Annotated in this window: 459 protein-coding genes, 3 tRNA genes, 3 pseudogenes and 2 riboswitches (2 of these 467 only partly in view); of the genes and pseudogenes, 223 read left to right on the forward strand and 242 right to left on the reverse strand. The window is 58.7% G+C overall.

Going from position 1 to position 441,247, the window contains the following annotated elements:
- A protein-coding gene (gene lpdA, locus AC2FJ6_RS02510; protein ID WP_170774595.1) for a dihydrolipoyl dehydrogenase crosses the window boundary here: on the reverse strand, positions 1-1,352 show its 5' portion. Its footprint begins 43 nt before the window's first position; 1,352 of the gene's 1,395 nt are visible here — the first part of the coding sequence; the start codon lies at positions 1,350-1,352; the stop codon falls past the left edge of the window.
- A 216-nt stretch (positions 1,353-1,568) separates the two neighbouring features.
- Here lpdA and AC2FJ6_RS02515 point away from each other — a divergent pair, with 216 nt between their 5' ends.
- Positions 1,569-2,003 (forward strand): hypothetical protein, encoded by a 435-nt coding sequence (locus AC2FJ6_RS02515; protein ID WP_170782598.1) that lies wholly within the window; start codon positions 1,569-1,571, stop codon positions 2,001-2,003.
- On the opposite strand, the gene AC2FJ6_RS02520 is transcribed toward AC2FJ6_RS02515, so the two are convergent.
- The 4 genes from AC2FJ6_RS02520 to AC2FJ6_RS02535 form a co-directional block, all read right to left on the reverse strand.
- A complete protein-coding gene (locus tag AC2FJ6_RS02520) occupies positions 2,000-2,575 on the reverse strand; it encodes a DUF924 family protein (protein ID WP_480502539.1) in 576 nt (191 codons plus the stop codon). The genes AC2FJ6_RS02515 and AC2FJ6_RS02520 overlap by 4 nt on opposite strands.
- Before the next feature lie 109 nt (positions 2,576-2,684).
- Positions 2,685-3,956: an MFS transporter gene (locus tag AC2FJ6_RS02525; protein ID WP_170788778.1), complete on the reverse strand. Its 1,272-nt coding sequence runs from the start codon at positions 3,954-3,956 to the stop codon at positions 2,685-2,687.
- Positions 3,957-4,065: 109 nt separating this feature from the next.
- Positions 4,066-5,115 carry a tRNA preQ1(34) S-adenosylmethionine ribosyltransferase-isomerase QueA gene (gene queA, locus AC2FJ6_RS02530; protein ID WP_480874280.1) on the reverse strand — a complete coding sequence of 350 codons (1,050 nt, stop codon included), beginning with the start codon at positions 5,113-5,115 and terminating at the stop codon, positions 4,066-4,068.
- 44 nt (positions 5,116-5,159) lie between these two features.
- Entirely contained in the window at positions 5,160-8,546 is a 3,387-nt protein-coding gene (locus AC2FJ6_RS02535) for a YhdP family protein (RefSeq protein WP_331252135.1), read from the reverse strand.
- 68 nt (positions 8,547-8,614) lie between these two features.
- Here AC2FJ6_RS02535 and AC2FJ6_RS02540 point away from each other — a divergent pair, with 68 nt between their 5' ends.
- The 6 genes from AC2FJ6_RS02540 (at position 8,615) to aqpZ (ending at position 13,622) form a co-directional block, all read left to right on the forward strand.
- On the forward strand, positions 8,615-9,076 hold the full coding sequence (locus tag AC2FJ6_RS02540; protein ID WP_170774606.1) for a peroxiredoxin: 462 nt from the start codon (positions 8,615-8,617) through the stop codon (positions 9,074-9,076).
- A gap of 81 nt (positions 9,077-9,157) precedes the next feature.
- The gene (locus tag AC2FJ6_RS02545) at positions 9,158-9,973 is read left to right on the forward strand and encodes a ferritin-like domain-containing protein (RefSeq protein WP_496668591.1); all 816 of its coding nucleotides are present in this window, start codon (positions 9,158-9,160) and stop codon (positions 9,971-9,973) included.
- A 180-nt stretch (positions 9,974-10,153) separates the two neighbouring features.
- Positions 10,154-11,479: a DUF5930 domain-containing protein gene (locus tag AC2FJ6_RS02550; protein ID WP_170770568.1), complete on the forward strand. Its 1,326-nt coding sequence runs from the start codon at positions 10,154-10,156 to the stop codon at positions 11,477-11,479.
- Positions 11,469-11,969, forward strand: coding sequence for a bactofilin family protein (locus AC2FJ6_RS02555; protein ID WP_170770566.1), 501 nt, complete (start codon positions 11,469-11,471; stop codon positions 11,967-11,969). Before AC2FJ6_RS02550 ends, AC2FJ6_RS02555 begins: the two co-directional genes overlap by 11 nt.
- Before the next feature lie 90 nt (positions 11,970-12,059).
- Positions 12,060-12,869, forward strand: coding sequence for a M90 family metallopeptidase (locus tag AC2FJ6_RS02560; protein ID WP_170770564.1), 810 nt, complete (start codon positions 12,060-12,062; stop codon positions 12,867-12,869).
- 66 nt (positions 12,870-12,935) lie between these two features.
- Positions 12,936-13,622, forward strand: a complete 687-nt coding sequence (gene aqpZ, locus AC2FJ6_RS02565) for an aquaporin Z (RefSeq protein WP_170770562.1) — start codon at positions 12,936-12,938, stop codon at positions 13,620-13,622.
- 38 nt (positions 13,623-13,660) lie between these two features.
- Here aqpZ and AC2FJ6_RS02570 read toward each other — a convergent pair whose 3' ends face one another.
- Together AC2FJ6_RS02570 and AC2FJ6_RS02575 are read right to left on the reverse strand one after the other, a co-directional pair.
- Positions 13,661-14,209: a peptidylprolyl isomerase gene (locus AC2FJ6_RS02570; RefSeq protein ID WP_170770560.1), complete on the reverse strand. Its 549-nt coding sequence runs from the start codon at positions 14,207-14,209 to the stop codon at positions 13,661-13,663.
- Entirely contained in the window at positions 14,202-14,708 is a 507-nt protein-coding gene (locus AC2FJ6_RS02575; protein ID WP_170770558.1) for a peptidylprolyl isomerase, read from the reverse strand. The genes AC2FJ6_RS02570 and AC2FJ6_RS02575 overlap by 8 nt, the downstream gene beginning before the upstream one ends.
- Before the next feature lie 132 nt (positions 14,709-14,840).
- On the opposite strand from AC2FJ6_RS02575, the gene AC2FJ6_RS02580 reads away from it, so the two are divergent.
- The 7 genes from AC2FJ6_RS02580 (at position 14,841) to AC2FJ6_RS02610 (ending at position 21,003) form a co-directional block, all read left to right on the forward strand.
- On the forward strand, positions 14,841-16,028 hold the full coding sequence (locus AC2FJ6_RS02580; RefSeq protein WP_170770556.1) for a phosphoglycerate kinase: 1,188 nt from the start codon (positions 14,841-14,843) through the stop codon (positions 16,026-16,028).
- Positions 16,029-16,156: 128 nt separating this feature from the next.
- A complete protein-coding gene (locus tag AC2FJ6_RS02585) occupies positions 16,157-16,456 on the forward strand; it encodes an FtsB family cell division protein (protein WP_170770553.1) in 300 nt (99 codons plus the stop codon).
- A gap of 164 nt (positions 16,457-16,620) precedes the next feature.
- The gene (gene pdhA, locus AC2FJ6_RS02590) at positions 16,621-17,610 is read left to right on the forward strand and encodes a pyruvate dehydrogenase (acetyl-transferring) E1 component subunit alpha (RefSeq protein ID WP_170770551.1); all 990 of its coding nucleotides are present in this window, start codon (positions 16,621-16,623) and stop codon (positions 17,608-17,610) included.
- A 15-nt stretch (positions 17,611-17,625) separates the two neighbouring features.
- The gene (locus tag AC2FJ6_RS02595) at positions 17,626-18,996 is read left to right on the forward strand and encodes a pyruvate dehydrogenase complex E1 component subunit beta (RefSeq protein ID WP_170770549.1); all 1,371 of its coding nucleotides are present in this window, start codon (positions 17,626-17,628) and stop codon (positions 18,994-18,996) included.
- A 9-nt stretch (positions 18,997-19,005) separates the two neighbouring features.
- Complete coding sequence (locus AC2FJ6_RS02600; protein ID WP_480548344.1) at positions 19,006-19,314, forward strand: DUF5076 domain-containing protein; 309 nt, start codon at positions 19,006-19,008, stop codon at positions 19,312-19,314.
- Entirely contained in the window at positions 19,314-20,612 is a 1,299-nt protein-coding gene (locus AC2FJ6_RS02605; protein WP_170770546.1) for a pyruvate dehydrogenase complex dihydrolipoamide acetyltransferase, read from the forward strand. Before AC2FJ6_RS02600 ends, AC2FJ6_RS02605 begins: the two co-directional genes overlap by 1 nt.
- Positions 20,613-20,766: 154 nt before the next feature.
- Positions 20,767-21,003, forward strand: a complete 237-nt coding sequence (locus AC2FJ6_RS02610; RefSeq protein ID WP_170770544.1) for a hypothetical protein — start codon at positions 20,767-20,769, stop codon at positions 21,001-21,003.
- Positions 21,004-21,010: 7 nt separating this feature from the next.
- Here AC2FJ6_RS02610 and cysE read toward each other — a convergent pair whose 3' ends face one another.
- Positions 21,011-21,820: a serine O-acetyltransferase gene (gene cysE, locus AC2FJ6_RS02615; protein WP_170770542.1), complete on the reverse strand. Its 810-nt coding sequence runs from the start codon at positions 21,818-21,820 to the stop codon at positions 21,011-21,013.
- An 84-nt stretch (positions 21,821-21,904) separates the two neighbouring features.
- Between cysE and AC2FJ6_RS02620 the strand changes: the two genes are divergently transcribed.
- Positions 21,905-22,243, forward strand: coding sequence for a TraR/DksA family transcriptional regulator (locus AC2FJ6_RS02620; RefSeq protein ID WP_496668323.1), 339 nt, complete (start codon positions 21,905-21,907; stop codon positions 22,241-22,243).
- On the opposite strand, the gene AC2FJ6_RS02625 is transcribed toward AC2FJ6_RS02620, so the two are convergent.
- From AC2FJ6_RS02625 to AC2FJ6_RS02700, 16 genes are all read right to left on the reverse strand, one after another.
- Positions 22,224-22,520, reverse strand: coding sequence for a DUF7742 family protein (locus AC2FJ6_RS02625; protein WP_170770538.1), 297 nt, complete (start codon positions 22,518-22,520; stop codon positions 22,224-22,226). The two genes, AC2FJ6_RS02620 and AC2FJ6_RS02625, sit on opposite strands and share 20 nt — an antisense overlap.
- A gap of 2 nt (positions 22,521-22,522) precedes the next feature.
- Positions 22,523-26,491, reverse strand: a complete 3,969-nt coding sequence (locus AC2FJ6_RS02630) for a baseplate multidomain protein megatron (protein ID WP_496668325.1) — start codon at positions 26,489-26,491, stop codon at positions 22,523-22,525.
- Entirely contained in the window at positions 26,492-26,938 is a 447-nt protein-coding gene (locus AC2FJ6_RS02635; RefSeq protein ID WP_496668327.1) for an NlpC/P60 family protein, read from the reverse strand.
- Positions 26,935-27,822, reverse strand: coding sequence for a phage/gene transfer agent baseplate hub protein (locus AC2FJ6_RS02640; RefSeq protein ID WP_496668329.1), 888 nt, complete (start codon positions 27,820-27,822; stop codon positions 26,935-26,937). Before AC2FJ6_RS02640 ends, AC2FJ6_RS02635 begins: the two co-directional genes overlap by 4 nt.
- Complete coding sequence (locus tag AC2FJ6_RS02645; protein ID WP_170770530.1) at positions 27,822-28,454, reverse strand: DUF2460 domain-containing protein; 633 nt, start codon at positions 28,452-28,454, stop codon at positions 27,822-27,824. The genes AC2FJ6_RS02640 and AC2FJ6_RS02645 overlap by 1 nt, the downstream gene beginning before the upstream one ends.
- Before the next feature lie 15 nt (positions 28,455-28,469).
- Positions 28,470-29,135: an RcGTA-type gene transfer agent tail tape measure protein gene (locus AC2FJ6_RS02650; protein ID WP_496668331.1), complete on the reverse strand. Its 666-nt coding sequence runs from the start codon at positions 29,133-29,135 to the stop codon at positions 28,470-28,472.
- Positions 29,119-29,331, reverse strand: a complete 213-nt coding sequence (locus tag AC2FJ6_RS02655; protein ID WP_170770526.1) for a rcc01693 family protein — start codon at positions 29,329-29,331, stop codon at positions 29,119-29,121. Before AC2FJ6_RS02655 ends, AC2FJ6_RS02650 begins: the two co-directional genes overlap by 17 nt.
- Complete coding sequence (locus AC2FJ6_RS02660) at positions 29,328-29,645, reverse strand: gene transfer agent family protein (protein ID WP_170770524.1); 318 nt, start codon at positions 29,643-29,645, stop codon at positions 29,328-29,330. Before AC2FJ6_RS02660 ends, AC2FJ6_RS02655 begins: the two co-directional genes overlap by 4 nt.
- Before the next feature lie 4 nt (positions 29,646-29,649).
- Complete coding sequence (locus tag AC2FJ6_RS02665) at positions 29,650-30,063, reverse strand: phage major tail protein, TP901-1 family (protein ID WP_170770522.1); 414 nt, start codon at positions 30,061-30,063, stop codon at positions 29,650-29,652.
- 20 nt (positions 30,064-30,083) lie between these two features.
- On the reverse strand, positions 30,084-30,497 hold the full coding sequence (locus tag AC2FJ6_RS02670) for a DUF3168 domain-containing protein (RefSeq protein WP_170770520.1): 414 nt from the start codon (positions 30,495-30,497) through the stop codon (positions 30,084-30,086).
- Positions 30,494-30,832, reverse strand: a complete 339-nt coding sequence (locus AC2FJ6_RS02675; protein WP_170770518.1) for a head-tail adaptor protein — start codon at positions 30,830-30,832, stop codon at positions 30,494-30,496. Before AC2FJ6_RS02675 ends, AC2FJ6_RS02670 begins: the two co-directional genes overlap by 4 nt.
- A complete protein-coding gene (locus tag AC2FJ6_RS02680) occupies positions 30,829-31,428 on the reverse strand; it encodes a head-tail connector protein (RefSeq protein ID WP_170770516.1) in 600 nt (199 codons plus the stop codon). Before AC2FJ6_RS02680 ends, AC2FJ6_RS02675 begins: the two co-directional genes overlap by 4 nt.
- A gap of 174 nt (positions 31,429-31,602) precedes the next feature.
- Positions 31,603-32,781, reverse strand: a complete 1,179-nt coding sequence (locus tag AC2FJ6_RS02685) for a phage major capsid protein (RefSeq protein ID WP_170770514.1) — start codon at positions 32,779-32,781, stop codon at positions 31,603-31,605.
- A gap of 36 nt (positions 32,782-32,817) precedes the next feature.
- Positions 32,818-33,363, reverse strand: a complete 546-nt coding sequence (locus AC2FJ6_RS02690) for an HK97 family phage prohead protease (RefSeq protein ID WP_170770512.1) — start codon at positions 33,361-33,363, stop codon at positions 32,818-32,820.
- 26 nt (positions 33,364-33,389) lie between these two features.
- The gene (locus AC2FJ6_RS02695; RefSeq protein WP_170770510.1) at positions 33,390-33,608 is read right to left on the reverse strand and encodes a GTA head formation protein, RCAP_rcc01685 family; all 219 of its coding nucleotides are present in this window, start codon (positions 33,606-33,608) and stop codon (positions 33,390-33,392) included.
- The gene (locus AC2FJ6_RS02700) at positions 33,601-34,761 is read right to left on the reverse strand and encodes a phage portal protein (protein ID WP_170770508.1); all 1,161 of its coding nucleotides are present in this window, start codon (positions 34,759-34,761) and stop codon (positions 33,601-33,603) included. The genes AC2FJ6_RS02695 and AC2FJ6_RS02700 overlap by 8 nt, the downstream gene beginning before the upstream one ends.
- 271 nt (positions 34,762-35,032) lie before the next feature.
- Here AC2FJ6_RS02700 and AC2FJ6_RS02705 point away from each other — a divergent pair, with 271 nt between their 5' ends.
- Positions 35,033-35,494, forward strand: coding sequence for a hypothetical protein (locus AC2FJ6_RS02705; protein ID WP_170770506.1), 462 nt, complete (start codon positions 35,033-35,035; stop codon positions 35,492-35,494).
- A 6-nt stretch (positions 35,495-35,500) separates the two neighbouring features.
- Here the strand turns inward: AC2FJ6_RS02705 and AC2FJ6_RS02710 are convergent, their stop codons facing one another.
- Positions 35,501-36,802, reverse strand: coding sequence for a DNA-packaging protein (locus AC2FJ6_RS02710; protein WP_170770658.1), 1,302 nt, complete (start codon positions 36,800-36,802; stop codon positions 35,501-35,503).
- 542 nt (positions 36,803-37,344) lie between these two features.
- Positions 37,345-38,223 (reverse strand): DMT family transporter, encoded by an 879-nt coding sequence (locus tag AC2FJ6_RS02715; RefSeq protein WP_170770504.1) that lies wholly within the window; start codon positions 38,221-38,223, stop codon positions 37,345-37,347.
- A gap of 372 nt (positions 38,224-38,595) precedes the next feature.
- On the opposite strand from AC2FJ6_RS02715, the gene AC2FJ6_RS02720 reads away from it, so the two are divergent.
- Positions 38,596-39,852 carry a DEAD/DEAH box helicase gene (locus AC2FJ6_RS02720; protein WP_170770502.1) on the forward strand — a complete coding sequence of 419 codons (1,257 nt, stop codon included), beginning with the start codon at positions 38,596-38,598 and terminating at the stop codon, positions 39,850-39,852.
- Positions 39,853-39,891: 39 nt separating this feature from the next.
- Here the strand turns inward: AC2FJ6_RS02720 and mltG are convergent, their stop codons facing one another.
- The 7 genes from mltG to fabD all read right to left on the reverse strand — a co-directional run bounded on the left by mltG (position 39,892) and on the right by fabD (position 46,206).
- Entirely contained in the window at positions 39,892-41,052 is a 1,161-nt protein-coding gene (gene mltG / locus AC2FJ6_RS02725; RefSeq protein WP_170770500.1) for an endolytic transglycosylase MltG, read from the reverse strand.
- Positions 41,053-42,318: a beta-ketoacyl-ACP synthase II gene (fabF, locus tag AC2FJ6_RS02730; protein ID WP_170770498.1), complete on the reverse strand. Its 1,266-nt coding sequence runs from the start codon at positions 42,316-42,318 to the stop codon at positions 41,053-41,055.
- 185 nt (positions 42,319-42,503) lie between these two features.
- Positions 42,504-43,247, reverse strand: a complete 744-nt coding sequence (locus tag AC2FJ6_RS02735; protein WP_170770496.1) for a 1-(5-phosphoribosyl)-5-[(5-phosphoribosylamino)methylideneamino]imidazole-4-carboxamide isomerase — start codon at positions 43,245-43,247, stop codon at positions 42,504-42,506.
- 118 nt (positions 43,248-43,365) lie between these two features.
- The gene (locus AC2FJ6_RS02740; protein ID WP_170770493.1) at positions 43,366-43,905 is read right to left on the reverse strand and encodes a GNAT family N-acetyltransferase; all 540 of its coding nucleotides are present in this window, start codon (positions 43,903-43,905) and stop codon (positions 43,366-43,368) included.
- A 141-nt stretch (positions 43,906-44,046) separates the two neighbouring features.
- Positions 44,047-44,280: an acyl carrier protein gene (locus tag AC2FJ6_RS02745; protein WP_008756330.1), complete on the reverse strand. Its 234-nt coding sequence runs from the start codon at positions 44,278-44,280 to the stop codon at positions 44,047-44,049.
- Between the two features lie 208 nt (positions 44,281-44,488).
- On the reverse strand, positions 44,489-45,226 hold the full coding sequence (gene fabG / locus AC2FJ6_RS02750) for a 3-oxoacyl-[acyl-carrier-protein] reductase (protein WP_170770491.1): 738 nt from the start codon (positions 45,224-45,226) through the stop codon (positions 44,489-44,491).
- 41 nt (positions 45,227-45,267) lie between these two features.
- Entirely contained in the window at positions 45,268-46,206 is a 939-nt protein-coding gene (gene fabD / locus AC2FJ6_RS02755) for an ACP S-malonyltransferase (protein WP_170770489.1), read from the reverse strand.
- Between the two features lie 171 nt (positions 46,207-46,377).
- Between fabD and AC2FJ6_RS02760 the strand changes: the two genes are divergently transcribed.
- Positions 46,378-47,604 (forward strand): cytochrome b/b6 domain-containing protein, encoded by a 1,227-nt coding sequence (locus AC2FJ6_RS02760; RefSeq protein WP_170770487.1) that lies wholly within the window; start codon positions 46,378-46,380, stop codon positions 47,602-47,604.
- A 68-nt stretch (positions 47,605-47,672) separates the two neighbouring features.
- Here AC2FJ6_RS02760 and AC2FJ6_RS02765 read toward each other — a convergent pair whose 3' ends face one another.
- Together AC2FJ6_RS02765 and AC2FJ6_RS02770 are read right to left on the reverse strand one after the other, a co-directional pair.
- Positions 47,673-48,245, reverse strand: a complete 573-nt coding sequence (locus AC2FJ6_RS02765; RefSeq protein ID WP_170770485.1) for a YceI family protein — start codon at positions 48,243-48,245, stop codon at positions 47,673-47,675.
- A gap of 126 nt (positions 48,246-48,371) precedes the next feature.
- Positions 48,372-48,890, reverse strand: coding sequence for a hypothetical protein (locus AC2FJ6_RS02770; RefSeq protein ID WP_170770483.1), 519 nt, complete (start codon positions 48,888-48,890; stop codon positions 48,372-48,374).
- Between the two features lie 285 nt (positions 48,891-49,175).
- On the opposite strand from AC2FJ6_RS02770, the gene rpsF reads away from it, so the two are divergent.
- The 6 genes from rpsF to AC2FJ6_RS02800 all read left to right on the forward strand — a co-directional run bounded on the left by rpsF (position 49,176) and on the right by AC2FJ6_RS02800 (position 52,881).
- Positions 49,176-49,529 (forward strand): 30S ribosomal protein S6, encoded by a 354-nt coding sequence (gene rpsF / locus AC2FJ6_RS02775; protein WP_170354526.1) that lies wholly within the window; start codon positions 49,176-49,178, stop codon positions 49,527-49,529.
- A gap of 27 nt (positions 49,530-49,556) precedes the next feature.
- On the forward strand, positions 49,557-49,784 hold the full coding sequence (gene rpsR / locus AC2FJ6_RS02780) for a 30S ribosomal protein S18 (protein WP_005608650.1): 228 nt from the start codon (positions 49,557-49,559) through the stop codon (positions 49,782-49,784).
- A gap of 12 nt (positions 49,785-49,796) precedes the next feature.
- Positions 49,797-50,420: a 50S ribosomal protein L9 gene (rplI, locus tag AC2FJ6_RS02785; protein WP_170770481.1), complete on the forward strand. Its 624-nt coding sequence runs from the start codon at positions 49,797-49,799 to the stop codon at positions 50,418-50,420.
- A 152-nt stretch (positions 50,421-50,572) separates the two neighbouring features.
- Positions 50,573-51,049 (forward strand): transglycosylase SLT domain-containing protein, encoded by a 477-nt coding sequence (locus AC2FJ6_RS02790; RefSeq protein ID WP_170770479.1) that lies wholly within the window; start codon positions 50,573-50,575, stop codon positions 51,047-51,049.
- Between the two features lie 175 nt (positions 51,050-51,224).
- Positions 51,225-51,926 carry a LuxR family transcriptional regulator gene (locus AC2FJ6_RS02795; protein ID WP_170770477.1) on the forward strand — a complete coding sequence of 234 codons (702 nt, stop codon included), beginning with the start codon at positions 51,225-51,227 and terminating at the stop codon, positions 51,924-51,926.
- Between the two features lie 97 nt (positions 51,927-52,023).
- Positions 52,024-52,881, forward strand: coding sequence for an acyl-homoserine-lactone synthase (locus AC2FJ6_RS02800; RefSeq protein WP_170770475.1), 858 nt, complete (start codon positions 52,024-52,026; stop codon positions 52,879-52,881).
- Positions 52,882-52,974: 93 nt separating this feature from the next.
- On the opposite strand, the gene tig is transcribed toward AC2FJ6_RS02800, so the two are convergent.
- The 3 genes from tig to AC2FJ6_RS02815 form a co-directional block, all read right to left on the reverse strand.
- A complete protein-coding gene (gene tig / locus AC2FJ6_RS02805) occupies positions 52,975-54,306 on the reverse strand; it encodes a trigger factor (RefSeq protein ID WP_170770472.1) in 1,332 nt (443 codons plus the stop codon).
- Positions 54,307-54,490: 184 nt separating this feature from the next.
- Positions 54,491-55,615, reverse strand: coding sequence for a porin (locus AC2FJ6_RS02810; protein WP_170770470.1), 1,125 nt, complete (start codon positions 55,613-55,615; stop codon positions 54,491-54,493).
- Between the two features lie 291 nt (positions 55,616-55,906).
- Positions 55,907-57,574 carry an NAD(P)H-hydrate dehydratase gene (locus tag AC2FJ6_RS02815; RefSeq protein WP_170770467.1) on the reverse strand — a complete coding sequence of 556 codons (1,668 nt, stop codon included), beginning with the start codon at positions 57,572-57,574 and terminating at the stop codon, positions 55,907-55,909.
- Between the two features lie 170 nt (positions 57,575-57,744).
- Here AC2FJ6_RS02815 and AC2FJ6_RS02820 point away from each other — a divergent pair, with 170 nt between their 5' ends.
- The 5 genes from AC2FJ6_RS02820 (at position 57,745) to AC2FJ6_RS02840 (ending at position 62,228) form a co-directional block, all read left to right on the forward strand.
- The gene (locus AC2FJ6_RS02820) at positions 57,745-58,083 is read left to right on the forward strand and encodes a P-II family nitrogen regulator (RefSeq protein ID WP_170354532.1); all 339 of its coding nucleotides are present in this window, start codon (positions 57,745-57,747) and stop codon (positions 58,081-58,083) included.
- Positions 58,084-58,113: 30 nt separating this feature from the next.
- A complete protein-coding gene (gene glnA / locus AC2FJ6_RS02825; RefSeq protein ID WP_170354533.1) occupies positions 58,114-59,520 on the forward strand; it encodes a type I glutamate--ammonia ligase in 1,407 nt (468 codons plus the stop codon).
- Positions 59,521-59,620: 100 nt separating this feature from the next.
- Positions 59,621-60,250 carry an MSMEG_1061 family FMN-dependent PPOX-type flavoprotein gene (locus AC2FJ6_RS02830; RefSeq protein ID WP_496668333.1) on the forward strand — a complete coding sequence of 210 codons (630 nt, stop codon included), beginning with the start codon at positions 59,621-59,623 and terminating at the stop codon, positions 60,248-60,250.
- A gap of 70 nt (positions 60,251-60,320) precedes the next feature.
- Positions 60,321-61,109 (forward strand): lytic murein transglycosylase, encoded by a 789-nt coding sequence (locus AC2FJ6_RS02835; RefSeq protein ID WP_170770463.1) that lies wholly within the window; start codon positions 60,321-60,323, stop codon positions 61,107-61,109.
- A gap of 198 nt (positions 61,110-61,307) precedes the next feature.
- Positions 61,308-62,228 (forward strand): hypothetical protein, encoded by a 921-nt coding sequence (locus AC2FJ6_RS02840; protein ID WP_331252086.1) that lies wholly within the window; start codon positions 61,308-61,310, stop codon positions 62,226-62,228.
- Positions 62,229-62,264: 36 nt separating this feature from the next.
- Here the strand turns inward: AC2FJ6_RS02840 and AC2FJ6_RS02845 are convergent, their stop codons facing one another.
- On the reverse strand, positions 62,265-63,005 hold the full coding sequence (locus tag AC2FJ6_RS02845; RefSeq protein WP_170770461.1) for a heme-dependent oxidative N-demethylase family protein: 741 nt from the start codon (positions 63,003-63,005) through the stop codon (positions 62,265-62,267).
- Positions 63,006-63,128: 123 nt separating this feature from the next.
- On the opposite strand from AC2FJ6_RS02845, the gene dddP reads away from it, so the two are divergent.
- The gene (gene dddP, locus AC2FJ6_RS02850) at positions 63,129-64,472 is read left to right on the forward strand and encodes a dimethylsulfonioproprionate lyase DddP (protein ID WP_170770460.1); all 1,344 of its coding nucleotides are present in this window, start codon (positions 63,129-63,131) and stop codon (positions 64,470-64,472) included.
- Here the strand turns inward: dddP and AC2FJ6_RS02855 are convergent.
- Positions 64,469-64,651: a hypothetical protein gene (locus AC2FJ6_RS02855; RefSeq protein WP_170770458.1), complete on the reverse strand. Its 183-nt coding sequence runs from the start codon at positions 64,649-64,651 to the stop codon at positions 64,469-64,471. The two genes, dddP and AC2FJ6_RS02855, sit on opposite strands and share 4 nt — an antisense overlap.
- A gap of 241 nt (positions 64,652-64,892) precedes the next feature.
- Between AC2FJ6_RS02855 and AC2FJ6_RS02860 the strand changes: the two genes are divergently transcribed.
- Positions 64,893-66,107 (forward strand): bifunctional alpha/beta hydrolase/OsmC family protein, encoded by a 1,215-nt coding sequence (locus AC2FJ6_RS02860; protein WP_170770456.1) that lies wholly within the window; start codon positions 64,893-64,895, stop codon positions 66,105-66,107.
- Positions 66,108-66,113: 6 nt separating this feature from the next.
- Here AC2FJ6_RS02860 and AC2FJ6_RS02865 read toward each other — a convergent pair whose 3' ends face one another.
- From AC2FJ6_RS02865 to AC2FJ6_RS02885, 5 genes are all read right to left on the reverse strand, one after another.
- On the reverse strand, positions 66,114-66,437 hold the full coding sequence (locus AC2FJ6_RS02865) for a hypothetical protein (protein WP_170770454.1): 324 nt from the start codon (positions 66,435-66,437) through the stop codon (positions 66,114-66,116).
- A gap of 11 nt (positions 66,438-66,448) precedes the next feature.
- Positions 66,449-66,997 (reverse strand): hypothetical protein, encoded by a 549-nt coding sequence (locus AC2FJ6_RS02870; RefSeq protein WP_170770452.1) that lies wholly within the window; start codon positions 66,995-66,997, stop codon positions 66,449-66,451.
- Between the two features lie 136 nt (positions 66,998-67,133).
- Complete coding sequence (locus AC2FJ6_RS02875) at positions 67,134-67,721, reverse strand: biotin transporter BioY (protein WP_170770450.1); 588 nt, start codon at positions 67,719-67,721, stop codon at positions 67,134-67,136.
- Between the two features lie 77 nt (positions 67,722-67,798).
- Positions 67,799-68,221, reverse strand: a complete 423-nt coding sequence (locus tag AC2FJ6_RS02880) for a DUF6314 family protein (RefSeq protein WP_170770448.1) — start codon at positions 68,219-68,221, stop codon at positions 67,799-67,801.
- On the reverse strand, positions 68,218-68,550 hold the full coding sequence (locus AC2FJ6_RS02885; RefSeq protein WP_170770446.1) for a hypothetical protein: 333 nt from the start codon (positions 68,548-68,550) through the stop codon (positions 68,218-68,220). The genes AC2FJ6_RS02880 and AC2FJ6_RS02885 overlap by 4 nt, the downstream gene beginning before the upstream one ends.
- 89 nt (positions 68,551-68,639) lie before the next feature.
- On the opposite strand from AC2FJ6_RS02885, the gene purB reads away from it, so the two are divergent.
- From purB to AC2FJ6_RS02910, 5 genes are all read left to right on the forward strand, one after another.
- Positions 68,640-69,947 carry an adenylosuccinate lyase gene (gene purB / locus AC2FJ6_RS02890; protein WP_170770444.1) on the forward strand — a complete coding sequence of 436 codons (1,308 nt, stop codon included), beginning with the start codon at positions 68,640-68,642 and terminating at the stop codon, positions 69,945-69,947.
- A 115-nt stretch (positions 69,948-70,062) separates the two neighbouring features.
- Positions 70,063-70,215: an adenylosuccinate lyase gene (locus AC2FJ6_RS02895; RefSeq protein ID WP_170770442.1), complete on the forward strand. Its 153-nt coding sequence runs from the start codon at positions 70,063-70,065 to the stop codon at positions 70,213-70,215.
- A 103-nt stretch (positions 70,216-70,318) separates the two neighbouring features.
- On the forward strand, positions 70,319-70,861 hold the full coding sequence (locus tag AC2FJ6_RS02900; RefSeq protein WP_170770440.1) for a tetratricopeptide repeat protein: 543 nt from the start codon (positions 70,319-70,321) through the stop codon (positions 70,859-70,861).
- Between the two features lie 95 nt (positions 70,862-70,956).
- The gene (locus tag AC2FJ6_RS02905) at positions 70,957-72,021 is read left to right on the forward strand and encodes a flagellar motor switch protein FliG (protein ID WP_170770654.1); all 1,065 of its coding nucleotides are present in this window, start codon (positions 70,957-70,959) and stop codon (positions 72,019-72,021) included.
- A 106-nt stretch (positions 72,022-72,127) separates the two neighbouring features.
- Positions 72,128-73,051 carry a lysophospholipid acyltransferase family protein gene (locus AC2FJ6_RS02910; protein WP_170770438.1) on the forward strand — a complete coding sequence of 308 codons (924 nt, stop codon included), beginning with the start codon at positions 72,128-72,130 and terminating at the stop codon, positions 73,049-73,051.
- A gap of 12 nt (positions 73,052-73,063) precedes the next feature.
- On the opposite strand, the gene AC2FJ6_RS02915 is transcribed toward AC2FJ6_RS02910, so the two are convergent.
- Complete coding sequence (locus tag AC2FJ6_RS02915; protein ID WP_170770436.1) at positions 73,064-73,765, reverse strand: DUF1223 domain-containing protein; 702 nt, start codon at positions 73,763-73,765, stop codon at positions 73,064-73,066.
- Between the two features lie 227 nt (positions 73,766-73,992).
- Between AC2FJ6_RS02915 and acnA the strand changes: the two genes are divergently transcribed.
- Positions 73,993-76,683: an aconitate hydratase AcnA gene (acnA, locus tag AC2FJ6_RS02920; RefSeq protein ID WP_170770434.1), complete on the forward strand. Its 2,691-nt coding sequence runs from the start codon at positions 73,993-73,995 to the stop codon at positions 76,681-76,683.
- 111 nt (positions 76,684-76,794) lie between these two features.
- On the opposite strand, the gene AC2FJ6_RS02925 is transcribed toward acnA, so the two are convergent.
- The 10 genes from AC2FJ6_RS02925 to yajC all read right to left on the reverse strand — a co-directional run bounded on the left by AC2FJ6_RS02925 (position 76,795) and on the right by yajC (position 83,786).
- Positions 76,795-77,334, reverse strand: coding sequence for a DsbE family thiol:disulfide interchange protein (locus AC2FJ6_RS02925; RefSeq protein ID WP_170782651.1), 540 nt, complete (start codon positions 77,332-77,334; stop codon positions 76,795-76,797).
- Positions 77,327-77,485, reverse strand: coding sequence for a heme exporter protein CcmD (ccmD, locus tag AC2FJ6_RS02930; RefSeq protein WP_170770430.1), 159 nt, complete (start codon positions 77,483-77,485; stop codon positions 77,327-77,329). The genes AC2FJ6_RS02925 and ccmD overlap by 8 nt, the downstream gene beginning before the upstream one ends.
- Positions 77,482-78,255 (reverse strand): heme ABC transporter permease, encoded by a 774-nt coding sequence (locus tag AC2FJ6_RS02935; RefSeq protein WP_170770428.1) that lies wholly within the window; start codon positions 78,253-78,255, stop codon positions 77,482-77,484. The genes ccmD and AC2FJ6_RS02935 overlap by 4 nt, the downstream gene beginning before the upstream one ends.
- Before the next feature lie 61 nt (positions 78,256-78,316).
- Positions 78,317-78,973: a heme exporter protein CcmB gene (gene ccmB / locus AC2FJ6_RS02940; RefSeq protein WP_170770426.1), complete on the reverse strand. Its 657-nt coding sequence runs from the start codon at positions 78,971-78,973 to the stop codon at positions 78,317-78,319.
- Positions 78,970-79,584: a heme ABC exporter ATP-binding protein CcmA gene (ccmA, locus tag AC2FJ6_RS02945; RefSeq protein WP_170770425.1), complete on the reverse strand. Its 615-nt coding sequence runs from the start codon at positions 79,582-79,584 to the stop codon at positions 78,970-78,972. The genes ccmB and ccmA overlap by 4 nt, the downstream gene beginning before the upstream one ends.
- A 146-nt stretch (positions 79,585-79,730) precedes the next feature.
- Positions 79,731-80,084 (reverse strand): Mth938-like domain-containing protein, encoded by a 354-nt coding sequence (locus AC2FJ6_RS02950; RefSeq protein WP_170770424.1) that lies wholly within the window; start codon positions 80,082-80,084, stop codon positions 79,731-79,733.
- Positions 80,085-80,093: 9 nt separating this feature from the next.
- A complete protein-coding gene (locus tag AC2FJ6_RS02955; RefSeq protein WP_170770423.1) occupies positions 80,094-80,852 on the reverse strand; it encodes a sulfite exporter TauE/SafE family protein in 759 nt (252 codons plus the stop codon).
- Entirely contained in the window at positions 80,833-81,801 is a 969-nt protein-coding gene (secF, locus tag AC2FJ6_RS02960) for a protein translocase subunit SecF (RefSeq protein WP_170770422.1), read from the reverse strand. Before secF ends, AC2FJ6_RS02955 begins: the two co-directional genes overlap by 20 nt.
- 2 nt (positions 81,802-81,803) lie before the next feature.
- Positions 81,804-83,465, reverse strand: a complete 1,662-nt coding sequence (gene secD, locus AC2FJ6_RS02965; RefSeq protein WP_480874388.1) for a protein translocase subunit SecD — start codon at positions 83,463-83,465, stop codon at positions 81,804-81,806.
- Between the two features lie 33 nt (positions 83,466-83,498).
- A complete protein-coding gene (yajC, locus tag AC2FJ6_RS02970) occupies positions 83,499-83,786 on the reverse strand; it encodes a preprotein translocase subunit YajC (RefSeq protein ID WP_170770420.1) in 288 nt (95 codons plus the stop codon).
- Between the two features lie 201 nt (positions 83,787-83,987).
- Between yajC and AC2FJ6_RS02975 the strand changes: the two genes are divergently transcribed.
- Together AC2FJ6_RS02975 and serS are read left to right on the forward strand one after the other, a co-directional pair.
- A complete protein-coding gene (locus AC2FJ6_RS02975) occupies positions 83,988-85,649 on the forward strand; it encodes a mechanosensitive ion channel family protein (RefSeq protein WP_496668335.1) in 1,662 nt (553 codons plus the stop codon).
- A 72-nt stretch (positions 85,650-85,721) separates the two neighbouring features.
- Complete coding sequence (serS, locus tag AC2FJ6_RS02980) at positions 85,722-87,014, forward strand: serine--tRNA ligase (RefSeq protein ID WP_480874395.1); 1,293 nt, start codon at positions 85,722-85,724, stop codon at positions 87,012-87,014.
- A gap of 53 nt (positions 87,015-87,067) precedes the next feature.
- Here the strand turns inward: serS and AC2FJ6_RS02985 are convergent, their stop codons facing one another.
- From AC2FJ6_RS02985 to AC2FJ6_RS03005, 5 genes are all read right to left on the reverse strand, one after another.
- A complete protein-coding gene (locus AC2FJ6_RS02985; RefSeq protein WP_170770415.1) occupies positions 87,068-87,640 on the reverse strand; it encodes a helix-hairpin-helix domain-containing protein in 573 nt (190 codons plus the stop codon).
- A 76-nt stretch (positions 87,641-87,716) separates the two neighbouring features.
- On the reverse strand, positions 87,717-88,703 hold the full coding sequence (locus tag AC2FJ6_RS02990) for a fatty acid desaturase (RefSeq protein ID WP_170770413.1): 987 nt from the start codon (positions 88,701-88,703) through the stop codon (positions 87,717-87,719).
- A gap of 165 nt (positions 88,704-88,868) precedes the next feature.
- Positions 88,869-90,332 carry a ribosome biogenesis GTPase Der gene (gene der, locus AC2FJ6_RS02995; protein ID WP_170770411.1) on the reverse strand — a complete coding sequence of 488 codons (1,464 nt, stop codon included), beginning with the start codon at positions 90,330-90,332 and terminating at the stop codon, positions 88,869-88,871.
- A 48-nt stretch (positions 90,333-90,380) separates the two neighbouring features.
- The gene (locus tag AC2FJ6_RS03000; RefSeq protein ID WP_496668337.1) at positions 90,381-91,703 is read right to left on the reverse strand and encodes a PQQ-like beta-propeller repeat protein; all 1,323 of its coding nucleotides are present in this window, start codon (positions 91,701-91,703) and stop codon (positions 90,381-90,383) included.
- Positions 91,704-91,745: 42 nt separating this feature from the next.
- Positions 91,746-92,417 (reverse strand): hypothetical protein, encoded by a 672-nt coding sequence (locus AC2FJ6_RS03005; RefSeq protein ID WP_170770408.1) that lies wholly within the window; start codon positions 92,415-92,417, stop codon positions 91,746-91,748.
- Positions 92,418-92,644: 227 nt separating this feature from the next.
- Here AC2FJ6_RS03005 and AC2FJ6_RS03010 point away from each other — a divergent pair, with 227 nt between their 5' ends.
- Positions 92,645-93,877, forward strand: a complete 1,233-nt coding sequence (locus AC2FJ6_RS03010) for an efflux RND transporter periplasmic adaptor subunit (RefSeq protein ID WP_170770407.1) — start codon at positions 92,645-92,647, stop codon at positions 93,875-93,877.
- Positions 93,874-97,662 carry an efflux RND transporter permease subunit gene (locus tag AC2FJ6_RS03015; RefSeq protein WP_170770406.1) on the forward strand — a complete coding sequence of 1,263 codons (3,789 nt, stop codon included), beginning with the start codon at positions 93,874-93,876 and terminating at the stop codon, positions 97,660-97,662. The genes AC2FJ6_RS03010 and AC2FJ6_RS03015 overlap by 4 nt, the downstream gene beginning before the upstream one ends.
- A 25-nt stretch (positions 97,663-97,687) precedes the next feature.
- On the opposite strand, the gene AC2FJ6_RS03020 is transcribed toward AC2FJ6_RS03015, so the two are convergent.
- The 3 genes from AC2FJ6_RS03020 to AC2FJ6_RS03030 form a co-directional block, all read right to left on the reverse strand.
- Complete coding sequence (locus tag AC2FJ6_RS03020) at positions 97,688-98,086, reverse strand: DUF2147 domain-containing protein (RefSeq protein WP_237217244.1); 399 nt, start codon at positions 98,084-98,086, stop codon at positions 97,688-97,690.
- Positions 98,087-98,119: 33 nt separating this feature from the next.
- Positions 98,120-99,925, reverse strand: a complete 1,806-nt coding sequence (locus tag AC2FJ6_RS03025; RefSeq protein WP_496668339.1) for an ABCB family ABC transporter ATP-binding protein/permease — start codon at positions 99,923-99,925, stop codon at positions 98,120-98,122.
- 78 nt (positions 99,926-100,003) lie between these two features.
- Positions 100,004-101,359, reverse strand: coding sequence for a LysM peptidoglycan-binding domain-containing protein (locus AC2FJ6_RS03030; protein WP_170770404.1), 1,356 nt, complete (start codon positions 101,357-101,359; stop codon positions 100,004-100,006).
- A gap of 126 nt (positions 101,360-101,485) precedes the next feature.
- Between AC2FJ6_RS03030 and AC2FJ6_RS03035 the strand changes: the two genes are divergently transcribed.
- Positions 101,486-102,049: an LOG family protein gene (locus AC2FJ6_RS03035; RefSeq protein ID WP_170770403.1), complete on the forward strand. Its 564-nt coding sequence runs from the start codon at positions 101,486-101,488 to the stop codon at positions 102,047-102,049.
- A gap of 35 nt (positions 102,050-102,084) precedes the next feature.
- Here AC2FJ6_RS03035 and AC2FJ6_RS03040 read toward each other — a convergent pair whose 3' ends face one another.
- Positions 102,085-102,537 carry a host attachment family protein gene (locus AC2FJ6_RS03040; RefSeq protein ID WP_170770402.1) on the reverse strand — a complete coding sequence of 151 codons (453 nt, stop codon included), beginning with the start codon at positions 102,535-102,537 and terminating at the stop codon, positions 102,085-102,087.
- Between the two features lie 509 nt (positions 102,538-103,046).
- On the opposite strand from AC2FJ6_RS03040, the gene AC2FJ6_RS03045 reads away from it, so the two are divergent.
- On the forward strand, positions 103,047-103,793 hold the full coding sequence (locus AC2FJ6_RS03045) for a calcium-binding protein (RefSeq protein WP_170770400.1): 747 nt from the start codon (positions 103,047-103,049) through the stop codon (positions 103,791-103,793).
- A 192-nt stretch (positions 103,794-103,985) separates the two neighbouring features.
- Here AC2FJ6_RS03045 and AC2FJ6_RS03050 read toward each other — a convergent pair whose 3' ends face one another.
- A complete protein-coding gene (locus AC2FJ6_RS03050; RefSeq protein ID WP_480502602.1) occupies positions 103,986-104,585 on the reverse strand; it encodes a superoxide dismutase in 600 nt (199 codons plus the stop codon).
- 121 nt (positions 104,586-104,706) lie between these two features.
- Between AC2FJ6_RS03050 and AC2FJ6_RS03055 the strand changes: the two genes are divergently transcribed.
- Positions 104,707-105,447 (forward strand): FkbM family methyltransferase, encoded by a 741-nt coding sequence (locus AC2FJ6_RS03055; protein WP_480502603.1) that lies wholly within the window; start codon positions 104,707-104,709, stop codon positions 105,445-105,447.
- A 23-nt stretch (positions 105,448-105,470) separates the two neighbouring features.
- On the opposite strand, the gene AC2FJ6_RS03060 is transcribed toward AC2FJ6_RS03055, so the two are convergent.
- The 7 genes from AC2FJ6_RS03060 to AC2FJ6_RS03090 form a co-directional block, all read right to left on the reverse strand.
- Positions 105,471-105,914, reverse strand: coding sequence for a hypothetical protein (locus AC2FJ6_RS03060; protein ID WP_170770394.1), 444 nt, complete (start codon positions 105,912-105,914; stop codon positions 105,471-105,473).
- Positions 105,915-105,935: 21 nt separating this feature from the next.
- A complete protein-coding gene (locus tag AC2FJ6_RS03065; protein ID WP_170770392.1) occupies positions 105,936-106,415 on the reverse strand; it encodes a hypothetical protein in 480 nt (159 codons plus the stop codon).
- Between the two features lie 19 nt (positions 106,416-106,434).
- Entirely contained in the window at positions 106,435-106,911 is a 477-nt protein-coding gene (locus tag AC2FJ6_RS03070; RefSeq protein ID WP_170770390.1) for a hypothetical protein, read from the reverse strand.
- A 193-nt stretch (positions 106,912-107,104) separates the two neighbouring features.
- Entirely contained in the window at positions 107,105-107,671 is a 567-nt protein-coding gene (locus AC2FJ6_RS03075; protein ID WP_170770388.1) for a sarcosine oxidase subunit gamma, read from the reverse strand.
- The gene (locus AC2FJ6_RS03080) at positions 107,664-110,693 is read right to left on the reverse strand and encodes a sarcosine oxidase subunit alpha family protein (RefSeq protein ID WP_496668341.1); all 3,030 of its coding nucleotides are present in this window, start codon (positions 110,691-110,693) and stop codon (positions 107,664-107,666) included. Before AC2FJ6_RS03080 ends, AC2FJ6_RS03075 begins: the two co-directional genes overlap by 8 nt.
- 43 nt (positions 110,694-110,736) lie before the next feature.
- Complete coding sequence (locus tag AC2FJ6_RS03085; protein ID WP_170770384.1) at positions 110,737-111,066, reverse strand: sarcosine oxidase subunit delta; 330 nt, start codon at positions 111,064-111,066, stop codon at positions 110,737-110,739.
- Between the two features lie 87 nt (positions 111,067-111,153).
- Entirely contained in the window at positions 111,154-112,398 is a 1,245-nt protein-coding gene (locus AC2FJ6_RS03090; RefSeq protein WP_170770382.1) for a sarcosine oxidase subunit beta family protein, read from the reverse strand.
- Positions 112,399-112,594: 196 nt separating this feature from the next.
- Between AC2FJ6_RS03090 and ccmI the strand changes: the two genes are divergently transcribed.
- Genes ccmI through AC2FJ6_RS03105 form a run of 3 tightly spaced genes read left to right on the forward strand, consistent with a single transcriptional unit; the run spans position 112,595 to position 114,525 of the window.
- Positions 112,595-113,815, forward strand: a complete 1,221-nt coding sequence (ccmI, locus tag AC2FJ6_RS03095) for a c-type cytochrome biogenesis protein CcmI (RefSeq protein WP_170770380.1) — start codon at positions 112,595-112,597, stop codon at positions 113,813-113,815.
- Complete coding sequence (ruvX, locus tag AC2FJ6_RS03100) at positions 113,812-114,276, forward strand: Holliday junction resolvase RuvX (RefSeq protein ID WP_170788873.1); 465 nt, start codon at positions 113,812-113,814, stop codon at positions 114,274-114,276. Before ccmI ends, ruvX begins: the two co-directional genes overlap by 4 nt.
- Before the next feature lie 15 nt (positions 114,277-114,291).
- On the forward strand, positions 114,292-114,525 hold the full coding sequence (locus AC2FJ6_RS03105; RefSeq protein ID WP_170770376.1) for a DUF1289 domain-containing protein: 234 nt from the start codon (positions 114,292-114,294) through the stop codon (positions 114,523-114,525).
- A 249-nt stretch (positions 114,526-114,774) separates the two neighbouring features.
- Here the strand turns inward: AC2FJ6_RS03105 and AC2FJ6_RS03110 are convergent, their stop codons facing one another.
- The 6 genes from AC2FJ6_RS03110 to AC2FJ6_RS03135 form a co-directional block, all read right to left on the reverse strand.
- Positions 114,775-115,503 carry a SpoIIAA family protein gene (locus tag AC2FJ6_RS03110; RefSeq protein WP_480874429.1) on the reverse strand — a complete coding sequence of 243 codons (729 nt, stop codon included), beginning with the start codon at positions 115,501-115,503 and terminating at the stop codon, positions 114,775-114,777.
- A 36-nt stretch (positions 115,504-115,539) separates the two neighbouring features.
- A complete protein-coding gene (locus AC2FJ6_RS03115; protein ID WP_170770372.1) occupies positions 115,540-116,319 on the reverse strand; it encodes a phytanoyl-CoA dioxygenase family protein in 780 nt (259 codons plus the stop codon).
- The gene (locus tag AC2FJ6_RS03120) at positions 116,319-117,143 is read right to left on the reverse strand and encodes a sulfite exporter TauE/SafE family protein (protein ID WP_170770369.1); all 825 of its coding nucleotides are present in this window, start codon (positions 117,141-117,143) and stop codon (positions 116,319-116,321) included. The genes AC2FJ6_RS03115 and AC2FJ6_RS03120 overlap by 1 nt, the downstream gene beginning before the upstream one ends.
- 39 nt (positions 117,144-117,182) lie before the next feature.
- Entirely contained in the window at positions 117,183-118,178 is a 996-nt protein-coding gene (gene dusA / locus AC2FJ6_RS03125) for a tRNA dihydrouridine(20/20a) synthase DusA (RefSeq protein ID WP_496668343.1), read from the reverse strand.
- A gap of 164 nt (positions 118,179-118,342) precedes the next feature.
- A complete protein-coding gene (locus AC2FJ6_RS03130; RefSeq protein WP_170770367.1) occupies positions 118,343-120,400 on the reverse strand; it encodes an adenylate/guanylate cyclase domain-containing protein in 2,058 nt (685 codons plus the stop codon).
- A gap of 188 nt (positions 120,401-120,588) precedes the next feature.
- A complete protein-coding gene (locus tag AC2FJ6_RS03135) occupies positions 120,589-121,191 on the reverse strand; it encodes a TetR/AcrR family transcriptional regulator (RefSeq protein ID WP_170770365.1) in 603 nt (200 codons plus the stop codon).
- A gap of 141 nt (positions 121,192-121,332) precedes the next feature.
- Between AC2FJ6_RS03135 and AC2FJ6_RS03140 the strand changes: the two genes are divergently transcribed.
- From AC2FJ6_RS03140 to AC2FJ6_RS03165, 6 genes are all read left to right on the forward strand, one after another.
- Positions 121,333-121,797, forward strand: coding sequence for a (2Fe-2S)-binding protein (locus tag AC2FJ6_RS03140; RefSeq protein WP_170770363.1), 465 nt, complete (start codon positions 121,333-121,335; stop codon positions 121,795-121,797).
- Positions 121,798-121,800: 3 nt separating this feature from the next.
- Complete coding sequence (locus tag AC2FJ6_RS03145) at positions 121,801-123,987, forward strand: xanthine dehydrogenase family protein molybdopterin-binding subunit (protein ID WP_170770361.1); 2,187 nt, start codon at positions 121,801-121,803, stop codon at positions 123,985-123,987.
- A 111-nt stretch (positions 123,988-124,098) separates the two neighbouring features.
- A complete protein-coding gene (locus AC2FJ6_RS03150; protein WP_170770648.1) occupies positions 124,099-125,418 on the forward strand; it encodes a glutamine synthetase family protein in 1,320 nt (439 codons plus the stop codon).
- A gap of 59 nt (positions 125,419-125,477) precedes the next feature.
- Entirely contained in the window at positions 125,478-126,158 is a 681-nt protein-coding gene (locus tag AC2FJ6_RS03155) for a type 1 glutamine amidotransferase (RefSeq protein ID WP_170770359.1), read from the forward strand.
- Complete coding sequence (locus AC2FJ6_RS03160) at positions 126,158-127,516, forward strand: glutamine synthetase family protein (protein WP_170770355.1); 1,359 nt, start codon at positions 126,158-126,160, stop codon at positions 127,514-127,516. The genes AC2FJ6_RS03155 and AC2FJ6_RS03160 overlap by 1 nt, the downstream gene beginning before the upstream one ends.
- Before the next feature lie 6 nt (positions 127,517-127,522).
- On the forward strand, positions 127,523-128,827 hold the full coding sequence (locus AC2FJ6_RS03165; RefSeq protein ID WP_480874438.1) for an NAD(P)/FAD-dependent oxidoreductase: 1,305 nt from the start codon (positions 127,523-127,525) through the stop codon (positions 128,825-128,827).
- A 42-nt stretch (positions 128,828-128,869) separates the two neighbouring features.
- Here AC2FJ6_RS03165 and AC2FJ6_RS03170 read toward each other — a convergent pair.
- A pseudogene (locus AC2FJ6_RS03170) lies at positions 128,870-129,799 on the reverse strand (formylglycine-generating enzyme family protein); the annotation flags it as partial.
- Positions 129,800-130,013: 214 nt separating this feature from the next.
- Here AC2FJ6_RS03170 and AC2FJ6_RS03175 point away from each other — a divergent pair.
- A complete protein-coding gene (locus AC2FJ6_RS03175; protein WP_170770351.1) occupies positions 130,014-131,228 on the forward strand; it encodes a DegT/DnrJ/EryC1/StrS family aminotransferase in 1,215 nt (404 codons plus the stop codon).
- A 3-nt stretch (positions 131,229-131,231) separates the two neighbouring features.
- Here the strand turns inward: AC2FJ6_RS03175 and AC2FJ6_RS03180 are convergent, their stop codons facing one another.
- The 4 genes from AC2FJ6_RS03180 to AC2FJ6_RS03195 all read right to left on the reverse strand — a co-directional run bounded on the left by AC2FJ6_RS03180 (position 131,232) and on the right by AC2FJ6_RS03195 (position 135,064).
- The gene (locus tag AC2FJ6_RS03180; protein WP_170770349.1) at positions 131,232-131,987 is read right to left on the reverse strand and encodes a trypsin-like serine peptidase; all 756 of its coding nucleotides are present in this window, start codon (positions 131,985-131,987) and stop codon (positions 131,232-131,234) included.
- Between the two features lie 7 nt (positions 131,988-131,994).
- Positions 131,995-132,549 carry a polyhydroxyalkanoate synthesis repressor PhaR gene (phaR, locus tag AC2FJ6_RS03185; protein WP_170770347.1) on the reverse strand — a complete coding sequence of 185 codons (555 nt, stop codon included), beginning with the start codon at positions 132,547-132,549 and terminating at the stop codon, positions 131,995-131,997.
- A 134-nt stretch (positions 132,550-132,683) separates the two neighbouring features.
- Positions 132,684-133,130, reverse strand: coding sequence for a phasin family protein (locus tag AC2FJ6_RS03190; RefSeq protein WP_170770646.1), 447 nt, complete (start codon positions 133,128-133,130; stop codon positions 132,684-132,686).
- A gap of 131 nt (positions 133,131-133,261) precedes the next feature.
- Positions 133,262-135,064: a PHA/PHB synthase family protein gene (locus AC2FJ6_RS03195; protein ID WP_170788887.1), complete on the reverse strand. Its 1,803-nt coding sequence runs from the start codon at positions 135,062-135,064 to the stop codon at positions 133,262-133,264.
- Between the two features lie 111 nt (positions 135,065-135,175).
- Between AC2FJ6_RS03195 and phaZ the strand changes: the two genes are divergently transcribed.
- Positions 135,176-136,447 carry a polyhydroxyalkanoate depolymerase gene (gene phaZ / locus AC2FJ6_RS03200; protein ID WP_170770343.1) on the forward strand — a complete coding sequence of 424 codons (1,272 nt, stop codon included), beginning with the start codon at positions 135,176-135,178 and terminating at the stop codon, positions 136,445-136,447.
- A gap of 5 nt (positions 136,448-136,452) precedes the next feature.
- Positions 136,453-137,037: a DUF6151 family protein gene (locus AC2FJ6_RS03205; protein ID WP_480548490.1), complete on the forward strand. Its 585-nt coding sequence runs from the start codon at positions 136,453-136,455 to the stop codon at positions 137,035-137,037.
- On the opposite strand, the gene AC2FJ6_RS03210 is transcribed toward AC2FJ6_RS03205, so the two are convergent.
- From AC2FJ6_RS03210 to AC2FJ6_RS03225, 4 genes are all read right to left on the reverse strand, one after another.
- Positions 137,028-137,744: an alpha/beta fold hydrolase gene (locus AC2FJ6_RS03210; protein WP_170770339.1), complete on the reverse strand. Its 717-nt coding sequence runs from the start codon at positions 137,742-137,744 to the stop codon at positions 137,028-137,030. The genes AC2FJ6_RS03205 and AC2FJ6_RS03210 overlap by 10 nt on opposite strands.
- A 69-nt stretch (positions 137,745-137,813) precedes the next feature.
- Positions 137,814-138,428 (reverse strand): hypothetical protein, encoded by a 615-nt coding sequence (locus AC2FJ6_RS03215; protein WP_170770644.1) that lies wholly within the window; start codon positions 138,426-138,428, stop codon positions 137,814-137,816.
- Between the two features lie 20 nt (positions 138,429-138,448).
- Positions 138,449-139,432, reverse strand: coding sequence for an alpha/beta hydrolase (locus tag AC2FJ6_RS03220; RefSeq protein WP_480874450.1), 984 nt, complete (start codon positions 139,430-139,432; stop codon positions 138,449-138,451).
- On the reverse strand, positions 139,429-140,178 hold the full coding sequence (locus tag AC2FJ6_RS03225; RefSeq protein ID WP_170770335.1) for an alpha/beta fold hydrolase: 750 nt from the start codon (positions 140,176-140,178) through the stop codon (positions 139,429-139,431). Before AC2FJ6_RS03225 ends, AC2FJ6_RS03220 begins: the two co-directional genes overlap by 4 nt.
- 217 nt (positions 140,179-140,395) lie before the next feature.
- Here AC2FJ6_RS03225 and thrS point away from each other — a divergent pair, with 217 nt between their 5' ends.
- The 5 genes from thrS to AC2FJ6_RS03250 all read left to right on the forward strand — a co-directional run bounded on the left by thrS (position 140,396) and on the right by AC2FJ6_RS03250 (position 145,080).
- Positions 140,396-142,354 (forward strand): threonine--tRNA ligase, encoded by a 1,959-nt coding sequence (gene thrS / locus AC2FJ6_RS03230; RefSeq protein WP_496668345.1) that lies wholly within the window; start codon positions 140,396-140,398, stop codon positions 142,352-142,354.
- A gap of 220 nt (positions 142,355-142,574) precedes the next feature.
- Complete coding sequence (locus AC2FJ6_RS03235; RefSeq protein WP_170770331.1) at positions 142,575-142,877, forward strand: BufA1 family periplasmic bufferin-type metallophore; 303 nt, start codon at positions 142,575-142,577, stop codon at positions 142,875-142,877.
- A gap of 72 nt (positions 142,878-142,949) precedes the next feature.
- Positions 142,950-143,807, forward strand: coding sequence for an MNIO family bufferin maturase (bufB, locus tag AC2FJ6_RS03240; RefSeq protein WP_496668347.1), 858 nt, complete (start codon positions 142,950-142,952; stop codon positions 143,805-143,807).
- Positions 143,804-144,562, forward strand: a complete 759-nt coding sequence (locus tag AC2FJ6_RS03245; protein WP_170782687.1) for an HvfC/BufC N-terminal domain-containing protein — start codon at positions 143,804-143,806, stop codon at positions 144,560-144,562. The genes bufB and AC2FJ6_RS03245 overlap by 4 nt, the downstream gene beginning before the upstream one ends.
- Complete coding sequence (locus AC2FJ6_RS03250; RefSeq protein WP_170770325.1) at positions 144,562-145,080, forward strand: DoxX family membrane protein; 519 nt, start codon at positions 144,562-144,564, stop codon at positions 145,078-145,080. The genes AC2FJ6_RS03245 and AC2FJ6_RS03250 overlap by 1 nt, the downstream gene beginning before the upstream one ends.
- A gap of 1 nt (position 145,081) precedes the next feature.
- Here AC2FJ6_RS03250 and AC2FJ6_RS03255 read toward each other — a convergent pair whose 3' ends face one another.
- The 3 genes from AC2FJ6_RS03255 to AC2FJ6_RS03265 are packed head-to-tail and all read right to left on the reverse strand — an operon-like array spanning position 145,082 to position 145,974.
- Positions 145,082-145,450, reverse strand: coding sequence for a hypothetical protein (locus AC2FJ6_RS03255; RefSeq protein WP_170770323.1), 369 nt, complete (start codon positions 145,448-145,450; stop codon positions 145,082-145,084).
- Between the two features lie 41 nt (positions 145,451-145,491).
- Complete coding sequence (locus tag AC2FJ6_RS03260; RefSeq protein WP_496668349.1) at positions 145,492-145,809, reverse strand: ArsC/Spx/MgsR family protein; 318 nt, start codon at positions 145,807-145,809, stop codon at positions 145,492-145,494.
- A gap of 30 nt (positions 145,810-145,839) precedes the next feature.
- A complete protein-coding gene (locus AC2FJ6_RS03265) occupies positions 145,840-145,974 on the reverse strand; it encodes a hypothetical protein (RefSeq protein ID WP_480874466.1) in 135 nt (44 codons plus the stop codon).
- Between the two features lie 50 nt (positions 145,975-146,024).
- On the opposite strand from AC2FJ6_RS03265, the gene AC2FJ6_RS03270 reads away from it, so the two are divergent.
- Positions 146,025-146,231 (forward strand): cold-shock protein, encoded by a 207-nt coding sequence (locus tag AC2FJ6_RS03270; RefSeq protein WP_008758035.1) that lies wholly within the window; start codon positions 146,025-146,027, stop codon positions 146,229-146,231.
- Between the two features lie 76 nt (positions 146,232-146,307).
- Here the strand turns inward: AC2FJ6_RS03270 and AC2FJ6_RS03275 are convergent, their stop codons facing one another.
- Together AC2FJ6_RS03275 and thyX are read right to left on the reverse strand one after the other, a co-directional pair.
- Positions 146,308-146,580, reverse strand: coding sequence for a hypothetical protein (locus AC2FJ6_RS03275; RefSeq protein ID WP_170770319.1), 273 nt, complete (start codon positions 146,578-146,580; stop codon positions 146,308-146,310).
- Between the two features lie 87 nt (positions 146,581-146,667).
- On the reverse strand, positions 146,668-147,579 hold the full coding sequence (gene thyX / locus AC2FJ6_RS03280; protein ID WP_170770317.1) for an FAD-dependent thymidylate synthase: 912 nt from the start codon (positions 147,577-147,579) through the stop codon (positions 146,668-146,670).
- A gap of 178 nt (positions 147,580-147,757) precedes the next feature.
- Between thyX and AC2FJ6_RS03285 the strand changes: the two genes are divergently transcribed.
- Genes AC2FJ6_RS03285 through AC2FJ6_RS03295 form a run of 3 tightly spaced genes read left to right on the forward strand, consistent with a single transcriptional unit; the run spans position 147,758 to position 149,606 of the window.
- On the forward strand, positions 147,758-148,186 hold the full coding sequence (locus AC2FJ6_RS03285) for a VOC family protein (protein WP_170770314.1): 429 nt from the start codon (positions 147,758-147,760) through the stop codon (positions 148,184-148,186).
- Entirely contained in the window at positions 148,183-148,887 is a 705-nt protein-coding gene (locus AC2FJ6_RS03290) for a DUF1194 domain-containing protein (protein WP_170770312.1), read from the forward strand. Before AC2FJ6_RS03285 ends, AC2FJ6_RS03290 begins: the two co-directional genes overlap by 4 nt.
- Positions 148,884-149,606: a DUF1194 domain-containing protein gene (locus AC2FJ6_RS03295; RefSeq protein WP_170770310.1), complete on the forward strand. Its 723-nt coding sequence runs from the start codon at positions 148,884-148,886 to the stop codon at positions 149,604-149,606. Before AC2FJ6_RS03290 ends, AC2FJ6_RS03295 begins: the two co-directional genes overlap by 4 nt.
- On the opposite strand, the gene AC2FJ6_RS03300 is transcribed toward AC2FJ6_RS03295, so the two are convergent.
- From AC2FJ6_RS03300 to AC2FJ6_RS03310, 3 genes are all read right to left on the reverse strand, one after another.
- Entirely contained in the window at positions 149,607-150,104 is a 498-nt protein-coding gene (locus tag AC2FJ6_RS03300) for a MarR family winged helix-turn-helix transcriptional regulator (RefSeq protein WP_170782692.1), read from the reverse strand.
- Between the two features lie 78 nt (positions 150,105-150,182).
- A complete protein-coding gene (locus tag AC2FJ6_RS03305) occupies positions 150,183-150,440 on the reverse strand; it encodes a succinate dehydrogenase assembly factor 2 (protein WP_331252084.1) in 258 nt (85 codons plus the stop codon).
- A complete protein-coding gene (locus tag AC2FJ6_RS03310; RefSeq protein WP_170770305.1) occupies positions 150,437-150,829 on the reverse strand; it encodes a helix-turn-helix domain-containing protein in 393 nt (130 codons plus the stop codon). The genes AC2FJ6_RS03305 and AC2FJ6_RS03310 overlap by 4 nt, the downstream gene beginning before the upstream one ends.
- 91 nt (positions 150,830-150,920) lie before the next feature.
- Here AC2FJ6_RS03310 and AC2FJ6_RS03315 point away from each other — a divergent pair, with 91 nt between their 5' ends.
- Positions 150,921-152,123, forward strand: a complete 1,203-nt coding sequence (locus AC2FJ6_RS03315; RefSeq protein WP_170770303.1) for a pyridoxal phosphate-dependent aminotransferase — start codon at positions 150,921-150,923, stop codon at positions 152,121-152,123.
- Between the two features lie 16 nt (positions 152,124-152,139).
- Positions 152,140-152,535 (forward strand): hypothetical protein, encoded by a 396-nt coding sequence (locus AC2FJ6_RS03320; protein WP_170770301.1) that lies wholly within the window; start codon positions 152,140-152,142, stop codon positions 152,533-152,535.
- Here AC2FJ6_RS03320 and AC2FJ6_RS03325 read toward each other — a convergent pair.
- Both AC2FJ6_RS03325 and ppk2 read right to left on the reverse strand, forming a co-directional pair.
- Positions 152,532-153,893, reverse strand: a complete 1,362-nt coding sequence (locus AC2FJ6_RS03325) for an MATE family efflux transporter (RefSeq protein ID WP_170770299.1) — start codon at positions 153,891-153,893, stop codon at positions 152,532-152,534. The two genes, AC2FJ6_RS03320 and AC2FJ6_RS03325, sit on opposite strands and share 4 nt — an antisense overlap.
- A 102-nt stretch (positions 153,894-153,995) precedes the next feature.
- The gene (gene ppk2 / locus AC2FJ6_RS03330; protein WP_237215593.1) at positions 153,996-154,919 is read right to left on the reverse strand and encodes a polyphosphate kinase 2; all 924 of its coding nucleotides are present in this window, start codon (positions 154,917-154,919) and stop codon (positions 153,996-153,998) included.
- Between the two features lie 127 nt (positions 154,920-155,046).
- Here ppk2 and AC2FJ6_RS03335 point away from each other — a divergent pair, with 127 nt between their 5' ends.
- On the forward strand, positions 155,047-155,940 hold the full coding sequence (locus AC2FJ6_RS03335; protein ID WP_331252083.1) for an alpha/beta fold hydrolase: 894 nt from the start codon (positions 155,047-155,049) through the stop codon (positions 155,938-155,940).
- Here the strand turns inward: AC2FJ6_RS03335 and AC2FJ6_RS03340 are convergent.
- Positions 155,920-156,528: a carboxymuconolactone decarboxylase family protein gene (locus AC2FJ6_RS03340; RefSeq protein ID WP_170770297.1), complete on the reverse strand. Its 609-nt coding sequence runs from the start codon at positions 156,526-156,528 to the stop codon at positions 155,920-155,922. The two genes, AC2FJ6_RS03335 and AC2FJ6_RS03340, sit on opposite strands and share 21 nt — an antisense overlap.
- A 92-nt stretch (positions 156,529-156,620) precedes the next feature.
- The gene (locus AC2FJ6_RS03345) at positions 156,621-157,433 is read right to left on the reverse strand and encodes a class I SAM-dependent methyltransferase (RefSeq protein ID WP_170770295.1); all 813 of its coding nucleotides are present in this window, start codon (positions 157,431-157,433) and stop codon (positions 156,621-156,623) included.
- Between the two features lie 185 nt (positions 157,434-157,618).
- On the opposite strand from AC2FJ6_RS03345, the gene parE reads away from it, so the two are divergent.
- The 3 genes from parE to AC2FJ6_RS03360 all read left to right on the forward strand — a co-directional run bounded on the left by parE (position 157,619) and on the right by AC2FJ6_RS03360 (position 160,853).
- Positions 157,619-159,577, forward strand: a complete 1,959-nt coding sequence (gene parE, locus AC2FJ6_RS03350; RefSeq protein ID WP_170770293.1) for a DNA topoisomerase IV subunit B — start codon at positions 157,619-157,621, stop codon at positions 159,575-159,577.
- A gap of 50 nt (positions 159,578-159,627) precedes the next feature.
- Positions 159,628-160,272: a HEPN domain-containing protein gene (locus AC2FJ6_RS03355; RefSeq protein ID WP_170770291.1), complete on the forward strand. Its 645-nt coding sequence runs from the start codon at positions 159,628-159,630 to the stop codon at positions 160,270-160,272.
- Between the two features lie 299 nt (positions 160,273-160,571).
- Complete coding sequence (locus tag AC2FJ6_RS03360; RefSeq protein WP_170770289.1) at positions 160,572-160,853, forward strand: DUF1496 domain-containing protein; 282 nt, start codon at positions 160,572-160,574, stop codon at positions 160,851-160,853.
- Between the two features lie 18 nt (positions 160,854-160,871).
- On the opposite strand, the gene AC2FJ6_RS03365 is transcribed toward AC2FJ6_RS03360, so the two are convergent.
- The 9 genes from AC2FJ6_RS03365 to AC2FJ6_RS03405 all read right to left on the reverse strand — a co-directional run bounded on the left by AC2FJ6_RS03365 (position 160,872) and on the right by AC2FJ6_RS03405 (position 171,310).
- Positions 160,872-161,642: an alpha/beta hydrolase gene (locus AC2FJ6_RS03365; protein WP_496668351.1), complete on the reverse strand. Its 771-nt coding sequence runs from the start codon at positions 161,640-161,642 to the stop codon at positions 160,872-160,874.
- A 58-nt stretch (positions 161,643-161,700) separates the two neighbouring features.
- Entirely contained in the window at positions 161,701-162,846 is a 1,146-nt protein-coding gene (locus AC2FJ6_RS03370) for an iron-containing alcohol dehydrogenase (protein WP_170770285.1), read from the reverse strand.
- Positions 162,843-164,225 (reverse strand): aldehyde dehydrogenase family protein, encoded by a 1,383-nt coding sequence (locus AC2FJ6_RS03375; protein ID WP_170770283.1) that lies wholly within the window; start codon positions 164,223-164,225, stop codon positions 162,843-162,845. The genes AC2FJ6_RS03370 and AC2FJ6_RS03375 overlap by 4 nt, the downstream gene beginning before the upstream one ends.
- Before the next feature lie 93 nt (positions 164,226-164,318).
- Positions 164,319-165,680: a glutamine synthetase family protein gene (locus AC2FJ6_RS03380; RefSeq protein ID WP_170770281.1), complete on the reverse strand. Its 1,362-nt coding sequence runs from the start codon at positions 165,678-165,680 to the stop codon at positions 164,319-164,321.
- Positions 165,681-165,736: 56 nt separating this feature from the next.
- Positions 165,737-167,422 (reverse strand): Na/Pi cotransporter family protein, encoded by a 1,686-nt coding sequence (locus AC2FJ6_RS03385; RefSeq protein ID WP_170770279.1) that lies wholly within the window; start codon positions 167,420-167,422, stop codon positions 165,737-165,739.
- 148 nt (positions 167,423-167,570) lie between these two features.
- Positions 167,571-168,605, reverse strand: coding sequence for a TRAP transporter substrate-binding protein (locus tag AC2FJ6_RS03390; protein ID WP_170770277.1), 1,035 nt, complete (start codon positions 168,603-168,605; stop codon positions 167,571-167,573).
- Between the two features lie 52 nt (positions 168,606-168,657).
- A complete protein-coding gene (locus AC2FJ6_RS03395; protein ID WP_170770275.1) occupies positions 168,658-169,977 on the reverse strand; it encodes a TRAP transporter large permease in 1,320 nt (439 codons plus the stop codon).
- The gene (locus tag AC2FJ6_RS03400) at positions 169,974-170,546 is read right to left on the reverse strand and encodes a TRAP transporter small permease subunit (protein ID WP_170770272.1); all 573 of its coding nucleotides are present in this window, start codon (positions 170,544-170,546) and stop codon (positions 169,974-169,976) included. Before AC2FJ6_RS03400 ends, AC2FJ6_RS03395 begins: the two co-directional genes overlap by 4 nt.
- Before the next feature lie 8 nt (positions 170,547-170,554).
- Entirely contained in the window at positions 170,555-171,310 is a 756-nt protein-coding gene (locus tag AC2FJ6_RS03405) for an N-formylglutamate amidohydrolase (RefSeq protein ID WP_170770270.1), read from the reverse strand.
- 155 nt (positions 171,311-171,465) lie between these two features.
- On the opposite strand from AC2FJ6_RS03405, the gene AC2FJ6_RS03410 reads away from it, so the two are divergent.
- Positions 171,466-172,335 carry a MurR/RpiR family transcriptional regulator gene (locus AC2FJ6_RS03410; RefSeq protein ID WP_170770268.1) on the forward strand — a complete coding sequence of 290 codons (870 nt, stop codon included), beginning with the start codon at positions 171,466-171,468 and terminating at the stop codon, positions 172,333-172,335.
- An 839-nt stretch (positions 172,336-173,174) separates the two neighbouring features.
- Here AC2FJ6_RS03410 and AC2FJ6_RS03415 read toward each other — a convergent pair.
- Positions 173,175-173,849 (reverse strand): TIGR04283 family arsenosugar biosynthesis glycosyltransferase, encoded by a 675-nt coding sequence (locus AC2FJ6_RS03415; RefSeq protein WP_496668353.1) that lies wholly within the window; start codon positions 173,847-173,849, stop codon positions 173,175-173,177.
- Between the two features lie 73 nt (positions 173,850-173,922).
- On the opposite strand from AC2FJ6_RS03415, the gene ygfZ reads away from it, so the two are divergent.
- Positions 173,923-174,660: a CAF17-like 4Fe-4S cluster assembly/insertion protein YgfZ gene (gene ygfZ, locus AC2FJ6_RS03420; RefSeq protein ID WP_170770264.1), complete on the forward strand. Its 738-nt coding sequence runs from the start codon at positions 173,923-173,925 to the stop codon at positions 174,658-174,660.
- A 104-nt stretch (positions 174,661-174,764) separates the two neighbouring features.
- Entirely contained in the window at positions 174,765-175,709 is a 945-nt protein-coding gene (locus AC2FJ6_RS03425; RefSeq protein ID WP_170782710.1) for an ABC transporter transmembrane domain-containing protein, read from the forward strand.
- A gap of 52 nt (positions 175,710-175,761) precedes the next feature.
- Here the strand turns inward: AC2FJ6_RS03425 and efp are convergent, their stop codons facing one another.
- Complete coding sequence (efp, locus tag AC2FJ6_RS03430; protein ID WP_170770260.1) at positions 175,762-176,325, reverse strand: elongation factor P; 564 nt, start codon at positions 176,323-176,325, stop codon at positions 175,762-175,764.
- A 218-nt stretch (positions 176,326-176,543) separates the two neighbouring features.
- On the opposite strand from efp, the gene AC2FJ6_RS03435 reads away from it, so the two are divergent.
- Complete coding sequence (locus tag AC2FJ6_RS03435) at positions 176,544-176,864, forward strand: DUF6280 family protein (protein WP_037310273.1); 321 nt, start codon at positions 176,544-176,546, stop codon at positions 176,862-176,864.
- Positions 176,865-176,936: 72 nt separating this feature from the next.
- Here the strand turns inward: AC2FJ6_RS03435 and AC2FJ6_RS03440 are convergent, their stop codons facing one another.
- Positions 176,937-177,506, reverse strand: a complete 570-nt coding sequence (locus AC2FJ6_RS03440) for a cobalamin biosynthesis protein CobQ (protein ID WP_170770258.1) — start codon at positions 177,504-177,506, stop codon at positions 176,937-176,939.
- A gap of 62 nt (positions 177,507-177,568) precedes the next feature.
- Between AC2FJ6_RS03440 and AC2FJ6_RS03445 the strand changes: the two genes are divergently transcribed.
- A complete protein-coding gene (locus tag AC2FJ6_RS03445; RefSeq protein ID WP_496668355.1) occupies positions 177,569-179,026 on the forward strand; it encodes a cobyric acid synthase in 1,458 nt (485 codons plus the stop codon).
- A 3-nt stretch (positions 179,027-179,029) separates the two neighbouring features.
- On the opposite strand, the gene AC2FJ6_RS03450 is transcribed toward AC2FJ6_RS03445, so the two are convergent.
- The 3 genes from AC2FJ6_RS03450 to AC2FJ6_RS03460 form a co-directional block, all read right to left on the reverse strand.
- Positions 179,030-179,716, reverse strand: coding sequence for a hypothetical protein (locus tag AC2FJ6_RS03450; RefSeq protein WP_170770254.1), 687 nt, complete (start codon positions 179,714-179,716; stop codon positions 179,030-179,032).
- A 74-nt stretch (positions 179,717-179,790) separates the two neighbouring features.
- Complete coding sequence (locus tag AC2FJ6_RS03455; RefSeq protein ID WP_170770252.1) at positions 179,791-181,209, reverse strand: TolC family outer membrane protein; 1,419 nt, start codon at positions 181,207-181,209, stop codon at positions 179,791-179,793.
- Between the two features lie 95 nt (positions 181,210-181,304).
- Complete coding sequence (locus AC2FJ6_RS03460) at positions 181,305-181,958, reverse strand: protein-L-isoaspartate O-methyltransferase family protein (protein WP_170770250.1); 654 nt, start codon at positions 181,956-181,958, stop codon at positions 181,305-181,307.
- On the opposite strand from AC2FJ6_RS03460, the gene AC2FJ6_RS03465 reads away from it, so the two are divergent.
- Together AC2FJ6_RS03465 and AC2FJ6_RS03470 are read left to right on the forward strand one after the other, a co-directional pair.
- Positions 181,914-182,141: a hypothetical protein gene (locus AC2FJ6_RS03465; RefSeq protein ID WP_170769851.1), complete on the forward strand. Its 228-nt coding sequence runs from the start codon at positions 181,914-181,916 to the stop codon at positions 182,139-182,141. The two genes, AC2FJ6_RS03460 and AC2FJ6_RS03465, sit on opposite strands and share 45 nt — an antisense overlap.
- Before the next feature lie 43 nt (positions 182,142-182,184).
- Positions 182,185-182,258 (forward strand) — tRNA-Cys (locus AC2FJ6_RS03470).
- Positions 182,259-182,326: 68 nt separating this feature from the next.
- Here AC2FJ6_RS03470 and AC2FJ6_RS03475 read toward each other — a convergent pair.
- Genes AC2FJ6_RS03475 through AC2FJ6_RS03485 form a run of 3 tightly spaced genes read right to left on the reverse strand, consistent with a single transcriptional unit; the run spans position 182,327 to position 183,764 of the window.
- The gene (locus AC2FJ6_RS03475; RefSeq protein WP_496668357.1) at positions 182,327-183,358 is read right to left on the reverse strand and encodes a site-specific integrase; all 1,032 of its coding nucleotides are present in this window, start codon (positions 183,356-183,358) and stop codon (positions 182,327-182,329) included.
- Positions 183,355-183,546: a hypothetical protein gene (locus tag AC2FJ6_RS03480; protein WP_027259529.1), complete on the reverse strand. Its 192-nt coding sequence runs from the start codon at positions 183,544-183,546 to the stop codon at positions 183,355-183,357. Before AC2FJ6_RS03480 ends, AC2FJ6_RS03475 begins: the two co-directional genes overlap by 4 nt.
- Before the next feature lie 23 nt (positions 183,547-183,569).
- Positions 183,570-183,764, reverse strand: a complete 195-nt coding sequence (locus AC2FJ6_RS03485; protein ID WP_332936462.1) for an Arc family DNA-binding protein — start codon at positions 183,762-183,764, stop codon at positions 183,570-183,572.
- Positions 183,765-183,848: 84 nt separating this feature from the next.
- Between AC2FJ6_RS03485 and AC2FJ6_RS03490 the strand changes: the two genes are divergently transcribed.
- The gene (locus tag AC2FJ6_RS03490; RefSeq protein ID WP_040103946.1) at positions 183,849-184,163 is read left to right on the forward strand and encodes an Arc family DNA-binding protein; all 315 of its coding nucleotides are present in this window, start codon (positions 183,849-183,851) and stop codon (positions 184,161-184,163) included.
- 2 nt (positions 184,164-184,165) lie between these two features.
- Here the strand turns inward: AC2FJ6_RS03490 and AC2FJ6_RS03495 are convergent, their stop codons facing one another.
- Entirely contained in the window at positions 184,166-184,768 is a 603-nt protein-coding gene (locus AC2FJ6_RS03495; protein ID WP_496668359.1) for a hypothetical protein, read from the reverse strand.
- A gap of 197 nt (positions 184,769-184,965) precedes the next feature.
- On the opposite strand from AC2FJ6_RS03495, the gene AC2FJ6_RS03500 reads away from it, so the two are divergent.
- From AC2FJ6_RS03500 to AC2FJ6_RS03510, 3 genes are all read left to right on the forward strand, one after another.
- Positions 184,966-185,178, forward strand: a complete 213-nt coding sequence (locus tag AC2FJ6_RS03500; protein WP_035920163.1) for a helix-turn-helix domain-containing protein — start codon at positions 184,966-184,968, stop codon at positions 185,176-185,178.
- A gap of 2 nt (positions 185,179-185,180) precedes the next feature.
- Positions 185,181-185,381, forward strand: a complete 201-nt coding sequence (locus AC2FJ6_RS03505; protein WP_496668361.1) for a hypothetical protein — start codon at positions 185,181-185,183, stop codon at positions 185,379-185,381.
- Positions 185,382-185,601: 220 nt separating this feature from the next.
- Positions 185,602-186,363: a hypothetical protein gene (locus AC2FJ6_RS03510; protein ID WP_496668363.1), complete on the forward strand. Its 762-nt coding sequence runs from the start codon at positions 185,602-185,604 to the stop codon at positions 186,361-186,363.
- A 123-nt stretch (positions 186,364-186,486) separates the two neighbouring features.
- Here AC2FJ6_RS03510 and AC2FJ6_RS03515 read toward each other — a convergent pair whose 3' ends face one another.
- Positions 186,487-186,774, reverse strand: a complete 288-nt coding sequence (locus tag AC2FJ6_RS03515; protein WP_496668365.1) for a hypothetical protein — start codon at positions 186,772-186,774, stop codon at positions 186,487-186,489.
- A gap of 163 nt (positions 186,775-186,937) precedes the next feature.
- On the opposite strand from AC2FJ6_RS03515, the gene AC2FJ6_RS03520 reads away from it, so the two are divergent.
- From AC2FJ6_RS03520 to AC2FJ6_RS03600, 17 genes are all read left to right on the forward strand, one after another.
- Positions 186,938-187,264 (forward strand): hypothetical protein, encoded by a 327-nt coding sequence (locus AC2FJ6_RS03520; protein WP_496668367.1) that lies wholly within the window; start codon positions 186,938-186,940, stop codon positions 187,262-187,264.
- Positions 187,265-187,328: 64 nt separating this feature from the next.
- Positions 187,329-187,907, forward strand: a complete 579-nt coding sequence (locus tag AC2FJ6_RS03525) for a lytic transglycosylase domain-containing protein (protein ID WP_496668369.1) — start codon at positions 187,329-187,331, stop codon at positions 187,905-187,907.
- On the forward strand, positions 187,907-188,197 hold the full coding sequence (locus tag AC2FJ6_RS03530) for a TrbC/VirB2 family protein (protein ID WP_496668371.1): 291 nt from the start codon (positions 187,907-187,909) through the stop codon (positions 188,195-188,197). Before AC2FJ6_RS03525 ends, AC2FJ6_RS03530 begins: the two co-directional genes overlap by 1 nt.
- A 7-nt stretch (positions 188,198-188,204) precedes the next feature.
- Positions 188,205-188,483, forward strand: a complete 279-nt coding sequence (locus AC2FJ6_RS03535) for a VirB3 family type IV secretion system protein (RefSeq protein WP_024096577.1) — start codon at positions 188,205-188,207, stop codon at positions 188,481-188,483.
- Positions 188,473-190,839 carry a VirB4 family type IV secretion/conjugal transfer ATPase gene (locus AC2FJ6_RS03540; RefSeq protein WP_496668373.1) on the forward strand — a complete coding sequence of 789 codons (2,367 nt, stop codon included), beginning with the start codon at positions 188,473-188,475 and terminating at the stop codon, positions 190,837-190,839. The genes AC2FJ6_RS03535 and AC2FJ6_RS03540 overlap by 11 nt, the downstream gene beginning before the upstream one ends.
- On the forward strand, positions 190,832-190,990 hold the full coding sequence (locus AC2FJ6_RS03545; protein ID WP_496668375.1) for a hypothetical protein: 159 nt from the start codon (positions 190,832-190,834) through the stop codon (positions 190,988-190,990). The genes AC2FJ6_RS03540 and AC2FJ6_RS03545 overlap by 8 nt, the downstream gene beginning before the upstream one ends.
- Entirely contained in the window at positions 190,983-192,131 is a 1,149-nt protein-coding gene (locus AC2FJ6_RS03550) for a lytic transglycosylase domain-containing protein (protein ID WP_496668593.1), read from the forward strand. The genes AC2FJ6_RS03545 and AC2FJ6_RS03550 overlap by 8 nt, the downstream gene beginning before the upstream one ends.
- Positions 192,128-192,907 (forward strand): type IV secretion system protein, encoded by a 780-nt coding sequence (locus tag AC2FJ6_RS03555; RefSeq protein WP_496668377.1) that lies wholly within the window; start codon positions 192,128-192,130, stop codon positions 192,905-192,907. The genes AC2FJ6_RS03550 and AC2FJ6_RS03555 overlap by 4 nt, the downstream gene beginning before the upstream one ends.
- 4 nt (positions 192,908-192,911) lie before the next feature.
- On the forward strand, positions 192,912-193,562 hold the full coding sequence (locus AC2FJ6_RS03560) for a VirB8 family type IV secretion system protein (protein ID WP_496668379.1): 651 nt from the start codon (positions 192,912-192,914) through the stop codon (positions 193,560-193,562).
- A gap of 3 nt (positions 193,563-193,565) precedes the next feature.
- Positions 193,566-194,261 (forward strand): TrbG/VirB9 family P-type conjugative transfer protein, encoded by a 696-nt coding sequence (locus tag AC2FJ6_RS03565; RefSeq protein ID WP_496668381.1) that lies wholly within the window; start codon positions 193,566-193,568, stop codon positions 194,259-194,261.
- Positions 194,254-195,567 carry a TraB/TrbI/VirB10 family type IV secretion system protein gene (locus tag AC2FJ6_RS03570; RefSeq protein WP_496668383.1) on the forward strand — a complete coding sequence of 438 codons (1,314 nt, stop codon included), beginning with the start codon at positions 194,254-194,256 and terminating at the stop codon, positions 195,565-195,567. The genes AC2FJ6_RS03565 and AC2FJ6_RS03570 overlap by 8 nt, the downstream gene beginning before the upstream one ends.
- Before the next feature lie 2 nt (positions 195,568-195,569).
- A complete protein-coding gene (locus AC2FJ6_RS03575) occupies positions 195,570-196,565 on the forward strand; it encodes an ATPase, T2SS/T4P/T4SS family (protein WP_242106859.1) in 996 nt (331 codons plus the stop codon).
- Positions 196,558-196,734, forward strand: a complete 177-nt coding sequence (locus AC2FJ6_RS03580; RefSeq protein WP_106607259.1) for a DUF4177 domain-containing protein — start codon at positions 196,558-196,560, stop codon at positions 196,732-196,734. The genes AC2FJ6_RS03575 and AC2FJ6_RS03580 overlap by 8 nt, the downstream gene beginning before the upstream one ends.
- Before the next feature lie 20 nt (positions 196,735-196,754).
- Positions 196,755-197,753 carry a TrbL/VirB6 family protein gene (locus tag AC2FJ6_RS03585; protein ID WP_496668385.1) on the forward strand — a complete coding sequence of 333 codons (999 nt, stop codon included), beginning with the start codon at positions 196,755-196,757 and terminating at the stop codon, positions 197,751-197,753.
- Positions 197,754-197,917: 164 nt separating this feature from the next.
- The gene (locus tag AC2FJ6_RS03590) at positions 197,918-198,631 is read left to right on the forward strand and encodes an HNH endonuclease (protein WP_496668387.1); all 714 of its coding nucleotides are present in this window, start codon (positions 197,918-197,920) and stop codon (positions 198,629-198,631) included.
- The gene (locus tag AC2FJ6_RS03595) at positions 198,618-199,028 is read left to right on the forward strand and encodes a hypothetical protein (RefSeq protein WP_496668389.1); all 411 of its coding nucleotides are present in this window, start codon (positions 198,618-198,620) and stop codon (positions 199,026-199,028) included. The genes AC2FJ6_RS03590 and AC2FJ6_RS03595 overlap by 14 nt, the downstream gene beginning before the upstream one ends.
- An 11-nt stretch (positions 199,029-199,039) precedes the next feature.
- On the forward strand, positions 199,040-199,348 hold the full coding sequence (locus tag AC2FJ6_RS03600; protein ID WP_496668390.1) for a hypothetical protein: 309 nt from the start codon (positions 199,040-199,042) through the stop codon (positions 199,346-199,348).
- 226 nt (positions 199,349-199,574) lie between these two features.
- Here the strand turns inward: AC2FJ6_RS03600 and AC2FJ6_RS03605 are convergent, their stop codons facing one another.
- From AC2FJ6_RS03605 to AC2FJ6_RS03615, 3 genes are read right to left on the reverse strand one after another with little or no spacing between them, the layout of a single operon-like run.
- Complete coding sequence (locus AC2FJ6_RS03605) at positions 199,575-201,467, reverse strand: type IV secretory system conjugative DNA transfer family protein (RefSeq protein ID WP_496668391.1); 1,893 nt, start codon at positions 201,465-201,467, stop codon at positions 199,575-199,577.
- Entirely contained in the window at positions 201,460-203,268 is a 1,809-nt protein-coding gene (locus AC2FJ6_RS03610) for a relaxase/mobilization nuclease domain-containing protein (RefSeq protein ID WP_496668392.1), read from the reverse strand. Before AC2FJ6_RS03610 ends, AC2FJ6_RS03605 begins: the two co-directional genes overlap by 8 nt.
- Positions 203,255-203,845, reverse strand: a complete 591-nt coding sequence (locus AC2FJ6_RS03615) for a hypothetical protein (RefSeq protein ID WP_496668394.1) — start codon at positions 203,843-203,845, stop codon at positions 203,255-203,257. Before AC2FJ6_RS03615 ends, AC2FJ6_RS03610 begins: the two co-directional genes overlap by 14 nt.
- A 204-nt stretch (positions 203,846-204,049) precedes the next feature.
- Here AC2FJ6_RS03615 and AC2FJ6_RS03620 point away from each other — a divergent pair, with 204 nt between their 5' ends.
- Positions 204,050-204,571 (forward strand): hypothetical protein, encoded by a 522-nt coding sequence (locus AC2FJ6_RS03620; RefSeq protein ID WP_496668396.1) that lies wholly within the window; start codon positions 204,050-204,052, stop codon positions 204,569-204,571.
- Positions 204,572-204,614: 43 nt separating this feature from the next.
- Here the strand turns inward: AC2FJ6_RS03620 and AC2FJ6_RS03625 are convergent, their stop codons facing one another.
- The 9 genes from AC2FJ6_RS03625 to AC2FJ6_RS03665 all read right to left on the reverse strand — a co-directional run bounded on the left by AC2FJ6_RS03625 (position 204,615) and on the right by AC2FJ6_RS03665 (position 216,810).
- Positions 204,615-204,818, reverse strand: a complete 204-nt coding sequence (locus AC2FJ6_RS03625; protein WP_025060004.1) for a hypothetical protein — start codon at positions 204,816-204,818, stop codon at positions 204,615-204,617.
- Complete coding sequence (locus AC2FJ6_RS03630) at positions 204,815-205,123, reverse strand: hypothetical protein (RefSeq protein WP_496668398.1); 309 nt, start codon at positions 205,121-205,123, stop codon at positions 204,815-204,817. The genes AC2FJ6_RS03625 and AC2FJ6_RS03630 overlap by 4 nt, the downstream gene beginning before the upstream one ends.
- 667 nt (positions 205,124-205,790) lie before the next feature.
- The gene (locus tag AC2FJ6_RS03635) at positions 205,791-206,669 is read right to left on the reverse strand and encodes an ArdC family protein (RefSeq protein ID WP_496668400.1); all 879 of its coding nucleotides are present in this window, start codon (positions 206,667-206,669) and stop codon (positions 205,791-205,793) included.
- 419 nt (positions 206,670-207,088) lie between these two features.
- Positions 207,089-208,000: a phospholipase D family protein gene (locus AC2FJ6_RS03640; protein WP_496668402.1), complete on the reverse strand. Its 912-nt coding sequence runs from the start codon at positions 207,998-208,000 to the stop codon at positions 207,089-207,091.
- A 1-nt stretch (position 208,001) separates the two neighbouring features.
- Complete coding sequence (locus tag AC2FJ6_RS03645) at positions 208,002-209,768, reverse strand: ATP-binding protein (RefSeq protein WP_496668404.1); 1,767 nt, start codon at positions 209,766-209,768, stop codon at positions 208,002-208,004.
- Positions 209,765-211,441, reverse strand: a complete 1,677-nt coding sequence (locus AC2FJ6_RS03650) for a DEAD/DEAH box helicase (RefSeq protein ID WP_496668406.1) — start codon at positions 211,439-211,441, stop codon at positions 209,765-209,767. The genes AC2FJ6_RS03645 and AC2FJ6_RS03650 overlap by 4 nt, the downstream gene beginning before the upstream one ends.
- 255 nt (positions 211,442-211,696) lie before the next feature.
- Positions 211,697-212,536, reverse strand: coding sequence for a phosphoadenosine phosphosulfate reductase domain-containing protein (locus AC2FJ6_RS03655; RefSeq protein WP_171186108.1), 840 nt, complete (start codon positions 212,534-212,536; stop codon positions 211,697-211,699).
- A complete protein-coding gene (locus AC2FJ6_RS03660; protein WP_496668408.1) occupies positions 212,529-215,879 on the reverse strand; it encodes a hypothetical protein in 3,351 nt (1,116 codons plus the stop codon). Before AC2FJ6_RS03660 ends, AC2FJ6_RS03655 begins: the two co-directional genes overlap by 8 nt.
- The gene (locus AC2FJ6_RS03665; RefSeq protein ID WP_298565451.1) at positions 215,869-216,810 is read right to left on the reverse strand and encodes a DUF4007 family protein; all 942 of its coding nucleotides are present in this window, start codon (positions 216,808-216,810) and stop codon (positions 215,869-215,871) included. The genes AC2FJ6_RS03660 and AC2FJ6_RS03665 overlap by 11 nt, the downstream gene beginning before the upstream one ends.
- Before the next feature lie 126 nt (positions 216,811-216,936).
- Here AC2FJ6_RS03665 and AC2FJ6_RS03670 point away from each other — a divergent pair, with 126 nt between their 5' ends.
- The 3 genes from AC2FJ6_RS03670 to AC2FJ6_RS03680 all read left to right on the forward strand — a co-directional run bounded on the left by AC2FJ6_RS03670 (position 216,937) and on the right by AC2FJ6_RS03680 (position 221,623).
- Positions 216,937-218,079 carry a cysteine desulfurase family protein gene (locus AC2FJ6_RS03670; protein ID WP_496668410.1) on the forward strand — a complete coding sequence of 381 codons (1,143 nt, stop codon included), beginning with the start codon at positions 216,937-216,939 and terminating at the stop codon, positions 218,077-218,079.
- A 71-nt stretch (positions 218,080-218,150) separates the two neighbouring features.
- A complete protein-coding gene (locus AC2FJ6_RS03675) occupies positions 218,151-220,178 on the forward strand; it encodes a DNA phosphorothioation-associated putative methyltransferase (protein WP_496668412.1) in 2,028 nt (675 codons plus the stop codon).
- A 77-nt stretch (positions 220,179-220,255) separates the two neighbouring features.
- Positions 220,256-221,623 carry an exonuclease domain-containing protein gene (locus tag AC2FJ6_RS03680; protein WP_496668414.1) on the forward strand — a complete coding sequence of 456 codons (1,368 nt, stop codon included), beginning with the start codon at positions 220,256-220,258 and terminating at the stop codon, positions 221,621-221,623.
- 311 nt (positions 221,624-221,934) lie between these two features.
- On the opposite strand, the gene AC2FJ6_RS03685 is transcribed toward AC2FJ6_RS03680, so the two are convergent.
- Positions 221,935-222,132, reverse strand: a complete 198-nt coding sequence (locus AC2FJ6_RS03685) for a hypothetical protein (protein ID WP_480457998.1) — start codon at positions 222,130-222,132, stop codon at positions 221,935-221,937.
- 296 nt (positions 222,133-222,428) lie between these two features.
- Complete coding sequence (locus AC2FJ6_RS03690; protein WP_496668416.1) at positions 222,429-222,683, reverse strand: helix-turn-helix domain-containing protein; 255 nt, start codon at positions 222,681-222,683, stop codon at positions 222,429-222,431.
- Between the two features lie 247 nt (positions 222,684-222,930).
- Here AC2FJ6_RS03690 and AC2FJ6_RS03695 point away from each other — a divergent pair, with 247 nt between their 5' ends.
- Both AC2FJ6_RS03695 and AC2FJ6_RS03700 read left to right on the forward strand, forming a co-directional pair.
- Positions 222,931-223,527, forward strand: coding sequence for a DUF6088 family protein (locus AC2FJ6_RS03695; protein WP_058243034.1), 597 nt, complete (start codon positions 222,931-222,933; stop codon positions 223,525-223,527).
- Between the two features lie 2 nt (positions 223,528-223,529).
- A complete protein-coding gene (locus AC2FJ6_RS03700; RefSeq protein ID WP_496668418.1) occupies positions 223,530-224,537 on the forward strand; it encodes a nucleotidyl transferase AbiEii/AbiGii toxin family protein in 1,008 nt (335 codons plus the stop codon).
- Between the two features lie 74 nt (positions 224,538-224,611).
- Here the strand turns inward: AC2FJ6_RS03700 and AC2FJ6_RS03705 are convergent, their stop codons facing one another.
- Positions 224,612-225,475 carry a hypothetical protein gene (locus tag AC2FJ6_RS03705; protein ID WP_496668420.1) on the reverse strand — a complete coding sequence of 288 codons (864 nt, stop codon included), beginning with the start codon at positions 225,473-225,475 and terminating at the stop codon, positions 224,612-224,614.
- 672 nt (positions 225,476-226,147) lie between these two features.
- Between AC2FJ6_RS03705 and AC2FJ6_RS03710 the strand changes: the two genes are divergently transcribed.
- Together AC2FJ6_RS03710 and AC2FJ6_RS03715 are read left to right on the forward strand one after the other, a co-directional pair.
- Positions 226,148-226,465, forward strand: a complete 318-nt coding sequence (locus AC2FJ6_RS03710) for an HPF/RaiA family ribosome-associated protein (RefSeq protein WP_157707881.1) — start codon at positions 226,148-226,150, stop codon at positions 226,463-226,465.
- A gap of 82 nt (positions 226,466-226,547) precedes the next feature.
- Positions 226,548-226,895, forward strand: a complete 348-nt coding sequence (locus AC2FJ6_RS03715; RefSeq protein WP_157707882.1) for a hypothetical protein — start codon at positions 226,548-226,550, stop codon at positions 226,893-226,895.
- 115 nt (positions 226,896-227,010) lie between these two features.
- On the opposite strand, the gene AC2FJ6_RS03720 is transcribed toward AC2FJ6_RS03715, so the two are convergent.
- The 8 genes from AC2FJ6_RS03720 to AC2FJ6_RS03755 all read right to left on the reverse strand — a co-directional run bounded on the left by AC2FJ6_RS03720 (position 227,011) and on the right by AC2FJ6_RS03755 (position 232,642).
- Positions 227,011-227,523: a hypothetical protein gene (locus AC2FJ6_RS03720; protein ID WP_496668422.1), complete on the reverse strand. Its 513-nt coding sequence runs from the start codon at positions 227,521-227,523 to the stop codon at positions 227,011-227,013.
- Between the two features lie 337 nt (positions 227,524-227,860).
- On the reverse strand, positions 227,861-228,667 hold the full coding sequence (locus AC2FJ6_RS03725; protein WP_496668595.1) for a transglutaminase-like domain-containing protein: 807 nt from the start codon (positions 228,665-228,667) through the stop codon (positions 227,861-227,863).
- Positions 228,668-228,701: 34 nt separating this feature from the next.
- A complete protein-coding gene (locus AC2FJ6_RS03730) occupies positions 228,702-228,833 on the reverse strand; it encodes a hypothetical protein (protein WP_496668424.1) in 132 nt (43 codons plus the stop codon).
- 200 nt (positions 228,834-229,033) lie between these two features.
- The gene (locus AC2FJ6_RS03735; protein WP_496668427.1) at positions 229,034-229,513 is read right to left on the reverse strand and encodes a hypothetical protein; all 480 of its coding nucleotides are present in this window, start codon (positions 229,511-229,513) and stop codon (positions 229,034-229,036) included.
- 219 nt (positions 229,514-229,732) lie between these two features.
- Complete coding sequence (gene hflC, locus AC2FJ6_RS03740) at positions 229,733-230,821, reverse strand: protease modulator HflC (RefSeq protein WP_303428321.1); 1,089 nt, start codon at positions 230,819-230,821, stop codon at positions 229,733-229,735.
- The gene (gene hflK, locus AC2FJ6_RS03745) at positions 230,818-231,885 is read right to left on the reverse strand and encodes an FtsH protease activity modulator HflK (RefSeq protein ID WP_496668429.1); all 1,068 of its coding nucleotides are present in this window, start codon (positions 231,883-231,885) and stop codon (positions 230,818-230,820) included. Before hflK ends, hflC begins: the two co-directional genes overlap by 4 nt.
- A 107-nt stretch (positions 231,886-231,992) precedes the next feature.
- A complete protein-coding gene (locus AC2FJ6_RS03750) occupies positions 231,993-232,337 on the reverse strand; it encodes a hypothetical protein (protein WP_073038017.1) in 345 nt (114 codons plus the stop codon).
- Entirely contained in the window at positions 232,334-232,642 is a 309-nt protein-coding gene (locus AC2FJ6_RS03755; protein ID WP_157707887.1) for a hypothetical protein, read from the reverse strand. The genes AC2FJ6_RS03750 and AC2FJ6_RS03755 overlap by 4 nt, the downstream gene beginning before the upstream one ends.
- 280 nt (positions 232,643-232,922) lie before the next feature.
- Between AC2FJ6_RS03755 and AC2FJ6_RS03760 the strand changes: the two genes are divergently transcribed.
- The 3 genes from AC2FJ6_RS03760 (at position 232,923) to AC2FJ6_RS03770 (ending at position 234,160) form a co-directional block, all read left to right on the forward strand.
- Complete coding sequence (locus AC2FJ6_RS03760; RefSeq protein WP_496668431.1) at positions 232,923-233,348, forward strand: hypothetical protein; 426 nt, start codon at positions 232,923-232,925, stop codon at positions 233,346-233,348.
- Positions 233,345-233,758, forward strand: a complete 414-nt coding sequence (locus AC2FJ6_RS03765; protein WP_496668433.1) for a hypothetical protein — start codon at positions 233,345-233,347, stop codon at positions 233,756-233,758. The genes AC2FJ6_RS03760 and AC2FJ6_RS03765 overlap by 4 nt, the downstream gene beginning before the upstream one ends.
- A 213-nt stretch (positions 233,759-233,971) precedes the next feature.
- On the forward strand, positions 233,972-234,160 hold the full coding sequence (locus AC2FJ6_RS03770; protein WP_496668435.1) for a hypothetical protein: 189 nt from the start codon (positions 233,972-233,974) through the stop codon (positions 234,158-234,160).
- Between the two features lie 56 nt (positions 234,161-234,216).
- Here AC2FJ6_RS03770 and AC2FJ6_RS03775 read toward each other — a convergent pair whose 3' ends face one another.
- Positions 234,217-234,951, reverse strand: coding sequence for a Crp/Fnr family transcriptional regulator (locus tag AC2FJ6_RS03775; protein WP_496668437.1), 735 nt, complete (start codon positions 234,949-234,951; stop codon positions 234,217-234,219).
- Between the two features lie 150 nt (positions 234,952-235,101).
- Here AC2FJ6_RS03775 and AC2FJ6_RS03780 point away from each other — a divergent pair, with 150 nt between their 5' ends.
- From AC2FJ6_RS03780 to AC2FJ6_RS03825, 10 genes and pseudogenes are all read left to right on the forward strand, one after another.
- Positions 235,102-235,338 carry a hypothetical protein gene (locus AC2FJ6_RS03780; protein WP_496668439.1) on the forward strand — a complete coding sequence of 79 codons (237 nt, stop codon included), beginning with the start codon at positions 235,102-235,104 and terminating at the stop codon, positions 235,336-235,338.
- A gap of 133 nt (positions 235,339-235,471) precedes the next feature.
- Entirely contained in the window at positions 235,472-235,759 is a 288-nt protein-coding gene (locus AC2FJ6_RS03785) for a co-chaperone GroES (RefSeq protein ID WP_496668441.1), read from the forward strand.
- 44 nt (positions 235,760-235,803) lie between these two features.
- On the forward strand, positions 235,804-237,441 hold the full coding sequence (gene groL, locus AC2FJ6_RS03790) for a chaperonin GroEL (RefSeq protein WP_496668443.1): 1,638 nt from the start codon (positions 235,804-235,806) through the stop codon (positions 237,439-237,441).
- Positions 237,442-237,546: 105 nt separating this feature from the next.
- Positions 237,547-237,681 carry a hypothetical protein gene (locus AC2FJ6_RS03795; protein WP_268888900.1) on the forward strand — a complete coding sequence of 45 codons (135 nt, stop codon included), beginning with the start codon at positions 237,547-237,549 and terminating at the stop codon, positions 237,679-237,681.
- A 287-nt stretch (positions 237,682-237,968) separates the two neighbouring features.
- Complete coding sequence (nhaA, locus tag AC2FJ6_RS03800; protein ID WP_496668445.1) at positions 237,969-239,279, forward strand: Na+/H+ antiporter NhaA; 1,311 nt, start codon at positions 237,969-237,971, stop codon at positions 239,277-239,279.
- 395 nt (positions 239,280-239,674) lie between these two features.
- Complete coding sequence (locus tag AC2FJ6_RS03805) at positions 239,675-239,800, forward strand: hypothetical protein (protein WP_268888901.1); 126 nt, start codon at positions 239,675-239,677, stop codon at positions 239,798-239,800.
- A 16-nt stretch (positions 239,801-239,816) separates the two neighbouring features.
- Positions 239,817-240,203, forward strand: coding sequence for a DUF302 domain-containing protein (locus AC2FJ6_RS03810; protein WP_496668447.1), 387 nt, complete (start codon positions 239,817-239,819; stop codon positions 240,201-240,203).
- Position 240,204: 1 nt separating this feature from the next.
- Positions 240,205-240,888: a TVP38/TMEM64 family protein gene (locus tag AC2FJ6_RS03815; protein WP_496668449.1), complete on the forward strand. Its 684-nt coding sequence runs from the start codon at positions 240,205-240,207 to the stop codon at positions 240,886-240,888.
- A 68-nt stretch (positions 240,889-240,956) separates the two neighbouring features.
- The gene (locus AC2FJ6_RS03820; protein WP_496668451.1) at positions 240,957-243,290 is read left to right on the forward strand and encodes a heavy metal translocating P-type ATPase; all 2,334 of its coding nucleotides are present in this window, start codon (positions 240,957-240,959) and stop codon (positions 243,288-243,290) included.
- A 71-nt stretch (positions 243,291-243,361) separates the two neighbouring features.
- Positions 243,362-243,815, forward strand: a pseudogene (locus tag AC2FJ6_RS03825) (DUF411 domain-containing protein).
- Between the two features lie 579 nt (positions 243,816-244,394).
- Here the strand turns inward: AC2FJ6_RS03825 and AC2FJ6_RS03830 are convergent.
- From AC2FJ6_RS03830 to AC2FJ6_RS03845, 4 genes are all read right to left on the reverse strand, one after another.
- On the reverse strand, positions 244,395-245,687 hold the full coding sequence (locus AC2FJ6_RS03830; RefSeq protein ID WP_496668453.1) for a type II toxin-antitoxin system HipA family toxin: 1,293 nt from the start codon (positions 245,685-245,687) through the stop codon (positions 244,395-244,397).
- Complete coding sequence (locus AC2FJ6_RS03835) at positions 245,687-245,932, reverse strand: helix-turn-helix domain-containing protein (RefSeq protein WP_036560649.1); 246 nt, start codon at positions 245,930-245,932, stop codon at positions 245,687-245,689. Before AC2FJ6_RS03835 ends, AC2FJ6_RS03830 begins: the two co-directional genes overlap by 1 nt.
- 97 nt (positions 245,933-246,029) lie before the next feature.
- Positions 246,030-246,893, reverse strand: a complete 864-nt coding sequence (locus tag AC2FJ6_RS03840) for a hypothetical protein (protein WP_496668455.1) — start codon at positions 246,891-246,893, stop codon at positions 246,030-246,032.
- 226 nt (positions 246,894-247,119) lie between these two features.
- The gene (locus AC2FJ6_RS03845; protein WP_496668457.1) at positions 247,120-248,076 is read right to left on the reverse strand and encodes an NAD(P)-dependent oxidoreductase; all 957 of its coding nucleotides are present in this window, start codon (positions 248,074-248,076) and stop codon (positions 247,120-247,122) included.
- Between the two features lie 146 nt (positions 248,077-248,222).
- Positions 248,223-248,430: riboswitch (cobalamin riboswitch) on the forward strand.
- Positions 248,431-248,515: 85 nt separating this feature from the next.
- On the opposite strand from AC2FJ6_RS03845, the gene AC2FJ6_RS03850 reads away from it, so the two are divergent.
- From AC2FJ6_RS03850 to cobJ, 7 genes are read left to right on the forward strand one after another with little or no spacing between them, the layout of a single operon-like run.
- Positions 248,516-248,890 carry a DUF1636 family protein gene (locus AC2FJ6_RS03850; protein ID WP_496668459.1) on the forward strand — a complete coding sequence of 125 codons (375 nt, stop codon included), beginning with the start codon at positions 248,516-248,518 and terminating at the stop codon, positions 248,888-248,890.
- 1 nt (position 248,891) lies between these two features.
- Positions 248,892-249,947 carry a cobalamin biosynthesis protein CobW gene (gene cobW / locus AC2FJ6_RS03855; RefSeq protein ID WP_170770244.1) on the forward strand — a complete coding sequence of 352 codons (1,056 nt, stop codon included), beginning with the start codon at positions 248,892-248,894 and terminating at the stop codon, positions 249,945-249,947.
- A gap of 14 nt (positions 249,948-249,961) precedes the next feature.
- On the forward strand, positions 249,962-253,255 hold the full coding sequence (gene cobN, locus AC2FJ6_RS03860) for a cobaltochelatase subunit CobN (protein WP_170770242.1): 3,294 nt from the start codon (positions 249,962-249,964) through the stop codon (positions 253,253-253,255).
- The gene (cobG, locus tag AC2FJ6_RS03865; protein ID WP_170770240.1) at positions 253,252-254,373 is read left to right on the forward strand and encodes a precorrin-3B synthase; all 1,122 of its coding nucleotides are present in this window, start codon (positions 253,252-253,254) and stop codon (positions 254,371-254,373) included. Before cobN ends, cobG begins: the two co-directional genes overlap by 4 nt.
- A complete protein-coding gene (locus AC2FJ6_RS03870) occupies positions 254,373-255,002 on the forward strand; it encodes a precorrin-8X methylmutase (RefSeq protein ID WP_170770238.1) in 630 nt (209 codons plus the stop codon). The genes cobG and AC2FJ6_RS03870 overlap by 1 nt, the downstream gene beginning before the upstream one ends.
- Complete coding sequence (locus AC2FJ6_RS03875) at positions 254,999-255,724, forward strand: precorrin-2 C(20)-methyltransferase (RefSeq protein ID WP_170770236.1); 726 nt, start codon at positions 254,999-255,001, stop codon at positions 255,722-255,724. Before AC2FJ6_RS03870 ends, AC2FJ6_RS03875 begins: the two co-directional genes overlap by 4 nt.
- Positions 255,721-256,473: a precorrin-3B C(17)-methyltransferase gene (gene cobJ, locus AC2FJ6_RS03880; RefSeq protein ID WP_170770234.1), complete on the forward strand. Its 753-nt coding sequence runs from the start codon at positions 255,721-255,723 to the stop codon at positions 256,471-256,473. Before AC2FJ6_RS03875 ends, cobJ begins: the two co-directional genes overlap by 4 nt.
- Here cobJ and AC2FJ6_RS03885 read toward each other — a convergent pair.
- Entirely contained in the window at positions 256,446-257,195 is a 750-nt protein-coding gene (locus AC2FJ6_RS03885; RefSeq protein WP_170770232.1) for a cobalt-precorrin-6A reductase, read from the reverse strand. The two genes, cobJ and AC2FJ6_RS03885, sit on opposite strands and share 28 nt — an antisense overlap.
- Between AC2FJ6_RS03885 and cbiE the strand changes: the two genes are divergently transcribed.
- The 9 genes from cbiE to AC2FJ6_RS03930 all read left to right on the forward strand — a co-directional run bounded on the left by cbiE (position 257,194) and on the right by AC2FJ6_RS03930 (position 264,045).
- Complete coding sequence (gene cbiE / locus AC2FJ6_RS03890) at positions 257,194-258,393, forward strand: precorrin-6y C5,15-methyltransferase (decarboxylating) subunit CbiE (protein WP_170770230.1); 1,200 nt, start codon at positions 257,194-257,196, stop codon at positions 258,391-258,393. The genes AC2FJ6_RS03885 and cbiE overlap by 2 nt on opposite strands.
- On the forward strand, positions 258,390-258,758 hold the full coding sequence (locus AC2FJ6_RS03895) for a cobalamin biosynthesis protein (RefSeq protein ID WP_170770228.1): 369 nt from the start codon (positions 258,390-258,392) through the stop codon (positions 258,756-258,758). The genes cbiE and AC2FJ6_RS03895 overlap by 4 nt, the downstream gene beginning before the upstream one ends.
- On the forward strand, positions 258,755-259,549 hold the full coding sequence (cobM, locus tag AC2FJ6_RS03900; RefSeq protein ID WP_496668461.1) for a precorrin-4 C(11)-methyltransferase: 795 nt from the start codon (positions 258,755-258,757) through the stop codon (positions 259,547-259,549). The genes AC2FJ6_RS03895 and cobM overlap by 4 nt, the downstream gene beginning before the upstream one ends.
- Positions 259,542-260,870 (forward strand): cobyrinic acid a,c-diamide synthase CobB, encoded by a 1,329-nt coding sequence (locus AC2FJ6_RS03905; protein WP_414478945.1) that lies wholly within the window; start codon positions 259,542-259,544, stop codon positions 260,868-260,870. Before cobM ends, AC2FJ6_RS03905 begins: the two co-directional genes overlap by 8 nt.
- Positions 260,867-261,595: a uroporphyrinogen-III C-methyltransferase gene (gene cobA, locus AC2FJ6_RS03910; RefSeq protein WP_480502663.1), complete on the forward strand. Its 729-nt coding sequence runs from the start codon at positions 260,867-260,869 to the stop codon at positions 261,593-261,595. Before AC2FJ6_RS03905 ends, cobA begins: the two co-directional genes overlap by 4 nt.
- The gene (gene cobF / locus AC2FJ6_RS03915) at positions 261,588-262,331 is read left to right on the forward strand and encodes a precorrin-6A synthase (deacetylating) (RefSeq protein ID WP_480874543.1); all 744 of its coding nucleotides are present in this window, start codon (positions 261,588-261,590) and stop codon (positions 262,329-262,331) included. The genes cobA and cobF overlap by 8 nt, the downstream gene beginning before the upstream one ends.
- Positions 262,332-262,374: 43 nt before the next feature.
- Positions 262,375-262,580, forward strand: a riboswitch (cobalamin riboswitch).
- A 36-nt stretch (positions 262,581-262,616) separates the two neighbouring features.
- Positions 262,617-262,781: a CbtB domain-containing protein gene (locus AC2FJ6_RS03920; RefSeq protein WP_170770220.1), complete on the forward strand. Its 165-nt coding sequence runs from the start codon at positions 262,617-262,619 to the stop codon at positions 262,779-262,781.
- A gap of 4 nt (positions 262,782-262,785) precedes the next feature.
- Entirely contained in the window at positions 262,786-263,484 is a 699-nt protein-coding gene (locus tag AC2FJ6_RS03925) for a CbtA family protein (protein ID WP_480857667.1), read from the forward strand.
- Positions 263,485-263,550: 66 nt separating this feature from the next.
- Positions 263,551-264,045: a hypothetical protein gene (locus AC2FJ6_RS03930; RefSeq protein WP_170752354.1), complete on the forward strand. Its 495-nt coding sequence runs from the start codon at positions 263,551-263,553 to the stop codon at positions 264,043-264,045.
- Here AC2FJ6_RS03930 and AC2FJ6_RS03935 read toward each other — a convergent pair.
- Positions 264,042-264,398 (reverse strand): DUF1636 family protein, encoded by a 357-nt coding sequence (locus AC2FJ6_RS03935; protein WP_237217239.1) that lies wholly within the window; start codon positions 264,396-264,398, stop codon positions 264,042-264,044. The two genes, AC2FJ6_RS03930 and AC2FJ6_RS03935, sit on opposite strands and share 4 nt — an antisense overlap.
- A 127-nt stretch (positions 264,399-264,525) precedes the next feature.
- Here AC2FJ6_RS03935 and AC2FJ6_RS03940 point away from each other — a divergent pair, with 127 nt between their 5' ends.
- From AC2FJ6_RS03940 to mdoH, 7 genes are all read left to right on the forward strand, one after another.
- The gene (locus tag AC2FJ6_RS03940) at positions 264,526-264,984 is read left to right on the forward strand and encodes a DUF302 domain-containing protein (protein WP_170770214.1); all 459 of its coding nucleotides are present in this window, start codon (positions 264,526-264,528) and stop codon (positions 264,982-264,984) included.
- A gap of 78 nt (positions 264,985-265,062) precedes the next feature.
- The gene (locus tag AC2FJ6_RS03945; RefSeq protein WP_170770212.1) at positions 265,063-266,682 is read left to right on the forward strand and encodes a thiamine pyrophosphate-binding protein; all 1,620 of its coding nucleotides are present in this window, start codon (positions 265,063-265,065) and stop codon (positions 266,680-266,682) included.
- Positions 266,669-267,853, forward strand: coding sequence for a CaiB/BaiF CoA transferase family protein (locus AC2FJ6_RS03950; RefSeq protein ID WP_170770209.1), 1,185 nt, complete (start codon positions 266,669-266,671; stop codon positions 267,851-267,853). The genes AC2FJ6_RS03945 and AC2FJ6_RS03950 overlap by 14 nt, the downstream gene beginning before the upstream one ends.
- Positions 267,854-268,034: 181 nt before the next feature.
- Positions 268,035-269,405 (forward strand): tetratricopeptide repeat protein, encoded by a 1,371-nt coding sequence (locus AC2FJ6_RS03955; RefSeq protein ID WP_496668463.1) that lies wholly within the window; start codon positions 268,035-268,037, stop codon positions 269,403-269,405.
- A 35-nt stretch (positions 269,406-269,440) separates the two neighbouring features.
- Positions 269,441-270,658 carry an OpgC family protein gene (locus tag AC2FJ6_RS03960; RefSeq protein ID WP_170770206.1) on the forward strand — a complete coding sequence of 406 codons (1,218 nt, stop codon included), beginning with the start codon at positions 269,441-269,443 and terminating at the stop codon, positions 270,656-270,658.
- A complete protein-coding gene (locus AC2FJ6_RS03965) occupies positions 270,655-272,154 on the forward strand; it encodes an OpgD/OpgG family glucan biosynthesis protein (protein ID WP_496668465.1) in 1,500 nt (499 codons plus the stop codon). Before AC2FJ6_RS03960 ends, AC2FJ6_RS03965 begins: the two co-directional genes overlap by 4 nt.
- A complete protein-coding gene (gene mdoH, locus AC2FJ6_RS03970) occupies positions 272,151-274,019 on the forward strand; it encodes a glucans biosynthesis glucosyltransferase MdoH (RefSeq protein WP_480874556.1) in 1,869 nt (622 codons plus the stop codon). The genes AC2FJ6_RS03965 and mdoH overlap by 4 nt, the downstream gene beginning before the upstream one ends.
- Here mdoH and AC2FJ6_RS03975 read toward each other — a convergent pair whose 3' ends face one another.
- Positions 274,020-274,844 carry a CE1 family esterase gene (locus tag AC2FJ6_RS03975; protein WP_496668467.1) on the reverse strand — a complete coding sequence of 275 codons (825 nt, stop codon included), beginning with the start codon at positions 274,842-274,844 and terminating at the stop codon, positions 274,020-274,022.
- A complete protein-coding gene (locus tag AC2FJ6_RS03980) occupies positions 274,841-275,314 on the reverse strand; it encodes a rhodanese-like domain-containing protein (RefSeq protein WP_170770199.1) in 474 nt (157 codons plus the stop codon). Before AC2FJ6_RS03980 ends, AC2FJ6_RS03975 begins: the two co-directional genes overlap by 4 nt.
- Before the next feature lie 221 nt (positions 275,315-275,535).
- Between AC2FJ6_RS03980 and AC2FJ6_RS03985 the strand changes: the two genes are divergently transcribed.
- From AC2FJ6_RS03985 to selD, 7 genes are read left to right on the forward strand one after another with little or no spacing between them, the layout of a single operon-like run.
- The gene (locus AC2FJ6_RS03985) at positions 275,536-278,406 is read left to right on the forward strand and encodes a monovalent cation/H+ antiporter subunit A (RefSeq protein WP_496668469.1); all 2,871 of its coding nucleotides are present in this window, start codon (positions 275,536-275,538) and stop codon (positions 278,404-278,406) included.
- Positions 278,406-278,765, forward strand: a complete 360-nt coding sequence (locus AC2FJ6_RS03990; protein WP_170770195.1) for a Na+/H+ antiporter subunit C — start codon at positions 278,406-278,408, stop codon at positions 278,763-278,765. The genes AC2FJ6_RS03985 and AC2FJ6_RS03990 overlap by 1 nt, the downstream gene beginning before the upstream one ends.
- Positions 278,762-280,306 carry a monovalent cation/H+ antiporter subunit D gene (locus AC2FJ6_RS03995; RefSeq protein ID WP_170770193.1) on the forward strand — a complete coding sequence of 515 codons (1,545 nt, stop codon included), beginning with the start codon at positions 278,762-278,764 and terminating at the stop codon, positions 280,304-280,306. Before AC2FJ6_RS03990 ends, AC2FJ6_RS03995 begins: the two co-directional genes overlap by 4 nt.
- Complete coding sequence (locus tag AC2FJ6_RS04000; protein ID WP_174819356.1) at positions 280,303-280,803, forward strand: Na+/H+ antiporter subunit E; 501 nt, start codon at positions 280,303-280,305, stop codon at positions 280,801-280,803. The genes AC2FJ6_RS03995 and AC2FJ6_RS04000 overlap by 4 nt, the downstream gene beginning before the upstream one ends.
- A complete protein-coding gene (locus tag AC2FJ6_RS04005; RefSeq protein WP_170770632.1) occupies positions 280,803-281,072 on the forward strand; it encodes a K+/H+ antiporter subunit F in 270 nt (89 codons plus the stop codon). Before AC2FJ6_RS04000 ends, AC2FJ6_RS04005 begins: the two co-directional genes overlap by 1 nt.
- 7 nt (positions 281,073-281,079) lie before the next feature.
- Positions 281,080-281,466: a Na+/H+ antiporter subunit G gene (locus tag AC2FJ6_RS04010; protein ID WP_170770191.1), complete on the forward strand. Its 387-nt coding sequence runs from the start codon at positions 281,080-281,082 to the stop codon at positions 281,464-281,466.
- 5 nt (positions 281,467-281,471) lie between these two features.
- A complete protein-coding gene (gene selD / locus AC2FJ6_RS04015) occupies positions 281,472-283,631 on the forward strand; it encodes a selenide, water dikinase SelD (RefSeq protein WP_170770189.1) in 2,160 nt (719 codons plus the stop codon).
- Here selD and mnmH read toward each other — a convergent pair.
- The gene (gene mnmH / locus AC2FJ6_RS04020; RefSeq protein WP_170770187.1) at positions 283,622-284,674 is read right to left on the reverse strand and encodes a tRNA 2-selenouridine(34) synthase MnmH; all 1,053 of its coding nucleotides are present in this window, start codon (positions 284,672-284,674) and stop codon (positions 283,622-283,624) included. The two genes, selD and mnmH, sit on opposite strands and share 10 nt — an antisense overlap.
- A 44-nt stretch (positions 284,675-284,718) precedes the next feature.
- Positions 284,719-285,384: an SOS response-associated peptidase gene (locus AC2FJ6_RS04025; RefSeq protein WP_170770185.1), complete on the reverse strand. Its 666-nt coding sequence runs from the start codon at positions 285,382-285,384 to the stop codon at positions 284,719-284,721.
- Positions 285,385-285,429: 45 nt separating this feature from the next.
- On the opposite strand from AC2FJ6_RS04025, the gene AC2FJ6_RS04030 reads away from it, so the two are divergent.
- The gene (locus AC2FJ6_RS04030; RefSeq protein WP_170770183.1) at positions 285,430-287,082 is read left to right on the forward strand and encodes a tetratricopeptide repeat-containing sulfotransferase family protein; all 1,653 of its coding nucleotides are present in this window, start codon (positions 285,430-285,432) and stop codon (positions 287,080-287,082) included.
- A 60-nt stretch (positions 287,083-287,142) separates the two neighbouring features.
- Here AC2FJ6_RS04030 and AC2FJ6_RS04035 read toward each other — a convergent pair whose 3' ends face one another.
- Positions 287,143-288,720: a bifunctional metallophosphatase/5'-nucleotidase gene (locus AC2FJ6_RS04035; protein ID WP_170770181.1), complete on the reverse strand. Its 1,578-nt coding sequence runs from the start codon at positions 288,718-288,720 to the stop codon at positions 287,143-287,145.
- A gap of 108 nt (positions 288,721-288,828) precedes the next feature.
- On the opposite strand from AC2FJ6_RS04035, the gene AC2FJ6_RS04040 reads away from it, so the two are divergent.
- The 4 genes from AC2FJ6_RS04040 to arsC are packed head-to-tail and all read left to right on the forward strand — an operon-like array spanning position 288,829 to position 290,988.
- A complete protein-coding gene (locus AC2FJ6_RS04040; RefSeq protein ID WP_170770179.1) occupies positions 288,829-289,167 on the forward strand; it encodes a DUF952 domain-containing protein in 339 nt (112 codons plus the stop codon).
- Complete coding sequence (locus AC2FJ6_RS04045) at positions 289,164-289,595, forward strand: DUF1330 domain-containing protein (RefSeq protein WP_170770177.1); 432 nt, start codon at positions 289,164-289,166, stop codon at positions 289,593-289,595. The genes AC2FJ6_RS04040 and AC2FJ6_RS04045 overlap by 4 nt, the downstream gene beginning before the upstream one ends.
- Entirely contained in the window at positions 289,592-290,650 is a 1,059-nt protein-coding gene (locus AC2FJ6_RS04050) for a quinone-dependent dihydroorotate dehydrogenase (protein WP_480874580.1), read from the forward strand. Before AC2FJ6_RS04045 ends, AC2FJ6_RS04050 begins: the two co-directional genes overlap by 4 nt.
- On the forward strand, positions 290,647-290,988 hold the full coding sequence (gene arsC, locus AC2FJ6_RS04055) for an arsenate reductase (glutaredoxin) (RefSeq protein ID WP_496668471.1): 342 nt from the start codon (positions 290,647-290,649) through the stop codon (positions 290,986-290,988). Before AC2FJ6_RS04050 ends, arsC begins: the two co-directional genes overlap by 4 nt.
- On the opposite strand, the gene AC2FJ6_RS04060 is transcribed toward arsC, so the two are convergent.
- From AC2FJ6_RS04060 to AC2FJ6_RS04070, 3 genes are read right to left on the reverse strand one after another with little or no spacing between them, the layout of a single operon-like run.
- Positions 290,985-292,301 carry an MATE family efflux transporter gene (locus AC2FJ6_RS04060; RefSeq protein ID WP_170770172.1) on the reverse strand — a complete coding sequence of 439 codons (1,317 nt, stop codon included), beginning with the start codon at positions 292,299-292,301 and terminating at the stop codon, positions 290,985-290,987. The two genes, arsC and AC2FJ6_RS04060, sit on opposite strands and share 4 nt — an antisense overlap.
- A gap of 5 nt (positions 292,302-292,306) precedes the next feature.
- A complete protein-coding gene (locus AC2FJ6_RS04065) occupies positions 292,307-292,825 on the reverse strand; it encodes a PaaI family thioesterase (RefSeq protein WP_170770170.1) in 519 nt (172 codons plus the stop codon).
- Positions 292,825-293,244 carry a PaaI family thioesterase gene (locus tag AC2FJ6_RS04070; RefSeq protein ID WP_170770167.1) on the reverse strand — a complete coding sequence of 140 codons (420 nt, stop codon included), beginning with the start codon at positions 293,242-293,244 and terminating at the stop codon, positions 292,825-292,827. The genes AC2FJ6_RS04065 and AC2FJ6_RS04070 overlap by 1 nt, the downstream gene beginning before the upstream one ends.
- Before the next feature lie 113 nt (positions 293,245-293,357).
- On the opposite strand from AC2FJ6_RS04070, the gene AC2FJ6_RS04075 reads away from it, so the two are divergent.
- From AC2FJ6_RS04075 to AC2FJ6_RS04110, 8 genes are all read left to right on the forward strand, one after another.
- Positions 293,358-293,726: a MerR family transcriptional regulator gene (locus AC2FJ6_RS04075; protein ID WP_170770165.1), complete on the forward strand. Its 369-nt coding sequence runs from the start codon at positions 293,358-293,360 to the stop codon at positions 293,724-293,726.
- A gap of 276 nt (positions 293,727-294,002) precedes the next feature.
- Positions 294,003-294,404, forward strand: a complete 402-nt coding sequence (locus tag AC2FJ6_RS04080) for a MerR family transcriptional regulator (protein ID WP_170770163.1) — start codon at positions 294,003-294,005, stop codon at positions 294,402-294,404.
- 46 nt (positions 294,405-294,450) lie between these two features.
- Positions 294,451-296,232 carry an acyl-CoA dehydrogenase C-terminal domain-containing protein gene (locus AC2FJ6_RS04085; protein ID WP_496668473.1) on the forward strand — a complete coding sequence of 594 codons (1,782 nt, stop codon included), beginning with the start codon at positions 294,451-294,453 and terminating at the stop codon, positions 296,230-296,232.
- A 54-nt stretch (positions 296,233-296,286) separates the two neighbouring features.
- Positions 296,287-296,499, forward strand: a complete 213-nt coding sequence (locus AC2FJ6_RS04090) for a hypothetical protein (RefSeq protein ID WP_170770159.1) — start codon at positions 296,287-296,289, stop codon at positions 296,497-296,499.
- Between the two features lie 316 nt (positions 296,500-296,815).
- Positions 296,816-297,454 carry a glutathione S-transferase family protein gene (locus AC2FJ6_RS04095; protein ID WP_170770157.1) on the forward strand — a complete coding sequence of 213 codons (639 nt, stop codon included), beginning with the start codon at positions 296,816-296,818 and terminating at the stop codon, positions 297,452-297,454.
- A gap of 11 nt (positions 297,455-297,465) precedes the next feature.
- Positions 297,466-298,677, forward strand: coding sequence for an acetyl-CoA C-acetyltransferase (locus AC2FJ6_RS04100; protein WP_170770155.1), 1,212 nt, complete (start codon positions 297,466-297,468; stop codon positions 298,675-298,677).
- Complete coding sequence (locus AC2FJ6_RS04105) at positions 298,677-299,165, forward strand: cupin domain-containing protein (protein ID WP_496668475.1); 489 nt, start codon at positions 298,677-298,679, stop codon at positions 299,163-299,165. Before AC2FJ6_RS04100 ends, AC2FJ6_RS04105 begins: the two co-directional genes overlap by 1 nt.
- Positions 299,158-301,359 (forward strand): 3-hydroxyacyl-CoA dehydrogenase NAD-binding domain-containing protein, encoded by a 2,202-nt coding sequence (locus AC2FJ6_RS04110; RefSeq protein ID WP_170770152.1) that lies wholly within the window; start codon positions 299,158-299,160, stop codon positions 301,357-301,359. The genes AC2FJ6_RS04105 and AC2FJ6_RS04110 overlap by 8 nt, the downstream gene beginning before the upstream one ends.
- Before the next feature lie 79 nt (positions 301,360-301,438).
- Here AC2FJ6_RS04110 and AC2FJ6_RS04115 read toward each other — a convergent pair whose 3' ends face one another.
- Both AC2FJ6_RS04115 and AC2FJ6_RS04120 read right to left on the reverse strand, forming a co-directional pair.
- Positions 301,439-302,086, reverse strand: a complete 648-nt coding sequence (locus tag AC2FJ6_RS04115; protein ID WP_170770150.1) for a sulfotransferase family 2 domain-containing protein — start codon at positions 302,084-302,086, stop codon at positions 301,439-301,441.
- Positions 302,083-303,018, reverse strand: a complete 936-nt coding sequence (locus AC2FJ6_RS04120; RefSeq protein WP_170782758.1) for a DMT family transporter — start codon at positions 303,016-303,018, stop codon at positions 302,083-302,085. Before AC2FJ6_RS04120 ends, AC2FJ6_RS04115 begins: the two co-directional genes overlap by 4 nt.
- Before the next feature lie 155 nt (positions 303,019-303,173).
- On the opposite strand from AC2FJ6_RS04120, the gene AC2FJ6_RS04125 reads away from it, so the two are divergent.
- Positions 303,174-304,187, forward strand: coding sequence for a hypothetical protein (locus tag AC2FJ6_RS04125; protein WP_170770146.1), 1,014 nt, complete (start codon positions 303,174-303,176; stop codon positions 304,185-304,187).
- Positions 304,188-304,193: 6 nt separating this feature from the next.
- Here AC2FJ6_RS04125 and upp read toward each other — a convergent pair whose 3' ends face one another.
- The 7 genes from upp to AC2FJ6_RS04160 all read right to left on the reverse strand — a co-directional run bounded on the left by upp (position 304,194) and on the right by AC2FJ6_RS04160 (position 310,550).
- Positions 304,194-304,826, reverse strand: coding sequence for a uracil phosphoribosyltransferase (gene upp, locus AC2FJ6_RS04130; protein ID WP_170770144.1), 633 nt, complete (start codon positions 304,824-304,826; stop codon positions 304,194-304,196).
- A complete protein-coding gene (locus AC2FJ6_RS04135) occupies positions 304,823-305,809 on the reverse strand; it encodes an adenosine deaminase (RefSeq protein ID WP_170770142.1) in 987 nt (328 codons plus the stop codon). The genes upp and AC2FJ6_RS04135 overlap by 4 nt, the downstream gene beginning before the upstream one ends.
- On the reverse strand, positions 305,806-307,017 hold the full coding sequence (locus tag AC2FJ6_RS04140; RefSeq protein ID WP_170770140.1) for a phosphopentomutase: 1,212 nt from the start codon (positions 307,015-307,017) through the stop codon (positions 305,806-305,808). Before AC2FJ6_RS04140 ends, AC2FJ6_RS04135 begins: the two co-directional genes overlap by 4 nt.
- Positions 307,014-308,321 (reverse strand): thymidine phosphorylase, encoded by a 1,308-nt coding sequence (locus AC2FJ6_RS04145; protein ID WP_170770138.1) that lies wholly within the window; start codon positions 308,319-308,321, stop codon positions 307,014-307,016. The genes AC2FJ6_RS04140 and AC2FJ6_RS04145 overlap by 4 nt, the downstream gene beginning before the upstream one ends.
- Positions 308,322-308,324: 3 nt before the next feature.
- Positions 308,325-308,711, reverse strand: coding sequence for a cytidine deaminase (locus AC2FJ6_RS04150; protein WP_170770136.1), 387 nt, complete (start codon positions 308,709-308,711; stop codon positions 308,325-308,327).
- A gap of 89 nt (positions 308,712-308,800) precedes the next feature.
- Positions 308,801-309,892 carry a cupin domain-containing protein gene (locus AC2FJ6_RS04155; protein ID WP_496668477.1) on the reverse strand — a complete coding sequence of 364 codons (1,092 nt, stop codon included), beginning with the start codon at positions 309,890-309,892 and terminating at the stop codon, positions 308,801-308,803.
- Positions 309,867-310,550, reverse strand: coding sequence for a hypothetical protein (locus tag AC2FJ6_RS04160; protein ID WP_170770132.1), 684 nt, complete (start codon positions 310,548-310,550; stop codon positions 309,867-309,869). Before AC2FJ6_RS04160 ends, AC2FJ6_RS04155 begins: the two co-directional genes overlap by 26 nt.
- A gap of 186 nt (positions 310,551-310,736) precedes the next feature.
- On the opposite strand from AC2FJ6_RS04160, the gene AC2FJ6_RS04165 reads away from it, so the two are divergent.
- The 3 genes from AC2FJ6_RS04165 to AC2FJ6_RS04175 all read left to right on the forward strand — a co-directional run bounded on the left by AC2FJ6_RS04165 (position 310,737) and on the right by AC2FJ6_RS04175 (position 316,773).
- The gene (locus tag AC2FJ6_RS04165; protein WP_496668479.1) at positions 310,737-313,010 is read left to right on the forward strand and encodes an NADP-dependent malic enzyme; all 2,274 of its coding nucleotides are present in this window, start codon (positions 310,737-310,739) and stop codon (positions 313,008-313,010) included.
- A gap of 255 nt (positions 313,011-313,265) precedes the next feature.
- Positions 313,266-315,155: a propionate-CoA ligase PrpE gene (gene prpE / locus AC2FJ6_RS04170; RefSeq protein WP_496668481.1), complete on the forward strand. Its 1,890-nt coding sequence runs from the start codon at positions 313,266-313,268 to the stop codon at positions 315,153-315,155.
- A 178-nt stretch (positions 315,156-315,333) separates the two neighbouring features.
- The gene (locus tag AC2FJ6_RS04175) at positions 315,334-316,773 is read left to right on the forward strand and encodes an amidase family protein (protein WP_170770127.1); all 1,440 of its coding nucleotides are present in this window, start codon (positions 315,334-315,336) and stop codon (positions 316,771-316,773) included.
- Between the two features lie 259 nt (positions 316,774-317,032).
- Here AC2FJ6_RS04175 and AC2FJ6_RS04180 read toward each other — a convergent pair whose 3' ends face one another.
- Positions 317,033-317,794, reverse strand: coding sequence for an NAD kinase (locus tag AC2FJ6_RS04180; protein WP_237215598.1), 762 nt, complete (start codon positions 317,792-317,794; stop codon positions 317,033-317,035).
- Between the two features lie 167 nt (positions 317,795-317,961).
- Here AC2FJ6_RS04180 and glyA point away from each other — a divergent pair, with 167 nt between their 5' ends.
- Positions 317,962-319,257, forward strand: coding sequence for a serine hydroxymethyltransferase (gene glyA, locus AC2FJ6_RS04185; protein WP_170770123.1), 1,296 nt, complete (start codon positions 317,962-317,964; stop codon positions 319,255-319,257).
- Positions 319,258-319,306: 49 nt separating this feature from the next.
- On the opposite strand, the gene AC2FJ6_RS04190 is transcribed toward glyA, so the two are convergent.
- The gene (locus AC2FJ6_RS04190; protein WP_170770121.1) at positions 319,307-319,681 is read right to left on the reverse strand and encodes a hypothetical protein; all 375 of its coding nucleotides are present in this window, start codon (positions 319,679-319,681) and stop codon (positions 319,307-319,309) included.
- 49 nt (positions 319,682-319,730) lie between these two features.
- Here AC2FJ6_RS04190 and AC2FJ6_RS04195 point away from each other — a divergent pair, with 49 nt between their 5' ends.
- On the forward strand, positions 319,731-320,531 hold the full coding sequence (locus AC2FJ6_RS04195; protein WP_496668483.1) for an alpha/beta fold hydrolase: 801 nt from the start codon (positions 319,731-319,733) through the stop codon (positions 320,529-320,531).
- On the opposite strand, the gene AC2FJ6_RS04200 is transcribed toward AC2FJ6_RS04195, so the two are convergent.
- The 6 genes from AC2FJ6_RS04200 to AC2FJ6_RS04225 form a co-directional block, all read right to left on the reverse strand.
- Positions 320,532-320,720, reverse strand: a complete 189-nt coding sequence (locus AC2FJ6_RS04200) for a CTP synthetase (RefSeq protein WP_170770119.1) — start codon at positions 320,718-320,720, stop codon at positions 320,532-320,534.
- Between the two features lie 87 nt (positions 320,721-320,807).
- Positions 320,808-321,185, reverse strand: a complete 378-nt coding sequence (locus AC2FJ6_RS04205; RefSeq protein ID WP_170770107.1) for a rhodanese-like domain-containing protein — start codon at positions 321,183-321,185, stop codon at positions 320,808-320,810.
- Between the two features lie 80 nt (positions 321,186-321,265).
- Positions 321,266-322,618, reverse strand: a complete 1,353-nt coding sequence (locus AC2FJ6_RS04210) for an HlyD family type I secretion periplasmic adaptor subunit (protein ID WP_170770105.1) — start codon at positions 322,616-322,618, stop codon at positions 321,266-321,268.
- On the reverse strand, positions 322,615-324,849 hold the full coding sequence (locus AC2FJ6_RS04215) for a type I secretion system permease/ATPase (protein ID WP_170770103.1): 2,235 nt from the start codon (positions 324,847-324,849) through the stop codon (positions 322,615-322,617). The genes AC2FJ6_RS04210 and AC2FJ6_RS04215 overlap by 4 nt, the downstream gene beginning before the upstream one ends.
- Positions 324,850-324,886: 37 nt before the next feature.
- Positions 324,887-326,824, reverse strand: coding sequence for a type I secretion protein (locus AC2FJ6_RS04220; RefSeq protein WP_170770101.1), 1,938 nt, complete (start codon positions 326,822-326,824; stop codon positions 324,887-324,889).
- Positions 326,825-326,959: 135 nt separating this feature from the next.
- Positions 326,960-329,359 (reverse strand): hypothetical protein, encoded by a 2,400-nt coding sequence (locus AC2FJ6_RS04225; protein ID WP_496668485.1) that lies wholly within the window; start codon positions 329,357-329,359, stop codon positions 326,960-326,962.
- Between the two features lie 595 nt (positions 329,360-329,954).
- On the opposite strand from AC2FJ6_RS04225, the gene AC2FJ6_RS04230 reads away from it, so the two are divergent.
- The gene (locus tag AC2FJ6_RS04230) at positions 329,955-330,704 is read left to right on the forward strand and encodes a helix-turn-helix transcriptional regulator (RefSeq protein WP_496668487.1); all 750 of its coding nucleotides are present in this window, start codon (positions 329,955-329,957) and stop codon (positions 330,702-330,704) included.
- A complete protein-coding gene (locus AC2FJ6_RS04235) occupies positions 330,685-331,194 on the forward strand; it encodes a hypothetical protein (protein WP_170770097.1) in 510 nt (169 codons plus the stop codon). Before AC2FJ6_RS04230 ends, AC2FJ6_RS04235 begins: the two co-directional genes overlap by 20 nt.
- Positions 331,195-331,592: 398 nt before the next feature.
- Here the strand turns inward: AC2FJ6_RS04235 and AC2FJ6_RS04240 are convergent.
- A tRNA-Leu gene (locus AC2FJ6_RS04240) sits at positions 331,593-331,678 on the reverse strand.
- Between the two features lie 438 nt (positions 331,679-332,116).
- Between AC2FJ6_RS04240 and AC2FJ6_RS04245 the strand changes: the two genes are divergently transcribed.
- The gene (locus tag AC2FJ6_RS04245) at positions 332,117-332,302 is read left to right on the forward strand and encodes a hypothetical protein (RefSeq protein ID WP_170770095.1); all 186 of its coding nucleotides are present in this window, start codon (positions 332,117-332,119) and stop codon (positions 332,300-332,302) included.
- 133 nt (positions 332,303-332,435) lie between these two features.
- On the opposite strand, the gene AC2FJ6_RS04250 is transcribed toward AC2FJ6_RS04245, so the two are convergent.
- A complete protein-coding gene (locus tag AC2FJ6_RS04250) occupies positions 332,436-333,323 on the reverse strand; it encodes a LysR family transcriptional regulator (RefSeq protein WP_170770093.1) in 888 nt (295 codons plus the stop codon).
- Between the two features lie 145 nt (positions 333,324-333,468).
- On the opposite strand from AC2FJ6_RS04250, the gene AC2FJ6_RS04255 reads away from it, so the two are divergent.
- The 3 genes and pseudogenes from AC2FJ6_RS04255 to AC2FJ6_RS04265 all read left to right on the forward strand — a co-directional run bounded on the left by AC2FJ6_RS04255 (position 333,469) and on the right by AC2FJ6_RS04265 (position 335,406).
- A complete protein-coding gene (locus tag AC2FJ6_RS04255) occupies positions 333,469-334,317 on the forward strand; it encodes a TauD/TfdA dioxygenase family protein (protein WP_170770091.1) in 849 nt (282 codons plus the stop codon).
- 135 nt (positions 334,318-334,452) lie between these two features.
- Positions 334,453-334,761: pseudogene (locus AC2FJ6_RS04260) on the forward strand (alcohol dehydrogenase catalytic domain-containing protein); the annotation flags it as partial.
- 138 nt (positions 334,762-334,899) lie between these two features.
- Entirely contained in the window at positions 334,900-335,406 is a 507-nt protein-coding gene (locus AC2FJ6_RS04265; protein ID WP_331252087.1) for a zinc-binding dehydrogenase, read from the forward strand.
- Between the two features lie 147 nt (positions 335,407-335,553).
- Here AC2FJ6_RS04265 and AC2FJ6_RS04270 read toward each other — a convergent pair whose 3' ends face one another.
- The gene (locus AC2FJ6_RS04270) at positions 335,554-336,144 is read right to left on the reverse strand and encodes a hypothetical protein (RefSeq protein ID WP_170770088.1); all 591 of its coding nucleotides are present in this window, start codon (positions 336,142-336,144) and stop codon (positions 335,554-335,556) included.
- Positions 336,145-336,221: 77 nt separating this feature from the next.
- On the opposite strand from AC2FJ6_RS04270, the gene AC2FJ6_RS04275 reads away from it, so the two are divergent.
- On the forward strand, positions 336,222-336,785 hold the full coding sequence (locus AC2FJ6_RS04275; RefSeq protein ID WP_170770087.1) for a Crp/Fnr family transcriptional regulator: 564 nt from the start codon (positions 336,222-336,224) through the stop codon (positions 336,783-336,785).
- A gap of 235 nt (positions 336,786-337,020) precedes the next feature.
- Here the strand turns inward: AC2FJ6_RS04275 and AC2FJ6_RS04280 are convergent, their stop codons facing one another.
- From AC2FJ6_RS04280 to AC2FJ6_RS04295, 4 genes are all read right to left on the reverse strand, one after another.
- A complete protein-coding gene (locus tag AC2FJ6_RS04280; RefSeq protein ID WP_170770086.1) occupies positions 337,021-337,800 on the reverse strand; it encodes an IclR family transcriptional regulator in 780 nt (259 codons plus the stop codon).
- An 11-nt stretch (positions 337,801-337,811) separates the two neighbouring features.
- Positions 337,812-339,170: a TRAP transporter large permease gene (locus tag AC2FJ6_RS04285; RefSeq protein ID WP_170770085.1), complete on the reverse strand. Its 1,359-nt coding sequence runs from the start codon at positions 339,168-339,170 to the stop codon at positions 337,812-337,814.
- The gene (locus AC2FJ6_RS04290; RefSeq protein ID WP_170770084.1) at positions 339,170-339,835 is read right to left on the reverse strand and encodes a TRAP transporter small permease; all 666 of its coding nucleotides are present in this window, start codon (positions 339,833-339,835) and stop codon (positions 339,170-339,172) included. The genes AC2FJ6_RS04285 and AC2FJ6_RS04290 overlap by 1 nt, the downstream gene beginning before the upstream one ends.
- A gap of 67 nt (positions 339,836-339,902) precedes the next feature.
- Entirely contained in the window at positions 339,903-341,141 is a 1,239-nt protein-coding gene (locus AC2FJ6_RS04295) for a TRAP transporter substrate-binding protein (protein ID WP_170770083.1), read from the reverse strand.
- A gap of 107 nt (positions 341,142-341,248) precedes the next feature.
- On the opposite strand from AC2FJ6_RS04295, the gene AC2FJ6_RS04300 reads away from it, so the two are divergent.
- The 3 genes from AC2FJ6_RS04300 to AC2FJ6_RS04310 all read left to right on the forward strand — a co-directional run bounded on the left by AC2FJ6_RS04300 (position 341,249) and on the right by AC2FJ6_RS04310 (position 343,960).
- On the forward strand, positions 341,249-342,844 hold the full coding sequence (locus tag AC2FJ6_RS04300) for a GMC family oxidoreductase (RefSeq protein WP_496668489.1): 1,596 nt from the start codon (positions 341,249-341,251) through the stop codon (positions 342,842-342,844).
- A complete protein-coding gene (locus tag AC2FJ6_RS04305) occupies positions 342,837-343,103 on the forward strand; it encodes a helix-turn-helix domain-containing protein (RefSeq protein ID WP_170770081.1) in 267 nt (88 codons plus the stop codon). The genes AC2FJ6_RS04300 and AC2FJ6_RS04305 overlap by 8 nt, the downstream gene beginning before the upstream one ends.
- A gap of 359 nt (positions 343,104-343,462) precedes the next feature.
- Positions 343,463-343,960 carry a hypothetical protein gene (locus AC2FJ6_RS04310; protein WP_170770080.1) on the forward strand — a complete coding sequence of 166 codons (498 nt, stop codon included), beginning with the start codon at positions 343,463-343,465 and terminating at the stop codon, positions 343,958-343,960.
- Positions 343,961-344,494: 534 nt separating this feature from the next.
- Here AC2FJ6_RS04310 and AC2FJ6_RS04315 read toward each other — a convergent pair.
- Positions 344,495-344,570: transfer RNA gene (locus AC2FJ6_RS04315), tRNA-Thr, on the reverse strand.
- Positions 344,571-344,734: 164 nt separating this feature from the next.
- Here AC2FJ6_RS04315 and AC2FJ6_RS04320 point away from each other — a divergent pair.
- Entirely contained in the window at positions 344,735-345,643 is a 909-nt protein-coding gene (locus AC2FJ6_RS04320; RefSeq protein WP_170770079.1) for a hypothetical protein, read from the forward strand.
- A gap of 48 nt (positions 345,644-345,691) precedes the next feature.
- On the opposite strand, the gene AC2FJ6_RS04325 is transcribed toward AC2FJ6_RS04320, so the two are convergent.
- Positions 345,692-345,961, reverse strand: a complete 270-nt coding sequence (locus tag AC2FJ6_RS04325; protein ID WP_170770078.1) for a DUF2312 domain-containing protein — start codon at positions 345,959-345,961, stop codon at positions 345,692-345,694.
- Positions 345,962-346,124: 163 nt separating this feature from the next.
- On the opposite strand from AC2FJ6_RS04325, the gene AC2FJ6_RS04330 reads away from it, so the two are divergent.
- A complete protein-coding gene (locus AC2FJ6_RS04330) occupies positions 346,125-346,343 on the forward strand; it encodes a hypothetical protein (protein ID WP_170770077.1) in 219 nt (72 codons plus the stop codon).
- Between the two features lie 9 nt (positions 346,344-346,352).
- Here the strand turns inward: AC2FJ6_RS04330 and AC2FJ6_RS04335 are convergent, their stop codons facing one another.
- Positions 346,353-346,568 (reverse strand): hypothetical protein, encoded by a 216-nt coding sequence (locus AC2FJ6_RS04335; RefSeq protein WP_170770076.1) that lies wholly within the window; start codon positions 346,566-346,568, stop codon positions 346,353-346,355.
- A gap of 244 nt (positions 346,569-346,812) precedes the next feature.
- Between AC2FJ6_RS04335 and AC2FJ6_RS04340 the strand changes: the two genes are divergently transcribed.
- Genes AC2FJ6_RS04340 through AC2FJ6_RS04355 form a run of 4 tightly spaced genes read left to right on the forward strand, consistent with a single transcriptional unit; the run spans position 346,813 to position 348,993 of the window.
- Positions 346,813-347,676 (forward strand): MBL fold metallo-hydrolase, encoded by an 864-nt coding sequence (locus AC2FJ6_RS04340; protein WP_170770075.1) that lies wholly within the window; start codon positions 346,813-346,815, stop codon positions 347,674-347,676.
- Between the two features lie 22 nt (positions 347,677-347,698).
- Positions 347,699-348,121 carry a YeeE/YedE family protein gene (locus tag AC2FJ6_RS04345; protein WP_170770074.1) on the forward strand — a complete coding sequence of 141 codons (423 nt, stop codon included), beginning with the start codon at positions 347,699-347,701 and terminating at the stop codon, positions 348,119-348,121.
- The gene (locus tag AC2FJ6_RS04350) at positions 348,121-348,552 is read left to right on the forward strand and encodes a DUF6691 family protein (protein WP_170770073.1); all 432 of its coding nucleotides are present in this window, start codon (positions 348,121-348,123) and stop codon (positions 348,550-348,552) included. The genes AC2FJ6_RS04345 and AC2FJ6_RS04350 overlap by 1 nt, the downstream gene beginning before the upstream one ends.
- Before the next feature lie 9 nt (positions 348,553-348,561).
- A complete protein-coding gene (locus AC2FJ6_RS04355; RefSeq protein ID WP_170770072.1) occupies positions 348,562-348,993 on the forward strand; it encodes a protein tyrosine phosphatase family protein in 432 nt (143 codons plus the stop codon).
- Positions 348,994-349,002: 9 nt separating this feature from the next.
- On the opposite strand, the gene AC2FJ6_RS04360 is transcribed toward AC2FJ6_RS04355, so the two are convergent.
- The 5 genes from AC2FJ6_RS04360 to AC2FJ6_RS04380 all read right to left on the reverse strand — a co-directional run bounded on the left by AC2FJ6_RS04360 (position 349,003) and on the right by AC2FJ6_RS04380 (position 354,877).
- Positions 349,003-350,076 carry a FliM/FliN family flagellar motor C-terminal domain-containing protein gene (locus AC2FJ6_RS04360; protein WP_170770071.1) on the reverse strand — a complete coding sequence of 358 codons (1,074 nt, stop codon included), beginning with the start codon at positions 350,074-350,076 and terminating at the stop codon, positions 349,003-349,005.
- A gap of 73 nt (positions 350,077-350,149) precedes the next feature.
- Positions 350,150-352,828, reverse strand: coding sequence for a sensor histidine kinase (locus AC2FJ6_RS04365; protein ID WP_170770070.1), 2,679 nt, complete (start codon positions 352,826-352,828; stop codon positions 350,150-350,152).
- On the reverse strand, positions 352,816-353,127 hold the full coding sequence (locus AC2FJ6_RS04370) for a hypothetical protein (RefSeq protein ID WP_170770069.1): 312 nt from the start codon (positions 353,125-353,127) through the stop codon (positions 352,816-352,818). The genes AC2FJ6_RS04365 and AC2FJ6_RS04370 overlap by 13 nt, the downstream gene beginning before the upstream one ends.
- On the reverse strand, positions 353,124-353,504 hold the full coding sequence (locus tag AC2FJ6_RS04375; RefSeq protein ID WP_170770068.1) for a response regulator transcription factor: 381 nt from the start codon (positions 353,502-353,504) through the stop codon (positions 353,124-353,126). The genes AC2FJ6_RS04370 and AC2FJ6_RS04375 overlap by 4 nt, the downstream gene beginning before the upstream one ends.
- 77 nt (positions 353,505-353,581) lie before the next feature.
- On the reverse strand, positions 353,582-354,877 hold the full coding sequence (locus tag AC2FJ6_RS04380) for a helix-turn-helix domain-containing protein (protein ID WP_170770067.1): 1,296 nt from the start codon (positions 354,875-354,877) through the stop codon (positions 353,582-353,584).
- A gap of 177 nt (positions 354,878-355,054) precedes the next feature.
- Here AC2FJ6_RS04380 and AC2FJ6_RS04385 point away from each other — a divergent pair, with 177 nt between their 5' ends.
- The 4 genes from AC2FJ6_RS04385 (at position 355,055) to aat (ending at position 358,281) form a co-directional block, all read left to right on the forward strand.
- Positions 355,055-355,591, forward strand: coding sequence for a LuxR C-terminal-related transcriptional regulator (locus AC2FJ6_RS04385; RefSeq protein WP_170770066.1), 537 nt, complete (start codon positions 355,055-355,057; stop codon positions 355,589-355,591).
- Between the two features lie 149 nt (positions 355,592-355,740).
- Entirely contained in the window at positions 355,741-356,241 is a 501-nt protein-coding gene (gene accB, locus AC2FJ6_RS04390) for an acetyl-CoA carboxylase biotin carboxyl carrier protein (RefSeq protein ID WP_170770065.1), read from the forward strand.
- A gap of 9 nt (positions 356,242-356,250) precedes the next feature.
- On the forward strand, positions 356,251-357,600 hold the full coding sequence (accC, locus tag AC2FJ6_RS04395; RefSeq protein WP_170770064.1) for an acetyl-CoA carboxylase biotin carboxylase subunit: 1,350 nt from the start codon (positions 356,251-356,253) through the stop codon (positions 357,598-357,600).
- A gap of 48 nt (positions 357,601-357,648) precedes the next feature.
- Positions 357,649-358,281 carry a leucyl/phenylalanyl-tRNA--protein transferase gene (aat, locus tag AC2FJ6_RS04400; protein ID WP_170770063.1) on the forward strand — a complete coding sequence of 211 codons (633 nt, stop codon included), beginning with the start codon at positions 357,649-357,651 and terminating at the stop codon, positions 358,279-358,281.
- On the opposite strand, the gene AC2FJ6_RS04405 is transcribed toward aat, so the two are convergent.
- From AC2FJ6_RS04405 to AC2FJ6_RS04430, 6 genes are all read right to left on the reverse strand, one after another.
- Positions 358,236-358,604, reverse strand: a complete 369-nt coding sequence (locus tag AC2FJ6_RS04405) for a DUF2155 domain-containing protein (RefSeq protein ID WP_170770062.1) — start codon at positions 358,602-358,604, stop codon at positions 358,236-358,238. The two genes, aat and AC2FJ6_RS04405, sit on opposite strands and share 46 nt — an antisense overlap.
- Positions 358,604-359,053, reverse strand: a complete 450-nt coding sequence (mlaD, locus tag AC2FJ6_RS04410; protein ID WP_170770061.1) for an outer membrane lipid asymmetry maintenance protein MlaD — start codon at positions 359,051-359,053, stop codon at positions 358,604-358,606. The genes AC2FJ6_RS04405 and mlaD overlap by 1 nt, the downstream gene beginning before the upstream one ends.
- Before the next feature lie 12 nt (positions 359,054-359,065).
- Complete coding sequence (locus AC2FJ6_RS04415; protein WP_170770060.1) at positions 359,066-359,449, reverse strand: NADH:ubiquinone oxidoreductase subunit NDUFA12; 384 nt, start codon at positions 359,447-359,449, stop codon at positions 359,066-359,068.
- A gap of 79 nt (positions 359,450-359,528) precedes the next feature.
- Entirely contained in the window at positions 359,529-359,888 is a 360-nt protein-coding gene (locus AC2FJ6_RS04420) for a RidA family protein (protein ID WP_170770059.1), read from the reverse strand.
- A 62-nt stretch (positions 359,889-359,950) separates the two neighbouring features.
- On the reverse strand, positions 359,951-361,216 hold the full coding sequence (gene clpX / locus AC2FJ6_RS04425; RefSeq protein WP_170770058.1) for an ATP-dependent Clp protease ATP-binding subunit ClpX: 1,266 nt from the start codon (positions 361,214-361,216) through the stop codon (positions 359,951-359,953).
- 135 nt (positions 361,217-361,351) lie between these two features.
- Positions 361,352-361,984, reverse strand: coding sequence for an ATP-dependent Clp protease proteolytic subunit (locus tag AC2FJ6_RS04430; protein ID WP_170770057.1), 633 nt, complete (start codon positions 361,982-361,984; stop codon positions 361,352-361,354).
- 320 nt (positions 361,985-362,304) lie between these two features.
- On the opposite strand from AC2FJ6_RS04430, the gene AC2FJ6_RS04435 reads away from it, so the two are divergent.
- Positions 362,305-362,646, forward strand: coding sequence for an ArsR/SmtB family transcription factor (locus tag AC2FJ6_RS04435; protein ID WP_170770056.1), 342 nt, complete (start codon positions 362,305-362,307; stop codon positions 362,644-362,646).
- Positions 362,647-362,653: 7 nt separating this feature from the next.
- Here AC2FJ6_RS04435 and AC2FJ6_RS04440 read toward each other — a convergent pair whose 3' ends face one another.
- Positions 362,654-363,775: a zinc ABC transporter substrate-binding protein gene (locus AC2FJ6_RS04440; protein ID WP_170770055.1), complete on the reverse strand. Its 1,122-nt coding sequence runs from the start codon at positions 363,773-363,775 to the stop codon at positions 362,654-362,656.
- A 93-nt stretch (positions 363,776-363,868) separates the two neighbouring features.
- Here AC2FJ6_RS04440 and AC2FJ6_RS04445 point away from each other — a divergent pair, with 93 nt between their 5' ends.
- The 4 genes from AC2FJ6_RS04445 (at position 363,869) to AC2FJ6_RS04460 (ending at position 366,094) form a co-directional block, all read left to right on the forward strand.
- Complete coding sequence (locus AC2FJ6_RS04445; protein WP_170770054.1) at positions 363,869-364,348, forward strand: Fur family transcriptional regulator; 480 nt, start codon at positions 363,869-363,871, stop codon at positions 364,346-364,348.
- A complete protein-coding gene (locus AC2FJ6_RS04450; RefSeq protein ID WP_170770053.1) occupies positions 364,327-365,088 on the forward strand; it encodes a metal ABC transporter ATP-binding protein in 762 nt (253 codons plus the stop codon). The genes AC2FJ6_RS04445 and AC2FJ6_RS04450 overlap by 22 nt, the downstream gene beginning before the upstream one ends.
- The gene (locus AC2FJ6_RS04455; protein ID WP_170770052.1) at positions 365,088-365,882 is read left to right on the forward strand and encodes an iron chelate uptake ABC transporter family permease subunit; all 795 of its coding nucleotides are present in this window, start codon (positions 365,088-365,090) and stop codon (positions 365,880-365,882) included. Before AC2FJ6_RS04450 ends, AC2FJ6_RS04455 begins: the two co-directional genes overlap by 1 nt.
- A gap of 74 nt (positions 365,883-365,956) precedes the next feature.
- On the forward strand, positions 365,957-366,094 hold the full coding sequence (locus AC2FJ6_RS04460; RefSeq protein ID WP_170770051.1) for an entericidin A/B family lipoprotein: 138 nt from the start codon (positions 365,957-365,959) through the stop codon (positions 366,092-366,094).
- A gap of 1,077 nt (positions 366,095-367,171) precedes the next feature.
- On the opposite strand, the gene AC2FJ6_RS04465 is transcribed toward AC2FJ6_RS04460, so the two are convergent.
- From AC2FJ6_RS04465 to lepA, 4 genes are all read right to left on the reverse strand, one after another.
- Positions 367,172-367,621, reverse strand: coding sequence for a hypothetical protein (locus AC2FJ6_RS04465; RefSeq protein ID WP_496668491.1), 450 nt, complete (start codon positions 367,619-367,621; stop codon positions 367,172-367,174).
- Positions 367,622-367,737: 116 nt separating this feature from the next.
- On the reverse strand, positions 367,738-368,052 hold the full coding sequence (locus AC2FJ6_RS04470; RefSeq protein ID WP_496668493.1) for a hypothetical protein: 315 nt from the start codon (positions 368,050-368,052) through the stop codon (positions 367,738-367,740).
- A gap of 237 nt (positions 368,053-368,289) precedes the next feature.
- Positions 368,290-368,847, reverse strand: coding sequence for a hypothetical protein (locus AC2FJ6_RS04475; protein ID WP_496668495.1), 558 nt, complete (start codon positions 368,845-368,847; stop codon positions 368,290-368,292).
- A gap of 89 nt (positions 368,848-368,936) precedes the next feature.
- The gene (gene lepA, locus AC2FJ6_RS04480) at positions 368,937-370,736 is read right to left on the reverse strand and encodes a translation elongation factor 4 (protein WP_496668497.1); all 1,800 of its coding nucleotides are present in this window, start codon (positions 370,734-370,736) and stop codon (positions 368,937-368,939) included.
- Positions 370,737-370,990: 254 nt separating this feature from the next.
- Between lepA and AC2FJ6_RS04485 the strand changes: the two genes are divergently transcribed.
- A complete protein-coding gene (locus tag AC2FJ6_RS04485; protein WP_496668499.1) occupies positions 370,991-371,299 on the forward strand; it encodes a hypothetical protein in 309 nt (102 codons plus the stop codon).
- A gap of 66 nt (positions 371,300-371,365) precedes the next feature.
- On the forward strand, positions 371,366-372,307 hold the full coding sequence (locus AC2FJ6_RS04490) for a LysR family transcriptional regulator (RefSeq protein WP_480859825.1): 942 nt from the start codon (positions 371,366-371,368) through the stop codon (positions 372,305-372,307).
- Here AC2FJ6_RS04490 and AC2FJ6_RS04495 read toward each other — a convergent pair.
- Positions 372,304-372,747: a low molecular weight protein-tyrosine-phosphatase gene (locus AC2FJ6_RS04495; protein WP_496668501.1), complete on the reverse strand. Its 444-nt coding sequence runs from the start codon at positions 372,745-372,747 to the stop codon at positions 372,304-372,306. The genes AC2FJ6_RS04490 and AC2FJ6_RS04495 overlap by 4 nt on opposite strands.
- 28 nt (positions 372,748-372,775) lie before the next feature.
- On the opposite strand from AC2FJ6_RS04495, the gene AC2FJ6_RS04500 reads away from it, so the two are divergent.
- Both AC2FJ6_RS04500 and AC2FJ6_RS04505 read left to right on the forward strand, forming a co-directional pair.
- Positions 372,776-373,471 (forward strand): NAD-dependent deacylase, encoded by a 696-nt coding sequence (locus tag AC2FJ6_RS04500; protein ID WP_170790434.1) that lies wholly within the window; start codon positions 372,776-372,778, stop codon positions 373,469-373,471.
- Positions 373,472-373,532: 61 nt separating this feature from the next.
- A complete protein-coding gene (locus tag AC2FJ6_RS04505) occupies positions 373,533-374,141 on the forward strand; it encodes an HdeD family acid-resistance protein (RefSeq protein WP_170782814.1) in 609 nt (202 codons plus the stop codon).
- Positions 374,142-374,217: 76 nt separating this feature from the next.
- Here the strand turns inward: AC2FJ6_RS04505 and AC2FJ6_RS04510 are convergent, their stop codons facing one another.
- The 5 genes from AC2FJ6_RS04510 to meaB form a co-directional block, all read right to left on the reverse strand.
- Positions 374,218-374,691, reverse strand: coding sequence for a copper chaperone PCu(A)C (locus AC2FJ6_RS04510; protein WP_496668503.1), 474 nt, complete (start codon positions 374,689-374,691; stop codon positions 374,218-374,220).
- Between the two features lie 44 nt (positions 374,692-374,735).
- Positions 374,736-375,086 carry a hypothetical protein gene (locus tag AC2FJ6_RS04515; protein WP_336510113.1) on the reverse strand — a complete coding sequence of 117 codons (351 nt, stop codon included), beginning with the start codon at positions 375,084-375,086 and terminating at the stop codon, positions 374,736-374,738.
- Between the two features lie 83 nt (positions 375,087-375,169).
- Positions 375,170-375,319: a hypothetical protein gene (locus tag AC2FJ6_RS04520; protein WP_214646780.1), complete on the reverse strand. Its 150-nt coding sequence runs from the start codon at positions 375,317-375,319 to the stop codon at positions 375,170-375,172.
- A 166-nt stretch (positions 375,320-375,485) separates the two neighbouring features.
- Entirely contained in the window at positions 375,486-375,773 is a 288-nt protein-coding gene (rpmB, locus tag AC2FJ6_RS04525) for a 50S ribosomal protein L28 (protein WP_170326827.1), read from the reverse strand.
- A 232-nt stretch (positions 375,774-376,005) separates the two neighbouring features.
- On the reverse strand, positions 376,006-376,977 hold the full coding sequence (gene meaB / locus AC2FJ6_RS04530; RefSeq protein WP_170770043.1) for a methylmalonyl Co-A mutase-associated GTPase MeaB: 972 nt from the start codon (positions 376,975-376,977) through the stop codon (positions 376,006-376,008).
- 265 nt (positions 376,978-377,242) lie between these two features.
- Between meaB and hrpB the strand changes: the two genes are divergently transcribed.
- The 3 genes from hrpB (at position 377,243) to AC2FJ6_RS04545 (ending at position 381,794) form a co-directional block, all read left to right on the forward strand.
- Entirely contained in the window at positions 377,243-379,675 is a 2,433-nt protein-coding gene (gene hrpB / locus AC2FJ6_RS04535; protein WP_496668597.1) for an ATP-dependent helicase HrpB, read from the forward strand.
- A gap of 89 nt (positions 379,676-379,764) precedes the next feature.
- A complete protein-coding gene (locus AC2FJ6_RS04540; RefSeq protein ID WP_170770042.1) occupies positions 379,765-380,223 on the forward strand; it encodes an NUDIX hydrolase in 459 nt (152 codons plus the stop codon).
- Between the two features lie 92 nt (positions 380,224-380,315).
- Positions 380,316-381,794, forward strand: a complete 1,479-nt coding sequence (locus tag AC2FJ6_RS04545) for an inorganic phosphate transporter (RefSeq protein WP_496668505.1) — start codon at positions 380,316-380,318, stop codon at positions 381,792-381,794.
- On the opposite strand, the gene AC2FJ6_RS04550 is transcribed toward AC2FJ6_RS04545, so the two are convergent.
- Together AC2FJ6_RS04550 and AC2FJ6_RS04555 are read right to left on the reverse strand one after the other, a co-directional pair.
- On the reverse strand, positions 381,791-382,765 hold the full coding sequence (locus AC2FJ6_RS04550; protein ID WP_480874701.1) for a 2-dehydropantoate 2-reductase: 975 nt from the start codon (positions 382,763-382,765) through the stop codon (positions 381,791-381,793). The two genes, AC2FJ6_RS04545 and AC2FJ6_RS04550, sit on opposite strands and share 4 nt — an antisense overlap.
- Positions 382,766-382,831: 66 nt before the next feature.
- Positions 382,832-383,794: a pirin family protein gene (locus AC2FJ6_RS04555; RefSeq protein WP_170770039.1), complete on the reverse strand. Its 963-nt coding sequence runs from the start codon at positions 383,792-383,794 to the stop codon at positions 382,832-382,834.
- 292 nt (positions 383,795-384,086) lie between these two features.
- On the opposite strand from AC2FJ6_RS04555, the gene AC2FJ6_RS04560 reads away from it, so the two are divergent.
- The gene (locus tag AC2FJ6_RS04560) at positions 384,087-384,566 is read left to right on the forward strand and encodes a peptidase associated/transthyretin-like domain-containing protein (protein ID WP_170770038.1); all 480 of its coding nucleotides are present in this window, start codon (positions 384,087-384,089) and stop codon (positions 384,564-384,566) included.
- A complete protein-coding gene (locus AC2FJ6_RS04565; protein WP_170770037.1) occupies positions 384,567-385,166 on the forward strand; it encodes a ferric reductase-like transmembrane domain-containing protein in 600 nt (199 codons plus the stop codon).
- On the opposite strand, the gene argF is transcribed toward AC2FJ6_RS04565, so the two are convergent.
- Together argF and AC2FJ6_RS04575 are read right to left on the reverse strand one after the other, a co-directional pair.
- Positions 385,163-386,089 (reverse strand): ornithine carbamoyltransferase, encoded by a 927-nt coding sequence (argF, locus tag AC2FJ6_RS04570; RefSeq protein WP_170770036.1) that lies wholly within the window; start codon positions 386,087-386,089, stop codon positions 385,163-385,165. The two genes, AC2FJ6_RS04565 and argF, sit on opposite strands and share 4 nt — an antisense overlap.
- A gap of 111 nt (positions 386,090-386,200) precedes the next feature.
- A complete protein-coding gene (locus AC2FJ6_RS04575; protein ID WP_496668507.1) occupies positions 386,201-387,388 on the reverse strand; it encodes an aspartate aminotransferase family protein in 1,188 nt (395 codons plus the stop codon).
- 292 nt (positions 387,389-387,680) lie between these two features.
- Between AC2FJ6_RS04575 and AC2FJ6_RS04580 the strand changes: the two genes are divergently transcribed.
- Entirely contained in the window at positions 387,681-388,571 is an 891-nt protein-coding gene (locus AC2FJ6_RS04580; protein ID WP_480874709.1) for a DMT family transporter, read from the forward strand.
- Here AC2FJ6_RS04580 and AC2FJ6_RS04585 read toward each other — a convergent pair.
- Positions 388,553-389,356 carry an ABC transporter permease gene (locus AC2FJ6_RS04585; protein WP_496668509.1) on the reverse strand — a complete coding sequence of 268 codons (804 nt, stop codon included), beginning with the start codon at positions 389,354-389,356 and terminating at the stop codon, positions 388,553-388,555. The two genes, AC2FJ6_RS04580 and AC2FJ6_RS04585, sit on opposite strands and share 19 nt — an antisense overlap.
- A gap of 126 nt (positions 389,357-389,482) precedes the next feature.
- Here AC2FJ6_RS04585 and AC2FJ6_RS04590 point away from each other — a divergent pair, with 126 nt between their 5' ends.
- The gene (locus tag AC2FJ6_RS04590; protein ID WP_170770617.1) at positions 389,483-390,061 is read left to right on the forward strand and encodes a GcrA family cell cycle regulator; all 579 of its coding nucleotides are present in this window, start codon (positions 389,483-389,485) and stop codon (positions 390,059-390,061) included.
- A gap of 195 nt (positions 390,062-390,256) precedes the next feature.
- On the opposite strand, the gene AC2FJ6_RS04595 is transcribed toward AC2FJ6_RS04590, so the two are convergent.
- Complete coding sequence (locus AC2FJ6_RS04595; protein ID WP_496668511.1) at positions 390,257-391,693, reverse strand: arylsulfatase; 1,437 nt, start codon at positions 391,691-391,693, stop codon at positions 390,257-390,259.
- 254 nt (positions 391,694-391,947) lie between these two features.
- On the opposite strand from AC2FJ6_RS04595, the gene AC2FJ6_RS04600 reads away from it, so the two are divergent.
- Both AC2FJ6_RS04600 and AC2FJ6_RS04605 read left to right on the forward strand, forming a co-directional pair.
- A complete protein-coding gene (locus tag AC2FJ6_RS04600) occupies positions 391,948-393,894 on the forward strand; it encodes a DUF3604 domain-containing protein (RefSeq protein ID WP_496668513.1) in 1,947 nt (648 codons plus the stop codon).
- 242 nt (positions 393,895-394,136) lie between these two features.
- Entirely contained in the window at positions 394,137-394,550 is a 414-nt protein-coding gene (locus AC2FJ6_RS04605; protein ID WP_170770030.1) for a universal stress protein, read from the forward strand.
- Between the two features lie 75 nt (positions 394,551-394,625).
- On the opposite strand, the gene AC2FJ6_RS04610 is transcribed toward AC2FJ6_RS04605, so the two are convergent.
- From AC2FJ6_RS04610 to AC2FJ6_RS04620, 3 genes are all read right to left on the reverse strand, one after another.
- Entirely contained in the window at positions 394,626-396,233 is a 1,608-nt protein-coding gene (locus AC2FJ6_RS04610) for a BCCT family transporter (RefSeq protein WP_170770029.1), read from the reverse strand.
- A gap of 516 nt (positions 396,234-396,749) precedes the next feature.
- The gene (locus AC2FJ6_RS04615; RefSeq protein ID WP_496668515.1) at positions 396,750-397,826 is read right to left on the reverse strand and encodes a T6SS phospholipase effector Tle1-like catalytic domain-containing protein; all 1,077 of its coding nucleotides are present in this window, start codon (positions 397,824-397,826) and stop codon (positions 396,750-396,752) included.
- On the reverse strand, positions 397,804-400,095 hold the full coding sequence (locus AC2FJ6_RS04620) for a xanthine dehydrogenase family protein molybdopterin-binding subunit (protein WP_496668517.1): 2,292 nt from the start codon (positions 400,093-400,095) through the stop codon (positions 397,804-397,806). Before AC2FJ6_RS04620 ends, AC2FJ6_RS04615 begins: the two co-directional genes overlap by 23 nt.
- 116 nt (positions 400,096-400,211) lie before the next feature.
- Between AC2FJ6_RS04620 and AC2FJ6_RS04625 the strand changes: the two genes are divergently transcribed.
- The 3 genes from AC2FJ6_RS04625 (at position 400,212) to AC2FJ6_RS04635 (ending at position 404,543) form a co-directional block, all read left to right on the forward strand.
- Positions 400,212-400,943: a dienelactone hydrolase family protein gene (locus AC2FJ6_RS04625; RefSeq protein ID WP_170770026.1), complete on the forward strand. Its 732-nt coding sequence runs from the start codon at positions 400,212-400,214 to the stop codon at positions 400,941-400,943.
- Positions 400,944-401,021: 78 nt separating this feature from the next.
- A complete protein-coding gene (locus AC2FJ6_RS04630; protein WP_496668519.1) occupies positions 401,022-404,117 on the forward strand; it encodes a valine--tRNA ligase in 3,096 nt (1,031 codons plus the stop codon).
- Positions 404,118-404,210: 93 nt separating this feature from the next.
- Complete coding sequence (locus AC2FJ6_RS04635; RefSeq protein WP_170770024.1) at positions 404,211-404,543, forward strand: DnaJ family domain-containing protein; 333 nt, start codon at positions 404,211-404,213, stop codon at positions 404,541-404,543.
- Here the strand turns inward: AC2FJ6_RS04635 and AC2FJ6_RS04640 are convergent, their stop codons facing one another.
- Complete coding sequence (locus AC2FJ6_RS04640) at positions 404,544-405,326, reverse strand: crotonase/enoyl-CoA hydratase family protein (protein ID WP_170770023.1); 783 nt, start codon at positions 405,324-405,326, stop codon at positions 404,544-404,546.
- A 64-nt stretch (positions 405,327-405,390) separates the two neighbouring features.
- Entirely contained in the window at positions 405,391-406,461 is a 1,071-nt protein-coding gene (locus AC2FJ6_RS04645; RefSeq protein ID WP_496668521.1) for an SMP-30/gluconolactonase/LRE family protein, read from the reverse strand.
- Between the two features lie 94 nt (positions 406,462-406,555).
- Here AC2FJ6_RS04645 and AC2FJ6_RS04650 point away from each other — a divergent pair, with 94 nt between their 5' ends.
- Positions 406,556-407,665: a pyridoxal phosphate-dependent aminotransferase gene (locus AC2FJ6_RS04650; protein WP_170770615.1), complete on the forward strand. Its 1,110-nt coding sequence runs from the start codon at positions 406,556-406,558 to the stop codon at positions 407,663-407,665.
- Between the two features lie 106 nt (positions 407,666-407,771).
- Here AC2FJ6_RS04650 and AC2FJ6_RS04655 read toward each other — a convergent pair whose 3' ends face one another.
- The 6 genes from AC2FJ6_RS04655 to AC2FJ6_RS04680 all read right to left on the reverse strand — a co-directional run bounded on the left by AC2FJ6_RS04655 (position 407,772) and on the right by AC2FJ6_RS04680 (position 416,559).
- Positions 407,772-408,962, reverse strand: a complete 1,191-nt coding sequence (locus AC2FJ6_RS04655) for a pyridoxal-phosphate-dependent aminotransferase family protein (protein WP_170770021.1) — start codon at positions 408,960-408,962, stop codon at positions 407,772-407,774.
- Between the two features lie 51 nt (positions 408,963-409,013).
- Positions 409,014-409,646 (reverse strand): bifunctional 4-hydroxy-2-oxoglutarate aldolase/2-dehydro-3-deoxy-phosphogluconate aldolase, encoded by a 633-nt coding sequence (locus AC2FJ6_RS04660; protein ID WP_170770020.1) that lies wholly within the window; start codon positions 409,644-409,646, stop codon positions 409,014-409,016.
- Positions 409,647-409,649: 3 nt separating this feature from the next.
- Entirely contained in the window at positions 409,650-411,455 is a 1,806-nt protein-coding gene (gene edd / locus AC2FJ6_RS04665) for a phosphogluconate dehydratase (RefSeq protein ID WP_174819353.1), read from the reverse strand.
- 2 nt (positions 411,456-411,457) lie between these two features.
- Positions 411,458-412,903 (reverse strand): glucose-6-phosphate dehydrogenase, encoded by a 1,446-nt coding sequence (gene zwf / locus AC2FJ6_RS04670; protein ID WP_170770019.1) that lies wholly within the window; start codon positions 412,901-412,903, stop codon positions 411,458-411,460.
- Positions 412,904-413,030: 127 nt separating this feature from the next.
- Positions 413,031-415,274, reverse strand: a complete 2,244-nt coding sequence (gene ptsP / locus AC2FJ6_RS04675) for a phosphoenolpyruvate--protein phosphotransferase (RefSeq protein ID WP_170770018.1) — start codon at positions 415,272-415,274, stop codon at positions 413,031-413,033.
- Between the two features lie 46 nt (positions 415,275-415,320).
- Entirely contained in the window at positions 415,321-416,559 is a 1,239-nt protein-coding gene (locus AC2FJ6_RS04680; protein WP_170753805.1) for an aspartate kinase, read from the reverse strand.
- A 166-nt stretch (positions 416,560-416,725) separates the two neighbouring features.
- Between AC2FJ6_RS04680 and AC2FJ6_RS04685 the strand changes: the two genes are divergently transcribed.
- Positions 416,726-417,082, forward strand: a complete 357-nt coding sequence (locus tag AC2FJ6_RS04685) for a hypothetical protein (RefSeq protein WP_170770017.1) — start codon at positions 416,726-416,728, stop codon at positions 417,080-417,082.
- Between the two features lie 8 nt (positions 417,083-417,090).
- Here AC2FJ6_RS04685 and AC2FJ6_RS04690 read toward each other — a convergent pair whose 3' ends face one another.
- The 4 genes from AC2FJ6_RS04690 to AC2FJ6_RS04705 form a co-directional block, all read right to left on the reverse strand.
- On the reverse strand, positions 417,091-417,546 hold the full coding sequence (locus AC2FJ6_RS04690) for a DUF1178 family protein (RefSeq protein WP_170770016.1): 456 nt from the start codon (positions 417,544-417,546) through the stop codon (positions 417,091-417,093).
- Between the two features lie 69 nt (positions 417,547-417,615).
- Positions 417,616-418,074, reverse strand: coding sequence for an NUDIX hydrolase (locus AC2FJ6_RS04695; RefSeq protein ID WP_170770015.1), 459 nt, complete (start codon positions 418,072-418,074; stop codon positions 417,616-417,618).
- A gap of 106 nt (positions 418,075-418,180) precedes the next feature.
- Positions 418,181-418,924, reverse strand: coding sequence for an EcsC family protein (locus AC2FJ6_RS04700; RefSeq protein ID WP_170770014.1), 744 nt, complete (start codon positions 418,922-418,924; stop codon positions 418,181-418,183).
- 53 nt (positions 418,925-418,977) lie between these two features.
- Entirely contained in the window at positions 418,978-419,472 is a 495-nt protein-coding gene (locus tag AC2FJ6_RS04705) for a GNAT family N-acetyltransferase (RefSeq protein ID WP_170770013.1), read from the reverse strand.
- 72 nt (positions 419,473-419,544) lie between these two features.
- Between AC2FJ6_RS04705 and AC2FJ6_RS04710 the strand changes: the two genes are divergently transcribed.
- The gene (locus tag AC2FJ6_RS04710) at positions 419,545-420,150 is read left to right on the forward strand and encodes a flavin reductase family protein (protein WP_170770012.1); all 606 of its coding nucleotides are present in this window, start codon (positions 419,545-419,547) and stop codon (positions 420,148-420,150) included.
- Positions 420,151-420,283: 133 nt separating this feature from the next.
- On the opposite strand, the gene AC2FJ6_RS04715 is transcribed toward AC2FJ6_RS04710, so the two are convergent.
- Positions 420,284-421,918 carry a SulP family inorganic anion transporter gene (locus tag AC2FJ6_RS04715; protein ID WP_170770011.1) on the reverse strand — a complete coding sequence of 545 codons (1,635 nt, stop codon included), beginning with the start codon at positions 421,916-421,918 and terminating at the stop codon, positions 420,284-420,286.
- A gap of 163 nt (positions 421,919-422,081) precedes the next feature.
- Here AC2FJ6_RS04715 and AC2FJ6_RS04720 point away from each other — a divergent pair, with 163 nt between their 5' ends.
- Together AC2FJ6_RS04720 and AC2FJ6_RS04725 are read left to right on the forward strand one after the other, a co-directional pair.
- Complete coding sequence (locus tag AC2FJ6_RS04720; RefSeq protein ID WP_170782849.1) at positions 422,082-422,639, forward strand: hypothetical protein; 558 nt, start codon at positions 422,082-422,084, stop codon at positions 422,637-422,639.
- Positions 422,640-422,715: 76 nt separating this feature from the next.
- Positions 422,716-423,588 (forward strand): S-methyl-5'-thioadenosine phosphorylase, encoded by an 873-nt coding sequence (locus tag AC2FJ6_RS04725; RefSeq protein ID WP_496668523.1) that lies wholly within the window; start codon positions 422,716-422,718, stop codon positions 423,586-423,588.
- A gap of 3 nt (positions 423,589-423,591) precedes the next feature.
- Here AC2FJ6_RS04725 and AC2FJ6_RS04730 read toward each other — a convergent pair whose 3' ends face one another.
- A complete protein-coding gene (locus AC2FJ6_RS04730; RefSeq protein WP_496668525.1) occupies positions 423,592-424,449 on the reverse strand; it encodes an alpha/beta hydrolase in 858 nt (285 codons plus the stop codon).
- A 241-nt stretch (positions 424,450-424,690) separates the two neighbouring features.
- Between AC2FJ6_RS04730 and AC2FJ6_RS04735 the strand changes: the two genes are divergently transcribed.
- Together AC2FJ6_RS04735 and AC2FJ6_RS04740 are read left to right on the forward strand one after the other, a co-directional pair.
- Positions 424,691-425,707 (forward strand): DUF418 domain-containing protein, encoded by a 1,017-nt coding sequence (locus AC2FJ6_RS04735; protein ID WP_496668527.1) that lies wholly within the window; start codon positions 424,691-424,693, stop codon positions 425,705-425,707.
- 52 nt (positions 425,708-425,759) lie between these two features.
- Positions 425,760-426,389 (forward strand): LysE family translocator, encoded by a 630-nt coding sequence (locus tag AC2FJ6_RS04740; protein ID WP_170770006.1) that lies wholly within the window; start codon positions 425,760-425,762, stop codon positions 426,387-426,389.
- On the opposite strand, the gene AC2FJ6_RS04745 is transcribed toward AC2FJ6_RS04740, so the two are convergent.
- Complete coding sequence (locus AC2FJ6_RS04745; RefSeq protein ID WP_170354960.1) at positions 426,386-426,559, reverse strand: hypothetical protein; 174 nt, start codon at positions 426,557-426,559, stop codon at positions 426,386-426,388. The two genes, AC2FJ6_RS04740 and AC2FJ6_RS04745, sit on opposite strands and share 4 nt — an antisense overlap.
- Positions 426,560-426,665: 106 nt before the next feature.
- Between AC2FJ6_RS04745 and AC2FJ6_RS04750 the strand changes: the two genes are divergently transcribed.
- From AC2FJ6_RS04750 to AC2FJ6_RS04760, 3 genes are all read left to right on the forward strand, one after another.
- Positions 426,666-426,800, forward strand: coding sequence for a hypothetical protein (locus AC2FJ6_RS04750; RefSeq protein ID WP_480502776.1), 135 nt, complete (start codon positions 426,666-426,668; stop codon positions 426,798-426,800).
- An 80-nt stretch (positions 426,801-426,880) separates the two neighbouring features.
- The gene (locus AC2FJ6_RS04755) at positions 426,881-427,420 is read left to right on the forward strand and encodes an adenine phosphoribosyltransferase (RefSeq protein WP_170770004.1); all 540 of its coding nucleotides are present in this window, start codon (positions 426,881-426,883) and stop codon (positions 427,418-427,420) included.
- A gap of 170 nt (positions 427,421-427,590) precedes the next feature.
- Positions 427,591-428,070 (forward strand): fasciclin domain-containing protein, encoded by a 480-nt coding sequence (locus AC2FJ6_RS04760; RefSeq protein ID WP_170770003.1) that lies wholly within the window; start codon positions 427,591-427,593, stop codon positions 428,068-428,070.
- Positions 428,071-428,104: 34 nt separating this feature from the next.
- Here the strand turns inward: AC2FJ6_RS04760 and AC2FJ6_RS04765 are convergent, their stop codons facing one another.
- From AC2FJ6_RS04765 to coxB, 11 genes are all read right to left on the reverse strand, one after another.
- On the reverse strand, positions 428,105-429,520 hold the full coding sequence (locus AC2FJ6_RS04765; protein ID WP_170770002.1) for an FAD-binding oxidoreductase: 1,416 nt from the start codon (positions 429,518-429,520) through the stop codon (positions 428,105-428,107).
- Positions 429,521-429,558: 38 nt separating this feature from the next.
- Entirely contained in the window at positions 429,559-430,377 is an 819-nt protein-coding gene (locus tag AC2FJ6_RS04770) for an MBL fold metallo-hydrolase (protein WP_496668529.1), read from the reverse strand.
- Between the two features lie 102 nt (positions 430,378-430,479).
- Positions 430,480-431,064 carry a GNAT family N-acetyltransferase gene (locus AC2FJ6_RS04775; RefSeq protein WP_170770610.1) on the reverse strand — a complete coding sequence of 195 codons (585 nt, stop codon included), beginning with the start codon at positions 431,062-431,064 and terminating at the stop codon, positions 430,480-430,482.
- Entirely contained in the window at positions 431,064-432,326 is a 1,263-nt protein-coding gene (locus AC2FJ6_RS04780; RefSeq protein ID WP_496668531.1) for a M16 family metallopeptidase, read from the reverse strand. Before AC2FJ6_RS04780 ends, AC2FJ6_RS04775 begins: the two co-directional genes overlap by 1 nt.
- A complete protein-coding gene (gene thrC, locus AC2FJ6_RS04785) occupies positions 432,323-433,711 on the reverse strand; it encodes a threonine synthase (RefSeq protein WP_170769999.1) in 1,389 nt (462 codons plus the stop codon). Before thrC ends, AC2FJ6_RS04780 begins: the two co-directional genes overlap by 4 nt.
- Positions 433,708-434,385 carry an SURF1 family protein gene (locus AC2FJ6_RS04790; RefSeq protein ID WP_170769998.1) on the reverse strand — a complete coding sequence of 226 codons (678 nt, stop codon included), beginning with the start codon at positions 434,383-434,385 and terminating at the stop codon, positions 433,708-433,710. The genes thrC and AC2FJ6_RS04790 overlap by 4 nt, the downstream gene beginning before the upstream one ends.
- 155 nt (positions 434,386-434,540) lie before the next feature.
- Positions 434,541-435,356 (reverse strand): cytochrome c oxidase subunit 3, encoded by an 816-nt coding sequence (locus AC2FJ6_RS04795; protein WP_170769997.1) that lies wholly within the window; start codon positions 435,354-435,356, stop codon positions 434,541-434,543.
- Positions 435,357-435,378: 22 nt separating this feature from the next.
- Positions 435,379-435,954 (reverse strand): cytochrome c oxidase assembly protein, encoded by a 576-nt coding sequence (locus AC2FJ6_RS04800; RefSeq protein ID WP_170769996.1) that lies wholly within the window; start codon positions 435,952-435,954, stop codon positions 435,379-435,381.
- Complete coding sequence (locus AC2FJ6_RS04805; protein ID WP_170769995.1) at positions 435,954-436,115, reverse strand: cytochrome c oxidase system small membrane protein; 162 nt, start codon at positions 436,113-436,115, stop codon at positions 435,954-435,956. Before AC2FJ6_RS04805 ends, AC2FJ6_RS04800 begins: the two co-directional genes overlap by 1 nt.
- Positions 436,112-437,068, reverse strand: coding sequence for a heme o synthase (gene cyoE / locus AC2FJ6_RS04810; protein ID WP_170769994.1), 957 nt, complete (start codon positions 437,066-437,068; stop codon positions 436,112-436,114). The genes AC2FJ6_RS04805 and cyoE overlap by 4 nt, the downstream gene beginning before the upstream one ends.
- Positions 437,069-437,141: 73 nt before the next feature.
- On the reverse strand, positions 437,142-438,053 hold the full coding sequence (gene coxB, locus AC2FJ6_RS04815; RefSeq protein WP_170769993.1) for a cytochrome c oxidase subunit II: 912 nt from the start codon (positions 438,051-438,053) through the stop codon (positions 437,142-437,144).
- A 176-nt stretch (positions 438,054-438,229) separates the two neighbouring features.
- Between coxB and tldD the strand changes: the two genes are divergently transcribed.
- The 3 genes from tldD to topA all read left to right on the forward strand — a co-directional run.
- A complete protein-coding gene (gene tldD, locus AC2FJ6_RS04820) occupies positions 438,230-439,651 on the forward strand; it encodes a metalloprotease TldD (protein WP_170769992.1) in 1,422 nt (473 codons plus the stop codon).
- Positions 439,652-439,890: 239 nt separating this feature from the next.
- Positions 439,891-441,018, forward strand: coding sequence for a DNA-processing protein DprA (gene dprA, locus AC2FJ6_RS04825; protein ID WP_496668533.1), 1,128 nt, complete (start codon positions 439,891-439,893; stop codon positions 441,016-441,018).
- Positions 441,019-441,160: 142 nt separating this feature from the next.
- A protein-coding gene (topA, locus tag AC2FJ6_RS04830; protein ID WP_496668535.1) for a type I DNA topoisomerase crosses the window boundary here: on the forward strand, positions 441,161-441,247 show its start. 2,532 nt of this gene lie beyond the right edge of the window; the window shows 87 of its 2,619 coding nt (coding positions 1-87); it begins with the start codon at positions 441,161-441,163; its stop codon lies beyond the right edge, outside the window.

Below are 441,247 nucleotides of genomic sequence, written 5' to 3' on the forward strand. Positions count from 1 at the left end.
TGCATCATCTCAGACAAGGTTGGATGCGGGAAAACTGTGTTCATCAGATCTTCTTCCGTGGTCTCCAATTGACGACCGACTACATAGCCCTGAATCATTTCCGTCACTTCCGCGCCAACCATGTGCGCACCCAGCAATTCGCCAGTTTTAGCATCAAAGATCGTTTTGATCATCCCCTCAGGCTCACCCAAGGCAATAGCCTTGCCGTTGCCGATGAAGGGGAAGCGGCCGACTTTGATGTCATAACCCAGTTCTTTGGCCTTGGCTTCTGTATACCCGACCGAGGCGACCTGCGGCTGGCAATAGGTGCAGCCCGCAATGCTTTCGGGTTTGACCGGGTGTGCGTGTTTACCTGCGATCAGCTCGGCGACCATCACGCCTTCATGACTTGCTTTATGCGCCAGCCAGGGTGCGCCGGCGATGTCGCCGATGGCATACAGTCCTTCGACACCGGTCCGGCAGAACTCATCTGTGACCACGTGGGTACGGTCGATTTTCACCCCTAAGGCCTCGAGCCCTAGATTCTCGACATTACCGACAATGCCAACCGCTGAGATTACCGTATCGAAATCGTGCTTTTCGACCTTGCCCTTCACCTTGATATGCGCGGTGACTTTGCCTTTGCCGCGATCAAGCTGCTTGACCATCGCTTTTTCCATGATGGTCATGCCCTGCTTGGTGAAGGCTTTTTTGGCAAAGGCGCTGATCTCAGCGTCCTCGACCGGCAGAACCCGATCCATCACCTCGACCACGGTCGTGTCCGCGCCCAGTGTATTGTAGAAGCTGGCAAATTCGATCCCAATTGCGCCTGACCCGATCACCAACAGCTTTTTAGGCATCCGGGGAGGTTGAAGTGCATGTTTGTAGGTCCAGACCAGATCGCCGTCCGCCTCAAGACCGGGCAACTCGCGCGCTCGCGCGCCCGTCGCTAGCACGATGTTCTTGGCCGTCAGGTCCTCGGTCCCTTTTTTGGTTTTGACCGAGACCTTGCCCTTGGCCGGGATCGTTGCCTCGCCCATCACAACGGTCACTTTGTTCTTTTTCAGCAGATGACCAATGCCGCCTGACAATTGCGCCGCAACCCCGCGCGACCTTTTAACCACCGCATCCAGATCATACCCGATCTTGTCGGCCTTCAGACCAAAATCCTTGGCGCGTTCCATAAGGTGAAACACTTCTGAAGATCGCAGCAGCGCCTTTGTTGGAATACAGCCCCAGTTCAGGCAGATACCGCCCAGGTGCTCACGCTCGACAACGGCCGTTTTCAGACCGAGCTGCGCTGCGCGAATTGCTGCTACATACCCGCCGGGCCCGGCGCCGATTACGATCAGATCAAAAGAGTGTGCTGCCATTGTTCCCTCTCGGCGCAGGTCGTTTCAGAGATTAGTTTACCATTAAACTAACTTCCAAAATGCATCAACAATATCGTCCCGCGGCAAAAGCGACGCAGGGTCAGCGCACAAGATACACGCTGTTTTCAGCCTATACCGCGCAAGACACAATGGCTAGAACATAGATGTCGGGCCCGCCCGGCACTCATTGATTGTATTGTATTGGAAGTTTCGACCATGGCCAGAACGCTGACTGACCTGTTGCTTGCCCTATTGAACGCGACCCTGATCCTGGTGGCCCTGTGCCTGTTTCTGGGGTGGAAGCTCGCCTCGACGGTTGACGATGTCACGACGACCCTCACGGAAAAGGTTCAAATCGTTGCTCCGCTGAAAGAAGAGGTGAAGGGAGTGCGTGGCGAATTGACCGCCCTGCGCAGTGAATTGTCGTCATTACAATCGGCGGCGGTTGTCGCAGACAGCGCCGTCGCCGCACAAATATCGTTGGCCTTGGCCAAGCTTGACCAGCTTGAAACCAAGCTGCAAACGTCACAGGCGCGTATCGCCGATCTCACTGAATCGCCGGACCACTTAATTAATACCGCCATAAACACGACGGCCGACGCAATCGCCGACCGCGTGATTGCCATTCGTGGCTGTGTGCCTTCGTCTTAGTTCGCGGCCTGCAATTCACGGACCGTTGCACCGTAGCCACCCATGTCCACATAGGCGGCTTCGGGCGCGGTCATGGGGCGCGACAAAGCCTCGTTCCGATAGGGGAAGCGACCGAACTGGCGGATCACTTCACGATGGGCCCGCGCGTGTAGCAGATTGCTGGAGTCCGAATTGATGTTCTGACACATCAACCGCACGCAGCGTTCCTGATCGCACAAGTTTTCCGAATGCATCATCGGTAGATAAAAGAATTGCCGTGCGGGCTCGTCAATCTTGAGGTCCCAACCCTTGTCCACCGCGCATTTCGCAGCCGTCAGAGCGGCGCGGTCCGATGCAAAGGCTTTAGCACTGCCTCGGAACATATTGCGTGGGAATTGATCCATCAGGATGATGTAAGCCAATGATCCGCTGGGATAGGTCAGCCATAGCGAGAATTTGCCCTCGCACGCCAGTTCCCATGTGGTCAGGAATTTTTCACGGATTTCGGCATCAAGCGCCTCATCCTGCTCATACCACCCTTTGGGACCAACTTCATCCAACCAAAAACTCAGTACGTCTTCAGGCCCTGCCATTGCCCAATACTCCGTCTGTTCGCCTCCCCAGGGACGTAACGTCATTTAAGGGCGTTTTACAGATTTATGACAGTAACATATTGCAACATTTGCGCAATAATTCCGTGTTTTAGGCAACATCTTGCGTATCCTGATCGGCCTCGGCGGCTTCGATGGCCACTTCCTGCGCGACCTCGAACGCCACCGGAGAGGCGGTTGGATACAGCGGCGACATAGTGCCCGTCTCATCTACCGGAATAGCGGCGCGCTGTGTCATGCGGTACATGGCGTATCCGGCCAGGGCTACCAGCAGGGCGGCAATGATCAGGAAGAAGCCCGGAGGCCCAAAGATTGCGTCGCCCATCAGCCAACCGGTGATCAGCGGACCCGCGATTGCCCCCATACCGTTGATAAACACCAAACCGCCCGAAGCCGCTGCCATATCTTCATTGTCCAGAAAGTCATTCGCATGGGCAATCAGTAGCGAATAGAGCGGGTTCGACATGCCACCAATCACAAAGGCCGAGGCGAGCAGGATCGGAAAGACCGTCCCAAACAGCATGGCCGTAACTGCGCCCCCCGCCCCGGTCAGAGCCACGAGCATGATCAGGAAGCGCCGGTCCATCCGATCTGAAAACCAACCCAGCGGATATTGCAGCAGCACGGCGCCCACGTAGAACGCGGCGACGAAGGTCGATATCTCGACCAGTGTCAGCCCGGCCCGTGCGCCGTAAACGGCCGCCATGCCGAACTGGGCCGAGAACACACCCCCCAGAAGGAACATGCCGATACAGCCCAGAGGTGAATTGCCCATCAACTCGCGCAGGGTCATTGGTTTGGTGCTGTCAAAAGCGGGCGTTGGAGAGATCGACAGCAAGATCGGAGCAAATGATACGGACACCAGGATCGAGGCGATGACAAAGGTTTCATAGCCTGACGGATCACCAATCAGAACCAGCCCCTGTGCAGCGATAATCCCCGTCATCTGCACAATCATGTAAAGTGACAGCGCTTGTCCTCGGTTCTCGTTATTGGCCGCATTGTTGAGCCAGCTTTCAGCGGTGACGTAAACGCCGGAAAAGCAGAACCCGATCACCATACGACCCAAAATCCATGCGATTTCATTGGTCAACAGCGGATACATGATCATCACCGCTGAAATGAAAGAGGCCAGCGCCGCAAAGACCCTTACATGGCCCACGCGGCGGATCATCTCGGGGGCAAGACGTGAGCCGCCCAGAAAACCCAGGAAATAGGCGGACATGACAAAGGACATCTCGAGGGTTGAAAACCCTTCGATCTCACCCCGCACGCCCAGAATTGTACCCTGCAGGCCGTTGCCAACCATAAGCAGGCCCATACCAAGAAGAAGCGCCCACGCGCTGGAAAGGACCTGAATCATTGGGGCCTCCGAGTTGAAGCGGTTTGACAGTTTCGATCAGTTTCAGATGAAAAGCGGCTTGGGTCGTGCTTGTCTACGACATTACCATGTTTTGATCCCGACACGCGACTTATTCCGGGATCAAAAGCGATGCATCGCCGTATGAGAAGAACCGATATTTCTGTTCAATTGCATGAGCATAAACATCGTGAATCCTGTCCTGCCCCATCAGTGCCGAGACCAGCATCAGCAAAGTGGATTTCGGCAGGTGGAAGTTTGTCATTAGCGCATCGGTGACGTGGAAATGGAAACCGGGATAGATGAAAATGTCGGTCTCGCCTTCCCACGGCGCGATTTCTCCGCTGCGCGCGGCGCTCTCGATCAGGCGCAAGGCGGTGGTACCCACCGGGATCACGCGGCCTCCGGCAGCCTTGGTGGCGCGTATCTGCTGCGCGGCCACTTCGCTGACACGACCCCATTCGGCGTGCATCTTGTGGGTTGTCACATCCTCGACCTTGACCGGCAGGAAGGTGCCCGCGCCGACATGCAACGTGACATGGCTGAACTCCACGCCACGCGCTTCAAGGGCCTGCATCAGCGCGGTGTCGAAGTGCAGTGATGCGGTCGGGGCTGCGACCGCGCCAGAATTACGCGCCCAGATGGTCTGGTAATCAGTCTTGTCCTGCTCATCCGCCGGGCGCTTGGCGGCGATATAGGGCGGCAAAGGCATCGCCCCGGCCTGTTCAAGCGCGGCATCAAAATCCTCACCCGTCAGGTTGAACCGCAGATAGGCCTGCCCCTCTTCGACCCGGTCCAGCGTCGCGCTGAGGTCGTCCGAGAACCGGATATCCTCGCCCGGTTTGACCTTTTTCAACGGTTTGATCAGCGCGGTCCACGTGCCATCCGCCTGCGGCTCTAACAAGGTGGCCTCGATCGCGGCCGAGACCGGCCCTTGCGCGCTGTCGCGGTGGCGGCGACCATTCAGACGGGCGGGAATAACGCGGGTGTCGTTCAGGACAAGGCGATCCCCGGCCCGCAACCAGCCGGGAAGATCGAACACATGCGCATCCGAAATGGCATTGCCGTGCGCAACCAGCAAACGCGCCGACGACCGAGGGGTCGCGGGCCGCGTGGCAATCAGGTCTTCGGGTAGATGGAAATCAAAATCGCTGAGTTTCATGCGGGCGCATTACAAGGCCCCGCTGGATTCAGCAACAACCCAATTTAGCGGTCCTCGCCGCGGGTCCCAGAGGCTGCTTTCGTGTTGTCCGATTTGACCGGCTGAGAATTCGGCCCGTCCGTCACTTTTGGCGGTGGTGGTCTAAGCAAATTACGCAAGAACAAAGGCGCAAGGCCCGACAAAGGGTTGACCGCAACCTTGGGCGCGGTGAGCGGACCGGTCAGGGAATAGTTGAACCCGATGACCCCTTCACCCTTTTTGGTCAACAGGCTGCCCACCGCGTTGACCAGGTATATTGGTGAAATCGCGCCGCGCAGGTTCAGCAGCCCATTCGCAAGGTCGACTGTTCCATCGAAGGACAGCCCCATTGAAGGACCAACCGCGCTGCCGCTGAGGACCTTGATCTCGGTCGGTGTGATGCGCATTCGGCTTTCAATTGTCGCAAAAAAGATCCCCTGCCCGGCCATTTCGTCAATCAACCCAACCAGGCTGATTGCGTTCAGCAGGGCCGCCATGGCGGGCGCATCGGTGATCCGCGTGTTCGAGATTTTCAAGTTGGCGTCATAGTCACTGCCGTTGCCGACCGGCTCCAGCGTCATGGTCAGTGTGCCGCCCCGCGCCTGTGTGATTACCCCGGCAGCGCGAAGCGCCTCGCCTGCATCATCCGAGATCAACTCGACCGCGCTGCGTGCACCGCGTGGAGTGATCGTCCCGCGTACCGGGGCACTGCCGTTGATCCGCGCAGTGAAGCCGCCCGTGACACCGCCCGTGGTACGGAAATCGCCCTTGAAACCAGTCAGTGCTATACTTTCCGTCACTTGCAACCGATCCAGAACCACATCCAGATTCGGCCCGTTCCCGGTCCCCCCGCTGCCGCTGCTACCGCCGCCAAAGGTGGCGCCACCCAGATTGACCACCCCGCCTTGCACCCGAATATCAGGCACCGAGGCGCCACGGCTGACCAACTCGGCCGGGACGGCAAGCCAATTGCCCAAATCGAACGAGCTGAACTCGACCTTGTCGAATTCACCATCCTCGCGGAATGAGATCGACGCGGTGCTGCGCAGCCCTGCCGCATCCAGTTTCAGCGAATTGACCCTCAGTTGATCGCCCAACGTCGCGTCGAGCGTCATTCTTCCCTGGGCTTGCCGCCCCTTGCGCCAACCCAACTCAGGGATCGACAGCGCGACACCGACCAGATCCGAAGTCGCCGTCAGCGCGATCGGTTCACCCGCCCCAATTCCCAGATTGATATCGGCTGTACCCTGCCCGGTCAGCATCCCCTGAGGCAGGCCCGCCTTCAACTCGGTCATCAGTCGCGGGGACAGTTCAATCTCGCCCGACAGCTGACTGCGTTGCGGCTCGGTGCCACCGATGGGTTGGCGCCATGTTGCGTGCATGGGCACGTCGCCAAACAGACCGTAGCCGCCAATTTCGACAGCAGTTTGATCGCCCGACAATGTCAGTCGATCGGCACTGATCGTGAAACCAGGAACCAGCCGGTCGCTTTTTACATTGTCGATGTCACCGGTGAAATGAAACTCGGTATCTTCGAATTTCAGCCCTTTTATCAACGGCAGGGACAGCGTGCCCGACAGGCTGACATCACCCGCTGCTAAATCAACGGGCAAATTGGCCTTGCTCAGCAATTCCAGCGGCGGCAGGTCCAGAAGCGACAGCGCTGCCGTCGCCTTGCCTTTGGCTTTGATCCGGGCAATCGCTGGCGATTCCTTCTTGATCGACGTATCGGGGATGATGAAGGACGTCCCCGACGCATCGACCGCGCCTCCTTCGGGGGCCATCACCACCCCACTTTCCGCCGAGGCGGTGAAGCGGTTTTCCAGAAGGCTTACCCGGCCTTGTGCGTCCTGAACGGGCGGCAGGGTCTTGGCAAATTTGATCTTCGCGTTGTCGAACCCGAAACCCAGATAGAGATCAGGTTTGGTTTCGGGACGGACCCGAAGCGAGAATTCGATGTCCGCGAAATCACCCTCATACAGGTTTTCAGACACCCATAGGCGGGGTTTGGGGGCCAAAATCTCGGGCCAGTAGTTCAAAAGCCGGTCCGAGGTCATCGTATCCAGATGCGCATCCAGAGACGCGACCCACCCGTCGGGTCGCCCAAGTAAGCGCCCCGAGGCCCGCAATGTGTGATCGGCATCCGTCAGGGTCAGTTGTCCCAAACGCAATTCGAACGGCAAAAGTTTCATCTGGAAGTCCAGCTCGGCCCGCGCGGATTCCAACGATTCCGGGAACAGGCCGCCGGGATAGATGTCGATGCTGTTGAGCTGCAACTGAGCGGTCAGGCTTTCCAACGCACCGTCTTCGATGCCTTGCAGAAACGCCTTGCCCTCGGCCTGAATGGCTCCAAGGTCCGAGACCACGGACGCCTCGTTAAAATCTAGCACCTGCTGGCTTGGGTCATAGGTGAAATACGTCCGGGCAGACTCGAAGCGAATGGGTTTTGTCTCGGGCGTAGGCTGAACGGCCCCTGCGCCAAGGTTCAGGGTGGCAAACAGCGGGCCCAGCGCGGCTTGATCGTCGATGCTGCCCCGCAAGGACCCTGAAATCGGCGCTTTGAGCACTTGCAGCCAGGCTAACGCAAGGCTTTGCCCGGCAATATCCTCGGAAGGTAAATCGGTGATCGAAAATCCGAAACTTGCCTGAGGACTACCCAGAAGACTGGTATAATTGGCCTCGATCGAGCTGGCATAGTCCCGCCCGGTCAGAACCGAAAAGCCGGTGGCAAGGCGCATTTCGTCACCGTCGCGTGTGACGGTAATGTGGCCGCCATCGAAAACCCAGGCCCTACCCAGTCGCAAATCCTGGTAGTCCAGCGTCAGCGATTGCAACTCGACCGACCGCAGACCCGACAGGATTGGCGACAGAAACACATCATCCGATTCCTCGATCAGTTCAGCTAGCGTCGGGGCCTGCTGCACCGGAGAGCTGCCGGACCCGACCGTCAGCGACAACGCCCCGTCCTTGTTGCGCGTCAGGGCTATCTGGGCATCTTGCAGGATGATGCGACGCGGGCGGATCTGGCCACGCAACAGGCCGCGCATAGACAGGCGCGTCCGCAAGTCGCCGACCTGCGCGATCTGCTGACCCGCCGCGTCACTGATCGTCACGTCACGTAACCTTAGCCGCGGAAGCCATTGTTCATTCACGAAAAACGTCGCATCACCGAACCGAACTTTCAGCCCGCCCAGCGTCTGATCCAGCCGTTTTTCAGCCTGCGTGCGCATCCATTGGGGCGCGTGTAACTGGTGACCGATCAGAAAGAACCAACCGGCGACAGCCAGCGCGCCAAGCATCAACGTAAAGCCAAGGGTCACATAGGCAACCAGCCGACGGCGCGACCTGCGACGCCGGGGTGTCTTGCTCTGGTCTGCACTTTTGTCGTCGTGCTGCACCAAATTGCTATCCACGCCTTTCAACCCGCTCGCACCGCCCTATGATCACGGGCAGCACTTAAAAACCTTTAGCGGAGTTTCCAATGCCCGACGTTACAGACATCGCCCCTGATTTCACTTTGCCTCGCGACGGCGGTGGCGAGGTCACGTTGTCAGACCTGCGCGGCGGTGCCGTCGTTTTGTTCTTTTACCCCCGCGATGATACGCCGGGCTGCACCAAGGAATCCATCGGTTTCTCGGAACAACTTCAGGCCTTTGCGGATGCGGGCGCTCACGTTTTCGGCATTTCGCGCGACAGCGTGGCCAAGCACGACAAATTCGTCGCCAAACACAGCCTGACCACGCCACTTTTGTCCGACGAAAGCTCGACCGCATGTGAGGATTATGGCGTGTGGGTTGAAAAGAACATGTATGGGCGCAAGTCGATGGGGATCGAACGATCCACTTTTTTGATCGACGCCGAGGGCAAGGTCGCCAAGGTCTGGCGCAAGGTCAAAGTACCCGGCCATGTGGATGAGGTGCTTGAGGCCGTCCGCGACCTCTGACCCCTTTTCTTGCGGTCGCCATCCGGTCTATGACGCAGTCCGATCAAGCGGAGAAAAACGGTGTCTAAAACCCTGACCCAGATGGCGACCGAAGTTCTGACGACCGCGGATGGACACGCAAAAACCGCGCTGTCCAAACGCTATGCCGCCAAATGGTTCGCCGCCCGCGGCGGGGATGCGCCCGCGATTGAAATCGGCACGGCGTCTCCGCCTTTGTCCCCCGCGCGCCCAGATAAGCCCGAGCTTCTGTCCCCGCGCGAGGTGCCCAAGCGCAAACCCGGCACCGAGGCGGGCCGGATCGCATTGTTGCATGCGGTTGCCCATATCGAACTGAACGCAGTGGACCTTCATTGGGACATCATCGCACGTTTCGGGCATGTCCCCATGCCCATCGGATTCTATGACGATTGGGTCAAATGCGCCGAAGAAGAATCGCGCCATTTCGAGATGGTCTGTGATTGTTTGGAACGCATGGGCAGCCACTATGGTGCCCTGCCTGCCCATGCCGGGATGTGGCGCGCCGCAGAAGACACCGCCGAGGACCTGATGGGCCGTCTGGCCGTCGTCCCCATGGTGCTCGAGGCGCGCGGGCTGGATGTCACACCGGGCATGATCGGCATCTTCCGCAAAGCTAAGGATGAGCACGCCATTGCCGCACTCGAGGTGATCTATGCCGAAGAGGTAGGACATGTGGCCTATGGCTCGAAATGGTTCCATTTCCTTTGCGGGCGCGAGAATGCCGACCCCAAGGATGTGTTCCACTCCTTGGTGCGGCGCTACTTCCACGGTGTGCTGAAACCACCCTTCAACGAAGAAAAACGCGCCGAGGCCGGATTGCCCCCCGATTTCTACTGGCCCCTGACAGAGGACCTAACTGCGCCCGGTCAAGCGCGTTAAACCTGCACAAGTTGATGTTATCGGCAACTTCCCGCCTAAAATGGGCGGGAAAAAACCGGTTCGTTGTGTGAACTGGTTAACAAACTTGCCCAAATCGCACGTCCCCTCTATGCAGTTGGCCCAAGGGACGGAGACAACTCACAACCGGTCCCGAATTGGGGATGGACAGAGGGAAGACGCGTGCGAACACGTCTGGCAATTAAACTACATTCACTGCTCGAGCGGCACCTACCAGAACGCCGGGTATTTCTGAAATCCGACAATGATACACGGTTCATCCGTCTCAGCTCCGAGACGCAGGTGGCAGCTGTTGCTGGGGTCGCGCTGATCGTCGGCTGGACCGCCGTGGCAACCGCGATCCTGTTGATGGACAGTATCGGATCGGGCAATTTCCGCGATCAGGCGAAACGGGATCAGGCGACCTACCAAGAACGTCTAAACGTCCTGTCAGCGGAACGTGACATGCGCGCCGCCGAGGCGTTGTTGGCGCAGGACCGGTTCAACGCGGCGCTTCAGCAAATTTCGGCCATGCAATCCGAATTGCTAGCTTCGGAAAACCGCCGTCGCGAACTGGAAACGGGCATTGAGGTCATTCAGACCACCCTGCGCGCGACGATGAAACAGCGCGAAGACGCGCGTCTGGAACTAGCTCAGCTCAAGCAGGATGGCGGCGCGGACGAGGCCTATATGGCCAGCGCAAGCGACCCCGCCCAGATGGATTTCATGACCCAAGCGCTGGCCCGTACGGCGCTGGAACGGGACCAGATCGCAGCTGATGCCAAGGATGCGCTGGAAGAACGTGACGATCTTGAGCTGGAAATCCGGCTCATGCAGGAACGCAGTGACGAGATTTTCCGTCAACTGGAAGAGGCAATGGTCATCTCGGTCGAACCGCTCGACAAGATGTTCCGTCAGGCAGGAATGCCCACAGACCGCATCATCGAAGAAGTGCGGCGTGGTTACAGCGGCATGGGTGGCCCCCTGACCCCCATATCCTTCAGCACGCGCGGTGAGGAACTGACCCCCGACGAAATCCGCGCCAACACTCTGCTACAGCAGATGGACCAGCTAAACCTGTACCGTATCGCTGCCGAGAAGGCGCCGTTTGCCAGCCCCGTGAACGCCGTTGTGCGTTACACCAGTGGCTTCGGCACCCGCCGGGACCCCAAAACCGGTGGCCGGCGCATGCACAACGGTGCAGACTTCGCTGGTGCGCACGGGACGGATATCTTTGCGACCGCCGATGGTGTGGTCACCCATGCTGGCTGGCAGTCCGGGTTCGGACGGCTGGTGAAAATCAAGCACGCCTTCGGAATTGAGACACTTTACGCTCATAACACCAAGATACGTGTAAAGGTTGGTCAAAGGGTCTCGCGCGGGGATCATATTGCTGATATGGGTAGCACCGGACGGTCGACCGGCACGCATCTTCACTATGAGGTGCGCGTGAACGGAAAACCTGTTAACCCAATGACTTACATTAAGGCTGCGAGAAATGTTTTCTAAGAGCAAAATCAACGAGCCCGCATCCAATGCGTCCGAGGCGGCAAAGCCTGCGGCTCCGGCCACACCGGCGGCACCTGCCCCGTCTGAAACCAAGGCCAGCACTGCACCCAAGCCCAAGCCTCCGGCGTCGGTTCTGTCTGCGGACCTACACATCACCGGCAACCTGAAAACCTCGGGCGATATCCAGGTCGAAGGCACGGTCGAAGGCGACATCCGCGCCCATCTGCTGACTATTGGCGAAACCGCCACCATCAAGGGCGAAGTGACCGCCGATGACGTGGTGATCAATGGCCGTATCGTAGGCCGGGTGCGTGGTCTGAAAGTCCGTCTGACGTCGACCGCACGGGTCGAAGGCGACATCATTCACAAGACCATCGCTATCGAAAGCGGCGCGCATTTCGAAGGTTCGGTGCAGCGTCAGGACGACCCGCTGAACCCCGGTCGCGGCGGCAAAGGCGGCGCGAACCCGGCTGCTGAAGTCAAGCAGTAAAGCTGACACGAAATCAATTCTATCAACGCCGCGGGGAGACCTGCGGCGTTTTTGGTTTCACGCCGCCATTTTCGCTTGTAGTCTTTGCAAATGTTGATTTTTTTCTCGGTTCTTTTGCTGATCGCTGGCTTCTTCGCCTATCGTCATTGGTCCAAAATCCAAGCACGCAATGCGCTTTTGGCAGCTCCTCTGACCAAGCATCAGCGTCGGATCATCGACGCACAGGTTCCGCTGTTGCGCCGCCTGCCCGTCGGTCTGCGGGACAAGCTGGATGGCAAAATCAACCTATTCCTGGATCAGGTACAATTCCACGGCTGCGACGGACTGGACGTCACCGAGGAGATGAAGCTAGCCATTGCTGCGCAGGCCTCTTTGCTGCTGGTCAACCGTGACATCTGGTACGACAACCTGACCACCATTCTGATCTATCCCAACGCCTTCAAGTCGCGTCAGCGCAGGCAAGACGGCTATGTGATCAGCGAGAAAGAGATCGTGCGCACCGGCGAAAGCTGGGATCGCGGCCCGGTCATCCTGTCGTGGCGCCACAGCCAGCAAGGCGCGTTGGACGATCGCGACGGGCAAAACGTCGTGTTGCACGAATTCGCGCATCAGGTCGATGATCTGTCCGGCGGCACCAACGGCGTCCCGATCCTGAGCGACGGGCAGAGTTTCGCAGAATGGGAACGGGTTTTTCTGACCGCCTATGACACCCATGTTCACGCCGTGGAACATGGCCGCCCCACGGTCATCGACCCCTATGGCGCCACCGGACACGAGGAATTCTTTGCCGTCTCTGTCGAGGTCTTTTTCGAGCGGCCCAAAGCCCTGAAAGCCGACGCGCCCGAGGTCTACGACCAGCTTTCAAAGCTGTTCCAACTGAACCCGGCAGACTGGGAATGACCTAAACATTTAACAAAAATGAATTTTTGAATTACGCTAAGCCCATTGATTTTCGGAGGGCTTTTCATGTCATCAAAACTTCTGGCCGAGTTTTTCGGCACGTTCTGGCTGGTGCTGGGCGGGTGCGGCAGTGCGGTATTGGCAGCCGGAGTGGCCGATGTGGGTATCGGCTGGCTAGGCGTTTCATTCGCCTTTGGTCTGACGGTACTGACCATGGCTTATGCGGTCGGTCACATCTCGGGCGGGCATTTCAATCCGGCGGTCAGCCTTGGTCTGATGATCGGCGGACGGTTCGATGCCAAGGATCTGATTCCCTACTGGATCGCGCAGGTGATAGGCGCGGTCGCAGCAGCAGCTGTGTTGTATCTGATCGTAAGCGGCGCACCAGGGTTTGAAGGCGCAGGCGGGTTTGCCTCGAACGGGTATGGAGAGGCCTCACCGGAAGGCTATTCGATGCTATCCGCGCTGGTGATCGAGATCGTGATGACCGCGTTCTTTCTGATCATCATCCTTGGAGCGACATCGAATTTTGCACCCGAAGGCTTTGCGCCGATCGCCATTGGCCTGGGCCTGACGCTGATCCACCTGATCTCGATCCCCGTGACGAATACATCGGTAAACCCAGCGCGCTCGACCGGCGTTGCCCTCTTTGCAGACGGTCCTGCGATGGCGCAGCTTTGGCTGTTCTGGGTCGCACCGCTGATTGGGGCCGCAATCGGGGCGCTGATCTGGAAAGCAATGGGTGACGACTGAAGCAAAAAGCCCCGATGCAGCGCATCGGGGCTTTTTTATTATTCCGTTACAGTGACTTTTTTCATCACATCCGGCTGGCCGATCACCGCGCCGTTGGGACCGTCGCCGCGCTTGATCGAGTCCACCACGTCCATACCGCCGGTCACTTGACCCACAACCGTATACTGACCGTTCAGGAACGGACCGGGCGCAAACATGATAAAGAACTGCGAGTTTGCGCTGTTGGGATCCTGCGCCCGCGCCATGCCTACAACACCCCGGTCGTAATTGAAGTCCGAGAACTCAGCAGGCAGATCCGGGCGATCCGACCCGCCGGTGCCCGCCCGACGCAGATCACTGCCCAGACGTCCATGCTCTACGTCCCCGGTCTGCGCCATGAAGCCTTCGATCACGCGGTGAAAGACCACCCCGTCATACTTACCTTCGGCAGCCAGAGTGCTGATCTGTTCCACATGTTTAGGGGCCAGATCGTCAAACAGATCAACGGTCACGGTGCCATTGGCACCCTCGCCCTCGATCTCAATCTCAAGGCCTGTGGCAAGCGCAGGGCTAGCCAGCAAGGCAAAAGCAGCGGCCAGCTTATACATCGGCGGCCACCTTGACGCTGATCATGCGGTCAGGGCTCATCGGCGGCTCACCACGAGTGATGGCATCGACATGTTCCATCCCTTCGATGACTCGACCGTAGACGGTGTATTGGCCGTTCAGGAAGTGATTGTCCTTGAAGTTGATGAAGAACTGCGAATTGGCCGAATCCGGATTCTGCGAGCGTGCCGCGCCCAGCGTGCCCCGGTCGTGCGGCAGTTTCGAGAACTCTGCCGGAACGTTCGGCAGCGACGAGCCGCCTGTACCCGCCATACGGATGTTGAACCCGTCTTCCATGTCGCCGTGCTGCACATCGCCGGTCTGCGCCATGAAGCCGTCGATCACACGGTGGAAGGCCACGTTGTCATACTCGCCACCACGGGCCAGCTCTTTCATCCGGGCCGAGTGCTGAGGGGCCACGTCAGGCAGCAGTTCGATGACGACATTGCCGTCTTTCAGCTCGATGATGATGGTGTTTTCGGGATCCTTGATCTCGGCCATGTGGCCCTCCTGTCGTTTATCTTGCGCAAATACCTATGCGGCATGGGCGTGAATGCCAAGTGACGCATTGACCTGAGGGCAAAATGCAGGAAAAGAACCGCCTAAATCGGTTGTAACGACAAGGACAGAGTGATGGGCTGGAAAACACTGGACGATATGGACCTGAACGGCAAACGCGTGCTGGTGCGCGTCGATATCAACGTGCCGGTCGTTGACGGTGTTGTGACCGACGCCACCCGCATACAGCGCATCGTGCCCACCGTGCGCGATATCCTTGCGGCAGGCGGCAAACCGATCCTGCTAGCGCATTTCGGCCGCCCGGGTGGCGAGCGACGTGAGAACCTGTCGCTGAAGCAGCTGATCCCCACCCTGACCACTGCCTTTGGCGCAGATGTGCTGTTTGCCGCAGATTGCGTCGGCACCGAGGCCGAGCTGGCTGCAGAGCAGCTGCAGCCCGGCCAGGTTCTGTTGCTGGAAAACACCCGTTTCCACGCTGCTGAAACCAAGAATGACGCTGATCTGGCCGCTGGAATGGCCAAACTCGGCAAAGTCTATTGCAACGACGCTTTCTCGGCCGCGCACCGCGCGCACAGTTCGACCGAGGCCATTGCCCGCCTTCTGCCCGCCTGCGCCGGTCGCCTGATGCAAGCCGAGCTCGAGGCCCTTGAGGGCGCTCTGGGCGCGCCAAAACGCCCGGTGACGGCGGTTGTGGGCGGGGCCAAAGTGTCCACCAAGCTGGAACTGCTGGGAAATCTGATCGAAAAAGTGGACTTCCTGATCATCGGCGGCGGAATGGCCAACACTTTCCTCGTTGCCAAAGGCCTGAATGTCGGCAAGTCGCTGGCGGAAACCGCCATGAAGGACACCGCAGCCGAAATCATGGCCAAAGCGGAAACCTCGGGCTGCAAGATCGTTCTGCCAACGGATATCGTTGTGGCCGACAAGTTCGAGGCAGGTGCCCCACATCAGGTTCTGCCCGTGGATCAATGCACCAATGACGGCATGATCCTAGACGCCGGCCCTGACAGTGTTGCCGCAATTTCCCAGATCTTCGCAGAAAGCAAAACGCTGATTTGGAACGGCCCGCTGGGCGCATTTGAGATCGAGCCCTTTGACGCTGCCACCAACGCCGCAGCCTTGAAAGCCGCCGCTTTGACCCGCTCGGGCCAGTTGGTGTCCGTCGCCGGCGGCGGCGACACGGTTGCGGCGCTGAACGCATCCGGCGCGGCCAAAGATTTCTCGTATATCTCGACCGCAGGCGGCGCGTTTTTGGAGTGGATGGAAGGCAAGACCCTGCCGGGCGTCGCCGCGCTAGAGTAATAAAATTCACGGCCCCTGACACTTTTTTGCGAATCAGGGGATTCACAACCCGAATCACCTGTGACATAGTGCTTTCAGAGGTCCGAAAAGGGCCCGTTATTGAGGCGTTTCATACGGCGGTAAACAGAGTGTCCCGTTCCAATCGGCCCGGTTTGGGCGCAGTCGTTTTCTTCATGGTAGCTTTTATGCTGGGTGTTTACTTCACCTTCGCTGCCGTGCAGGGGGACTATGGCCTGTTCCGACGGGTCGAGATTGCAGCGGAACGGGACGCCCTGTCGCGCGATCTGGAAAAGCTGGAAGCCAAGATCGCCCAGATGGAGAACCTGACCCGTCGCCTCTCGGACACTTATCTGGATCTGGATCTGCTGGATCAACAGGCACGCTCGGTACTGGGCATGATCCGCTCGGACGAAATTGTTATCCGCTAAGCCCGACCAAGATTTTTCGACGAAAAATCTCTGACGTCGCACCCTTTGATACCCGTGCTTGCAGGGTCAGTGTCGCCGCATATTTTCCCTCGCCAGAGCATCGGAAATGCTTTATGAAATAGTTTAACGCTAAACTATCTTGCCGAGAGGGGGAGATCGCCAATATGGCTGCGCGAAAAACCACAAAGAAGCCAAATGTTTCTGCTGAAGAACTCACCACATATTACCGGGAAATGCTGCTGATCCGCCGATTCGAGGAGAAGGCGGGCCAGCTTTATGGAATGGGCCTGATTGGCGGCTTCTGCCACCTTTATATTGGTCAGGAAGCCGTTGTTGTGGGTCTCGAGGCCGCAGCGAAAGAGGGTGACAAGCGAATTACCTCTTACCGCGACCATGGCCACATGCTGGCCTGCGGCATGGATCCGGGCGGCGTGATGGCCGAACTGACCGGACGTATTGGCGGCCTGTCCAAGGGCAAGGGTGGCTCGATGCACATGTTCTCGAAAGAGAAGCATTTCTATGGCGGCCACGGCATCGTTGGCGCGCAGGTTCCATTGGGTGCAGGTCTGGCGTTTGCAGATAAGTATAAAGAAAACGGCGGCGTCACCTTTACCTATTTTGGCGATGGTGCTGCGAACCAGGGTCAGGTTTACGAGACGTTTAACATGGCGGCCCTGTGGGACCTTCCCGTGGTTTTCGTGATCGAGAACAACCAATACGCAATGGGAACATCACAGGCACGCTCGACCTCGACCAAAGATATCTACCATCGTGGCGAGGCTTTCGGCATCCCCGGCGAGATCGTGAACGGCATGGATGTGCTTGCGGTCAAAGCTGCCGGTGAAAAAGCCGTCGCCCACTGCCGCGCGGGTAAAGGCCCATATATCCTTGAGGTCAAAACCTACCGCTACCGCGGCCACTCGATGTCCGACCCGGCCAAATACCGCACTCGCGAAGAGGTTCAGAAGGTCCGCGAACAAAGCGACCCGATCGAACATGTGCGTGAGCTGCTACTGACCGGCAAACACGCGAGCGAAGATGACCTGAAGGCGATCGACAAAGAGATCAAAGAGATCGTCAACCAGGCCGCCGAATTCTCGAAAGAAAGCCCCGAGCCTTCCGTGGAAGAGCTCTGGACAGATATCTACGCCTGAGAGGACGATTAAGACATGGCAACAGAAATTCTCATGCCCGCCCTTTCGCCCACTATGGAAGAGGGCACGCTGGCCAAATGGCTGGTCAAAGAAGGCGACACTGTATCATCCGGCGATATCATGGCCGAGATCGAAACCGACAAGGCGACGATGGAGTTCGAAGCTGTCGATGAAGGTATCGTTGGCAAGATCCTGATCGCGGAAGGCACGGAAGGGGTCAAGGTGAATACCCCCATAGCCGTGCTTGTGGACGAAGGCGAAGACGCCTCCGCCCTGCCCGCGGCTGCGCCCGCAGCCGCAGCGGTGACCGAGGCCGCCCCTGCGGCGGTTGAGGCCCCCGCTCCCGCCGCCGCACCGGCGGCTCCGGTCGTCGATCTGTCGCCGGATTGGCCAGCCGATGCCGAGATGAAATCCGAAACCGTCCGCGAGGCCCTACGCGATGCGATGGCCGAGGAAATGCGCGGTGACGACGACGTCTACCTGATGGGCGAAGAGGTTGCCGAGTATCAGGGCGCATACAAGATCAGCCAAGGTCTGCTGGATGAATTCGGCCCCAAACGCGTGATCGACACGCCGATCACCGAACATGGTTTTGCCGGTATCGCAGTTGGTTCTGCCTTTGGCGGCCTGAAACCCATCGTTGAGTTCATGACCTTCAACTTCGCCATGCAGGCGATTGACCAGATCATCAACTCCGCCGCCAAGACGCTCTATATGTCCGGCGGTCAAATGGGCTGTCCCATCGTGTTCCGTGGCCCCAACGGTGCCGCCGCCCGCGTTGCCGCGCAGCACAGCCAGGATTACGCGGCGTGGTATATGCAAATCCCCGGCCTGAAAGTCGTCATGCCCTATTCGGCAGCCGACGCCAAAGGTCTGCTGAAATCGGCCATTCGCGACCCCAACCCGGTGATTTTCCTGGAAAACGAAATCCTCTATGGCCGGTCTTTCGACGTGCCCCAAGTGGACGATCTGACCATCCCGCTGGGCAAAGCGCGTATCTGGCGCGAAGGCACGGATGTGACCATCGTCAGCTTCGGCATCGGGATGCAATACGCGCTAGAAGCCGCCGATAAGCTGGCCGAAGAAGGTATCAGCGCCGAGGTCATCGACCTGCGCACCATCCGCCCGATGGACACTGGCGCGATCATCAACTCGGTGATGAAAACCAACCGTCTTGTGACCGTCGAGGAAGGCTGGCCGCAAGGCTCGGTCGGCAGCTATATCAGTTCGGTCGTGATGCAGGAGGCGTTCGACTATCTCGACGCACCGGTCATCAACTGCACCGGCAAGGACGTTCCGATGCCTTACGCCGCGAACCTCGAAAAGCTGGCCCTTATCACCACTGATGAGGTCATCGCCGCCGTCAAACAAGTGACCTACCGGTAAGGAATAGTCATGCGGCCGCTCGCCCCTCCAGAAGATGTAGAAACCAATGAAACGGCCCACGAGATGGTTCGTTTCTGGATAGCTGATGAAGAGCATCAACTAACATTGAATATCGGGCTATTTGACCCCGATGAGGAGCCCCGACTTTGGGGCTCCATCTTGGCCGATATCGCACAACACGCTGTTAACGGAATGCTGCAAGACCGCCCGGACGCAGGTTCCTCAGACCTACTTCTGGCTCAAATCGAAGCAGGGTTTGCAGATCGTTTGAATCAATACCCGGAATTTTCGGGATCGCTCCAGGGGAGTAAGCACTAATGCCCACAGAAATTCTGATGCCCGCCCTGTCGCCGACCATGGAAGAAGGCACGCTTGCCAAATGGCTGGTCAAAGAGGGCGATACCGTGTCGTCTGGCGACCTGCTGGCCGAGATTGAAACCGACAAGGCGACGATGGAATTCGAGGCCGTTGACGAAGGCACCATTGGCAAAATCCTGATCCCGGAAGGCTCCGAGGGCGTGAAGGTCAACACGGCCATCGCGATCCTGCTGGAAGATGGTGAAAGCGCCGATGATATCAGCGCAACACCCGCAGCAACCCCCGCGGCTGCCCCGGCAGTCGCTGCGGGTAACGAGGCCGCCCCTGCGGCGTCCGAGGCGCCCGCCCCTGCCTCGGCTGCTCCGGTCAAGGCCGATGGCGGTCGTATCTTTGCCTCGCCTCTGGCCCGCCGGATCGCCGCGCAAAAGGGCCTTGATCTGGCGCAGATCACCGGCTCGGGTCCGCATGGACGTATCGTCAAAGCGGATGTGGAAGGCGCAACGGCGACGGCCCCAGCGGCAGCGCCCGCACCTGCAGCAGCGGCTCCGGCGGCGGCGGCACCGGCTGGCCCCTCGGCAGACGCAGTTGCCAAGATGTACGAGGGTCGCGACTACGAGGAAATCAAGCTCGACGGCATGCGCAAGACCATCGCCGCGCGCCTGTCCGAGGCCAAGCAGACCATCCCGCATTTCTACCTGCGCCGCGATATCAAACTGGACGCGCTGCTCAAGTTCCGCAGCCAGTTGAACAAGCAGCTGGAAGGCCGTGGCGTGAAGCTCAGCGTCAACGACTTCATCATCAAAGCTGTCGCCAACGCGCTGCAACAAGTTCCAGCCTGTAACGCGGTTTGGGCCGGTGATCGGGTGCTGCAACTGAAACCCTCGGACGTGGCCGTGGCCGTCGCGATCGAGGGCGGGTTGTTCACCCCAGTGCTGCAGGATGCCGACACCAAGTCGCTGTCTGCGCTGTCGACCGAGATGAAGGACTTGGCCGGGCGCGCGCGTGAACGCAAACTGGCACCGCATGAATATCAGGGCGGTACTTTTGCGATCTCGAATCTGGGCATGTTTGGCATCGACAATTTCGACGCTATCGTGAACCCGCCGCACGCTGGAATTCTGGCTGTGGGCACCGGTGTCAAGAAACCGGTTGTAGGCGATGATGGAGAGCTGACCGCAGCAACCGTGATGTCCGTCACCATGTCCGTCGATCATCGGGTTATCGATGGTGCGCTTGGGGCAGAACTGCTGCAAGCTATCGTGGAAAACCTTGAAAACCCGATGGTTATGCTGGCCTAACATCTAATAACACAAAACAGCCGCGCCCGATTTTCCGGCGCGGCTTTTTGGTGCCCTGACGGGATGTGAGCAAGCGTGATCTGCCCGACTGTTGCTAGGTTCTGCGCAGCACACCAAATTGAGTGCAGATCAGAAACGAATGCACAGGTGCCCCATGACCTTCACGCGAATTACTCGAACAGGATTGGTTTTGCTGATGCTGGCTGCGATTGCACCCGCCGACGCCTATGCCAAGCCCAATAGCTATCCCGGCGAAAACTCGAAATACAATTCAAAAAGCGCGGTTGCCAAATGGGAAGCAGAACGTTCCAAACGAATTGAAGAGCGTAAGAAACGGCGAGAAGAACGGCGGCTCAAGCGGTTGAACGAAAAGAACAACCGCTCGAACTAATACTCACTTACTGATCCTTTCCCAGCATGTGATCCATCGAGATCGAGGGCTGATCGCACCCTGCTTCGCCCACGATCTTGGCCGGAATGCCCGCCACTGTTTTGCACGCGGGCACTTCCTGTAACACAACCGAGCCCGCAGCGATCCGGCTGCAATGACCCACTTCGATATTGCCCAGAACCTTGGCCCCGGCCCCGATCAGAACACCGTTGCCAATCTTGGGATGACGCTGCTCTTCTTCCTTACCGGTCCCGCCCAGCGTCACTGAATGCAGCATCGAGACATTGTCCCCCACCACAGCAGTTTCGCCAATCACTATGGAATGGGCATGGTCGATCATGATCCCTTTGCCGATTTTCGCGGCGGGGTGAATGTCGATCCCGAAAATCTCGGACGAGCGCATCTGGAAGAAATAGGCCAGATCGTAGCGTTTCTTCTGCCACAGCCAATGCGCCACACGGTAGGCCTGCATCGCCTGATAACCTTTGAAGTACAGGATCGGCTGCAGCAGGCGGTGGCAGGCTGGATCGCGTTCGTAGACCGCCATAAGGTCAGCGCGAGCCGCCTCGATCAATGACGGATCGTCGGCATAGGCTTCGTCCACAATCTCGCGCAGCACCATCATCGACATCTCGTTCGAGCACAGCTTGGCCGCTACACGATACGACAACGCGCGCTCAAGACTGCGGTGATGCAGGATACAGGCATGCACCAGCCCGCCCATCAGGGGCTCATTTTCAACGGCCGCTTCGGCCTCGGTCGTGATGCGGTCCCAGACGGGGTCGACGGGGGTCACAAGACTGCGCTTTTCCAACATGGCTTTTCATCCTTTGCTGCGCCTAGAATGCCATTTAGTGGCAAAAACGCCAAACGCAAACCCGTGATCTGCAAGGCAACGAAAATGAATGCATCGCAACTGGCAGAATTCGAAGCCAAAATTCGAGCGCGGTTGGAAGAACTGGCGGAGGATTCAGCCGCTGGACAGGACGCGCAAGCGGTTGTCGAGCTGGACCAGCAAGCCGTTGGTCGCCTGAGCCGAATGGACGCTTTTCAAAATCAGGCCATGGCCAAGGCGCAGCAAGCAAACAGGAATCTGGAAATGCGTAGGTTGCAATCCGCATTGCAGCGTATGGAGGACTGGGAATACGGGTTTTGCGAGGATTGTGGAGAGGATATCCCCGCTGGCCGCCTGAATTTGGACCTGGCGGCCAGCAAATGCGTCAGTTGCGCGTCTGGTTGATCCGAGTGTCGATCAGGTGACGCAGCACCAGTTCAAAGCACTGACAATAGCGCAGATCGTCAAAGCTGGGCTCATCCGCCAGCTTCCTGTTACGCGCCGCCGCCATCAGGGAACCATTTCCAAACAGCGGATGCATACACCCGGTCTGGCCGACATAGGCATCGGCCAGTTCTGCTTCTTGGATCATACGTTGGCACAGGCGGTCCCGGTCCAGCGGGTCAACCCGTAACAGCACCCGCGCGGCGGCACTGACATCGCCGTGAAGCACCGGGCGCATGGTCAGCCCTGCCCGACCGACAGTCGCGCAAACAGGCCGGGGCCAAAGCTGGCGGAAACCTGCGCGACCTGTACGTCGTACCCCGCTGAGACACCATCGCTTAGCTTCATCGCGGCGCTATAGACCCAACGCGGTTCTGCAGTGATCTCTTCTCGGATCAAGGACCCGCTGGAGCGAACCTGTACCAGATAGGTTTCAGCTTCTTCCGCCAGTGGTACGTCCAACCCCTCCCAGTCGTCGCCATCCAGACGGGTGCGGCGAATCCAGCTGATCTGGTCCTCGGACGCAGCGCGATGCGCGCGCAGATGAACCGGAGCATAGGGCCGCAAGCCATTGCCGTTGAAAACCAGAACCTGATGCACATAGGACGGATCATCGTACCCTCGCGCTGCCGGGCCCATGCGATAATGCTTGGCGACACGACGTTCGGACCTCAGAAGGTTGGTCTGCGCGATCCGTTGATCCAGCAAGACAAAGGTCGAACCTTCTGGCCAAACATCCGGTATTGCGGCGTCGCTGCCCAACTGACCACGCAGGCGGCCAGACAAAGCGTAAGTGCCGGGGCTTTCCAACGTTGCTTGGACGAACTGAAACACCTCCCAGTTGTCGGGCGATCCGTCGCCGATTGCTGCCAGATTGGCCCCATTCAGCAGGGCGTCTCGCGGTCGGGACTCCAAAAGCCCTGCGATCAACTCGACACGCAAAGGCGCGCCATTATCCCATACACCGGCACTTGCACGCCGCAGAGGTGTTTGCGTGAAGCCGATCACCGCCTGCCGCGAGATCACATCCTGCAAGCGGTAATCCTCATCACTGCCAGAGGAATAGACCGCCGCCCCACCGGGCCACGGATCGGCCGACACTGCGATGTAGGGCGCATGAGGCGCCTCGGCCCCCGTGATCAGCGGCAGGTCCAGAAATACGGGCAGAACCGGAACCGGCGCGACAAAGGGCCGTTCGGGAACGGGATCCTCGGGCAAGTCCGAGGCGCTGTAGACGCCCGGCTCAACCCGGACCGCGTCGGCCAATTGCAATTCGGCCTGTTCCAGGCGGTCGATGCGATACCGCGCGCCCTGTTCGTCCCCTGACAGGCTGATCACATCGCCCGCGCCGATATTCAGCATCGATGGTGGCAGGGCAAAGCGGACAGTTTCACGCGACACCCGCGCCTCGCTGAGCCAGCGCTCGACCGTTTGGCGCCCCTCGGTGCGGGTCATCGACAGGGGCATCTCGTTGACCGAGACGGAATGTGTCTGATCGTCTGGTAGAACGGCCTCCTCCGAGACGATGTCGTGATCGGCATCCGATTGCACGAAACGCAACCGCACGCGCCCCGTCATCTCGGCTTCGGCTTCGCGCCGGTGTTCGATAGTGTTTTCGACATCCGGGCTTATGGCCAGTTGCTCGGGGTCTATCACCTGTGGCGTCTGCGCCGCCCGCATCCGAAAAATCAAAACGCCGTCGCGTTCAATGGAATCGAACCCATAGCGCAGCATCAAAGGCTGCAAAGCCGCCCGCGCGTCCGAGACCTGCTCGATCACATAGCCGCGGACAACACCATAAAGCTGCGTGGTGTCGATATCGGTCACTCCGGCTCCGTGGCAGATTTCCGTCACCACGGACGCCAGACTACGCGCGCCAGAGCGTCCGTTCAGCCAATGGCCACGGGCATAGTTTTCACCGTCGCTCCACTGGCTGCGCAGATTGGGAAAGGTGGGATAGGGCCGTGCGTCCCAGGCCCAGACATAGGCGTTGGACATGTCAATCATCGGTGCGTCATAGACATCTGATACGGGGTTCAGGGTCGGGTCGGACCAGTACCCCAGCACCGCGCGCAGATATTGAAACTGCATGAAATCATCCCGCAACCCATTGGAATAGGCTGGCAAGCTGGATTCCGAGGACTTTGGGTCCAGAAATTTGTTCGGCTGGTTCGTGCCCTTGTCGATGGCCGCACAGCCAAGCTCTGTGAACCAGATTGGTTTCGACCCCGGAACCCATGCTGTTTGGTTCGCCTGTCGCACACCGCCGATGCGTTCGTGATGCGGGTTGGACCACCAATTGCGCAGGTCCTTGTAGCGCCAGATCCACGGCTCGTTGTGTTGCGCGTCTTCAATGGGCGCGCGGATTTGCGCCTCGGCCTCTTCGGGTGAGGCATAGAACCAGTCATACCCCTCGCCGCCTTCGATATTGCTGCGCAGGTAGTCCAGATCGTAGATCGCATTCGCGCCGGCCTTCAGGTCGGCATGATCCTCGCCGTCCCGCCAATCCGACAGTGGCATGTAGTTGTCGATGCCGACGAAGTCGATATTGTCATCCGCCCACAGTGGGTCGAGGTGAAAGTACCGATCCCCGCTGCCATCCGCAGGCTGATAACCGAAGTATTCGCTCCAATCCGCTGCATATCCGATCTTGGTGTCAGGCCCCAGAATTGTGCGCACTTCGGCCGCGAGGGTGCGCATCTGAGTAACGGCCGAAAAACCCGAAGCCCCTCGGATCTGCGTCAGACCACGCATCTCGGACGCGATGCAGAAGGACTCGACCCCACCTGCGGCCTTACATAGCGCGGCATAGTGCAGAATAAAGCGGAACATCCCCCAGTCCTGCGGGCCGGTATAGGTCACTGCACCATCGGCGATGGCAAAATCCGACGCCCGCGCCTGACCGAAGAATGCATTGACCTGCGCATCGGCCTGAGCGGTGCCATCCGGCGAGCCCGCGCGTCCCGGTGCGGTGCTAAGCGTGATCCGTCCGCGCCACGGAAGATGGGGCTGACCGGTTCCGCCCGACCAGGGGTCTGGCAGGTTATTGCCGCTGAGTTGGTCCATCAGAATGAACGGGTAGAACATCACCCGTTTGCCCGATTGCTTCAGGTGCTGGATGGCCTGCACGACCGACGCATCGGCCGGGGTCGCCCCATAGACCGGTCGGTCATTTTCATGCTGTACAAGCTGCGCCTCGGCACGGGACACGCCCGCAACCGTCCAGGGCATATTTTCGCCCTCATATTCCTTGTGCAAAACCTTGGGCTGCAACTGACACTCGCCGCAACGCAGGTCATTCCCGAACCACGACACGATCAGCGAGGCCGCGTCGCAGGACGGCAGTTCCGTTTCCAGCGCGCGGGTCGAGGTTATAAGATCAGGCACACCAGACGCCGAGTTCACATTGGCCGCCCAGCTTTGCCCCCGCCCCTTGGTGTAATTCACCTGAGTGCTCGCCAGCGCGTATTCGCCGGTGCCCGGCATCAGGGCCACGCCCCGCACAATACTGGACAGCGCATTCGGTGTCTCTGGCAGATCGGGTTGATCCGGACGCACCACCTCGAACGAGAATTGCGGCACCCTGTTGCCAAAGGCCGCCAGCTGCAAATCTTCGATCACTACATAGGCTGTCCCCCGGTAGGCCGGAACACTACCCGCCCCCTCAATCGCTTCGATCAAGGGATCAGGCAATTGCGCGTCATCGCCTGGGTAGACCCGCATGTTCAGGCCCGCGCGTTCCAGCTCCTCTCCGTCGGCCCAGACCCGAGACACATCGGCGATCTGTCCCGCCCCGACTGCAATCGCCAACGAGATCGAATAACTGTAGCTATGAGTGGTGGTCGTGACCTCGGGTGCTTTCGGGCTTCCTTTTCCGCCGCCGCCCGACTGCGTAGTTGTGCTGGTACTGAGCGTTTCCAAAAAGTCCGAGGCCCAGATGACCTGCCCACCAACCCGCATCCGCCCGAATAGGGTAGCGACCGAGGCGCCTTCGCCCGTCTCTGTCAGTCGGAACCGGTCCAGCCGTCCGGTTTCGACCACCTCGCTGCCGCTGCCCATGACCGATTGGCTCATCAGTCGCTGGTCGATTACACGACCCAGTGACGCCCCGATGGCGCGCCCTATGACCGCCGTAGACAACCCCGCGACCGTGCCCCCAATCGCGCCGCCAATCGCGGCACCGGCCGCTGAAAGTACAATCGTCGCCATTTACATATCCTTCCGCGGAAAACAGAAACAGGCGACCACGCGGCGGCACCACGGATCGCTCAGTGTATTTTCGACGACGCCACGGCCGGAATACGCATGAATAAACTGCGGCAATGGTTTGATCTGGCTGACAAGTCCGACATGCTTTGCCACGCGTCCGTCGCGCATCCGAAACAGCAAAACATCTCCGACTGCCGCCTCCTTAACTGGCTTTGCGATCAGGTGGCGGCGGGCAGCATCCCACATCCGTTCCTCACCCTGCGGTTCAGACCAATCCATAGAGTACGAAGGCACCGCCTCCGGCTCGGCCCCCATGACTGCGCGCCAGACACCACGCAACAAGCCCAGACAATCCGCGCCCGCCCCCTTGGTCGAGGCCTGATGAACATAGGGCGTGCCCAGCCAGCTTCGCGCCTCGGTCACGATATCCTGCCTTTCTTCGGTCATCGTCTGCTTCCCCCTGCGTTCGGATTGCTTTTCTTGGGTACGGCCATTACCCAATCCTCGCTCGGAAGATCAGGAAATCCTTGGAAGTTTATGAGATTGCTGAATTTTAACCGACAAGTTTCCATACGCTTGTCGCAACCTGCGGTCAGGCGCACCTTGTCCCCAACCGCCAGACCGCCGCTGATCCCGGACCACAGCGTGATGCGACGACCACCAGAGATCGGCTCATCCTGCTTGACCGACGCCCATAGGCCCTCGGCCTGCCCCGACAAAACGTCAACGCGGCCCCGTTCGAACCACGCGGCTGAAGCGGCTTCAGCACCCGTTACCTCAAGCTCACTACCAGCAGTCAAACGAACAATCTGGGCTTCGGCCTGGAACCCCGGTGCTCCAACGTCGAACCGACAACTTCGGTCGCCCAGAACCGCCGTACAGGGTTTTTGATAGATCCGCCCCAGAGGCCGGTTCAACAGATCCGTCAGGCCCCGTAGTTCAGCATGAAACGCCCCACCCGCACGACGTATCTCGCCAATCGAGCCGCGAAATTGCAGGATACGCTGTTCTGGCTGCGCCCAGTTCACCAACCAGGCTTTAACCTCAGCCCCATCGAAACGACCCGCCTCAATATCCTGTTCCCGAACCGCTGCATCGGACAACGCGCCCATCGCCTCGGAATTATCGATGGACAGGCCCGTAGCTTGTTCAACCGCAGCGGCGGTCAAGCCGGTGCTGGCCTTGAAGGTCAGCCCCTCGAACTGCAATTCCAGATCATGATCCGTAAACCCATAGACCTGCCCGTCCGGTCGCGTGATGGCCCAGCACCGGCACGTAGTCGTCAGCCCGGTTTGCAGATGCGCTTGCAAGCTTTCCCGATCCACGCTCATCAGATACGCACCTCGACAACCGGAACATTGGGAACGTCTCCGGCCTGAAAGCTGGCAACGCTGGTTTGGATCTTGTCGGTGTCAAAACGCACGGGCACGTCAAACTCGAACCCCGCGGTGATCTCGACATTCTCGGGCGGCGGGTCGGCGAACATCACTTGCCCGCGCAGCAGATCAACCTCGAAATCCACCCCTTCGCGCATTTCATCCTGTTCCAGGCCCAACCGCACCGTACCCAGAACCGGCTTGGTGATGGGGCGCACATACTGGAATCCGCCCGAACTGTAGGTTTTAACAAGCTGAAAGTCGGTCTTCACGCCGTCTCCGCGCGCGATGACCTGATCGCCTTTGTCCACGTCAGCGGTTGCCGCACCGGATTTGTAGTCGGACCAGTCCTTCCAGCGGAACCCGAACATTTGGCCCTGCCGGGCCTCGAAAAACGAGATCAAAGTCTCGATATCATCCAGCGACCGCATCCCGAACCCAGCATCATACCGCCTGCGCGAATGAGCCCAAGGGGTGTTGCGTTCTTCGAAACCATTGGCCAACGTCACTATGTCCGTTCGCCGCTCCGGTCCGCCGACCGAGCCGAAACTCAGGCTGGCGGGAAATCTCACTTCGTGGAAATTCATGACCTGCTCCGTGATTTACCTATTGCGATTGCCGCGACCCAAGGCGCGGCTCATCTGTGCGGCGATCTGGCTTTGACTGCGTCGAAAGCCCTGCACGTCAGGTGTGGTGATGTTCATCACCACATTCACCGCTCCACCTCCGCCCGATGTGCGAACGCCCAGCTTGCCATCTGGTCCGCGCGCCAGAGGCATAATCGCCTCAGGGCCAGCCTCACCCATCAGGCCGGTCGCGCCGCGCATAGGGAAAGTCGTCGGGCCGGTGATCACCCCGCCATTGGCAAAGGGCATTACCCGGCCCTGGCTAAAACTGCCGCCGTCTGCAAAGGGCAGGATGCCTTGGACAAAACTGCCGACCCCGTTTGCCAGCAGGCCACCGAAATGATCCGTTACCGGTTTGATCGCCGCCGCGTAAGCTGCCTGAATCATAGAGTTCTTCAGGACACCCAGCGCGTCCGACAGGTTCATCCCATCCAGCAGCACGCCATCAAAGGCCCTCCGCAACCCGCCAGACATGCCGCGCTCCAGCGCGGCGACGTCCTTGCCAGTTTCCTCGAAGGCTGCGCTGATCCGCTTCATCTGGCTGTCAAATGCTGCCGCCATGGAAGCGGCATCGCCTAGCGCGTCGCCCAACGCCTCACCCCGCTCCTGAAGGTCGTCCAACCCGTCACGATCCGTCGTCATCACGCTCTCCTTGTTCCTTGTCCGGGTAGGCTGCCAGCAACGCGTCCAGCCCCGCCCTGTTCATCGCGGGCACGCCTGCGCCCTGTCCTAGCATCAGTCGCAGCTCAGCCGGGGTCAGACGCCAGAACTGATCCGGCGTCAGACGCAAGCCGGTCATCCCGGCCCGCATTAGGGCGGGCCAGTCGAACCCGCTCAACGATCCGGCACCATGAAGGCGCGGGCCAAAAGCTCGGCCGCAGCGCGGGCCCCTGCCATGGGGCCGCCTTCGATCTCAGCCCGCAGCATGTCGGCACGCGATACATCCGCCCCACCGCCCCGCAGCCCCGCCACGATCAGCGCCAGTACATCACCGCTGGAATAGGCCCCGCCTTCGAACCGCTGTACCAGTTCCACCAGAGTCCCGGTGCCCAGTGCCTGTTCCAGTTCCGCCAAAGCACCCAGCGTCAGCTTGAGCACCCGTCGCTGCCCATCGATGGTCAATGCCACCTCACCCGTCCACGGATTGGCCATCGGCTTACAGCGCCGTAAAGGTCAGGGCACCCGCGCTGGCCAGGCTCATCTCATAGGTGGCCTCACCATTATGCGAGCCCGAATATTCGATGCCCGTCACCTGAAACGCGCCTTCGACAATGCCGAAATCAGGGATGATCACCTGAAAACTCGGCGTCTCACCATCAAAGAACAACTGACGCGCGCGCTCATCTGTGCCTGCGTCCTTGAACACGCCCGAGCCCGAGATCGAGGCCGATTTGACCCCCGCCCCCGACAGCAGCTCGCGCCATCCGCCCTGGCTTTCAAGGCTGGTGATATCCACACTTTCCGCGTTGAAACTGACCCGCGTGGCGCGCAGGCCCGCGATGGTCTCGAACAGGCCCGAGCCGTTCATATCCACTTTGACCAACAGGTCTTTTCCGTTCTGGGCAGCCATATGCTCTCTCCGTTGATTGCTTAGTCGTCTTCCACGCGGGCGCGGAATCTCAGGTCGATTTGACGGATCGCGCCGCCCGTTCCCGTGCGCCGGGCGCTGGCACGTTCGAACCACAGACCCACAAGGCGGCCCCGGTCCAAGCTCAGAGCCGCACCTTCCAGCGCATCACACACCGCGCCCGCCAACGTCTTGGCCGTTCCAAAGCCTGCGGCCTCGGACACCACCGATACAGTGAACCGATGCACGGCCCCCGTGCCCGACCGGTCTGAGGCATCGCGCACCTCTTCCGGGCCCAGCGTCACATAGGTTTGGGGCACCGCCCCTGCCGGAACCGCGTCATAGATCGCGCCGCCCGACAGCGTGCTGACCTGTGCGTCGCCCGTCAGCTGTTGAAACACCGCCGCCTGCAACGCGGCTGAAACGCCGTAACTCATGCCGCCACCTCTTCGTCTGCAAAACAGGTCAGGTACTGGCCACGCGGGTCGCGCTCGGCCACCGCGCGGATCACGAACCGGCGCGGGCCCTCAGAGAACCGCTGATCCGGGCTTGGGCGCATGGACGACCCCTCGGGCGCGCCGCGCACCACGATGCGATAGCCAACGCGCGAGATCGGAACGCCCGCAACAGACCGCTCGGACCCGCTGCGCGCGGTGATCTCGGCCCAAACCGTTCCAACCGCCGCCCAGGACTCGGTATAGCCACCGGCCCCATCCGCGCTGCGCACCGCAGCTTCAAGCACCAGCTTTCTGTTCAATCGGGGCGTCTTCATTGCGCCACCCCGGCACCAAAGCGCACAATCCGGTAGCGTTGGATCAGGCTGGTGACGCCAAAGGGCATACAGCCCGCGCCCAGCGCCGTCTCATCGCGGTATTCATAGTAATGCGCCGCCAGCAGCAGCACCGCCTGCCCCAGATCAGCGGGCAGAGCCCCCCAATCCGCAGCCATCCCGGCGGTAAATGCAATCTTGACCGACCCACCCGTGGGAATGGTCGGCAGGCTTGCTCCGGCAGGACGCAGACGCGGGCGTTGGCTGTCTTGGGCCAGACGATACCGGCCACTGTCCACCACCGTGTCAGTGCCGGTTGCGTCGGTCACAGTCACCGCGCTGATCGCCGTGACCGGGGCCACCGGCAACACCTCACCCGCCGCATCACGCCAGCCGTTCAAATCCCACGAAAACGCGCGCGCGATCAGCACCTTGCCGGTGCGCGCCTCAATCGCTGCAATCGCTGCCCGCAAAAATCCTTTCAGAACATCGTCCTGCACACTGTCTTCGGCGAAACCCGTTCCCAGCCGCAGATGAGCCTTGAACTGGTCCACCGGCAGCGCCGCATCCGCGATGGCGGTTTCTTCGATCAACATCATCCATTCACTCCGCAATCTCGGACCCCTCCGGGGCCGTAACTTCAGGAATTGACGGGCACGCGCCGCCCCACGTTGCTCGGACGGAGGGGAGCAGCTAGACAACGCAAGGGATCTCACCCCGGCACGCGCCCGCCGCCCCGGGGGGCCAATGGCCCCCCGAGGATTCAGCCCGCTTTAGGCGGTGCCGAATTTCACCAGCTTGATCGCGGCAAAGTCGCTCACGTCGCCGCCGACGCGCTTGGTCGCGTAGAACAGGACATGCGGTTTGGCGCTGAACGGGTCGCGCAACACGCGCAGGTCGGGACGCTCGGCAATGGTGTAACCCGCCTGAAAATCACCAAACGCGATCGAGAAACTGTCGGTGCCCGCATCCGGCATGTCCTCGGCGATCAGCACCGGATAACCCATCAGGCGCGCAGGCTCACCCGCCGCCAGACCGTCCGACCACAGGAAGCGGCCATCGCTGTCCTTCAGCTTGCGGATCAGACCCGCGGTTTTCGAGTTCATCACGAATGTGCCGTTCACGCGGTACTGCGCGCCCAGCGCATAGACCACATCGACAATCGCATCCGCATCAACACCGCCGTCGATGCCGGTGGGCACGTAGCCAATGTTGCCCCAGTCCCAAACGTCATTGTCGACCTTGGTGTGGCTCAGGATACCTTTGGGCTTGTCTGCCCCATCACCGTTGATAAAGGCCGAGGCTTCGGCGCGGGCGAACTTGTCTGCAATGCGGCCTGCCAGCCAGCCTTCGACGTCAAAGGCGCTGTCATCCAGCAAACGCTGCGAGGCTTTGGGCAGCGCGCTCAGCTCGTGCAGCGAGATCGAGATACGGTCAATCGACGGGGTCGCGGTCTCACTCGCAGCGGTGTTCTCATCGGCCCAGCCCGCGCCCACATCGGTATGGTCGATCAGCACATCGAACGAGTTCGCCTCGACATTCACCACAGACGCGATCGAGCGGATCGAGGCGGTGGATTTCAGCACCGACTTGATTATTTCAGCGGTCTGCGGATCAACCAGATAGCCACCATCGCTGTTCACGGCGCTGGACAGGGATTTCGATTCCATATCAAGCCCGCGCAGGCCGTCATCCTCGCCCGAACGCACATAGGCGTCAAAGGCCTTCTGGTGCGGTGCGCCGTCCTCGATCGAGGCCGCAAGGTGCGGACGCGCCGCGATGGTTGATTTACGATCCAGCATGGTCAGTCGCTCTTCTGTCTGTTGCAGTTGGGTTTTCACTTCAGCCTTGAGGCCCTTGAATTCATTCACGAAGCCAGTCATCGCCTGCTTCACCTCCTGAACCAGGGGCGCACCCTCTCCGGTCAAGGCCGGGGTTTCGGTCTTGCTCATCAGCACTTCCATTTCTTGGGTGGGGGTTGAGGCGCGCTAGGTCCGCGCCAGCTCCTGCCGGGCGGTGTTGAACACCTCGGCAATACTGCGCCAGGTGTTTTCAACGTCAGGCTCAACGCCCTTCGCTGCCACCCGCGCACTGGGCAGCATCGGGAACGTCACCAAGGACACTTCCCACAGCTCCAGTTCGGTCAGGACCCGCTGGCCCTTGTCATTCTTCACGGCCCGCTTGGTGCGATAGCCAATCGACAGACCATCCATCGCACCCGCGCGGATCAGTTCGGCTGCCTCACGGCCCTTTTGCGTTGCCTCCAGCAGACGCCCTTTGACCCAAAGGCCCCGGTCATCCTCGCGCACCTCTTCCCAGACGCCGATGGGTTGCGCCGGATCGTGCTGCCACAGCATCTTGACCCGCTGCCCCGCTTTCGCCAGACCGTCAAGCGAGGCTCGATACGCCCCGCGTTGCACCACGTCGCTGCCCTGATCTACCTGACCAAACAGGCTGGCATAGCCCTCGATCACAGCATCGTCCGTTACCGAAAGCCCGTCTCCGAACCGCGCGAATTTGTGTTCCAAATCCATGAACACCTCCTCGTAAGCCTCTGATTTCACGGCGTCGCCGCAAGGAATGACTGAAACACCTGCGCCAGGATCACTGCCGCGACGCCATAGACCGTCAGCCACAACCGTTTCTCCAGCCGTTCCATCATTTCTTCGATCTGATCCAGCCTGCGGCACAAGTGGTCGTGCTGGATCTCGGCCACCCTCTCATGCGCGGCCAGACGCAGGCCCGGCGCGCAATCGAACGGGGGATACCCCTCAGCCATCCGCGCGCTCCGGCAGCCCCAGCAAGGCGCGCTTTTCAGCGTCGGACAGGAAGTCGGCGCCATTGACCCGCGCCCATTGCGCATCGCGTTCCGCCGACAGCGCAGGCACCTGATCCAGATCGGGCTTCAGCACCAGATCCTCGCCGGTGTACCCCACCAGCCACTCCGACACCGCCGCCGCCACCCGCGTCACCAGAGGCAGCACGGTCAGGCGGTAAAACGCCCGATTGGCCTCTTGATAGTTCGAATAGGTCGCGTCCCCTTGTATCCCCAGCAACATCGGCGGGACACCGAAGGCCAGCGCGATCTCGCGGGCGGCGGCTTCCTTGGTCTTTTGAAACTCCATATCGGACGGCGAAAAGCCCATCGGCTTCCAATCCAGCCCCCCTTCCAGAACCATCGGACGACCTGCATTGCGCGCCCCGCGATAGTTCTGTTCGATCTCATCCGAGAGACGACGGAACTGATCCTCGGCCATCACCCCATGGCCATCACCCTTCCAAACCAGCGCCCCCGAAGGCCGCGCCGCGTTATCCAGCAACGATTTCGACCACCGCGACGCACTGTTATGCACGTCAATCGCCATCGCCGCCGCCTGCATGGGCGAGAACCCATAGTGGTCGTCCTGAGGGTGGAAGGACTTGATGTGACAGATCGCATCCGCCGGAAACCGGTGCGTCTTGCCACCCGCTGTATAATCATAAGCCTTGGGCCAGCCATCTGCGCCCGGCACCACGCTCATCCGGTCGGATCGCAGGACGTGTAGCTCAACCGGCAAGCCTTCTTCGGCCTGAACCGCCTCGACATAGGCATTGCCCGACAACAGCAACTGCCCGAACAAAGCCTCCATCAACTCCGCCCGCCCCTGCGCCGCATTTGGACGACGCATCAACGACAGGATGGGATGAGTATCAAACCGCTGCGCCTGATCCTGCAACACCAAAGGCAACGCCGCCGCCGCCTCGGCAATCAGCTTGACCGAGCGAAACCCCACCGGGTTGCCCGAAAACCCCGTCCGCGTCAGCGACACCGCGTCCCGAGGGCTCCACGCCACGCGCCCGCCCGTCTGCCACGCCACCACGGGGCCCGCCGCGCTGGCCTTCGCATCGGGCGCTTCGCCCGCCGATCCACGACGCAAGAAATCGAATACCATCTGTGCTCCTTTCTGCCGCCGCTCTGCCCGGCTTGTTGAAAGGAGTTATGACGGAAAGAAGTTTAGGGCTTGGGAATGGAGCGTACGGGGGTTGGGCAACGGGCATATTAGACCTAACAAAAAACAAGAATTTTAGCGGCAAGTTGATAAAGAGCCCCCAAGATCACAACCATTCATTGGGATATTCATCTTCCTAATACAAACTGCAATTTGGTTAGGACGCTGGTTTGAGTACAAAGCAAATCTCTTACTATGAATCAGACTTGAAACTATGAAATGTCATCTGGATTGGGCGGAATGCAGCGTTGCTTTTGCCGCAGACGGTACACTGCGGGACATATATGTGCTCGGTACAACCGAAGCAGATTGGCAGAAATTTACTGATTTCGCTGCGAAGCTCGACTCATCTTTCTATTGCGATGGTGAACAACGGAAACTGCCCAAACATATATCATCCATATTCGACTCAAACAGAGAACAATTGGTACTTATGAAAATTGAGACCGGATGTACTACAATCCATTGCCATTTCTTTACCGAGTCTGAATTGGAACTAGATGATGACCCCAAACACATTGTCTCACAGCAAGGCCTGAACGAAATCTCCGAATTCATCATAGGGCTTGGTAAGGTGCTGAAAAAGAACGTCGTACTGACCGAAGAGAACGCTCCGGCGGCCGTATGGCTCTCCTATTCCGCAGCAGATAAAAAGATCGCGTTCCGACACCCTTAGAAACGCTCACAAACTCCGCACCCTCGGCCTTCTAAACACCCCCGCAGGCCCCACAACCAGTTCATGCAGCGCCCAGACCATCGCATCCACTCGGTCAGGCGAGCCCTGCCCCTCGAACCCGCGCGCCGTCATCTGGCACATCTGCTCCTCCAGCGCGTCCAGCCCGGCCACATGGCTTACCCGTCCTTGTTCATACAGAGCCGCCACAGGCTCGGCCCGCGCAACCTTACCGCGCGACGCCCGCACCGCACGGAAAGGGACCAGAGGGTCCACCTGCCGCACGACCTCTTCCACCAGTTGCCCGCCCTGATTGACCTCGGCCACCAGCCGCTCGGCCCCGAATTCATCCATCGCGTCAATCGCCGCGTGCGCCCAGCCCGCCGGGCCAACGCCCTGCACCGTCCGGTCGGCCAGCACATAGGCCCGCCAGTCCTCGGGCGCGCCCTGTAGCTGAGCCCCCACGACCACAATCCCGCAAGCATCCGCGTCCGCCCCCGCCGTCACCGCCGGGTCCAGCGCCACGACGATGCGATCCAACGCAGGCACCCGCGCGCACCGCGCCGCCTCCAGCATCGAGCCGGTCCACAGCGCGCCCTCAGCATCCGACAGCAGCACCCCGTCCAACTCCTGCCGCCCCAGCCGCGTCCCCGCATAGCGCGCGCGCACCTCGTCCAGAAACGAATCCGCCAGATTGGCCCGGTTCGCCTCGGTCGGTGCATGGGTCTGCACGGTGGAGGGCGACGCCAATAAATCCTTCAAAACCTTCACATTACGCGGTGTGGTGGTCACGCAGACCCGAGGCCGATCCCCCAACCGCAGCGCAAACTGCAACATATCCCAGGTCTCGCCCGCCTTCTTCCACTTGGCCAGCTCATCCACCCAGGCCGCATCGAACTGCGGTCCGCGCAACCCCTCGGGATCATGCGCCGAAAACGCCTGCGCCTCGGCCCCGTTTGGCCAGATCAGCTTGCGCTCCGACGCTTTCCACACCGGCCGACGATCCGGGGGCGAGCATTGCAATATGCCGCTATCGCCAAAGATCATCACATCGCGCACCTGATCAAAGGTCTCCCCAACCAGCGCCACCCGGCTGGCCTCGCCCTTGTCCAGCGGCTTGGACCCTTCGACCATCGACCGCACCCATTCTGACCCCGCCCGCGTCTTGCCAGCCCCGCGCCCGCCCATGATCACCCAGGACCGCCAGTCACCCTCGGGCGGTAGTTGATGCGGCAGCGCCCAAAATTCAAACAGGAAAGGGAGGGCACACAGCCCCCCCTCCCCGATCTCACTCAGAAACCTGTCCCTCACCGCAGCATCGGCGGAGGCGAGCCAGCCTGCACCCGATTTCAAATCGAGCGCGCTCAAGGTCGAGCGCGTATCCCCCTTGGGCAATTCCGGCTTGTCTGTGATGTTGTTCGACAAAGCTTGTCTCCACTTTCTGACAACTTCGGATCAGCCCCTCTAACTGACCCAGTTGTTTTGCCGTTCCGGCAAGATCTGCATCCTCCCCGGTTCCGATTTGCCTGCGCAGTTCTTCTGCTGCTTGGCGCAAACCGCGAATAGATGTTTCCAGCGACTGCAACAGTTCCGCCGTCTGGGACATCCGCTCTTCCGGGGTAATTAAAGTCATGTGTGCCTGTGACCTCATGCGTGAGTTTTCTCCGCACGAGAGAAACGAAAAAACGACCGCCGGGTTGCCCCGCGGCCGTTGCTCATTTCTTCTAGCATGACACAATCAATACGACAAAAAGCACGCAAAGTCAATATGTTGCGCAACACCCATGCAACAGGAACCGCACTGCCTGTTAAGACTGTTGGCGTTTGATCTGTCTATCCAGCGGTAAACTCGCTCAACCCCGAGCGATCTCCAGCACAGCGGCACTCACAATCAGCACTGCCCCCGTGGCCTCGCGCAGTCCAAAGGGCTCGCCCGAAAATACAGCAGCCGAAATCAGGCCGACCACAACCTCGCTCATCAATAACAACCCCACCCGAGCCGGTGTCAGTAAGGTCGCGGGCCAGATCGTCAGAAAGATCATTGGCAGAGTGTACAGCACCGACAGTATCGCAATGGGCAGCACACCGACAATCGCGCTTTGCTCTTGCACTCCGCCCGCGCTGAACACCAGGCTGATCAGCGACAGCATCAGAGCCCCGGCAATAAACGCAAAAACCTGCCCCGGAACCGAAATGCCCGAGGAGCGATACAAACCCAGCGTGCCCACCGCCCAAGCCATGCCGGATACCAGCGCCGCCCAATCTCCGACATTGCTGGGCCAAGGGATCCCCTGACCGCTGCCAAGGACGATCGCCATGCCGCCTAAGCCACATATCAACCCCAAAACGCGAGTTCTGGTCAGATGCTCGCCTAGAAAAACCCGGCCTAAGATCGTGCCCCAAACCGGCGTCAGGTAAAACAGCAGGATGGCTCGAACGACATCCGTATAGACCAGACTGATCGTGAACAGACCAAAGGCCGCACCCGTGAACATGCCGCTGAACATCAAATCCTGCCAGCGCCGTGCCAAACCATGCCGGTCGCGCCACAAAAGCGGCAAAAGGAAAAGCAGCGCTGCCGAATACATCACGATCCCCGGCCAAGCCCCTTCCAGCCCCTGATCCACGAAGTAGCGGACAGGGATCCAGTACAGTCCCCACATCATACCGCCAAGAACCAGGGCACCACTGGCGAGCTTGAGGCTATGGCCCTGCTGTGCACTTCCCGTCATTCCCAACCCCAAACTTCGCCTCGCAATGTTACGACGCGCTGAACCGCCACTCGGAAATCGATGGCTCAAACTGATTGAGAACGCCAGCAGAATTTAGAACTCCGACCGCCAGTCCATCAGACAAATACTTGACAATGCCCGCGCCAACGCTCATGTGCCGTCCATCAGCGCCGCCGCGTGAGCATCCGGGCCTTTGCCCCCACGGCGCACCATATCTCTCCTGGTTCCCCTTCACGCAGGGTTCTTGATGCGATGGCCGGATGGCGCAGGATACGCCTGTGCGTCCCGAGGTCTCGCTAAACCCTGCCTGCCGCGCTTTTGCGCGGTCACACGCATCCGCGCGCAAAGTTGCGGATATCAAAGGATTATTACGTGTTCGACTTCGACATGCTGGGCCTTGCCCCGGCTTTGAATGACGCCCTGAAACGGGCAAACTTTACTCAACCCACACCGATCCAAAACCAGGCCATCCCAATGGCGCTGAATGGTCATGACATTCTTGGGCTGGCCCAGACCGGCACTGGTAAAACGCTGGCCTTTGGTCTGCCGCTGATTGATCACCTTCTGGCGCAACCGGCCAAACCTGCACCCAAGACAGTCAAGGCGCTGATCCTTGCCCCGACGCGCGAACTGGTGAACCAAATCGCGGACAGCCTGCGTACCCTCACGCAAAAGACAAAACTACGCGTCGCCACCGTTGTCGGTGGCCAATCCATCGGTAAGCAGATTTCGTTCCTATCGCGCGGCACCGATATTCTGGTCGCCACCCCGGGACGACTGATCGACCTGATGGAGCGTGGAGCCGTCGATCTTGGTTCAGTGCGCCATCTGGTGCTGGACGAGGCCGACCAGATGCTGGACATGGGCTTTATCCATGCCCTGCGTAAAATTGCACCCGCCTTGGGCACGCCGCGCCAGACGATGCTGTTCTCGGCCACCATGCCGAAACAGATGGAAGAGCTGAGCCAGTCCTACCTCACCAACCCGCAGCGCATACAGGTGTCGCCTCCTGGCAAGGCGGCGGACAAGATCACTCAGTCCGTGCACTTCCTGTCCCGCGCGGACAAGCCCCGCAAGTTGCGTGAAATCCTCTCGGCCGACTTGGACGCTCTGACGCTGGTCTTCTCCCGCACCAAACACGGGGCCGAGCGGTTGATGAAGGACCTCGTTCGGGATGGCTTCAATGCAGCCTCGATCCACGGAAACAAAAGCCAAGGTCAGCGGGATCGCGCCATCAATGCGTTCCGCGCTGGCGAGATCAACATCCTCGTCGCGACAGACGTTGCCGCGCGGGGCATCGATATCCCCGGCGTAGCCTATGTGATCAACTATGACCTGCCCGAGGTGCCCGATAACTATGTCCACCGCATTGGTCGTACAGCCCGCGCAGGGCGCGAGGGCGAAGGCATCGCCTTCTGTGCCCCGGACGAGTTGGACCAGTTGAAGCAGATCCAGAAGCTGATGAAGATCGACATTCCGGTCGCCAGCGGCACCATGCCCGAATTCGCCGAGCCCAAAAAGCCGCGCAAACAGGGCGGTTTTCGGGCGCGTAGGCCACAGGGGGGCAACACATCCTCCAAGCCTTCAGCGTCTAAACGGCGGCGTCCGCGCAGACGCCCCGCTGCGTAAAAAAGAAAGGGCCGCGATTTCGACGCGGCCCTTTTTTTCTTAGTTGCCCGAACTGTTTCTCTCGGCCTCAATCTCGCGCCACTTGGCGACGTTTCGATTGTGCTCGTCCAGCGTTTCGGCAAAAGCGTGCCCACCAGTTCCATCCGCGACGAAGAACACAAAGTTTGTCTCCTCCGGTGCCACGGCGGCCTCAAGACTGGCCAGCCCCGGATTGGCAATCGGGGTCGGTGGCAGACCGTCAATCACATAGGTATTCCAAGGTGTTGCGCGGCGCAGTTCACTGCGGCGCAAGCCACGCCCCAGCGTGCCCTTGCCCTCGGTCACGCCATAGATAACCGTCGGGTCCGTTTGCAGTTTCATACCCCGCTCCAACCGGTTCACGAAGACGCTGGCCACTTGCCCACGCTCATGCGGGACGCCGGTTTCCTTTTCGATGATCGAAGCCAGGATCAACATCTCTTCGGGGTTCGAGATCGGCAGATCATCCTGACGGCTTTCCCAGATCGCGTTGATCCGAAGTTGCTGCTTGTCCTGCATCCCCCTCAGCACGGCCGTCCGGTCGGCTCCGCGCGCGATGTCGTAGCTGTCAGGCGCCAACATCCCCTCGGCGGGTATCTCAGCCACCTCGCCCGTCAACGCGTCGATCTGCTTTAGCCCTTCGACCACCTGCCACGAGGTCACACCCTCGGCCACCGAAACACGATAGCGCGTATCCGCATCTTCGCGTTTCTCGACATAGGCGGCAGGCACCTCGTCCGAGGTCACATCAAAAGTCGCAATCTCATCAAAATCCAGCGTCGCCGGGTTCAGCTCGCGCACGCGGGTCTGAATTCGGGTGACGCCGATGCGATATTCGATCTCCGACCCGCAGGTGCTGGCACCGCTGCTGGTGATCTCATCTATGATCTGTTCCATCGACGCGCCTTCGCGCACCAGAAAGCTGCCAGCCTTAAGCTGCGGCGCCTTGTCGGTGTAGTCTGCCGCCATCCGAAACAGCACGGCGCTGGTGATGGCGCCTTGCTCCTGCAGCTGTTGGCTGACCGCACCCATGTTCGAACCGCGCTGGACCTGAAGACAGATCGCAGTTTCAAGCGGGCCCGCGTTTTTGTAACGGGATTGCCCCCACAAGATCAGACCACCCATCAGGAACAAGCCAACCACCAAAACGGTCAGCATGTTCGATGCAAGGGCCCGCCACATTTAACTGACCTTTCCGAAGATCACGCTGGCATTGGTGCCACCGAACCCGAACGAGTTCGACAGCGCCACGTTGATCTCACGCTCGCGCTTGGCGTTGGGGGCCAAGTCAATCGGCGTCTCGACAGCCGGGTTATCTAGGTTGATCGTAGGCGGTGCAACCTGATCGCGGATTGCCAGGATCGAGAAGATCGCCTCGATCGCGCCCGCCGCGCCCAGCAGGTGGCCAGTCGCCGATTTGGTCGAGGTCATGGTCGCATTCGCCGCGTGATCGCCCAGCAGGCGTTCGACCGCGCCCAGTTCGATCGTATCCGCCATGGTCGAGGTGCCATGCGCGTTGATATAGTCCAGATCTTTCGGCTCCAGCCCGGCGCTGCGTAGCGCGGCTTTCATCGAGCGCTCGGCCCCGTCACCATCCTCGGACGGTGCGGTGATGTGATAGGCGTCACCGGACATGCCATAGCCCAGCACCTCGGCGTAAATCTTCGCCCCCCGCGCCTTGGCGTGTTCATATTCTTCCAGCACGACAATGCCCGCACCTTCGCCCATGACGAAGCCGTCGCGGTCGATGTCATAAGGGCGGCTGGCTTTCTTGGGATCATCGGCATATTTGGTCGACAATGCCTTGCACGCGTTGAACCCGGCAATTCCGATCTCACAGATGCAGCCTTCGCCGCCGCCCGCAACCATGACATCCGCATCACCTGCACGAATGATACGGCTTGCATCGCCAATTGCATGAGCACCGGTCGAACAAGCCGTCACGACCGAATGGTTCGGCCCTTTGAACCCACGACGGATCGACACCTGACCCGAGGCCAGATTGATCAGAGCGCCAGGAATAAAGAAGGGCGAAACACGGCGCGGGCCCTTGTCACGGATCAGATTCGCGGTATCCGCGATAGACCCAAGCCCACCAATACCCGAGCCTATCAGAACACCTGTGCTCAAGCGCGCTTCTTCATCTTCGGGCATCCAGCCAGCGTCTTCGCAGGCCATATCGGCAGCCGCAATCGAGTACAGGATAAAGTCCTCAATCTTGCGCTGTTCTTTCGGCGACATCCAATCGTCGGGGTTGAACGTTCCGTTCGTGCCATCACCGCGTGGAACCTCGCAGGCATAGGTCGTCGTGACCCCACTGCCTTCGGCATCAAACTGAGTGATCGGGCCCGCACCGGATTCTCCGTCCAACAGCCGCGACCAGGTTTCCTCGACCCCGCTGGCCAACGGAGTGACCAATCCCAGACCGGTTACAACGACTCTGCGCATGAAATGCCTCTTGCCTGCTTCGTGTTTAAGAAACGCTCATACCCCGGCGTAGGGGCCGGGGGCAAGAGCAAGGGCGCATTCAGCCCAGAACCAGTTATCATCATGTGCGTTGCACAGACACCGAAAAACAAAAACCGCCCCCTCAGGTCGTTTGAGAGGGCGGCAAATTCATGATGGAACCGATTTTACTGGAATTCGGCCACCGGCTCATGTGCGGTCGAGGCCACAGCCAGTGCATCCGACAGCTCCAGCGTCTTGCGGAACAACGCCCGCCCGACAATCGCTCCCGAAATATTGGGGATATAGGCCAGGCGCGAGATATCGTCGGCCGTGCGTACAACACCGCTGGCGATGACAGGCGTGCGCGATTTCTCGGCAACCCCCGAGATCAAACCCAACTGCGCCTCGACATCTTCCATGTCGCTGTCGATATCTGTCACCAGAATTGCGGCAAACGGAGTATCGGCGAAGGCTTCGATATAAGCTTCGGCGGTAAATGCGCTTTGACTGCGCCAACCTTCGGTCATCACGTGACCTTGCCAGATATCGACCGCCAGAACGATCTGGTCCGGATACAGCTTTGCCAGCTCTTTAACCAGATTAGGATCCCAGGCGGCCAATGTACCGATGACGATCCGACCCGCGCCCTTGTCGATCCAATGTTCGACCTGCTCACGGGTGCGCATGCCGCCCGCCAACTGCACCGGGATCTCGGCCGAGCGGATGATCTCTTCGACCAGTTCCGCATTAGTATCACGCCCTTCGATGGCGTCGAAGTCCGTCAGGTGCATCCATTCCGCCCCTGCGGCAGCCCAGCTACGGGCTGTTTCGGCAGGGTTCACGTGCCAGATCATAGCTTCGTCCAGGCGGCCCTTGTCCAGTGTGACACACCGGCCGTTCTGCAATTCCATCGTGGGGTAAATCCTCATGAGCCTGATCCTCCGCTCAATCCTTGTGCTATACCCCAATATCATAGCCGAAGAAATTACCCGTGCGGCAACCAGTTTCGGCAAACCACGGGCATTTTGCGGCATCGCAGCACGGAGATCAGTGACGTGTGGGTGGACCTGTTCGACGCATCAATTTGACCGCAGCTCCTTGATAATCGCAGTCGCGCAGAGGCTCATATCCCAGTTTTTCCGCCAATCTTTGCGAAGTCTCATTTTCGGAATTTATCATTGCAACCAATGGCCCCGGCATGATGCGGTCAAACCATTCATGCGCGGCCTGAGCGGCCTCAAGGCCCATGCCCTGTCCCTGCGCCTCGGGGGCCAGAACCCAACCTGCCTCGGGAAAACTGTCGAAATCCTCGCCCAACGCACGGTTGCCATAGAAAAAGCCGGCCTGCCCAATCATCTGCCGATTCGATTGCTGAATCACCGCCCACTGACCAAACCCGGCCATCTGCCAATGCCCAGCATTGCGCAAAAACGAATCCCACGCTTCGCCACGCGATCGCGGTTTGCCGCCAATATGCCGCACGACACACGGGTTACGCCAGATCTCGGCGAACCGGTTGAAATCCTCAGGCCGCATGGCGCAAAGCGTCAAGCGTGCCGTGTTTATCATCGGGGTGGATCGTATCATGCCCTGCCCGCTCTGAAATTTTTGCCTCAGCTGAAAGCGTGCGTGCGAAATGGACATCTGACAAGCCTGAATACGCGTCAGGCAACAAAAAACGGCGCCTCCGTTGCCCGGAAGCGCCGCTTTCATAAGATTTCGAAGGTCTTAGGACGCTTCAGAGATGAATTTGACGGCGTCGCCAAAGGTCTGGATGGTCTCGGCTGCGTCATCAGGGATCTCGATGCCGAACTCTTCTTCGAAGGCCATAACCAGCTCAACGGTGTCCAGGCTGTCTGCGCCCAGATCGTCGATGAAGGAAGCGTTTTCCGCTACTTTGTCTTCTTCAACACCCAGGTGCTCAACAACGATCTTCTTAACGCGATCTGCGACGTCGCTCATGTCTATTCCTCATTCCATTTCAGGGCATAGTGCCCGGTTCTGCCCTTGCCCGCTCAGGCTGGCCTTGATGTGCCCGTCTGGGCGGTTTGGGTTCCCGATTGCCGGGAAACTAGAAGGCCGACCCTATGGCCGACCCCCGAATTGATGCGCCGCCTATAGCACAGACAACGCCCAAGGCAAACGCTTTCGCGCCTGTCCCGACAGGTGGTCACAACATGGCCATACCGCCGTTTACATGCAAGGTGGTTCCGGTCACATATCCGGCCTCGGGGCTGGCAAGGTACAGAACTGCCGCAGCAATTTCCGATGCATCCCCCATACGTCCGGCCGGGACCTGACCCAGAATGCCCGCCTTCTGATCGTCGGTCAGCTTGTCGGTCATCGCCGTAGTGATAAAGCCCGGAGCCACCGCATTGGCCGTGATTCCGCGACTTGCAACCTCATAGGCCAGCGACTTGGTCATCCCGACCATACCGGCCTTAGACGCAGCATAGTTCGCCTGACCGGGGTTGCCCGTCGCGCCCACCACGGAAGAGATGTTGATGATCCGGCCCCAACGCGCCTTCATCATGCCGCGCAGCACGCCTTTGCAAAGTTTCGCGGTCGAGGTCATGTTGACGTCGATTACGCTCTGCCATTCGTCATCCGACATGCGCATGAACAGGTTGTCGCGGGTGATACCCGCATTGTTGACCAGAATATCGACCGACCCCATCGCATCCGCCGCCTGCTTGGGCAGAGCGGCCACAGCCTCAGGGTCGCTCAGGTTACAGGGCAGCACGTGGGCGCGGTCGCCCAACTCAGCGGCCAGCGCCTCAAGCGGTTCAACCCGTGTGCCGGACAGCGCCACCGTAGCGCCGGCAGCGTGCAGAGAGCGCGCGATCTCACCACCGATCCCGCCCGAGGCACCGGTGATCAGTGCGTTCTTACCTGTCAAATCAAACATTCTCTTATCCTTTAGCTACGCGCCACGCGACGCGCGGTGTCTTACGATTCGGCTTGTGTCACATTCTGCACGTCATCTGGCGTGCCGACAGCTTTACCCGCGATCGAACGGTCGATTTTGCGGATCATCCCGGACAGAGCTTTCCCTGCCCCGATCTCCCACGTCTCGGTCACGCCCTGCGCGGCCATGTACTGCACGCTTTCGCGCCAGCGGACCGAGCCGGTGACCTGCGCGACCAGCAACTGTCGGATCAGATCGGGGTCACCGACCGCTTCGGCGCGCACATTGGCAATCAGCGGCACGGCAGGCGCTTTGATTTCAACCCCTGCCAAAGCTTCGGCCATCACGTCGGCAGCAGGCTGCATCAGCGCACAATGGAAAGGCGCGCTGACAGGCAGCATGACGGCCCGCTTGGCGCCCTTTTCCTTGGCAATCTCGGCCGCACGTTCCACAGCAGCCTTCGCGCCCGAGACCACAACCTGCGTCGGGTCATTGTCGTTTGCGGCCTGACAAACCTCACCCTTCGCGGCCTCATCCGCCACGGCGCGCACGGCATCAAGGTCCAGCCCAAGGATCGCCGCCATCGCACCCTCGCCCACCGGCACGGCACTTTGCATAGCCTGGCCACGGGTGCGCAGAAGACGCGAAGTATCTGCAACCGACAGCGCACCAGCAGCGGCCAGCGCGGAATATTCCCCCAGCGAATGCCCGGCCACAAAGGCTGCATCGGTGATCGAGACGCCCTCGGCCTCTAGCGCCCTCATTGCCGCCATTGACGTTGCCATCAACGCAGGTTGTGCGTTTTGGGTCAGGGTCAATTCAGCAATATCGCCGTCCCAAATCAGGCCGCTCAGCTTTTCGCCCAGGGCTTCGTCCACTTCGTCGAACACCGCCTGAGCAGCGGGGTAAGCCTCGGCCAGAGCTTTGCCCATTCCGATGGTCTGGGCGCCCTGCCCCGGGAAAACAAATGCGCGTGTCATTGCAACCTCTTGGATGACGTTAGGTTGCGGCGGGGTGTAAACTGTGTGACCGCGCGGCACAAGTATTGCCTGATCTCTGCACAAAGGCACCGTATCTGTGCGCCCTGCGCCCTTGAGTCCTGCCCTCACGGCGATAGGTTGAACCCAACCACCCTTTCGCCGGAGCACCCGATGCCCTCGACCAACACGTTTTCCAGCTATGGCAGCGTCACCAAGACCTTCCACTGGCTGACCGCCCTGCTGATCTTCACCGCCTTTCCGCTGGGCTATTTCGCCAATGATCTGGCGCAGGCCATCTATGACCCGAACATCCCGACGACCGAAGATGACATCACCCGCGCGGCGCGCCTGTTCTCACTGCACAAAACATTGGGCGTGGCGGTGTTTTTCGTGGCCCTCGCTCGCATTCTCTGGGCCCTGACCCAAACCAAACCCGGCCTTTTGAACGCCGACAATAAGCCCGAGGCCTTTGCTGCCGAAACCGTGCATTGGCTGCTATACGGCTCGTTGGTGCTGGCACCGCTGACCGGCTGGATACACCACGCCGCAGCCGAAGGGTTCGCGCCGATCCTTTGGCCCTTTGGCCAAAACCTGCCGCTGGTCCCCAAATCCCAGCATCTGGCCGAATTCACCGCCAGCCTTCACTGGCTGTTCGTCTGGACCCTAGGTGGCGCGCTGGTGCTGCATATTGCCGGGGCGCTGAAACACCACGTCATCGACAAAGACAGCACATTGCGGCGTATGCTGCCTGGCTCAGCCCAAGCCCCCGAGCCCCCGGCTCAACACCATTCCAAGACGCCCGCGCTTGCCGCGCTCGTCGTCTGGGGTGCGGTTTTGGTCGGCGGCTGGGGCATCGGCGCGTTCAGCCATCACTCTTACGCTCAGGGCGAAGCCACGGCACTGGCCGAAGTCCAATCGGACTGGCAGGTTCAGGAAGGAACTCTGGGCCTTACCATCAACCAGCTGGGTAGCCCAGTCACCGGTAGCTTCCAGGACTGGACGGCCGCCATAGCCTTTGATGAGCCCGCCGAGCCCGGCTTGGCCGGTTCGGTCGAGGTGACGATCTCAATCCCGTCGCTCAGCCTAGGCACGGTCAGTGATCAAGCTATGGGCGCGGATTTTTTCGACAGCGCACAATATCCCACTGCGCTGTTTAAGGCAGATCTATTCAAAACCGAAACCGGGTATGAGGCACGCGGCCCCTTGACCATCCGCGACAAGTCCTTGGACGTTGTGCTGCCGTTCACTCTGGATTTGCAAGGCGACACCGCGACGGTTTCTGGTGAATTAGAGTTGAACCGCATGGATTTCGATGTGGGCACATCGCAACCCACCGAAGCTTCACTGGGCTTCGCAGTCACTGTAAGCGTCGAGCTGACTGCTACGCGCGGTGAATAGCGGCGAACAAACGAAAACCGCCGGGGCAAAAAGCTCCGGCGGTTTCGATTCTAGAATAGTAGCCTTATTTACTCGGCTTTCTGCGCCTCGACCGAGATCTGAACATTAACCTCGTCACCCACGAAGGGTGCGAACTGGCCCAGATCGAAATCGCTGCGGATCAGAGTGGTCGTCGCGTCGAAGCCAGCCCACGGCTTGCCTGCCATCGGATGCTCACCCGCCTGGTTCAGCTTGGCGTCCAGTACGACCGATTTGGTTACACCATTCATGGTCAAATCGCCGGTGATATTGGCGGTGTTCTCGCCTGTCACTTCGATGCTGGTGGACGTGAAGGTGACAAGATCGCCTTCAGCGGCACCGAAAAAGTCTTCGGTCATGAAGTGATCTTCGCGCGGTTTCCAGCCCGTGAACATCTCGATAACGGGCATCGAAACCGTCACGCTGGACGCAGCCGGGTTTTCTTTGTCGAACAGGATCTCGCCTTCAAAGCCCGAGAACATGCCATAGGTGGTCGAAAAACCAAGGTGGTTATAGTTGAAAATGACCTGGCTGTGGCTTGGGTCCAGAACGTATTTCTCGGCACTTGCAAACGCCGAAGTCGCCGACACGGCCAGTGCAGCAGCAAGAAGGATGGGTTTCATGACAAACTCCGCAATGTTGTGGATGCAAACCTGTTGGGTTGCTCGGTAACGAAAATGTGCCGCCAAGGGGCGGCACACAAGCTTTATTCGCTCACAACTTCTGTTCCTATATGAACAGAATAATATTCAGGCGAAGATTGTTACACTTCCACTCAATTGACCCTTGAGCGCTCGGCTGACATCCGCCGACTGCAGGGGCAGCTTCATCAGCAGGCTACCATCGACATCAAACAGTTCGACCTGATCATCGCTGAATTTGGCACCGCCTAGCGTGTCATAGCTGCGGCGCAGAACCGTTTGCGGGCGGCCGTTTTCGTTCTTTTGCAGAACGCGGACTTCGCGACGGATCGGGTCAAAATAGGCATCGGGACGCGAGTCCAGCATCTGAATGGTCAGCAGACTGACACCAACGATCAGGAAAGCAAGCGACGCTGCCATCTTGATCGGCCAAACTTCGGCGGCCATGGCCGAACCCGGTGCCAGCCACATGGAAAAGGACATCACGATCAGAAAGGCACCAACCATGCGCGCCAAAATCATGCGCACTTTCCAGTTCGGAGCGAATGTGATCAGAACTGGAACGGATTTCTCAAAACGCGCGCCGGTCGCCGACTGTTCAAGTGTATTCGTATTCATCGCGGTCATTTCTCTCACCCTGTTTCTCAGGTTGCCGTCGTGGGTCCGGTGTGTCCGGTCTGTCCCCGGTATGAAATTCAAGATCGACTTGAAAAGCGTCAGGAATTGGGCGGTGCAAAGGAAATAGCAGGACTTCACCAAGGCACGTGTGTCAGGTCTTGCCCCGCCGCCATAAACGTGTATACGGGGCCATCCTTCGCTAATCACATGAATCGCGCAGCCTCTCGTGGCAGGGTCGCGAAGGACCAAACGGCCCCGCCTATGAAATGCGCCTTGATATAAACAGGAGTGCACATGCCACTGTATGAGCATGTAATGATCGCGCGTCAGGATCTGTCCAACGCGCAGGCAGAAAGCCTTGTCGAACATTTCGGCACTGTTCTGGCTGACAACGGCGGCAACGTCGTCGAAAGCGAGTACTGGGGTGTCAAGACGATGGCCTACAAGATCAACAAAAACCGCAAAGGCCACTATGCCTTCCTGAAAACCGACTCGCCTGCTGGCGCGGTTCAGGAAATGGAGCGCCTGATGCGCCTGCACGAAGACGTCATGCGCGTTCTGACCATCAAGGTTGACGAACATGCCGAGGGCCCCTCGGTCCAGATGCAGAAGCGCGACGAGCGCGAAGGCCGCCGCGAGCGCCGCTGATCAACGCCTGACGAAAGGACATAAACCATGGCCGCAAAACCATTTTTCCGCCGCCGCAAGGTCTGCCCGTTCTCGGGCGAGAACGCGCCCAAGATCGACTATAAAGACACTCGTCTGCTGCAGCGCTACATCTCTGAGCGTGGCAAGATCGTTCCCTCGCGCATCACCGCCGTTTCGGCGAAAAAGCAGCGTGAACTGGCCCGTGCTATCAAGCGCGCCCGCTTCCTCGCCCTGCTGCCCTACGCCGTGAAGTAAGGAGAGACTGATATGCAAGTTATCCTGCTGGAACGCGTTGCGAAACTGGGTCAGATGGGCGACGTCGTTGACGTCAAGCCCGGCTACGCCCGCAACTTCCTGCTGCCCCAAGGCAAAGCTCTGAGCGCGTCCGAGTCGAACATCGCCTCGTTTGAAGCCCGCAAGGCGCAGCTTGAAGCGCACAACTTGGAAACCAAGAAAGAAGCTGAAGCACTGGCTGAAAAGCTGGACGGTCAGCAGTTCATCGTGATTCGCTCGGCGTCGGATGCCGGTGCTCTGTACGGCTCGGTCACTCCGCGTGACGCTGCAGAGGCCGCGACCGAAGCTGGCTTCACCGTCGACAAGAAACAGATCGCCCTGATCGCACCGATTAAGGAGCTGGGTCTGCATTCGCTGGCAGTCAAACTGCACCCCGAGGTCGAAGTTGAAATCAAGATGAACGTCGCCCGTTCGGAAGAAGAAGCCGAACTGCAAGCTTCGGGTAAATCGATCCAGGAACTGGCCGCTGAAGAAGAAGCCGCCGCTGAATTCGAAATCGCCGAGCTGTTCGACGATATCGGTTCCGCCGCGTCCGACGACGAAGACCTGATTGCCGAAGAAGCACCGGCTGCGGATGAAGACGACGCGAAAGCGTAACCTTCAACCTGTGAACTTCGAAAAGGCCGCGCCATTTTGGGCGGCCTTTTTTCATGCACGAACTGGGCGGCATAATTCAGCCTGAATTTCCAGCTACCCTTGCGGCCAGAGACAAGTTTCCTAGTATTTCGTCCAAAATTCCGGAGCCCTTGATGACTCAGATCCCGCGCCGCAGTGTCTTAGCCCTTCTTCTTGCCGCACCGCTGGTGGCTTGCGGCACCCCCGACACACCGACGCGTGCGGCCTTTGATCCCCCCCTTTACCCGAACGAAACGCCCGAGCTGCGGGCATCGATCAATAAATGGGCCGATCACTACGAATTGCCGCGCGAGCTGGTGCACAAACTGGCTATTCGCGAAAGTACGCATCGCCCCTGGGCCGTGAACCGACCCTATTACGGGCTGCTGCAAATCCTTCCGGCCACTGCACGGTCCATGGGCTACCAGGGCGATCCGCAGGGGCTCCTCGACGCCGACACCAATTTGGAATTTGCCGGCAAGTACCTGCGCGGCGCATGGCTGCTGTCCGACGGCGATCAGCAACGCGCGATCTTTCTCTATGCCAAAGGCTACTGGCCCGAGGCAAAAGCACGCGGATTGTTGGTTGAAACAGGGTTGGTTCCCGAATAGCCCTCCGAGGCTGCCGAAAACCTTGTATTAATGCGTTATGACGTCGCGAATGGCGGATAATAACACTACACATGTGAACAAACTGCTTGCGCGCTGCCTTACGCCTCGTAAGATTTACTGAACATTAACGCCGTTAACCTCTGAACCGAGGTTAACCTCCGTAAAGGTTGAAAAGTTGAAGCTGATCGACTTGGCCGCTATCGACCACGAGGAAAAGTCAGCCGCTGACATAATTGACGCGGTTTGTTCCGAGCTTGGCTTTGATTACGCATCCTATGCGACATTCAACCCCGTTAAGGGAGATGTTCAAGGCTACGCGAACTATCCTGACGAATGGAAGATTCACTATGGTACGCAGGGTTTTCATAAATTTGACCCGACTTTGTATCAATCCGTGCTCAGTATCGCCCCCGTAGACTGGGGTCGCTTTAACCATGATGACAAGTTCCACACCGTGTTTCGGGACGCCCATGACTTTGGCATCACGACCCGAGGCCTTTCGGTTCCGGTGCGCGGCCCTTACGGCGAATGCGGGCTGCTGAACGTAACGCGTGACTGCTCGGACGACGAATGGGACAAGCTCAAGCGGCACGTGATGGGGGACCTGCAACTTGCCGCCGTGCACGCCCATGACACGGTCATGCAGTCGGGTTTGTTGGGCAAAGCACTATACCTACCTGCCCTGTCAACGCGCGAGAAAGAGATCCTTCAATGGGCGGCCGAAGGTAAATCTCAGCAGGATATCGGTGATATCCTGTCCATCTCGCACCGGACCGTCGAAGTGCATATGCGGTCAGGGCGGGAAAAACTAGGCGCATTGACCACGCCGCAGGCGATCGGACGGGCCGTTAGTCTCGGCCTGATAGCTCCCGGTTAACAAAAAAACTAAAATTCTACGGGAATCCCCTAATAGTCTCAGATCACAACTTTGTTAATCCTCTGTTCACGGTAACCAATCTGTAGGGGGATGGAACATGATCATCGTGATTGATGGGATGAACCAACACAAATTCAAAGACATCTTGGATGAGATGTATCAACTGCGCGCACGGGTCTTCGGCGACCGCTTGGGATGGGACGTAAACATCCAGGACGGGCGAGAGATCGACAGGTTCGATACGCTCAATCCTGCACACGTGGTCAGTCTGAACGACGAGGGGAACGTCGTTGGCTGTATGCGTCTGCTGCAGACCACAGGGCCTCATATGCTGGCCGATGTGTTTAACGCGATCCTGGATGGCGAGCCGCCTGTGCGCAGCGCCCAGATTTGGGAGGCAACCCGGTTTTGTGTCGACACTAAAAAGTTGGGGCGCGGGAGGGGTGAGAATTCGGTCTCCTATGTCACCAGCGAAGTCATGATCGGTTCGTTCGAATACGCCAAGACAGCCGGAGTGCTGGACTCGATCGCTGTTATCGACCCGGTGATGAACCGCGTCCTGCAACGATCCGGGAACGCGCCTTATGACTATCTGGGCACCGCGAAACCCATGGGGAAAGTGGTGGCGATGGCCGCCCTCATGGATTGCTCGGACGAGCGTATTTCAGGAATTCGCGACTATGCTGGCATCGCCCATGACGTGTTTCTGACCGACGAACAAGCGCTCCAGCTTTTCGCCAAGTCCAACGTCAAACCACAACCCAAACCCGCAAACTTCGATCACAAGCCACTGAGTCAAATGGAAAAATACTTCGTAGAACAAATGAGCGCCGCAACCACCCAGGAAGAGGTCAATGCCGTATTGCGCTTGATAGAAGAACTCTCGGACAAGTTCACACCCGAGCAGAAGATAGCCCTGATGCGTTCCCCCCGTGCTCTAGCTCATGGGGCCTGACCCCCTCACCTCAGAAGTTAGAGCCACTTAGTCGGAGCCGCCTTTATCAGGCGGCTCCGTATTCTTTTGCCCGGCTACGCGGGCGACAAAGGATTATTCCTCGTCCAGCGCCTCAACAGCTTTTTGCAAGTCGTCTTTGCTAACTTCCTTGTCAGCAACCTGAGCCAGCTCGACGATATAGTCGATGACTTTGTCCTCGAAGATCGGCGCGCGCAGTTGCTGCTGCATCTGGGCATTCTGCTGCACGAACTCAAAGAACTGACGTTCTTGACCAGGGTACTGACGCGCCTGATTCATGATCGCCTGAGTCATCTCTGCATCGGTGACTTCAACCTCGGCCTTCTGGCCCAGCTCCGCCAACAGCAGACCCAGACGCACGCGGCGCTCGGCCAGTTTGTTGTGCTCGTCGGTGGGCTCGATCGGGTCGTGATCGTGGCCTTCGACATCGGGGTTTTCCTCGTGCCACAGCTGGTGCGCGATTTGCTTGGCTTCGGCTTCTACCAGCGACGGTGGCAGGTCGAACGACACTTTCTCATCCAGCACGTCCAGCAGAGCGCGCTTCATCACGGCCCGCGATGCGCCGTTGTATTCGGCTTCCAGACGCTCCGAAATCTGACCCTTCAGCGCATCCAGATCTTCGGCACCGAATTTGGTGGCCAACTCGTCGTTGATCTCGGCGGCGACGGGCTCTTTCACTTCTTTGACGGTGCAGGTGAAAACAGCTTCCTTACCGGCCAGATGCTCGGCACCGTATTCGGTCGGGAAAGTGACGTTGACGTCTTTTTCCTCTTCGGCTTTTACGCCAACCAGCTGTTCTTCAAAGCCAGGAATGAAGCTGTTCGAGCCCAGAACCAGCGGATAGTCCTCGGCCGAACCGCCTTCGAATTCTTCGCCGTCTACTTTGCCGACGAAGTCGATCACGACCTGATCACCGTCCTTGGCTTTCGAGCCTTTACGGCGCGCTTTGAAATCCTGCGCGGTTTCAGCCAGGTTATTCAGCGCTTCTTCGATCGCCGCGTCGTCGGCTTTGACGACCAGCTTTTCCAGTTCGACCGATTTCAGGTCAACTTCAGGAATGGCAGGCAGCGCCTCATAGGACATCTCGACATGGACGTCGTCGCCTTCTTTCCACTCCTCGTTGGTCATCTTGACCTCGGGCTGCAGCGCAGGACGGTCGCCGCTATCCTCAAAGTGCTTATTCATCGCACCGTCGATGCTTTCCTGCATCGCTTCACCCAGCAGGCGCTGGCCGAACTGCTTTTTCAGCAGCGCCATCGGCACTTTGCCTTTGCGGAAACCTTTCATTTCGATTTCCGGCTGTGCCTCGACCAGTTTTTCATTCACTTTGTCGTCCAGCTCAGCTGCGGAAACGACAATATTGTAACCGCGTTTCAGACCTTCGTTCAGCGTCTCGGTAACCTGCATTATGGTAGTCCCCATAGGATTCGGGGCGCGCAAAACGGCGCGCCGGGCAAATTTGAGGCCTTCTATTTGCCCTGCCCCCAACGTGCAAGGGGCAACTGCCCGATCAGCCTTGTTTTGCCGCGGATTTGAAGAAAAAACGCCCCGGACTGGGCCGGAGCGTTTGTTGTTGGCTGCAACTGTCGTCTCAGAACCGCCAGCGCGCGCCCAGAGCCCAGGCTTCGTTCTCGTCGAAATCGACCATATCGTCAAAATCGTGGCGGCGGTATTTCAGATAGGCATCCGTGTTGATGCTGTCGATCCGCTGCACAACCGCGATGCCCCAGGATTTGGTGCTTGATCCTTCATTCTGGAAATCGGATCCGTCGAAATAGTCGATCCCGATACCGGTTTGCCCCCAAGACACCCAATCGGTCTCATAGGCGATCTTTGTGTACCAATAATCCGGATCGCTAGCCCCGTCAGAGGTATTGTCCCGCGTCCCCAGAGCCGCCGTGAAACTGAACCCGCTCGGCAGCAGCACCGAGGCCGATCCGATCGTATCCCGACGTTCACCTGACCCATCATCAAAGTCGCGCACCGCATAGGCGATTGTGGCCGCAAACTCGATCCCATTTGTGAAGGTGTTTCCGTAAGATACTGCAATATCATAATAATCGTCGTCGTCACTGCTGGACAAAATATTTTGACCATAGGCGATAGCGCCCGAGAACCCATTGTAACTAGGCGTGTCATAACGGATACGCCCGCGCCGCGCCCCGTCAAAGTTGCTGGCGGAATCTCCAACCGTGATGTCGCTCAGTATCCCGTCGGGCTGGCGATAGAAAAAGGCACCGTTCTCGTCATTGGTGAACGAATACAGCACAGTGCCAACATAGGACAGATCAACCTCGGCCGCGCCATCGGACGCCATGCTGCCCTGCCCTGCCGAGAATTTGCCATAGCTGCCTTTCAGGGCGAAATCGACGTGGCGAATATCTTCGCGCGACCAGCCATCATTATTGGTACCGTCCTGATTGGCCGAACCGGTGCTGGGCAACCCCAAACCGGTTTCAAACCGGAACGTGAACTCGTTGCTGCCATAGGGCTGCATCAGGCGAAGCCCCACACGGCTGTTCGACAGATCATTGTCGAGCAAACGGGTTTCCGTTTCTTCCCCGTCATCTACCGAGACAATGACCGGGTGAATCTGACCGTAGAGCTCGACATAGCCGCCGCTGTTATTGTCGTATCGCAATTGCGCCATTGCCGGAACGGCAGTCGTTACGGCCAACACTGCGGCCAGGGAATGAATTCTAAAATTCTGGGTCATTTCAGTCACCATGAGAAAAACTGTTTTGGCGCTGCTCAATTTTTTGTCTTCTACCTGCCTAGGACGGGCGCTGAACGCACAAGTTGATGCCTATTGCCTTCCGTAACGTACCTCACACCGCGTCCTTGAAATCTGACTTCTTTTTAAATTCTTACTTCTCGCAAAACCTGACTTTGCTTCCAGGTTGGTTCGTCCCAAGGCACAGACACAATTGTCGATTGGTCAGCTTCACCCTTCAGACGGCCATTACCAGTGCAGCAACCAGCGTTTGACGACACTTCGAATATACAATCATATATCTATGTTTTTCAATACATATGGCAGTTGCTCAGGCAAATCCTCGGCAATCAAGCCCGGCCCAAAGCTGCGCGCACATTCCACATGCAACCACGCCCCAGTTTCCGCAGCCTGCATGGGCGCGAACCCTCGGGCCAGCAAACCGGTGATGAACCCGGCCAGCACATCTCCAGACCCCGCCGTTGCCAACCAAGGGGCAGAACGGTCATAAAAAGCCGCATTGATCGAGCATCTACCATCCGGCGCCGCAATCACCGTATCCGGCCCCTTGAAAAGCACCACACACCCGGCACGCTTGGCCGCCTCTCGCGTGGCATCCACCTTCGAATAAGCCGGTCCCTTTGTCGGCGTCGCCGCCAGCTTTTCGGTGATATCCGGGAAGAGCCGCGCAAACTCGCCCCCATGCGGGGTCAGAACACACTTGTCGTGCAACTTCGAGAACAAAGCCGCCGGGTCACCCTCAAACGCCGTCAGAGCATCCGCATCCAGCACGGTCGCCCGCTTGGCCTGCAACGCAACCGGCACCAGTTCGCGCGCCCGCTCCACCCCCATTCCAGGCCCAAGACACAGCGCATTCAACCGCTCGTCGCCCAGCACATCCGCAAACCCCTCGGCCCCATCAACCCGTTGCACCATGAGGGCCGTCAGCTGCGCCGCCACCTCCATCTGAGCCGAGCCCGGCACCCCAAGCGTCACCAACCCAGCCCCAATCCGCAAAGCCCCCCGCGCCGCCAACCGCGCAGCTCCAGTTTGCGCAGCGCCGCCTGAGAGGATCAGGGCGTGACCGTGGGAGTATTTATGCTCGTAAAGCTTTTTGAAGAGATACTGTGGCAAGTTGCTTTGATCTGCTTCCGTACACAGGACCCGAACCAGTTTTTCCTGATCGTGGAGCTTAACCAAAGCACTCAGGGCCGCTGAATCAGGCTTTTCCAGTGACGGCAACCCAATGCCAGCCACAACAGTCTTTCCACAATATCGGGGACCATCCGCGATTAGATGACCAATCTTTCTAGTATGAAATGAAACGGTCAAATCAGCCGAAATTGCGGAGCCTATCGCCCGACCGCTGTCTGCGCACAATCCACTCGGTGTGTCTACGGACACAACCCGAACACCTTTCTCTGTTAGCAAAGTTTTCACCGCCTCTTGAGCCAAAAGGCTAAACGCCCCCCCAAAAGGACGAGTCAAACCGGTTCCAAACAAGCTATCGACAATCAGGTCCAAATGATCCGGGAAAGGCAGATACTCATCCACCAAGGGTGGTGGATCAATCTTTCGAGCTTTGACAGCCCCCAACTCCATCCAACGCTCATAATTCACTCGCGCATCCGGCGGCAGCTTCTCGGCATCCCCGTACAGAAACACCCCAAGGTTCCACCCCAACGCATGCAGCAGACGCGCAACAACAAACCCATCACCGCCATTGTTCCCCGGCCCGCACAGCACCACAGCGCGCAACGTATCCCCTTCATCTGGCCCCAAAGATCTCGGGGAGCTTGAGGGGCTGGCCCCTCGATCCTTGAACTCGGGCCACTCCTCATAAATAGCGTCGACAACGCCCTGCCCGGCCCGCTCCATCAGTTCCAGCCCGGTTACCTCACCAGACTCAATCGCGGCCCGTTCGATGGCCTGCATCTGTGCAGCCGTCAGCAGTTCCGTCATCTCACTTTTCCCAGTCGATTCAATTTCGATCATTTTTTACGCAAACTGACTAAAATTTAACCTCTAGCCCATTTTCCCAACAGCCAAACGGGGCCAAATTCGCAATCCGATTGTCGCCCGATCTTAGACGTGGTCACTGCCATCCTTACAAGAGTTAAAGGGAGCCCGGTATGAAGAAGATCGAAGCGATCATCAAACCGTTCAAGCTGGACGAAGTAAAAGAGGCGCTGCAGGACGTAGGCGTCCAGGGTCTCAGTGTGATCGAGGTCAAAGGCTTTGGCCGTCAGAAAGGCCACACCGAACTCTATCGTGGCGCGGAATATGTCGTCGACTTTCTGCCCAAAGTAAAAGTCGAGGTCGTTTTGGACGACGATCAGGTCGATGCTGCAATCGACGCCATCGTTTCGGCCGCTAAGACCGACAAGATCGGCGACGGCAAGATTTTTGTGTCGCCCGTTGAGCAAGCCATTCGCATCCGGACCGGTGAAACCGGCTCGGAAGCGCTGTAATCGAACACTCCAATCAGAGGAAAATAGAGTATGAGCAAGGACGCAGTTCTTCAGCTGATCCGTGATGAAGACGCAGAATACGTCGACATCCGCTTCACCGACCCGCGCGGCAAGCTTCAGCACGTCACCATCATGTCGGACCAGGTTGACGAAGACTTCCTGGAAGAAGGCTTCATGTTCGACGGCTCGTCGATCGCTGGCTGGAAATCGATCGAAGCATCGGACATGAAACTGATGCCCGACACCGAAAGCGCCTATGTTGATCCGTTCTACGCGGAAAAGACCATCTGCCTGCACTGCTCGATCGTTGAGCCCGACACCGGCGAAGCCTATGAGCGTGACCCGCGCGGCACCGCCCAGAAAGCCGAAGCCTACCTGAAAGCTTCGGGTATTGGTGACGTTGCCTACATGGGCCCAGAAGCCGAATTCTTCCTGTTCGACGACGTCCGTTTCTCGAACAGCATCAACAAGGTATCTTACGAAGTTGATGCAACCGACGCGTCGTGGAACACCGACACCGAGTACGAGATGGGCAACATGGGCCACCGTCCCGGCGTCAAGGGCGGCTACTTCCCCGTGAACCCCGTTGACGAAGCGCAAGACCTGCGCTCAGAGATGCTGTCGACCATGAAGCGCCTGGGCATGAAAGTGGACAAGCACCACCACGAGGTTGCTTCCTGTCAGCACGAGCTGGGCTTGATCTTCGACAGCCTGACCAAGCAAGCTGACGAGCTGCAGAAGTACAAATACGTCATCCACAACGTTGCACATGCCTACGGCAAATCGGCCACCTTCATGCCGAAGCCGATCGCAGGCGACAACGGCACCGGTATGCACGTGAACATGTCGATCTGGAAAGACGGCAAGCCTCTGTTCGCTGGCGACAAATACGCTGACCTGTCGGATGAAGCGATCTACTTCATTGGCGGCATCCTGAAGCACGCCAAGACCCTGAACGCCTTCACCAACCCGTCGACCAACAGCTACAAGCGCCTGATCCCGGGCTTTGAAGCACCTGTTCTGCGCGCCTATTCGGCCCGCAACCGTTCGGGTTGTGTCCGTATTCCGTGGACCGAAAGCCCGAAAGCTAAGCGCGTCGAGGCTCGCTTCCCCGACCCAGCCGCGAACCCCTACCTGGCGTTTGCTGCTCTGCTGATGGCTGGTCTGGACGGCATCAAGAACAAAATCGATCCGGGCGAAGCCATGGACAAGAACCTGTACGATCTGCCGGCCGAAGAACTGGCCGACATCCCGACCGTATGTGGTTCGCTGCGCGAAGCGCTGGAAGCTCTGGCCTCCGATCACGACTTCCTGCTGCAGGGCGACGTGTTCACCAAAGACCAGATCGACGGCTACATCGCACTGAAGATGGAAGAAGTCGAAACCTACGAGCACACACCGCACCCGGTCGAGTACGGCATGTACTACAGCTGCTGATCCAAGAATTTTCGACGAAAATTCTTTCAAGGGCGCCCAACCGGGCGCCCTTGTTTCGTTTCGGGTGATCTTCCAGACTGCCTGCCAAGGAGGAGATCCCATGGACACCGAGTTTACGCATTTCGTGACCACCGCCGAAGAATTGGAACAGATAACTGGCGCGCCTCTGCCCCAGATCATCGCCAAGGAATTGCCCGCTCTGGATCAGATGTGCCGCGACTTTGTTGCAGCCTCGCCGTTTTGCATCATTGCCTCTGCCAATCCCGACGGACATTTGGATGTGTCACCGCGCGGAGACCCAAGCGGTTTTGTTCACGTGCTCTCGGACACCCTGATCGCCATCCCCGACCGCCCTGGCAACAAACGCGTGGACACGTTCCACAACATTCTGAAAGACCCACACGTCAGTTTGATTTTCATCGTGCCTGGCAAGATGGAGACATTGCGCATGCGCGGAACGGCCCAAATCTGCGCCGATCCAAAGCTGCTGGACGCCATGGCTGTGCAAGGTCGCGCGCCCAAGCTGGCGCTGCTGATCAAAGTTCAAACCGTCTTTGCCCATTGCCCCAAATGCGTGATCCGCGCAAACCTGTGGAACCCTCAGGATTGGCCAGATTCGTCAAACCTGCCGAACATGAACGCCATGATGGTCAAGCACGCGCGGATCAACAAAACTCCGGATGAATGGTTCGAAACCCTCAAGCAAAGCGGAGAACTGGATCTGTACTGACCCCCTTTGCGGGACAGCTCTCGGTACGTAAGATGGGAATTGTTCTTTTCAGTCCATCAGGTTTTTCACCATGTTTCGCCTTGCCCTGCTTTTCGCCTTGATCCTTCCAACTCTTGCGATTGCTGCCCCCTGCGGTGACACAAGCGCCGATTTTGAGGCGTGGAAAAAGGACTTCGCGAAACAAGCCAAACGCGCGGGTGTAAAGAAGAAAGGCCTCCAGGCACTCGCCCAGACGACCTATGCAACACGCACTATTGCAGCCGATCGCAACCAGAAGAGTTTCAAATATTCGCTGGACAAATTCATGCAGGTTCGCGGCGCCGACACGATTGTCGCGCAGGGACGCAAGCGCAAGGCGCGAAACCCGCAATTCTACGCGGCGCTCGAGCGGCAATATGGCGTTCCAGCAGGTGTTCTGATCGCCATTCACGGCATGGAAACCGGCTTTGGCGGCTTTATGGGCGACAGTCAGGTTGTTTCGGCAATCACCACCCTTGCCTATGATTGCCGCCGGTCGGAATTCTTCATTCCCCATGCGATCGGCGCACTGAAACTGGTGGATCAAGGCAGCATTACGACCGCGACACGGGGGGCGAAACATGGCGAATTGGGGCACACGCAGTTCCTGCCCGGCAACGCGCTGAACTATGGGGTCGATGCAACAGGGGACGGCAAAGTGGATTTCTACAACATGACCGACGCGTTGGCCTCGACCGCGAATTTTCTTCGCAAAAAGGGTTGGAAACCGGGGCGCGGCTACCAGCAAGGGCAGCCAAACTTTGCCGTCATTCAGCAATGGAATGCTGCCACCGTGTACCAGCAATCCATCGCCATCATGGCCGCGCGAATCGACGGCTAAGGCTGGCCACAATCTCAGCACGCGCCCCCTTATTTCAGCCACATTCCTGCCACAGACATTTAATGGCCCTTAAATTGCCTAGGTTTCCAGACCGTAATCAATCTTTGCAATTTGTGATTTTTTTCCATTTTCGCCCAAATCTGCCCCATTTCTCTCACTAGACTGGAGTCCAAACAGGATGCGACAAAGGAATGCGCAGTGACTCCGAAGAACAGCTATCATGGTGGTTTGCAGTTTGACGGCGAGACCGATGGCGCGATCGAGCGGTTCAGCGCCATTGTTTCTGCAACGCTTGAAGATTACGGGCATCTGGTCGAACGCAAAAGCATTCGTGACGCGACCGAAGCCAGCATCGTCTGCAATCAATATCTGGTGCGTCTGACGCTGGACACACAGGTGCCCGTGGCTGAAGACCGGTTTGAGCGCATGAACCGCTCGGCTGGTTTGAAGACGCTGCAACGGCCCGTGGTGACGTTGCCGAAAAACCGGCTGACCATTACGATCACGCCGGTCTCACCGCTTCTGGACGACCGCGAGATTTCCGAGCTGATGCTGGTGGTTGTCCTGTATCGCATGGTCGACATCTGCGCCACGCAGCGGGTTGAATGGCTGACCCCCAACACCGTGCTGACCATCGAACAATTCATGAGTGCGTTTGACACTCTGCCCCCCGTTAAAAAAAAGAAGCGAAATAGAAAACAGATTTTCGAGGCAGTCTCAGGCCCGTTCGCGGAACTGGACACTATTGAGGAAGACCCACTGGACGAGCCACAAAAAAAGGCGCCGCCCCCGGCAGCCCGGCCGATCCAGTTGTCGGATGAGCAGTTGCTCAGCATCGCTTTTCGGACAGAACCTATCGAGCAGCCTTTGGATCGGGACGACACGCACCCCCTCGACCACGACGAACAGCCCAGTGATATCCTGCGACTGACCAGTTGGGGATTGACCGGTGCCGTGGCCAGTGTGTCTGTTCCGATCGCGGCCTCTATGGCCGCTGTGAACCTGATCCGGGGCGAAGATTTTCGCCTGAACACTCAGGTGCTTGCCTATTCGGTAGCGATCTCCGCTCTCAGCACAAGCGGGGCTTTCGCAGGTGTTGCCAACGTTTTGGGCATGTAATTCACGAACCTAAGACCCTCCTAGGAGGCCCCGCCATCAGGCGGGGTTTTCTATATTTGGCAAGCTGTCCGCTTTCAGCACGTAGGTATGGATTGTAAATACCACCGCCTGCGTCTGCGGCAGCCGCAACAGTGTTTGCTTTTCGCTGCGCAGATAAGGCGCGGATCCGGGGTCTTTGATGTGACGTGGCTCATGCGCGCTTCGGGGTTGATGCAACTCGGCATCATCGTACCACAGCGCGTTGAACCTCCAGAGCGGCCGACCCGGCCGTATCCCGTCGAACAAGCGCTGGACACGGCGGGCGATGTCATCGTCATAGCTGTCGACCGGCACATGGATGTCGATCAGCGGGCGCATGAACTTCTCGGACAGGCGCCAACTGGCCGGAAAACACAAGACGGCCCCGGTCAGAACATGTTCTTCGCCATGCTTTTGCAAGATACAGATATCCTCCTGCACCAGTTTGCACAGGGTCTCCATCGGCTGGGCGCGGTCGATGACCACCTGTTGTCCATCGGGTCGGGTGACATGGTCGGAGCACCCCGGATAGGCGTGGTACAGCACAAGATCTAGCAGCTCCTGCGCCGCCGGTTCAGCGCTCGGGTCCAGCGCCAGAACATCCGCCCGGCGGTCGCGCAACAAAGCTTCTCGGTGCTGCATCTGCGCCGCAAAGGCATCATCCCAGTGCAGCCATGTCTCCATACTGTCGGGCTGGATACCCGGCAGTGGGCGTTGATCTAGCGGGTTGTAGGGAATTGCGGTCTGAAAAATCGTCATAAGGCTGATCTATCACTGCAACGCAGAGCTGTCGGTCAAAAAGCGACGATCCGACCGTCGCAATTTATCGAGACTGCGCGGCAATGATTCTCCACGCTGAAAAAACAGGCAGAGAGGGCATCCATGAACACACATTACCGCGACGGCCGCAAAATCGACCCCACCAAAGGCGCGACACTTGGTGATGGCACCCCGAACGAATTGGACCGGATCGAGATCGGTCCCACCCAACTAGCCTTTTCCGAGTGGGAGGCCGCCGGGTTGACCCTGCCCAACCTTGCCAACATGCGCGAGTATCGCTGGAAACGCCTGACGCAAGCGGTCGTGGATCGCGGCTATGGCGGGGTGCTGATGTTCGACCCGCTGAACATCCGCTATGCCACCGACAGCACCAACATGCAGCTTTGGAACACCCACAACCCATTTCGCGCCGTACTGCTGTGCGCCGATGGGTACATGGTAATCTGGGACTATAAAAACTCGCCCTTCCTTTCGACCTTCAACCCGCTGGTGCGCGAACAGCGTTCAGGCGCCGACCTGTTCTATTTCGACCGTGGAGACAAGGTGGATGTGGCAGCTGATGTGTTCTCGAATGAGGTGCGGTTGCTGATCGAAGAGCATAGCGGCGGCAACAAGCGCTTGGCCGTAGACAAGATCATGCTGCATGGGCTGCGCGCGCTCGAGGCGCAGGGGTTCGAGATCATGGAGGGCGAAGAACTCACTGAAAAGACCCGCGCGATCAAGGGCCCGGACGAGATTCTGGCCATGCGCTGCGCCCATCATGCCTGCGAGACCGCTGTTGGCGCGATGGAGCAGTTTGCCCGCGCAAATGTTGGCGACGGCAAGACATCCGAGGATGACATTTGGGCCGTTCTGCACGCTGAAAACATCCGACGCGGCGGTGAATGGATTGAAACCCGCCTGCTCGCCTCAGGGCAACGCACGAACCCGTGGTTTCAGGAATGTGGACCGCGGATCACGCAACAAAATGAGATTATCGCGTTTGATACGGACCTGATCGGTTCTTACGGCATATGTATCGATATCTCACGCACATGGTGGATCGGCGATCAGAAACCCCGCCCGGACATGATCTATGCCATGCAGCACGCGCATGAGCATATCATGACCAATATGGAGATGCTGAAACCCGGTGTCATGATCCCCGAACTGACAGCCAACTCACACAAACTGGACGACAAGTTTCAGGCACAGAAATACGGTTGCCTGATGCACGGTGTCGGCCTATGCGATGAATGGCCGTTGGTGGCCTACCCGGACAAGGCGGTTGCCGGCGCTTACGACTATGCCTTGGAGCCCGGCATGGTCCTGTGTGTCGAGGCCGCAGTGGGCGAAGTGGGCGGTGACTTTTCCATCAAGTTGGAGGATCAGGTTCTGATCACCGAAGACGGGTATGAGAACCTGACAACCTATCCGTTCGACCCCCAGCTTATGGGTCTGGCCTAGTCCGGCCAGGTTGAGCGTTTGACATTGCCGTGCCAGTCTTCAGCGGTTTGCGCCGCGACCGGCGCGGCCTCGGGCCAGTTGTGACCCGCCGCAAAGCTAAGCAGCGCCGTCAGAGCAAGAATGATCAGAAGATTGGGGCGCAGCGCGGTGCTGCGTGGTGCGCAAGAAATGTGTGCCATCATGGCCTCCGAGATTGTGTGACGTGAACAAAGTCAATGTGGAGGCTCCAAACATATTTTTAAAACGAATATTATTTTGATACCTCATCACATAACTTGATGGCAATTGAAACCTACGCTCCGCTTCATGTACTGGATGAACGATCTGTTCTCACCTTCCCGTGACGCGCGTTACATATGGGTTGAGCGACCCGGTAGAAGCCCACAGTATTGGCGCTAACTTGCGACGTAAGGAACTGCCATGCCCACCGAACGCATTACCTTTGCCGGTCACGACGGCAACCAACTTGCTGCGCGCCTCGACCTGCCTGACGGGCCGGTTCTGGCCACAGCGTTGTTTGCCCATTGTTTTACCTGCTCCAAGGACATTCCCGCCGCCCGTCGCATCGCGGCTCGCTTGGCTGGAATGGGTATTGCAGTTCTGCGTTTTGACTTCACCGGTCTGGGTCACTCTGAAGGCGAATTCGCCAACACCACTTTCACTTCTAATGTCGAAGACCTGATTGCCGCCTCTCACTATCTTGCCGGGCGCGACATGGCGCCGTCGTTGCTGATTGGGCACTCGCTTGGCGGAGCTGCTGTGCTGCGCGCCCGCGCTGGCATTCCCAGCGTCAAAGCGGTGGTCACGCTGGGCGCACCTGCTGATCCGGGCCATGTCTCGCACCATTTCCAGGCCGCTCTTCCCGAGATCGAGCAGGAAGGCTCGGCTGAAGTGACGCTGGGCGGGCGTCCTTTCCGCATTGGCAAGGCCTTTGTCGATGACATATCGGAAACCGAACTGACCCCCGCCATCAAAGAGCTGAAAGCCGCGCTGCTGATCCTGCACGCCCCTTTGGATGAGACCGTGAGCGTCGACAACGCCAGCGCCATCTTTATGGCCGCCAAGCACCCCAAAAGCTTTGTTACTCTGGATGATGCCGACCACCTGATCACGCGGGCCTGTGACGCTGAATATGCGGCCGATGTGATTGCGGCCTGGGTGACACGCTACATAACCCTGTCCCCACCAGCCCCACCGCCCGGCGCCCCCGAAGGCATTGTGCGCGTGACCGAGGCCGACCCCAGCGGTTTCTTGCAGGACATTCAATCCGGCCCCCGTCACCATGCGGTCGCGGACGAGCCTGCCTCGTATGGCGGCACCGACCGAGGCATGTCGCCTTACGGTTTCGTGTCTTCCGGATTGGGGGCCTGCACTTCGATGACAATTCGCATGTATGCGCGTCGCAAACGCTGGCCGTTGACGGGCATTGTTGTCGATGTCTGCCACAACAAGGTCCACGGGCAGGATGCGGGGCTAGTCGGCGACGGAAAGGTTGATCTGTTCCGGCGCAAGATCCGGCTCGAAGGTCCTCTGGACGACGAACAGCGCGCCAGGTTGCTGGAAATTGCCGACAAATGCCCTGTTCACAGGACACTTGAGGGTTCGGCGGAAATTACGACCGAATTGCTGACCTGACGCACCTTACCGTCGCGGTGCCGGTCGATGGATCGGCGGCCGTGCTGTCGGGGGCCGAGCCACAGGTGGCCGGGGCCGCGCGGGCGGTTTGGCGATCGGTGGCTTGGGCCGTGCAGGCGGTTTCCCAACCGGCGGCTTCGGGCGAACCGGGCGATCTACGTCGATGTCCACATCTACGTCGTGGTAATAGTCGTTCCAAAGAAGCGAGTCGTAAAACGGATCATATCCGTATCCCACGCCAACAGTGACCCCATCACAGGCCGAAAGGGTAAAACTGGCTGCGCCCAGACTCAGGGCAAGACAGGTGCGTTTGATCAGTTTTCTGGCCATCTTCCCCCTCCTCACCGAGCAGCCCGGAACGAGGCGAACACTGCGTTCAGATCATCCACATAGGCCGGATCGGCCCCATCGCGCAGAACGGCCACGGCCACGGCGACGCGGTCATTGGGCAGGTCGATCACAGTCGCAGTGAAGTTAACGCCCCGCCCATCACGGGTACCGGTGCCCCGGATCACTTGCGCGGGCAGCCCTCCGATACGAGTCGAAACATTGTCTGAAACCACTGGAGATTTGACCAGAAACTTGTCGACATCCTGAAGATACCGCAATCCTCCGTCGATCGAGGCGACGCCGGCAGGTGCGACAAAACCGATCCAGACGTTGTCATCGGTCACAGGCCGTATCCCCATGACACGAGCCACTGCGCGGGGATCTCCCAGTTGCGTATCCTCAATCTCGCGTGTGCCACCTGTCCGCACGGCCCAGAAATCGGGCACCGAAAAGCTGAACAAGGCGCGTCCATTATCCGTATACGTCACCGGGGTATCGGCAAAAACTGGCGCGGCGCCAAGCCATATCGCCGCAATGGCAGAGCTTAATCGCAAAAACATATCATAATAACCTGTTGTTTCTGTTGGCTCAGAGTGGCCCGCGATGACCGGATTTGTCCAGTCTCATTCCATAACAAAAAAAACCCGCGCCGGGATTGCTCCGGGCGCGGGTTTCGTCGTTCTCAAAAGCGGGAAATCAGGCGCGGGCGTCGCCCACCAGTTTCCACAGGCCAGGGATCAGCAGCGCCGCCAGCGCCAGTTTGATCGCATCACCCACCAGGAACGGCGTCAGGCCCCAGGCCAGGATCGGCTGATCCCAACCATACAGCTGACCCAGCCAAAGCAGGCCGGGGACGTAGATCAACACATTGGCCAGAACCAGCGCCAGCGCCAGCTTGCCAACCGAGCGGTCCCAGCCGCGCGCGGCCAGAGCACCCAGAGCCAGGGTCGCCAGCACATAACCCACCAGATAGCCGCCTGTGCCACCCATCATGTAAGTCAGCCCGAATTTCTCGGCCGACGAACCGGCGAACACATCAAAGCCCAGCGCGCCGATCAGCAGGTAACCCAGCATGGTCACCAGACCCAGACGCGCGCCATAGGCGGTGCCAATGGTCAGAACGGCAAAGGTGCCCATGGTGATCGGAACCGGCCACATCGGCACTTTGATTTTCGCGGCAACGGCCAAAGCAACGATGCCAAGCGCAACCAGGATCACTTGCTTAACACGCAGCGCCGTGCCTTCGCGCGGGCCAAACGCATTGGCCAGTACATTTGCATTCATCTTCATTTCTCCCCAATTCGGATCGGAATTCTGCGACAGCAATGCCCAATCCGGCCGCTCACTTCAAGGTGATTACGCTACCGTAGCACGTATTCCGTGTCCATTTCGTAGGATTTTCGGGGCCCGGAGACTATCCAGCGTACGCTCCATCGCGGCCAGTTCGAGAAATCATAGACTGCGTCATAGCTGTCTGGCGCGCAATCATGGTGATCCGACGTCTGCGGAACCCCCAGATTCAAACGGTGGAAATACCGCCCGTCGTCGAAAAAGACGGCTACACCGTCGCCGTCCGCACGCCACAGGTAGCGCCGGGTGCCTGTCATCTTAGCCTGGCCGGGTATGCGCAAAACCACTTCTTCGTCATAGATCAGACCGTCATCAGCAAGACGCAGATACGCCATCCCATCCGCCTGCACCACCTGCCCCGCTCTTGCGTCGCGGATGGTGCGCGTCAGGCCCCAGCAGCCTTCGAAATCGGACAGGCTGTTCGGAGCGATCATTCCGGCAGATACCCGTCCGTTATCCCGCCCCTGTCGTCGATGAACCGAATGATTACCCCGCTTTGCAAAACGTCATAGCAGGCCCAAAGCCCGGATGGTGGCCAGGTCGAGCAATACTGGTCTCCGCGAACCGCCCACCGTCCACTGCTGGGTCGCCCCGAGAAATACTGCGTAGCCCCGCTTGCATCGAAGGTTTGCCAGACGCCTTCGCCATAGCTGAGTTTCTGCCCGGTCAAGGCCGACACGATTTCATTCCCGGTCAGTGGCCAAAACTCTGTCGCGGCCGAAATATCGGGCCAAAGGGCTAAAATCAGGGCAAACCGTCTCATCTGCGCACTCGCATCTTGTTCCCGTGGCGGGTCGGGTTTAAACCGCGCCGCAACGCCTCCTGCCAAATCACAATAAGGTGCTGCTGCCAATGATTCCACGTTATTCCCGCCCCGAGATGGTTGCCATCTGGTCGCCCGAAAGCAAGTTCCGCATCTGGTACGAGATCGAAGCCCATGCCTGTGACGCTATGGCCGATCTGGGCGTAATACCACGCGAAAACGCCGAGGCCGTGTGGAAGGCCAAGGACGTTGAGTTCGACGTGGCGCGGATTGATGAAATCGAAGCCGTCACCAAACACGACGTCATCGCCTTCCTGACCCATCTGGCTGAACATGTCGGCAGCGAAGAGGCGCGATTTGTCCATCAGGGCATGACCAGTTCCGACGTGCTGGACACCTGCCTGAACGTACAATTGACCCGCGCTGCCGACCTGCTGATCGCCGATCTCGAAGGTCTGCTGGCCGCCCTGAAACGCCGCGCGATCGAACACAAGGACACTGTCCGCATCGGCCGCAGCCACGGCATCCATGCCGAGCCCACCACCATGGGTCTGACCTTTGCGCGTTTCTACGCAGAGATGGACCGCAATCTGTCTCGCATGCGCGACGCGCGGGCCGAGATTGCAACCGGTGCGATCAGCGGCGCAGTCGGCACCTTTGCCAATGTCGATCCTGCGGTTGAAGAGCATGTCTGCGACAAACTTGGTCTGGTGCCCGAGCCGATCAGCACGCAGGTCATTCCGCGCGACCGTCACGCGGCCTTCTTTGCCACATTGGGCGTGATCGCCAGCAGCATCGAAAATATCGCTATCGAAATCCGCCATATGCAGCGGACCGAGGTTCTGGAAGGGGCCGAGTTCTTCTCGATGGGTCAAAAGGGCTCGTCAGCTATGCCGCACAAGAAAAACCCGGTGCTGACCGAGAACCTGACTGGTCTGGCGCGTATGGTGCGTGCGGCGGTGATCCCTGCGATGGAGAATGTGGCACTTTGGCACGAACGCGATATCTCGCATTCCTCGGTGGAACGCATGATCGGGCCGGACGCCACGATCACGTTGGACTTTGCGCTGGCCCGTCTAACAGGTGTGATCGACAAGATGCTGATCTTCCCTGAAAACATGCTGGAGAACATGAACAAATTCCCCGGTCTGGTCATGAGCCAACGGGTTCTACTGGCCCTAACCCAAGCAGGTGTCAGCCGCGAAGACGCCTATGCCATGGTTCAGCGCAACGCGTTGAAGGTTTGGGAACACCGCACTGATTTCAAAGAAGAACTTCTGGCCGATGCCGATGTCACCGCCGCCCTCAGCCCCGCGGAGATCGAAGAGAAATTCGACCTTGGCTATCACACCAAGCACGTAGACACGATTTTCGCGCGCGTGTTTGGCGAGGAATAAAGCCTAACGCACTAAACAAAGCCCGGACCGTTTCGGCGGATTCGGGCCTTGTCCTTTTGTCAGGTTGCTCAAATTCGGATATGATGTGGTCGTTGTTCCGAACAGGAGACCCACCATGACCCGTACTCTTCTATGCGCATTGGCTCTGACCTGCTCTGCCTCGATCGCGTTCGCCTGCAGCGGACATTCCAAGCAAACGCAATCCTGCGCGCCGGGCACCCAATGGGACTATGAGACCCAGAGCTGTACCAAAACCGTGAACAGCTAAGAAAATATTTCCTACTCGTGAATAAAAGCGAGCCGCCGATTGTTCGTCTTTTATCGGATCGCGCTATGCTTGATCAGAGCAGCCCAGAGAACGGAGTAGGAAAATGCGCCTAGTGCTAGCCTCAGCAATTGCCCTGCAGGCATTTGCTTTCGCCCCTGTTGCCCACGCCGCTGGCGGTGGGGACAGCAGCCCGCCTAAACCGACGAACACGACCAAGAAGTGTCTGTTCGGTCGGGTCTATGACAAGGACGCCGGGCGCTGTGTGAAACCGAACAAAACAAATTTCACTCAGGACGAACTTTATGGCGCGGTGCGTGAGCTTGCCTATGACGGGCAGTTGGAAAACGCGCAGGACATCCTTCGGATCATGGATCAGGATGATGACCGTGTTCTGACCTATTGGGGCTTTACCTTCCGAAAGCTGGGCGATCTGGAACAGGCCAATCTGTTCTATCAGGACGCTATCAGGGTCAATCCCGACAATATTCTGGCGCGCTCGTACATGGCACAAGGCTATGTCGCCGAAGGTCGCACCGATCTGGCCATCGAGCAATGGCGCGAGATCAAGGCGCGCGGTGGTGAAGGCACCTGGGCCGAGGCGTCGCTGCGCGAGGCAATCCGCACGGGGCTGACCTTCAACTACTAAGCTTCAGGTTTTTTTTACCCGAGTCTCCCTATTCTGCCCGTGGATCAGAATGATGGCACCGCAGGCAGATGCAGGACTCACACACATTGGTACAAATGGCGCCGGGGGCTTCGGCCCCCATTGCCGACAAAGAACAAGAAGCGCCGCGCGTGGTTCCACGCGCGCTGAGCAATCGACAAAAGGCGGCAGTGGTCGTACGGCTTTTGTTAAATGACGGCGCGGATATCCCGCTTGAGGATCTTCCCGATGACTTGCAGGAAAAGCTGACCCACCAACTGGGGCAGATGGGTCTGGTGGACCGGGTGACGCTGGACGCTGTGGCCGCTGAATTTGCCGAAGCGCTGGACAGTGTCGGGCTTTCCTTTCCGCACGGACTTGCGGGTGCGCTGGATGCTGTGAACGGCAAAATCGCTCCGGCCACCGCCGCGCGGCTGCGCAAAGTCGCAGGGGTGCGTCAAGTCGGCGATCCCTGGCAGCGAGTGCGCGAAGTCCCAACCGAGGATCTGGCCGACATGGCGCAGGCCGAAAGTATCGAGGTCGCGGCAGTGATGCTTTCGAAGCTGGAAACCGCGAAGGCCGCGCAGCTATTGGGCCACCTGCCCGGCCCTGTGGCGCGACGGATCACCTATGCGGTGTCGAAAACCGCCAATGTCACACCCGAGGCAGTAGACCGGATCGGATGGTCGCTGGCCGCGCAACTGGATCAACGCCCGACCATGGCATTCACAGATGGCCCCGGTGCGCGCGTGGGGGCCATCCTCAACCAATCCGCCGCCTCGACCCGCGACGGGTTGCTTAGCGCTCTGGATGAGGAGGATTCGGACTTCGCCAGTGTCGTACGCCGGTCCATCTTTACATTCGCCCATGTCCCAACGCGCATCCTGCCGCGCGACGTACCCGCTATCCTTCGGGGCGTGGATCAACCGGTTCTGGTCACAGCGCTCGCCGGTGCCGAGACCGAGGACGACAAGACAACGGTTGAATTTCTTCTGACCAACATGTCCTCGCGCATGGCCGACAATCTGCGCGAGGAAATGACCGAACGCGGCAAGGTCAAACAAGCTGAGGCGGAAGAGGCCATGACCCAGATCGTTGGCGCAATCCGCGATCTGGTGGATGGCGGCGCGATAACCCTTGTCGAAGAAGAGGCCGAGGAATAACGAGACGCCTCCGTGCCCTTGTAACCCATTCAGAACGCTTGTGGTCACTCGGTCGGGGTTGTATGTCTGGCCCGGCAACGCCCGCAATAGCCGCCGAGAGCCACAGATGCCCGTAGAAAAGTCAGAACTCAGCCGGATTGAGCTTGGCAAATATTACGTGACCGGCCTGTTCCTCAGAGGGTTGATTGGCGCGATGCGCCTGCTGCCCTACGAGCGCCGCATTGCGACAATGGGCGCATTGGTCCGCACGCTTGCACCAGTGGTGGGGTTTTCGAAACGCGTGCGCAACAACCTGAAGCTGACCTGCCCCGACCTGCCCGAGGATGAAGTCAATCGCATCTGCCGGGCCGTCCCCGACAATGCTGGCCGTGCGATTATGGAACATTTCTCGCCCGAAGGGTTTACGGATCGACAGCGCCATGCAAAGGTTTCGGGTCCTGGTATCGCCGCGTTTGACGCCGCCGTTGCCGAAGGCAAGCCGGTGATGATGATCACCGCCCATTTCGGCCACTACCTTGCGGCGCGCATCGCGCTACAGGAACGCAGCGGCGAACCGATCGGTTGTCTCTATCGCCGGATGGCAAACCCCTATTTCAACGACATGTATGTCGACGCCTTTTACAAAACCGGCGCGCCGATGTTTGAACAGGGCCGCCGCGGCATGGTTGAGATGGTGCGCGCCCTGAAAAAGGGTGGGATCATCGCCATCGTATCGGACCTGCACGCCCATGGCGGCGAAGAGCTGACCTATTTCGGCAAACCCGCCGTGACCTCGGTTCTGAATGCCGAGCTTGCGATGAAGTACAAGGCGGTGCTGATCCCGTGCTATGCCGTGCGCCAGCCCAACGGTATCGACTTTGAGATCGTCCTGCACGACCCCGTCCCTCATACCGACCCCAAAACCATGACCCAGTTCACCAATGACGATCTTGAGGCGATGGTGCGCAAGAATATGGGCCAGTGGTTCTGGATTCACCGCCGCTGGAAAGCCTGGAATGGGTTGGGTGTTCAGCCGGAAGACATGGTTTAACGGGCGGTTGACCTATTTGACCCGCGCCGCGGCCACGATCGGACCATGACCCGCCTCTTGAATCAGCACAACCGCAGGAAGGTCCGAAGTCAGCGCAACCGAATATTGCTGCGCCTGGTTGCCATCCCAGGATCCCGCCCAGTGCCAGGATTCCACCACATTGGCATAGTCCAGCTCATGCCCCGCCAGTTCCCCTCGGCGGATCGAGGCATGGCGCATCGGTGAATACTCCACCACCCGAATCTCATAGGTCGCCCCTTCGGGCAGTTCGATCGGCGTGACATCCACCGTGACATCATTCGCCGCCCGTGTTGCTGTGACCGATGCCTCTGGCGCAGCTTTCAGATGGGCGTCGATGATGCGATTCAGTTCATCAGTCTTGGCACCCACAACATCCTGCTGCCCGTTGATCACCATCTGCGGCGTATAGATCATCGACCGCCCGCCCCCACGCGCATAGGCGCGCTGCCGGGTGGTGTGATCGGGATTGGCATATTCATCTTCCCACCCGATATAGTCCCAATAGTCCACGTGCAGCGCCAAGCCGATAACGTCGTCGCGCTTGGCAAGCTCATGCATCAGCTTGTCCGCAGGGGGACAGGAAGAACACCCCTGAGACGTGAACAACTCCACAACCACCGGGTCACTTTCCGCCATCGAAGACGAGGCAAGAAACAGGGAAACAAGCGCGGTCGCAGTAACGGTTCTGATCATGGGGCTCTCGGGATTTGTGGGATGCGAGACAGGTGTACATCTATCGCCGCTCAACCTCCAATCAAGGTTTCTTGAGAGCCGCGACAGCCAGATTTCAAAAAAATGTGTGCAATGGTATACAAAAATTGCCGCAGGTGGGCTGTTGGACCTTGAACCGGCGGCTTGGGTGATGCAGATACCCCTCAGCGAATCCCATATTCCACGTCATTTGAGAGGGAGGCCACTAGATGCCCATCAAAGTCGGACAGGATACCGCCAAGACACGCCGCAGCCTGAGCGTGAATGGCAAGTCCATTTCCTATTATTCCATCCCCGCCGCACAAGAGGCCGGTCTGGGTGATTTCTCAAACCTTCCCGCCGCGCTGAAAGTGGTGCTGGAGAACATGCTGCGGTTCGAGGATAACGGTTTCTCGGTCTCGGTCGACGACATCAAGGCCTTTGCCGAATGGGGCGCCAACGGCGGTAAGAACCCGCGCGAGATCGCTTATCGCCCTGCCCGCGTTTTGATGCAGGACTTCACCGGTGTTCCGGCGGTTGTCGATCTGGCCGCAATGCGTGACGGCATCAAAGGACTGGGCGGCGACGCACAGAAGATCAACCCACTGAACCCAGTTGATCTGGTCATCGACCACTCGGTCATGATTGACGAGTTTGGCAACCCGCGCGCGTTCCAGATGAATGTGGACCGCGAGTATGAACGCAACATGGAACGCTACCAGTTCCTGAAATGGGGCCAGAACGCCTTTAACAACTTCCGCGTTGTGCCCCCCGGAACCGGCATCTGTCACCAAGTGAACCTGGAATATCTGGCCCAGACCGTCTGGACTGACACCGATCAGGACGGCAACGAAGTCGCCTACCCTGACACGCTGGTCGGCACCGACAGCCACACCACCATGGTCAACGGCATGGCCGTTCTGGGCTGGGGTGTTGGCGGGATCGAGGCCGAAGCCGCGATGCTGGGTCAGCCAATCTCGATGCTGATCCCCGAGGTTGTGGGCTTTGAGCTGACCGGCGATCTGGTCGAAGGCACCACCGGCACCGACCTGGTTCTGAAGGTCGTCGAGATGCTGCGTGAAAAAGGTGTTGTCGGCAAATTCGTCGAGTTTTACGGCGAAGGTCTGGACCGCCTGCCGCTGGCCGACCGCGCGACCATCGCCAACATGGCTCCCGAATACGGCGCGACCTGTGGCTTCTTCCCGATCGACGGCGAGACCCTGCGATACCTGCGCAACACCGGCCGTGACGAGGACCGAATTGCTCTGGTCGAAGCCTACGCGAAAGAGAACGGCTTCTGGCGCGATGCGGACTACGCACCGATCTATACCGACACCCTGTCGCTGGACATGGGCACCATCGTTCCTGCGATCTCGGGTCCAAAACGCCCGCAGGACTATGTTGCACTGACCAACGCCAAGGCCGCTTTCACCAAGGAAATGGAAGAGACTTTCAAGCGTCCCATGGGCAAGGAAGTCGTCGTCAACGGCGAGGACTACACCATGGAATCGGGCAAGGTCGTGATCGCCTCGATCACCTCCTGCACCAACACTTCGAACCCCTATGTGATGATTGGCGCGGGCCTTGTGGCGCGCAAAGCCGCAGCGCTGGGTTTGAACCGCAAACCTTGGGTCAAAACCTCGCTGGCTCCTGGGTCGCAGGTTGTGTCAGCCTATCTTGAGGCCGCTGGCCTGCAAGAAGATCTGGACAAAGTGGGCTTTAACCTCGTGGGGTATGGCTGCACTACCTGTATCGGTAACTCGGGCCCCATTCAGGCGGAACTGTCCGAAGCGATCGCTGAAGGCGATCTGGTCGCCACGTCGGTGCTGTCGGGCAACCGGAACTTCGAAGGACGCATCTCGCCTGACGTTCGCGCCAACTATCTGGCCTCGCCGCCGTTGGTGGTGGTCTACGCGCTGGCAGGCACCATGGATATCGACCTGACGTCCGAGCCGATTGGTCAGGATCAGGACGGTAACGACGTCTTCATGAAGGACATCTGGCCATCGGCCCAGGAAGTCGCTGAACTGGTTGAACAGACCGTTACGCGTGAGGCGTTCCAATCGAAATATGCCGACGTCTTCAAGGGCGATGAAAAGTGGCAGGGCGTAGATGTTCCGCAGCAGGAAACCTATGATTGGCCCGCGACATCGACTTACATCCAGAACCCGCCCTATTTCCAGGGCATGGGGGCCGAGCCGGGTACGATTTCGAACATCGAAGGTGCCAAGGTTCTGTTAATCCTGGGTGACATGATCACCACCGACCACATCTCACCGGCCGGATCGTTTGCAACAACCACGCCTGCCGGCAAATACCTGACCGACCGTCAGGTGCAACCGCGCGAGTTCAACTCGTACGGGTCCCGTCGTGGCAACCACGAGATCATGATGCGCGGCACTTTTGCCAACATCCGTGTCAAAAACGAGATGCTAGACGGTGTCGAGGGTGGTTACACCAAAGGCCCCGATGGCGAGCAGACCTCGGTTTATGAGGCGTCGATGGCCTATCAGGAAAAGGGCACCCCGCTGGTTGTCTTTGGTGGCGAACAGTACGGTGCGGGTTCTTCTCGTGACTGGGCGGCCAAGGGTACGGCTCTGCTGGGCGTCAAGGCCGTGATCGCCGAAAGCTTTGAGCGTATTCACCGCTCGAACCTGGTTGGCATGGGCGTCATTCCGTTTGAGTTCACCGGCGGTGACACACGCAAGTCGCTGGGTCTGAAAGGGGACGAAACGGTCTCGATCCACGGTCTGGACACGATCCAGCCGTTGCAAGAGGTGCCCTGCACGATCGTCTACGGCGATGGGTCCGAGAAGACCATCACCCTGAAGTGCCGCATCGATACCGCGCCCGAAATCGAGTATATCGAAAACGGTGGCGTACTGCACTACGTACTACGGAACCTTGCAAAGGCCGGATGACCGGAATTTGTGCATATAGAATAAGAAAGGACGCCTAAGGGCGTCCTTTTGTTATTTGCGAGGCTCTGCCTGGCGCTCCGAGGTATTTTTGAACAGAAGAACGGGCGGGCTTTATTTGCCTGCAGCTTTTTCCAAGGCTGGGCGGATGGTGCCTTCGATCACGCGTTGGGTGATGGGTCCGGCAAAGCGCAGGATTATGGTGCCTTCGCCGTTGATGACATAGGTCTCGGGTACGCCGTAGACGCCCCAATCGAGGCCCATTCGGCCCTGTTCGTCGCGACCGATGCCAGTGTACGGATCGCCGAGTTCGGTCAGGAAGTCTTCGGCATTGTCCAGTTGGTCTTTGTAGTTGATGCCGTAAAGCGGGATGCCTTCGTCGGACAGGGCCTGAAGGTTAGGGTGTTCCACACGACATGGGGCGCACCAGCTGGCCCAGTAATTGACCAGTTTGACATTCCCGTCGCGCAGCGTGGCGTCGTCGAAATTGGGTTTGCCTTGAAATTCGGTCAGGACGACCGGTGGCGCGGGCTGGCCTTCGCGGGCGGATGGCAACGCGTTTGGATCGTCGCGGAACATGCCGATGCCGGCCAGAACGGCAAAGGCGCCAAAGATCAGCGGTGGCGCGATCATCAGAGGCGAGATTTTAGCCATTGCGGGTCATCCGTTCTTCGAGTTTTTCCATCTCGGTCCGAACCTTGCGGCCGCGCATCACGCTGAACAGGATCAGCGCTGTCAGAAGTCCGATTGAAACCACATAGGACCACAAGACCGTGTCGGCGTATTTTCCAAGATCGGGGATCATCCATTTACCCTTTCCCGTGCCAGCAACGCCTTGATCCGGCGCGCGCGAATTTCCGTACCCGTGCGGTAGAGCACCAGCGCGATGAACAGTAGAACAAACCCGATGATGCACAGAAGCAGCGGGTAGAAATAGATGTTGCTGACTTTTTCCTCGGTATCCGCCCCGGTAATGGCAGCTGCACGCATCACCGATGCGCCTTGGTGCAGACCCTGATTCCAGAAATTCACCGCATAGCGGCTGAGGATCGCAAAAACCGAGCCCACCAGACACAGGACCGAGGTCAGGTCGGCGGCGGTGTCGGGGTCTTCGATCGCTTCCCACAGGGCGACATAGCCCAGATAAAACAGGAATAGGATTAGGAAGGAGGTCAGGCGCGGATCCCAGGCCCACCAAGTACCCCACATGGGCTGACCCCAAATCGCGCCTGTCGCCAGTGCGATCAAAGTCATCACGATGCCGATTGGCGCAGCAGCACGGGCGGCCAGAGCGCTGACATGGTGGCGGCGCACCAGCCAGACCAGCGAGGTCGCCAGCATCATCAGCCAACAATTGATCGCCATCAGCGCCGCCGGAACATGCAGGTAGATGATCTTGACGGTCGAGCCTTGTTTATAGTCATCCGGCGTGAAGAAAAACCCCCAGATCAGCCCCACCACGATGCACGCGATAGAGGTGATCCAGAAGAACGGCATCACCCGTTCGCTGGTCGCAAGGAACTTGCGCGGGTTGGCGTATTCCCAGAGGGCATTGGCTTTGGCTGCGATAGACATGGGCCTTATCTAGTCCGAGTCGGGTTCGTTCTCAATTGACCTTGGTCAAAGTTTGAGCACGTCACCGAAGGTTGATGCGTAAAACGGCGGCGCTGGCAAAGGGCAGCAGTGCGATTGTGGCGGCGGTGATCCCCGCCAGCATGAGCAGCGGGGTCTGGGTCTCCATCCCCGTGGCGCCACGGCGGGCCACTTCAGCGCCGAAGATCAGCGTGGGCACGTAAAGCGGCAGGACCAACAGCGACAACAGCAAACCGCCGCGTTTCAGGCCGACGGTCAGGGCTGCGCCGAAGGTGCCGATGACGCTCATGGCGGGGGTGCCGATCAGCAGCGAGATCACCAGCCACGAAAAGCCCGGCACCGGCAGATTCAGCAGCACGCCCAGAAACGGCGCGGCCAGAACCAGTGGTAGGCCTGTGGTCAGCCAGTGCGCAAGCGCCTTGATCGTAACCACGGCTTCCAGCGGCAGCGGTGCCGTGGCCAGCAGGTCGAGCGAGCCGTCCTCCCAATCCAGCGCTAACAGGCGGTCGAGCGACAGCAGGCAGGCCAGCAGTGCGCCCAGCCAAAGCACACCAGGCGCGATAGTCGAAAGCAGAGAGGATTGCGGCCCGACCGAGAATGGCACCAGCACGGTCACGATCAGGAAGAAAGCCAGCCCAAGGCCGAAGCCCCCTCCGGCGCGGAAGGCCAGTTTCAGGTCACGCAGCAGCAAGGCGATCACAGGAAGCCTCCGTCGAAATCGTCGATGGGTTTGGGTTTGGCCTTGTTGGGGCCGACATCCAGAACCTCTCCGTCAAGGCCCAAGTCTATATGAGTGGCGATCAGGGCTGATCCCCCCTGCCCCAGGTGCGCGCGCACGGCGTCGGCGAACATTTTCACTGCGTTCTGGTCCAGCGAGACGGTGGGTTCGTCCAGCATCCAGATCGGTCGCCCTGTAACCAGCATCCGCGCCAGCCCCAGCCGCCGTTTCTGTCCCGCCGACAGGTTGCCTGCGTTGCGGTCGGCCAGATCATTCAGAGCGAAGGCGTCCAGCGCCGGTTGTATGCCTTGCGTGCCAAAGACCGAGGCCCAGAAACTAAGATTTTCGACAACCGTTAGCGTGGGTTTCAGCCCGTCGGAATGTGAGGCATAGGCGATCTGATCCTCGGCCCCTTCGATGCGGCCATGCAGCGGCGGTTGCAACCCGGCCAGCGTGCGCAGAAGGGTTGTTTTGCCGATCCCATTGGGACCGCGCAGGATCAGCGCTTTGCCTGCGGGCAATGAAAAGCTGAGCCCTTCGAGCACGGGAATGCCACCACGGGTGATGGCCAGATCGGTCACGGTCAGTGTCATAGCGCTCGCTTAGCGGATTGTGGGGGCGGACAAAAGGTCGGAATTGACGCAGAGCTTTAGACGGAACGCGATGTGGTTGGGGTGGGAGTGAGGGGCCAGCCCCTCACGCTCCCCGGGATATTTTTGGCCAGATGAAGGGAGATCCGTCAGACCGGGAGCGCGGCAAGGGCGATGCGGCGACCTTCGGAGAGCAGTACGTTGTAGGTTCGGCAGGCGGCGGGGGAATTCATGATCTCGACCCCGATACCCGCATCTTCAAGCGTGTTACGCAGTTTGGCGGGAATATGTGCCAGCTCTGCCCCGGTGCCGATGAACAGGACGTCAATGTTGGCGGCAAGATCGAGGAGCGGTTGGGCATCCTCATAGCCCCGCCATTCCGAGGTGCCGGTTGGGCCGGTGAGAACCGCGCCGTGAAAGAGCGCGTCGCCCACGCGGAAGAAACCGGGGCCGTAGCCATCGACAGGGGTGGCGTTGGTATAGGTGATCTCGTTCAGGCGCATGGGTGCGTTCTAGCCCCAAAGTGGTAGGCCCGACAAGGCCGCAACGGCAATCACCAGATACGCGGCAGCTCGGTAGAGCCTTTCGTGTTCGGGGCGGAACAGTTTGCCGCCCAGCCAATTGCCGATCAGGTTTGGCACAGCAAGCAGCAACCCCAGAAGCGCGGCCATTCCGGTCACCCGCCCCATACCTGTGAGGTAGCCCAGTAGCAGAAAGTCGAAGGCAAATAGGAATAGTAGAATGGTGGCGCGGATGACCGTCACTTGCAGTGGGCGGGACATGTAGAACAGTATGACCGCTGGACCAGGCAGGCCTGCCACGCCTCCAAGAAATCCTGCAGCGCAGCCGATGCCGACCACCATCGTGCGGCTGACATAGCCGTGATAGCGCAGACCTAGGATCAGGACCGCCAGCATCGCGATCGACAGGAGGCTAACCGCGTACCGAAAGACATTCACGTCGACCTGCGTCAAAATCCAAAGCCCAAGTGGCAGGATCAGGGCGCACCCGGCCACCAGCCGGATCAGGTCGCCCCGGTCAACCTCGCGCCACGCACGGCGCAGGTTGGGGAGCGGACCGAAGATATCCATGATGGTCAGCCCAATCAGCGCGCCGAACGGGCCCAGAAAAGGCGTTGCGATAGGCAGGAAGATCAGCGCCGTGCCAAAGCCGGAAAACCCACGCACGATGCCGCTGAGGAAGGCGGCGCATAGAATAGTGGCCAGCCCTGTGGGGGACTGGCCAAAAAGATCAGGCGTCGATGTTTGCAAACTGGTTGCCCGCCGTGTTCGACGGTTTGGACCAGTCGCGTTTGACCCCCAGCCACAGCAGGATGGTCGAGGCTACGAAGACCGAAGAATACGTCCCGACGATCACGCCCCAGATCATCGCGAAGACGAAGCCACGGATGACGTCTCCGCCCAACACATAAAGCGAGATCAGCGCCAGCAGGGTTGTCACCGAGGTCATGACCGTCCGGCTGAGGGTCTCGTTGATCGAGATGTTGAGGACCTCTTTTAGGTCTTTCTTTTTGTATTTGCGCAGGTTCTCACGCACCCGGTCAAAGACAACCACCGTGTCGTTCAGCGAATAGCCCACGATGGTCAGCAGCGCAGCGATGATCGCCAGATCGAACCGGATTTGCAGTTCCGAGAAGATGCCGATGGTCAGGATCACGTCATGCACAAGCGCGGCCACCGCCCCCAGGGCAAACTGCCATTCGAACCGTAGCCAGATATAGACCAGCACGGCCCCAATCGCGAGGACAACGGCGATCACGGCGGTCTGGATCAGCTCACCCGAAACCTTGGGACCGACGGATTCAACGGACACAAATTGGATATCGGGGGCTGCCGCCTTCAATGCCTCTTCCACAGCCGTTACTGTTGCGGCCGAGACCGCTTCGGCTTCCGCCTGCGCCTGAACGCGGATCATGGCGACGTTTTCGTCCTCGCCAAAGGTCGGGTCGAAAATCTCGGTGATTGTGACATCGCCCAGTTCAAGCGGAGCGATGGCGTCGCGATAGGCACCCACGTCGATCTCTTGCGCCGATTGGGTGCGGATCGTGGTGCCGCCCCGGAAGTCGATGCCGAAATTCAGGCCCTGCAACATGAAGGACGTAAAGGCCAAGACCATCATCAAGCCGGAAATACCCAGCCAAACCTTCCAGCGGCTGAAGAAATCGAACGAGGTTTCTTGAGGGACAAGTTTCAGTCTCATGATCAAACCTCGATCGTTTTCGGGCGGCGCCGTTCGAACCAAATCACGATCATCAGGCGCGTCACGAAAATCGCGGTGAAGACCGAGGTGAGGATGCCCAGACCCAGAGTGATGGCAAAGCCCCGCACCGGTCCGCTGCCCATGGCAAACAGGATTGTCGCCGTGATGAATGTGGTGACGTTTGCGTCCAGAATTGCCGACAGTGCCTTTTCATAACCCAGCTCAATTGCACGGGCCGGACCTCGGGCGGATTTCAGTTCCTCGCGGATACGTTCAAAGATCAGCACGTTGGCATCCACCGCCATACCGACTGTCAGCACGATCCCCGCGATCCCCGGCAAGGTCAACGTCGCCCCGATCAGTGATAACAGACCGAACAGCAGCCCGACGTTCAGGATCAACGCGATATTGGCGAAGATACCGAACAAACCATAGCTGAGCGCCATGAAGACCAGGACGGCAACAAAGGCCACGATGGTGGCCACCTTGCCTGCGTCGATACTGTCTTGTCCCAGCTCGGGGCCGATCGTGCGTTCTTCAAGGAACTCCAGCCCCGCCGGCAGCGCACCTGCGCGCAGCAGGACGGCCAGATTGGTGCTTTCCTCAACCGTGAAATTGCCGGTGATGATGCCCGAACCACCCGGAATATGGCTTTGGATCACCGGGGCCGAGATCACTTCGTCATCAAGCACAATCGCAAAAGGCGCACCGATGTTCTCCAGCGTGTAGTCGCCGAATTTACGGGCACCGGACGTGTTAAAGCGGAAATTGACCGCAGGGCGGCCGTTCTGGTCGAACGCGGGTTGGGCGTCGACCAGTTCCTCACCCGTCACTACGGGGGCGGATTCCAGAATGTAATACACACCGTCTTCATCAAGCGAAGGGACGACCTCTTGCCCGATGCCCGGCGCGGTATCCGCATCGGTCGTGCGGCCAGCAACCGGATTGAAGGTCAGTTGCGCAGTGGTTCCGATGATCTCTTTCAGCTCACCCGCGCTGCCGATGCCAGGCACCTGGATCAGAATACGATCCGCGCCCTGGCGTTGAATGGTGGGTTCACGCGTGCCGACCTCGTCGATACGACGGCGGATGATCTCAAGCGACTGTCGAACGGTGCGATCATCCGAGGCCAGCTTCTCGGCATCCGACAGTTGCACGACGATGGTGTCGCCTTCGGCGCGGGCTTCGATATCAGTGGCCCCTACCCCGGACAGCGTCTGCACCTGCCGGGCTAGGCCACGCACGACTTCCAGTGCGCGCGCCATGCCTTCGGGCTGACTGATACGCACCCGAATCTCATCTGGGGCTGAGTTCTGACGGCGGATGGTGCCTACGGTCGCCCGCTCATCCCGCAGCGCGTCGCGGATTTCAGGCCACATGGCATCCATACGGGATTCGTAGACATCGCCGACCTTAACCTCGGCCAGCAAGTGCGCACCGCCCCGCAAGTCAAGGCCCAGATTGACCAAGGACGACGGCAACCAGTTTGGCCACTGCGCCGCTTCGGCCTGCATCTCGGGCGTGTCGATGCCAAGCTCGATCGCGGCCTTGGCATCGTTGGATTGTTCAACGCGCGTGTAAAACGCATTCGGCAGGGCCATCAGCAGGCCGGTCACGCAGACCAGCCAGATCAGAACCCGCTTCCAGGTATCAATGTGCAGCATTACCCTGCCTTTTCAAGGATTTGACGCGCGACGTTACTTCGCCGGTTCAGTCTTGTTCAGAACCTGCGCGATGGTCGATTTGACGACGCGAACCTTGACACCCTCGGCCAGTTCAACCTCGATCTCGTTCTCGCCTTCCTTGACCTTCGACACTTTGCCGATCAGGCCACCCTGCGTGACCACCTGATCACCCCGGCGCACAGCTTCGACCATGGCCTGATGTTCCTTCATCTTTTTCTGCTGAGGACGGATCAGCAGGAAATACATGATCGCAAAGATCAGGATCAGCGGGAGAAACTGGGCGATTGCGCCACCTTCCATGGGATATTCCTTTTGGTTTGGTGTTTGCGGAGGGCCCGCAAATTTTGCGAGAACCTATTCTTTGAACTGACTGTTTGCAAGGAATGGCGGTACAGGTTTTTGCACCGAAACTCAGATAATGCGCAAAGATTTGGCCAAGCGTTGCAGTTAAGTCCTAGAAACAAGCGCTTGCGTCGATATAGTTGAACCGCGGGAGGTCCAATGGCGCACATTCATCTGAAACTGGGATTGCTATTTCAGATACTGGTCACGACCCTGTGGGTTGGCCTTTGTGCGGCGCCTGCTTCTGGTCAGGAAACTGTCGAAGCACCTGTCGAAAACGAAGAACAATCCGAGACCTTCAAAGCACCCGTTATCGTCGACGGCGATACTCTGTTTTTCTTACGTGGTTCCAGCGCACTACCAGCATCGGAACGCGCCGAAGCAGTACAGGAAAAAATAATAGAAGCGGCCGAAGCTTCAGATAACCTTGAAGTCACAATCACTTATGAGGATACTGAACTCGGTACACGCATACTGGTCGACGGACTTTCGGTATCGGTTGTGACGGTCGCCGACGCGGAACTCGAGCAGATTGAACTGGAAGTTCTCGGTTTTCTCCACGGCGAGGCCATCGAGCAAGCTATCTTGGCCTACAGGTCCAATCGAACTGATCAAGCGCGAGTTTCCGGAGCGATCGAAGCCACCGCATGGACAATAGGCTTTGGTGTCTTTGTAGCCATCATCCTTTGGCTGCATCGCAGGATCAGACGCAAAACGCTGAAATTCGTACAACGGCATCTGAAGGACGTGGAAAACGCCACCGCAAAAAGCGTTCAGGCTGAAGCGATTGCCGCACTGGTTCGATATACCCTGAATTTCGTCCTGCTGGTGATCTTCTTTCTGGGTTTCTACTATTATCTGTCCTTCGTCCTACTCGCCTTTGCCGAAACACGGTACTTCGCGCAGCTTCTGCTGACTTACCTGACTGAGCCTGTTCTACTGATCTTCAAGGGCATCCTTAGTTACATCCCCAACTTGATCATGCTGGGTCTAATCAGCTGGGTCACGGTTTATATCATTCGGGGCATGCGGGTGTTCTTTGACGCCGTTGAGGCCGGGTCCTTCGATCTGGGGGATTTTGAGAAACATTGGGTGAGCCCAACCTTCAACATCGCGCGTGTCGTCGTCATCCTGATCGCGCTGGTCTTTGCCGTTCCTTACATTCCGGGATCAGATTCGGCTGCCTTTCAAGGCCTGACCATTCTGGTGGGCGCAATGCTGTCGCTGGGCGCAAACTCGGTCGTTTCAAACATGCTGGCGGGGCTGTTTGTGATCTATCGCCGCTCGACCTCGATTGGGGACCGCATCCAGATTGGCGATCACATTGGCGACGTGGTGCAGATCAAGCTGATGGAGACGCATCTGAAATCCATCAAGAACGAACTGATCTCGATCCCCAACGCGCAGTTGATGAACTCGGACGTGGTGAATTTTTCCAAGAAAACCGATGGCAGCGGGCTGTTACTGCACACCACTGTCGGCATCGGCTATGAGGAACCGCCCGAAAAGGTCGAGGCCATGCTGATCGAGGCCGCCCGCCGAACCAAAGGGATCAAAGCCAAGCCCGAACCCTTTGTTTTGTGGACGGCTTTGGCCGATTACGCGATCAATTACCAGATCAACGGCTATAGCACGCGGGGCAGCATCATTCCCAAGATCCGATCCGACCTGCACCGCAATATCGTGGCCGTTTTTAATGAAAACGGCGTACAGATCATGACCCCATCTTACATGGCTGATCCACCCGAACCCAAGATCCCGGTCGGAGAATGGGATGGCCATCTGGCGCATGAATCCCACGAGGGCGCGGATAAGTCGTAACCGGTGCTACACCCTGCCTTTCAGATGGTGCATAAGCGGTCTCAGTGATTCACGCATTCAAGGATCTGAGACATGCACGACATCCGCGCCATTCGCGAAAACCCCGCCGCCTTCGACGCCGCCCTTGCGCGCCGTGGGGACGCGCCGGTGTCGTCGGACCTGCTTCGGCTGGACGAAAGCCGCCGTGCGAAAATTCTGGCAGCTGAGACCGCTCAGGCCGAACAGAACAAGGCCAGCAAAGAGGTCGGCGCCGCCAAAGCGCGCGGCGATGAGGCCGAGTTCGAACGTCTGCGCGGGCTAGTCGCCGAGAAAAAGGCCGAGATCGCCCAAATGCAGACCGAAGCCAAGGATCTGGACGCTCTGCTGACAGACCAGCTGATCCGCATCGCCAACCTGCCTGCCGAGGACGTGCCCGAAGGCGCGGATGAAAATGACAATGTCGAGGTCAATCGCTGGGGCACCCCACGCGAACTGGACTTTGCCCCGAAAGAGCATTTTGAGATCGACGCCGTGCAAAACGGCATGGATTTCGAGACCGCCGCGAAATTGTCAGGCTCGCGTTTTGTGCTGCTGTCCGGCGGCGTCGCACGCATCCACCGCGCGCTGGCGCAGTTCATGCTGGACACGCATATCAACGAGAACGACCTGACCGAGGTCAACGGCCCCGTTCTGGTTCTGTCGGAAATGATGCAGGGCACTGGTCAGCTGCCGAAATTCGGCGAAGACAGCTATCAGACGCGCGAAGGCTGGTGGCTGATCCCGACGTCCGAGGTCTCGCTAACCAATATCGTCAACGACACGCTGATCGAGGAAAACTACCTGCCCCGCCGCTATACCGCGCATTCGCTGTGCTTCCGGTCCGAGGCCGGTTCTGCCGGCAAAGATACGCGCGGGATGCTGCGTCAGCACCAGTTCGAGAAGGTCGAGATGGTCTCGGTCGCGCATCCGGACAATTCCGACGACGAGCAGAAGCGCATGTTGCGCTGCGCCGAAGGGATTCTGGAAAAGCTGGGCGTGCCCTATCGCACCGTGATCCTGTGTACCGGCGACATGGGCTTTGGCGCGCGCCGCACCTATGACATCGAAGCCTGGCTGCCCGGTCAGGATACGTACCGCGAGATCAGCTCGGTCTCGACCTGTGGAGACTTTCAGGCTCGTCGCATGAACGCACGCTTTCGTCCCGAAGGCGGGGGTAAGCCGGAATATGTCCACACGCTGAACGGCTCGGGTCTGGCGGTGGGGCGTTGCCTGATTGCAGTGCTGGAAAACGGCCAGAACGCCGACGGCACCGTCACCCTGCCCAAGGTGCTGGCTCCCTATCTTGGTGGCAAGCTGACACTGCAACTGGACGGCAGCTTGGCATAAGAAAACCGGCGCGCCACAGCCGCCGGTTCGCAAATCTCAAAGGCGAGGAAGGGTTACTTCTTCGCCTTTTTCTTTTCTTTCTTCTTGTCTTTGTTCTTGTCGTCTTTTTTCTTCTTGTCCTTGGACTTGTCGTCCTTTTTGGACTTTTTGTCCTTCTTCGCCTTTGCCTTCACCTTGTCCTTGGCTTTCGAGAACACGGCCTCCATCTCGGCGCGTTTTTTGGCGGCCTTTTCCGCTTTGGCTTTGGCCTTGGCTTTTTTCCGTGCTTTGGCTGCGGCGGCATCTGCGGCTGCTTTTTCCTCGGCCGCTTTGCGGGCCGCCGCCTCAGCCGTTTTTTCGGCAGCGGCCACCGTCTTGCGCGCGACCGGTTTACGCGCCGCCGGTTTGCGCGTCGATGTTCGGCGTGCGGCTGGCTTGGTGGCAGCCGGCTTGACGGCTGGTTTGGTCGAAATCGCCTCTTTCGCTGCAGCGATCAGCAGCGGCGCACGCGCGACACCAATTCGGGGGACCTTGACCAGATCGGCAGGGCTTGCCTTGGCGATGGCTTCTGCGGTTCTAAAACCGTTTGCCGTAAGCGCTTGTCCTAGCGCTTCGCCCACACCTTTAACGTCGGTCACTGAGGTCATTCCTTGTCCTTTCTGTATCTCCAAGCAGATGTATATACACTGAATATACAGATCCGCAAGCCGTATGATCCCAGACCTAACTGCTATGGGCCAAGTTGGCTGTTTGTCGTTTCTTTGGGAACGGCACCAGGCGTTTGGCGTCTTCGTCCCACAGTTTGAGGTTCAATGCCGCCACCGCTTCGGGGAACTTGATCCGGCGCGGCGTGTATTCGGGCGGTAGGTTGTAGTGACATTCCCGCAGTCGGTAAGACGGGATACGCGCGTTGAAATGGTGGATGTCATGCAACGTAATGCAGGCCACCGCGTTGTCGAACCACCAACCGAAATCCAATGCGGACGACCCCTGCAAAGCCGCCAGTTTAGGGTCCAGGTCAGGACGCCGATCCCAATAGGTATCCTCAAAATTATGCTGGAGATATACAAGGAATACGCCCAGCATCCCACCCAGCAAAGAGAAGACAAGCCACACCAGAATGCCGGTACTGCCCGCTATCAGGTACAGCAGCCCCAGAAACACGATGATAGACAGGTTGTGCAGAACGACACCGGTCACACCGAACCGCATCGTGTTCTTGGGCCAGCGATAACGGATGAAATAGGTGAACAATGCGCCCACTGGGACAAGGATGAACGGATTGCGGTAAAGGCGATAGAACAAACGGGTTTTCCAGTCCGCCTTAGTCCACTCGCGCACTGTCATCGTGTGAATTTCACCGGTTTCGCGATGTTCCAGGTTTCCGATTCCGGAATGGTGCAGATTGTGGTTCTGCTTCATCACTTCGAACGGGGCAAAGGTGAAAGGTGACAGCCCATGCCCGGCCCATTCATTTTGTAGACGTGTTTCGAAAAGGGAATGGTGGCCGCAATCGTGCTGCAAGACATACAGGCGCACGGCGGCAAATGCGAAAACAATCCCGGCGGGGACCATAATATACCAGCGATCCACATAAGCGATGGCCAGCGCAAGCGATGCAAAATACACCGCGAAAGTCCCAAAATAACTGAGAGCCGCCAGCCGGTTGTCCTGCACCGCATATTGTCGCGTGTATTCTCTTAGATCCATCCAGCCCGCCCCTCACGATGGCCCGGTTTAATATCAATTTGAAATTAAGCGTGGAATTCTCACATGCAACCCGCACGCGCGAAAACAAATGCACGCCAGTGAATGCTAGCGTGCAGTTTGGGGCCTGTCACGCCCCTCAGCCGAAAATGCTGCGATTTGGCGCGGTTACGCGCGCCCTTTGAGATGTTTGGCCAAAGCACCGGCGTTTTTCTTACGCCGTCCTTTGTAGGGGTTCTTGTCGCCTTGGCCGCGCAATGTCAGGCGGATGGGCGTACCGGGCATGTCAAAAACCTCGCGCAAGCCATTGATCAGATAGCGGTTATAGCTTTCGGGCATCTTGTCGGGATGCGAGCACATCACCACAAACCCCGGCGGGCGGGTTTTGGCTTGCGTCATATAGCGCAGCTTGATCCGGCGGCCCTGCGGTGCCGGCGGTGGGTGCTGTTCCAGCATCGCAGTCAGCCAGCGGTTCAGCGCAGCCGTGGGCACACGGCGATTCCACACATTATGCGCACGCAGGATGGCCGCACGCAGACGTTCCAGACCCCGGCCCGTCTTGGCGGACACCGTGATCAGAGGCGCGCCGCGCAGTTGCGGCAGCAGCCGTTCAAACGACTCCTTGAGGTCGCGCAGTTTCTCCTGCTTGTCCTCTTCAATATCCCATTTGTTCACTGCGATGACGACCGCGCGACCTTCGCGCTCGGCCAGATCGGCAATACGCAGGTCTTGCTGCTCAAATGGAATTGCTGCGTCCAGCAGAACTACCACGACCTCGGCGAACTTCACCGCGCGCAACCCGTCGGAAACCGAGAGCTTTTCAAGCTTTTCCTGCACCTTGGCCTTTTTACGCATGCCTGCCGTGTCGAAAATCCGCATCGGCGTGCTGTCGCCATCCGGGTCGGCCCAGTCTACCCGAAGGCTGATCGCGTCGCGGGTGATCCCGGCCTCGGGGCCGGTTAGCAGACGATCTTCGCCCATGATCTTATTGATCAACGTAGATTTTCCCGCATTCGGGCGACCTACAACAGCCACCTGCAACGGCTTAGCTGCGGTGATCAGAGGGGTTTCACCCTCACCATCCTCATCCAGTTCGATATCGGTCTGGGGGGCGTCATCGACGGCCTGCTCCTCGGCTGCATCAGCCAGAGGCATCAATTGGGTATACAGGTCCGTCATCCCCTCGCCATGCTCGCCCGACAGTCGGACGGGTTCGCCAAGGCCAAGGTTATACGCCTCAAGCACACCGGCATCCGCGGCTGACCCTTCAGCCTTGTTCGCCGCAAGGATCACATGTTTCGAGCGTTTGCGCAGGATATCCGCAAAAAGCTCATCGGTCGGCGTCACGCCCACGCGTGCGTCTATCATGAACAGACAGACATCGGCCATGTCCACTGCACGTTCGGTCAGGCGACGCATCCGGCCCTGCAGGCTGTCATCGGTGGCGTCCTCAAGCCCGGCGGTATCAATCACGGTAAAACGCAGATCGGCCAGACGCCCTTCGCCCTCGCGCAGGTCGCGCGTCACGCCGGGCTGGTCGTCGACCAAGGCCAGACGTTTGCCCACAAGGCGGTTGAAAAGGGTGGATTTGCCCACATTCGGGCGCCCCACGATGGCGAGGGTCAGTGACATGACATTCAACTTTCAAGACTCAGACGCGCCCTTTAGCGCATCTTTTCGTCAACGGAAAGCGTGTAGATCACCTTTGGTCGATACGACATACAAGGTCTGCCCCGCCACGACGGGTGCAGTGGTGGCCCCGCCGGGGACCTCGACCCGGTTGACCAGCGCGCCATCGACGGGATTAAAGAAGCGCAGGTAGCCATCATTCGAGGCGATTACGATGCGCCCTCCGGCCAGAATCGGGCCGTAATGAGCCACTATGGGACCACGACGGTTGGGTTTGTCCTTTACGAAGCCTGGCAAGTCCTGCGCCCAGACTACCTGACCAGTCGCTGCGTCCAGACGGATCAGCTGGCTGCGGTCGCTGACCTGGAAAATGCTGTTGCCCGCAGGCCAAACCGTATCAATTGCGCCTTCATCGGCGGTCCACTTTCGCTCACCGGAATCCGCGTCAAAGGCCACGGTGCGGCCCGAGTGGTTCCCAATATAAATCGTGTCACCCACCACCATCGGGCCACCGGTGACATCAACGATCTGCGCCGCCGCGCGTCCACGGCGCCCACCGGCCACCGAGGCGTTCCAGCGGCGGATGCCGCCACGACGGAACGTGGCCGACACATCGCCAGAGCCAAAGGCGAACACGGCAAATTCCTGCGCGATTACCGGAGCGGGCGCACCCAGGACGTTTCCGACGCTCGGCGTGGCTTGAATCTGCCAAGCGATCCGCCCTTCTTTGACATCCACGGCCCAGCCGGTCTCATCCCCGGCGACCAGATACAGCAAGCCGCCATTCACCAAAGGCGCGCCGCTGCCGGTGGCGTTCAACCGTTTCTGCCAGCGGGTTACGCCGGTTCTGGCATCCAGCGCGGTAAGGCGACCAAACCCGGATGACACATACAAAACACCATCAGCATAGGCCAAGCCACCGCCTGTGGCGTCCGCGTCGCCATCCTGCGCAGGGATCAGATTAACGCTCCAGACAGTTGCGCCTTGTGCGGATGTCGCGGTGACGTTGGCGCCAGAGTCCAGAGTGTAGATCAAACCGCCTGCTACGACAGGCTCGGCTGTGATGCGCTGTTTACGCGAATCCCCCTTACCGATGGAATTCGACCATACCCGTTGCGGAGTCGCGCGCAATTGCGCATGCGTGGTGCGGAACGCCGCTGTGCCAGGACTTTGCGGCCAGCTTACATTAGCTTGCTGGGCCGGCAGGCTGATCGGTTTGGCTCCACGTGTCTCAACCGCCTCGGAATCCGCAGCGGGGCGGATATCCTCACGGGGGCCGACCAGGATCACCTCGGCTTCCTGACAGGCAGCCAGTACTGTCAGGGAAAGAACTGCGACCGACGCTCCGACGCGGGAAAATAGACTTGTTACCATGATATTGCGCACTCGCCTGTCCAATATGTGTTCCGCCCCGGATTAGCCCTGCCGGGCTATCAGCGGTTCGGGTTCACCCCCAAGGGCTACAATCAGTTGCGCAGCACGCTGTTGCAGGTCAACACCGATCTCGGCATCTTGGCGCAGCGCTTGCAACCGCGCAATCGCCGCGTCGACATTGCCTTCAGACACATCCAGCAGCGCCAACTGCTCCTCCGCAAGCAAGCGCAACGGCGCACCCGGCGCAGCCAAGGCTTCGAATTGCTGGCGTCTGTCTGCGATGGGCAGGCTATCCGCTTGCAGCAACAAGGCTTTAAAAGCCGCAATCGCCCGGTAGATCTCAGGCAGGTCCCCCTGCACCGCAATGGTGTTCAGACTTGCAACCGCATCCGCCTCGGACCCGGCTTCAACCTGGGACGCCGACAGCAACATATTCAGGACTGCATCTCCACCCGGCGCCGCCGCCTCAACCTCCGACAGGGAAGCAGCACGTTCCGCCGAGTCGTTCAACGCCAGAGCCGCTAGAATCGAGTCGCCCAGATCCTGGGCCTGTCCGGTTGCCCGCGCCTTACGCACCTCGTTGAAGGCCGCGCCGCCGACGATCAGAACCACGGCCAGCACACCGACCCAGCCCCAGCGCCGCAGCAGCAGGTAAAGACGGTCCCGGCGGACCTCTTCGGTCACCTCATCAATGAAACTGTCGGTGTCGCTCATCCCTGCCCTCCGGGGCTGTAATCCGTGGTGTATGGCGCCATGTCATAACCCGCCACATTTGCCAAGCCAAGGGTCCGAATTCGCACATTTCCCACTAGGCGGCACAGGCTTGCGGAAAAAAGTGAACCAAACTATTCAGTTTAGCGTGGAAAAGCTGCATAATCAGCCCCACATTTAAGTACGTGCGTCAACACCATCTTGGCGAAAATTTCTGGGAGAAACCCTTTATGCGCTTGATTTCGCTGGTAAATGCGGTTCTGGTAACAGTCGCACTGTTCCTGCTGGTGTTCGAGCGCGATGCGTTGTTTGCATTCGCAGGGCGGGCCGAAGCCGACGAAACAAGCGCAACCGAGTCGCCTGAACCAACATCAGATGCTTCGGACAAGTCCGCCGTCAACGTGGTTGCCCTGCGTTCAGTCGCACGCGAGATTGACAGCGCTGTGTTGCTGCGGGGCCAAACAAAAGCCAATCGTCAGGTCGAAGTTCTGGCCGAAACCACCTCGACCGTGATCTCGGAACCCAAGCGCAAGGGCACCTTTGTCGAGGCCGGGGATCTGCTGTGTGAACTGGATCCCGGCACCCGCCCGGCCAGTCTGGCCGAGGCAATGGCCGCCAAGCTTGAGGCCGAAAGCCGTATCCCCGAAGCCGAAGCTCGTTTGGAAGAGGCCCACGCATTGGTGGCCGAGGCCGAGATCAACCTAACCGCCGCGCAAAGACTGTCGGAAACTGGCTTTGGGTCGGAAACGCGGCGGGTTGCCAGTCAGGCCGCCATGCGCACCGCCGAGGCGGGTATCAAAACTGCCGAGGCAGGTCTGGAAGCCACGCGCGCCGGTATCGAAGCCGCCATTGCCGAGGTCGAAGCGGCCCGGCGCGAGATCGACCGTCAAACGATCGAGGCCCCGTTCAAAGGCCTACTGGAAAGCGACACTGCCGAACTTGGCAGTCTGATGCTGCCCGGCTCGCTATGCGCCACAGTGATTCAGCTTGACCCGATTAAGCTGGTGGGCTTTGTACCCGAGACAGAGGTCAACCGCGTGATTGTCGGGTCTGAGGCGACGGCGCAACTGGTTACAGGCCTTCAGGTGGCTGGCCGGGTCAGCTTTCTCAGCCGGTCCGCGGACGAAACCACCCGGACATTCGAGGTGGAAATCACCGTCCCCAACCCTGATCTGACAATCCGCGATGGCCAGACGGCAGATATCCGTATCGCGTCCGAAGGCACCAAGGCGCACCTGCTACCGCAATCGGCCCTGACCCTCAGCCGTGAGGGGCAAGTCGGCGTGCGCACCATTGCGGCGGGCAACATTGTCGCCTTCCAGCCGATCCAACTGTTGCGTGACACGTCCGAAGGCGTCTGGGTCGATGGCCTGCCTGAAACGGTGGATATCATCGTGATCGGGCAGGAATTTGTGACTGCGGGTGTGAAAGTCGCCCCCACCTACAGGAACCTGACCGAATGACCGGAATCGTCAGCTGGGCCGCTGGCCGGGCCCGGATGGTCCTGGCCTTTATCGCCATCTCGCTGGTGATTGGCGGCTATGCCTATATTGGTCTGCCCAAAGAAGGCGAGCCGGATATCGAGATCCCGGCCCTGTTCGTCTCGGTTCAGTTCCCCGGCATCTCGGCGGAAGATTCTGAGAATCTGTTGGTCAAGCCGATGGAAACCGAGCTGGCCGATCTTGATGGTCTGAAAGAGATGACCTCGACCGCCGCCGAAAGCTATGCCGGGGTCGCGCTGGAATTTGATTTTGGCTGGGACAAGACCGCCATCATGGCGGATGTGCGCGATGCGATGAACAGCGCTCAGGCCGAATTTCCGGAAGGGGCCGAGCAATATTCGCTGACAGAGATCAACTTTTCCGAATTCCCCATCGTCATCGTCAACCTAACCGGCGCGGTACCCGAGCGCACAATGGCGCGCGTCGCCAAGGACTTGCAGGACGATCTGGAAGCGATGGATTCGGTTCTTGAGGCCGGTATCGCGGGCAATCGGGACGAACTGCTGGAGGTCATCATCGACCCCCTGCGTCTTGAGGCCTACAACGTCACCGCAGCAGAACTGATCAACGTCGTTCAGAACAACAACCAACTGATCGCCGCAGGTGAGGTCGAAACCGCACAGGGTACATTCTCGGTCAAGATCCCCTCGTCGTTCAAAACGGCGCAGGATGTCTACGACCTGCCGGTCAAGGTCAATGGCGACCGGGTCGTGACCATGGGCGAGCTGGCGCAGATCAACTACACTTTCGAAGACCGCGAAGGCACCGCAAGGTTTAACAGCGAATCCACCGTCGCCTTGCAAGTGGTCAAGCGCAAGGGCTTCAACCTGATCGACACGGTCGAGGACGTCAAAAAGACCATTGCCACAGCTCAGGCGAAATGGCCCGACCAGATGCGCGCCACGATCGAACTGGGCACCTCGAACGATCAGAGCCGCATCGTTGGCTCGATGGTCAGCCAGCTTGAAGGCTCGGTCCTGACGGCGATTGCGCTGGTGATGATCGTCGTTCTGGCCTCGCTGGGCACGCGGGCGGCGCTGTTGGTGGGGTTTGCGATCCCGACCTCATTCCTGCTGTGTTTTGCCTTCCTTGCCGTTATGGGCGTCAGTATTTCCAACATCGTGATGTTTGGCTTGATCCTTGCGGTGGGGATGCTAGTCGATGGCGCGATCGTTGTGGTGGAATATGCTGACAAGCGCATCAAAGATGGCGTCGGGCCCATGCATGCCTATGTCGAGGCGGCGCAACGCATGTTCTGGCCTATCGTGTCGTCTACTGCGACCACACTCTGTGCCTTCCTGCCCATGCTGTTCTGGCCCGGCGTACCGGGTGAGTTCATGGGCATGCTGCCGGTCACGCTGATCTTTGTTCTGTCTGCCTCACTGATCGTTGCGCTGATCTACCTACCCGTGATGGGCGGCGTGTCTGGCCGTCTGAGCCGTGTGTTTGACCATGCCGCAGATTGGCTGCGTGCCCGTTTGTCATGGCGCGCACGTGTCGCGCTTGTACCGCCTGCACTGCTGCTAATCTTTATGGGGGCCATGCAGGTCCTGAACCCGGCCTATCTGATGCCTGCTGGCAGCTCGGGCGGTTTGGTATTCGGGGCCATCCTGTTCACGCTGGGGGCGTTTGCCGGCTCTGTCACGCTCAGCGCCGCTCGGATTGAACGCGCGCCGGACCCGCATGTGCACACCGCCCGCGAACACACTCGCTTTGGCCATGTGATCAAGTTTCTAGTCGGCAATCCGATCATGCCGGTGGTGTCGATTCTTGTCGTAAGTGCCGCTGTTGTCATGGTCATGATCGCCTATGGCAACAACAATCGCGGGGTCGAGTTCTTTGTCGAAAACGAACCCGAACAAGCCACTGCCTATGTGCGCGCCCGTGGCAACATATCCCTGGCTGAAATGGACCAGATGGTTCTAGATGCCGAACGGATCATCGGATCGCACCCCGCTGTGGTCAATGTGTTCTCTTTCGCTGGAGAAGGTGGCCTGACGCAGAACAATGGCGGCGCGCAGGCCCCCGCTGACACCGTGGGCCGCGTTCAGTTCGAGATCATCCCATGGGAGGATCGCCCAACCATTTCCGAGCCAATCCTGTTTGGTCTGCTGGACCGTCAGACCATCGCGCCAGAGTTTGACGGCGATGTCGTTCTGGACGAGTTGAATGCCGAACTGGCTACTATTCCCGGCATCGTGGTCGAGATTCTGCCGCTGGAACAGGGCCCGGCCTCGGCCAAGCCGGTACACCTGCGCCTGAAGGGCGACAGTTGGCCTGAGCTGACTGCTGCCACGCAAACCGCACGCGGAGTGTTTGACGAAACGCCGGGGCTGATCAAGATCGAAGACACCCTGCCCCTGCCCGGTATCGACTGGCAGATCGACGTGGACGTTGCCAAAGCGGGCCGGTTTGGCGCGGATGTGGCGACCGTCGGTGCCATGGTTCAGCTTGTGACCCGCGGCCTACTGCTGGGTGAAATGCGCCCCGACACGGTCGATGAAGAGATCGAAATACGCGTCCGACTGCCCGAAGATGACCGCGTGCTGTCAACGTTGGATACCTTGAAAGTGCGCACAGCGGACGGTCTGGTGCCCCTGTCTAACTTTGTGACCCGCCAACCTGTCGCCAAACTGGCCGAGATCAATCGCGTCGACCAACAGCGTTACTATGACGTGAAGGCGGATGTGGAACCGGGTTTGGTCGATATGGTCGCCATGTCGACCGACAGCGAAGGACAGAGCATCGAAGACAAGCGTCTTGCCTTGGTTCGCGAGGTTTTGGACGCTGCGTCCTCGTCGCTCGGTACGCTCGAAGGGGGCAATGGAAAGACCTATGAGGTCGTGCAACTAACCGGCGCTGCGGATATGCAAGAGTTGCTGTCCCAGGCTGAAACCGCGACCTACCGGCCCGTGACACCGAACGAGCGCATCGCGCTGCTGACCGAGTGGCTGGATAGCGATCCGTTTGGTCCCGCGATTGCGTGGGAATGGACCGGCGATCAGGAAGAACAGGCCGAATCCGGTGCCTTCCTGGCGAATGCCTTCCTAGGGGCGCTGGGGTTAATGTTTGTGATACTGCTGGCGCAGTTCAACTCGCTCTATAACTCGGTGCTGGTGCTGCTGGCGGTGGTCCTGTCGACCACCGGGGTGCTGATCGGCATGATGGTGATGCAGCAGCCCTTCTCGATCATCATGACCGGGACGGGCATCGTGGCTCTGGCCGGGATTGTGGTGAACAACAATATCGTTCTGATCGACACCTATCAGGAATACAGCAGCTATATGCCCCGGATCGAGGCGATCATACGCACCGCCGAATCCCGTATCCGCCCGGTCTTGCTGACCACGCTGACCACCATGGCCGGTCTGACGCCGATGATGTTCGGCCTGTCGCTGGATTTCATCAACGGTGGCTACTCGATCGACAGCCCGACTGCGCTGTGGTGGAAACAGTTGGCCACCGCCGTCGTGTTCGGGCTGGGCATTGCAACGGTGCTGACGCTGATCGTAACGCCCTCGATGCTGGCGCTGCGCGTCTGGGTCACGACCTACGCCCTGTGGCTAAGCCGGTTGCTGATGCGCGTCACGGCGGGTGAGAACAGCCCGCTTGCGCAAGAGGTCGCGATCCGGCGTGCTGCCCGTAAGGCGCAAGCGTCCGAAATGGTTTGGGATGATTCAACGGCAGATGACCGCGATCAGAAACCGGGTCATCCGCCTGGTCCACCGCTGAAAGCTGCCGAATAGAACTGGGTCAACCGCCGGAAAGCCCTTATAACCGGGTCCAGGACTGGTGCGCGCAGATATGATGCTCGCACCCTTTGACCTTGAGCGTATCGCCCTGCAAGGTCATCTGCGGTACCGCGTCCACATTGATCAACGGCACCCAGAACTCACCGCCGCCATAGCTACCTCCGCCTTGGCTGGACACGTCCCAGAACAGCTTTTTACCAATATTGGGCGTCTGCACCTCTTTCCCCGAGGCATCAAAGGCAGACAAAATCTGTCCGCAGAATTTGTCGCCACAGGCAGTGATCTTGATATGCGAGACCAGCTTTTTGCGGTCTGGTTCGGTTTTCCAAACCCCAACAATCGGATCATCCGCCGCCAAAGCCGATCCCACGCCGAACACCATGGCCGCAACCGCAAGTTTCAAAGCAACGCGCATCATCACACCTCCTGCCGATGCGCCGAGTATAGCACGTTATGCAGCTTGGGCATCCGATTGCTGACGGCTCCACAACTGGGCGTAGCGGCCCTGACGTTCCAGCAGCTCGTCATGGGTGCCCTGCTCCAGAATCTCACCTTGTTCCAGCACCACGATCCGGTCCGCTTCGGCGATGGTACTCAGACGGTGGGCGATGGTCAGAACCGTGCGCCCTTCGCCCGCGCGGGCTAGCGCATCTTTGATGTCCTGCTCGGTGTCTGTATCCAGCGCCGAGGTCGCCTCGTCCAGCAACAGGATCGGCGGGTTCTTGAGCAAAGTACGTGCGATCCCGACGCGCTGCTTTTCTCCGCCCGACAGCTTCAGGCCGCGTTCGCCGACCTTCGTGTCATAGCCTTCGGGCAGGGTCACGATGAAGTCGTGAATCTGCGCAGCCCTTGCGGCGGCCTCAACATCCTCTTGCGTGGCGCTATCGCGGCCATAGGCGATGTTGTAGCGGATCGTGTCGTTGAACAGGACGGTGTCCTGCGGCACCACTCCGATCGCTGAATGCAGGCTGGTTTGCGAGACATCCCGCACATCCTGCCCGTCAATCTTCAGCGCCCCACCTGTCACGTCATAGAAGCGGAACAACAGCCGCCCAATGGTGGATTTGCCCGAACCTGTCGCCCCAACGATGGCCACCGTCTGCCCCGCCGGTACGGTCAGCGACACTCCCTTCAGGATTTCCCGGTCCGCGTCATAGCCAAAGCGCACATCCTGCAATGTCACTTCGCCGCCCGTCACCTTTAGCGCGGGCGCATCGGGCTTATCCGTCACCTCGGCGGGTTGTTCCAGCAGATCGAACATCTGCCCCATATCGACCAGAGCCTGCCGGATCTCACGATAGACCGTGCCCAGAAAGTTCAGCGGCACGGTGATTTGGATCATGTAGGCGTTGACCATGACGAAATCACCCACCGTCAGCGCTCCATTCTGCACGCCGATTGCGGCCAAAACCATGACCCCGATCAGCCCGCAAGTGATCAAGAACGACTGTCCGAAATTCAAAAAAGCCAGCGAATACGCCGTCTTGAGCGCTGCCCCCGCATAGGCCTTCATAGACACATCATAGCGTTCAGCTTCGCGCGTTTCGGCGTTGAAATATTTGACGGTTTCGAAGTTCAGCAGGCTGTCTATGGCACGTTGATTGGCCTCGGTGTCCTGATCGTTCATCTCCCGGCGCAGTTTCACCCGCCATTCGGTCACGGCAAAGGTGAACCAGATGTAAAGCGCGATGGTGACGGCTACCACCACCAGATACCACACGTCGAACAGCCACATCAGAATGATCGCGACCAGCAACAGTTCGAGTATCAACGGCCCGATGGAGAACAGCAGGAACCGCAAAAGAAACTCGACACCTTTCACACCGCGCTCGATGATGCGGCTAAGGCCGCCGGTGCGGCGGGTCACGTGATAGCGCATCGAGAGTTGGTGTATGTGCTGGAAGGTCTCTAGCGCCAAGGCTCGCAGGGCGCGTTGACCCACGGGTGCAAAGGCCGCGTCGCGCAGCTGCTGAAAGCCAACATTCATCATGCGTGCGATGCCATAGGCAATGGTCAGTCCGACGGCCCCCAACGCCAGCGGCGGCACGCCGTCTCCGGCCAGGCTGTCCACCGCATCGCGATAAAGGATGGGTGTGCACACCGCGATCACCTTGGCCAGCACCAGCATTGCCATGGCGATCACAACACGCCGTTTCACCCAAGGCTCATCATCCGGCCAAAGGTAGGGCGCGACCTTGCGGATCGTGCGCCAACCCGACCGTCGCTCGTCGGTTTCAGGCATATCTGCGGATTGCATAGGGGCTGCTCGTCTCATCACGTACCAGAACTGCGGTCAGAGATTGGCCCCTGACCCAAGAGGGCCAGAGGTACAGGATTATTCAGGAATGGTGAAGACCTGCCCCGGATAGATCAGATCGGGGTCTCGGATGGCGCTGCGGTTGGCCTCAAACACGCGCACAAACAACAGACCGTCACCATAACGTTCCCTCGATATCGCCCAGAGCGTATCACCCTCTTGCACGGTAACGGACCGGATAGCCGGGGCCGCAGCCGCGGCTGCGGCCGCGTTGGACGCCTCGGCCGCGCGCAGAACCTCCAGCGGTTCGCGTTTGAACGGCGTCTCCAGCCGGCTGACAACGGTGCCGTCAGAGCCCACCTCATCCACGCGCAGAGTATAGACGCCGGGATCGACATCCTCCAGCTCACTGCGCCATTTGCCGTCATCGGCAGGCGGCAGGTCATCCACCAACTTATTGTTGAGGTAAAGCCGAACGACCGAGCCATCCGGCACACGCCCGGTCAGCTCCACATCTCCAGTGTCGGAATACCCAATCGTATCCAGTGCCACCTGATCCGCGTCTTCCTGAGGTGTTGCAGGCTGCACCAGCTCGACCCCATCTTGACCTGAACGCAGGATTGCAACCTGCTGTTCCGGTTCCTCTTTTTTGGGCTCTGGTTCCACTGCGGCGGTTTGCTCATCCGCCGCTGGTTCTTCCGGAGCTTCAGCAGCCTGTTCTTCCTCGGACGCAGTGTTCTCGGCAATCTGTGTGCCTTCATCCGCCGGTGGCGCATCGTCTTCCTGCACCGTCGCCGGGGGTTCATCCTGGACCGGTTCAGCCTCGGCCACAGGTTTGGGCAAGGCAGCGATCAGATAGTCGTCCGAGCGCACGGGCTGATCCTGCCCATCGGTTTCAAGCGTTAAACCACGTGCCGCACTGGAAAACGGGATCAGGACGAACTCAGCAAACTGTCCGCTGCGATCCACGATGAAACTGTGCACCGTTTCACCATCCAACAGCACTCGCACCACCGAGCCCGGCTCGGCATTGCCTGACAGCACCGCGTTACCGTCGGGCTCGACAAAGATTTGATCAAGGCTGGGCGGGATTGTCTCAGGCGCGGCCTCGGCCACGTCTTCCGTTGCTGGCTCAGCCTCAGCCGGAGCAGCATCCTCAACCACTTCCGGTTCTGACGGTGCGGTCGTCTCGGGCTGCGTTGAAGCAACGGGTTCTTCGGACGCAGCCTGTTCCTCCACCGCGGCCGGCGTTTGCGCGCTTTCGGTCGGCGCGGGCTGTTCGGGGTTGGCTTCTGCTTGTGGCGCAGGGTCTTCGGCCACAGGATCGAACGCGCCGGACAGATAGGCCCCGCCCGCCCCGATCAAAACCACTATTCCGGCGATCACCCCCCAGGTGAAAGTACCGGAGCTTTCGCGTCCAGACTGATCGTCCATTCTTTTCCTTCCACTCCGCAGCGCAAATGCTTTGACTTCCACGCATTCTGCCTGACGGTTGAGCCAATCTATCAATCTCGCTATCAGGGGTCAAAACCCCAGATACAACCCCGGAGAGCCTATATAATGACCCAGAAATCTGTCTGTGTGTATTGCGGGTCACGCAATGGTGTTAATGCGGCTTATGCGCAGGCTGCAAACCGGTTCGGACAGTTGCTGGCGCAAGAGGGCTGGCGACTGGTCTACGGCGCCGGAGATGTAGGTCTGATGGGCGAGGTTGCCCGCGCCACGCAGGATGCTGGTGGTGACACGTTTGGCGTCATCCCCGTGCACCTGCTGCAACGCGAGGTCGGCAAGACCGACCTGACCCGCTTTGTCGTGACCGAAACGATGCACGAGCGCAAAAAGGTCATGATCATGAACGCCGATGCGGTCGTTGTGCTGCCCGGCGGCCCCGGCTCGCTGGACGAGCTGTTCGAGGCGCTGACTTGGCGGCAGTTGGGCCTGCATGACAAACCCATTCTGGTGATAAATGTGGATGGCTACTGGGACGCGTTACACGACCTGGTGCAGCAGGTCATAGGTCAGGGCTTTGCTGATGCGTCGCTGGGTGATTTCATCACATGGGTCGATGGGCCGAATGAAGCGATGACCAACCTTCGGCGTTTGCTGGACCCCAGCAAAGGGTAAGCAGGCGACCACGTCACCTGCTTTCAAAACTCCGCTTAAGTCGCTGGTTTCAAACGATTGATCAGCACCTGCTCGACCTTGTGGAGCGGATGATTTGTCAACGTCTTGTCGACCTCGGCGACCACTTTGCTCAGCACCTCTCCATGAAGGCGACGGCGCAACAGGCCCAGAACATGCGGACTGGCGACCAAAACAAGGCGTTGATACGCGCCTTTCAGCCCCTTGCGGTTCAACAGATTGGCCACATCCTGCACGAACAGGGATTTCGCATGCGCTTTCCACTTGGGTTCTTCAACGGCAGATTTCTGGTTCGGACCCGCATCCGCCCGTCGCCCGGCGCGATCTGAGGGCTTGCTGCTGGCCCCATCGGTTTCTTCAACGGAGACAACCACCAGATTGGGGTCTTCGGCATCGGTGATATTCTCCATGAACAAAGCCTTTTCGCCATCTGCGATGACAATCCAAGTTCCCTGTGAAAGTGCGACCATCGTGATCTCCTGCTATGGTTTTATGTGACCATCCCTTGTTCAACAGGCATAGGTATCCCGTTGCGTACCAACGGTTTTTCGGCACGCTGCTTGAGTGTTTTCAGTAGATTGGCGGTTCTCTCTCTCCGCCCTATATAGCTAGGGACTACAGCGGCCCGTACAATACGCATTCAGATTAATTCGAATTTATCGGCGGGAAATTACCGGCGGGTAGGCGAGCAGACGTGAAGCAACTTCAAATGTTAATACGAGAGCCGATGAACGGGTCGCGCAGCATGTTGTGTGGAAATCATTGTCCACATTGCGGGTATCTCTGCCATTCGAGGAAAGCCTTAAGCCCACACTCTCAAATTTCCAAAGGCTAATTCTGAACTTTGACAGGTACGCGAAACCCTCAATCTCCGACCGACCGAAATCAATGTCGGTAGATGTAATCACACCGATGCTATACCGTTAGCCAAAGGCAGATTAGGCAGAAGCAATTCCTTTCCAAATTTGAGGGAAATACAATGCCGCGAAAACCACCGAAAAACGATAGCGAAAGCTCTGTAGTTGACTTAGGCGTGCTTGCGTCAAAAAAGAACTTCGATAGCTTTATAGATCACCTTTTCACTGAAGAGGAGAATGTTCCTCACTTCGATTTTTTTTCCGCCAAGGGAAAACAGGCTCCGGTTCATGTTATTGGCAGCGATGTCAGCGAGGATGTTATTCTCACTGACTTGGACGATGTCGCCGAGATGGGTGGCGGGAACGACGTGGTCGTCGGACTGTATGGGAATGACACGATCTCGGGCGGTGATGGTGGCGACTTTTTGTTCGGAGATACGGATTGGGCAGTTGTTTCTGGCCAAAGCTCTGACGATGTTCTGAACGGCGGAGCAGACGATGACCTGATCGTTGGCGACGCTCCGAACCTATACGGAGACACTGTCGGAGGGAACGATATCATTATCGGAGGGGCTGGAAACGACGACCTCTGGGGAGATGGTTCTCTCTTTGACGAGGCCGTGGGAGGAGCCGATAGTTTCGTTTTTAACCCGAATAGTGGGCTAGATACCGTCCATGACTTTGAAGTGGGTAAAGATAAACTGGACATTTCCGGCCATGGTATTGCCGAGACAGACTTCTTGTCGCTGAATATTCAAGAGATAGACGGTAACACGATCATCGACCTTGATGGCACCGCTTTAGACTTAGACGAAATTACACTGCTGGGAGTAGTCGGAATAAGTGCTGACGATTTCGTATTTGCCTAGTGTGGAAGATCGTTTGAACCACCATTGATGCAGTCATTCGCCGCGCTTGATCCAGACGTCTTCTTTGGGCTCAAACAGTCATCGAAAGAACTGCTGCGGCAACCCCTATAACCTTAAGCACTCGTCACGTAACGAAAAAGGCCTACTCACTTACGCAAGCAGGCCTTTCAAAACGTATAACCGGTGAGCCGATTACATCCGCGAGGCGACGTTTTCCCAGTTTACCAGATTGTCCAGGAAGTTGGTCAGGTAGGCCGGACGCTTATTGCGGAAGTCGATGTAGTAGGAGTGCTCCCAAACGTCGCAACCCAGCAGCGCGGTCTGGCCAAAGCACAGCGGGTTCACGCCGTTCTCGGTCTTGGTGACAGCCAGCGAGCCGTCAGCGTTCTTGACCAGCCATGCCCAGCCCGAGCCGAACTGACCGGCACCTGCCGCGCTGAATTGCGATTTGAATTCGTCGACCGAGCCAAAGCTCTCAACCAAAGCCTTCTCCAGCTCGCCGGGCATGGCATTGTCGCCGGGGCCCATCATCTCCCAAAACTGGTTGTGGTTCCACAACTGGCTGATGTTGTTGAAGATACCATTCTGGGCGACAGCATTTGCGTCATAGGTGCCCACGATGATCTCTTCCAGCGACTTGCCGTCCCATTCGGTGCCAGCGATCAGCTTGTTGCCGTTGTCGACATAGGCCTTGTGGTGCAGGTCGTGGTGATATTCCAATGTTTCCGCGGACATGCCCTTGGCTGCCAGTGCGTCATGTGCATAAGGAAGATCAGGAAGTTCAAAAGCCATCTCGGCCCCCTGTTGAAATGATTGTTGCGGTTCCAAAGGTTAAATGCTTTGGCAACGGCCATAGGTCAAGGGCAGAGATCACAAAACCGAAAGGTCCGCGATGCTTACACAGGCGCGCAAGATGTTTTACCGCGCCCGCGGGTACTATGCTGGGTCCCTGAATGGTGAAGCGTTTCACCTGGATCCCTATCACTCGAAATTCTGGCGCAAGGCAACTGCAGGAAAGTGGGAGCCAGAGACATTCGCGGTTCTGGATGAGCACCTTTCACCCGACCGCGACTATCTGGATATCGGTGCGTGGATCGGGCCAACGGTTCTGTATGGCGCACGCCGTGCACGGCAGGTCTGGTGTTTCGAGCCTGATCCCACGGCGTTCCGCTATCTGGCGTGGAACCTGGATCTGAATGACATCCGCAATGTCTCGGCCTTTGGGGTGGCCTTGTCGGATCAGTTCGGCGTCGCCCGCATGGCATCAGTCCGGGGTGAGCCCGGCGATTCCACCAGCTCGCTGCTGCATGATGGCGCTCATGGTACTGACGCGCTGACCATCGCTTGGGATCAATTCCAGGCGGTGAATGACCTGTCCCAAGTGTCACTGGTCAAGATGGATATTGAGGGCGCCGAATTCACCGTGCTGCCCAGCCTGATATCATTTCTGGAGGAACACCGTCCGGCCCTGTACCTGTCGACCCACGCGCCTTTGTTGCCAGAGGAGCAGCGCGCCGACAGGATGGCAGCACTGGCGCAACTCTTGTCATTCTATAAGTCCTGCAAGGATGCGACCGGGGCCGAGGTCGGATTGCAGTCCTTTACCTCAGCCCCTGCCCTGACCGGTTTCCAAACATTCCTTCTGAACGGCTAAATGCCGATCTGACGTTCCTTCGTTCAATACAGGTTCGGACTGGGAACCGGTTTACACCGTCCGACACCACTGGGGCGGTTTACAACGTCCACCATTGGAAACCGGGCTGTCATGTCAAACTTGTTTATCTTCGGGTCCAGACGCGCCATGTAGGACACCCGAAGCTTTTGGGTCGTGCTGGTCGACAGCGTCACTTTCCATTGCATCTGATACTGGTCTTTTCGGTTGACCTTGAATTTTGTGTCCATCGGTTTTTCATCCGACCAGCCTTTGTATTCGTTGTACGAGGCAATCGCCCCATCGTAGGCGCGCGCGCGCTTGTTGTCGGCATCCACGCTCAGCAATACCCGAGGGGGAATCCAGCCCTGCGCTTCCATGCTATGCAATTCACAGTCATAGTTTACAATTTCCGCCTGAGCCATTGTTCCGGCGATAGAAAATGCCAGCGCGACGAGTGCAACTTTCATCTATGTTTTTCCTTCATTTGGTTAATTTGGTGTAGGAACTGCTCTGCAATTCCCCTCTGCGAAACCGGTACGTGAAAATACAGCAAGGTAGGATTCCGACCGGGCTGTCGCTTTCATATTTTTGCGATCCAAGAAAACCGCGAACTCTTGATCCTTCAGATCAACAACGTCCGAGCGTGATGCACTGGAAGAAAGAGTGCGCCCTGTATCAGAATAGACATAGTCTTTTCCGGACCACGCGATTGACAGGTTTCGGACGCCGTCGCGCTTGATGCGGGCGTGCCCTGGCAGTGTTTCGACATTTGGCAGCTGCACCTCGTGAAGATAGGCAGACCGGCCATATTCATCGACTGAAAAGACAAGATGCTGAGGCGTAGGGCTGCCGACAATACCCGGACCGAAATCGCACTCGAACGTCTCTTTGAAAGTTTGAGAGAGTGAAGCGACCGGGATGATGGTTAAAGCACCAATGAGAGCAATTGCGCTTGAATTTGGCCTCACTTGCCAACCCTTTCGCTATTCAACTTGAAAACTCAATCTCAACGCAGGTCCCGTTCGCATTGCCATCATGGGACGTCTGCACATTGGATCTTGAACTCGCAATTGCGCGCATAGTCTGGCGATTCAAAAAGATTGAAAATTCTTGACGCCCAATATCCAGAACTTTGGTTCTGGGGTCGCCAACCCTGGTACGACGACCGTTTTCGGAAAACGTATACGGCTCGCCAAACCAACTGAATGAAAGTAGACGATAGCTGGTTCTGTTGATCGAAGCCCAGGTTTTCGGAGTATTGATTCCCTGCATTTCAACTTCGTGAAGCACAACCGAATGTTGACTTTCATCAACTGAAAAAACGACTCGCGTTGGTGTTGGACGGTTTACCAGGCCTTTACCGAAGACACATTCAAACGATTCTGCATATGTCTCGGAAGCGGCAAAGTTTGGCAGGCTCAGACCGGCAATGAAGCCATACACAAGTAATTTTGAAATTCTCATTACCGACGTCACTATTAATATTTCGTCTATTGCTACTGCATAGGTCAGGCACCCGCAATGGGGGAAAAACGTAGCACGGCACGACAATAAATTGTGCTGCAAAGTAGGCTTTACCGACTAATTGGGCGCTCAAAAAGAAAGGCCACCAGTACAAGACATGGTGGCCCTACTTCAAAACGATAAAGGTTCAGATTCAGTAGATCCCGACCTCGCTGCCCGGTTGTGCGGCCACTTTAAGCAAGTTGAACGCGTAATCCGCAGCCGAACGGAAACAGACAACGCGGAAAGTCTCAGTGTCGTCCATCCAGAACGCCCCTGCGATCTGTGCAAGGCGCGAGCGGCGGATTTGACCGGGTTGGAAGGCCTCGGCCGACAGCTCGACCGGGGCAATTTTTCCCAGAACCTCGCGGGCACTGGTGCCCGAGACACGGAACACAGCCCGCGCGTCCGACACGTTTACAGCCAACGAATGGGTGCCGCTTAGTGTCTTGGTCATGGCCGCCAGCTTGGCGTCGACTTCGGCATAGGGCACCAGCACTAGCAATTCGTCCGAGGACATCCAGCACACGCCGGACTCACCTTCCACGAAAGCTTCGCGCTGACCGGGCATTTTTTGCCCGGTTGCGTCTTTGACGGCCTTCGCCAGCGCCTTATCGGACAGATCGCCGCGCAGCGTGATCATGCCTTGCAGGCCGCATTCTTCGACTTTGGCGATGCCCTCAAAGCTGGCGTGGTTCAGTGCGCTGATGGGTTCAGACATTCTGCTTCTCCCCGTCCTTGTCGTAAAAGATCGGGTCAACGATCTTGGCTTTGTAGGTTTTGCCGTCGGTGCCCGGGAACTCGACAATCTCGCCCATCCGGTCAGGACCGTGCTTGATCAGGCCCATGGCGATGCCTTTGCCCAGATTGGCCGAGTAATAGGTCGAGGTCACGCGCCCGATCATGTTGCGCTGACCGTTGGCATTGACGCCTTCGCCCACCGCATAGGCACCATCGGGAAGGACAGAACCATCCACAGTCTCAAGCCCGACCAGTTTCCAGCGGTCCGGATCGGCCATGTGGCTGCGTGTATGAGCGCGCTTGCCCAGATAGTCCTCTTTCTTTTTCGACAGCGCCCAGTGCAGCCCCAGATCCTGCGGGATCACGGTGCCGTCTGTCTCGTCGCCGATCATGATAAAGCCCTTCTCGGCCCGCAGTATGTGCAGACATTCGGTGCCGTAAGGCATCACGCCGAATTCTTTGCCCGCGTCCATCAGAGCGTCCCAGAAGGCCTGACCCTGAGATGCGGGAACCGCGATTTCATAGGACAGTTCACCCGAGAACGAGATGCGGTAAGCCCGCGCATCGAACGCGCCGATCTTGCCGTCACGCCATTCCATGAAAGGCAGCGCTTCTTTCGAGACATCCATGCCGCCGCCTGCTTGGGCGTTCAACTTCTCCAGCACCTTGCGGGCGTTGGGGCCAACAACAGCAACCTGCGCGTATTGCTCGGTGACGTTCGCGACATAGACTTTCCAGTCCCACCACTCGGTCTGCAGCCATTCTTCCATGTGACCATGGATACGCTCGGCACCGCCGGTGGTGGTGTGGCACAGCCATGTATCTTCGTCGATCCGCGCGACAACACCGTCGTCGATCAGGAAGCCGTTCTCTGAACACATCAGGCCATAGCGGCATTTGCCGACCTTCAGCGTGGACATCATGTTAGTGTACATCATGTCCAGGAACTTGCCCGCATCGGGCCCTTTGACGATCAGCTTACCCAATGTCGAGGCGTCCAGCAGGCCGAGGTTTTCACGGGTATTCTTCACCTCGCGATTGACCGCGTCATGCACGGACTCACCGGGACGGACATAGGCATAGGTCCGACGCCAATGGCCCACCGGCTCCCAATCGGCACCGTTCTTGTCGTGCCAGTTGTGCATCGGGGTTTGACGGATCGGCTGGAACACCTCACCGCGTGCCTCACCGCCGATCGACGCCAGCGAGATGGGCGTATAAGGCGGGCGGAAGGTAGTGGTGCCGACCTTCGGAATCTCTGAATCCAAGGCATCAGCAAGGATCGCCAAGCCATTGATGTTGCTCAACTTACCTTGGTCGGTCGCCATGCCCAGCGTGGTGTAACGCTTGGTGTGTTCGACGCTTTCGTAACCTTCGCGCGCCGCCAGCTGAACGTCGGATACTTTGACGTCGTTCTGGAAATCCAGCCAGGATTTCATCCGCAGCCCGATCTCGGCATTCGCCGGCATCAGCCAGACCGCCGCCATCGGAGCCTCAGCCGTGGTCTCACCGACCGGGGCCTTGGTGCGCTTCGCTGTGAACCCGGCCGCCTTGGCCGCTGCTTTACCCGCCGCATCCGCGTCGGTCAGAACATCGCCCAGCGCCAGCGGACCATTCGACGAGCCCGCGGCCAGCACGAACCCTTCACCATCAGCGCCCAGAGGAGGCCGCGACGGGTCAGGCCGGAAATGCGCCTGCGCCTCATCCCAGATCAATTTGCCGCCGCAATGCGACCACATATGCACGACCGGAGACCAGCCGCCCGACATGGCGACCGCGTCGCACTCGACCTCTTCGCGTGCACCGCCGATGCCTTCCTGATTGCACAGTTCGACCTTTTTGACGCGTTTGCCGCCCTTGACCTTGGCAATGGCTTTGCCCGGATCGACCTGAATGCCAAGCTGGCGCGCCTCATCGGCCAGCGGTCCGGCTGTCGTGCGCGCATCCACGATACGCAGAACCTCGACACCGGCCTGTTTCAGGATGATCGCAGTGCGATAGGCGTCATCATTGTTGGTCGCAACGATTACGCGGTCGCCGGGGGTCACGCCCCAGTTCACCACATAGTCGCGCATGGCCGAGGCCAGCATCACGCCCGGCACATCGTTGCCCGCAAAGGACAGCGGACGCTCGATCGCGCCGGTGGCAGTTACAACCTGTTTGGCGCGGATGCGCCACAGCCGGTGACGTGGGCCCTGAGTGCCCGGCTTGTGGTCGGTCAAACGCTCATATCCCAGCACGTAACCGTGGTCATAAACCCCGGCCCCCATGCAACGATTGCGCATCGTGACGTTGTCCATTGCTTCGAGTTCGGAAACCAATTGTTCCACGAACTTATCCACAGGCTCATTATTGATCGTACCACCGTCAACCGGAGCCCGGCCACCCCAATGGGCAGTCTGCTCGATCAGCATGACTTTGGCACCGGACGCGGCTGCCACTTTCGCAGCCTGAAGACCCGCTACACCGCCGCCGATTACCAGAACATCGGTGAAGTGGTAGAAGTGCTCGTACGTGTCCGCATCGCGGTTGTCCTTGTCAGGCGCTTTGCCAAGACCCGCGGACTGACGGATGAACGGCTCGTAGACGTGTTTCCAGAACGGCTTGGGATGAATGAACATCTTGTAGTAGAAGCCCGCCGGCAAGAAGCGCGACAGGTGGGTGTTGATCGACCCGATGTCAAACTCGAGGTTCGGCCAGTGGTTCTGCGAGATCGACGTCAAGCCATTGAACAGCTCGGTCGTGGTTGCGCGCTGGTTCGGCTCGAACCGGTTGCCCTGCCCCAGACCGACCAGAGCGTTCGGCTCTTCCGCGCCGCTGGCGACAACGCCGCGCGGACGGTGATATTTGAACGATCGGCCCATCATCATTTGATCATTGGCCAGCAGGGCCGAGGCCAGCGTGTCGCCCTCATAGCCCTGCATTGAGGTGCCGTTGAAACTGAATGTAACCTGTTTCGACCGGTCGATCAGCCGGCCTTGATTTGCGAGACGGGTGCTCATGTTGCGGACCTTTCGCAGGCGGAATTACGGGTGGCTGGGCGGATCATTCGAACTCTCTCCAGGTCCAGCCGGGGCGCTTGGCGGTGATCGCCTCGCGGATTTCTTGCGGTGGCTCGGTGGTCTGAGCGGAATAGGTACCGAAGACTTCGAGCGTGTCGGTCGCACGCGCCGCGTGGAACCACTTTCCGCAACCATTGGCGTGGCGCCAGCGTTCGAAGTGAACGCCTTTGGGGTTTTCACGCATGAACAGGTAGTCGTGGAACTCATCATCCGACGAGCCGGGGCCATAGCGCTTGAGATGCGCCTCGCCGCCAGCGGCCAGTTCGGTTTCTTCGGCATCGACGCCGCAATATGGGCAATTCAGGATCAGCATCTGGTCATCCTTTCGGCAGCAGGTACACGGCAGTGTCCTGCGAAATCAGCGTGTCGGGCGCGTAAGATTTTTCGACGAAAAATCTCATCAGTGCGCCACCCCGGCGGCGACGCTTTCGTCGATGAAGCGGCCCTCTTTAAAACGGTCCATCGTGAAGGCTTCGGTCAGCGGCGAATGACCCGTGGCCATCAGCTGCGCCATACCCCAGCCCGAGCCCGGAATGGCCTTGAAGCCGCCCGTGCCCCAACCAGCGTTGATAAAGCATCCACCCAGAGGCGTTTTCGACAGGATGGGTGAGCGGTCGCCGGTCATGTCCACAATACCGCCCCACTGGCGCAACATCTTGAGGCGCGAGATCATCGGGAAGGTCTCGACCAGCGCCCGCACGGTTTCCTCGATATGATGGAACGAACCGCGCTGGGTGAAGTTGTTGTAAGCGTCAGTGCCGCCACCGATGACCATCTCACCCTTGTCGGATTGCGACATGTAGCCGTGCACAGTGTTGGCCATCACAACCACGTCCATGCAGGGTTTGATCGGCTCGGACACCAGCGCCTGCAGCGCCACGGCCTCAAGCGGCAAACGGAAGCCCGCCATCTCGGCCAACTGACCGGAATGGCCCGCGACCACAATGCCCAGCTTGTCACAGTCGATCGCGCCTTTGGTGGTGTCGACGCCCACAACGCGGCCATTTTCCTGACGCACGCCGGTGACTTCGCATTGCTGGATGATGTCCATTCCCATGGCCGAACAGGCACGGGCGTAACCCCAGGCCACCGCATCGTGACGCGCGGTACCACCGCGTTCCTGCCAAAGACCGCCCAAAACCGGATAACGCGGCCCGTCCAGATTGATGATCGGCACCAGCTCTTTGACGCGCTCGGGCGTGATCCACTCGGTCTTCACGCCTTGCAACGCGTTGGCATGGGCCGTGCGTTGATAACCGCGGATCTCATGCTGTGTCTGCGCCAACATGATTACGCCGCGCGGGCTGAACATGATATTGTAGTTCAGATCCTGGCTCAGATCCTCGTAGAGGCTGCGTGCCTTTTCGTACAACGCCGCCGACGGATCCTGCAAATAGTTCGACCGGATGATAGTCGTGTTCCGGCCCGTATTGCCGCCACCCAGCCAGCCTTTTTCGATCACGGCGACATTCTGAATGCCGTAATTCTTACCTAAGTAATACGCCGTAGCCAAACCATGACCACCGGCACCGACGATGATCACGTCGTATTTCTTCTTAGGCTCGGGCGAACGCCAAGCGCGTTCCCACCCGGTGTGATAGCGCAGCGCTTCACGCGCCACAGCAAAGGCTGAATAGTGTTTCATAAGCGAATCCATCCGGTTCGGTGATTGTGCGAAGGTATGCCGCGTAACGACATTATACCCCTGCCGTTCAACGCCGTAATATCGCACTATTGCGACATAGCGCCCAATATTGCGTGTTGTAATCGTCTCGCGGCCATTTGTCCCTTTTTTCTACGCGCCTGCGGGTCTAAGTCAGGGCAGCTATACTGGAGCTGTCATGACTTTCTGGGCCCTCTTGATCCTCACCGCGCTGCTGATTGCCGCGTTCCTTGGCTACGCGATGTTCAGGGGGCGTAAAAACCGTGAACCCGCCGCAGCCTACGACCTGCGTGTGTATCGCGAGCAACTGGCAGGTGTTGATCGCGATCTGGCGCGGGGCGTCGTCAGCGAAGCGGACGCAGAACGTGTGCGAACCGAAATCTCGCGCCGCATTCTGGCCGCTGACGCGCAGATGCAGGCGCAAACGGATCAGGATGGACCGCCGCTCTGGGCCAATGTCGTGGCAATCTCGGTCGTTGCTGCCGTTTTAGTAGGCGGCGGATTCTGGATGTATCGTCAGATGGGCGCGGCCGGACTACCGGATCAGCCACTGGAGCTGCGCAAGGAGATGGCCGAAGCCTTACGGGCCGACCGCCCCAGCCAGGCTCAGGTCGAGGCCGACCTACCCGCCGCTCCGCAGCCGCAACTGGACGAAAGCTACGCTGCCCTACTGGAGCAATTGCGTGAGACAGTCTCGGCACGCCCCGACGACCTGCAAGGCCATATCCTGCTGGCGCAACATGAGGCAAACGCAGGGAATTTCCGGGCTGCCTACGCCGCGCAGCAGCGGGTGATCGAACTTTCCGGTGACGCCGCTCCGGCGGATGCCTATTCGCATCTGGCCGAGATGATGATCCTGTCGGCAAATGGCTATGTCTCGCCCGAGGCGGAAGAGGCGTTGAAGCAGGCATTGCAGCGTGATCCGCGTCATGGCCCTGCAAACTACTATCTGGGGCAAATGATGGTTCAGGTCGGACGTCCTGACATCGGCTATCGCATCTGGATCGACGCCCTGCGCGTCGCCCCACCCGGCGCGCCTTGGGTCGAGGCCATCTACGCCCAGCTTGACGATCTGGCTTTCCGGGCAGGCGTGTTTAACCCGCCAAATATCCCGGCACCGTCCGGCCCTAGCCGTGAAGACATCGACGCCGCCGCGGCTTTGACGCCAGAGGAACGGCAAGAAATGATCCAAGGCATGGTCAACCAGCTGTCAGATCGTCTGGCCACCGAAGGCGGTCCGGTCGAGGATTGGGCGCAGCTTATTGCCGCTTTGGGGGTTCTGGGTGAAGGCCAGCGCGCGATTGATATCATGAAAGAAGCCGTGGACATCTTTGCAGGCGATACCGAGGCGCTGGAGCTGCTTGACGCAGCCGCGTTTCAGGCCGGAATTGCGCAATGATCCACGACGCGTTTGAAGATTTCGCATCAGCCCTAGCGCCTATGACGGCGCTGATGGGACTGGATCTGGGGGAAAAAACCATCGGGGTCGCGGTCTCGGACCGGATGCGCGGCGTGGCCAGCCCTCTGGAGACTGTTCGACGCAAGAAATTCACGCTCGATTCCGCACGCCTGCTAGAGCTGATTGCAGAACGTGAAATTGGCGGAGTTATTCTGGGCCTGCCGAAAAACATGGACGGATCCGAAGGCCCCCGGTGCCAGTCTACCCGCGCTTTTGCCCGCAATATGATGCGTCTGACCGATGTCCCCATCGGGTTCTGGGACGAACGCCTCAGCACTGTTGCGGCAGAAAAAGCACTGCTTGAGGCGGATACGACACGAAAACGTCGCGGACAGGTTATTGATCACGTCGCCGCCGGTTATATCTTGCAAGGAGCGCTGGACAGGCTGCGCTTTCTGTAAGGACGGATGACGCCTATGACAAACATGGTCTGGAAACGGAATGAGGTCGAAAGCCCTTGTGTCCAGATTTGCGTCGTGCACCCGACAGAGCGGATCTGCACCGGCTGCTATCGCACCATCGACGAGATCTCGCGCTGGTCCAAGATGGACAGTTCCGAACGTGCCGAGATCATGGAGTCCCTGCCCGACCGCAAGCCGCAGCTTGCAAAACGGCGGGGCGGACGGTCGGCGCGTCTGAACAAATCCTGACCCTACCTCCCCGGTTCCCGACCCCTGTGCCGCGCCTGCGCCGTTGCAGGTTGGTCTGAACTCCGAGGGGGTCAAGTTCGAAGACATTTTGTGAGTGAGTGGCAACCCACAACGGCGCGTTTCGGCATTTTTGTTGCCCCGCGTGGTCGACGGGGCAAACATTGGGACACTAGATTTTTTCTGACTGGTCAATCAAGAACAACATGTCGCCAAATGGGCTGACTTGGCGTCAATCCGCCGATCCTGACACTAGCCAGCGGCAAGCCAGGTCTTTGCGTTATCTATCTCTTCTGCCGGGAAAAACTGGGTACGCGCACCCAGCACATGGCTTGCGACGCGTTGCGCCAGATGTTGCCACGCCTTGTCGCCCACGATAGCCGCGCGATCCAGCCGTCCGATATGGCCTCTTGCAAGTCGGAAATGCGCAGCTAAAGCCGTAAGGCCCCGCCAGCCGTCAAAAGCGCTGAGGTCGATCAGCAGACGAAACCCGGTTTTGTCGCGCAGCAGATCGTCCAGATGCGCCCCGGCCTTTTGGTATTCGTCGGGGTCCAGCTTGCCCAACAGGCTGATCTGAACACAGGGTCCGCCCAAATCGGTCACATGGATCGAGCCCAGGGATTCGCGCAGCCACCGCCGCGCCTCTTCGATATCGGCCAGTTCGAAAACCTGCATTGGACAGGGCATGATCGGCGCGGCCAGACGAGTGCTGGTCTGCACCCACCCCTGATCAGCCACCACGGCGATCCGATCAAAGCCGCGCCAATGGCTGAGACCCAGCTTGGTATCCGACCATGCCGCCCCCAGGTCATAGCCCTTGAACTCGGGCTGAACGACGGCCATCATGCGCACGGTCTCATGCTCTGCCAGCGCCGCTTCGATCGCTGGAACAAGCGTTTCGCTGTAATCGGTGCTGGTGACTTCGCCGGACAGCTCGACTTCGATCTGAGCTCCGTCCGAACTTGTGTGAACCGTAATCATACCCCTAAACCTCCAAACCAAAACAATGGCGGCAGGTTACGGAGATTCGATCCACTCGGCCACACCCCCTGCGCATTCGGGGCGGAAATAGGCAATCATCCGACCGTCCGGCCCGGCATTTGCACCATCCGGCCACGGCGCGACCCCGTGCAGGCAGTGGCGATGCAGCAAATACGCCTCGCCAGGTTTGGCAGGCAGTTCGATACGCGGGCAGGTGTTGAACACCTCGCGTCGGGCGGTTTGGTAGATGTCGGTGATATCCACCTCGTGCAGCCTGTCGCGAGGGTGATCCTTCAGCGCTTCTGCAAAAGCGGTGCGCAGGATTTTGTGGCTGCCCTCCCACAGAACCATGGGTGAGGCATCAGCACTGGCATCGGTCAGCGGTATTCCCAATATCCACGCGTGCGGCTCATCCACGCGGCGGCGGCGGTCCGGTCCCGTCGGGCGCAGACCATCCACATGCGCCGCATCCCGATTGCGTCGATACCGCGCTGCGGCCTCATTCTCGCCCCGGCGCGGTTTGGGATAGCCGGGATAGATTATCGAGACCTGACCTTTGTGCAGCGGCAGCGTTCCGTACTGTTCGACAATAAATCTCATGGCCTGCCCGGACAGGATATCCGACTGCCCGACCCGTCCCTGCGCATCATTGTCCAGCGCATCGACGCCGATGAACCAAGTGCCCTCGCAATCCACCCATTGGGCATGGGCCGGATCCGCCACCGAGGCGCGCGCCTGTGGTAAAGCGTGCCGCACCCAGTCAGCCAAAACCGGATCATACGGAAACTTCACCCAGCCCCTCTCGTGGAAATCCATCAAAGCCCCACCGCCTTGCGCAGCATGTTCAGCGCGACCAATGTCAGAAAGACCGCAAAGACCCTTTTGAGTGGTTTCGGGTCCATCGCATGGGCCAGTTTTACGCCCCAAGGCGCCGTAATCATGGTCATTGCGACCACGATAGCGAAAGCAACCAGATTGACCGCGCCGATGGTCAGCGGCGGGCGGTGTTCGGGCGCGATGCCCAGAAACAGAAAGCCGATGACCGACGGCACGGCGATGATTACACCAAACCCGGCAGCCGTCGCGACGGCACGGTGAATTGGCGTGTTGAACAGGCTCATAAGCGGCACGCCGAAACTGCCCCCTCCGATGCCCATCAGGACCGACAGGAACCCAACGCCCGGAGACAGGACCGCACGCCGCACGCCCTTGGGCATCGCGTCACCTAGCCGCCATTCCGACTTGCCCAACCCCAAATAGGCCCCTATCACCATCCCAAGTACGCCGAACAGCGCCTGCAATGCCTCGGTTCGCAGGGCCGACGCCACCATCACGCCGAGGATTGCGCCCAGCGCGATGCCCGGCCCCCAGCCTTGCAGGATCGACCAATCCACCGCACCTTTCTTGTTATGGGCCAGAACCGAGCGGATTGACGTGACAATGATTGTGGCCAGCGAAGTTGCAAGACACAGCTGCATCAGTTGCGGACCGCCATAACCAAGCGTTTGAAACGCATAGAAAAAGGCCGGAACCAGAACGATCCCACCGCCAACGCCCAGCAATCCGGCCAACACGCCCGCGAACGCTCCGATCACAAGCAAAAGTGCCAGCATCTGAACCAGCAACATCGTCTCTGGCATCTTTCCCCCATCCCGACCCAAAGGCCGCGTTTTGAATTCTCACGCGTCAGTCAAAGGCGCAACGCGGTCGAGCGCCTGCAACATGACCTCAGGCCCTGCCCCGTCCTGCACGGCCCCTTCGGACAAGGCCCGTCGCCAGGCACGCGCGCCGGGACGCCCAGCGAACAGACCCAGCATATGGCGGGTGATCTGATGCAAACGCCCCCCCGCGGCAAGGTGCTGCTCGACATATGGCACGATTTTTTTGACCACATCGATCGGATCGGCGGCCTGCCCGACTCCGTAGAACAGCGGGTCCGCCTCTGCCAGAATATCGGCGGGCTGGTGATAGGCAGCTCGGCCGATCATGACACCATCCAGCCCTTGATCCAGATGCTCTTGCGCCTGTTTCAGCGAGATGATGCCGCCATTGATCGACACATGCATATCGCTGAACTGCGTCTTCATCCGGTGCACCAAATCATAATCGAGCGGCGGGATATCGCGGTTTTCCTTGGGGCTGAGCCCCTGCAGCCACGCCTTGCGCGCATGAATGGTGACGCGTTCGCACCCTGCCGCTCGGATGGCCTGAAGAAAGGCGGGCAGAACCTGCTCCGGGTCTTGATCATCAACGCCGATCCGGCATTTGACCGTGACCTCGACATCGACCGCCTCGCGCATAGCGGCCACGCATTCGGCCACGCGGGCCGGGTCTTTCATCAGCACCGCGCCGAATGTGCCCGATTGCACGCGGTCCGACGGGCAGCCGCAGTTCAGATTGATCTCATCGTACCCGACCTCGCCCCCCAGACGCGCGGCTTTCGCCAGTTCGGCGGGGTCCGACCCACCCAGTTGAAGCGCTACGGGATGTTCCTGTGGGCTATAGTCCAACAGATGCAGCGCCCCGCCGCGTACCAAAGCGGGGGCCGTGACCATCTCGGTGTAAAGCAGGGTCTCGGCGCTCAGCAGACGGTGCAGATACCGGCAATGGCGGTCTGTCCAATCCATCATGGGGGCCACGCTCAGGCGCGCTGCATTTCGTATTTCGTTCGTCACCAGGTTCGCCTTACACGCTCAAGAAAGGCACCTTTACAAAACATTTGGTGCCGAATTGCCGATTCGAGTGCGGCACCCTTTATCACATACGCTCGAAACGAACAGCAGCAGGCGACGAAACGCGGCCGCATTCGATCAAGGCCGGTCAACAGGCGAAAAGCGCGTCAGTACTTTTCCGTATGGGTCACAGCGCGCCACCCCTTGGGCAAAGGGGCGCTCAGCAACTCATGCGCTCGGGTTTTCATGACAACCGACGCGGGGTCGCCGCCACGCAGTTGATCTGCCGCCTCAAACGCTGCAATCGCCTGCTCGAACCGTTTGGAGCGGTAATGTGCCAGCCCCTGTTCGTAGGCCACAATCCAGTCGTCAGAGGCGTCGCGCCCATCGCGCATGCCGATCAGTTCATAGACCACCAGCTCCTGATCCCGCCCAAAGAGGGTCAGTGTGTCCAGTTCTCGCACGACAATCGCATCGCCCGCCTCGTGCCGCGTTTCGGGGCCGATCAGGATCAAAGTGCCAAAAGACCGGTTCGCCCCTTCCAATCGGCTGGCCACATTCACCACATCACCGATGGCCGTATAGTTGAGCCGCTGCTCTGAGCCGATATTGCCCACCAGAGCTTCACCGCTGTTCAAACCGATGCGCACACGCAGGGGGTGCCCAGCGTCGTCCACGATACCGGCCTCATCGACAGCGGCGATCAGGTCCAACGCGGCGCGGCAAGCATTTTCGGCGTGATCGGCATCGGTACGCGGAGCGCCCCAGAACGCCATTACCGCATCCCCCATGAACTTGTCGATGGTGCCGTCATGGCGAGTAATCGCGGTAGATGCCGCGCTGAAAAACGGCTCCATCAATTGTACGATGCGCGGACCCAGCTTTTCGGACAGCCCAGTGAAGCCGGTCACATCGCAAAACAGGACTGAGATCCGTTTGATGTCCCCACCCGGTTGCGATTTGATGCCCTCGGCAACCAGCATGCGCACCAGATCGGTCGGGACATATTTGCGAAAAGCCGACAAACCGGCCGCCATGCTCGCAGTTGCAGCAGACAGATTGGCCAGTTCGGACAGCTTTGAGGGCCTGCGCGAGATCTCTTCGACGTCAAACCGTTCGATTTTGTTTAGGTCTTCGGCGATGCGCGCCAGCGGTTTGGCCACAATGCTGCGTGCCAGCCAGATCGTCGACCCGATGGCCAAAGTCACCACGACGATAAGAATATACAGCAGGTTGATCAGCGTCTTGTCGATGCCTGACAAGAACGCAGATTCCGGGATCACCGTGGCCACCCGCCAGCCATAAAACCCCAGCGGGGTCAGTGCGACCGCGTAGGGAACCCCGTCGATCACCACCCTCTGGTTCTGGCTGCCCGCCGCTTTGGCCTTGGAGCCGCCTAAAAGCTGTTCGCCCGAGATCATGGCAACTTCGTAAAGTTCGCCTTCGCCCATCCGCGCAGGCGTCACCTCATCCGCTTCTTGATCAGGAACCGCAATGACCTTGCCATCCGCATCCAGAATAAAGGCCGCCCCGAATTCACCGGGGTTCAAAGTGGCCAGAAAGCGCGAAAGCCGGTCCGTTTCGATCGCGACGGCCAAGACACCTTCGCGTCTGCGGTTCACATCGACAGGTCCAGCAAACGCGTAAACGGTTTTGTTGCTGCCCGGCAAATCACGTGCTTCGATCCACCCCTGAGAGTTCAGCCCCATGAAATTCCCAAACCACGCGTGGTCACGGGGGTCATAAGTGGTCTCCGAAAAGGTGCGCGCCTCAAACTGAATGTCGCCGGGGATGAAAATATACTGGTCCTTGCGCAACATGCGGTCGTGGATTTGGTCGTCAATTTCGACCATCTCAAGCCCACCATCACCCAGACGATGCGAGGCAAAGAAATTGCCGTCCGGCCAGCCAAAGAAAATCCACGAGATGTTGGGCTGTGCCTGCAATTGCGACAGAAACACGAATTCGCGCTTATCGGCCTGACGGGTCTCAATAACGTTTTGCACAAAGATCGTACGCACCGCCGCCCAGGCGGCCTCGGCCGAGCCCAGCGTCGCGCCCACCTCAGTACGCACGGTATTGGCGATCTGCGTGTTGATTTCTGCAGCCAGCATGCGGCTGTTATCGCGCGCCGTCGTCCACCACAAGGAATGGACCACAAACGTCGAGACGCCGATCGAGAAGGCAACCAGGATTGAGACAGCGATGCCGACGCTAAGTCGCATGAACGCTCCGAAAAAGTAACGTTTGACACAGTATTCCGTTCAGAACGGAAAAGAAGCAAAGCTTACTTTGATTTTGCGCGAAAATCTCACGCAAGTGTTAAAGATGCGTCATCACGCGTCATCGGCAAACCTGCAAGCAGAGGTAGAAACACCCGCGCAGGATTGCCACGCCGCAACCGCGCTGTGGATCACTGGCCATAGCGGCTCAGGATCATCTCAACGCTGCTGTTGATCGTGTCGGTCATTTCGGCCTCGCTCAGGACACTGCCGGTGAACACCATCGGCCAGAACGCCCGCGCCTTGATCAATCCGATGAACTCCTGCCCGGCGGCGTCGGGGTCGTCGATTTGCAACTGGCCGTCCTCTGACGCGTCCCGCAACATCCGAATGAACACCGAGGTCTTGTCCAGTTTGCCCTGCGCTGCCGCCGCAAGTTCGGGGCTGCGCAAAACTTCGCTGATCACCATACGCGACATTGCCATCACCTCGGGCAGCATCAGAATACGCCCTTCGGCCCAAGCCAGTTCAGTCAGTTGCTCGCGGATATCGCGGCCCTTTTCATAGCGGATATCCAGCACACCGGCGAACCGGTTCGACAGCTCCACCACGATAGACCGGAACAAATTTTCTTTGCTTTCGAAATACTTGTACAATGTGCGCTTGGACACTTCGGCGCGAGCAGACACACGGTCCATACTGGCCGCCGCGAACCCCTTTTCCTGGAACTCGGCGACGGCAGCTTCGATGATCTGAGCGTGTTTGGCCGCATTCGGCGCGCTGATGTCGTTCATATCTGCAAGCTATAAGCCCATTGACAGAGCAAGGTCAAACACTAGGTAAACGCATGGGTTTACACTGATGGGAGCGTCACCTATTGTAAACCCGCAAGTTTACCAATTCAGGTAACCAGCCCAACATGGAGTATCCCCCTCATGTCACTGACCTTGAAACTGAACGGCCAGACCCACTCGGTCGATGCCGAACCCGGCACGCCCCTTCTGTGGGTGATCCGGGATGAATTGAAGCTGACCGGAACCAAATTCGGCTGCGGCGTCGCGTCCTGCGGTGCGTGCACCGTGCATCTGAATGGCGAGCCCGTGCGCTCGTGCCAAACTTACATCGAAGATGTCGAAGATGCTGAGATCACGACGATCGAGGCCGTCGGCGACGACAAGATCGGTGCCGCAGTCCAGCAGGCCTGGGTCGAACTGGACGTGGTTCAGTGCGGCTATTGCCAGTCTGGCCAAGTGATGTCAGCTGTCGGGTTGCTGTCCGAAAACCCCAAGCCCTCGGCCGAGGAAATTGACGAATACATGTATGGCAACGCCTGTCGCTGTGCCACCTATCAACGCATCCGCGCCGGCGTCCAGCGCGCGTCCGAGATTCTGGAGGCCTGATCCATGACCATCAACACCTCTCGCCGTGGGTTTCTGAAAGGCGCCGCTGCTGCCGGTGCCGTGCTGCTGGTCGGCGCCCGCCCCGATGGCGCGCTGGCGGCGGCCTCGTCCGAGACCGCTCAGTTCAACCCCTTCGTGAAAATCGATGCTGATGGCACAGTGACGGCCATCGTGAAGCATTTTGAAAAGGGTCAAGGCCCGGCCACCGGCCTGCCGACGCTGATCGCCGAGGAAATCGGCCTGACCATGGATCAGATCGAATATGAATTCGCGCCGTCGGACCCGAATGTCTATAACAACCTTCTGTTCGGTCCCTTCCAGGGCACCGGCGGGTCGACCGCGATGGCGAATTCCTGGCTGCAATATCGTCAGGCAGGCGCTGCCGCACGCGAGATGCTGATCAACGCCGCCGCCCAAATCTGGGGCGTGGATGCGTCGGGCATTACCATCGAAGAAGGCATCGTCAAGGCCGGTGACAAGTCCGCTCCGATTGCGGAGTTCGTGGCAGCCGCTGCTCAGCTAGAAGCGCCGGCCGAGCCACGCCTGAAAGACCCGTCCGAGTTCCGCCTGATCGGCAACGCAGCCGTGCGCCGCAAGGACTCGGCTATCAAGGGCAACGGTCAAGCGATGTATGCGATGGATGTGCATCTGCCGAACCAAATGGTCGCGATGATCAAGCGTCCTGAATCCAAGGGCGGAATCGCACTTGGCTTTGATGACAGCGCATCAAAAGAGGTCAAAGGCTATATCAGTGCCGCTGTTCTGCCCAATCAGGCGGGCGTTGCGGTCTATGCCGAAAACACCTGGGCCGCGATCCAGGCGCGTGACGCGCTTGCGGTCGATTGGGACATGTCGGGGGCCGAGACCCGCGACTCGGATCAGATCAGGTCCGAGATCATGGCCGCGCTGGATGCTGAACCCACCTACAACGTGAACAAGGCGGATATTGGAGCGTTTTCGGCAGCCATCGACGGCGCGGATAAGGTGGTCGAAAAGACCTTCTACTTCCCACTGCTGGCCCACGCACCGATGGAGCCGTTGAACTGCACCATCGAACAAACTGCTGAGGGTGACATCGTCCTGCACGACGGCGCACAGATGCCGACGGGCCCGCATATGGCCTATCAGCAGATATTCCAACTGCCACCCGAGAAGATCCACATCAAGACCATGCTGGCTGGTGGTTCCTTTGGCCGTCGCGCCACGCCCGATGCGGACTATCAGGTCGAAGCCGCGCTGGCCTTTGTGGTCACCGATCGCTCGCGCCCAGTGAAACTGGTCTGGACGCGAGAGGATGACATTCGCAGCGGTTACTATCGCCCCGCCTTTGGCCATAAAGTCCGTGTGGGTCTGGATACGGACGGTAATATCGTTGGCTGGCAACATCAGATCGCCGGGCAATCGGTGATAAAAGGCACCGCGTTCGAGGCCGTTCTGGTGCATGACGGCGTCGATCACAGCTCGGTCGAAGGTGTGGCTGACAGCCCATATGCCATTCCTGGAATGGCCGTTGGCCTGACCGACACACCCAAGGCGACAACGGTTTTGTGGTGGCGCTCGGTGGGTCATACCCATACAGCCTATGCGATGGAAACCATGATGGACCTAGTGGCCGAAGCCGCAGGTCGTGACCCGGTTGAGTTCCGTCTGGCCCATCTGTCCGACAGCGCCAACCCCGATCAGCAGCGCAAGGCCGCCGTTTTGAAACTGGCCGCTGAAAAAGCGGGCTGGGGCAATGCGCCTGCTGGCCGTTCGCAAGGAATCGCGGTGCATAAATCCTTTGGGTCTTATGCGGCCGAGGTCGTTGAAATCTCGGGCGATCCGGAAGACGGCATCAAGATCGAAAAGGTCACATGTGCCGTGGATTGCGGCATTGCCGTGAACCCCGATGTGGTCAAGGCGCAGATGGAAGGCGGCATCGGCTATGGTATCGGCCATGTGATGCGCGACCAGATCACCCTGACCAGCGGGGCGGTCGATCAGTCTAACTTCCCGGATTACGAGCCGCTGCGCATCAGTGATATCGCCGCCATTGACGTGCATATCGTGCCGTCCGCCGAAGCGCCGACTGGCGTGGGCGAGCCCGGAACGCCCCCGTCCGCACCGGCGCTGGCCAATGCGATCCACGCGATGTCAGGCGTTCTGGTGGCCGAACATCCAATGGCTGAAAACGGAGTCAGCTTCGCCTGACCCCCTGCCCCGCGCCGCAAGAACTCGGCGCGGGGTTAATTTGATCAAATTTCGTGACAAGGCGCGCCGTGTCGACTAAACCTCGGGGGAACCACAATGATGGAGCCCCCAATGGACCTGAGCGCCTTGCACAGTTTTCGCGTTGCAGCCTGTGACCTAAACGGTCAGTTGCGGGGCAAACGCGTGCCGCCCTCGTATTCCGACAAGCTGAACAAAGGCTCCGTGCGGATGCCGTTCTCGGCGCTGAATGTGGATCTGTGGGGCGCGGATATTGACGGCAGTCCGCTGGTGTTTGAAACTGGTGATGCCGATGGTGTGCTGCTGCCCACCGATCGCGGCGCGGTCCCGATGCCCTGGCTTGAGGTGGAGACCGCACTGGTGCCCATGTGTCTGTACGACGACCACGGCACCCCCTTCACCGGAGACCCCCGCCACGCGCTGAGCGCTGTGCTGGACCGTTATACCCAGCGCGGCTGGTCGGTAATCGCGGCGACCGAGCTGGAATTCACTCTGCTCGATTCCTCGGGCGCGCAGCCACAACCGCCGTTGAACCCCATTACCGGGCGCAGGCTGGTGGATGAGGCTGTTCTGTCCATGGCCGAGATGGACGCGTTCGATGCCTTTTTCACCGAGCTTTACGATGGCTGCGCCGCGATGGGCATCCCCGCCCAGACCGCCATTTCTGAAAGCGGCATCGGCCAGTTCGAAATTAACCTGAACCATCAGGATGCGATGCGTTGCGCCGACGATACATTGCTTTTCAAGGTATTGACGCGCGGACTTGCCCGCAAGCACGGGTTTACCGCAACGTTCATGTCCAAACCCTATGCTGATGATGCGGGCAACGGGATGCATGTGCATTTCTCGGTCGTGGATCAGGCCGGTCGGAACGTCTTTGACAATGGCGGCCCCGAGGGGACGGACACGCTGCGCCACGCAGTTGCAGGGTGTCTGTCAGCGATGCCCGGTAGCACGCTGATCTTTGCGCCGCACGGCAATTCCTACACCCGACTCGTGCCCGGTGCCCACGCGCCCACCGGTGCAAGTTGGGCTTACGAGAACCGCACCGCTGCCCTGCGCATTCCCGGCGGTGCCCCTGCCGCCCGCCGGATTGAACATCGCGTGGCCGGTGGCGACATCAACCCCTACCTGATGCTGGCCGCCGTTCTGGGTGCCGCGATGAACGGGATCGAGGACGCAGCTCAGCCGCCCGCCCCGATCACCGGCAACGCCTATGAAATCGGTGGCCTGCCCCAACTGGCGGGCGATTGGGAGGCCGCGATCACTACCTTCGAATCCGACCCCAAAGTGGCGCGCATCTTCCCTGCTGATTTGATCCGCTTTCTGGCGATGACCAAACGGCAGGAAATCCGACGCTTCGCCGAGCGTCCCCCCGAAGAGCACTGGCTAAGCTACGTCGAGGCCGTCTGACCCCCCTTGCCCGGCCCCTTTGGGTTCGTTAGAATGAATTTGATCAAATTTGGTGACTCATGAAAATCGGCATCCTTGTAACCGGCCACCCCCCGGACGAACTGTACGGTGAGTTCGGCACCTATGACGGCATGTTCCGTGCCTTGCTTGGGGGGAACGGGTTCACGTTCGAAACCTACAACGTCGTTGATGGAGAGTTTCCCGCCAGCACGGATGCGGCTGAGGGCTGGGTCATCACCGGCTCGCGCCATGGCGCCTACGAGGACCATCCCTGGATACCCTCGCTTGAAGACCTGATCCGGGCCATCCGGGACCGTGGCCAGCCGTTGATAGGGGTGTGTTTCGGGCATCAGATTATCGCTCAGGCACTGGGCGGCAAGGTCGAGAAGTTTCAGGGCGGCTGGGCCGTTGGGCGCACCGACTATGACCTTGATGGCCAGACAGTTACCTTGAATGCGTGGCATCAGGATCAGGTCGTCGCCCTACCCGACGGCGCGCGCGTCACCGGTACCAACGATTTCTGTCGCAACGCCATGGTGGCTTATGGCGACACGATCTGGACCATACAGGCCCACCCCGAATATGGTGACAGCTTTATCCAGGGCCTGATTGAGACACGCGGCAAGGGCCTTGTGCCTGACGAATTGATGCAAGCGGCCACAAACCGCCTGCCTGCCAATGACGACAACCCCAAGATCGGGCAATTCATGGCGGAGTTTTTGAAGAAAGAGAGGGCCTGATGGCCGACTGGACAGACCAACTGCCGCAGGCAGCCCGCAGCTATTTCGACGGCCACCGACTGGATGAGGTCGAATGCATCATCTCGGACCTGCCCGGCATCGCGCGCGGCAAGGCAGTGCCCGCCTCGAAATTCGCCAAGCAATCCTACTTCCACCTGCCAGACAGCATCTTTTACCAGACCATCACCGGTGATTGGGGTGAGGCCGCGGGTGAGGATGGGTTTATCGAACGGGACATGATCCTGAAGCCTGATTTCACGACCGCATCCGCTGCACCGTGGACGGGCGACTGGACGTTGCAAGTGATCCATGACGCTTATGACCGTGACGACAACCCGATCCCGTTCAGCCCGCGCAATGTGCTGAAACGCGTGGTGCAACTGTATCACGACAAAGGCTGGAAACCCGTCGTCGCGCCCGAGATGGAGTTCTTTCTGGTCGCCCCCAATGTGGACCCAGCGCAGGAAATCAAGCCGATGATGGGCCGCTCGGGCCGTCCGGCGGCGGCGCGGCAGGCGTACTCGATGACAGCCGTGGACGAGTTCGGACCAGTGATCGACGACATCTATGATTTCGCCGAACACCAAGGGTTCGAGATTGACGGCATCACCCAAGAAGGCGGAGCGGGCCAGCTGGAGATCAACCTGCGCCACGGCAATCCCGTGAAGCTGGCCGATGAGGTGTTCTATTTCAAACGCCTGATCCGCGAGGCGGCGTTGCGCCACAACTGTTTTGCTACTTTCATGGCGAAACCGATCGTGGATGAGCCGGGTTCGGCCATGCATATCCATCATTCGATCATCGACATGGAGACCGGGCAGAACATTTTCTCGGGCCCGCAAGGGGGTGAAACGGACGCATTCTATCACTTCATCGCCGGGTTGCAGAACCACCTGCCATCAGGTCTGGCTGTGATGGCGCCCTATGTGAACTCGTATCGCCGCTATGTGAAAGATCACGCCGCGCCGATCAATCTGGAATGGGCGCGCGACAACCGCACCACCGGCATCCGCGTACCGCTGTCGGGGCCCGAGGCGCGCCGGGTCGAAAACCGCATCGCCGGGATGGACTGCAACCCCTATCTGGGCATCGCGCTGTCACTGGCCTGTGGCTATCTGGGCTTGGTCCAACAGGAACGCCCACGCCGTCAGTTTTATGGCGACGCTTACGAAGGCGAAGGCGATATCCCTCAGGTCATGGGCAACGCGCTGGACCTGTTTGATGAGGCGACCGCCCTGCACGAGGTGCTCGGCCCCGAGTTTGCCCGCGTCTATGGCATCGTCAAACGCGCCGAGTATGAAGAGTTCCTGCAGGTCATCTCTCCGTGGGAGCGTGAGCATCTGCTGATGAATGTCTGATCCGCGATGAACCTGCTTTATTCCAACGACCGTAAGGCTGAATACCCGGCCAGCTGGTACGCGGCTACGGCCAATTCGATTGACCGCTTTCCTGTTCTTGCGGGCGACGAAAAAGCCGACGTCTGTGTGGTCGGCGGCGGCTATACCGGCCTGTCCGCCGCGCTGCATCTGGCCGAGGCCGGGTTCAGCGTGGTGCTGCTTGAGGCGCATCGCGTGGGCTTTGGCGCATCAGGCCGCAATGGCGGGCAATTGGGCAGCGCGCAGCGGATGGATCAGGAAGACCTTGAGCGGTTGGTTGGCGATGACGACGCCGCCAAGCTGTGGGACCTGGCAGAGGACGCGAAGGCGCTGGTCAAATCGCTGATTGCCAAGTACCAGATTGACTGCGATCTGAAACCGGGCGTCGCCGTTCTGGGCCTGTCCGCTGGAGAACAGCAGGAATTGCACGACCACGCGGCGCATTTGTCCGACCGCTATGGCTATGACCAGATGGAACTGCTGGACGAAGGCGCGGGCCACGGTCTGTGCCCCTCGCCCGCCTATCGCGGAGGCTATCTGGACATGGGTGCCGCGCATCTACATCCGCTTAACTACGCTTTGGGTCTGGCGCAGGTAGCGGCCAAGGCAGGCGTGCGGATTTATGAGGGCACCGAGGTGACGGGGGTCGAGGAAACCGCACCCGCCATAGTCCACACCGCGCAAGGCAAGGTCACGGCCGATCACGTCGTTCTGGCCTGTAACGGATATCTGGGAGGCCTGAACAGCAAGGTCGCCGCGCGGGTCATGCCGATCAACAATTTCATTGCTGCCACGGAACCGCTAGGCACCGATGCCGCCCGTGTTTTGACCCGAGACGTGGCGGTGGCCGATACGAAATTCGTGGTGAACTACTTCCGCCTCAGCGCCGATAACCGGCTGCTGTTTGGTGGCGGCGAAAGCTATGGCTATCGCTTCCCGGCGGACATCGCCGCCAAAGTCCGCAAACCGATGACAGAGATTTTCCCGCATCTGCGCGACGTCAAGATCGACTATGCCTGGGGCGGCACACTGGCGATCACCATGCGGCGGATGCCGTATCTGACGCGGGTTGCGCCCAATATCCTGTCCGCCTCGGGCTATTCCGGCCATGGGGTTGGCACGGCAACCCATGCGGGACAGTTGATGGCGCTGGCCATCCAAGGCCAAGCCGAAGGGTTCGACACCATGGCCCGCGTCCCCGCCCTGCCCTTCCCCGGAGGCCCCGCCCTGCGCAACCCCCTGCTGGTGCTGGCGATGACGTGGTTTGCGTTGCGGGATCGGTTGGGAGTTTGATTGAAAAGTAGCCAAACGCGGCGGCGTAAACTGTCTCAACACACGAAAACCGCTAGATTGCGATCTGGCGTCCGCTCGAATTGGACCACGCGTGGCAACGCGCGAGAAATCCATTGCCGTCCAGTACGTTCCACCACGGCCAACTCTCTTGTCACAATTCGTCGAAGCAGACATTTCGAGGTACAAGCTGGACGAGTTCCAAGTTTTGTGCCTGTCACTCCAACAAGACATTGTTCTCTCGGCTACATTCCCTGACATATGCCGGAATCCCCACGCATTTGCGGCGTCGAGCTCATCTACTCGAACCGGATGGCCTCGCCGCGCCAGATCAGGGCGCTTCACACCCAGCATCTCTTCGGTCGGCTTGCCGTGGAAGTTGACCTGATCGGTGGTGACTTCCTCACCCTGAGCAAAGGGCGTCTGCGTCCCAGCGCGGGCCGCGTATTCCCACTCTGCCTCGGTTGGCAGGCGATAAACTTCGGCCCCCACTTTCTGGTTGAGCCATTTTGTATGTGCAAGCCCGTCCAGATATGACACATCGACGACCGGGTAATTACCACGAATGTCTATGCACGGCCCATCGATGCGCGGTGTGCAAGCACGCGGGATATGCCCCCCGCAACCTCCGTCATTGACGCATGCCATCCACTGGTCATGCGTCACCGCGTTGCGCCCCATTGCGATGGGCATGTCGATCATTACCGGGTGAACCGGCCCTTCGTGATGGGCAATGTAGGGCTCTTCCGGTGTCGCAAGGCGAAATCCCTTTTTGTCCCAATGGAAGTTGCGCTTGGATTCTCCCGGTGGCGCACCCATCAGGAACTCTCCCAACGGCAACACGATCATCTCGGGGCAGACGGCGCATTCCTGAAACATCTCAAGCGGCGCGACTTCGGTTCCGTCGGACAGGACGTATTGCGCATGAACTGGCAGAGCGAGAATGGACAGTGAAAAAGCAAGCCTAGCAAGCATGATGGCAACAATCCGGACCGTGAAATGCAATGTGTAGATTGTCCCATTGCCACCCGGATTCCCCTAAGGATGCAAGGCACAATCCGGCGGTCGGGGTGCAATTGCCCTCAAATACAACAGTTCGGTGAAATTTCGCAGCATGTTCACGTAGGGGCTTGGATTGAAATTCTTTTAGCTTTATCTTTTCCAAAGATAGAATTTGGGAAAATCAAATATGACGCTTCCTCCTAACGTTCATGACGCCGAACCCATCCCTGCCGCCGCGCGTGAGGCCATCAACGCCCTGATGCAGTCGGGCGACCTGTTCCGCTATACCGCGCCGCAAGACGCGCCTGTTGCGCTGCTGGAAAGCGAATTCGCGGCCCTCTTGGGCACGAAATATGCGCTGGCCGTATCGTCCTGCTCGGCCGCTTTGTTCCTGTCGCTCAAGGCGTTGGGCCTGCCGCGGGATGCGCAGGTGCTGATCCCCGGATTTACCTTTGCGGCCGTGCCGTCCTCGGTCGTCCATGCGGATTGCATTCCGGTTTTGTGCGAAGTGGGCGAGAATTATCGCATCGACATGGCCGATTTCGAGGCCAAGCTGGACAGCGTTCAGGCCGTCATCATCAGCCATATGCGCGGTCATACCTCCGACATGGACGCGATCATGGCGCTGTGCGATGCGCGCGATATTCCCGTGATCGAGGACGCAGCCCATTCGCTGGGCACCACCTGGCATGGGCGCAATATCGGCACGATTGGCAAGGTCGGCTGTTTCTCATTCCAGTCCTACAAAATGATCAACGCAGGTGAAGGTGGTATCCTGATCACCGATGACGCCGATCTGGTGGCCCGCGCCGTGATCATGTCGGGCGCGTATGAGCATAACTGGAAAAAACACAAAACCCCGCATGGCGACAACTCGCCCGAATTGGAGCAAGCCTTTTCTCGCTGGCAGAACCAATTGCCGCTGTATAATTTGCGGATGAGCAACCTCAGCGCCGCCGTGATCCGGCCGCAGATCCCTGAGCTGGCGCGCCGCGTCAAAGACGGGCTCGCCAATCACGACTACGTGGCCGACCGATTGAACACCTCGCCTTATATCAACGTCCCTGCCCCGCTTGCACCGGAACAACGTGCACCGGATTCGATCCAGTTCAACCTGGTGAACCTGAGCGATGATGATATCCGGGCCTTTGCGGAAGCCTCTGAGGCGCGTGGCGTCAAAGTTCAGGTCTTTGGCCTGAGCGAGGACAACGCCCGCGCCTTCTGGAACTGGCAGTTTCTGCCCGAGCAGGTCGATCTTCCCCAAACACGCGAGATGCTGATGAAAGCGTGCGATGTGCGCCTGCCCGTCCGCCTGACACGGGAAGAGCTGGACGTGATCGCGGACATTCTGCTGGCCTCAGTGGGCGAGGTCACCGCCCCCGAGATGGCGTTCGGCACCTGAGCGTCAGCGCGAGGGTACGTAGACAACTCGACTGGACACAAACAGCACCGCGATCCCTTCGGGGGTTGCGGCGACGCGCGATAAGACACCAGCCACAGCCAGCCCCGATGGCGTGTCAATCAATAAGGGCGCGCCGGAATCCCCCATCATTACAGGGCAACGCGCGGTCATCAGCGCATCAGTCCGCCGAACAACCGGACATGGGTTCGCACGGCTGAGGACATGCGGCCGCACCCCAGCATAACCCGCGACCGATCCGGTCAACATATCCTGCTCTGTCAGAGGAAAAGAACCCAACGTCCGGCCAATCGGGTTCTCCAGTTCAAGCACCGCCCAATCCAGTTCAGGTCCGTCATTGAATGCAGTGCCTTGGCCTTCGGGCAGGACATAGCGCTTGGCGGTCGAGATCGCGGAGGCCTCCCCTCGCTGATACCCAGCAGCAAAGCGGATACTGGATGGCGGGATCCAGCGCTGACGCGCGGCATTGTAAAGGCAATGCGCGGCGGTCAGAACCAGATCATCCGCGACCAAAACGCCGGTGCAATGAGATCGCTGGGCCCTGCTGGCAAAATTGACTCGTCCGATTGCGCGCCATGGCGGTTCAGCCGCATCCAGTATTTCGCGGGCACGGATATCTGCGCAACCATCATCCGCAGCAGACCCAAGCGTGCAGATCGGCGACCACGGCTCAGAAAACTGCCCTTGCGCATAAACGAGCGTTGCCCAACACAGCACAACGCCCGTCAGCACCCAGCGCATGGCAGGTTCAGTTCAGTTTGGATAGTTTCTGCTGAAGCTCGGCAAGCTGCTTTTTGATGTCGTCCAGATCTTCTTTCGGTTCGGATTTGGCCTCATCTTCCTTGTCGGGGCCAGACCACTGGCCAGACAATCCACCGGTCATCGCCTTCAGAAAAGCCTGTTGCTGCGCCTGCATCGCCTCGAACCCGGGCATCTGGGACATCGGGTTCATGGCGTTCATGTTTTCCATCATCTTGGACTGGCTTTCGCGCAGCATATCGAACGAGCTTTGCAAGAACTGCGGCATCATTCCACCTCCCGGCAGCATGTAACTGCGGACCAGATCGTTCAGCACGTTCACCGGCAGCACGTTTTCGCCCCGGCTTTCATGTTCCGCAATGATTTGCAGCAGATATTGCCGGGTCAGGTCGTCCCCGGTTTTCAGATCAATGATCTGCACTTCACGCCCGTCGCGAATAAATACCGCGATATCTTCCAGCGTGACATAGTCACTGGTCTCAGTGTTATACAGCCGACGGCTGGCATAGCGTTTGATCAGCAACGGTTTTTCTTGTTCTGACACCGTTAACCCTCCCCAAGGATGATGCGTTGCAGCAGAGATTATGCGAGTGCAGAACAAAAAGAAAGGGCAGGTCTTTCGACCTGCCCAACGCGATTGCACCAGATGGGAGGAATGGGTGCGCCTCGCGGCCTTACTTACTTGGCAGCTGTTGCTTTCTTGGCAGCAGCAGTCACCTCGTTGGTGGCTTTCTTGACAGCAGCAGTTGCGTCTTCTGCAGCGTCTTTACCGGCAGCCATCAGAAGCTCGACGGTTTCGCTCTGAACTTTTTTCGCGATTTCAGCGAAAGCAGCCAGGTTTTCAGCGGCAACTTCAGCCGACGCGCTTGCGAAGTCGGTTGCGGCTTTTGCGTAGTCGGCAGGCTCTGCCTTTGCTTTCGACATCTCGGTCAGTTTGGCCAGAGTGTCTTTGGTCCATTTGTTCGAGATTTCTGCCGATTTCTCTGCAGCTTCCAGAGCAACACCCGACAGTTTTTCGTTCAGGGTTGCGGTCGACTTGAAGGCACCTTCCAGAGCGGAAGTGTCAACGGGGAATGCGCCCATGATGTCTTTCAGGGTCGCGGTGAAGTCAGGGGTCTTTGCCATTGTCCAAATCCTTTTTGCCGAACCGGGCCCGCCCCGGTTTTCATCAGCTTGAGGACAATATGATTGCTGCATCGCAGCATTGCAAGATTTTTTTGCTGCAACGCAGAAAAAACTTCGGATTCCATTATTAATCAACCAGTTGCTTTGGCCAAAACATAGGTACCGGGCGCGGGACATAGAGACGGGTGGTTCGAATCGCCCGGCTCACGCGCCGGAATCTGCTTGCCGGACCGCTTTCTCAACCACGCTTCCCAAAGCGGCCACCAGGACCCTTCATGGAAATCGGCATCCTTCATCCAGCTGTCAGCGTCCAGCTGCATGTCCGGGTTGGTATAATGCCCGTATTTCTTTTTGCTGGGCGGATTCACGATGCCTGCGATATGACCCGATTCCGACACCACAAAAGTTTTCGACCGTGACCCCATCTGCTGCACGCCGCGGTAACAGTCTTTCCAGGCCGCGATATGATCAGTCTCGCAGGTGATTGACATTAACGGCACGTCGACATCCCGGATATGCAGCTTGTGCCCCAGCAGTTCAAACCCGTCCGTGACAAAATCATTGCTTTGACACAGCCCACGCAAATACTCGACCGCCATGCGGCCCGGCAGGTTGGCCCCATCTCCGTTCCAGTACAGCAAATCAAACGCCGGAGGTGTTTCGCCCATCATGTAGCTGCGGATTGCGGGGCCGTAGATCAGGTCGTTGGAGCGCAGGAAGGACATGGTTCGCCCGATGACCCAGGCTTTCAGCACGCCATCCTTGCCGATCTGGTCTTCGATGCCGTTGACGAAGTCGTTTTGCAGAAACGGGGTGAACTCTCCCTGTTCGCCAAAATCGGTCAGAGTGGTGAAGAACGTGGCCGATTTGATCGACTTGTCCCCGCGCTGCTTCAACAGCGAAAGCGTCAGGCTTAATGTGGTGCCCGCGATGCAATAGCCGACCGCATTGACTTGCTTGACCTTGCAAATGCCCTTCACCTGCTCGATCGCGGTCAGGTAACCTTCTTCGATATAGTCCCCCATGCCGATTTCGGCGTGGGACGCGTTCGCATTTGCCCAACTGACGACAAATAGGGTGTAGCCCTGCTCTGTTACCCATTTGATCAGGCTGTTCTGGGCCTTGAGGTCCAGAATGTAGAATTTGTTGATCCAGGGCGGGAACAGGACAATCGGCGTTTCATGCACTGTCTCGGTTGCCGGTTTGTACTGGATCAGCTCCATCAACCGGTTGCGATAGACCACCTCTCCCGGTGTCGTGGCGATATTGCCGCCCACTTCAAAGGCGCTGTCATCCGCCAGTCGAACAACCATCTCGCCATCATTGGCCTCCAGATCGGAAACAAGGTTCTCCAGCCCTTTGATCAGCGACTGACCTTCAGTCTCCACCGCTTTTTCCAGCGCATCGGGGTTTGTGGCCAGAAAATTTGTCGGAGACATCATGTTGATGATCTGTTGCGAAAAAAAGTGAAGACGCTGCTTGTCTTTGGCATCCATGTCATCGACCGAGGCCACTGCTTCCGAAATCGCATCGGCATTTGTCTGGTATTGCTGGCGGACGAAGCGGAAATAAGGGTTAGTCTCCCAAAGCGGATTGGCAAAACGTTTGTCTTTGGCTACTGGTGCCGCCCCCTCAACTTCGCCCGTTGTCAGCGCCTGCTGCGCTTCGGCAAAGTTCATGACAGACTTGCTCCAATAGGCAATCTGGTGTTCCAACAGCTTGGCGGGATTTTGCCAAGCCTCGGCCATATATGCCGTTGCTGCTTTTGCGAAAAGCTCTTGATTCGGGCCGTCCAACGCGGGGGAATGCGCCTTCTTCCCGGCCATGACCTCGACCAGCCGCTTCGACAGCTCTTCGACTTTGTTCATATTTTCTTTAAGCCGTTCAAGATGTTCTGCGGACAATTCCTGCGCCTGGTCTTCACTTGTTGTCATTTTAACAATTCCCCCGTAATCTTGCTGCTATGCAGAATAACGTCGCGGCAGCCGCAGCGCAAAGCGACGAATGGTCCGAAGTTTAGGGCTGTCACTCAGGAGGTTCGCCCGATGCGCTACATGATGACCTATGATCTGATGGAAACCATGCGCAACACCAATCAATGGATGGGTGCGACCGCCAGTGCGATGGCCTCTTACCCGTTGTTTTCGATGGTGCCGAACCCTGCGTTCAGCATGATGGCAGCCTGGGGCGAGGTCACGGAACGCACATTCCAGCGCATGATTGTCAAGCCTGACTGGGGCATTCGCACGTTCACCTGCGAAGATGGCAAGGACCATCTTGTCGACATCGTGCCGGTGGTCGAGCGTGCGTTTGGCGACCTGATCCACATCCGCGTCAACGGTCGCGAAGAACAGCCGCGCAAGGTTCTGCTGGTTGCCCCAATGTCGGGCCACTATGCGACGTTGCTGCGATCGACAGTCAAAAGCCTGCTGGTCAATTGCGAAGTTTATGTCACCGATTGGCATAATGCGCGCGATATCCCTGTGTCCGAAGGCAAGTTCGATGTCGAGGACTATACACTCTACCTTGTCGATTTCATGAAAGAACTTGGCCCGGAAACACATGTTGTTGCCGTATGCCAGCCCGCGCCCCTTACCCTGGCTGCCACGGCTTACCTGGCCGAGGTGGAACCCAAGGCACAACCCAGCACTCTGACACTGATCGGTGGGCCGGTCGATCCAGACGCGACTCCGACGGATGTCACCGATTTTGGCCGCCGCGTTACAATGGGCCAGCTGGAAGAAACCATGATCCAGCGTGTGGGCTTTAAGTACAAAGGCGTCGGCCGCATGGTCTATCCCGGCCTGTTGCAGTTGGCCTCGTTCATGTCGATGAACGGAGAGCGCCACAGCAAGGCCTTCACCGACCAGATCCAGCGTGTCATGCGGGGCGAGGCCTCGGATCATGACGCGCACAACCGTTTCTACGATGAGTATCTGGCAGTGATGGACATGACGGCCGAGTTCTACCTGTCTACCGTCGAACGCATCTTCAAAAACCGCGAAATTGCGCGGAATGAATTTGTGGTGGCCGGGCACAAGGTGGATATAGGCAAGATCACCGATGTCGCGGTAAAATCAGTTGAGGGCGCGAATGACGATATATCGGCCCCTGGCCAATGTATCGCGGCCCTTGATCTTTGCACCGGTCTGCCCGATGCGAAAAAGGCCAGTCATGTGGAACCCGGCGCGGGGCACTACGGTATTTTTGCGGGCCGCAGCTGGCGCGACAATATCCGCCCGCTGGTGATCGACTTCATGAACGCCAACACACGCAAACCGCGCCGCCGGGCCGCCAACAAGAACAAAGTCGCCTGAGGCGCATGGTTCAAAGCCCGGCCAAGGACACTACCTTCGCCTGCACCTGCGGTGCTTTGAGTGGGCGCATTTCAGCCGCAGGGGTCGCTTCGTCCACACATGTGGAATGCTTTTGCCACGATTGCCGGGCCGCGCAGCTTTATTTTGGACAACCCGACCCTGCCCCTGGCCCGGTCGACGTGCTGCAAATGCTGCCCGAGGAGATCGTTTTTGAACACGGCGCAGAACACCTTGCGCTGATGCAGCTCAGCCCCAAGGGGATGTTGCGCTGGTACGCCAGTTGCTGCAACGCCCCGCTGGCCACCACTTCACGTACACCGAAAGTTCCTTTCGCCGGGTTCATCGTGAACCGCATCCCGGACCCAAGCGACCTAGGGCCCGTACGTACACGCGGCTTTGTTCCTCGCCCCGGCGGAAAGCAAGCGCATGAAGGCTTGGGCCCTGCGGCAATTGGTCTGGTGACGCGCGTGCTGAAGTCCCGTTTGTCTGGCAGTTGGAAGAACACGCCTTTCTTCGATGCCGACACCAGGGAAACGTCGGCCAAACCGACCGTCCTAACGAAACCCGAGCGCGCAGCCCTCTACAAGTAGGCCAAACGCGCCGGAATGTTCAGCCAAGCCTCCAAGGCTTCGGTCACCGCGGCGGGGGCCTCGAGCGGCACCATATGGCCCGCCTCCTCGATCACACGCAGTTCGGCATTCGGGATCATCTCAGCCATGAAACTATGTTTTCGCACTGGAGTGATTTGGTCATGGGCCCCACACAAAACCAGAGTTGGCACGTTGATATGCCGCAACCCCCCTTGCTGGTCCGGTCGGCGCTGCATGGCTCGCATTTGCCGTTCGAACATATCCGGCCCTTGATCAATGGCCATGGCCATCACTTCGTTCAGGACGGGCACCCGCTCCGGCCCCGGCGCCAACGTGTCCGAACCGATCATGCGAGTCATCACATCCTCAAGCCGCCCGGATTTTGCCCCAACGATCAACTCTTCACGTCCCGCCGCGATCTGAGGGGTGTCGGCCTGCGCATCGGTCGCCATAAGGCACAACCGAGAGACCCGGTCCGGCGCGCGGCGCGCGATCTCAAGCGCCACAACCCCGCCCATGCTGAAGCCGCCCAATGCGAACCGATGCGGCAACTGGTCCAGCAAGCCCGAGGCGATCTCTTCTATCCGTTCGCCGACCGACAGGGGCGCAACCGTCACCGCGCGGTAATGAGACAGGTACAAAATCTGAGCCCCGAACAGGCGCGCATCGCACATGAAACCGGGCAGTAAAACCAACGGCTCAATCACACAGAGCCTCCACAATAATCAACTTTTCCTGCAGGATGAGCGTTTTCCAGCACCCGGGCAAGGGAAAGTTCAGGGATAGTCGATGCCCCGAAAGGGTGGGAAATCCGCATAGCGCGCCTGCCGCTTGTCCCGGGGTTCATCAGGTTCCGCCCCAGCCCGCAACAGGCATCCGCGTGGCGCGATATAGCTATCGATCCGGCGATGCGGATTGGGTCTCCAGACCAGATTGAACGCGCAGAGCTTGGGAAAGAACCAGATCTCGGAATAGTCCAGATGATCATGCATCCACCACGCAATATCGCGCCAATCGCGCCCGGTTCCATATTGATCCGCGAACCACGGAATCACGATCGACGCCCCCGCTATTCGGTTCTCGCCCGTGCCCCGATCCCAGATATGGCATTCCATCGGGTTATCATTGCGGGCACAGTTCAGTTTGTTTTCGTTGCCGAACCGGTTCAGCGACGGCGCGCGATAACCCGAGCGCACGGCGACGCGCCCAAAGGTCTCTTCCAAAGGGTCCAGCAGGGTTTGGCAAAAAGCGCGCCCCGTTTCGATGGCCAGATCAGGGTTTTCGGGGATGTTCTGTATCCCATGAAAATTCCCGATTTCGGAATACAGGAAGTCCCGCATGAAGAAATGCCGCGACAAGCGCACCCGGCCCAGCGTCTCAAGGCTCCACATACTGGCCGGTTTACGCATCGCTATTCGATCCCCACCGAGCGTAGCCACGCGAGCATGCCATCCACGGTGGCTTCGGTCTGCCCCGGCGACATCAGCCGCCCAGCCACCACATGCGATGCAGGGTCATCTTCTTCGCCCATTGCAACCAGATTGACTGTCGCAGGCCCGCCCCACGCCTGTGCCACCTGATGAGTCCGATCCGGACGCACCACCTGATCGTCATCCGAGAACCAGAACAGCGCCGGAACCTGTGCTTGCGCAAAATCCTGCCCGTTCACCACATCGACCAGCCGGGTCATCGGAACAACGGCCTCCCACGGATAGCTCAGCGACCAGTATTTGTTCCGCTCCGGGTCGGTATCTGACACATCGCGGGTTTCCCCCATCAACATCGGCAACCAATTTCGCGCCCAGGGCAGGCCGGGTATCCAAGCCCCCGGCGTATTGACCCCGAAATTCGGCGAAACAAAGATCATCGCGCCGACATTCTGCGTCATCTCGGCATCCAGCGCGGCAGCCGCGGCCAGCGTCCCCCCAGTCGAGGTCGAGATCACAACCACCCGGTCGCCGACCGCGCGTGCTGCGGCGAGGCCCTCGGCCATGTCGGCCATCCACCCCGGGGCCGTCGCCTCTGCCATGGCGGAACCGCCGCGCCCATGGCCTTGCAGGCGCGTGTACACCAGATTGGCACCCAGCGCTTTTGCAAGCAGATCGGGCACCGGGCGGATTTCCTCGGATGAGGCCGAGAATCCGTGAACATAAAGGATCGACACCGGTGTTCGCTGTTCCTTGAATCCCTCTTGCCAGATCACCCGCTTTTCGACACCGGGAACGATGTCTTCGAAGGCGGATTCGACACTCTCGAAATAGACCTGCACCCCCTCGCCAAATTTGCGCGGCTCAAACGTGGGATGAAGGTCAACCTCTTCGCGCGGCCCCAACCAGAAGATCAGGCCGCCCAGAGCTGCCAGCACGACAATGAAACGCAGAACCAACCGGGTCATTCGGGGGCAAGCACATCAAGCACAGCGCGTTCGATAATCTCCAGGCAAGGCCCGTCCGAGAATCTGTGATCCGCATCCTTGACCAACAGCAACCGCATATCCGGTCCACTGGCATGGTCCAGCAACCGCACAGCCGTCTCGATTGACACCGCTGTATCCGCCGTGCCCTGCAAAAATCGCACGGGAAATGGCAAAGCCAACGGATCGCGCAGAACCAATCGCGTGCGCCCATCTTCGATCATGCGCTTGGTAATGATGTAAGGCTCCATGTAATCCGAGGGCAATTCCACATGCCCCACCGTCTCCAGAGCCGCCTTCTGTGAATCGCTGAACGAGGCCCAATAGCCATCTTCGGTAAAGTCCGGCGCGGCAGCGATTGTAACCATCCCGACAATTCGTTCCGGCATTGCCTTTGCCAACAACAACGCCTGCCAGCCACCCATGGACGACCCGACCACAATCAAGGGCCCTTCGGTCAGCGCCTTGACCGCGGCAACCGAATCCTCATGCCAATCGCCAATGCAGCCTTCCTCAAACGTACCGGAACTCTCCCCATGCCCCGAATAGTCGAACCGCAAAAACGCGTGCCCACGTGCCTTTACCCATGCTTCAAGATGCACCGCCTTGGTGCCTTCCATATCCGACTTTAGCCCGCCAAGAAAAACGACCGTGGGCCCCGACCCCTCACTTTTGTGATACGCCAATCGCCGCCCCTGCGCGGTCTCCAGAAATTCAGCCTCTGCCATAAAACCCTCTTTGCTTTGTCAACATCATGCACGTCCCAACCCCAACCGCAATTCCCCGATCCGACCTTCATCTGGCAAAAAATATCCCGGGGTGCGCGAGGGGCAGCGTCCCTCGCTCCCGCACTTGACACAATCCCCACCACCTGCCAAAGCAGCCAGACGCAAATAACCCGCAACCGGGCGTTCAGTGGGCGCCAAACCGACGAGGAGAGCCAACATGGCCCTGGATTCGAAATCCGTCTCTCTCACCTTCCCCGATGGCAATGCACGTTCCTATGACGCAGGCGTAACACCCGCGCAGGTGGCCGCCGATATCTCGACCTCGCTGGCCAAAAAGGCAATCTCGGCCACGGTCGACGGCAAGCATTGGGACTTGCAATGGCCTATTGAGTCCGACGCCCAAATCGCCATCCACACCATGAAAGATGAAGAGCAGGCCAATGAGCTGATCCGTCACGATCTGGCGCATGTGATGGCCCGCGCCGTGCAGGAAATCTGGCCCGCCACCAAAGTCACCATTGGCCCCGTCATCGAATACGGCTGGTACTATGACTTTGACCGTGAAGAGCCGTTCACGCCCGAAGATCTCGGCCTCATCGAGAAAAAGATGAAAGAGATCATTAACAAGCGCGACCCCGTCACAACCGAGGTCTGGGACCGCGACCGCGCGATCGAATTCTACAAGGCCAATAACGAGCCCTATAAGGTCGAGCTGATCGAATCCATTCCGGGCGATGAGCCACTGCGCATGTATTGGCACGGCCACTGGCAGGACCTGTGCCGCGGCCCGCACCTGCAGCACACCGGCCAACTGCCCGGCGATGCGTTCAAACTGATGTCCATCGCGGGTGCCTACTGGCGCGGCGACAGCTCGCGCCAGATGCTGCAACGCATCTACGGTGTGGCTTTCACCGGCAAGGAAAAGCTGAAAGCCCACCTGCATATGCTGGAAGAGGCTGCCAAACGCGACCACCGCAAGCTGGGCCGCGAAATGAACCTGTTCCACATGCAGGAAGAGGCCCCCGGCCAGATCTTCTGGCATCCCAACGGGTGGAAAATCTACACCACCCTGCAGGACTATATGCGCCGGATGCAGGAACGCGACGGCTATGTCGAGGTCAACACCCCGCAAGTTGTCGACCGCAAACTGTGGGAGGCCTCGGGTCACTGGGACAAATATCAGGAAAACATGTTCATCGTCGAAGTGGATGAAGAACATGCCCGTGAAAAGGCGATCAACGCGCTGAAGCCGATGAACTGCCCCTGCCACGTGCAGGTGTTCAATCAGGGTCTGAAATCCTATCGCGACCTGCCCCTGCGCATGGCTGAGTTCGGATCGTGCGCACGCTATGAACCTTCGGGAGCATTGCACGGCATCATGCGGGTGCGCGGTTTCACGCAGGACGATGGCCACATCTTTTGTGCCGAAGATCAGATCGAATCCGAGACCGCCAAGTTCATCGCTTTCCTATCCAAGGTCTATGCCGATCTGGGCTTCCACGACTGGACGATCAAACTGTCCACCCGTCCCGAAAAGCGGATCGGGTCCGATGAAAGCTGGGATCTGGTCGAAAAAGCCTTGGGCGATGCCTGCAAAGCCGCCGGGTATGACTATGAGATCCTCGAAGGCGAAGGCGCGTTTTACGGCCCCAAGCTGGAATTCACTCTGACCGACGCCATCGGTCGGACCTGGCAATGCGGCACGCTGCAGGTTGACCCCAATCTGCCCGAACGTCTGGATGCCAGCTTTATCGGCGCAGACGGTGCCAAGCACCGTCCGTTCATGCTGCACAGGGCAACGCTGGGCTCGTTTGAACGTTTCATCGGTATCTTGATCGAAGAGCACGCCGGCAAGCTGCCGTTCTGGCTGGCCCCGCGTCAGGTTGTCGTGGCCTCGATCACTTCCGAGGCGGATGATTATGTGGCCGAAGTGGTGGAAACGCTCAAAGCCGCCGGGGTTCGGGCCGAAGCGGATATCCGCAACGAAAAGATCAACTACAAGGTCCGCGAGCATTCTGTCGGTAAAGTGCCCGTGATTTTGGCCGTCGGTCACCGCGAAGTCGAAGACCGCACCCTCAGCGTGCGCCGTCTTGGCGAAAAACAAACACAGGTTCAATCACTTGAGGCTGTAACAATTGAGCTATCCAAGGCGGCGACCCCCCCCGATCTGCTGTAACATTCGGCGTCAATTCGCCTGCGATCCGGCCCTAAAACAGGGGCCGGATTGAAATATTTTCCATTTTCGATTTCAAAAACAATATGTTAACCTACAAGAGGGCATGACAGTGCCTGACGGGGTTGTGAGACACGGGCTCGTGAATTTAACTGTCGCCTCTGAACGACTACCTTTGTCATTGTCAACACAGACATACGCAGTCACCAAAAGGATTACCGAGATGTCGAACACAGCTAAGTCCCTCGTTATCGCAAGCGCCGTTGCAGCCGCCGTATCGGGCATGGCCACCACCGCAACCGCACAAGCCAAAGAGAAATGCTATGGCGTTTCGCTGGCAGGCGAAAACGATTGCGCCGCAGGCCCCGGCACCACCTGCGCCGGTACCTCGACCGTTGATTATCAGGGCAATGCCTGGACTCTGGTCGACGCAGGCACTTGCGCCGATATCGAGCTGCCTAAAACCGCAGACGGTTCGGACCGCAAAGGCTCGCTGGAGCCGCTGGACCGCGATCTGCCGGCATAAGCCCGCGCTTAGGAAAACCGAAGGGGCGGGCCTTGTCGCCCGCCTCTTTGTCGTGAACCGGAGACTATAACGATGCTGGACAATGCTATTCGTTCAAACAGACTGCCCGCCGCGCCGGGTGTCGGATATAAGCCCCAGCATTTTCAGCAAATTCTGGATCACGCGCACCCGGTGGCATGGCTGGAAATCCATGCCGAGAATTACATGGGCGATGGCGGACGCCCGCTGGCGCAACTGCGCCATTTGTCCGAACAATTCCCTATCTCTGTCCACGGTGTCGGCCTGTCCATTGGCGGCGAAACCCCGCTGGACCCCGATCATCTGGCCCGGTTGAAACATTTGGTTGGCTGGCTGAACCCTGCCAGCTTTTCGGAACATCTGGCTTGGTCGACCCATGACAGCCATTTCCTGAACGACCTGCTACCCCTGCCCTACACCGACGCAACTTTGGACCGGGTTTGTGAGCATATTGATCAGGTGCAAGAGGTTGTCGGGCGGCAGATGCTGCTGGAAAACCCCTCCAGCTATTTGGCGTTCGAGGAAAGCACCTGGTCCGAGCCTGATTTCTTGCGTGAAATCGCGCGTCGCACGGGCTGTGGCCTGTTGCTGGACGTGAACAATGTGTTCGTGTCGGCCACCAATCTGAATTTCTCACCCCAAGGCTATATCGACGCCTATCCGCTGGACAAAGTGGGTGAGATTCATCTGGGCGGCCACGACGAAGACGAAGACGATCACGGGCGCCCCCTGCTAATTGACAGCCACGGGCGGGAAGTTGTGGACCCGGTATGGGCCCTTCTGGACTACGTTCTGGACCAATCCGGCCCCAAGCCCGTCCTGATCGAATGGGATACCGACGTTCCCGACTGGCCTGTACTCCGCGCCGAGGCCGATAGGGCTCAGGCGGCTTTGGACCGCGTTCCAGCATGAGCGTTTCTCAGACAACCTTCCACACGGCGCTTTTGGACCCGTCACAGGCGGTGCCCGACGGCCTTGTGGACGCGTCTGAACACCCTGCGGGACGTCGTTTCAGCGTCTATCGCAACAACGTCGCCGTGTCGCTGACCGAGGCAATGTATCAGGCCTTTCCGGTGATTACCAAACTGCTGGGCACGCAGAATATGGATGGTCTATCGGGTATTTTCCTACGTCAGCATCCTCCGACCTCGCCCATGATGATGTTCTATGGCGAGGCATTCCCCGAGTTTCTGGCCGGGATGCCGCAGCTTTCGCATTTGGGCTACCTGCCCGACATCGCTCGGCTGGAACTGGCTCTGCGTCAGTCTTACCACGCCGCCGACAGCACCCCAGCCCCAGCGGATGCGCTGGCAGTTGCGCCTGATGAGGTGATGCAGGCCACGCTTGAATTTGCGCCGTCGATGCGGGTGATCCGCTCGGAATGGCCGATTTATTCGATCTGGCGTTTCAACACGCAAGAAAACGCACCCAAGCCACAGGCTGGGGCCGAAGGCGTGTTAGTAACACGACCGGAATATGATCCCGCTCCGCATCTGCTGCCTGCCGGTGGTGCGGATTGGATTGCAGAGATGATGGCCGGTCAGACGATCGGTCAGGCGTATGAAAACACCTCTGCAACCACCCCCGAGTTTGACCTTGGGGCTACTCTGGCGCTGCTGCTTCAAGGCGGCGCTCTTACTTCTGTGACTATCGAAAGGCTGGCATAATGACTGCCCTGATCTCTCTTCACAATAACGTCCTGGGACGGCTCGACAGTTCGGCCAATTGGCTGACCCCGACCCTGGCGCGGCTTGTTTTTGTTGCTGTATTGCTTGTGTATTACTGGAACTCGGCCACTCTGAAGATTGACGGGTCGATCTTCTCGGCGTCAGCCGGTGCCTTTGGCCAGATCTTCCCCAAAGCGGCTGAAGCCGTTTTGTACGACGTTACCCAGATGACCTTTTTCCAGCGCATCGTGATCTTCTTCGGCACCGTGGCCGAATTCGTCCTGCCTGCGCTTCTGCTGGTTGGTCTTCTGACACGCGTTGCTGCCCTGGCCATGATCGGGTTCGTCTGGGTCCAGACCATCGTTGATGTCGCCGGTCACGGCGTGAAACTGGGTGGATTGTTCGACAACGCCATCACTTTGATGGATCAGCGTGTGATGTGGACCTTCCTGTTCCTGGTCATCGTGATCAACGGCGCAGGCCCGATTTCCATCGACCGCGTCCTGCGCTTAAAATGATCTAGAAATGCGCCTTGGGCTCGTCCGGTTTACCTGCGGCCAGCCCGAGGACCCCTGCCACCCCAGCGAATGCGACGGGGAACATGGTAAAGGCATTGAAACCAAACGCGTAATACATGCCGCCTGCTGAGACCAGCAACAATAGCCCCCCAACCAGTGCCCGCGCCTTGGCCATGGCGCCACCGGCAATCGCCAGCAGAGGCGCAAGGATCGAGGCCGTCTGGATCAGTTGCGCGTTGTCGACCTGCTCGGCTAACCCGTCGATCTCACCGAACCGGTCGATCAGTTCGACATAGCCATAGCCGACAAAGCCGACCAACATGCCGATTAGCCCGGCAATCACACCCAAAATCATCGCTGCGTTACGCATCCTTCGCCCTCTTGCTTGCGCCCTTGCAGATAAGCATCCGCTCAGCCGACGCCAAGAGCCGCCTTCGTCGCCGCCGTCCAGCCGAGAAAAAGCTCCCCGTCACGCTCGATCAGCGGGCGTTTCATTAAGGTCGGATGATCGCGCAACAGCTCCAACGGTGCACGCGCGCGTTCGTCTTCGCTTAGGCCCCGCCAAGTCGTGGACCGGGTGTTGAGCAAAGCCTCGCCGAAATGTGTAAGGGCCTTTAAAAGCACTGTTTCAGGCACGCCATCAGCGCGGACGTCGATGAATTCAACATCCTGCAATGACTTCAATGCCTTACGGCAGGTGTCACAGTTCTTAAGTCCATATAGACGCATTTTCGGGGGCTTCCTGTGCTTGTGCGAATTTTAGGCAATTTCGCCAACGTGTTCCGGTAATTCTTGATTTTTTACTTCACCGTGCAATGTTGAAAAAGACGAAATACGCAATTCGGGCCGAAGCGTGTGGGCGCGGCGGTGACGAAAGGCGGTGGCGTCAATCACTTCCCCCACCAATTTGTGGGACAACGTGTAAGTAGAAGGAGACACGGGAAATGCCAACTGGCACCGTGAAATGGTTTAATACCACTAAAGGCTATGGGTTTATTGCCCCTGATGAAGGTGGCAAGGACGTATTTGTACATATCTCGGCTGTTGAACGGTCAGGTCTGACCGGGCTCGCAGACAATCAGAAAGTCTCATACGAATTGCAGGACGGACGCGACGGTCGCCAGATGGCCGCCGATTTGAAACCGTTGTAAGGCCCCCTCCCGACGGGAAGACAAAGCAGGGCAACGGCCAATTTCCGGCCGTTGACCAATAATGGTTCGACCAATGCTAACCGCGCGCCGGATCTGCGTCGACGTGCGTGAACCAGTCTTGACCCATCGCAACGATGCAGGACGTGCCGGTCGAATAAGTGACAACCATCGTCCAATCACCTTTCTCGCTAGTCCAGACTTCCATGATCTGCTCAGGGCTGCGCACCCCAGAGGCTGCGCGTTGCGAGCCGAACTGACGTTCCAGCTTGTCATGCAACCGGGACGTCGGCTCACACAGCACCTCAGCAATAGGGGATTTGGCCAAAGCCGGAGCGCCAAGCAACGACATCAAGCACGCGTATCGGATACAGGAAAGAAAAGCCATGAAGCCAGTGTAACAGCTTCATGACAGTACGTATAGACAAACGATATGCGCTTAGTTTTCGCGAATGACCGCTTCGAACTCGCGCCATTCGCGGGCGGTCATGCCCGAGGTTTCCTGCGTCACAGCCTCTCCGGCGAGCATCCGCCGCAGGCTGTCGACCATCTGTGCCGACAGATTCACCGCGCCCAGACGATAATCTTCGAAAGCTTTATAGGCAAAAGGCACCCAATCGGCGACGATCTTGCACATCATATCGGCATAAACGCGGATTTCGTACTGCGCATGCGGGTCGGCCCGTAAACGCAGGAAGTGGAACAGGTTGTGCAGGTCCACCTTCCAATACCACTGGGTGTAGATATTCGCCGGCAGGTTCATTCGCGCCAGTTCACGCGCCAGACCCTGCTGACCGTCCTGACTGATCATCGCCTCGTAATTGTCATAGCACCGGGCGCTGTCGGCCTTTAGCATCTCAAGAACCCGCGCGGCCTCTTCGCCTTGTAAGGCTTCGCCCCGACCCTGGTTGTTCACCTCGGACTGCGCCGCCACATGGTCGGGCGCGGGGATATAGAACTCCCGATCCAGGATCGAGTAACGCGCGGAATATTCGTTCACATTCGCCGTCCGGTGCCGGATCCACTGACGGGCCACAAAGACTGGCAGCTTCACATGCAGCTTGATTTCGCACATCTCGAACGGGGTCGAATGCCAGTGACGCATCAGATAGCGGATCAGGCCCTCGTCATTCTGCACCGACTTAGTGCCTTTGCCGTAAGACACCCGCGCCGCCTGACAGATCGCGTTATCATCGCCCATATAGTCGATTACGCGCACAAAGCCGTGGTCCAGGACTTGATGAGCAGTGTACAAATGATCTTCCATCCCCGGAGCCACAACACGACGCGTTTGATGCGATTGCGCCCTTTGCGCTTCGATCTCGGCCAGTTGGTCAGAGGACAGCGGCATGAAATTTCCTTTCCATCGAATGAGTCGGCGACCACTATATCTCGGCAATGCAGCGACCGGAACCGCGATATGTACGCTTGTTTGTGCATTTTCCAAATTGTGTCCGCCGCGCCTCTCGACAGACTATGTTAGCGCGCTAAGGTGCTTGTCATCACCTAAACAAAAAAAGGAAACCGCAATGGGGCTGACATACCTCCACACCATGGTCCGTGTGAAAGATCTTGAGAAATCCATGGCGTTTTACGAACTGCTGGGGCTGCAAGAAACCCGCCGGTATGACAGTGAACAGGGCCGGTTTTCGCTGATCTTCATGGCACCTCCGGGGCAAGAAGATCGCCCGATCGAACTGACATATAACTGGGATGGCGACGACGGATTGCCTAGCGATAGCCGGCATTTCGGTCACTTGGCCTACGGAGTCGATAATATCTACGAAATATGCCAACTACTTCAGGACAATGGCGTCGTGATCAACCGGCCGCCACGTGACGGGCGCATGGCGTTTGTGCGCTCGCCCGACAATATCTCGGTCGAGCTGCTGCAAAACGGTGACGCGCTTGATCCGGCCGAACCCTGGGCCAGTATGGAAAGCACCGGCCACTGGTGATCCGCTGGCTGACGATCCTGGGACTGGCTGCTCTGGCCAGCCCCCTGCGGGCCGAGACCTGCAGGCTGGCGCTTGCCTTGGCGATGGACATATCGACCTCGGTAGACGCAACCGAAGACACGCTGCAACGGCAGGGCTTGGCCGCAGCACTCGTCGCACCCGAGGTGACCGAGGCGTTTTTCTCGTCCCCCATGCCCGTCGCGCTGACCGTCTATGAATGGAGCGGGCGCAGCACGCAACGCGTTATTCTGAATTGGTCGATGATCCGCACGCGGGCAGACTTGCTGGCAGCGGCGACGACGGTGCAACAGTCGGTGCGGTCCGACAGCGGGTCAGCCACCGCGATGGGATATGCGCTGGCCTTTGGCGCGACATTGATGCAGCAAGCCCCGCCCTGCCTGTTCCAGACCATCGATCTGTCTGGGGATGGGTCGAACAATGACGGGTACGGACCAGACTCGGCCTATCGCCACTTTCCATTTCAGGACATCGTGGTGAACGGGCTGGTCATCAACGCCGCCGATTTCGAGGGTGAGCTGTTCCTGATCCCGTTTTTTGAGAACAATGTGCTGCATGGCCCCGGCGCTTTTCTGGAAGTTGCGCAAGGGTTTGAGGATTTCGAGCGCGCCATGCGCCGCAAACTTGAGCGGGAATTGCAGGGCCTGCAAATCGGCGCGCTATCTGGTAATGCGTTGAAATGATCCGCTACCTTGCCGCTGCCGCAACCCTTTTGGCAACGCCTGCGATGTCTGAGTGCAGGCAAGCGCTGGCCCTTGGGCTGGATGTCTCTGGTTCGGTCGATAGTACCGAATACCGGTTGCAGCTTGGTGGTCTGGCCGCTGCCCTACGACGACCCGAGGTCAAGCAACTGCTTCTTTCGGGCCTTGGCCCTGCGGTGCGGTTGGCGGTATTCGAATGGAGTGAGCCCAGTCATCAGCGCATGTTGCTAGACTGGACAGAAATCCGATCCGAGGAACAATTGGATGGTATTTCAGCCCTGTTGAACTCCGTGACGCGCAGCTCGGCGCCGCAGGGAACGGCGGTCGGATCGGCGATGCAGTTTGGCGCCGGTCTGCTGTGGCAACAACCTGAGTGCTGGAAGCACACGCTGGACCTGTCTGGCGACGGCAAACATAACATTGGACCCCATCCCCGCGAGGCCAAACAGGCGCTGCAAGCCAGCGGGATCACTATCAACGGTCTGGTGATCGGCCCTGATGATGCCAATGTTGGGGACAAGCGCGACGTGCAGATCAGCGAGTTGTCTGCCTACTACAATGCATGGGTCACTCTGGGCCCCGATGCCTTTGTCGAGGTCGCCGTGGGGTTCGAAGCCTATGAGGACGCGATGGCCCGCAAGCTGATCCGCGAGCTTGAAGGCCTGGTCCTGTCCGATGCCGGGCCCTACACCCGGCCCTGATCAGTAAATATAGCGGATCTGGTCCGTCCAGTAGCGTTCAACCCGGCGGAGGGAAGTGGTGATGTCCTCAATCCCTTCCAGCTCCAATACGCCACGTGATTGCAACCCACCTGCGTGGCGCGCGAACAGTTCGGATACGATATCGCGGATCTCACGCCCCCGCGGCGTCAGACGCACGCGCACCGAGCGGCGGTCAATCTCGCAGCGTTGGTGGTGCATATAGCCCATCTCAACCAGCTTTTTCAGGTTGTAGCTGACATTACTGCCCTGATAGTAGCCCCTGCTTTTCAATTCGCCCGCCGTGACCTCATGATCGCCGATATTGAACAGCAACAAGGCTTGCACGGCGTTGATCTCAAGCACGCCGACACGCTCGAACTCGTCCTTGATGACGTCCAGCAGCAGGCGGTGCAGCCGTTCCACCAGCGCAAGCGCCTCAAGATAGCTGGTCATGAAGCCCTTGGCCCCGTGCGCGGAGACCTGCATTTCCATACTCATCCGATCCTCCGATTCAATCGCGCCGTTTCAGGCAGCATGAATCGAAAAACCGAATATTCTGTTAAGCAGATTTTACTATTACTTTTGAAAGGTTTGCGCTATTTCCACAATCAGATCTGCATAGGGATCGGGCGTGGAAACCTGTCCTGTCACCCATTGATACAGGTCCTGATCATTCTCGTGCAGCAGGGCGTCGTACAGGTCCAGCAACGCCTCATCCATGCTGCCAAGATTGCGATCGGCATAGGCCGACAGGATAAGGTCCATCTCTTTGATGCCCCGGCGCATCGAACGCATTTTCAACCGCTTGATCCGCGTGTCCCGCTGCTCGGTCACTGGACTTGCTCAGCCATCTGTCGCAGACGCTTTTCCAGTTTCGCGGCTCGTTCCGCGCTGGCTCGCATCTCGCCCCGGATCGAGCGTAGCTCGGCCACGATATCCACCAGTTCGGGCATGGGTTCTTCAGCTTCCGAGGGCGCATCCATGCCCTCGCCTTCCCCGGTCAACAGCCACATGATCGAGACATTGACCATCCCGGCCAGCATCGACAGGCGGTTGGCGCGCGGCTCGGACAGGTCGTTTTCCCAATCTGCGAGGGTTGCTTTTTTCACGCCCAACCTGCGGGCCAGTTGTGACTGTGTCATCCCCGCAGCTTCACGCGCACCTGCCAGACGGTCGCCGAATGTCGCTGAATCCGGGCCGTACCAGTCGTTTTCGTCGTTCATCGGGGTCTCCAATTCCACAATTCATATCGCTTGATCGTCTTTCGGGCGCACCCTATGACAGACAGGTTGATCATTCAAACCGAGGGCCCCCATGAGTTTCCTGTCTGCGACACTGTCACGCGTAAAACCGTCGCCTACAATCGCCATGACGGCCATAGCGGCCGAATTGAAGGCCGCGGGACGCGACGTTATCGGCCTGAGCGCCGGAGAACCCGATTTCGACACGCCGCAGAACATCAAGGATGCCGCCGTTGCCGCCATTGCGGCGGGCAAAACCAAATACACCGCGCCCGATGGCATCCCCGAGCTGAAACAGGCCGCCTGCGCGAAGATGAAGCGCGACCACGGGCTGGACTATTCGCCTGCGCAGATCTCGGTGGGCACGGGCGGCAAGCAAACGCTCTATAACGCGCTGATGGCGACGATGAACGACGGCGACGAAGTGATCATCCCTGCGCCCTATTGGGTCAGCTACCCAGACATGGTGCTACTGGCCGGAGGCACGCCGATTGTAGTGGAAACGACGCTCGAGAACAGCTTTAAACTGACCGCCGATCAGCTTGAGGCCGCGATTACGCCAAACACCAAGTGGTTCATCTTCAACTCTCCGTCCAACCCAACGGGCGCGGGCTATAGCCGGGCCGAACTGAAGGCATTGACCGATGTGCTGATGCGCCATCCGCATGTGTGGATCATGTCGGACGATATGTATGAACACCTGGCTTATGACGGGTTCGAGTTCTGCACCCCGGCCGAGGTTGAACCCGGCCTCTATGACCGCACTCTGACTTGCAACGGCGTATCCAAGGCCTATGCCATGACCGGTTGGCGGATCGGGTATGCGGCGGGTCCGGTCGAGTTGATTGCCGCGATGCGCAAGATTCAATCTCAGTCGACCTCGAACCCCTGCTCCGTCAGTCAATGGGCGGCGGTCGAGGCGCTGGAGGGCACGCAAGACTTTCTGGCCCCCAATGCCGAGACATTCAAACGCCGCCGCGACTTGGTAGTGCGGATGCTGAACGAGATCGACGGTATATCCTGCCCCACTCCCGAAGGCGCATTCTATGTCTACCCCTCGATCGCAGGGCTGATCGGCAAGACCACTCCGGCGGGCACGGTGATTTCATCGGACGAAGCCTTTGCCACGGCATTGCTGGAAGAAGCCGACGTGGCCGTCGTTTTCGGGGCTGCCTTCGGTCTGTCCCCAAACTTCCGCGTCAGCTACGCAACCTCGGACGCTGCGCTGACCGAGGCCTGCACTCGCATTCAGCGGTTCTGCGCCGCACTGACCTGATCGGAGGCTTTGAGCCGTGGATTTGCCCGAATATTACTTTCGCGTGCGCGAGAATGGGGCGGCGGTTTTTCGGATCGACACCGAAAACCGCCAACGCCGGATCGAGATGGACCAGATCGCGGTCATCAACATCCGCAACGGAGAGGTCAAGCCGCAGGGACAGCGCACCCTAACCGAGACCGACCAGGCCGCTATCACGCGTTGGATCGAGGACCGCACAGCCCTTTTGGCACAGCGTGATATGGACGACATTCACCGGGCCGTGGACTACCTGAACCTGACGACTCAGTGGGCGCAGTCCAAAGCGACGGATGAGCAGCTTGAGGATGTCACCGACCGGCTGTTACTGGCGATGCACGATCTGCGCAGTGTTCTGGTGCGTAAAAAGGCGGATCGTCTGACCAAAGACTAACCTGCCACCGGGACCGAGCGGACCGACCGCATCCAGAACCGCGCCATCAGCAAGACCGCTGCGAAGGCTAACCCAAGCACAAGGCCCAGCCACACGCCGATCCCGTCCATCCCCTGGACAAATCCGAAGTAATACGAGGCCGGAATTCCCACGACCCAATAGCTGAGCCCTGCCATCACCATCGGCACTTTGGCGTCCTGCAATCCACGCAACAGACCCAGCGCAATCACCTGCGCGCCATCGACCAGTTGGAACAGCGCCGCCATGGCCAGCAACCCGGTTCCGATCAGCAGGATTTGCGACCGCTGCGGGTCATCCGCCTCCATAAACAGGGAAATCAGCGGCTCGGCGCAGGTCAGGAACAGGATCACGGTCAGCACCGACATCACCAGCGACATCGCCGTCACAGCAATCGCGCCTTTTTCCAGATGTGCCCGGTCTTTGCGGCCAAGCGCATTACCTGCGCGGATCGTGGCCGCGTTGGACAGACCCAGATGCACCATGAACGTAGCCGAGGCCAGATTCAGCGCGATACCATGCGCCGCCAGCGGCACTTGTCCCAGCCAGCCCATCATGATTGCCGACATGGCAAACAGGCTGACCTCGGCCAATGTGGTCAGACCGATGGGCACGCCCAGACGCAGGACGCTGAAGAAGAACTCCCAATCCGGGCGCCAAAAGCGCTGAAACAGGCTGTGTTCGGGTAGGGCACGCACGGCGTAGATGACCACGAAAACCAGCGAGACAACCTGTGTCACGACCGAAGCGATGGCCGCACCGATCACGCCCAACTCGGGCGCGCCCCAATTGCCGAAGATCAGCGCATAGTTGGTGAAACCGTTGACCACAGCCGCCGTCACAGTGATCCACAGCACGATCTGCGTGCGTTCCAACGCCGCCAAATAGGATTTCAGGACCATCACGATCAGCGCCGGGAACAGGCCCCAGCCCGCGACCCGCAGATATTGCGCGGCGGTCCGGGCGACCTCGGGGTCCTGATCCAACGCAATCAGGATCGGGTAGGACCACCACAGCAGTGGCATCATCAACGCCGCATAGATCAGCGACAACCACAGCCCCATGCGGGTCGAGCGGCGGATGCTGGTCTCATCCTCCTCGGCGGCGGCGGTGGCGACTATGGGCATCACCGCCCAGCCGAACCCGGCCCCAAACAGAAACAGCACGAAGTAGTAACTACTGGCCAGGGTTACAGCCGCCAGAGCTTCGACCCCGTACCAGCCCAGCATGATGGTGTCGGTCAGACCGATAGCAAACTGCGCCAGATGCCCGCCCACCAACGGTAGGCCCAGCACGGTAATGGCCCGGAAATGGCCGCGATATGTCATCACCTTGTTCATCGCCCCAGCCTTATGCCCGGCCCGAGGCCGGGACAAGACCAGATCAGCGAAATTTCAGGATGAGACTCTCGGTCCGGGGCCAATCAACAGCCCCGGATGACCCTAACGCGCATCAGGGTGCAGTGCGCTGCCAAGGATGTGCTCGGACCGATGGATGACGTGATGCGCCTGTCCAACGATCAAGGGATCAGGCTCGCGGACCACATCATGGTTCTTGCCGGGGTAGTCCAGCGTCGACAGGAAATGCCGCATTGTGTTCAGGCGCGCACGCTTCTTGTCGTTCGACTTGATGATGGTCCATGGCGCGTCGGCGGTGTCAGTATAGAAGAACATCGCCTCTTTCGCCTCGGTGTAGTCGTCCCATTTGTCAAGGCTGGCCTTGTCGATCGGCGACAGTTTCCACTGTTTCAGCGGGTCCGTCTCGCGGCTTTTGAACCTGCGTTGCTGTTCGGGCTGCGTGACCGAGAACCAGTATTTGTAAAGCTGAATGCCCGAGCGGACCAGCATCCGCTCAAGATCCGGAGTCTGACGCATGAATTCCAGATATTCGTTGGGCGAGCAGAAGCCCATCACCCGTTCCACGCCTGCGCGGTTGTACCAGGACCGGTCGTAGAACACCATTTCACCAACGGTGGGCAATTCCTGAACATAGCGCTGATAATACCACTGACCCTTCTCTTCCCAGGTGGGTTTGTTCAACGCAACCACTCGGGCCTGACGTGGGTTCAGGTGCTCCATGAACCGCTTGATTGTGCCGCCCTTACCCGCAGCGTCACGGCCTTCGAACAGCAACACGAACCGCTGGCCGGTTTCTTGCGCCCATATCTGAACCTTCAGCAGCTCAGCCTGCAACTCGGCCTTTTGCGCCTCATAGATCTTGCGCGCCATCTTGCGGCCATAGGGGTACTTGCCGCTTTCAAACGCGTGGCGAATTTTCTCGGGGCTGGGTTCAGCCGGGCCGGTCGTGGGCACCGGAACGCCGTTGGCGGAGGCTTGTGTCTTTTCGATCCGCGCCGCTGTTTCCATGCAATCTCTCCTTGAAAAGCTGTCTGACCCAGTGACTAGCAGAGACCGCCATTTCGCGCTTTGATTGGTATCAAATTGCTGTAACCTTGTGGTTCTGTTTTTGGCTATGGCAGCAGAGGGTTAACGCGTGGACAGCAGATTTGTCGAACTGGACGGACAGCCGTTCTTTCTACGCAGTTGGGGCGATCCCAGCCTGCCGCCCTTGCTGATGCTGCATGGCTTTCCTGAATATGGCGGCACATGGGCTGATCTGGCCCTGCATCTAGCTGAACACTTCTATTGTATTGCCCCGGATCAGCGTGGTTATGGCCAAAGCTGGGCGCCCGAGGGGGTCGGGCACTATACCCTGTCAAAACTGGTCGGGGACATGGCGGCGTTGATCGATATGCTGGGCACACCTGTCACGGTTCTGGGCCATGATTGGGGGGCCTCAGTCGCCTATGGGCTGGCCATGTTCCAGCCCGAGCTGGTGGGCCGTCTGATCATCGCCAATGGCGTCCACCCGGTGCCGTTTCAGCGTGCGATGGCGTCGGGCGGCGCGCAATCAGCGGCCTCGCAATATATCAACGATCTGAGGGCCGAAGACGCCGCCCAAAGATTTTCTGCCGACAATTTCGCGCGGCTCGAGAGGTTCTTTCGGTACGGGATGGGGCTGGATTGGCTGTCGGATGCACAAATGCAGGCCTATCGCACCGAATGGGCCCGGCCCGGCCGGTTGGACGCAATGCTGAACTGGTACCGCGCCTCTCCGCTGGTGGTGGCGAAACCCGGCGAACCGCTGACGAATCTGCCCGAGCTGCCGGTCGAGCGCCTTTTGGTCCGCTGCCCGCATCTTTTGCTGTGGGGATCTGAGGACAAGGCCCTGCTACCCGAGGCCACTGAGGGGCTGGAAGAGTTCGCCCCCGACCTGACCCGCATTGACATTCCCGGCACGGACCACTGGCTGCATCATCAACGCCCCAAGGCGCTGGCGCAGGCCATTCTGAACTGGACCCGAGCCTTAACGGTGTCCCCAGTCTGACGGATCGTCCGAGTTGTTGGGGGACAGCCCCAGAATATCCCCATCGGTGGAACAGCCCAGCCCCAGAACCGTGCGATTGGCGTAAGAAAAATAGGCGCAGACCTGATTGATCTCGAGGATTTCTCCATCCTCCCACCCTGCAGCGTGCAGAGCCTCAATATCACTTTCTGTCAGCTCCGCAGGCGCCTCGGTCAGTTTGCGCGCATAGCCCATCGCCGCGATCTGCGCCGGATCTAGAGGGGCTGTCTGCGGTGTCCGGGCTTCAATCGCGGCACGGATAGCATTGCCTCGGTCTGGGTCAGCCAAAAGCCGCTGCAGGCCACTGAAATGATGCTCGACACAATAGTCGCAGCGGTTGAGCGCGCTGACCCACACGCCCAGGACCTCAAGAAACCATTTCGGGATGGTGTTGGCCGAATGGTGCAAGACATTCTTGTACATCGCCATGTGGCCTTCCATCGAATGCGGGCGCAAGGAATGCACCATCATGATGTTGTCCACATTATTGCCCGGCCCCGTCACCCGCTCATACAGCTTGCGCAGCTTGCCGGTCGCTTCTTCGAACGGCACTACTTTGATCCAGCTCATACCTGTCCCCTGTCGCTTCCAGCGCAGTTTAGTTGCGTTCAAATTGAGCTTCGAGAGGCAATCGTATGAAATTTAATTTTTATACGCCGCACCTATGACTTGCGGCACTCATAAATGGTGGCAGACAAGGGCATGTTCATCCCGTTCGCCCCGAAGGCATCAGTCAGCCTTGCGAGAATTCGAGCCACGACATCTTCGGGATCAACACCACCACGTTCGCGGATCTCGTCGATAAAAGGATTGCCAAAGACAAGAGCTGCTGCAAAGGCCCGCGGGTTCGAGATGGTTTTCGTCAGTTCGATCGTCAGGAATGAGACATCTTCCCAACCAGCCTCGGCCAGATCCGAACATACCAATTGCGGGTCGCCATAATGGAAGGGAACCTTGTAAAAGCCCGGCGGATCATCCGGGAACACCTCCGAAGCAACCTGTTGGGCGATCTGGGAAAACGGATTCAACTCGATCGCGCTCCAGACATTGAAAACGTACCGGCCACCCGGCTTCAGAACACGCGCCGCCTCACGATACGACGCTACTTTGTCGGGAAAGAACATGACCCCGAACTGGCACACGATAAGATCGAAAAGCGAGCCGCCAAATGGTAACTCCATCGCGTTGGCGACTTGAAAATCGATCTTGTCCTTGGAGGAAAATTTTTGACGCGCGACATCCAACATCGGAGCGTTAAGGTCAGTAATGATCAAGGAGGCATCCGAAGGCAATTTATCCCGTAATCTACTACTGACGATACCCGTTCCTGCCGCGAGTTCCAAAACAGTCTTGGACTGTCCTGAAACAGCGGCGTCGACAATCCGGTCCGCGTAGTCAAAGAAAATGTTTGGACCCAACCCTTTGTCATAGTGCGAGGGGATATCCCCGACAAAGCCCGAAGCGTTCGTGCTCATTGAAATTCTCCCAATCTGGTGCAGTCCGCAATGGTCACAGGGTACACGAACTTGACCAAGCTTGCCAAAACCATGATCAGCACTCACGACCCGCCTACCATTTACCCACAACACTTCGCGCCCCTCTTCCCCCGGACCACATCACCTGCCATAATGGGTAAAACCCAAAAACAAGAGCAGCACCGATGCCAGACGATCTGTTGACGCCCAGCGCCACCTCCACCTACGACGCCTCTTCGATCGAGGTGCTTGAAGGGCTGGAACCCGTTCGCAAACGCCCCGGCATGTATATCGGCGGCACGGATGAGCGCGCGCTGCATCACATGGTGGCCGAGATCCTCGACAACTCGATGGACGAGGCGGTCGCGGGGCACGCCAACCGAATCGAGGTGGAACTGCACGAAGATTACGCCCTGACCGTGCGCGACAACGGGCGCGGCATTCCGATTGATCCGCATCCGAAATTCCCCGACAAATCCGCGCTGGAGGTCATTCTGTGTACCCTGCATGCGGGCGGTAAGTTCTCGGGCAAGGCCTATCAGACCTCGGGCGGTCTGCACGGGGTTGGTGCCTCGGTGGTGAACGCTCTGTCGGATTCGATGGTCGTACAGGTGGCGCGGGACAAGACGCTGTTCGAACAACGGTTCTCCCGCGGAATCCCGCTGGGTCCGGTCGAAAAAGTCGGCGCGGCCCCCAACCGGCGCGGCACCACCGTGACATTCCACGCCGATGCCGAAATCTTTGGCCACCACAAGTTCAAACCGGCGCGGTTGTTCAAATCCATCCGGTCCAAGGCCTATCTGTTCTCAGGCGTGGAAATCCGCTGGAAGTCCGCCATCGACGATGGCGAAACTCCGACAGAGGCCACGTTCCATTTCCCTGGCGGCCTGTCCGATTACCTCAAAGAGACGATGAACGGCTCGTCCACTTATGCCGAGCAGCCCTTCGCAGGCACCGTGGACTTCACTGAAAAATTCGGAACACCGGGCAAGGTCGAATGGGCAATCAACTGGACGCCCTCGCGCGATGGGTTCATCCAATCCTACTGTAACACCGTCCCCACCCCCGAAGGCGGCACACATGTGGCGGGTTTCTGGGCCGCGATCCTCAAGGGGATCAAGGCTTACGGCGAGCTGATCAACAACAAGAAAGCCGCGCAGATCACCCGCGAAGACCTGATCACCGGCGGCTGCGCGCTGGTGTCCTGCTTTATCCGCGAGCCGGAATTCGTGGGCCAGACCAAAGACCGTCTGGCCACGGTCGAGGCGCAGCGCCTGGTCGAGAATTCGGTCCGCGACCATTTCGATAACTGGCTGGCCGCGGACACGAAATCCGCCGGCGCGATACTCGACTTTGTGATACTCCGAGCCGAGGAACGTCTGCGCCGACGGGCCGAGAAAGAGACACAACGCAAGTCCGCCACTAAAAAACTTCGTCTTCCTGGCAAGCTGGTGGACTGCTCTAGTTCAACACGCGACGGGACCGAGTTATTCATCGTCGAGGGCGACTCGGCGGGCGGTTCCGCCAAAATGGGACGTGACCGCAAGACGCAGGCCCTGCTGCCCCTGCGCGGCAAAATCCTGAACGTGCTGGGCGCGGCCAGTTCCAAGCTGGGCACCAATGCCGAGATCAACGACCTGACGCAGGCGCTGGGTGTGGGTCTTGGCACCAAGTTCAACGTCGACGACCTGCGTTATGACAAGGTCATCATCATGACCGACGCGGATGTGGACGGCGCGCATATCGCCTCACTGCTGATGACGTTCTTCTTCACCCAGATGCGACCCATGATCGACGCGGGCCACCTGTATCTGGCCTGCCCGCCTCTGTACCGCCTGACCCAAGGCGCCAAACGCGTCTATTGTCTGGATGAGGCCGAGCGCGACGAATGGCTGGAAAAAGGTCTGGGCGGCAAAGGCAAGATCGACGTCTCGCGCTTCAAAGGTCTGGGTGAAATGGACGCCAAAGACCTGAAAGAGACCACGATGGACCCGGCATCCCGTAAACTGATCCGCGTCACGATCGACGAGGACGAACCCGGAGAAACCGGCGATCTGGTCGAGCGTCTGATGGGCAAGAAGCCCGAACTGCGGTTCCAATACATTCAGGAGAACGCGCGGTTTGTGGAGGAGTTGGATGTTTAAATTCCAACAGATATGACTTCAACAACCATTTATTCGGTACGGAGTGTAGTATGCCTTCCAAGGCAAGAAGACTATTTAGAGATAAACTTTTACCCGATGTAACAAATCTTCTAGCAGCACATCGAACACTTAATCCAACTGGGCGGGGCAGAAGGAGCCTAGGCTATATCACTCGAAGTGGTGTTCTTATGCTATGTGCTGCTTGGGAAGTTTACATCGAAGAAATAATAAAAGAAGGCGTTGAGCATCTCACCAATGAACTTGACACCCCTCACACTCTACCAAACAGGGTCAAAGGGAAATTGGCTCAGGCTGCTAAGAAGGATCAACATGAATTTGGAGTTTTAAATTTATCTGGAGACGGTTGGGAACTCGTTTTGAAGACTCATTCAGCAGAGCTTTGCGAGAGACTGAACACACCAAAGTTCGGTCAAGTTACCGAATTATTGCACGACTGGCTTGGCGTGGATTCTGAAGCTCTAGAAAATTCTTGGCGGCATGATCGCGCACACCTCAATGAATTCGTAACATTACGTGGTGAAATAGCTCATCGTGGCGCTGATGCTCAATATGTTCGAGTTTCCACGCTACGGGCCTACAAGGAAGCAATTGACCAATTCGTCGTCGATACTGACAGATTCTTATGCGGTCACTTGCAGAACATTTCTGGTGTTCGACCATGGCGGAACACATAACGTGCGAAGTAATCAGAAACTGAAACCAAACTATAGAAAGTTTGAAATAAGAGAAAATTGCTCCAATGAGCAATTGTTCAATCGGGCTTGCCTTTGGTAAGGGTCAGGCGCAAATCTTATATTTTACGCCAAGCGTTGGTTGGGCAGCGCAGGTCATCGTAAGCAGCGACCGCTATCCCCTTGCCTAACCCGTTGACCTCGTTCACACTTACCCTCAACCCGTCATTCAAGAACGATGTTTGAGGTTTCCGAGCGTCCACGACCCATTTGACCCACTGATTTCTCAACGGGAGGACGACATGAAGACACTACCCCTCGGACTGGCCTTAGCCTTGCTGGCCACACAAGCCCCAGCGCAGCAAATGCTTAGCACCGCATCGCCAATTCCGGAAGGTGCCGAGAAGCGGTTTTGCTACTATGAAGGCATGGCCTATTCCGAAGACGCATTTGTTCTGATGGTCGGCGACAACACTGTAACCAGCACCGTCAGTACCGTTCAGGAACGCCTGCTGCGCTGTCATCGTGAAGAGGATGGCTCGCTGAAGTGGAAACCGCAGAGCACATTCTCGACCAACAACTGAACGCGTTGGGTGGGCGTTCTAGCCCACCATTTGCTCCAGCCAATCCGCGATCTGACCTGCTGGCCCCTCCCAGCCGGGCTCCATGAACAGGAAATGGGCGTGGTCTTCGGCTGGCAGGAAGGTGGCTCGCACGCCATAAAGTTCCGCCAGCGCGCGGCAGGTGTTGGGGTTCACGGCCCGGTCCTCGGTTCCGGATACGATCAGCACCGGGCAGTCGACCTTGTCGATATCCACCTTCATCGCGTGGTGGTCGTCGAACATCCAAAAGAACATCTCGAACATCACCCGCCCGCTTTCCGGGCCAAGCTGGTCGAATACCTCATGCTGCTGTGCCTCGGGCAGTTTGTTCAGCGCAAAAGGGGCCATCAGGTCGAAATCGACGCGCATGGGCTGTTTCCAGAACGCCCCGCCCTCCATCAGCGCACGCGGCACGGCGCGTTCGTCGTCGGTTTCGGGCAGCGTCCCCCAGGCCGCATTCGGGTTGATCAGAACGATGGCGCTGGCCAGGCCCCGAGACGCCACCTGCTGTGCCACCACCCCGGCGATGGCATGGCCGAGCAGCACCGGCTTGCTATCCAGCCCCTGCACGAATGCGGCAACGTCATCGGCGTAGTCCATGACGCTGGTGTCGGCCAGGCCGGGATCGGGCTCGGCCTTGGGGTCGCCGTCATGGTAGCGAAGCGCAGGGGTGTGAACCGTCCAGCCGCGCGCGCGGAAGAAGCCCGCGTAATCCTCCATACACCACGGCCCGGCAAACGCCCCGTGGATCAGAACAATCTCTTTGGTCATGAAAATCTCCCTCACCTGCGCGCAGTATGCGGGGTGAGGGAGCGGGTCCGCAACCCTGTTACAGCGCGGCTTTGAACAGCGCTGTCAGGTTGTCTTCGGTCAGTTCGATGGGGTTGCCACCACAAGACGGGTCGATGATCGCGCCTTTGACCAGTTCAGGGATCGACGCCTCGGTCACGCCCAGTTCAGACAAGGTACGGGGGATGCCCAGCATGTCGTTGAAGGATTGGACAAAGGCGCGGAAGCCGTCAAAGCCATCTTTGATTCCCAGATAGTCGGCGGCGTGCTGGAACCGGTCCGCGATAACGGGCGCGTTGAAATCCAGCACGGCGGGCATACAGACCGCGTTGGTGGTGCCGTGATGGGTGTTGAACACCGCGCCGATTGGATGGCTCATCGCGTGGATCGCTCCGAGGCCCTTTTGGAACGCCGTCGCGCCCATTGCCGCTGCGCTCATCATCTGGGCGCGGGCTTCGATGTCGGTGCCATCGGCATAGGCGCGCGGCAGGTAGTCCTTGACCAACCGCATCCCCTCCAGCGCGATGCCCTGCGACATGGGGTGGTAATGCGGGCTGCTGAACGCCTCGACACAATGCGCGAACGCGTCCAGACCGGTGCCTGCGGTGATGAACTTGGGCATGCCCACGGTCAACTCGGGGTCGCAGATCACGACCGCAGGCAGAACCTTGGGGTGAAAGATGATCTTCTTGGCATGCGTTTCCGAGTTGGTGATGACGCTGGCCCGCCCCACCTCGGACCCGGTTCCGGCAGTGGTCGGCACAGCGATGATCGGCGCGATGGCATCGGCATCGGCGCGCGTCCACCAATCGCCGATATCCTCAAAATCCCACACCGGGCGCGTCTGGCCACACATGAAGGCAACCATCTTGCCAAGATCCAGGCCCGAGCCACCGCCAAAGGCAATCACCCCGTCATGGCCGCCCGCGTTATAGGCGGCAACCCCGGTTTCGAGGTTCTTTTCATTGGGGTTCGGGTCCACTTCGCTGAACAGCCCGCGACCCAGCCCTGCGGCCTCAAGAATATCCAGCGTGGCCGTGGTGATCGGCAGACCGGCCAACCCTTTGTCAGTCACCAGCAAGGGGCGCTTCATCCCTGCGGCCGCACAGGCCTCGGGCAGTTCCTTGATCCGGCCAGCGCCGAATTTGATCGCGGTCGGGTAAGACCAGTTTCCAACAAGGCTCATGATGTCACCTTTTTCAGATGGTAGGATTTGGGACGTGTGAGGTTGTGATAGCCGATGACCGACAATCCGCCTCCGCGCCCGGTATTCTTGCAGCCGGTCCAGCACAGACCCGGGTCCAGATAATCCGCCCGGTTCATGAACACGGTGCCGGTTTCGATCCGGTCGCCCACCCGCGCCGCGCGATCCACGTCACGGGTCCAGAGGCTGGCAGTCAGGCCAAACTCGCTATCATTCATATGCCCGATGGCTTCTTCGTCCGAGGACACTTTCATGATGCCCACAACCGGACCAAAGCTCTCATCCCGCATCACGCGCATGTCATGGGTGACATTGGTCAGGATCTGTGGGGTCAGATAGGCTCCCCCATCATCCTCAGCGAAGGTCTCGATATGGGGAACGGCACCATCCGCGACAGCCTCGGCAATCTGCGCGCGCACCTCATCAGCAAAGCGGACGTTGGCCATCGGGCCAATCGTCGTCTCAGCGTCAAGCGGATTGCCCAGCTTATAGCCTTTCACCACCTCAACCGCTTTGGCAACGAAGGCGTCATAGAGGCTTTCATGCACATAAATCCGTTCGATCCCGCAGCAGCACTGGCCCGAGTTGAACATGGCCCCGTCGATCAGCGTATCGACCGCCGCATCCAGATCGGCATCCTCCATGACGTAGCCCGGATCCTTGCCACCCAACTCGGTACCAACGCCGGTAAAGGTGCCCGCCGCAGCGCGTTCCATCGCCTGTCCGCCGCCGACCGAGCCGGTAAAGTTTACGAAATCAAACGCCTTGCCAGCGATCAGATCATTGGTCACGTCATGGCTGAGGAACACGTTCTGGAACACATCCGCGGGCACTCCCGACGCATGGAACGCCTGCGCCATACGCTCACCCACCAGCAAGGTTTGTGTGGCGTGTTTCAGCACCACCGCATTGCCCGCAATCAGCGCAGGTGCCACCGTGTTGATCGCCGTCATATAGGGGTAATTCCAAGGCGCCACCACAAAAACGACCCCATGCGGAATACGCTTGATATAGCGTTTGAAGGTCTCATCCTCACCCACAGCGATATCGGCCAGAGCGTCTGAGGCAATTTCGGCCATATGACTTGCACGTTCATTGAACCCGCCAAACTCACCGCCATAGCGCACCGGCCGGCCCATCATATGCGCAAGCTCTGGCACGATCTCGTCATTCATCGCCCCCACAGCGGCCACACCTGCCATTACAAGATCAATCCGCTCCTGCAACGGCCGCGCCGCCCACTCCACCTGCGCCGCACGGGCCCGCGCGGCGGACTTTAAAGCCGCCTCAGCCGACAACACTTCACGCTCCGCAAAAACCGATCCGTCAATCGGCGAGACACATTGCAACATCTGCCCCATTTTCACTCCATTTTCGAAAGAAACAGGATCCCTGCTTCATCTGGCCCAAAATATCCCGGGGAGCGCGAGGGGCTGGCCCCTCGCTCCCGCCCTCTAAGCCCGCTCAAACCCGCGCGCAATTTCCCAATCCGTCACTATACGCTCGAACTCTTCGATCTCGACCTCCGCCGCACGGGCATAGTGATCGACCACATCATCCCCCATGGCCGCGCGCAACATGGCCGACCCATGCAAGGCATCCCGCGCCGCGCGCAAGTTGCCGGGGATCATGCCCGTTTCGCCCTGATAGACGTCTCCCTGTGTCGGGGGCTGCAATTCCAGCGCTTCCTCGATCCCGGCAATCCCAGCGGCCAGCATCCCTGCCATCGCCAGATACGGGTTCATGTCCGAGCCCGGAATACGGCACTCCACCCGAACTGCCTTGGTGCCATCCCCGCACAGACGGAACCCCGCCGTGCGGTTGTCCACCGACCAGATGATCCGCGTTGGCGCAAACGTGCCCTTCATGAACCGCTTGTAACTGTTGATGTAGGGAGCCATGAAATAGGTGTAATCGGCGGCGTATTTCAGCAAACCCGCCATGTAGTTCTTCATGACATCAGACATCCCGAGCGGATCTTTTTCGTCGAAAAAGATTGGCACCCCGTCTGCCCAAAGCGACTGATGCACGTGGGACGAGCTTCCCACTTTCTCATGATGCCATTTCGGCAGGAACGTCGCCGCATGGCCATGCTGCCACGCGATCTCTTTCACTGCGTTCTTGGCAATCGAGTGATACTCGGCCGTGTCCATCGCGGGGGCGTATTTGATGTTCAGCTCTTCCTGCCCGGTCTCAGCCTCACCTTTCGAGTTTTCGACCGGAATCCCCGCGTTCCACAGATGATTGCGGATCGGGCGCATCACATGCTCTTCCTTGGTGGTCTGCAGGATGTGATAGTCTTCGTTATAGCCCGAGATCGGCTCCAGATCGCGAAACCCTTCCTTGCGGATCTGGTCAAAGCTCTTCTCGAACAGGAAAAACTCCAGCTCGGTGGCGCACATGGCGTCATAGCCCATGGCCTTAAGCCGGTTCACCTGCTTTTTCAGGATGGACCGAGGTGCGTGGGACACTTCTTCATGCGTATGGTGATCCAGCACGTCACACATCACCATGGCCGTTCCTTCAAGCCACGGAACCGGGCGCAGAGTGCTCAGGTCGGGCTTCATCACATAATCGCCGTAGCCGCGCTCCCAACTCGTTGCGGCATAGCCATCGGGTGTCGCCATCTCAAGATCGGTTGCCAACAGATAGTTGCAGCAATGGGTCTCTTCCCAAGCGCCCGCCACGAAATGACCCGCGTGGAAACGCTTACCCATCAGACGCCCCTGCATGTCGACCATGCAGACCAGCACGGTGTCGACCTCACCAGCTTCGGCCTTGGCTTTGAGATCGTTCAATCTTGCTTCATTGCCCATCCCGTTCATCCTTTGTCATCTTCTGGGACCGTCGTCCCAAATTATTCCCAGCGGCCCTAGTCCTCGACCGTTTCGCTATCCATTTCCATCACCAGACGTGTCTCCAGCACCTGCCCGCTTTGGTAGAGGATCGGATAGGCGATGGCGGCGATATGCCCGTGCAGGTCACGCATGGCGCGCAACGTCTCAAGATGCAGATCACTTGAGGCAAAGCTCTCGGTCTGCCCCCTCTCAAGCCGTTTCAAATGCGCCTTACGACTGTTCCGCGATAGGCGCTTGACCTCGGCCTTGTCCAGCACCAGACGGCGGGCGCAGTCCACATCATTCACCAGCAGCACATGACGAGCCAGCGAGAAACTGGCCAGTACAGCCGCGTGCAGGTCCTTGAGTTCCTTCCAGCCTTGCGCCGAAAACTCGGTGCGTTCAGTGTGTTTGATCTGCGCGGTTCGGGTCATGCGGTTTGACACCACGTCGCCCGCCGCCTCAAGCCGGATCGCGTATTCGACCAGGCCGCGCGCCGCCTTGATCTGCGCCTTGCTCATGTTTTGGCGCGGCATTCGGGCGACAAAGCGTCGGATTTCGGTCAGCTGTGCATTCACCCGTTCATCCTGCTGCCACAGGGCCGAGATCGCATCGCTGTCGTCCTGCTCATAAATATCCAGAACCGGGCGGAACATGCGCTCAACCTGTGTGACCATCTGCAACAGCTCATGCCGGACCGAGGACATCGCAACGTTCGCGCCCGACGCGCTTGGATCGTTCAGTGGGCTAAGCGCGTCCGAGAAGTGGTCCATCGCGTGCGCCTTAACCTCGGGCTCGGGCAGCAGCAGTGTCACCGGACGCTCCATCCAGTTCACAAACCTTGTGGCCAGCACAAAAACGGCAAGGTTGAACCCGATATGGGCCAAGATCAACGACTGCCCTGCCCCCGCCACCATCAGCGTCTGATGCGTGCCGGTCACGTTGACCACAATCAGCATCACCAGCGCCGCGCTGCCGCGTAGCAGAAGGTTGGCCAGTGGAATACGACGCGCGGAAACCGCCAGGTCACGGGTCAGCCAGATCGGAATAAAGGCCGAGCCCAGATTGGCCCCAAGAACCAGCGACAGCCCGGCAGCAAAAGGGATGGCTCCGATCTGAACCAGTGTCACGCACATCAGGATCGTCGCAACCGAACTGTGCATGACAAAAGCCAGTACCGCGCCCACGATAAAGGCGCTGAAATAGTCGCTTTCCAGATAGCCCGCGATGGCGGGCAAAAAGGCGCTCTCGCGGATCGGATCAACCGCATCGCGCAAGAACTGCAATGAAACCAGAATGAACGCGATGCCCAGAACAATGCGCCCGATCAGCCGCACATTGGCGCGGTCGGACTTGAGGTACAGCCACCCGCCCAGCGCCAGCAGAACGGGCTGTAGCCAGCCCAAATCGTAAGACAGAACCTGAATGACAAGCGCTGCACCCAGATCCGCGCCCAGCACCCCGGCCAACGCAAGGCCAAAGCTGACCATGCCTGCCGCGGCAAAACCGGTCAGCAAAACCGTTACCGCCGCCGAGCTTTGCAGGATCGTGGCCAGAACCATACCGGCCCCACCGGCAACAAAGGTGTTCGAGTGTCGCGTCAACAGCGACTGGAACAATGCGCCAAAGCGTCTTTCGATGCCCGTGCGGACCAGCCGCACCGCAAACAGCAGCAACATGGTCGCCGCAAAAATCTCGATCAGGAACCCCGCAATAGCCATTGGCCTATACCCCTCTGACCCGGTTCACGCCAAGGCGCGACCAGAGTGTTCTTGTCTGTTTCAGAGGCAAGCCTAGCATCGGGGATCGGGGTTCCAGAGGTCCAATACCGGCACGCGACCGAGGCCGCGCGCCGTAATCGCATTGAAATTAGCCGTAGCGATAAGGCCGTCCGGCCTTGAGCATGTCGGCGTTATACTGCTTGAAGATCTCGACAACCTTGGCTTTGGTCTCGGACTCGGCTGCGATTTCATCCCAGAAGGCAACGGCTGCTTCTTCGACCTGCGCCCATTCGGCGTCCGGGATCGAGGTCAGTTCCATCTTATCGCCATTCACACGCAGGCTGGCCTCGCCACCCCAATACCACCACTGGCGATAGTAGTGCGATTGGTCGCAGCAAACGCGGAACAGGGTCTGCAGGTCTTCCGGCAGTTCGTTCCAGCGGTCCATATTGGCAAAGAACGATCCTGCCCATGCGCCCGAGATGTTGTTAGTCAGGAAATAGTTGGTCACATCAGCCCAACCCACGGTGTAGTCCTCGGTGATGCCCGACCAAGCGATGCCGTCCAACTCGCCGGTTTGCACCGCGACCTCGATGTCTTCCCACGGCAGAGTGACCGGCACAACGCCGAACTGGCTCAGGAAGCGGCCCGCCGTTGGGAAGGTAAAGACGCGTTTGCCCTGCAGGTCGGCCAGGCTGTTGATCGGGTCTTTGGTGGCAAAGTGGCAGGGATCCCATGCGCCGGCACTGATATGCTTGACGCCGACCTTGGAATATTCCTCATCCCAGATCTCGTTCAGGCCGTACTGGTTGAACAGCACCGGCACGTCCAGCGAGTAGCGGGAAGCAAACGGGAAATAGCCGCCGAACACGGTGACTTCGGTGGGAGATGCCATCGAGTCATCATCCGATTGCACCGCATCGATGGTGCCGCGCTGCATGGCGCGGAACAGCTCTCCGGTCGGGACCAGCTGATCAGCATAGAACAGCTCAATCTGCATCCGGTCGCCGGCGATCTTGTTGAACATCTCGATCGCGGGGTCGATCACATGGGCCGCCAAAGCTGGACCGGCATAGGTCTGCATCCGCCATGTGATCGTGCTCTGCGCCAGCGCGGGCGCGGCCAGAGGGGCAGCGGCAACGCCGACCCCGGCCGTTTGCAAAAACTTACGTCTTGTTGTCATGTCATTTCCTCTCTGTTGCAGTTCTTCTCGTGCCTTTTCATCGGCATTCTTGTTAGTTTCCGTAAACATATCCGGGCAGCCACAAGGCCAGTTCCGGGAAGATCATGATAATCGTCAGCGCCAGCACCATCACCGCCACAAACGGGAAGATCGAGCGGTAGATGTCGCGCAGCGTGATCTCGGGCGGGGCCATCGCGCGCATCAAAAACAGGTTATAGCCGAAGGGCGGCGTCATATATGCGATCTGTGTGGTGATCGTATACAGCACCCCGTACCAGATCAGGTCAAAGCCCAGCGCCCCCACCAGTGGCACATAGAGTGGGGCTACGATCACCAGCATCGCCGTGTCGTCCAAAAACGTGCCCATCACGATAAAGCTGAGCTGCATCAGGATCAAAATCATCCATGGCGACAGGCCAAGTTGATCGGTGAACAGGTTGTCGATGGCCTTCACCGCGCCCAAGCCATCAAACACCGCACCAAAGCCAAGAGCGGCGAGAATGATCCACATGAACATGCACGAAATCGCCAGCGTCTGCTTGGTGCAGTCCTCGAAAATCTTCCACGTCATGCGCCGTTTCACCACCGACACGACCAGCGCCGTCAGCGCCCCAATGGCCGAGCTTTCGACCAGCGAGGTCCAGCCATTCACAAAGGGCACCATCATGGCGGCAAAGATGATCAATGGCAGCGCACCCGCGCCCAGCAGGCGGATCTTCTCGGCCCGCGGGACCTCATGCGCATCTTCCATGGCGGGGCCCAGATGCGGCTGAATGCGGCAGCGGATCCAGATATACAGAATGAACATGCCCGCCATCAGCAGGCCGGGCACGATCCCGGCCAGCCACAACTGCCCTACCGGCTGCCGCGCGATCATCGCATAGAGCACCAGAACCACCGAGGGCGGCACAAGAATTCCCAGACTGGAACCCGCCTGAATGACACCCGTGACCATCGTCTTGTCATAGCCCCGCCTCAGCAATTCCGGCAGCGCAATGGTCGCGCCAATCGCCATCCCCGCCACGCTGAGCCCGTTCATGGCCGAAACCAGCACCATCAGCCCGATTGTGCCAATTGCCAGCCCGCCATTCACAGGCCCCATCCAGACATGGAACATCCGATAGAGGTCATCGGCCAGACGGCTTTCTGACAACACGTAGCCCATGAAGATGAACATCGGCAGCGTTAGTAGTGGATACCACTTCATCAGCTTCATGGCGGCTGAAAATGTAATGTCCTGCCCGCCTGTTCCCCACAGGGCCAGCGCGGCAACGGTAGCAACCGCTCCGATTGCGCCAAAGACGCGCTGACCTGTGAAAAGCATCAGCATCATCGAGGCGAACATGAAAATGGCGATATATTCCTGGCTCATGCCCGAGCGACCCCGATTTCCTGCCCGTTGATCCGGGCTATGTCTTTGAAAAATTCCGATATTGCCTGCAGCAGCATCAGGAAGAAGCCCAGCGTCATGATCGACTTGATCGGCCAGATATAGGGTCGCCACGCGGTCGAGGATCTTTCCAGCCGCCCGACCTCCTCACTGCCGGTCAGAAGACCGGTGAAATAGGCCACGGGTTCCGTACCCCAATACCCAAGGCTATAGGCCGTTGAGCCCAGCCCGCCATAGAACAACACGCCCAGATACAGGATCAACAGCAGCACTGTGAAGGCGTCAAACCACGCTTTCTTCTTGTGACTCCAGTTGTGATAAAACAGGTCCATCCGCACGTTCGAACCCAGCTGGATCGAATACGGCCCGCCCATGATGTAATAGGTCACCATGGCAAACTGCGCCATTTCCAGGGTCCACAGCGACGGCAGAAAGAAAGTTTTCGAGATCGACGACCACAGCAGGATGCCCATCATCGCGAACAGACCCCACATCATCACCCGCCCGATCCGGTAATTGAGCGCGTCAACGACGCGGACATATATGCTCATCGCCCGGATCACTCGGCCGCCCTTTCTTCGAAGGTCGCCAAGGTCCGCTTGATCCACGGTACAAGGCAGTTGGTGACGGTTGCGTGCTGCTGAGGCGTGCGGATCAAGTCGTTGCGGATTTCGATCATCACGTTCAGCAAACCATTGGGCAATGCCTGCACATCCAATGTGTGGGCCACGCCGTCCTTGGCCGAATACGGCTCGTTCAGTCGCGTGATATACGGGTTCTCAACGGCTTTCGTTGCCATCATCGCGGTGGCAAACCGATCATCGACCCCGTGCAGGATGCCAAGCTCGACCTGACGTTTTTGTCCGTGATAAATTGGCGTGAAGCTATGGATCGTCACCAGCAACTCCAGTGAGGCGCGGTTGCGGTCAATCACAGCCGACAAGGCTTGTCGAAACGGGTCATAGACCCCGTGGATACGGGCCTGCCTTTCTTCATCCGACATCTGGGCATTTGCGGGGATGTCGTAGTCCTCGCTCCGGACGGGCATGGCGCCCGGCGCTTCGGGGGGGCGGTTGCAGTCATAGACCAGCCGCGACACACCACCATGAACCAGCGGTGCCGAGAGTTCGGCAGACATCATCCGGGCCACGGCCAATGCCCCGGGGTCCCATGCGATGTGACTGTCGCGCGCCTCGGCGCCTAAGCCCATGTCGCCCAGAAACGCAGGGATGCGGTTCGACGCGTGTTCGCAGACCAACACCACCTTCGGGGCGTTGCCTGCCAAGTCAGTGTGAACAGCTGTGCCGAAATCCAACCTATCGCCCCGCGATTCCCAGAATCTTCTTTGTGGAAAAATTTCCACACACGTCGATCACCTGTCAATAATTTTCCTGTACAATTTTCTCCAGACTTGATCTTGATGAAAAATTATTCACATTATGCCTTTGTCGCATACAGGAGGATCGTTTAGTGCGGGTGACGGACAGGCTGCTGGCCCATCGGGACAAGATGACGCCTTCGGAACGGCAACTTGTCAGTGTGCTTCTGGATGACTATCCCATGGCAGGCTTGGGCAGCATTACTGAACTGGCCAGCACCGCCTCGGTCTCGACCACCACGGTGGCACGGATGCTGCAAAAGACCGGATTTGACGGCTATCCGCAATTTCAGGCCGCCCTGCGGGGCGAAGTAAAAGAGATGATCTCGGGCCCCATCGCCAAGCGTGATGTCTGGCAAAACGATCTGCCCGAAGAACACATCCTCAACCGCTACTCCCAGCAATCCCTCGCCAACCAAAAGCGCACGATTGATGAGGTCGATCCAGCCGAGTTTGACAGTTTTTGCAACCTGTTATCCGATCCCAACCGACGTATTTTCATCACCGGAGGACGCATCACAGGTACAATGGCGCAGTACCTGTACCTGCATTTGCAAATGATCCGTCCCGACGTCCGAATGTTACCGGTGGCTGCGTCGTGGACACATGATCTGCTGGATGTACGCAAGGATGATGTCCTAATCGCGCTGGACGTGCGGCGCTACGAGAACTCGACCATGCTGATCGGGCAGCTCTGTCAGGAACGCGGGGCCGAGATTGTGCTGTTCACAGACCAGTGGCGCTCGCCCATTCACCGACTGGCCAAACATACCTTTGCCGCACGGATTGCGGTACCGTCAGCGTGGGATTCGATGGCGTCGATCCTGACGCTGATGGAGTGCGCCATCGCCGAGGTTCAGGAACGCCTTTGGGATTCGGTCAAAGACCGCACCGACGAACTTGAGGCCGCCTTTGACCGTACCAAGCTGTTCCGCAAGTTCGGTCAAAACTCGGGTTCTTAACATCTGAAATTGCTATAATTTACAACTGCCCGTGATCAGTGTTGCCACTGCGGGGCCGCGCGTTCACTTTATGGGCATGAGTTTTGTCGCCGATAATCAACTGCCGCTTCTGATCCTGTTTTTTCTGATCGGACTCGTAGGCACCGGGTTTCTGTTCCGCAAACCTGCGGGGCATCGAGCGTGGAAACTGGCCGATCTGGTCTGGGTCGTGTTGGGTGGCATCGGCGCATTGGTTGCCGTTTTGGCAGGTCTTTACACTGCAGACAGTTCTCGTCTCGACCGACAAATCGACGTGGCCTATGCCGCTACACTGGCCTTTGACCGAGACGCTGCCCGCTTTCGCCTGCGGTTTTGCGACCCGGCCTATGATGATGACATTGGCGTTCTGTGCGAAAAGGTGGAATTCCTGTCAGCGTCTACGGCCAGCAACGCTGACCTGCCCCTGTTTATCGCCGTGACCAACGAGGTCGCGCCGCTGCAAGGACTGCACTTCCTGTTCGGACGTCAGGCCAAGGACGAAATGGACGACGCACGCGCGATGGCCGAAAAAGCCAGCGCTTTCGATATCGACCAATTTCTGGTTTTTACGACCGTGGACGACAAAACCCAGATTGCCATCGACAATATGCGCCGCAAGGTGCCTGCGATTGCCGGTGACTATCTGATCCTTGCCCGAAGCTATGAGGATCTGATTGCGCAAGTCGGGAAGTTGAAGGACGAATGGGAATATCTACAAGCCAACGCGCATATATTGGTGTTGCAGATCATTGCCCTATGTCTGGTCAGCTTTGCTGCACCGTTCCGTCTGGGCAAATCGCTTGTAGAACTACGCACCGCGTTCAGCGCCGATACGCCTGAGCCAGCCGCTCCGGGTCCGCGCCAAGAAAATACCGTGTCAGAGTCCAAAGGTTCCGCGTCCCTCGACGCAGCCAACCCGCCTTCTGGTATCGGTCCGCACTCGTAAAGGCCCGGACCGGCAACAGAGTGATGCGGCCAAGGCGACGCACCAACGCCACGTCCTCCATCAATGGCTGATCCGGGAACCCTCCGGCCTTTTCATACAGGCGGCGCGGAACCAGCAATCCCTGATCGCCATAGGGCAAGCCAAATATCCGGCTGCGCAGGTTGGCCCAACCCGCCACCCATGTCGGTGCAAAACCCGAGGCAGAAAACGCCAGCCGGAAGACCCCCGGGGTGCCATATCGCAGATGATCCCCAACCACTTTGGTCCAGCCCTGCTGCAATACGGTATCGGCGTGCAGAACCAGCAGCCACTCGCCCTTGGCCTCGGCACACCCCCGGCGCAACTGACCACCGCGCGACGCGGCACCGGACACGATTTCAGCCCCGGCCTCATCCGAGATCTCCAGGGTTTGGTCCGTCGATCCACCATCCGAAACGATCAACTCCCGGATCAGGCCGGTATGCAGCCCTTCCATCAACGCCTCAAGCGTTGCGGGTAAGGTCTGAGCCGTGTTCAGGGTTGGGATGACGATCGAGATCGGTGCTGGCACGTGGATTACCCTCTGGTCTTGTCGGCGCGAACTCCTATATCACGAAGCCGAGGGAAAGCACGAGGACACCCCCATGCCCAATCGCCGCATCCTGCGCCTGAGTGGCGCCGACACTGACAGTTTCCTGCAAGGGCTGGTGACAAACGATATCGCCGGGATGCAGGGCGGGTTGGTCTATGCAGCGCTGCTGACGCCGCAGGGCAAATACCTTGCCGATTTCTTTCTGACGCGTCGGGGCGACGCTGTCCTGCTGGACGTGGCAGAAACTCTGGCGGACGGGCTGGTCAAGCGTCTGAGCATGTACAAGCTGCGCGCGGACGTCACGATCGCGGACAGCGGGTTGAATCTGCAACGCGGCACCGGCCCTGCGCCCGACGGCGCCCTGCCCGACCCACGCCACAATGACATGGGCTGGCGGACGTATAGCGCTGCTTCTGAAAGCGACGACGGCACCGATTGGGACGCCATCCGTGTGCGAAATTGCATCCCTGAGACGGGCGTTGAGCTGACCCCAGACAGTTACATCCTCGAATCCGGGTTCGAAGCGCTTAACGGCGTCGATTTCAAGAAGGGCTGTTATGTCGGGCAAGAGGTCACCGCCCGCATGAAGCACAAGACCGAGTTGCGCAAAGGTCTGCGCAGGGTGCTGATCGACGGCAGCGCCCCGGTCGGAACGGAAATCAACGCAGGTGGCAAACCTGTTGGGACGTTGTTCACTCAGTCGGGCGGCGCTGCCATCGCGTATCTGCGGCTGGATCGCGCAACCGGCGATATGCAGGCCGACGCAGCGACGGTTCGGCTAAGCGGTTGAATTGTTGCGCAATCGGCACGGCTGATCCCCGTCACCGCGAGTAAAGATTGCCACCCCTACCCTGGCGCTGTCACAATGCCGACGGGACCAACACGGGTGCGGGTATGTTCAAGCTATACAGAGCGATCTGGCGCGCCAGCGCCGGGCGACAGATCATCCTGATCGCCCTGTCCATTGCGGTGGCCGCCCTTGCCGCCGTCCCACTGGAATTTCAACGCGATATCGTCAACCACCTGACCTCGGCCAATATTGATGCCGATCACCTGATGTTGCTGGGCGCGGGGATGATGGGGGTTATCCTGCTGAGCCTCGGGTTGAAATGGGTGCTGGGATACCGCTCGGGCACGCTGGGCGAAGACATGATCCGCCTTATCCGTCAGCGGCTGCTGGTCAGGTCTGCTGATCTGAACGAAACGGGCGAGGACGTGCGCAAGGGGACCATGACCACCGCCATCTCGGCCGAAGCGGAAGAGCTCGGCAAATTCGCAGGTGGTGCGTTTTCCGACCCGGTCGTGCAGATCGGAACGTTGATCAGCGTGATAGGATATATCTCCTCCACACAGCCGGGGCTGGGACTGATCGCTTTTTCGATGATCGTGCCGCAGATCGTCATCGTGCTGGTGTCGCAACGCAAAGTGAATGTCTTTGTGGCTGAACGCGTGCGCATTCTGCGCAGCGCCACGGACCGGCTGACTTCGGCCCAGATCGACGCCGCTGCGCGTGAGGTCGAGGCGCAGTTCGACGACATCTATGAAACCCGCCGCCGGATGTTTCTCTGGAAGCTTTCTGCCAAATTCCTGCTCAGCGTCATCAACGGCGCAGGCACCGTTGGCATACTGATGCTGGGCGGTTGGCTGGTTTTGCAAGGGCGCACCGATGTCGGCACCGTGGTTGCCGCAACAAGCGGGCTGGCCCGGATCCAGGGACCGACCGCGTTTCTGATCGCCTTCTACCGCCAGGTCAGCGCCAACCGCATCAAGTATGAGCTGATGCTGGAACTGTTCGGCCCCCACCCCGAGCAATACCGCCGTATCAAGCGCCGCACATAAAAAAGACCGCGTAGCCTTGGCTAACGCGGCCTCTTGGTGATTTCAGTGCAGCTTACGCGCGCTCGGAATATTCCATGGTCTCGGTGTTCACTACGATCATCTCATCCTGACCGATGAAGGGCGGCACCATGACCTTGACGCCATTGTCCAGAATGGCCGGTTTGAACGAGTTCGCAGCGGTCTGACCTTTGACGACCGGCTCGGTTTCGACGATCTTGCAGGTCACTTTCTGGGGCAGCGTGGCGTTCAGGGCCTCTGCTTCGTAGAACTCAACCACAATGGTCATGCCGTCCTGCAGAAACGGGCGACGTTCGCCCAGCAGTTCCGATGGCAGTTCGATCTGCTCATAGGTCTCGGAATCCATGAACACCAGCATGCCGTCGGATTCGTAGAGGAACTGCTGATCCTTCTGTTCCAGCCGCACACGCTCGACCTTGTCCGCCGAGCGGAACCGTTCGTTCAGTTTCGATCCGTTGCGCAGGTTACGCAGCTCGACCTGCGCAAAAGCGCCGCCTTTTCCGGGTTTTACGTGATCGACTTTTACGGCTGCCCACAGGCCGTCATTATGCTCAAGCACATTGCCGGGGCGAATTTCGTTCCCATTTATCTTGGGCATGACATAAATCCTTCACAAACGGTTGATGCGTCAGTTGCGCTTCCTATATCTGGCGTGACCACACCTGGCAAGACAACGAGACCTAGTGCTGCACATGCAGCAAGCTATGCGAGTGACGCAACGCAACTATGCATATTAGCTGTATCCGAATCACACTTTATAGGTCATAAGGACCGTCACGCCGAAAATGCAAGAGCAAGAACAACAAGGAAGACGAGATGAGAGATTTCGTTGACGGCACCGCCTTTAACAATGAGCAAGGCAACCGTGCGCGCAAACTTTTTGCAGCCGTCGTTCTGGCTGCGCTGGATGATGCAATTGCCGATGACAAGAAATACGGCAATGGCCCCGAACAAATCGCCCGCTGGGCCCGCTCTCGCGATGGCCGCGAGGTGCTGTCCTGCGCGGGTATCGACCCCAATGAGCGGGTTGTCAGCGGCCTGATGGAATTCGTGGGGCGCGGTGTGCGCACCTCGGTCGCGCTGTCGCGCGAGGAAAGCGAACGCCGTAACGCTGCTCAGCAGGCCGAAGCCGCCTGATCTGAACTGCTGCCTTTGAGAAAAAGCGCGCTCTGACTGCCAGAGCGCGCTTTTCTTTTGGCTAAACCAACGTCAGAAAAACAACAGCCACTGCCGAGCGACCCAGACTTCGGCTGCAAGCAAAGCTGCGAAGAAGATCTTTGTCGGAAGGGTCAACCCGCGCCGCCACAGCGCGATATATGACACCGCGCAGGCTGTGATCGACACAAGCACGACCCATTGTGCGTGATGGGCGCTGTCCCAATAGCTGATCGGGCTGTGAAAGACCCAATTGCTCAGCGGCCAAAACTGCGCCCGTCCATCCCCTGCATGCAGCAGAAAATCGGTACCCAGATGCAGCAACCCGGCCGAGGCGCCCAGCACCAGCAAACGCGCACGCAGCCATACACCGACGCCCAGTGCCAGCCCCCAGACCAGAAACGAATTGTCGATAGCAAAAACGGTCTGCCACGCATCGGAATAATAAAGCTGCCCGAACACCACCTGCTCGGGGATGTTCAGAATGAACAGCGACACGCCCGCCATCAGATAGAGCGACAGGTCCGGCAGCACCGACCCGATCAGAACGGCACGCAGAGTTCGGCCATAGGACGGGCGCGCAAAGGCGGCGGCTCCGATCAAAAGATGGGCTGGCGTGTTCATCGGGGGCTTTTCCTCTGCCGTCAAATCGGGTCATGTGCCCGTCAGGTTATAGGAGAACAAGCATGGTTCGCGCCATCATGATTCAGGGCACCGGCAGCAATGTGGGTAAATCGGTTTTGGTGGCCGGGCTAGCTCGCGCCTATACACGACGCGGGCTGCGCGTGGCTCCGTTCAAGCCGCAGAACATGTCAAACAACGCCGCCGTAACCGAAAACGGCGGCGAGATCGGGCGCGCGCAGGCGCTTCAGGCGTGGGCAGCGAACAGGCCGACGCATACGGATATGAACCCGATTTTGCTCAAACCCGAAACCGACACGGGGGCGCAGATCATCGTGCAGGGGCAGCGGGCTGGAACGATGAAGGCGGGTGACTACCGCAAGGACAAATCCAAGCTGCTGGGGGCTGCGCTGGAAAGCTTTGACCGGCTCTGTGCGGATGCCGATCTGGTTCTGGTCGAGGGCGCAGGCAGTCCGGCTGAAACCAACCTGCGTAAGGGAGATATTGCCAATATGGGCTTTGCCTGCGCCGCAGGTGTGCCGGTCGTGCTGGTCGGCGACATTCACCGCGGCGGTGTAATCGCACAGATTGTAGGCACGCAGGCGGTGCTGGAAGCCAGCGATCTAGCGATGATCAAGGGCTTTGCGGTGAACCGCTTCAAAGGTGATGTATCCCTTTTCGATGAAGGGCGTGACGATATCGCAGCGCGGACCGGTTGGACCTGCATGGGTGTCGTGCCGTGGTTCAACGACGCATGGAAACTGCCTGCCGAGGATATGATGGACATCCGCTCTCACGCGGGCGGGACCTGCAAAGTGGTGGTGCCGCAACTTGAGCGGATGGCCAATTTTGACGATCTGGACCCGCTCTCGGCTGAACCAGGCATCACGGTCGAGATCGTCCCTGCGGGGCGCCCCCTGCCCGGCGATGCGGACCTCGTGCTGCTGCCAGGCAGTAAATCCACTATCGGCGACCTGACCTATTTCCGGGCGCAGGGGTGGGATGTGGACCTCTATGGCCATGTGCGGCGCGGTGGTCATGTTTTGGGCCTGTGTGGCGGGTATCAGATGCTGGGCAATACCATCTCCGATCCCGGCGGCGTCGATGGTCGACCAGGAACAGTCGATGGGCTGGGCTTGCTGGACGTCGATACCATCATGGCTGGCCAGAAGCAGGTCACGTTGCGGCAGGCGCATGCGGTTCCCGGCAAAGAACCGGTGTCAGGCTATGAAATCCATATGGGCCGGACCGAGGGCCCCGACTGCGCCCGCGCTTGGCTGGAGGTTGAAGGTCGGCCCGAGGGTGCCGCAGACAAAACTGGACGTATTCGCGGCAGCTATCTGCACGGGATATTTTCGTCCGATGCGTTCCGCGCGCGTTACCTGTCGGAATTGGGGGCTGTCTCAGAGATCAATTACGAGGACGGCGTGGACGAGACGCTGGACGCATTGGCCGACCATCTTGAGCAGCATATGGATTTGGATCAGCTTTTGGAACTGGCGCAACAGCCCTGCCGGGCCTAGCGTCTAGCTGGATTCCAGCTCTGCCAAAGCCCGGTAAATCTCGCGCCGGACCATTTTGCGCACATTGCGGGTGATGCGTTCGCCCAGCACGCCCTGAAGCTCTTCCCGCACGACCTGCGCGATAAGCTGACGCAACGCGTCTTCATCCATCGCGGGAGGTTCAGGTTGGTCTTCGGCCTCGGTCGCCGCGATGACCTCGGGGTCACGGATGAAGGTTGCTTTGGTGTCCGAGAGCCCCTCTTCCACCACTTCATCCTCTTTGGCTTCGTTTCCGACGCTCCAACCCAAAGCGCGGGTCGGAGTTCCAGAATAGGCGTCGGCGCTATCGCCGTCGGGCTCCCACTGATCCTCGGTGCGGGCAATCGCCGCCTCGAGCGCTTCTATCTTGGAACTCAGGCTGAAACTCGGAACTTTCTCTGGGGTTGGGACGGGTTGTGACGCCTCACTCTCTACTGTATCCCGGGCGCGCAGAACCATAGGTTTGACTGACGCATCCACCACCGGGTCTGCAATGGGTTTACCGTCCTCATTATCCCCGACTCGCAGTGCGTCCGTCAAAACCAATCTACCGGGCTTTCGTGCCAAAGAAGACGGAACGAGATCGGGGATTTTGCGGCCTTCTTCACCGACCAGGCGTTTGATAGAGGACAAAACGTCCTCTACTCTCCCGTCTACGACTTTATCCGTCATTCTTCTCTACCACTCTTTCCTCAGAATCGAGTGTAGCCAAACACTTCGGCCCTCACAACAGATTGTGTCCTGGGTTAGTCGCGGCGCAGGGCCTTGAGTACCCGATCCAGATCCTTGCTCTGCTTGCTAACCTGTGCCGGTGCCTTCTTGACCAGATTGTAATACAGCGTCGGGTCATAGATTTGCACGGCTAGCCCCAAACGCTCGGCCGTCAAAAGACCTTGCGCCTGCAACAACTGATAGGCAGCCAGCGACCGTTCGGTGCGCGATGCAACCTCATTGAGCTGCGCATCCAGCAGGTCTTGCTGTGCGTTCAGAACATCCAGCGTCGTCCGAGCGCCCAAGGTCGCCTCTTCCCGGATGCCGTCAAAGGCCACTTGAGAAGCTCGCACCTGCTCGGTCGAAGCGCGCAGGCTGGCCGATGCAGCCTGGAAGTTGGCATAAGCCACGGAAACGCCTTGCGTGATATCTTTCTGTACGTTCAGCAGGTTCGCGCGGGACGCGTCACGGGTCGCCATTGCACGACGGACCTGCGCGGCCAAGGCGCCACCAGCATAGATCGGCTGAGTGAAGGTCAAAGCGACCGTCGCGTCTTCGATTGAATCGTCGTTGTCGTAGCTTTCGGTAATCCCAGCATCCGCGTTCAAAGTAACATTCGGGCCAAGGTTTGCACGTTGCTGAAGAACGGCCAGATCAAAGGCACGAACCTCATGCTGAGATGACAGGATCGCCGGGTGGTTGCGCTGAGCCAGGGCAATCGCCTCCGCCTCTGACCGCGGCAGGTTGGGCAGGCTGGGCTGACCAGCCGTCGCGCCCGGCGCTTTACCTACGGCGTTAACGTATTCGGCCTGCGCCGTGCTCAGGTTCCCGCGCGCAACGGACAGTTCCGCCTGAGCGCTGGCAAGCTGCGCCTGCGACAGCGCCACGTCCGTGCGCGTCACCTCGCCCACATCGAAACGGTCCTGCGAAGCGCGGAGTTCCTCGGCAGAAACTTCCACATCGTTCAATTGAATCTGAACGGTTTCTTCCTGAAGAACAACGGCCAAATAAGCATTTACGGCTCGGAACAGCACGGCCTGTTCCACATCAATCAGGCTTTGACGTGTGGACAGAACGATTTCTTGCGCCGATTGCTTGCCAAGAACCGAAAAGCCACCATCGTAGATCAGCTGACTAAGCGTCAGACCAGCAAAGAACGTAGAAGGTTCATTTCGGACCGTCACATCGTCAATGGTCGAGCGGGTATAATCCTGGCTGACCTGAGCGGCAAAGTTGATGATCGGACGCAGCGCGGCCAATGCGATCGCCACATCCTCGTCGGCAGCACGCAGCAAGGCCCGGTTTTGTTCCAACAGCCCGCTGGTGTTATAAGCACCAATGAACGCGTCTGTCAGATTGTCTGCCCATGCGCCCCGACCCGGCACAACACTAAGCGCGATACCAGCCGTCAGCGCCAACGCCTTGACCAGTTTTCCTCCCGCCGTAGAACTCATCACGAAATCCTCTCAAACCAAAATTACGCAGCCCTGCGGACAGTTTGCGCGTTTATGTTCAACTAATCAAGGTGGCAGGACAATCTGTCCCGGAATTATAGCGAAAATACACGATCCGTGGAAAAAGCGCGCAAAACCGGGGCATTGGCATTAAACGCGTGGCGCCAAGTCACGCGTTCGCCGGATTTGTGGCCGATCCGAACAGTTCCCAATTCACCATCCATGAAAAGGCATGCGATCCGGCCATGATCCTTGAGCTGCGCGAGCAACGCGTCAGGCACATGCTCGACCCCGCCCTGAATCAGGATGACATCGTAGGGGCCATGTTCGGTTGCACCCTGCTCCAAAGGCCCGACATGCACGATTGCGTTATCTGCGTCTGCTTCCATCAAAACGGTTTGGGCCTCGGTGGCGAGTTCTTCATCCTCTTCCACCGCAACCACAAGCTGCGCCATCTTTGCGGCAACAGCAGTAGAATACCCCATCGCCGGCGCGATATCGAGTACGACCTCATCATTGGAAATATTCAGCGCATCCAACATTTTGGCAAGCGTCCGAGGCTCCAGCAGGCAGCGACCGTTCCCCAGATCAAGCAGCCCTTCAACATATGCTGCCTCGCGCTGCGCATCGGGCACGAAGTTTTCACGCCTGACGCTAAGCATCGCATCTATAATCGGAAATTTCGTGACATCAGAAGGCCGGATTTGCGTATCGACCATAGTGCGGCGCCGGGCTGCAAAATCTGTCATTGGATCGCTCGTTCTATTCCCTTGGATGCTGGGCTTGTGCCATATCCGGATAAAACCGGCAACGGCTCAGGCATCGAAACTTTTGTTGCAGAACAAGAAAGTGAACCTGTTTCCGATATGGCACGCCTGCGCTTGCTGAATTTTCGCCGCAACCCTCTGGACGCCCCAGAAGAAAGCTGTTAAAACGCCTGTCACACCACAGCAAGTATTTGATTTTACTTGAAAAGGCGAGTTGGCGGAGTGGTGACGCAGCGGATTGCAAATCCGTGTACACCGGTTCGATTCCGGTACTCGCCTCCAATAAAATCAAAGACTTGCGTCATCCTTACTCTCCTTCACTGCCATTTTTGAAACAACCGTTGAAACTTTCACGTTTCGGTCTTGCTTCGTTCCATTTGATTTCTTGCCTCTTGAGCGCGCTTGGCGAGCTCTCTTTGCCGGATCGGCCCACCGTACTTTTTCAGCATCTCAACGCCTGAATGGCCGGTGACGGCTTTGACCATCTCGTCATCACATCCTGCCAGATACAGCTCAATCGTCGCATTTTTCCTGAGCCCGTGCGTTTTGTAGTAGCTCGCCTTCTCGTGCTGCATCTTCTTTTTGATGGTGCGCATTTCCTCCGCAACGATCCGGTAGCTCACTGGTCGACCCTTGGCGTCGGTCACAACGGTGCCGTCCGTTCGTGCGAGCCCGTCGAGATGGGCTTTCAAGCGGTCGGTGAGCGGGATCCACAACGGCTTGTCGGTTTTTCCCTGCGTGAAATCGAAACCTTCATCGGAGAAGTGCTCCCATTTCATCTTCACGACATCGCCAATACGCTGTCCTGTACCAACGCAAAGCTCGTAAACCAGCCGCGCCCTCTTTGAAGCCAGCGCTTCAAACTCGGCGCGAACATCATCTGGCCAAGGTTCCCAGCCGTCGCTCTGCTGCTTGAAGAGCGGAATGCCCTTTGCCGGATTGCCGTGCTCCTTTTTGATGAAGCCAATCAATCGGGCGTGATTCATCAGGACGACCATGACCTGGACAAGATAGTTGGCTTGCCGCCAATGATCCGCATTGGCCCGGTGCAATTCATAAATGTGATGGGTTTCGATCCTGCCCGGGTCTTTGTCGGCCCAGATCTCACGAATGTGGCTGATATAACGCCGATAATCGGACCTCGTCCGAGGCTTCAGCTTCTTGTAGGCGTCGCTCTCATAGTAGCTGAGAATCAGCGCCTCAAAATTGCGCTTCACCGGCGCTGGCGCTGGTTTTCCCTTCAGCAGACGATTGTAATGATCCCAAAATTCCGGCGTGCCTGCTTCCTCGTGCATCATGAGCGAGATACCGCGCGAACGCCGGATGAACCGGAGATACCCCCGGTCATTGTAGACGTATTTGGGCAGGCTCTTGCGAGTCATTCGCCCATTCTCAGGTCACTGTTGAGAAAGTCGTCTGCCGCCTCTGGCGCGACCATGTTGGCATCGACGATGACACTGCCATCAGGCTTGATCTCAAATTTTGCCCGCTGCCAACCTGCCTCCCGCGCCTCGCGGATGAAGGCCGAGGCAGCCTGTCTCGCCTTTGTCTGTACACTTGCTTTGGTCATCTGATCGACACCTCCCTTAATCGTTAACAACGCGCACTATCATCCTGATCCATATTGATATTTCCAACTGATCCGAGTGTGGACCGCCTGTCTTTTGCCGCGCGAATGGCGCGGATCACTTCTGAATTTTGGGAGTTGCCATTGCGATCAGACTCCACCTTGATCCACTCTTTGAGCTCTTGCGGAAGCCGAAGCTGCATTGGTTTACGACTGTTCATGAAACGCCTCCAGGTTGAAACCACGCCTCGTTAGTGGCATTTAGCCACTATTGCGTCAATTGCTTTTTATGGCACAGTGCCACCATGCCAGAACAAAGCTCTCAAAATCAGGATAAGTTCATCGTGCGGCTGCCAGACGGCCTGCGCGATCGAATACGCCTCGCGGCTGAGGCCAACCACCGCAGCATGAATGCTGAGGTCGTTGCCCTCCTCGAAGAAAACTATCCGGCTCCTGTGCCGGAAAAACTGGATGACCCCGCAGCGAGGTTGCTCTTCTGGCTCGCCAAACGCATCCGTCGAAGAAACCCAAAGCCAGGGACGCCTAGGGACAAACAAGCCGCCCTGTATGAGCGCATTGCGGGCGATATCGCGGAGCGTATGAAGGACATCGGCGAATAGCCTTAGTAGGCCACCCACTCATTACCGTGGTTGCCTTCGTAATCTTCCCATTCCACACCTACCCCGCGCCGCCAACTCGATGACGAACAGCGCCGTGACGGCAGAACCCACTGCGGGGCGGCGGCTGGTGTCGTGCGTTGCCAGCCGAAATCGCCCTGCATACCGTAGGTCCCGAGACGCATGTTGTAACTCTCAGAGCAATCATCATCGCGACCGCGTTCACGATGGCTGTAGTACCGCACATCCCAGACGCGGATCGAGCGCACGAAATCGAATTCCAGACCGCTGATGTCGATATCGGCACCGCCTTCAGCCACCTGAGCCTGAAAAACTCGGGCGAGTGTCTGGCCATTGTGGTTGCTGGCCTCCCAGATCTTTGGGGCCGTGCTTTGCAATGGCGCGCGCTCAGAAACACCCATCGGACAACGCCAGATTTGCAACGGCGGCTCAATCGGCCAGGGCGTGATCCGGCGGATAAACACGGCACGGGCATGGGCACATTCTGCTGATGCAGGCCACCCACCAGCCAGGCAAAGCAGAATGGCGCAGTCGACCTGATAGGCTTTCGCCGCCTGCGGAGCCACGCTGCAGAAAAGAGCCGTCACGGCTCCAACAACCCAATTCCTGATGAACCAGCACCACATGTCAATAGCTTCCTTTTGAATACATTACTGTATTATTGACACACTACTTCTTCTCTCCCCCTCTACACCATATGCGAGCATGCCCTTTGTAAGGCTCGCGCGCATTTTGTGGAATATATTCCGTAGAGCGGTTCTTGTGATCTGGCCGAATACAGGCCATGAAATTGAGGGAACAAGTAGGGCTAAACATCCGGAATCTAAGAAATTCCAAAGGTATGAGCCAAGAACAACTAGCTTTGGCTGCGGACGTGGACCGCAGCTACATCAGCGAGATCGAACTCGCCAAGAATTCAGCATCAATCGATATTCTGGAGCAAATTGCGCTTGCCCTCGATGTTGCCCCAAAGGAATTGTTTAACGAGAGGGGCTAGTTTTGCCCAAACTTGAGAGTGTTCGCACAACGGCCGAAGCCATCGGCCGTATTTCCTGCATCGAGACAGGCGAAGAAATCGGCCTTCTGTATCAGTGGGACAACGGCGAGACGCAGGCGGCGTTGTATTATGACAGAGATCATGAAGCACAAAGTTGCTCACATCACACGGCTGAACATGACATTCAGGTAAAACATGGCTAAGCGCCTGAGAGTGCCCGTTTGGCAGAATGAAGCGGATTGCGCGAACGACTACATCGGTAACGCGCGAATTCGTCATTGCAATTCCGTTTGTTTGAAACCGCTTGCCGTCTACACGTTTAGCTGGAAATAACCAGTGGTGCGCGCTGATTTTTCAATGCTGTCGACTGCTCGGCAGCAACAAGATTTTGGCGTTGCTAAACAAGCCTAGCGGAGCCTAACCATGACATTCGAGCATTATCGCCATGCCATTCCAGATTGTAGAAACGTGCATGATCCGCGTCTCTTGATCGCCAGGGAAGGAGCACTCGAAGTTCGCTATGCGCCTTTCGATCATATCAACCACGATGCCAAACTCGTAATCCTCGGCATCACTCCAGGTGAACAACAGGCTGACGCTGCAATTCTCGAAGCAGGTCGTGCTTTGCGCTCGAGTGAGTGCGATGCCGTTGCACTATCTCGCGCCAAGGCGCACGCTTCCTTTGCCGGCCCCATGCGCACCAACCTCGTGGCTATGCTAGATGCGATCGGATTGAATAGAGCGTTTGGAATTGCTTCTTGCGCATCCCTCTGGGATGCAAACGTTGATCTGGTGCAGTTCGCCTCAGCATTGCGGTATCCAGTTTTCAAAGACGGAAAGAATTATACCGGTTCGTCGCCAAAGATGACTTCCTCTACTCTCCTACGCCAACAGTTGCTTAGCTACACCGCGCCAGAACTCGCATCGATCCCGAATGCTCTAGTCCTGCCGCTTGGCCCGTCTGTGATAGAAGCTTGTCGCTATCTCGTTCAAGAAAACAGGCTGAACCCTCTTCGCATCATTGAAGGCGTGCCGCACCCTTCCGGTGCCAACGGTGAACGCATTTCATTTTTTCTAGGACGGAAAGAAAGAAATGCGCTCTCAAAGAAAACTGACCCAGACAAGATCGAGGCTGGACGCGAGGCTGCACGCCAAACGATCGCGAAGTGGCGTGCAAAAGCGTAAGCAAACGCTAGTCCTAGAAAGTGATTTCTTGGCGGAACCTAATTTGAGCTTGGGTGAAGGATGCTCAGAGGCCTTCAACGAAGGATCACATTGAACGCGGCTTTCTCTAACAGATGACGGGCGTCATTTTCTTACGCCGTTTAGAAGTTCCAAGACGCGCCCATAGTCTCCACTGACCCCGCGCGCTTGTTCGAAGACCTCTCGCCTCTGCTGATCAAGGCAACGGAAGTACCGCTCGACATCGGCAAAATACGTCTCCGCATCGCGCCTCAACAGGTCAGCATATGCCCGAACGTCGTCGGCATTGGTCGGCATCCACGGCTGCACAGGCGGCGGGCAACTGCCCGCGATCGCGGCAGATCCCCAGCTCAGGACGACCAGACCCACCCATGTTTGTTTCAAAAGCGCCATATTATCTTGGCTCAGCCACTCCGTTGCAGTAAATTTGTTTCAACGCATGAAAGGCGCAATAACTCAAATTGCACCTATTGATTGCAAGATTATAATATTGTATCGGTTCGGTAGTCCATGAGGGACTGCCGGGTCAATGCACAATTCTGCAAGGCTCGATCCTATGAATTTGATGCAAGACGCCCCTAATGTTGTCAGTGAAGACGGGCTGCGCACACTGCTTGCCGAGGGTCACTCGGCGGATGTTGTGTGCCGAGTTACGCCCACTCGTACAGGTGCTCAGTGGTCCGGAGTTTGGACCGTGCATTGCGTCTCGCCTGATGGCGAGACGCGTCGCCTGCTCGTCACTGCACGCAACAACATGGCAGCTCGGGAATTCAAGACAATCAACGGCTTATCCAGCTTCCTTGCCGGGCTTGGCGTTTCGATCATTTCTATCCCGATGTTCGAGGGCAAGGTCGCCTCGCACACACTGGAAGACGCCAGCTAAGCCACTTGCTGTCCTCGCAGCATTCCTTGCTGCACCCGCCTATTCTGAAGGTTTCGTTCTTTCTATGCGGGCCGATGGCCAGTTGGAGACCAAAACACCCCAATCAGGTTTTGCACAGAGGTACGTCGATGGGATCGGCGCGAACCCACCCGAACTGATCGTTTTCGCGGTACCTGAGCCTGAAGTGCCGCGATCTGCACCCGCTCCCGCACTTCCTCGCCCTGAGATCCTCGCAGCCCTCGAAAGCACCGCGCATCGTTATGGCGGGCACCCCGCATTGCGCCGCGCGGGTTTGTCTGTTTCCGAATGGCAGGCACTCTTCCAAGCCAATATCGAGATCGAAAGCGCCTATCGCCCGAACGCACGTAGCTCGGCAGGCGCGATTGGCCTCGGGCAGTTGATGCCTGCAACAGCCGCGCAGCTCGGCGTTGATCCGCATGACTGGCAGGCAAACCTCGATGGCTCTGCCCGTTACCTTCTGATGATGTTGGCGCAGTTCGGCACGCCGGAACTTGCACTTGCCGCCTACAACGCCGGACCGAACGCGGTCGTACGCTATGGCGGTATCCCTCCTTACCAAGAAACCCAAAATCACGTGCGCCGCGTCATGGCCGTGCGTGATCGACTGACTGGAGCCTCCTGATGCACAAACATTTCCGCACGATCCTATCGCTGGCGCTAGCCAGCTTGATGCTTGCCAATCCCGCATTTGCACAGAGTATCGATCTCTCGCCGGTGCAAAACCTTTTGCAGGGTATCGTCGACACGATCACCGGCCCCTTGGGCATTGTCATCGGCACCTTGGCATTGATCGGTGTATTCCTCTCCTGGCTCTTTGGCATCCTCGACTTCCGCCAAGCCCTTTGGGTGCTGGTGGCCATTGCGGGCATCGCAGCTGCGCCGACCATCGTGACCGCCATCTGGGGCGCGTAACTCCGACATGGCAACGCAAACCCGCCTCTTCCTCGGTCTGATCCGGCCGCCAAAGCTCATCGGCTTGCCGATCATGTATGCCATGGTTTGGCTGTTCGGGTTTGTGTTGCTGTTTCTCTGGGTCCAGAGCTGGCCGGTGATCATCATCGCCGCTCTGGCCTATCCTGCGCTGTGGAAAGCGGCGGACTGGGATCCAGCCTTTCTTGAGGTGATGGTTACAGCGCTGCAGGAAACGCCACCCACCCCGAACCGCAAGATCCATTCGGGGGACAGCTATGCTCCATGACCCTTCGGATGAACTTGCCACGCTGCCGGACTGGGCGCGCAAAGAGCGGCCGATGGCCAGCATGCTGCCCTATGTCAGCCTCGTGAATGATGTGACGATCCGCACGCGCGGCAATGCTTTGTTCCAGTGCATCCGCCTTGATGGGGTCAACAGCATGACTAGTGATGACGCGCATCTGGAGAAGATCCGAGCGCTCTTTGCTGCAATCATTGCGCAGATTGGGCCAGACTACAGTTTCTACGTTCACAAGGTCTCGAAGGCCATCGAGACCAGGCTGCCGCCGGTGCCCGAGGAAGGATTTGCACAAGCGCTGGACACCCGCTGGCAGACAGCCATAGCGCGGGCGGGGCTTCGGGACAAAACGCTCACGCTGACAGTGCTGAAACGTCCTCACCTGCGCGCAAGGCTGCACCTGAAGCGCTCAGACTCAATCGCGCACCTGAAAGAACAGACGGCCAAGCAGCTGCGCAAGCTCGAGGAGGTCGTCGGATTTCTGCGGTCATCCTTTGCAGAGATGAATCCCCGCTTGCTTGGGGCCGAAAACGGCGAGCTACTCGGGTTCCTCGGCGCGCTCAACATCGGCCAAGAGCGACCGCTCTTCGCAAAGTCCCGCTTTGGCGTCATTGCCGAGGACTTGGCCAACACCCGCGTCACGTTTCAGGGGCGAGGCTTTGTGCTCGACGATGGGGCGGCGGGCAAGCTGTTTGGCACAAGTTTTGCGATCAAGACTTACCCTGCCAAAACCAACTGCACCATGTTCGATGAGCTGAACCTGCCCGTCGACATGGTGGTCACGCACTCCTTCACACCTATCAACAGCAACATCATGGCCAGCCGGATCAAGCGCCAACAGCGTCTGATGAAGGCCAGTGATGATGGTGCGATTTCCCTTGCTGAAGAACTGGTAGACGCGCTGGATGATCTTGAATCCAAGCGCCTCAGCTTTGGCGATCATCACATGACGGTCACGGTTTTCGCCGAGACCGAGGAAAAGCTGGAAGCCATCGCCGCTGAAGTGCGCAACATCGCGGCTAGTGAAGGCGTCAATCTTGTCAATGAGAGCTTTGCGGCGCGGACGCATTATTTCGCGCAGCATCCGGGCAATGGGCAGATGCGCAGCCGTAAGGCCGCCATCACGAACACGAACTTTGCCGATCTCGCCGCGCTGCATCGCGGTCAACTGGGCAAACCTGGCCACCAACTGCCTTGGGGCAAGCCGATTACTCTCTTCCCGACGCCTGAACGCTCAGGCTTCCTGTTCAACTATCATGAGACGGGTCAGCCGGACAAAGAACCGACCGGCGGGCATACCTTGATCCTCGGCCGACCTGGCTCTGGCAAGTCAGTGCTGTCGGCCTTCCTCATGACCCAAGCGCGTCGCTGCGACGCGCGCGTGTTCGTCTTCGACTATCGCGCGGGAATGGAAATGGCCGTACGCGCCAATTGCGGCCGCTACAGCGCTATCAAGGCGGGCGAGGCAACCGGTCTGAACCCGCTGCGCACCGAAATCGATGGGCGCGGGCAAGCCTGGCTTTCCGATTGGCTTGCCACGCTGCTGCATCGCACCGACAAACCCCTGAGCCCGGTTCAGATCAACCGCATTCAAGAGGTGACGCGCCAGAACGCCGGGGCGAGCGATGCCGCCCTTCGCAACTGGCAGGATTTGGCCTCGCTCTTTGTGGCGGGAGCTGACGAAGGGGATCTGTTCGAACGGATTCAGGAATGGACCTCAGATGGCCGCTACGGCTGGATCTTTGGGCAAAGCGCCGAGGATACCTTCTCACTCGATGGTGATGTCGTCGGGTTCGACCTGACCGGTATTCTCGACAGTGAAAGCGAGAAGGAACGCATGGCGGTCCTGTCCTACCTGTTTCGGCGGGTGGAGCGCGTGATCGAGGACCGCAAGCCAACGCTGATTATAATCGATGAGGCCTGGAAGGCGCTCGACAACCCTTATTTCGCAGATCGGCTCAGCAACTGGCTTGTGACCGCACGCAAACAGAACGCTGTCGTCGTGATGATGACCCAATACGCAAGCCAGCTCGAGAAAACACGCACCGGCAAGACGATTGTCGAGGCTGTGCCGACGCAGCTTTTGCTGCCCAACATCCGCGCCTCTGCCAGCGATTACACTATGCTGGGCCTCACTGAAAAAGAGCTCAGCGTTCTGCTCGGCACCGGCAGCAACTCCCGTCTGGCGCTGGTGCGCGATGATCAAGGTTCTGTGGTGATCGATGCCGATCTAAGCGCGCTTGGCCCTTACCTCACGATCCTTGGCGGCATGGAAAAAGGCGAAGCGCTGGTCGGCGCTGATTACCGCCAGAACCCCGATTTTTGGAGACAGATTGATGCGTAGACTTTGCGTGCTGACCCTCACCCTTTTGACCCTGACGGCCTGCGCGGAGTACCGGCCATCAGAAGCTGAATGCTTCAACTCCTTTGCCGAGGTCAGCCGCAGCAACTGCAATTTCGAGCTGCTCGGGCCGATTGGTGGTCTCGGTGATTAAACACCGCCTGCATATCTTTGCGGGCTTGGTGTCGCTCGCCGCACCGGTGGCTTTTGCCCAAGGCGTGCCAACATTTGATGCGGGCATGTTCCTGCAGCGTGAACGCGTGTTGCAGCAAGGCGGACAAGATCTGGCGCTGCAGCGGGAGCGGCTGACCAAAGAAGAAGAGCTTGAAGCGCTCGAGCAGGAACAACTCCAAGCGCTGGAAGACATCCTCGATGCCTCGACGCTTGCCAGCGGGAACTCAGGCGCGCTGGTCGCGAATTTGGAAGCTGGTTCATCACCTGAAAGCGCCGCGGAGACGCTATATGGTTCGGTCGACCCAAACCCCGGCGCAGCCCAGATGTTCGGCGATGCCTCTGGCTCGATCGAACAGCTGATCATTCGGGCCGCGCAAGAAACGCACCACATGTCTGGCGTGCGCGCGGCGGGCCTGTCGCCCAAGCAGTGGCGCTGCCTATTGCAGGCGCTGATCTGGCAAGAAAGCCGCTTCACCATCGGCGCGCGCTCACCTGTTGGCGCATTCGGCCTAACCCAGATTATGCCCGGCACTGCGCAGGACCTCGGGATCTACCCGGCCTATTTTGAAAATCCCTACATCCAGGTCACGGGCGGCGCGCGCTATCTGGCTCAAATGCTGGCCATGTTTGACGGCAACATCATTCACGGGCTGGCCGCCTACAATGCAGGTCCCGGCAATGTGCAGCGCTACGGTGGCGTGCCGCCTTTTTCCGAGACCCAGCACTACGTTCAAGTGATCCCCGAGCGCTATAATCTCTACCTTGCCCGCGTCGGCGGCGTCGACGCGCTTGGCACCATTGATCCCGTCTTGCTTGCCAACTCGACCATGAGCCTCACCTCGCTCAGTGCAGGTGTCTATGGCGATTACTCCTTGGTCTCCGTGCAAGCGGCCGCGCTGCGCGTGCAGGACATCATCAGGCGTATTGGTCAGACCGATGACATTCACGCGGCCATGTCGCTCAACACCTATGCGCGGGCCGAGCTCGCTCGCCTGATCGCAATTCGCACGCGCCTCAAGGCCGCTCATACCCGCCCGCTCAGCGCGGCAGAGCTGGCCATGGCGGCCGCGCAGGCGCGCGAACAAGACTTCATGCAATTCGATCTGGAGGCACTCCGATGATCCGTTTTCTATCCACCGTTGCCACTTGCGCGTTGCTGGTTGCCTCGCCCTTGTCTGCCCAAGGTGTGCCGACGGTCGACACACGCAACATCGCGCAGGAAATTCGCCAGCTGCAGCAGATGCTGGAGGACTTCGGGATCCAGACCGACCAGCTCGACACGCTTCTCGAACAACTCGATCTAGTGCAGCAGCAACTCGACACGCTCAAAGAGACTTACGCCGCGCTGACCGGCGCGACGGATACCATCGAAATGGCCATGGGTGGTGATCTCGACGGGCTGCTCGATCAGGAATTCGGAGATCTTCTTGGCACCATCCGGCAAATCCAGAGCGGCGATTTCAGCGGGCTCATCGGCAATGCCGCCCCTCAGATGGAAGGCCGCATGACGCAAGCCCTCGAAGATGCGGGGTTCGACCAAGATACCCTCTCTGACATGGCCAGCAGCGGCAATCCGGGGGCTGAGCGCATTGCCAGCCAGGCGGGCATCGGGGCAGTGATGTCGGCGGCCGCTGAGAACAGCTATGACGAGGCCGCGCAATCCCTCGAACGGGTCGAACAGCTAGTCTCATTGATCCCGGACATGGAAACGCTCAAGGAAGCCGTCGATCACAACACACGCGTCACAGCCGAACTGGCGATTGCCATGACGCGCATGTGGGAACTCGAAGCCATTCAGACCGTCGGCGCGGGCCAATCCGGCGTGGTGGATGCCGCCACCCTGGCCGAAGAGCGCCGCTACATGGACTTCACACTGCCAGACCTGCGCGCGGACTGACCCCATGAACAGCGAGGCAGAAATCATCGAAGAGGAGCTCGTCTACGGCGCACGACGGCGCGAGCTTATGTGGCAGAAGCTGGGGCTGACAGGCATGGCGTTTGGCATGGCAGGTTGCCTGGCCGCCGCCCTCGTTGCCCTGTTTGACGTGGACGCGCCGCCCATGATCGTGCCCTTTGATAGCGAAACCGGCATGGCCCTCCCTAATGCCGTGGTTGAAGCGGTCTCACTCACGGAACGCCCCGCTATCATCGAGGCGCAGGTTTATCGCTATGTCATTGATCGAGAGACATACAATCAGCTCGACAATGACGTGCGCGTGCGGCGGGTCCTAGACCAGTCGGACAGAGCTGCGGCCGCAGGGCTACGCGCACTTTGGACCAGCGGCCATGAGGCCTATCCACCGGACAGCTACGGCACAGATGCCCGGCTTGAAGTCGAGGTTTTGTCGATCACCCATATCAGCGCCAATCGTGCCCAGGTGCGCCTGCGCAAGCAGCTGAATTCGCCGCGCGGCAGTCAAAACGGGCTCTTCACCGCAACGCTGATGTTTGAGTTTCGGCCCGAGAATAGCCGGTCGATCGACGATGTCTGGCAGAACCCCTTTGGCTTCACCGTCACCGAATACGCGATCCGCTCGGATCGTTTGGAGTAACCAATGCGCCGCCTGTTCCTGATCCTCGCCTTCCTCGTTCCGCTTGCAGGCATCGCCTATGCAGAAACCCAGCCGCGACAAGGCCCCTATGATGCCCGTGTCCGGCTGGCCAGCTATCAGGATGGGCAGGTCTACCGCATCCGCACCAGCCTGACCCATGTCACCAGCATTGAATTCGGGCAAGGCGAGACCATCCGCTCGATCATTGCGGGCGATACCGAGGGCTTCCTGTTGGACGGCGTGCCCGGTGGCCAGGCTTTTGCAATCAAACCGGTCACGCGCGGGGCGCATACCAACATCACCGTCTACACCAACCGGCGCAGCTATTATTTCAACGTGACCGAGGCGAGTTCGCCGACCTTTTACGTTATTCGCTTCACCTATCCCGAGGCGGAACCACGGCAATCGCGTGTCGCTGCCACTGCGCCAGCAAACCATGCCTATGGCGTCAGCGCGCGGTCCGAGATCACCCCACGCGAAATCTGGGACGACGGCACCTTCACCTATTTCCGCTTTTCCACAAATGCGCCGCTGCCTGCGATCTTTCGCTGGTCAAACGGCAATGAGCGCAGCGTGAATGCGCTCGCGCGGCCAGATGGCGTGATCCGCGTCTCAGGTGTCAGTGATCGATGGGTACTCAGGCTCGGCGAGGACGAGATTTGCGTCCAAGAGATGAGCGAGGCAAATCATGATGAGTGAAACAGCTGAGCTTAAGAAGCGCCTCGAAGCACTTGAAGGTAAACCACAAAACTCAAAGTCGCAGCCGTCTGTTGTTACGATTGCCCTGGGCATCGGGGCAATCTTGGCTCTTGGCGGTCTCTTGCTGTTGTTCTCTGGCGGCTCTGAACCCGAAAGCCTGGAAACCGCCTCACCGGACGAATTCCAAGCGGCCGGTCCGGGGTTTGGAGCCCTTGAGCCAACCCCTGCACCGACAGACACATCCCGACCGCCGGAGCCGGAACCGGCCAGCGAAACAGAAGAGCTGCGTGCGCAAATGGACGCCATGCGGCGCGAGCTCGAAGCCATGCGCAACGCACCTGCACCTGAAGCCCCAACTGTCGACCTCGAGGCATTGGAAACCTTGGGCGCAGAGATCGACGCCCTGCGCAGCGAGGCAGCTACAACGCAAACCGCCTTGCGCGAAGAGTTGGAAGAACGTGCGCGGCAAATCCAGCGCCTGCAGAACGATCTTGAGCTTGCACGCCTGGAAACCCCTCGCACACCTGCACCAACCGGCCCAACGGCCGAAGAGCTGCGCCTTCAGGAACTCGAGCGGCGACGGCAAGCGGAGCTTGAGGAGCTGCAAGCCCGTATCGCCAGCCCAATCATCGCCTTTGGCGGCACCGGAGGCGGCAACAATGAACCCGCCGCGCAGCAGCGGCGGCTTGATGGCGACACAGACTTTGTCCGCAACGGCGCTGAACCTGCTGAGGTGACGCAAGCCCAGTTGATCGTGAACCCGTCAAACACTGTTGTTCAGGGCACGATGATCCAGGCCGTGCTGGAGACCGCAATCGACAGCTCGCTCGCCGGACAGGTCCGCGCGATGGTGTCCGAAGATGTCCACGCCTATGACGGCTCGCAGATCCTTATCCCGCGCGGCGCACGCCTCATCGGGCGGTATCAATCCGGCCTCGACATCGCACAGCAACGCGTGACGATCGCCTGGGACCGGATCATTCTGCCCAGCAACCAGACCGTCGAAATCAGTGCCTTCGGTGGGGATGAACTGGGGCGGTCCGGCACAACCGGCTTTGTCGACAGCCGCTTTGGCACGCGGTTCGGGTCAGCCGCCCTGATATCACTGATCGGAGCCTTGCCTGCCGTCGCGGCGCAGAACACCGAAGACGAGATCACCTCGGATGTGCTCGAGGGCATTGGCGAAGACTTCCAAGCCAGCGCGCAAAGCGTGATGAGCGAATACCTCTCCATCTCGCCCGTAATCTACGTCGATCAAGGTGCCCGCGTCACCGTAATGGTCGACCGTGATCTGGAGATTTTCTAATCATGGCCGCAAGCTATCTGCAAAGCTCGATGGACAAGATCCCCGAGGCGCGTGATTCAAAGCTGATCGAGCTTTGCATCAACCCCGACGGCACGCTGTGGGCCGAGTTTCAGGGCGATCACTTCATGCGGCCCGTCAACCAGCGGCTCTCGCAGAACGAGATCAAAGACCTTGGCAATCAGATTGCTTCCGCCGCGAACACCACGCTCAGCCGGACCAAGCCGATTGTGTCGGTCAGCATCACCTACCGTGACCGCCCCATCCGCGCGCAAGTCATCCAGCCTCCCGCCGTTGATGGCGGTTATGCGATCTCCCTACGGTTCTTTGCGGACCTGCCGCTGGAGCAGATCAAGCTGTCCTACCTATTCGGGAAAGAACGCAGCAACGAGGGCGCAAGACGCAAGCGCAATGCCGAGCTGCGTGATGTTGTGGCCACGGGCGACATCGATGCCGCGATCAAGTTTTGCGTTACCTACAAGCTCAACATGATCGTGTCCGGCGGAACCTCGACGGGCAAGACCGTCACGGCGCGAAAGATCCTCTCATTCGTCCCCGCTGACGAGCGTATCATCACCATTGAAGAGGCGGCCGAGCTGCGCCCGACGCAGCCAAATGTCGTCACACTGATGTCTGACCGCGACGAAGCCATCCGCAGCGCTGATGTCCTGCTGACCTCTTCCCTGCGCATGCGGCCTGACCGCATCGTCCTGGGCGAAGTGCGCGGCAAGGAGGCCATGACCTTCCTCGAGGCCATCAACACCGGGCATGGCGGCTCTCTCACCACGCTCCACGCCGAAACACCGCAACTGGCTGTTCAACGCTTAGCGATCGCCGCCCTAAAAACCAATGTGCCCATGACCTACCAGGACATGAACGACTACATCACCCGCTCGATCGATGTGATCATTCAAGCCGGTCGTCATCACGGCGCGCGCGGTATCACCGAATTCTACCTGCCGATTGATCCGGCCCTAGCAAAGGAAACAGCCAATGTTTGAATACAAGATTGAACAGATCAACACCGCGAAAACAAAGCCACCGAAGGTCGAGGCACAGCTGACCGCCCTTGGTCAGGATGGCTGGGAGCTCGTCTCGGTCGTGCCAGATTTCGATGGCGAACACATCCTAAAGGCCTTCCTGAAGCGGCGCACTGGCGCAAGCGCCTAAACCTAACCGAGGAGACTCCGATGGGCGTCGTCACCTGGATGGTTGAGACAACCGACAACTTTCTGGCAGACGCAGCCCAAACCACTTTTGGCAACGTCGCGGGGCAGCTCGGCGGCGTCATCGCCGTGGCCTCGACGCTCGCCGTGATCGGCGTCTTCCTCAACATGATGTTTCAATACAAATCCATGGACGGCCGGACCACCTTCTGGTTCGCCCTCAAGCTCATGCTCATCTCCCTCTTTGCGATGAACTGGGTCCAACTCAACGCGGTGGCCAGCGCGCTGATCGATGGGCTCGACCAGCTCGCGGGCGGCATGGTGGCGGGGCTTGGCGGCGGCGGTGCCGGTGCATCCTACTTTGCCGAGGCCTTCGACGATCTCATCGAAGAATTTGGCGACTATTTGAACGCGGCCGGTGACAACATGCATTGGATGGCCGGAGCCCTCATCGGCGCGATCGGGGCATTCCTATTGGGCGTCATCGGCGCGCTTTGCGGCCTGGTCCTGATCTTCGCGAAAATCATGCTGGCCTTCATGATCGGCATCGCCCCCATCATGATCGCGCTTTCGCTTTTTGATGTCAGCAAGGACTATTTCCTTCGCTGGCTGTCCAGCACGGTATCCTATGCGCTCTACCCCCTCGTGATCGCCGGGGTGTTTTCCACCGTCGTCGGCATGTCCCGTTCCCTCATGACCGAACTCGGAGACCCCTCTGGCGCGAGCAACATCGGCGCGCTGGTGCCCTTCTTCATGATGATGTTCCTCGCAGGCGGCATGATCATCGCCACCCCGCTGATCGTCCGCTCAATCTCAGGCAACTTCATGATGGCCGGACCGCCGAGCATTCCTGGTCCGGGCGGGTTCGCCAAGGGCTTGATCGGCACCAAGGGCTCGCGGGCTCGTGCTCGGTTTGGAACGAGGTCGAATGCTGAAATCGCAGGGGCAGGCATACGGCAGGCAGGAGGCGCGACCGTCTCGGTGGTTCAGAGGGTTGCTGAACGGGCCAAAAGACTGGAGTGAAATCGGCCCTCTCCCGATATTCGCGCGCAGGTTCGACGTTGCAGGGCGGCTACCCCGAACCGGTCTTCAGGGCATCGTGCAGCATGTTTGGCTAAGCGTTCTTTTCCTCTTCGCGCTTCATCTGGACAGATGGTATTCGCCGCCCGCCGTGCTATGGGTGTCCGATGGCTATTACACAGAAATCCATTAAGATTCTCTGGGGCAATTCGGGAGGTCGCTGCGGGTTTCCGGGGTGCTGGGAGAGGCTTTGCAACCGTGAGGCCGCAGACGCTGCGCCTTTCACTCTGGGGGAGATGGCGCATATTTGCGGCGACAAGCCGGGGGCAAACCGTCACGATGCGAGGCAGACTGCTGCTGAGCGCGATGACTATCAGAACCTGATTCTACTCTGCCCGACTCATCACACGCTGATCGACCGCAAGGAGAATGAAAGCGTCTACACGGTCGATGCCCTGCATGAGATGAAGGCCGAACATGAAGCCCGAGTGCTGGCACGCCTCGATCAAGAAGAAATGACAAGCAAGAATAACATAGCTCGTGCGATCCTGCCCATGCTGGAAGAGAACCGGCAGTCCTGGGAGCAGTATGGCCCGCTGTCCGAGCTGGCTCGGTCTCAGCCGCACAATGAAGCGGTGCATGCGGTGTGGGTATCGGAACGGCTCTCGGTGATCGTGCCGAACAACCGCAAGATTGCGGCAGAACTCGACGCGCATCGCGGCCTATTCGACAAAGGCGAGCAGGAGATCATCACGACCTTCTTGCTGCATGTGCGCAGCTACGAGCAATGGGTTGAGGATGCGATCCCCTATGCAGCGGTGAAACGCTTCCCGATAGCATTTGATCACTTAATTAGAGGACTTGCCGATGTCGGCGTATAGCGACACCTTTCCGTGGCCCAGCCATTATGGGCACTATAATTACTTCGAAACTCAGATGAAGGCGCATGGGAAAATCTTCTCTCTGACGGCGCAAGGCGGCGGGGTCTATGACTTGGTCCGCACGCAAGGCGACACGCTACGCGTCTTCATCTGCGAGTGCTATGCGTTCGGCGTGGCAGAATACATGGAGACAGTTGAGAGGCTGGGCCACATCGATGTGGTGATCATCAATTCTGCATGGTGCGGCTATACGCCGGATGCCAAGTTCCATTGCCGCGAGTCCAATGTTGGCCTTTTTAAGATCAGTGAATTCATGGGAGCGCTTCACCGCAAAGATTATTGGCTCTACCTGACGAATGACCAGAAGGAATACTACAAGAAGCTAGGTTGGCTGTGAGGCCAAGCGTCATGATCTATGGCTTCGGTTCTGCCTTCGTTGCGCACGACGGGAACGAGACAATTGCCCAGGATGTTGATCTGCTCATCGTTCATCCCAGCACCCATGACGCATCCTGCCAATTCGCTATTTTGTGCAAGCGACGGCTCGCTGCTTGTGTCGCCGGAGCACATATAACCATGCTATCGGCCGGAGAAGAACAGCACTACCAATTTATTCGAACGGCGCGTGCGGTGCGTCTCGGGGCAATCCGCGCTGATCATATCGCAGATGACTTGCGCACCATATGCACGGCTGTTCCGATCCTTGGCAAATGTTAGGCGTACACGATCTGTTAATGGGCGGTCACACACGGCGGCAATGTCGCGTCGTGCGCAAGGCCGTTCATGGAGAAGGCCGTGTTCCGATGAGAAGCGATCAGGGAAAGCTCAGTCCCACGTCACGAAACGCAGCCAAAAAAACGACTACAGACACGCACTGGAAAGACTGCTTTGGCATCGATTTCTATTGCCTCGCCGTAGAGCCGCAAGTCCGCTCTCCGCCCCCTCATCCTCGAGCAGCCTCTTCCATAAACCTTTCCACCCTTTGCGTTCCGGCCTGATAGTCACCTAAACTGGCCTTATTACCTGACCCCGCAATCTGACTGCCAGACGCGAGATCTTCAATCTCATCGCGCCGTTTCTCACCACCTCCAGAGCCGTCACCTGAAACCGCTTTCGGCATCTCAATCGCTCCAATCTTAGCCTCCAGCGCCTTGATCTGCCCTTGCAGCCCGCGCATCTGGTCACCAGCTGACGGATATGGCAGATCGCCGGTTTGCTTGTCGAAGATCTGCTTAAAGAACCGATCCTCATAGTATTTGATCCGCTTGGCGCGCACGGGCATTTGCGCGTCGACCACCAGAACGATGTCATCAAGATCCATGCGACGGGCCTCATCCTCAGGTAACAAAGGCGTCTCTTCCGTCCGTTCAGACATACTGCGCCCCGCGAATGGGTTGCGGCCGACCGACCGTGAGCGGGTCACAACGCGCTTGGTAGTTTTGCCAACGGCTTTGCTGAGCTCTTCGATGGTCTTTTCATCTGACGGGGTCAGATAGAGTTTGATGCCTGCGTTGCCCTGCAAAGCGCGGCGGGCATTTTCGCCGTAGATTTCGTCCAAAGCCGGGATCGTCTGTGTGACGATCGCTAGGTTGGCCCGGTAGGATCGCAGCGTCTCGATACTGTCGAGTACGATCGGCATTTTGCCCAGGCGATTGAACTCATCGAGCATGATCATCACCGGCCAAGGTTCGTCCTTGCCGGGTTCATGGTCTTGCAGAGATGCCAGCAAGTCCGAGAAGAACAAACGGATCAATGGCGCGAGGGGTTTCACCATGAGCGGTTCGACCACCAGATAGACCGAAAACGGAGTCTTGCGGATGTCGCGAAAATCGAAGTCTGACGTGGCGGTTGCTCGGTCTATGGCCGGGTTTGACCACTGCTTGAGGCCCGAGGTCATCAGTAGCGACAGGTAGGACGTCAACGTGTCGTTGTTTGTCGAGGCCATGCGCATGAAAATCAGCTTGGCGGCTGGATTGACCACCTCGTCTGCACGGCGGCGGTACTCTTTCTGCTTGTCTCCGCCTGACGCGGTGATGCGGTAGATCTCGCCCAGGGTCGGCCGCTTTCGCTCGAAAGTTAAAAGCCCTGCCGCCACGAACAGATCGATGCCGCCATCAAGGAGCCCCTGCACCCGGTCGTTATCAGCTTGCAAGAACAGCGAGGCCAGAAGTTGCAGTTCCATCTGCTGACGGTCGACATTTTCCAGCGCTGAAATGCGCAGCAATGGATTGTAGCGGTGCGAGCGGCCTTCCTTCCAATCAGTCGGCGCAAACCGGAACACCTTGTCGCCCTGCGCGGCCCTGTGGCGCGCGGTGGCTTCGAAATTTTCGCCCTTCACGTCCAGCACCACGGCACTGCCCTGATAGGTCAAAAGGTTCGGGATGACGAACCCCGTTGTTTTGCCGCGTCCGGTCGGGGCGACGATCAGGGCATGTGGGAAAACCTTGGACATGACAAAGGGCTTTCGACTCTTGGGCTTCCCCATTTTGCCGAGGACAAACCCATTGCCAGGCTTGCCGAAAAAGCCGTTCCGCTTCATCTCGGACATATGCTGCCAGTGGGTTTCACCGAACTTGGTCAGCGCGTCGTTCATCAACACAGCGCTGAGCAAAACACCGGCGCACGTGCAGATCCCCACGATCAAGTGAACGATCTGCATATCGTCCGGATGCGTCGTTCGAAGAACCCCATAGCTGCGTGCTAGCATCAAGAAATCGATATCCGCCCCGACCCCGAACCAGCGGAACGTCAGTAAGGCCGACGCCAGAAAATACCCCAGCACCGCGCCGAGAAGAGCAAAGCTCATGACGCCGAGTGCGATCTGCGCCTTATCCATGCGTCACGCCCTTTTCGCTATCGGCATCGACGTGCCGCTCGCGTTGAACATCAATTTCTTCATTAGCGATTTCGTCGAGGACGTGCTCCATCGCCGCACTGTTCGCCAAAGCGGCATCGCTTTGCAGATAGGCCTTGGCCGCATAGAGCCGGTTCAGGCGGTCTTCGATATGTTCCTCCAGCGCGGTCTCATCGCCAATCGCCAAGTCCGGGGTGCTTTCTTCACCGACCAGTTCCTCCATCTCAGCACGCAAGGTCTCGCGCTCCAGATCGCTGCGGAATGGATCTGCGGTTGGGTCGTCCCTCATACGGCTCAGGATTTCTGCAGTGATCGGCGGGAGCCGGTCGGTGATGGCTTCCTGCCGGTCAGACTCCACCGACCCACTATCCTTGAGAACCTCAGCATCGGCCAACAATCGACCAAGATCACTGTGCACTTGGTCAAGGCGGTCGATCGCTTTCTCGAGCTCATCGGCGCGTGACAGTTCAAAGCCCTCTTTGTCGGCAATCGCCTTCAAATCCTGCCCAAGCCATTGCCGCTCGAGCGCGGCGTTGCCCGCGCCTATTTCGACACGACGCGTCACCTCTTGCGCGTCAATGCCGGTGCCTTTCAAAGCCTGCTGAAGACGCTCTGCCAAAGCTGGAGCCTGCAAAACTCCTTGGGCCTCGGCCCGTATATTCGCGGCCGAATAGATCCCACTCTTGGACGCATCTTCAAGCAAGGTGTGGGACTGCGTTCCCATTGGGCTCAGATGTGACAGTGAACGATAGATGTCGTTCAGCTCATGCTCCAGTGCCGCGCGCCGCTCCACAGGGGCATCCGCTACAATGCGTTCAGCTTGGTTGATCTTGTCGTGAAAGGCATCCACGACCTCATCAAACGAATGCTGTTCTTCGGCCATGCCATATACCTTTCCATATGCTTCAATCGTTTTGCCCTGCGCCAAAAGCGTCGCGGCCTTGCCCAAGGCTGCTGCAATGTCATGCTGGTTCTCACGCGAGGCCTCGGCGGCCAGGCCGCGATAGAGCCGCGCGTTCTGGGCGACTTCAGCCAAGGCACGGTCAAGCTCAGCCCCCACGCGCTCACGCTCGGTCGGCTTGTACCCCGAGGCTTCTGCACGACGCTGCTCTACATCGCTCGGTCTCTTCGTCGTGATCCCACGCTCCAGCTTTCGCGTCGCTTCTAGCCTCAGCCCATAGCGGTCGGACACCTCCACCATGGCCTCGCGAAAACTGTCGTAGTTGAAATGATGCTCTTCTTTCAGAAAGAAGAATTCACCATCCTTGCTGCGCCGGTTCAGAACGACGTGGGCATGTGGGTGGTCCCGGTCCTCATGCACGGCCGCGATGTAGTCAAAGTGGCTGCCTTCACCCTGAAAGAACCGCTCGCAGATCTCGCGCGTGATCTCGGCGACATCCTCTCCGCGTGTACCAATCGGGAAAGCCATCAAAAGATGCGAGGTATGCCCCAACTTGGGATGAAACCCCTCATTCCACTGCGCTGCAAACCGGCGCGTGACCTGCTCGATCTCTTTCGCGGACAAGACGCTTTGGCCGTCATAGGTTCCACGGCTGTCGATGATGAAGCTCGATTTGGTGGTCAGGTATTCAAGCTGGTTGCGCAGCTGTGTTTTGTTGTGAGTGCCGCCGTCGCGAATGGCTTTGAAGATCGCTGGGGAATGCCCCATGGCGGCGCGGGCCATTTGCTTGGCACGGGTACGCGGCACGCTTCCGCGAATGCGGCTCCAGTCGCGATCGAAGAAGGCCTCTTGCGCGGCGGCAACGGCACTATTCTGGGCCATCGGCAAAGCCTCCCAAAACGCGGGCAACCTCGCCGGACAATGCACTTCGGCGGCGCTGCGCCATGTCCTGAACCTGGTCGGCGATATCAAAGATCAGCCCGGCCAAGGCGCGCACCTGGCTATGGGCAGAATTGCCATAGGGCGGCGTCTTACCCTGGCGCTTTGCCTCGTTCAGGCGCTGCGCGATCTGGTTGATGTTGTTGCCGGTGCGATTGAGCGAAGCAGAGAGCCCCTGCATCTGGTTGGCCAGTTCATCGTCAGGAACAAAGAGATCGTTCGAGGCATGGATCAACCGCCGCAGCCCCTCGGCACGGCTCGCGATATCATGCCGCGTCAGCACCGCGTCGAAGCCCGCAAGCTCCTTTGGCGTAAGCCGGACATTCACCAGTTCTGAACGCACGCGCGCATCCAGCTTGCGGCTTTGATCGGCCTTCAACGTGTAGAAGATGCTGCGGGTCGTGACGCCGAATTCGCGGGCCAGATCCTCGATCGGCACCCCTTCAGCACGTTTCCGCACGATGGCAAAACGCTGGTTCTGCGTCAGTCGTTTGTGCCGTGGTGCGCGCGGTCGGCCCATGTGAAGTAATCACCCCTATTTCTTGCCAGCATCATACAGGCAGCCCAGTTATGGCACTTCGCCATGATTGATTCAATATTATAATATTGAATCAACTGCCTGTATTCCGCTTGGAGCAGCCATAGGCTGCGCCAGCCAGATACTTGCGCGGACACAGACCGGCGCTACACTGACGGAATTGCTTTTTGTTTTTTGAGGTTCGAAATGGGGCGCGGCGGTTATTCAGGTGGCAGCACAATTATTTACCCAGGGGGGCGTGGCTGGTCTTATGACCCGCTATCTTCGATGCCTGGAACCAAAGGCAAGAAGAGCAAAAAGAAGGCGAAAGCCAAGAAACCCAAAACCAAGCCAACAAGCGAAAACTTTCTCGAGTATTTTTCCCTTTCGTGTGCCTGCTGTAAAATTCTGGGATTGGATTGGCCTGGTATCGGCGACGACGAGCGTCGAGCCCCACTTTTGGACGCAAAGACCAAGGGCTACCACAAGCCTTTTCGTGACAAAGTTGGACGTCAAAGAAAGAAAGCAAATCGGATCCTTTTGTCCTATGCGGCTCAATGCGCAGCCTCGGACAAAAAAGGCGAAGAGCGACCCAAGGTCCCAAAATCAATCAGGTTCGCGACAGAGGTTAAAGAGTTTTCGTCTCGACTTGAGGGAAAAATCAAAGAGCGAAAGAACCCTCAGCATGATCAGGTCGATATCAGCAATTCGACCCAAAGCGCGGAGTGAACGCGGTTGCCCGCGTCCACTGCTGCTTTGATCTCTTCCAAAGTCATCGCAACGCCTCTTCGAGGATTGCGAGAGCCCCAAGACAATCGTCGATATAGGGCTGCTCTTCGCCGTCCAGATCATTGAGCTCCAACCGGTTCAAAACGGCGTAGAGCGTGGCGCGTGCTTCGCGGGCGGCGCTTCGCAAGCTGACGGTATCCTCCAGACGCGCCGTCGCAAAATCATCGCTGTGATAGTCGGGGATCATCGGATTTCTCCCGCCTTGTGCTTCCAACGCGGGGCGATGTCCTTGAACGGCACCGTAAAGGGCGGCAGCGCGTCAAAGCCGTTCGAGCTCTTGACAACCTTCACCTTGGCGCAATCATCCTCAACGCTGAGGATCTCGACACAGAACACGCCACCCAAACCTGACGGAACAACGATCTCCCTCAGCTCGTGCCGATGCTTCCCGCAATAGACGCAGGTGCTATAGAGCCCGTCGATGATGTGACCGCCGGTCGTGCGATCACAGTCGCAGGTCCAGAATTTCGGGGGCTGATACTTGTGAGCCATTTGTGGCCTCCTCTTGGGTGCTGCGGTTGGGCCTTGGCTCGGGGCTCGGGGAAACGCTCCCCCGGAGCCCTTCCGGTTCCCTCCCCACTCCGCCGATGGGCTGCACACCGACCAATCTGATCTGACCGAATACGCATGTATTCGGCGGAACAGAGTGGGTGGGGGCGCAGCCCGACCCACGCCCCTGGAGCGGCCAGTCAATGGGTCAAAGCCAGCAACTGGTGCGGCCCGCAGCGCGCCCGCGCGAGGACACGGGTTGCAGGCTTTGACGACGCGCCCGCGCGGCGCTTGCCCATTGACGGGACACGACAGGGATGTTGGGCGGACCAATCAAATTGAAAGAAGCCTGAAGGAGGTGAGCGGGCTGAAAGCCGGTCGATCCTCCGCACAGTCCGTTTCTCTGAGCGGCCCGTGCGCAGCAGCACGGGCCACAATTTCTCATTTCATCCCCAGAGGCCTGCGCCCCGCCACATGAGGCGGGGCGCAGGTGCTCAAAGCTCAACACCGGCCTTTAAGTTGCCGTCCGGATCCAGCCATTTGCGCGCCTCTGCGCAATCCAAGCAAATACAGGTGCAACTGCCTTTCACGATGACCGGCGCGAGAAAGATCACTGGGTTTGACGCGCCGCATTTGCGGCACGTCATCGGGGGTAAGATTGCGGGGTCGCTCATGCTGCAGCCGCTTTCGATTGACCTGCTGCTGCTAAAACAAAATCGGCTGCCTTCTGCGCCTCAGACGCCGCGCAGAAAATCGCCCGCTTGTCCTCTTTGAGAGCTTTCAACCACCCTTCAACATAGGCGGCGCTTTGGTCAAATTCCGGCGCGACGCCAATCTGAGCACCAAGGAAACAAGCACCGATTTCCGCCACCAGCTCTTCAAAGGCATAGGCCTCACGGTTGGCAAACTTCTTGATCCGCTCCAGCCGCTTTTCGCTGCCGGTCCAATGGATCACCTCATGGGCCAGCGTCCCATAATAGCCTGCCGCATCGTGAAACGTGGCAATCGGCGGCATGTGGATGTGATCTTTGGCGGGGCTGTAATAGGCGCGCGGGTCGTCGCTGGTGCGGATCTCAGCCCCGGTCCGGCCGAAAAACGCCTCAAGCTCAGGATCTTCGGCCGTGCCAAGATCGCGCGGGGCCTCGGGACGGATGTAGTACTCCTCCGGCAAACCTTCGATCTGATCCGCGTTGAAGACGCGGTATGCGCGCGCGTAGGGCAGTTCTTCCTCAATGCCCAATTCGTTCCCTCGGGTGAACGTCCCGTATTTGACCACGGTCGACGACGTTTCGCCTTTGCGAACTTGGCCATCCAGCTCCTGCGCCTGTTTGTAGGTCATCCAGCGGCTGGACGCATAGCCATGCTTGGCCGCCATGACCCAGAGCATCAGGATGTTAATCCCGCGATACTCCTCGCCATTGTGTCGGGTTGGCAGGGCAATGCCCGACGCGCTCCCTGTCCACGGCTTGCGCCATGGCGGCGTTCCCGCCTCGATCTCTGCAATAATGGTGTCGGTGACATGGGCATAAACATCAAACTTCGGTGCCATTTGTGGCCTCCTCAATCAAAGTGACGCGGGTGAGGCTGCGCGCCCCCTTCCGCCGATGGGCTGCGCCTCGGCCACTTGATCTGACCGAATACGCATGTATTCGGCGGAACAGAGTGGGAGAGGGCAAAGCCCGACCCACGGCCCTGAACGGGGCTGTCAATCGGCCACATTTGCGAAGAAAATGTCTGCGCCAAAATCAGACGCCAATTTGCCTCGCGAGGAATGGCTCGCCCGCGAGACAGGGGAAATTGGTGGCTGATTTTGGGGATGGCCCAAGGTTGACCGCCACGTTCAGGAATGTTGGGCGGACCAAACCAAAAGAATGACGTCTGGATCGGGGTGAGCGGGCCAACGGCCCGTTGAGCCTCGGTGCAGTCTATTGGGAGATGTTGCCCGCGCACGAAAGCGCGGGCTCATTACTACACCGCGCGGATTACCTGTCTGTGCTGCGGCCTAGTCACTTCAAACTTTGTGTTGCACCTGCTAGCCCAATCGAACAGGTTTGCTACGCCTTCCTTGATGTTCTTACGATATGGCATAGGGTCATCAAGAACCTGGTCGTGAAACAGCGAGGTGACCTTCCCAAAAGATAGCTCACCATATTCCTGCAATTGCACTTCAAGCCAAAAGCAAATTTGCGACGACATGAAGCCTTTCAACAGCTCGTCTTCGGCAGCGCCTTTCTTGCTTCGAAAGCAATATAGATCGTGCTCTATTGCCGTTGCTTCAGCCGTCTGCGCTAGCAACTGATTTGGGCTGCACATTGGAAGATCGTGAAACCAGACACCGAGGGGTTGAGAACCAAGTTTTTCAGAAATTTCTTGGGGCCACTCATTCGACTGCACATCCGTGTTGCCGCCAAAGCTTCTCAAGAAGTCAGCCATCAATTCGACAGTTTTGACATCAAGCCAGTTTACGGAAGCGAGATAGTCCCGGACTTTGATCTTTTCAGTCTGACCGTATTCGAATCCAGTTCCGAACTCGTCGTTCTCATAATGCGAAAGGGACATCCCCTTTGACGTTAAATTTGCGCTCCCAATGAAGATCTTGGAATCCACGATGTAGACTTTTCCATGCAGGTTCTGAGAAATACCGAATGGAATATTAGCCTCATCACAGAGGTAAAAGCACTCCAGGTCGGAAGCTCCAGCTGCTAAATCTAACGGCTGCCAACGTGCTACGACCGTAAGGTTGCTCGTTTTACTGTTTTCAATAAGCCACTTAAGCGCATCGAGCTTAATAAATGCACTCATAACGATGACTTCTTGCTCTGCCGATGACAAGGCAATCGCAAGTTCCTCTCGAAAAGCACCCGTCTCTAAGAGAAGCATTCTACTCGTCAATATTCTCTAAGAGTTTGGATACCCAGTAGCCCCACCGGTCACGGAATTTCTCAAAGGTTTCGCCATCTAGGGTTTTCCTGAACTCATCTTCAGTACGCACATAAGCCATCGTGTACACTTCAAGAGCACTCAGCGCTCGATCATCGCCAGAGTCTTCGACATGCTGCCACAATTTTTCGTAATATGGGGAACGGGTGTTGATAACTCCGACCGCTGCATTTGCTACGAACTGCAGGTCCAAGAACATTGTCCCAGGCCAACTGCCCTTGTTCAGGTCAACCTTGTAGTCAATCGTTGCTTTGGCGAACGCTTGTGCATCTTCTTCAGAAAGCTCTGGGCGAGTTTCCAGAACATATTTTGTACGTTCTGCCAACTTCTCCTGTTCCGACTTTGTCTCAGCCTCTTTGTCTGAGGATGTTTCAGTGTGATCCTCCGCCACATCCTTATTTACCTTTTCAGAAACGGGGTCAGGCTTGGCTTTAGATGGGTCCGCAGAACTCCCTTCCTTTCGTGTTTTGATAACGTCCAACATTGCATTGATCTTAACTGTGAGATTTCGATTGAGCTCAAGGTGCAATGAAGATTTGTAGTGGCCAGAATTCTCCGGGTCCTCCGCAGCTTCGTTCAAGGCTTCAATCTGCTCGACGTCGTGTTTCGGGTCTAGTTTCTTGAAGCCTCGAATATGCTGCTTGTTGTTAGTAACACCAAACAACTCATCCAAAACGGGCTTAAAACGCACTTCTACGCCCCACCACCTCTGCCTGGTATCACTGTCTAGAAAACCAAAGGAACCAAAGTCTATCTCACGGCCAGCTCGAACAAACGAGATACCAGTATTGCGTGCGTAGTGCTTGCCGAGATTTGAATTACCGCCCATTTTTTGGGTCTCTGGCTTGGCTATACTAAGGCGAATTTCAATGTCCGAAAATTTTCCCTGCTCATACTCTACTGGTATGGCATATGGCTTCTCAAACTCGACGTTCGTAGCCTTTCCATCGCTGTCTGGGCAGCTTGACGGCTCCAAAAGGTACAAAGGATCATTGGGCTTCAGTTCATGCGACGCTTCGACTTTGTTATTGTCTAGATCGAAGTCGACCAAGCTCACATCACGTTTCTTGCCATAATCATCATTGTCATCCAAGAAGTGCCGATAAATGCGGCAGAGCTCTTCCTGCATCCGAGAAAAGAGCGTCGACGGGCGCTTGAAATCCACTCCATCTAGCTTGGACCATAAGACCAGCGTGCCACTGCTACCGATATTTCCTCCAACCGCTTCAACTATCTCTTTGGGAAGGTTCGTCTCTTCAACGCTTTTAAGATACTGCTGCCTGCCTTCCTTGACTTCCGGTAGATCAAGATACGTCTTGTGCACCGATCCATTTTGCCAAGAATAAACCTCAACAAGCTCCGCCTGTGAAAGAGACGAACCTTTAAGTCCAAAGCCAAAACGTCCGAGACCATCTCGGGTATCTAGTCGAGTGCCCCAACCTAGTGATAGACAGCGTCCCAACTCATCCGGTGTCATCCCGTGCCCATCATCCAAAACCGCTATTTTTTGAACTCGGTAGACCGTACGCTTTGCTACAGGTTCTCTGGCTGACAGCGTAACTATGGTTATCTTTTTTGCCTCGGCCTCGATCGAGTTATCAACCAATTCAGCTACCGCAGTAGCTGTGTTTCGATAGCCGACTTGGCGCAATGCATTCAGCGCCAAGTACGCATCAACAATCTGCACTGGCTTGTCTTGTTTGTTCATTTTGCTTCCCCGAAATGTTCGTCAAAATACGTAAAAGCTTGCGGCACGTTGGGTAAATTTACAATATTATCAACCACATCCACCACAGTACAGCTAGGCGTCCCACCAACTGAATTGCCTCTAAGGCCCCGTCCCACCATTTGTGAATAAAGCACAACCGACGTTGTCGGACGCGCAATCACAACGGCCTCTGTCTTTGGCGCGTCAAATCCGGTTGTCAAAACACCAAAATTTGTGAGAACCCTGACACTTCCGTTTTTGAAATCTTCAATCGCCTCGCGCCGATCGCTTGGTGGAGTTTCGCCGGTTACCGCTCTTGCCGCGCACCCTCTTTCCCTTAAGACCAATGCCATATCAGATGCATTCTGCTTCGATGGGCAAAACACGATGGTCTGTTTCTTATCAACAAGTGCAAGCTTTTCGACTGCAGCGACTACTTCCAATGTCCTCTGGGCGTTGTTGCCTAACTCCGCCAGCACTTTGGGTGAGATGTCTAAAAGATCGGAAATTAACCTGACTGCCTCGGCGTCCAGATTAACAGTAGCGCTGGTGTTGAGACGCATACGCTCAACAGAAGACAAAATCCCACGATCCTGAAGATACTCAATTGAGTTTCGTTCGCCGGTCAATCGCTGGTCTATCGTGAGTTTTTTGTTGCCATAAAAATCCGATAGAGCCTTGGTTTGAGCTACATCACCCCCAACGTGATGCCTACCAGGCGTAGCCGTCAAGCCGATCAGAGTAGTGCTCGAGTTACAGAGAAACTCTATTGCTTTTTTGTAAGTCGGCGCCATCGACATGTGCGCCTCATCGACAATCAGGAGACTGCATTCGCGCCTAATTTCTGCAAATCGGTCAAAATCAGCGTTTTTGTTTGAGTGAATGCTAGAGTAGCAACTCTGAAAGCTAGTAACTATAAAACAGGGCTTGCTCAGATCGATGTTGTCTGGCTTCCTGCCCCCCCACATTGAGTAAACATTTGCATTCTCAGTTCCCAGTTTTGTCCAAATGCTAAGGAACGTTTGAACCGCCTGATCGCAGAGCTCTTCGCTATGAGCAAGCCAAACCACAACGGGTTTTTCACGTGAACAGCTAAACCTAAGGAAATCTGAAATGAATTCCATGGCTGTTCGTGTTTTCCCCGAGCCTGTCGGCATATGTGCAACGATTCTTCTGCTTGCCGCATTGGCGTGGGCACCTGCCTCCAAAAATGAAAAACTAACAAGCTGTTTTCTAATGCTGTTTTGATAATCAAATAGGGGTTTTTCAATGTGTGTTTGCAGATGCGGCTCCGGGCCAGACATCAAATCGTTTGGGAACGCTTCGTCGATGTTCAGGTCCATCAGCTTTAGAAAATTGGTCGTTGCCTCATTTCTTCCCCAAGTAAAATTCGGTGGAATAGTTACAGGGCAACCATTTGGCCCTGAGCCGAGTTTGTCTCGGATAACTTGTGGCGAAAACACTTCTAGTACAGCGTTTCTGAGGTCTCGCTTCTTAAAGATAGCCAGCCCACTCTCAGACAGCATGGCTTCAGCTACCGCGCGAGGTCGAGTACTAACCCCGAGCTCTGAAAGCCCTTCTAACCGGTTCTCACCCCAAAAAACCGCCAGTCGTGCGATACCTATGCTTGCGAGGGCGTCAACTACGGCAGTCGAACTCATCTTGTTTTCCACTCTCTCGATTTCCTACTCGCCAGCAGCTCGCCCAAAGGGTGTACGCTTTCAACATACTTTGACAGATTCCGCTGCTTGGTAAAGCCCCTGAAGGGAAACGCTTTTTCATCGACGACCCCTAAATGCGAGCTCAGTGATCTGTTGAGGAAACAAAACCCAATTTTAGATTCATACGAAACAATCTGACGGTGGATATCCGCGAGCCCGCTTCCAAAGACCTTCATCGCTGCATCCTAAGAGAATTCCTACATCAGATCATTTATGGCAGGCCAAACACACCTTTTGCTGGCCATAAATCTCATCTAGATCAACTGCGCCTTGTTCCGGCCGTAGAGGATCAACCTTCCTCTTCGCCTTAGCTCTTTCGACACGCTTTTCATGATCTGCGCGGATTTGAGCGATGCGTTCAGGTTTTTCCAGTTCAAGCAGTGTCTCCCCTTCACTCCATGAAAACGGCGACCCGTGGTCGAGAGAGGTTTTCTCCATTTGCTTAGCCCTCTCGAAGGCTTCAGGGTGACGCTCCTTTAGGCCAACCCACTCAATCTTTTGCTGAAAGAAGCAAAACGTGCAGCCACTCCTGGAACGCCAATCGTAGTATGCTGGTAGGCCAAGACCCGAGTTCTCAAGAATCTCGAAAACGCCGGCCTTGTCGATACCATCATCTTTGAAGGGCAGCTTGGTAATCAAACTTCCGTTTTTCGAGTTCAAACCTTGGCGAAAATCTTCATCAGCTCGGATTGCGACATAACTATAGACTGTGTACCCCTGCTCGGTAAATTCAGATTTCACCCACTTCTCAAAGGGCTTAATCTTTAGGTCTTTCGTACACCAACGCGTTTGGGCTGAGGGAAGGAATTGATTGTACTGGGCAAGGTAGAACTTAAAATCTCGCCCTGGATCCAAGTACCGGATCTTCTTTCCGAGGAACCCCTCGAGCATCGCTAGGTACTCATAAACCTCATCCAGCTCTTCGCCCGTGTCAGTGAAGAAATACTCAATATCTAGTTCGGGGTGAGCCTGGCTCATGTAGATCGCGAGGGCAGAACTATCTTTGCCCCCAGACAAGCCTAGAACATGTTTTACCTTGTCAGCCATCTACTTCTTCTCCTGCGCCTGATTGTTTGATCCTCGCAGCACCAACTCTTGCCAACGCAGCCAGGATCACGTTTCTACCAGTGCCTTCCGCAGCCTGCTGCAATACCTCTTCAATCTTTCTACTGAGGTTATTCACTTCCTCATCGTCGGAATCCAAAACATCGAATTCCTCCATCACAGGCGTGGGCCGATCATCAACGCTGACAATCAACGCCATAGCGGAGCGCTTGTCCTTCCGCCCAGCCACTCGCGCGACTGACTCGTGTTGGTTGAACTGCTGCGCAAGCAATGTGAGTTGAACAATTGCCCGGTCTATGTCGCTATCAATCCAAGCTTTTGGGGGCTTATTGATGCCCAACCCCGCTAGTGCCTCCATCGACTGTAAATCATCTCCGAAGCTTGTAAGCTGGGTGATAAAAGATCGAAGCCTCAAGTCACCTGCGACATCTCGGATATTCTTCGCGCGCTCATTCAGCTCTCGGTACGCTTTCGCAGTGCGCCCGTGAACTTGTAGCTCGTTCAGAATGTGTTCGCGCATTCTTGTGAGCATCGCAGGGTAAGCTGCGCGGATTTCGATGAGCCCTTCTTTGATGTTTTGAGCGATCTCAGAGATTCCTTGATCTGTGAGAATGTCGATGTCCTGTCCGTAGAGGCCAGGAATGTCATCAAATGCGAACTTTTGTGGGTCATTAGAGCGCTTGAAGAGCGCTCTGACTTTTTTTGCGTGCTCAGGAAGACGTGCGGTTCGTTGAACCCAAGGTGCTGAAGTTTCGTAAGCTGCAATGAGCGCGCGTCCAACTTCTAGTGGACTTAAAGATGAGATTGGTTTGTCCACAACTTCACCAACCGCGTTTGCCAGCTCAGTAAGCAGCCTCTTGGTCGTTCGGTTCATTTCGATCCAGCGCAGCTGGACCATTTGCGGCGCTCTCAGAACATAGTCCACGTCGACATCCGAAATAGTCGATAGAAAAATACCTTCCCGATAGTGTGACAGGTTCCGGCGTTCAGCTAGCATAAACAGCACAGCAAGGAATGGCATCAACCCGTCCTTCAACCCAAAGGGAGGTGCCCGCCATAGGTCATAAACATCGGTAAGCTGTACGTTGCGGTTACCCCGCTTCTTCAAGAAGTCTTTCGTTGCTTTCCAAATGGGTAACAGATTTGCGGGGTCATCTCCTGAAGGCGGTACAAACTGCCAACTGTCACCCTCCTGCACGTATAGCTTGTTGGCCTCAACGAGCGATACGAACAGAGCCTTTTCCGCTGGGAACTTCTCAAACCCAAGCCCCGGAATACCTTCTTTAAGGACGGCAGCATGCAGTAACAGCTTGAGCGCTGAATTGGCCGATGCCGAGGGCTTGGTGCGGTTCAGCAGTTCGTTGTTTAGTTTGGGCGACTGCGAAAACCGACGGTCTGCCATTTCTGAGGCCAAAACTGTGAGGTTCCGGCGCGCGGAAATCGGGAGATCATCAATTCCAGTTTCCCATTCTGCGCTTGCGATCAATTGCCAGACTTCATGCTCAATCCTACCCCCAATCGCCTCGATACGATCGGTAAGCTCTCTGCGCGCGATTTTGTCTCGATGAATCTCGGGGTTCGATGCCAAGATATCCTTCAAAGCGGAGTGCTCTCGTGCGAGCGCCACAAGGTTCTTCGATTTTTCAGACCTCACAACCGCAAAGTCGGCCCCCCACCCATACTCACCAAAATCCTCAACAATGCTTGGCGTCGCATCGTCCAGCGCAATGATGAATGCGCCAAAGCATCCATTTGTAGGTGTAAAGCTAGCAACATAGTTCTCGACTTGGCTTTCGAGCAGTACCTTGAGTTCGCACCAGCGCAGAGCACCAATTTCACGGTAATGCCGCTTCGCGACGATATTGGGTGAAGATAAAGCGTTTGAGATTGAGCTGAGATCGAAGTCTGATCTTTCTCTCAATGCCTCATCCAACGCCACTTCAATGTCAAAGTCGCTCCCGTCAAAGAGAGAGTAAGTGCCCCTGAACTTTCGAAAAACAACAATCGACGCCTCCTCAAGTTCTGACAAGAGCCCCTCTACCGCAGCACTTGTTTGATTTATTGCCAGACTAAGTGCGCCCAGCGTCGCACCTACTCCGGTCTGCTTTTGCGTCAGCTCCAAAATGGCTAGCGACTTTAGCAGCTGCACACCGATCTCACCGCCATCTTTAGCTTCCCACCGCGCAATTGCATCCCTAGCATTTGCAAAGTGATGGCTGTCCAAAGACACGGCGATCGCAGCTTGCAGATTGAAATCTAGATAATCCCAAAAATCAGCCAATCCGTAGTCCTTCGGATCTTCTTTGCTCGCCTTCTCAAGGTAGTCCTGAAAGCCGAACAGCTCGGAAGAGCCCAGGAAACTGAAGATGCTACGCTGGTTTTGCCCATAGCTCCGACGCGATGCAGGCCCTAGCACCAGTGTAACAAGCGGGTTGAGTGGCCAAGCGCTAGTAAGCAACTCTTTCGAAACTACGGACGCGCCACGTCGAACATCGGCAAGTAGTTCCGTGGCTGCCTCTGCGTTCCGTCTAGCGCTATCCGGCTGCTCTGAAGCGATAATCGCCTTGCTCACCAATTCAATCTGCTCATCGCCAGATACATTGACGGGAATGTCGATGAAGCGACCCTGGATCTTTCCCCACTCATCTTTGATGTCGCGTGCCAAGCGGCTCGCATATTCTTGGAAGGATTGATGAAGGATACCCACAACGATAAGGCGGCCACCGCTTCTCGACGCCGCTTCACCAAGCAGCTGGAAGAAATATGCATCTCCTGTTGAGGATGCCGCGTGCTCAAGTAGCTTCCCCATTTCATCCAAAAAGAGGACTAAACCTCCAGAATGCTCACGGTCGTCGGCGGCCAAAAACTGCAAGTACTCAATTACTTTTTCAGGCGTATCAAACTTCCTTTGGCGTGCCGCCAATCCTGCATCCTTGATACAATCACCGATCAGCTGGAAGGGTTCCATGCTGCGCCCAACGACCGACACACATTTCCAGCCATCTCGCTTCGGAGGGAGTAACTTCCATAGTTCCTTTGCAAACTCCGGATCAGTCCTGCTCGCAGCCGTTGCGCGTTCTTGCTTACTACCACTCAACAACGCGGAGAGGGCGAGTGCGAGACTCGACTTCCCGCTTCCGTACGGGCCAGTCCAAGTGAAGGCGCCTTGCCCGCTCTCAAATTGTTGGCGTGAGAAATTACTAAGGGTCTCCCTTACTGATGATGAAAAAACAAACCCCTCTAGGGCTTCATTACGGTCATCTTGATCAATTCGAACAGATCGCAGAAAGCGCCCATTCACCGAGACAATTTCGTTAAGCGGCATATGAACCTCTCAACGCAGAAATGTCGGAGGACCACAGGTTTTCTGCAAAACCTTGGGGAAACTCCTCTTGTCTAAGAAGTTGTTTCAATCCAGCCGTCTCAGACCAAGAAATCAAACCGTCGGACATGTCGGCGACATCGGCCAACCGATCAATCAGTTCCCACTCTTCAAGTACGAAAACCCTTCCAGGAGACCCGGGCTCTAGTAGCATTGATTGGACGCCAAGCGTGTTTGCAGAAGAAGTTCGCTCCCAAAAATCGCACACCGCATAGAGAAACACGCCGTTAGACAGGCCTGGCTTTCGCCCTAAGTTCATACTGAATTTTCCATTTGAGCGCCGCCGTATTAATCCCAGCTCGGTCAGCGGAGAATTGAACGCCTCTTCGCTAGGGCCCCGCTTTGGGACACTAGGCACGTAGTTAGCCAATAAGACGCTTATATCGCTTGTTAACGTTTTCTCTGTTGGCAATTTCCAACCACGCTGACCAATAAATTCCATCAGTCTTCGCAGAACAGTATCGCGATCAAAGTTGGGTTCATTGAAAATATTGAACAACCAGTAGGTGGCTGTATGCTTAGGATTGGAGGCAATATCCCAGTGGATTTTCCAAAGAGACGAAGCGCTTTCAAGGTATGGATCGCACCCATTGGGGCCAAGTAACTGCTGACCAAATTCGGTCGTTCTTACATCCTTCCCATCCGTTGTGAGAATACCTGCGACCTGTGCCCAAAATCGAATTGCCGCCACCATGTTCTTGCCCACGCCGAAATGCGCAATCGCCTCGCTCTCTGAAAATATCTTGTTGTTATTCAAGCCACTAGCATCAACAGCTTCGAAAGCCTTTTCCAACCATCCGTAGCGCAACGGAAAGGTCTCGTGGCCGGAGAACTGCGGCTTGTAATCCTGTGTAAATGTTGTTTGCTTTTTCATAAATCTGCTACCCCGCTTAGCGGTTGTTATAGCGATCTTCCGAGGGGATGGTCAACGACGACCTGGTGCTTGACCCCAGGATTAAACTTGTTCTACAGATAACCTTCGATTTGGCAGGAAAACCCTTTGACCATATACCTTGATCATCAAGCAAGCACTCCGATGCTGCCAACAGTTCGGGCCGCAATGCAGCCGTTTTGGACTGAGTTCCATGGCAACCCGCACTCCTCCGAACATTCAACAGGGTGGTCCGCGAATAAGGCTACCGAGACTTCGAGGGCCAAAGTGGCCAACCTCCTTGGAGTCGATGCGGATGAGATAATTTTTACGTCCGGCGCTACAGAGGCGAACAATCTTGCCATCAAGGGTCTGAGCACTCCGGAGCAACGGCAAAGTCAGCGCACGACAATCCTTGTTTCAGCGACGGAGCATAAGTGCATATTGGAAAGTGCCGCCTATGCAGCTCAGACAAAAGGATGTGCGGTTCGAGAGATTCCGGTCAACGGGAAAGGCCACATCGACCTCGACAAACTGCGAGACATGCTAAGTGAAGATGTTCTTTTGGTAAGCGTGGCATTGGTCAACAATGAGATCGGGACCATCCAAGATCTTGCTTCAATATCAGCACTTTGCCGTGATATGGGAGCAATCTTCCACTCCGACTTCGCGCAGGCACCAAGCGCAGTCAACCTCCAAGAATATGCAGATATGGCTGACATGGTTAGTCTGTCGGGGCATAAAATTGGTGGGCCAATGGGTGTTGGGGCGCTCTATGTGAGCCGAGAGCTGAAGGACCGGATTGAACCTCTGTTTCACGGCGGTGGGCAAGAGGGTGGGCTTCGGTCCGGCACACTGCCCCTTCCCTTGTGTGTTGGTCTTGGCTCAGCGGCGGAGTTCCATTCCTCTGAAGCCGGATCTGCTTTGAGAGCGCGGGTCGCAGGTCTACGAGATCTTTTCGTAGACAAACTGCAATCGAACCGCGACCATATTGGATTGAATGGAGATAAGCTCTGCTCCCGCCATCCTGGCAATGCGAATCTAAGGTTCGAAGGACGCGATGCGGGAGAAATGCTCCAACGATTACAACCGATCGTGTCAGCTTCTACAGGTTCGGCCTGCTCTTCGGGAATTTCGGAACCAAGCTACGTCCTCCGTGCAATCGGGCTTACATCGGATGAAGCGCAAGCCTCCATACGCTTTAGTTTTGGGCACACCAATACCTCGGATGAAGTTCTAGAAGCCGCAGAGGCCATCATAGCAGTACTCTAGATCGATCGCCCCTCGGTCAGGTAGGATGTTTCAAAAGAACCTTTAGAAAGATCCAACCCGAGGGGTGAAACTTGCAAAACAATAAATCTCTCAAAAATGCGGTTGGAAAAAAGGTAGGCCAGGCGATCTACGTGCACCGTAGCGCGGTCGATCACCTTCAGACGAGCGCAAAGGATAAGCTGAGCCTTGCACTGCAAAGGGTTCCGGAAGATTTCCAATGGTCAGTGTTGAAGATCTCGGGGCAAAACGACCAGACCTTCTCGTTTTTGGACTATCAAGACTTCAGCGCCGTGGCTTTTCCAGAGCTGCGGGCAAGCCTACTCGTCAACCTCTCGGAAGAAGGCGCAAAACTGAGAAAATATTCTGACGCAAACCCACCCATTCTCCACAGAAAGGAGCTACTCCTAGCCCCGGATCACCCGCTAAGAGATGACTTTGCAAAGTTGACGCAGTCCTTAGAGAGCAAGGGGCTCTTTAAGAACATGGCAAACAAGGGAACGCGTCGGATTTGGATGAAGACATTGGCTGAAGCCGGATTGACCGTCGAAGGTCCACACATCGTGCAGAGCGATTTGATCTCAGAAGAGTCCGCCAAGAAACCAGCCGATGACATGAATGGCCCAGAGAAAAACACTGTTGAGCGCCACAAAACGGCGATTACGCGAGCTGCGCTCTCAGCGCCAATGTACCTGCTGTTTACAAGTGGTCTGATCCGTCGCGATAGAACCGTTTTGGACTTTGGATGCGGTCAAGGTGATGACATACGAGCCCTACAGTCTGATGGCTATACCGTCGAAGGTTGGGATCCCCACTATCGACCAGATCCCAGTACTCTAAAAAAGAGCCAAATCACCAATCTTGGATTTGTCCTCAACGTAATCGAAGATCCTGAAGAGCGGGCAGAGGCACTTAGGCGCGCCTTCAGCCTAACGCAGCTCTGCTTGGCCGTATCCGTCATGTTGTACGGCAAGGCTGACCTGAGTGGCGTGCGGCCCTACCGCGACGGATACTTGACGTCCCGACAGACATTCCAAAAGTACTACACCCAATCAGAACTCAGAGACTTCATCGTGAGCATTTTGAATGTCGAACCCTTGGCCGTAGGCCAAGGTATATTTTTGGTCTTTCGGGACGAGTTGGAAGAGCAAAGATACCTACTAAGGCGTCAAATAGGCTTCAAAGGCCGTGAGTATCGCTCCGCTCCAAAACCAAGTGCATCGCAAAAAGGCACCCCAAAAAACCCTAACGACAAGCTCAACAAAACAACTATCCGAGACCTTGCTGCTGAGATCAGGGCCTTTGGCCGTCAGCCCGACATCTCAGAACTTCCCAAAAGCCTTGTGACAAAGCTTTCGCGATCAAAGCAAGGCCTTCAGTATGCGGCAAGTCAGGCAATTGCAGAAATAGGTCACGAGGAACTTGAAGGAATCGTCGCCACAAGAACTGAAGATCTAAGCCTTCACTTCGCAATGCATGCATTCTCACAAAGAAAATCGTATGGCTCATTTCCTCCTGAACTAAGGCGCGACATTCGTGCTTTCTTTGGCAGCCATAAAAGAGCGCAGGAATCTGGACAAGCGCTCCTCTATTCGATCGGCAACCTGGACCTTCTCCTAGAAGATGCTGAAACAGCAGCCGTTGCTGGAATCGGTCATTTAGAACAGGGCAGATTTCAATTTCCCACTGATAGGCTCCAAGAACTGTCCGTCAGGCTTCGAGGGTTCGTAGCTCTCGCTGAAAGGCTAGCGGGTGATCTGTCCGAAACAACTCTGCTGAGAATTCACATTCCCAGCCGTAAGCTGACTGCGCTAACCTATGCCGATTTTGAGACGTCCTTCTTGCCTCGCTTGATGACCCGGGTGAAAGTCGAGTTCGACACCTTCGACGTTTCCATCATCGACCATTCTGCAGACAATGACGTCCGACTTCTGTATCTAAAATCCCGATACATGAAAGAGACTGATCCTCGGCAAGCGGAGCAAAAAGCATTTGATCAGGAAGTCTTAGACTTGAATACTCTCAATTTCAGCAATGAGGGACCAAGTTTTCGGGAGTTTGCTCAGACCCTCCTCAAGGCTGGCGTGAGAATTCCCAGCTAGATTAAGCATCCTTAGGCTTCGTCGCTAAGGCCGGTAGGAATTGGACTTTGGCGGAATAAGGCAGGTAGTAGTCACGTATGTTTGCATTTTACGACCTTGAAACCACGGGGACATCACCCGCTTTCGACCAGCCCTTACAGTTTGCGGCGATCCTGACGGATGACGACTTCAACCAAGTTGAGCGCGTAGATATTCGCTGCAGGCTCGCGCCTCACATACTTCCAGCACCATGGGCGCTCGCTGTTACGGGGATCTCACAAGATCAGCTGATGGACCCTAGCCTGCCATCCTGGTTTGAGTTTTCACATCAGATAAGTGATCTAATCAAACGCTGGGCTCCAGCGACATGGGCCGGATACAACACACTTGCCTTTGATGAAGAGTTCCTCAGGCAGTCATTCTATCAAAATCTTCATCCCAACTTGTATCAAACCCAGTTTGACAACAATGACCGCCTGGATCTCATGAAGGTGGTCTACGCAGTCCGGAGTCGCCAGTCAGACGCCCTCGAATGGCCAATAGATGATCTTGGACGCGAAAGTTTCAAACTGGATCGTCTCGCTCCGGCAAACGGCTTTGCCAATCATGACGCCCACGATGCCCTCGGCGACGTAGAGGCAACGATCCATATCGCGTCACTCATTCGCAAGCGTGCCCCTGCCGTTTGGGATCAATGCTTGTTGAACCGCGACAAACACCACGTTGATCGGTTGCTGCAAAGCGGGCATCCCGTGTGCCTGATCGAACGATTTGGCGCGGCACCACCACGATCCTATTTCGGTGCTTACGCCGGCGCAAACCCGCAGAACAAGAACTCAATGGCGTTCCTCGACCTGGACCTCTGCGATGCGTCCATCATCGATGCCAATGATCAAGATCTTGCAAAAGCGGTCGCTGCATCACCCAAGCTGATACGGACGATTTCGATAAACAAAGTCCCGAACGTCTTTCCCGTGGCCAACCCGAGCGCTGCGCATAGTTCGCTTGCCCAGCTAGTTTCTGCGCACCCTGAATTTCAGAAACGAGTGGGGCTGGCTTTGGCAGATCGCTATGCGGATAAAGAGCCTTCCCAACACGTCGAACAGTTGATCTACGACGGCTTCTACAGCGCCGATGACAAGCGGGTCCTTGAGGATTTCGCTTCAGCCGACTGGCGTGACCGCTCTAGTCTTGTCGCCAACCTGAGCGACATCCGCCTGAAGCAACTGGGTATGCGGCTTATCTTCTCCAACGCCCCAGAGTTTGCGTCCATGAACTACCGATCAGCGGCAAGCGCTGCGATCCGAGATCGCTGGTTGACCAACGAGCCATCCACGCCATGGATGACCAAGGCAACGGTAGCGGAACAGCTCCAAGAGATCGTTAGTGGTCAGGTGCTCGACCAGGATCGGATTTGTGCACTTCAAGACTTCTATCACGCACGAATCTCAGAAATTGGCGCATAGGTTTGCGCCAACGAGCACGGCGCTTCGCCTCTACCACCCCCTAATCTATTGTCTGGGTCTTGGCTCACCAGAAGCACTGTTGTGAATTGGCCCCAAAAACGAAACCTGTAGAGCGCCTATTGCGATCGAGCCAAAGCCCGGCTGATAGATTCAGATCATAACACGCGCCTGGATTGGTGTAGATGTTTCCACACTCAATCGCCTTAGCTCTTTCCGTTATACATCGAAAATTTAAAGAGAAATCTGAAATGCAGCTGAGCGTTACCTCCCTTGCAGAAAGCCAGGGCGGAAAATCCGCCCTAGCGCTGAAGTCACTCGGTGACCGGGTCTTCATCGCGGCGCGGGAAGGCGACCATTTCGACGTCGGGGAACATGCTGTGTTTGACGTTGATCGACGTGATTTTGCCGCTGTCGTCGGTGTTGACGAAGAGCACGCCGCAGCGGTCCCAGAAGTTCTTGCCGTCTTTTTCGCCGGATTTGACGTTCAGTTTCAGAGTTTGAGTAGCCATTTTTGATCCTCACTTTGAGTGTTTCGATGAACATGACCAAAGCTGGCACCAAGGGACTGTCAGCAAGAAACTTGCCTCGCGAGGAATGCGCTGGCGCAGGGGAATTTTCTTGTTGAAGCGGGGCTTGCACCGCGCCCGGCACGGCTGCCCGCTTATGTTCAGCAATCAGAAACACGGCGTTGAGGATCTGAGTTCGGCACTCACAAACTGAACGGTGTCGTCATGCTGCGTCACATGAGTTGAGGACTTAGAAAACCGCTGGGGCTTAACGGCTGTCACTCCGTCACTGCGGGATTTCAGTCGAATATGTTGTCAAAATCAGATGCAGTGCCTTTGCTGCGTGTTCTGACCAATAGCTCTAGGTCGAGGGCTGCCAGCAGCGCCAGGATCGTGTCGAGCTTTGTGCCACCCCGCCCGGCCTCAACTTTCGATATCGTTTCCTGCCAAACACCGCTGCGCGTGGCGAGATCGGACTGCGTCCAGTTCTTCTCTCGACGAGCCTGACGGACCGCATGCCCAAGATCTCGGGGAATTCGAACGAAGTTCTGCAAGTCAGCCTCCAGCGCCGCCTATGATGCCTAGATCATAAATCCTCTGTATGATCTAGAGATCATAGACGAAGCAGTCTAGCCCACGACAACTTACGCCGCAGCGTAATTTTTCGAATTTTGCGCTGTAGCGTAAATTTCGCACCAGTTCTCCTCTTTGCCCTATGCCAGTTGCACCTACCGAGGGGTTGTTCCATGGCCCGTTGACTTTCAGAAAAACATACCATATTTTCTGACAAGGAGTTCGAACATGATTACATCAAACATCAAGCAACGCATCATCGGAAAAGGTCGCGGCGCAATCTTTGCGCCGACCGATTTTCTCGACATCGGATCCCGCGCAAGCGTAGATCAGGCCCTGTCACGCCTTGCTGATCAGGGGGTGATCCGGCGACTGACGCGGGGGCTGTATGACTACCCGAAGAAGAGCCCGCGCTTCGGGTTTCTGTCGCCTTCCGCCGATGACATCGCAAAGGCTGTTGCTCGAAAGGATGGGCAAATTTTGCAACCCTCTCCTTCGATGGCGGCCAATCAGTTGGGCCTTTCCACTCAGGTACCATCCAAGCCGACCTATATGACCGACGGCCCAACCCGCACTAAGAAAGTTGGACAGCAAGTCATCCAGTTCCGCAAAGCATCCCCCAAAACATTGGTCGGCGCAGGACATAAGACTGGGGTTGTCTTCCAGGCGTTGCGTTATGTCGGCAAGGACCGTGTGGACAGTCAAATCGTCGACCGCCTTGCACGCGCACTGGACGACAATGATCGGAAGCTCTTGGCAAAGCAAAGCAGGCACGTCCCTGCATGGATGCACCCCGTCGTGCAACAGATTGTTGCACACGCTTAAGCATGGAAAATTTCGCTAACGACGCGCCTGAACTCAGAGATGAAGCCTTTCAAGAAACTGCAGCGCAGCTTGGAATGTCGAAGGCAATCATCGAAAAAGACTTCTGGGTTTGCTGGTCCCTAAAGCAACTCTTTGCACTGCCATCTTTTGGCGAGCAAATGATCTTCAAGGGCGGAACTTCCCTGTCCAAAGCCTACGACGTGATCCACCGTTTCTCCGAGGATGTGGACCTCTCGCTAGACCGCGAACAACTCGGGTTTGTAGGCGACCGTGACCCAGAAGACCCGGACCTATCGGGCAAGAAGCAGAAAAAGTTGCTTCAGGAACTAGAGGAAGCGGCGAAAAAAGCCGTCGGAGGCCAACTTCTGGCCGAGATTCAAATAGCATTTGGCTCCAGTCTAGAACAAAGCTTCACGCTATCGGTCGACCCAAGTGATCCGCAAACCATTCTCTTTGCGTACCCTGCGATGGCAGAAAGCGATGCGGGCTATGTCAAACCGGTTGTACGCTTTGAATTCGGTGCCCGTGGCGTCCGGCTGCCTGCAGAGCAGATCGACATTGCGCCCTACCTGCATCAGGCTTTTCCCGATCTTCTGAAAGACGGTCTGGTCGGCGTGAAAGTGTTGGGGGTCGAGCGCACGTTCTGGGAAAAAGCCACCATTTTGCATATGCTCTTTCATCAAGATGCAACCAAACCCCTCGCAGATCGCATGTCCCGCCATTACTACGATATGGCGCAGCTGATTGGCCATGAAGCCAAAAAACGTGCCCTCGAAAAGCTTGATTTGCTGACCCAAGTCGCTCATCACAAATCGGTATTCTTCAAATCCGCCTGGGCAAACTACGACGAGGCCAAGCCCGGTTCTTTGCGCTTGACCCCAAACGCCGATCTCTCTGTCGCTCTTCGAAAAGACTATGCTGGGATGCGGGAAATGATCATCGGTGACGCACCAACCTTCGATGAAATCATCGCTACGATCGAGACCTTCGAGACCGAGATCAACAGCTGACCAGAGGACGCAAATTCTCAACGGCTTTGCCCTGAGTTCAAGCGCACGAAACGCACTGTTCACGCCGATCCTTTTCACGCCTGCAGCCCCGCAGCACGAACCTGCTCGGGCGTCACCAGCTTTGATGCAATCAAATCCTCGATCTGTCGGTTCGTGATGTGGCGGCACAGGGGATGGCACTCGTGGATCCACTCGGCGAGGCTCGCACGCCCTTTGGCTTCGGCCTCTCGCGCCTTCTCGCGGTCGGCCTGGACCTGGGCAAGCCCCTTCTCCCACCGGCGCATCTTGAACCAGTTGTCTGAGAAACAGACCTTGCTCCGCGTGTAGCCTTCGCTTTCCTTGGCATAGGCTTTGACCGCCTGCTTCAGGTCATCGGGCTTTACCCCGGCTTTCACGGCGGCTGCGATCAGGAGCAGACTGGATCGCCGGTCTCGGATCCTGTCTTCGGGAAAGGCCGCTAAGATCTTCTCAGCTTCAAGATCTTCAACCTCCTCCTCCGCCTCGCGCCTGCGCGTAGGTGGTTTATGGATGGTTTTAGGGTGGTTTGGGGTCCACCGTGAACCCCGTACCCCGTTCACCGTGGACCCCGTACCGGGTTCAGGCTGGACGGGGTTCACAGTGACCCCCGTGTCTATGTCGGGTTCAGCCGTCGGTTCGAGCGCGGCCACGCGCTCCAGAACGATACGGTAAATGACCGTGTAGCCGTTCTTGCAGTGCCGCCGCCCTGTCTCGATCAAAATGCCTTCGCGCAGGAAGTCGATGATGGTGCGCTTCACCGTGCTCTCGCTGAGCTCTGTGTGGCGCTGGATCGTCCCCTTGGAACACCAGATGCCCGAGCCGTCATCGCTCGCCTTATCAGCCAGGAACATGATGATCTGCTTGCGCGCGGCGCTCCCAAAGCGGCGCTCGGCGCATTCGTTTGCGATGCGCCAGCTCATTGGATCGCCTCACCGGTCAGAGACCACGAAAAAGCCGACTGAGCGTTTGCGGAGCGGTAGTGGCTCATGCTAACGTACTTCGAAAGCTGACAGGCTTTTTCTATTTGGCCCCGGTTCACAGTTGCCGCTGTGACGGGGCCTTTTTCGTTTTGAACCGGCGAAATTGGCGTTGAAACTTTCGCTTTTTGTTCACTTTTTGTCAGGGGGTGTTTTGCACCCTTAAGCCGTTGTTTTTGCTTGCGCTCTTTCTGGATTGCAAATCCGTGTACACCGGTTCGATTCCGGTACTCGCCTCCATTTAAAAACAATCACTTAGCCGAATTCTTGTAGCTATACGTGAATTTCAAACACGGATATTTGAAATTATAGCGCCGAGCCGCCCCTGCCGCTCTAACTCGCAACGAAAGCGCATGTGTGAAAAATCGAGGCTATTGCCTTCTCTTGACGGGCAAACAAAGGACCAACACACAGACTTCTTAAGCAATATCTCAGCATCCCTGCCGTTGATCGAGAAACAAACGAATGTCCGGTGCAGGACAAACCTGCCATCAGGGAAGCTCCATTGGCCCGACATTTGATTCAAAGCAACGCACGGCGCTGCCTGTCGTGATAGAGTTGTAAGCTCCACAACGTTATCCCTTTCTTTTTTGGGATTTTTCGAAGGACGCCAAAATGCATATCGAAGTCAGTACAGATAACAGCATCAAGGGGAGTGAAGCCATCACGGCCCAAATTACGGGATTGGTACAGAACGACCTGGCCTACCTTGCAGAACATATAACCAGAATCGAGGTCCATCTCAGTGATGCCAACGCCGACAAGTCCGGCCCAGATGATATAAAATGTGTTCTGGAAGCACGGCTCAAAGGCCAGCAGCCTATGGCCGTCACGGATTCGGCCTCGAGTTTAGAACAGGCAACGAGGGGCGCAGCCGGCAAGATGAAAAGCGCACTAGAAAGCACTCTCGGGAAACTAACGGACCGTCGCTAACATATTCGGCATCAATCTTTCATTTCACCGATCGATCTACACCCTCGGGCAATAAGGCATCTGACAATGATGGAGTTAGATTATGACAGACGAAGACAAGCTTTGGGCACTTGAAGAGCGGTTTTGGACGGAAGGCGCTGACAATGCGCGGAAGATGACGACAAAGGGCGCCGTATTTGTTCTCCCTTATCCGCCGGGAATACTTCAAGGCGACACTGTGTGGCGCGAGAGCTTAGTCGCGCAGAGGTGGCGGTCCGTCGTATTTTCGGAGCGCTACTATAAACAAGAAAAGAATGTTACCGTTTTGGCCTACCGTGTCTCAGCAGAACGCGGGGACACACCGATCTACGAAGCCCTTTGCACTTCCACCTACCTGCGGGATGAAGGCAAATGGCTTCGAGTTTTGCACCAACAAAGCCCCATAGCATAACTGTTCCACGGCCGCTGTACAGGCTTGCTGTGCGACTGCGACGTTCCGAACGGTCAACGTCCGATTAGGGCACAGGACGAAGACTTGCTGCCGGTTGAGTACTTCCACGTGGTCTTCACTCTCCCATAGCCGACGTCCCTGTCGGTCGTGGAGGCATGCCCTCGTTTTCAGCAGCATGGATTGACGCCATGTCACGTGCACCTAGACGCGCCGGGTTCCGGTCCAGGACATCCCTGTCAGACTGGGGCGTCCGGCGCCCCGAATAGAGATGTCGCATATGTGCTGCAGAGACCCCGTCGGCCTCCATCACGAGGCGCACCATCGGATCAGCCAGCATTTCCTCAAGGAAGAAGTCGGACAACGCTCTGCCCGTCAGCTTGTCCCTGGCGCGGGCATGGTCCAGGTCGGCAAGGGAAACGGTCAGAGTTCGCGCAAGCCCCGGATGCGATATCCGGGGATGAAGTTTCACCATGACGGAGGCTTTCCAGGCTGCGGGATCTCGTTGATCCGGAGGTGAAACCAATTCCGTTTCGATCTCGTACTCTCCCGCCGGGAGCGTCTCGTCAAAGCCTGGAACCCTGAACGGCCGGGAAAAAACCGCAACGGTCTTGCTCGTCAATTCTTCCATTAGTATGGTCCTTTGCCTTGTTACTGCGAGTGGTCCGCGCGCCCGTTAAGAATGGGGCGCGTGGCCGGTGCAAATCTCAAGACGTCTTGGATTTCGCTGGTGCTTCCGTGCCGAGGGCCTTGGACTCGTTCTTTTTGGCAGGGGTCTTCGCAGGCTTCGGCTTCATTGCGGCCGCAGCCCTGGCAGTCAGGTCCTTGAAGGACATGTCATCGATCCTTTGATTGGCCGACGCCAACTCCCCGTCCATGACGGACCAGGATACCTGGCGCCAGCACTACCTATATGGGGATTGGCGACCCCATTTACGATGGCGCATCAAAAAGGAAGCCAAGGTCAGTCAGGCCAATTCATCCGTCCAGACCTTGAATTCCGTCAAAGTTTTCTGACCAAATGTCTGGGTCAGAGGGACGTCAGCGGCATCGCGGCCCCGCGCGATCAGAATTCTCGCAAACTTAGGCTTGTTGTTCCGCGGGTCGAACATGTGCCATTCACCAGCGAGAAAGACCTCCATCCACGCCGCAAAGTCCCCGGGCGGATGAGGCAGAGATTCACCGATGTCGCTCAGATATCCGGTGCAGTAGCGTGCCGGAATATTCATGCAGCGGCACAAGGCGATGGCGAGGTGAGCAAAATCACGGCAGACGCCCTGTCGCTCGGCCATTGACTGCGATGCGGTGCGCGTCGCTTTCGCCTGCATGTAGTCGAAGCGGACATGCCCATGCACGAAATCGCAGATCGCCTGAACGCGTGACCATCCCGGGTCCGTGGTCTCGAAAAGGCACCACGCCTCCTCCGACAGAAGGTCGGTATCGCAATACCGGCTGCCCTGCAGAAACACGAGCGTCTCGAAAGGCAGATCCTGAACCGCGTGCTGCTGCGCGTCGGGAATGGAGGGATCAGGCTGGCCCGAGTCGCGGAAGATGCCATCCGTCGACAGGCAGAAGTCGCCCGCCGGAGCCAGGACGCGTGTACACCAGTTGCCGAAGCCATCCCGGTAGCTTTCGAGCGGCACGCTTGGCGACGTCACGAGGTAATCGGCACGCTCCAGATCGCCAAAGCGCGAGTAGTGGACGTTCAGCATCGCAATCAGTGGCGTCGGCTGCGGGAAGCTGTAGCGCAGACGGCACCCGATGCTGACCCGCATGCCTGACAAACGGCCGCGCCTGGTCATGTCATGATCATCTTGCAAGGATAAGCGTCCGAGGCATTGGGTCGGTGCCAGCCTGCGCAAGGACGGGGAAGGCCAGAGACGCTATCACTCCAGCCACGATGGCCAGCCTCGAGATCAACCGTGCCAGCGGGTGTCTCATCGCCGCTTGCTCCTTGGCGGACCGGAGTCCGCCGGTTGCCGCGCGAGTCTTCGATAGCCCAAGCGTGAGCGTTCCAGTCAGCCGTCGCGTGGGCGCGGGCGGCGGTGGGGAGCCCCTCGAATTCGATCGCGATGGCATTCCTTTGTTCTCGGCCACCTGGATCGCGAATTCTTCCGGGAGTGTCGGGTGGGTGCAAACGGTCATCGGGGCGACAATTTGTGCAGGGCCGCAGCGGCAAGAGCATGTTCCTTCTGGTGGTAGTCGCCGCGGAACTTGCCATCGACCCGCACCTCCCAGATGCCGTTTCTTTCGCGTACCTGAACTCCACCGCGCTGTGCTGGCCGGTCCATGAAAGCCCCCTTTTCTCCTCTGCTTTTCGGTTGCTCGGGTTGCTTGTCGTTCATCTCCGGCTCCTTCGCGTTGGGCGCGCGCTCCTCTCCGAGAAGCATCACGGCGCGAACGAATTCTTCCGCATAATCATCGGTTTCGCGATAATCGTGTTCGTGCGGCGCCATGCGCATCGGTTCCACGAACCGTTCTCGCAGATGGTCGACGAAACGCGGCTCGGTACGGGCCATGAAGGCGATCAGGGTCTGCAGGATCCGTTCATGGGCCAGCACGCGCCGTTCAAGATCGGTCGTCTCTGCGGCCGCCCTGGTAAGATGTTTCACTGATGTCATAGCGTATTGTCCTCCTCGCTGCGCGGTTCGACGCTGGATGTCGTGTGTTCGAGCGAGGCAGGCAGTCCTTCGCCTCGTCGCGATCCAACTCTTGCCATACACCTACCAGCCAAGCGCAAATCGTGTGCTGACGCAGATTAGGGGCACGGAAATTAAGTGGGTGTGTCTCGCTTGGAAGCGGAAAAAAGCCTGGGCAATCCACGTGCCATGACCAAGAAACTATTGCCCCAGCTCGACATCTGTGCGTGTCACGATTGGCGTCGAGGGGTCTTGCGCTGGTCGGGCCCTGCCGGTTGATGCCACGCCACCGTCGTCCGGGACGCTGCCCGGATCGCGGATTGGGTCTGCCTCGCCCTGCATGCCGCGCAGGAACTGGAACAGATCGCTGTCCGTCGTCAGGACAAGCGTCGTGTCGTCGGAGATCATGTCGCCGTAGGCCTGCATGGTTCGGGTGAAATCGTAGAATTCGACCGAAACGGCATCGACATTGTAGGCGCCCGCATAGATTGCTGCTGCTGCGGCATCGGCGGCACCGCGGATTTCCTCGACGGCGCGATAGGCTTCGGACTGGATCTTGTACAGATCCCGCACCCTGTTGCCTTGAATACGGGCCGCTTCACCGTTGCCTTCGGACAGGAATCTTTCGGCGATCTGCCGGCGCTCCGAGATCATGCGGTCATAGATCTTGGGTCGCACGCTCTCATTGTAGTTTATGCGCTTGAAACGAATGTCGAGAAGCTCAATCCCGAAGACGCGCACCTTCTCCGCCGCCGCCTCGAAGATCTGCTGCTCGACCAGCGCCCGCCCCTTCGTGATGGGAACCAGTGCGCCAATGTCCTGCGCAAGCTCCTGATCAGTCAGAAGCGTGTCCCGAAGCGGCGTCCGGCCCCTGGTCGTGCGCACAATCTCGATGAGTTCGTGCTTGGCGACGGCGTTTCGGGTCTCGCTGCCGAGGATATCGTCGAGGCGCGATTGGGCGCTGCGCTCGTCGCGCAGGCGCAGGAAGTATTGCAACGGATCGGTGATCTTCCAGCGCGCGAAGAGATCGACCGAGATATAGAGCTTGTCTTTGGTGGGCATGTCCGATGGCGAGCCGTCCCACTCCAGAACCCGGCTGTCGATCCGGTTAACCTCCTGAACGAAGGGGAGTTTTATCTTAAGACCGGCCTCGGTGATCGGCGCGCCGACCGGTTTGCCGAACTGGGTGATGATGGCTTGCTCCACCTCCCCGACCGTGTAGATCGCGGATGATGCAGCGGCGAGACCGGCGACGGCGATCCCGGCGGTAATGGTCGAAATGGTCTTCATGGTTGCTCTCCTGTCTGTCGATCCAGGTTCAAAAGCGGCAGGATGCTTGCCGTGGACCCGTCGACAATGATCTTGGAGCCAATTCCCGGCAGAACATCCTGCAGGGTTTCGATGTAGATCCGGCGCCGGGTAACTTCGGGCGCCAGACGGTATTCCGTCAGGAGCGCCGTGAAGCGTGCCGCATCGCCCTCGGCTTCATTGATCCTCCTCAAGCGATAGCCATCGGCTTCGCGGATGCGCTGGTCCTTTTCGCCTTCGGCTAGAGGTATGACGCGGTTGTATTCGCGGCGGGCCTCGTTGATGATCCGCTCCTTCTCTTGTTGTGCCTGGTTGACCTCGTTGAACGAGGCTTGAACCGGCTGGGGCGGATTGATGTTCTTCAGCTGTACCTGATCGATGCTGATGCCCATCGCGTATTTGGTCGCGAGCGCCTGCATCTTCATCAGGGCTTCGCTTTCGATTTCCTGGCGCCCGACGGTGATCACCTCGTCGACTGTGCGGTCTCCCACAACTTCGCGCATGACGGACTCCGAGACGTAACGCAGGGTCGCGCTCGGCTCACGCACCTCGAACAGAAATTTCCGAGGTTCGGAAATCCGGTACTGCACCACCCACTCCACGAGCGCGGCGTTGAGATCGCCAGTCACCATCTCGGTCTCGCGGCGACCGTCCGTCGGGCTCTGATAGGGATCGGAGGTACCCGGAGTCGTGAACCCGAACTCTTGTTTCAGCTGGCGCTTGACCGGGACCAACGTGGTCACGTCGATCCCGAACGGGATCTTGAAGTGCAGCCCCGGAGGGACCTCGGCCGAGTACTTCCCGAACCGTTGGACAATCGCGACGGAGTCGCTCGGCACGGTGTAATATGAGGACCACGCCCCAAACGCCGCAAGCGCAATGGCGGCCCCGATTGCAAGACGCTTCACCGGTGGCAGACCGTCCGGAAGGATGCCGTGCAGCCGATCCCGACCCCGCCTGAGAATTGCGTCAACCTCAGGGGGAACGCGGGTCTGCTTGTTTTTCCAAGGTCCGCGATCTTCCGGTCCATTGTTATCAGAAGGCATCGCAAGCTCCTATTTCGGTTTTGGCACTCGGTGCGATGCCTGGCTCGCGCGTTTGACGGTGCGAACCGTTTTGCGCCATCACATCGTCGGCTCTGAACAGCATGACCTCAGAGTTCCAGTTCCTTCAGGCAGGCTTGCGCAATGTCTCGGTCTGGGGCATCGGTTCCTGGCATCGTCGCCCAGCCGGCTGTCATGAGAGCGTCGCGCCTCTGGTAGGTTGAGGCTGCCCGGATCGTTGCAAGCTTGTCCACCCGAGCCGGGTCTGACCGCGCCATGTCGAGGCAGACCGGTACCATTGAGGCGACGACATCATTACGGGACATCGCCACCGCCCGGTCATTCGAAGTGCCGCCGGTCACCCAGCCACCCCATGTAAATCCGACGACGCCGACAAAGACAGCACCGATCACGGCACCATAGATGCCGGGTTTGAGCCATTCGGGAGTATTCATTTCAAGTCCTCCTGCGGAGAAGGCGCCGCCTCGCCGTGATTGTTCTTCTCAGTCGCGGCCCGATCCCGGCTCAGCGCCTCTTTCACGTCGCTGTCGGAAATCGCCCGTAACTCGGTACGTCCCGCATGACCGCCCCTTCCGCGCACCGTCAGGTAGGTCGCCGTCCGCCTATAGGCCTCGAAGCTCAGCCCCTGGAGAAGCTCCTCTTCGACGAGAACCTCATAGTCGCCCGCGGGCAAATCGCCCGGGTATCCCGGCAAGGTGAACGGGTTTGAAAACGTCACCGTCGATCTGGTCGACCGCATGTTCATCTCTGGTCTCCGCGATGTTGGCAGATCCGTCGCTCACCACTGTTGACGGCCCCTTGGAGTCCGGGACGGACCAGTCGAACGATTTAGTGTCTTGTACCTCGGGATCGTCCGACTGGTGCTGACGCATGTTAGTCCCGGGCACCGAACCGGCTGCGACCCCGTCCTTTGGGCAGTCGCCCGCACTGACCTGTGTAAGGGCGGCGAGACCGACCTGCGCGTATCCTTTGGGAAACAGGGGCGATCTGCGTTCCTGCAACCCTTGAAAGGATTGGCGATGGCCGACCTCAATGTTCTCAACCCGCACCCGCCCGAGTTTGATCGGTTTCTCCATGCTACCGTCGGCGAGGACCGGAACGGCTATGCCGTGACTGTGCTCTCCACGCTCGCGCGGCTCGGTCTCGATCCATGGAACGAAACCGCTGAACTGGTCACGCTAGGACACGACGGCGCGCGCGCGCGGTTGGGAACGCTGCTTGCCCGGTTTCAGGATGTTCCCACCCTCGCGAGCGATCATGGCAGGGTCGCACGAGACTTGAGCCAGCTGCTTCCTGAAGGCCGGACGTCAGGTGCCCTGCAGCGCACTGCGTCGACGGTGGCCGATGGCCGCCCGGGAACAAGCGGAGCGATCTGGGCGGTGCTCGCGATCATCTTTGTGCTGTTTCAGATGTTCATGGTTGGCGGGTCGGGGTCAGGCGAATGACCGTTTCAACCGCGACCGCGAGGAGACCGGACCATGCAGCGCACAAGTCCGGTACGCTTTCTCCACACGAACAGGGCAAACTCTGGGACATGGAGGAACAGTTCTGGACCAGCGGCGCCGACAGTGCGCAGGCGACCACAGCAACCAACGCCGTTATGGTCTTCCCCTATCCGCCCGGCATCCTCCAGGGTGACCAGATCTGGCCCCATCTTCGCGAAAGGACCGGCTGGCGTTCCGTCGTCATGGCCGAACGGCGCGTGACGCGATGCGGTGACATCGCGATCCTCACTTACCGGGTCTCGGCTGAAAAAACCGACGTGCCGATCTACAAAGCGCTTTGCGCCTCAACGTACCTCAATGATGAGGACACCTGGCTGAGGATTTCCCACCAGCAAACTGTGGTGATTTAAGAACCGCAGAGGCAATCGACCTGCCGCGGGCGCCGGGACTAACCTGCGTCAGTGCGGCGAGGCTCTGGCACGGTTAGATGAGACGTGCCCGCCGAATATTTGGTGGTGCATTTTTCCGAGTACCCGAGAAGCGTGTGGGCGTGTCGATGCCCTAAAGTGTCGGCATGTCGGCACGCTTCTTATTCTCGGAACGTCCAGGAAAGGAAAATTCCAATGACTTCCGAACAGAACAAGACTGCCGAGAAGATGACCTCCGTGAAGGCCGCGTGTGACCAGGCGCCCGCCGGCCCGAAGAAGGATGCGGCGCTCAGGCACTACGAGGCAGCCGAGAAGGCGAACACGGCGAAGAACGACGCCGAGGCCAACAAGGAACTTGATGCGGCGAGCGAGAAGCTCTCATGACATCCGACACCTGATGCAAACCTTGGCCGCCCCTCGCTTTGCGGAGGGCGACCCTCTCATTTCAGGAGCGGGCCGCTCTGATCCAGATACGCCGGATCGAACTCGGCAAGTGCCACCAGCCCCTCATAGTCGTGAAACGTCACGCGGCCGTCCCGAAAGGTCACCAGTCCGTTCTCGCGAAGCTGCCGCAGGACGCGGTTCACGTGAATCGCACTAAGCCCCAAGGCATCTGCCAGGTGATACTGGGTCAGCGGGCAATCATACCCATCCTCAGTCCCCATGCCCACCAGCGCAAGCCGCGATCCCAACTCCAGCAGAAAATGCGCCATGCGGGCGTCAGCATCACGTCTGCCGATCCCGACGAGATGTTCCACCACCATCGCCTCATCCCTTGACGCCGCCCAGAGTATGGCGGTCGCCAAGCGAGGGGTCTGCGCGAACGCACTAAGAAGGTCACTCTTCAATACTTCAACGGCCTCAATTTCCACGATAGGTTCGAAACTGTGATCCGAGGTGCGCAACAGCAAGCTGCGCAAGCCGAGGAAATCTCCGGGCACCTGAAAATCGACAATCTGGCGTGTCCCGTCAGGCTGGAGCTTGTAGGAACAGACCCAACCTGCGGATAGAATATAGGCGGCCTGAGTCGACTGGCCCTGATGCACCATATCACGCCCCGCAACGAAGGAGCGGCGACGCTGGTGCAGGCGCTCGAGCACATCCAACTCCGCCTTTGACAAAGCGACAAAGGCCGAAAGTTTGCGGGTCAGGGGGCTGTGTTCAACTGATGTCATGTGGCCTTCCGGCGTGTCGTGACCCAAGAGCAGAAATCGGCTCGGGCACTGCTCTGGATCAGTCCAGCATAGAGCAATTCCTGTGAGATGTACGGATGTATTTGAACCTCACATTCCCGAGGGTTCACGATATCAAGGAAGGAAAGCCGGATGTCCACCGCGAGCGAACATGCAGGTCGGGCCGCCCTGTCAATCTGCGAAACGCTCCTGCTTGCCATGAACGATCTCGGATTGCTGCCGGAGCACGAGATTGTGGGGGTTCTTCGCGACGCCGCGGCGACCCATGAGAATGCCGTTGGCACCGAACTCGAAATAGAAAGCCACCGGGCCGTCGCCGAATTGATCAACGCGATCATCGCTGGCGGAAACTCGGTTCGACGCTCGTGATGCAATACCGCGGCGGTCTTGATCCGCAATCTCGAAGAATAGCCCCACCAGGTTGTCTCCGCCTTGCGCGCATCCAAGCCGGGCATTCGAACAAGGTACTTACGCCCGACAATCCTCGACAAGGAGCACGTCGATGTCATTCACTCCCCTCCACGACCGGGTGCTCGTTCGCAGCATTGAAGGCGACGAGACGACCAAGGGCGGCCTCATCATTCCAGATACCGCCAAGGAGAAGCCTCAAGAAGGCGAAGTTGTCTCCGTTGGTGCGGGGGGAAGGCGCGAGGACGGCGAGCGTATCCCGATGGACGTCAAAGCCGGCGACCGGATCCTGTTCGGAAAATGGTCCGGCTCCGAGATCAAACTCGATGGCGAAGACCTTCTGATCATGAAGGAGAGCGACATTCTCGGCGTGATCGCCTGAGTCCGAAACCTTCCACGTCAACCCCAGTCTCAGGAACTCACACCATGTCCGCCAAGGAAGTTCGATTCAGTACCGACGCCCGCGACCGAATGCTGAAAGGCATCAACACGCTGGCAAATGCCGTCAAGATCACCCTCGGCCCCAAGGGCCGAAACTTCATTCTCGATAAATCCTGGGGTGCGCCGCGCATCACCAAGGACGGTGTGACCGTCGCCAAGGAGATCGAGCTTTCGGATCATTTCGAGAATATGGGCGCCCAGATGGTCAAGGAGGTCGCGCAGCGCACGAACGACGAGGCTGGCGACGGAACCACCACGGCAACCTTACTCGCCCATGCGATTGTCCGGGAGGGCATGAAGTCGGTCGCGGCCGGCATGAACCCGATGGATCTCAAGCGCGGGATCGACAAGGCCGTTGCCGCGGTTGTTGCCGAGATCAAGACAATGTCCCGACCGGTCGGCGACAGCGACGAGATCGCGAAGGTCGGCTCCATTTCGGCAAACGGAGAGGTCGCGATCGGCCGCCAGATCGCCGATGCGATGGCCAAGGTCGAAAATGAAGGCGTGATCACCGTCGAGGAGAACACGGGGCTGGAGACCGAGACTCAAGTGGTCGAGGGCATGCAGTTCGACCGCGGCTATCTGAGCCCCTATTTCATCACGAACGCGCAGAAGATGGTCGTCGATCTGGATGACTGCGTCATCCTGCTTCACGAAAAGAAACTGACCACCCTCGCATCCATGGTGCCTCTGCTCGAGGCGGTGATGGAGGCCGAAAAGCAACTTCTGATCGTGGCCGAGGATATCGAGGGCGAGGCGCTGGCGACGCTGGTCGTCAACAAGCTGCGCGGCGGATTGAAGGTGGCGGCCGTCAAGGCACCCGGCTTCGGAGACCGCCGCAAAGCGATGATGGAAGACCTCGCCGTGCTGACGGGCGGTCAGGTGATTTCCGTGGAAATGGGCACCAAGCTGGAGAATGTCACCATGGACATGCTCGGCACGGCGAAGAAGGTCGCAATCACCAAGGATCACACGACGATCATCGACGGTGCCGGCGACAAGGACGCGATCGCGGCGCGCGTCACCCAGATACAGGCGAAGATCGAGGACACCACCTCGGACTACGACAAGGAGAAACTGCAGGAAAGTCTGGCCAAGCTTGCCGGCGGCATTGCCGTGATCCGGGTCGGAGGGGCAACCGAGATCGAGGTGAAGGAGCGCAAAGACCGCGTCGACGATGCGCTCAATGCCACCCGCGCCGCGGTACAGGAAGGCGTCGTGCCCGGTGGCGGCGTGGCCCTCGTTCATGCCAGCAAGGTGCTGGCTGCGCTGAAGGGTGAGAACAGCGATCAGGATGCCAGCATCAAGATCGTCCGGCGCGCAATCCAGGCACCGCTGCGCCAGATTGCCGGAAATGCGGGGGTCGACGGATCGGTTGTCGTTGGCAAGGTCATCGAGAATGACAGCCGGAGCTTCGGTTTCGACGCGCAAGCCGAAGAATACGGCGACATGCTGAAGGCCGGCGTCATCGATCCGACGAAAGTCGTTCGGATCGCCCTGGAAAACGCCGCGTCCATTGCCGGGCTATTGATCACGACCGAGGCGATGGTCGCGCAAAAGCCCAAGGAGGGCGGCGCCGGTAACGAAATGGCCGATATGGGTGGAATGGGCGGAATGATGTGAATGGGCGGGGCCTGTGCGCAGGAGCCTCGGGACGAGAAATCACATTCCCGATGGACATGAACGCCGATCAAGTCAGCACAATAATTCACAATAGGAGAAACGGAAATGACCAAAGGCAACAAGCAACGCGGCAACCGCGAAGCGAAAAAGCCTAAGAAGGTGAAGGAAAAGGTCGTTGCAACAGCCGACTTCATGAAGGGCAAAACCTTGACCAATCTAGGCGAGCACAAGAAGAAATAGGTAGAGGGCCAAGTGATTGGCTATCAGTGAATATTGGCTATCACTGAATACGGAGCCTGATGGCGGCGGGAGACGACGCGCATAACACTTTGGCGGAGCTTCCGCTGCGCAAGGCTGCACCTATGAGACGAGAAGCACCGGAGATTTCTTTTATTCGCGGAGGCCCGGACGCTTGCCGCCTGAGCCGTCCGGTACGCGGCTGAGACGCCGGCAACTGCTTCTCGTGGTCAACGCATCCGCGTTGCGATGACAAAGACTCTGTCGACCCGAAAAGGTATGCTTCTCCCGTGATAGATACTCATCAAGGCCTGCCCCACGAGGCCGCAGACAGCATAACGAAACCCTTCGCACGCTTCCTGAAGATCGAAGCGGCAGCTGGTGGACTCCTGCTCCTGGCTGTACTGCTGGCTTTGGGGCTGGCCAACTCACCGTGGCAAGAAGGCTTTCTGAGCTTCTGGGAGACACCCATCGGCCTCACATTCGGCTCGCTGGATTTCACCCGCTCTCTGCGGCACTGGATCAACGACGGTCTGATGACCCTTTTCTTCTTCGTGCTTTCTCTGGAACTCAAGCGCGAGTTGGTTCTGGGCGAATTGCGAAACCCTCGACAGGCCGCCCTTCCGTTCGCAGGCGCCTTGGGTGGCATGGTCGTGCCAGCCTCTCTGTATCTTGTGTTGATGTCCGGGCAACCCGGCATGCACGGCTGGGGAACCGTGATGGCGACCGATACGGCCTTCGTGATCGGGTGCCTCGCGCTCTTCGGGAGCCGGATCCCGCCCACCTTGCGATTGTTCCTGCTGTCTTTGGCCATCTTTGACGACGTCGGTGCAATCCTTGTAGTCGCCTTCGGTTACGGTGAGGCGTTGAACTGGTCGGCTCTCGGATTGGGCTTTCTGGGGATTTGTATCGTCGCAGGCGTATCGCGCTTCGGGATCAGAAGCGTACCGGTCTATTTCCTTCTGGGAGCGGCAGTCTGGTTATGCTTCGACGCTTCCGGCGTCCACGCGACTATTGCAGGTGTCATTCTGGGCCTGATGACGCCAACGCGCATATGGGTGAGCGATGCCCGCCTGCGTGAGATCCTTGGGCGAGTACTCGCCGTTCCGACCGGCGAACGTCGACAAGGAGATGCCGCAAGCCACCACGACCTGCGTCAAGCCGGCAGAGCGGTCACTGAGTCGCTCTCCCCAGTCGAACGGCTCGAGGTGATGCTGCACCCCTGGGTCGGCTTTGCAATCATGCCGATCTTCGCACTGGCAAATGCCGGCATCACGATTCAGGGTGTCGACTTCGTACAACAGGTCTCGCTGGCGATCATTGTCGGCCTCGTGTTGGGAAAACCGATCGGCGTCCTCGGGTTCAGCTGGTTTGCCGTACGATCCGGCCTGGCGCTACTCGCGCCGGGCTTGTCGTGGCCCTTCATTCTGGCCGGCTCTTTTCTGACGGGGATCGGTTTCACGATGTCGTTGTTCATCGCAGGCCTCGCATTCGACAGTTCCGTCCTGAATGCGGCAAAGCTGGGTATTCTCGGCGGATCGGCACTCTCGGCGATACTCGGCATCTCGCTTCTGATTTGGCTCACATTGCGAATGAGGTGACGAAAATACACAGCCGATGCGCTGCGCGACCTCGTTCATGTACCCTTACTGTCCATCGTCGATGTAGACGCCGATCGGTTATGAGATGCTTTGCTGCCCATTGTTGCTGCAACAGCCGACGACGCAGCGCAACGTGCAGCAACTGCCCCTAAGGAAGGGAACACGAATTGGAACGACACGGGAACCGGTATGGGCCTTGGCTGGATTTGCGCCCTGCTGATCCTCGTACTGGTGGTCTTGGCCATAGAGGCCCCGATCAAATTTCTTCGACAATAGGCGCAAGCCGGACAGGGCGCCCCGCAGTCCAGACAACGATCCTATGCTATACTGCGTATGCAGTAGTGAGGCCGGTTTATTAGGCGCCCCTTAGGGGTGCAACCTAGGAGGACGAGAAGATGAATTGGAACGACATGGGCTTCGGAATGGGTTTCGGGATGGGGTTTGGCTGGCTGTTCGGCCTGTTGATCCTTGTGCTGGTGGTTTTGGCGATAGCGGCGCTGATCAAATATCTTCGGAAATAGGAAAAAGGACTTCGCAATGACCTACACGATCAATCGCGTGATCTCGGGCGCAGGTATCGACGACATTGACTCTCGTGCGCGCAAGGCGCTGGCGGATCAGGGTTTCGGCGTTCTGACCGAAATCGACGTCAAGGCGACGATGAAGAAGAAGCTGGATGTCGAGATGCCTGCCCATCGCATCCTCGGCGCCTGCAATTCGAAGATGGCGCATCACGCCATCGGGATCGAGCCGCGTGTGGGTGCGATGCTGCCGTGCAACGTCATCCTGCGCGAGGTCGAGGATGGCGTCGAGGTCAGCGCCATCGACGCGGTTGCGTCGATGCAGGCGATCGAGAACAGCGAACTTACGGCTGTTGCGGGCCAGGTCCGCGACCTTCTCGCAAAGGCCGTTGCCTCGATCTGAGGTGGGGTTGCGCGCAATCATCCTCGTGGTGATGGCGATCCTCGGGATCGCCGTGCTCGGTGCCTGGCTGTTCGCGCCTTCTGCCTTTGACCAGGTAGGCGGCCTGATGGGCGGCGAGCGTCTGGAAATGCTGGTGGCGCGCGCCGGAATCTGGGGGCCGGTCCTGATCGTCACGCTCATGACACTCGCAGTCGTGGCCAGCCCTGTCCCGAGTGCGCCCATCGCGCTGGCCGCCGGTGCGGCCTACGGGCATGTCTGGGGAACTGTGCAGGTCGTAGTCGGCGCGGAACTCGGGGCACTGATCGCGTTCGGCCTCGCGAGAGTTTTGGGGCATGATGTCCTGCGACGGGTCTTTGGTGACCGCGTCGATGCCGGGCTGCTCGGCTCGCAGACCGCGTTGACCGCGACGGTCTTCACCAGCCGCCTGATGCCGTTCGTGTCTTTCGATATGATCAGCTACGCTGCGGGGCTCAGTCGCCTGCACGCCTGGCGGTTCGCCCTCGCAACGCTGGCCGGCATCATTCCGGCAAGCTTCCTGCTCGCCCATTTCGGGGGTGAGGCGGTCAGCGGAGACTTTGGGCGCGCGACTTGGGCAGTGCTCGGTCTCGGCCTCGTGACGGGCTTACCGCTGCTCTGGGTGGCGATGCGGAGAAAGCCTGAGGAGAGCGTTCCCGACCAAGATTGAAAAGGGCTTGACCTTCCAACCGCTGGAGGTCGCAAGTTGAAATAAATAGACCGAAAGGCTGACAGACCATGGAACACGATCACCACCACGCGGCACCCGACGTGCCCTCGGGGGCCGTGACGGCGAAAGACCCGGTCTGCGGGATGACGGTTGCAGTCAAGCCCGATGGACGTCACGCCGAGTTCCAGGGCGAATCCTTCCATTTCTGTTCGGAGAAATGCCAGACGAAGTTCACGGCGGACCCGTGGTACTATGCCTCGGGAAGGGCCGCCGGACAAAAGAAGGCCGCACCGGCCAACGTCCAGTACACCTGTCCGATGCACCCCGAGATTGTTAGGGATGCGCCGGGATCCTGCCCGATCTGCGGCATGGCGCTGGAACCGATGGTGCCCTCCGACGAGCCCAGCGAGGAACTGACAGACTTCACACGCCGGATGTGGATCTCGGCTGCCGCCGCGGTGCCGCTTATTGTCCTGACGATGGGTGAACTGGTGGCGCTGCCGGCGCGCGACTGGATCGGGCACCGAGTTGCGGGCTATCTGGAATTCCTGCTGGCAACACCGATCGTGCTGTGGGAGGCGCTGCCGTTCTTCAAGCGCGGCTGGGACTCGATCGTGAACCGAAGCCCCAACATGTGGACGCTGATCAGCCTCGGCGTGGCGGCGGCCTACCTCTACTCGATTGTTGCTACCTTCATGCCAGGCGTCTTTCCGGAACAGTATCGGATGGGGCACGGCGTGGGGACGTATTTCGAGGCGGCGGTTGTGATCGTGACGCTGGTCTTCGTGGGCCAGGTGCTGGAACTGCGCGCACGCGAACGCACGGGGGATGCGATCCGCGCGCTCCTCGATCTCGCCCCAAAGACGGCGCGGCGTATCCTGCCAGACGGTACCGAATACGACGCGCCGCTTGAAAACATCATGGAGGGGGACCGGCTGCGCGTCCGCCCCGGCGATGCGGTCCCTGTCGACGGAATGGTGATCGACGGGCGGTCGTCGCTGGACGAAAGCATGCTGACCGGCGAGTCGATACCCGTCGAGAAAGGCCCGGGCGATGCGGTGACCGGTGCGACCATCAACAAGAACGGCTCTCTGGTGATCGAGGCCGGCAAGGTCGGATCCGACACCGTGCTGGCGCAGATCGTCGCGATGGTGTCGAACGCGCGCCGGTCGCGCGCGCCGATCCAGGGTCTGGCTGACCGGGTGTCGGCGGTATTCGTGCCAACGGTGGTGCTGATCGCCATCGTCGCCTTCGTTGTCTGGCTGACCATCGGCCCAGAACCCGCGCTGGTCTTCGCCATCGCTTCGGCGGTGTCCGTCCTGATCATCGCCTGTCCCTGCGCGCTTGGGCTGGCCACGCCGATCTCGATCACAACGGCAGCAGGACGCGGGGCACAGGCGGGCGTACTGATCAAGGACGCCGAGGCGCCGGAACGCATGGCGGCCGTCGATACGCTCATCGTGGACAAGACCGGCACTCTGACCTTGGGCAAGCCGAAGCTGACGGACGTTGTGGCGCTTGGCGACATCACCGACACCGACCTGCTTTCGCTGGCCGCAGCGCTGGAGCGCGGTTCGGAACACCCGCTGGCTGAGGCGATCGTCGAGGGAGCCGAGGCGCAAAGGGCCCCGCGTCAGGAGGCCACGGACTTCGGTGCCGTCACCGGCAAGGGCGTACAGGGCAGCGTCGGTGGGCGTGCGGTGGCGCTCGGCAACGCGGCGATTATGCGGGAGATGGGTCTGGACACGGGTGCGGCCGAGGCGCGCGCCGACACCCTGCGCGCTGAGGGCAAGACGGCGATGTTCGTCGCTTTCGATGGCGCGCTCGTCGGCATCGTGGCGGTCGCCGACCCGATCAAGGACTCGACCGCACAGGCGATCCGCGAACTTCATGCCCAGGGTCTGAGGGTGATAATGGCGACGGGCGACAACGAGCGCACAGCGCAGGCAGTGGCAGGCAAGCTCGGGATCGACGAGGTGCGGGCGGGCGTGCTGCCCGAAGCCAAGAAGGTCCTGATCGACCAGTTGCGTCGAGAGGGCCACAAGATCGCAATGGCGGGCGACGGAGTGAACGACGCGCCCGCGCTGGCCGCCGCGGATGTCGGCATCGCGATGGGCACGGGCGCGGATGTGGCGATGGAAAGCGCCGGCATCACCCTGCTGGGCGGCGACCTGATGGGCATCGTCCGGGCGCGTAAATTGGCCCGGGCGACCCTGCGCAACATCAAGCAGAACCTGTTCTTCGCCTTCGCCTACAACACGCTTGGCGTGCCCATTGCGGCGGGACTTTTGTACCCTGTCACCGGCCTTCTCCTGTCGCCGATGATCGCGGCGGCCGCGATGAGCCTGTCCTCCGTCTCGGTGATCACCAACGCCCTACGGCTCAGGCGGGTCGATCTCTGACCCGCGAGTCCAAACATGGCACTTCGAAGGGAAAATCCGATGAACCAAGACACTTTTCCCGCCGCACGCTCCTGGTCGGCAGATCTGCACTGGCGGCTGCGCCGCCCTTGAGAGCCCTGGCGCAAGGTGCCGGGCCGGCGATCCACGTGATGAAAGACCCCAGCTGCGGCTGCTGCTCGGCCTGGATCGGGATCCTCGAAAACGACGGTTTCATCGTCACGACCGAAGCGAGCGCCGGTACGCTTCTGATGCGCTACAAGCTGGACAACGGTATCCCGCAGGAGATGGTCTCCTGCCATATGGGTCGCGTGATTAGGCTACATGATCGAGGGCCACGTCCCTGTTGCCGAAATTCGCCGTCTGCTGGTGGAACGCCTCGACGCGGTCGGCCTCGCAGTGCCCGGCATGCCCTACGGCTCGCCTGGGATGGGGCCGGAAAGCGAGCGCGAGGCCTATGAGGTATTCCTGATCCAGCGCGACGGATCGACCGAGGTGTTCACCAGCTGCGCTGCCGCGTGGCCTTGAAGCTGCGATTCCGCTTCTGATCAGGGGCGAGAACACAGGCGCGCCTGCTCCCGCATCACGGCGTAGTCGCTCAGAATCTCGGCGTTGGCGGATCCGTCCGACAGAAAAGCCAACTCCTTGGCCATTGCTCGTCCCCGATGAACACTAGGAGGCCCCGAAGAGTCCAATCTCTGCCAGCGCATCGAAACACCCGCTAAGGAGTGCGAAATCACGCGATCTAAACATAAACACACACTGCACACGACACCGCACAAGCCACTGATATTCTACCGGAATTGCCACCATCCATCACTGAACAGGCGCATAGCACGTCTTCGAACGACCGCTTCGAACCGGACTACAGACCTTGGTGCAGAGCGCAGCATTCGGTAGTATGGGCTCTCACTTAGCCTCGCTGCAATCCACCTTAAGGTCCGCATTGCCGCCCATCACATGGAAAACCCGCTGCATCGAATAGAGTGGGGCCTCTGCGACCTAACAATTGCGGCGTTCCCTGGATCCACATACGTGTTGTTGCAGGAACTCGGCCTGCCACTCGATATGATCTACCGACCATAAAACGGAAATATGATCTGCGGATCATAAGGCATCAAAGGCAGCTGAGCGACGTCGTGCGCCAGCAACAATGGCTTCGGCCAATGGCTGCGGGAACCCTTCCGGCAAGTCTGCAAGTGTCTTGTCCAAGGCGGGTTCAAGCTCCGTCGCGATGTTCGACAAGACCTCTTCCGCCAGCGCCACACCAAAACCAGCCGCCTTTGCAGCCTGCGGGAAATGGCGCGGCACCACCTCGTTGATCCGATAGTGCCCGTCGACCGCCATCGCGAGACGCATCCGGTTTTGGCGAATTTGACCGTCATCCACGGCTTTTTGTGCGCTCAGCACGTCATAAAGCGGGGTCAAAAGGAAACCGCCAGGGCGCAATGCAATACTGAAATTCTTCGCATGCCCATCTGTCGCCCCCAACAGCCAAAACAGCACCTGCGCGCGGAAGAAGGCGCGTTGATCTGCCTCGGGGTCATCACTGCCCGCCAGCAACCCGATCCCTTCGGTGATCCCAGGCCCACCATCCATTTGGTATTTCTGACTGGGCGGGACTGAGAGCGCTTGGCAAAAGTCTTCCTGCGGGAGGCGGATCAAGCGGCCATCCTTGGTCCAGCGCCGGTCGAACCGGGTCACGACAAGGCTCCGCACGTCCTCGAAGTCGGCAATCTCGACCTCCGCGATATCCATGCCCATGGCACGGCAAACGCTCATGCAGAATAATTCGTTCTCAACACTGTCAGACAAATCGATCCCTGCGGGCAGAACGCCGAGTTGGGTCTTGAGGATATGGGTTGTTGGGGTGAGCCCCGATGGACGGATCCACGCGCCCTCGTGGCGTAGCAGCGCCGTTTTCTCCTGCGCCCCTGCGATAGAAATGCGGAAGTCGTCTTCCTCGTCCAAGCCAAGGGGGGCACTTGCGAGGTTGCGTAACATATCCGCAATCTGTGCCTCGGAAACAGGCTCTCCCTCGAGTGCGCCAACCTCGGGGATCTTACCCGAAACGAACTGCAAGGCCCCCACGCAATCGCGGCCGATCTTCTCCAGCATGTGCCACGCGTCCGTGCCGCCTGCGCGCACCCGTGCAGCAACGCGTTCTCGTATCGCCTGATTGTCTGGCAGCAGGTTTTCAAGGTAGGCAATGACAGGCCCGCCCTGGTGCGCCTCTTCACGCAAAGGCAGCGAAAGCGAGATGGGCATGGCGTGTTCCCACGACAGCCAGTCCGGATCATAGGTGAAGCTGATTGCGCCCGAGCCAGCGAGACGCAAGGCCCCCACCAACCGTCCGTTCAGAAGCACTTGCATCGTGCCACTACGCCCGCGTTTGGCCATCAGAAGATATCCTCAATTTCAAGCGAGCCACCGCGCTCCACCAATCGGAACTCAAGCCCAAGTGCCGCCATGACAGCGAGCACCGTGGCGAGTTTGGTTCCCGCGTCGCCATTCTCGAGCGACGAAATCGTCGCGACGCGCAAATTCGTGCGCGCGCTGATGTCGCTTTGGGTCCAGCCGCGCGCTTTGCGCGTCCGGCGAAGTGCCTCGCCAATCTGCTCGGCCGTTCGTGCTGTGAGGTCCATGATGCCGCTCCTTTTACGGCACAGCGTAAATTAAAACAAATTACGCTGCAACGTAAATATCTACTTTTTACGCCATGGCGTAACAATCGAGCCGCACTTATGCCTGTAGCCCCGCAGCGCGCACCTGCTCGGGCGTCACCAGCTTTGACGCGATCAAGCCCTCAATCTGCCGGTTTGTGATATGGCGGCACAAGGGATGGCGCTCGTGGATCCACTCGACGAGGCTGGCGCGGCCTTTAGCTTCGGCCTCTCGCGCCTTCTCCCGGTCCGCCTGTATCTGGGCGAGCCCTTTTTCCCAACGTCGCATCTTGAACCAGTTGTCCGAGAAGCAGACCTTGCTGCGCGTGTAGCCCTCGCTTTCCTTCGCATAGGCTTTGACCGCTTGCAGAAGGTCATCGGGCTTTACCCCGGCCTTCACGGCGGCTGCGATCAGGCGCAACGTAGTTAGTCGGTCTCGGATCCTGTCTTCGGGATAGGCCGCTAAGATCTTCTCAGATTCAAGATCTTCAACCTCCTCCGCCGCCTCGCGCCTGCGCGTAGGTGGTTTATGGATGGTTTTAGGATGGTTTGGGGTCCACCGTGAACCCCGTACCCCGTTCACCGTGGACCCCGTACCGGGTTCAGGCTGGACGGGGTTCACAGTGACCCCCGTGTCGATGTCGGGCTCAGCCGTGGGTTCGAGCGCGGCCACGCGCTCCAGAACGATACGGTAAATGACCGTATAGCCGTTCTTGCAGTGCCGCCGCCCCGTCTCGATCAGAATGCCTTCGCGCAGGAAGTCGATGATGGTGCGCTTGACCGTGCTCTCGCTGAGCTCTGTGTGGCGCTGAATTGTCCCCTTCGAACACCAGATGCCCGAGCCGTCATCGCTCGCCTTGTCCGCCAAGAACATAATGATCTGCTTGCGCGCGGCGCTGCCGAAGCGACGCTCTGCGCATTCATTTGCAACCGCCCAACTCATCGAATTATCCCAAGGTTAGAAACGATTTTGTGAGCATTCTGGCACGCAAACAGCGTTGAAACTTTCGCCTTTTGTTCACTTTTTGTCAGGAGGTGTTTTGCACCCATAAGCCGTTGTTTTTGCGACCGTTCTTTCTGGATTGCAAATCCGTGTACACCGGTTCGATTCCGGTACTCGCCTCCACTCTCTCTACAAAACAGACTATTCCACTGACGCGCGGCTTGCGTCATTCGGCCCCACGCCCCTGAGGGATGACCTCGTATCCGGGCTCTTCCGGTTCGTCGTCCTCCATCTCGGGCGGAAAACCGGAGGCTGTGATGTCTAGACCGGTTGCATCCTCCAGACGTCGGATGATGTTGGGAGACAATTCACGTTCACCATAGCGGGCAATTCCGTCCTCGAAAATCTGGATCATGACCGGGTTGATCTCCAGCGGTACACCGGCGCGGTCAGCGACGTCCTGAAACAGCCCGATATCCTTTTTCACCAGGTCCATCGTAAAGGAAATGTCGCGCGATCCGTTCAGGATCACCTGGCTTTCGGTCTCATGCACAAAGGATGTACCTGACGAGATTTTGATCGCCTCGTAGGTCGTGTTCAGGTCCATCCCGGCGGCCTTGGCGGTCACGAGCGCTTCGGCGCAGGTGATCAGGTTTGCCGTGGCCAGATAGTTGGTCAGCACCTTCAGCACCGACGCTGAGCCCAACTCGCCCGTGTGCAGCACGCGACGGCCCATCGTGGTCAGAAAGGGCAAAATACGTTCGAACGTCGCGCGGTCGCAGCCCGCGAAGATCGAGATATTGCCTGTCGCCGCCCGATGGCACCCGCCCGAGACAGGGCAGTCGACGGCCGCCCCACCGCGTTCGATGACCTGTGTACCCAGTCGCTTGACCTCGGCCTCGTCGGTGGTGGACATCTCCATCCAGATCTTGCCGGGGCTGACCTCAGGCAGCATCTCCTCCATCACCGCGTCAGAAGCGGCAGGCGATGGCAGGCAGGTAATAACCGCGTCGCAATCGCGCATCAGCTGGGCCGGGCTTTCGGCGGCCTTGGCCCCCTGCGCCACGAAGCCAGCGACCAGATCAGGGTTCAGATCGTGCACCGTAAGGTCGATCCCGTTGCGCAACAACGATCCTGACAGCTTGCCGCCCACATTGCCCAACCCGATAAAGCCCACTTTCATGCGACACTCCTCCCTGCTTGCGCCGTTTCGGTCATGGCAGCACGGTGCAGCACCTCAGTTCATGCCGCCCAGCGACGCTTACAGGTCGCTTTTCCACCGCCGCCGCACAGATGCTTGCGACTCGCTTGACAAGCCCCTGTCCGGTGCCGCATGTCCGATCCGTTGGTGTCCTCTGCACGAGGATGAAAAGGGAATGCGTCAACGGATCATCCGCCAAACGCAGCCGCCCCCGCGACCGTGACCGGAGAGGGTGCCCAAGCCACTGGCCAAACAGGCCGGGAAGGCGGGACATCCGACAGGGCAATCGCCCTGACATCCGCAAGCCGGGAGACCTGCCAGCACCCGCGATTGAAACCGGACGGGGTGTTCCGGTGTCGGGTCACACGCGACCCGCTTGAAACCCCGTCCCCCACGATGAGGATTTGGGGGGATGAGAGACATGACCGAGACCACTCCGGTCGAGCTGCTGGTTTGCACCACGTGCCGCCGCGGCCTACCTGTTGAAGATGATGCAGACCGCCCTGGCACGTTGTTGCACAAGGCGCTGGAACAGGCCGATCTGCCCGAAGGCGTAACGCTGAAAGCCGTCGAATGCCTGTCGAATTGCGATCAAGGCTGTTCAATCGTTCTGCGCGGCGGGCCCGAGCGCTGGACCTTTGTTTATGAGAACCTGAACGAAGTCGATCATGTCGACGTGATCGTTGACGGCGCGACCAAGTATCTGGCCACCGAAGACGGCTTGGTCAAATGGCGCGAGCGCCCCGAACATTTCCGCAAAAACTGCGCCTCGCGCATCCCCCCGATTGGAGCCTAACATGTCCACTTTGGAAAAACTTCCCGTTACTGTGATCACCGGCTTTCTGGGCTCGGGCAAAACCACGCTGGTGCGGCACCTGATGCAGAACCCGCAGGGCAAGCGTCTGGCCGTTGTGGTCAACGAGTTTGGCGATGTCGGCGTGGATGGCGATATCCTGAAATCCTGCGCCATTCCCGATTGCCCGGCGGAAAACATCATGGAACTGGCCAATGGCTGCATCTGCTGCACCGTGGCCGATGATTTCATCCCCACGATCGAGGCGCTGATGGCGCTGGAGCCGCGCCCCGAGCATATCCTGATCGAAACCTCCGGTTTGGCGCTGCCCAAGCCGCTGCTGAAAGCGTTCGACTGGCCCGATATCCGATCCAAGATCACCGTTGACGGCGTGATCGCGCTGGCCGACGCCGAGGCTGTTGCCGCCGGTCGCTTTGCCCCGAATGTCGCGGCGGTGGATGCCCAGCGTCTGGCCGACGACTCCATCGACCACGAAACGCCTCTGTCCGAGGTGTTCGAGGATCAGATCTCCTGCGCCGATATCATCCTGCTGACCAAGCCTGATCTGGCCGGCCCCGAAGGTGTCGCCAAAGCCAAAGAGATCATCGCCGCAGAGGCCCCGCGCCCTCTGCCGGTCGTCGAAGTGGCCGAAGGCGTTGTGGACGTGCGCGTCGTGCTGGGTCTTGAGGCTGCCGCCGAGGATGACATGGAGGCTCGGCCCAGCCATCATGATGGCCACCATGATCACGAGCACGATGATTTCGAAAGCATCATCGTCGAGCTGCCGGAACAGACCGACCCGGCCGATCTGGTCGCGAAAATCGAACGTCTTGCCAAAGAACTGAACATCCTGCGCGTCAAAGGCTATGCCGCTGTTCAGGGCAAGCCAATGCGCCTGCTGGTTCAAGCCGTCGGCGCGCGTGTGCGTCACCAGTATGACCGTCCGTGGGAGCCCGGCGAAGAGCGCCGCTCGCGTCTGGTGGTGATCGCCGAGCATGACGATATCAAAGAGGCTGAAATCCGCGAAATCCTTGCGGGCGTCACCGAAGCCGCCGAGTAAGCACAGAGTAAACCATGCACGTCGTCTTCCGCGAAAGCCACGGGTTAGAGGATTCTGAGACCCCAACCGATCTGGGCCAGAGCCCGGCGGATTTGGTGGTGCTGTCGTTTTCGGACAGTGACCTTGGCGCTTTCGCGGCAGGCTGGCATCGTGGCGGCGGCCCCGAGGGTCGGATGCCGACCCTGCGACTGGCCAATCTGACGGCTCTGAAACATCCTCTGTCCGTTGACACCTATGTCGAGCAGACGTTGGAGGGCGCCAAGGGAATCCTGATCCGTCTGATCGGTGGGGTGCCTTATTGGGCTTACGGGCTACAGCAGGTTCTGGCCCTGGCGCAGGCCAAGGGAATTGCTGTGGCCGTTCTGCCCGCAGACGGGCGCGAGGATACGCGACTGGATGAGTATTCCACCCTGCCCGTCTCCACCCTGCGCCGCTTAGCGCACCTGTGTGACACCGGCGGCGAGGTTGCAGCACAAGCCGCTTTGGCACAGATGGCACTGGCAGCGGGGCTCTATGCGGGCCCGGTGATGGGCGCCAAATCCCTGCCCGACTGCGGCGCATGGTGCCCCGATCGCGGAGTGATTCCGGCGGAACAGGCGTTTTCCGGGGATGCGAAACGCATCCTCGTCACCTTCTACCGCGCTTATCTGACATCCGCCGACACCGCCCCCGTGGCCGCCCTTATCCGCAGTCTGCGCGCACGTGGATTTGAAGCCGTGGGGCTCTTCGCCCCTTCGCTAAAGGCCCCGGCAGCTGCGGACTGGCTGCGCAACACCGTCACCGCGTTGACCCCATCCGCGATCATCAACGCCACCTCCTTCTCGGGTAAAAGCGCATCTGGCACCTCGCCCTTGGACGCCGCCAATGTACCCGTCTTCCAAGTCGCACTGGCCACCTCGCGCCGCAAAGCCTGGGCCGAAGCGGAACGCGGTCTCTCGCCCGCCGACCTCGCCATGCATGTGGTGCTGCCCGAGGTGGACGGGCGGATTTCAGCAGGCATCGCCTCGTTCAAGGAGCCGGGCAAGCGCGACCAGCATCTGGAATATTCCCGCTTTGCCCACCGGGCCGAAGAGGAACGGATCGAAGCCATCCTTGACCGGGTGACCGGCTGGCTGAACCTGCAGGATAAACCCAAAGCCGATCAAGTGCCCGCGCTGGTGCTGTCCACCTATCCCGGCAAAGATTGGCAAATGGCCCATGCGGTGGGCCTCGACGCGCTGGCCTCGGCTGAGGCGATGCTGTCCGACCTGCAAGCCGAGGGCTATGATACCGCCCCTGCCAAACCAATCGCTGATACGCTGCTGAACGCCCGGATCGCATGGCCGCTGGCCGAGTATCAGGCCGCGCTTGCGGACCTGCCCGAACAGCTGCGCACCGACTTGCATACGGTTTGGGGCGCTCCCGAGGATGACGCCGCTTACACCGATGGTGCCTTTCACTTCACCGCCCTGCGTCGGGGCAAAGCTCTGGTCGCCTTGCAACCTGAACGCGGCACGCCCGAGCTACGCGATGACGACTATCATGACCTGTCGCGCACCCCGCGCCACAGCTATGTCGCCTTTTACCTTTGGCTGCGTAAAAGCTTGAATGCCGATGCGCTGATCCACATCGGAGCCCATGGCACGTTGGAATGGCTGCCCGGCAAATCCGTGGCGCTCTCAGCCGGTTGCTGGCCCGAGGCGCTGATCCGCGACCTGCCAGTGATCTACCCCTTCATCGTCAATGACCCCGGCGAGGCGGCGCAAGCCAAGCGCCGGATCGGCGCGGTCACGCTGGGCCACATCCCGCCCGCTTTGAAAGAAAGCGGTACACCGGATCGGATGGTACGGCTGGAGTCCCTGCTGGACGAATTCTCGAACGCCGATGGTCTGGACCCCAAGCGCCGCGACCGTTTGCAAGAGGATATCCGGAATGAGGCTCAGGCCATCGGGCTGGAAAGCGATCTGGGTCTGGATCAGGCCACCTGCACCGCCGAGGCGATCACCCGCATCGACCGCTTTGTCTGTGACATCAAGGAAAGCCAGTTCGGCGACGGGCTGCACATCTTTGGCCGGGTGCCAGAAGTGACCGGCAATTTCGACCCCGCGCCTTCCGCCCAGTCTGAACGCAACGCCCTAATCGACGCACTAGCCGGAAAGCGGATCGAGGCCGGGCCATCCGGTTCGCCCTATCGTGGCCGCTCGGACGTGCTGCCTACCGGGCGGAACCTTTATACCACCGATCCGCGCTCGGTCCCGACTCGTGCGGCCTATACCCAAGGCGTGAAACTGGCCGAGGAACTGGTGCGGCGTCACCTGCAAGAGGAAGGCGATTATCCCAAAGGGCTGATCGTTGACCTCTGGGGTTCGGCCACCATGCGCACCGCCGGGGAAGAATTCGCCATGGCGCTGCACCTGCTGGGCGTCAAACCGGTCTGGGATAAGGGATCCGAGCGGGTCTCGGGCATCGAAGTTCTGCCCATCACCGACCTTAGCCGCCCGCGTCTGGACGTAACGCTGCGGGTCTCGGGCCTGTTCCGCGACGTGTTCCCAACGCTTTCGGCGCTGTACGGTCAGGCGATCCGGGCGCTGTCGGCGCGCGATGAGGCCGCCGATTGGAACCCCTATGCCGGTCAGGAGCCCGCCGCCCGCGTTTATGGCCCCGCCCCCGGCAGCTATGGCGTGAACATGACGCAATTGTCGGAAATCTACACCGACGAGGCGCGCGCGCAGGCGGGTGAGGCATGGCTGGATGCAAGCTCTTACGCGTTGGAGGGCGAGCACATCGCGCAAGACAAAGACGGCATCACCCAGCGCGTCGCCAATGCCGACAGTTTCGTGCACCTGCAGGATCTGACCGAGACCGACCTGCTGCTGGCCAATGACTATGCAACGCATGAGGCCGGGTTTGCCGCCGCCAAAAAGATCACAGGCGGCACGGCGCAGCTTTATCATCTGGACAATACCAACCCCGACACCCCGCGCGCGCGCACCCTGCCCGAGGAAATCAGCCGCGTGGTCCACGCCCGCGCCGCCAACCCCGGCTGGATCGCCGGGATGCAACGCCACGGATTCCGGGGCGCAGCCGAGATCGCCGCGACGCTGGATCATATGGCCTCATTCGCGCATCTATCTGGCACAGTCGCGCCGCACCTTTTCGACCTTTACCACGATGCCACGCTGGGCGACGCTGAGGTCAACGCCTTTCTGGCCGAGGCCAACTCTAAAGCGCATCAGGCCATGCAGGACCGGTTCCGCGCTTTGCTTGAGGCGGGGCTTTGGAACACACGCCGCAACTCGATTCGCGCCGATCTGGAGGGGCTGGGATGAGCGCCCCCGTCGTACAGGGTTGGTGCCCCGGCGCGCACCGTCCGATGATGTCGGGCGATGGGCTGGTGGTCCGGGTGCGGCCGCGGCTGGCTCGTCTGACAGCTGAGCAGGCCTTAGGTCTGTGCGATCTGGCGGAACACTTTGGCAATGGCACCATCGACCTGACCAACCGCGCCAACCTGCAGCTGCGGGGCGTGGCCGAGGCGGATCATCAATCCCTGCTGGCCGAACTGGCCGCGCTGAACCTGCTGGACGCCGAGCCGGGGATCGAGGTGCGCCGCAACATTCTGGTCTCACCTCTGTACCAATCCGGAGACCTGACCGCTCGGCTGGCGCAAGAGCTTATTGACCGGCTGGCCGAACTGCCCGCACTGCCCGCCAAGTTCGGCTTTGCCATCGACACTGGACCTGAGCGCCTGCTGGCTGGGGATTCAGCCGATATCCGGCTGGAAACAAGCCCAGAGGGTTTGATCTTGCGCGCTGATGGGGCAAACACCGGACGTTTGGTCCAAGAATCGGAAGCCATCGACCTGCTGATCGCCTTGGCCGCATGGTTCTCCCAAAACTACACGCCCGAGAGCAGGCGCATGGCCCGCGTGGTCTCGAACTTGCCGCCGGAGTGTCAAGGAACGACACCGGGCCCGGTGGGCACCCCGCTGCAACCCGGACTCTGCGATCAGGGGACGCTCTATGGTGCAGCCTTTGGGCAACTGCCTGCGCGCGCCCTGAAAGGCCTGATCGCGCAAAGCAGGGCCGTTGCCTTGCGGGTCACCCCTTGGCGCTTGATCCTGTTGGAAGGTGGGGCGGCGATACCCGCGCCGGCCTTTGTTACGGACGGAACCGACCCGCTTGTGACGACCGACGCGTGCCCCGGCGCGCCATATTGCCCGCAAGCGCAGGTGGAAACCCGCGACGTCGCCCGTGCTTTGGCCGCACGCGTACCGGGCAGCCTGCATGTCTCGGGCTGCGCCAAAGGATGCGCGCGCATGGGCCTGGCCGATGTGACGCTGATCGGCAATGCCGGACGATTTGATCTTGTCAAACAGGGCCGCGCGGGGGATGAGCCCTGCCAGACCGGCCTGACCGAAGAAACACTGATGAATATGGACTTCACCTGATGCCCTATACTTATGAAACCGATGGCGCTGCGATCTATAAGGAAAGCTTTGCCACCATCCGGTCCGAGGCTGATCTTGCCCGGTTCGACGCCGACGAGGAACAGGTCGCCGTCCGCATGATCCACGCGGCCGGCATGGTGGGGCTTGAAGAGTTCGTGCATTTCTCGCCCGGTTTTGTGGCCGCCGCCCGCACTGCAATGGAAGCCGGCGCACCCATCCTGTGCGATGCGCGCATGGTCAGCGAGGGCGTGACCCGGTTCCGTCTGCCCGCCGACAATGAGGTGATCTGCACACTGCATGACGAACGCGTGCGCCCGCTGGCCGCTGAGATGAGCAACACGCGTTCCGCCGCTGCGCTGGAGCTGTGGCGTCCTCATCTGGACGGCGCCGTTGTCGCAATTGGCAACGCTCCTACCGCGCTGTTCCATCTGCTGAACATGCTGGAAGACCCCGACTGCCCACGCCCCGCCGCCATTATCGGCTGCCCCGTGGGCTTTGTCGGCGCGGTCGAATCCAAAGACGCCCTGTGGGAGGCACAGCCAGTGCCCTCCTGCATCGTCAAGGGCCGCCTGGGCGGCAGCGCCATCACCGTCGCCGCCATCAACGCCATCGCGAGCCGCGCGGAATGAGCGGCACAATCTATGGCGTGGGCCTCGGCCCCGGCGATCCCGACCTGATGAGCGTCCGGGCCGACCGCCTATTGCGCAACGCGCGTCATGTGGCGTTTTTCCGCAAGCCCGGCCGCAGTGGACAGGCGCGCAAGATCGTCAATGGGATGATACCCGAAGATGCCGTCGAATTCCCGATGGAGTACCCGGTCACAACCGAGATCCCAGTGAGCGATCCGCGCTATAACGAGCTGCTCTCGGCGTTTTACGAAGACTGCGCCGCGCATCTGAAGGCTCTGTCCGAACAGGGCGAAGACGTGGTGGTCTTGTGCGAGGGCGATCCGTTTTTCTACGGCTCTTTCATGCATCTTTACAACCGGTTGCGCGACGAGTCTGATGTCGAGGTCGTGCCTGCCATCACCGGCATGTCGGGCGCGTGGACAGCGACCGGAGACCCGATCACCTGGGGTGATGACGTGCTGACCGTACTGGTGGGTACTCTGCCCGAGGACGATCTGGCGCAGCGCATGGCACAGACAGACGCGCTGGTCGTGATGAAGATCGGGCGCAATATCGACAAGGTGAAGCGCGCGCTGAAAACGGCGGGCCTCTATGACCGCGCGTGGATCGTGGAATTTGCGCAAATGCCGAACCAGACGGTGACGAAACTGTCTGAGGCTTGTGAAAAGGTCACACCCTATTTCTCGATCATCATCGTGCACGGTCAGGGGCGCAGGCCATGAGCGGCTGGGTCAAGATCGCCGGTCTTGGACCAGGGGCTGATGCGCTGGTGACGCCCGAGGTGACTGCCGCTTTGGCCGAGGCCACAGATGTGGTCGGCTATATTCCCTACGTGGCCCGCGTGGCCGAGCGCCCCGGCCTGACACTGCACTCCAGTGACAACCGCGTCGAGATCGACCGCTCGCAGCACGCGCTGCAAATGGCGGCTGAGGGCAAACGCGTGGTCGTTGTGTCCTCGGGCGATCCCGGCGTGTTTGCGATGGCGGCGGCTGTGTTTGAGGCGCTAGAAGATGGCCCGTCCGAGTGGCGCAATATCCAGATTGATGTGCTGCCGGGGATCACGGCGATGTTGGCGGCCTCGGCCCGTGCGGGCGCGCCAATGGGGCATGATTTCTGCGCCATCAACCTGAGTGACAACCTCAAACCATGGTCTCTGATCGAAAAGCGTCTGCGGCTGGCCGCGCAGGCGGATTTCTCGATGGCGTTCTACAATCCGCGCTCGAAGTCTCGCCCCGAGGGCTTTGTAAAGACGCTGGAGATCCTGCGAGAAGAATGCGAGCCCGAACGGCTGATCCTGTTTGCCCGCGCCGTATCCCGCGCCGATGAAGCCATTCGGATTTCGACACTGGCCGAGGCCACACCCGAGATGGCAGATATGCAGACGGTGGTCATCGTCGGCTCGTCCCGCACCCGCGTGATCGAACGCGACGGCGCGCCCATCGTCTACACGCCGAGGTTCACGCCAGAATGAGCCAGCCAGTCCAGAACCTGAGCAACGCTCGACAATTCGACCCGCTGCGGCAGGGCCGGACGGTCGATCATCAGCACCGGCAGGCCCAGCGCCCGCGCCGCGTCCAGCTTGGCGCGCGCGCCAAGGCCGCCTGCGTTCTTGGACACGACCAACTGGATCCCATGGCGCTGCATCAGCGCCTGATCATCGGCCAGAGTGAATGGCCCGCGCGAGACAACCACGTCGCAGTTCGGCAACGGCAGAGCACCCGGTTCATCGACCAGCCGCAACAAGTAACGATGCTGAGGCTGGGCGGCGAACTCCTCAAGATGCATCCGGCCCACGGCCAGAAACACCCGCTGTGGCGCGCCGGACAGGGCGGCCACCGCGCCGTCGATATCCGGAACATGCTGCCAGTCGTCCCCATCCTGTTCCACCCATGCCGGGCGGGTCAGCGCGGCCAGAGGCACGTCGGCCTTATGGCAGGCGGCCACCGCGTTGGCGCTCATCTGGGCGGCAAAGGGGTGCGTGGCGTCGATCACGTGGGTGATCGCGTGATCGCGCAGGTAGGTGGTCAGGCCGTCCACGCCTCCGAACCCGCCCACGCGCATCGGCAACGGCTGCGGGCGCGGGTTATCAACGCGGCCCGCATAGGAATAGGTCGCTTGGATGCCCCGTTCGGCCACGGTTTTAGCCAGGGCGTTGGCCTCGGTCGTGCCGCCAAGGATCAGGAGGTGTGTCATGCATGAAGCTCCGTGGCTGACCGTTCTGGGACTGGGTGAGGATGGGCTTGATGGCCTGTCGCCCGCAAGCCGTCAAGTGCTGGAGCGCGCCGAAATCATCATGGGTCCGCCGCGCCATCTGTCGCTGATCCCCGATAGTACGGCCCAGAGGGTCGAATGGCCGGTGCCCTTTGCCGATGGTCTGCCCGTGCTGACGGGGTTCCGGGGGCGGCCCACTGTCGTGCTGGCCTCGGGCGATCCGTTCTGGTTTGGTGCCGGATCGGTCATAGCGCGCAATTTCGAGGCTTGGGAATGGACCGCCCTGCCCGGCCAGTCGACCTTTTCCTTGGCCGCCGCGCGGCTGGGCTGGCCGCTGGAGGCGACGCTGACTTTCGGCCTGCACGCCGCCCCCCTGACGCGGCTGCGACCGCATCTGTCGCCAGGCCTGCGCGCCATTCTGTTGCTGCGCAACGGGGCTGCGGTGACGGAACTGGCGACCTACCTGACCGAAACCGGCTTTGCCGACACCCGCCTGCACGTGATGGAGGCGCTCGGCGGCCCTCGTGAACGTTCCCGCAGTGTGTCCCTGACCGAGGCGCTGCTGGGCGGGTTCGATCACCCGGTCTGCGTCGCGCTTGAAGTCGCAGGCGAGGGTCGCGCGCTGCCCAAATCCTCAGGCAAGCCGGATGAGATATTCGAGACCGACGGCCAGATCACCAAACGCCCTGTCCGCGCCCTAACCCTGTCAGCGCTGGCCCCGCATCGCGGTGAGCATCTGTGGGATATCGGAGGCGGCACCGGCTCGATCAGTATCGAGTGGTTGATGTGCGATCCGACCCTCACGGCCACCACGATTGAACCCCGCGCCGACCGGGCCGAGCGGATTCGTCGCAATGCCGATGCGCTGGGTCAGGATCGGCTGACCGTCATCCACGGCACTGCGCCCGATGCGCTGGACGGGTTGTCCCTGCCGGATGTGGTGTTCATCGGTGGAGGTCTAAGCGCCGCGCTGCTGGACTGGCTGTATGCCACTTTGCCCGCTGGTACCCGCTTAGTCGCCAATGCAGTGACACTGGAGAGCGAGGCGTTGCTGGCGCAGTGGCATGAGAAACGCGGCGGCGATCTTTTGCGGATTGAATTGGCGCAGGCTGCGCCATTGGGGCCGCGCCGGGGTTGGAAATCCGGCTATCCGGTGGTGCAGTGGAGCGTCACGCTATGATCGTCGCGGGCCTTGGCTTTTCCTCCACCGCGACGGTGGACAGTCTGCGCGCGGCCTTTGCGGCTGCCGCCTCTGACCACCCCGTCAGCGCCTTGGCGACCGTCGCGGACAAAGAGGGCCATGCTGCGCTGGCAGAATTCGCAGCCGTAACCGCCCTGCCCCTGCATTTCATCGCGCCCGCCGATCTGGCCGGGCAGCGCACGCTCACCTGCTCGCCCCGCAGCCGCGCCAGTTATGGCACCGGCAGCGTGGCCGAAGCATCCGCCCTTGCCGCCGCTGGATCTGGCGCGCGGCTGCTTTCACCCCGACAGATATCAGACGACCGGCTGGCCACCTGCGCCATCGCCATCGGAGGACAAAAATGACAGTTCATTTCATCGGCGCCGGACCGGGCGCTGCCGACCTGCTGACCCTGCGCGGGCGCGATATCATCGCGTCCTGTCCCGTGTGCCTCTATGCGGGCTCGCTGGTGCCCGAGGAAATCCTTGGCCACTGCCCCGAGGGAGCCAAGATCATCAACACCGCGCCGATGGATCTGGATCAGATCATGGCCGAGATCGATGCCGCCCATAAGGCTGGTCAGGATGTGGCCCGCCTGCATTCGGGCGATCTGTCGGTCTGGTCCGCCATGGGCGAACAAATCCGCCGGTTGAAAGAGATGGGTATCCCGGTCAGCGTCACGCCCGGCGTGCCGTCCTTTGCCGCGGCAGCCGCGGCCTTGGGCACGGAACTGACACTACCCGGCCTCGCGCAATCGGTGGTGCTGACCCGCACGCCGGGCCGCGCGTCTTCGATGCCCGAGGGTGAGACGCTTGAGAACTTCGCCCGCACCGGCGCAACGCTGGCCATTCACCTGTCGATTGGCAATTTAGACAAGGTCATCGCCGACCTGACCCCGGCCTATGGGGCCGATTGCCCGGTGGCCGTTGTCTATCGCGCCAGCTGGCCCGATGAACGCATCATCCGTGCAACGCTGGAGACGCTGAAAGACGCGCTGGACGACGGCATCGCCCGCGCCGCGCTGATCATGGTCGGCCCAGCGCTTGCGGGGGAAGGGTTCGACGAAAGCTGTCTGTATTCCAAGGATTACGACCGCCGCTATCGCCCGCAAAGCGCCGACAGCCCGTGGTCCAGCTGGAGCCCCGAGGATGAATGACGCGATGACTAACCCTCCGGGTCTTCTGATTTCTGCGCCGTCCTCGGGCACCGGCAAGACCACGGTCATGCTGGGCCTGTTGCGTGCGCTGGCCGAGGATGGGCTGACCGTTCAGCCTTTTAAAAGCGGACCAGATTATATCGACCCGGCCTTTCACCGGGCGGCTGCGGGGCGGGCCTCGTTCAATTTGGACAGCTGGGCCATGGGAGAGCCTCTGTTGGACGCCATTTCTGCACAGGCCGAAGGCGCGGATATCGTGGTCGCCGAGGGCTCAATGGGGCTGTTCGACGGCGTCGCCAAACCCGGAGAGCTGGGCTATGGCTCGAGTGCAGAGACGGCGCAGCGCATGGGCTGGCCGGTGGTGCTGGTACTGGATGTGGGCGGTCAGGCGCAGTCGGCGGCAGCGACGGCTTTGGGGTTCAAGATGTATAACCCCGATCTGCCCTTTGCCGGCGTGATCCTGAACCGCTGCGCCAGCCCCCGGCATGAGCGGTTGACGCGGCTGGGGATGGAGCGCGCGGGCCTGCCGGTTCTGGGCGTGTTGCCCCGGCGCGGCGACCTGACCCTGCCCGAGCGGCATCTGGGTCTGATCCAGGCTGTCGAACACCCCGACCTGGAAAGCGCAATTGTCGGCTATGTTGCGTTCCTGCGCGAGCATGTCGATCTTGAGGCGATCAAGCGGGCGGCATCCTCAGGCCCGAATGGGCCATCGTCCGCCGCGCTGCCGCGGCCCCCGGCGCAACGGATCGCACTGGCCCGCGATGCAGCGTTTTCCTTCACCTATCCCCATTTGCTGGAAGGTTGGCGTGCGGCAGGGGCCGAGGTGTTGCCCTTCTCGCCCTTGGCCAATGAAGCCCCGGCTGCGGATGCCGATCTGGTTTGGTTGCCGGGCGGATATCCTGAACTGCATGCAGGCACTCTGGCCGCTGCATCGAGTTTTCAGGAGGGGTTGCGGAACCACGCGCAGACCAAGCCCGTTCATGGGGAATGCGGGGGGTATATGGCGCTGGGACAGGCTCTGATCGATAAAGAGGGTGTCTCGCATCAGATGGCCGGGTTGTTGAGGCTGGTGACATCTTACGAGAAGCGCAAGTTCAATCTGGGGTATCGCCGGGCCGAGCTGCTGGCCCCCATGCCCGGCTTTGCCGTAGGCACGGGCCTGCGGGGGCATGAGTTCCACTATTCCTCAATCATCGAGCAACCTGACGCGCCTTTGGCCCGTGTGTTTGACGCAGAAGGGGCCGAAGGGCCGCAGACCGGATCGGTGCGTGGCAACGTGACCGGCACGTTCTTTCACCTGATCGCGGAGGCCTCAGTATGAGTGGGTTTGTCTCGTTCATCGGCTCAGGTCCGGGCGATCCGGAATTGCTGACGCTCAAGGCCGTAGATCGGATGCAAAAGGCGGATGCGGTGCTGTTTGATGACCTCAGCAGCGGGCCGATCTTAACCCATGCGCGCGAGGATGCCGATCTGGTGGGCGTGGGCAAACGGGCGGGTCGCCCCTCGCCCAAGCAGGACCATGTCAGCCGGTTGTTGGTGGATTACGCCCTGACCGGGCAGCGGGTCGTGCGGTTGAAATCCGGCGATGGCGGCATGTTTGGACGTCTGGAAGAAGAACTGGTTGCCCTGCGCGCGGCTGGGATCGAATACGAGATCATCCCCGGCATCCCCTCAGCTGTAGCGGCGGCGGCGGCGGCTGGCATCCCGCTGACCCGTAGGCTAACCGCGCGACGGGTGCAGTTTGTCACCGGCCATGATGTCAGCGGCAAACTGCCCGAGGACCTGAACCTGCCCGCGCTGGCCGACCCGGATGCGACCACCGTCGTCTTCATGGGCAAGCGCACCTTTCCTCTGCTGGTCGAAACGCTGCACGCACATGGCCTGCCGCTGGAAACGCCAGCACTGATGGCCGAATCCGTCTCGACCCCCGAGCAGAAGCTGCATCGCAGTACTGTAGGCGCGCTGTCCAATAAACTGGCGGACGAGATAGGCACCGCCCCGGCGCTGATCCTTTACGGCCCGCTGGCAGAGTTTGACGATGTTTGACCTGACCTTGATCGGCATCGGCACCGGGAACCCTGACCACGTGACCTTTCAGGGCGCGCAGGCGATCCGCTCGGCGGACCTGATCCTGATCCCCCGCAAGGGCGAGAATAAGGCCGATCTAGCCGGGCTGCGCGAAAAGATCATTGCGCAGGTGACCGACACGCCGCCGCAGATCGCCTATTTCGACATCCCCAAGCGCCGGTCCGACGACGGATATCTGCGCGGGGTGGATGAATGGCACGACGCGATTGTATTGCGCTGGAGCGAGGCAATCGCCGCCCATCCTGGAGCACGACATGTAGCTCTACTGATCTGGGGCGATCCGTCGCTTTATGACAGTTCACTGCGGATTGCAGAGCGGCTGGACCCTCAACCGACGACGCGGGTGATCCCTGGCATTACAGCGCTGCAGGCGTTGACGGCTGCCCACGTGATTCCGATCAACGATCTGGGTGCCCCCTACATCGTGACCACGGGGCGGCGGATTCGCGACGAAGGGTGGCCGGACGGTGCGTCAAACGTGGCGGTAATGCTGGATGGTGAGTGCTCGTTCCAACATCTTCAGATGGCAGATTATGACATCTGGTGGGGGGCGTACGTGGGCATGAAAGAGGAAATTCTGATCAAGGGGCCCTTGGCTGAGGTTGCGCAGCAGATTCTGGACACCCGTGCAGCTGCGCGCGCCGATCACGGGTGGATCATGGATATTTATCTTCTCAAAAAGTGCGTGAACTGACCAAATTGGTCGCGAATGGTGATTGCGCCACGCGGGTTTTGAAGGCTAGATGAACCCGTCTGGTCCCGTCGTTCACAGCGACGAGCTAAGAGGGAATGTGGTGCGATCCGAGTTGATCCAATCCACAGCCGCCCCCGCGACTGTAAGCGGTGAGTCTTGCTCAACCAGCCACTCCTGAATTTTCAGGGGGAAGGCGAGCACAGGCCCTGACCCGCAAGCCAGGAGACCTGCCAGGCGTGATTTGAAACACCGGCCGTCGGGTGCGACGGCACAGGAGAATTGAAAATGACAACACAAACACAAACCGCCTCGCGCGCTGGTATCCTGCCGGTCATGTTCGCTGTGGTTCTGGGTCTTGGCATCATTTCGGTGACTGGCCACGTTCAGGCCGCTGCCCTGCATGACGCAGCCCATGACGTGCGTCACGCAACCGGCTTCCCCTGCCACTAAACCCATGTTTAGCCGTATCCTGACCAGCGCGTTGTTCGCTGGTGCTGCAGCGGGGCTGATTGCCGCCTTGCTGCAGTTGGTCTTTGTGCAACCTGTGTTGCTGCACGCGGAACTGTATGAATCAGGCGAATTGGTCCATTTCGGCGGTGACGTCGTAAGTGCTCACCCCGAGCTGCCGGGAATGTTCTCAGACCTGTTCCGCGATGCGCTGAGCGTCATTTTCACGATGCTTATCTATACCGGTTACGCGCTGATGATGATTGCGCTGATGTCCGTGGCTGAGGGCAACGGCCACAAGATTGACGGGCGCACCGGCGTTTTGTGGGGGCTTGCGGGGTTCGTTGCCGTGCACCTCGCACCCGGATTCTCGCTCGCGCCAGAAGTGCCCGGCGTGGCAGCAGCCGATGTCGCTGCGCGTCAAATCTGGTGGTTTGCGACCGTCGCAGCAGCAGGTGTTGCCATGTGGCTGATTGCCTTTGGCGGCACCCTGATCAGCTATGTGATCGCAGCCGCTCTGCTGTTGGCCCCACATCTGATCGGCGCGCCCGAGCCGGACGTGTTCACCGGCCCCGTTCCGACCGAGATCGGCGCGCTGTTTGCCGCACGCGCTTTTGGCATCGGACTGGTAGCCTGGGTTCTGGTCGGGGCATTCGCCGGGTACTTCTGGCGATATGAAAGCCAGCGTGCCGAAGCTGCGGCCTGACAAGCACGCTTATGAACACGCCGAGACCAGCTCGGCGTGTTTGCTACTACCATCAAGGAACATAAAATGGCACGCTCACTTGCCCTGTTTGCAATCGGCATAGTTTTTGGCAGTGGTGCAGGATTTGTGGTTGCGGCTGCAAATGGCGTTACTTTCGACGGCCATGACCATGGCGATCCTGCACATCACAGTTCATCTCACGCCGAGGCAGCCGCACACGATCATTCGACTGCCATCAACCTGCCTGCTGGCGCTGATGCTCCGGGGCTTGAGATCGCTCTTACGCCCGATCCTATGGCGGGTTGGAACCTGCATGTCATGCCGCAGAACTTTCGGTTCTCACCACAAAATGCCTCAAAGACCGATGTCGACGGCGAGGGGCATGCACATGTCTACGTAAATGGAGAGAAACTGGCCCGGCTGTACGGTAACTGGATGCATATCGACCATCTGCCGCAGGGCGAGGTCGAAGTCTCGGTCTCTCTGAACGCAAACAGCCACAGCCCGCTGATGGTCGACAACATCCCCGTCAGCGCGGCGGTCACACTACAGGTCGACTAAAGCGCCGGGATACGCGCCCGCAAACACATCCGGAGCCGCCCGCAAGGCCGGGCGTCTTCGATCCAGCCTTTGGGGCTTTCCAGATAGGTCCGGCAGGTCGCCACGATATCATCGGCGTCCGAAGCGACATCGACCCCTGAAAACACATATGTCGCCCAGCCATCGGCCTGCAGCGCGATGGCCACGGGTTCTGCACATCCGCTGAAACAGGCGTGCTGATCGACCGAAACCCGCCCCTCAATCCCCGCGCGGGTCAGGGCGGACTCGACAGCTTTGACCTCGGCCCCGCAATCGCGGGCGCCGGCACAAGACGAACATATCAACAGGCGCATCTGATCCAATTCGGACCTCATCGGGTGGCATTTGCCTGTTTCTGAGGGTTTCCAACTGCCGGCGCAATCGGGAAAACGCACAAGATTGTGAGTGCGCCCTGTCCCGCTTTCTGGCATCACTGTCGCAACCCCGAAACAGGAGGCCCAGATGAAAGCCCTTTGGACTGCGATTGCCCTGATAGCGACCCCTGCTTTGTCAGACGAGCCCCTGTCGGGCTGGGCCAGCTACGCAACCGACAAAAGTTACGACGCGTTGGTTGCCGACACCAAGGATGCCATCAAAGCTAATGGTCTGATCGTGGTCACGCAGGCAGGCCCGACCAACGCCGCCGCATCGCGTGGGATCACTATCCCCGGCAATCGGGTCATTGGTGCCTTCAACAACGACTATGCGGTGCGCGTGTTGGAAACATCAGTGAACGCGATGATCGAGGCGCCGATCCGCTTTTATGTCACGGAGAACGAGGACGGCACCGCCACCCTATCCTACAAGACTCCCAGCTTTGTCTTCGCGCCCTATGTCTATGAGGGCGGAGACCCCCTGCGCGAGATCGCTGAGGAGCTGGATGGCAAGTTTCAGGCTGTGGCTGAAACAGCAGTCAAATAGTCACACTGGCGTGATCCGGCTTGCGTCTGGGGCCGTCCTCCGCAATCTGCTGTGAAACAGTTTTTCGGAGCATGACTTATGCAAGACCTCTCGCCCCGCGCAGCGGACCTTCTGGCCCAACGTTTGTACGAGGCCGGATGTCGCCACGCCTTTGGAATGCCCGGTGGTGAGGTTCTGACCCTTGTCGATGCGCTGGAACAGGCCGGGATCACCTTTCATCTGACCAAGCATGAAAACGCCGCCGGTTTCATGGCCGAGGCCGTGCATCACCGCGATGGCGCGCCTGCCATTCTGGTTGCCACCCTTGGCCCCGGTGCGATGAACGGGATCAACGTGGTCGCCAATGCCTTGCAAGACCGGGTGCCGATGATCGTGCTGACCGGCTGCGTCGATGCCGATGAAGCGCTGACCTATACCCATCAGGTAATGGATCACGCACAGGTCTATCGCTCAATCACCAAGGGGACGTTTACACTGACCGCCAAAGGCGCAGACATTATTGCCGATAAGGCGGTTACGTTGGCCAATCAGCCGCGCCCCGGTCCGGTGCATATCGACGTGCCGATCTCGGTCGCGGATACCCGCGTGTCGGGCGTGAAACCGCGCCGCCGCGCCAAGATTGCCACCGTATCCCCCGCGGGCGACTGCGTCGAGAAAGCCCGCCGTTGGGTGTCTCAGGCCGAACGGCCCATCGCAATTGTCGGGCTGGATGTTCTCTATGACGACTCGCGCAATGTGGTGCAGGCATTTCTGGAGCACTTCGACATCCCCTTCGTGACGACCTACAAGGCCAAGGGTGTGGTGCCTGAGGATCACCCTTTGTGCCTGGGCGGCGCGGGCCTGTCGCCGTTGGCTGACAAACATCTGGTTCCGCTGGTCGAACAGGCCGATTTGGTGCTGTGTCTGGGCTATGACCCGATCGAAATGCGCCCCGGCTGGCGTGAGATCTGGGACCCTGAGGAAAAGCGTGTGATCGACGTCTCGGCCGTGCCCAATGACCACTACATGCATCAGGCGGGGCTGAATCTGGTCGCGCACACGGGCGAGACGTTGGAGGCCATTGCCAAAGGCACCCCGTCGCGCAAGACATGGCCGGGCGGCGAGCCCGCACAAGTCAAAGCCGCTTTGGCGCAGGCGTTTCCCACGGATGACGACTGGGGGCCCGCGGCGGTGATCGCCGAAACCCGTGCTGCCCTGCCCGCCAACACGCTGGCGACCGCCGACAGCGGCGCGCATCGTATTTTGCTGAGCCAGATGTGGGACTGCTCCGAGGAACGCGGTCTGATCCAATCCTCGGCCCTGTGTACCATGGGCTGTGCCGTGCCGATGGCGATTGGCCTGAAACTGGCCGAACCCGACCGCCCTGTGATCAGCTTCTCGGGTGATGCCGGGTTCCTGATGGTTGCCGGAGAGCTTTCGACAGCAGCCGAGATGGGGGGAAATCCAATCTTTCTGGTCTTTGTCGATGCAAGCCTTGCGCTGATCGAGCTGAAACAGCGCCAGCGCCAGATGGGCAACACAGGCGTAGATTTCGACCGCCACGACTTTGCCGCCATGGGTCGCGCGTTCGGCGGTAACGGCCACACGGTGCGCAACCGCGAGGAACTGCGGGCGGCGCTGGACGCGGCGGTCAAGGCCGACAGCTTTACCGTCATCGCCGCCGAGATCGACCGTGGAGGCTATGATGGTCGGATCTGAAGGGCCGCTGAAAGGCGTCAAAGTTTTGGACCTGTCCCGCATTCTGGCAGGACCGACCTGCACGCAATTGCTGGGCGATCTGGGCGCAAACGTGATCAAGATCGAAAACCCCGCAACTGGGGGCGATGATACGCGGCAATGGGGCCCTCCGTATGTGACGGACGCGGACGGGAATGCATCGGACCTGAGCGCTTATTTCATGTCGGCCAACCGCAACAAGAAATCTGTGGCAATCGACATCACAACAGCCGAGGGTCAGGCGGAAATCCGACGTCTCGCCTCGCATGCCGATATCCTGATCGAGAATTTCAAACCCGGCGGGTTGGCGAAGTATGGGCTGGACTATGCAACCCTGTCGCAGGAATTTCCCAGCCTCGTTTATTGCTCGATCTCAGGCTACGGACAGGACGGACCAAACGCGTCGAAGCCGGGATATGACCTGATGGCACAGGGTTACGGCGGGATCATGTCTCTGACCGGCGATCCCGAGGGCGCGCCCATGAAAGTGGGCGTTGGCATCGCTGACGTGATGTGCGGCATGTACGCGACCGTCGGCATTCTGGCGGCGCTACGCCACCGGGATCAAACAGGCGAGGGCCAGCAGATCGACCTTGCGCTGGTCGACGCGCAAATTGCGTGGCTGATCAATGAGGGCGTGAATTACCTGACCTCTGGCAACGTCCCTCAACGGCGCGGAAATGGGCACCCGAATATCGTGCCCTATGACGTCTATCAAACGGCGGACGGGCACGTGATCCTGGCGGTTGGCAACGACAGCCAATTTAGACGGTTCTGTGACTTCATCGGGCAGCCTGCCCTAGCGGACGATCCCCGTTTTGCGACCAACCCATCACGTCTGGAACATCGTGATGCGCTGAATGCAATTCTGCGCCCAGCCGTACAAAACTATGACACTGAAACCGTCATTGCCGAGCTTGAGGCGCGCAAAGTGCCTGTGGGCCCGGTGCAGACGTTGGATCAGGTTTTTGCCACCGATCAGGTCGCCGCAAGGCAGATGCAGATCGCCATGAAAGCCGACCCGGCACAGGTGAATCTGATCGGAAATCCGCTGAAACTGTCCAAAACGCCTGTAACATATCGCAGTGCTCCACCGACCTTTGGCGCGGACACTCAGGCCGTTCTGAACGCCGAAAACCCGTTTGAAGACTGAAACACAATGCCTAATTCGGCGGCATGTTGCTGAAACATGCCGTTGAATCGGCGGTTTTTTTCACGTTTTGCACACACAGCATTTCACCAATTCGAGAGGTCGGTCGATACTGATACGACCCGACTAGAGTCTCTGGTAAGTCGAATATTGTACTAATTCTCACACGGATCGGACCACGAGCATGAAACAAGACGTTTTCGGACAGATGAACACCCTGAGCCATTCGGCTAGCGCCGAGGCGTGGGATGGCGTGCTGCTCGGGTTCATGGCGCATGCGGCGGTGACGCCTCAGCATCTGGGAAAAGTCTTGGAGCTTGAGCCCGATTTTGCCCTGGGCCATGCGATCAAAGGTCTGTTCATGGTTCTGCTGGGCCGCCGCGAGATGATGCCAGTCGCCGTCGAGGCTCTGGCCGCTGCCAATGCAGCCATGACGCGTCAACCGGTAACCGCACGCGAACGCCTGTATGTGCAGGCGCTGGAGTTGTATCTGGCCGATCTGCCCTCGCAAGCCGTTCAGAAATTCGAGGAAATCCTGCGCGCCCATCCGCAAGACTCGCTGGCGATGAAGCTTAGCCATGCCACCCGCTTTGTTCTGGGCGACGCCGAAGGCATGCGTCGCTCGATCGAACGTGTGATGCCGGCGTATGAGCCTGATCACGCGGGCCGTGGATATCTGTTGGGCTGCCATTCTTTCGCGCTGGAAGAAACCGGCGCCTATGAGAAAGCCGAGATTGCAGGCCGTCAAGCGCTGTGGATGGTGTCAGATGACGCATGGGGCCTACACGCGGTGGCCCACGTGCATGAGATGACCGGTAACGCACAGTTGGGTCTGGATTGGCTGGCCGGGCGCGAGGACGCTTGGGCGCATTGCAACAACTTCCGCTATCACGTCTGGTGGCACAAAGCGCTGATGCATCTGGATCTGGGCCAAGTAGATCAGGTGATGGAGCTGTATGACAACTACATCCGTCAGGACAAGACCGACGATTACCGCGATATCTCGAACGCGACCTCGTTGTTGTCGCGTCTGGAGCTTGAGGGCGTAAATGTCGGCAATCGCTGGGAAGAACTGGCTGACCTGAGCGCCAATCGCACCGAAGACGGCTGCCTGATCTTTGCCGACCTGCACTATCTCCTGGCCCTCACTGGCGATAACCGGGACGAGGCGACCGGAAAGATGCTGAAACGCATCCAGAAAGACGCCCAGCGCAATCAGGGCGACACCCCGATCCGCATGTCCGATCCAGGCGTTGCAGCAGCCAAAGGGTTGGAAGCCTTTGGCGACGGCCTGTATGGCCAAGCCTTTGATTTCCTTTCTACAGCACGTGACGGAATGCAACTTGCAGGTGGCAGTCACGCGCAACGTGATGTATTCGAGCGCATCACAATTGATTCCGGCCTGCGCGCCGGGCGTCTGGATGCAGTCGAGCGCATCCTGGATGACCGCCGCGCAAAACGGGCTGGTGGCGAGGACAATTACGCCCTTGCGCGCCGCGCATTGATCGACGCGGCACGCGATGACGGAGACGCACAAAGCGTTCCGGCTGAATAACAAAAACAAAAAGACCAAAGAAGGACAGAACACGTATGGCGACAGCATCGCCCGCTTCTGATTTTGCGCCTGTGGCAGCTCAAGTAGCCGCCCCTGCCCGCGTGCGCGACCCACGGCTGGATTTCTATCGCGGCATCGCGATGTTCATCATCCTGATCGCCCATATCCCGAACGACCCCTGGGCCAGATGGATTCCGGCGCGGTTTGGTTATTCGGATGCGACCGAGATTTTCGTGTTCTGCTCGGGCATGGCGTCGGCCATTGCGTTCGGTGGGGCCTTTGCCCGCAAAGGTTGGTGGATGGGAACGGCTCGCGTGGCGTTCCGCATCTGGCAGGTCTACTGGGCGCATATCTGCCTGTTTTTCTTTGTGGCCATGTCGATGGCGGCGCTGGACCAGACAGGTTTCTTCGAGAAAACATATATTTCCTCGCTGAACCTCCAGCATTTCTTCAACGATCCTGCGCCACAGATGGTCGGTCTGTTCACGCTGACATACGTGCCGAACTACTTTGACATCCTGCCAATGTATCTGGTGGTTTTGGCGCTGATGCCCGTTTACATGGGCCTATACCGCGTCGGGTTCTGGGCCGTGGCCGCCACGTCGATTGCGATTTGGCTGGTGGCACAAACTGGCGCGCTGGCCCTACCGGCCGAGCCTTGGTCGGACCGTCAGTGGTTCTTCAACCCCTTCGGCTGGCAGTTGCTGTTCTTTACCGGCTTTGCCTTCATGCGCGGGTGGATCCCTGCCCCGCCCGTATCGAAAACCCTGATCTGGGCTGCCGTGCTGTTCCTGATCCTGTCGGCCCCGTTTGGATCTTGGAAGGTCTTTACCTGGATCAACAATGCCGCGCCTGAATTGGGTGCCGTGCTGCGCAAGGGCTGGCCCTTGACCTCGGAACTGCGGGGCAAGACCGAGTTTGGCCTGCTGCGCTATGTTCACTTCCTCTCACTGGCCTATCTGGGCTGGGTCGTCGCGGGTGAGCATGGCCATCGCCTGATCGCAACCGGTCAGGGTGCAGCCGCGAAAGTTTGGGAATTCCTGCTGACCGTCATCACCAAGGTCGGTCAGCAATCCTTGGCGGTCTTCGTCTTTTCCATGGCAGCAGCGCGCCTGATCGGCGTTGGACTGGACCTGAGTGGGCGGGATGTTGCCAGCGTCTTCATCGCCAACATGATTGGCTTTGCCATGATCATCGGCGTGGCCTATCTGGCCGGTTGGTTCAAGTCACACCCCTGGAAGTCTAAAAAATGAATTTCACACGTCGCGCATTTTTGGCCTCAACTTCGGCGCTTGCTTTCGCTCCGGCCACTTTTGCTGCCGGGGGCGAGGTCCCCTTTGACCGCAACGATGTGATCGCGCTGGCCCGTGAACTGGCCAGCCAACCCTATGCCGAGCGTGAAATGGTTCCGCAGGAATGGCAGGACCTGACGTATCAACAGTATCGCTCGATCCGGTTCAGGCTGGACCGTGCGCTGTGGTATGAAACCCAGACGCCGTTCAACGTAGATTTCTTTACGCCAGGCCTGTACTTCCCGCGCACTGTTAAGGTTTCAACAGTCGAGGACGGGATGACCACCCCGGTTACGTTCGATCTGTCGATGTTCGACAAATCCGAAGACGTGCCGACCCTGCCCATCGACGACACGCTGGGGTTCTCTGGCTTGCGCCTGCGCACCGAAATGCACCGCCCCGGTAAGACCGATGAGTTCTGCGTCTGGCAAGGCGCCAGCTATTTCCGCGCCATTGGTCTGCACGAGGTTTACGGGCTGTCCGCGCGTGGTCTGGCCCTAAAAACAGGGGACCCGGATGGTGAGGAATTTCCCGAATTCATCCGCTTTTGGCTGGAACGACCCAAACCCGGCCAGCGCAACATGGTCGTCCACGCGCTGATGGACAGCCCCAGCGTGACCGGGGCCTATCGGTTCAACGTCACCGCCGGGGCCGACTGCATCATGGATGTCGAAGCAACGCTCTTCCCCCGCGAAGAGCTGCCCCATGTGGGCATCGCGCCCGGCACTTCGATGTTCCTGTTCGACCAGACCAACCACAGCCGGTTTGACGATTTCCGCCCCGCCGTTCATGACAGCGATGGCTTGATGGTTAGCAATGGCGCGGGGGAGGTGCTGTGGCGGCCTTTGGCCAACCCTACCCGCCTGCAGATTTCGTCGTTCGTGGATACAAACCCACGCGGCTTTGGCCTGATGCAGCGGAAACGCAAGTTCTCGGACTATGCGGATCTTGAGGCGAATTATCACAAGCGCCCCGGCCTGTGGGTGGAACCAAAGGGCGATTGGGGAAAAGGCACCGTGACGCTGGTCGAGATTCCGGCGGATCAGGAAATCTACGACAACATCGTCGCCTATTGGCGCCCGGCCGAGCCCTATGCCGCGGGCAGCCAGATCGACATGTCCTATCGTTTGATCTGGGGCGAAGAACCCCAGCGCACACCCATGCCACGCGTGATCAACACCGCGATGGGCGACAATACCTTCGGCGAAGGACGTCTGGCAGTGATCGATTTTGAGGCCTCGGACCTGTTCGATGACCCCGATGCGATGACCATCTTTGTTGACTCGCCCCATGCCGAGACCTCAGACGGCGTGCTGCAACGCAATCCCGATACCGGCGGCTTGCGGCTGGCATTCTCGTTCCAGCCGGGCGAGCGGAACCACGTGGAGCTGCGCGCACAGCTTCTGAAGGACAAACAGCCCGCCTCTGAGGTGTGGCTCTACCGTTGGACCACATGAGCCGCGATCTGCATATCATGCCGCCCGAGGCCCCTCTGGCGATGCCCGCGCAGGATTTCAGCGCCGGGTTTCGGGATGCACAGGTACCGAATGGCAAGCGCGCCTCGGCCGGGTTCTGGCGCGCGCTGGCCTTTTCGCCTGCGATGGCGGCCACTTTGGGGCTGCTTTGGGTGATGTCCGACTGGTTCGGGGCCGAAGGGATCAATCTGATCGAAGGCATCCTGCTGGCGCTGATCTCGTTCAATTTCTTCTGGATTTCTTTCACGGTCTGCACCGTGCTGCTGGGCATGGTGTCCCTTTCGCGGCAGGAACAGCCGAAACGCGAAGGCCGTCCACAGCCATTGCGCGTCGCCCTGTTGACCCCGGTCTATAACGAGGTGCCGTGGAACGTGCTGGGCAATGCCCGCACCATGCTGGAAGACCTGCGCAAGCGCGGTGGACAGCATCACTATGCCATGTTCATCCTGTCCGACACGCGTGACCCCGAGATCGCCGCGCAAGAACAGGCCAGTGTCGAGGCTCTGCGCACGACCCTAGCGCCGGGTCTTGAGCTGTATTACCGCCGTCGTCCTGAAAACACTGACCGCAAGGTGGGCAATATCGCCGATTGGGTCAGCCGCTGGGGGGCTGATTGGGATGCGATGCTGGTGCTGGATGCCGACAGTCTGATGACCGGTCGTGCCATCACCCGCCTGACCGACGCTTTGGCACGCGACCCCGGTGCCGGTCTGATCCAGAGCTACCCGCAGCTAATCGGCGCGCAATCGGTCTTTGCCCGGATGCAGCAATTTGCCAACGGCGTCTACGGCATCGCCTTTGCCGAAGGTCTGGCCCGTTGGTGCGGGCAAGAAGGCAATTATTGGGGCCACAACGCCATCATCCGCACCCGTGCCTTTGCGTCCAGCGCGGGTCTGCCCAAGCTGCGCGCCTTCAATGGTCAGGAAAAGCTGATCATGAGCCACGATTTCGTCGAAGCAGGCCTGCTGCGCCGTGCCGGATGGGCCGTGCGCTTCCTGCCCCGTATTCGCGGGTCGTATGAAGAGACGCCCCCTACGCTGATCGACCACGCACTGCGGGACCGGCGCTGGTGTCAGGGCAACCTGCAACACCTGAAATTGCTGGGCTCGACCGGGTTTCGTGCGGTGTCTCGTTTCCACATGTTCCACGGTGCGGTCGGGTATCTGATGTCGCCGCTATGGTTTGCTCTGCTGGTGATGTGGGCGCTGATCGGTCAGGGTGAGGACGCCTCGGTCCTGTATTATTTCAGCCCCGACAATCCACTGTTCCCGCAATGGCCCGAGATGTCGGAAACCCGCCATGTGCTGATCATTCTCGTTATGTATGCCATGTTGCTGGCCCCCAAGGTGCTGGGCGTTCTAGCCCTGCCGCTCAGCGGTGTGCGCTATTCGGATTTTGGCGGCGGCTTCAAATTCCTGACCTCGTTTTTGTCCGAGGTTATTCTGTCGATCCTCTACGCGCCGATCCTGATGGTGCAACAGATGATCGCCGTGTTCCGCACCGCATTCGGTGTACAAAAGGGCTGGTCCCCGCAGGCACGCGACGGGGGCAGCTATGGGCTGCGCACTCTGATCCTATGCCACGTGGTAGAGACCGTGAGCGGCGTCGCCCTGAGCGTCGGGATACTGTCCGGCTTGGTTTCGATCTGGCTGGCCCCGATAGCGATCAGCCTAGCCTTCGCGATCCCGCTTTCTGCACTCAGCGGAGTGTCTTCGGGCCCTGCGCGCCGCATGGTCGGGATGAAAGAGGATGTGAAGGAGCCCGCGATCACACGCTCGGCCCGCCGTCACAGAGACGAGTTGAAGCGCTTGATCGAAGGGCGCGGCGTAATGACCCCGGCAGAGTGATCAGCCGCCGGGCAGGCCTTCGTACCAGTCCACCATCATGTCCGCCCACCCTTTGGGCACCGTGTGTCCGCCAGGGAACAGCGCAAATTCCAGTGCACTGCCATCTGCACAGCCGCTCCAATACCGGCGCATAAAAGGGCCGGTCGTCGAAAACCCGCTGGGTTTGGTATCGACGCAGCCATTGGCGATACGCCAGATTTCCAGCCCGGCAAAGATATCGCCCTGATGGAACCGGCCACCGCCCAGCAAACGCCCTTCGAGCGGGACCACATTGTCGGTCCAGCCATGGGTGTGAAACATACGGATCGGCCCCTCGCAGGCCTCAGGGTGAGGTCGCCAGAACCCGCCTGATACGGGCACATAAGCCGAAAACGTCTCGGGCGCATCGCAGGCCAGATAGTTAACCATGAATCCACCGGCCGAGAAACCACCGAGAATAACCCGCTCGGCATCAATCCCGAATTTGTCAGCGGCGTCCTGAACGACTTCGGTCAGGAAGGCGGTTTCATCCCTGTCGCCGAAGCCGGGATAGAAGTTCCAGCTTTTGACACCGGGGCGGTTGGCGCGCTCAAGCCCCTCGGGCGCCATCACCGCATAGCCACGAGACAATAACGGTTTGACCATGCCGCGGTTCTTCATCGTGCCGGTTCCGCTGCCGCCATAGCCGTGCAGGAAAACGACCAGCGGAGGATTTTCCGCCTTGGGCAGTTCGATGTGGTATTCGCCCATTTCAGTGCTACAGGCACCGTCCTGATCACCGCAGGCGGCATGAACCGACTTCCCGGCGATTGCGGCCACGACAGCCAGCATGGCGGCGCGGATCATTGAACGGCCTCCTCATAAGTTCCAACCGGCAACCCCGACCGGACCCAACCGGGCCCTGCGGCCGAGCCTAGCATCCCTTCGGGTACATCGATGATATTGGTAAAGCCTGCTTCGCTCAACCGGTTGCTGAGCCGCGCGGACCGAACCCCGCGCGCGCAGATCAGAGCAATAGGCGCAGACCTGTCGCCGTCGGTCAGTTGATCCAGCGCCTGAACAAAATCATCACGGCGCATGTCCAATGGATAGGCACCCTCACCCACGCCTGTCGCATCCCACTCGCGCGGGGTTCGAATATCCAGCAACAGCACGTCGCCCGACACGGCCTGTTCATGCGCCGCCTGCACACTGAGATGCCCACCCGCATAGCTGGGCGGGATCAACCGGTATTCCCGGATCGCAAAACCCGCTGCAACGGCGGCCCCGCCGCCGAAAAGAATCCACCTGCGGGTGCGGATCGTCTTGTCTGGCACGTCGTGCCCTCCTGTGTGGTCAGATACGTATTACCATATTGAACACCGCAAATCCGCGTTCAATTCAGAGAGCCGGATCAAGTTCATGTCAGGATTTTTTCAAAAACCGCAATTTGGCGACATCAGTAGGTCAAACAGCGGTACTTGCAATAGCTGGACAGTTCGAAAATTATCCTTACAAAATCAGGGTTATCTTGACCGCCCAGACCGGAGTATCGCACTTGTCCCTATTCCTCATCGCGGCCCTTCCCTTTCTTGGCGCTGTATTTCCAGCTCTACTGATCAGGGCAGGACGAAATGCAGCTGCTTCGGCTGCAGGCCTCACCACATTCCTGGCACTGATGGGCGTCTTGATCCATATCCCCACGATCATGCGCGGCGAGGTCGTGACCGCCCGGTTCGACTGGATCCCCATCTTGGGCCTGAACGCGAATTTCATGATGGACGGGCTGAGTTTTCTGTTTGCCCTGCTGATCTTGGGGATCGGACTGCTGATCATCCTCTATGCGCGGTTCTACCTGTCGCGCGAGGACCCGATGGGACAGTTTTACACCTATCTGCTGCTGTTTCAGGGCGCGATGGTGGGGATCGTTCTGTCTGACAACATTTTACTTCTTCTTATTTTCTGGGAACTTACGTCTCTAAGTTCATTCTTGTTGATCGGCTATTGGAAACACCTGCCTGAGGGCCGTCAGGGCGCGCGCATGGCACTGGCCGTGACCGGTTCTGGCGGGCTGGCCATGATCGCGGGGATGCTGATTCTGGGCAATATCGTGGGGTCTTACGACCTGAGCGTAATCCTCCAGAACAAGGAGATGATTCAGGCGTCGCCCTATTATCTGCCCGCTTTGATCCTGATCCTGCTGGGCTGTTTCACCAAGTCGGCGCAGTTCCCGTTCCACTTTTGGCTGCCGCACGCAATGGCGGCTCCGACACCTGTGTCGGCCTATCTGCACTCGGCAACCATGGTGAAGGCCGGGTTGTTCCTGATGGCGCGGATGTGGCCGGTTCTGGCGGGCACGGATGCGTGGTTCTATATCGTGGCGACCACCGGTTTGGTGACCATGTTGATCGGTGCGGTGATTGCGCTGTTCAAAGACGACCTCAAGGCGCTGCTGGCCTTTTCGACCGTGTCACATCTGGGCCTGATCACCATGCTGCTGGGCTTTGGCACCAAGTTTGCCGCAGTCGCCGCCGTGTTCCACATCATCAACCACGCGACATTCAAGGCTGCGCTGTTCATGACCGCCGGGATCGTCGATCACGAGACCGGAACCCGGGATATCAAAAAACTGGGCGGGCTGCGCCACCTGATGCCGATCAGCTTTACCATCGGCACTATCGCAGCGCTGTCCATGGCGGGTCTGCCGCCCCTGAACGGGTTCCTGTCGAAAGAGATGATGCTGGAAGAAACCGTCCACACCACCTGGCTGCATTCGCACTATCTGGTGCCGGGTCTAGCCCTGTTGGCTGCAGTGTTCTCGGCAGCCTATTCATTCCGCTTCATCAGCCACGTGTTTCTTGGCCCCGAGCGTCACGACTATCCGCATCATCCGCATGACCCCCCGGTCGGGCTGTGGCTGGCCCCGGCGTTTCTGGTCGTGCTGGTCGTGCTCATCGGCCTTTATTCCAACGCTATCGTCGGCCCGCTGGTCGCGGTTGTGTCGGATGCGGTCTATGGCGGTGGCAAGCCGCCCTATTACTCGCTGAAACTGTGGCACGGGTTTACGCCCGCGCTTTACATGTCGGTTGTCGCCACACTGGGTGGCCTGTTCCTGCTGTCCCAGCACCGCCGGGGTGAGCAATTCTGGAACGCCCTGCCCCGCCCCGAGGCGAAAACCATATTCGAGGCCGTGATCAGTGCGCTGACTTCGGCAAGCCGCTGGATCACCGACACACTGCATAATGGCGTGATCAGCCGCTATGCCATCATCCTGATCGCCTTTACCGTGGGGCTTGGGTACTACGCCTATGCGACCGGTTCTATCGGCGCGCAGACGCGCGATCCCCTGCCGCTGCAGGTGATCCCAGTGATCGGCTGGATTTGTCTGGTGGGAGCCACCCTGGCCATCATGTGGTTCCACCGCAACCGCCTATTGTCGCTTGTATTGATCGGTGTCGTTGGTCTGATCGTTTCGATGGCCTTCAACTATCTGTCGGCCCCCGACCTTGCGCTGACCCAGATCTCGGTCGAGGTGGTAACGATGATCCTGTTGCTGCTGTCGCTGAACTTTCTGCCCACCGATACGCCTTGGGACAGCAGCGCCGCGCGGCGCTGGCGGGATGCAGCGATCTCGGTCGTAGCGGGGATCGGATCCGGTGCCCTGATCTATGCGCTGATGTTGCGGGATTTTGCCTTCCCCACGATCTCGGATTTCCACCTGGCCAATTCGTATAAGGGCGGAGGCGGCACCAATGTGGTGAACGTAATCCTCGTGGACTTCCGAGGCTTTGATACATTCGGCGAGATTATCGTGCTGGGCATCGCCGCCCTGATCATCTTTGCCCTGACCGAGTCCGTTCTGGGCACGAATGTGCGCGCCTATCTGCTGAACCGCAAACCACATTGGCCACAGTCGGGGGACTCGCATCCGCTGATGATGGTCGTCGTGACCCGGATGATGATGCCGATCGCGCTGATGGTGGGAGCATACATCTTTTTCCGTGGGCACAATCAGCCCGGCGGCGGGTTCATCGCCGGTCTGATCGTCGCCATTGCCTATCTGATGCAATACATGGCCAGCGGCTATACTTGGGCCATTGAACGGCAGAGGTTCTACTACCATGGGTCTATCGGGTGGGGCGTGCTGATCGCCGCTGCAACAGGGATCGGTGCATGGTTCAATGAGCGTCCGTTCCTGACCAGCGATTTCGGTTATATCCACTGGCCGCCGCTGGAAGAGTTCGAATGGGCCACAGCTATCCTGTTTGACACTGGCGTGTTCCTCGCCGTGCTTGGCGCGGTGATGCTGGCGCTGGACAGCCTGTCGCGCTTTGCGTGGCAGCCGGGCATGGCGCAGGAATTCCCGATGGACATCAACCCGCTGCGGGACCGCGACGCAAAAGACGATAACGAGAAGGAGCAGGCCTGATGGAAGCGCTCGTAGCCTCAGCCGTAGGCGTCATGACCGCTGCCGGGATCTTCCTGATCCTGCGCCGCCGAACCTTTCCCGTCATCCTGGGCCTTTCCCTGCTGACCTATGCGGTGAACGTGTTCCTGTTTGCCACAGGCCGGTTGGCGTTGGATGCACCTGCGGTGCTGAACAAATACAAGGACGTGCCCTACACCGACCCGCTGCCGCAGGCGCTGGTGCTGACGGCCATCGTTATTTCGTTCGGGATGACGGCGGTGATCGTGATGATTGCCCTCTCGGCCTATCTGTCGGCCAAGGATGACCACATCGACATGCGTGGACAAAACAATACCGACGCGCCGGGAGAAGACGCATGAACCACTGGATCGTCGCTCCGATCGTTCTGCCCGCGATCCTGGCCCCGTTCATCATCATGGTCCTGCGCTATCATCTGGACCTGCAACGCATCTTCTCGGTCGCTGGTGTGGTGGGCCTGCTGGGGATTGCCCTGACCATCACCGCACAGGCCGCTGGCGGAGATATTCTGGTCTATGAGTTGGGCAACTGGCCTGCGCCATTCGGCATCGTTTTGGTACTGGACCGGCTTTCTGCGATGATGGTGCTACTGACCGCGCTGTTGGCCCTGCCTATCGTGCTCTACGCCATCGCCTCGGGCTGGGACGACCGGGGCAAACATTTCCACGCCCTGTTTCACTTCCAGCTCATGGGTGTGTGCGGAGCCTTCCTGACCGGCGACGCCTTTAACCTTTTCGTGTTTTTCGAGGTGCTGCTGATCGCCTCATACGGATTGATGACGCATGGAGGCGGCGCAACCCGCCTGAAAGCAGGCGTGCAATATGTGGCCTATAACCTGCTGGGCTCTACCCTGTTTCTGTTTGCTCTGGGTACGCTTTATGCCGTCACAGGCACGCTGAACATGGCCGATATGGCGGTGCGCGTGGCTGAACTGCCTGCCGAAGATACGGCCTTGCTGCGGGTCGGCGCAGTGCTGCTTCTACTGGTCTTTTGTATCAAGGCCGCCGTTCTTCCGCTGCACTTCTGGTTGCCTGCCAGCTATGCCAACGCGCCGTTACCGGTGGCCGCACTGTTTGCGATCATGACCAAGGTTGGGGCCTATTCGATCCTGCGGATGTACACGCTGAGCTTCGGCCCCGAGGTTGAGGCCACCCAAGGGCTGGTGGGCTCCTGGTTGCAACCAGCGGCTCTGGTGACACTGGCCATTGGCACCATCGGCATTCTGGGCGCACAGCATATCGCGCGGATGGTGGCGTTCTGCGCCATCGCCTCGATGGGAACATTGCTGATCGCAATCTCTTTGTTTACCGAGACCGCTACGGCTGCGGCGCTGTATTACATCTACCACTCGACCCTTGCCACGGCACTGCTGTTTCTGATCGCCGATATGGTGGTCGAACGCCGCGGCGGGTCCATCGCTCCCACCGCGCCGATGCCGCAGGGCGGGCTGATCTCGGCCCTGTTCTTTGTAGGGGCCATCGCCCTGGCTGGGATGCCACCCCTGTCAGGCTTTATCGGCAAGTTGCTGGTGCTGGATGCCGCGCGAGATGCGCCTGACGCCAACGCGATCTGGGCGGTTGTCCTGATCGGGTCCTTCGTGACAATCGTCGGTTTGGCCCGCGCGGGTACGCTAATCTTCTGGAAAAGCCACGACATCCAGCACAATCCCGCAACCGACCTTGAAAAAGAAGAAGAGGCGCTGGCCAACCCTGCCCCCGAGCCCCACCCCGGACTGGCCTTTACATCGGTCTTTGCGGCAGTTCTGGGTCTGGTCCTGCTGACACTCTTTGCGGGTCCGGCGCTGAAATATGCCAACAACACGGCTGAGCAGCTCTTTACCCCAGAAAACTATATCGCTGCCGTATTGGGAGAGAACGGATGATCAGATTGCTGCACCGGATATTCCCGCACCCGCACCTGACCTTCCTGCTGACGGTGGTTTGGGTGCTGCTGGCCAATACCGGCTCGCTCAACTCGGTGGTGTTCGGGTTGTTGTTGGGGATCATCATCCCCTTTATCACCCAGCCCTATTGGCCCGACCGTCCGAAACTGCGCAACTGGCCGATGATCGCCGAATACATGCTGGTCGTGCTGTGGGACATCGTGATCGCCAATATCACCGTGGCCAGGATCATCCTGTTCAAACGCGACGCCGACCGGCAACCCAACTGGGTCTCGATCCCATTGGAACTGCGAACCCCCGAGGCGATCACCGTTCTGGCCGGAACGATCACCATGACGCCCGGCACAGTCAGCTGCGATCTGTCCGCACAAGGCCATAACTTGCTGGTTCACTGCCTCGACGCGCCCGACCCCGAGGCAGTACGTGACGAGATCAAGCAACGCTATGAGCGCCGCCTGAAGGAGATTTTCGAATGATTGTCACCTATGCCATCTGGTTCGCTTTCGCCTGTTTCGGCGCGGCGATCATGCTGTGTCTCTACCGGATCATCTCGGCCGAGGGGGTCGGCACCCGCGTTCTGGCGCTGGACACGATGGTGATCAATACCATCGCGCTGATGATCCTGTACGGGCTTGCATTGGGGACCGAGATCTTTTTCGAATCCGCCATGATCATTGCCATGCTGGGTTTTGTCTCGACCGTAGCCTATGCGCGCTTCATGCTGCGCGGCAATATCATCGAGTGAGGGCGGCATGACGATTATCTTCGAAATTCTGATTGCTTTCTTTCTGGTCGTTTCTGGCATCTTCGGCTTTGTCGGGTCCTATGGGATGATCAAGCTGAAGGACCCGATGTCGCGCCTGCATGCACCTACCAAGGCCACCACGCTGGGCGTAGGCGGGGTGCTGCTGGCGTCGATCGGCCATTCGGTTCTGCTCGAAGGCAAGCTCTCGCTGCACGAGCTTCTGATCACGCTCTTTTTGTTCCTGACCGCGCCGATCACGGCCCTGTTCATTGCCAAATGGCATATTCATCGCCATGAAAAGCCAAGCGATCTGCCGGATGCGGGCGAGGATGAGCTTTGGGCCACCCACGCGGTCGAGCAGGTCGAGGACGTCCCTGACCACACAGCGAACTGACCCTGATGCATACTTCTCCGCTGCCCCTGACCCGCGATCTGGTTCTTGTCGGCGGCGGCCATACGCACGCGCTGCTGCTGCGCAAATGGGGGATGAACCCCTTGCCCGGCGCACGCGTGACCGTGATCAACCCCGGCCCCACCGCGCCGTATTCCGGCATGTTGCCGGGGTTTGTGGCCGGGCACTACGAACGCGCAGAACTGGATATTGATCTGGTGAGGCTGGCCCGGTTCGCTGGCGCGCGGGTCATTTTGGGCAAGGTCGAGGGAATTGATCTGGATACCCGTTGCGTGCGCGTACCAGGCCGCCCTCCCGTGGCGTTTGACGTGGCCTCGGTTAACATTGGCATCACCTCGGACATGCCCGCTCTGCCCGGATTTTCTGATCACGCAGTGCCCGCTAAACCTCTGGGTCCGTTTGCCGCCAGATGGGGCGAATATCTTGAACGCACGGGCCCTGCTTCGGTCGTTGTGATTGGCGGCGGAGTGGCCGGGGTTGAGTTGGTGATGGCCATGGCCCACGCCCTGCGCGCCAAGGGACGTGTGGCGCAGGTCACGTTGATCGACAATGCGCAGGCGTTGACGGCGACAGCGGACAAGGCCGCTGCAACCATCCGCAAGGCCATGGAGGGGCTTGGGGTTGACGTGATCGAAGGCGCGACCATTGCAAAGACCACCAGCGAAACCGTCGTGCTGGAAGATGGCCGCCAAATCCCTGCCAGTTTCGTGACAGGCGCAGCCGGAGCGCGCCCTTATGCCTGGATGGCCGATACCGGGCTGGAGATGCAGGATGGTTTTATCCGAGTGAACGGCTTCCTCCAGTCCAGCGATCCCGCGATTTTCGCCGCTGGGGATTGCGCGCATCTGTCCGAAAACCCGCGCCCCAAAGCGGGCGTTTACGCGGTGCGCGAGGCACCGATCCTGTTCAACAACCTGCGGGCCATGTTGGGGGCGGGCCGAATGCGCCGGTATCAGCCGCAGAAAGACTATTTGAAACTAATCTCGCTGGGCGAGAAGTCAGCCTTGGGCGAGCGCCTCGGAACATCGTTCAGTGGCCCTTTGATGTGGCGTTGGAAAAACCACATTGATCAGACCTTTATGAACAAGTTTCGCCACCTGCCCCAGATGGAACCGCCTGCAGTGCCGCGACTTCACGCCAGCGGTCTACATGAAGCGTTGGGCAACAAACCCATGTGTGGCGGCTGCGGTGCCAAAGTCGGGCACGGTGCGCTGCACGCTGCATTGAAACACCTGCCCGAGGTACAACGAGAGGACATCCACTCCCTGCCCGGCGACGATGCCGCCCTGGTTCATACTGGTGGCGTGCGGCAGGTCATCACCTCGGACCATCTGCGAAGCGTCTCAGATGATCCAGTACAGATGACACGCATCGCCGCCGTTCACGCCTTGGGTGATATCTGGGCAATGGGTGCTGCGCCACAGGCCGCTACGGCGACCATCATCCTACCCCGCATGACGCCTGAATTGCAGCGCAGAACGATGGCCGAAATCATGTCAACTGCCAGTGAAGTCATCCGCCAAGCTGGGGCCGAGATCGTGGGCGGTCACAGTTCCATGGGGGATGAGATGACCATCGGGTTCACCCTGACCGGACTGTGTGCGCGCGCGCCGATCACCCTGTCCGGGGCGCATACGGGCGATGCTTTGATCCTGACCAAACCTCTGGGCAGCGGTGTCCTGATGGCTGCTGAAATGGCCGGGCAAGCCAACGGGGACTGGATCGCCAAAGCTTATGAACAGATGACCCACCCGCAAGCTGAAGCGTCTCGGATTCTGGCCGATGCCCACGCGATGACGGATGTCACCGGGTTTGGGCTGGCGGGGCATCTCATGGGCATGTGTCAGGCCTCGGGCTGTGGCGCAACGCTGGATCTGGATGCGATTCCGTTGATGACCGGCGCGCTCGACTTGGCCACGCTGGGGGTCCGGTCCACGATTTTCGACGAAAATCGTTCCATCGCACTGGATCTGCCGTCCGGTGGAAAGGCCGATCTGTTGTTTGATCCGCAAACCGCAGGTGGGCTTTTGGCCGCGGTCGCGGCGGATCAGGCCCACAGTCTTTGCGAACGGTTGCACAAAGCCGGATATCCGGCGGTGGTGATCGGCCATATGACCGAAGCCGCAGGGCTGCGCCTTCAGGACTGATCCAGAACCGTCTGCACCTGAGAAGCGACCTGCTCCAACCCCTTGGCATCCAGCGTCGGCACATCAACCCGCGCAATCACTTCCGCCTTCCGGGCACGGCTGGATTTCGCATAGGCCAGGTCATAGTGTTGCTGCATCAAAGCCTGCGTCAGTGCCAGCTTGTCGCCCGCCTCGATCAGGGTAAGCCAACCGTCGACCACCTCATGCCCGCGATGAGACCGGAGCGGAGACAGTCTGTCCCGCAATCGAGCGGTGTCAGATAAAATATCATCATAGGCCCGCACCAGATAAGCCGAGCGCGCCTCAAGCGGTGCGCAAATGTGAATGCGCGGCGCGGCACATAACGCGGTCCACAGTGAGGGCGGCAGGATCAAAGACCCGATCCTGGAAGATTCCGCCTCGACCACCACGGGATGTGCGGGATCAAGGGCGCAGAGCGCCGCCGCAAGCGCGGATTCAAATGCTTTCTGACTAGGTTGACCCCCGGGCTGTTCCCCAAGTAGCGAGCCGCGGTGATTGGCCAACCCTTCCAGGTCCAGCACCTGAACACCGCGGATGTTCAGACGGGCCAGCAATTCAGTTTTGGCAGTTCCGGTGTAGCCATCCAGCGCGAAGAGACGATGCGGCAGAGGGTCCTCGTAGAGATATCGGTTCACCAAACGGCGATAGGTGCGATAGCCGCCCTCGACCACTTCGGCCCGCCAACCGATCTGTTGCAGCATCCAGGTGAATGAGCCCGAGCGTTGCCCACCACGCCAGCAATAGACCAGAGGTTTCCACCCGCCCTCATGATGCGACAGGTTGTTTTCGATATGGTTGGCAGCATTGCGAAACACCAACGCCGCCCCTAGTTTGCGGGCCAGAAACGGGCTTTCTTGCACATAGATCGTCCCGACCCGCGCGCGTTCTTCATTGTCCAAAACCGGCAAGCTGATCGCACCTGGAAGGTGATCTTCGGCATATTCTGCGGGGCTGCGCACGTCGATCACGGTGTCAAACCCATGCGCATACAGGTCAGGCAAGCTGGAGAATTTCAGAACCATGCCAACCGTCTATCCCGCACAGGCTGGTTTGAAAAGAAGAACGCTTAACCAGCGACGGACTCGATCAGGCTCGCCCCGCTGGCCCGGTTCGAGTTCACGGCAGGATCGACGCGATGATAGCTCAGTAAGCCCTCTGGCCCCGGCACCATCAGACGGGCGGCCCCTTTCCCAGCCTCACCCAACCACAAGGGCCAGTCCTGTGGCTCCAGGATCAGCGGCATTCGATGGTGGATCGCACTCAGAGTGTCATTGGCCGAGGTCGTGACGATGGCGCAGGTCGGCTGCCGGGCTTCCTCGGCGCCCCAGTTCTGCCAAACACCAGCAAAGGCGATGGGCGCATGATCGAGGCGATGAATATACCATGGCAACCTGTTGCCTTGTTCGGTCTTGGTCCATTCATAAAACCCCGTCGCCAAGATCAGACAGCGCCTTTCGCGGCAAGCCGCGCGAAAGGCCGATTTCTCGGCCAGGGTCTCGGCACGCGCGTTGATCAGCAGGGGCCCAGCGGTTTCGGTCTTGTACCAATGCGGCAGGAACCCCCAGCGCATCGGATCCAGGGTCCGCCCGTTTTCGCTCGCGCGCACCACATGTACCTGATTTGTGGGGCAAACATTGAAATTGGGCACAGCCGGCAAGCTGTTGGACGGCCGCGCGGCAAAAAGCTGAGCCATCGCATCATTGGGAAGAGTTATTGCAAACCGTCCGCACATGGGTAATGAACCACCTATATTTCCTTCTTACAGGCACCGGGTCATATGCAAAACCAAACAGCCAATACCCTTAAAAGCAAGGCTTTGTCAGCGCTGGAGACCGGCAAGCCGCACCAGGCGCTAAAAAAAGCTCAACTGGGATTGAAGAAGTTTCCAAAAGACAGCGATTTTCACGCCATCGCAGGCTTTGTCCTGACCGAAATGAAGCAATATAGGAAGTCGATCCCGCATTTCGTGGAAGCCGCGCGGATGAAGCCGCAAGACCCGCAATTCGTAGAGAATTTGGCCAATGCGTTGATGCAAACCGGCCAGATTCCAAAAGCGCTGGATTATGCCGAACAGAAACTTGAGATCTTTCCCAACAACAAAGAGCTCAACCGCGTTCTGGATGAAATCTACCTGAAAGGTAACAACTGGCGTCAGATCATTGATCACACAACCAAAAAGCTGGCCGCAGACCCTGACAATGTCGACCTTCTTTCGACACGGGCGCGGGCCTATGGGCGGGTCGGGTTCGACGAGGACAGTTCAAACGATATTAACCATGCCTACCGGATCGCACCGGAAAGCCACAAAGTCGCGTTACTAAAGGCAGTCAACTTGCATCAAGGCGGTGACAAGGCGGGAACCAAGGCTATCCTGGAGCGGATTCTGAACGAAAACCCGGACCACATCAATTCGTTGCTGCAACTTTCTACGATGGTAGGTGGTGCGGAAGCCGGAAGCTTGCTCAAAAACGTTGAAAGCGCGATTGAGAGATCGGAACACAAGCTATCCGAATTGGAATTTGCCAAGGCGCATCTGACACACAAAATCGATGGCTTGGACGCGGCCATGCCGCAATTCGAAAAGGCCAACGCGGTTCAGCACGATTCCAATCCATATAATTTTGAATCCGAAGAGGAAAAACTGGGCACGGTCACACGTCAATTTTCTGAAGGCAATCAAATATTGGCAAATGACGTAAGCGAAGGACCCTTGCCAATATTCGTCGTCGGCCAACCGCGTTCAGGCACGACCTTGATGGAGATGATGCTGAGTTCAGACCCCAACATTGCTGGTTGTGGTGAACTTATGCTCGGGTCCGACCTCTCGGTTAACTTCTGGCAAGGCAAGGATACCTTCGATACGGCATCTGCCGCTCAGTTCGCGCAGGAATTTCGCAAACTGATGCCTCCGATCCCTGAAGGGTCCATAGCCTTTGTCGACAAGATGCCCCATAATTTCCAACGTGTGGGCTATTTGCTGTCCGCCTTCCCTAATGCGCGGGTGATCAACATGCAGCGCGATCCACGCGATGTAGGGCTGTCGAAATGGATCCGACGCTTTCCCGCAGGCGGGATGCGCTATGCGTCAAACCAAAAGGCTATTGCACACACGGCCAACCTGTACCGGCGCTATATGGCTCATTGGGAAAAAGTGTTCGAGGATCGCATCCTGACCGTTCCTTACGAAAAACTCGTGGCCGATCCCGAGACCTACAGCAAGAAGGTCGCTGCGTTCTGCGGCATCGAGTGGTCCGATGCGATGATGCATCCGGAAGAGAACAAAAAACAGGTTAGAACGGCCAGCATCGACCAGGTGCGCAACAAAATCTCCACCAAATCTGTCGGCGGATGGCGCAGCGTCAGGCACCATCTTCAGCCAATGCTGGACGGTATCGATCCCGCACTTTGGCCTGAGTACGAATTCGACTGATCCCAATAAAAAAGGCCGCATCCGTACGATGCGGCCTATCAGTTTTCTGCACCTAAGGTGTCATTTCTGCTTAATGCGCCCGTCCAGATACGGGGTGTACGGCGCGTTGGCGGCCAGATATTCAGCCGTCACGTCAGCCAGGTCCGGGCCATAATCATAGGCGTTCTTGTCATCGCCTTCGAACATGTCATAGCCGTCGCCGCCATTACGGACATAATTGTTGGTCACGACAAGATAGGTCGCCGCCGGGTCAATCGGGACAAAGCCCCCGTCCTTGGCTACCATCACATCGCTGATACGCCCTTCGTTCGGCGCAACCGCAGGATCCCATGTGAAAGTCATACCGGCCACTTGCGGGAAACGGCCCTTGACCTCTTCCACCTGGCTCACACCGTTTTCCAGCGCATCAATGACGCCCTGACCGCTGATCTGGAAGGTTGAGAGCGTGTTCTGGAACGGCAGCACGGTCAGCACTTCGCCCATGGTCACGTCACCCGGATCAATCGAGGCACGCAAACCACCCGAGTTTGCAATTGCAATCTGCACACCCTGATCGGCAACACGGGCCAGCATGGCATCGGCTACAAGATTGCCCATCTGGCATTCTTGCACTCGGCAGACAGCGCGGTCGCCCTCAATCGCGTCAGCAGCACTTGCCACAACCTTGTTGCGAATCTCGTCCAGCGGCACGGCCAGTTCCGCGATGCGATCCAGCGCCGACTGATCCTCGGTCACAGTGTTGTCCATGATCAGTGGCTCGCCCGCGGCTTCGACCACATTGCCATCGTCGTCAAAGGTCACGTTCAGCTCACCCAGAAATTTGCCATAGGCATAAGCCTGAACGATCTGGACCCCGTTCACCACGGTTGGATAGGGACCCGCCGCCTTGTCCGAGACGTTGGACAGATACGTGTTGGAATGTCCCCCCACGATCACATCGACACCGGTTGTTTCGCTGGCCACGCGTTGGTCCACGCCAAAGCCCGAATGGCTGAGTACGATGATCTTGTTCACCCCCTCGCCGGTCAGTCTGTCAACTTCGGCCTGCACCGCCGGGACCGGATCCGAGAAGGTTATGTTCGGGCCGGGTGAGGCCAGATCATGGGTGTCTTCCGGGGTCAGACCGATCAGGCCGATCTTCTCGCCGCCCACTTCAATCACGGTCGATTTCTTGATCTTGTCGGTCAGCAGCTCTTCGTCTTTGACATCGGCGTTCGACATCAGCACTGGAAAATCGACCGAGTCGATGAAACCGCGCAGAACCTCGGGCCCGTCGTCGAATTCGTGGTTGCCCACGGTCATCGCGTCATAATCCAGCTTGTTCATGAACTCAGCCGCGACCTTGCCCTTGTAATAGGTATAGAACAGGGACCCCTGAAATTGGTCTCCGCCATCCACAAGGATCGAGTTCTCGGCACGGCCACGGGCATCGTTCACTGCCGTTACCAAACGGGCCGAGCCACCAAAGCACTCGCCTTCGGCATTGTCTTCAGCGCTGCAGCCGCTGTCATATTTGTTGATCGGTTCGAACCGGGCGTGGAAATCGTTGGTATGCAGGATCGTCAGCTTATATTCGGCTGCGGCCATGCCTGCTGTCAGGCCCAGAACGGCGACCGATGTCAGTAAGCGGGTGAACATGTTCAAACTCCCAATTGTTATTTGTTGTGATCGTGCGCCGTGCTGCGCAAAGAGTCAAAGGGGGAAATCCAGCTTGATTCTACCCGCCGTGCGAGGCATCACGGCCCCATGCTGATTTACAAGATTTTCCGGGCCGACGAATGGGCCGCTTTGCAGTCCGATGGGGCGACGGACGGTGCTCCGATTGATGTGGCGGATGGCTATGTCCATTTTTCGACGGCCGAGCAAGCAGCCGAGACAGCGGCCAAGCATTTCGCCGGGATCGACGGTCTGACCCTGTTGGCCTGCGACGCCGACGCGATGGGCGACGACCTGAAATGGGAGGTCTCGCGCGGGGGCGCGCTGTTTCCGCATCTCTACCGGCAGATCAGGATGACGGATGTGCATTGGGCCAAGCCTTTGCCTTTTGACGGACAGGCCCACCAGTTCCCCGAGGAGATGGAATGACCCGCTACGTCGACCCAGATCGCGCGCAGTTCGCGGCGTTCAAGGATCTGGACCGCGATCATCCGATCGAGATGCTCAATCTGGTGAAATTCCGCGCCAAGGCCGCGTACCCGGATGACCACGATCTGGCCGCTGCCGGTCTGACCGGCGCGCAGGCCTATCGCAACTACGGGAGCGACACCGCCCCGATCATCGCTCGTATCGGCGCGCATATTCTATGGAGCGGCGCGTTTCAAACAACCCTGATCGGCCCGCAGGACGAGGTTTGGGACGCAGTCTTTATCGCCAGCTATCCCACCGCTCATGCGTTCATGGAAATGGTCACGGACCCGGATTACCAAAAAGCGGTCGTGCATCGTCAGGCAGCGGTGGACACGTCGCGGCTTATCCGGTGCGCGCCGACCCAAGGCAGAGAGAGCTTCGGATGAAACTGACCGAGAAACTGGGCCTTGCCGCCCTGCACCGGATGGATCCGGAAGCCGCGCATGGGATGTCGATCACGGCGTTGAAAGCGGGGCTAGCCCCCGCGCCCGGTCCTGTGACCTCGTCCCGGTTGCGCACACAGGTGGCTGGGCTTGATCTGCCCAACCCGGTTGGGCTGGCCGCTGGTTTCGACAAGAACGGCGAGGTTCTGACACCTCTGTCCCGCGTGGGCTTCGGGTTTATCGAGGTCGGTGCCGTGACCCCACGCCCGCAGCCCGGTAACCCCAAACCACGCCTGTTTCGCCTGTCCGAAGACAAGGCCGCCATCAACCGCTTTGGCTTCAACAACGAAGGCATGGAGGTCATGGCCACTCGTCTGGCGGATCGCCCCAAAGACGCTGTGATCGGCCTGAACCTGGGTGCGAACAAGGACAGCGACGACCGCCCCGGCGACTTTGCCAAGGTGCTGGCCCATTGCGCGGCACATCTGGATTTCGCGACGGTCAATGTCTCGTCCCCTAACACCGAGAAACTGCGCGACCTACAGGGCAAGGCTGCGCTCAGTGCGTTGCTAGGCGGAGTGATCGAAACCCGCGATGCCCTGGCCCGTCCCCTGCCTGTCTTCCTGAAGATCGCCCCCGATCTGACCGAAGACGAATTGCAAGACATTGCTGATGTCGCTCGGGAAACCGGCGTGGATGCGGTGATCGCCACCAATACCACCCTGTCCCGCGACGGGCTGCGAAGTGTGCATAAGGATCAGGCCGGAGGTCTGTCCGGCGCACCTCTGTTCGAGAAATCCACCCGCGTATTAGCCCGGCTGAGCCAGTTGACAGAAGGTCAAATCCCTCTGATCGGTGTTGGTGGGATCAGCACAGCGGAACAGGCCTATGCCAAGATTTGCGCCGGAGCCTCTGCCGTGCAGTTCTACACGGCGATGGTTTATGGCGGCATCTCATTGGCCGCTGAGATCACGCAGGGGTTGGATAAACTTCTGGCGCGCGACGGGTTCGACACGGTCGCGCAAGCCGTGGGCAGCAAACGAGAGGACTGGTTATGATCAACTATTGGCACAACCCCCGCTGTTCCAAATCCCGCGCGGGGCTGGCGTTGCTTGAGGAAAAAGGCGCGCAGGTCGAGGTGCGGAAATACCTTGAAGACGCGCCCTTGGCGGATGAGTTGCGCGCGACACTGGCCCTTTTGGGCGTACCCGCCATCGACATGATGCGGACGGGTGAAAAACAGTTCAAGGAACTCGGGCTGACCAAAACCACGTCAGAGGACACACTGATCGCGGCAATGGCGGAACACCCGATCCTGATCGAGCGCCCTCTGGCGATCAATGGCGACAAGGCCGCCATCGGACGCCCGCCCGAGAACCTGCTGAACCTGCTTTAAGAGATCTGCGCCTCAAGCCGGGGATAGCGCCAGCCCAAGGTCAATCCCCGCGCAATGTTCAGAACCATCAACGCGGCCCAAAGGCCGTGATTGCCCAGCGTCGGCACCAGTAAGAACAGGGCGACCACATAGATCGCAACCGACTGGATCATCGCGTTGCGCATATCCCGCGTCCAGGTTGCCCCGATATAGATGCCGTCAAACATCCAGCTTGCCACCCCGATCACCGGGGCCAGCGCCGCCCAGATCAGGTATTCTCGCGCAGCCAGACGAACCTCGGGCGAGGTGGACATCAGGTCGATCAGCGCAGGCCCGGCAAGGTAGAACACTGCGCCCAAGGCAAAGGCTCCGCCCACACCCCACTGCGATGCCAAGACCGAAGCCCGCCGCACTTGATACCGGTCCCGCGCACCCACTGCGCCGCCCACCAGCGCCTCGGCTGAAAAGGCGAATCCGTCCAGCGCAAAAGCCGTGATCTCCAGAAACTGCAGTAGGACCTGATTGGCCGCCAGATTAACATCGCCCAGATCGGACCCCACAAACAGGAAGGTGGTGAATGAGCCCGTCAACAGGACCGACCGGATCATGATATCCGCATTCACCTGCACCATCCGACGCAAACGCGCGGCGTTGAATATGCGGGGCCAGTCGCGCCACTGATTGCCGCCGAACGCGCTGCGACACAGCCACAGACCCAACGCCAGACCACTCCACTCGGCGATCAAAGTGGCGATGGCGACGCCTTCGACACCCCAGCCCAGCCCCAGAACAAACCAAAGGTCTAACAGGATGTTCAGCCCGTTCATCCAGATCTGAAGCAGGAACACGCCGCGCGTGCGTTCGATTGCTATCAACCAGCCGGTCACGGCATAAAGCGCTATTGTCGCCGGCGCCCCCCAGATGCGAATTTCAAGGTATGCGCGGGTCAGGGACTCGACCTCGGGACTGGCCGGGGACAGCGCGAAGGCCCCCCAGAACACCCATACTTGCGTAGCGATGAATACAAGACCAGCGGCACCGCCCAGTAGCAGGCCGCGCATCAACAGCGCACCGGTCTCGGCTGTATCGCCTGCGCCGCGCGCCTGCGCTGCAAGACCGGTCGTGCCCATGCGCAAGAACCCGAAAATCCAGTAAATCGCTGACAGGATCACCGCGCCCATGCCGACGGCTCCGATGGGGGCCGCCTGCCCCATCTGGCCCACAACGCCGGTATCGACCGCGCCCAAAATCGGAACGGTGGCGTTTGACAACACAATGGGAAGGGCAATCTTCAGCACCCGTCCATGCGTTATTGGCGCCGAAGCGTCCTGCATGGAGGCTAGCTATCCATGGTCTTAGGTTGTGGCATCAGGAAATGACCCGTGGCCTGCGCAAAAGGGCGCGCATGATTGTCCTGCCATGCTTCGACCCGGACCGAGGCATAGCGACGCCCCGACCGGCTGATGATAGCCCGCGCATAGGCATCGCGCGGCAGACCGGATCGCAGATAATCGACCGTGAAATCCACAGTCTTGGGAAAGCGGATCGTCTCATCCCGCGCGATCTGCTCGGCATCCAGCTCACCGCTCTCGATGCTGGGCAGGAAATACTCCCAACTCAAGGTGATCACGGCCGTGACCTCAAGGAAGGCTGCGGTGACGCCCCCATGCAGGGCGGGAAGGATCGGGTTTCCGATGAGCTTTTCGTCATAGTTCAACACCCCGGTCAGCTCATCCCCACGCCGGTCAAAGCTGAAATCCATGAATCGGATATAAGGCACTCCATCGACAATCGCGTTCAGCGCCGCGTCCCGGCGCTGTTTGACCACTTGCACGGGTTCGGGACGTTTGCGCGCCATCAGAGCCCCTCCACCGTGAAAGAGCCCGAGGCCGTGGCCACCGGCAGGTCCTGATTTTCGTCCATCGCGGTCGCGCGTACGAAGGCCACGTTACGGGTGATGTGGTAGCAGGTCGCGCGCGTGGTGATGGTCTGACCCGGGGTTGCCGCGCGCATATAATCGATGCGCAAATCGATGGTCGCCGTGCCACCGGGCGCGGACGGGTGGCTCATGACAGCGGCGCCGCAACAGGTGTCCAGAACGGCAAATACAGCGCCGCCATGGATGACCCCAGTTCGCGGATCGCCCACCAATTCCACGTTATAGGGCATTGTAATCGCAGCCTCTCCGTTACCGATTTCAGTCAGCGTCATGCCCAGCGCCCTGGCATGTGGGATCGCCTCGATGAACTGACGCGCGATAGCAGCTTTGTCGACCATCTATTTGTACCTTCTTGGTTTCTCCCTTTATGAGCGCGTGGCCCGCAAAAGAGCAAGCCCACCTGTTGCGCTTGTCAGGCGTAGGTCATAGGCTGCGCCAGAGGAGATCAGGAATGCCCGACGACCGTTTGTCATTCAAAGAGATGTGCGCCCAGTTCGATGTGACACCGCGCACCCTGCGCTACTATGAGTATATCGAGCTGTTGCAGCCCGACCGCGAAGGCCGGGCGCGATTCTATGGTCCACGCGAATGCGCCCGCATGACGCTGATCATGCGGGGGCGCAAATACGGCTTTCCCTTGGAAGACATCCGCCAATGGCTGCTGATATACGAAGATCAGGGCAACCAGGCGCAGATGAAGGCTTTTGTCGACTTGGCCGATGTCCAATTAGTTGAACTACACAAGCAAAAGCAGCAACTGGATGAGGCGATCGACGCTCTGAAAACCATGCGCGATCAGACCGCCAGGTCGCTGGATTGACCTCAACGCCTATTGCGGCCCTCTTGAAGCCCCGCAAAAGGGATTGCTGTTGCAATTCCCGTTTCAATTGAGTGTTGGCCAGCTGTCGAAATCTGAAAATAACGTGACGTGACGTTGGGGATTTCACCCTCAAACGGACTTGACGCAAACGGAAGTTACGTCAACTAAAGTTGTGACGTAGCGTTTGCATTACGTGAACGTCATCTCCGTGTTGTAAGTGGCGCATCGACTGCGCAACTGTACTTGATAGACGCCAGTGACAAGAGTGCTGAAACCATGACCGAAGATCTGATGACCATTCGTGAAATGTGCGAGACCTATGACGTCACGCCGCGCACATTGCGGTTTTACGAGGCCAAAGAACTTTTGTTCCCGATCCGCGAGGGGCAAAAACGCCTGTTCACCAAACGCGACCGGGCGCGCCTGAAACTGATTCTGCGCGGCAAGCGCTTTGGCTTTAGCCTAGAAGAAATCCGGCAACTTCTGGATCTGTATCATGTGGGGGATCAGCAGATGACGCAGATGACCCGCACGTTTGAGATCGCCCGCGAGCGTCTGACCGATATGGAGGCCCGCCGCGAAGAACTGACGCAGGCCATCGACGATCTGAAGGAACAGTTGCGTTGGGGCGAGAAAGTGATCGCCTCGATGAAGAACGAAAAGAAAGCCGCCGAGTAGCCCTGCGGCCCCACCTCCGGACATTTGAGATTAAAGGGAGCTTCTTATGCCCGTCTATAACGCGCCAACAAAAGACATGCAGTTCATTCTGCACGAAGTCCTCAACGTTTCGGGGTCGAAAATCCCCGGTTACGACGAATTGGAAGCCGAATTCACCGGTGCCGTTCTCGAGGAAGCCGGCAAAATCGCAACAAACGTCCTGCACCCGCTGAACGTTGTGGGTGACACCGAAGGTGTGCGCCACGAAAACGGAGTCGTCTACACGCCGACCGGCTTCAAAGACGGTTTCGAGCAGATGAAAGAAGGCGGCTGGACCGGCTTGGATATGCCCGAGGAATTCGGCGGTCAGAACATGCCTTATGTCCTGGGTAGCGCGGTGGGCGAGTTCTTTCAGTCCGCCAACCAAGCCTTCACCATGTATCAGGGTCTGACCCACGGCGCGGCCTCGGCCATTCTCGCCCACGGCACCGACGAGCAGAAGGCCACCTATCTGCCCAACATGGTCAGCTGTGAATGGACCGGCACCATGAACCTGACCGAACCGCATTGCGGCACCGATCTGGGCCTGATGCGCACCAAGGCTGAACCGCAGGACGACGGCAGCTATAAGGTGTCAGGTCAGAAGATCTTTATCTCGGCCGGTGATCACGACATGGCCGACAACATCATCCACCTGGTTCTGGCCAAAATCCCCGGCGGCCCCGAGGGCATCAAGGGTGTCTCGCTGTTCATCGTGCCCAAGTTCATCGTCAACGAAGACGGCTCGCTGGGCGAACGCAACGGCGTTTCGGTCGGCAAGGTCGAAGAGAAAATGGGCATCCACGGCAACTCGACCTGTGTGATGAACTATGACGAAGCCACCGGCTTTTTGCTGGGCGATCTGCACAAAGGTATGCGCGCCATGTTCACCATGATGAACGAAGCGCGCCTGGGTGTGGGTATGCAAGGTCTGGCACAAGCCGAGGCCGCCTATCAGAACGCTGTCGAATACGCCAAGGACCGCCTGCAGGGCCGTGACGTGACCGGAGCGAAAAACCCCGATGGCCCGGCCGATCCGCTGATCGTCCACCCCGATATTCGCCGTAGCCTGATGGATCAGAAAAGCTTTACCGAAGGTGCGCGTGCCTTCATCTTGTGGGGTGCCACACTGATCGACCAAGCACATCGTTCTGGCGATGCAGATGCAGACGGCCTGATCTCGCTGCTGACGCCGGTCATCAAAGGTTTCCTGACTGACGAAGGCTATGACATGACTGTCAAAGCTCAGCAGGTTTACGGCGGCCACGGCTACATCGAGGAATGGGGCATGTCGCAATACACCCGCGACGCCCGTATCGCCATGATCTACGAAGGCGCAAACGGCGTTCAGGCGCTGGATCTGGTGGGTCGTAAGCTTGCTACCGATGGCGGCAAGCACGTCATGGCCTTCTTCGACATCGTCAAGAATTTCTGCAAGGAAAACGGTGGCCAGAACGAAGCCTTTGACAAGGCGTTCATCGAACCGCTCAAGGCGGCGTCCAAGGATCTGCAGGCGGCTGGCATGTACTTCATGCAGAACGGTGCAAAGAACCCCAACCACGCACTGGCTGGTTCGAACGACTTCATGCACATGTTCGGCCATGTCTGCCTAGGCTTGGTGTGGGCGCAAATGGCAAAAGCAGCCTATGCGGCCCTTGACGGCGGGGCGTCGGATACCGAGTTCTACCAGACAAAGATTGCCACCGGCCAGTTCTACATGGCGCGTCGCCTGCCGGCCACCGGCCTGCATCTGGCGCGTATCCAGACCGGTGCTGACACTGTCATGGCTCTGGATGCGGCGAACTTCTGATCCAAAACCGGCTGCAGGATTTTGTCTTGCAGCCGGACTTCGCAAAGGACCGACATGCCCAAACGCTTTCGCCTGACCCGCCGGTTTCCGGTTGCAATGACCGAAGATGGCTATCGCAAACTGCGCGGTTTCGCTGCCGAAGCCGGGTTGGATGAGGGTGAGGCTCTGTCGTTTCTATTCGAAAATTTCAACAGCGTGATTGATCACGACAACCTGACGCACAAGTTGCGCATCTTCAACTCGGAACTTGAGGCGCGAAAACGGTGAATGATGCGGGGACCAGACAACTTTGGCAAATCGCAGATACTCTGTCCGCCTCCGGCGGACGTATTTGGAGCGAGAAGAAGGCAAACGCACGCTTCCCCCCCGCCATCCGGGTTATGATCGCACCTTTGGGCACGCAGTCAGGACGGCGAGGCTTTTCATCGTGCGAACATCGGCTCGGCAGCCTGTACCGCACGCATGAAAAGGCCGCTTCGACGTTAAAGAACCGTTACGGAGAAGGGAAAACCCTGCGGACTTCTTCTCTTCAAAAATTCGGAAATACCGACATAGCCGCACACGCCACGGGAGGGGCGCGCACATGACCATCAAACTGCATTGCTTCGGAGAAAGCGGAAATTCTTACAAAGCCGCGCTTGCGCTTGAGATGTCGGGCCTGGAATGGGAACCCGTTTTTGTGGACTTTTTCAAAGGCGTATCGCGCACCCCCGAATATCGCGCCGAGGTCAATGAAATGGGCGAGGTGCCAGTCCTGACCGATGGCGATTTTCGCACAAGCCAATCCGGGGCCATTCAGGCTTATATCACTGAAAAGTCAGGCAAGTTCGGCGGCAAGGACCGCGACGAAAACTACGACATCTTTCGCTGGGTCCTGTGGGACAATCACAAGCTCAGCTCGAATGCGGGGATGACTCGGTTTTTGTGCAATTTCCTGCCCGAAGAGCACCGCAACCCAGATGTCATTGCGTTCAACCAAGGACGCCTGAAGGCCGCTTACGAAATCCTGAATACCCACCTTGAGGGCCGCGACTGGATCGTGGGCGACGGCGTGACCAACGCCGACCTCAGCTGCTGCGGATACCTGTACTACCCTGAACCATTCGGCTTTGACCGTGCCGACTGGCCCCATATCGACGCCTGGCTGGCGCGCCTCAGCGAACAGCCCGGCTGGAAACACCCCTATGACCTGATGCCCGGCAATCCGTCGGATCGAGCTTGAGGAGAAGACCCATGACCGAAGCCTATATCTATGACGCCCTGCGCACCCCGCGTGGCAAGGGCCGCAAGGATGGCAGCCTGCACGAGGTAACCTCGGTGCGACTGTCCGCCGTCGCCCTTAACGCCATGAAAGAGCGCAACAACCTGGAAGGTCACGCCGTCGAGGACGTGATCTGGGGCAACGTCACGCAGGTGATGGAGCAAGGCGGTTGTTTGGCGCGCTCGGCCGTGCTGGCCTCGGATCTGGATGAATCGATCCCGGGTCTGGCCATCAACCGCTTCTGCGCTTCCGGCATGGAAGCCGTGAACCTGGCCGCAAACCAGATCAAAGGCGGTGCCGGTGACGGCTATATCGCCGGCGGCGTCGAGATGATGGGCCGTGTACCCATGGGATCGGACGGCGCGGCTATTGCCGTTGACCCTACCCTGGCGATGGATACCTATTTTGTACCGCAGGGGATTTCCTCGGACATCATCGCCACCGAATACGGCTTCAGCCGCGATCAGGCGGACCAGTTGGCGATGGAATCGCAGCGCCGCGCGGCGCAAGCCTGGGACGAAGGCCGCTTTGAAAAATCGATCATTCCGGTCAAGGACCGCAACGGCCTGACCATTCTGGACCGCGACGAATACATGCGCCCCGGAACTGACATGCAGAGCCTCGGCAGCCTGAACCCAGCCTTCCAGATGATGGGAGAGCAGATGCCGGGCTTCGACAAGGTCGCCCTGCTGAAATACCCGCACCTGGAAAAGATCAACCACATCCACCACGCGGGCAACAGCTCGGGCATCGTGGACGGGGCAGCGGCCGTTCTGATCGGCAACAAGGAATTCGGTGAGAAGCACGGCATCAAGCCGCGCGCGCGTATCAAAGCCACCGCCAAGATCGGTCTGGACCCGACGATCATGCTGACTGGCCCGGTTCCGGTGACCCAGAAAATCCTGGCCGACAACGGCATGCAGATTTCGGATTTCGACCTGTTCGAAGTGAACGAAGCCTTCGCGTCGGTCGTACTGCGGTTCCAGCAGGCATTTGATGTGGACCCCGAGCTGGTGAACGTCAACGGCGGCTCGATCGCGATGGGTCACCCGTTGGGTGCAACCGGCGCGATGATCATCGGCACCCTGCTGGACGAACTGGAGCGTCAGGACAAAGAAACCGGCCTGGCCACGCTCTGCATCGCGTCGGGCATGGGGGCCGCGACTATCATCGAGCGGGTCTGATGCCCAAGCTGGATCTCTCTCAGATCCCGTTTATTGGGGGATCGTCCTATCCCGGTAAGCTGGCCGAGGCGACCGCAGGTCGTTTCGTTCAGCGGCTGGGGGATGCGGGCGGTCTGACCCAATATGGGGTCAACATCGTACGGTTGGAGCCCGCGGGGATGTCCTCGCTGCGGCACTACCACATGGAGCAGGACGAGTTCGCCATTGTGCTTTCCGGCACCTGCACGTTGATCGACGACGATGGTGAGCACGAGATGCGGCCCGGTGACTGCGCGGCCTGGCCCGCAGGTGAGCCCAACGGCCACCACCTTGTTAACAAAACCGACGCGCCCGCGACCTTTCTGGTGGTGGGCACGCGGACCCCGACCGAGACCGGCTTTTACAGCGATATCGACATGATGGTGAAGGATGACGCCGACGGCGAGGCCTTCACCCGGAAAGACGGCAGCCCGCTGACGGCTGACCAGATTGGAGATGACAATGACTGATTTCACTCTGACCAAAGACGCAGACGGCGTCGCCACGATCACCTGGGACGTTCCAGGCAAGACGATGAACGTAATGTCCTTTGACGGGCTGGCCCAGCTGAGCGACCTGATCGATCAGGCGCTGGCGGATGAGGAGGTCAAGGGGATCGTCCTGACCTCGGGCAAAGAAGGGTCGTTTGCGGGCGGCATGGACCTGAACCTGCTGGCTGTGATGAAGGAACAGGCAGGCGACAACCCGGCCAAAGGTCTGTTTGACGGCACGATGCAAATGCACGCCCTTCTGCGCAAGATCGAGCTGGCCGGCATGGACCCCAAGACCAAGAAAGGCGGCAAGCCGATCGCAACCGCCCTGCCCGGCACTGCCGCAGGCATCGGCATGGAGTTGCCTCTGTCCACGCATCGCATTTTCGCCGCCGAGAACCCCAAGGCGAAATATGGCCTGCCCGAGATCATGGTCGGCATCTTCCCCGGCGCGGGCGGCACCACGCGGATGGTCCGCAAGGTGGGCGCGATTGCAGCGGCACCGCTGCTGCTGGAAGGCAAGATGCTGGACGTCAAAAAGGCCAAAGGCGCAGGCTATATCGATGAGATCGCTGCAGATCCGGTGGCAGCCGCAAAGGAATGGGTGCTGAAAGCGAAAGACACCGATCTGGTCAAGCCGTGGGATGCCAAGGGCTATAAAATGCCCGGCGGTGCGCCGTACCACCCTGCAGGTTTCATGAACTTCGTTGGCGCCTCGGCGATGGTAAACGGCAAGACCCAAGGCGCCTTCCCGGCGGCCAAGGCGTTGCTGAGTGCAGTTTATGAGGGGGCTCTGGTTGACTTCGACACCGCGCTGAAGATCGAAGCGCGCTGGTTCACCTCAGTCCTGATGAACCCGTCCTCGGGTGCCATGATCCGGTCGCTGTTCCTGAACAAAGAAGCGCTTGAGAAAGGCGCAGTACGTCCAGCCGGTGTGCCGGATCAGTCGGTCAAGAAGATCGGCGTTCTGGGTGCGGGCATGATGGGTGCGGGCATCGCGCTGGTCTCGGCCCAGGCCGGGATGGAGGTTGTTCTGGTCGATCGTGATCAGGCGGCTGCCGATAAAGGCAAAGCCTATACCGAGGCTTATCTGGACAAGGGCATGAAGCGCGGCAAAGTCACCGAAGACAAGAAACAGGCGATGTTGTCGCGCATCACCGCAACGCCCGATCTGGACCACCTGAAAGGCTGCGACCTGATCATCGAAGCCGTGTTCGAAGACCCTTCCGTCAAGGCCGAGATGACCCAAAAGGTCGAGGCGATCATCCCCGAGGATTGCATTTTTGCCTCGAACACCTCGACCCTGCCGATCACCGATCTGGCCAAGGCCAGCGTTCGGCCCGAACAGTTCATAGGCATTCACTTCTTCTCGCCGGTTGAGAAGATGTTCCTGGTTGAGATCATCAAGGGCAAGGAAACCGGCGATCGTGCGGTTGCCACGGCGCTGGACTATGTGCGCCAGATCCGCAAGACGCCGATTGTGGTCAACGATGCACGCTTCTTCTACGCTAATCGCTGCATCATCCCTTACATCAACGAAGGTCTGCGGATGATAACCGAGGGCGTCAGCCCGGTGCTGATCGACAATGCCGCGCGTCAGCTGGGCTTCCCCGTAGGGCCGATCCAGTTGAATGACGAAACCTCGATTGATCTGGGTGCCAAGATAGCGCGGGCGACCAAAGCTGCGATGGGCAACGCCTATCCCGAAAGCCCCGCCGATGACCTGATCTTCTGGATGGAAGGCGAAGGCCGTCTGGGCCGCAAGGCCAATGCAGGCTTCTTCGACTATGACGAAAAGGGCAAACGCGTCGCATACTGGACCGGCCTGGCCGAGAAATACCCGCATGCCGAAGAGCAGCCCGACCTGATCGAAGTACAGGAACGCCTGATGTTCGCGCAGGTGTTGGAAGCTGTCCGCGCGTTGGAGGAAGGTGTTCTGGAAGACATCCGCGAAGGCGATGTGGGCGCCATCCTGGGTTGGGGCTTTGCGCCGTGGTCCGGTGGCCCGCTGAGCTGGCTGGACATCATCGGCACACCTTATGCGGCTGAACGTTGCGATCAGTTGACCGAAGCCTACGGTGAACGCTTCACCTGCCCGCCGCTGCTGCGGGAAATGGCGGAGAAGGGTCAAAGCTTCTACGGGCGTTTCGACCCCGAAGCCAAAGCGGCCTAAAAGTCAAAGAAGCTGGCGCAGCCCCCCTGCGCCAGCTTTCCCATTTGCACTTTTTCAAGATTCCAAACGGAACGTACTGCTAATCAAAGCGATACCCAAACCTGTCGACATCCTCGGCCCAAGCCTCGGCCACAGCCGCACGTGTCTTGGCGCAATAGTAACTGCGATAATCCGGTGCCCGCTCGGACCTGTTGCTCAGGGGCAATGCCACCCGAAATCCCAAATGGTCGAATAGCGGGGCGGCGTCTCGGTCAAAATACTCCAGCCGGATGAAGGCACTGCAATGTTCGGTTCCGTCGGTCAGCGTCATATAGCGCCTTGCGGGATTGGCTGCGAAGGATCGTGCAATCTGCGGGTGCAAGACGAAATCCTGAAATGAAAGGGTTTGCGCCAAGGTGACATCCCGGTGGTCAAACTTTTGGGTTCTGAGCCAATGATAGTAGCTGACCATCCTGTCCCAAGGGTTGCGCACCAGCGTGAACGTGAACATGCCGCGCAACGCAACCGGTGTCATCAGCCCATCCAGCGCAGAAAGCGGTGCGTGTTTCGTCAAAGCGCCAACGCCTGTCAAAGCCTTCTGCCGCTTGCGCCGCCGTAGGGCCTTGGGTGTATCGCCTATAAGGATATCATCCTTCATAGCCCGCGCCTCTAACGCCAGAGACAGCGACGTTCCCCCGGTTTTGGGGATGTGGACAAACACGTATCTACGGCCATTTGAGATGATCATGCCGCCGCCTGCTCGGCGGGCGCGCGACCAGCCCGCCAGCCCAGCAGCGCTCCGGCGGTCGCGATCAGACCAATCCCTCCGATCTGCATCAGCCCGATGGATTGACCAAAGGCGACCCACGCAAACAGGGGGCCGAAAATCATGACCGAGTATTCGAACACTGCAACATAGGATGGCTCGCCTACCTGATAGGCTTTGATCAGCATGAAAACCGCGATTGTTGACCCTACAGCCTGCACGATGATCCATGGCACAGCGTCTTGCATCTGCCACACCCAGCCACGCGTGACAAACCCGTCGGGCCCTGGGGGCGATATCATGGGGAAGAGGGTTAGAACCCCCACTCCGATCAATCCCGTCAACCCCAGTGTGATCACCATCGCCGCCAACAGCGCGACTGTGCTTTCACCCGCGCAATGGCTGCGCGTGATGATGGCGCTGAGGGCATAGAACAACCCTCCGGCCACCGGCAGCAGGGTGCGGGCATCAAAATCCTGCGGATTGGGTTGCAGCACGCATAGAATCCCAGCGAACCCCAGTAGGACGGCCAGAATGCGCCATGGCCCGATCCTCTGCCCCATTGCAAGCGTCGAAATCAGCAGCACGAAAATCGGAGAGGTGAACAGACCTGCCAGCGCCTGCGCAATCGGCATCAGCGCCAGCGAGGTGAAATAGAACAGCATGGCCAGCGTGATCAGCACACTGCGTAGCATCACCGGACCCGGCCGGACGGGACGCAAGCGCCCGAATCCCAACAAGGACAAGCCGATGATCAGCGGCAGCATCAGGGTGGACCGGCTCAGGTGGAACTGCCACAGCCCGACCGTGTCGGCCAGCAGGATCACTACGTTGTCGATCACCCCGATGATCGCCATTGCGCTGACCATCAGAACCGAGGCCAAGATCGGAGAAGTTTGCGCACCAGACGACATGTTTGACCCTATTGCAGAAACCGACCGGGGCACGCCTACGCCCGGATGCGTCGTCACATCCAGCACAATTCCCCGACATCGCGCAACAGGTTTGCGCCGCTGGATTTTTGCGTGCTAAACTGCCGCCAATCAAGAATGAGCAGACCTCACCCGTGATGACGGCCCTTAAACAGTACCAACGGATCGAAGCAACCGGTCTGTGGCGCCCATCGCCCGATGTGCAGCGGCGCGAGGTCGTGGTGTCGATTGGCGAAGCCACGATGACAATCTCGGATTTCAACGACAACGCGCTGACCCATTGGTCGCTGGCTGCGTTGGAGCGGCAGAACCCCGGCGCGTATCCAGCTATATACAACCCCGATGGCGACCCGGACGAAACGCTGGAGCTGTCGGAGACCGAGACCACTATGATCGAGGCAATCGACCGCCTGCAACGGGCCATTGACCGCAGCCGTCCGCATCCGGGGCGATTGCGCTGGCTCAGCGTCGCCGGTGTTGCCGCCGCCGTCGTGGCCCTTTTGGTGTTCTGGGTGCCCGCCGCCGTGCAAAACCACGTGGTCTCGGTGGTGCCCGAGATCAAACGCCACGATATCGGCGACGCAATTCTTGAACGGATCGAGCGCGTGTCAGGTCGCGCCTGCGCCTCGGTCGACGCACAGGACGCGCTGAAACAGTTGGCCACACGTACCGGTGTGCGTGAAGTGGTTATCCTGCCTGCGGGCGTGCAAACGAGCCTCAGCCTGCCGGGCGGCATTATCCTGCTAAACCGCGCGTTGGTCGAAGATCACGAGGACCCTTCGGTCGCCGCCGGCTATATCGTCGCCGAACGCGCCCGGTCACAGGCACAGGACCCGCTGGACGATCTGCTGAACCGCACAGGTGCTGCAACCGCCTTTCGCCTGCTGACAACCGGAGAGCTGACACCGGGCATCGTCGATGCCTATACCGAAGAGGTTCTGTCTGAACCCCGCCCGTCCCTACCTGATGACGCGTTACTGGAGATGTTCGCGCAGACCGCCCTGCCCTCGACCCCGTTTGCCTATGCCATGGATGTGACCGGCGAAACCGTCCTGGGGTTGATCGAGGCTGATCCCATGGCCGGACGTCCTCAGCAGCAGGTTCTGCCGGACCGCGATTGGGTCCGGCTACAGAATATTTGCGGCGGCTAGACCAGCTTACTTGGTGCCAAACATCCGGTCGCCCGCATCGCCCAGCCCCGGCATGATATAGCCCTTGGAATTCAGCTCGCGATCCAGCGAGGCCGTGACGATATGCACATCCGGGTGCGCCTCTTTCATGCGTGCGACCCCTTCGGGCGCGGCCAACAAGCAAAGGAAGCGAATATCAGTGGCGCCAGCCTCCTTCAGCAGATCTATCGCCGCGGCTGAACTGTTGCCGGTGGCCAGCATCGGATCAACGGCAATGACCAGACGGTCCTTCAACCCTTCGGGCGCTTTGAAGTAATACTGCACGGGCTTGAGCGTTTCCTCATCGCGGTAGAGGCCGACAAAACCCACACGGGCCGAGGGGATCAGCTCCAGCACCCCGTCCAGCATACCGTTGCCTGCGCGCAGGATCGACACCAGCGCCAGTTTCTTGCCCGCTAGGATAGGGGCGTCCATTTCCTCCATCGGGGTTTCGATATGGCGGGTGGTCAACGGCATTTCGCGCGTGATCTCATAGGCCAGCAGCAGCGTGATCTCACGCAGCAACTGCCGAAATTCGGCGGTCGAAGTGCCCTTGTCCCGCATGAGCGTCAGTTTGTGCTGCACCAACGGGTGGTCAACGACGGTCAGGTGTTCGCTCATGTTCTCTCCAGTCTTGTCTTGACCCGTTCACGGGTCTTGTCATCGCAAAAGGCGGCCGCAAGGGCGGTTTCATTCAGGGCCGCGAAATCCTCGGCCTGCCAGCCGAAGGCTTGCGCCAGCATCTCATATTCCCGCCGCATTGTAGTGTGGAAAAACGGAGGGTCATCGGTGGAAACCGTGACTTTGACACCGGCATCCCGCAGTTTTGCAATCGGATGGGCCGCGAATTCGGGGAAAAGCCCCAGTACCACATTTGAGCCGGGGCAGACTTCAAACGTGATGTCGCGGTCGATGATCTCGCGGATCAGGTCAGGGTCTTCGATGGCGCGTACGCCATGGCCCACACGCTCCACGCCCAGATCGCGAATGGCATCGCGTACGCTTTCGGGGCCGCCGAACTCTCCGGCATGGGTCGTCAATCGCAAACCCGCCTCGCGCGCGCAATCGAAGGCCCATGCGTAGTCGCCCTGAGCGCCCACGGATTCATTGCCACCCATACCAAACCCAGTGATCCACTCGCCCGCCGTTTCCGCCGCGCAATAGGCGCTGAGTTTAGCCTTTTCAGGACCGAAATGGCGCACGCAGGTCACGACGCCGCGCAAGGTGATGTCGTATTTTCGTTCCGCCTCATCCGCCGCGTCCTGAATGGCGGTCAGGTAGTCACGCCAGGCGTGCAGGTCTCCGCCGCCGCAGAAATCGGGGCTGAGGAAGGTTTCCGAATAGACCACTCCGTTCGCCGCGCTTTCTTCGAGGATGGCCAGTGTCAGGCGGCGGAAATCCTCGGGCGATTTCAGTACTTCGCAGGCGGCCTCATACACGCTGAGGAAATGGGCGAAATCGCGGAAATCATAGCTGCCGTCGGGTTTGAAAATCCCGCTCAGGTCGATGCGCTTTTCATGGGCCAACTGCCGGATAAAGGCGGGCGGGGCCGCGCCTTCGTGGTGCAGGTGCAATTCGATTTTGGGAAGGTCTGCGACGCTCATAGAAAACTCCGCCCCGGCCCCTGCGCCGGGATGTTCAGGTGATGTGCGATGCTGGCCGCAATGTCGGCGAAATTGACCGCGCCGATCTGACCCGCGCCTCGCCCGGCGATCAGCACCGGAACCTGTTCCCGAGTATGGTCGGTGCCGATCCAGCTGGGGTCATTGCCGTGGTCGGCGGTCAGCAGCATCAGGTCGCCGGGGCGCAGGTGGGCGATGATTGCGCCGATCTCACGGTCGAACCATTCCAGCGCGCTTGCATAGCCGCTGATGTCGCGACGGTGGCCATAAAGGCTGTCAAACTCCACGAAATTCGCGAAGGTCAGGCTGCCCTCTTCTGCCTCATCGACCAGATCGGAGAGGTGGCGCATCAGGTCCGCGTCCGAGCCCTTGCGCAGCGTGTCGATCCCCTGCATCGAGAAAATATCGCCGATCTTGCCCACCGCGTGCACGCGCCGCCCGGCATCCTGCGCCCAGTTGGTCAGAACCGGCGCAGGCGGCAGGATGGCGAAATCCTTGCGGTTGGTGGTGCGGGTGAAGCCCTGTTCGGGAGAGCCCACAAATGGCCGCGCGATAACCCGGCCCACTTTCATCTCGTGCAGGCGTGGGGCCAGAGTTCGGCACATGTCCAGCAAACGGTCGAGGCCGAAATGCTCCTCATGCGCGGCGATTTGGAACACGCTGTCGGCGGACGTATAGCAAATCGGCCAACCGGTGCGCAGATGTTCAGCCCCAAGGTCGGCAATGATCGCCGTGCCCGACGCGTGACAATCACCCAGAATACCGTCCGTGCCCGCAGCCTCTGCCGCAGCGCGGCTCAGATCAGCGGGGAAGGATGGCTTGGTGTCGGGAAAGTAGTGCCAATCCCATGGCACCAGCAGCCCGGCCAGTTCCCAATGGCCCGAGGGCGTGTCCTTGCCCGGCGAGTGTTCCCGCGCGCAGCCCCATAGGCCGGTAGGTTCTGTCGCCAGCCCTGGCGTGTCCGCGCCCGAGGCCAAACGGGTCGCCGCCCCCAACCCCAAAGCGTCCAGATTGGGCAAGTGCAGCGGCCCCGAGCGGCCCTCCTCAGCCCGGCCCTCGGCGCAAGCCTGCGCGATATGGGCCAGCGTGTTGGCCCCCGTATCGGGAACCTCACCGTTGAAAAACTGATCCGCATCCGGCGCGCCGCCGATGCCGACCGAGTCCATCACCACCAGAAACACGCGGGTCATGCGGTGATCCTTTCATGCACGATCCCCGGCAGCGAGGGGTTGTCCGGCCCGAGGCTGATCGCGTGCAAGACGGCCTGCGCCGCCTGTTGCGCCGCGTCCTCGCGGGCGGCGTGGATCACGGCCAACGGCGCACCCTTGTCCAGCTTATCACCCAGCCGCACGATGTCCGAGACGCCAACGGCAGGGTCAATCAGGTCGCTCTCAACTTGCCGCCCACCGCCCAGTGCGACAACGGCCAGACCCAGCGCCTCACCGTCCATCGCGGCTACATAGCCCGCACTTGGCGCAGGGACTTCAAGGATCACGCTGGCCTCGGGCAAGTACCGCGACCAGTTGTCGACGAAATGCAGTGGCGCGCCAACGGCGGCCATCATGCGCCCGAACCTTTCGGCCGCGCGGCCCGAGCGGATGATTTCGGCCAATTTCTCGCGACCTTCATCCACGGTTGCGCACATCCCGGCATCCACCAGCAGAACGCCGCCCAACTCGGCCGAGATTTCGGCCAAGGGCGAATTGTGCCCGCTGGTCATGGCCTTCATGACCTCGCAGATCTCTAACGCGTTGCCCAGCGCGGGGGCCAAAGGTTGGTTCATATCCGTGATCACCGCCGAGGTCCGGCACCCCGCAGCATTCGCGGTCTGGGTCAGCGCCTGTGCCAGATTGCGCGCATCTTCGTGGGTTTTCATGAACGCGCCGCTGCCCACCTTGACGTCCAGCACCAGAGCATCCGGGCTGGCGGCCAGTTTCTTGGACAGGATCGACGCGGTGATCAGGTCCAGGCTTTCCACAGTCGCCGTCACATCGCGGATCGCATAGAGCCGCTTGTCCGCAGGGGCGATCTGCCCCGTTGCACCGACGATGGCCGCGCCGGTTTCGCGCAAAATCTGCGCCAGACGATCTTCGCTGATCTGAGTGGTCACGCCCGGAATCGACTCGAGCTTGTCCAGCGTCCCGCCGGTATGGCCCAACCCACGACCCGAGATCATCGGGACATAAGCTCCCATCTCGGCCAGTGCAGGCGCAAGCACCAGACTGACACTGTCGCCCACTCCGCCGGTCGAGTGCTTGTCGATCACCGGGCCATCCACGTCCCATGTCAGAACGTCGCCGCTGTCGCGCATTGCAACCGTCAGGTCTGCACGGCCCTGCGCGCCCAGACCGCCCATACAGACGGCCATGGCGAAAGCACCGGCCTGCGCATCACTTACACCGCCATCGGCCAGACCTTGCGCGAACCAGCGCAATTCCTCGGCCGTGGGCACCTGACCCCGGCGCAGCTTGGCGTTGATCGAACGGGCGTCCATGGCTCACTCCATATGCGAGGCGCCAAAGGCCCCCGGCAGCAGATCGCCGATGGTGGTTTCCATCTCAGACCCTTCGACCGAGGCCAGCGTCACCTTGACCTCGCGCTTGCCGAACTCGGCCAGTTTCTGACGGCAGCCCCCACAGGGCGGCACGGGCTGAGGCGATGAGGCGACCACATAAACCTCGGTCAGTTCCTGCTCACCTGCGGCGACCATGGCAGCAATCGCCCCGGCCTCGGCGCAGGTGCCTTCGGGATAAGCCACGTTTTCCACGTTGCAGCCGGAATAGACGGTGCCGCTTGCCGACCGGACCGCCGCCCCGACCTTGAAGTTCGAATAGGGTGCATAGGCGTTTTCGCGAACTAATAGGGCTGCGTCTTTCAGATTCATGGCGATTCCCCGATTTTTGATCATCTGGTCAGAAAAATACTGTTCTAGTGAAACGGCGCGCTAAGGTGAAGCCCCGCGCGCCGCAATTCTTACCCCAGTCTTGTGTTGAACGTACCCGGCAGCGTGACCTCAAGCAGCTCCACATCATCCGACGGGTCCGACAGGCGCGTCCGCATCCCCGGAGGGATCACGAAGGCGTCCCCTTGCTCCAGCGGGTACGGCTCGCGCCCCTCACCCTCTAATGTGACCGTGCCGTTCATGACAAAGGTGAAATGGATATCTGTGTCATGGGCGGCCCATTGCGGACCCCCCTGCCCTTTGCGCACCACCTGCACCCCGGCCACGCCCTTGGTGTTTTCGGCAATCGTTGTGTCGCGACAGATATAGCCCGGCAGGCGGAACGGCACCCAATCCGCGCCTTCGGCCTGATTGAAGACGAACTTTTGCCCCTGCCATTCACGATCGGGGCGGTAGTGCGGGGTGGGCAGGTCCATATCGTGATCAATCTCGGTGACGTGCTCGGCAGGCACGCCGATCTCGATCACCTGCACATTGTCCGATGCCTCAAGCACGCGGTGACGGATTTCGGGTGGCTGGATAAAGCAATCACCCGCCGTCAGGCGCATCTTTTCGCCTTGATCCTCATAGACCACATCCACCCAGCCATGGATGCAGAAGATCAGTTGGAACCCGACCTTGTGGAAATGCACCATATCCGGCACCGGGCCGCCATCCGGAATGCGGATATGGCTGGCAATGATGGACCCGCCCAGCCGGTCGGGCACCAGATCGCGGTAATGCATTCCGGCACGGCCAATGATCCACGGGGCCTGATCCTTGAGCCTGCGCACCACGAAGGAATGAACGGTGTCGGGCATGACCATGGGCGGATTCAGCTCATCAATCTCGACTTTTGTGCCGTTCGGGGCCACTAGGCTGCGCTGCCCGTCGGCAAAACTATCGGGGTCATCGGTCAGGATGCGCAACGTGCCGGGGCTTTCCGACGCGTCCTTTTCAATCCGCAGCCGCAGCCCGTGGCCGGAAAACACCGCCACCCGAGGATCATCGGCGGGATAAATCATATCCATCCGCATCCCCAGCACCTTGGTATAAAACGGGATATCGTCGCGCAGCTCCTGCGTGGGCAGGCGAATCTCAGCTTTGGTCTGGTTGTTGGTCATTCACTGTCTCTTCGGTCTTGGCTTTCGGCCATCCGATCAGAACAGCGGCCAGAATGCCAATCGAAAAGAACATCTCAAGCGTTTCTTCGAGCACAAACAGGCGCAGCATCATGGTTTGCGAAATATCCGAACCCATCATCCCGGACACCTCTTCGAGCAGTTGCGCGACCACCGCCGACATGCCCGCCAGGAAAAACACCAGCAAAAAAGGCGCGCGGGCTTTGAACGCGCGCCAGCCAGACGGAATGCCATGCCAGACCAGCCCGCCAAGCACGATTGCAACCAGCACCAAACGCACAAGGGTCATGTCCAGCGCTGTATCCAACCCGCTGAGGATCGTATGCTGCCAAGTGCCAATGGCGTAGATATCTGCCTCAAGCTCGCGCTCGGCCAGCAGAAGACAGACAACGCCAATATACAAACGCGACACGCCACGATAGCGATAAAGCGCAATCACCCCAGCCATCATCAGCGCGAATGCCGATCCGGTTTCGATCAGCCCGCCTTCTTGGTTGAAGGCCGAAGCCTGAACAGGCCAGATCGAAATCACGACCAGAATCCAGGCCATCACAGCCAGCACCGCCCGCAGCCCCACGGATTGTACACCGAACGATCCGTGCAGGACCAAGCCGGGGTTGCGTTCGTCTTTCAAGCTCATATCAGACCTTCATCGCTGCGCGTATTCATTGGTGTTTACGAACGCGGCAGACCGTAAATGTTTCGTGGCAGAATTCAACCAGCACCCCCATGAGGTCGGAAACCCGCAATGAAATGACGCAACGTAGCCAAGCCTCGGAAAATGGTTTAACGATCAACCAAGTCTTGGAACGGAGTTGATTTGTCGATGTCGGACACACCCAGCCTGCGGCAGGCCGCGCTTGATTACCACGCCCATCCCAAACCTGGAAAGCTTGAGATCAAGGCCACAAAGCCCATGGCCAATGGCCGCGATCTGGCCCGCGCCTATTCGCCCGGCGTGGCCGAAGCCAGCCTGGAAATCAAGGCCGACCCGCACAATGCCGAGCTTTACACCGCGCGCGGCAATCTTGTTGCAGTGGTCTCGAATGGCACTGCTGTTCTGGGGCTGGGCAATATCGGTGCGCTGGCCTCGAAGCCAGTGATGGAGGGCAAGGCCGTTCTGTTCAAGAAATTCGCCGGTATCGACTGTTTCGATATCGAGGTCGACCAGCCCGACCCCGAGAAGCTGGCTGATATCGTCTGCGCGCTGGAACCGACCTTTGGCGCGATCAACCTTGAAGATATCAAGGCCCCCGACTGTTTCATCGTCGAGAAAATCTGCCGCGAGCGGATGAACATCCCCGTTTTTCACGACGACCAGCACGGCACCGCCATTGTCGTGGGCGCTGCGGCCAAGAACGCGCTGCACGTTGCCGGCAAATCGTTCGAAGATATCAAAGTCGTCTCGACCGGCGGCGGGGCGGCCGGGATTGCCTGTCTGTCCATGTTGGTCAAACTGGGTGTCAAGCGCGAGAATATCTGGCTGTGCGATATTCACGGGCTGGTCTACGAGGGCCGCGCCAAGGATATGAATCCGCACAAGGATCAGTTTGCGCAGAAATCCGACCTGCGTACATTGGATGATGTGATCGGCGACGCGGACCTGTTTCTGGGCCTCAGCGGGCCGAATGTGCTCAAGCCCGAAATGGTCGCGAAAATGTCTAGCCGCCCGATCATCTTCGCGTTGGCCAACCCGACGCCGGAAATCCTGCCCGACGCCGCGCGCGAAGTGGCCCCGGATGCAATCATCGCCACAGGCCGCAGTGACTTTCCAAATCAGGTCAACAACGTCCTATGCTTTCCTTTCATCTTCCGGGGCGCGCTGGATGTAGGCGCTACCGAGATCAACGACGAGATGCAAATCGCTTGCGTGGACGGCATCGCCGAGATGGCGCGCGCCACCACCAGTGCCGAGGCCGCAGCCGCCTATAAAGGGGAACAGTTGACCTTTGGGCCGGACTATCTGATCCCCAAACCCTTTGATCCGCGCCTTGTGGGGGTTGTGTCCTCGTCCGTGGCCAAGGCCGCAATGGACAGCGGCGTTGCTAAGCGTCCCATCGAAGATATCGAGGCGTACAAGGAACAACTGAACCAGACCGTTTTCAAATCCGCCCTAATCATGCGCCCGGTTTTCGAGGCCGCCGCAGCCGCTTCCCGCAAGATCGTCTTTGCCGAGGGTGAAGATGAACGGGTGTTGCGGGCTGCTCAGGCTATTCTGGAAGAAACCACCGAGACCCCCATTCTGATCGGTCGACCAGACGTGATCGGGGCCCGCTGTGAAAGGTTGGGTTTGACGGTGCGACCAGGTGCGGATTTTCAGATCGTGAACCCGGAAAACGATCCGCGATACTACGATTATTGGACGTCCTACCACCAGCTCATGCAGCGCCGCGGCGTCACACCTGATCTGGCCAAGGCCATCATGCGGACAAACAACACCGCAATTGCCGCCATCGCGGTGCAACGGGGCGACGCCGACAGTATGATCTGCGGCACCTTCGGCGAATATCGCTGGCACCTGAACTATGTGGAACAAGTGTTGGCGGACGGCGACCTGCGCCCGCATGGCGCTCTTTCGTTGATGATCTTGGAAGACGGGCCGTTGTTCATCGCCGACACTCATGTGCGGCAACTGCCCTCGCCCGAAGAACTCGCCGAAAGCACCATTGGGGCCGCCCGTCACGTGCGCCGCTTTGGGCTAGAGCCCAAGATCGCCTTCTGCTCGCAATCGCAGTTTGGCAACCAGTCCGAAGGGTCCGGCAAACGCCTGCGGGCCGCGCTGGATATTCTGGATTCCGAGCCGCGTGACTTTACCTATGAGGGCGAGATGAACTTGGATCTGGCACTGGACCCCGAACTGCGCGGGCGGATCTTCCCCAATTCGCGACTGAAAGGTTCGGCCAATGTGCTGATTTTTGCTCATGCGGACGCAGCCAGCGGTGTGCGGAATATTCTGAAGATGAAGGCCGACGGGCTGGAGGTCGGGCCGATCCTGATGGGGATGGGCAACAAAGCGCATATCGTGACGCCCTCGATCACCGCACGAGGGCTTTTGAACATGGCCGCCATCGCCGGTACGCCGGTCACGCACTACGGATAAACTGCGGCCGGACGTCTGAAACGGCGTCCGGCCGATTCCCTATCTGTTTGCACGCCCGAATTTGCAGTTTTGCAAATTTACCCATCAATCGCCAGATAACCCTCATGCAGTCGTGCATTTGCAAAAATTTGCAAGTCAATTCGGCGAATTCTGCAAACTTTTTGCGATAAAGTGACGCTCCGTCACGCCGCTTGCTTGTCCTGTGGCCGCCCTGCCCCTTACACACATGCCAAGGAATTGACGGAGGAGAACACCGTGGCATATCAGGACGTTTACGAAGGCTGGAAATCCGACCCCGAGGGCTTCTGGATGGAGGCCGCAAAGGGCATCGACTGGGTAAGCCCCCCGACCAAGGCTTTGTTCGATGACAACGCGCCGCTATACGAGTGGTTCTCGGACGCCCGCGTAAACACCTGCTGGAACGCTGTCGACCGCCATGTCGAAAACGGACGGGGCGAGCAGACTGCAATCATCTATGACAGCCCGATCACGCATACCAAGCGCGAGATTTCCTATGTCGAGCTGCGCAACCGCGTAGCCAATTTGGCAGGTGCACTTCGGGCCAAGGGTGTCGAAAAGGGCGACCGGGTTATCATCTATATGCCAATGATCCCCGAGGCGCTTGAGGCGATGCTGGCCTGTGCGCGTCTGGGCGCGGTGCATTCGGTGGTATTCGGTGGCTTTGCCAGCAACGAACTGGCCGTGCGGATCGACGACGCCAAACCCAAAGCGATCATCGCCGCCTCTTGCGGGATGGAGCCGGGCCGCGTGGTTCACTACAAACCCCTGCTGGACGGCGCGATTGATCTGGCAGAACACAAACCCGATTTCTGCGTTATTTTCCAACGCGAACAGGAAGTCGCCCAGCTCGTCGAAGGGCGCGACTTTAACTGGCACGGCTTCCAGTACGGCGTCGAACCGGCTGAATGTGTCCCGGTCGATGGTAATGATCCTGCCTATATCCTTTACACCTCGGGCACGACCGGTTCACCCAAAGGTGTCGTGCGCCCCACGGCAGGCCATCTGGTCGCGTTGAACTGGACGATGAAGAATATCTACAATGTCGACCCTGGTGACGTGTTTTGGGCGGCATCCGACGTGGGATGGGTCGTAGGGCACTCCTACATCTGTTACGCGCCCCTGATCCATGGCAACACCACCATCGTGTTCGAAGGCAAACCCGTGGGTACCCCGGATGCGGGGACCTTCTGGCGCGTGATTTCCGAACACAAAGTCAAAAGTTTTTTCACCGCCCCAACGGCAATCCGAGCGGTTAAACGCGAGGATCCGCAAGGTGAGTTGATCGCCAATTACGACCTGTCCCATTTGGGCGCGCTTTACCTGGCTGGAGAACGGGCAGACCCGGACACGATCGTCTGGGCGCAGGACGCGTTGAAAGTGCCGGTGATCGACCATTGGTGGCAGACTGAAACCGGCTGGACCATCGCTGGCAACCCGCTGGGGATCGAGGAACTGCCGACCAAGTTGGGCTCGCCAGCGAAGCCAATGCCGGGCTATGACGTGCAGATCCTGGACGAAGGTGGCCATCCGATGAAATCCGGCGAGTTGGGCGCGATTGCGGTGAAGTTGCCCCTGCCCCCCGGTACGTTGCCGACGTTGTGGAATGCGGAAGAGCGCTTCAAAAGCTCGTACCTCAATCATTTCCCCGGTTACTATGAGACCGGCGATGCAGGCATGATTGATGAGGACGGATATCTGTACATCATGGCGCGCACGGATGATGTGATCAACGTTGCGGGCCACCGCCTGTCCACTGGGGGGATGGAGGAGGTTCTGGCCGCCCATCCCGACGTGGCCGAATGTGCTGTGATCGGTGTAACCGACCAGTTGAAGGGCCAGATGCCGGTTGGTTTCCTGTGCCTGAACGCAGGCTGCGACCGCGATCATGCTGAGGTCGTGCAGGATGTGGTCAAGCTGGTGCGCGAAAAGATCGGTCCGGTTGCGGCGTTCAAACAGGCTGTTGTGGTGGACCGCCTACCCAAGACGCGTTCAGGCAAGATCCTGCGGGGGACCATGGTGTCGATTGCCGATGGTGCAGACTACAAAATGCCTGCTACCATCGACGATCCCGCCATTCTGGACGAGATCACGGACGCGCTGAAGACCATCGGCTACGCACAATAACAACGGGAAACTCAAGGGTGCGCCTGTCGGCGCGCCCGATTTGCGCAGACGCGCGAATGCGAGGCTCTGCCTCGCGCTCCGGGATATTTCTGGCCAGATGAAAGAGGATCCCCGAAATGGGACTGAACCTCTTGCCATCGGCCGTCTTCCGCCTCAGGTTGAACCCCGGAGGACGAGCATGAGCGACAATGACATCTGGCGACTAAGCGCCACGGACTTGGCGAAGCAGACCCGCAGCAAGCAGATCAGCGCGGTGGAGGCCGTTCAGTCTTCGATTGACCGGCTGCATCAAGTCAATCCAGCCCTGAATGCCGTGGTCGAAGACCTGAGCACTGAGGCATTGACGCACGCGCATACGCTGGATCAGGCCGTGGCTGCGGGCACGGAGCCCGGTCCGCTGCACGGTGTGCCCGTGACGATCAAAATCAATGTCGACCAAAAAGGACACGCGACCACGAATGGGGTCGTGGCTTTGAAAGACGTGATCGCGCCGGACGATGCGCCCATAGTGCGAAACCTGCAAAATGCTGGCGCCGTCGTCCTAGGGCGCACGAATACGCCCGAGTTTTCCTTTCGCGCCGATACCGACAACGAGCTGCACGGCCGCACACATAACCCCTGGGGGCGGCATATCTCGCCTGGTGGGTCCTCGGGCGGGGCCGGCTCGGCGGTGATGGCGGGGATCGGGGCCTTGGCGCATGGCAATGATATTGGCGGTAGTCTGCGATTTCCGGCGGCGGCAAACGGGGCCGTGACCGTAAAGCCGGGATTGGGCCGCGTGCCTGCGTGGAACCCGAGTCAAAAGGTGGAACGCGGCCTGTTGGCGCAATCCATGTCGGTGCAGGGGTTGATCACCCGTTCAGCCACCGATCTGCACCTGTCGATGCCCAGCCTGATCGCCGCCGACCCGCGCGATCCGTTCCATGTGCCGATGCCATGGCGTGGGGCCGCCTATGACGGACCTATCAAGGTTGCTTTTACAAAGAACACGTTCGGCTATGATCTGCATCCAGAAGTCGCAAAGGCCTTAGATACTGCCCGTGACGCGCTGATTGACGCAGGATATGCGGTAACAGAGGTCGATCCGCCTGATGTCTTTGATTGTGGGCGCAACGGATACCGCGCTTTGATGGGCGAAGTACTGACCCTGTTGAAAACTGATATCGAGGCAGCGGGGTCGCAGACCATCCGCGATATATTCGACGTGTATTTTCAGGAGTTCCCGCCGATCACCGGTACAGAGCTGATTGAGATGCTGGCCAAGCGCACACACTATGCCCGCGAATGGTCTCTGTTCATGCAGGACTACCCATTGGTTCTGTCGCCTTTCCTGCCGCAACCATTCTTTAGACCCGACCGCGATACAGAAGGCCCTGAAGGCGTGCATGAGGTGCTGGGCTGCGCGGTTTATTCCTATGCGATGAATTTCCTCGGGTTGCCCGCAGCCTGCGTTCCGGCGCGTTTGGCAGAACTGCCAAAAGGAGCGCAGCCAATCAATGTTCAGATCGCAGCCCCGCGCTGGCGTGAGGACATGGCGGTTGATGCGGCCGCGGCCATTGAGGCGCGCGTTGGGCAGATGTGTCTGCCACTGTGGGATAAGATGGGTTCCGCAGAATAACCCCCGACAAAAGAAATTGACCCCGGGGTTTTGTGCCCGGGGTCCACTTTCTAAAATATGCCCGGAGATCCGATAACAAGCGTAGCACCACCTACCCTTGTCAGCGCCTAAACTGCGCGGTCATTTCGAAAACACCGTCGGCGGCCACTCACTCCCGCCTTGGATGTGTCTCCGGGCAAGTTCACATTAACCCGAGGTTAATCAAACTCCTGTGAACTGGTTCACATAAGCGCGAAAAAACCGTGGTCGACTGTGGAAACTACGTGAATTGCTCAGAAATCAGCCGCTCTTCCAGCCCGTGGCCGGGATCGAACAGGATGCGATGCTGAATTGAAGGCTCAGACCGAATCTCAACCCAGTCGATATCCGGGAATGAGATCGAATCGGCATCTGCCATCACCGGGCGTTTGTCAGCGTCCAGAACATCGAACCGCACTTTTGCGATCTTGGGCAGCAAGGCCCCGCGCCAACGTCGGGGGCGAAAGGCGGCAATGGCGGTCAATGCCAGCACATCCGATCCTATCGGCAGGATTGGCCCATGTGCCGAGTAGTTATAAGCCGTCGACCCCGCTGGCGTAGACAAAAGCGCCCCGTCGCACACCAGTTCATCCATGCGAACACGCCCATCCACGCTAATCCTCAGCCGGGCGGCCTGCGGACCGGCCCGCAGCAGCGACACCTCGTTGATCGCCAAAGCCTCATGCATCTTGCCGGATTGATCCATGGCGCGCATGGCCAGCGGATTGATGACTTCTTCTTCTGCATCGGCGAGGCGTTCCATCAGATCTGCCTCGTGAAACTCGTTCATCAGAAAGCCGATCGTGCCCCGATTCATCCCGTAAACAGGCGTATCCAGATGCTGCATGTTATGCAGCGTGTGCAGCATGAAACCGTCACCGCCCAAAGCGACAACCACATCCGCGTCGCGCGGGGCCGCATTGCCATAGCGCCGCACCAGCGCATCACGGGCGGTCTGGGCCACCTTGGCGTCGCTGGCGAGGAAAGCGATTCTCTGAATCATCGGTTGCAGTTTCCGGTGCTGAACATTTGGTTCCGAAACAACCATACCTTTCCCCGATAGGCCAGTCTTGACGCCGCAGCGGGCCAAATCGTCGCTTTACAGCTTTTGCATATCTGCCGTTTCCGATAGGAAATCCGCAAGATAATTCCAGCCATGCGGAGCCCCCAATGAACGCCAACCTTCGTGACACAGGTTTTTTCACCCAGTCTCTCGCGGATCGTGACCCCGAGCTGTTCGGCTCGATCACATCCGAGCTGGGCCGTCAGCGCGACGAGATCGAGCTGATCGCATCCGAGAACATCGTCTCTGCCGCCGTGATGGAAGCTCAGGGTTCGGTGATGACCAACAAATACGCCGAGGGCTACCCCGGTCGCCGCTACTATGGCGGGTGCCAGTTCGTCGACATAGCCGAGAACCTGGCCATTGACCGTGCCAAGCAGCTCTTCAACTGTGAATTTGCCAACGTTCAGCCGAACTCTGGCTCGCAGGCCAACCAAGGCGTATTCCAAGCACTGATCCAACCCGGCGACACCATTCTGGGCATGAGCCTGGACGCAGGTGGCCACCTGACCCACGGCGCGGCCCCCAACCAGTCGGGCAAGTGGTTCAAGGCTGTTCAATACGGCGTGCGCCAGCAGGACAACATGCTGGACTACGATCAGGTCGAAGCGCTGGCGAAAGAGCATCAGCCCAAGCTGATCATCGCCGGTGGTTCCGCCATTCCGCGCCAGATCGACTTTGCCCGCATGCGCGAGATTGCCGATATGGTCGGCGCCTATCTGCACGTCGACATGGCACACTTTGCCGGTCTGGTTGCCGCAGGCGAGCACCCAAGCCCCTTCCCGCACGCACATGTCGCGACCACCACCACCCACAAGACCCTGCGCGGCCCGCGCGGCGGCATGATCCTGACCAACGACGAGGCGATCGCCAAGAAAGTGAACTCGGCCATCTTCCCCGGCATTCAGGGCGGTCCGCTGATGCATGTCATCGCTGGTAAAGCCGTTGCCTTTGGTGAGGCGCTGCGCCCCGAGTTCAAGACCTACATCCAGCAGGTCATCAACAACGCACAGGCGCTGTCTGATCAGTTGATCAAAGGCGGTCTGGACACAGTTACGCACGGCACCGACACCCATGTGGTTCTGGTTGACCTGCGCCCTAAAGGCGTCAAGGGCAACGCGACCGAAAAGGCCCTGGGTCGTGCGCACATCACCTGCAACAAGAACGGTGTGCCGTTTGATCCGGAAAAACCGACCATCACTAGCGGAATCCGTCTGGGCAGCCCCGCCGGGACCACCCGCGGCTTTGGCGAGGTCGAGTTCCGCCAGATCGCGGACTGGATCATCGAAGTGGTCGACGGTCTGGCCGCCAATGGCGAAGACGGAAATGCCGAGGTCGAAGCCAAGGTCAAAGCCGAAGTGGCCGAGCTGTGCGCCCGCTTCCCGATCTACCCGAACTTGTAATTTTTCAGGATATCAACAGGCTGAACGGCGCCCCAAGCGGCGCCGTTTTTCATATGAAGCCCTGCCAGCGCAAAAACACCAGCAGCAGAACCAACAACGCCAGCAGGTTGAAAGCCAACCCACCCAACATCCCCAGAAACCAGCCCAACCTGCGGTCGGCCAAATTGATGCCGGTCAGATGATCCTGCACCTCTTCTGACGCGCGAGCCAGTTTGGGCGTATCCAGCACCAGCCTCAGCTTGGGATGGGCCGCCATCTGTTCGGCATTCGCCAAAAGCAGCGCCTGCTTATAGATGCGTCGGGGCAATTGACGTTTGGCCTTTCTGACCGAGGCCGTCAGCGTCTTATCCCGCACACCCAGCTTGTCGCGCAACAGCTGCACGGTCTGCGCGATTTGAGTTTGAATATCGGGGTTTTGCGCCATATTGGGGCCTCCTGACGCGGCACCATATCCGGGTGGCACCAGCACGACAATGGGGCTGGTTGTTTGGACCGGTGGCGGGTATCACTCGGTCATGCTAAATACGATTGTCCATGGTGAGCCAACTTCAACCCCCCCGTTGCTGATTGCCCATGGTCTTTATGGCTCGGGCCGGAACTGGGGCGTGATTGCGCGCAGACTGTCGGATGAGCGGCAAGTCGTCGCCGTCGATATGCGCAACCATTCCAACAGCGAATGGACCCCGCAGCATGACTATCCCAGCATGGCCGATGATCTGGCCGAGGTGATAGACCATTTCGGCGGACAGGCCGATGTGGTGGGGCATTCGATGGGCGGTAAGGCGGCCATGACGCTGGCCCTGCTGCATGGTGAGAAACTGCGCAAGCTAGTGGTCGCCGACATCGCACCCGTGACCTATACCCACAGCCAGATCAAGTTCATCGAGGCGATGCGCGCAGTTGATCTAACGCAGGTCACGCGCCGCTCGGACGCGGAACAGCAGCTGGCCGATCAGGGGGTTGAGAAAGCCCTGCAAAGCTTTTTCACCCAGTCGCTGGACATCAAGGGCCAACGCTGGCTGCTGAACCTGGACGTTCTGGCCGCCGAGATGCCTAAGATCATGAGCTTTCCTGACATCACCGGCACATGTACCAAACCGACCCTGTTTCTGTCGGGGGGCGCGTCGGATTATGTTCTGCCCGACCACCGCCCCGCGATCAAGGCCCTGTTCCCGACCGCGCGCTTTGCCAAGATCCCCGGCGCAGGCCATTGGCTACACGCTGAAAAACCGCGCGAGTTCGAGGCCTCGGTCCGGGCGTTCCTGAACGCCTGATCAGGCTGCGTCGTTATACAGGTCTCGGGCTACCCGCCACGAGACCGGTGCCGCCAACGCAAATCCCAATGCCGCTGCCAATACGATGGTGGCCACGGAATTTGTGCCCGCAACCAGAACCGCAATCACAGCCGTTCCGGCCAGAGCAGTGGAAATCATAGCATAAAGAGTTGTCGCAAGACGAAACATGGTCAGCTGTCCCTTTGTAATCTGTCTGACCACAACTTTAACGCGGCACAGCCCGGCAGACCTTGACATGCGTCAGGCTGAAAATTTTTATTCTTTCGACACTTCACCGCCCCCATTCACCCAATCGGAAAAGCCGCCCAAATTGTAGACCTGAGCATAGCCCATATCCTTGAGCAATTTGCCCGCTAGGGCCGCACGTCCCCCGGCAGCGCAATAAAGAACAATGGGGCGATCCTTACGCAACTCAGGATCGTAGGACTTCAGCGCCTCATCTGCGCTGAATTCTAGCGACCCGCGAGAGATATGATGCGCACCGCTGGCACGGCCCGTCTTCTGCAACTCGGCCCCGTCGCGGACATCCAGCAGCAAACCGCCCTGCCCCAGAATCTCGGCGGCGCGGGCCATGTCGATCCGCTCCACGCTGGCATTGGCGGCTTCCATCATCTCTTTCACGGTCAAGGGCATCTGTATCTCTCCTGTTGGTGCTGCCGACAGGGTAACATGCGAAAATTGGAAGGTGTAGTGGGATCGCCCTACACGGGCGATCAATGTTCGCGGAAGGCACGCGACATGCTGTCTGTCACCGGCTTGGCGATATAGGCCGCGAAAGTGCGTTCCTCGGTCTGAATCATGATCTCGGCTGGCATCCCCGGCGTGGGGATAAAGCCGCGCACGCGGTCAATCTCCTCGGGCGGCAGCGAGATTCGGGCCAAATAGACCTCTTGCGGGGCACCCGCCGAGTCCTCGAGCAGGGCATCGGCCGAGACGTAAAAGACCTCGCCGCTCAGCACCGGAGTCGTGCGCTGGTTCAGGGCGACTAGTCGCACGGTGGCGTCCTGTCCCGTCACGACGCTGTCGATCTCGGTTCGCGGGATTTGCGCCTCGATGATCAGGGGCGCATCGGCGGGCAGGATTTCGGCGATGGGTTCACCTGTTTCGATCACCCCGCCCGGCGTGTGATAATGCAGCCGCACGACTGTGCCCGTAACCGGCGCGCGCACAACGGCGCGGTCCAGAACACTGCGGGCCTGACGGGCTTTTTCGCGGACACTTTCCAGATCGGCCTCGATCACACCCAACTCGTCCAATGCCGCCTCGCGGTAGGCCGACCGTGTTCGGGTGATCTGTTCTTCGTATTTCAGCATCATCTGGTTGACCTCGGCGGTCTCAGCCGCCAACCGCGCCTGCTGACCATCCGCCTCGGCCTGCACGCGGCGGATCGTGTTTAGCTCGCCTTTGCGGACCAAACCCTTTTCAAACAGCGCCTCTTTGGTCTCATACTCTTCCTGCAAAATGGCCGAGCGCAGGCGCATACTGTCCAACTGCGCCTCGAACCCGCTGGAGCGGATACGCAGCGCTTCCATATTGCGCTGCAACAGGGCGATATCGTTCAGCAGGGTCTTGCGCGAGACGTCAAAGCTGATCTTCTGGCCGTCTAGGATCGTCATCACCTCGACGTCATCGGTGGCCTTGATCAGATCGGGCGAAAATTCCAGCCGCTCGCGTTCTTCATACTCGGCCAACAGGCGTTGGCTCATCGCCTGAAGGCGGATTTTACGGATGAACAGCTCACGCTCATTGGCCTCGGCAGAGGTCTGGTCCAATGTCATCAGAACCTCGCCGGCCTGCACCGATTGACCTTCGATGACCTTAATATCTTCGATGATGCCGCCTTCCAGATGCTGCACGATCTTGTTGCGTCCGGTGGCGACAAAGCTGCCCTGCGCAATCACGGCGGCGGCCAAGGGCGCGCGAAAGGACCACACGCCGAACCCGCCGAAACAGACAACCAGCAGCGCCATACCGACGACGACGAACTTGCTGATCGAGCGTGGAACCTCGGCATACCACACCTCGGGGTCTTTGGGATCATTGTTGACGGGCACCAGATCATTCATGTCGCATTCCCCTTCTGGCCTTCGATACCGGGCTGTTTGCGCGGCCCGTTCAACTGTTGCAGCACCTGTTCGCGCTGACCGAACAGGGCGACCCGCCCGTCGGTCAACAGCATGATCTTGTCGACCGCATTCAGCAAAGTCGGCTTTTGCGTGATCACGACCACCGTGATCTTGTTCGCCTTGGCCTGCGCAATCGCCCGTGCCAAAGCCTGATCCCCGGCCACGTCCAGGTTCGAGTTCGGCTCGTCCAGAACCACCATACGTGGGTTACCAAAGAACGCGCGCGCCAGCGCGATGCGCTGCTTTTGACCGCCGGACAGCGGAGAGCCATCGGCGGCGACAACAGTCTCATATCCTTGAGGCAGCGTGGCGATCATGTTGTGCACATCGGCCAGCACGGCGGCGTCGTGGATTTGCTCATCCGTCGCGTCCTCGCGCATGCGGCCGATATTGTCCTTGATGCTGCCTGGAAACAGCTGCACGTCCTGCGGCAGATACCCAATGCTCTCACCGAATTGGCGCGGGTCCCAGTTGCGGATATCCATCAGATCCAGCCGCACGCTGCCCGACGTTGGCAGGATCGAGCCCACCAGTGTCTTGCCCAGCGTCGTCTTGCCCGCCCCTGAATTGCCGATAATGGCCAATGTCTCACCGGGGTTGAGCGAAAACCCGATCCCGTTCAGCACCACGCGCTTGGTCCCGCCGGGCACATAAAGAAGCCGTTCGACATCCAACCGGCCTTCGGGGCGCGGCAGGCGCAGCTTTTCGTATTGCAACTCGGACTTGGTCAAAAGGGTCTTGATCCGACCAAAGGCAGCGCGGGTCAGCAGGAAGGTGTTCCACCCTTCGATGGATCCTTCGATCGGGGCAAAGGCGCGCCCGGCGATGATCGAGGCTGCAATGACCATGCCGCCGGTGATCTCACCTTGCAGGGCAAGATACGCGCCCCAGCCCAGAATTGCGATTTGTGTAAGTAAGCGCACCGCGCGCGAAATCGCAGCAAAGATGACGTTCCGATCCTGCGCCCGCACCTGCCATGTCAGCGACTGCGCGGTGTCGCGGCCCCAGATGCGCACCGCCTCGGGGATCATCGCCAAAGCGTTGATGATCTGACTGTTGCGCGCCATCGAATCCAGATGCTGGTTGGCCATGGACTGAGCCCGGTTCGCCTCGGCAAAGGGCTTGGCGGTCATGCGCTGGTTGATCAGAGCGATGATCATCAGTAGCAGCGCAGTCACGATCACGATTGTGCCAAGTTGCGGGTGCACAAGGAAAATCATCAGGATGAACAAGGGCGCGAACGGCACGTCCAGAAATGAGATCAACGTGCCCGACACCAGAAATCCGCGGACCTGCTGCAAATCGCCCAGCGTCTGATATTCCCGTCCGGTCCCATGCAGCGAGGCATGGGCCGCCGCGCTGAGGATGGGCGCACCCAACCGGGCGTTTACCTCGACCGCTGTGCGCATCAGCATGAATCGGCGCACCGCATCAAAGGCTGATTGAAAGATCACCGCCCCGGCCACAATCGCGGTCAGCATGATCAACGTGTCCAGAGACCGGCTGGTCAATACGCGGTCGCTGATCTGAAACAGGTAGATCGGGATGGCCAGGATCAGGATGTTGGTTGCGCAAGTCAGCACCAGCACAAAAGCCAAATTGCGCAAGATTGCCCGCATCGAAATTCGCAGCGTCTGCTGAAAGTCCTCGGGCGGAGTGCGTTTATGAAAGGTCTGGGGTGGCCCTTTGCCATCCCCACCGCCCTCTTTCCGGAGCGGCAGAGGTTGGTTTGCCTTGGCCTCGATCGTGGTTCCCAATTGTCCACCGCCTTTTGAGCGATCCGGGGGGGGCGTCCGGTCGGTCTTCTCCCTGGCGGTTTCCGGATCGGGGCCTTTGGCATCGGCCACCCCAGCTTCGCGGCCCTTCTGGAGTTTGTCGTTGACGGGCTGCGGAACGTCACGCCGAAGGGATTTCTCGGCGTGACGGAGGAATGTCGTTTCTTGAGCACTTTGCGTGCCCTTTGGTGAAGGTTGCGGTTCAGAGACTTTTGGGGCCTTGGGTGGAAACGTCACCGGATTATGCACACGCAGATCCTGGCTTAACCGCAAGCTCGCCATTTTGGCGGGTTTGGTCACGGGGCCATCTGCAGGGGCCTTGGTCGGGCCACCACCACCGCGTCCGTCCAGCGGGCTGGCGAACAGGGATCGGCGCGACGAGAACAAAATCGACATACTCAAACTTTCGAAACACTCGTATCAAACAGGGAAATCAGGCCAGCATGGTTTGCAGACCATCATCGAAGCTTTCGGCCATCTCGGACGGGGTCATCTTGTTGTGGCCCGGCGCGTTTTCCGAGTTTCCGGGTCCATCCACCGTGTCAATAAGGACAGCGATGGCATCATTTCCGATCTCAACATCCAGATCATCGTCCGGCGTGTCGATCAGACTGGCCTGATGCAGCACGAGGTCGGAATATTCGCCCTCACCGGTCATGACCACGGAATCGACGCCGGCTTTTACCACACCCGCGGTATTCAGAACCGCATTTCCAGCCCCCAACGCAGAAGCCACTGCACCGGCTTCCCCGTTAAGGTTGATGTCGTCCTGGTCTTGCAGGATCGTAATCTGTTCAATCGCGTTAACCTGCACCAGATCACCGTCGATTTTGAGGACCCGGATCTGTTCCATCCCCGCGAAGTCCGGGTTGTTCAGCAAGGCGTCTTCCAGCGCTTCGGTGTCCATTTCCTCAAGCGGCAGAACACCCGCCAAGCTGGCGTCCAACTCCTCATGCGTGTCCTCACCCATCGTGGTCAGCGCCACCTGATTGACAACAAGATTGTCATCATCCTCATCCGGAATGCCACCGTTGATCTCGTCATCATCGAGGAACACGATTGTCTGGTGAACGATATCCACCGAAATCATGTCCCCGCCGATCAGGATCACGTCGTAATAGCTGCCAAGTTGCAGAATCTCGGTTACGTTGATCAGAACATTGTCACCCATCACGTAAAGGCTGGACGATGCGGTGATCTCGGTTTCGATATGGTCGATATCGGTGGCGTCGATTTCTTGCTGGATGAAATTCGTGACCACCAGATCGCCCGCAATCCAGGTCACAGCGACCAGAGGATCCTGCCCCTCGGCCGCAACGTTGTCATCCAGCCAATGGGCCTCGTTGCCTTCAACGGTGATGGTTGAGGTTTGAACGACCATCGTGTCGCTTTGCGCACCGGCATCGCCGGTGTCAATGTCCGACACTACCGCAACCTGACTGACGACGGTCACGTTGACCGATTGCCCGCCCACCGCGATCACTGGCGCGTCGACCCAGGCCACTGTGACGGCAACTTCGTTGACGGCCAGATTGCCACCGGTGGAAACGGTATGCCCTTCGCCAAATTCCGAGTCTTCGGACTGGTCCCACTCGGCGGGAAGAAGTTCTTCGGGCAGATCCTCTGTCTGGTCCTCATCGGATTGATGATGCAGCGGCAGAAGCTCGCTCCAGTCAGGGGCCTCATCGACATGTTCGCCGTTCACGATGGTACCCATCGCGTCTTCGCCCTGGAACTGATGCACCGTCGCGCCTTCGACCTCGATGGTCTGCTGTACCTCTTCGACGAGGGCTTGAATGTGTTCAACCGACTGATAATCGGCGATATTCAGAGACGGTGCCGATACCGCGTGCAGCGACTCCGCAACCGCCGCCAAGGCGTCGCCCTGCGCCATCAAGGTTTCGACATCGCGGAACTCGGCCTGTCCAAGGGTATCATTGTCGCTTAGACGCAGAGTTTGCACGGTATAGGTCACGGCCGACCCGATCAGTTCGGGGATCAGTTGCGGTTGCAGAACTACGGTCTGAAATGAGATCGCCGGAAGCTGCACGTCGGGAATGAAATCATCGGCATTCGGCACCAGACCAAAACCCGGAACCGGGGCCGCCACGGACATCGCCTGCAAGGGTGCAGGGGCTATATCAGCCTGGGGCGCATCCGTTCTGAATGGCAGGGCATCATATTTCCCCGGATCCAGCTTCAACCCCACCTTGACCTTGATGACGGTCGCATCTTCAAGCTCTTCCAGTTCCGCCTTGCGCCTGAATGCGACAAATTCGTCATACTGATCCCGCCATCGGGCCTGTTCGCTGGTAAGTTCAAATGTTCCAATAAAATGAGCAATCGTTTCACTGATACTGTCGAGCGACATAACACTGTTCCTTTCCCCATCCCGGCCAGAAATTTCCGTTTTGGGTTAAGTTGGGCCGAGGCCGCACCATGCGGCCTCAGCATGTTTTTGCCGGAGATCGTGGGGGTTTAGCCGATCTCCGGCTGGGACACCGGCTTATACGTCGGTATCGTCGCTGGAGTAGGACGAAGTCATCGATCCACCAACCATGGTCGTATCGACCGAGTTGCCAAGCACGTTGGCACCCATGACGATCGACTGGTTGAAGGCCGTGGTATCCACAACTGCGGCAGACGAAGCATAGGATTCACCCGATACGATGCCGTCACCAGCATTGTTCGAGCCCCAGACACCCGCGTTGCCACCGGTGCCACCTGCGCCCGAGTTCGCACCCGAAGCATCGCCACCAGTGACTATCCCACCAGCTGTGTGGCCGGTAGTCGCCCAACCGATTGCTTCACCGCTGGTGCCGCCCATACCGGCCCCGGCGCCGCCGCCGCCGCCAAAGCCTGAGGTCGCCGACCCGTCCGTCGAACCGGATGCATCAGAGGTGGCATCATTGTCCGAAGACGCGTCACCACCGTATCCGGCAATGGATTCGGCAAGACTGTCCGCCGAGCCATCTGTATCTGCCTGCGCAAACACATCCACCAGACCACCGTCTCCGGCCGTGTTCATCGCATCGGCCGAACCGGTGCCCGAACCATCCGACGTCGCGCCTTGCTGGATCGCGCCGCCACCGCCGCCGAAACCATCGGCGGTCGAGGTGCCGGTTCCGGTGCCGCTGGCCGAGCCGTCGGTGTCGTTTGTGCCACCTGCTCCGCCATCGCCACTGGTGTTCTGCGAGTTGCTGGCCGAGCCGTTCACGTCACCCGGGGACTGGGTGATGTTCGGACCGGTTGTCGCCTGATCGCCGACACCCTGCGCGCCGGCGTTTGCTCCGGCTGTACCGCCTGTCGCGCTACCGCCGGTGCCATCGCCACCCGAGCCGAAGCCGCCGGTGCCGTCGCCACCCGAGCCAAAGCCTCCGGTTCCGTCGCCGCCAGATCCAAACGCGCCGGTTCCGTCACCGCCAGTTCCCGGATTGCCGCCATTGGTGTCGCCACCGCCGTTGCCGGCACCGGCCTGACCTGCGTTCAGCCCGGACAGACCGTTTTGCTGGTTCAGAGCTGCAAGCGCTGCATCGACCTGACCGGAAGTGCCACCAGTGCCTTCAGCACCCGTGCCTGCACCGCCCGTGCCGTTGCCAGCATCACCGGTACCGCCCATGCCTTCTGCGCCGTTGCCCTGGGCCCCAGAGCCTTCGGCACCTGCGCCTTCGCCACCATCGGCATCAGCGTCGCTGCCTGCCAAGCTGCCAGCCAGACCCAGACCGACATTTCCGGCCGCCGCATCGTTGGCGTCGGTGTCGCTGCTGCTGCCATTGCCGGCCTGACCATCCGCATCCGCATCACCGTCGCCACCGGCGGCGCCTTGCGCGGACGAGTCGTTCGCGCCAAGACCCGCGCCAAGCGCCTCTGCGACCGAAGCATTGTTGCCACCGGAAGACTGGCCATCATTGTCGGCATTCGACAGGCCCAGACCCAGACCCAGCCCAAACGAGCTTGCGTCTCCGCCTTCACCGCTGGTGCCGTCAGCGTCGGTGTCGGATGAACCTGTGTTGCTTGCTCCAGAGATGCTACCGGCGTCTCCGCCTTCGCCGCCACTGCTGCTGCCGTTGGACTCGGCACCCGACACACCGACACCCAGGCCGATGTTGGATGCTGAACCGGTCGAGCCGCCGTCACCACCAACGCCTGTACCATCCGCGTTGCCGGTCAGACCACCAAAGGCCAGCGCGTCAGCGCCATGGGTTTGGGCACTTGCCGCGCCGCCATCGGTGCTGCCACCGCTGCCAGAGTTGCCACCATCGGTTGAAGAGCCGATGCCTTCATGGGCCGTCGCGGTGCCACCATGAGCATTGCCGCTCTGGTCAAATTCGCCTTCGTTGCGAACGGCGGCCGAGCCCAGATGGTCATTGTCGGACAAGTTTGCGACCTGGCTGCTGATCGAAGACATGTCATTGCCTTCACCGCTCAGGTCGATGTCCAGATTCAGGTCATCGCCCGGGTCATAGTCCATATCGCCTGCAACGGTGATGACATCGCCCAGCTCAGCCGAACCTGACGCGTCAATATCGACAGTGTCATTGTCTTTCGGCAAGCCTTCTCCGTCGCCGAAGTCGATCGTGACCGAGTTGCTGTTCGAGTTGTCATTGTCGCCATTGCTTTGCGACTGACCCTGACCTTGATCTTGGCCCTGGCCCTGATCCTGGCCTTGGGCTTGGTCTTGACCCTGACCATTTTCAACAGACGTCGCCTGAGCTTGCGCCTGGTCCTGACCCTGGCCCTGCTCGTTGTCGACATCATTGTCGACATCCGTCTCTAGCGACGTCAGGTCAGCATCAACATAGGCGTCATCCACATGGATATCTGCGTCGATTGGCGCGATGATCGTATCCACGTTCACCTCGTCAATATCGGTAATGCTGTTATGGGGTTGTTGACGTTTTGACATATCAATTTCCACTTATTAAGCGCACTGACCGTCACTCTTTCAAAAACGGTTACGGGCGCGGTTGAAACAAACAGCGCACTCGCGCAAAACCCGCGCGGATGCGTATTTCACAGTGAGATTGTCCTCCACCCTCCTTTCCCCGGCTTAGCCGGTCCTGCATCTGCCAAGACGTTCGCGGAAATGCGCGATTCGCAGACACGTTCGGATCTTTCGCCCCGTTAATTGGAGCCGTTCCATGGTTGCAGGAGGAAACTGGCCTGAATAGCTAGCCGGAAGCACTAGAACGGGTAATCACCTGATTCGGATTGATTATTTCCAAATCACGAACAATGCGCGACTTTTTCGGCTGCTGATTTTTTAGCTAATCGCATATCGAGAAAACTCGTTAAATTGCCTCTACTTAAGCGGGTGAAACGCCCCTGATCCTAAACTTAAGTTCTAGAACTGTTTGCGCGTTAACGACCGTGCAACCAGGAAATTTGCACTTTTCCCTATAGCCTGCACCGAAAGTGCGTTAATGTTCGGTTAATATTATTCGAAGTGCCAGTTTGCTATTTCGCCGCTTAGCGGTGCAGGTTTTGACAAGGGGGGAATGATGAGCATTCCGTTTCGGGAAAATGCAGCGCAAAACCAATTTGGTTTTGACGAATTCTCGGTAAATTTTATTGGTAAAGAGCTTTTCTACTCGGACCAGACCCTAACGGGTGTTGAAACAGAGTTTGGTGTCACCACACACCGCTACGATTCAATCTCAGCCCTGCCGACATATAGCGACCCTACCACCGGCCCCGGTAGGATCGTGATCGTCGATCAGATGATTCTGGAAGATCTTCTGGCCCGTCCCAGACATTATCGCGATTGCGTGGGCAGCGGCAGCTTGGCCTACGCCTATCGAAAAGAGGAATCCGCCCGCTTTCTGTTTGAGCAATGGGACCGGACTCGCCATGGAGATATCGGTTTTCTGCCAATGAATGTCGGTCCCGATGTCTGGCGCGCGATCCTTCGATTGTTGCTGCATGAGGAACTATACCTGCCCGGCTTTCTTGCAGACAGCGTCTCCAACTTGCAAAGCCCACCCAAGCAGCACGCAGGCTCTACGCCTGCCGCGCCAGAGCCGCACCCGCTTTATTCCAAACTGACCCGGAGGGAAAAGCAGGTCCTGCAACAGGTATCAAAAGGGCACAGTAACAAGATCATCGCGGCCAATCTTGGTATAACCGAACACACGGTGAAGTTGCACATGCACAATGTCGCCGGAAAGATCGGCGTCAGCAACAGAACCGCCGCCGCACAGTTCTTTTTCGAAGTCGCCCCGGACGAAGCCCATGAACTTGCCAGCGACTGAGGATTTCGAAACCCGCTTTGACCGTCTTATCCTTTTGGTCGGCAAGCTGAACTATATGTGGACCAATACAGAAAGCTTGCTGATCCACCTGATCGCCGGGCTGAGCGGAACCAACAAGGATGTCGCGGTCATCATTTTTCTGACCCTCAACACCACCCGTGCACGCATTGATCTGGTGGAACGGCTGGCAAAGATGGACGGTCGCCCCCCCGATCTGAGGGATGCGATTCTGGAGCACACCCAGCGCTTGTCGAAACTTTCGGGCATTCGCAACAAGTACAATCACTGCATCTATTCCTTCGACCCTGACAGTGGAAATCCCAAGACGATTCTTATGCGGATTTCAGACCGGAAAACCGACATCAAGCTGGGACGCGAAGACACCGTTGACGCCGCAGCGCTGACCGAGATTGAAGGCGTAGTGAAAAAACTCTCGGACGCCAACCGCGATATCTGGCAGTTGATCACAAGGTTAGGCTTTCCGGTCTAAAGGCGACGTGGTGCGGGTGGTCAGGTTTAACAGAACATAAACAGGCCATTTCCTTCACGTTCACCTGACTTGATCTATAGTGGCGAGTGTCGCTTTAACTGCGACATTATCTTGCTACCCGATCAGGGTCTTTCGATGTTCAACTATGTTCTGACAACTTCTACCACTTTGATATGGGTCGCAACCGGGCTGCTTGTCGGCTTCCTTTTTATCTAGCCCCCCAGTGCGCGCCTAACTTGAGCCTGAGAACAGAAGCCTTGAATGGCTTTGTTGCGTAGAGGTTGTGTAAGCAGTGAACAGGCACGCCGTCACGGGCAACTGACACCGCGTAGCGATTCTACCAAAAGCAACGACTGTGGAACGGGTTGCACGCCAAACAACATCGGCTGTGAAATACCTGGTGCGGGCGGTGGGACTCGAACCCACACGGGCATAAGCCCTTCAGATTTTAAGTCTGATATGTCTACCATTCCATCACGCCCGCACGGCGTATTCCGCTCCCAATTGGGCTGAGGAAATCACTAAGCGGATAACGCTGCAAACACAATCCGTTTCAACGACAACCACTTGAATTCTGATTCACGGAGGGCCGACAACCGGAGCGATCGTTGCCAATCGTCAAAGGCTGGTTAAAATTCGCACGCAAGGATTGCACATAAATTGCCAATCTCTAGGACGGGGACCACCCCTAAGGGATATCATTTTCGATTTTCGGGCAAGTTACGAGTGCAGAACAAAAGTCCTTTCCAGACTGGATCGCTGGCATCGAACATCGCGCCAAGAGGCCGCCAGCCTGGCACCCCAACTTCGCACAAATACAATCTGGCAACGCCTCGCCTATCCCGGAGCCTTCGTCGGGGCGTTCTTTCTGGGAGTATTCGCCGTCTTCCTGACACGCTACATTCAATACCACATGGTAGGCGTGCCCGACGCTGGTGACACGAACTTTCCAGGCATCATCGGTATCGGCGTGGCCAGCATGGCGGGTTTCTTTATCTCACTGTTCCTCACAGACAAACAAAAGGAATTCGCTAGTGCCAGCACGGCAGGCGTTATGACGACCACACTCACCTTCCCAAATCTGGTCTGGGAAAACGACATCGGATGAGTATTCGATATGGGCTCGAAGCCGTTTTTCTCCACGTTGCATACTAATGACTGACCCAAGCCCAGTTTTGACTCCCAGTTTTCTTAGTTCAATTGGTCGAAAACATCTTGTGGATACCTACTGGAGTGCCAACTCACAGACAAACCCGTTGACTATCTGCTGCTTCCAATAGCGCCGCTGTAACTGCGTCGATCATTTTGGTGTGAGGCGATGCCGTCATACTTACTAAGCCAACAATGCGTTCTGGTCCCTTCTGTTCAAGGGGGATCCTTTTGAGCCGCAGATGGTCATATGTCGTTAAACGGTTGTCTGGTATGATTGACACGCCAAGTTCAGCGGCCACCATACTTGAGATTGCTTCAAGACTCTCAAGCTCCATCGCGTCTTTGACTTCAATGCCCTTTCTTTGCAGCCAAGTCTCGATTTGCCTTCCTACAACCGCATCACGCGTAAAGCGAATAAACGGTGACGCAACAAGCAATTCTCTCGAAGGTAAATCTGGGGTGTTTTCCGAGACAAGCAGGACCAATTTTTCAGATACAATTTCTGAGAATTCCAATGTGTTTGGCAGAACATCTGGTCGGGAAATGATCGCCGCTTGAATCTGCCCGCGGTCCAACTGTAGCAAAAGCTGATTGGTCAAACCTGGAACAATCCGTACAAGGATGTCCGGATGCACGGACTTTAGCCTCGCCAACGCAGTTGGCACTAATCCAGTCAGGGTCGTTGGAACGGCCCCCAAAGTTATTTCACCAGAGAGTTCGTTGTTCGACTTCACCCTTTCCGCCAAACCGTCATATGCGGCCACCACCGCAGCAGCCTCTCCGACGAACGTTAGCCCGGTATGAGTAAGTTTGGGCGACTTGGATGATCGGTCAAATAGTTCGAGCCCCAACGCGACCTCCAGATTCCGCATCTGGTGACTGACCGCCGACGGAGTTAGATGCTCCGCCTCAGACGCGGCACGGAAGCTACCATGTCGATGAACTGCGATTAGAGTTCGCAGTGCCCGAATACTCATCCCGATAACCTCGCTAGCGCTAAAACCGTGTTCATTATGTGAAAATTTTTTCACTTATTAGTCAAAGATTTTTCGTTTTTGTTCATTTTTGTTGATGTGTACCATGCACACAGCACGCCTTATGAAACCAAACCCAGAGGTGCTTATGGTTGCTCCCAAATCCAACGCCTATACTTCCATCGTCGCCAAACCCTTCGCTCCAAACCTCGGGGCTGAGATCTACGGAGTCGACCTAAGCCGGCCTGTGCCTGACGACCAGTTTGCAGAGATCTGCGACGCTTTTCACACCTACCAGGTGCTGTTCTTCAAAGAGCAGAAGGAAATACCACCTGCGCAGCACATTGAATTTGGGAAACGCTTTGGGCCGCTTCACGCACACCCCGCGGCCCCAACGATGGACGGGTATCCGGAGATTTTCGAAATACATGCAACTAAGAATTCCAAGGTAGCAAACGGTGAGTTCTGGCACTCTGACGTCTCTTGCGATGAGACACCGCCCCTTGGAACTATGCTGCAAATCCATATTGCACCACCCTGTGGCGGGGATACCATGTTCAGTGATATGTATGCGGCCTACGATGATCTTTCGGAACCGATAAAAGATATGATCAACGGGTTATCTGCACTTCATAGTTCCGAGCATATCTACAAAGGCCGCTATAGCGACCGGGGGCAAAAAGACAGCGAAATTGACTGTCCCGAAGCAGTTCATCCGATCGTCAGGACCCATCCGGAAACGGGCCGAAAGTCGCTGTTTGTGAATCGAACATTTACAACAAAGATTTTGGGCTTGTCGGAAAAGGAAAGCGACGCGATCCTCAACATGCTTTTCGAGCATGCGGAACAGATCAACTATCAAATCCGGTTCAGGTGGTCACTTAACGACATGGCCTTTTGGGACAACCGGTGCTGTATGCATCGTGCGATCTGGGACTATTGGCCCGCTGAGAGAAAAGGGCGACGTGTGACCGTGAAAGGCGATAGGCCTGTCTAGACTCGACCGAACCGAATTGCTGGATCAAAGAAACCGAATCTTTAGGAGCGATAAGTGCGAGCTGCAGTCGTAAGAAAGTTTTGTGAAGATCTTTCGATTGAGACGGTCCCGGATCCAACCTGCCCAGACAATGGAGTGGTCCTGGAGGTCGCAGCCTGTGGAGTATGCCGCTCGGATTACCATGGATGGTCTGGCGCGCACCCCAAAGTTCAAAATGGCTCCATCTTAGGGCACGAATATTGTGGAACTGTGGTAGAGGCAGGGCCTCAAGCGAAGCACAGCGTTGGTGACCGCCTCATAGCGCCATTCATCTTGGGTTGCGGCAGCTGCAACGCTTGTCAAACAGGCGTAGCAAACACTTGTGCTAACCAAATCGTTCCAGGATTTGGAACGCCAGGTGCCTATGCAGAATATGTCGCTGTGCCGTTTGACCATAACTTAGTTCACTTGCCAGAAACGCTCTCTTCTTCCTTGGCGGCAGGGCTCGGGTGTCGTGTAACCACTGCTTGGCATGCTTTGACAGACCGTGCAGATGTCGCAGCTGGTGAATGGGTGGCTGTCCACGGTACAGGAGGTATTGGCTTGTCCGTTCTTCTATTGGCAAAAATGCTTGGATGCCGAGTTGTCGTAGTGGATGTGGTTGAAGAGAAACTTGAGCATGCAAAGCTCAACGGCGCAGACGCTACAGTAAATGCCAGCAAAGAAGACGCCGCAGCAGCGATCCTAGATATCACGGATGGAGGAGCACAGGTTTCCATAGAAGCGCTGGGGATCGAAACAACGACGAACGCATCCTTAGAGTGTCTCGCCATACTTGGTCGACACGTGCAAATTGGTATGCCTTCGGGCGACGGCCAGATGCAGGTAAACATGCGTGCAATCTATTCCAAACAACTCTCGTTTTTCGGCACTCGTGGTATGCCTTCGTGGAAATACCCACGCCTTCTAGGAATGATCGAGCGTGGCGAAGTAGATATCCAGCCAATGGTCGCCAGAGAGGTCCGATTGGAAGAGGCCAGCAATGAACTTCGCGCAATGAATGGACCAACTTCCCCAGGAACCGCTGTTATCACAAGGTTTCAGCCGTGATCAGCGCAAACGCCTGATAGGTATTTATTCAGTCATTCTCTCTGTCATCGTGCGCCCCTTCGCAAATTCAGATACTCACGCAAACTGGCTGTTCAGGGTAATGCAATGAGCGCCTGCTTTGGGCTCGGTGCAGACGTTCAGCAGAATTCAGTGAGCGTCCGCTGTGCGGACGAAGTCGCCATTGTCCGCCTGGGGACAAAGGTCCGCTTTGGGGAGACGCGCCCAGAGAAACCCAGTCAGAAGCGAAAGCAGTACAGCCAAAGTTGTCAGGGCCGATTTAACAATTGTGGCTGTACTGGCGGCATACACCAGTGCACTTGATACCTCTGGCCAACTCCAAATCATGGCCGCGATTCCAATGTTTTCGAAATAGTCGAACAAGGCGCAGCCAACCGAGAGAATTATGCCAGAGCGAACAAGCTTGCTGTCGGGCATACGTCGCCCGAACCAGCTAAACGTGGTTATCAAAGTCAGCGCGAGCATAGCCGGGTAAAATGTATCCAGAGAGAGCTGGTAACTAAGATAATACTCGCGCCCTTCCGCTCTTAAGGCTTCAAGAAGCGACGCGGCGTCTTTGGGATTGTAGCCGAGCGGACGCATGTCGAATGGGACGTGCCCCGAGACAGCTTCGATGTGAGCAAGCGTGACGCTGATCATCAGCACGTAGATGACTAAAGCAATCAACCCGCAGCCAACGGCGGCAAAACCGATGTACCTTGAAAGAATTGTGTGAATCATTTTGGGAACTCCTTGATCTGTGCCAAGTTGCCCTTGGGTGAAGCCACACGCATTATCATTTGATAAGGCAAACCAAGATGGATCTACGGAAATTTCTCGCACAGTCTCCTGACCTGCCTGATATGAGTTTTGCAGACGGTTTTGCGTCTCAGTGGAGAAGTAAGCGTTTGAACAAGGGCGCGCGCCTTGCCCACCAAGAACAACCTGAATCAGATGAGTTCATTCTTTTGGATGGGTGCCTAGCCAGCAGCATTTGTGACCAAGAAGGCAAGGAAGTATGCGTTGGGCTCCATGTAGGTCCTTGCGTTGTCACGCCGAATATCGCGCGAACGCGGGATGGAGTGTCCCTTGTGTCCATCGAGGCAACCAAAGACGCTTCGCTTTATTGGATCAATACTGATCGGCTTACGAACCTGATGATTGAGTCTGAACCAATCCGAAACTGGGCAAATGGTATTCTACGAGACGCATTGAGTGAAAAGGCGGAACGCGAATGGTGTCTCGCCGCTCTTGGCGGGGCGGAGCGGCTGAACTGGTTCCGCCAAGCATTCCCCAGCTATGAAGACATTTTCACTCATTCGTTGATAGCATCCTTTTTGGGGATCACGCCTGTCACGATGAGCCGTCTACGCGCTAGGTAGAGAGCAAAAAGAAGGGCGGAACTCACGATTTGGAGAATTCTACCGTCGCCTGCGGAAACCCAACAAGGCAACTCGGTTGAACTATTGGGACTCTCAGAGGCGATATACATTCAAATAACCGACTTTCCTTGAGCCCGCGTAAGCGGGTGAAGGTTGTTGATATCTGGAAAATAGATAGGGGCGCGAACAATACCGGTGTAGGCAAAAAACTTGCTACAGCACTGCGAAGAGCCAATCAGGAACAAAGAAGGTTCGACAACTTTTCGGCTCCACCATTCAGGACAGGAAGGAATTGGAGCAACCCTTGCAGTTCATGACGTTGCGTTGGGGCATGAACCGACAAAGTGGCGACCAACCTGCCCGTCTCGTCCTGAATTGGCACGGCAACAGCGGTCATGCCGGACATGAATTCTTCGTCATCAGTCGAATAATTTCTGGCAGAAATCCGGTTCATTTCGGCCCGCAATGCCTCCGGTTCGGTCAGTGTATGCGGCGTCTGGGCGTCCAGCCTACCAGCGGCCAGATAACCGTCCAGAACTTGTTGCCTAAGCGTCGACAAGTACATCTTGCCGCTAGCGGTGCAGTGAAACGGCACTTGCGTCCCGATCGGCAATTGAATGCGCAAAGGCCACTTTGTCTCGACCCGGTCAAGATAGATCATCCCTTCGCGGTCGGGGATCGCCAGATTGCACGTTTCGCCGATCTCATCCGCCACGCCGCGCAAAATTGCTAGTCGCGCCGTACGAAGATGTTCCGATGACACTGTATTCACGGAAAGCTGGCGCAGGCGAGGCCCCGGTCCGAAAGACCGCCCATCCAGATCGCGCTGCAGAAACCCTTCGGCTTCGGCGGTTTGCAGCAGGCGATGGATCGTCGGTTTTGCCAAGCCCAGAGTTTCGATTAAATCCGATGGCTTCACCGCGACCCCACGCCGGGCGATTTCCTCAAGGATCGCCAATAGGCGCAGGTTTGTCGGTATCTGAGTTTCTTTTTCGGGTGCATCAGTATAGGCCATCCCGGTACATTCTAGTTGTTTGGCAGCAGGATCAAGGCCAGATCAGGTACCAGTGACACCAGTATCCAAACTGATAGCAAAGCCACTAGATACGGCACCGTGTAGCGCAACAATCTGAAATAGGGCACGCCGGTCACGCCGGACGCCACGTACAAGTTCAATCCATAGGGCGGGGTGATGAAACCGATGGATGCCCCAACCAGAAAGATCACCGAGAAATGGATTGGATCGACGCCAACAGACGCTGCTATGGGGGCCAGGATCGGCGCAAGAATGATCGTGACAGGTAGGCTTTCCAACACCATGCCGGAAAAGAATACGATCACCATCGAGGTAAACAACACTGCGTGGTACCCGCCCATTGAGGTGACAAAATCACCGATCGTCTGCTGCGCCCCCAGCAACGACAGGATTTGCTGCATCACGACAGACACTGCAATCAGCGGTGCAAGGATACCAGTGATCTGCGCAGATCGGATCACGATCGAGGGGATCTCGGGGATGGTAAACCCTTCAACGACGAACATCTCGGCATAGGTTTTCTCGGTCGGCGGAATATTGTTGCGCGCGCCCATGATGCGGTTAATCGGATAGCTGACCAGCCCGGCAATCACACAGAATCCGACAGTCACGCCGGCGGCTTCGGTGGGTGAAAACTTGCCGGTGTAGATGCCCCACAGTACTAGGCCGATGGCAAAGAACCCAAGCCATGCGCCAAAGGCGGTTTTCAGGATGCGGTTAAGTTGCAACGGGATCAGATAGCCCCAACCGTTGATGCGGCAGATGATCCAACAGGCCAGTTGCATGCCCATCACCATCAGCGCGCCGGGCAGAATGCCGGCCACGAACAGCTCGGAGATTGGCAGGTTCATCAGGAACCCGTAGACGATGAAAATAATCGACGGCGGTATGATGATGCCGACCGTACCACCCGCCGCAGCGGTTGCGGCACTAAAGCGCTCGTCATAACCGCCCTTGACCATTTCCGGGTGCAGCATCGACCCGATCGTCGCGGTGGTTGCCGAGTTTGAGCCGGAAATCGCCGCGAACAACCCGCACGCTCCCAGCGAGGCCATCGCAAGCCCGCCGCGTATCCAGCCCAGACAGGCATAGGCAAAGTCGCTTAGCCGGCGCGCAATACCGGATTTGTTGATCAGGTCACCGGTCAGAATGAACAACGGCATCGCCAACAGGGCGAAGCCCTTGTTGAACACGTTCAAGAGTTCCGCTCCCATATTGTCCAGCGTCAGGCCAAGGACAAAAGAACAGCCGATCACCCAATAGCTGATGACCAGCAGAACCGGCACGCCCAGCATGAACAGAAAAGTGACCCCTATCGAGATCAGAGTTACCCAGGTTCCGTCCGCCATCAGTCCGATCCTATCACCGCCTGCTGAAGCAGTGGCTTACCTGTTTTCCAGTTGTCAAAATCATCTGCCAGGTTCTGAAACACCCGCCCAACCATTAGGAAGAACGACAGCGGCGCGGCCAGAAGGAACCACCATTGCATGATGTTGTCGGTTCCGAGCACGATCTGAAAATTCGAAGCCGAAAGCGCCACCAGACGTGTCGTTGTCACGATGACAATGACTGCGAAAATGAACCAAAGAACAGCGTCCAATATCAGACAGGCCAGCTGCGCGCCGCGCGGCATCCCCGTGCGAAATTCAGTAAAGCTCAGATGTGTACGCAGGCGCACGTTGTAAGACGCCCCAAACCAGGCCATCACCATGAACAACAACGGCGGGATGGTCGTCGACCACGGTTCCTGATCGTTGAACACAAACCTGTCAATAACACCCCAAAAGATGATCAGCGCGATGGCCAGATAGGAGTACACCATGACCGAGCGTTCAAGCTGGCGCTCGATGAACGGTACTTTTCGGTAGATCATCATGATTAGCAAACCGCCGAGCGCGGCGACCACCGTTCCGACTACCCAAGCCGCGTCAGACCGCAGTGCGGTTTGAATCTCGAATGAATCCCGGCTGAGTAAGGCGCTGAAAATTGCGCCAATATCTGCCCACAGCGACATGAACCCCGTCCTCCCAGTCGGTGTTTAGTGGAACTGGCCCGCGAAGGGACCGGTTCGTTCAGTTTAATCAGGCAGTGCCCATCCACCAACGGCGGGGTTCGACATTTTCAGGCAGCATGTCCGCCGGAATCTCGCGCGCGATGTCGTAGATTTCCTGATAGGTATCGATGCCACCTGCCCAGTTGTTCAGACGCTCACGCCATTGCGCCCAGGGTTCAGGGTTGTAGTTCGGCGCACACATTTCTTCGGCAAGTTTGATCTGATCATCAGCCAAGAACGCGGCCCGTACACCGTTTTCGGCAAAGATCGTGTTCGGCAGTTGTGGGTCCGAGAAGCCCACGGTGTTCAGCAACGCAGCCTCGTTCGCACCTTGAATGAGCGCTTGTGTGAAGTACGAGGATTCCATGACGGCGTCCTGAAGCTCTCCGCTCAGGCTGTCGAACACCTTTGCTGACATCGAGGTGTGTTCAGTACCACAGAAGAACTTAAGGTTCACCGACTGCGACACAACTGGGGCCATGTTGGCATAAGCCACGGCAGAGGCCCAAGTCTCGGCCCCATCGATCAGACCAGTTTTCAACGCATCCAACGTCTCTTCCCACGCGACAGGCACTGGGTTCAGGTTCAGCAGCTGCATTGCGATCCGACCAAGTTGTGTGCCGGTCACGCGGTTCTTAGTACCGAACAACTCTTCCAGCTTTGTAACAGTTGGTTTGTCTGCAAAGTTAGAACCCATCTGAAGGCCACGCAGTTCACAATGGGTGAACAAGAACTTCAGCCCATGGCGCTTCTCAAGGGGGTCTCGTAAGATGCGCTGACTGGCGGGGCTGTAAAAGAAATGATACTGCGCTGCGCGGCTGGGGAACATATAGGCATAGTCCAACACGTTCAAATACGGCGCGCCGCCTGCCGAGTTCTGGGTTGAAGCGGCATAGATGTCGACGATTCCCTGCTGAGTCTTCTCGACGCAGCTCAGCTGACCGCAGATCTGGTTGTCGCCGATGAACTCGATGCGAATCTCACCGTCTGTTCGCTCTTCGAGGTCGCGCGCGAACTCGATGGCACCGGCCCGTTCGATCAAAAGGTTGCGGGTATTGAAGCCGGCCGCACCGAATTTCAGCGTGTGTTTGGGCTCCTTCGAGAACCTCTTTTCATAATTTGACTCAGCGGCTTGCGCCAGATTGGCGAGGCTCATCGCGCCGCCAAACCCACCAGCTGCCAGCAGAGTCGAGCTCATGCCATAGCGCCCTGCCACACGGAAGAAATCCCGCCGTGAAATGCCACTCAGTTTCCGTCCGATCTCCATTGCTATCCTCCCGTTTCGCAATTATTGAGACGTTTTGTATCAAAAAATGCTAGTATAGTTCTGGCAATTTGCATAGAGTTTTTTGACGACTTTGGGAGGAGACGGTCATGGAAGTGGATTATGCGGTTGTCGGGGCGGGGTCTTCTGGCTGTGTCATTGCCAACCGCCTAAGCGCTGATCCCAACACCAAAGTCGCCCTGCTTGAAGCGGGCGGGCCAGATACGAACCCGTGGATTCACATCCCTGTTGGGTATTTCAAAACCATGCACAACCCGGCGGTCGACTGGTGCTACCGCACCGAACCCGACCCAGGGTTGAACGGTCGTTCCATCGACTGGCCGCGCGGCAAAGTACTGGGTGGATCATCCTCGCTAAACGGTCTCCTTTATGTACGCGGACAAAAAGAGGACTACGACCGCTGGCGCCAGATGGGCAATGTCGGCTGGGGATGGGAAGATGTGCTGCCCCTATTCAAACGCAGCGAAGATCAGGAACGCGGCGAGGATGCCTTTCACGGCACAGGCGGCCCGCTGTCAGTATCGAATATGCGTATACAACGTCCGATCTGCGACGCCTGGGTCGCCGCTGCGCAATCCGCGGGCTATCCGTTCAACCCGGACTACAACGGTGCGGAACAAGAAGGCGTCGGGTATTTTCAACTGACGACGCGCAACGGTCGCAGGTGCAGCGCTGCGGTGGCTTATCTCAAGCCGGTCCGCGACCGCACCAATCTGAATATCATCACCCACGCTATGGTGTCGCACGTCACATTTAACGGCAAAAAAGTGACCGGACTGGAATATCGCGACCGATCTGGAGCTGTGCAGAAAATCACCGTTCGTCGCGAGATCATTCTGTCCGGCGGAGCAATCAACTCGCCGCAGATATTGATGCTATCGGGCATTGGTGATCCCGATCACTTGAAGGATAACGGGATTGAGCCGATCCACGCGTTGCCTCGCGTTGGCAAAGGTTTGCAGGATCACCTGCAGGCGCGACTTGTATTCAAATGCAACGAGCCCACGCTGAATGACGAAGTGCGTAGCCTGTTCAATCAGGCCCGGATTGCGCTGAAATATGCGTTGTATCGCGCAGGTCCCATGACCATGGCCGCTAGCCTTGCCACCGGGTTTCTGAAAACGCGCCCCGAAGTGCAAACGCCCGATATCCAGTTCCACGTCCAGCCGTGGTCGGCGGACAGTCCTGGCGAGGGGGTACACCCGTTTTCTGCCTTTACCATGTCGGTTTGCCAATTGCGCCCGGAAAGCCGAGGCGAGCTGCGCTTAAATGGACCCGATCCATCTGAATATGTCAAAATCTTCCCGAATTACCTGTCTACGGAAACCGACTGCCGGACGATCGTGGACGGTGTGAACATCGCTCGAAGGATTGCACGACATAACCCATTAGCGTCAAAAATTTCGGAAGAGTTCCGGCCTGACGCGCAGCTATCCTGCGATGATTACGAAGGCACACTGGACTGGGCACGGTCGAATTCTGTTTCGATTTACCATCCGACGGGCACTTGCGCGATGGGCGCGTCGGGCGATGCAGTCGTAGACCCCAAACTGAAAGTCAACGGAATAGAAAATCTGCGGGTCGCTGATTGCTCGATCATGCCAGAAATCGTCAGCGGAAACACCAACGCACCTGCGATCATGATCGGTGAAAAGGCGAGCGATTTAATACTTGCGGATGCCTGACCACTCGGCACGTGCGATCACTTCGGACAGGAGCACGGCGACAGCGGGCGGCCCCAACCGAAGCAACTTGGCTGCGCGTCTCAAAGATGTCCGACTAAAAAAGGGATACACTCTAAAGGCTTTGGCCAATGCATTGGGTGTCGAACACCACACTATGATCAGCCAAATGGAACTTGGCAATGTGGCAGTACCTTCGAACCTATGGGTAACACTTGCCGAACCTCTCAATTTGGATCGCTATATCTGGGTGCGTCTTTGAACCCAAGAATATCATCCCGACATGCATTGGTCGCTCTTGGCAACCTGAGCCGCCGGGAAGTAGCGAACTTCTTGGATGCCTTGCGCAAGGGGCAACTGAATGACTTGCTGAAACAGCAGAACCAACAACCCAAACCAAAATCCACACCTGAAGACCTGACCTCTGCATGCCCAGCGCAAAGCGGATCGATTTGACGTGTCCGAAGTTCGGATGCGCTGGATCTTCTTGGTGTCTAAAGAAAGAGCCCAATGAATATCTCCAAACACAAAGGCAGCTCGTACTACTACAAGTTCATGATCGGCGGGTAAGAGTACAAGGCCAGTACCAAGCGCAAAGACTAGGCTATTGCTAAACGCGTCATGCCGGTCGAATACAGCGAGGTCATGGCCATTCGCCAACATGGGGAGAAGCCGGAGAAAACGCTCCGAGACGCCTGTGCGCTCACGGTGGCCAGTGTCCAAAGTCGGACCAAAGAAAGCTACCAATACAACATGAACAAAATGCTAGGGCTGACCAATTTCTTCCACGGCCACTGTTCGCTTGATCCGGACCGTCCTCTTTCTCCTTGGACCGGTGGCGACGTGGATCACCTAAGGATGGCACGTCGGGCAGAAGGTATGACGGCAAACACGACTAGAGTCGAACTTCGCTTTCTCAAGCGAGTGAACAACTTTTGCAAAAAGAAGAACAAGGTGAACCCTGACCTGGATACTGAATTCGACCGTGGCTTAGTGAAATGCCAAGTTTTTTCTGAAACCAAAGAAAATGCCATTCCCCAGTTTCCCAACGCCAAGGCATCTGAGGGAAACGCCGCATATCAGAAGGCGGCCGATCTGTTCGACTACCTAAAAAAATAAAGGTTTAAGGCTGATTGAAGCCATTCTGGTCGAGTAAGCAGATATGATCTGGAAAACAGAGCAACCAGCAACCGGGGCCACAAAACCAAGAAGTCCGTGTTAGTCCCAATCAGCGACCGGCTCTACGACGTTTTTTACAAGGCTCCCTGAGCAGCCAAAGCCTTTCGTCTCAATGGACCGGGCCGTCAAACACCAGCGGCAAGCCTAACGGACAACTAAGTTTCAAGTGCCTGTGTGTTGGCGGAGAAAGGAGCGGCAACAATTCACTCCTGCAGGGATACCTATGCAACTCGGATGCTGAACAAAGGTACTCGACCTGAGGAAGTGTCTCATCTCTTAGGTCACTGGACGGTCACTCCGACACAAAAAAACGCCAAGTTCGCGAATCTGACCACGTCAGACAAAGCGCGCGAATTGCTAAACGCAGCCTAAGGCAAAACCGAAAGCGTCCCAAATTCCGCCCCATTCTGAACTTACTGCACTGGGTCAAATCACCCTGATGGGTGTTAAGACTCAGTTTTTTAAGGAATTTTCTGGTGCCCCCACACGGACTCGAACCGCGGACCTACTGATTACAAATCAGTTGCTCTACCAGCTGAGCTATAGGGGCACTGGGTGTCGATTACTTTCTCTGCCACGCGACTGCAAGCCCGAAATTTCACCGCAACTTAGGGAAATTCTTGTTTCGTCGTTGGGCGAGGCAAGCGAACGCTTAGTCGAGGCGGGTTTGACTGCGCGAGTTGCAACCTGTAACCCGACAAACGAGGCAAGAAGATGCAGGGACAAGAGCCGGATATGCAGGTTGCGATCCACGCCGGGGCCGCTTTTACGGATCAAGGGCGGCTGCAAAGGTCGCTTCAGGCGAATGGTGCGTTGCTCAGCGAGTGTGGCGCGCGGTTCTTTGGCCCTCGTCGGTATCGTCAGTATTTCAAACCGAATTTCGGCGGGCCGGATATTCGAACTCTGTCACCTGACGCAATCAAGAAAATGCGACTGGCCTTGCCTGTGGACGCGGCGGCCAAGCGTGCCATTTTCATGAACGACAATTTCGTGGGTGATCAGGGGAATCTTCTGCGCGACGGCCAACTTTATCCCGATGCCGGGCGCAGGATGGCGCTGTTGCAGCAGGCCTTTCCAGAAGAACCTATAAATCTGTATTTCGCCCTTAGAAATCCGGGCAGTTTCATCCCGAAACTGCTGATGGCCCTGCCCGACCCAGATCGGGAAGAGATTCTGCGCACAACAGACCTAAGCTGTCTGAGCTGGATTGGCTTGATCGAGGATATTCGTGATCTCGCCCCGGATGTGAAGATTACGCTTTGGTGCAACGAAGACACCCCCTTCATCTGGGGCAATGTTGTGCGCCAAGTCAGCGGGATACCCGAAACCGCAGCCCTGACCGGAGAATATGACCTGATCTTGTCGTTGTTGACTGCAGAGGGGCAAGTTCTGGCGCAAGCAGCCTTGGACACTGAAGCCAACGATCCTGAAGCCCTTCAGGTCCAGTTGTTCCACATTTTTGAGGAACACGCCGAAACGGACAGGCTTGAAGAGGAGCTTGAGCTTCCCGGATGGAACGCAGAAATCGTTGATGCATTCTCGGAGCTGTACGAACAGGACGTAGCTCGGTTGGCAAATATGAGCGGGGTTCAGGTTCTGAGCCCGCGCAACGCGCCCCTCTAGGTATTGAGGGATGGGCAAACGCCGGGTGTGGGCGTTTGCAAAGGGCCTTTAGCTCATGCCAAGCGCTTCTTTGTACATTTCAAGGACCGCCTCTTCCTCGGCGATGTCGTCCTTGTCGCGTTTACGCAGGGCAATGACCTTGCGCATCACCTTGGTGTCGTAGCCGCGGGCCTTGGCTTCGGCCATAACCTCTTTCTGCTGCTCTGCGATGTCTTTTTTCTCGGCATCCAGACGCTCGAACCGCTCGATAAATTGGCGCAGTTCTCCGGCGGTCACGCGGTAATTGGCGGTGGCCTGGTCTTCGGTCATTTCTTCCATCTACGTCTCTCCCAGAGGTTGCGGTCCGGCCGCGGTGGCAGCGGCAATATGCCGGATACATCGCACCCGCCGGCACCGCAAGCGGTCAATCGCAGGCCGGGCTTGTGCGCCACAATGCGATCCGGTAAGCGCAATGCGCATCGGCAAAAGATTGCGAGGCCAAATGTTCGAACTCATCACCTGGGGCGGAGCCGCCCTGTCGCTTGCCGGTCTCCTGGGGCTGGTCTGGTGTATCCTGCGCGTGATGAAGGCCCGCAAATCGGGCCTGTCTGATGATGAACTGCGCGCCGTTGTTCAGGGGGTTCTGCCGTGGAATCTGGCATCCCTGTTTTTGTCGGTCCTAGGCCTGATGCTGGTGATCCTGGGAATTTCGTTCAGCTAAACCTGTACGTCATACTGGCAAGTTGTCGAACTGCGCTTCCATTGCATCTTCGCAAAGGGCCGCATCCAGGCGACGCAGCCGCGATGGCACGTGAACGCCCTGCTGGCGCATCCGATCGATTACCTTTGTAACGCTAGGCTGCAAGGCCAGACGAGTTTCCAGACAGGCACCCTGCAACTTTTCTTCCAGTTGTGCGGCTTCGGAATACAAATTGCTTGTAGACATCGTCATCCTCCCAAATGCTGTCTGACTACACCCATATAGGTAACTGTTTTAAGACTAGCTGATCCACGCCCGCGGTCGCGCATAAACTTGCCGTTACGTAAGGCAAAATCGGCGGCGAATTGCGGAACGGTTAAAGTCTAGTCGATTTCCGGCTAATCTGCCTTGACAGGCATCAAGTCACGCAAGCTTGATTGCGATATATTCCAGACTTACTATATAAAGAGAAAGACAAGCGGAGGGCAAGATGACACCCAAGGTCAAGGCATTTTTCGACACCGATACATTCACGGTGTCTTATCTGGTGCAAGAACCCGAAGGCACAGCCTGCGCGATTATCGACAGCGTTCTGGATTTCGACCATGCCTCGGGTCGCACGAGCACCAGTTCAGCCGACGAGATCATCAGCCATGTCCGCGCCAACGGGCTGAAGGTCGAATGGATTTTGGAAAGTCATGTCCATGCCGACCACCTGTCGGCTGCGCCTTACCTTCAGCAGGAACTGGGTGGGAAAATTGGCATCGGCGACCAGATCGTCACCATTCAGGAAACCTTCGGCAAAATCTTCAACGAAGGGACCGAGTTTCAGCGCGATGGCAGCCAATTCGACGCCCTGTTCCGCCAAGGCGACAGTTTTCACATCGGCCAGATGCGGGGTGATGTCCTGCATACGCCCGGCCACACTCCGGCTTGCATGACCTATGTGATCGGCGATGCGGCTTTTGTCGGCGATACCCTGTTCATGCCCGATTTCGGAACCGCGCGCTGTGACTTTCCCGGTGGGTCCTCGGAGGTCTTATATGACTCGATTCAAAAGATCCTTTCCCTGCCCGACGAGACTCGGATCTTTGTTGGTCACGACTACAAAGCCCCCGGCCGCGATGAGTTCGCGTGGGAAACCACCGTGGGCGAACAAAAGGCGCTGAACGTGCATATCGGTCAGGGCCGCCCGATCGAAGAATTCGTCGAGATGCGGGATGCGCGCGATGCGACCCTGGGAATGCCGCGTCTGATCCTTCCTTCCCTTCAAGTCAACATGCGGGCCGGCCAGATGCCACCAGCGGACGAAAAAGGCGATGTTTTTCTGAAGGTTCCACTGAACAAGCTGTAACGATCCGTCGAAAGGGCAAACAATGCAAACGGAATGGATTTGGGGATTTGGCGGCGGCCTGATGATCGGGATGGGCGCTGCCATTTACCTGTTGGGTAACGGTCGCATCATGGGGGCCAGCGGTATTTTAGGCGGGCTGATCGACGGCTCGGACCGTACAAAAGAGCGACTGGCCTTTATCGCAGGACTTGTCGGAATGCCCCTGATTCTCAGCCTGCTTCTATCTCCCGCGCCCGCGACACATCTGACAGGCAATCTCTCGGTCGTCATTATTGCGGGCCTGCTGGTTGGGGTCGGCACTCGGATCGCCAATGGCTGCACGTCGGGGCATGGGGTTTGCGGCATCTCCCGGTTTTCGCTGCGCGGCATCGTGGCGACGGTAATTTATATTGGCGCCGGTGCCGTAATCTTGGTGTTCCTGCGCCACCTGCTGGGGTTGATCTGATGCGTATGGTGATTTCCCTCCTTGCAGGGTCCCTTTTCGGCGCGGGGCTGCTTTTGTCGGGCATGACCGACACCACCAAAGTTCAGGGTTGGTTGGACATTTTCGGAAATTGGGACCCGACGCTGGCCTTTGTGATGGGCGGCGCGATCGTGCCCATGTTCTTTGCCTGGCGACTGGCCGAGCACCGCCGCCCGTTGACTGGCGGGACGTTTCCGGCCCCATCCGCTCCCGAGCTTGACCGCAACCTGATCATCGGCTCGGTTATGTTCGGGATGGGTTGGGGGCTGTCGGGCCTGTGCCCTGGACCGGCCATTGCGTCGATCTCATATGGGGGAGTTGGCGGGATTGTGTTCCTTCTTGCGATGATTGCGGGGATGTATGCGGCCCCTGCGGTGGGGTCGAAACTGGACAGGGCGGCCAACGCGGCCTAATCAAACAGGATGGAGATTCGCCCCATCACCCCCCGCTACGCCGTCTCGCCGCAAATCACGGTCGAGGATGTCCCAGCCATTGTCGATGCAGGTTTCGTGAAGGTTATCTGCAACCGCCCGAATACTGAGGTGCCGGTCGATATGCAGTCTGACGCAATCGGTCAGGCTGTTCGGGCGGCAGGGCTGGAATATGAGATTCTGGAACTGACCCACCAGACGATGACGCCGGAAAACGTGACCCGTCAGCGTGACCTTGCCGAAAACTGCACCGGGCCGGTTCTGGCCTATTGCGCCTCTGGCACGCGATGCTCGGTTGTCTGGGCCTTGGGACAATGTGACCGGATGAGCACCGATGACATTCTAGAGGCCACAACCAAGGCGGGTTACGCACTGGAGAACCTGCGCCCGACGCTGGACCAAATTCGCGGCTCGACAGACTGATCTACCGCTTTACCCAAATGCATCCGGGTTGTTTTCCAAACCAGCGAGTTTGGAAATTTCGGCGGCGATCTGATCAGAGTCGTTGAATTCCAGTGTCTCTGCTGTCAGATCGGGCGCCTTTATCGAGGGCTGACCTTCTTGCCTCGCTGTTTCTGTGTGGTGAGGTTGCTCGGTGGCCAACCGGGCTTCCAGAAACTCTTCGGTATTGGCCAGTGCTGGCAGTGGTGCATATTCATTTAACCGCACTGCTCGCATCCCGCCACATTGGCCCAATCGTCCGACCGCGGCACGGGTGCGATCTATGGTCAGAACCTCGGCCCGATCCAACCGGGAGCCGGTAAGCGGCAATACATCGCCCGCCGAGAGCCCCGACAATGCAGCCAGCGGCAGGGTCATTCGGCAAATCACCGTGTTCAATTCGGCCCGCACAACCCCGGTTGCCTGCTCCAGGCTCGGCCCCGAGGGGTCTTCGGGCACAATTTCAGCATCCGTGCCCGCCCGCTCGGGCAAAAGCAGTGCAATATGGCCCTGACGCAACCCGCCACTCAATTCGACCGTCAGATCAAAGGTCAAATATGCGTCCTCAACCATGGCCAGGGACAACGATCGCATATCAGCAAGACGGGCTTTGAATTCATAGCCGGTTAGGCCAGGCTGGCCGCCAGTGGGATCGGCTAAAGCATCGGCGCGACGCAGTGCCTCTTCGACCATTGGCGCGACCATGGCGGCATCCGTGTCTGTGAACGAACGACCGGAAGGAGGGTCAGGCATGACCTCTCCGATCGTTTGCACCTGAAGGATGGCCGATACCACCCCGATATCCATACATACCGCTGCCGCGACCCCATCGGGATCTGAGAAGCGCAACAACAACCAATCGTCGCCTGCAAAATCGCCCAGTACATCCGGAGATCTTGCTGACTGCTTCGCCCCGATGACTGAAAGAGGTAAGTTCAACCGATCCCCCGCGGCGCGGGCAAACCCCAGCCGAAAAGCGCGCAGGGCAGAACGAGGGCCATCCCCCTGCCCTTCTTGCCCGACCGAGAGTTTGCGCGCCAACACCGCGTTGACCGGTTGTGCCATAGCCTAAACCGCCAATTTACTTCATCTTCTCTGGTCTAACCCAGCGGCGGTTACCAATGTCTTTACAAAAAAGCTATTGCGCGGCCTGCCGATAGGCCAACGGCACGCGAACGCGGAACGCTGCGCCGCCTTGACCGGGCAAGTAGGTGATCTCTCCGCCAAGGCGCTGCATGATTTCCCGGCAGATCGCCAGACCCAATCCCGCCCCGCCGGCTTTGTCACCGCCGATCCGCGCGAATTTCTCGAACACCATCGACTGTGCCTCGGGAGGAATGCCGCTGCCGTTATCGGTGAAATCGACCACGACTTGTCCCCCTACATCATGGGCGGAAATCGTCAGAACCGGCTCATCCGCGTCGCAATACTTCTGGGCGTTCGTGATCAGATTGATGAAGACCTGCCCCAGACGGTCAAGATCAGTATGGAGCGGCAGGCGTTCAGACGCGATTGAACGCCGAACGGTCAAGGTATGGCTTCCTCCGGCCAAAGCGCTGGAAACAGCCCGATCCAGCACGGACCGCAGCGTATCGCCACCCATGTTCAAACTGACCCGACCGCTTTCCAGAACGCTGAGGTCCAACAAATCGTCCAGCAGCCGCGTCAGGCGCAGCGCCTCGTCATGGATGATGGCGGCATAGCGCGTCTGTTCCTGGACGCTCAGCCCGTCCGTGTCGCGCATGATCTCGGAAAACGCCCGGATCGAGGTCATGGGGGTGCGCAATTCATGGCTGACCTGGCTGAGGAAACTGTCTTTCTGCTCTGAGATTTGGGTCAGCTTGGTATTGGCCTCGCGCAGTTGCCGTGCAGTGCGGCTGAGTTCGGCTGACTTCACCTCAAGCTGGCTGGAATATTCCAACAATTGCGCCGATTCGTCGGCCACCGCCAGCAAGTCTTCGACCGAAACCGACGAGCCTCCCACGATCTGACCGATCATCGCGTGGGCCGTCGCCGCCCCGACCGAACCGCTAAGTTCCCGTTCCAGCCGCTCCAGAAAGGCAGGTGTCGGCTCGGGTAGGCGCGTGCGGCCACCCTGTTGTTGGGCTTCGGCCTGAAAGAATTCCTGCGCAGGACCGGCCCCCAGAATCCGCTGGGTCATGATCATCAGGTCTTCGCTTTGTGCGACCGATCCACTCCAGCCACGTGGGGCAACGGAATGGTCAAATACATTGACGAATTGCGCGCCCTGCAACCGTTCCAGCGGGCTGGGAAAGCTCAGCAGCGAAGCCACGCAGAACGCCACCGTGTTCAACGACAGCGACCACATCACCGCGTGGACCATTGGATCCATGCCCTCGATCCCGAACAGCGCCTGCGGGCGTAACCAGCCCAGCCCGAAAGGTCCGTGCTGCAAGACGCTTTCGGTCATCAGGACACCGCCCATTCCGGGCAGCAACAACGTATATATCCAAAGCAGAAACCCGGTCGTCAGCCCCACAAGCGCGCCCGTCCGCGTGGCCCCTCTCCAGAACAGCCCGCCGACCAAAGCGGGTAAGATTTGCGAAATTCCGGCAAAAGCCACCAACCCGATTGACGCAAGCGCCGCTCCTCCTCCTGACAATCGGTAATAATAGTACCCAAACGCCATGATCACTGCGATAGACACGCGTCGCGCCATCAAAACAACGTTGCGCACATCGCCCGAGACGGATCCGCCCCCCTCCTGCGTGCTCAGCCAAATGGGCATAACCACATGGTTCGACACCATAGTCGACAGCGCCATGGCGGTGACGATCACCATGGATGTGGCCGACGAAAATCCTCCGATAAATGACAGCATGGCCAGCCATTCATTGCCCTGCGACAGCGGTACCGTCAGCACAAACAGATCGGGGTTCGAGCCGTCGGGCAACAGGTCAAGCCCGACCACAGCGATCGGCACCACGAACAGGCTCATCAACAGAAGATATAGCGGAAAGGCCCAGGCGGCAGTCCTCAGATGCGCTTCATCTGCGTTCTCGACGACCATGACCTGAAACATGCGGGGCAGACAGACAAAGGCCGCAGCGGACAGAAAGACAAAGGTTGTCCAGCGACCGGCATCGACGTTCCACTGACCTATCTCCGAGGCGTCAATACGGTCCATCATTGGCACGACACCGCCGGCAATGCCCCAGACGACAAAGATGCCCACCGCCAGAAGCGCAAAAAGTTTGACGACGGATTCAACCGCAATTGCAGTGACCACGCCGTGGTGGCGCTCGTTGGCGTCCAGATTTCGCGTTCCAAACAAAATGGCGAAAACAGCCAGCCCTGCCGCAACCCAAAACACGCTTGATCCTTCGCGGTAAAGCCCTGTGGGGTCGGCCTCGGCAAAGATCGAAAAGGACAGAGTGATGGATTGCAGTTGCAGCGCGATATAAGGCGTGCCGCCTAGCACAGCCAGTATGGTCACGCCGATTGCCAGCGTGTTCGACTTGCCATACCGGGACGAGATCAGGTCGGCGATTGACGTCACCCGCTGACTGCGCCCCACCCGCACCAGTTTGCGCAGACCCCACCACCAACTGATCATCACCAGCGTGGGGCCAAGATAGATCGTAACGAATTCCAGCCCCGAGCGGGCAGCATTGCCTACAGCGCCGTAAAAAGTCCAGGCAGTACAATAGATTGACAGAGACAGCGTATAGATCAGAGGTGAGCGCAACCACGCACCCTTGCCTGCCGCCGCCAACCGGTCTGCCGCAAAAGCGACGCCAAACAACAGCACGACATAGCCCAGACAAACAAGGATTAGAACGTTCAGCGTTGCCATTTGTCCGCATCCGATTCGGCGTCATCTCGGCTAGCGCTGCGCCTAGCTGCGAAGCCAAAGATCAAGCTGACCCCGATCAGCAGGCCCCAGCAAAAGAAAATGTAGAACATGGCCGAGGACAGGGGCACACCGTTGTCGCCTTCGGATTCCGGCCACAGCAACGGAATGGCGATCAGCGCAGCCCCCAGAATCGGAAGCAGTCGCGCGGCGTCCATCAGCCGGCGGCGGCGGTAACTCTGGCGTTCCAGAAACAGCGAAGGCCGAACGCCCGGAGGCTGTCGATCCCCGCCGTTGCTCATGATTGCGTGGCCTGAGCGTGCAAGTCGCGTACGGCTGTCAGCACCTCGGCATTGGAAAACGGCTTAGTCATAAAGCGGCTGACCCCAGCGTTTTCAGCCATCTCGCGGTCGCGCGATTGCCCGCGTGCGGTCAGCATCAAAACCGGCAAGCTGCGCATATCGTCCAGTTCGCGCAGGTCACGCAGAATATCCATGCCACTTTTGCCCGGCAACATGACATCAAGAATCACCAGATCAGGCTGTGCGCCCTGGATCACCTCGATCGCGTCCGTCCCTTCCGAGTGCGTTTCGACCTGCCAACCCTCACGCGTCAACAGGAACCGAATGGCCTCGGCAATGTTGGGCTCATCCTCAATCAACAGAACCTTGCGGCTCATTTGTCGTATTCCTCCCCGAGACGGATCATCCATCCACAAACCGTCAGCGCCAGCTTACGCCGTCTGTCGGGAAACTGTCAAAAACCTTCGCTCAGAATCGATGGTTCGCGGCGCGACGCGCAATCATCGTTGGGGCACACCCGGCAACTGGGACCTACACGTGCGACGGCCTGATCACTGGGCTGGCCCTCTTCAACCGACCGGACCAACATGACCGAATGGTAAACAGGCGCATCATCGTAGCCTGCGACCCCTTGCGGCCACGCGTAGGCAAAGCAATCGAACTCGGCAGCCGAGCGACCAAGCTGCACGATCCGGCGACGGATCGGAACCAGAGGGCGATTCAGTGCCTGAAACAGGGGCCAAAGGGGGCAGGCCTCGCCAAATCGGGGCATTGCGAAGCCCGGAACGGATTTGGTGAACAGGATGCTGCCGGATGCATCGCAAATAACCAGCCCTGTCGGTCGCCGCAGCACGCCTTCGGGCAAAGCCGCAAGTCGCCGCAGGACGGTCGCGATATCCACGTTGAATTGAGCAGCCAGTTTCAGCGGGTCTGGTTCAGCACCGTCCAGCCCCGCTTTCACCGCGTCCAAAGGCATAGCACGTGCATCGGTTGCATAGACGTCCAGAAACCCGCGGGTCACAGTCCGGGCCGCCGTCGAATCAAAACCGCTCAGGTCCAAGTCTGAAGGGTCCGCACCAGCCTCGATTTCGGGAAAATGATGGTCGTGACGTTCAAAGAACGCCTCAACATCTTCCAGCGGCACCCCGCGCCGATCATCGGCGGTTTCGGTGTCGTCCAGGTAAGCCACCAGCGATTTGGAGCTATCTGCCAACCTCTCCGCATCCTGATGAAGGTTGCGGTGGAATCGATCCTGCCATTCAGGCTCAATCTCATGTGTTTCAGCCAGAATGGCAGCTGTGGACCGAATCGCGGCGGCGGTCGACAGCACCTCGTGCATAGAGGCCGCCAAATGCGGGTCATGGGTCAGACGGTCGGACAGGGTTTCAACGGTGCGTTCCAGCGAAACCACCCGGCGGTGCATCTGCGCCAGAACCCCCGCCCAACCGGGAAACCGCCCAGCAAATTCCTCAAGCGTATCAACCTCAGCCTGCTGACCAACTGCGTCTACCGCAGCCTCACGCAGGGCCGAGATTAGGGTGGCTTCGATCCCCTGCGTCAAGACCGAAGGCTCAACCGACAGAGCCGCCGCAATATCGACCAGTAATTTCCCCCCGATCCGGCGGCGATTGTGTTCGATCAGGTTCAGGTAAGAAGCCGAAATACCCACACGGCGCGCCAGTTCGGTCTGACGTAGACCGGCGATCTGACGCCTTTCGCGGATTCGACTTCCTGTCAGCGCGTCCCTCATAGCTGCACTTTCCCCGTCATTACCCGTGGAATTTTCGGAACTCTTGATATATTTCTATTACTTATAGTCCAATTTTCCCACCATCTTTACAACCTTAACAAAATCACAGGTCAAGCCAGGAACATATTCCCGGCCTTCCCCCTTCTCATCCCACTAAAATCCCGGCACCATAGCGGGATGAGCGACCCCGCCTTCGAATATGCCCCAATCGGCCTTGTCGAGCTGGAGAACCGGATCATCCGACGGTGCAACTTGCAATTCGCCCGCACCTTTGGCGGGGAAGAATTCGAGTACCGCAACATGCCTCTGCTGCACCTTTACCCCTCGGTCGCGGATTGGGAACGGATTGGCGCGCGCAGCCTTCAAGTGATGCGTGACACAGGATATTACACGGACGAACGGGTCATGCGGCGGCGCAATGGCGACCTGTTCTGGTGCCGTGCACGCGGTCGGTCCCTAACGCCGGACGACCCATTCCGGCATGGAATCTGGAGCTTTTCCGACATCTCGGAAGAACGCCCCCTGGTCGAGTTGACCACGCGCGAGCGCGAGGTTGCGATCCTGTCCTGCCGTGGCCTGTCAGCCAAGGAAATCGGCGTGGAACTGGGCCTGAGTTACCGCACCATCGAAGCGTACCGCGCCCGGCTGCTGGAGAAATTCGGAGCGCGAAAACTACCGGAATTGGTGGCGAAACTTTCCGGAATGCCGCTCTAGGTTTATTTCCCTACCGAAAACTTAACCAAACCCGGTTCAGACAGGCCGAGACGCGCTTTTCATGGCTGGACGCATAGATTATAACGCTGCGTAATCAGATCAAAGCCCGCAACGCACAGACGGGCCAAGGGGAACCGTCGAGGACACTCATGACAGACACTAAACACGAAGCGGATGTGGCATTCATCAAGGCTCTTGCCGAATTGCTACGCGAAAACGACCTGACCGAGTTGCAGGTCAAACGCGAATATGGCGAAGAAGACAGCCTGAACGTGCGCGTCAGCCGCATGAACCAAGCCGCAGCCGCTCCTGTTCAGGTTGCCGTCCCGGCAGCAGCCCCCGCTGCTGCCCCAGCAGCCGCACCTGCTGCTGCTCCGGCCGAAGCCCCTGCGGCAGCCGAAGACCCCGCCAGCCACCCCGGTGCCGTAACCTCGCCCATGGTGGGCACCGTTTACATGCAGCCCGAACCGGGCGCGCCTGCCTTTATCTCGGTCGGTGCGTCGGTGTCCGAGGGCGACACGCTGCTGATCGTGGAAGCGATGAAAACCATGAACCACATCCATGCGCCGAAATCCGGCACCATCAAGCGTATTTTGGTGGGCGACGGCGACGCTGTGGAATTCGGCACGCCTCTGGTCATCGTTGAGTAAGGCGGGCCCATGTTCGACAAAATCCTGATTGCCAATCGAGGCGAGATCGCCCTGCGCGTCATCCGCGCCGCGCGCGAGATGGGGATTAAGACGGTCGCCGTGCATTCGACAGCCGACAGCGACGCGATGCATGTTCGCATGGCGGACGAGTCGGTTTGCATCGGCCCTCCGCCCAGCCCGCAAAGCTATCTGTCCGTGCCCGCTATCATCTCAGCCTGCGAGATCACCGGCGCGCAGGCGATCCATCCCGGCTATGGCTTCCTTTCCGAGAATGCCGAGTTCGTGCAGATCGTAGAAGATCATGGCATAACTTTCATCGGCCCGACCGCCGAACATATCCGCGTCATGGGTGACAAGATCACCGCCAAGGACACGATGAAAGAACTGGGCGTGCCTTGCGTTCCGGGTTCCGACGGCGGCGTCCCCACGCTGGAAGACGCCAAACGTATCGGCGAGGAATTTGGCTATCCCGTCATCATCAAAGCCACCGCCGGTGGCGGCGGACGCGGCATGAAAGTCGCGATGAACGCGGATGAGATGGAAAGCGCCTTCATGACCGCGCGTGCCGAAGGCAAGGCTGCCTTTGGCAATGACGAGGTCTATATCGAGAAATACCTGACCACGCCCCGCCATATCGAGATTCAGGTCTTTGGCGACGGCAAGGGCAAGGCGGTCCATCTTGGCGAACGCGATTGTTCCCTGCAACGCCGCCACCAGAAAGTGTTTGAAGAGGCCCCCGGGCCATGCATCACCCCCGAGGAACGCGCCAAGATCGGAAAGGTCTGCGCGGACGCGGTGGCCAAGATCAACTATATCGGCGCGGGTACAATCGAGTTCCTGTACGAAAACGGCGAGTTCTATTTCATCGAAATGAACACCCGCCTGCAGGTGGAACACCCGGTGACCGAGGGCATTTTCGGCGTCGATCTTGTGCGCGAGCAAATCCGCGTGGCGGCCGGCGAAGACATGTCGTTTGGTCAAGACGATCTGGAGATCAATGGCCACGCCATCGAAGTTCGGATCAACGCGGAAAAGCTGCCCAACTTCTCGCCCTGCCCCGGCAAGATCACAGCGTATCACGCGCCGGGTGGTCTGGGCGTACGGATGGATTCGGCGCTCTATGACGGCTATTCGATCCCGCCCTACTACGACTCGTTGATTGCCAAGCTGATCGTACAGGGCCGCGACCGGGCCGAGGCGCTAGCGCGTCTGGAACGTGCTTTGGGCGAGCTGATCGTGGACGGGATCGACACCACCGTGCCTCTGTTCCACGCCTTGCTGCAAGAGCCTGATCTCCACAGCGGTGACTACAACATCCACTGGCTGGAGCACTGGCTTGCGGAGAACATGGCCGATTAACACAACCCGGTCGAAGGGCCTTGGCCTTTCGACCGCGGGATGTCCTGCATGAGCCTCTCGCCGGAACTTTTGCTACATGGCTATTCCATCGGCATTTTTCCGATGGCCGAGCACCGCGACGACCCGGAGTTGTTCTGGGTCGATCCCAAGTTTCGCGGCGTGTTTCCGCTGGACGGGCTTCACATTTCTCGCAGTCTGGCGCGGCGGATGCGCAAATGCGGATATTCGATCAGCATCAATCAAGACTTCGCTTCGGTGGTCGATGGCTGTGCCGACCGCGCAGATACGTGGATCAATAGCGAATTGCACCGGCTCTACCAACAGCTTCACCGCTCGGGCCATGCGCATTCGCTGGAGGTGTGGGACGAATCCGCGTTGGTTGGCGGCGTCTTTGGCGTGACCCTTGGCGCAGCTTTCTTTGGTGAGAGCATGTTTTCCCGCCGTACGGATGCGTCGAAAATCGCGTTGGCCTATCTGATTGACCGGCTGCGAAGAACTGGATTCCAGCTGTTCGACACACAGTTTTTGACAGCGCACCTGGCCTCGCTGGGCGCGATTGAGATACCGCGCGCGCAATACCGGCAGGAACTGGAAGAGGCAATCAAACTTGAGGCCGACTTTGTCGCGGCTTTGGATCAATCCGCCGAAGGCGTGATACAACGGATGACCCAGACGTCATAGCGCGCGTGATCCAGCGCGTTCAACGCCGGAGCCGTTGCAATCATCCAACCGTCAAACAGTTGATCTGTCTTGCCATTTTCCCAAATCGTCAGATAGGCAAAAGCGTCACCGGTCGGGTTCTCGGCCGGATATCGGCAGTCGCCCAAGGCGACATCCAGACCAAAGATTGCCTCGGTCTGACCATTTTGCATCTGGATATCCACGGTCTGGCCGCTGACTTTGTCCAACCCGCGCAACATCGCGCCCGGCCCGGATTGGACCTTTTGCTGGGCCGAAACGCCCGTTGCGGTCAACAATGCCGCGACAAGGGCTGCGCGTCGCATCAGCTGCCGTCCCCGGCAACGAATTTAACCAGCAAAGAGATCAGGCTGACCGCGCCCTGCGTGTCGGTAACTTCGTCACCCGGCTCAAAATAAAAGGGCGAACCACCAGGCATTACCTCAACGAAGTTGCCGCCCAGCAGCCCTTCGGAGGAAATCACGATCGCGCTGTCATCAGGCACCAGAATGCCGTCCGATATCGAAAAGGTTGTATCTGCGCGGTAGGTATCGGAATTCAGGGTTACCCCCGTCACAGTTCCGATTTTAACCCCGGCAAGGCGCACATCTGTCCCTACGCCCACGCCCTCCAGCGACCGGAACGAGGCCCCCAGTTCGTACCCTGTACCGCCCTGCGACAGGCCTGTGGATTGGCTGGCATAGATGCCAAACGCAACGGCACAGGCTAAAACAGCGCCGCCAACTAGGACTTCGGTTACGTTATAGCTCGACATAAATTGCCTCGTTTATTCGGGGCTCCAGGCCTCGTAATCGGAACGTTCAATCGGGTCCGGGCGGCGCAGCGACCCAGCCGGTGCATATGCCAGCGCCGAGCCCGTCAGGTTCTCCTGATGCGGTTTTTCCCATGATTTATGGGCCAGCGGCTTGTCGGTCGGTGGTTCATCCCACGTGCGGTGCAGCCAACCGTGCCAGTCAGGATCAATGCGGCTGGCCTCGGCCTCACCATTGAAGATCACCCAGCGCTTGCTGTCATCGGCGTTGCGATAAAAGACGTTACCCTGGTCATCTTCGCCAACCTTCTCACCCTTGCGTGCAGTATAGATCTGCGTGTTCAAGGTCGCCCCGTTCCACCAAGTCACGGCTCGCAAGAGATTGTTCAGGATACCCATGGGCTGCCTCCGGCAATTCTGTTTCCGCAGATATGGACCAAAGGCGCGCCAAGGTCCAGTCTCACAAGGATCACACCTGTCATTCCGGCAGATATGCGGCCACTTCGATTTCAATCCGGTATTTCGGGTCGATCAACCCACATTCGATCATCGTTGCCGCCGGTGGGTTCGCGCCGAATGTCTCGCTCAGGATTGGCCAGCAGGGTTCGAACTCGGCCTTGTCAGGCAACATGTACGTCACGCGGACCACGTCAGCAAACCCAGCTCCGGCCTCGGCCAGCGCCTTTTCGATGATCGTCAGCGCCGAACGGCACTGCTCGACCACGTCATCGCCTTGCCCGACTGTGCCCGCAACATGGACCCAGCCATCCGCAACAACAGCCCGGCAATATCCGAGTTTGGCTTCGAACTCACCACTGGACGAAATACGTTTGATCATTCCTGCGCCTCACAAGAAAACGGCGCGGAAAACCGCGCCGTATGTGTTTGAAATTAAGCGGTTTACCCGGCCGATGCAGATTCCGCTGCATCCGCATAGATGATCAGCGGTTGCGACTCTGAGGTCACGGCCTCTTCGTTGACCACAACTTCGGTCACGTTCTTCAGACCCGGAAGTTCGAACATCGTATCCAGCAGGATATCTTCCAGAATCGAGCGCAGACCACGTGCCCCGGTTTTCCGTTCGATCGCCTTCTTGGCAATCGCCTTAAGTGCGTCATCGGTAAAGGCCAGCTCGGCATCTTCCAACTCGAACAAACGCTGGTATTGCTTGACCAGCGCGTTCTTGGGCTTGGTCAGGATCGTAACCAGAGCATCCTCGTCCAGATCCTCAAGCGTTGCCAGAACCGGCAGACGACCGACGAATTCCGGGATCAGGCCGAATTTCAACAGGTCTTCGGGCTCAAGATCTTTGAAGATCTCGCCCACGCCCCGGTCATCATTGTCACGCACATCAGCACCAAAGCCCATGGCTGAACCTTTGCCGCGCTGCGCGATGATCTTGTCCAGACCCGCAAATGCGCCACCGCAGATGAACAGGATATTGGTGGTGTCCACCTGCAGGAATTCCTGCTGCGGATGCTTGCGTCCGCCCTGCGGCGGAACGCTGGCCACTGTGCCTTCCATCAGTTTCAGAAGCGCTTGCTGCACGCCCTCACCCGATACGTCGCGGGTGATCGAGGGGTTTTCGGACTTGCGCGTGATCTTGTCGACTTCGTCAATATAGACGATGCCGCGTTGCGCACGCTCGACATTGTATTCCGACGCTTGCAGCAGTTTCAGAATGATGTTCTCGACATCCTCGCCCACATACCCGGCTTCGGTCAGGGTCGTTGCATCCGCCATGGTGAAGGGCACATCCAGAATACGCGCCAGCGTCTGTGCCAGCAGCGTCTTTCCGCAGCCGGTCGGGCCGATCAGCAGAATGTTGGACTTCGCCAGCTCAATATCGCTGCCCGCTTTCTGAGCATGGTTTAGACGTTTGTAGTGATTGTGAACCGCAACCGACAGAACCCGTTTGGCGGTGGCCTGACCGATCACGTAATCGTCTAGAACCTCGCAGATGTCCTTGGGCGTCGGCACCCCGTCGCTGGACTTCAGGCCACTGGCCTTGGTCTCTTCGCGGATGATGTCCATGCACAGTTCGACGCATTCGTCACAGATGAATACTGTGGGTCCGGCAATCAGCTTGCGCACCTCATGCTGGCTCTTGCCGCAAAAGCTGCAATAGAGCGTATTTTTGCCGTCGCCGCCTGAATTCGTCGCCATGTTATACCTTTCGGGCTTCGTCTCTGCGGCCCCGCCCGGGGCCGCGTTTGCCGCTTGTTGGTGCAGCTTAGGCCACCACCGGGGCGGCTACAATCTCAAAAATGTACCCAACGTGGTCAACACGGGCACAGATTCCTACGCGTCGTCCCCGTCCATTTTTGCACGATTTTCGACGATTTCGTCGATATGGCCCCATTCTTTTGCTTCTTCCGGGCTCATGAAATTGTCACGGTCCAGCGCCTTTTCAACCGCCTTTTTTGTCTGACCTGTATGGCGCACGTAAATGTCATACAGACGATCCTTCAGCTTTTGCGTCTCGGCCGCGTGGATCATGATATCGCTAGCCTGACCCTGATAACCACCGCTGGGCTGGTGCACCATGATCCGGCTGTTGGGCAGCGAAAAGCGCATCCCCTTCTCGCCCCCGGCCAGCAGTACCGACCCCATCGAGGCCGCCTGACCGATCACCAATGTCGAACATTTCGGCTTGATATACTGCATTGTGTCGTAGATCGACAAACCGCTGGTCACAACGCCGCCGGGCGAATTAATGTAGATCGAGATTTCCTTGTTCGGGTTCTCGGCCTCAAGATGCAGCAACTGGGCCACGATCAAATGGCTCATCCCGTCATGGATCGGGCCGTTGATGAAAATGATCCGCTCTTTCAGAAGGCGCGAGAAAATATCATAGGCGCGTTCGCCACGGCTTGTCTGTTCGACCACCATGGGGACGAGCGTATTCATATAGGTATCAACGGGATCGAACATACGGAACCTGCCTGCTTTGCTATGGATCGGGACAATACCCGAAGAAACGTTACCCGAGTCTTAGTGCTGCCACTGAGGGGCTGCAAGGGGGGCCAAAGACTTCTGTATCTTCTTGTGCAAATGAGACCGTTCGGACTCGAAAAACACGCATCTTACACACAGAGCCTCACAATCATGTGCAAGCATCATCCCATCACGTCATTTTGATTCATGCATATGGGGGCAATTGGTCAAAATACAGGCAGACGGCCTCCGCACAGCGGAGATCATTGAAAATCGAAAACACTCGCCCGTCGACCGGGCCCACAAGGAAAATATAAATGGCACTGCTCCAGATTTCACAGGATATGTCACCTCAGAACCTCGAACAGATCGCGGGGAACGCAACGGACGCGTCGAACTTCCTGAAAGCCATTAGCCACGAAGGGCGGCTGATGATCTTGTGCCATTTGGTCTCTGGCGAAAAATCGGTCACCGAACTGGAAGAACTTTTGTCGGCGCGACAAGCCGCAGTGTCCCAACAACTGTCTCGCCTGCGTCTTGAGGGGCTGGTCGCGCCCCGACGCGAGGGCAAGGCGATCTTCTACCGTTTGGCAGATGATCGCCCCCGCCGGATGCTGGAACTTGTTTACGAGCTGTTTTGCACCGAAGAAGCAGCCTGAGCGCGGCTCAGGACCCGCTGGCACAATTCACGTAACCCTGCGCCATCCCCAATAGCATCGCCGAGTAATGATCGGTTCCGGGGGTGACGTCGACGCCAAGCGGGTCCAATTCATAAACTCCGGCCCCAGAACCTTCGATCGCTGTCTCGACAAGGCGCGTGTCGTATTGAGGTTCGGCGAAGGCACATTGGATTGAATCCTCTGCTACCTTCTCTTGCAGCGCGGCCAGTCGCGCAGGCCCAGGGTTGGACGCATCGCCGAGACTTACGGAGCCGGATGTTTGCAGCCCAAAACGGTTTTCGAAATACTGATAGGCGTCGTGGAACGTAATAAACCGGTGATCCTGCATCCCAGCGATTTTTGTGGCAATCTGGGCTTCTAACTCAAGCAGCTCCGCATTGGCGCGCTCTGCATTTTCCCTGTAAATGGCGGCGTTCTCCGGGTCTGACGCGGCCAGCGTCTCAGCAATGACATGGACCCAAACACGCCCGTTTGCAGGGTCGAGCCAGGCATGCGGGTCGACGCCGTCATGATCATGACCATGGTCATCGTGGTCTGCGTGGTCGTCATGATCATCGTCGTGGCTGGCGTGATCATCATGATCCTCGTGCGCCGCGTGCTCATCATCTTTGTCATGACCGTCATGATCGTCATGTCCCGCATGTTCTTCATGATCTTTGTGATCGTCATGCCCGGCGTGATCGTCATGTTCTTCGCGTTCATCATGCGAATCGTGACCATCGTGGTCTTCATGTTCGTCATGATCGTGATGGTCATCTGCAACCACGTCGCGGAATTCATACAGCACCGTACCTTCCGCATCCAACAAAGTGACGAGGCGCGCATCGCCAGACAGTGCATCCAGCGGCTTCTCCATCCATGGCGTTAGCTCTTCGCCGACCCAGAACACGACATCGGCCGATTGCAGCGCCCGCGCTTCGGATGGGCGCATGGCGTGGTCATGCGGCGAAGATCCGGCCGGGATGATCAACGCGGGCTCTCCAACACCGGTCATGACCTGCGCGACCAACGAATGAACAGGCGCAATATCCGCCGCCACTTTGGGCGGTTCGGCGACCGCCTGACTTGCCAACACAGAGCCCACAGCACAAAGAACTGACCGTCGCATAATTACCCTCGAATGATATGTTATTACATTTCTAGGTCGCTTGATATGCCCGACGTTATAACATATCAAGCCAAAAATAATTCGGAGCACCGGATGAGCACCGTCGGTTTCAGACAGCACGATCACGCCCATTGCGTACATACCGCCCTCGCCCAAGCCGAGGCGAAATGCAAAGCAAAACGTTTGCAATTTACGCCAGTTCGACGGCGTGTTCTTGAGATTTTGCTGGAAAAACACAAGGCTATGGGTGCTTATGACATCCTGGCCGTGCTGGCTGCGGAAGGCATGGGGTCACAACCCCCCGTGGCCTATCGGGCACTGGATTTTCTGGTGCAACACGGCTTTGTCCACCGCATTGAGCAGCTCAATGCCTATGCAGCATGCGCGCACCCCACCCATGATCACGTACCAGCCTTTCTGATTTGCCGATCTTGCAAAACGGTCGCCGAAACCGAAACCGAACTGACGCAGGGCCGTCTGGGCGTTGCTGCAAACACATCCGGCTTTCAAATCGAACGCGTCGTGGTCGAGGCTGAGGGCCTGTGCCCGGAATGTATTGGAACACAGGCGTGACGACCCCACTGATCACTCTCAAGGACCTGACGATCCGGGTGGATGGGCGCACAATTCTGGAAAACGTCAACGCATCGGTGTCCGAGGCCGAGATCGTGACAATTGTCGGTCCGAACGGATCGGGCAAATCGACCTTGCTGCGCGCCATGATCGGTGCCATCCCGCCAGCAGAAGGAACAGTCCACCGTGCGCCAAACCTGCGCATTGGATATGTCCCTCAGAAACTGGCTTTGGATGCGGCCCTGCCGATGACCGTGCAGCGTTTCCTTGGCCTACCCCGACGGGTCCCGGCGCAAGAGGCGGTTCAGGCCCTTGAATTGGCCGGTGTACCGGATCTCAGAAACCGGCAAATGACCAAACTGTCCGGCGGGCAATTCCAGCGTGTCCTTCTGGCCCGCGCCCTATTGGAGAAACCCCAAGTGCTTCTGCTGGATGAGGCCACGCAAGGATTGGATCAACCGGGTGCCGCGGCCTTTTACCAACGGATCGAGCAGGTGCGCCGCGATATCGGCTGTGCGGTCGTCATGGTCAGCCACGATCTGCACGTGGTCATGGCGGCCTCGGACCGGGTTCTGTGCCTGAACGGACATATCTGCTGTGAAGGGTCGCCGCGAACGGTTGCTGATGCGCCTGAATACCGTGCGCTGTTCGGCAGTGGCACCAAGGGGACCATGGCGCTCTACCAGCATCAGCACAGTCATTCGCATGACCATGATCACTCGCATGATGAGGCACATTGATGCTGGATGACTTCATGGTGCGCGCAGCGCTGGCCGGTGTTGGCGTGGCGATCGCCGCGGCCCCTTTGGGTTGTTTCGTCGTTTGGCGCCGAATGGCTTATATGGGAGAAGCCACGGCCCATGCCTCGGTCCTTGGGGTCGCACTGTCGCTTGCTTTCTCGCTTCCGCTTCTGCCCGCAATCCTGGCCTCGGCCCTTGCAATGGGGTTGGCCGTAACGTTGTTGCGCGGCAAAGGTTTTGCCATGGACACTTTGCTGGGCGTCATCGCACATACCGCGCTGGCGGCAGGTCTGGTGACGGTGGCGCTGTTGTCAGATGTACGTCTTGACCTGAACGCTTTTCTGTTTGGCGACATTCTGGCCGTGACCAAAGGGGACCTTGCCACCATCTGGATCGGAGGAGCGCTGATCCTGACAGTGATGACACTCAGGTGGTCTGCTTTGCTGGTCGCCACGCTGAACCCCGATCTGGCCTATGCATCAGGCATCGACCCCAAACGCGAGGAGCTTTGGCTGACCCTCGCCATGGCGCTGGCCGTTGCAGTCGCAATCAAAGTGGTTGGCATCCTGCTGATCGCCGCACTGTTGGTCATTCCGGCAGCCGGGGCGCGGTCGCTGGTCAAAACCCCGGAAAGCATGGCTGTTTTCGCCGCCGTGATCGGATCCCTCGCCGCTTTGGGTGGGCTCGGCGGTGCCTATCTGGCCGACACACCGGCGGGTCCCAGCATCGTCTGTGCCGCCGCAATAATCTTCCTGCTGACCGCGCTTTTTGGCCCTTTCATCCGCAAGGACTGATTCCGCTGCAAAACGCTGGTTTCGCTTTTGAAAAACTGCTAGGCACGGCGTAGCAAACACCCATGGAGACACAGATGATCCGCACCGCTCTGATTGGACTGACCCTGCTGGCCCTGACCGCCTGCGAAACTGCAAAAGGCGTTGGTCGGGATATCGAGAAAGCCGGGGACGCAATTACCAACACGGCAAGCGACGTTCAGGAAAACATCTGATCCCCTCCATTTTGGGGCAAGAACTTTGCCGCCCTCAATATATTGTTGAATGATCCAGCATATCGTGGCTATAATAGAGCCACAGGTGCATAGACGCGGCATTGCATATCTGACACGACGTTGGGGTTCTTGTGGTCACACAAGAACCCCTTCTCGCATTTGGCGAAAGGTAAGTGGCAGCCTGATTGCCCAATAGCCTGGGAAAAGGAAAAGGCGTCAGGTGCGCAGACGCGGTCTTTGCATGTGCCCTTGCGGAACACTCCTGACGCCTTGCCGGTTCGGCACACCCGAGGGAAGCACCGTTCCAGTTGTCTCGGCCCCCGCAGGAACCGCGACCACCGTGCCACGCTCTTGAAAGCGCATCACAGCCCGCATTGACCATCTGAGAGGTTTCGAAACGGTCCGACCATGATGCCCGGACCACCTTGAAACCAGCCGGTAACCCGCTGCGATCACAGGAAAACCCGAAAGTTCCCCATCATCCGCGTAGCCCCTTTGGCCTTTGCGTCCCGCCGTGACCCCTAAAGGCCTTGGCGATAACGAAACTGTTACATCCGATCCGCAGTCCGGCAAGAAAATAGCACCGCAGCATGAAAATTAGCCGTGGATAAAGTGTTGATATCCGCAGGGATGAATTTGTGGACAAGTCTGGAAACCCAGCCGCGAGGGGCTGTTGAGTACGGAAAACTCCCGTCTGTGAAAAATGGCCTCCTTCGCACCCGTTTCTGCACCCGCAAATGGGTTTCCTGAAGGTGCAGAGGCAGAATCACGTTGCCAATCCGAATCAAACCGCGCAATTCGACCTGAAAAACCAGAGAGCTCGGGCGACAGCATCGAACCACTGCAACACCGCGCTGAAGGTCGCGGGCCCAATCCCCTGCCGCCAAGAGACGCCGCGTATCTGGCGGAAAGGACCAAAAGCCTGTTGCATGTGGGGCGCGCCGCCGCCCGAACCGCCTCCTCCCTGCGGAGACGGGTAGTCCTGAGAAGCGCCCTGACCCGGCCGGAATTACCTACTACGCCGCGGCATACCTTAGCAGCCGGTACCCCCTACAGCCCGTCCGAGTCAGGGTCGCTTCAGTTCACCTGCCGTTCCAGAACGGTGCTGTAGGTCGTTCCACGACGCAGGCTACGGAAATCCGCATAGATCTTGCCGTCTTCATAGCGGGCATCAATCAGCGCATTCACACCGATCTCGGGATTGGCCGAACTTTCGACCATGCTGATCCGGGTTGGATCATCCAGGCTGATGGTGCCGGTCGCATCCAGCATCCGCCAGTCCTGAGTGGCATTGGAACGCCACTTGCTGGGCCCCCAGAACACGTTGTCCTTTTGCTTCTGGATATCCAGAACCCACTCGGCCTGATTGAACCGCGGCGCGTCGCCGGTTGTCGTCCGGTTCGGACCGACCGTGGTATAGCTGCCCACCCAGGTCCCGCGCAGGTCGGGCGTGTCGGCCATGGCTGAGGTGGCAAGGGTGAGGCTCGTGGCCAAAGCGGCTGCTCCGGCAGTCAAAAATCTGGTCATGGTCTCTCCTCCGTTTGTGTCCGGGCCGTTGCTGGCCTGTTCAACAGATTGGGAGGAGGCAGACGTGTTACAACATTTCTAAAGGAAGCTTCATGAAGGGTTTAGATCGCCGTTAATCAGGCCCACGCCAAGGCAGTTCCGACAACGACCAGAGCAATCCCGACCCCTTCACGCATCGAGAAGTTTTCACCGAACAAGAAGAACGAGGCGATGGCGATCAGCACAACCTCGGCCCCCAGAATGCCGGTATATATGATGCCCAACCGCTCCTCGCGGAGCGCCGCAAGCTCCAACGTTGCGGCGGCCAGCAGGGTTGCCACGATCAGAAGGGTCAGCCCAATGCCGGGGATTTTCCACCAGAACTTCATCGAGATCATGGCAATGGAATAGAGACCCGCCGACCCGAGGGCGATGAAGGGGATCATGGACATAGAGGGTTCCTGCTGAAGTTGCCGTTGGGTCAACACTAACATGAGGGAGAAGGCGAGACTGTGAGTTGGGTCACAGTTGTCCCATCAACAGAACCGAGGGCAGCGCCGGCCCGCGGGGTGGCGCAAACGCTCCGCCCGTTTGCCGGAGGCAAACCTTTGGTTTTGCGGGGATGATCGGCGCGGCGACCGTGTGGAGCGATTGAAAACTATGGTTCGGTTGCGACTTGGGTTGAAGTGTTACACAAGGTATTCAGGTGGTTCCTGTTCTACCAAACCCTCGAGATAGTACTCGATATTTCTGCTAATCTTCTCAAAAACAGCCGGTAAATAGGGCCAAATCGTATCCAACCTCAGGTTCCCTGAAATCGGCCGTTCATGATACGTTTCTAGATACGCTTCAACTTCGTCAGACAAATCTCCTAAAACCAAAGCAAAGTCGGAACTCGGATCATCATCGTGCAAATAGGACAGATGAGCTATGGCGCATCCCATACTATATGCAAGTTCAACCCACCCCCCAGCGATATCGGACATCGCCCTATCAGTTATTCTTTTTCCCGTCCTCGGGTTCTTAAAATGTCCCGTGTGGAAAAACTCACGGCAGAATTCCTCCCTTTCTGAAACTGGCAATGAACAAACATATGTTGCTCGCAACAGTGAATCCAACTCGAAGCGAATGATACCAGCTTGAACGGAGGGAACCGAACTCAGTGCCTCAAACGCAAAACCATGCTTCTTGCTTCTTTCGCCAATCAATTCAGCAAATTCTATTGTGTATGGACCAGGAAAGGACAAAAAGAACCCTCAAATGAGCATTTTGGCGAGTTAGGTTAACGCCTATCTTCTTCCCCCAAATATCGTGAATCACCTAAAAATGAAAAGAACTAGCTGTCCATCTTCAACGCTGAAATAAATGCCTCTTGCGGGATATCCACCTTCCCGAACTGGCGCATCTTCTTTTTACCCGCTTTCTGCTTGTCCAGCAGTTTGCGTTTCCGCGTGGCGTCGCCTCCGTAGCATTTGGCGGTCACGTCCTTGCGCAGCGCCGAGAGGGTCTCGCGGGCGATGACCTTGCCTCCGATGGCGGCCTGGATCGGGATTTTGAACATGTGGCGCGGGATCAGGTCCTTGAGCTTTTCGCACATCGCCCTGCCCCGCATCTCGGCCCGGTCGCGGTGAACCATGGTTGACAGGGCGTCAACGGGTTCGTCATTCACCAGCACCGACATCTTGACCAGATTGTCCTGCGTGTAGCCGGTCATCTGGTAGTCAAAGCTGGCGTAACCTTTTGTTACCGATTTCAGGCGATCATAGAAGTCGAACACAACTTCGTTGAGGGGCAGATCATATACAACCATTGCACGTGACCCGGCATAGGTCAGGTCCAGCTGGATGCCGCGGCGGTCTTGGCAGAGTTTCAACACGTCGCCGAGGTATTCGTCGGGCACCAGAATGGTCGCCTTGATGCGCGGTTCCTCGATATGGTCGACCTTCGAGGGGTCGGGCATGTCGGCGGGGTTGTGCAGCTCGATCATCTCGCCGTCTTTCATGTAGACGTGATAGATCACCGACGGCGCAGTGGTGATCAGCTCGATATCGTATTCACGTTCGATCCGGTCACGGATGACCTCAAGGTGCAACAGACCAAGGAACCCGCAGCGGAAGCCAAAGCCCAACGCGGCTGAGGTTTCCATTTCGAAGCTGAACGAGGCATCGTTCAGCGCCAGTTTGTCGATCGCGTCGCGCAGATCCTCGAATTCGGAACTGTCGACGGGAAAAAGGCCGCAGAACACCACCGGCTGCGCCGGTTTGAAGCCTGTCAGAGCTTCTTCAGTGCCGTTGCGGTCATTGGTGATGGTGTCACCGACGCGGGTATCGCGGACCTGTTTGATTGAAGCGGTCAGAAAGCCAATCTCACCGGGGCCGAGGCTGTCGACCATCTCCATCTCGGGGCGGAAGACGCCAACGCGGTCGACATGGTGCAGGGTGTTGTTCGACATGAACTTGACCCGCATCCCCTTTTTCAGCGTGCCGTCCATGATCCGCACCAGAACGATGACGCCCAGATAAGCGTCGTACCACGAATCCACCAGCATCGCCTTGAGCGGTGCGTCAAGATTGCCTTGCGGTGCGGGCAGTTGCTGCACGATGGCCTCAAGCGTTTCGTGGATGCCCTGCCCCGTCTTAGCCGAGACCTGAATGGCGTCGGTCGCGTCGATGCCGATCACATCCTCGATCTGTTCGGCCACGCGGTCACAGTCGGACGCGGGCAAGTCGATCTTGTTCAGCACCGGAACGATTTCGTGGTCGGCGTCGATGGCTTGGTACACGTTCGCCAGCGTCTGCGCCTCGACCCCTTGGGTCGAGTCCACCACCAGCAAAGAGCCCTCGACCGCGCGCATGGAGCGGCTGACCTCATAGGCGAAGTCCACGTGGCCGGGGGTGTCGATCAGGTTCAGCACGTATGTCTCGCCATCATCAGCCGTATAGTCGATGCGAACCGTGTTGGCCTTGATGGTGATGCCACGCTCACGCTCGATATCCATGCTGTCGAGCAGCTGTTCCTTCATGTCGCGATCCTTGACTGTTCCGGTCTCTTGGATGAGCCGGTCAGCAAGGGTGGATTTGCCATGGTCGATATGCGCGACGATGGAGAAATTGCGGATATGAGCGAGGTCTGTCATAGCGACGGGATATGGTTGGAAAACGGGCGCTGGTCAAGGTGGGACAAGGCGTTCGTGGCCCTTATTCCACAGTGACAAAGCGCCTTCGCATAACAAAGCAGGGCGGGTCATAATTTGGCCACTGTTCTTATCGAATTTTGTGTCATCACAATTCTGCAACGCCCGATTGATCCACACCCCTATTTGATTCATACTCCGCCAAAGGCCGAGAGGGGCGCAAGACCCCTCCGGGCAGGCAAAAACGAGGCTCGAGCATGAAAAAGTTCCTCCTGATCGCATTCTGCGCTGCGTCTTTGGCAACCACTCCGCTGGCAGTCGGGGCCGCTCAGATCAAACAGGCATGTCTGGCATCCGACCGTTCGGCAGCGACACGCGACCGATGCAGTTGCATTCAGCGCGTGGCCGATCAGGCGCTGACGCGCAGCGACCAAAAGACCGTCTCGAAATGGTTCGCTGATCCTCATAAGGCGCAGGAGTTGAAGATGTCGCGCAGCGCGCGCGATGATGCTCTTTGGGATCGGTATCAGAATTTCGGCCAGATGGCGCAGGCGATCTGTAGCTAAACACCTCAGCATCCTTGACCTGACCCGCCCTGCGCCCCAGAAAAGGCGCAATGAAAGAGGTGTTCGATGGTGATGAAAGGGCTTACTCTGCGGGGACTTGAAGTGTTCGAGGCCTTGGCGCGCACCGGTTCGGTGGCGCAGGCGGCCGAGATCACCGGGCTCAGCCAGCCATCGGTTAGCCAGCAATTGCGCAATCTGGAAAACGCATTGGGCACCGAACTGGTCGACCACGGACGCCGACCAATGCGGCTGACGCAGGCCGGGCGCAGCTTTCTGGCCCGCGCCGAGACCGTTCTTGCCGAATTGCAAATGGCTCAGAGCGAGTTGACCGTGATGGATCTGGGCCATCTGACCACCCTGTCCATCGGGTTGATCGACGATTTTGACAATGACCTGACACCTAGACTGGCGACGTTGCTGGCCGACAGCCTGACGCGTTCGAAATTCAAGCTGATCACCTTGCCCAGTCTTGATCTGTTTGCCGAACTCGAGGCACAGCGCCTGCACCTGGCCGTCTCGGCCCATTCCGGTGAAGTGCTTGAGGGCGTGGCCGAATACCCGCTGGTGCAGGATCCGTTCATTCTGGTCACTCCCAAAGGAGCGCAGGATGCGGTGCAGACGCTTCCGTTTCTGCGCTACGCCCGTGAACAGCTTATCAGCCGCCAGATCGAGGCACATCTGGCCCGCCAGAAGCTAGAGTTCGAGGAACGGTTCGAGATCGGCTCGCATCTTGCGCTGATGGCAATGGTCGCGCGTGGCCTCGGCTGGGCCATCACCACGCCCTTGGGGTTCATGCGCGCCGCCCGGTTCCATGAAGGGCTTGAGGCGCACCCTGCCCCGTTTGGGGATTTCTCGCGGATGATTTCCCTGTTCACCCGCACTGACTGGTCCGATCAGGTCCCGCAAGAGGTGGCCGACATGATGCGCCGCCTGATGCGCAGCCAGATCGTGGACCCGGCGCTATCGCAACTGCCATGGCTGGAGAGCCGGCTAAAGGTGATGGGCTAAGCGCGCAGATGCGTCTCAAGGCCTACGACGGCCGCTTCGATCAGGTCCAGCGCTCCGTCGAAATCGCGGGTATAGTAAGGATCGGGCACATGGTCCGCACCAGATTGCGGTGCAAAATCGGTCAGCAAACGAACCGGGGTGTCGTTGCCCGCAGGCCGCAGATCCTCGATATTCGCGATGTTGTCGGCATCCATCCCGATGATCAGATCGAACCGGTGGAAATCCTCGGCCACGAATTGCCGCGCCCGTAGATCGTCCAGCTTAATCCCGCGCGCCCGCGCCGCTTTTTGCATCGGCCCATAAGGCGGATCACCGATATGCCAGCCCGAGGTCCCGGCACTGTCGGTGACAAAATGGGGCGCACGGGTACGAAAAGCACCTTCGGCGGCAGGAGAACGGCAGATATTGCCCAGACAGACAAACAGGATACGGTTGCTCATGAGGCAAGGTGTAGCGCGTGAGGCAAAGATGGGAAAGATCGTCATTCTGACAGGTGCCGGGATTTCCGCCGAAAGCGGTTTGGGCACATTTCGCGACGAAGGCGGTCTGTGGTCCCAGCACCGGATCGAAGACGTCGCCACGCCCGAGGGCTTTGCACGTGATCCAGCGTTGGTTCACGGCTTTTACAACGCCCGCCGTATTCAGGCTGCCAAAGCGCAGCCCAACGCCGCCCATCTGGCGCTCGCCCGCCTGCAACGCGACTTTCCGTCGGAGGTTGTGATCGTCACCCAGAATGTTGACAACCTGCACGAGGCTGGCGGGGCCGAAAACGTCCTGCACATGCACGGCACGCTTGCAGGAGCACTCTGTGCCACTTGCGATCATCGCTGGACTGCCCCACCCGAGATGTCCGTGGGCGAGGTTTGCCCGGCCTGCACCGCCCCCTCTGCCCGACCCGACGTGGTCTGGTTCGGCGAGATGCCGTATCACATGGACCTCATTTACGACCACTTGGCAGGGGCGACCGTTTTTGCATCAATCGGCACGTCGGGCCAGGTCTACCCGGCAGCTGCATTCGTACACGAAGCTGCCTTGGCCGGAGCGCGAACGGTTGAACTAAACCTTGATCCCTCGGATGGCGCCTCGCGGTATGATGAAGTCATTCTGGGCCCAGCCACTCAGATCGTGCCGCAGTGGGTCGACGGATTGCTGACACATTCCTAACCTGCGGTTGAAAAACGATTTATTTTGGGGCTGAATAACCCTGCCAATACCGGAGGCCCCAATGACCGACCCGAACAACCCGCAGCCAGAGATCCTTGAGGCACACAGCATGGACAGCCGCGATGCGCTGGGCGATCAACTGGCCAATCTGTGGTGGACCTTCCTGCTGCGCGGCCTTCTGGCAGGCGCGCTGGGAATTGCAGCGCTGTTCTGGCCCACGGGTAGTATCGCACTGCTGCTGCGGCTGGTGGGGGTGTTGCTGGTATTGGATGGCGGCCTCACCCTGCTGGGGTTCGGGCGGCGCGGCCTGATCGGCGGTGTTGGCGTCGGCGCGCTGCTGATCGGTCTGGTACTACTGATCTGGCCCGAAGGCGTCGCGCGCTTGACCTTTTTCCTGCTAGGCGCATGGGCGCTGATCGTGGGGATCGGCGCGCTGATGGCGTGGCGACAAATGCCCGAACGCAACCCAGATGCGGGGACTGTTCGCAATTCGGGGATCGTTGCCCTAATCATCGGGCTGGTCCTGTTGTTTTGGCCCGGTAGTGGTATGGTCGCGCTTGGCTGGGCGATCGCCTTCTCAGCCCTGGCCTTCTCTGCCGTCATGTTCTTTCTGGCAGCGCGCTTCAAACGCGCCCATGACCGGGTCGCCCCGCGTGTCGTTAACCGCTAAGGCGCAAACAGGCCGGGTTTTACCCGGCCTGACGCATGGATGACGGCCGCATCGCGGCTCGAAGACAGGCGTAGGCCTAGTTAGAATGCGACCCGTGGCCGCCCGTATCGTGACGTTCCAAATCGACGGGAACCTCGATCACGACCTCACCGGCTTTTTCGAAGATCAGCGTCACAGGAACCGTTTCACCTTGTTCGAACGGAGCGGCAAGCCCCATGAACATCACATGGTCGCCGCCGCGTTTCAGCATATGCGACTCGCCCGCCGAGATCACAAAGCCTTCCTCAACATGGATCATCTTGGCAACGCCGTTTGCATCGATCTCATGGGTATGCAACTCGACCCGCGCCGCCGCGTCGGATTGCACACCGATCAGCCGGTCCTCGGCATCGCCACTGTTTTTAATCACCATAAAGGCCGCCCCGGCCTTGGCTGCTTTGCCAGCCGAACGCGCATAGGCATCCTCGACCGTGATAGTGTCCTGCGCCATAGCGGCGGAGGCAAAGGTAACGGCGGCCAGCACCGCCGTGAATTTGGATGAAAAGGGCATTGCGCCTCTCCTGACTTGGGTATTTGAACGAACTGAGTTTGCGATCAAATCCGGGCCGGAGGCGCGCGCGCCGGATGATGTGGACGGGGTGCCGCGATCAGATTTCCGCGCGTGCGTGCCGGCACGGCAACCTTGGGGCGCGGCGCAGGCGGAACGTCCACATGCGGCGCGTCAATCGCCCCCAGCAATGTCAGCGCATAGTCCGGACAATAGTGCGGCGGTTGCGTCGGTTGCCCTTCGGCATCCATATAGACCACCACCGGCCCCGTACCCGTACACAGCACCATCTGCCCAACAGCGGCATCCACCCCGCGCGAGGCCGCAACGCTCTGACCGGTCAGGACAACCAGCAGCGATAGCATGTAAGGCAAGAGATATTTCAGAACGGGTCTCACTCTGACCCACGGTATAAGCCCGAGGGAAAGCGGGCTTCAAGCACAATCGGCAGCGCTAGAAGCCCTTGGTTTGAAATGAACCGTCAGCGGTCCAGTTCCGGTCGTTTTACGGACCCTTTGGTCAAGCTCGTATGCAGCCGGTTCACCTGACGTTGCATCCGAAAACCTGTCCCAAAGGTATTGCCGAAAAAACCGGTCAACAGGGCAAGAAAATCGTAGGATTTGAAAGACATGAGAGTGAACTCCGCCAGATGAATATGACTAAACTTAACCCTACGTCAGCCAACTGTATGTGAACATTGTCACGCTGGAAGTGCTTTTCTCATAATGTCTTGACTGTAAACGAAAAGACCCCGCACCGGACAGGTGCAGGGTCAAAATTCGCAGATCGCAAAAAGCTTAGGCGGAGGCCTGTGCCTTAGCGATTTCTTTTTTCACTTTCAGCGCGTTGGCCGACAGCTCTTCGTCCTTGGCTTTGGCCAGGAACGCGTCCAGACCACCACGGTGGTCGACCGAGCGCAGCGCAGCCGCCGAGATGCGCAGCTTCACGCCGCGGCCCAGAGCTTCGGACTGCAAGGTGACGTCGTTCAGGTTGGGCAGGAAACGACGACGAGTTCTGTTTTTGGCGTGGCTGACATTGTTGCCAGTCATCGGGCCTTTTCCGGTCAGTTCGCAACGGCGCGACATGGTTTCTTCCTTTGTTTCTGGAGGCCAGGCAAAACGCCCTCGGCCAAATCACAAGGGGCACAACCCGAAGTCGCGCCCGAAAACTGGTTGGATGCGTTTAGTGGGAATCGCCGAGAGGGTCAAGACGGATCAACGGAATTCTTTGACTTTGCTGCATGACGCCGGGGCGCACCCGTCACATCATGGTTTTGCCAAGAAAATTCGCAAAAAGAACACCCCTCTGACCAGCCCCCTAAGCCAGATGAGACAGCATCTGTTGCGCAGCAGCAGCCGGGCTGAGCAACCCTTGCGCGACTTTGGCATTCAACGATGCCATTTCAGCTTTGGCCTCGGACGTTTCCAGCCTGGCCAGCAGGGCATGGCGCACCTCCTGATCGAACCAGAAACAGGCTTGATCGGACCGGTTCACTGCCCATTGACCTGTTTCACGGCGCCATTGGCTAAGCGCCTGCATCTCGACCCAAGCCTGTTCCAACCCGTGTTCTTCCACGGCTGAAACCGTCATTGCCTTGGGAAAGCCCTCAGGGTCCTGCGGGCGCTTGCGCAACAGCCGCAATGCTCCCGCATAATCTGCGCAGGTACGGGTCGCGGTAGCCTTGAGGTCCCCATCCGCCTTGTTGACCAGAATCACATCCGCCATTTCCATGATGCCACGCTTGACCCCCTGCAATTCGTCCCCGCCCGCCGGTGCGAGCAAGAGCAGGAACAAGTCCGACATCTCGGACACCACGGTTTCGGATTGCCCCACGCCAACGGTCTCAATCAGAACCACGTCGAACCCTGCGGCCTCGCACAGGGCGATGGCCTCGCGGGTGCGACGGGCCACACCACCCAGATGGCTTTGGCTTGGGGACGGGCGGATAAAGGCGGCGCGTTCGCGGCTCAGACGCTCCATCCGGGTCTTATCGCCCAGAATGGACCCGCCGGACCGGGCCGAGCTGGGATCGACCGCAAGAACAGCAACGCGCAGCCCCTGCCCGATCAACATCATGCCGAAGCTTTCGATAAATGTGGATTTGCCAACGCCCGGCGTGCCCGACAGCCCGATACGCAGCGCCTGCCGCCCGGAATTGGCCAGACGCGCCAATAGTTCACCCGCCTGCGCCCGGTGGTCAGCACGGCCGCTTTCGACCAAAGTGATCGCGCGGGCCAGCGCACGCCGGTCTCCGTCCAAAATCCTGTCACTCAGGTTGTCTATGTCCATTTTCGTCCCAACCTCCTGCGGCTCCACTACTTGCCGTCGCCACAGCCGATTTGTCCAGACCGGACTGTGCGAAGAACCCGCTGGATGCCAACACGCTGCGCTGTTTTTGTGACCCTGGCGATTGGTTTTTGTCCCCCTCACCGTCGCTGCTCAGGCCCACTGTGCGGACCCGCTTTGGGTAAAGGTGAGCTTGATCGTCCTGTCCTCTGGCGAAACCGGAACAGCTGAACTGGACGCCGCGCGGCGCTTGGCGGATAAAGCCTGCATGACTCGCCTGCCAATCGACGACGCCATTCCTGAGCTGCTGGCTGCCCTGAAATCCGCAGGGCGGGCCGTACTACAAGCGCCTCCAGGCGCAGGTAAGACGACGCGGGTCCCACTGGCGATGCTCGAGGCGGGGTTGTGTGACGGCAAGATCGTGATGCTGGAACCGCGCCGTCTGGCTGCCCGTGCGGCAGCGGAACGCATGGCCGAAACGCTGGGCGAACGTGCGGGGCAGACGGTGGGCTACCGGGTACGGGGCGAAGCGAAGGTGTCGGCCAATACCCGGATCGAGGTCGTGACCGAAGGCATCCTGACCAGGATGCTACAATCCGAACCCGACCTGCCCGGCGTTGGCGCGGTGATCTTTGACGAATTCCACGAACGGTCCCTTAATGCCGATTTGGGACTGGCGCTGTGCCTTGAGGTGACAGGCGCGTTGCGCGACGATCTGATCCTTTTGGCCATGTCTGCCACGTTGGACGCCGAACCTGTCGGGCGGTTGATGAACGCGCCACTAGTAACCTCGTCCGGCCGCAGCTTTCCGGTTGAAACACGCTGGCTGGACCATCCTTTGGGCACGAAGGCGCGACGGCTGGATGCTCTGGTCGATCTGGTGGTGCAGGCCGAACACGAAACAACCGGCGGGGTGTTGGTTTTCCTGCCAGGCGAGGGCGAGATTCGCCGCGCCGAAAACGCCTTGGCCGGGCGCTTGCCCGATGTGTGTGTTGTGCGCCCCCTATTCGGCGCGATGCCCTTTGCCGCCCAGCGCAAGGCGATTGCTCCGGTCGAGACGAGGCGCAAGGTCGTTCTGGCCACGTCGATTGCCGAAACCTCTCTAACCTTTCCCGACATCCGCGTTGTGGTCGATATGGGACAGGCACGGCGGGCGCGGTTTGATCCGGGATCAGGCATGTCGCGGCTGGTAACGGAACGGGTCACACGCGCCGAGGCAACCCAACGCACGGGCCGTGCCGGACGCGTGGCTGAAGGTGTTTGCTATCGCCTTTGGTCCAAGGGCGAAGAGGGCGCCCTTTCCGCCTACCCTTCGGCCGAGATCGAGGCAGCCGACCTGACTGGTCTGGCGCTGGAACTGGCGCTTTGGGGGGCAGAACCGGGCGATCTGGCCTTTCTGACCCCTCCGCCCGAAGGCACGATGTCTGAGGCCCGCGCCTTGCTGACCATGTTGGGCGCACTGGACCGCAAGGGGCGGATCACCGATCACGGTCGCGCGCTGGCCGCCCTGCCCCTGCACCCAAGGCTGGGACATATGCTGGAACGTGCCGGGCCGGACGCCGCCGCTCTGGCCGCGTTGATGGCCGAGCGCGACCCGCTGCTTGGCGCGCCTGTTGATATGTTGTTGCGGCTTGAGGCCTTGCGCGACCCGCGCGCATTTCAACGCAACCGCGTCTGGCAAGTAAATACGGGTGCGCTTGACCGCATCAAGGCCGAGGCCAAGCGGCTGCGCAGCAAGGGCAGCCCATCCGACCTGAGCCCCGCCACCATGGCCGCGCTGGCCTATCCCGACCGCATCGGCCAACGCCGCAAAGGCGATGAGCCGCGCTATGTCTTGTCGGGTGGCAAGGGAGTGGTGCTGGACAGCACGGACACTCTGGCCGCAGCCCCCTATCTGGTTGTCACCGACACCGACGGCAATCCGCGCGAGGCGCGCGTGCGCATGGCTGCGCAGATCTCGGAACGTGAAATCCGTGATCTCTTCGCGGATCAGATCGCCTGGGTCGAAAGTTGTGCGTGGTCCAAACGCGACCGCCGCGTCATCGCCCGCAGGCAGGAACGGCTGGGCGCGATTACCTTGGATGACCGTATCTGGAAGGACGTGCCCGACGAAACCTTGGCACTGGCGATGTTGGACGGTGTCCGCGACCTCGGACTGCGGCTCGAAGGGGCCTCCGCCCGGCTGGCGGCGCGGGTCGAACTTGTCCGCGCCGAAGGTGCCAACCTGCCCGATTTCTCAGCCGAGGGGTTGATGAAAACTCTAGAAGACTGGCTGCTGCCCATGCTGTCGGGCGTGCGCTCGGCCGAGGACTGGAAGCGGTTTGATCTGCTGCCGGCCCTGCGTGCACGGCTAGACTGGAACCAGACGCAGGAACTGGACCGACGTGCGCCGGGCGCGTTTCAGACGCCGTTGGGCCGCAAGGTACCGATTGATTATGGCGGGGCGATCCCGGAAATCTCGGTCCGGTTACAGGAACTGTTCGGTGTCACGCGCCATCCGGTTGTCGGAGGCGAACCGCTGAAGATCACCCTGCTGTCCCCGGCCCAACGCCCCATTCAGATCACACGCGACCTGCCGGGGTTCTGGGCGGGCTCCTACGCTGATGTCCGAAAGGACATGCGCGCGCAATACCCCAAACACCCCTGGCCCGAAGACCCCACACAGGCCGACCCAACCTTGCGTGCGAAACGACGCAATTAGGCCTGCCCCTCCGGTTTATTGAATATATCTTCTTTCGTTGTTATTTGACCGCTTGAGGAGGCGCTCGGGCAGGCCGGCGTAAAAAATACATGTCACATTGGTTGCGAAATACCTGGGAGGAGATCCTTCGCCCCCTGTTCCTGCGTCCCCGCAGGGTGCAGGTCGCAGCGTTGTGCACGCGCCAAACCGATAGTGGGATCGAGGTGCTACTGATCACCAGCCGCGACACCGGTCGCTGGATCATCCCAAAGGGCTGGCCCATGGATGGCAAAGACGGTGCGGAAACGGCTGCGCAAGAGGCATGGGAAGAGGCCGGCGTTCAGGCCGCACATATCCACCGGGACCCGGTGGGGCGCTATACATATGACAAAAAGCTAAACGACGGATCTTTGCTTCCGGTTTTGACCAGCGTGTACCGAATTGAGGTAGAGGAGTTGGCGGACGAGTTCCCGGAGCTCGGCCAGCGCGAGCGGCACTGGGTTCGCCCGTCCGAGGCGGCAGAGCGGGTGAACGAGCCCGAATTGCGTGCGCTTCTTCGTCGGTATTAACACATTCGCAAGCCCTGAAAGGGCAGAAGGTTGAATAGCAGGCCCGAACCTTGTATCGGCCTGCGCTAGCCCGCAACCACTTGCAAAACCCAATGACTGAAATCCACACCAACAGCCGATGGAAGGCGCTGGACAGCGACCTGCACCGCATTTCGCGTATTGAACACGCGAATGCGTTCGTTGCGCGCCCGCTGCTGGCCTCCGGCGTTGCGTTGGCCTTTGTGGTGTTGGCGGGATTGACCGCTGCAGTGTTGTTTGGGCAGGCCGACGGGCGTCTGGTTGTGGTCGCGGCCGCCGTATTCGGCGCCTATATGGCGATCAATGTGGGCGCCAACGATGTCGCCAACAACATGGGCCCCGCCGTGGGCGCCAACGCGTTGCCGATGGGTGTCGCCATCACAATCGCCGCCATCGCCGAAAGCGCAGGTGCGCTGCTGGCCGGTGGTGATGTCGTGACGACTATTTCGCGCGATATCGTACATCCGGATTCGGTCACAACAGAAGCGCACTTTATCTGGGCCATGTTGGCGGCCCTGATGTCGGCGGCGTTGTGGGTCAATATCGCCACTTGGCTGAGGGCCCCGGTTTCGACCACGCATTCGGTCGTTGGGGGCGTGGTCGGCGCAGGCGTCGCAGCCGCAGGTCTGAGCGCCGTGAACTGGAGCACCGTCGGCACCATAGCACTCAGTTGGATGGTCTCGCCCGTGATTGGCGGCGCGGTCGCCGCCATGTTCCTGGCTTTTATCCGCGCGCGCATTCTGCGCCAGGACGACAAAATCACCGCCGCGCGCCGCTGGGTTCCTATTTTAGTGGGGCTGATGGCAGGTGCTTTTGCGACCTATATGGCGGTAAAAGGGTTAGAGCGGGTCGTCCAAGTTGATCCTGTCATCGCATTGAGCACCGGTGGAGGTTTGGGGCTTGTTTTCTGGCGACTTACGATCCCATGGGTGCACAGGCGGACCCGCAACATAGAGAACCGCCGCCGGGCGATGAAATCTCTGTTTGGCCTTCCTCTGATCATCGCTGCCATTTTCCTCAGCTTCGCGCATGGGGCAAATGACGTGGCGAACGCGATCGGCCCTTTGGCCGGGATCGTCCACGTGTCTGAATTCCACGACCTTGCCGCCACGGTAGCCGTGCCGCAATGGATCATGCTGATCGGCGCGTTTGGTATCTCTTTCGGTTTATTCCTGTTTGGTCCGCGCCTGATCCGCATGGTGGGTACCCAGATCACGAAACTGAACCCGATGCGTGCCTTTTGCATCGCCCTCGCCACAGCTCTGACCGTCATTCTGGCCAGTTGGCTGGGCTTACCCGTGAGCACCACCCATATCGCTATCGGCGCAGTATTCGGGGTGGGTTTCTTCCGCGAATGGGAGACAGATCGCCGCTGGAAAAAGTCCAACCAACAGCGCCCGCCTGAACAACGACGTGCCCGCGAGGAACGCCAACGCCGCAAGCTTGTCCGCCGGTCGCATTTCATGACGATCCTTGGGGCATGGATGGTGACAGTACCCGCCTCGGCCGTCATGTCGGCGATGATCTTCGGCCTTCTGACGGCCTTCCACTAATCCACAGCGCGCCTGACCTGATCAACGGATAAAGGCTGATCCTGCGCCTCTTCGATCAAAGCCTGCACACCCGCGCAATAAGGCGTCGCCACGCCATGCTGCACTCCGAGGCGGATAATCTCGCCTTGCAGGCTGTCGATCTCGGTAACGCGCCCGGCCATCAGGTCATATGCCATAGAGGTGCGCGCATTAGGATCTATCGTCAGCATCCGCGCCGCAATTTTTGAAAACAACGGCGTCGGCAGGCGAAGAACATGCGGAATAGCCCAAGCAGGCAACGGTGTGGTCGATGCAACGGGATGATCCGCAGCCCTGAGAACAGCCAGAGCCTCGGCCATTTGGTCGGCCATAAGCTGACGCCAGTTCCGGTCCATCAACTGCTGTTTCAACGTCATCCCGGACAAGGCGTTCAGCGCATTGTTGAGGTTGATGACCAGCTTGCCCCACTGAACGGCCTCGATCCTGTCGCTTTCGACAACAGGCAATTCCGCAGATCCCAGCGCCTGCCCCAAACCTCCTGCGCCGGATTGGATGACAATCTCGCCCGAGGTGGCCCGGTGAAACCGCCCGCCCTCCATAGGAACAACGTTGAACGGCACCATTCCGGCGCGGACATCCTGATCGGGCAAGGCAGCGCGCAGTACACGCGCATTCTCGATCCCGTTTTGCCAGGACAGCACTACCGACTGCGGCGCATATTGCCCAATCAGCGCAGCCATATCTGCCGTCGCTCCGGATTTGACGGTGACGATGACCACCTCGGCATCTGCCATGCACACCGGATCCTCGGCTAGGGTCAAAGTGTCAATGTGCCGGTTCTGCCCGGCAAAATCCGTCAGGGTCAGGCCATGTTGCCGGATCGGGTCCAAAACGCGGGCACGCCCCAACAGAGTGACCTCGTGACCGGCACTAGCAAGCAACCCGCCGCAATAACACCCGATACTGCCTGCACCCGCTATGGCGATTTTCATGGCGCCCTCCCCTTCAGACAAGAATTGCCGGGATAGGCCACTGGGGCAAGGTCACGTGACGTGCCGTCACCGCGCCAATCTGGGCTTCGTGCGTGCAAGCTGTTCAGAAATCTCGATATATTCGGCGTCATCTCCGGGGGGCAGTTGAAAAGCACCCTTCGCCCAATCGGCGGCCTGCCATTCCCGCGTGGCGGTCTCGATCTTTTCCTTCGAGGATGAGACAAAATTCCACCAGATATACCGATCTTGCCCCAATGTTGCGCCCCCTAACAGCATCAGCCGCGCCCCTGCTGGTCCTGCCCTGACCGAAAGGCGATCGCCTGGCCGGAACACCATCATGCGGCCGGCTTCGAAAACGTCGCCTGCAACCTCGATCGAGCCCTGCGTCACGTAGACGCCCCTATCCTCGTGATCGTCGGGCAAGGGAATGGCCGCGCCGGGGTCAAGTTGAACATCCAGATAAAAGGTCTCGGACAGCATGGTTACGGGGCTGGACGCGCCATAGGCCGATCCAAGGATGAGCCTCGCACTGACCCCTGTGTCCTGAATATGCGGCAACGCACATTGCTTGTGATGTTCGAAATCGGGGGCCATATCCTCGTGCTGGTCCGGCAGTGCGATCCAGGTCTGGATGCCGAACAGGCTGTGCTTTTTGCCGCGTGTTTCGGCGCTTGTGCGTTCCGAATGGGTCACACCGCGCCCCGCCACCATCCAGTTCACCTCGCCTGGATAGATCATCTGATGGGTGCCCAGACTGTCGCGATGTTCGAATTCACCCTGATACAGGTAAGTCACGGTACCCAGCCCAATATGCGGGTGCGGGCGCACGTCAATGCCACCATCGGTGATAAATTCCGCCGGGCCCATCTGGTCGAAGAAAATAAATGGTCCGACAAGCTGACGTTTTACCGAAGGCAGCGCCCGTCGCACCTCAAACCCGCCGAGATCGCGAGCCCGAGGAATGATCAGTGTTTCAAGCGCGGCGCTCTCAGACAGGCATTCGGGGCTGTGGGTGGGGTTCCAACTCATTCCGGTGTCCTCAGTTGCAAACGTAGGTTCTGTTCGTGAATGCAACATATACCCCAAAAAACATCATGAATACTGCAATTTTTGCACATAACTAGTGCGCATTGCGAGTTACATCATTTCATTGCAATTATGTTATCACATACCATTCGATTAGTCGCGGCAAAGAAACTCTGCTCCGAACGCCCAGAAGTGGCCCCCGCATCCTCGAGCCACTTCACAATTCGCATATCCTCCTCGGAATAAGCTGAGATCGTGCTATTTTATATCTAGCGTCAAACCGCAGGAGGATTGCATGACCGGTTCGCCCCTCAATCGTCGTTCTCTGATCGCAGGAGGCGGGGCTGTGTTGGCCTCGGGCCTTTTGGTTCCTGCGCGCGCCAAAGGGTTGGCGCCGACGCCGTCGATGCGCGGAGGATCGAACAACTATCGCCCCGGCGCACCTGTGGTCGAACGGATTGGTGGCGGCGGGTTCTGGATGACGGGTACCGTGCGCCGCGCAGGTGACGGTGCCCCTCTGCCCGGTCAACGCATTCAAATCTGGGCGCACACAACCGAAGGTCATGAGCGCGACCCCCAAAGCCACGGCGCAACCTTAACCGACGCGGAAGGTGCGTTCCGGCTGGAGATGCCGCAGATCGTGCCTGCTTTTGGGCAACCGCATGGGCATCTGGCCTATGATAGCGGCGAATTCGAGACGGTTTTCCTACGCCCTGTGATGTCCAGTGCACGGGACAAAACCCTTGCGGCGCATTTCGTGTTGCAACCTATCTAAGTGGCTCGTCGCACCGCATTGGTCTGGGTGGCCTTGTTTGTTGCGCTTTTGGTGCCAGTCATTGCTGCTGGCTTCAGCCCCTATCTGGCCTGGCGAAGTCCTATCTACATCGTTGCAGGTTTCGCGGGGGCGCTGTCGCTGAGCTTATTGTTGTTGCAGCCGCTATTGGCCTCAAAAGCTCTACCGGGAGTAACGCCACTTCTCAGCCGCCGCCTGCACCGCTGGGTTGGCCTGATTTTGATCGGTGCCATCATCATCCACGTCGCCGGGTTGTGGATCACCAGCCCGCCGGATGTTGTAGATGCTTTGACCTTCACATCACCCACTCCATTCTCAGTGTGGGGCGTCATGGCCATGTGGACTGCATTCGTGGCTTGTGGGTTGGGCGTTTTGAGGCAGCGGCTGGCCCTGCGGTTTCGCATCTGGCGGCTTTTGCACACCGTTTTAGCCTCTGTGACAATTGCCGGGACCGTCGCTCATGCGCTCCTGATTGAAGGCACGATGGAGGTTGTGACCAAAGCCGCCCTATGTGGTTTGGTTCTGGTGACGAGCGTTTGGACGCTCGCCAGATTGCGTGTATGGGACCTGCGCAGGCGTTAGACGCCCAGACACCAGCGCATCACAGCCTTTTGCGCGTGCAGACGGTTTTCGGCCTCGTCAAAGATCACCGAGTTCGAGCCGTCCATGACCTCGGATGTCGCCTCTTCTTCGCGGTGGGCCGGCAGGCAATGCATGAACAGCGCGTCCGGCTTAGCATGTGACATCAGTTCGGTATTGACCTGATAGGGGCGCAGAAGGTTGTGGCGGCGTTCCTTGGCAGACTGGCTGTCATGCATCGAGACCCACGTGTCGGCTACCACCAGATCGGCGCCTTGGACGGCTTTGAACGGATCACGCTCGATCACGATCTGCGACCCTTTTTGGCGGGCGAATCCCATGAACTCTTCTTCGGGGTCAAGCTGTGGAGGGCCTGTGAATGTGAAGTCGAAGCCAAATTGACCGGCCGCATGAAGAAAGGATGCGCAGACATTGTTGCCGTCGCCGGTCCAGACCACCTTTTTGCCTGCGATCGGCCCGCGATGTTCTTCAAATGTCAGGACATCGGCCATGATCTGACAGGGATGGGTGCGGTCGGTCAGGCCGTTGATGACCGGCACGTCCGAGAATTCGGCCATTTCCGTAAGGATCGTCTCGTCAAAGGTGCGGATCATGATCATGTCGACATAGCGCGACAGCACGCGCGCGGTGTCGGCGATGGTTTCTCCGTGACCCAGTTGCATGTCTTTGCCGGACAGCACCATCGTTTGCCCGCCCATTTGGCGCACGCCGACATCGAAAGACACGCGCGTCCGGGTCGAGGGTTTTTCGAAGATCAGAGCAACCATCCGATCCTTGAGGGGTTGTTCATCATCAACGGCGGCTTTGGGGCGGCCAAGGCGCGCCTGTTTCATTGCGCCGGCTTGGTCGATCATAGCCCGCAGGTCGCTTGCTTCGGTTTTGTGAATGTCGAGAAAATGGTTCATTTCGTTTCGCTTTTGGCTTTTGGTTGCCGGGGGCGCTGCCCGTCGTCATTGGATCTTGAACCAATGGCGCCCGAATGGCGGCCCCCGAGGTATTTTTGAACATAAGAAGGATCAGGCAGTGGTCAGATTGGCCTGGACCTGCTGCGCTGCTTTTTCCAGGCGGATCATGGCTTGCGCGATATCGTCCTCAGTCAGGGTCAGCGGTGGCAACAGGCGGATCACATTGTCGGCAGCAGGGACGGTGATGACTTCGTTGTCATAGCCCGCATTCACCACGTCGATATTGGTGGGCTTACATTTCAGACCCAGCATCAGACCAGTGCCGCGCACCTCTTCGAAAACATCCGGGTGGTCGGCAATCAGCCCTTCGAGTTTCTGACGCAGAAGGCCCGCCTTGCGGTTCACACCTTCGAGGAAGGCAGGGGTTGCCACTTGGTCAATCACTGCGCAGCCCACGGCGCAGCCCAGCGGGTTGCCGCCATAGGTCGATCCATGAGTGCCTGCGGTCATGCCGTTGGCGGCGTCTTCGGTGGCCAGGACGGCGCCCAGGGGGAACCCTCCGCCTATGCCTTTGGCAACCATCATGATATCCGGCGTGATCCCCGCCCATTCGTGGGCGAAGAGCTTGCCGGTTCGGCCCACGCCGCATTGCACTTCGTCTAGGATCAACAGCAGGCCATTGTCGTCGCAGATCTGGCGCAGCGCTTTCATTTCCGTGTCGGGAACGGGACGGATGCCGCCCTCGCCCTGCACCGGTTCGATCAGAATCGCGGCAGTTTTCTCGGTGATGGCGTTGGTGACGCCGTCAAGATCACCGAACGTGACATGCACAAAACCCGGCAGCAGCGGGCCAAAACCCTTGGTCATCTTCTCGGACCCTGCCGCTGCGATCCCAGCCGAAGACCGACCGTGGAACGAGCCGTCGAATGTGATGATCTCGACCCGTTCTGGCTGACCTTTGTCATAGAAATGCTTGCGGGCCATTTTCACGGCCAGTTCACAGGATTCCGTACCGGAGTTGGTGAAGAACACCGTATCGGCAAAGGTATGTTCCACCAGCTTGTCGGCCAAGGCCTGCTGCTGAGGAATGTGGTAGAGGTTCGAGACATGCCACAGCGCATGCGCCTGTTCGGACAACGCGTTCACCAGCGCCGGATGCGCATGGCCCAGCGCGTTCACGGCGATCCCGGCGCCGAGATCAAGGAAACGTCGGCCATCCGCCTCGATCAGCCAGGCGCCCTCACCTTTCACGAAGGTCAGAGGCGCGCGATTATAGGTCGGCAGAACGGACGGGATCATGGGATCATCCTTTTTGGATCAGTTGAGCCTCGTGAGTGAAACACGAAGGCCCTATTCGTCAACAGATTTGGTGGAGTTTGCGCGGAATTACAGCGCGCAATAGATCAAACAGGCCGGTTACGCAGTGATGCGTCGACGTCGGAGGCGCAGGATATGTGCAGTCTTGACCATGCAAGCGCGTATAGCGAGGTCTGCACCAACAGGGAACCCCGAAATGAACGCGTGGTCGAATTTCCGTCCTAGGGTGAACTTGTCCCTTGCTATTTGAAGCTCCTTGGCGCACCGCTGGCCCATGACACCCGCCCGCCATAACCCGCCGTTCGCGGCCTTGCTGATCATTGCAGCCAGCGCGCTTCTTGCCGGGACAACCCTGCTGGCCAAGGCGTTGGGAACAGATGAGTTGGGCCCAGCCCTGCACCCGATGCAGATCAGCCACGGGCGGTTTATGTTCGCGTTTCTGGTCATTGTTAGCGCGGTTGGCATTCTGCGCCCACGCCTGAGCCGCCCGCATTGGGGGCTGCATATCGGGCGCACCAGCTTTGGCTGGTTGGGGATCACACTGATGTTCGCTTCGGTCGCGTTTATCCCGCTCGCCGATGCCACTGCGATATCCTTCCTGAACCCGGTTTTCGCCATGGTGCTAGCAATTCCATTGCTACGGGAAACCATCGGCCCGTGGCGCTGGCTTGCAGCAGCGGTCGCTTTGGCCGGAGCTTTGATCTTGCTGCGCCCCACCCCCGACAGTTTTCAACCCGCTGCGTTGCTGGCGCTGACGGCCGCCGTGGTGATCGGGATGGAGCTGATTTTCATCAAGAAGCTATCCGGTCGAGAGATTCCCATCCAGATTCTGCTGATCAACAATGCGATGGGCCTGACCATCGCCTCGGTCGCGGTCAGCTTCGTGTTCCAGATGCCCACCCCGCAGCAATGGGCGGCGCTGGCCGGAATCGGAGTGCTGATGGCCTGTGCACAGGCGTGTTTCGTCAACGGAATGGCGCGGGCGGACGCATCATTTGTTGCACCGATCAGCTATGTCACGCTCATCTTTGCCGCGTTCTATGATTTCGCCATTTTCCGCGTTGTGCCTGATTGGATTAGCACGCTGGGCGCCACGATCATCCTGACCGGAGGTCTGATCCTCGTCTGGCGCGAAGGACGGCAGCGTCAGGCCTTGAGCCGATAACCTGTTCGCAACATCTGCCAGGTCGCCGCGCCTACCAAAAGGGTTGCGCCTGCGCAGATAACCATCCCCAGCCACGCAGAGCTATCGGACACCCCGATCATCCCATATCGCAGCCCGTCGATCAGATAGAAAACCGGGTTCACGTGGCTCAGGCGGTTCAATACGGGTGGTAGAGCCTCTACCGAGTAAAATGTGCCCGACAGGAACGCCAGTGGTGTGACGATAAAATTGGTAATCGCCGCCATCTGGTCGAATTTATTGGCGAAAATCCCGGCAAACAGGCCAAGTGCGCCCATGAAAGCCCCGCCCAGTACCACAAAAATCAACGCGATAAGTGGGTTTTGCGGCACGATACCCAACACCAGGGCCAAAGCTATGGCGACCACCAGCGCGATCAGAACGCCCCGCGCAATCCCGCCTGCCAGATAACCCAACAGGATCTCCAGCGGCGATAAGGGCGGCATAAGCGTATCGACAATGTTGCCCTGCACCTTGGCGATCACCATCGACGAGGAGGTATTGGCAAAAGCGTTCTGGATCACGGTCATCATCATGATCCCGGGCGCTAGAAAGGTCAGGAACGGCACACCCATAACGTCCGAACGGCTGGGGCTGATGGCGATGTTGAAGATCAGCAGAAACAGGCCCGCCGTTACCAAAGGGGCCAAAAGGGTCTGTGTCCACACCCCCATGAACCGAAGCGTTTCGCGTTGCGCCAGGGTGAAAAGGCCCATCCAATTCACCGCGCCAAAGCGGCGCGCGTCCTGTTCGATCAGATTCTGCATGACCCACCCCATAGCTGATTCGAGAACCGCTTGTAACTCGGGCGGCAGTGATTAGAATAGGGCGCTGAGATGATTTCCCAAGGCGGCCCGAATCCGGGGCCGCTTTCCGCTTTTGAAAGGCAAATGATGTCCTGGACTGACGAGCGTGTAGAACTGCTGAAAAAGATGTGGGGCGAGGGCCAGTCGGCCAGCCAGATCGCCAAAGAACTGGGCGGCGTGACCCGCAATGCGGTGATCGGTAAGGTTCACCGTCTGGGCCTGTCGAACCGCGCAACCGGCGCGACCCCGGCCAAGGCCGAACCGAAGGAAAAACCGGCCCCCGCTGCGCCCAAGGCCGAGGCCAAACCGAAACCCGCGCCCAAGACCGAACCCGCGCGCCCCGCACCCGCTCCGACGGCCGAGGCGAAGCCCGCCGTGCCCGCCCGCCGCCAGATCATCCCGGCCGGTCAACCGCTGCCGCCGCAGCCTTCAGCCAACGAAATCAGCCCCGAGGCTCTGGCCAAGGTCAACGAGGTCGAGAAAAAGGCCAAGAAGCTGACGCTGATGGAACTGACTGAGAAAACCTGCAAATGGCCCGTCGGCGACCCCGCAACCGAGGATTTCTGGTTCTGCGGCCTGCCGGTTGAGGCCGGTAAGCCTTATTGCGAGGCGCATGTGGGCGTGGCCTTCCAACCTATGAGCTCGCGCCGCGATCGTAGGCGGTGATTGGGAACACCGGAACCTAAATAGACATTGTAGAGCTTGAAAAGAGTGGAGGCGTTTCGTGAAGCCTCCTACTGGAAGTGTTGTGAATTCAAGAACTAAGCAAGGCGCAACGAGCCCTCACAAGGAAAACACCCTCGCTGAAAGCTGCGAGGGTGATTTGGGTCCGAGCGTCGGCTGGGCGGACAAAGCCGTCACTCAGTCGTTGGGTGGTTCATAGGGATCCGGCGTTCCCGGGGGGATCGGAGGAAACTTCTCGAATGTAGCGAGGTGCTCCTGCAACTGTGGCAGAGCCTTTTCAGCCGCCCATGTGTGCGGGAAGAGTACGCTTTCACGCTCGTGTGGGTCATTCAAAAGGTTATAGAGCCTTGGTGTGTCGAAAGACTCCGTTGCACCAAAAGCCGTCGTATTCTCTTTGAAAAGAACTTTCCAATCCTTCCATTTTACGCCGAATATCTGCTCACCCATGTAGACGATCACGCCTTCTCGGTTTGAGTTTGGTTGGTCACCAAGAAAGAACTTTGACTGGTCGACACCATCAAAGGCTCTGTCATCAGGTACCTTGCCCCCTGCGAAAGCCGCAAGTGTCGGATAGAGATCCATTGAGTGGACAACATCGTTGCTTTCAGAACCGGCAGGGATCTTTCCCGGCCACTTGATTGCAAAGGGTACACGCATACTTCCTTCGAGGCTGGTGAATAGAGTACCGCGCCAAGGTCCGGCCGTACCATGTACCGCAGGAACTGGCGAGACGTTGGCGTTCCCAACCGGAAGAGCTTCGGGGCCGTTGTCAGCAGTAAATATCACCACGGTGTCGTCGGAAACGCCTGCTGCCTCAATCGCATCAACAATGCGCCCGATATAGCTATCTGTTTGAAACAGAATGTCGGCCCAGACGCCGTTTCCAGTGGCGCCTTCGAACTCCTCGGACACGATGTTTGGATAGTGGGTCTGAGTATAAGCAAGATAGATGAAAAACGGCGCGTCTTCGGTACTCTTTGCTTCGACAAATTCGATGGCTTTTTTCGTCAGGTCGCCATCTATTTCGCCGCGATAGTCCAGATCGTAGTCTTGAGCGATGGTTGCTGGCTCGCCAGCAACACCTTGCATCACAACCGGCTCTTCCATGTTGGCATCGGCAAAACCCGGAAGCGTGCGCCAGACTGTAACGTCAGTGGTCTCAACGCCGTAAAACTCATCGAATCCTTGATTCGTTGGATAGCGCCCTTCGGTCCATCCAAGGTGCCATTTCCCGTACATGGCCGTGCTGTATCCTACATCCTTCAGCATCTCGGCCATCGTGATTTCCCATTGGGTCAGACCGTAAACGCCACCTCCCAGTGGGACCGTATGGTTGCCGCTCCGGATGCCGTACCGTCCAGTCATGGTCGCTGCGCGGGACGGCGTGCACTGGCTTTCCACGTTGAAGTTCGTGAGTCGTAGTCCTTCCGCAGCGAGGGCGTCCATCTCGGGAGTCGCAGTACCACGGATTATGCCACCTCCATTGAACCCGGGTTCGCCCCACCCAAAATTATCTAGAAATATGAATACGATGTTAGGTTTTTCTTGAGCCGAAGCGGCCTCGGCAAATAGAAGAGATAAGGACAGTAGGAATGTGCGGGACAACCACTTCATAACAACATCTCCAAATTAGGCTCACGGACTCAAGACTGTCGAACGAAGCTGCCAGTCGTCAAGAACGGCCACTCGTTGCGGTATTTTCTCACAGTGGTAGAGCGTCAGATTTGCGGGCGAAGCTGCGGTCCGGTTTTGGTCGAATCTCCCTCAGGCTCTCTTTTGCTCAACAATGAAAAACCGTTGTTTTCCTTGACGAACAACCGACTCAGATGTTGCCATAAGCTGGCATTCAGCTCGGCTGGGAGGTTCATATGAAGTTTTTTCTAACGACATCGACAGCAATAGTTTCCGCAGCATTCATAACAAGCTCATCAGATGCTCAAGAGGCCGCACAAGGTGGGCTAGTCGGAGAGATGACCATATCGGTTGATGATATGCGTGAACCCGCACCCGCCGATTTCTCACCCTATGCAGGTCGGGATTTTCCTACGCGACCTTTGTGGGGTGACACTCACCTGCACACATCAAATTCACTCGATGCCCGCGGATTTGGCGTTATTCTGAGCCCCGACGATGCCTATAGGTTTGCACGTGGTGAGGAAGTCACCACATCACATGGCCTCCGTGTGAAGTTATCGCGTCCGCTCGACTGGCTTGTTGTATCCGATCATTCTGATGCCATGGGTGCAATGAATGAAATCATCGCGGGAAACTCCACGCTGATGCGCGATGCAACGCTCAGAGACTGGAGCGAACGGCTTAATGCGGGCGGAGACGTTGCACTTGGAGCCACTATGGAAGTCATTGAGACCTTTGCTGGCATCACGGGCGAGGCACTTCCCGAAGCTGTTGCAGATCGAAGGTTTGTACAATCCGTGTGGGACAAGTTCACGCAAACTGCGGATCATCACAATGACCCTGGCACGTTCACTGCGTTCATCGGGTACGAGTGGACATCTACCGAAGCTGGCAACAACCTCCACCGCAATGTGATCTACCGGGATGATGCCATTCGCGCTCGGCAAATGCTGCCCTTCACAACCGCAGAAACATTTAATCCGGAACGGCTATGGGATTGGATGGAAACTTATGAACTAGAGACTGGTGGTCGTGTACTGGCCCTTGCTCACAATGGCAACGTCTCCAACGGTTTGATGTTTCCGGTCGAGACAAACCCTGAAACGGGTGAGCCTTTGACAGAAGACTACGCAGAGCGGCGTGCCAAGTGGGAGCCGATGTATGAGATTACCCAGATCAAAGGTGATGGAGAAACTCACCCGTTTCTCAGCCCGAACGATGAGTTCGCTGACTATGAAACCTGGGATAAATCCAATCTGGGTCCGACACTCAAAGAAGACTGGATGCTTCAGTACGAATACGCCCGCGAGGCCTTGAAGAACGGTCTCAAGCTAGAAGCTCAGCTCGGCACCAATCCATACAAGTTCGGAGTAGTGGGCTCGACCGACAGCCATACTGCTTTGGCAACGGCGGAAGAAGACAATTTCTTTGGCAAACACTCTGGCGTCGAGCCGGAACCTGGCCGTTGGCAGCATGTCGTTGGCGAGTTCGATGCCCTGAGGATTCTCGGGTGGGAAATGGCAGCCTCAGGCTATGCAGCGGTTTGGGCTCAGGACAACACACGCGAAGCCATATTCGACGCCATGGAACGGAAAGAAGTATACGGGACAACCGGTAGTCGCATCGCGGTTCGTTTCTTTGGTGGTTGGGATTTTACGGAAGCTGACGCAAGATCTCGATTGCCCGCAGAAATAGGATATGAAAAAGGCGTTCCGATGGGTGGGGACCTCGCGGACGCGACACAAGGCGCGGACGCCCCAACCTTCCTGGTTGCTGCGCTGAAAGATCCGTTCTCCGGCAATCTCGACCGTGTTCAGATTGTGAAAGGTTGGCTAAATTCCAGCGGCGAAACTGAGGAGCGTGTCTATGATGTGGCTTGGTCGGGAGACCGAGAACCCGATGCGGACGGCAACCTGCCAACGGTAGGGAACACCGTGGATGTTGCAACGGGCACGTTTACGAATTCAATAGGTTCCCCGGAACTGATCACCGTTTGGAAAGACCCCGATTTCGATCCTTCTATGAGCGCTTTCTACTATGCCCGTGTCTTGGAAATTCCCACACCGAGATGGACAATTTACGATGCCGTTCGGTTCGGAGACGAACTGCCTGCCGAGGTGCCCACGTCAACTCAGGAACGTGCTTACACTTCGCCAATTTGGTATACTCCCGAGGGCTGAAATATACCTAATCTGTCGTCGTTACGGCAAAAGCCCGGCAGTTCCTGTCGCAGCAACACTAGGCTAGTGCGTTCATGCGAACGTCCGCTTAGGACGCGACGCAACCATTGGTTGCGTACTACATCAGAAACTGCTTAGCGGACAAAGCGCCCGCTGTTTATGGAACGCGGTCGCTCTTGACTGTCCGCTTTGCAAAGTCATTCAATACTTATTGGCCAAATGCGTGAAACGGGATGTTGTAGATGCCACGTGATACGAAATTAATCCTATGCCCGCTAAACCTTCGTCACGTCAGGTTGGACTACAGCGCCTACGAAGAAGCAATCGCAATGGCCAGGCGCAGAGAAGCGCGGCTTCTCGTGGTGACAGTTGCGCCAGAAATGGAGCGAAACTTGAATATTCGCGACTCTGTTGGCTATTGGAGCGAGCAATTGGAGAAGTTTGTGAAAGATCACCCGGCGGAAGGCGTCGAATTAGAAACTGTTGTTCGAACCGGTGCTGTGCATCGGCAAATCGTAAAGCTCGCCGATGAACGCAACGTGGATATGATCGTGATGGAGGCGGCCAACCCAAAGATTCAGGATTACCTCCTGGGAACGACCGCCAGCCACGTAGTGACACATGCCAGTTGCTCGGTTTTTGTTGTTCGGCACTAGTCGATTCAAAAACCTCGGCAACCCGATGTGATGGCTCCCTTATTTTAGGAAGCCATCATTGATTTTGTCCGCTTGCTACAGCTTTTTGTACTCGGATCGCAGAGCCAGCCACAGACAGTAGCACATAATGAGGATCACCAGTGTAAATGGAATCCCCATTGACACGGCAGCCCCTTGGAGGGCGTTCAATCCACCGCCTAGAAGAAGCGCAATTGCAACCAAACCTTCCAAAGTGCACCACCAAACACGCTGAACAACGGGCGCATCCAGTTTACCACCTGCGGTGATAGTATCGATAACCAACGACCCTGAATCAGATGACGTGACAAAGAAGATCACAATCAAAATCAGCGAGATCGGGGCGACGATATTGTACAGAGGCAACTCCTTGAGGAAGCCGAACAGGGCGCCCTCTGGCGCATAACTGTCGATGACGGTTGCTTTGACGCCTTCAGCGCTACCTGCGTTCAGCATGTCAATCGCGGCCCCTCCAAAAGTGGACATCCACAATGCGCAGACCGCCGTAGGAGCAATAAGGGCACAAAGAACAAACTCACGCACCGTACGACCCCGAGAGATCCGGGCAATGAACATTCCCACGAAAGGAGACCATGCAATCCACCATGCCCAGTAGAACGTAGTCCACCCATGGAAAAAGCTGGTATCCTCTCTGCCAAAGGGATTGGAGAGCGCAGGTAGCAGCGTGACATAGTCTACCATGACTGAAACGTAACGAGCAATTGCGGCCGCCACCCCGGTCATTGCGATCACAAAAATAAACAGCCCCACAGCCATGATCATGTTGATCTCAGATAGCCGTTTCACACCGGCATCCATTCCCAACAAAACAGAACCAAGCGCAATGAGCGTGATCGCGACAATGATGATGACGGTCAATGTGGGCGAAGGCGTGATGCCAAACACTTCATTCAAACCTGCGGCAACCTGTTGCGCACCGAGGCCCAACGAGGTGGTTAGTCCGAAGAGGGTCGCAAACACGGCCAGCGTGTCGATGACATGCCCCCAGAAGCCCCAGACACGTTCACCGAGTAGCGGAAAGAACGCCGACCTAAGCGTCAGCGGCAGGTTCAAGTTGTATGCAAAAATCGCCAGTGCCAGTCCCACTGCAGCGTACACAGCCCAACCTTCGAGACCCCAGTGATGGATCGTACCAACAACACCGATATACTCATTGCCGGGCTCGGTGATGTCGATGTTTAAGGGGCGCGCATTCCCATCTTCCGAGAAGTTGTAGTACACGGGCTCCAATACACCGAAGAACAGTAGACCGATCCCGATTCCTGCGGCAAACATCATTGCGATCCAACCCGCATACGAGTAGTCGGGTTTCGCATCTTTTCCGCCAATTCTGACCTTTCCGACCGGCAAGACAATGAGCGCCAGGCAGAACAAGGTGATCGCATTCACCGACAACACAAGAAACCAATCAAAGGTGCTGGTCAGCCACGGCCGAAGCCAGCCAAAAAATGCAGCGGCCGCTTCCTGATTGGCCAATGCCACGATCACGAAGCCTAGGATCAGCAAACCAGAAACGATGAAGACAGGGTTATGGATGTCTAACCCGAGGGGTCTGATGTTGTCCTGTCCGAGTTCATATTCAGTCTCGAAATCCCAGACGCGAGGGTCTGGGTCGAGCATCTTTTTTTGACTTGTATCTGACATTTTACCTCCCTAAGCGCATGTGTCATGCGCCTTAGCGTTGCACAACCTGCGGCAATCTGTCCAACATTCAGTCAGACGCAGCTGCCACGATTGACGGTGTTCCAAGGGCCAACACAGCAGAGATTTCGAACGGGACCGGTCAAATCGGCTTACAAATGCGAAAAATTCAACAGGATCAACTTGCCGCGCACCGACCCAGACGTTCGCGCGAAAACGCCGAGACCTGCAAGACTTTATGACATTGTTTTCTGTGGCCCGTATAGCCAGATCAACTGCAACGCAGCCCCCCACTTAGGTTAAGTCCACTTCTGGCTGAAAGCCCCAGCATCTTCGCGGCTGGCTCGATTGCCTCGGGCAGCCCAACTGTCGGTTGGGCAGTTTTGGCGAATTAATGTAGCTTGCTTTTGGCGTTGCCACGAAAACTCCAATTCTGCTTCCCTAAGATGTCTGCTTTGGGCTCGAACCGGACTTTGAAGTGTTGGTGATCATTGGAGCCGTTAGCAAATCGTCAGCCCTTCACTGCGCCGGATGTGATGGCAAATCCGGCATCGGTACCCAGCCCGGCAGATCATCCGGCGAGACCGAGACGTGCAGCCTCTCGGATCGGTCCTTGCCCACTTTCCGGTGCTTGCGCAGCAGGAAAATCTTACCCCAGCCGCGCCATGTGCCCACTGACCGCGCAGCTGTATCGGTCGGGAAGCGGTCGCGCCACCCATCAGGCAATGGCAGGCCGTGCATCTCGGCCTTGTCCAGCATCCAGATCAGAGAGATGTTGCTGAGTGGGCGCGCCTCTTCGAACCCGTTCAATTGACCGCCGACATCCCCATGCGTGCCCCGGAACCAGACTTGTTCCACATGGCCCTTGAAATCAGGGGTACATTTCCACAAGACCGGCTCGAACACTTCGCGGGTCTCGTCAAGCGCCATGGCGTGATAGCCGTGGCGGGTGGCCGGGCCAAGCTGGTGGTTGTGAAAGGCGTGGCGTTCTTCGGCCCAGCGCCACAGTAGTGGAAGGCGTAGGCCCAGCGCTTTTACCGTGTCCCAGACGCCGACCATCTCAATCGCCACATCCTCGTGGCAGAAGGCTTTCCGGAATTCAGCCGCCGCCTTGCCGCTAGCGTTGCACTCATAGTGACGATAGGCCTGCTTGATGTTCCGCTCGGTCGCGTGTTCGGCCTTGAGCAACCCGATCAGATCGATCACCCCGGCAAGGCTGCGCACGCCGTATGCCCCGCGCGAATAGCCGATGAAGTAAATCCTGTCGCCGGGTTTGTAGCGCGATGCCAGATAGCCGTAAGCACGCCTGATCTGGCGATTGATCCCCCGCCCCATCATCACGTCCAGCGAGGACTTCCAGTTGTCCCACTGTACCCCGGCTTCGTAAAAAACCGAGACCTTGCTGCCCATCTCGCAACACAGACGTAGAGTTTGGCCTGCGTGGGTCTCATACCCCGGTTCCAGCGTTGACATAGTCCCGTCGAGGATAATCACGTGGCTGATCGGTTCACGGTGGCGCGACTCGGCTGAGTGTTCGGACCGCAGAGGCCGTCCGAGCCATCCCAGTACCTTTCTACTCAGCCGCGACAGATCCATGCGTCAGCAACTCCCATACTCTTTGAGGTGTGAAAGGCATATCCGCCTGTCGCACCCCGTGATCCCAGAGCGCATCCTGAACCGCATTTGCCACTGCGGCCAGCGCGCCCACGGTACCGGCCTCACCGCATCCCTTCATCCCCATCGGGTTTGAAGTTGACGGAACCGGCGCCGAGGTAAACTTAATCATGGGTATCTCGGCGGCGCGCGGCAAGGCATAGTCCATCAACGAAGCCGTGAGCAGTTGCCCCTGCGCATCATGCACAACACGCTCGGTCAGCGCCTGTCCGATCCCCTGGACCACACCGCCATGTACTTGCCCTTCGGCCAGCATCGGGTTGATAAGGTTACCAAAATCATCGACCACTGTATAGCGGTCGACCCAGGTTTCTCCGGTGTAAGAATCAATGACGATTTCGGCAACATGTGCGCCATTGGGATAGCTGCGCGCATCCAGGTTGGCGCGCGCGTAATGTTGCAGCAGATCAGTACGGCCATCGGCACGGGCCATATCCGCGGCCTCGGTCAGGGTGGGCGTCAGGTTCGACCCCGGCGCGCGAAAGGTTTCGTGATCGAATGTCACATCGCTTTCCTCCACCCTCATCTTATCAGCCAGATAGGGCGTGAATGCGGCGATCATGACGTCGATTGTCGCCAGTGTGGCTGTGCTTTGCACCGTAACGGACCGAGACCCACCGGTACCGCCACCATGAGGAAGTTGATCGCTGTCGCCCTGCACCACATTGATCCGGTCCACCGGAATTCCGGTCTGATCGGACAGGAAATGGGCATAAACCGTCTCATGCCCCTGCCCGTTCGATTGGGTGCCGACATAGAGGTTCACGGTGCCATCCTCGCAGAACTCCACTTTCGCGTTCTCGGAAGGGTCCCCCAAAATACTTTCGATATAGTAACATAGGCCCTGCCCGCGGATCAGGCCGCGTTCGGCATCGGCGGCCTTGCGGGCGGCAAACCCCGCAGTCTGTTCGCCCGCGCGGGACAGGATCATGTTGAAGTCGCCCACATCATAGGTCTCGCCGGTGGCCGAGGTGTAGGGAAACGCCTCGGGGCGGACGAAATTCTTGCGGCGCAGCTCCCACGGGTCCACGCCCAGTTCGCGCGCGGCGCGGTCCATGACGCGCTCTAGCACATAAATCGCCTCAGGGCGGCCCGCACCGCGATAGGCATCGACCTGTGTGGTGTTAGTAAAGAACCCTTCGACCCGCAGATAGGTCGTCTGGACGTCGTAAACGCCCATCAAAACTTTGCTAAACAGGCTAGTCTGAATCGCCTGCCCGAAATGGCTGTTATAGGCACCCAGATTGATCTTGCTGTGAACGCGATAGGCCGTGATCCGGTGATCGGCATCAAAGGCCAGTTCGGCCAGCGAGGTCAGGTCGCGGCCATGATGGTCGGACAGCATCGCCTCGGACCGGTCGGACATCCAGTGCACGGGTTTGCCCAGCTTCTTCGCTGCAACGGCAGTGCAGAAATATTCCGGGTAGGGCATCACCTTCATACCAAAGCCGCCACCTACATCCGGAGTGGTCACGCGGATGTCTTCAGGCTCAACCCGCAGCTTTTGCGCCAGTTGAGCGCGCATGGCCCAAACCCCCTGTCCGCCATAAGCAAAATGCAGGCGACCATCGACCCAGTTGGCCTGACAGCCGCGCGGCTCGATCGAGGCAATGATGACCCGATTATCCACTACATTGAGCGATACAGTATGCGCCGCAGCCTGAAACGCGGCCTCGGTCGCGGCCTCGTTGCCCAGACCCCAGTCAAATGCGCGATTATCCGGCGCTTCGGGGTGCAAGGTCTCTCCGCCCGCATCCACGTCCAGCTTGGCGGGGCGTTCGTCAATCTCGACCAAGACCAGTTCGGCGGCGTCACGGGCCTGGGCTTGAGTGTCAGCAATAACCACCGCGATCGGTTCGCCAACAAAGCGCACCCGGTCGGTCGACAGCATGTGACGCGCAGGCGCTGCTGCGGGCGAGCCGTCCCGGTTCTTGACCGTCGCCGCATTGATCACGGTGTCGATCCCGGCCTCTTTCAAATCCTCCAGCGTCATCACCAGCCGAACCCCATCAGCTGCGCGCGCCGCGTCCAGATCAAGCGTCGTGATGACCCCATGCGCCACCTGCGAGCGGACAAACACAGCGTGCAGGGCACCTTCTGGTACAACATCATCCATGTAGTGCCCCTGCCCGGTCAGAAACCTCTGATCCTCGGTCCGTTTGACGGGCTGGCTTCTGCCGAATTTTTCCATGGGGCGACCCTCCTGCGCGGTTCCGAAGGCGACCCTAGCCCGCCTATGGGCGATGTCCAGAAAAAGACAGGGGTTTGGACTTTAAGTTCTGCGGGTTTCCGATAGCCTCAGACCCCATGACCTGGACACATGATACCGTTTTCCCTTTCTCTGCCGCGATGACGAGCGGCAAGACCGCAACCCATGACGTTTATGCCGGGGGCGAAGGCCCGCCCATCCTGATCCTGCAGGAATTGCCTGGGATCGGGCCCGAAACGCTGGATCTGGCCAAACGCCTGAACGGGGCGGGGTTTCGTGTCTACCTGCCGCATATGTTCGGCACCTATGGCAAAGTCACGATGGGCCGCAACATGGCCCGCTTGTTTTGCGTCCGGCGCGAGTTCAACATGTTCCTCAAAGGCCGTCAGAGCCCCATTGCGGGCTGGATGCGGTCGCTGGCGGCCGAAATCAAGTCCCGCGACAACGCAGCAGGCGTGGGTGTCATCGGTATGTGCCTGACCGGCAGTTTCGCTCTGACCCTGATGGCTGAGGACGCGGTTCTGGGCGGCGTCGCCAGCCAGCCAGCCTTGCCGGTCTTTGGCGGCGATACACTGCACATGAGCTCCGATGACATCGCACAAGCCCGTGCGGGCATGGCCGCCAAAGGTCCGGGGCTTGCGATGCGATACGCGGATGACAAGCTGGCCCCGGAACGGCTGATGCGCGCGCTACAAGACGGCTTTGGTGATGACCTTGAGACACAGGAATATGAGGGCAAGGATCACTCTCTGCTGACGCTGGATTTCCACGAACCGGCCTATCAGAGGGTGCAGGATTACTTCCGTGCCCGATTTGCCCAGGCCGGATAGCACACGCACCCTTCCCCTTCCTGCGCGCATTCGCTATTGCAATCGCTGACCCGAGATTGATGACGCAGGACGCACCCCATGGCGATGGAAAAGACATTCAACGCGGCCGAGGCCGAGGCCCGCATCTACGAGGCCTGGGAACAGGCCGGAGCCTTCAAGGCGGGCGCGAACCGCTCGCGCGACGAAAGCTTTACCATCATGATCCCGCCGCCCAACGTGACGGGTGCGCTGCATGTGGGGCACGCGTTCAACAACACGTTGCAGGACATCCTGACCCGCTGGCACCGGATGCGCGGGTTCGACACGCTGTGGCAGCCCGGACAGGACCACGCCGGTATCGCCACCCAGATGCAGGTGGAAAAGATGCTGGCCGCCACCGGCCAACCCGGTCGCCGCGAACTGGGGCGCGAGGCGTTTCTGGACAAGGTCTGGGAATGGAAAGGCGAATACGGCGGCACCATCATCGAACAGCTTAAACGGCTGGGCTCCAGCTGTGACTGGTCGCGCAATGCGTTTACCATGGCGGGCGCACCGCGTGACCCGCGCACTGGCCACGAAAATTCTGCGAATTTTCACGACGCGGTCATCAAGGTTTTCGTCGATATGTACGAAAAGGGCCTGATCTATCGCGGCAAGCGGTTGGTCAACTGGGACCCGCACTTTGAGACCGCGATCTCGGATTTGGAAGTCGAGAACATCGAAACGCCCGGCCACATGTGGCACTTCAAATACCCGCTGGCCGGGGGCGAGACCTATACCTATGTCGAAAAGGACGAGGACGGGAACGTCGTGCTTGAGGAAGAGCGCGACTATATCTCGATCGCCACGACCCGCCCCGAAACCATGCTGGGCGACGGCGCGGTTGCGGTTCATCCGTCGGATGAGCGGTACGCGCCAATCGTCGGGAAACTCTGCGAAATCCCGGTTGGCCCGAAAGAGCATCGCCGTCAGATCCCGATCATCACGGATGAGTATCCCGATCCCGATTTCGGCTCGGGCGCGGTAAAGATCACCGGCGCGCATGACTTCAACGACAACATGGTCGCCAAGCGCGGCGGCATCCCGATGTACCGCCTGATGGACACCAAAGGCGCGATGCGGGCCGATGGCGCGCCTTATGCCGATGAGGCCGACAAGGCGCAGGAATATGCGCGTGGCAAAGCGTTCACCGAGAACGAGATCGACGCGATCAACCTGATCCCCGATCACCTGCGCGGCCTCGACCGGTTCGAGGCGCGCGCGAAGGTCGTCGAGGAAATCACCGCCGACGGTCTGGCGGTCATGACCCGCGCGGATGACCCGCGTCTGGGCACCAAGCTGGGCGAGGATGACGACCCGGCGGCGCTGGTCCCGCTGGTCGAGAGCAAACCGATCATGCAGCCCTTTGGCGACCGCTCGAAGGTTGTGATCGAACCGATGTTCACCGATCAGTGGTTTGTCGATGCCGAAAAGGTCGTCGGCCCCGCGCTGGATGCGGTCAAGGACGGCACGGTCAAGATCATCCCCGAGTCGGGCGAGAAAACCTATTACCACTGGCTGGAAAACATCGAGCCCTGGTGCATCTCGCGCCAACTGTGGTGGGGACATCAGATTCCGGTTTGGTATGGGCCCACAGTCGTGGACCCTGCGGATGGTGGTTATCCGCTGTCGTATAACCCTCCAAAGTACTTCTGTGCAGCTTCGCAAGAGCAAACTATCGCACAAGCGAAGGAGTATTATGGAGATGCGGTAGAAATCGAGTTCAGCAAATTCGACAATTTGCCTGCTCTCGAAGGAGAGCAGAAGAAAGCAAACCCCGCCGCTTTCAGCTTGGGTTCACCGAGCAATATGAGCCTTCAAAAAGTCATTCTTGCCCGCGACCCCGACGTCCTCGACACATGGTTTTCGTCCGGCCTCTGGCCCATTGGCACGCTGGGCTGGCCCGAACAGACCGAGGAATTGGAGCGCTACTTCCCAACAGACGTGCTGATCACCGGCGCGGATATTCTGTTCTTCTGGGTCGCCCGTATGATGATGATGCAGCTGGCCGTGGTAAACGAAATCCCGTTCCACACCGTCTACCTGCACTCGCTCGTCCGCGACGAGAAGGGCAAGAAGATGTCCAAGACCACCGGCAACGTCATCGACCCGCTAGAGATCGTGGACGAATTCGGTGCCGACGCGCTGCGCTTCACCAACGCCTCGATGGCGGCCATCGGCGGCGTCCTGAAACTGTCCCGCGACCGCATCACCGGCTATCGCAACTTCGGCACCAAGCTGTGGAACGCCGTCCGCTTTGCCGAGATGAACGAGGTCTTCACCGACACCGTCCCGCAACTGGACGTGGCCGACCTGAAACCCAAAGCCGCCGTGAACCGCTGGATCATCGGCGAAACCGCCCGCGTGCGGGCCGAGGTCGACGCGGCACTGGAAAGCTACCGCTTCAACGACGCCGCGAACGGGCTTTATGCCTTTGTCTGGGGCAAGGTCTGCGACTGGTACGTCGAGCTGTCGAAACCCCTGCTGCAAGGCGACGACGCCGAGGCACAGGCCGAAACCCGCGCCACCATGCGCTGGGTTTTGGATCAGTGCATGGTCCTGCTGCACCCGATCATGCCCTTCATCACCGAGGAACTCTGGGGCCTGACCGGCGACCGCGCGAAAATGGTCGTCCACGCCGACTGGCCGACATATGGCACCGAACTGGTCGATGCCGATGCGGATCGTGAGATGAACTGGGTGATCTCGGTCATCGAAAACACCCGCTCGGCCCGTGCCCAGATGCGGGTTCCAGCGGGGCTCTACGTGCCGATGCTGGTGACAGAAATCGACGCCCACGGCCAAGCCGCATGGGACCGCAACGAGGCGCTGATCAAGCGTCTGGCCCGGATCGACAGCCTGACCAAGGCCGATGCGCTGCCCAAAGGCACGATTTCCATCGCCGCCCCCGGCGCGTCCTTCGGCCTGCCGCTGGCGGATATCATTGACATCGGTGCCGAAAAGGAACGGCTGGAAAAAGCCAAAGGCAAGCTGGCCAAGGAACTGGGCGGTCTGCGCGGGCGTCTGAACAACCCCAAGTTCGTGGCCTCGGCCCCGGAAGAGGTTGTCGAAGAAGCCAAAGCCAACCTCGCCGCCCGCGAAGAAGAAGAGGCTAAACTGAACGAGGCGCTGGCCCGTTTGGAAGAAATAGCCTGATCTTCTTCTCGTTCCATATACGGAAATCCCAAACCTCGCCGCACCACCCGTGGCGGGGTTTTCAGTTTCAGAGACAGCCTTTAGAATAGTGCCATGTTCGGGTCGCTAGCAAAACTCATCGAACGCCAGATCCAAAAGGCGCAGGCCGAGGGGCAGCTACAGGGCCTTGAAGGCGAAGGCCGCCCCCTGCCCGACCGATCCGGCGAAGCGCAAACCGATCCTGCTTTGGCCGCCGGGCATCGGATCATGGCGCAGGCCGGTGTTTTGCCCGAAGAATTCACGATCAAGAAACAACTCGACGCTGCCAGGCAGGACTATGCCACACTGAGCGATCCGCAAGCGCGCAAACGGGCGATGGCGCGCATCGCCGATCTTGAGATGCGCTATAACATGGCCCGCGACGCCCGCCGCGCATTTATGCGCTGATCACTTGAAGACGGGCTTGCGACCTTGCATTTGGGCCGCGATGACCTCCATCTGCTCGGGCTTGCCAATCAACTCAACCTGTTCGGCGGATTCGGCCATCAGCACCTCGGCGCGAGGCTGAGTTTCGGCCAGATCGATAAGCCGCTTGGCCGCGCGGATGGCCGACGGGCTGCGGCCCCCAATGTCTTCGGCAAGCGCTATGGCCTCGGTCAGTGGATCGTCAGAGAGTTTGGTCACCAAACCCCAATCCGCCGCCTGCGACGCACCGATAGGCCGCGCAGTATAAGTCAACAGACGCAGAACGTCCGAGCGGACCAGCTTGGGCAGCAACACCATACCGCCCATATCGGGGATGATGCCCCACTTCATCTCCATCACGGCCAGTTTGGTGTCAGGATGCGCGATGCGCACATCCGCACCCAAGGCGATCTGCAACCCGCCGCCATAGGCCACGCCCTGAATTGCGCAAATTACCGGCATGGGTAGGCGTCGCCAGATCAGGGCCAGTTCCTGCATCTCGTTGGCATCTTCGTGACTGCGGGCCATCAGCCATTCGCGCGGGTCGATATGGGCCATCTTGGCAAAGCTCGCCATATCCAGACCAGCGCAGAAACTCTTACCTTCGCCCGACAACACCACCGCTCGCGCGTCCGAAGCCGCCACTTCTTGCCCCGCAGACAAAATCGCCTTGATCATCGCGTCATCCAACGCGTTCATCTTGTCGCCGCGCGTCAGCGTGACATGAGCGATGTGATCTTTGTATTCGACGGATACGCGTGACATGCGGACCTCCCATTACCGGTTGAGGCAAGCATGCCTGCAAGTGCCACCAAGTTCCAGATCAACGTTAGGGCAGCTTTTCGGCAGGCATTCGGCCGAACCACGGCGAATCCAGTGTCATGACATAGAAGTCATCACCTACAATCCGCCCTGCGGTCGTGATGCCCAAGCGTCCAGCGGGGTCTTGCAGATTTTGCAGGATCGTCCCGTCGCCGTCGAAGCGGATCACCATACCCCGATGGATCGGGGCAGGCCGGACCATCGGCCCCAACCGCCAGATCAACTTGCGCAGAAACGGATAGGGCATCAGCGCCTCAGTCGGTACGCGCGGGCTGGCGAAGGCCAGCCAATAGGTGCCGTCGTCCTGGGCTTTGATATTGTCTGGATAGCCCGGCAGGTTGTCCAGAAACACCTCTTGTGTTCCCGCTTTGGGACCAGTCAACCACAGCCTGTGCACTCGTGCGCGCCCGGTCTCTGCGATCAGCAGAAAATCTTCGTCGGGCGACAGCGCGACCCCATTGGTATAAACGAAACCTTCGGCGATCTTTTCGACGGCTCCCTCCGGGGAATAGCGGGCGACATAGCCAGTGGGCGATTGCTCCCAAATCGTCAGAACCGAAGTGGGTTTGGTACCCCCCATGGTTTCGGGGTCGAAACGGTCAGACGAGTTCGTGAAATAAACCGTGCCATCACGCCCGACATCCAGATTGTTGGCGTAGATGACCGGTGCGCCGTCAATTTCAGAGACCAGCGTTTCCAAACTCCCCGGCCCTGTCCAGCGCATCAGTCCGCGATAGCTGTCCGAGATATAGAGGGCTCCGTCAGGACCGGCCTTCAGGCCCAACGGCCGGCCGCCAAGATCGTCGACCTTCTGCGGCGCATCCTGATCAATGCGATAGAGCGCTCCGGACTGTGTGGTCGTAAAGACTGTGCCATCAGGCAGATCAGCAATGTCTTCAGGGCCCTCCTCGCCGTCGGGCAGGGAGATCAGTTCAAGCCGATCCAGCGCGTTGTTTTCGGCGAATTCGCCCGTAAAACCAGGGGCCTTTGGGGCGTCCCAGACGACGGGCTCAACTGCGACCGGCCAAAAAAGCAGATAGGCGAGACCAATTAGGATCAGACCGATTGCGATGCGCATGTGCGCTCCTTCCGTGTGGCTTGGCGCAAGGGTGCGGGTGTTTTGCCCGCAGCGCAAGCTTGCCTGACGGATGACCTTACGTTTATCTGCCTTCATGACAGAGTTCCGCTTTACCCCCCTTGCCCAATCCCTGCCCGCCACCGTGCCTTTTGTCGGCCCTGAAACGCAGGAGCGGCAGCGCGGCGCGCCTTTTCTGGCGCGATTGGGGGCCAATGAAAGCGTCTTTGGCCCATCCCCGCGTGCGATCGAGGCGATAGCGCAGACCGGTATCTGGATGTATGGCGATCCCGAAAACCACGACTTGCGCCATGCTTTGGCGGATCACCATGACGTTGCGCCCGAGAATATCGTTGTGGGCGAGGGGATTGACGGGCTGCTGGGGTATCTGGTGCGCCTATTTGTCGGGCCGGGTGAGGCTGTTGTGACCTCGGACGGGGCCTATCCTACCTTCAACTACCACGTGGCCGGGTTCGGAGGGGTGCTCCACAAGGTGCCCTATAGAGATGACCATGAGGACCCCGTGGCGCTGTTTGCCAGGGCGGCTGAGGTAGGTGCAAAGCTGGTTTACCTAGCCAACCCGGACAATCCGATGGGCAGTTGGCACAGGGGTGCAGATATAGTCGCCGCGATGGACAAACTGCCCGCAGGCTGCGTGCTGGTTCTTGACGAGGCTTATGTAGAATGCGCCCCCGAGGGCACCGCCGCCCCAATTGATGCAAACGACCCGCGCCTGATCCGCATGCGTACCTTTTCCAAAGTTCACGGCATGGCAGGCGCGCGGGTTGGATATGGGATCGGGGCACCGGCGTTGATTTCAGCGTTCAACAAGGTGCGCAATCATTTCGGAATGAACCGCGCGGCGCAGGCGGGGGCCTTGGCGGCGTTGCAGGATGATGAATGGCTGGCCCATGTTCAGCAACGCATTGCGGCAGCACGGGACCGCATTGGTGTCATCGCGCGGGATCACGGGTTGGAGCCCCTGCCCTCGGCCACCAATTTCGTTGCCATTGATTGCGGGCGTGACGGGGAGTTTGCCAAGGCGGTGCTGGACGCGCTGGTTGCGCAGGGCATTTTCGTGCGGATGCCGTTTGCCGCGCCTCAGAACCGATGCGTTCGGATCAGTTGCGGTGCAGAGAAGGATCTGGATGCGTTTGCATCAGCTTTGCCCAAGGCGCTGGCTGAGGCGCAGGCGCGTTTTCCCTGAGCTTGGCTCGTGTGGTGAGCGAGCGGGGGGCTGTCTGCCCCCTATCGCGCTTGGGCGCGATTCCCCCCGAGGATATTTTTAGCCAGATGAAGGGCGGATCTGCGCTTTAGGCCGCGAGAGTGGCTGCGGCGGCTTCGAGCGCGCCTTTACCGCGCGGGATGTTCAGCGCCGCGAGCGCGGTTTCGACCCCGCCCAGCATCGCCATCACCATTTGGGCGTTGACATGACCCATATGGCCGAGGCGGAAGCAGCCGTCCCAGTCCTCCATCCCCAAGCCGATGCCTAGGGTTAGGCCGAGTTGGGTCTCGGTGAAATGGCGCAGCGGAGTGCCCTGTCCGTCTGATAGGCGCAGCGCTGTGACTGCGTGACTGCGATGCGCGCGGTCGGCTACATTCAGGTGCAGCGCGCCGCCTTCTGCCCATGTCTCGCAGGCGGTCCAGATGGCGGTGGCAAGGCGCTCGTGGCGCGCCCAAACATGTTCGAGCCCTTCGGCGTGGATCAGGTCGAGCGCGGCGCGCAGGCCGTAGAGATGATGGGTCGGCGCGGTGCCGTCGAAATACTGATAGAACAGGTCGGGCTGGGCGCGCGGCACCCAATCCCAGTATTGCGAGACGCGGGGCATGGTGGCGCGTTTGGCGGCGGCTTTTTCGTTGAAAAAGACAAAGCCCACTCCTGCAGGGGTCATCAGTCCTTTCTGGCAGGCGGTGACCATGACATCGACGCCCCAGGCGTCCATTTCGAACCGGTCGCACCCGAGCGATGCGATGCAATCGGCCATCAGTAGAGCGGGATGGCCTAAGTCATCTAGCAGGGCACGCAATGCTGGAATATCGTTGCGTACGGAAGTCGACGTGTCCACATGCACTGCCAAAACGGCTTTGATCTCATGCGTTTTGTCAGCGCGTAATGCTTCAGCGATGAGGTTAAAATTCCAAGGCGAAGAGGTCCCAAAATCAATCAACTGCGGCTTGGCGCCTATGCCTTCGGCCATCTCGGCCCAGCCATAGGTGAACCGGCCGGACGCTGGGGCCAGAACCACCTCACCCCGAGCGATCACGTTGGACAGTGCCGCCTCCCACGTACCGTGACCGTTGGCGATGTAGATCGCCACGTTGTGTTCGGTTCGCGCCACGCGCTTGAGGTCGCGGGTCAGGTCGGGCATCATCTCGATCAGTGCGCCATCATAGATGTTGGGCGACGGCCGATGCATCGCTTGCAACACGGCATCCGGCATCACTGAGGGGCCCGGGATGGCCAGATACTCACGCCCTTGCGCGAGAGAGATGTGGTTTGTCATGGGGTCAACCTGTCTGAATTGACGCCCAATTTAGTGACGTCCCGCGCGGCGTCAATCCATCAGCTGTGACGCCTCACGTGCAAGTTTTTCGATGCCGGTCCAGTCGCCATCCATGACCATCTGTTTGGGTGCGACCCAGCTACCGCCTGCGCAAACAACATTCGACAAAGACAGGTAATCGCGTGCATTTGACGGCGACACGCCACCGGTTGGGCAGAATGTGATTTGCGGCAGTGGCGCGCCGATCGCTTTGAGCGCGGGGGCACCACCGGACGCTTCGGCCGGGAAGAATTTCAGCATGTCATAGCCCTGTTCGAGCAGGCGCATCGCCTCAGAGGCAGTCGCCGCACCCGGCAGCAAGGGCAAGCCCTCGGCCTCACAGGCGGCGATCAAAGCGTCGGTTGCACCCGGTGAGACACCAAACTGCGCACCCGCCTCTTTCGCGGCGCGGACGTCTTCGGGGGTGATCAGTGTTCCCGCGCCGACCACACCACCGGGCACCTGCGCCATGGCACGAATTGCGCTGAGCGCCGAAGGCGTGCGCAGGGTGACCTCAAGCGCGGGGAGGCCTCCTGCGACCAAAGCCTCGGCCAGAGGCCGTGCTTGAGCCGCGTCATCGACGACCAGAACCGGCACGATTGGGGCCAGTGCGCAAATCTCGCGGGTGCGTTGGGTTTTGGACATGGTTTACACTCCGAAAATGCTGGCGCCAGTGTCAGCGGACCCGACATTCTGGCGGAAGGCTCCGAACAGGTCGCGCCCCACGCCGTGCTGATTGGCGCTGAGGTCGGCGGTGGCGGGTCTACGATCCAGCACGCCGGGCGTCAGGATCTCCAAATCGCCTTTTACTGCGTCGACCCGCAGGATATCGCCGTCTTGCAGGCAGGCAATGGGACCACTGTCCAGCGCCTCGGGAACCACATGGATCGCAGCGGGGACCTTGCCGGAAGCGCCCGACATGCGGCCATCGGTGACCAGCGCGACCTTTTGGCCTCGGCCCTGCAGGATCGACAGCATGGGCGTCAGAGAATGCAGCTCGGGCATCCCGTTTGCCTTTGGACCCTGAAAGCGAACGACGACGATGGTGTCGTCAGTGAACTCTCCGGCCTTGAAGGCGGCTTTGACCGCGTCTTGGTCGTGGAACACGCGAACCGGGGCCTCGACCACCTGATGTTCGGGGGCAACGGCCGAGACCTTCATGACGCCCGTTCCCAGATTGCCGGTCAGGCGTGACAGGCCACCGGTGGGTTGGAACGGGTCGCTGGCCGGGCGGAGAATCTTGTCGTTCAGGCTATGCCCTGCACCTTCTTCCCAGACCAAGTCGCCACCTTTCAGCTTAGGTTCCTTGGTGTAGTTATGCAGCCCCTGCCCTGCGACTGTCAGCGTATCGGGGTGCAGGAGCCCGTCTTCCAGCAAAGTGCCGATACAATAGCCCAGCCCGCCCGCAGCATGGAAATGGTTCACATCGGCCAGACCGTTGGGATAGACCCGCGCGACCAGAGGCACCACGGCGGAAATGTCAGAGAAATCCTCCCAATCCAACACGATACCCCCTGCCCGCGCCATGGCGATCAGGTGGATCAGCAGGTTGGTGGAGCCCCCTGTGGCCATCAGGCCGACAATCCCGTTCACAAAAGCGCGTTCGTCGAGGATCTGGCACACGGGCGTATAGTGATTGCCCAGCGCGCTGAGAGACAGGGCGCGGCGCGCGCCTTCCTCGGTCAGGGCATCGCGCAGGGGTGTGTTGGGATTGACGAAGCTAGAGCCCGGCAGGTGCAGGCCCATGAACTCCATCAGCATCTGATTGGTGTTTGCGGTGCCGTAAAAGGTGCAGGTGCCGGGGCCGTGATAGGCGGCCATTTCGGCCTTCATCAACTCGTCGCGGCCGACTTCTCCGGCGGCGAATTTCTGGCGGACCTTGGCCTTTTCGTCGTTTGGCAGGCCGCTGGTCATAGGACCGGCGGGTAGGAAGACGGCGGGCAGATGGCCAAACGCCTGCGCCCCAATGATCAGGCCGGGGACGATCTTGTCGCAGACGCCTAGGAAAACGGCAGCGTCATAGGTGTTGTGACTGAGGGCCACGCCGGTCGCCAGCGCGATCACATCGCGCGAGAACAAAGACAACTCCATCCCCGCTTCGCCTTGCGTGACGCCGTCGCACATGGCAGGCACGCCGCCCGCGACCTGCGCCGTGCCGCCTGCCGCGCGGATCGCATCGCGGATCAGAGCGGGGTAGCTTTCGAACGGCTGGTGAGCCGAAAGCATGTCGTTATAGGCGGTGACGATACCCAGATTGCCTGCTGTGCCGGTGGCCATTGAGGTCTGGTCGTCGCCCGCACCGGCATAGGCATGGGCCTGACCGCTGCAAGACAGATGCGCGCGAGCGGGGCCTTTGGATTTGGCCTGCTCCATCCGTTCAAGATGCGGGTCCCGCAGATCGGCGCTGCGCGTGATAATGCGCTGAGTGACGTCGGTGATGACGGAATGAACCATGATTACCCTCCGATCTGACGCCAGCGGCGTCCGTCCCGATGCATCAGCATCAGGGCCTCTTCAGGACCGGAACTGCCCTGATCGTATTTGGCGGGCCGGTCACCACGCTGTTCCCAGCCGTTAATAATAGGATCGACCCAGGCCCAGGCGGCCTCGGCCTCATCCCCGCGCATGAACAGAGTCTGATCGCCGCGAATGACGTCCATGACCAGTCGCTCATAGGCGTCCTGCGCCCGCGCATCTGCGCCCAGCGCCTCGGCAAAGCTCATATCCAGCGCCACATCAGACAGACGGAAGCCGCCCGGGCCGGGGTCTTTGATCGTGGTGCGCAGGGTAATGCCTTCGTCCGGTTGAAGGCGGATCACCAGCACGTTGCCATGCAGAGGGCCAACATTCGGGAAAATCGTATGCGGCGGGTCGCGGAAGAAAACCGCAATCTCGGATTCACGGGCTCGCAGGCGCTTGCCCGTGCGCAGATAAAACGGCACCCCGGCCCAGCGCCAGTTGCCAATATGCGCCTTGAGCGCAATGTAGCTTTCGGTGCGGCTGGCCGGATCTCCGACATGGTCTAGATAGCCGTCGCCACCCTTGTCGGTACGGTACTGACCTCGGGCGATATCCCTTGCGTCGACCGGTTCTAACGCTTCGATCACTTTCACCTTTTCATCGCGCACCGCGTTGGGCGCGAATTTCGACGGAGGCTCCATCGCCGTCAGACACAGAAGTTGTACCAGATGGTTCTGGATCATATCCCGCATCGCGCCGGATTGGTCGTAGTAGGCCCCGCGCCCTTCGACCCCGACGGTTTCAGCGACGGTGATCTGAACGTGGTCGACATGAGTGGCGTTCCACAGCGGCTCGAACAGGGAATTGGCAAAGCGCAAGGCCATCAGGTTCTGCACCGTTTCCTTGCCCAAATAATGGTCGATACGGTAAATCTGATGTTCCTCGAAACAGGCGCGCAGCCCTTCGTTTAGCGCCTTGGCCGAGGCCAGATCGTGCCCAAACGGTTTTTCCACGACGATCCGGCTGTCAGGCGTTGCCACGCCGTGGTCGTTCAGGCGTTGTGCAATCCCGGAAAACAGGCTGGGACCGACCGACAGGTAAAAGGCGCGCACCACGTCCGGGCGCAGCATTTTGGCTAGCTCTGGCCAGCCTTTGTTCCCCAGTGCATCCACCGAGACATATTCGACCTGTGCCAGAAACCGATCCAGCACATCCATTTTGAACTCCGGCGCGAATTCCTTCATCGACGCGCGGACCTGATCTCGGAACGCGGCGCTGTCGATATCCGAGCGCGCGGTGCCGATCACCCGGGCCTCGGGCGGCATCTGGCCGACCTCGAAGCGATGATACAGGCCGGGCAGGATCTTGCGTTGTGCCAGATCTCCGGTCGCGCCAAACAGCACCAGATCGAAGGGATTAACCGGGATTACGCGTGAAACCATCGACAGGCTCCTTCAGAACTCACTGGGCTTACCAGCTATGTTATCGCTAACATTTACCGCCGAAGTAATGAAATCCTGAGTATAAATCAACACCGGATTTGAAATTAATTTCAAAATCCCTGCCCGCTCAGCTCTGATTGCGCAGCCACTCCATAACAGCGGGGCGCACGGATTGTTCGCCCCGGTGCCGCGCATCTGCGATAATCTTGCGCAAGGATTGCAGATCGGCCCGCAACAGAACGCTTTTGACCGGCCCGATCGAGGCCGGGCGCATCGACAGCGACCGGATGCCCATTGCGGCAAGACACAGCGCTTCGACCGGTCGGCCGGCATCCTCACCGCAGAACGAAAGCGGCGTGTTAGAGATGTTGCAGCGTTCAACGATGCGTTCAATGAAGCTGAGGAAGCTGACATTCAGCGTATCATAGCGGCGGCGCACCAGTTCGTTCTCGCGGTCAGCGGCAAAGAAGAACTGTTTCAGGTCATTGCCCCCGATCGAGACAAAATCCACCTCATCAAAGAACTTCTGCGGCGAGAAACCCAGCGAAGGCGTTTCCAGCATCGCCCCAACTTCGAGCGTTTCTGGCAGGACATGGCCGAGCCGCTTTTCACGCTCGATGGTTTTATTGACCTCCCAGCGGGCCTCGCGGAATTCTTCGGCCTGCGCCACGAAGGGGAACATAATGGTCAACGGGCGACCATTGGCAGCCCGGATTAACGCCTGCAACTGCATCCGCATCACGCCGCGCTTGTCCAGCCCCACCCGAATTGCGCGCCAACCCAGCGCGGGGTTGGGTTCTTCCACGTGTTTCATGTAGGGCAGAACCTTGTCCGAACCGATGTCCAGCGTACGGAACACCACGCGCTTTTCGCCCGCCGCGTCCAGAACCCGCTGATACTGCGTCACAAGCTCGGACCGTTTCGGCATCTGATTGCGGATCAGGAATTGCAACTCGGTCCGAAACAGGCCTACGCCCTCGGCCCCCGAATTGCCCAGCGAGGGCAAATCCGCCATCAGACCCGCATTCATCACCAGATTAATCCGCTCGCCATCACGGGTCACACAAGGCGTTTCGCGGATCGAGGCATATCTCTCTTGCGCCTGCGCCTGCATGGCGATCTTGTCGCGGAAGGCAGTGACGACGGAATCTTCGGGGCGCAGATGGACGCTACCGTTGTCACCGTCGACAAGGATGTGATCCCCGTTCAACGCCTCGGTCGTAATTCGGCCCACATGCACAACCAGCGGAATCGCCAAGGCCCGCGCCACAATCGTTGCGTGGCTTCCGACCGAGCCTTCTTCCAGCACAATCCCTTTCAGCGACCTGCCATATTCCAGCAAGTCTCCGGGCCCGATATTCCGAGCGATCAGGATCGGGTCAGGCGGCAAATCCGCGCCATTGGTGTTGCCTTGCCCGGTGAGAATACGCAGCAGACGGTTGCTGAGGTCGTCCAGATCAGCCAAACGTTCGCGCAGGTAGGGATCCGTTACTTGCCCCATCCGCACCCGGGCCTGCGATTGCTCCTTTTCGACAGCCGCCTCGGCGCTCAAGCCGCGAGCGATGTCTTCCTCCATCCGGCGCATCCAGCCCTTGGAATTCGCGAACATCCGGTAGGCTTCCAGCACCTGCAACTGCTCGGTATCGCCATCCTTTGATATCTCGAGCATCTTGTCGACGCCGACCCGCAATTCATCGACGGCCTCGGTCAGCCGCTCACGTTCGCGATGAGGATCTTCGGCAATGGGGTTGGTGACCACCACGCGCGGCTCGTGCAACCAGACATGGCCCTCGGCCGAGCCTTCCTGCGCCGGGCCGCCGCTCAGCTGTACCGATTGCTGGTGTCGTGGCGACAGAGCCGCACCCTCACCCACAAAGGCACCCAGTTCGGTCATCTCGGCCAGCACCATGGCAACCACTTCCAGCGCATAAACCTCGTCCGCCGAGTATTCCCGCGCGTCGCGGGATTGGACCACCAGAACACCAAGTTTTTCACCCAGACGTTGGATCGGCACACCCAGGAAAGACGAGAATCTCTCTTCCCCGGTTTCAGGCATATAACGGAAACCCTTGGCGGCAGGCGCATTCGGTGTGTTCACGATCTTGCCGAACTTAGCTACACGACCCACAAGCCCCTCACCCATGCGCATTCGGGTCTTATGAACAGCCTCGGGTGACAACCCCTCGGTCGCGCAGAGCTCCAATGTGTCTTCATCGCGAAACAGATAGATCGAGCACACTTCGGCCCGGATACTATCGGCGATCAGGTGGGTGATCCGGTCAAGACGTTCCTGACCGGCGGCCTCGCTCGCCATCTCTTCACGCAGCCGCCCAAGCAGCTTGCGGGATTCAGTTTCGGTACCGTCCGCCATGGCCCACCCAAATTAGTGCGTCAGGCAAGACCTTTGGCTGAAACGCTCAGGCCGCCTTGTCCAGTTCAAAGGCATCATGCAGTGCCTGAACCGCAAGTTCCATGTATTTCCTGTCCACAAGGACGGAAATTTTAATCTCGGAGGTTGTGATGACCTTGATGTTGATCCCCTCATCCGAGAGAATTTTGAACATCTTGGCCGCAACACCCGATTGCGACCGCATGCCGATGCCAACCACCGAAACCTTGCAGACGTCTTCGTCGGCGACCAGTTCGGCATAGTTCAACTCACCCGCATCCTTGATCGCCAGCAATGCCTTTTCGGCGCGTGCCACCTGATCGGTCGGGCACGAGAACGTCATGTCGGTGCGTCCCTCGTCCGAGATGTTCTGCACGATCATGTCCACATTTACGCCTTCATCGCTGAGCGCGGTAAAGATGATCGAGGCGATGCCGGGGCGGTCTGCCACGGACACGACGGTCATCTTAGCTTCGTCGCGGGAATAGGCCACACCGGCCACAACATTGGATTCCATGATATCCTCCTCATCGACGACCAGCGTACCGGCCTCGTCGGATTGTTCTTCGAAACTTGAGAGAACGCGCAGTTTCACCTTGTAGCGCATCGCCAGCTCGACCGAGCGGGTCTGCAGCACCTTGGCCCCAAGCGAGGCCAATTCAAGCATTTCTTCGAACGAAATACGATCCAGCTTGCGCGCCTTTTCACAGATGCGCGGATCGGTGGTATAGACGCCGTCCACATCGGTATAGATGTCGCACCGCTCCGCGCCAAAAGCTGCGGCAAAAGCCACCGCCGTCGTATCCGATCCACCGCGACCCAGCGTGGTGATGCGGCCCTCGGGGCTGATGCCCTGGAACCCGGCGACGACGGCAACTCGCATGCCTTCGCCGAATTTCTGGTTCAGGTTCTCGGTCGGGATTTCCTCGATCCGGGCCTGGCTGTGGGCGCTGGTGGTCATCAGCGGCACCTGCCAGCCCTGCCAGCTGCGGGCGGGGATATCCATTTCCTGAAGCGTCAGCGCCATCAAGCCGGCGGTCACATTCTCGCCCGAGGATACAACCGCATCATATTCGCGCGCATCAAACAGCGGAGAGGTTTCGTTCACCCAGCCTACCAACTCATTGGTTTTACCGGACATGGCCGAGACGATGACAATGACGTCATAGCCCTTTGCCACCTCGACGCCGATACGTTTCGCAGCGCGGCGGATGCGGTCCAGGTTGGCGACAGATGTGCCGCCGAATTTCATCACGAGTACGGGCATGGGGGCTGGTGTCTCCGCGCCTTGGAATTCAGATCCCGAGCGTCTTATGTCAGGGGGGCCGCAAGGGCAAGTGTTCAAAACCTTTTCCACTGCGGTCTAACGGGTGCTTTACATCCCCCCTCCACGGTGTCAGCTTGGCCCCATTCCATTTGTGAAGAGGTTCCCCATGCCCCGCCTAGCTCTTGCTTTTGTCTTATTGTCCACACCCGCTTTGGCTCAGCAAGCCTCGCTTGCCGCAACAGATGGGCAGAACGCGCTTGGAACCGTACCCTGTGCCACCAATGCGGGCGAACCCCTGCGCAGCTGCAACGCCGAGCTGCGCCATCGAGACGATGGACGGATAACTCTGGCAGTTGGCATGGGCAATGGCGAGGTGCGCAACATCTATTTCGCCGACGGCGTCCCAGAATCCACCGATTCCGCCGCGCGGCTCAGCTATGAGACTCAGGGAAACGTCATGGTGATCTTCGTTGACCCCGGCGAGGTCTACGAAATCCCCACGGCGGCGTTGGCCCCTCGGTAAACTTAGGATCAGTTGCTTTTGCGGCTGGGGATAAAGGGCAAGGGCGCGACAGGAACGCCGTCCTCAATCAGGGCCTTGGCCTCTTCGGGTTTGGCTTCACCATAGATAGCCCGTTCTGGGGCATCACCCAAATGCATCTTGCGTGCCTCGGACGCGAAATCCTTACCCACGTAGTCCGAGTTTTCCTCGACCTTGCGCCGCAACTCGGACAGCGCCTTCTCAAGCTCGGCGGGCGGAACCGACATCTCGACCGGGTTTTCTTCGTTGGCAGGTGTTTCGCTGCGCGCCTCGACCTTTCGGGCTGGGCGCACACGCGGGGTCATGATCGCCTTTTCAACGCAAGCGTCGCCACAGATGGCACAGACCACCATGCCTGCCCCGGCAAGCTTGTCGTAAGCGGCGGCCGATTGGAACCAACTGTCAAACGCGTGGCCCTGGCTGCATTTCAAGGCGTATTGAATCATGATCCGTCCAGATTGCGATTGCCGAATAGATACTGACCATCAAAACAATGACAAGCCCCAGTCTGCAGATCAATGCGACTGCGTTGCCACCTGCCGTAACATTTGGGCGAGTTCAGGCTGATCCACCCGCGCCGCTGCCGCCCGTATCGAAAACCATACGCGCTCACGATCATCGCATTCGGGATAGCGCTCCGATAAGGACATTACCATCAGCGGAAACACATCCACCAGGCAAAGGACCGCTCCATTTTTGCGCCGTTGTTTTATGTGTGTGTAACGCCCGATCATCTCAGCCGAACAGACCCCACGCACGCCCGCTTCTTCCCAGGCTTCCTGCTGCGCTGCCTCGAACGAGGACATCCCCTTGATCAATCCGCCCTTGGGAATGATCCAGCGGCCCGACTTACGAGTTGTGATCAGCAAAACTTCGGGGGCGCCCGCACGTAAACGGTAACACAATGCGGCGGATTGTTGTCGAACCGGAATCCTGTCCGATTCCGGCGGTTGATACCACCATAGCCTGCTCATGCCCTGTGCCCCTTTCAACACCTGCGACGCCCAAAGCTTTGGTTTTTGTACTTATTTAGAGGGTCGTCGCAGAACCACTACCATACTTGGCGAACTCCACCAAGCGTCACATGCGTGCGGCCAGTTTTCGCACAAGATCGTCATGCGGGATATCGGCATCACTGGCCAATCGGCGCAAACCGAAATGCACGCGGGCGATACGCTGGTAATAGCGAGTGTAGACATAGTTCGTCCCACCCCCGGCAAGCGCCCCCAAAACAGGTACGGATTGCGCGGCGAGTTTTTGCCCCAGCACCACCGCCAGTTTCGGCGCGACGGTGGCGATCAGCTTTTGAAGGGCCGGTCCGGTCAACGTCATCCGAGCTGAAAAAAACCCGAAATCCGCACCATCGTCGAAGGACAGCGGACCCGCCGCGGACAGAACCTGCACACAATCGAATTTCACACCGTCTTCCGATGGGTCAAACCCTTCTCGTGCCGCAGCACCTTGTATGGCGCGCAACAGCATCGTGGTCGTTGCGGGCAATTCCACCAAAGAGGTCGACACTCCGCCCACACCGCCTGCTGCGCCCATGGCCGTGGTCACAGCCGTATTCACCCAAGGTCGTTGATCCGGCACCGCCCTGCGCGACCCTTCGGCGGCATGCATGGCCAGCCAAAGCGCCTGCTCGGTTGCGCCAGTCAACGCCTCTCGCACTGACGGGGGCAGTTGATCCAGCAAGGTTTCCGCAGATCCGCCCAGACTGTTGAGCAACCGAACACCCGGCCCACCCGCCGAGCGGTAGTACCCGGCCAGCCGGTCCAACTCTGCCTCGGCATCCAGTTCTTCGACAAGAACAACGTTCTGCATGCGTGCCCTCCTGTCCTAAAAAGATCGGCACTATGCCCCGTTTTTTCAATAGCTCATCGGTCCCAACGCGTTACAGGACCTTTGACATCCGTCCACGCGTCCAAGGCAAGCTCAGCCCCCAGAACCCGTTCGGGATTGGTGGGCGGCGGCATCTCAACTCCGGTCAGGCGGGCGAAGCCGAAACGACTGTAATAAGGTGCATCGCCCACCAGCATCACCCGCTCCCATCCTCTGATAAGACCTGCCTGCAAGCCCTCGTGTATGAGGAAACCGCCCAAGCCCTCCCCCTGATGGGTGGGGTGCACGGCCACCGGCCCCAGCAACAACGCATCGAAGGCCCCCACATGAACGGGCCAGAACCGGATCGCCCCCGCCAAAATGCCCTCACTATCTCGGGCCACTAGAGACAAGCCCTCAACCGGCGGAACATCATCGCGCAACCGGTACGAGGACAGCGCCTCGCGCCCAGGCGCAAAGCACAGGTCGTACAAAGCCTCGACCTCCCACCAATCGTCCGGGTCCTCCGGCTTGATCGTGAATTGCTGCACCCCTGCCCTCTTTTCCTTGCTGGAATTCGCCCTAGCACTTCGTTACGCCTTGGGCAAACGCTTGGAGTTCATATGTTCTATCGCCCCGAAGACGGCCACGGCCTGCCGCATAACCCTTTCAACGCCATCATAACCCCGCGCCCGATTGGCTGGATCTCTTCCCGCGACGGCGATGGGATCAACAATCTGGCGCCGTACTCCTTCTTCAACGGGGTCGCGTATACACCGCCACAGGTGATGTTTGCCACGACCGGGACGAAACCCGACCAAGACGGCGGCAAAGACAGTCTCGCCAATATCGAAGCAACAGGCGTTTTCTGCGTCAACGTTGTCGCCCATGCGCATCGTGATGCGATGAATGCCAGCTCCGCCGGGTTACCAAAACATGTGGATGAATTCGACCACACAGGTTTGACTCCAGTGGAGTGCGAGACGATCCCATGTGCTAGGGTTCAGGACGCGCCCGCCGCCCTGGAATGCAAGCTGACCCAGATCGTCACACTGCCCGGCGCGGCGAACCGCGTTGTTTTCGGCGAAGTCACCGGTGTCCACCTGCGCGATGACTGTTTGAAGGATGGCAAGTTCGACGTCACGGCGTTTCAGCCACTGGCACGGCTCGGATACCGCGACTATTCGGTGGTTACTGAACTATTCTCACTTAACCGCCCGGATGACTGAGCGTATAGGGGGCGCTGCCCCCGCCGCCTATTCGGCGACTCCCCCGGGATATTTATAGCCAGATGAAGCATGGGATCCTCCGTTCATCTGGCCCCAAATATCCCGGAGCGCGAGGCGGAGCCTCGCTAAATCCTCAGTGACCGCCCAGAATGCCGGTGCGAACTGAATAATCGACCGCGATTTCATAATCAGGGTCATCGTCGCTATCGACCATAAGGTGACCGGCTTTGTTCAGCAGCTTGTGGCAATCTCGACTCAGATGGCGCAGCATCACACGTTTACCGGCCGCTTCGTATTTGCCGGCGATGTTTTCGATCGCCTGAAGGGCAGATTGATCGACCACACGGCTTTCGGCGAAATCCACTATGACGGTCTCGGGATCATTCGGGACATCGAAAAGTTCGACAAATCCGTCAGAAGAACCAAAGAACAGAGGGCCTTGGATTTCGTAGACTTTCGCACCTTTCTCTGTTTCAGAATCCCGCGTAATCGCATGGATGCGCTTGGCGTTGTTCCAGGCATAGGCCAGAGCCGAGACGATGACGCCGACGACAACTGCAACCGCAAGGTCCTCCATCACCGTGACAACCGTCACCAGCACGATGACGAACGCATCCATCAGAGGCACCTTGCGCATGATGTTGAACGAGTTCCAAGCAAAGGTACCGATCACCACCATGAACATCACGCCGACCAGCGCGGCCAGCGGAATCTGCTCGATCAGCGGAGACGCGAAAAGGATGAAAATCAACAGAAACACGGCTGCCGCGATGCCGGCAATTCGAGTTCGACCACCGGATTTCACGTTTATCATCGACTGGCCGATCATCGCGCAGCCACCCATGCCACCGAAGAACCCGGTAGCGACGTTGGACACGCCTTGCGCGATGCATTCCTGTGACGCTCCGCCCCGTTTGCCCGTGATTTCACCCACAAGATTCAGGGTCAGCAGCGATTCAATCAGGCCGATGGCGGCCAGAATGACGGCGTAGGGCAGGATGATTTCAAAGGTTTCCCAGGTCAGCGGCACCATCGGAATGTGGAAAGGCGGCAGGCCGCCTTCGATCGAGGCCAGATCGCCTACGCGCGGTACATCCAAGCCAAAGCCGATCACCAGCGCGGCAACAACGACAATCCCGGCCAGAGGGGCCGGAACAACACGCGTGATGCGCGGCATGACCCAAATCACCGCCATGGTCAGCGCGACCAAGCCCAGCATGGTGTAAAGCTGCAGACCCGAGAGCCACTCACCTCCGCCCATGCCGTGGCCGGTGTTTTCCATGGTGCCCGGCACCTTGAATTGGCCAAGTTGTGCTAGAAAGATGACGATCGCCAGACCGTTCACAAAGCCCAGCATCACCGGATGCGGCACCAAGCGGATAAACCGGCCCCAATGCATGGCCCCGGCGATCACTTGCAGAATGCCCATCAGAACCACGGTCGCAAACAGGTATTCCACGCCATGTTCCGCCACCAGCGCCACCATCACAACCGCCAAGGCCCCGGTCGCACCCGAGATCATGCCCGGGCGCCCGCCGATCAGCGCCGTGATCAGGCCAACCATGAAGGCAGCATAGAGGCCAACCAACGGATGCACGCCCGCGACGAAAGCAAATGCCACCGCTTCGGGCACCAGCGCAAGGGCAACGGTCAGGCCAGACAGCAGTTCGATCCGCAGACGGGACGGTGTCAGCCCTTCATCCGGCACCCAACGCAGGTCGGGTTTGGCGATACGGTTGGCAAAGCTTGCCAGCATGGCTCGGGGCATGGAATGTCCTGTCGGTTGATCTGCGCGCGAAAGGGGCCTTCTACCTGTCATCCGCCCTCTGAGCCACCGCATCAGGCGGGAGGCTGCTATGCACAGGACGCATAGCCGTTATCTCACAAAGTCGTGAGTTGAACCTGCCACACCGGGGGCACACCTTTGCGCCATGCGATGGCTGATCTTGTTTCTTCTGACCCCTATTGCTGCCTTGGCGCAGGATTTGCAGGGCAATGACACTGCCAGTAACTGGCGTGTGACCCATTATGAAACCTACGGGGTCTGGAATTCCATCTGCGATGAGCGCGAGGAATACGGGGCGCTCAAGCAACGCTGTTACATTCGCCGGGCCGAGGTGTTTTCGCTGCGCCCGAAATTTGGAGCACAGTTCATCTTTATCACCCCTGCCCCGGATGGCGTGGAGATCGAGTTCGGTATCGAGCCCGGCACGTTGTTCCGGCCATCCGGCTTTCGGATCGATGGAAAGGACGGAGCGGTTTGGCGCACGCGCAGACCTGGATGTCTGACCGGGTTGAGCTGCACGTTTGACGGCGTCGGTGCGGATGAGATCGTTGAAGCCATGCTGAAGGGCGAGGCCTATCGGTTCGAATTCCGCGACAGGCATGGGCAGGCACAGGACCTAACATGGCCATTGCAGGAATTCAGCGCCGCTTGGGCGGATTTCCAACAACAGGCGCAGGCGCGCAGTCTGTTGACGTCACAATAAGCCGCATTGCCCCTTGTCAGCCGTCGTCGCTCGGCGCACAAATCCTTCAACTCGCACAACAACTCGGAGAAAGCACGTGACCCAGACCAAGATAGCCGTCATCGGCGGATCAGGCATCTACGACATTGACGGGTTGGAAAATGCAGAATGGATCACTGTCGAGACGCCCTGGGGAGACCCTTCAGACCAGATCCTGACCGGGTCATTGGACGGTGTTGCAATGGCGTTCCTGCCCCGCCATGGGCGCGGCCACGTGCACTCTCCGACCGAGGTACCCTATCGCGCCAATATCGACGCGTTGAAACGGCTGGGTGTCACCGATGTGATCTCGGTCTCTGCCTGCGGGTCGTTTCGCGATCATATGGCACCGGGGGACTTCGTGATCGTAGATCAGTTCATCGACCGGACCTTTGCGCGCGAGAAAAGCTTTTTCGGCACCGGTTGCGTGGCGCATGTCAGCGTGGCCCATCCAACCTGCCCGCGCCTGTCGGATGCGTGTGAAACCGCAGGCAAGGCCGCCGGGATCAATATCCACCGCGGTGGCACCTATCTGGCGATGGAAGGCCCGCAATTCTCATCGCTGGCGGAATCCAAAATGTACCGCGAACACTGGGGCTGTGACGTGATCGGCATGACCAACATGCCTGAGGCCAAGCTCGCCCGCGAGGCCGAGCTGTGCTACGCCTCAATCGCGATGGTCACGGATTACGACAGTTGGCACCCTGACCACGGCGAGGTTGACGTCATCGCCATTATCGCCACCCTGACCGGCAACGCGGAAAAAGGCAGGGCCCTGGTCAAAGGGTTGCCCGTGCTTTTGGGGGCAGACCGTGCCCCCTGCCCGCATGGATGTGACCGTGCGTTGGAATACGCCATTCTGACAGCACCGGAAAAACGTGACCCGGCCCTGCTGGCCAAACTGGATGCGGTGACCGGGCGGATCCTTTGACCGCTAATTGATCAGCGCCTGTTGTACTTGATCCCATAGGCCGTAGGACCAGAGGTCGTTATGCATACCGTCGGGAATGATGAAAAGCTGCGCGTTGTCTCCGGCCATTTCGGCCAGAGACTGCCCGTGGTGGACCGGGATGGTCGTGTCCGCCGTGCCGTGGAAGATCAGCGTTGGCACGCTGACTTGATCAATCAGGTCGCGGGTTGCGAATTGGTCCTTCATAAGGGCTGAGACCGGCAGGAACGGATAACGTTCAGCTGCGACATCGACCGTTGCGGTGAACGGTGCCTCCAACACCAACAGGCGTGCATCAGGGCGCTGCGCGGCCACGGCGGCGGCAACGCCGGTCCCAAGGCTTTGCCCATGCAGAACGACCGAGTGACCCGCCGCAGCAAGGCGGTCATACATCTGGATCCCATCGCCGATCAGCGCCGGTTCAGAGGGCGTGCCCTCACTACCCGGAAAGCCGCGATAGCTGGGGGCGAATAGGCCGAAACCACTGTTGAGGATTTCACGCATCCGATCTGCGCGATCCCCCAGGCTGCCGGATTGACCATGGAAAAACAGCACTGTAGGCGCGCCTTCTGTGGCCGGAGGAGCCGTCCAAACAGCCAGCTGGGTACCATCGGCCATGGGCAGTGAAAGCACCTCGACATCCGCCAGACCGACCGTAGCCGGCGCAGGTAGCGTCTCGCCCGGTTTGAACAACAGCGATTGTTGGTTGGCGTACATATACCCAAGGATCGCGGCATAGACAGCAGCACAGATCGCAACCAACAGGATCAGCGCCCTTTTGAGCCACGCGCTTGTGAGTACATGCCCCGTGTTGTGCGGATGATCCGTTTGCACCTGTGCCATAGGCCTCCTCCCGGTTGAAATCTGCCTGTTCATAGACTGGGAACCCTGCCCTGTGTTTCAAGGCACGACCGCGCGGTTTAATGCAATCTTCAGACTGTTGCGGAAATACCGCCCTGTGCGCGGGTTGGATAGGGTCAAGGTTGAAAACAGGCGCAGCCGCTCGCGATTTGTTTACAGGGTGCAGCCGCACTTGCGCCACAAAGACCCAGCAGAACCGCAGGCGACAACTATGAGGACAAGCATGAAACGGTTAGAGGCACTGGACGCAGCCCGGTTTTTGGCGTTCTGCGGTATGGTGTTGGTTAATTTCCGGATCGCGGCGCAGGTTGCGCCAGATGGCGGCTGGGCGACGGCTCTGGTCGATGCGCTGGAGGGGCGTGCAGCGGCCTTGTTCGTGATCCTGGCCGGGATCGGCGTCAGCCTGTCACACATCGCGGCCCCTCTGCTGCTGCGGCGTGCTTTGTTCCTTTTTGGATTGGGGCTGATCAACATGAACGTGTTTGACGCCGACATCCTGCATTTCTACGCATTGTATTTTGTGGTCGGCGCAGCGTTTTTGACCGCCTCGGCGCGAAGCCTTTGGTTGAGCGCTCTGGGTATCGTCGGATTGGCTGTACTGGCCAATCTGACCTTCGACTACAGCAATGGATGGAACTGGGCGACCCTGACGTATAACGACCTCTGGACCTTACCCGGTTTTCTGCGCAACGCGGTCTTCAACGGCTGGCATCCGGTTTTGCCATGGGCTGCGTTCCTGCTGATTGGCATGGCAATTGGGCGGTCAGAACTCCACACGATCTGTATCCAACACCGCCTGATCATGTGGGGGTTCGGCGCAGCCGTGCTTGCAATGTTTCCTTCGATGCTGGTCAAGGACCCTGACCTGGTCGCTTACCTGGGCACCGATTCCATTCCGCCCGGACCATTCTATATCCTCGCCGGAACCGGATCGGCCTGCGTGGTGATCGGGCTGCTGCTGAAACTGTGGCCAAAGCTCAAACGCTTGGGCGTCGCATCAGCTTTGACAGCGCCGGGGCGGATCAGCCTGACACTGTATGTCGCGCATATCCTGATCGGTATGGGCGCGCTAGAGGAAGCAGATCTGCTGGACGGCTCTCTCTCCCCCGCTCAGATTGTCTTCTATGCGCTGGGCTTTTGCATACTGTCTTCACTGGCGGGCCTGCTTTGGTCGCGTTGGTTCACGCGTGGACCGCTTGAGGGCCTGATGCGTCGCATGACTCAGCCACGTGCGGCTTGACCTTCTCGGTATCGCAGGGCTTTCTGGCGGTACTATTCTGACAGGAGCCCCCATGTCCCTTGATCTCTGGCTGGCCTTTGTGGCTGCCTCGACTGCACTGTTGCTGATCCCCGGACCGACCGTCCTGCTGGTGCTAAGTTATGCTCTGTCGAAAGGACGCAGCGTTGCCGTGGCCTCGGCCACTGGCGTTGCCGTCGGAGATCTGATCGCCATGACCGCGTCTTTGCTGGGCTTAGGCGCACTGGTGCTGGCCTCCGCCACCTTGTTTTCGGTCCTGAAATGGGTGGGGGCAGCCTATCTGATCTGGCTTGGCATCAAATTGCTGCGCAGCGCCCCATCCGGTGGGTTGAGCACCGTCGAGACCAGCCGGGACGTCACTGCCCGCAGCGTGTTCGGTCACGCCGCAGCCGTGACGGCGCTAAACCCGAAATCCATTGCCTTTTTCATTGCTTTCGTGCCGCAATTCCTGCGCCCCTCGGACCCTCTGGGCCCGCAATTCATCATCCTGATAGCCACATTCGTCGGACTCGCTTGGCTGAACGCGCTAGCCTATGCGCTGCTGGCAGATCGGCTGCGGGTGATGATCGGACGAGCGGGCGTGATCACTGCCATGACCCGGTTCGGAGGGCTGGCCCTGATCGGAATGGGTGTCGCGACTGCGGTTTTGCGCCGTCCAGCCTAGTCTTCGGCGTTTTCCTTCATGAAGCCGCGTATGAACCGCCGAATTTCGCGGGCGGCCGAAGTGTCCAACTCTTTGCACAGTTCGACAAAAGCGTCCCGCTCATCCTTGTCCAGACGCAGGACCAACTGACTGTTTTTCTTGGTAGAACCCTTACCGTCTTTCTTGGCCACGCTGCACATCCCTGACAAAGTCTTGATTCTTTCCGAGATGCATTGTATATACATCGCATAGAAATTGTAGTTATCGAGCACCTAACAATAAATAAGGAATATGGCAATGAACCTTCATGCTGCTCAGGCATTTCTTTTGCAAGACCAGCGCAACTGGCGCAAACCTCACCTAGCTTGGCTGCCCTCGGCGCTGTATCGCTATAAAAGCTTCCCGACCATTCTTGCGGGACGTCATAAATAAACACTCGCAATCAATCCTTGCATGACCGACCCCAATGGGCCAAACAGCCCAGCGTGTTTTGACGCCAAAGGGGTCCTTCCATGTCCAGAAACAAAACGGTCAAGGATTACATCCGAACCATCGTCGATTTCCCCCATGAAGGGATCATGTTCCGGGACGTGACAACGCTGTTCGCCGACCCGCGCGGGTTTCGCATGGCGATTGATCAGATGCTGCACCCTTATGCTGGCGAGCGGATTGACAAGGTTGTGGGGCTTGAGGCCCGCGGCTTCATTCTGGGCGGCGCGATTGCCCACCAACTGAGTGTCGGGTTCGTCCCGATCCGCAAGAAGGGCAAGCTACCCGGCACGACGATCAGCCAAGACTACAAGCTGGAATATGGTGAGGCTATCGTTGAGATCCACGACGACGCGATCCAGCCCGGCGAAAAAATCCTGGTGGTCGATGATCTTCTGGCCACCGGGGGCACAGCTGCCGCCGGGATCAAACTGATCGAGAGATTGGGCGGTGAGATCATCTCTTGCGCGTTCATCATCGACCTACCCGACCTTGGCGGTCGCAAATTGCTGGAGGAGATGGACATGGATGTGCATGTCCTGTGCGAATTCGAAGGTCTCTGACTGCAAACTGATCACAAAGCTGTGAGTTGAAAATTCGTTCTACGCTGGCTTAGCGCAGAGTTTGGCGGCTTCAAGTCAAAGTCATCAACATATTCAGTGATCCTGTTTTGAATAGCGCGCGTACCCCTGTTGATGCCACCAAGGGCATCCCAACAAGGGAACCTTTTATCATGTTTCGCAAATTCGCAATTGCCGGCGTGTCCGGCGCCCTGATCGCCACCGCTGCTTTAGCCGGAGCCAAGAAAGACATAGTGGATACCGCTGTCGGCGCGGGCAGCTTTGAGACTCTGGTCGCTGCTGTTCAGGCCGCCGAGTTGGTGGATACTTTGAAAGGTGAAGGTCCATTTACGGTCTTCGCCCCGACTGACGAAGCCTTCGCAGCCCTGCCTGAAGGGACCGTTGAGTCTCTGCTCAAGCCCGAAAATAAAGATCAACTGGTCGCTGTTCTGACCTATCACGTGGTACCGGGCAAAGTGATGTCGGGTGATCTGTCCGACGATATGAAGGCTGCGACCGTGCAAGGCGGCGACGTGACAATCGATCTGGACAACGGCGTGATGGTAAATGACGCCTCAGTCGTTCAGGCCGATATCGAAACGACGAATGGCGTGATCCACGTTATCGACAAAGTGATCCTGCCATCCTCGTAAAACGGCGCGCGGCTCGGGGGTACCCGGGCCGCACTTATACCGACAAAACAGCCCCGGGGTTCATGATGCCCTTGGGATCGAGCGCAGACTTGATCGACCGCATTGCAGCCAGCTTGGCCGGATCGGCATAGCGTTCCAGATCATCTGTCTTCAGCCGTCCAATCCCATGCTCTGCGCTAACCGATCCACCGAACTTGTGCACAAGATCGTGGATGGCACGCTTGATCGGGGCCCGCTGCACATCGAAATCAGATCGACTACGCCCTGCCGGGGGAAACACGTTGTAGTGAAGATTGCCGTCCCCCAGATGACCGAAACAGTTGATGCGAAACGGCCCCAACATGGCAACAACCTCTGCCCCCTGTCGGATAAACGCGGGGATTTCCGAGATCGGCACGGAGATATCATGGCTCGAAACTGAGCCGATCAGCCGGTTCGCCTCGGGGATTCGCTCGCGCACAGCCCAAAGATCAGCCCGCTGCGCTTCGCTTTGCGCGATCACGGCATCCCGGACCAAACCCCTTGCCTCAGCCGCTGAATAGAGCGTCTCAAGTGCCTCTTGAGGCGCGGTATCGCCGAACAATCCAATCTCGATCAATACGGACCATTCCGGCGGGGATGCAAACGGCTGACGTATATCCGGCAGCACCTCGGACAGAAAGTGCAGCCCCTGCCTGTGGATCAGCTCGAACGTGCTGACACCGTCCCCCAACTGATCCCGCGCAAGGGCCAACAAATCAATGGCAGCTTCGGGCGACGGGACCTGCACTATCGCCGTTCCAACCCCAGCAGGACACGGCGACAGCTTAAGCGACGCCGCGGTGATGATCCCCAACGTTCCTTCAGACCCGATCAGCAAATTGCGCAGGTCATAACCGGTATTGTCCTTCCGCAACCGGCTAAGCCCATGCCAGATCTCCCCATTGGGCAGAACCGCCTCAAGCCCCAGGCACAGATCGCGTGCATTGCCATAGCGCAGGACGTTGACCCCACCCGCATTGGTCGCAAGGTTGCCGCCAATCCGGCACGACCCTTCCGCAGCCAGAGACAGAGGAAACAAGCGGTTTGCTTGCCGGGCAGCTGCTTGAATATCAGCCAGAACGGCCCCGGCCTCGGCAATCAGAATATTCTCGGTCGGATAAACCGCCCGGATAGCTGTCATCCGCTCCAACGAGATCAACAACGGCGCAGGCCCATCAGGCATCACCTGCCCACCGACCAGGCCGGTTCCGCCCCCATAAGGCACAACCGGTACCGACGCCGCGGACGCCAACCGTATCAACGCCGCGACGTCTTCCGTTTGTCGCGGGGCCGCGACAAGACCGACCTGTCCTGAAAATCTGCGGCGCGGCTCCTCTGCATATCGCGGCTCGGGCACACGCAAAACACCATCGCCCAGAGTGTCGCGGAGGGATTGAGCAAAGGTTTCGTCAGCAGGATTCAATGTCATAGGCATTCCTTGCCCAACTCCGCCGGACCCGACAAGCCCTATTCAAGCTCAATCAAGTATTGCGGCTCCAGCACCACCACCGTCGGCCGATCCGGCAATGTGCGCAGCGACACAGTCAATTCCGAGATACCATCCCGCTCAACCGGGAACTCATCCCGGATATCGACCAGAAACCGATCCAGCGAAAAGCCCGAAAACCAATGCATCGGAATAATGACCGAGCTTTTCAACCGCTTCAGCACCTCAATCATCTCGGGCAGCGGCATGGTCGTGCCCCCATCTACCGCGGCCATGACCACGTCCAGCCGCCCCAAGGCTGCGAATTGTTCGTCCGACGGGACATGATGCAAATGCCCCAGATGGCCAATGCACAGCCCCTCGATTTCGAAAACAAAGATAGAGTTTCCGCGCTCCTCAACCCCGCCATAGACCGAACGAATGTCGGTCGAGACATTGCGCACCAGCATCTCACCCAAATCCAGATGATGCTCGATCCCCTGCCCGAACTCCCCCCAACCGGGCAAGACATGCGGAATCGCCGGGTCGGGATGCGCCGTCCAATGGGTGCTATGAGCATGGTTCATCGTGACCACATCCGGGATCAGATCGGCACTGCCAATAAACCCTGTGAAATCCGTCACCGCATTCAACCCGCCCCGCGTCTGAATCAGAAACGAGGCATGGGCGACATAGCTGATCCGCATCGAAAACTCCGGCACCGGGTCCGTCCAGGCGGCTTTGTGAACATACTCAATTCCAGGTGCGGCATCCGCAATGGCAATACAATGGCTTGGCCGCCGCTCCTGCGCCGCAGCCCCACCCGAAATCACCAACAATATCGCAACCACCCAGCGCATAACCCGATACTAGCGCAGATGCGCCGCAAGTCATGCCCCTTGTTCTTCTGTTCAAAAATACCTCGGGGGAGGCGCGGCTTGCCGCGACGGGGGCAGAGCCCCCTAGCCCGCGTCGGTCCTGCCGCGACGGTCCGACCGCAGGCACGCATACAGAACATGCGTCCGCCAACGTCCATTGATCTGCAAATAGGATTGCGCCACGCCCTCATATTTGAAGGCTGACCGCTCCAGCAACCCGCGCGAGGGCTTGTTTTCGGGCAAACACGCCGCCTCGATCCGGCTCAGATCCAAGCGCGTAAAGGCATGATGCACAACTGCCCCGATCGCCTCGCGCATATAGCCGTTCCGCGCATAGGCCTGCCCGGTCCAATACCCCAGCGTTCCCGCCTGCGCAGGACCCCGCCGAATATTATCCAGCGTGATCGCGCCGACCAGCCGGTCATCCTCGCGCCGGAACAGAAACAGCGGTATCGCCGTCCCGCTCGCGACCGAGCGCTGCGCCCAATAAACCCGGTTGGTAAAAGACTTGCGGCTTAGGTGGTCCTTGGCCCAGATCGGCTCCCACGGGGTGAGAAACTCTTTTGAGGCCCGCCGCAGCGCCGCCCAGTCGTTGAAATCGGAATGCACCGGCGGGCGCAGGCTGAGGCGCGCTGTCTCAAGTTTCAGCTTGCGTCGGCCCAGAAGCATCACGCCGCGCGCCTCTCCTGCAATTCCGCCAATGTGGGCGCGCCCGAGACCGGACCATATAGCGCCAGCGCCGCCGGGGCCTGTATCGCCATGGTTTCGGCAAAGGCACGCACGTCCTCGGTGCTGACCGCATCAATCTTGGCTACGGTATCTTCAAGCGAGGGCACCCGGCCCCAAATCTGCACCAACCGCGCCAGACGCTCAGCCCGGTTCGAGGGGCTTTCAAGCCCCATCAGCATTCCGGCCTTCATCTGCGCACGCGCACGGGCGACCTCTTCGGGGCTCATATCTTCGGCAGCGTGCTTCATCTCGTCGATTGTGATCGTCGCCAGCTCGCCCACCTGATCGGCTGACGTACCTGCATAGATCGTGGTCGTTCCGGTATCCGCATAGGCCCCGGTTTGCGCAAAGATCGTATAGCAGAGCCCGCGTGTCTCGCGCACCTCCTGGAACAAGCGCGATGACATACCCCCACCCAAAGCGGTCGAGTAAATCTGCGCGGTATAGATCGCATCATCACGGTAGCCGGGGCTTTCCAACGCCAGCGCAAAATGCGCCTGTTCCAGCTCTTTCTCCTGTCGCGCTTCGCCGCCGGTGAACTTCGCGGCTTCTGCAATCAATCCCTTGCGCGGTTGCAGATGGCCAAACATCTCTTCGGCCATTTTCATCAGCGCGTCATGATCCACGGCGCCAGCCGCAGATAGGATCATCTGCTCAGGGCCATAGTGTTCAGCCACGAAACCCGACAAGTCCTCGCGCGAAAACGCGCTGACCCGTTCGGACGGTCCCAGAATGGTACGGCCCAGAGGTTGGTCGTGATAGCTCTGCTCTTGCAGCCAATCGAAAATCACGTCGTCGGGCGTGTCATAAGCCTGACCGATCTCTTGCAGGATCACGCCGCGCTCGACCTCGATCTCGCGCGGGTCGAAGATGGGGTTCAGAACGATGTCGCCGATCACGTCCATCGCCAGCGCTACGTCATCTTGCAGAACACGCGCATAATAGGCCGTCACCTCGCGCGAGGTGTAGGCGTTGATATAGCCGCCCACATCCTCGATCGCCTCGGCGATTTGCAAAGCCGAACGTCGCTCGGTTCCCTTGAACGCCATATGCTCAAGGAAATGCGCAATGCCGTTCTGTTCGATCCGCTCGTTCCGCGCACCCGCGGTCACCCAGATGCCGATGGCCGCAGATTGCAGCCCCGGCATGTTCTCACTGACGATCCGAAATCCGTTCTTCAGCTGGTCTTGTCTGACAGTCACTCGGCGATATGCCCTTTGATATGATCCTCGAGGGCACCCAGATCATTGGCAATCCGTGTCACCCGTTCCGGACGTTCATACAGATCAGACATGCGGGATGGAAGAGGCGGATGTTCCCCGCTTGCCTTCTCGACCGCTGCCGGGAATTTCGCCGGGTGGGCGGTGGCCAGAGTGATCATCGGAACCGCCACTGCGCGTTGTTCTTCGGCGACCTTAATTCCAACGGCAGTGTGCGGGCAGACCAGTTCGGCACTGTGGGCCAGCGTGTGTTTGATTGTCGTCAGCGTTTCATCCTCGGACACACGTCCCGAGTCGAAGCTTTCGCGCAGGGCCTCCATCGCGCCCTGACTGACGTTGAAACCCCCGCGTTTCAACTCATCCATCAACTGCGCCACGGCGCTGCCATCCTCGCCATATGCGTAGTAAAGCGCCCGTTCAAAGTTCGAGCTGACCTGAATGTCCATCGACGGGCTGATCGACGGGATAGTGTCGCCCTTGAAATACCCCTCGCCCGACAGGCAGCGATGCAGGATGTCGTTCTGGTTGGTCGCCACAACCAGACGATCAATGGGCAGCCCCATGCGTTTGGCCAGATAGCCCGCAAAGATGTCGCCGAAATTGCCGGTGGGCACGGTAAAGCTGACCTTGCGATGCGGCGCGCCAACACTGACAGCCGCCGAGAAGTAATAGACGATTTGTGCCAGCACCCGAGCAAAGTTTATCGAGTTCACACCAGCCAACTTGACACCGTCACGGAAGTCAAAATCGTTGAACATATCCTTCAGCGCGGCCTGACAATCGTCAAAATCGCCATCCACAGCCAACGCATGGACATTGCTGTCAGCGGGCGTCGTCATCTGGCGGCGTTGCACTTCGGACACGCGGCCATGCGGAAACAGTATGAACACATCCACCGCGTCCAGTCCGCGAAACGCCTCAATCGCGGCTGATCCGGTATCGCCACTGGTTGCACCTACAATGGTCACACGGTCATTGCGCCGCTTCAGCGCCACCTGGAACAGCTGACCAATCAGCTGCATGGCAAAGTCCTTGAAGGCCAGAGTGGGGCCGTGGAACAGTTCCAGCAGGAAGTGGTTTTCGTTCAGCTGCTTTAGCGGAGCGCGGGCGTCATGGCCAAAGCCTTCGTAGGCGCGGGCGATGATGTCCTTGAACTCCTGCTCGGTGAACGAGCCGCTGACATAGGGCCACATCACACGGAACGCGATCTCTTCATAGGGCAGACCGGCCAGAGCGGCGATCTCATCATGGCTCATCACCGGAATCTCAGCGGGCAGGTACAAGCCGCCATCACGGGCAAGGCCGGTCAGCATCGCCTCTTCAAAAGTCAGTTCCGGCGCTTGGCCTCGGGTCGAGATATATTTCATTGCTCTTCACTCTGTGCAGGGGCGCGGTTGCGCCACAGGAAATAACCGGTCATCGCGGCCCAGACCAGAGCCAGACCAAACCATGTGATTGCGTATTGTAGATGATCGTTCGGGATGCCTGCCGTATCCACCGGCAGAGGCGTCACGCCCGGATCGGTCTCAGACCGGGCGATCAGCAGAATGGGCTCGGCCCCCAAAGCTGCGGCCAGATTGGGCACATCGCGGGCGAACCAGATATTGCTGTCGATATCAGGTTCTGGCGTGTAGCTGTCGATCTCATCCGGCCAATGCAGGTTGCCGGTTACGGTCATTGGCCCGGTCAGTCGCTCGACCAGTTTCGCCGTGGTGGGCACAAAGCCGCGATCCACCAAAATAGTCCGATCCTCGGTGCTGAACGACTGGATGATCCGATAGCCCGCCCCGACCTGCTTGACCGAGACCAGAACGTGGATCTCCCCCGGCTCCATATCGCCCGAGATTGTCACCGGCAGGTATTTGTCGGTGTCTTCGGAAACGCTCGACGGCAGGTCCACAGGATCTGCTGCTATGCGCGAGTCGATCTCGGCCAGAACGCCTTCTTTCCAGGCCAAACGCTGCACCTGCCAGACGCCCAGCGACAGCAGCACGCCCAGACCGGCAAGCCCGAAGATCAGCAGGAACAAAATGCGGCGCATAGTCAGGTGAAACCTTGTTACAGAAACCGGCGTCTTGTTAAGGGCAGCGTAATCCCGATTGCAACCACGCAATTGTATGGGGCGCAATCTTGCGCCCCCGATCGAGAAAAAGCCGCCCCTCGGGGCGGCTTTTGCAATTTACCTATCTGAGCGGATCAGAACAGCGGAGCCTGACCCCAGATATAAACGGCAAAGAAAAGGAACAGCCAGACGACGTCCACAAAGTGCCAGTACCAAGCGGCGGCCTCAAATCCCACGTGTTTTTCAGGTGTGAAATCGCCCTTCAGTGCTCGGATCAGGCAGACACTCAAGAAGATCGTCCCGATGATCACATGCGCGCCGTGGAAACCGGTTGCCATGAAGAAGTTCGAATAGAACTGGTCGCCACCGAATTCCCAGCCTTCATGCGCCAGCAGCTCATAATACTCGAACGCCTGCAAGCCGGTGAACGCAATACCCAGCACAATACCAATAGCCAGACCCTGCACCAACGCCTTGCGGTCGTTGTTGTGAACCAGAGCGTGGTGCGCCCATGTGATCGCACAGCCCGACAGCAACAGGACCAAGGTATTGATCAGCGGCAGGTGGAACGGGTCAACCGCATGGATATCGGGCTGGATGTACTCGGTTCCGGCATAGTCGTACATCGGATACATGCGATGTTTGAAGAACGACCAGAACCAGGCAAAAAAGAACATCACTTCGGACATCACGAACAGGATGAAGCCATAGCGCAGGCCGATGCGCACCACCGGCGTGTGGTCGCCCGCGCGGCTTTCGGCCACCACTTCGGACCACCAGGCGAACATGGTGTATAGAACGGCAACCAGACCCATCCAGAACATGAACGACGTGACGCCGTGCATCCACAGGACGGCTCCGAACAGCATCACAAAGCCGCCAACGGCGCCGATCAGCGGCCAGATCGACGGGGCCAGAATGTGATAATCGTGGTTTTTAGCGTGTGCCATCAGCGTCCCTCACCTAAAGGCATTAGTTCGTGTTTGTATCAGCCTGCGCATCAAGGGCGGCATAGCCCTCGGGCAGGTCAATTTCGTAGAATGTATACGACAGCGTGATCGTATGCACATATTTCGCTTCCAGATCCTCGACCATCTCAGGATCGACGAAAAAGCTTACCGGCATCTGAACCCGCTCGCCGGGCTGCAGGACCTGTTCTTCAAAGCAGAAACAGGCGATTTTCTGGAAATAGCCGCCGGCCGAATAGGGAGCGACATTGTAGGATGCCTGCCCCGCAATTGGTCGGTCCGTCGGGTTATAAGCCTCGTAAAAGGCCAACCCGATCTCACCGATGCGTACTTCCATCTCACGTTCGACCGGTTTGAACTCCCACGCCATGTCCTTGGCCTTTGACGCGTCGAAGCGGACGGTGACGGTGCGGTCGAGAATATCCTCGGGCGCGGCTTCAGCCACACCTGTGGTGCCGCCAAACCCGGTGACGCGGCAGAACCAGTCATAAAACGGCACCGCAGCCCAGGCGAGGCTGCCCATCAGCACCACGACGCCCACAGTTTGAACAACCGTCTTTTGAGGACCAGACAGCGCCATCAGTTCTGTACCTCTTGCTTCGCCATGTTGAAATCGGTGCCCGAGACTTTGACGATCGTCAGACCGAAAATGATCACGATGAACGCCGCCAGCGTCAGGCCTACGCCCAGATTGCGACTAAAACGACGTTCGTGCAGTTCGTGGCTTTTGCGCAGGCTCATGACCAGCCTCCCAGCCCATAGGGTTTCAGCAACGCTTCGACCAGAATCGCGCCGAAGTGCAGGAAAAGGTACAGCAGGGACAGTTTGAAGAACGACCGCTCGACCTTGAAATTATCTGCTTCCGAGTCGTCCTCGGTCCGGCGCGCAATTGCCCATGCACCGCGCAGGAACAAGGCGTTCATCACTATAGCGACGGTCAGATAGACAGGACCACCGATGCCCGAGAATGCCGTTCCAACAGCCAGCAGCGCCAGAAGGCCCGTGTAAACCAGGATATGCCTGCGCGTCGCGCGGCGGCCATGAGTCACGGTCAGCATCGGCACGCCTGCGTCGTCATAGTCCGAGCGCATGAACAGCGCCAACGCCCAGAAATGCGGCGGGGTCCACATGAAGGTCAGGGTGAACATCAGCCAAGGCTCAATCGACATCGTGCCCGTGGCCGCGACCCACCCGATTACCGGCGGGAAGGCCCCTGCCGCGCCACCGATCACAATGTTCTGAGGCGTCGAGCGTTTCAGCCACATCGTGTAGACGACGACGTAGAAGAAGATGGTGAACGCCAGAAACGCACCAGCAAACCAGTTGGTCGCCAGCCCCAGCATGATCACCGACAGGCCCGACAGCGCCAATCCCAACGACAGCGCTTCGCCTTCCTGCACTTTACCCGCCGGAATCGGTCGACCCTTGGTGCGTTTCATCACCCGATCAATATCCGCATCCCACCACATGTTCAGCGCGCCAGACGCGCCGCCGCCGATGGCGATGAAAAGAATGGCACAGAACCCGACAAAAGGATGCACCGGCACCGGTGCTGCCAGCAGACCCACCAAGGCCGTGAACACGACCAGTGTCATCACGCGCGGCTTCAGCAGGGCGAAATAATCGCCAAAGCTGGCCTCATCCGCGTGCGCCGAGGCGGTCACTTGGCTGGCATTGATGCTTGCGTCGCTCATGTCCGGTCCTTTGGGGGCAAAAGCTGCGCGATCCCCGCGCAGCCCACTTGTTAAAACCTAGGCCGCAAAGGGCTTAGTTCGAGGCAACCTGATAGGTGTCAGGCTGACCTGCATACTCTTCCAGAGCACCCTGCAGCCATTCCTCATAAGCTTCTTGGCTGACCACTTTGACGGTGATCGGCATATAGGCATGGTCCTTGCCACACAGTTCCGAACACTGTCCGAAGTACACACCTTCCTTGTCGGCCTGGAACCACAGCTCGGCCAGACGACCGGGCACACCGTCCTGCTTCACGCCAAAGGACGGGATGGTCCACGAATGAATCACGTCGGACGCGGTGACCTGCATAACGATGACCTTGCCCACGGGCACGACAACAGCGGTGTCGGTGGCCAGCAGCCACTCATCATCGCTGTAACCGGCATCTGCCAGCTTGGCGCGCATTGCATCATCCAGAACAAACGGGGTCACATCGGCATCCGCCGGGCGTGCACCTTCGTCCAGCGTGGCCGGATGGCCCAGCAGGTAGCTGTCGAATGCAAAGTCGTGGTCGACGTATTCATAGGTCCAGTACCATTGGTTGCCGACAACCTTGATCACCACGTCGCCTTCGGGAATTTCCTGCTGTTTGAACAGAACCGGCAGCGAGAATGCACCGATAAAGACCAGAATCAGGATCGGGCCCAGCGTCCACGCGATCTCAACCGGGGTATAGTGCGAGAACCGCGCAGGTTCAGGGTTCGAGCGTTCATTGTAGCGCACGATGCAATAGATCAGCAGACCAGCCACGAACAGACAGATCGCGGTGATGATCACCAGAATCATCCCGTCCAGCCGCTGAATTCCGGTGGCCAGCTCGGTCACGGCGGGCTGGAAGCCCATACCACCATCAACCGGTTTGCCAATAATCTCAAGCTCCTGAGCCATGGCCGGAAGGCTGGAGAGGGCTGTCATAAAGCCCGAAAGCATCAAAGCATTCTTCATGTTCTGTCCTGATCGTTTGATCTTTGCGTCCCTGGCGAAAAGGTGTGAATCGGTCGCACCTCTCCCGTTGTCTTTAGCCGCGTTAAAAACCATATTCCTGCGGGTAGATAAAGCAAAATGCTTGCGTCAAACAGACGCTATTTTTGATCTGGATCAAACCCGAAAGGTCCCAAGTGATGCCCAACGACCCGTTTCGCCCGTTTGAAAGCGTTCTTCCACAGGACGAAGCCCTTGCGGTCCTTCAATCTGCCACCGCCGGGGCCGAGGACGGAGAGCTGTTTGTCGAGCGTCGCAAATCCGAAGCGTTGGTCTTTGATGACGGTCGGCTAAAGACTGCGTCTTATGACGCGTCCGAAGGGTTCGGCCTGCGGGCGGTGCAAGGCGAAGTGGCTGGGTACGCGCATTCCACCGATGTTTCGATCGGCGCTTTGAAACGAGCCGCCGAAACCGCGCGTTTGGCGGTTGGGGATGGCGGAGGAACGCTGGCGGACGCTCCGCGCGCTACGAACAAGCGGCTTTATACGGATGAGGACCCAATAGAATCCGCCAGTTTTCCGGTCAAAATCGAAACCCTGCGCGAGATCGATGCCTTTGCCCGCGATCTGGACCCTCGGGTCGTACAAGTCAGCGCAACCATCGCTGCCGCTGTGCAGGAGGTTGAGATTCTCCGCCCCGATGGCGTGCTGGTACGCGATGTGCGACCGATGACGCGGCTGAACATCTCGGTGATTGTCGAGCAGAACGGTCGCCGCGAAAGTGGCTCGGCCGGTGGGGGCGGTCGTGTTGGGTTGGACGGGCTGATCGACCCGGCAGACTGGCAGGACAAGGCGCAAGAGGCATTGAGGATCGCGCTGGTCAACCTCGACGCCATCCCCGCCCCGGCCGGTGTGATGGAGGTCGCGCTTGGCCCTGGTTGGCCCGGCATTCTGCTGCACGAAGCCATCGGTCATGGGTTGGAGGGTGACTTCAACCGCAAGGGCAGTTCCGCCTTTGCCGGGCTCATGGGGCAGCGAATCGCATCCAAAGGCGTGACCGTGGTCGATGACGGCACGATCCCGGATCGGCGTGGCTCGATCTCGATCGACGACGAGGGCACGCCCAGTTCGCGCACCGTTTTGATCGAGGATGGCATCCTGACCGGCTACATGCAGGACCGCCAGAACGCGCGTCTTATGGGGGTTGCCCCTACCGGGAATGGCCGTCGTCAAAGCTATGCTCACAAACCAATGCCGCGCATGACTAATACTGTTATGCTGGGTGGCGACGCCGACCCGGCATCCTTAGTCGCTGACATCAAGGACGGTATCTGGGCGGTCGGGTTTGGCGGTGGTCAGGTGGACATCACCAATGGCAAATTCGTCTTCTCGTGCACCGAGGCTTACCGTGTCGAAAACGGCAAAATCGGCGCACCGGTGAAAGGGGCCACGTTGATTGGCGATGGCCCGTCCGCGCTGAACCGTATTCGTGGCGTTGGCAATGACATGGCGCTGGATCCCGGCATGGGCACCTGCGGCAAGGACGGTCAATGGGTGCCCGTTGGCGTTGGCCAACCTACCGTTCTGATGGACGGCCTGACCGTGGGCGGATCGGCGGCCTAAGTTAGAATCGTGGCTCATCTGTTGAGGCACAGGGTTAACACAGCGCCTCAAATCCTACGCATAGATTTGGGCAATATCTGGTTGACCCTATTGTTGCGAAAAAATATTTTCGCTATTTTTCAACACACTAGCCATTGTCACGAGATCAAATCGCAAAAATACCAGAAAAATTTGAGAGGATTCAGAAGCTGTTAACCCCTACAGTCGTAAACCAGTTCTGCAATCAGGCGGAGCAACGGATGACCGAAGAGCAGCTTTCTTCCTATCACCCCACACTCCCACCCACCACGGAAGAGGATCGGTTTTCCTGGCTTCGTCTGTTGCGCTCTCGCAAGGTTGGTCCGGCGACGTTTCGTCGGCTGCTGCGGGAACATGGCTCAGCGCAGAATGCGCTGGCTGCGCTGCCCGAAATGGCACGCGCTGCTGGTATTGAAGGGTATGAAACGTGCCCGCCCGGCGTGATTGAGGCGGAACTCAAGGCCGCAAAAGCTGCCAAAGCGCAGCTTTTGTGCCTTGGGTCCGCCGACTTTCCCAACGCTTTGAACGATCTCAATGATGCCCCACCGATGCTGTGGGCCATCGGCGACGTGTCGATATTGCACCGCCCAGCAGTGGCGATGGTTGGCGCACGCAATTGCTCGTCACTCGGCGCGCGGATGGCGCGGGGGCTGGCGACGGATCTGGGCAAACAGGGACATGTCATCGTCTCGGGCCTGGCACGCGGGATTGACACCGCAGCACATATGGCCGCTCTGGACACAGGTACTGTTGCTGTGATGGCCGGTGGCGTCGATGTGATCTACCCTGCCGAGAATACTGATCTCGCTCATAAAATCGCCGAATCCGGGTTGCGTGTTTCGGAGCAGCCCATGGGCGTGACACCGCAAGCCCGGCATTTTCCGCGCCGCAACCGGATCATATCAGGGCTGGCGCAGGCGGTTGTCGTGGTCGAGGCCGCCGCCAAATCCGGCAGCCTGATCACGGCGCGGGATGCGCTGGATCAGGGGCGTGAGGTTTTGTCCGTTCCCGGCCATCCCTTTGATGCCCGCGCCGCCGGATGCAACCTGTTGATCCGCGACGGGGCGACTTTGGTGCGCTCGGCCGAAGACGTGATTGAAGCCCTGCCCCAGCGTGACCTGATCACAGCTACTCGGCCGCAGCGTACCCCAACAATCACAAAGCCAACCCCGCCTGCCGCCTTGCACAAGGCGATTCTGACCCGCCTCGGTCCCTCACCAATTGCCGAGGATCAGTTGATCCGTGACATCGCAGCCTCGGCGGGCGAAATCGGCCCCGCACTTGTGGATCTTGAGCTGGAAGGGCGTATCCAACGTCAACCGGGCGGGTTGCTGTCTCTTTCGACTTGAGGGCCCTTTTTTCACTCGTATCGTTTTGAAATCACCCCCAAATTCCCATGACCAAAGGAACGCATTGACAATTCGCTCTTGCCCTACACATTTTGCACCATCATAGAAGGCGCCCAATTCGTCGAGCGAGGTTTTCCCCTAAATGCCTGTAGTTGTTGTAGAATCCCCTGCCAAGGCCAAAACGATCAATAAATACCTCGGCCCCGACTACACGGTTCTGGCGTCGTAT

The organism is Ruegeria sp. CDSA089, from assembly GCF_059612205.1.

Excerpts from the sequence above, each read along its gene's own strand:
- AC2FJ6_RS04605 (WP_170770030.1), top strand. The coding sequence starts at position 394,137 with ATGCCACGTGATACGAAATTAATCCTATGCCCGCTAAACCTTCGTCAC.
- efp (WP_170770260.1), bottom strand. The coding sequence starts at position 176,325 with ATGCCCAAGATAAATGGGAACGAAATTCGCCCCGGCAATGTGCTTGAG.
- AC2FJ6_RS04235 (WP_170770097.1), top strand. The coding sequence starts at position 330,685 with ATGAACTTGCCAGCGACTGAGGATTTCGAAACCCGCTTTGACCGTCTT.
- AC2FJ6_RS03080 (WP_496668341.1), bottom strand. The coding sequence starts at position 110,693 with ATGAGCACCCGTCTCGCAAATCAAGGCCGGCTGATCGACCGGTCGAAA.
- AC2FJ6_RS03965 (WP_496668465.1), top strand. The coding sequence starts at position 270,655 with ATGAATTTCACACGTCGCGCATTTTTGGCCTCAACTTCGGCGCTTGCT.
- AC2FJ6_RS03010 (WP_170770407.1), top strand. The coding sequence starts at position 92,645 with ATGCGCTTGATTTCGCTGGTAAATGCGGTTCTGGTAACAGTCGCACTG.
- AC2FJ6_RS04085 (WP_496668473.1), top strand. The coding sequence starts at position 294,451 with ATGCCCGTCTATAACGCGCCAACAAAAGACATGCAGTTCATTCTGCAC.
- ptsP (WP_170770018.1), bottom strand. The coding sequence starts at position 415,274 with ATGGCGGACGGTACCGAAACTGAATCCCGCAAGCTGCTTGGGCGGCTG.
- AC2FJ6_RS04060 (WP_170770172.1), bottom strand. The coding sequence starts at position 292,301 with ATGCAGGACGCTTCGGCGCCAATAACGCATGGACGGGTGCTGAAGATT.
- AC2FJ6_RS04655 (WP_170770021.1), bottom strand. The coding sequence starts at position 408,962 with ATGACAAACCACATCTCTCTCGCGCAAGGGCGTGAGTATCTGGCCATC.
- AC2FJ6_RS02620 (WP_496668323.1), top strand. The coding sequence starts at position 21,905 with ATGAATGCATCGCAACTGGCAGAATTCGAAGCCAAAATTCGAGCGCGG.
- lepA (WP_496668497.1), bottom strand. The coding sequence starts at position 370,736 with ATGACAGACCTCGCTCATATCCGCAATTTCTCCATCGTCGCGCATATC.
- fabD (WP_170770489.1), bottom strand. The coding sequence starts at position 46,206 with ATGACACGCGCATTTGTTTTCCCGGGGCAGGGCGCCCAGACCATCGGA.
- AC2FJ6_RS02575 (WP_170770558.1), bottom strand. The coding sequence starts at position 14,708 with ATGGCCGAGATCAAGGATCCCGAAAACACCATCATCATCGAGCTGAAA.
- AC2FJ6_RS04215 (WP_170770103.1), bottom strand. The coding sequence starts at position 324,849 with ATGTCGATTTTGTTCTCGTCGCGCCGATCCCTGTTCGCCAGCCCGCTG.
- AC2FJ6_RS04595 (WP_496668511.1), bottom strand. The coding sequence starts at position 391,693 with ATGAAGTGGTTGTCCCGCACATTCCTACTGTCCTTATCTCTTCTATTT.
- AC2FJ6_RS02650 (WP_496668331.1), bottom strand. The coding sequence starts at position 29,135 with ATGACGACGGATCGTGACGGGTTGGACGACCTTCAGGAGCGGGGTGAG.
- AC2FJ6_RS02520 (WP_480502539.1), bottom strand. The coding sequence starts at position 2,575 with ATGGCAGGGCCTGAAGACGTACTGAGTTTTTGGTTGGATGAAGTTGGT.
- hflC (WP_303428321.1), bottom strand. The coding sequence starts at position 230,821 with ATGAAGACCATTTCGACCATTACCGCCGGGATCGCCGTCGCCGGTCTC.
- AC2FJ6_RS04660 (WP_170770020.1), bottom strand. The coding sequence starts at position 409,646 with ATGTCCAAAACCCAACGCACCCGCGAGATTTGCGCACTGGCCCCAATC.
- AC2FJ6_RS03345 (WP_170770295.1), bottom strand. The coding sequence starts at position 157,433 with ATGAGCACGAACGCTTCGGGCTTTGTCGGGGATATCCCCTCGCACTAT.
- tig (WP_170770472.1), bottom strand. The coding sequence starts at position 54,306 with ATGCAGGTTACCGAGACGCTGAACGAAGGTCTGAAACGCGGTTACAAT.
- AC2FJ6_RS04485 (WP_496668499.1), top strand. The coding sequence starts at position 370,991 with ATGAAAAAGTTCCTCCTGATCGCATTCTGCGCTGCGTCTTTGGCAACC.
- AC2FJ6_RS04165 (WP_496668479.1), top strand. The coding sequence starts at position 310,737 with ATGTCGGACACACCCAGCCTGCGGCAGGCCGCGCTTGATTACCACGCC.
- AC2FJ6_RS03485 (WP_332936462.1), bottom strand. The coding sequence starts at position 183,764 with ATGAACAGTCGTAAACCAATGCAGCTTCGGCTTCCGCAAGAGCTCAAA.
- AC2FJ6_RS03765 (WP_496668433.1), top strand. The coding sequence starts at position 233,345 with ATGACCGTTTCAACCGCGACCGCGAGGAGACCGGACCATGCAGCGCAC.
- AC2FJ6_RS02790 (WP_170770479.1), top strand. The coding sequence starts at position 50,573 with ATGACTCAGATCCCGCGCCGCAGTGTCTTAGCCCTTCTTCTTGCCGCA.
- AC2FJ6_RS03555 (WP_496668377.1), top strand. The coding sequence starts at position 192,128 with ATGATCCGTTTTCTATCCACCGTTGCCACTTGCGCGTTGCTGGTTGCC.
- AC2FJ6_RS02640 (WP_496668329.1), bottom strand. The coding sequence starts at position 27,822 with ATGAGCGTGGATCGGGAAAGCTTGCAAGCGCATCTGCAAACCGGGCTG.
- cobN (WP_170770242.1), top strand. The coding sequence starts at position 249,962 with ATGCACGTCGTCTTCCGCGAAAGCCACGGGTTAGAGGATTCTGAGACC.
- AC2FJ6_RS03130 (WP_170770367.1), bottom strand. The coding sequence starts at position 120,400 with ATGCGACTTAGCGTCGGCATCGCTGTCTCAATCCTGGTTGCCTTCTCG.
- AC2FJ6_RS04450 (WP_170770053.1), top strand. The coding sequence starts at position 364,327 with ATGTATTGGAACACAGGCGTGACGACCCCACTGATCACTCTCAAGGAC.
- accB (WP_170770065.1), top strand. The coding sequence starts at position 355,741 with ATGACAGACACTAAACACGAAGCGGATGTGGCATTCATCAAGGCTCTT.
- AC2FJ6_RS04160 (WP_170770132.1), bottom strand. The coding sequence starts at position 310,550 with ATGAGCTTGAAAGACGAACGCAACCCCGGCTTGGTCCTGCACGGATCG.
- AC2FJ6_RS04290 (WP_170770084.1), bottom strand. The coding sequence starts at position 339,835 with ATGTCGCTGTGGGCAGATATTGGCGCAATTTTCAGCGCCTTACTCAGC.
- AC2FJ6_RS02675 (WP_170770518.1), bottom strand. The coding sequence starts at position 30,832 with ATGAAGACGCCCCGATTGAACAGAAAGCTGGTGCTTGAAGCTGCGGTG.
- AC2FJ6_RS02600 (WP_480548344.1), top strand. The coding sequence starts at position 19,006 with ATGCGGCCGCTCGCCCCTCCAGAAGATGTAGAAACCAATGAAACGGCC.
- AC2FJ6_RS02610 (WP_170770544.1), top strand. The coding sequence starts at position 20,767 with ATGACCTTCACGCGAATTACTCGAACAGGATTGGTTTTGCTGATGCTG.
- AC2FJ6_RS03285 (WP_170770314.1), top strand. The coding sequence starts at position 147,758 with ATGGGGCTGACATACCTCCACACCATGGTCCGTGTGAAAGATCTTGAG.
- AC2FJ6_RS04650 (WP_170770615.1), top strand. The coding sequence starts at position 406,556 with ATGACAGAGTTCCGCTTTACCCCCCTTGCCCAATCCCTGCCCGCCACC.
- AC2FJ6_RS03315 (WP_170770303.1), top strand. The coding sequence starts at position 150,921 with ATGAGTTTCCTGTCTGCGACACTGTCACGCGTAAAACCGTCGCCTACA.
- AC2FJ6_RS03575 (WP_242106859.1), top strand. The coding sequence starts at position 195,570 with ATGGCCGCAAGCTATCTGCAAAGCTCGATGGACAAGATCCCCGAGGCG.
- AC2FJ6_RS02605 (WP_170770546.1), top strand. The coding sequence starts at position 19,314 with ATGCCCACAGAAATTCTGATGCCCGCCCTGTCGCCGACCATGGAAGAA.
- groL (WP_496668443.1), top strand. The coding sequence starts at position 235,804 with ATGTCCGCCAAGGAAGTTCGATTCAGTACCGACGCCCGCGACCGAATG.
- AC2FJ6_RS04190 (WP_170770121.1), bottom strand. The coding sequence starts at position 319,681 with ATGGCGCAAAACCCCGATATTCAAACTCAAATCGCGCAGACCGTGCAG.
- AC2FJ6_RS02835 (WP_170770463.1), top strand. The coding sequence starts at position 60,321 with ATGTTTCGCCTTGCCCTGCTTTTCGCCTTGATCCTTCCAACTCTTGCG.
- AC2FJ6_RS03780 (WP_496668439.1), top strand. The coding sequence starts at position 235,102 with ATGTCCACCGCGAGCGAACATGCAGGTCGGGCCGCCCTGTCAATCTGC.
- AC2FJ6_RS02845 (WP_170770461.1), bottom strand. The coding sequence starts at position 63,005 with ATGACGATTTTTCAGACCGCAATTCCCTACAACCCGCTAGATCAACGC.
- AC2FJ6_RS03355 (WP_170770291.1), top strand. The coding sequence starts at position 159,628 with ATGCCTTCCAAGGCAAGAAGACTATTTAGAGATAAACTTTTACCCGAT.
- AC2FJ6_RS04800 (WP_170769996.1), bottom strand. The coding sequence starts at position 435,954 with ATGGCGCTGTCTGGTCCTCAAAAGACGGTTGTTCAAACTGTGGGCGTC.
- AC2FJ6_RS04010 (WP_170770191.1), top strand. The coding sequence starts at position 281,080 with ATGACGATTATCTTCGAAATTCTGATTGCTTTCTTTCTGGTCGTTTCT.
- AC2FJ6_RS04300 (WP_496668489.1), top strand. The coding sequence starts at position 341,249 with ATGGAAGTGGATTATGCGGTTGTCGGGGCGGGGTCTTCTGGCTGTGTC.
- AC2FJ6_RS04205 (WP_170770107.1), bottom strand. The coding sequence starts at position 321,185 with ATGCCCTTGACCGTGAAAGAGATGATGGAAGCCGCCAATGCCAGCGTG.
- AC2FJ6_RS02870 (WP_170770452.1), bottom strand. The coding sequence starts at position 66,997 with ATGTTTTTGCGATTAAGCTCTGCCATTGCGGCGATATGGCTTGGCGCC.
- AC2FJ6_RS03870 (WP_170770238.1), top strand. The coding sequence starts at position 254,373 with ATGCCCTATACTTATGAAACCGATGGCGCTGCGATCTATAAGGAAAGC.
- AC2FJ6_RS04600 (WP_496668513.1), top strand. The coding sequence starts at position 391,948 with ATGAAGTTTTTTCTAACGACATCGACAGCAATAGTTTCCGCAGCATTC.
- AC2FJ6_RS02810 (WP_170770470.1), bottom strand. The coding sequence starts at position 55,615 with ATGACCCAGAATTTTAGAATTCATTCCCTGGCCGCAGTGTTGGCCGTA.
- AC2FJ6_RS02635 (WP_496668327.1), bottom strand. The coding sequence starts at position 26,938 with ATGACCGAAGAAAGGCAGGATATCGTGACCGAGGCGCGAAGCTGGCTG.
- cobM (WP_496668461.1), top strand. The coding sequence starts at position 258,755 with ATGACAGTTCATTTCATCGGCGCCGGACCGGGCGCTGCCGACCTGCTG.
- queA (WP_480874280.1), bottom strand. The coding sequence starts at position 5,115 with ATGAAACTCAGCGATTTTGATTTCCATCTACCCGAAGACCTGATTGCC.
- der (WP_170770411.1), bottom strand. The coding sequence starts at position 90,332 with ATGTCACTGACCCTCGCCATCGTGGGGCGCCCGAATGTGGGCAAATCC.
- AC2FJ6_RS03680 (WP_496668414.1), top strand. The coding sequence starts at position 220,256 with ATGTTTGCATTTTACGACCTTGAAACCACGGGGACATCACCCGCTTTC.
- thrS (WP_496668345.1), top strand. The coding sequence starts at position 140,396 with ATGGCCCTGGATTCGAAATCCGTCTCTCTCACCTTCCCCGATGGCAAT.
- AC2FJ6_RS03385 (WP_170770279.1), bottom strand. The coding sequence starts at position 167,422 with ATGGCTATTGCGGGGTTCCTGATCGAGATTTTTGCGGCGACCATGTTG.
- cobA (WP_480502663.1), top strand. The coding sequence starts at position 260,867 with ATGAGTGGGTTTGTCTCGTTCATCGGCTCAGGTCCGGGCGATCCGGAA.
- AC2FJ6_RS03920 (WP_170770220.1), top strand. The coding sequence starts at position 262,617 with ATGACAACACAAACACAAACCGCCTCGCGCGCTGGTATCCTGCCGGTC.
- AC2FJ6_RS04025 (WP_170770185.1), bottom strand. The coding sequence starts at position 285,384 with ATGTGCGGACGGTTTGCAATAACTCTTCCCAATGATGCGATGGCTCAG.
- dddP (WP_170770460.1), top strand. The coding sequence starts at position 63,129 with ATGAACACACATTACCGCGACGGCCGCAAAATCGACCCCACCAAAGGC.
- AC2FJ6_RS04445 (WP_170770054.1), top strand. The coding sequence starts at position 363,869 with ATGAGCACCGTCGGTTTCAGACAGCACGATCACGCCCATTGCGTACAT.
- cobW (WP_170770244.1), top strand. The coding sequence starts at position 248,892 with ATGTCCACTTTGGAAAAACTTCCCGTTACTGTGATCACCGGCTTTCTG.
- AC2FJ6_RS02740 (WP_170770493.1), bottom strand. The coding sequence starts at position 43,905 with ATGATACGATCCACCCCGATGATAAACACGGCACGCTTGACGCTTTGC.
- AC2FJ6_RS04440 (WP_170770055.1), bottom strand. The coding sequence starts at position 363,775 with ATGCGACGGTCAGTTCTTTGTGCTGTGGGCTCTGTGTTGGCAAGTCAG.
- AC2FJ6_RS03020 (WP_237217244.1), bottom strand. The coding sequence starts at position 98,086 with ATGATGCGCGTTGCTTTGAAACTTGCGGTTGCGGCCATGGTGTTCGGC.
- AC2FJ6_RS03685 (WP_480457998.1), bottom strand. The coding sequence starts at position 222,132 with ATGGCTACTCAAACTCTGAAACTGAACGTCAAATCCGGCGAAAAAGAC.
- AC2FJ6_RS03070 (WP_170770390.1), bottom strand. The coding sequence starts at position 106,911 with ATGAGAATTTCAAAATTACTTGTGTATGGCTTCATTGCCGGTCTGAGC.
- AC2FJ6_RS03480 (WP_027259529.1), bottom strand. The coding sequence starts at position 183,546 with ATGACCAAAGCAAGTGTACAGACAAAGGCGAGACAGGCTGCCTCGGCC.
- AC2FJ6_RS02570 (WP_170770560.1), bottom strand. The coding sequence starts at position 14,209 with ATGTATAAGCTGGCCGCTGCTTTTGCCTTGCTGGCTAGCCCTGCGCTT.
- AC2FJ6_RS04045 (WP_170770177.1), top strand. The coding sequence starts at position 289,164 with ATGACCCGCTACGTCGACCCAGATCGCGCGCAGTTCGCGGCGTTCAAG.
- AC2FJ6_RS03000 (WP_496668337.1), bottom strand. The coding sequence starts at position 91,703 with ATGGTAACAAGTCTATTTTCCCGCGTCGGAGCGTCGGTCGCAGTTCTT.
- AC2FJ6_RS03440 (WP_170770258.1), bottom strand. The coding sequence starts at position 177,506 with ATGAACACGCCAGCCCATCTTTTGATCGGAGCCGCCGCCTTTGCGCGC.
- AC2FJ6_RS04220 (WP_170770101.1), bottom strand. The coding sequence starts at position 326,824 with ATGTCGCTCGACAGTATCAGTGAAACGATTGCTCATTTTATTGGAACA.
- AC2FJ6_RS04550 (WP_480874701.1), bottom strand. The coding sequence starts at position 382,765 with ATGAAAATCGCCATAGCGGGTGCAGGCAGTATCGGGTGTTATTGCGGC.
- AC2FJ6_RS03245 (WP_170782687.1), top strand. The coding sequence starts at position 143,804 with ATGAGCGTTTCTCAGACAACCTTCCACACGGCGCTTTTGGACCCGTCA.
- AC2FJ6_RS04795 (WP_170769997.1), bottom strand. The coding sequence starts at position 435,356 with ATGGCACACGCTAAAAACCACGATTATCACATTCTGGCCCCGTCGATC.
- AC2FJ6_RS04580 (WP_480874709.1), top strand. The coding sequence starts at position 387,681 with ATGACACCCGCCCGCCATAACCCGCCGTTCGCGGCCTTGCTGATCATT.
- AC2FJ6_RS04195 (WP_496668483.1), top strand. The coding sequence starts at position 319,731 with ATGGGGCTGGTTGTTTGGACCGGTGGCGGGTATCACTCGGTCATGCTA.
- AC2FJ6_RS03565 (WP_496668381.1), top strand. The coding sequence starts at position 193,566 with ATGCGCCGCCTGTTCCTGATCCTCGCCTTCCTCGTTCCGCTTGCAGGC.
- AC2FJ6_RS04500 (WP_170790434.1), top strand. The coding sequence starts at position 372,776 with ATGGGAAAGATCGTCATTCTGACAGGTGCCGGGATTTCCGCCGAAAGC.
- ccmD (WP_170770430.1), bottom strand. The coding sequence starts at position 77,485 with ATGATCCCCGATCTTGGAAAATACGCCGACACGGTCTTGTGGTCCTAT.
- AC2FJ6_RS03695 (WP_058243034.1), top strand. The coding sequence starts at position 222,931 with ATGATTACATCAAACATCAAGCAACGCATCATCGGAAAAGGTCGCGGC.
- AC2FJ6_RS03510 (WP_496668363.1), top strand. The coding sequence starts at position 185,602 with ATGACATTCGAGCATTATCGCCATGCCATTCCAGATTGTAGAAACGTG.
- hflK (WP_496668429.1), bottom strand. The coding sequence starts at position 231,885 with ATGCCTTCTGATAACAATGGACCGGAAGATCGCGGACCTTGGAAAAAC.
- AC2FJ6_RS03400 (WP_170770272.1), bottom strand. The coding sequence starts at position 170,546 with ATGAGCATATATGTCCGCGTCGTTGACGCGCTCAATTACCGGATCGGG.
- AC2FJ6_RS02525 (WP_170788778.1), bottom strand. The coding sequence starts at position 3,956 with ATGATTCAGGTCCTTTCCAGCGCGTGGGCGCTTCTTCTTGGTATGGGC.
- AC2FJ6_RS03750 (WP_073038017.1), bottom strand. The coding sequence starts at position 232,337 with ATGAATACTCCCGAATGGCTCAAACCCGGCATCTATGGTGCCGTGATC.
- AC2FJ6_RS02975 (WP_496668335.1), top strand. The coding sequence starts at position 83,988 with ATGGCGCACATTCATCTGAAACTGGGATTGCTATTTCAGATACTGGTC.
- AC2FJ6_RS03760 (WP_496668431.1), top strand. The coding sequence starts at position 232,923 with ATGGCCGACCTCAATGTTCTCAACCCGCACCCGCCCGAGTTTGATCGG.
- AC2FJ6_RS04280 (WP_170770086.1), bottom strand. The coding sequence starts at position 337,800 with ATGGCCTATACTGATGCACCCGAAAAAGAAACTCAGATACCGACAAAC.
- AC2FJ6_RS04420 (WP_170770059.1), bottom strand. The coding sequence starts at position 359,888 with ATGATCAAACGTATTTCGTCCAGTGGTGAGTTCGAAGCCAAACTCGGA.
- AC2FJ6_RS03435 (WP_037310273.1), top strand. The coding sequence starts at position 176,544 with ATGAGAGATTTCGTTGACGGCACCGCCTTTAACAATGAGCAAGGCAAC.
- ppk2 (WP_237215593.1), bottom strand. The coding sequence starts at position 154,919 with ATGGAAACAGCGGCGCGGATCGAAAAGACACAAGCCTCCGCCAACGGC.
- AC2FJ6_RS03515 (WP_496668365.1), bottom strand. The coding sequence starts at position 186,774 with ATGGCGCTTTTGAAACAAACATGGGTGGGTCTGGTCGTCCTGAGCTGG.
- hrpB (WP_496668597.1), top strand. The coding sequence starts at position 377,243 with ATGACTCGCCTGCCAATCGACGACGCCATTCCTGAGCTGCTGGCTGCC.
- AC2FJ6_RS04225 (WP_496668485.1), bottom strand. The coding sequence starts at position 329,359 with ATGTCAAAACGTCAACAACCCCATAACAGCATTACCGATATTGACGAG.
- AC2FJ6_RS02910 (WP_170770438.1), top strand. The coding sequence starts at position 72,128 with ATGCCCGTAGAAAAGTCAGAACTCAGCCGGATTGAGCTTGGCAAATAT.
- AC2FJ6_RS02560 (WP_170770564.1), top strand. The coding sequence starts at position 12,060 with ATGTTGATTTTTTTCTCGGTTCTTTTGCTGATCGCTGGCTTCTTCGCC.
- AC2FJ6_RS04370 (WP_170770069.1), bottom strand. The coding sequence starts at position 353,127 with ATGAGCAACGGCGGGGATCGACAGCCTCCGGGCGTTCGGCCTTCGCTG.
- AC2FJ6_RS03730 (WP_496668424.1), bottom strand. The coding sequence starts at position 228,833 with ATGAGACACCCGCTGGCACGGTTGATCTCGAGGCTGGCCATCGTGGCT.
- AC2FJ6_RS03155 (WP_170770359.1), top strand. The coding sequence starts at position 125,478 with ATGAAAATCGGCATCCTTGTAACCGGCCACCCCCCGGACGAACTGTAC.
- AC2FJ6_RS04635 (WP_170770024.1), top strand. The coding sequence starts at position 404,211 with ATGTTCGGGTCGCTAGCAAAACTCATCGAACGCCAGATCCAAAAGGCG.
- AC2FJ6_RS03055 (WP_480502603.1), top strand. The coding sequence starts at position 104,707 with ATGTTTTACCGCGCCCGCGGGTACTATGCTGGGTCCCTGAATGGTGAA.
- AC2FJ6_RS04000 (WP_174819356.1), top strand. The coding sequence starts at position 280,303 with ATGATCAGATTGCTGCACCGGATATTCCCGCACCCGCACCTGACCTTC.
- AC2FJ6_RS02685 (WP_170770514.1), bottom strand. The coding sequence starts at position 32,781 with ATGAGCAAGACCGAAACCCCGGCCTTGACCGGAGAGGGTGCGCCCCTG.
- AC2FJ6_RS04155 (WP_496668477.1), bottom strand. The coding sequence starts at position 309,892 with ATGACCAACAACCAGACCAAAGCTGAGATTCGCCTGCCCACGCAGGAG.
- AC2FJ6_RS04775 (WP_170770610.1), bottom strand. The coding sequence starts at position 431,064 with ATGCTTCTGGGCCGACGCAAGCTGAAACTTGAGACAGCGCGCCTCAGC.
- coxB (WP_170769993.1), bottom strand. The coding sequence starts at position 438,053 with ATGAAGAATGCTTTGATGCTTTCGGGCTTTATGACAGCCCTCTCCAGC.
- AC2FJ6_RS04135 (WP_170770142.1), bottom strand. The coding sequence starts at position 305,809 with ATGAGCGTCGCAGACCTTCCCAAAATCGAATTGCACCTGCACCACGAA.
- clpX (WP_170770058.1), bottom strand. The coding sequence starts at position 361,216 with ATGGCGACGAATTCAGGCGGCGACGGCAAAAATACGCTCTATTGCAGC.
- cyoE (WP_170769994.1), bottom strand. The coding sequence starts at position 437,068 with ATGAGCGACGCAAGCATCAATGCCAGCCAAGTGACCGCCTCGGCGCAC.
- dprA (WP_496668533.1), top strand. The coding sequence starts at position 439,891 with ATGACCGAAGAGCAGCTTTCTTCCTATCACCCCACACTCCCACCCACC.
- AC2FJ6_RS04405 (WP_170770062.1), bottom strand. The coding sequence starts at position 358,604 with ATGCGACGCGCAGCCCTTGTCGCGGCATTGTTGACCGCAACGGGCGTT.
- AC2FJ6_RS02645 (WP_170770530.1), bottom strand. The coding sequence starts at position 28,454 with ATGAATTTCCACGAAGTGAGATTTCCCGCCAGCCTGAGTTTCGGCTCG.
- AC2FJ6_RS04355 (WP_170770072.1), top strand. The coding sequence starts at position 348,562 with ATGGAGATTCGCCCCATCACCCCCCGCTACGCCGTCTCGCCGCAAATC.
- AC2FJ6_RS03795 (WP_268888900.1), top strand. The coding sequence starts at position 237,547 with ATGACCAAAGGCAACAAGCAACGCGGCAACCGCGAAGCGAAAAAGCCT.
- AC2FJ6_RS04520 (WP_214646780.1), bottom strand. The coding sequence starts at position 375,319 with ATGTCTTTCAAATCCTACGATTTTCTTGCCCTGTTGACCGGTTTTTTC.
- AC2FJ6_RS04075 (WP_170770165.1), top strand. The coding sequence starts at position 293,358 with ATGCCCGACGACCGTTTGTCATTCAAAGAGATGTGCGCCCAGTTCGAT.
- AC2FJ6_RS03635 (WP_496668400.1), bottom strand. The coding sequence starts at position 206,669 with ATGGCACCGAAGTTTGATGTTTATGCCCATGTCACCGACACCATTATT.
- AC2FJ6_RS04740 (WP_170770006.1), top strand. The coding sequence starts at position 425,760 with ATGTCCCTTGATCTCTGGCTGGCCTTTGTGGCTGCCTCGACTGCACTG.
- mdoH (WP_480874556.1), top strand. The coding sequence starts at position 272,151 with ATGAGCCGCGATCTGCATATCATGCCGCCCGAGGCCCCTCTGGCGATG.
- AC2FJ6_RS02815 (WP_170770467.1), bottom strand. The coding sequence starts at position 57,574 with ATGACGGAACTGCTGACGGCTGCACAGATGCAGGCCATCGAACGGGCC.
- AC2FJ6_RS02630 (WP_496668325.1), bottom strand. The coding sequence starts at position 26,491 with ATGGCGACGATTGTACTTTCAGCGGCCGGTGCCGCGATTGGCGGCGCG.
- AC2FJ6_RS03845 (WP_496668457.1), bottom strand. The coding sequence starts at position 248,076 with ATGAAAGTGGGCTTTATCGGGTTGGGCAATGTGGGCGGCAAGCTGTCA.
- AC2FJ6_RS04175 (WP_170770127.1), top strand. The coding sequence starts at position 315,334 with ATGAGCGACAATGACATCTGGCGACTAAGCGCCACGGACTTGGCGAAG.
- AC2FJ6_RS02690 (WP_170770512.1), bottom strand. The coding sequence starts at position 33,363 with ATGGATTTGGAACACAAATTCGCGCGGTTCGGAGACGGGCTTTCGGTA.
- AC2FJ6_RS04275 (WP_170770087.1), top strand. The coding sequence starts at position 336,222 with ATGGATCTACGGAAATTTCTCGCACAGTCTCCTGACCTGCCTGATATG.
- AC2FJ6_RS04210 (WP_170770105.1), bottom strand. The coding sequence starts at position 322,618 with ATGAATGATCTGGTGCCCGTCAACAATGATCCCAAAGACCCCGAGGTG.
- AC2FJ6_RS04415 (WP_170770060.1), bottom strand. The coding sequence starts at position 359,449 with ATGGGTATCCTGAACAATCTCTTGCGAGCCGTGACTTGGTGGAACGGG.
- AC2FJ6_RS03850 (WP_496668459.1), top strand. The coding sequence starts at position 248,516 with ATGACCGAGACCACTCCGGTCGAGCTGCTGGTTTGCACCACGTGCCGC.
- AC2FJ6_RS04095 (WP_170770157.1), top strand. The coding sequence starts at position 296,816 with ATGACCATCAAACTGCATTGCTTCGGAGAAAGCGGAAATTCTTACAAA.
- AC2FJ6_RS03160 (WP_170770355.1), top strand. The coding sequence starts at position 126,158 with ATGGCCGACTGGACAGACCAACTGCCGCAGGCAGCCCGCAGCTATTTC.
- AC2FJ6_RS03205 (WP_480548490.1), top strand. The coding sequence starts at position 136,453 with ATGGTTCAAAGCCCGGCCAAGGACACTACCTTCGCCTGCACCTGCGGT.
- AC2FJ6_RS04385 (WP_170770066.1), top strand. The coding sequence starts at position 355,055 with ATGAGCGACCCCGCCTTCGAATATGCCCCAATCGGCCTTGTCGAGCTG.
- AC2FJ6_RS03545 (WP_496668375.1), top strand. The coding sequence starts at position 190,832 with ATGCGTAGACTTTGCGTGCTGACCCTCACCCTTTTGACCCTGACGGCC.
- AC2FJ6_RS04730 (WP_496668525.1), bottom strand. The coding sequence starts at position 424,449 with ATGGCACAGGTGCAAACGGATCATCCGCACAACACGGGGCATGTACTC.
- AC2FJ6_RS04750 (WP_480502776.1), top strand. The coding sequence starts at position 426,666 with ATGAACCTTCATGCTGCTCAGGCATTTCTTTTGCAAGACCAGCGCAAC.
- AC2FJ6_RS02595 (WP_170770549.1), top strand. The coding sequence starts at position 17,626 with ATGGCAACAGAAATTCTCATGCCCGCCCTTTCGCCCACTATGGAAGAG.
- acnA (WP_170770434.1), top strand. The coding sequence starts at position 73,993 with ATGCCCATCAAAGTCGGACAGGATACCGCCAAGACACGCCGCAGCCTG.
- AC2FJ6_RS03525 (WP_496668369.1), top strand. The coding sequence starts at position 187,329 with ATGCGGGCCGATGGCCAGTTGGAGACCAAAACACCCCAATCAGGTTTT.
- AC2FJ6_RS02515 (WP_170782598.1), top strand. The coding sequence starts at position 1,569 with ATGGCCAGAACGCTGACTGACCTGTTGCTTGCCCTATTGAACGCGACC.
- AC2FJ6_RS03310 (WP_170770305.1), bottom strand. The coding sequence starts at position 150,829 with ATGAACGACGAAAACGACTGGTACGGCCCGGATTCAGCGACATTCGGC.
- AC2FJ6_RS02905 (WP_170770654.1), top strand. The coding sequence starts at position 70,957 with ATGGCGCCGGGGGCTTCGGCCCCCATTGCCGACAAAGAACAAGAAGCG.
- cobF (WP_480874543.1), top strand. The coding sequence starts at position 261,588 with ATGTTTGACCTGACCTTGATCGGCATCGGCACCGGGAACCCTGACCAC.
- AC2FJ6_RS03110 (WP_480874429.1), bottom strand. The coding sequence starts at position 115,503 with ATGATTACGGTTCACACAAGTTCGGACGGAGCTCAGATCGAAGTCGAG.
- AC2FJ6_RS04695 (WP_170770015.1), bottom strand. The coding sequence starts at position 418,074 with ATGAGCAGGCTATGGTGGTATCAACCGCCGGAATCGGACAGGATTCCG.
- AC2FJ6_RS03145 (WP_170770361.1), top strand. The coding sequence starts at position 121,801 with ATGACCATCAACACCTCTCGCCGTGGGTTTCTGAAAGGCGCCGCTGCT.
- AC2FJ6_RS03175 (WP_170770351.1), top strand. The coding sequence starts at position 130,014 with ATGACGCTTCCTCCTAACGTTCATGACGCCGAACCCATCCCTGCCGCC.
- AC2FJ6_RS04310 (WP_170770080.1), top strand. The coding sequence starts at position 343,463 with ATGCCGGTCGAATACAGCGAGGTCATGGCCATTCGCCAACATGGGGAG.
- AC2FJ6_RS03535 (WP_024096577.1), top strand. The coding sequence starts at position 188,205 with ATGGCAACGCAAACCCGCCTCTTCCTCGGTCTGATCCGGCCGCCAAAG.
- AC2FJ6_RS03895 (WP_170770228.1), top strand. The coding sequence starts at position 258,390 with ATGATCGTCGCGGGCCTTGGCTTTTCCTCCACCGCGACGGTGGACAGT.
- AC2FJ6_RS04040 (WP_170770179.1), top strand. The coding sequence starts at position 288,829 with ATGCTGATTTACAAGATTTTCCGGGCCGACGAATGGGCCGCTTTGCAG.
- AC2FJ6_RS02765 (WP_170770485.1), bottom strand. The coding sequence starts at position 48,245 with ATGAAACCCATCCTTCTTGCTGCTGCACTGGCCGTGTCGGCGACTTCG.
- AC2FJ6_RS03215 (WP_170770644.1), bottom strand. The coding sequence starts at position 138,428 with ATGTGGAGCCTTGAGACGCTGGGCCGGGTGCGCTTGTCGCGGCATTTC.
- AC2FJ6_RS03380 (WP_170770281.1), bottom strand. The coding sequence starts at position 165,680 with ATGGGCAATGAAGCAAGATTGAACGATCTCAAAGCCAAGGCCGAAGCT.
- AC2FJ6_RS03105 (WP_170770376.1), top strand. The coding sequence starts at position 114,292 with ATGACAAACATGGTCTGGAAACGGAATGAGGTCGAAAGCCCTTGTGTC.
- AC2FJ6_RS03735 (WP_496668427.1), bottom strand. The coding sequence starts at position 229,513 with ATGACATCAGTGAAACATCTTACCAGGGCGGCCGCAGAGACGACCGAT.
- AC2FJ6_RS03940 (WP_170770214.1), top strand. The coding sequence starts at position 264,526 with ATGAAAGCCCTTTGGACTGCGATTGCCCTGATAGCGACCCCTGCTTTG.
- AC2FJ6_RS04555 (WP_170770039.1), bottom strand. The coding sequence starts at position 383,794 with ATGAGTTGGAACCCCACCCACAGCCCCGAATGCCTGTCTGAGAGCGCC.
- AC2FJ6_RS04460 (WP_170770051.1), top strand. The coding sequence starts at position 365,957 with ATGATCCGCACCGCTCTGATTGGACTGACCCTGCTGGCCCTGACCGCC.
- edd (WP_174819353.1), bottom strand. The coding sequence starts at position 411,455 with ATGGTTCATTCCGTCATCACCGACGTCACTCAGCGCATTATCACGCGC.
- AC2FJ6_RS03085 (WP_170770384.1), bottom strand. The coding sequence starts at position 111,066 with ATGCTGATCCTGAATTGCCCATATTGCGGCGTCGATGCCGAAGAAACC.
- AC2FJ6_RS02745 (WP_008756330.1), bottom strand. The coding sequence starts at position 44,280 with ATGAGCGACGTCGCAGATCGCGTTAAGAAGATCGTTGTTGAGCACCTG.
- AC2FJ6_RS03375 (WP_170770283.1), bottom strand. The coding sequence starts at position 164,225 with ATGGGGCAGATGTTGCAATGTGTCTCGCCGATTGACGGATCGGTTTTT.
- AC2FJ6_RS03975 (WP_496668467.1), bottom strand. The coding sequence starts at position 274,844 with ATGATCCGCGCCGCCATGCTGGCTGTCGTGGCCGCAATCGCCGGGAAG.
- AC2FJ6_RS02660 (WP_170770524.1), bottom strand. The coding sequence starts at position 29,645 with ATGGCCAATCCGTGGACGGGTGAGGTGGCATTGACCATCGATGGGCAG.
- AC2FJ6_RS02800 (WP_170770475.1), top strand. The coding sequence starts at position 52,024 with ATGATCATCGTGATTGATGGGATGAACCAACACAAATTCAAAGACATC.
- AC2FJ6_RS04700 (WP_170770014.1), bottom strand. The coding sequence starts at position 418,924 with ATGCAGAACGTTGTTCTTGTCGAAGAACTGGATGCCGAGGCAGAGTTG.
- AC2FJ6_RS03015 (WP_170770406.1), top strand. The coding sequence starts at position 93,874 with ATGACCGGAATCGTCAGCTGGGCCGCTGGCCGGGCCCGGATGGTCCTG.
- selD (WP_170770189.1), top strand. The coding sequence starts at position 281,472 with ATGCATACTTCTCCGCTGCCCCTGACCCGCGATCTGGTTCTTGTCGGC.
- AC2FJ6_RS02580 (WP_170770556.1), top strand. The coding sequence starts at position 14,841 with ATGGGCTGGAAAACACTGGACGATATGGACCTGAACGGCAAACGCGTG.
- AC2FJ6_RS03755 (WP_157707887.1), bottom strand. The coding sequence starts at position 232,642 with ATGCGGTCGACCAGATCGACGGTGACGTTTTCAAACCCGTTCACCTTG.
- AC2FJ6_RS04625 (WP_170770026.1), top strand. The coding sequence starts at position 400,212 with ATGACCTGGACACATGATACCGTTTTCCCTTTCTCTGCCGCGATGACG.
- AC2FJ6_RS03945 (WP_170770212.1), top strand. The coding sequence starts at position 265,063 with ATGCAAGACCTCTCGCCCCGCGCAGCGGACCTTCTGGCCCAACGTTTG.
- AC2FJ6_RS04540 (WP_170770042.1), top strand. The coding sequence starts at position 379,765 with ATGTCACATTGGTTGCGAAATACCTGGGAGGAGATCCTTCGCCCCCTG.
- AC2FJ6_RS04465 (WP_496668491.1), bottom strand. The coding sequence starts at position 367,621 with ATGACCAGATTTTTGACTGCCGGAGCAGCCGCTTTGGCCACGAGCCTC.
- yajC (WP_170770420.1), bottom strand. The coding sequence starts at position 83,786 with ATGGAAGGTGGCGCAATCGCCCAGTTTCTCCCGCTGATCCTGATCTTT.
- AC2FJ6_RS04345 (WP_170770074.1), top strand. The coding sequence starts at position 347,699 with ATGCAAACGGAATGGATTTGGGGATTTGGCGGCGGCCTGATGATCGGG.
- AC2FJ6_RS03500 (WP_035920163.1), top strand. The coding sequence starts at position 184,966 with ATGAAATTGAGGGAACAAGTAGGGCTAAACATCCGGAATCTAAGAAAT.
- AC2FJ6_RS04295 (WP_170770083.1), bottom strand. The coding sequence starts at position 341,141 with ATGGAGATCGGACGGAAACTGAGTGGCATTTCACGGCGGGATTTCTTC.
- AC2FJ6_RS04455 (WP_170770052.1), top strand. The coding sequence starts at position 365,088 with ATGCTGGATGACTTCATGGTGCGCGCAGCGCTGGCCGGTGTTGGCGTG.
- AC2FJ6_RS04770 (WP_496668529.1), bottom strand. The coding sequence starts at position 430,377 with ATGCGCTGGGTGGTTGCGATATTGTTGGTGATTTCGGGTGGGGCTGCG.
- aqpZ (WP_170770562.1), top strand. The coding sequence starts at position 12,936 with ATGTCATCAAAACTTCTGGCCGAGTTTTTCGGCACGTTCTGGCTGGTG.
- AC2FJ6_RS04065 (WP_170770170.1), bottom strand. The coding sequence starts at position 292,825 with ATGGCGCGCAAACGTCCCGAACCCGTGCAAGTGGTCAAACAGCGCCGG.
- secD (WP_480874388.1), bottom strand. The coding sequence starts at position 83,465 with ATGCTGCACATTGATACCTGGAAGCGGGTTCTGATCTGGCTGGTCTGC.
- AC2FJ6_RS04230 (WP_496668487.1), top strand. The coding sequence starts at position 329,955 with ATGAGCATTCCGTTTCGGGAAAATGCAGCGCAAAACCAATTTGGTTTT.
- AC2FJ6_RS03060 (WP_170770394.1), bottom strand. The coding sequence starts at position 105,914 with ATGAAAGTTGCACTCGTCGCGCTGGCATTTTCTATCGCCGGAACAATG.
- rpsR (WP_005608650.1), top strand. The coding sequence starts at position 49,557 with ATGGCCGCAAAACCATTTTTCCGCCGCCGCAAGGTCTGCCCGTTCTCG.
- AC2FJ6_RS02540 (WP_170774606.1), top strand. The coding sequence starts at position 8,615 with ATGCCCGACGTTACAGACATCGCCCCTGATTTCACTTTGCCTCGCGAC.
- AC2FJ6_RS03820 (WP_496668451.1), top strand. The coding sequence starts at position 240,957 with ATGGAACACGATCACCACCACGCGGCACCCGACGTGCCCTCGGGGGCC.
- AC2FJ6_RS04430 (WP_170770057.1), bottom strand. The coding sequence starts at position 361,984 with ATGTTCGATCCCGTTGATACCTATATGAATACGCTCGTCCCCATGGTG.
- AC2FJ6_RS03475 (WP_496668357.1), bottom strand. The coding sequence starts at position 183,358 with ATGACTCGCAAGAGCCTGCCCAAATACGTCTACAATGACCGGGGGTAT.
- AC2FJ6_RS04575 (WP_496668507.1), bottom strand. The coding sequence starts at position 387,388 with ATGATCCCGTCCGTTCTGCCGACCTATAATCGCGCGCCTCTGACCTTC.
- AC2FJ6_RS03370 (WP_170770285.1), bottom strand. The coding sequence starts at position 162,846 with ATGAGCCTTGTTGGAAACTGGTCTTACCCGACCGCGATCAAATTCGGC.
- AC2FJ6_RS03005 (WP_170770408.1), bottom strand. The coding sequence starts at position 92,417 with ATGAGCGACACCGACAGTTTCATTGATGAGGTGACCGAAGAGGTCCGC.
- AC2FJ6_RS03225 (WP_170770335.1), bottom strand. The coding sequence starts at position 140,178 with ATGGCAGAGGCTGAATTTCTGGAGACCGCGCAGGGGCGGCGATTGGCG.
- AC2FJ6_RS03655 (WP_171186108.1), bottom strand. The coding sequence starts at position 212,536 with ATGGCTGACAAGGTAAAACATGTTCTAGGCTTGTCTGGGGGCAAAGAT.
- thrC (WP_170769999.1), bottom strand. The coding sequence starts at position 433,711 with ATGAAATATATCTCGACCCGAGGCCAAGCGCCGGAACTGACTTTTGAA.
- AC2FJ6_RS02895 (WP_170770442.1), top strand. The coding sequence starts at position 70,063 with ATGACCCGTACTCTTCTATGCGCATTGGCTCTGACCTGCTCTGCCTCG.
- AC2FJ6_RS03340 (WP_170770297.1), bottom strand. The coding sequence starts at position 156,528 with ATGAGCTGGATCAAAGTAGTGCCGTTCGAAGAAGCGACCGGCAAGCTG.
- parE (WP_170770293.1), top strand. The coding sequence starts at position 157,619 with ATGCCAGACGATCTGTTGACGCCCAGCGCCACCTCCACCTACGACGCC.
- AC2FJ6_RS03600 (WP_496668390.1), top strand. The coding sequence starts at position 199,040 with ATGATCTATGGCTTCGGTTCTGCCTTCGTTGCGCACGACGGGAACGAG.
- AC2FJ6_RS03640 (WP_496668402.1), bottom strand. The coding sequence starts at position 208,000 with ATGCTTCTCTTAGAGACGGGTGCTTTTCGAGAGGAACTTGCGATTGCC.
- AC2FJ6_RS03040 (WP_170770402.1), bottom strand. The coding sequence starts at position 102,537 with ATGGTCGCACTTTCACAGGGAACTTGGATTGTCATCGCAGATGGCGAA.
- AC2FJ6_RS04080 (WP_170770163.1), top strand. The coding sequence starts at position 294,003 with ATGACCGAAGATCTGATGACCATTCGTGAAATGTGCGAGACCTATGAC.
- AC2FJ6_RS03135 (WP_170770365.1), bottom strand. The coding sequence starts at position 121,191 with ATGAACGACATCAGCGCGCCGAATGCGGCCAAACACGCTCAGATCATC.
- AC2FJ6_RS04125 (WP_170770146.1), top strand. The coding sequence starts at position 303,174 with ATGACGGCCCTTAAACAGTACCAACGGATCGAAGCAACCGGTCTGTGG.
- AC2FJ6_RS02855 (WP_170770458.1), bottom strand. The coding sequence starts at position 64,651 with ATGGCACACATTTCTTGCGCACCACGCAGCACCGCGCTGCGCCCCAAT.
- AC2FJ6_RS04325 (WP_170770078.1), bottom strand. The coding sequence starts at position 345,961 with ATGGAAGAAATGACCGAAGACCAGGCCACCGCCAATTACCGCGTGACC.
- AC2FJ6_RS03570 (WP_496668383.1), top strand. The coding sequence starts at position 194,254 with ATGAGTGAAACAGCTGAGCTTAAGAAGCGCCTCGAAGCACTTGAAGGT.
- AC2FJ6_RS03610 (WP_496668392.1), bottom strand. The coding sequence starts at position 203,268 with ATGGCCCAGAATAGTGCCGTTGCCGCCGCGCAAGAGGCCTTCTTCGAT.
- AC2FJ6_RS02735 (WP_170770496.1), bottom strand. The coding sequence starts at position 43,247 with ATGAGGATTTACCCCACGATGGAATTGCAGAACGGCCGGTGTGTCACA.
- cbiE (WP_170770230.1), top strand. The coding sequence starts at position 257,194 with ATGCATGAAGCTCCGTGGCTGACCGTTCTGGGACTGGGTGAGGATGGG.
- AC2FJ6_RS03390 (WP_170770277.1), bottom strand. The coding sequence starts at position 168,605 with ATGACAACAAGACGTAAGTTTTTGCAAACGGCCGGGGTCGGCGTTGCC.
- AC2FJ6_RS03950 (WP_170770209.1), top strand. The coding sequence starts at position 266,669 with ATGGTCGGATCTGAAGGGCCGCTGAAAGGCGTCAAAGTTTTGGACCTG.
- AC2FJ6_RS03300 (WP_170782692.1), bottom strand. The coding sequence starts at position 150,104 with ATGAGTATGGAAATGCAGGTCTCCGCGCACGGGGCCAAGGGCTTCATG.
- AC2FJ6_RS03830 (WP_496668453.1), bottom strand. The coding sequence starts at position 245,687 with ATGGCCAAACGCGGGCGTAGTGGCACGATGCAAGTGCTTCTGAACGGA.
- AC2FJ6_RS02925 (WP_170782651.1), bottom strand. The coding sequence starts at position 77,334 with ATGGCTAAAATCTCGCCTCTGATGATCGCGCCACCGCTGATCTTTGGC.
- AC2FJ6_RS03455 (WP_170770252.1), bottom strand. The coding sequence starts at position 181,209 with ATGAGTTCTACGGCGGGAGGAAAACTGGTCAAGGCGTTGGCGCTGACG.
- AC2FJ6_RS04335 (WP_170770076.1), bottom strand. The coding sequence starts at position 346,568 with ATGTCTACAAGCAATTTGTATTCCGAAGCCGCACAACTGGAAGAAAAG.
- AC2FJ6_RS04035 (WP_170770181.1), bottom strand. The coding sequence starts at position 288,720 with ATGTTCACCCGCTTACTGACATCGGTCGCCGTTCTGGGCCTGACAGCA.
- AC2FJ6_RS03560 (WP_496668379.1), top strand. The coding sequence starts at position 192,912 with ATGAACAGCGAGGCAGAAATCATCGAAGAGGAGCTCGTCTACGGCGCA.
- AC2FJ6_RS04320 (WP_170770079.1), top strand. The coding sequence starts at position 344,735 with ATGCAGGGACAAGAGCCGGATATGCAGGTTGCGATCCACGCCGGGGCC.
- AC2FJ6_RS04765 (WP_170770002.1), bottom strand. The coding sequence starts at position 429,520 with ATGACATTGAATCCTGCTGACGAAACCTTTGCTCAATCCCTCCGCGAC.
- ccmA (WP_170770425.1), bottom strand. The coding sequence starts at position 79,584 with ATGACACTGACCGTGACCGATCTGGCCATCACCCGTGGTGGCATTCCC.
- serS (WP_480874395.1), top strand. The coding sequence starts at position 85,722 with ATGCACGACATCCGCGCCATTCGCGAAAACCCCGCCGCCTTCGACGCC.
- AC2FJ6_RS04790 (WP_170769998.1), bottom strand. The coding sequence starts at position 434,385 with ATGCGCCGCATTTTGTTCCTGCTGATCTTCGGGCTTGCCGGTCTGGGC.
- AC2FJ6_RS03775 (WP_496668437.1), bottom strand. The coding sequence starts at position 234,951 with ATGACATCAGTTGAACACAGCCCCCTGACCCGCAAACTTTCGGCCTTT.
- AC2FJ6_RS03990 (WP_170770195.1), top strand. The coding sequence starts at position 278,406 with ATGGAAGCGCTCGTAGCCTCAGCCGTAGGCGTCATGACCGCTGCCGGG.
- ruvX (WP_170788873.1), top strand. The coding sequence starts at position 113,812 with ATGATCCACGACGCGTTTGAAGATTTCGCATCAGCCCTAGCGCCTATG.
- AC2FJ6_RS04755 (WP_170770004.1), top strand. The coding sequence starts at position 426,881 with ATGTCCAGAAACAAAACGGTCAAGGATTACATCCGAACCATCGTCGAT.
- AC2FJ6_RS03925 (WP_480857667.1), top strand. The coding sequence starts at position 262,786 with ATGTTTAGCCGTATCCTGACCAGCGCGTTGTTCGCTGGTGCTGCAGCG.
- AC2FJ6_RS04140 (WP_170770140.1), bottom strand. The coding sequence starts at position 307,017 with ATGACCCGCGTGTTTCTGGTGGTGATGGACTCGGTCGGCATCGGCGGC.
- mnmH (WP_170770187.1), bottom strand. The coding sequence starts at position 284,674 with ATGGTTCTGAAATTCTCCAGCTTGCCTGACCTGTATGCGCATGGGTTT.
- AC2FJ6_RS04110 (WP_170770152.1), top strand. The coding sequence starts at position 299,158 with ATGACTGATTTCACTCTGACCAAAGACGCAGACGGCGTCGCCACGATC.
- AC2FJ6_RS02885 (WP_170770446.1), bottom strand. The coding sequence starts at position 68,550 with ATGAGACGGTTTGCCCTGATTTTAGCCCTTTGGCCCGATATTTCGGCC.
- AC2FJ6_RS04760 (WP_170770003.1), top strand. The coding sequence starts at position 427,591 with ATGTTTCGCAAATTCGCAATTGCCGGCGTGTCCGGCGCCCTGATCGCC.
- AC2FJ6_RS03460 (WP_170770250.1), bottom strand. The coding sequence starts at position 181,958 with ATGACAGATTTTGCAGCCCGGCGCCGCACTATGGTCGATACGCAAATC.
- AC2FJ6_RS04100 (WP_170770155.1), top strand. The coding sequence starts at position 297,466 with ATGACCGAAGCCTATATCTATGACGCCCTGCGCACCCCGCGTGGCAAG.
- cobG (WP_170770240.1), top strand. The coding sequence starts at position 253,252 with ATGAGCGCCCCCGTCGTACAGGGTTGGTGCCCCGGCGCGCACCGTCCG.
- AC2FJ6_RS04305 (WP_170770081.1), top strand. The coding sequence starts at position 342,837 with ATGCCTGACCACTCGGCACGTGCGATCACTTCGGACAGGAGCACGGCG.
- AC2FJ6_RS03605 (WP_496668391.1), bottom strand. The coding sequence starts at position 201,467 with ATGGATAAGGCGCAGATCGCACTCGGCGTCATGAGCTTTGCTCTTCTC.
- AC2FJ6_RS03875 (WP_170770236.1), top strand. The coding sequence starts at position 254,999 with ATGAGCGGCACAATCTATGGCGTGGGCCTCGGCCCCGGCGATCCCGAC.
- AC2FJ6_RS03530 (WP_496668371.1), top strand. The coding sequence starts at position 187,907 with ATGCACAAACATTTCCGCACGATCCTATCGCTGGCGCTAGCCAGCTTG.
- aat (WP_170770063.1), top strand. The coding sequence starts at position 357,649 with ATGAGCCTCTCGCCGGAACTTTTGCTACATGGCTATTCCATCGGCATT.
- glnA (WP_170354533.1), top strand. The coding sequence starts at position 58,114 with ATGAGCAAGGACGCAGTTCTTCAGCTGATCCGTGATGAAGACGCAGAA.
- AC2FJ6_RS04145 (WP_170770138.1), bottom strand. The coding sequence starts at position 308,321 with ATGGACGCCCGTTCGATCAACGCCAAGCTGCGCCGGGGTCAGGTGCCC.
- AC2FJ6_RS02665 (WP_170770522.1), bottom strand. The coding sequence starts at position 30,063 with ATGGCTGCCCAGAACGGAAAAGACCTGTTGGTCAAAGTGGATATGAAC.
- AC2FJ6_RS03425 (WP_170782710.1), top strand. The coding sequence starts at position 174,765 with ATGTTCAAGCTATACAGAGCGATCTGGCGCGCCAGCGCCGGGCGACAG.
- AC2FJ6_RS03120 (WP_170770369.1), bottom strand. The coding sequence starts at position 117,143 with ATGCCAGAGACGATGTTGCTGGTTCAGATGCTGGCACTTTTGCTTGTG.
- AC2FJ6_RS03450 (WP_170770254.1), bottom strand. The coding sequence starts at position 179,716 with ATGACGGATAAAGTCGTAGACGGGAGAGTAGAGGACGTTTTGTCCTCT.
- AC2FJ6_RS03930 (WP_170752354.1), top strand. The coding sequence starts at position 263,551 with ATGGCACGCTCACTTGCCCTGTTTGCAATCGGCATAGTTTTTGGCAGT.
- AC2FJ6_RS04365 (WP_170770070.1), bottom strand. The coding sequence starts at position 352,828 with ATGGCAACGCTGAACGTTCTAATCCTTGTTTGTCTGGGCTATGTCGTG.
- rpmB (WP_170326827.1), bottom strand. The coding sequence starts at position 375,773 with ATGTCGCGCCGTTGCGAACTGACCGGAAAAGGCCCGATGACTGGCAAC.
- rpsF (WP_170354526.1), top strand. The coding sequence starts at position 49,176 with ATGCCACTGTATGAGCATGTAATGATCGCGCGTCAGGATCTGTCCAAC.
- AC2FJ6_RS03365 (WP_496668351.1), bottom strand. The coding sequence starts at position 161,642 with ATGACCAAAGAGATTGTTCTGATCCACGGGGCGTTTGCCGGGCCGTGG.
- AC2FJ6_RS04105 (WP_496668475.1), top strand. The coding sequence starts at position 298,677 with ATGCCCAAGCTGGATCTCTCTCAGATCCCGTTTATTGGGGGATCGTCC.
- ccmI (WP_170770380.1), top strand. The coding sequence starts at position 112,595 with ATGACTTTCTGGGCCCTCTTGATCCTCACCGCGCTGCTGATTGCCGCG.
- AC2FJ6_RS03250 (WP_170770325.1), top strand. The coding sequence starts at position 144,562 with ATGACTGCCCTGATCTCTCTTCACAATAACGTCCTGGGACGGCTCGAC.
- cobJ (WP_170770234.1), top strand. The coding sequence starts at position 255,721 with ATGAGCGGCTGGGTCAAGATCGCCGGTCTTGGACCAGGGGCTGATGCG.
- AC2FJ6_RS04560 (WP_170770038.1), top strand. The coding sequence starts at position 384,087 with ATGACCGGTTCGCCCCTCAATCGTCGTTCTCTGATCGCAGGAGGCGGG.
- AC2FJ6_RS03025 (WP_496668339.1), bottom strand. The coding sequence starts at position 99,925 with ATGCAATCCGCAGATATGCCTGAAACCGACGAGCGACGGTCGGGTTGG.
- AC2FJ6_RS03905 (WP_414478945.1), top strand. The coding sequence starts at position 259,542 with ATGAATGACGCGATGACTAACCCTCCGGGTCTTCTGATTTCTGCGCCG.
- AC2FJ6_RS04070 (WP_170770167.1), bottom strand. The coding sequence starts at position 293,244 with ATGGTCGACAAAGCTGCTATCGCGCGTCAGTTCATCGAGGCGATCCCA.
- AC2FJ6_RS04545 (WP_496668505.1), top strand. The coding sequence starts at position 380,316 with ATGACTGAAATCCACACCAACAGCCGATGGAAGGCGCTGGACAGCGAC.
- AC2FJ6_RS04630 (WP_496668519.1), top strand. The coding sequence starts at position 401,022 with ATGGCGATGGAAAAGACATTCAACGCGGCCGAGGCCGAGGCCCGCATC.
- AC2FJ6_RS03955 (WP_496668463.1), top strand. The coding sequence starts at position 268,035 with ATGAAACAAGACGTTTTCGGACAGATGAACACCCTGAGCCATTCGGCT.
- AC2FJ6_RS04590 (WP_170770617.1), top strand. The coding sequence starts at position 389,483 with ATGTCCTGGACTGACGAGCGTGTAGAACTGCTGAAAAAGATGTGGGGC.
- AC2FJ6_RS02770 (WP_170770483.1), bottom strand. The coding sequence starts at position 48,890 with ATGACCGCGATGAATACGAATACACTTGAACAGTCGGCGACCGGCGCG.
- cysE (WP_170770542.1), bottom strand. The coding sequence starts at position 21,820 with ATGTTGGAAAAGCGCAGTCTTGTGACCCCCGTCGACCCCGTCTGGGAC.
- secF (WP_170770422.1), bottom strand. The coding sequence starts at position 81,801 with ATGAGACTGAAACTTGTCCCTCAAGAAACCTCGTTCGATTTCTTCAGC.
- AC2FJ6_RS04615 (WP_496668515.1), bottom strand. The coding sequence starts at position 397,826 with ATGGATCTGTCGCGGCTGAGTAGAAAGGTACTGGGATGGCTCGGACGG.
- AC2FJ6_RS03785 (WP_496668441.1), top strand. The coding sequence starts at position 235,472 with ATGTCATTCACTCCCCTCCACGACCGGGTGCTCGTTCGCAGCATTGAA.
- AC2FJ6_RS02820 (WP_170354532.1), top strand. The coding sequence starts at position 57,745 with ATGAAGAAGATCGAAGCGATCATCAAACCGTTCAAGCTGGACGAAGTA.
- AC2FJ6_RS03395 (WP_170770275.1), bottom strand. The coding sequence starts at position 169,977 with ATGAGCCAGGAATATATCGCCATTTTCATGTTCGCCTCGATGATGCTG.
- AC2FJ6_RS03490 (WP_040103946.1), top strand. The coding sequence starts at position 183,849 with ATGCCAGAACAAAGCTCTCAAAATCAGGATAAGTTCATCGTGCGGCTG.
- AC2FJ6_RS04510 (WP_496668503.1), bottom strand. The coding sequence starts at position 374,691 with ATGCCCTTTTCATCCAAATTCACGGCGGTGCTGGCCGCCGTTACCTTT.
- AC2FJ6_RS04180 (WP_237215598.1), bottom strand. The coding sequence starts at position 317,794 with ATGATTCAGAGAATCGCTTTCCTCGCCAGCGACGCCAAGGTGGCCCAG.
- AC2FJ6_RS03835 (WP_036560649.1), bottom strand. The coding sequence starts at position 245,932 with ATGGACCTCACAGCACGAACGGCCGAGCAGATTGGCGAGGCACTTCGC.
- AC2FJ6_RS03700 (WP_496668418.1), top strand. The coding sequence starts at position 223,530 with ATGGAAAATTTCGCTAACGACGCGCCTGAACTCAGAGATGAAGCCTTT.
- AC2FJ6_RS04505 (WP_170782814.1), top strand. The coding sequence starts at position 373,533 with ATGACCGACCCGAACAACCCGCAGCCAGAGATCCTTGAGGCACACAGC.
- AC2FJ6_RS03140 (WP_170770363.1), top strand. The coding sequence starts at position 121,333 with ATGTCACTGACCTTGAAACTGAACGGCCAGACCCACTCGGTCGATGCC.
- bufB (WP_496668347.1), top strand. The coding sequence starts at position 142,950 with ATGCTGGACAATGCTATTCGTTCAAACAGACTGCCCGCCGCGCCGGGT.
- AC2FJ6_RS03275 (WP_170770319.1), bottom strand. The coding sequence starts at position 146,580 with ATGTCGTTGCTTGGCGCTCCGGCTTTGGCCAAATCCCCTATTGCTGAG.
- AC2FJ6_RS04620 (WP_496668517.1), bottom strand. The coding sequence starts at position 400,095 with ATGGAAAAATTCGGCAGAAGCCAGCCCGTCAAACGGACCGAGGATCAG.
- AC2FJ6_RS04680 (WP_170753805.1), bottom strand. The coding sequence starts at position 416,559 with ATGCCCGTACTCGTGATGAAATTCGGCGGCACATCTGTCGCCAACCTG.
- pdhA (WP_170770551.1), top strand. The coding sequence starts at position 16,621 with ATGGCTGCGCGAAAAACCACAAAGAAGCCAAATGTTTCTGCTGAAGAA.
- AC2FJ6_RS04690 (WP_170770016.1), bottom strand. The coding sequence starts at position 417,546 with ATGATTCAATACGCCTTGAAATGCAGCCAGGGCCACGCGTTTGACAGT.
- AC2FJ6_RS04585 (WP_496668509.1), bottom strand. The coding sequence starts at position 389,356 with ATGCAGAATCTGATCGAACAGGACGCGCGCCGCTTTGGCGCGGTGAAT.
- AC2FJ6_RS03115 (WP_170770372.1), bottom strand. The coding sequence starts at position 116,319 with ATGGATTTCCACGAGAGGGGCTGGGTGAAGTTTCCGTATGATCCGGTT.
- AC2FJ6_RS03090 (WP_170770382.1), bottom strand. The coding sequence starts at position 112,398 with ATGAAACACTATTCAGCCTTTGCTGTGGCGCGTGAAGCGCTGCGCTAT.
- AC2FJ6_RS03035 (WP_170770403.1), top strand. The coding sequence starts at position 101,486 with ATGACCCAGAAATCTGTCTGTGTGTATTGCGGGTCACGCAATGGTGTT.
- AC2FJ6_RS03715 (WP_157707882.1), top strand. The coding sequence starts at position 226,548 with ATGACAGACGAAGACAAGCTTTGGGCACTTGAAGAGCGGTTTTGGACG.
- AC2FJ6_RS04340 (WP_170770075.1), top strand. The coding sequence starts at position 346,813 with ATGACACCCAAGGTCAAGGCATTTTTCGACACCGATACATTCACGGTG.
- AC2FJ6_RS04805 (WP_170769995.1), bottom strand. The coding sequence starts at position 436,115 with ATGAGCCTGCGCAAAAGCCACGAACTGCACGAACGTCGTTTTAGTCGC.
- AC2FJ6_RS02760 (WP_170770487.1), top strand. The coding sequence starts at position 46,378 with ATGCCCTCGACCAACACGTTTTCCAGCTATGGCAGCGTCACCAAGACC.
- AC2FJ6_RS03190 (WP_170770646.1), bottom strand. The coding sequence starts at position 133,130 with ATGGCAAAGACCCCTGACTTCACCGCGACCCTGAAAGACATCATGGGC.
- thyX (WP_170770317.1), bottom strand. The coding sequence starts at position 147,579 with ATGCCGCTGTCCTCTGACCAACTGGCCGAGATCGAAGCGCAAAGGGCG.
- AC2FJ6_RS03075 (WP_170770388.1), bottom strand. The coding sequence starts at position 107,671 with ATGTCTGAACCCATCAGCGCACTGAACCACGCCAGCTTTGAGGGCATC.
- AC2FJ6_RS02880 (WP_170770448.1), bottom strand. The coding sequence starts at position 68,221 with ATGATCGCTCCGAACAGCCTGTCCGATTTCGAAGGCTGCTGGGGCCTG.
- AC2FJ6_RS04115 (WP_170770150.1), bottom strand. The coding sequence starts at position 302,086 with ATGATCATCTCAAATGGCCGTAGATACGTGTTTGTCCACATCCCCAAA.
- AC2FJ6_RS03960 (WP_170770206.1), top strand. The coding sequence starts at position 269,441 with ATGGCGACAGCATCGCCCGCTTCTGATTTTGCGCCTGTGGCAGCTCAA.
- AC2FJ6_RS03665 (WP_298565451.1), bottom strand. The coding sequence starts at position 216,810 with ATGAAAAAGCAAACAACATTTACACAGGATTACAAGCCGCAGTTCTCC.
- AC2FJ6_RS03660 (WP_496668408.1), bottom strand. The coding sequence starts at position 215,879 with ATGCCGCTTAACGAAATTGTCTCGGTGAATGGGCGCTTTCTGCGATCT.
- AC2FJ6_RS03615 (WP_496668394.1), bottom strand. The coding sequence starts at position 203,845 with ATGGGCCGACCGCGCGCACCACGGCACAAACGACTGACGCAGAACCAG.
- AC2FJ6_RS03045 (WP_170770400.1), top strand. The coding sequence starts at position 103,047 with ATGCCGCGAAAACCACCGAAAAACGATAGCGAAAGCTCTGTAGTTGAC.
- zwf (WP_170770019.1), bottom strand. The coding sequence starts at position 412,903 with ATGGTTTCACGCGTAATCCCGGTTAATCCCTTCGATCTGGTGCTGTTT.
- purB (WP_170770444.1), top strand. The coding sequence starts at position 68,640 with ATGATTCCACGTTATTCCCGCCCCGAGATGGTTGCCATCTGGTCGCCC.
- fabF (WP_170770498.1), bottom strand. The coding sequence starts at position 42,318 with ATGCGCAGAGTCGTTGTAACCGGTCTGGGATTGGTCACTCCGTTGGCC.
- AC2FJ6_RS03770 (WP_496668435.1), top strand. The coding sequence starts at position 233,972 with ATGACTTCCGAACAGAACAAGACTGCCGAGAAGATGACCTCCGTGAAG.
- upp (WP_170770144.1), bottom strand. The coding sequence starts at position 304,826 with ATGAGCGAACACCTGACCGTCGTTGACCACCCGTTGGTGCAGCACAAA.
- AC2FJ6_RS03620 (WP_496668396.1), top strand. The coding sequence starts at position 204,050 with ATGGGGCGCGGCGGTTATTCAGGTGGCAGCACAATTATTTACCCAGGG.
- AC2FJ6_RS03625 (WP_025060004.1), bottom strand. The coding sequence starts at position 204,818 with ATGATCCCCGACTATCACAGCGATGATTTTGCGACGGCGCGTCTGGAG.
- AC2FJ6_RS03270 (WP_008758035.1), top strand. The coding sequence starts at position 146,025 with ATGCCAACTGGCACCGTGAAATGGTTTAATACCACTAAAGGCTATGGG.
- AC2FJ6_RS02555 (WP_170770566.1), top strand. The coding sequence starts at position 11,469 with ATGTTTTCTAAGAGCAAAATCAACGAGCCCGCATCCAATGCGTCCGAG.
- AC2FJ6_RS03580 (WP_106607259.1), top strand. The coding sequence starts at position 196,558 with ATGTTTGAATACAAGATTGAACAGATCAACACCGCGAAAACAAAGCCA.
- AC2FJ6_RS02680 (WP_170770516.1), bottom strand. The coding sequence starts at position 31,428 with ATGATGTTGATCGAAGAAACCGCCATCGCGGATGCGGCGCTGCCGGTG.
- AC2FJ6_RS04255 (WP_170770091.1), top strand. The coding sequence starts at position 333,469 with ATGGTTGCTCCCAAATCCAACGCCTATACTTCCATCGTCGCCAAACCC.
- AC2FJ6_RS03590 (WP_496668387.1), top strand. The coding sequence starts at position 197,918 with ATGGCTATTACACAGAAATCCATTAAGATTCTCTGGGGCAATTCGGGA.
- AC2FJ6_RS02865 (WP_170770454.1), bottom strand. The coding sequence starts at position 66,437 with ATGGCCAGAAAACTGATCAAACGCACCTGTCTTGCCCTGAGTCTGGGC.
- AC2FJ6_RS02625 (WP_170770538.1), bottom strand. The coding sequence starts at position 22,520 with ATGCGCCCGGTGCTTCACGGCGATGTCAGTGCCGCCGCGCGGGTGCTG.
- AC2FJ6_RS04380 (WP_170770067.1), bottom strand. The coding sequence starts at position 354,877 with ATGAGGGACGCGCTGACAGGAAGTCGAATCCGCGAAAGGCGTCAGATC.
- AC2FJ6_RS04720 (WP_170782849.1), top strand. The coding sequence starts at position 422,082 with ATGCGATGGCTGATCTTGTTTCTTCTGACCCCTATTGCTGCCTTGGCG.
- AC2FJ6_RS03325 (WP_170770299.1), bottom strand. The coding sequence starts at position 153,893 with ATGAACAAGGTGATGACATATCGCGGCCATTTCCGGGCCATTACCGTG.
- accC (WP_170770064.1), top strand. The coding sequence starts at position 356,251 with ATGTTCGACAAAATCCTGATTGCCAATCGAGGCGAGATCGCCCTGCGC.
- AC2FJ6_RS02935 (WP_170770428.1), bottom strand. The coding sequence starts at position 78,255 with ATGTCTATCGCAGCCAAAGCCAATGCCCTCTGGGAATACGCCAACCCG.
- AC2FJ6_RS04435 (WP_170770056.1), top strand. The coding sequence starts at position 362,305 with ATGGCACTGCTCCAGATTTCACAGGATATGTCACCTCAGAACCTCGAA.
- AC2FJ6_RS02915 (WP_170770436.1), bottom strand. The coding sequence starts at position 73,765 with ATGATCAGAACCGTTACTGCGACCGCGCTTGTTTCCCTGTTTCTTGCC.
- AC2FJ6_RS03885 (WP_170770232.1), bottom strand. The coding sequence starts at position 257,195 with ATGACACACCTCCTGATCCTTGGCGGCACGACCGAGGCCAACGCCCTG.
- glyA (WP_170770123.1), top strand. The coding sequence starts at position 317,962 with ATGAACGCCAACCTTCGTGACACAGGTTTTTTCACCCAGTCTCTCGCG.
- AC2FJ6_RS02705 (WP_170770506.1), top strand. The coding sequence starts at position 35,033 with ATGAAATGTCATCTGGATTGGGCGGAATGCAGCGTTGCTTTTGCCGCA.
- AC2FJ6_RS03630 (WP_496668398.1), bottom strand. The coding sequence starts at position 205,123 with ATGGCTCACAAGTATCAGCCCCCGAAATTCTGGACCTGCGACTGTGAT.
- AC2FJ6_RS03520 (WP_496668367.1), top strand. The coding sequence starts at position 186,938 with ATGAATTTGATGCAAGACGCCCCTAATGTTGTCAGTGAAGACGGGCTG.
- AC2FJ6_RS03710 (WP_157707881.1), top strand. The coding sequence starts at position 226,148 with ATGCATATCGAAGTCAGTACAGATAACAGCATCAAGGGGAGTGAAGCC.
- AC2FJ6_RS02900 (WP_170770440.1), top strand. The coding sequence starts at position 70,319 with ATGCGCCTAGTGCTAGCCTCAGCAATTGCCCTGCAGGCATTTGCTTTC.
- fabG (WP_170770491.1), bottom strand. The coding sequence starts at position 45,226 with ATGTTTGATTTGACAGGTAAGAACGCACTGATCACCGGTGCCTCGGGC.
- AC2FJ6_RS04375 (WP_170770068.1), bottom strand. The coding sequence starts at position 353,504 with ATGAGCCGCAAGGTTCTGTTGATTGAGGATGAGCCCAACATTGCCGAG.
- AC2FJ6_RS04050 (WP_480874580.1), top strand. The coding sequence starts at position 289,592 with ATGAAACTGACCGAGAAACTGGGCCTTGCCGCCCTGCACCGGATGGAT.
- AC2FJ6_RS03585 (WP_496668385.1), top strand. The coding sequence starts at position 196,755 with ATGGGCGTCGTCACCTGGATGGTTGAGACAACCGACAACTTTCTGGCA.
- AC2FJ6_RS03720 (WP_496668422.1), bottom strand. The coding sequence starts at position 227,523 with ATGGAAGAATTGACGAGCAAGACCGTTGCGGTTTTTTCCCGGCCGTTC.
- AC2FJ6_RS03935 (WP_237217239.1), bottom strand. The coding sequence starts at position 264,398 with ATGAGGTCCGAATTGGATCAGATGCGCCTGTTGATATGTTCGTCTTGT.
- AC2FJ6_RS04735 (WP_496668527.1), top strand. The coding sequence starts at position 424,691 with ATGAAACGGTTAGAGGCACTGGACGCAGCCCGGTTTTTGGCGTTCTGC.
- rplI (WP_170770481.1), top strand. The coding sequence starts at position 49,797 with ATGCAAGTTATCCTGCTGGAACGCGTTGCGAAACTGGGTCAGATGGGC.
- AC2FJ6_RS03030 (WP_170770404.1), bottom strand. The coding sequence starts at position 101,359 with ATGGACGATCAGTCTGGACGCGAAAGCTCCGGTACTTTCACCTGGGGG.
- AC2FJ6_RS02985 (WP_170770415.1), bottom strand. The coding sequence starts at position 87,640 with ATGACCTCAGTGACCGACGTTAAAGGTGTGGGCGAAGCGCTAGGACAA.
- AC2FJ6_RS04330 (WP_170770077.1), top strand. The coding sequence starts at position 346,125 with ATGTTCGAACTCATCACCTGGGGCGGAGCCGCCCTGTCGCTTGCCGGT.
- argF (WP_170770036.1), bottom strand. The coding sequence starts at position 386,089 with ATGAACCATTTTCTCGACATTCACAAAACCGAAGCAAGCGACCTGCGG.
- AC2FJ6_RS04490 (WP_480859825.1), top strand. The coding sequence starts at position 371,366 with ATGGTGATGAAAGGGCTTACTCTGCGGGGACTTGAAGTGTTCGAGGCC.
- AC2FJ6_RS04495 (WP_496668501.1), bottom strand. The coding sequence starts at position 372,747 with ATGAGCAACCGTATCCTGTTTGTCTGTCTGGGCAATATCTGCCGTTCT.
- AC2FJ6_RS02700 (WP_170770508.1), bottom strand. The coding sequence starts at position 34,761 with ATGGTATTCGATTTCTTGCGTCGTGGATCGGCGGGCGAAGCGCCCGAT.
- AC2FJ6_RS03705 (WP_496668420.1), bottom strand. The coding sequence starts at position 225,475 with ATGAGCTGGCGCATCGCAAACGAATGCGCCGAGCGCCGCTTTGGGAGC.
- AC2FJ6_RS04250 (WP_170770093.1), bottom strand. The coding sequence starts at position 333,323 with ATGAGTATTCGGGCACTGCGAACTCTAATCGCAGTTCATCGACATGGT.
- AC2FJ6_RS02875 (WP_170770450.1), bottom strand. The coding sequence starts at position 67,721 with ATGAATGCAAATGTACTGGCCAATGCGTTTGGCCCGCGCGAAGGCACG.
- AC2FJ6_RS04090 (WP_170770159.1), top strand. The coding sequence starts at position 296,287 with ATGCCCAAACGCTTTCGCCTGACCCGCCGGTTTCCGGTTGCAATGACC.
- meaB (WP_170770043.1), bottom strand. The coding sequence starts at position 376,977 with ATGGACATAGACAACCTGAGTGACAGGATTTTGGACGGAGACCGGCGT.
- AC2FJ6_RS04030 (WP_170770183.1), top strand. The coding sequence starts at position 285,430 with ATGCAAAACCAAACAGCCAATACCCTTAAAAGCAAGGCTTTGTCAGCG.
- AC2FJ6_RS04710 (WP_170770012.1), top strand. The coding sequence starts at position 419,545 with ATGTTCTATCGCCCCGAAGACGGCCACGGCCTGCCGCATAACCCTTTC.
- AC2FJ6_RS03180 (WP_170770349.1), bottom strand. The coding sequence starts at position 131,987 with ATGCGCTGGGTGCTGACGGGCGTTGTGCTGTGTTGGGCAACGCTCGTT.
- AC2FJ6_RS04150 (WP_170770136.1), bottom strand. The coding sequence starts at position 308,711 with ATGAATCTGAAAGACGCAGCCCTATTAGTTCGCGAAAACGCCTATGCA.
- AC2FJ6_RS03295 (WP_170770310.1), top strand. The coding sequence starts at position 148,884 with ATGATCCGCTACCTTGCCGCTGCCGCAACCCTTTTGGCAACGCCTGCG.
- AC2FJ6_RS04470 (WP_496668493.1), bottom strand. The coding sequence starts at position 368,052 with ATGTCCATGATCCCCTTCATCGCCCTCGGGTCGGCGGGTCTCTATTCC.
- AC2FJ6_RS03360 (WP_170770289.1), top strand. The coding sequence starts at position 160,572 with ATGAAGACACTACCCCTCGGACTGGCCTTAGCCTTGCTGGCCACACAA.
- mltG (WP_170770500.1), bottom strand. The coding sequence starts at position 41,052 with ATGTGGCGGGCCCTTGCATCGAACATGCTGACCGTTTTGGTGGTTGGC.
- AC2FJ6_RS03810 (WP_496668447.1), top strand. The coding sequence starts at position 239,817 with ATGACCTACACGATCAATCGCGTGATCTCGGGCGCAGGTATCGACGAC.
- AC2FJ6_RS04640 (WP_170770023.1), bottom strand. The coding sequence starts at position 405,326 with ATGTCACGCGTATCCGTCGAATACAAAGATCACATCGCTCATGTCACG.
- AC2FJ6_RS02695 (WP_170770510.1), bottom strand. The coding sequence starts at position 33,608 with ATGGCTGAGGGGTATCCCCCGTTCGATTGCGCGCCGGGCCTGCGTCTG.
- phaZ (WP_170770343.1), top strand. The coding sequence starts at position 135,176 with ATGCGCTACATGATGACCTATGATCTGATGGAAACCATGCGCAACACC.
- tldD (WP_170769992.1), top strand. The coding sequence starts at position 438,230 with ATGCCCAACGACCCGTTTCGCCCGTTTGAAAGCGTTCTTCCACAGGAC.
- AC2FJ6_RS02990 (WP_170770413.1), bottom strand. The coding sequence starts at position 88,703 with ATGGATCTAAGAGAATACACGCGACAATATGCGGTGCAGGACAACCGG.
- AC2FJ6_RS03050 (WP_480502602.1), bottom strand. The coding sequence starts at position 104,585 with ATGGCTTTTGAACTTCCTGATCTTCCTTATGCACATGACGCACTGGCA.
- AC2FJ6_RS02715 (WP_170770504.1), bottom strand. The coding sequence starts at position 38,223 with ATGACGGGAAGTGCACAGCAGGGCCATAGCCTCAAGCTCGCCAGTGGT.
- AC2FJ6_RS03995 (WP_170770193.1), top strand. The coding sequence starts at position 278,762 with ATGAACCACTGGATCGTCGCTCCGATCGTTCTGCCCGCGATCCTGGCC.
- AC2FJ6_RS03220 (WP_480874450.1), bottom strand. The coding sequence starts at position 139,432 with ATGACCCGGTTGGTTCTGCGTTTCATTGTCGTGCTGGCAGCTCTGGGC.
- AC2FJ6_RS02950 (WP_170770424.1), bottom strand. The coding sequence starts at position 80,084 with ATGCGCCTGAACGAGATCACCTATACCAACGCCACCCCTGTCGATGGC.
- AC2FJ6_RS02830 (WP_496668333.1), top strand. The coding sequence starts at position 59,621 with ATGGACACCGAGTTTACGCATTTCGTGACCACCGCCGAAGAATTGGAA.
- AC2FJ6_RS03805 (WP_268888901.1), top strand. The coding sequence starts at position 239,675 with ATGAATTGGAACGACATGGGCTTCGGAATGGGTTTCGGGATGGGGTTT.
- AC2FJ6_RS02545 (WP_496668591.1), top strand. The coding sequence starts at position 9,158 with ATGGCGACCGAAGTTCTGACGACCGCGGATGGACACGCAAAAACCGCG.
- AC2FJ6_RS03645 (WP_496668404.1), bottom strand. The coding sequence starts at position 209,768 with ATGAACAAACAAGACAAGCCAGTGCAGATTGTTGATGCGTACTTGGCG.
- AC2FJ6_RS03595 (WP_496668389.1), top strand. The coding sequence starts at position 198,618 with ATGTCGGCGTATAGCGACACCTTTCCGTGGCCCAGCCATTATGGGCAC.
- AC2FJ6_RS03255 (WP_170770323.1), bottom strand. The coding sequence starts at position 145,450 with ATGCGTAACGCAGCGATGATTTTGGGTGTGATTGCCGGGCTAATCGGC.
- AC2FJ6_RS04285 (WP_170770085.1), bottom strand. The coding sequence starts at position 339,170 with ATGGCGGACGGAACCTGGGTAACTCTGATCTCGATAGGGGTCACTTTT.
- AC2FJ6_RS03195 (WP_170788887.1), bottom strand. The coding sequence starts at position 135,064 with ATGACAACAAGTGAAGACCAGGCGCAGGAATTGTCCGCAGAACATCTT.
- mlaD (WP_170770061.1), bottom strand. The coding sequence starts at position 359,053 with ATGTCGAGCTATAACGTAACCGAAGTCCTAGTTGGCGGCGCTGTTTTA.
- AC2FJ6_RS03725 (WP_496668595.1), bottom strand. The coding sequence starts at position 228,667 with ATGCGGGTCAGCATCGGGTGCCGTCTGCGCTACAGCTTCCCGCAGCCG.
- AC2FJ6_RS03150 (WP_170770648.1), top strand. The coding sequence starts at position 124,099 with ATGGACCTGAGCGCCTTGCACAGTTTTCGCGTTGCAGCCTGTGACCTA.
- AC2FJ6_RS02860 (WP_170770456.1), top strand. The coding sequence starts at position 64,893 with ATGCCCACCGAACGCATTACCTTTGCCGGTCACGACGGCAACCAACTT.
- AC2FJ6_RS04645 (WP_496668521.1), bottom strand. The coding sequence starts at position 406,461 with ATGCGCATCGCAATCGGTCTGATCCTAATTGGTCTCGCCTATCTGCTT.
- AC2FJ6_RS03260 (WP_496668349.1), bottom strand. The coding sequence starts at position 145,809 with ATGCGTCTATATGGACTTAAGAACTGTGACACCTGCCGTAAGGCATTG.
- AC2FJ6_RS03445 (WP_496668355.1), top strand. The coding sequence starts at position 177,569 with ATGGTTCGCGCCATCATGATTCAGGGCACCGGCAGCAATGTGGGTAAA.
- AC2FJ6_RS03235 (WP_170770331.1), top strand. The coding sequence starts at position 142,575 with ATGTCGAACACAGCTAAGTCCCTCGTTATCGCAAGCGCCGTTGCAGCC.
- AC2FJ6_RS04350 (WP_170770073.1), top strand. The coding sequence starts at position 348,121 with ATGCGTATGGTGATTTCCCTCCTTGCAGGGTCCCTTTTCGGCGCGGGG.
- AC2FJ6_RS04685 (WP_170770017.1), top strand. The coding sequence starts at position 416,726 with ATGCCCCGCCTAGCTCTTGCTTTTGTCTTATTGTCCACACCCGCTTTG.
- AC2FJ6_RS03540 (WP_496668373.1), top strand. The coding sequence starts at position 188,473 with ATGCTCCATGACCCTTCGGATGAACTTGCCACGCTGCCGGACTGGGCG.
- AC2FJ6_RS03840 (WP_496668455.1), bottom strand. The coding sequence starts at position 246,893 with ATGAGTTGGGCGGTTGCAAATGAATGCGCAGAGCGTCGCTTCGGCAGC.
- AC2FJ6_RS04360 (WP_170770071.1), bottom strand. The coding sequence starts at position 350,076 with ATGGCACAACCGGTCAACGCGGTGTTGGCGCGCAAACTCTCGGTCGGG.
- AC2FJ6_RS04715 (WP_170770011.1), bottom strand. The coding sequence starts at position 421,918 with ATGCCCCGAGCCATGCTGGCAAGCTTTGCCAACCGTATCGCCAAACCC.
- arsC (WP_496668471.1), top strand. The coding sequence starts at position 290,647 with ATGATCAACTATTGGCACAACCCCCGCTGTTCCAAATCCCGCGCGGGG.
- AC2FJ6_RS02670 (WP_170770520.1), bottom strand. The coding sequence starts at position 30,497 with ATGAGTTACGGCGTTTCAGCCGCGTTGCAGGCGGCGGTGTTTCAACAG.
- AC2FJ6_RS04120 (WP_170782758.1), bottom strand. The coding sequence starts at position 303,018 with ATGTCGTCTGGTGCGCAAACTTCTCCGATCTTGGCCTCGGTTCTGATG.
- AC2FJ6_RS03165 (WP_480874438.1), top strand. The coding sequence starts at position 127,523 with ATGAACCTGCTTTATTCCAACGACCGTAAGGCTGAATACCCGGCCAGC.
- ygfZ (WP_170770264.1), top strand. The coding sequence starts at position 173,923 with ATGCCCAATCGCCGCATCCTGCGCCTGAGTGGCGCCGACACTGACAGT.
- AC2FJ6_RS04610 (WP_170770029.1), bottom strand. The coding sequence starts at position 396,233 with ATGTCAGATACAAGTCAAAAAAAGATGCTCGACCCAGACCCTCGCGTC.
- AC2FJ6_RS04200 (WP_170770119.1), bottom strand. The coding sequence starts at position 320,720 with ATGTTTCGTCTTGCGACAACTCTTTATGCTATGATTTCCACTGCTCTG.
- AC2FJ6_RS04270 (WP_170770088.1), bottom strand. The coding sequence starts at position 336,144 with ATGATTCACACAATTCTTTCAAGGTACATCGGTTTTGCCGCCGTTGGC.